Genomic DNA, 461373 nt, shown 5'->3' on the forward strand with positions numbered 1-461373 from the left:
CTCACTACATTTCCAAAGATCGTGGCACACGAGCTAAATCTTCCTCTGGATCAGGTAACTTATACCTACCCGGATACAGCAAGGGTTCCGGATTCCGGTCCAACCGTTGCCTCCCGGTCACTCATGGTCGTCGGTGAACTGCTTCGAAGATGTGCGATCAAACTTCGTTCCCAATGGAAAGACGGAGAAGATCAGATCGTGGAAGAACACTTTAAAGAACCAGATTTTGTGATTCCGTTCTACCTTGATAAATTTCAGGGCGATGCCTATCCCACTTATGCATGGGGTGTAAATGCTGTCGAAGTCGAGGTTGATACCTATACGGGATTGACAAAAATTCTTGGGGCATATGGTAATTTCGATGTAGGAACACCGATCGACTACAACATCGTCATGGGACAGATGGAAGGCGGATTCCTACAAGGGATTGGGTTTGCCTCTATCGAGCAGATGGATTACGACAATAAGGGAAGAATTCGCAACAATTCCTTTACAGACTATTTAATACCTACTTCCGCTGATGTACCCAATATGAAATGTATGCTTCACGTAGAAGAATATCCTGACGGACCTTACGGCGCCAAAGGTGCAGGCGAGCTTCCTCTGGTCGGTGTTCCTGCTGCTTACGTTGAAGCTGTTGAGCAGGCTCTCGGACATGGTGTAAAACTCAGCCACGTTCCATTCACCGCAGAAGATACCTTGAAAGTAATTGCAAAGGAGGGACTATGATGGATGCAATTCAGTTTCAGTTAAATGGCACCAAAACTTCTTATTCCGGAGATGCAGCTAATCGTCTTCTGGATGTATTAAGGGATACCTACGAGATGACCAGTGTAAAATGCGGTTGTAAAGAGGGGGAATGTGGGGCCTGTTCTGTATTGATTGACGGAATGCTAATCAACTCCTGCTGCGTGGCTGTCGGATCGGTAGATGGCTGCAATATTGTCACATTGGAAGGATATCGGGAAACGAAGAGATTCGCCGCTCTGAACAAAGCGTTTGCTTCCACCGCAGCCGCACAGTGTGGTTTCTGCATCCCGGGAATGGTTCTTGCAGCAGAAGCTTTGCTGAGCAAAATTCCTCACCCTACGGAAGCCCAGATCCGCGATGGTTTGTCCGGCAATCTGTGCCGCTGTACCGGATATAATGCAATCGTAAACGCAGTCCACCTGGCCGCAAAAGGAGGAAATGGATTATGGTAAACGGATATAAACCAGCTTCCCTTAAGGAAGCCCTCGAAATAAGAAGCAGTAACGACGTTGTCCCTTATGCGGGAGGCACTGACCTCATGGTGGAAAACAGAAAGAATGTCTCCTACCTTTTTATAAACGGAATCGAAGAATTAAAACAAATCCGTAAAGAGGGCGACTATGTCTCCATCGGTTCCTGCGTTACTTTTACACAGGCGCTGGAATCTGACTTGATCAGTCCCCTTATGAAGGACGCTGTTCGCGAAATCGCCGCTCCGGCAATCCGAAACGCCGGGACTTTCGGTGGAAACATAGGAAATGGATCTGCGAAAGCCGATTCCGCACTGATATTCTTTGTCTGCGATGCAAAAGTAAGACTTGCTTCCCTCAGGGGAACACGCACCTTGGATATCGAAGATTTTTATCAGGGGCGAAAGAAACTGGATCTAAGATCCGATGAATTAATTGTGGATATTCTGGTTCCCGTGCATGGCATGGAGAACTGTTATTACAAAAAGGTAGGCGGAAGAAATGCACTGGCCATCTCCCGTGTTGCGTTTGCGGGAACAATCTCTATTGAAAATGGTCAGATTGAACATATCGCTGCCGCCTTTGGTGCCGTATCAGACACCGTTCTTCGATTTCATGATTTAGAAGACAGACTGATCAAAAAGACACTGGAGGAGGCCAGGGCAGGAAAAGAACAGCTTTTGGCTGACTACGCAAAACGGTTGGTTCTAACCAGAGGCCGTGTGTCGGCTGAATACCGCAAAACGGTATGTCTGAACCTGCTTAACGACTTCTTAGAAGAAAAGGGAATTTAAAGTAACACGTTATTTGAAAGGAGATTTTCACATGTACACATTACACATCAATGGGCGCGACTACGAAACACCGCATGACAAAAAATTGCTGCGCTTTTTACGCGACGATCTTCACCTGACTGCCACAAAAGACGGCTGCAGTCAGGGCGTCTGTGGAACCTGCACCGTTCTTATCGATGGAAAAAAGATAAAAGCCTGTATTCCAAAAATCAGCACCCTCGTAGGAAAAGACATTCTCACTGTAGAGGGTATTGATCCCGAAGAAATGAAAATTTATGAGCATTGTTTTGCCGAAGCCGGCGCTGTTCAGTGTGGATTCTGTATTCCTGGAATGATTATCTCAGCAAAAAGTCTCCTGGATACCAACCTGAATCCGACCAGAGAAGAAGTCAAGAGGGCAATCAAGGGTAATCTGTGCCGTTGTACCGGTTACAAGAAAATCGAAGATGCAATCCTGATGGCCGCTGCTTTCTTCAGAGATCATCTGGAAATTCCTGCACAACCCACTACTTTGCATATGAACGAACATTTTAAACGAATTGATGCTGCTGAAAAAGTAAATGGAACTGGAATTTATACGGATGATATCTATCTGGATGGCATGCTGTATGTAAAATGTCTCTACGCCGAACACCCAAGAGAACTCATCAATAAAATTGATGTATCGAACGCTTTAAAGCACCCGGATTGTGTGGAGATTCTCACCAAGGAAGATGTCCCCTGCAATAAGATCGGTCATATCAAACAGGACTGGGATGTCATGATGGGTGAAGGTGATATCACTCGTTATGTTGGAAATGTCCTCGCAGTTGTCGCCTCCTCTCGTCAGGAATCACTGGAAGAAATCGTCTCTCTCATTGATGTGGACTGCACAAAACTTCCCGCAATTACAAGCCCCTATGAAGCTTTAAAGGGAGACGCTCCGCTCATCCATGAAGACGGCAACGTCATGAGTCGTGCAACACTGGTACGCGGTAATGCAGATGAGGCAATTAAAAACTCCAAATACGTCGTGACAAGAAAGTATAAGACCCCCTGGCAGGAGCATGGTTTTATGGAACCTGAATGCTGCGTTGCTCTTCCCGAGAATGAGGACGGTCTTTTGATCTACACCACCTGCCAGTCCGTGTATGATGTTCAAAGAGAATGTTCGACGATGCTTAAGATAGCACCGGAAAAAGTGCATGTCCATTCCCCACTGGTCGGCGGTGGATTCGGCGGCAAGGAAGATATGTCCGTTCAGCAGTATGCAGCCTTGATGGCGTGGTACACAAAAAAACCAGTGAAGATCAAATACACCCGCCAGGAATCCTTGGACTATCATGTGAAACGTCATCCGATGGAAATGGAATTCACCACAGCCTGTGATGAAAATGGTCATCTGACTGCAATGAAAGGTGTGATCATCGCCGATACCGGAGCTTATGCTTCTCTCGGTGGTCCGGTTCTTCACCGTGCCTGTACACATGCCGCAGGACCATACAATTATCAGAACATCGATATCTTCGGCATGTCTGTGTATACAAATAACGTTGTTTCCGGGGCTTTCCGCGGATTCGGCGTAACCCAGAGCTGCTTTGCAACAGAGATGAACATCAATCTTCTCGCTGAGATGGTTGGTCTGGATGCCTGGGAATTCCGCCGTCGAAATGCGATAAAACCGGGAGATATTCTTCCAAATGGCCAGACTGCAGACCCGAATACCAACATGGAAGCATGTCTGGATGCTGTAAAAGACACCTATTATGCAAACCCCTACGCCGGAATCGCCTGTGGCTTTAAGAATGCAGGAACCGGAATGGGTAAAAAAGACATCGGTCGTGTTCTTTTATCCGTGGAGGATGGAAAAGTCCACATCCGCACTTCGGCCGCCTGCATGGGACAGGGAATCGGACAGATGGTTTTGACTGAAATTTGTCAGGCTACTGGCCTTAACCCATCACTCTTTTTCCACGAAGCGGCAGATACCGTGCGCACCCCGGATTCAGGAACCTCCACAGCATCCCGTCAGACCGTTGTCACCGGCGAGGCAGCAAAAAGAGCAGGTGAAAAACTAAAACTTGCCTTGGACAATGGAGCAGCCCTCTCTGATTTGGAAGGACAGGAGTTTTTCGGAGAATATTCTGTAAAAACAGATCCTCTCGGTGCCATCAAAGAGAACCCCGTCAGCCATGTTTCCTACTCTTACGGAGCTCAGGTCATCATCTTAAATGAAGAAGGCAAAATTGAAAAAGCAGTTGCTGCCTTCGATGTGGGTACCCCCGTTAACATCCAGTCCGTGGAGGGACAAATTGAAGGCGGTATGGTTATGGGAATTGGCTACGGCGTGACCGAGGAGTACAAGTGTGTCGACGGCTATCCGAAAAGCAAGTTCGGAACTATCGGATTTATGAAAGCAGATGAGGCACCAGAGCTGGATGTAATCCTCTGCCAGCCGAAAGAAGAGGATAAACTTCCATACTCTTACGGAGCAAAAGGCTGCGGAGAACTTTGCATGATTCCAACCGCACCAGCCTGCGCACATGCATACTACAGGCTGGATGATAAGTTCAGACAGAGTCTGCCGCTGAAAGATACTTATTATAACAAGAAGTAATAAAACTCAAGACTTAATATCTGATAACTCCATAAAAGGGTATAAGATATTAAGTCTTTTTCACTCTTACTGTATCAACAACTTTGCATAAAAAGAAGTCTGATTCAGATTATTAACGATTTCTGCCATAATCTTAAGTTTATCACTGACTTCCCGTCCTTCTTGAATCGTTTGAAAAACGGGTTCCATGCAGCCAGCCGCATCTACATAGGATATCTTACATGGAACCAATGTAGAAATCTGCTTAGCAGTTTCGTAACAGTTCTGTATGTATCTTCCAAGACTCTCTCCTGAAAGATTATGAGTATCTCCCTTTAAAAAGCAGCCTCGCAAGGAAATATATGGCAGTTTTCTGGCAAAAGCGGATAATTCAGAAATATCTGTCATCCGAAAACCTTTTAGCTTTTTATTGTCATAATCCTCCAAAACCACAGATATTCCGACGGATTCCAAATGTCCCTGTGGCAGAATGCCTGAAGCGGCCTCATTGATGATCCTCAACTCATCCATGTCAGAAGCGACGAATCTACATTTCCCAATAACATCTTTTACAGATGACAGACTTGAAAAAGATGTGCCATAGATATCATTCTTGTCCATTCCTGCCTGAAAAACCGCATTGATTCTGGCCTCATCTGATGATTCCAAGGCCCAACCCTGCTTTAACAAAAACTCAATAACCGAAAAATCGATTTCTGCCATATCTCCTCTGAACAGATACTGGAAACCTGGAAACAATTCCATGGCAGTCTTAATATGTATCATATTGTTGTTCATGTTATCCTATCCTCACTCAACTTGATGTGTAGATATCTTGCTTTTAACCATGTTATCATAAAAGAATTATTTTTAAAACCCTGAAAAATCCGGCCCGAATACCACGGGGGTAAACAGGCCGGATTTTTAATTTTTTGATTACATGATCTATCAAATTTGGCTTGCTGATTCAAAGGCTTTCCAAATAGCACCCATCAGATTAGATACATGATCGCAGTCTCCAAGTGTCTCGACGCGTCCATCATAATCCTCTAATCTTTCCGCAAGTGTATTCTCCGATGTATAGCCGATGCTGCTGATTACGGTGTCCGCCGGGAGCACCGACTGTTTGCCATCTTTTTCAATTGTGACGCCTTCTTCCGATATTTTCACTACTTTCGCATTGGTATGGATACCAATATGATACCGCTCGATTGCCATCCTGAGCATATTCTCATTTGCAGCGCAAAGATCGTCTTTCTTGGAAAGGATCTCAGGGAGAACCTCCACCACATTGACTTCTTTTCCGGTTACTACTTGATCATAAGCCATCTCAATTCCGGTCAGACCTCCGCCGATGATAACGACTTTGTCACCAATCGGTTTCTTTTTCAGAAGTGCATCAACCGCTGAGATTACATGGGAATCAGAACCTTCAATGCCCGATAATACTCTGGGCGCAGAGCCTGTTGCAACGTAAACAACGTCTGGTTTTTCACTCTTCACCTGTTCCGTTGTCACTTCATAATTCATGTGAACCGTAACACCAGTCTTTTCCATCTGTCTTTTGTACCATTCAATCAATTTTCTGTCGGCAACTTTGAAACTCATAGACGAAGCAGGGATAAACATTCCGCCTAATTTATCTGACTTTTCATACAAATCTACTTTGTGTCCTCTTATAGCTGCAACTCTGGCCGCTTCCATTCCGGCAATGCCACCGCCTATGACCATTACATGCTTTGGAGCATCCGTCGGTTTCAACTCATAAGCTCTCTCATTACAGCAGGCAGGATTCAGCGCACAGCTCATATCTTTCATATTGAATATTCTCTGCAGGCATCCCACGTGGCATGCGATACAGGGACGGATATCTTCCTCATCATCATTTTCTGCTTTTTTAGGCCAGTAAGGATCAGCCAGAAGACTTCTCGCCAGACCAATCGCATCAACCTTGCCTTCCCGGATCGCCTTCTCATCTGCCTCGGGATCTTCCATTCGTCCTGCACAGATCACAGGAATATTCACCTGTTTTTTGATAAATGCACAGTCGTCCAGATTACACTGTTCGGGCATATAAACTGGGGGATGTGCCCAGAACCAGGAGTCATAAGTTCCATTATCTGCATCCAAAGCCGCATACCCGTATTTTTCGAGCAGCCTTGCGACCTTTACAGATTCTTCTCTCGAACGACCGAATTCGTCATATTCCTCTCTGGGCAATGCCCCCTGATTAAAGCCCTTCATCTTCGATGTCACACTATAGCGCATCAAAACAGGGAAATCATCACCACATACAGCATGAATCCGCTCGACGATCTCTTTTGCAAATCTCAGACGGTTTTCCAGTTTGGATCCGCCATACTCATCATCTCTGGTATTCATGTTCGCCAATGCGAACTGATCCAGCAAATACCCTTCATGCATGGCATGAATTTCAACACCGTCGAATCCTGCATCCTGACACAGTTTTGCTCCTACCTCAAATCCGTGTAAATACATCTGGATATCTTCCTTTGTAAGTGCCCTGTGTTTAATCTCCGGTTTCCATACATTTGGAAGTCCGTCGCAGGGTGCGATCGGGTCTCCGGACATAAACCATACCGGCGCCGTACGACCAGAAGCAGCACTTAACTGACAGACAATCTTTGTTCCATATTTATGTACTGCATCCGTCAGTTTTTTTGAGTTTGTAATAAACTCATCTCCGGAATTTAGTACACAATTCCCGCCTTCCACTGTGTCATACTTATTCTGCACAGCCATACCGCCGGTCACAATCAGACCAACTCCCCCTTTGGCTCTCTCAACAAAGTAGTCGATGCCATCTTGTGTATAACTGTTATCATTGTTTACCATTCGCGGGGAATGTATTCCCATCGCAGCCATAACAGTCCGATTCTTGATTTCCATGTTCCCGATCTTCCAAGGCTGAAATATTGCTGTCAGATTTCCCATTTTTTTGCACCTCTTATATAGTTTTATTTGTACACGTGTATAAAATAACTATATACCATTGTTATTATTTTGTCAATAGGCTTCTGGTATGATTTGCATTATTTAATTATTGTGCTATAGTTATGGTATCTTATATGACAGGGGAATATACATGCCAAGCGACGGGACAAAAACAAAAGCAGCCATTATCAATACCGCAATCGAATTATTTAAAGAAAAGGGGTATCAGAACGTATCCATAAAGGATATCTGCGATGCCATGGATATACAAAGGGGAACCTTCTATTATCACTTCGCCAGCAAGGATGCAATCATCGACTCCTTCTACGACAATATTCTGATTCCCGGAAAATATCATACTAAGATTATCACGACAGATAACTGCTGGCTGAAACTATGGCTAATCTTTAAGCCCACCGTGGACTGGACCATAGAGATGGGTTCTGACATACTTTCATCCATTATCACGATTAATCTGCAGAACAGCCGAACTACATTCTTCCCTGAAACGGAGAACAATACAAAAGAAAACACTCTGCAGATCATAAAAAAAGGCCAGCAGGAAGGGCAGTTTCTCAATACCCGTTCCCCGCTGGACATTTATCATACCATTCGAAATCAGATCCTCGGCATCTGTCTGGTCTGGTGTACAAAAGACGGGGAATTCGACGAGGGGAAGGAGATCCATGATTCAATGATCTTTATACTACAGGTGAGGGAAGATCTGGTGAAAGAAGAAGAAAAATGGTTTTCGTAAAACAAAAGGGTGGGATTTCGATACCCCGTCCCTTTATCCGCACTCAGTATTCGTCTATTTATATTTTTCAAGCATTTTCTCAATTTGTTGTTTCATTTGTTTCAAATCAACCTGGAACACAATGGCTGCAATCGAAATCTGAATTACTGATTCTGAAATCTCTTTACGTTGTACATCTTTACCCGTGCTAGACAACATATATCCATTGCCGCCTTCTTTTATAAATGCCTTGATATGTCCCACAATACCATTGTGAATACCTACCCAGTGTGATAACTCTTCAATGTCTGTCGTCAGTTGCTGCTTTACTTCTTTTATAGAATTATTAGCTTCTATTTCTGCAGATACCACGGAAGCGCCCTCATGCATATAGGCTTCAACTCCAGTATGAATATGCCCCTGATTACAGGTATGCCCATTGCTAGGAATCGATTCATGGCTATGCTCCGTCATAGCCATGTCCATCTTGTTTTCCATCTTGTTGCTCCTTCACATGTTCTACTATTTTTTCGAATACACTCGCCGGAATTCCTTGTTTGGCTGATATCATAAATATCTCAACAGAAGCATGATAGGATACCACACTGCTTTTCACAGTCTCCAAAGTATCTTCCTCTATCAAATCAGTTTTATTAATCAAGACTGTCATACTATCTTCCAACTGACCGCTGACAAGTGTTTGCATAGCATTTACAAGTCTTTTCCATCTACTGGCATCTGCAATTGTTATGATATATGCTTCGAGTCCTAAATTGTCCGTCAATGCTTTTCTTATGCTGCCAGGATAAGCCACCCCTGTCGCCTCAATTACGACCCAGGAAGGATTCATCTTTTCCTGGATCTCTTTTACACTTTTAATCAGTTCGGATTTCAGAGTGCAGCAGACACAGCCGGAAAAAATATTACTTACCTTGAACCCAGCACTTTTTAAAACCTGATCATCGATTCCGACTTCGCCGATTTCATTTTCAACAATAGCAAACTTTGTATTTGCTTTGCTGTTTGCTTCGTGTTCCACCAAAAAATGTGCCATCTGCTGCAGTACACTGGTTTTTCCGGAACCTAGAAATCCTCCTAAAATTATAATCTTCAAATTATAAAACCTTTCCTGTTCCTGCTGCAAGTTCACGACTATATCTGCTTGCTTCTTCAAAAATAGGTGCCAATGCTTTACCTGTTTCTGCTGGATCTATAGAATCTACGAGAACAAACCCAAAGAAAATATAACCGGGATATTTCCCATAGATATCCATGCATCTGTGAACCTCTTTCATCCTCTCCTCGACAGTTGCATCGGCTTGTGCCGGTTTCCCGTTGCTGTCAAAACCGCCTATCAGAACAAATTTATCTCCATATTTAGAGAGAATTTTTTCAATATCATTTGTCGGCTGAACAGAGGTCCAGGCTACAGCTCCCGTATCAATAAAATCCTCAATTAAATGTTCACAGTATCCGCATGTATGCTGTACCGGAATCATACCAAGTTTTTTTACTTCTTCATATAGGCGTTTATGATGTGGCTTAATCAATTTACGATAGGTTTCCGGAGACATAAACGGTCCTCTTTCCGTTGCAATGTCATCATAATTTGTAAAAATATCCGGATTATAATATTGTTTTACCTTCTTGGCAAATTCTATCTTATAGTCAGTAATTGCCTCCATCAAATCGTAACAAGCTTCCGGTTCCTCCATCAGTGCAATCAATGCCTCTTCAAATCCCATAAAAGATGCCAGCCTTTCATAGACACCATTCCCACATCCGAAATCAATTGCCTGATTTTCAGGATCTGCATGAACCATTGCAAACTCCTGTTCTGCAATCCCTTTCCAGTCGACTTCCTCCAAATTTGGAAACTTTATAATCCTCTTCCAGTCTGTTATTGTGTCTGAGTCAAGTAAAAACTCATTTGGGGCCGGAATTGCTGCGCCTCCACCCGAGGAGGGTGTCACCCATCTCACTCCAAATCCATCATATCCGCCGCCTATCGGTCCTTTTTCAACCCATGGACCTGAAAGTGCTCCAAATCCTACGCATGCACAATCCACGGAGAATGTCGGAATCCATTCTGTTTTCTTATGTGTCAATGCGTTTAAATAATTTTCTCTTGGTGTTAAACTCATGATCATCTTCTCCTTATTTTTTTATATTTTACAATCCTAATTTCCTGCATTCTCTACGGAATTCTTCGCTTACGATCCCCATCGCCTTTTGCTGCTCTGGTGTTGAGAACATAATATCACCGATCATGGGAATCAGCATATAACTGCCATTGATGGCATATTCTCTTGCTGTTCTCCGGCCCTCTGCCCGCAATGTCTGTTCATCTGCGTTTGGAAGTCCGGCAGGACCTTGCGAGTCAAAACCTCCGTTGATTATAAGACGATCCCCATATTTTTTCTGGATTTCGACGATATTATTGGAAGCCTGTGCTGGGAAGAAAGATTGAACTCCAATTTCCACATAATCATCAATGACCGCTTCGCATTTCCCACACGTATGCTGCTCTGGAATCATTCCATTGTCAATAATCGCCTGAATGATCCTGGCCTGATTCGGTTTAATCAATTCACGATATGTATCCGGGCTCATAAACAGAGAATCCGCTTTTGCTATATCATCCGAGTATAAAAAAACATCCGGATGATAATACTTTGCAACAAGTTGAATAATTTGAATTTTATAATCCGCCATTCGTTCGAAGAATTTGGCGCATTCTTCCGGCTCAAGAAGTAACGCCATCAGCCCATTCTCGAACCCCATTAGCTGCGTCAGACGGTCAAACAGCCCCTGTTCACAAAAGTAAGTCAGGACTTTCGTACCATCATAATCTTTCAATTCAATCTCAGCCATACTTTTCCAATCCCATGTTTCAGGTTCTGGAAATGGAATACTGCGCCAATTCAAAATATCATCGAGTATATATTTCCCTGGTACTGGTACCGGGGAACCGTGACTTAAATCCCACTCCACTCCAAAGACATCTAGTGCCGTGTGATCCGTAACTTTTTCACCCCGGAGCCCACATTCATTGTTTGACCAAAAACCAGCAAGAAATACTGCTTCTACAAAGTTTGGTGTCCATTCTGGTTTTTCATGGCGATATACCCGTAATGCATTTTCGCGTTCCGTCATATTACTTCTCCTCTCAAAATTTTAATTATCAGGATAAAATGCACCATATATATTTATGAGATAACCTACTGCTTCATCCTATTATATAAAACAATTTCATCCAAAAAAAGGTGCAAAACATCTGATAACATATATATTTACTTTGACACAGGTGTGCATATAGCACTATAATTATGATGTAAGGGTCAACAGGTCTTTTGACCCCAACATCATAATTATCATAATATACTATAAAGGAAAAGGGTGCGAAACATGAAGCTAAGCATGTGGGTACTGGCAAGCTGGCTGGAGAAATATCAGCCGGCTGTCAAAATTGAAAGAGGGGATCCAATTCTTCGAAGCGCACGTATACTTTCAGGAGAGATTAACATCGAAAAACAAAATGTTTACCTGGCAAGGGCAAATGAATTTATAACCAATGAAAACGATAAGGTAATCTGCGTAAGCGGACACGATATGATTCTGCTGAATACAACCGATATGGATCTCGTGTTAAACAATATTTTTGATGCCTTTGACTTTTATAACAGCTGGGCAGATGGTTTATATGAGGCAATTCTGGATGGATGTGACTTGCAGTATGTTATTGACGAAAGTACGCCCGTCTTTCAGGAGCCACTTGCTATTCATGATGCCAATCATATGGCAATTGCATTGTCTTCAAAATACGGAGTAGGTGACATCGATCAGGAATGGGATACCCTGCTTAAAACCGGAAGTAACTCAATGGATAAGCTACAGCAAATGAAAGATTTCCTACATCGTTCAAAATTCAGTCATCAAGTAGAAATCATGAATCTGCCATACTTCGATAAACGCTTTCTCCAACGTATGCTATATATGCATGGAAATGTAGCAGGCAGAATTATTATGCCGGAATATTTCAAAAAAACTACCCCCGCAGATTTTCAGCTTCTGGATATGTTGGGAAATATGGTGGAACTGTGGATGAAGCATAACATGGAAAGCAAAACTTTCCGAGAGGAAACAGCCATCTTTGGAGATCTGCTGGACGGGCAAATTGTCTCAAAAGTAAAACTTGATCACAAACTGTATATGGCCGGTTGGAATCCGGAACACAATAAAGTACTGGCTAAAATATTGATACCTCCGGAATATAAAGATATCACCTACCCACTGCTTGCAAGACTGGAAAATCTGCTGGAAGACTGCTATGTTTTCTTACAAACAGAAAGCATCTATATCCTTGTAAATCTGTTCTATTTGCCTGAATCCAAGATGACTTTGATCTTATCTTATGAATTAAAGCAAAGTGCCGCCTGTTGTGGAATCAGCTTTACTTTTCAGGATATCTTACAGCTTGCCGTCTGTGCAGAACAGTGCGATATTGCGCTGCAATATTCGAAAAAAGAAAAAGGGAAGGTATATTTTTGCAAAGAATACGCTCTCGAATACATCCGTGGTGTCCTCCAAAGCAACGCTACCAAAGCCTCTGTGCATCCGGCACTGGCTATATTACGAGAATATGACCATAAAAGAAATAGTAATCTCTACCATACACTGTACACCTATCTTATAAACAACTGCAGCCTTGCCGACACAGCCCGCCAGTTGTCACTGCATCGGAATTCCCTCATGCACAGACTGGACAGAATCCGGGAGCTGACCGGAATTGATACGAAAGATGTGGCTACAAGAGAATATCTATATCTTTCATTTGAGATTATGAAGTTTCCAGCCCGGCATTAGAAACAAACTCCATGTGTCAGGCTGGTTTATTTCACCCTTCCACCAGCGCCCAGGCTCTGTTGATCACTCGTTTCGTATTCGCTATGATGAGCTCTCCGTCTTCCTCGGCCCATGGTTTTACTTCAAAGGAAAGCACATAGGGATCTTTCTTGTCGAAGAATCCTTCTTCTTTCAGTACAGTAAAAAAATCTATCAGTTCCGCTGTATCATTCGCACTTTCAGGGAAGCCGAATCTTGGATGCTGATCCCCATATGCCTCGCATCCCTCTTTGACCACGGCATTTCCAATGTGAAAATGTGTGATATAGGGGCGCAGTGTCCGGATCACAAAACGGGAAGTTTCATAGGTTGTTGGAAAATGTGACAAATCCACCAACAATCCAAAATTGTTGTTTGTCATCCTCATGTCAGCTGCAAAGCGGGCAGCCAGAGGCGCCGGCCCGATCAGTGCCCTTTTTTCCATATCGTAATCGAAAACTTCAAGCTCAATAAACATTCCCTTATCGGCCGCGTAATCACAGAGATTTCTTGTGGTCTTCAACAGATTTTCATAAGCTTTATCTTTATTCTCGTCAGTCCACTTGCCGGCAAGGAATGCAATCCCCTTTGCACCCAGATACTCTGCCTCATCGATGGCCTCAATCAGGGTTTCCTCTGCCCTCTTTCGCCCCTCTTCATTTACATCATTGGGATTGAGACCGGTATTCAAAAGCCGCGGCTGAGCACCATAGCAGACTTTCATGTGTGACTGTTGTAAAATCTTTTTAACCCTTTCTCTGTCATCCGAATCTTTTATTTGCGTAAGTTCAATAGCATCAAAATAAGGATCACAGGCCAGTTTATAAATCGAATCGACCACCGGATATTTCGCCGGTGGATGGCTCATCCATTGAATTGTTCCGATTTGAAAATACTTTTGTATTGGTTCGTTCATTGTTATCATCCTCTCTTTTACAGATAATGGGCCAGTTATCACTTGAATTATACAATAGTATGTGACACAACTCAACAGGAAACAGTCAAAAAAGCCCTCTTTCAGAATGGCCAATTCACTTCCTTTTGCCACCCCAAGGAGAGCTTTTATTCATTATGTCGGATATATTAACTCACTTTAGCAGCTTTATTACCTCTTCTACAGTCGGAACATCTGCTGCAACTTTTGAATCATGTTTTATGAAAGATCACCTCCGGCGTTGAATACATATTTATCGAGTCTGTCGAATGCCTCTTTTACTCTGCTAAGCGGCAGTGCCAGATTCATACGAATACTGCACGGTCCATGGAACATCCTTCCATCCTGCCATGCAACGCCCACATCCCAGCCAGCTTTCTCCAACTCGACAATCGTTTTATTATGTTCCCCGCACCATTGTGTACAATCCACAAAGAGCATATAGGTTCCCTGTGGTCTCGAAACAGAGACTCCTTCAAAATACCGATTGATATAATCCACCGCATATTCAATATTTTCCGTGATAACCTGACACACCTCATCAACCCATTCGTATCCTTCCGGCTTATAGGCACCAATCAGCGCATGCATCGAAAGAACGTTCATGTCATTATAATGACTCAGCGAAGATTCCTTGTCCACTCGTTCCCTGATCCAGTTATTGTATATAATGTGGTAACTTCCAACAAGACCTGCAAGATTGAATGTCTTTGATGGTGCATACAGAGCAACCGTTCTCTGTCTTGCGTCCTCACTGATACTCTGGGTGGGGATATGTTTGTATCCGCTAGTAATGATATCGGACCATATTTCATCGGAAATAACAAAAACATCATGTTTTTTATAAATCTCCATTGCTTTCTCTATTTCTTCTCTTTCCCAGACTCTCCCACATGGATTGTGCGGTGAACAGAAGATAGCCGCATGAATCTTATTATCCACAATCTTCTTTTCCATATCCTCATAATCCATACGCCAGATACCTTTGTCATCTGGAATCAGAGGTGTATGTACAATATTATAGCCATTATTCTCCACACACATTGTAAAACCAATATAGGTCGGGGAATGGAGTAACACATTGTCTCCCTTTGAACAGAATACATTCAGTGCACTGACAACGCCGCCGAGAACCCCATTTTCATAGCCGATATGCTGTTTCTCCAGCCCCTCAACACCATTTCTATTTTTCTGCCATCTGATGATAGAATCAAAATATTCATCAGTTGAGCTAAAGTATCCAAAAGCCGGATGTTTTGCTCGCTTTATAATCTCCTCCGTTATTGTTGGTACCGTAGGAAAATTCATATCAGCAACCCACATAGGTATTGTGTCAAAACCTTCTTTCGGACAGTCCGGTGCAAATCCCGGGCTGCATCCCAAACCATCAACTGCAATTGAATCCTTTTCATGACGATCCATAATACTAGTAAAATCATACTTCATAGCCTTGTTCTCCTTCCTTTTATATATCACACTTTTTCATAGCTGATTTCCACATGAGTCTTTTTGCTCCGCAAAAATGAGAATATAAACGCACATACAATTACAACTATATTTAAACCTAATAAGGTTGGGCTCAATGTTGACGCATTCAGTATAATAATTAAAATTGACGAGATTGTCCCGATGATCGTAATTGCCATCATAGCAGGGGATCCCACTTTAAACCTAGATGTTTCCCATGCCTCCGGACATACTTCTGGTAATTTATAAACTCTGGCATTGATCATCAAAGTAATTACTCCATTGGCAACAAGGCACATATTGCCTAGAACATCAACACTCAATCCTGTAAACACGCATACGATAGCAACAACATACAAAATAGTCAATATTATAACTGGAGTATTATATTTTGATAGCTTAGCCAGTCCTTCAGGAAGCCACCCATCGTCACAGGCCTGCATCACTGGTTTCGGTCCCCATGCAAGCTGAGCATTTAATGTAGAAATCAATGCAAAACCCGCACCACAAACAATAAAGAAAACATACACTGGTCTTGGAAGAATCTTGTCTGCTACAAGCGTGAGATTCTGCCCTGTTACCTGCTCAACTGGCAGGACACCTGCTGCAATAAAAGAAATAAATCCATATAAAACAGCTACCAAAAGGGTAGATACAATCATAACTATAGGAATATCCTTTGTCGGATTCTTTGCCTCTGCTGAAAGATTAATAACCACAGATCCTCCCCCAATAGCGAAAGTGAGAAGTCCGCCCGCCTGAAGCAGCCCTTTCATTCCACCTGTCATGAATGAAGCTTTATCAAAATATCCTGGTTCAATTTTTCCAACGCCCATTGCGGCAAACAATCCAAGAGCTACCACAAGAATAACAACAATTAGGTTTTGAGCTTTTGCAAACTTGTCAATCCCAAAACAATTCAAAATATAGAAAATTGTTAAAACAATGAACGCAACTAATTTCTCATTACCAATCCCGAAAAGTGATATAAAATAGCTTGCAAATGATATCGCATACATGGACAAAGAAAGATTTGAAAATATGTAGATAATCGTAAAGGCACCTGCAAATTTATCTCCTGCCAGCATGGCAACCTGCGTATATTGACCTCCTCTGAGGCGAACAGTTCCACTAATCAAAAGCAGCGGAAAATACCCAGCTATAGTTATAATGGCAGCAATTAAAAAAGCTAAGGGCACCGACCTCCCTGTCATTCCTATTGCTGCACCAAGCAGCGTCATAATACCTGCCCCGATGATTTGTCCAACGGCTGCCCCCATTAAATCCCAAAAACCCAAAACTTGTTTCAGTTGCTTTGTACTGCCACCAGAGTCACTTGACATATATTTGTCCTCCTCTTTAGTTTTTGCATAATCAAAATAGCTGGCCAGCTATTAGTGCACAAGATTTGATCATTGTTTATTTCACAACAATATATACTCTAGTTCTAAAATAATCATATATCCTCTTATTTTTTTGTACAATGTTGCTATCTTCATTTATTGTATGGGGATAATCATATGTAAATGTTAAAAGGTATTTTGACCTCTATGATACTACGGATTGTTCTATATTATCGGTAGTTGCACTACTGATTAGGCTGTCCTGAAAGTCAAGTGGTTTTCTGTTCGTCGGATCTTCACTTAACTAGGTGAAACCGCTTTGGACAATTGCCTCAAAAATTTAAGGGTTGACAAAACCTACATGCCCGCTTATACTGAGAAAGTGAAAATACGTTTCGGTAGGCGAGGCTACCACAGGGATACGGGTTACTACCGCAAAATAGTGGAGACACTATGAGCAGGTAAACAGTCCATGTCGAAAACAAGGCATGGAATAATGTATCTTCATTGCCCTGTGAAGTTAAAGCTTGAACGATGGCGGATGAATGCTTTTTTAATGAGCTTTTTAGATATTTTGCCTTGTCATCGTTTCGAAACGGTCACAGGGCTTTTTTTATGTCCAAATACATGAGATTTTTTCAGGAAAGAGAGGTGAGGAAAATGGAACCCGGAGGTATACGCAGCCTTGATTCTGATGGGCGAATGCAATATATGATGCTGTCATGGAGCCTGCGCTTCCATCTTCCGCATCGTCATATCCTGTTATTCAGAATATAGCTCGTCATAAGATGGGCTGTGCTTCCCGCTGCTTTTAATTACATTATAAACGGAGGTACAGACCTATGAAGAAAAAATTATTTTATCGCACAGAAGTAAAAAAGACAGCCGAGGAGACAGCATGCCGTGCTAAAACCACGGAAAGACTGAAATCCACAGCGACTGCTGAAGTTGATGCATTATACAATTATCTGGAAACCACACCTGACGGTTTAGGCGAACAAGCCGTGGAAAAATCCAGAGAACAATATGGCGGCAATCAAATCACACGAGGAAAGAAGAATTCCCTTGCCATGGGAATCATCCAGGCATTTATCAATCCCTTTACCGCTGTTTTGTTTATACTTGCCGCAATATCACTTTTTACCGATGTTATTATGGCAGACACAGGCGAAAAGAATCCCATGACAGTGGTTATCATCGTATCCATGGTACTGATTTCCGGTATTCTGCGCTTTGTACAGGAAGCCAGGAGCGGAAATGCCGCGGATAATCTTTTGAAGATGATTAAGACTACCACCAATGTGGAGCGTCAGGGAATTGGAAGGGCTGAAATCCCGCTGGAAGATGTAGTAGTCGGTGATCTCATACATCTGTCAGCAGGAGACATGATTCCTGCTGACTTACGAATCATTGCCGCCAGAGACTTATTCATAAGCCAGTCTGCCCTTACCGGAGAAAGTGCATCTGTAGAAAAAACATCCGGTGCATATAACGGGGATTGCGATGCCGTTACAGAGATTCCAAACCTGGCATTCATGGGTACCAATGTAATCAGCGGCACCGCCTCCGGTTTGGTTGTCGCCGCCGGGGATGACACGATTTTTGGTGATATGGCAAAAAACATTGATGTTCAGCCTGTGAAAACCAGTTTTGAAAAGGGGGTTAACTCCGTTTCCTGGCTTCTGATCCGGTTTATGCTTGTGATGGTAACTGTGGTACTGTTCATCAATGGTTTTACCAACGGAGACTGGATGGAAGCTATATTATTTTCTATATCTGTAGCTGTCGGACTGACTCCTGAGATGCTTCCGATGATTGTTACCACCTGCCTGGCAAAAGGTGCGGTCAGCATGTCCAGAGAAAAAACAATCGTAAAGAATTTAAATTCTATCCAGAATCTTGGATCTATTGATATTCTCTGCACGGATAAGACTGGTACGCTGACACAGGATAAGGTGGTTCTGGAATACCATATGGATATCCACGGAAACGAAGATGCAAGGGTACTTCGCCACGCCTTTTTAAACAGCTACTATCAGACTGGTCTGAAGAACCTTATGGATGTGGCAATTATAGAACGTACGCATGAAGAAGAAAACACAGAGCAGAGCCTTTCGGGACTCTCTGACCAATATCAGAAGGTGGATGAGATCCCATTTGATTTTGAGCGGCGCCGCATGAGCGTAGTTGTCTCCGATTCTACCGGCAAAACCCAGATGATTACAAAAGGTGCAGTCGAAGAGATGCTTTCCATCTCAAATTATGCAGAATACGACGGGCAGGTTATTCCACTGACACAATCCATCCGGGAGTATATTCTGCGCAAAGTCAATGATCTGAATGAGGATGGAATGCGCGTCATAGCTGTTGCACAGAAAACGAATCCTTCTCCGGTTGGAGCCTTTTCCGTTACAGACGAGTCCAATATGGTTCTCATCGGCTACCTGGCCTTTCTGGATCCGCCGAAGGAATCCACAGCCCAGGCTGTAAAGGCACTGCATCAGCATGGAGTCGAGGTCAAGATTCTCACAGGGGACAATGATAAAGTAACCCGTTCCGTCTGCCGTCAGGTGGGAATTCCCGTCGGTCATATGCTTCTTGGTTCTGATCTGGATAAGATGAGCGATATCGAACTGGGTGAAGCAGCCGAAAAAACCAGCGTCTTTGCAAAGTTGTCTCCTCAACAGAAGGCACGTGTCATCACAGTACTGCGCGATCAGGGGCATAGTGTGGGATATATGGGAGATGGCATCAATGATGCCGCCGGAATGAAGGCCTCAGATGTGGGTATATCTGTGGATACTGCCGTAGATATCGCAAAAGAATCTGCGGATGTAATCCTGCTCGAAAAAGACTTAACAGTTCTTGATAAAGGTATTATTGAAGGACGTAAGACCTATGCGAATATGATAAAATACATTAAGATGACGGCAAGCTCTAATTTCGGAAATGTTTTTTCAGTGGTTATAGCGAGCGCATTCCTTCCCTTCATTCCTATGCTGCCTATTCATCTGATTTTGCTTAATCTGATTTATGATTTAAGCTGTACAGCGATTCCATGGGACAATGTGGACGGCGAGTTTCTTGCGGTACCAAGAAAATGGGATGCCTCCTCTATAGGAAAATTCATGCTGTGGATTGGGCCGACCAGTTCTGTGTTTGATATCACGACTTACCTGCTTTTGTACTTTATCATCTGCCCGGCCATGTGCGGCGGACAGTTATATCATCAAATTACCGACCCCGGCATGAAGGCCTATTATATCGCACTCTTCCATTCCGGATGGTTCGTCGAATCGATGTGGAGCCAGACACTTGTCATTCACATGATTCGTACACCTAAGCTGCCATTTATCCAAAGTCACGCTTCCCTTTCGGTCACCCTGCTGACCTTTTCAGGAATAGCTGCTTTGACTGTGATACCATTTACACCCTTTGGAGCGTCTATCGGACTTGCAGAACTTCCTCCGGTATACTTTGCCTGGCTGGGACTCACCATACTCCTCTATATGCTATTGGCTACGGCTGCTAAAAACATGTTTGTTCGAAGATATGGTGAATTGTTGTAAAAATAACCGGATGATTTCTCTTTTGAAAACCATCCGGTTATTTTTATATTATGAGGTTGGGGTCAAAAGTAATTTGACCCCTTATGATACACGGATTACTCCGCACTTTGTGCTCACGTAATCCTACAAATATTCGAAATACACCCTAATCGGGTTGCTTTCTCATGTTTGTGCGGGTCCCAAAGTCATGCTTTTTCATGCAAGCATGAAACGCAGGACCTTTTGACCCTGGTATCATATTATTATTCTCCAAACACTGCTCGATAATCGTCCTTGAACTTTTCAATCCCGGCATCGGTCAGCGGATGTCTGGTCATCTGCTCAATTACTTTGTAGGGAACTGTGGCAATATCGGCCCCTGCCAGTGCACAGTCCGTAACATGAATGGGATTGCGAATACTGGCTGCGATAATCTTGGTTTCCAGTCCTGCTTCTTTGAATATTTTACTGATCTCTTTTATGAGACCAACACCTCTGACACTAATGTCATCCAGGCGTCCCAAAAATGGGGATACGAAGGCAGCACCTGCTCTTGCAGCGAGAAGGGCTTGATTTGCTGAAAAGATCAGGGTTACATTCACCTTGATGCCTTTTGAACTTAACACATTACATGCCTTTAATCCCTCTGCTGTCATCGGGATCTTAACAACCATGTTTGGATGAATTGCGGCAATCTCACATCCTTCTTCAATCATCCCTTTAGCATCTGTAATTGTAGCCTTTACTTCACCGCTGATTGGACCATCGACAATTGATGTAATCTGCCGGATCACCTCATTGAAATCTCTTCCCTCTTTCGCAATCAGAGACGGATTCGTGGTAACCCCGCAGATTACCCCCATATCATTTGCTTTTTTGATATCTTCTATGTTTGCTGTATCAACAAAAAATTTCATCTGTTTTATCTGCCTCTCTATGTTCCAAATATGTATGACGGACTTATACCAGCGTTTTAATCTTATCAAGCTGTTCCGAATTTAAATCAACAAGTTCTGTATTATCCATGGATGTATTGGAATCCTCGATCAGAATCATTTTTGTATCTTTACTCGTTATAGTATTATGCCATAGAGTTGATGGAATATTGTAAACCTTATTCTTTTCCATCTTAACTGTTTTTAATTCAAGCTCACCATCTTTTTCATTTGCATAAATCAAGGTACAGGATCCGGCAATTAACACAAATAATTCGTCAGTCTTATTATGACGTTCCAAATTATTAATTCCTGTAATATCATTGGCAGGCTTCCAATTCTTAATTCCAACTGTCCATTTTTCATTTTCGAAGACCCTCTGCATGCCTTCACCGTCGAACGAATAATTTAAAATCTCCATAATACATATCTCCCTTTTTTCTACATTGTTGCTTTGCAGCTTGCTGCAATATTCTCAGCAGTAAGTCCATATTCTTCGAACAACTCATCTGGTTTTCCAGATTTTCCAAACTTGTCTTGAATTCCAATCCTTGCAAATTTTGCGCCTGCATGTCCTGCCAGCACCTCCGACACTGCAGATCCAAGTCCGCCAATCACCGAATGCTCTTCTGCTGTGATAATCCCCTTACACTTATCGTTCATTGAAAGAATTGTTTCAATATCAATTGGTTTAATGGTGTGCATATTTACAACTGCCGCAGAAATCCCGTCAGTTTCCAGCATCTTTGCAGCTTTCAAAGCAATGGGTACCATTAATCCCATAGCAATGATACATACATCATTTCCATCTTTTAGAATGTTTGCTTTACCGGGAATGAACGGTGTCTCTGGTGTTGTAATATCCTCACAGACTGGTCTGGCTACACGAATATAAACCGGACCATTCATTTTGGCTGCTGCAAAAACAGCTTTTTCAACTTCAAGTGGATCGCAAGGTACAAAAACCGTCATATTTGGCATTTCCCTCATAAGTGCGACATCTTCAATTGACTGATGGCTCCCGCCATCTTCCCCAACCGAAAGCCCGGAATGAGAAAAAGCAAATTTTACATTTGCATTTGCATATGCGATAGAGTTACGAATTTCTTCATAAGCTCTTCCAGCCCCAAAAAGAGCGAACGTGCTTGCAAATGGAATAAATCCTGTATGTGCGAATCCCGATGCCGCACACATTAAGTCCCCTTCCGCAATCCCCATGTTAAAGAAGCGGTCTGGGAATGCTTCTGCAAATGTTGCAGACATCGTTGCATGTGCCAGATCTGCATCCAATGCTACAACCTTATCATTTTTTTGTCCTAATTTTACTAACGCTTCTCCATAAGCAACTCTCAAGGATTTTCCCATCTTTATGCCCCCAATTCTTTCATTGCTGTCTTAAACTGTTCTTCATTCATTGGTTTTCCATGCCATCCAACCTGGTTTTCCATAAAGGAAACGCCCTTGCCTTTGATTGTATGACAGCATATAAATTTAGGCTTTCCAGAGTTTGGCTCCTCTATTGCATCTTCGATTGCCTGGATGTCATGCCCGTCCGCTTCAAAGCAAGCAAAACCAAAAGCTTCAAATTTCTCAGTGATATTTCCAAGTCCCATAACCTGATTATTACTTCCGTCAATTTGAAGGCCATTATAATCTAAGAGAACGCAAAGATTATCAAGCTTATAATGAGCTGCAGCCATTGCCGCTTCCCATACAAGTCCTTCCTGGCATTCACCGTCACCAATTACTGTGTATATCTTATAATCCGCTTTTGCATGCTTTGCTGCCATTGCAAGTCCCACTGCCTGCGAGATTCCCTGACCAAGAGATCCTGTGTTCACCTCAATCCCCGGAGTTTTTTTGCAATCCGGATGCCCTTGAAGATGACTATCTGCCTGACGAAGTCCTGCCAGATCTTCTTTCGGGAAATATCCCAAATCTGCCAAAATTGCATACTGTGTGGGGCACGCATGTCCCTTGCTAAGTACAAACCGATCCCGATCCGCTTTCTTTGGATTTTTGGAATCAATATTCATAATGTCATAGTAAAGAGCCATAAGCATTTCTACACATGACAGGGATCCACCCGGATGACCCGATTGACATGCAAACAACATTTTTAATATTTCCTGACGAATCTCTTTTGCTTTTTTTTCGTAATCCATCTTTTCCTCCTCGAATCACCCCTTAACTGCTCCCGCAGTTAGGCCCTCAACTAGTCTCTTCTGTGCAAAGAAAAACATAATACATACTGGAATAATTGTAATAATACCGCCGGCAGTCAGCATTCCCCAGTCAACCCCCAGTTGTCCAATCAAACTCTTAAGCGCAACCGGAATTGTTCTTGACGCTTTATTCGTAAACATAACTGCAAACGTATACTCATTCCATGAAGTCATAAAAATATATACACCCGTTGCAACAAGGCATGGACTTAAAATGGGCAGAATGATTTTGAAAAACGCTTTTCTTCTGTTGCATCCGTCTATCAAAGCTGCCTCTTCCAGCGACAATGGTAAATCATTAAAGAATCCATTTAACAGCCATACAGAAAACGGAAGCGTGAAGGTCGTATATGCCAGAACAAGAGATGCCGGTTTATAAAGCAGACCCATGTTTCTCATAATCGTGTATAGCGGAATCAAAAGCAATACTGTTGGAAACATATTATTGCTTAAAAACAAGGCCATCATTGCTTTACGCCCAGGAAATCTATATCTTGAAAAAGCATAGGATGCCAGTGTTGAGGCAGTCAGTGATACCATCGTTGTTAATATCGCTACAACGAAGCTGTTTTTCATTGCACCCAGAAAATCCACTGTTGTCGTAAATAGTTTTTTATATGATTCCCATTGAACGTGTTTTGGCCAGTAGGTTATTGCTCCATATAATTCTGAGTCTGGCTTGATAGACGTAATAAATGTCCAATAAAACGGGAACAGAATGAATACCAAAATCACTGCAAGCGGAAGATACAATGTAAAAAATCTCTTCAATAATGATTCTCTTTTCATATCAGCTGTCTTCCTCTCTAAATGTAAATATCAGATATGGTATTGCTACCAGACAAAGAACCAGTGTCAGAAGAATTGCCATAGCCGAAGAGTATCCCAAATCCAGAGCCTGCGCCTTATTAAACACATAAACGCTTAGTGTCTGTGATGAATATGCCGGTCCTCCTTCTGTCATATTAAAGATGACATCAACAGAGTTTGCAACCCATATAACTCGAAGAAGAGTTGTTACAAAAAGTGTGTTTTTTATACTGGGTATTGTTATTTTAAATAGTTTTTGGAAACCTGTTGCACCATCCACATCTGCCGCTTCATAAAGTTCCTCAGGAATTCCCTGAAGTCCCGCCAGAATCATCAGCGCAAAGAATGGAATCCCCTGCCATATAATTGTAATTATAACCGCCGGAAAGGCTGTATTTGTCTGAGATAAGAACGGTATATTTTTATCCAGCAGATGTATCTTTCCTAATAAATCGTTAATCACACCATAATTGCCGTCATACATCCATCTCCACATAAGTCCGATTAATACACCCGGGGTCACCCATGGAATCAGACTGACTGCACGTACGGCCCCACGTCCTTTAAACTTCTTTTTCAAAAGCAAAGCCAGAACAAAACCAAATACAAACTGAAATCCAACACCAAATACCACCCAGAGAATTGTCTTCCAAAGCGCCTTCCAAAACAGTTTGTCTTTAAATACTGTAATATAATTCTCAAGACCACAGAATGCAATTTCCTTTGGTCTTCGCAAATCATAACTTTGAAAACTCATTCCGATTGCATTGATAACCGGAACAAAAACTACACACAAAATAATGATCAAAGCAGGTGCCACCAGTAAATATGGATAGATACTTTTCTTTTTAACCATTTCGATCTATTCCTTTCACTTATTACTTATTTAAAGCTGCGTCCAACTGTTTCATGCATTCTTCTGCTGTAATTTCGCCTGTCAATGCCTGTGAAATAATGGCCGGCCAGTTTGAAATCCACTCCGTGGTTGTATCCTTGACTGGTACGGTACCGGCAAAATCAATACCTTCCATGGAAACTTTCATAAATTTGTCATTTTGAAAGTAATCATCTTTTTGTACCTTCTGGTCAACCGGAACCTGTCCAGTTCCTTCACACCACATCTTCTGCCCTTCATTTGCTGCAAGATATTTCATCCATTCAAATGCAGCTTCCTTATTTTCACAAGACTCGAACATAACGGTCTCCGTGTCTCCCATGGATGTCCATTGTCCTTTTCCTTTCGGAACCATGAAGGCATCAACATCGTCACCCAGTGCTTCTATCAGTCCTTTCGATGAGCCGACATGATGTACAAACATAGCTGTAAGTCCAGACTGGAAATTCGCAAGTGTCTCTTGAAATCCATCACTGGTTGCAGACTTTGGTACATATCCGCCCTGATAAAGATCGATAAAATCCTGCATCCCTTTCACAGACTCTTTGGATGTCAGATCATCAAAACTGCCTCCCTGACCATAGATAAAGTCTCCCCATGGTTCCTGACCACCGGCTCCGCCTCGCATACCGAATCCGTAGATATCCGTCTTTCCATCACCATCCGTATCCATCGTACATTTTTTTATGTCTTCAATAAATTCATCATAGGTTTCAGGTGTCTGTGTAATTCCGGCCTCCTTAAATACAGATGGTCTGTAGTATATATACAAAATTTGGGTGTTCCATGGCATCAGATAAAGAGAATCATCAGATCCGCCGGCATTTTTCATTACCTGATAAATATTATCAGCGATATCGTCTTTTTCATCCCATTTATCTACAAAAGGTGTAAGATCTGCAAACAGATCATTATTGACAAACATAGGGGCTGCAGAGAGTTTAAACGTAGCTACATCCGGTGCTCCTCCACCCATAGCTGCATTAAACAATGTATTCGAATATCCTCCGCCATCCCATGGCGTTTCTTCACCTTCAACGGTAATGTCATACTCATTTTCATCGTTAAACTTTTTAATGATATCCTGCATTAAAGACGAATAATCCGTGTTATCAGCCCAATATTGAAATTTAATTGTACATGGTTCGATGTTATCTGATGATTCTGATCCTTTACCAGAACTGCCTTTATTTTCGGGATTTGAACCACATCCCGTCATTCCAGCAACCATAGTAGCTGCCAATACAACCGACAATAACTTTTTCTTCATGTCTACTCCTCGCTTTCTCCTGAACCATAATTATCCCTTAGCTGCCATATAAAAAGCTCTAATCAATAAAAAAACGCGCAAAAGAACAAGGGGGTCTGTTAAAACCTGAAACCCTTAAACGGGTGTGCTTTTAAGCCAGGCCACCTTTATACCTGAAGAAATGATTGCAGTCACTTGTCCAGGCCACGTTGTTCTATCATGATTATCATGATATCTCCTAATATGAAAATTTCCAATATGAGAGCCTACGGAATGCTGACAATATTTTCAGTTGTCGTATGTGACATTCTGATTGCTGCAAATAAAAAACAGGTGAGAGACTCATTGATATGAATCTTTCACCCGTTCAAACTCACTGCTGCATCGTTTGCCTACTTACCCGCCAAACGGCATGCATTTAAAAAATATCTAATTTGCTGATCTGATACATTTCGGTCAATTCCAACACAAGAGACTGAGATTTGTCCTCCGTTTTCCTGACCATTCCTGACAAGTTCCTGAACTTCCTCCATAATCTCTGATTCTGATGCACGCATCAGTCTGACGGGACTATACCTTGCATTCAAAAATACTCCCGGAAGTTTTTTCCGCACCGCTTTCATATCTGAAAAAGCCCCAACTTCTGCAAACTCCAGACCTTTGAGTTTTGAATATCCATCCACCACATGTTCCATAGATTTTCCGCAGTGGTGAACACCAAAATGAACAAATTCATCGGCTAACATCTGATCATACTTTAACAAAAACTTTTCATACAAATCGTTCGATATCATTTCGACAGAACAGTTGGATGTCAGATAAACCTGAGGGCAGGTCTGCCGGACAACGGCAGTCACACCTCCTGAGACATCATCGGACAGAACTTTAAATCGTCTTCCCACCTCAATCGAAAGTCTCGTGATCTTATCGAGCAATTCCTCTACCTCTTCGGGTGAAGTATAGTAAGATACCATCAGTTCCTGCCCCATCAGATCCATGGCAATATTCTGGATTCCCATAAGGTTTACATACGTCTCCACATGGCCATAGTTCTCCATAAGATATTCAATCTGTTTCTGAGTTCGTTTCCACACTTCGCTGTGATCGAGGTCCGGCAATGCAAGATCTCCTATGGTATCCTCATCCAGATTCATACACTCCACCTGAGGAGAATTGTCCGCCTGGTATCGTATTTTACATCCCATGATTTCTGAATGGAGATATCCCGCTGCAAGAAAGTCCGTCCCGAGAAGTGGTCGTTTCCCAGGGTCTTTTTCTCCAATTCCAAATTCTCCGAAATGCTCGTAAAGAGTTTTTCTCATCTTCCTGTCGCATTCCATACGGTATTCGGGATCATCAAAAAAATCCTGTGTAAAATCAATTCCTCCATTGTCATGCCACCAACTTGGATGAAAAGTAATATCATATTTCATGAATCTTGTTCCTCCATTTCGTGTAGCAGATTGTACAATTTTTCCTGTTCCCCAGGGGTTTTACAATAGGTCACACAGATCAGCTTTTGTTTCGGTCTCCATAACTTTTCAAAAGCGGTGTAACTGTTTTCCACATTTCCTACAGCCCTGGCATTCAATACAATTTTGGACCCATTAAATGGATCTGCAAAATGCTCCGGATTATTGGGACTCGGATCTGTCTCAATCGAAAAAGCCCCGTCAGCACACCGAATATTGCGATAGCTCTTTACCATATTGATCTTTTTCTCCCATACACCACAGGAATGATACGCAAAACCTCCGAATTCATCGCCAATCATCTCGTCGAGATCCTGAAACAGTTCTTCATAATCCTCTTCACTTAACATGATAGAAGTGTCATCACTTAAACCAATGCCTGTAAAAACACGGCTGCTTGCAAAGCCATGTCCGGGCCTTGCAAGCGCATCTCCGATAAGTTTTTTCTGCTCCTTTAAGAATTCAATTAAAAGCTCACTGCAAAGCCTTGCGGCTCCCTTAAGTCCTTCCGGATCCTCATAGACTTCCATAAACATGTCTGTTACAGGCAAGAGATATGTAAGCATGTTCATCGGAGACTGCAGGTCGCTAAACGACACGGGAATCTTCCCCTTCGTCTGGTCCATAAAGTACTCAATCATTTCCAGATTATACTTTCCCTCTGGTGTTTGGGCAATAGGAATATAATCGGAATCCAGAATCTCCCTGGCAGAAGAAAACTTGGCATCCACACTTGGGGCCTGACCCAAAAGCCAGCGATACCGCGTGCCAAAACAGGAGGCGATATAACCGATTCCATACCATGGCTCAAGAAAATTCGCGATGTCAGCTTTAAAATCCATGCTGGCTTTCAATGCTCCTAGCTGCAGTGCCAGAGATTCCCTGTAATCTTTACATTTGTCATAAAAAACTCCATTTGCCCTCACGCGACGATAAACTAACAGCCCGTGATCCCGTTCGGTAAAAGTCTTATTCCTTTCAAGTAATTTGCTCTCATAATCCGCATATGCATCCAGATCGAAGGCATTCGGATCGATTGGAGTCACCTCAGTTCCCTGTGAATCTTGTAATGTTGTGTCAAATATTGCTTGTTCCATATCTGTCCTCTCTATCCTTTGATGGCTCCTGCCATGATACCTTTTACAAAATATTTCTGCATACTTAAGAAGATCACCATGACTGGAATCAGAGATAAAATAATAGTTGCCGTCAATGTTCCATATTGCCAGGAAGCAGCTTCATCTCTTAAAAATGTAATTCCTACAGCCAGTGTCTGTGATTTTGGAGTAACGCTTAACGTGCGTGCATACGTAAATTCACCCCATACTGTAACAAAGGTCATTATGATTACTGTTGCAATACCTGACTTAACAACAGGAATCACGGTTTTTGAAAACGTCTGCCACTGATTTGCTCCATCAATCCGGGCGGCCTCCATCATTTCATTCGGCACTCCGTTAAACTGACCTCGCATGATAAAAACTGACATGGGAAGATTCGTCGCTATATATGGAAGAATCAATCCCAGATTTGTATCAATCATGTTCATCTTTGACTGCATGATATAAATCGGAATCAGATATATAACATAAGGCAAAGTAATAACCAACATGATGAATCCTTCGAATATCTTTTTTCCGTAATATTCAAATTTCGAAAAAGAATAACCTAATGTCGCTGCAAAAATAACATTAAACAGTACACTCCAAAAAGATACAACGACAGAATTTTTAAAATAGGAAAAGAAACTTCCTAGTTTGGTAAAGATAGATCTGTAATGTCCAAAGTAAAGATGAGATGGCAAAAATTTCAAAATGTTCGTATAAATTTCATCATTCACTTTCACGGATGTAAGAAGCGTCCATATAAATGGAATCAGCCAACCGAAAGATATCAGTGCCAAAATCAATCCGACAAAAAATCTCGCAACTTTTTTCTTACTCAGCATGGCTCACCACTCCTTTCCTTTTTCTCTTACTTTTTACTTCATCGACGTTTTTATCTCGATTGGCAAACATATTAATTGCAGAAAGAATTAAGATGATAATTCCCATAAAATATCCGATTGCAGAAGCATATCCCATCTCATAATACTTAAAGGCGTTCTGCCATGTATATTGATAGAGAACTAAAGTCGAAGTACCTGGTCCTCCGTTTGTCATCACAAAGGGTTGTTCGAACACTTTCACTGACTGTATAATAGCCCACACTCCGCAGACAATATAACTTTCCTTCAAGTTCGGAAGAATGATTCGAAATGTTGTCTGTATCGAATTAGACCCGTCAATCTTTGCTGCTTCAATAATATCGTCTGGGATATTTGCAAGCCCGGCCATAAAGAAAATCACCAACATACCCATGTTTTTCCAAAGGCTCACAACGATAATTGAAAACATTGCCCATTTTCCTTCGCCAAGCCAATTATGTGTCCATGATTTAAGACCAAAGATCTGTGTCAGTACTGAATTTAACAGACCATACTGATTATTAAAGATCCATTGAAAGATGATACCGGTCAATGATAACGGAACAACCATAGACATGAAGATACATGTGCGATATATCCCGGATCCCTTTACGCCTTTATCGAGTAATAGCGCTATAATCAGTGACAAAATCATAAGAGACGGAAAAAAAGCCAGTGTAAAGACGGCAGTATTTCGAAATGAATCGAGAAAATAACTGTCTTTAAACATATTGATGTAATTCTCCAGCCCGCATAATGCAGGCTGGGAATCGAAAGCAAAATTATAATTTGTAAAACTTAGATAAAAGGACCGCAAAAGCGGATAGCCCATGTAAAGAACAGCAAAGATCATGCCTGGTGCCGCAAAAGCGTATCCCGCTAACATGCTCTTTTTACGATAACCCATTTTCATCTTATTTACCCCACTTTAAACTGAAGTCTTATGACATTCCGTTACTTAAATCAAGTTTTCCGATATATTCGTCCATTCTTGTCTGGAAGTCATCCACAGATTCAGCTCCTGTGAGATACTGCTGTACCTCGGTCTGAATATAGGTATCCAGTTTTGTTGTATCTTTATATAGCGGTGCAGTAATTGCGTTTTCAGTAAATTTTAAAACCTCCGGCCAATATTTGTTGTCAAGATTATCATAATGTGCCTTGAGTGGAGACATCTTACCATATCCATTGATCGCTCCCTGCTGGAAACTGTCTTTTAATAATTCTTCTTTCATAAACTGAATGGCCAAATCCTGATTTTTCGAGACTTTCGGAATAACCATACCATGTATATAGTTCAAAGAACCGTGCTCGTCTGTGCCAGGAACTGGCATAACACCCACATTTTCAGCTCCGAGATTCTCCCCCGCTTCAATCCATCTGGAAGCCGGAGCAAGATGCATAGCCAGCTGACCCGACTTAAACTGTGTGCGGTTTGCATCCATATCAGCAAATACATCAGTTGTGGTATAGCCGTCATCCACTAGTTTTTTCCATGTTTCCATAAGACCTTTAACCTTGTCTCCGGTGAAATCCATAGTCTTATCATCATCTTTAAATATTGTTCCGGCAACACCATTCAGACAGGCTTCGTAGGTATAAAGCATCATGTTTGCACCCCAGTCGATGCCAAATCCCGTCTGTCCATCCTTTGTCAGTTTCTTTGCATATTCATACAATTCGTTCCAATCTTTAGCCGGTATAATTTCACCTTTATCATCGACAAGACCTGCTTCTTTCATCATAGGTATATTACATACAATACCTACTACCTCTCCCAGCAGAGGAATCATAAACTGTTTTCCTTCAATATTTCCATTTTCAAGGAAGGTATCATAGAACTTATCTTTTGTAAAATCGCCGTTGAAGAAATTATCGTCCGTGAATTCTACAATATAATCATTCGATGCATAGGGAACGGTTTGTGACCGATCTCCGCCGATAGCGATATCACAGCTAGTCTTGCCCTGAGACCATTCAAGCATTGAAGTAGTCACATCCACATTATCCACCTGATTGTATGTAACCGTGACTCCAGGATGATTTTTTTCAAAACTGCTTTTGGCTCCCTCAAAGTCATACTTTCCCATCATCCAAGCCTGAACCGTAACCCTTAAATTATTATCTCCTTTTGCATTTGATTCTGTTTTTGCTGAGCCTCCTTTGACTTCTTTTTTTGCTGATCCGCCGCATCCCGCTAATGTTGCAGCTGTCATAACTCCCGCCAATGCGACCGCTGTCATCTTTCTAAAACTTTCCTTTCTCATAAAACAATCCTCCATTTGTTTTTTATTTTCACAGCATATACTGTAAAAAGCAACTACACCAAAAAAATACCCACTTACAAAAAATATTTGTAGTTTTCTTTTACTACCAGACTCAAAGTCCCCAAAGTCTGTTTCTCATAATTCATACGAGGATTAATTAAGCATTCATATAGATCTTTCATTGCTTTTTCCCCGTGTTCTCTGTGTGATTGATAAATCGATGCCTTTAAAATACCGCTTTCAAAAAAAGGCTGTAACTCCTGAAATACGTCGGTCCCAACAATGGGAGGGAGTTCAAATTCCGTTCGATTGTCAAAAAATTCGCAGACCCAATAAGTAGCCCTTGCATTGCTTGTGATGATTCCCTTTATGTCCCTGCTGTTCAAAAGATTGATCAGCTGCTTTTTCCCGCTTTCTGCTTCATATCCATTAAAGTTTACGAGCTCCTGTTTCATGTTCAGTTCTCGCATCTTCTCTTTTACACCTTGAAAATATTCCTGATAGCTGACTCTTTGGTTTGGCCCATTTACCAGCACTAGGACCCCTTCGTCCTTTTTCATCAAAAAGTGCATCATATTCACAGCAAGTCGTCCCATATCAATACTGGATGTTTTAATACAACAGCAGATACCTTGAAGGATTGTACCTCTGTCAATCAGTGCCACCTTCGTACCTCTTCTTATAAATCTTGTAACCCAGTTTAATGACGCCTCATCATCGCACAGAGTGACAAGTCCATGAAGATTTTCATCCGTTTCATCGAACAGCTTTTCAAGAGCATCGGATATATACCCAATACCACCTACTGCCTCCACATATGTGATCGTAACTTTATTCTTTTCTATCTCGCTGGCTCCACGATATATGCCATCCCATAACCCACTATAATAAAATCGTTCGTCCGCCTCGTTTTTTGGCAAAAGAACAACGATATGAAACTTCTCTCTGCGCAGCATAGAAGCTGCTTCATCCATTCGATAATTACTTTTCTCAACTTCCAGAAGAATTTTCTTTCTAAGTTCCTCACTGATTCCTTTTGTTCCATGCAAGGCTCTATGTACCGAAGTAATTGATGTTCCCGTTCGTTTCGCAATATCTTTTATTGTTACTTTCTCAGACACAATTTTCGACTTCCCCCTCTGGTTCCATATTTTCGTAAACGTTATTAATAACGTTTACGAAAACGTTTTCTCAAATTTCATTATCATCCTTTGTTATTGATTTGTCAACCACAGTTTATATATTCTCTATTATTGCAGATAAATTCAATATTTTTTTGTGCATATTTACATACCATACTAAATTTGTACAGCTTATATTTATTCAAATGATGCAAATACACGGATTACGAGCATGAAACGCAGAACCTTTTGACCCCTTATGATACACGGATTGTTACGCTCTTCGAGCTCTCACAATCCTAAAAACATTCGAATTCCACCCTAATCGGGTTGCGTTCTCATGTTTTTACGGGTCCCAAAGTCATGCTTTTTCATGCGAGCATGAAACGCAGGACCTTTTGACCCTGGTATCATTCAAATAGCTGTAATGCAAGAAACGTTGCATTACAGCTATTCTCTATAAGAAACATTCTACATTGCTTTTCATCAAAAGTACCGGCGGCATAACATGATCTTCCTGTTCCTGAATCCCCCTGCTGAGATATTTATGCATTTTTAAGACGGCCTGAGTCCCCTGATCCCAGTGAAACTGGCAGATAACAGCATTGAGAATTCCCTTTTCAAAGTAAGGGATCAGTTCTTCATAAACATCTGTACCTAATATCAAAAAATCCCTGTCGATATTCAATTCATCCACCAGTTTGCAAATACAATACGTGTTCCTTGCATTGCACATGAAAATTCCCTGAATATTTTCCCGCTGTAAGATCTCTCTGCTCTTTTTTTCGATCTCATCACTTCCGAATCCCTCCACTTTTATGAGATCATAGCCGTACTCTTTCATCTTCTCTTCAAAATTCGACGCATACACACGGTTACTGTAGATGTGCTCATCTCCACAAAATGTAAGGATCTTTCCCTTTTCTTTTCTGATTCCATAATCCATAAACTCTGCTGCCAATATACCACACCGTGCATGATCTGCCTTGATACAGCTGACCATCGAACTTTTTTCATCATAGTAGCTGGACAAAAGGACCGTAAATACACCACGCTTAGCAAACCGGCCAATCCAGATATTTGCTTTCTCACTGTCAGCCATCGTGATTAAACCATCTATCTCATCCAGTTTCTCATCATATACGCGTTCCAGTTCTCTCCATATCTGAGACAAAGGATAATCCGACTCTACAAAATCATAATAGATCTTATACTGATCCATATTCTGAGCTGCATCCTGAATCCCTTTCCAGATTCCTCTGAAATAAAAGCGATCCTCTTTGTGAGCTTTCGGCAAAACGACTACTACCTTTTTTGCCCTGCGTTTCAAGACAGATGCAGCCTCGTCAATCTGGTAATTTGTTCGGACAACCTCTTCCATAATGCGTGCCCGTGTCTCTTCACTGACTCCGCTTTTTCCATAAATAGCTCGATGAACGGTACCTAAAGAGACACCTGTCCTTTCAGCAATCTCTTTTAATGTCACCTTTTTCTTCTGCAAATATTATATAACCTCCTGTAATGAAAAATGTCAGTTTCTTGAACTTTTAATATCTGGAAGCAGCCCGCGCACCCCTTAGAAGAGCTTTAACGTTCTCAACTGGAGTTCCCGTTTCCAGATAATCTGAGCAGGCAAAGATATAGTGCCCTCCCTCTTTTCCAATGGCCATAACTTCATATGCCTTTTCTTCAATCTCTTCCGGCGATTTTTCTTTTAAAAAATGAATCTGATCAAAATTACCGAAGAGTATCAGATCCTTTCCAAAATACTTTTTGGCGTCTGCCAGGTGGTTGTCTCCTTGTGGTGATTCCGAAATAGTCTCCCACACGGTAATTCCCAGCTTTTTATATGCCGGATACAGACTTACAGCTTTCCCGCAATTGTGATAAATACACGGCTTACGCCCATCTCGAAGAATATCAATGGCTCTCTTTTCATAAGGAAGAACGTACTCTTCAAAATAATCAGATCCCATCATGCCGCCATTGGCAATGTTTCCCTGCATGCCTACACAGTCATATTCGCTCTGAATAAATATCTCATGATCCAAGCAAACCAAATCAGAGAAAAAGCTCATATAATCATCATAATAATCCTCTTCGGTTAACGCGTCAACCATCATATCCTGAACATTTATATAAGTAGAAGCGAGATTGTATACCCCTCCCATTGACCACGGGCAGGAAATTCCAAGATCCTGGATTTCCTTCTTTGCAATTTTTCCCGATTTGAGAATATGATCCACATCCTTTTTCTCTCTTCTTGGACAATATTTCTTAAATACCTCGAAATCATCCGAATCCTTGATCAGATACTCCATCGTGCTAAAGTGGATCCCGTTTAACATCTTTTCCTGGTATGGAGCCCCCTCAACCTGTTTCAAAGTTCTTTCCGGAGTTTTTACTGTAATCGTCCTCACATAATTTCCCTGAATCACATCCACGTGATTGTCTACATCCCAATTCAAAAAACTTCTCTGCAGAAAATAGGGAATTTCATTTACATACTGTCTGGTAACCAAATCAAAATCCAGTTCTTTTCGCAGAGCCACCGCATCAAAAAGGCGATCTGTGTTTTTCTTATTATAATAATAAGACAGATATTCCTCCTGAATAAACGGGCTTACCGGAACCATATCCGGTGTTTCATTATGTAACACGCATAACAATCTCTCTCTTGATGTCATAGAACCTTCTCCTCTCTACTAAATCGTTTTAGTTTAACGTTATTATAAAGAGAAACATTAATAATGTCAACAATGTTCACCGTTAAATATTACAAAAAGCCTCACTCCTCTGATACTCTCAGACGAATGAGACTCTTTCTTATCTTACTTTTTCTCTTTGACAGGAAGCGTTCTTATCTCTGCATAATGTGTATCGCAAATCCCCCAAATTCACCTGCAAGATATATGTTTTTCAGTTTCTCGTCATCGTTATAGGCGGCGGTATCCATGTTGAAGGAGAATCCTTTTTCCTTCAATTCCTCCACAGCAGAAGTCAGGTCTGCTGTGCCCAAGGCAATATGTCCGTTGGTTCCAAGGTATGGAGCCTTCATGCACTCAAAGTAAGGACCGGCAAAATCCGACTTATGTCCCATGCGTGGCTCCAGATTAAACATCGTACTCAGAAGATTAGCTAACTTTTCTGCTTCTTGCTCATTTTCCGTGTTGATGCCGACATGCAGTAATTCAAACTTATTTTTCATACCTTTACACCTCTTTATTTTTTATGAAGACGATATTGGGTTCCGGGTCATAATTCCGATATCCTCTACCGATACCTTCATTATACACCATTTTTTTAAAAAGGGAGGGGTATCTACCATATTTTGATATAATTCTTTTTGCTTTTCATCTCAGCCGCCGGCCCTACGACGCCGTCTCCTTTTTTCTTATTGTCGCCTAGATCGATATCCAGGCTCACGTCGTTTCCATCCGGACACTCATACTCTGCATCGACAATCCGAACTCGGGGAAGGGCTGCGGTAGTATAGATCTTTCCGGCAAAGATTTCAAAATCTTCAGGAAGCTCACAGGAGAGATAAACTTCATCATCTTCAGTTTCAATAATCTTTACATCTGCATGGAAATCGTGATTGATTCGGTTGGTCTCCTCTTTTTTAAATGCATTCGCACTTCCCAGATACATGTTATGATCGATATATACCGGCTGTTCCACCAGATTGAAAGACTCCGCATCCCCGGGAACCTTATGAACCTCTTCAATGTATTCTTCCAGAGAAGTCGTATAACCGTCATAATGCGCCGTTCCTACCCCTTCGGCCGAATCTTCTCCCACAAAAATATTGTTATAGAATCTGTCGTCGCCTCCATAGACAAAAGAGAAACCAGCTACTTTTGTACTATGAGGTAGATGATACTGGGTAGAACGCTCCATTTCTTTCCTATGATTCATCCTTCCGCAAATCAGGTTGTTGACATAAGCACCGCCCTGTGAAACGTTGTCGATCGAATATTTTGATGCCAGAATATTGTGATCTACAATGTAAGGCCCATGGCTGACTTCGACAAAGAAGTCCCGATTATTCTGATAAAATAGGTTTCGGCTTACCCTTGTTCCCTGTGCCTCCCAATCAAGCCACAATCCCAGAGAGCAGTTATGAATTCGGTTGTCATGGATCTGGACATCTATAGCTGCGTGAAGTTTGATTCCTGCAATCTCATGGCCATAGAATTCACGTTTTAGGGCAATGTTATAGATGTGGTTATGATAAATCTCACTGAAAACACCCCCCAGATGTCCTACGATTCCATTTTGTCCACAGTCATAGATGACATTATTCCGGACGATGTGAGAACCGATCTTCTCTTTGCTCCAGCCTGCTCTTTCCGCCGAAAAAACCGCTTCCAGCTGATATTGATAACCTGGTTTATCTTTCCGGATGGAACAATAATTATTCCCAGTTGTGGCTTCTTTTCCGATGCTGAGGGCGCTGCATTTCGCATCATGGATGATATTATCTTCTATGATCCAGCCCTTGCTCCAATTCGGACCAAGCAGTCCCGGCTGATCCCCAGTGGGCGGAGCCCAGGGTGTCGCCGCCTGTGCCATCTCAAATCCCCGGACTGTTATGTAATCGATACCCGTTTCCAAAGGATAAAAACAGGATCTTCGTACATTGATCTCCACAAACTCCTCATTCGGATCGGCCCCCTGAAAGTTTGCATAAATCGTCGTCTGGTTTTCATCTACTTTTGCAAACCACACGTATTTTGTCTGCTCTGGACTGGGAACAGAGGTAACCTTCTTTGTCCAACTGTCCATCACCTCTGTCCGTATCTTTGGATCCTCCAGCTCTTCCAGCGAATTTGCCTCGTAAAATGACATCCCATTCAAGTAAACATCCCCCAAATGCCTAGTTTCTGTGGAAACCAGCCAGTCACCAAACACTTCAAGTTCATAAGGATTATAATCTCCAAAAAAAGAATTCGGTATTGTCACCTTCCAGACGTTCCCGTCTACATTTCTCCATGAAGTAATTCTCTCAGACCCCTTAATGACAACTTTTTCGCCTTCTGCTGCCTGATAGGTAATCCTCCTTTTATTGCTAAGACCCTTAAACCTGGGTTTAACCCACTCACGATACACACCTTCGTGCACAGTCACAACATCTCCAGGCATAGCAGCCAAAGCAGCTTTGCTGATTGTCTGAAATGGCCTTTCCTTTGTGCCCGGTCCACAGTCAGACCCATTATTTGCTACATAATACTCCATATATTATCGCCTCCTGTTATTCATTACCTCCAGTATAAAAAATTGAGACTAGGAAATCTATCCATAAAATAGTATAATAATTGACAATATTAGTGATACCAGGGTCGAGAGGTTACGGTTGTTTTCATGCTCGCATGAAAACAACCATAACTTCGAGACCCGAACAGACATGAGAATGCAGTCCGACAGGACGGAATTCGAATGCCTGTAGGATTGTGTGAGCGCTTCGCGCGGAGCAATCCGTGGTATCATCAGGGTGCGGAACACCACAGGGAATCTCGTGCTCTTTTTCATCCATGAAAAAGGCATAACTCCCTACCCGCACCACACGGAAACACAGTCCGACAAGACAAATTTCGAATGCCTGTAGGATTGTGTGAGCGCTTCGCGCGGAGCAATCCGTGGTATCATCAGGGTGCGGAACACCACAGGGAATCTCGTGCTCTTTTTCATCCATGAAAAAGGCATAACTCCCTACCCGCACCACACGGAAACACAGTCCGACAAGACAAATTTCGAATGCCTGTAGGATTGTGTGAGCGCTTCGCGCGGAGCAATCCGTGGTATCATCAGGGTGCGGAACACCACAGGGAATCTCGTGCCCTTTTTCATCCATGAAAAAGGCATAACTCCCTACCCGCACCACACGGAAACACAGTCCGACAAGACAAATTTCGAATGCCTGTAGGATTGTGTGAGCGCTTCGCGCGGAGCAATCCGTGGTATCGCTCTACTAAAGATAAAATCTACCAAGGAGGTGGGATTATGGTGTTTTTTGAAAATCACGGAATGTCTCACGATGAATCATTTCAGGTATCAGAATTAACAGATTTTAGTTTTCCTCCTCATTTTCATCGTGCCTATGAACTGATCTATGTAAAAAAAGGAGAATTGTATGTGCGAATCGACAAAAAAGAGTATACTCTGGAAGAACAAGATCTTGTATTCATCTTTCCAAGTCAGTTTCACGAATTCAGATCGAATGGTCATTCAGATATTCTGATAATCATCTTTGCGCCTGAGTTGATCGGGGATTTTTATAACGAATACAAGAGTCGTATTCCACAGAATAATCTCCTACATGTAGCAGAACTCGCAAGTGATAAACTCACTTCTGTTTATCGGCAGAAAAGCTTTTTGTATCAGATCTGCTCGCAGCTGACAGAACAAACCTCTTTTCAGGATGTGCAGAATGCAAAACACTCAAAAATTGTCTATCAGATATTGTTGTACATAGAGAAAAATTACAGACATGAATGCAGCCTGAGAGGTGCATCAAAGACTATCGGTTACGATTACGTCTATTTGTCGAAACTCTTTTCGAGACTGATGAAAATGTCATTTACCGAGTATCTAAACCGATACCGCATCTATCAGTCATGTTATCTTTTAAGAAATACAGAGATGTCTATTGAAGAGGCTGCTTTCAGCTGCGGCTATCATCATCTGAAGACATTCTACCGCAATTTTACCGAAATCATCAAGATTACACCGGCGAAATATCGGGAGTTAAAGTAATAAGGTGATACTACGGTCTCAAAGATATGCGTACAAGAATCAAATGTTTGCTCTGATTATGCAAGCATAAACTACGCGCTAATCTACGATTATAGGTAAGATTTTTATATAATGTGATCATTTTTTTCAATATAAAATTGTATCCTTCCGTGATAATATATATACAACAGTTAAAGTAGTGTTAAAAATGGGAGGTAAACGATTATGAAAAAGAAAATGACAAAGTTATGTAGTATCTCATTGGCTGTATTGATGGCAGCCACTGCTGCTGGATGCGGATCTGACAGTCCAGAACAATCAGCTTCTAGTCAATCAGAAGCAGCAAAAAGTAAAAACAGTGACGGTAAAGAGATCTCTTACTGGAATATTGCTACAGAATCACCAGATAAAGATATTCTTGGACAGGCTGTTGATGAATTTAACTCATCAACGAAATCTGGATATTCTGTTAATGTAGTTCCCACACAAAACGATACTTATAAGGAAAAACTAGTTGTAGCAATGAGTTCCGGCGAATGTCCGGATATGTATTCTAGCTGGTCTGGAGGACCTATGTATGAATATATAGATTCAGGATTCGCTCAGCCAATCGATGATTTATTTAATAAGTCGGAAATCAAGGACAAATTAATGGACGCAGCCATTGAGCAGGCTTCATATAATGGTCATATTTATGCTGTGCCATATCAAAATGTTTCCATCTCAGGAATATTCTATAATAAAAAAATGTTTGAAAAATATAGCTTGCAAGAACCTGAGACGTTAAGCGATCTTGAAAACATCTGTGAAACCTTGAAGACAAATGATATTACTCCTTTTGCATTGGCTAACAGTTCTAAATGGACGGGATCTATGTATTTCATGAATTTAGCAGTACGTTATGGTGGATTAATGCCTTTCCAAAAAGCTGTTTCCGGTGAGGGGAAATTCACTGATGAAAGTTTTATAAAAGCTGGAAATAAAATACAAGAATGGGTAAAAGACGGCTACTTCCCTGAAGGTGTTAATTCGCTAAGTGAAGATGATGGTCAGGCCAAACAATTAATGTATCAGGAAAAGGCAGGAATGTTACTTTGTGGTTCCTGGTATACTGCAACTTTCGCCAACGACAGCAAGGAATTTTATCAGGATATCGGATGGTTTCCATTTCCCACCATAGAAGGCCCGGATGCTGATCCTGACATTCAAATTGGCACCGTTGGTGACCAGTTTATATCCTTTAGCTGTAAAGATGATAAGTTAGCAGCTGCATTTGAATGTGCTGAAGACCATTTGTCCGATGACACGATTGACACAGAAATTGAAAAAGGAAAAATACCACCAATAAAAGGGATTGAAAGCAGAATTACCGACCCTGTTACAAAGAAAATTGCGAAAACTGCGACAGAAGCGTCTGAGATTCAGTTATGGTATGATCAGTATCTCCCGCCGGCCGTATCTACAGCTCACCTTGATAGCTTGCAGGAGGTATTCGGCCTTACAAAAACACCGCAGGAAGCACAGGAAACTATGCAGGCGGCAATGGATGAGTATCTTAACTCAAAAAAATAGTAGATAGAGTTAAATCTATACTTTTCGCATATCTAAAAATCCCTGTGCTATACAGGGATTTTTAGTAAAAAGGAGTGATACGCATATGAACAAAAAAAGATCATTAGGTGCTCTGAGACAGAGAAATACGAACAGGGTGGCGGTACTTTTTCTTGCACCAGTTACTGTCCTTATGATTGTATATGTTTTTTATCCAATCATCGACACATTTATTACAAGTGCATATCAATGGAATGGAATATCAGCAGCAAAAAAATACATAGGGTTTGATAATTGGAGAAAACTTCTTGTTGATCAACATTTTTGGATTGCATTTAAAAACAATCTTATCATCATGGTTTTATCAATTGTAATCCAACTTCCAATAGGTCTTCTTCTTGCAGCCTTCCTTGATTTTGGAGGAAAAAAATTGACTATATTTAAAATCATCTGGTTTATTCCACTTCTTATGTCGTCGGTTGCTATTGGATTCCTTTTTACCTATGCACTTGCTACGAATGGCGGTATGGTCAGCACAATTTCAAATCTGTTCGGGAGAGGGAATATAGACCTCCTGGGAAATCCTAAGACGGCTTTGGTGACAGTTATATTGGTTATCTGCTGGCAGTTTGTACCTTTTTACATGGTTTATTTCATGGCTGTATTTACCAATATTCCAATCGACGTTTTCGAAGCAGCAAGAATAGATGGTGCCACAAAAGGACAATACTTTTGGAAGATAGCTCTTCCTCTTTTATATCCTTCGATTAAAAGTGCTGCAATTCTTTCAATGGTTGGATCTTTAAAATACTTTGATTTGATTTATGTTATGACAGATGGCGGTCCTGGGACTTCTACAGAATTGATGGCTACTTACATGTATAAACAATCTTTTAAAACTTTTAATATGGGCTACGGTTCTGCAGTCGCGGGAGGCATGTTTATACTGATTACAATGGTTTCACTACTCACTATGAAGTTGCTGAATGGAAGGAAGGAGAACTGAGCTATGGACAAGTACAAAAAAAGTAAACGTAATAGTATCTTTGCATGGACGATAGCAATGATTCTGGCAATTATATGGCTGATAATATCTCTCTTACCTTTCATCTTCATGGTCTTGAATTCATTTAAAGAAAAATTTGAAATGCTTTCAAAGGGCGTGTTTCAACTTCCAGAGAAATTAAATTGGAGTAACTACACAGAGGTTCTATCTGGCGGATTTTTAAATTACTTTAAAAATAGCGTAATTGTGCTGGCAATCTCTCTGGTCTTGTTATTATTTATTGCTGCATGTGCCTCATACCCACTTGCAAGATTTAATTTTAAGCTGGCAAATCCAATTTATTCACTCATTGTAGCCTGTATGTCCATCCCCGTACACATTACCCTGATACCAGTCTTTAAAATGTCCAAGACAGCAGGGCTTTATGACTCCATCTGGGCGTTAATTGGCCCATACATCGCATTTGCAGTGCCAATTTCTGTCTTTATATTGACAAGTTTTATGCGTGAAATACCAAGAGAAATCGAGGAGTCTGCTGAGATTGACGGCTGCGGCAAAATCAGAATGTTCTTTTCGATCATATTGAATCTTTCAAAACCCGGTCTTGCAACTCTGGCCATCTATAATGGAGTTAACATGTGGAATGAATTTTCATTTGCCTATACCTTGACACAGTCTTCTGAGAATCGCACTCTCCCCTTGGCAATCTGGGAATTTCAGGGACAATATTCTATGAATACTCCGATGATTATGGCTGTTCTTACATTGACATTATTACCGATGATTATCATGTTTATTGTTTTTCAGGATAAGTTAGTCAAAGGTATGACTGCCGGAGCCGTTAAAGGATAACGAAGAAATACGAATTCCAGGAGCTACTGTTTCTTTCATGAAACAGCAGCTCTTTGGCATTTTCTGTACTTAGTTTGGGAGGATACGAAAGTGAAAAAGTTGATGAACAGTTTTAATCAATGGAGATTTGATAAGAAAATACAGCTTCTGGTAAGTACATCCATTGTTCTTACTACTTTTCTCGTTCTTATCGTCTCCACTACATCTACAGTCAGATTCATGAAGGTTCAGTCTACAGAGTTGCTGCAGGCACAAAACAACACAATCGCTGAGAATTTCCGTAACTCTTTGGATAATTATAAGAAGCTGGCAATAGCAGTTGTATTGGACACCTCTATACAACAGTTTTTAAAGTCCGATAGCGGAAACACTGCCAGCTACATTGACAACAAGAATAATGCAAACAATACCTTATCTAGCATTGTCAATATGCACTCTGATCTAAATTTTATAGCCGTAGTGGATGATCAGTCAGGGGAATACTTATATAAAGGCGAGCAGACAATATACAACAGTAATTTTATCCAAACCTACAGTAAGGATTACGAATCTTGCAAACCAGCAAACTCCAGCACTATGCGGGTATCTTTTAACAATGCCTATTATGATGGAAATAAGTATTCTCTAAATGTTTATTTTCCCATATATGATACCGGAAATCTAATGGGAGAACTAGGTCTTCTCTGCATGAATTTTACGGATCCAAGCTTACAGCAAATAGCAGAAAATAATAATTCATCCAATTTGAACACTGTTGTCATAGACTTAGACGGTGATCTTCTTGCAACAAACGAGAAGGATAAAATTGGTTCAAAAACAAATTATATCTCAAATATTTTTGAAGAATCAGGACACTTTCGAAAAAATGGTATGATTTACTTTTTTCAAAAGATCAATAAATGGGATTTTTATATTGTAAGCAGCGTTTCAGCGATGTACTTATATCACGGAAGCATAACTGCCATTCTTTTCATGTGCACAATTACCATTCTAATGGTTATCACAAATATGTATATCATTAAAAAGATCATCCAAAAATTATATAAACCTTTAGAAAATGTCGTCAGCAAAATGGATTCTGTCGCCTCTGGCTCTTTAAAAACACGCATTGATAGTGAGCGCATGGGTGACGATTTTACAAAACTGGCGGAAGGATTCAACTCCATGATGGACAAAATCCAGGAACTTATGGAACAGGTAAAACTGGAGCAGCATCAGATGGAACAAATAAGATTTAATGCTCTTCAATCTCAAATCCAACCACATTTTCTCTATAATACACTTGACTGTATTCACTGGCAGGCAATGGCAGATGGAAACACTGAAATATCCACCCTCGTAAAAGCTCTGGCAAAATATTATAGAATCTGTCTCAGTGAAGGGCATGACATAATCTCCTTAAAACAGGAATTAGAACATGTTGAAAATTATCTAATTATCCAAAATATGCGCTATGATAATATTATTGACAACAAACTTGATATCGATCAGAATGTCTTAGATTCAATGATTCCCAAGTTAACATTACAGCCACTGGTAGAAAACTCCATCTATCATGGTATAAAAGTCAGAGAGGGAAAAACAGGAACAATTTATATAAAAGTCCAACAGCTCAGTAAAAATATTGTTATAACTCTAGCTGACACTGGTACAGGAATGTCCGAAGAGAAAGTCGCCGAACTAAATTCACAACTCTCTTTACATGATGATTCTTTTGGATATGGTGTGAGAAATGTCAATAAAAGAATTCAGCTTCTTTATGGTGACAACTATGGGCTGCATTATTATAAAAACACCTCCGGCGGAGTAACTGTAAAGATTTCTTTTCCCTACAGAACCAAAGACATGAATACTGCAATAAGAGGTGAGTTGGATTATGTATAAAATATTAATTGTGGATGATGAGCGAATGATAAGAATGGGTATGAAAAATGCAATTTGCTGGGAAAAATTGGGAATCAGCAACGTGTTTACTGCTTCCTCAGGCACCCATGCACTCAATATAATACAGGCATATACGCCAGAAATTATGATCACCGATATTAATATGACAGAGATGACAGGACTTGAACTTATCGAACGTGCCAAAGAGCTGGCACCTCAAATACGTGTCCTGGTTGTCACCGGTTATAATGATTTCGAATATGCAAGAAAAAGTCTGCGCCTAAATGTTCAGGATTTCTTCCTAAAACCCATCGATGAAGATGATCTGAGTGATGCAGTAAGACAGCAGGTAACATATCTGGATGAAATAAGGAGCAGGGAGAAGAACAAAATATTAATTGAACGAACGCAGGGTTCTACTCAGCAAAATAAACTGGAAGAAATGATGCGTACCCTTATTCATAATGATAATTTCAAAGAAGCAGCACTGACACAAATAAACAAAAAATATCATTTTGATCTCAATATCTCTCTTCGTTTAGCATTGATTGTGCCAGAATTATCTATAGACTCTCATCCAATCAGCAGCAATCTACAATCCCTGTCTGTCAAAAACATCTGTATTGGTATGATTGATTCTGAGGAAGCAGGAATCACTTTCGTCGACAAAGATGGTACCATTGCAATTGCATTTTTTGAAGGCAAAGAAGATAAGGTTGTTCTGGAAGAGATTCAGCAATTATCTGATATTTTAAGAGATGAACTAGATAGTAAACCCAAGATTGTAGTGGGAAGTACTGTGCAGGGTTTTGTAAAATTACATATCTCCTATAATGACGCCAAATATCTTCTAAACAATGAAAGAAAGGACATCCGAAACATTATCCAAAGTCTTGGTGTTGAAAGCAGAAACAAATTATTTTTTGATGTTTTTGCAGAACTAAAAGACATTATGATCACCAGTATTGGAAGCACAGAGCGAGTTTTAAAATCATTTGACACATTTACAAAAGCTGCCAAATCCTATAACCTATCCAAGTCAATGACGAGAAGATGTTGTTTTGAATTAGCGTCCAGTACTTATTACTCCTATCTGGAAAATTCTGGTGACGGGGAAAGCCTCAAGCTAGATTCACTCCTAAAAAGTTTAACCACTTCAAGCAAAGAAGATGCTTCCGAAATAACTCGCCAATATATCTCTCAGCTTCTGATAAAGGGGGAAGAAAATGGGCATGAACTTATTACTTCTGCCAAACATTACATTTCCGAACACTTGACAGAAGATTTGTCTGTATCTAATATTGCTGAATATTTATATGTCAGCCCCAGTTATCTGTCCCGTATTTTCAAAAGGGTTACAAAAGAAGGTTGTAACGAATACATCACACGAAAACGAATAGAGAAAGCCAAGTATCTTCTTGAAAATACGAATTTAAAGACTGGAAAGATTGCCATGATGGTTGGATACCACGATATAAACTATTTTTCTCTTGCTTTTAAAAAGCAAACAGGTAAATCACCTACCAAATATAGGGAAACTTTACATGAATATAATCAAAGCTATTGTCGTTCACAATAGACAATATATCTCTGATAATTATATCCCAATGGATTGCAGGTACTTAAGGTCACCAGGTCGCGGCCGGGCTGTATCAAAATCTGGTCAATATCACTGGGGGCAATGATCTTTATCTTATCCACTTTATAGGTAAGTGTTTCTCTGAAATTGGTGATAGATACCGTGTCGCCAAGCTCTAGTTTATGAATATTGCGAAACATCTCTGCCTGAAAGGAACCGCGGTGCGCCGCTATGACGCAGTTGGTATTTTCCCCTCCGATTGGCAGACTGGTCTGTGACAAATGAGCGGCACCTTTTTCCATATTATCGTGACTGGCGCCTAGATATATCGGCATCCGAACCTTTAATTTTGGTATGTCGATATGTCCCACTATGTTTTCAGCAAAACCAAACTGCGTCAGATCGAAACTGGGCTGCTCGTAGGCAAAGGGATCTGTAAGACCAGACTGCCCGGTTTCAAACAGATTTTTATTATATTCCTGCATACGCCGGTATAGTTCTTCATAGGGATCTGAGTCATCCACTTGCTCTGCCCGGTTTTTCTCTGAAGGGTCAGTTACTTCTTTCTGTAAAGGATCTTTCCCATAATCAGCCACTGCTTCCTGAAATTCCCCGATGGCGGCATCCGCTTTTCTCTGATACAGAAAATTCAGAATGGACGGCCAGCTGATCGCCAGGATTCCGGCCGTCAGCAGGATGCAGGCCAAGATGGTCAATACTTTCCTTTTTTTATTCCCTGACTTCATATTTTTCATCGTTTTCTACCTTATTTGCGATCTTTTCTCTTTCTTCTCACCCTTTTTTTCATAAAGATGATGAAGATGAGAAAGACCAATAGGAGAATCACGGCGATCTCCAACATCAGCAGTTCCTTGGCAGACATTCCTTTTTTCTCTTTTTTCTGCTTCTCCACTTCTTCCTTGTGATATTCCGTACGGACTCCGCGGACCAGAAGTCGATGGCTGTTAATTCCATACGGTGTACACGTGACTAATGTCACATGATCTTCCCCCGGAATCGGATCAAGGGGTTTTACATCCTCCGGCTCCACCACAAGAATACTGTCGACCTCGTATGCCAGTGTCTGATTCAGGATGCGCAGCAAAAAGAGATCTCCCTCTTTCATCTCTGTCAGATCGTCGAAGAGCTTCGCATTCGGAAGTCCTGTGTGTCCGGTCAGGACTGCATGAGTGCCCGATCCTCCGACGGGAAGTGCTGTCTGGCGGATATGTCCCACGCCTTTTTCCAGCGTATCGGTATCTGTCCCGTGATAAATCGGAAGATTCACTGATATCTTTGGAATCTCGATATTACCCATCACTCCATCGATGTTCAGGATGCTAAGATAATCCTCCGGAAGCGCCATCCCGCTGCCCTCGAGGAAAGGATCTTTGACCGGCTCCCCGGCCAGAGATTCGTTGTAAGCGACGGCCCTCTGCCACTCTGCCTCATATTCCTCTTCTTTCATCCTTTTAACAGAATCATTATAAGTTTTCACAACCTCAGACTGATTTAATTCGGCTACATATTTGCTTAAGGCAGGATAAAGAAATAACGCAACGCCCAAAACAAGTAGTATAATAATGATAATATATGGCAGTCGGCTGTTTCCTTTTTTTTGTTTCATCGGTCCTTTATTCTCCCTTAAACATCCATGAGGGGAGACATCGTCTCCCCCATGGTCTGCCTTTTTTATGAATAATATTTACGCTTCGCTTTCGGAATTTCTTCTCCGTGAGATTACGAGTACTGCACCTGCAAGTGCAATCAGAAGAATTCCGCCTACAGTGAACATGATGGTACCTCTTCCACCAGTTACCGGAAGCTCAAATCCCTTCTTATTAAGTACAGTCACCTCATAATTACCACCATTCGCTGTACCTTTGTCAGTTTGAGTCGTCTCAAGTGTACCGTCCATACCTGGTTCAGGGTTATCACCACTATCATCGACTTCATCTCTCAGAATAAGGGTATACGGTTCTCTCAGCTTGTTGTATCCGCCGGGAGCTTTTGTCTCTGTCAGTGTATATGTACCCAAATCCAGTCCTCTTATCTCTAACTTACCTTTCGGATCACCGTCTTCTCCGACTTTCAGGGTTGTTGTTGCGCCTGTATCGCCCGACTTCGCTACGCGGTATTTACCATCGCTTTCCTTGATAAAGTAAAACTTATCGTTTCCTTTTTTCAGTTCGAATTCTGCACCTGGTAAGAATTCCGGGGTTTCACTATCCGTCTTCTTATTAACTATGATACCATAAGTGTATACTTTTGGTTTGGTTCCCGGTTCTTTGTCATTTGTTCCATCGCCATAAGGATTATTGGAATATTCCAAGTGTGCCTCGTTCTCATTACCGGTTGTGACCTTTGCTTTATCATTAAGTGTGGCCGTATATGTCACTCGGATGCGGTCACTATCTTCCCATTCGCCGCCTTTTCTTGCCTTCAATTTGTCATAGTTAAATACCAGCTTGAATGTCTTATTACCCAGTTCCGATCCGGAAGCTATCACATAATCATCTCCAGCTGTCAACTCGACATCATTCAAGAATGCCTTAAGTGAACCAGGATTAAAGGTAAGTCCTTCAGAAAGTGTATCACTGATGTTATAGATTTTGTTGGTTGCGCCTTCCGGATAGGTCGGAATGGTGGCCTTGATCTCGTAAGGGATCACATCTCCGATAGCTGCATCGTCTTTATCCTTGCCGTCGTTTACTGTTTTTTCGATGGAAGGCTCTTCACCTTTGAGGTCTTCACCATCAATTTCTACAGGAGCCAGTCCCCAGTCTTCTTCGTCCTCATCCCACGCCGGTATGAGATTTACAACCGTCGGCTGATATACCTTAAAACCTCTTGACATGAGCAGCAGATAATTACCCATGGGAAGGTTTGTAAGCTCACATACGCCGTTCTCATCGACTGTCGCGCTTTGAACTGCCGGAAGTGCTGAAACTTCCTTTGCCGGATTCTTGATATCCGCTGCCAGTTTAGAATAAAATGCCTTCAAATCGCTGGCTGAAACAGTGTTGTTGAACTCGTTCGTATCATCATACTGTGGATAGTTCGCATGAACCCAGTCCTTCATCTGAGGTTCCACCCATGAATAGGCGGGATCCTTCGGTGTGCCCTCTTCTATGTTGACGGTCATCAGCTGATAGGGCTGAACAATAACATTTGGCTCTGCACCAGTTATCCGAATGCTTCCCTTGGTATTTTCCGTGACCGCCGCATACGCCGGAACGGCGGCTCCCAGGCAGAGAATCAAGCTGAGCATCCATACTCCGAAAGCCTTGATTATTTGTTGCGTCTTCTTTTTTAGCATAATTTCTTCCTCATTTCTTTTTTGTTTTTTTATTCTTTTGGATCAGCTGTCACCTTGTTATCACCGATAACCTCACCTCCTTTAATAAGATCAAACCTGTCTCTTGGCGTAACAGCTTCCTTTTCTCTTAATAAAATAACAGATTTGATGTTTTTAACGCTTGCTAATGTAATAAAAGGCATCTTACATGTACTTAATTATAACGTCACTCTCTTGCTTTTCTTCGATAAACAAGAATCAACATGACAGCTGTTCCAATCAAGATTATGGAACCTATAAGATATAGGTTTGCACCGTATCCGCCGGAGCCGGGCAGTGACAGGTCGCGGTAATTTGCCAGTGAAAGGGTTCCGTCCGCTTCCTTTTTAAATGCCGGAGGTTTTTCGCCGCGGGCACTGATTTCGATCTTCTCTTGTACATGGTCCACCTGCAGCAGCCACTGCCCTTTTGGCAGCTGATATCCGGATTTGGCCTTTGTCTCGGCAAGGATATAGTCGCCGGTGGTCAGTGAGTCGAAAGACACGATCCCATTCTCATCACTGGTCACGGTATCCTTCGGATGATCGACATCCCAACACGAACCACTCTCGGCGAGTGTCGAGTGCTGGTCGGTATCTGTATGACCCTCTTTGCATGCATAGATCTCGAATTCTACGCCGGAGAGAGGATGTCCGGATTCATCTGTCTTTTTAAATGTAAAGGGCATATCAGCGTTCACATAGAACGTCAGATCTATGTTATACTGGACATCATTTATGTAAGCTTTTGTTCCCGCCGGAATCCCGCCTGGATCGCCCACATTGACACCGGTCACTTCATCTTCCGGAAGATTTGCAATCTTATTGAAACGCAGGTAGAATCCGTCATCGGAATCCTTATGAACGGTATAAGTGACATTTACCACTTCTTTTTCGGTAAGCTCACGCTTTTTCTCCTGTACATTGTCACCTTCATACTTGTTGTAATAATAAGTGACCGGGATGGTAAGCTGATCTCCGTCATTTAAATCTCCCGAAAACTCTTTCGTCCCAAGTTCGGTTCCGTCATGTGCATACATCGTCAGCTTTCCGCCTTTGATTACCGCAGTATCGGAGGCTTTTTTCCATGCAAGTGCGGCATTGTTGGTATAGGGCACTTGCTCAGCCTGTGCTTTCTGTACAGGGGATGCAGAATAGGTGTATGCTGTATCGTTCTGATTATCTGCCGCCGCTCCAAGCTGCAGGGCTGTATTGTTACCGGATTCTTTATCTCGGTCATTTTTCACTTGGACGTCCACGGTATATTTCGAGGGATCTACGGTGATCGTCTTCGTATCGGCGCGATAGCGGCCGTCTTCCAACATCCAGTAATAGGTAATCAGGTATTTTCGGGGTTTACTGATATCCTCATTAAAGGGAAATTCTCCATTCCACTTCTGCTCGGAGATGGTCGTTCCCTCACCGGTGCCGGGTCCCGTTACTTTGACGGAGCGATCCGGAATCAGATGTTCGTCTCCAATTCCTTCTGTGTCGCTTGTCGCAAAGGATCCATCCTGATTCTGCTCGGCACGCCAGATTTCTGTGTACAGCTGTGCATTCTTGCTGGCTGAGAATTCCGTCTTTATATTCGTTGTGGGGACAGCCCAAAACCGTTTGCTGTCGGGATAGCCTCCGGTTTTCGCTCTTGACCAGATGGAGTCATCGTGGAAACCGACAACCAGATTTTCTGTAATCTTGTCCATCATCGTCAGGCTGACATCTTCACGGTGGTCGTAGCGATACCCTGCCTCGATCGTTTTGTCCGATCCGGCGTCCAGTGACATATAGGAGATCAGCCGAATCGGCCGGTATCCCTTCTGTCCGCCTACATCTGCGGATATTTGGAACCAATCCATACCGGGATTTTTGACCTGCAGCGTTCCGTTCGATACTTCCATCGCCATTCCATCTTTTTGGTCATCTCCGTTCGTGTCGACGGGCGCACCGCCTGCAATCATGTGTTCCCACCGCACACTTCCTGCGGACGGTTCTTCGGTCGCATAGGAGGCGTCCGTGATGATCTCACGAACCGTATCATAGGTATCTGCATTCCCCTTATGGTGTTCTTGTGCTCCGCTCTCCCGATTATAAGATACCGGATGATCCGATCGGACACCGCTGCTGTCCCAGTCATAGCCATTTTCCCAGGTATTTAAGCGCACCGTCGAAACGGAGGCCAGAGAATAGGCTTTTACGCGGTCTGCTCTCTCCTTGCTGCCCCATTCCAGGGGATCAGCATTTGCAAAGGTACGAAGCTGGGGATAAAAGCCCACTTTATAAGTCCACTCTATCGGATTTCGAAATCCTTTGAAGCCCGGATCGCTCTCATCATAACCATTGACCCTATCTGCCAGACCCGTGCCTGCTTTTTCCGTCGAAGAGGTCAAAACCCCGGTCACACCAAGTCTTTGTTTACTGTCGCCACTCACCCATTCGCGCATAGCTGTTGTCTGCTTGTCATAGTAGCAGTTATTCAAGGTATACCAACCAGATGATGCCGTTGAGGAGTAGAATCCTCCCACCGTCTTGTTGGGGGTGTTGAGATCGACGTCGAAGTTTCCGACTTCCCCGGCGGCATAGCAGTTGTTCATGATATCGCGGGTACCGGAATCGGCTGTCTGACCGACGATGAAACCTCCCTGCTCTGTAGGCTTTGACCGCAGTCCCACCAGCGCTGTGCTGTAACAACTGTTAAACGTCCGCGCATTATTATCGGAGTCCCAGGCAAACCCTGCCATTCTGGAATAGCCCTCCACTTTTCCGGAGGAGTAGCAATTATTAAATTGACCCGCCAAAAAACCGACAAAGCCGGAAGTCATCGCTGAGCCGTAAATCTCATTCACGGCAAAACAATTCGTCATCCTCGTGTTATAGGCAAAACAGGAACTAAATCCCGCCGAATGACCGCCGGTTCCGCAGACAAGGTTATCGACAGCATAAGAGTTTTTAACCTCAGACATCTGCGACGTTGCGGAGTTTGCATTTCCAAGGCCGAGGGCAAATGCTGTGACATGATCCCTGCCATAGATATAATTTCCCTCTGTTGTGCAATTTTCCATTGTGACATTCGTATTCATATCCTCTGTATATCTCGAATTCTCTATGTATCCGAACGGAGACACACGACCTTGTCCGTCTTGAACGTAGAGATTTCCCGCCGATGAATAAAACAGGGAATCCCGGATGTGAATATTTTGAAGGTGGGCGTTCTGCGACTGAGGTTGCATATTCCCCCGAAAAAGTCCCACGCATTCCTGGTTCGATACCATCTTACAGGTGACAAACTCAAGATCGTCAACCACAAGACGTTTATAGTTTCGAATAAAAGCGGAGAACATCGAGTTGTCCGTCTCTTTTTTAACCATCTGACCAAGATTAAAGATTTTGTGACCGTTTCCATGAATTGTTATCGTGAAATTCTTGCAATCCACAACATCCCATGAATACTGTGCACCGTTCAGGTCGATGTCCGCCTGCAAAGTGATCGTATCTCTATCGACAAGCTCTGTCAGTGCGTGTCTCAGCTGTTCACCGGAATAGACATCCCAGTTCATATTTACCCTGACCGGAAAAGCTTTCGGGTCTGTTTCCGGGCTGCCCGCCGGAAAGTAAGATGCCACTCCCCTCCAAGACCATTCCGGATCGTTCGGACTTTGAAGCCCGGGCATATCGGACGTCTGTGTCCAATGAAATTTGGACACGGCTTTATTCATCCATATCGTGTTGACATAATCGACCCAGGAACCTGAGATGACGATGCCGTTGGTATAGGGAGAGTCATAAAAGCGGTTTCCACTGGTCGGGGACTGCTCCGTCATAAAGTCATCCTGCGCATCACTATTGGAACCTGTTCTGCTGTTTATGGATCGGCCCGATCGGGAGTTCTCTTCCAGTTCTTTTCCGTAGAGGGGGCAGTCTTTGTTATTCTTGTCATGGACATGGGTGTACTCTCCCGGGACCGTGATGATCTCTTTATGCGTAGTGCCGTCTTCATCCTCCACGTCCACTTCTTCTTCAATCTGCTCCCGGCACAGACATTCGACCGGTCCATAGTATTTACAGTCCGGCTGATGTGCCCACGGAAAATTGTTGGCATCGATGGGTGTTCCATCCTTGCCGCAGTGGCAGTCTGCAAGCGGCTGTGACTGCGGCGTTTCTTCCTCGTCTGCTGCTTCCGGATCTGTATTGGCTGTCTCTTCTGACTGTGTTGGCTCTTCATCGCCGTGATCGTGTTTATCTTCCACATCCGGAGTTTCTCTCACTGTAATCACTACGGTCGGCGGCTCGGCGGCATATTCATAGTCCGAACACTGTGCGGTGAATGTATACTCGCCGATTTTATCGGGTTGATAGTCACCGCTCCAGTCAACCGGAACATCCAAAACCGCACCTGTGATCTGGCCGTCCTCTTTGCAGGCAAACCAGACATTATCACTGCCTGCCACCGACCCGTAGATACGGTAGGCAGTCTCGCCCTTTCCCTGCTCCTGATCATCGTAGTTCAGCTGATAGATCGACAGTTCTTTTCCATCTTTTGTTTTTGTCTTATCTTTCGGGGCGATATAGCCGTAGTCAAAATAATCATAGTGTTCGTATCCGTCCGATAGATCCACCTCAGGCTTTGCCTCTGTGAAAGTGGAAGTATCCATGCCTTCCGGAATATCTACAACTGCCCGGACATACTCCGCAAGATTCAGTTCTTCACGTTTCGTTCCCGGCTCAACGGTCTTCGTATCAATCGGATTGCGGCGTTCAAACCGCTGAATCTGATTCGACCACTGCTGTTCCTGAGCCATAGGGAAAACTGGGAAAAGTGATAGCAATAGTGCTATGATTAACACGACAGCCAGTATGCTGTTCCTCTTTTTTCTGTGAAGGATCCTTCTTTCCATATGAACTCCTCTTCCTCCTTTGCTGTGTACCGATCAACATGTCACTCCTGTCGGTTTAACATGATGTTATATAGCTAATATAACGATTCGATGAACATTAATATCAGTTCAATTGCAATTTTCATTATAATACCAGATTCGATGTTTTTTGTGTCTGCCAATGTAATAAACTACTTGTTTCATGTATCAAACAACCTACTTATCTTCCTGCACACATTCGCAGTTCAAGTAACGGTATCATACAATAGGGGCGGCACATTGTTTTGCGTTGCCCCTGTTGTATTGATAGGTCCATGAAAGTAATTTACTACCTTCTCTTTAAAATCATAAACGCCTCTTTTTTCGTAAAACGATGACAGAAAGTATCTCCGCCATACTGATCAGCAGCACAGACCCAGTAAGATAGGGCAGTACTCCTTTTCCGCCGGAGCTTGGCGTTGCCATCAGCTGCAGGTTCGGCAGTTTCAGCTCTCCATCTTCCTCCGCCAAAAAGGCAGGGGGATTGGCCTCGTCTTCTGCCACCGCTGTGATGATGATCGGATCCGGATCGTCACAGGAAACGGTGAGTTCCCAGCTGCCGGAAACCTTTGTGTAGCTGCCCGGTGCTTCTGTCTCATACAGACGATACGTGCCGTCCGGCAGCTCTCCTAAATCTACCGTTCCATCTTCCCTGCTGACTGCTGTCTGATATAAGGTCCAGCATGCGGACGTATCGGATGGGTCATCATGGGAATGCCCCGGTTCACTGTCCACACAGGAGAGATCATACAATGCGAACTTCGCACCCGGCAGAACCTTGTCTGTATCTTCGGCGTCTACTTTCGTAAATGTGAAGGGAACGCTTGGTTTTTTATGATTGTAAAAGATGATCTGGTTTTCGTCGGCAATTTGTCTTATAAGACCGTTGGCCCCGATCTTCTGATCTTCCTCTCCATTCACGACGATGTCTGTGTCATACAAGTGATCCCTGCGCTCTGTTATGGTATATGTCGTGTTTCGGGGGATTCCGGCAATTTGGATCGACTGTCCGTCTTTCAATTCAAACTTCGTCTTCTCTCCCGCGGAAATTGCAACGGTCTTACCCGTCTCGCCGCCATCTGCATCACAGATACTTCCGGTAAATTCTGCCGGATCGGTCTGTGCATCGCCGACCGTCACATCAAACGCGAACGATGTATCGGATGGATCGGATGGGTCCGAGTCCTGATTCTGTACCACCTTTTTGACCGTCAGATCCCGCAGTTCCCGGTCTTTTTTGTGCCAGGTCGTCTCACTCTCACGTTCATATGCTGCTCCCGCAGCCTCCGTGATCCGCGCCGTATTCGTATACTGTACAGCAGCATCATTGACCTCCACCGTAGTTGGAACCAAGATGTGAAGCGTCTCATTGCCCAGCAGGCGGTCGATCACAAAGGTCAGAGTACACTCAGAACATTCTGCGTGAATCAGAGTCGCTTCACTCACCAATTTTGCATTCTCCGGATTGGAGCCAGAATACCACTGAATGTTGTCAAAATCAATCGTAAGACCCTCCGGAATCGTATCGACAACCTTCACCTGTTCCAGTGGAAATGCCACTTCCTGATTAGTGACATACAGATCATAAGTCAGTGTGTCTCCCTCATGTACCTGGGCCGGTATGTTTGCAGTGCCGCTTGGGGGATCGGATTCCTTGTGCAGTTCTGCCTTATGTTCCCGGATATGGACTGCGGTATTTTGTGATTCCAATACGTTGTAGTTGGAGTCGTTCGTAGGCACGGAGGTTGTCGTACCGGCATACCATCCACTGTTGTAAGCACAGGCATCTGTCTCCTCCAGCGTTTTTACATTCTTTGCAGGTGCTTTCATATGAATCACAATGGAAACAGCCTGCTCCGGCATGAGAACATATGGCTCTCCGTTCTGGTCTGTGCGCAGATCGAAGGCCAGTGCCGTCACGGCCGCGAGATCCTCCGGCGGCACAGCGGACCACTTCGACGGATCTGTCAGATCACGGTCTGCGGGATTGTTCATGTCAAGCCCCGGCACGCAGGAGTAATAGGTCACTGCGTCAATTCCCTTTTGCAGGGCATCACTGACATCGACGGACTGCAGTGTGTCACCTTTCCATCGGTTTTGATTCGCCGTCTCATCTTCTGTCTGGTAGTCCTCCAGCACATCGAAAAGTACAATGTCTTTGGTAGTCATGTTCTCCTCGGCTGCCAGTCGAAGGCGATAACTGTAGTCTCCTCCCCCGACCGCACTGGTATCGAGAAGGTACTGGGGATCTGCAGCCGTCTTCACCCGCTTGGTAAATCCAAGTTCGGCCGAAAATGGAAAATCAAAGCTCTTTGCTGTCTCTGCATAGATCGTATCGGCCAGTGTCCCTTCGGGATTGCCGTCGCCATCCAGATCTTTCATCAGTTCTTTATCCTGGATACGCCCGCCATCATCGGGATACGCCCTTCCCATGGCCCCAACTCCCGACTTATAGGCGATGGTGTTGCGGGGCGAAGTGCCATACTGCTGCACACTGTCCCACGGATAGATGGCATCGTATTCCAGATGAAAACCACTATAAAAATCTGTATAATTGCCATTCGGACTTGTGGAAATAACGTTCTCCATATCCTGCGGTACTGCAGCATGAATTACCATCATGGTACGGCCGCTGTTTCGCCAGTTATCTATAAATTCTACCGTTATATCGCAGAGGAACTGATCTTGAAATGGAGTGTTATAGTCGGCTATACCGCGGAATGTCCAAACGCGAATGGAGGACGGATCTGCATTCATACCTGACGGTAAAAGATCATATAGGATACCCTGCGTCTGCAGCTCCATCCAATCCTTGTCAAACGGAATAGAAATGGCTTTTACTTGTAGCTTTTCATACATGTCCGCACGGTAGTGTGTCTTCACAAGTGACCGATCGACATCATTTTTATATGTGACGTCTTTAGAGGCATAGGACGATGTGTTCACTTGGGATAAGTTTTTATAGGCAGCAGAATGTTCTGCATATGCCCCTTCGCCGTATAAACCTTCATCGCGCAATTTTGTACTGGCAGTAACTGCCTGATTTGAATACCCGTTGACCACACATCTGTCCTGTTTATCCGCCCAGCCCCCTTTATGATCTGTGGTTCGCCAGGATGCCACATTATACAATCTTGCCGTATCATTTTGCAGCAGCGATTTCACATGCTCTGTGGGATACAGCTGTACGCACGGTGTCATATTAAACATTGTTTTATAGTGAGTTGTTTCATGTCGTATCTGTACTCCGGTGCTGCCGGGAGGAAGTGAAATGTTTACCACCATATTTGGGTGCGTGTATTCTGTTATATTTCCATCTGTATCTTCGAACTGCTGATATCCATTCTCTAAACGTCTCAGGGAACCTATCAGTTTCCATTCGCCCGTAAGCCCCGTCTGATAATAGATCTGAAAAGGTTCCCACTTGCCGTAGTCCGTATCACGTTCTTCACTCCACGTGCCGCTTGCCGGATCTTGTATCCAGTTGTACTCGTATATTAAAGACAGATCAACGGAACGAAATTCATAATCCCCGTCTAAAAGGCGTTCGTCCTCCAAAGTCACGAGATCATCGGTTGCTTCGACTTCGTATGGAACCTTCCCATAGCTGCTATAGTCAGAAGTGTCGGCTCCCTCCTCCAAGGTGAGTCCCCATCCCCGGATGTCACTGCGTACATCGAAAGAGCCAAAATCAACCGGCTCATTCTCCTCCTTGATCTTCAGTTTATTGACATAGCCGGGATATTCAGTATCGCGCGTAGTTTTTCCAAAATTGTAATCGTTTCCCTGATAGGCAAAGCTTGGGTCAACGTAAGTATAACTGTTGGAAACACTTCTCTGATCGCTCGCTGTATCGAGCCCCGTCAGTGTCATCTCGGCACAGTTTTCAAATGTTTTTACCCCTTGTTCTAAAGATGTGCGGGGGTGCCGCGTCAATACAAAAGCTGACAGATATCTTTTATAATCCCCCGTAGCGGATTCAGAAGGAGTGTCTACCTCATAACTGGGCATATCTGTCTTACCCGCACAGTTTGCCAGATCCTTACTGGATCCAATGCCGACGACCTCACCGTACCCATCCGGTATATCTTTACTTTCCACCGAATACGGCTGTGTTGCACTGACTTCCCCAGATACCTGCCAGATGACATAGAAATAATCGTCTGCGTCATCCGGTTTCTTCCCCCAAGTATCCTGCCATGTCTCATACTTGGGATTTGGATAAATCGTTTCTTTTGTCAATTTTATAATCCGTGCCGTTGTATTATATTGCACTTGAATGGTATCGCTGTTCTTTGAGACAGGTTGTTGATTCTCCAAAGAAACCGTTGCCTTCGCATCAAATTCGTGTTTATACTGGTCTTCGATACCCGATGGATACTGATCTTTCCCATCCGTGCTGTGATAGACGATATCGCACTTAAATATGTATCCCGGTTCGATTTCCTGATAATTCGTGAGGACAATTTCCTGCGTATCTTCATCTATTCTATATAGAAAATCCGTCGAGCCTCCCGGCTCATCTGACACTCCTATATCGATAGCCCCCTGCGGATTACCATCACGGTTATAGAATATATACTGTGGAAGGCGAATTTCGATCTCTCCGGGGCGGGCATTCTCCGTGCCGCCAAATGAGAACGTAATACTCGCCTTTGCGAAAGTACCAAGGGCATCCAGATCGCTAAGATTCCTAAGTGGTTTCAGCTGACACACCCCATCCTCGTCATAGAGCAGACGTCCCATAAGAGAATCCTCTTCGCTGGTCCACTTCAGTTCTATCCCGCTAATCACGGGATTATCTCCTGCCCCGCCATCTTTTGGCGTCCGCATCGTCTCCTCTGCTGTCGGCTTTTGCTGTTCCCCTGTTGGCTTCACATCGGAGGGATTCTCCTGTGCCGAAGAGTCTTTCTCCACCGTGATGATTGAAAAGGGCTTTTCGCCATCATAAACATAACCTTCCATCTCGGCCGTAAACTTGTATTCCCCAGCCTTATTCTCATTGAACCCGTCATCCGACCATGTGACTGGGATATCCTGCACTCTGCCGGTGATATTTCCGTTCTCATCCGATGCAAACCAGCCCACTTCACCGCCGGGCAATGCGCCATATCGCCGAAACGCCTTTTCAGGCGCATCCTTGGATTCCTCGCGGTTTACAAGATAAAGAGTCACGGGCATCTCTTGTCCGTTCTCTCCCTGGTCCGAGGAAGGCTCCTGACTCTGAAAATAGTCGTAGGACTGCAAGGACTTTTCATCGGGCGTGCTTTCTACAAATCCGTTTCTCTCCTCTCCTTCCAGTGGGATCACCGCGCGCAGACTTTCCGGTAAGGTTAACTGATCCTTAAGCGTTCCCTGTTCGACTGTCTCGCTATAGACGGGGCTTTGATCCTCGAATTCGGCGACAGATGTCTGTTTCTGCGCATCTGCCTTTGCGGGAACTAGAACATCAATCAGCATCAGCATCGCCAAAAACAATGCCAGATTCCTCTTTCCTTTACTCCTTTTCATAACCTCGTTCTCTCTCCTTCTTCCTAAGAACATGTATGATTCAGTTTTGGTTCGTTGTAATCCTAGCTGCCTATTATCATGATTTAAAAGACACAGAATTGATTTCCTGATATCCCAAAAGATATCCCCAAAACTAAAACCATCTGAATATTCGTATTCTGATTAGCACGGAATTCTTCTGCTCTTACTATAGCGATAAATTTCAAATCTGGGAAACCACATGTATTGAAACCTATGTTATTCGTACTGAATAGTACTGAGGTTTTACTACATTTTGGGAAAATTTCCCTGTACGAAAGATTCGATGGGCTCATTAAAACAGCAGGGATTATCACAAAATCTATGATAATCCCTGCTGTTTTTCGTTCCGTGAACGAATCTTATGATCTTTGACGGTTATTTTTTGTAGCGAATGGTACTGATTTTTTACCCTCTTGTACTTTTCACAGCAATTACTTCCGGGTTTTTCGATAACAGTGAAACAAATTCCATCAGGCTTTGATCATTTCGCAAAATCAACTCGACGCTCAGTTCCAGTTCGGGCGGTTCTGCCTTTGTATAATTCAACTCGATAATCTCGGTTTGATACTCCTCATATCCCTGAAGGATTTCCTCAACTTTTCGGATATCGCCCCCCTCTTTCATCTTAAGTTTCACGATGTCTCGTTCCAGATCCCGGTTAAACGTATTCTTATGCATGATTACCTGAATCAGGATCACGAGAAACGTTGCTGCAATACCTATGTAGTACAGACCGCTTCCGATGGCCATCCCGATTCCCCCGGTTGTCCAGATACCAGCTGCCGTTGTCAGCCCGCTGACGACACGGTTTCTCATAAAGATATTTCCGGCTCCCAGAAAACCAATCCCACTTACAATCTGAGCCGCCACACGAGCTGCATCAAATTCCTCACTGTCATAAAATCCATATTTCGAGACAATTATAATTAATGCGGCACCGGCTGCCACGATGGAATGCGTGCGGATTCCCGCCTCCTTATTTCGATTGGTTCTCTCATATCCAATCACACTGCCGCAGACACAAGCCACAAGAATGCGCAAGATGTACTCCGACTGAACCATAAAATCTGCAAATGTCAAACTATATTCCTCCAACTAAAAGCAAGTTTTTTTCCAGTACTTTATTCAGCAAAAAACATCGAACGATATATTCTATATATTGAAAAGTACAAATCTAATTATACGTATGAAATTAAAAAAAACGGTATCCACAAGCAGCATCGAAACAACCGGTGCAAAGGGAATTTGTTTCTTCCTACTTGTCAGATGCCATTTTTTTACAACGAGGTGGATTACTGTAGAATAAGAATACCAAATTATAAGCATTTTCGACAATTGATGTAACGAACAACTTATTTTATGTAACAAAAAACAGTAAATCTCTGCAGCCGAGTAAAAAAACGCTTATCAGGTCAGGCTCTTAAGTGTTCCAAGTATATCTGCGACTCCATATCCCCAGATTGGATTGGGATAGATCATGGTATCCCATCTCGTGGCACCGCGAATCAGTAGTCTGCTGATGTCTCGTCCGGATATGGTTGTATAGTTGCCTCTTACGACTGCCCATTCCATCAGCATCGCAGCGATTCCGGCACTATGAGCGGCTGCTGCACCGGTTCCAGTCACACTTCCATATATATTATTGGGTACCGGACAAGTGAGTTCAAACCCTGGAGCCGCAATATCAGGGGTTACGACACCACTTGAGGTATATCCTCTGCTGGAAGTGATCAGGATACTGTCGCTGTTCTGATTATAGGCGGTCACAGTCAGTGGATTACGGGCATTGCCCGGAGCTGTCACAGTTACATAGGGGTCGGATTCCAGAAAAAATGTTTCCTCAGAGATCAAATTCCCCGAGGGGAGCCATGCGTCGAAATGAGAATACAAATTATCAATGGCAATCACCCGGATATTCCAGATACCGCTTTCTGCATTCTGAAACCTGATAAGGATCAGCTGATCGCCGGTTTCTTCCTCCATCATAATATTGTTGAGGTAGACTCTTGCAGGTTCGAATACGTAATGATATTCCACGCAACTATTAAACTTCGGATAGATCGGTTCTGTCCACTCACCGGAGGGCGACTGAATCTGCATTGCCAGTCTGCTCGGCGATTTCTGCCATATCTGCATCGAAAAGTTTTTATCTGAACTGCCGACACGAAGTTCAAACTCAGAAGATGCCTGACCCACCTCAAGCTCTCCCTGATAATGCCGTCGGCTGTTTGCCTCATTTCCGGCAGAAACGCACACTGCCACTCTGGGGGTGGTAGAAAGAATATTCAGATACACGGCAAGTGCGTCATTTCCATCATGATCTCCCTGGCTTGAACCTAAGCCGAGGCAGATCACCACGGGGCGATTTAGTCTCTGGGCAACGGACATAATATATTCAATGCCCATAAAGATATTCGACTCGGGATAACATAATACTGTATCATCAATCCCGAATATTCTTCGATTGTAGCGTTTTGCGGGGGCAAGTTTCACAACGACAAGTTCCGCATCGGGCGCCACGCCGGAAAAGTCTTTGATCAGATTGGGATGTCCTGCGGCAATACCCGCCAGCATCGTACCGTGACCATTCTCATCCGTGCTGGGTACGACCGTGAGCGGATCCGTATCACGCAGTGCCATATTGATCTCTTGCTTACCGTACTCCGCGCCAAAATTAAAGCGCGAAGGAGGTGTTCCATCCACAATCGTCTGATCCCAGATGGAAAATAAATGGGTGGTTCCGTCAGCGTTTAAGAATGCCTCATGCCGATAATCAATCCCGGTATCCACAAATCCGATTAACACCCCCTGCCCAAAAAGCGCCAGATTCGGATTTCTCTGAACAGCATTTACCCCCGACTTTTCCAGGCTGACCAACGAATTGAGCGTAAAGATGGAAGGGAAAATATGATACGGAAAACGATTGCCGAGCATACACATGTCAAACCGCTCCCCCGGAAGATGAATAACAGAATTCCGATCATTGATTCTGGTTACCTCATGTTTCCCGCTGAAATTATTCGCTAATGTATTATCAACCAGCAAATCCAGGTAATCTTCGTCCAATATTTTATGAATTGTATACCACTCCCTAAAAAGATATCAATATAAGATATGACACCAGGTCAAAAAATTATGTGTTTTAACATTTATCTTCGGGAACATGTATCCGCAGCAGAAAAGTTTTGTTTTCGGAATCATGGTCATACAGAACAAACCCTCCCGCATGTTCCACAATCTCTTTTACGATATCAAGTCCTAATCCATGTTCTTCTTTCTCATCTTTTACTGTTTTCAGTTTTCCGTCTTCCATCAATAGTTCCCCATTATAAGAATTCACAGCTTCCAGTACCAGCCACTGCTGATTCAAGCTGCTGGTAATCTCAATAAAACGCTCGTCTTGTGGTACTTTCTTACATGCCTCTACTGCATTGTGTGATATATTCGACAGGACCCGTATTTCATTCAAAGACAAAACTTTAGTATTCGGAGGAGTAAATACATGAAACTTATAGCGTATATTATTTTCCTCACATACATTTGCCAGATCCTGCATCATGGCATCCAAAACTACGTTATCGGAATATTTCCTGTGAACTTGAACTTTTTCCTGCATTTCATCATAGATATCGTCGATTAACTGGATCGCATCTTCGTTCTGCTGCTCCCGGATCAACACTTTGAGTGAAGTCATCATGGATTTATAATCATGCTTAAACTTTCGGAAACTCTCCGTGAATTTCTGATAGGAGTTGTAATGCCGCAGCTGCCTGGCGTATTGCTGTTCCAGCATTCTGCTCTTATACTTATAATCCAGTAATTCAATACTTCTGATTGACTGATAAATCGTAAAGACCAGCATACCAAGAGTCAATACATCCGTTACCAGAATGATGCCCATAAACCACAGACTGTTTACCGTCAGGAAACGCCCCAGATTCAATATTGCCAGATTGAGGGCAGCTACGAGTTCGAAAACAACAACCAGTTTTAACTGACCGCTGCTGGCTAAAAAAATCTTCATCCTGTCATCCGGGAGAAGTGTCCTGCGTATTCCTTCCCAGAAGACTAATCCAACAGAAAGTGCAATCAGAGTAACGGTATAATATCCTTCACTGTAAGATATCAAATCCTTTCCCCGAAAGAAGAATGTACCAACTGCCATAACGATTCCTCTCAGACCGTACGCACTTAATACACAAAGACCGCCTCCAAATGCAGCCTGTAAACGGCTCAGACCAGTTGAAAACAGCAGGCACAAAAACATAATGACCATAATAACCGGCAGATTCAGCCAGCTCAGATTAGTGATCCGCAAAATCACATACGCAACGGCTATCAACGGCAAAATAAAAAAAGAAAGAACCGTCTTGGATTTTGAGACAGGAAAGAGTTTTCTAAAATAAAAGGCAAAAGCATTATAGTATAAGAGAATCATAAGTGTTGCAGCATAAATCATAGTGGTTTCTCCTTACTTTTGTAAATATGCAAATTAGAAATATACTCTGAAAATGTCTCTTTTAAGGAACTAATGTAAGTACTCCCGATGGGAATTACTTCTCCCGTCTTTAATAATAGCTCCCTCTGTCGAAACATCGAGATGTAGGGCAAATGCACCAGGAAGGAACGATGAATGCGGACGAAGTCATGAGCAGATAGTTTGCTCTCAAGCTGTGACATACTGGCGTAGAACTCAACACTTTTCCCATCTTCACAGTGTAACGTTACCAGTCTTCGGTAAATCTCAAAATAGGAGATATCCCGGATCGGAACCACACTGGTCTTTCCATCAAACTCAAAAGAAAACAACTCGTCGTCTTTTTGGGTTGAAAGTTCCACAGCTCTTAGAAATGCACGTTCAAATTTAGATGAACTCGTATCGCCTTTTAGTAAATATTGAACCGCATTTACATCAAAGGCCTCATATACATAATCTTCATAGCTGGTCAGGAAAATAATCTGAGCTTTGCAATTGAGACCCCGCAGCTGCCTGGCTGTTTCCATTCCATCCATCTTGTCCATTAAGACATCCAGATAGATAATATCGACCTCCTCCGGTATATCCATATAGCGAAAGAGCAGGGATTCCCCGCTATAATAACAGGACAGTTCAATCTTCACCCGATTTTTTTCGGCTATCTGGCTGATTAAATCCGCATACATGCTCGCTGCATCCCTGTTATCATCGCATATAGCTACTTTTAACATACTCAAAATGACCTCCCTATCAATCTGCAGGAACCAATTGATAATGAAACGCAGGACCTTTTGACGCTGGTATCATAACAAATTGATTTTATACTTAAGGATACACCACTCATTGCCAACTATCAATACAAAATTTGCAGAGAAATCATCGCCAGGACTTAAAAATTTATCTTTTTTGAATATTGTCAGGCTTTTAACCCGATACTTGTATTCCTCTTTTAAACGCGTTATTTATTCATAATTCGACATGTTTCATTCATATTCGCGAACGTATTATATTTTATAAACATATAGTATAGTAGACAAAAGAAAAAAATCAGATTGAAAAGAAAGGAGCTATCAAAATTGATTTTCAAAAAGAAGGGCAATAGAAATTCTGATATGTCTGTAAGCGAATATGGATGCAGATCCTCATGCCGACCTTGTAATGCAGGTCCAACCGGGCCTATGGGGCCAAGAGGTCCCAGAGGATGTATGGGGCCTGCCGGACCAAGAGGACCTGTCGGACCTATGGGGCCTGCCGGACCTATGGGACCAAGAGGATTTGCAGGACCTGTTGGACCGACTGGACCTATGGGGCCAAGAGGATTTGCAGGTGCTACGGGTGCAACCGGGCCTATGGGACCGAGAGGATTTGTAGGACCTGTTGGACCCGCTGGGGCTGACGGGGCTACCGGGCCTATGGGACCGAGAGGATTTGTAGGACCTGTTGGACCCGCTGGGGCTGACGGGGCTACTGGACCTATGGGGCCTGCCGGCGCTGACGGCGCTACTGGACCTATGGGGCCTGCCGGCGCTGACGGCGCTACTGGACCGACCGGACCAACTGGGGCTAATGGGGCTACCGGGCCGACCGGGCCTGCCGGTGCTAATGGTGTTACCGGACCAACCGGGCCTGCCGGTGCTAATGGTGTTACCGGACCAACCGGACCTGCCGGTGCTAATGGTGTTACCGGACCAACCGGACCTGCCGGTGCTAATGGTATTACCGGACCAACCGGGCCTGCCGGTGCTAATGGTGTTACCGGACCAACCGGACCTGTGGGTCCCGCTGGGGCTGACGGCGCTACTGGACCTATGGGGCCTGCCGGCGCTGACGGCACTACTGGACCGACCGGACCAACTGGGGCTAATGGGGCTACCGGGCCGACCGGACCTACTGGCGCGGATGGACCTGTGGGACCGACTGGGGCTGACGGGGCCGCCGGACCTACTGGCGCGGATGGTGCTACTGGACCAACCGGTGCGGATGGACCTGTAGCACCGTCTATTTATGCTCAACCGCTGAAACCCGCATAAACAAAGGGTTTTACACAAAAATATAATATGATAAAGAACCGAATAACCACACCAAACGCTATCTATAAGGCAGACGAGCCGATTAGATGGCGTTTTTTTATACCCATTGGAGGTGAACAAAAATTGAATGCAAAAGTAATCGCTATAGCCAACCAAAAGGGAGGCGTTGGCAAAACAACTACTTGTGCCAACCTGGGTATAGGACTGGCACAAGAGGGAAAGAAAGTCCTACTGGCAGATTGTGACCCTCAAGGTAGCCTATCTATCAGCTTAGGCTATTCTCAACCGGACACACTCTCCACCACTCTTGCTACTGTAATGGGCAAGGTAATCATGGATATTCCTATTGAAAACAAAGAGGGTATTTTACGGCATGAGGAAAATGTAGACCTGCTCCCTGCTAATATTGAACTCTCTGGCATGGAAGTATCCCTCGTAAATGCCATGAGTAGGGAAACTGTCTTAAAGCAGTATCTTGATACAGTAAGGAAACAGTATGATTTTATCCTATTAGACTGTATGCCCTCTTTGGGTATGCTGACAGTCAATGCACTTGCCTCTGCTGATAGCGTTATTATTCCTGTCCAGGCACAATATTTGCCCGTAAAAGGTTTAGAACAGCTTTTGCAAACCATTGGAAAGGTGCGGAAACAGATTAATCCCCAATTAAAAATTGACGGTATTCTACTGACAATGGTGGATAACCGCACTAATTTTGCAAAGGAAATCAGTTCCTTACTTAGAGAAACTTATGGAGGAAGTATCAAGGTATTTGCAACAGATATTCCCCACTCCGTAAGGGCTGCTGAAATCAGTGCAGAGGGAAAAAGTATCTTTGCCCATGATCCTAAAGGTAAGGTTGCAGAGGGATATATAAATCTGACAAAGGAGGTGTTGAAAATTGAAAAGCTCCGCCAAAAACATAAAGCTGGCATCAGTCGATGACATATTTTCCACTGAGGAAAGCAGAACCGATGAGAAGTTAGAAAAAATAGTGGAACTTCCTTTAACAGAGTTGTTCCCATTCAAAGACCACCCGTTTAAGGTAATTGATAATGAGGCTATGTATGATACTGCTGAAAGTATAAAACAGTATGGTGTACTCGTTCCTGCTATTGTTCGCCCACGTGACGAGGGAGGCTATGAAATTGTGGCAGGACATAGGCGTAAAAGAGCCTGTGAAATTGCAGAACGTCCTACCATGCCTGTGATTGTTCGTAATCTTGATGATGATGCAGCTACTATTATCATGGTTGACAGTAATTTACAGAGAGAAAATATTCTGCCGAGTGAACGAGCCTTTGCCTTTAAGCTGAAATTAGAGGCTATTAAACGGCAAGGTGCAAGAACGGATTTAACTTCTACGCAAGATGAGCAGAAGTTATCTGCTGAAAAAGTTGGCAAAGACGCAGGGGTAGGTAAAGATACTGTCCGCAGATATATCCGATTAACAGAACTGATTCCAGAACTGCTTTCTATGGTAGATGAAAAGAAAATTGCTCTTAGCCCTGCTGTAGAATTGTCTTATCTTAAAAATGAGGAACAGATCAGCTTATTAGAGGCTATGGAAATGGAACAGGCTACCCCCTCTCAACCGCAGGCAAAACGGTTGAGGGAATTTAGCGAAAAAGGCAAATTAACCATTGAGGTTATGAGTGCTATTATGAGTGAGGAAAAGAAAGGGGATTTAGACAAAGTTACTCTTACAGCCGATAAAATCAAAAAATATTTTCCGAAAAGCTACACTCCACGGCAGATGGAGGATACTATCATCAAATTGCTTGAAGGCTGGCATAAAAAGCGGACACAGCAACAAGAACGATAGAAAGGAGTTTTCCTATGGATAAGAATAAAACCATTTTTCAACTACTTGATGAGGCTCGTAAACAATCGGGAGAACCACAGCTTACCGGGCATGACATTATGGCTTTGGAACGTTTTGACCCTGATGTTTCTCACATGATTGTATTTGATGTGTTGAGTCATTCTTCCCCTGTGGGAAATAAGGGCGAGCGTATGCGATTGTTTCTAACCGATGCAGGGTATCAAAAGGCATTAGAGAGCCAAAACCGAGAGGAAGTAAAAATCCTTAGACACGCCAAAATAGCAAGCGGTCATATCTTTTATGACCGAGGAAGTGAGCCAACACGCTGAGATAACCGCAAAATTGTCTGCGGCTTTTTTTATTTTCAGAGGAAAGGAGTGATGTGATTGGCAGTATTCAGAGTGGAAAAGACAAGGGATTACACGGTTATGGCTAACCATCATTTGAGAAATACCGAACTTTCCTTAAAGGCGAAAGGTTTATTATCTCTTATGCTTTCTCTGCCGGAAAATTGGGATTACACCACAAAAGGACTTTCCCTTATCTGTAAAGACGGAATTGACAGTATCAATGCCACGGTAAAAGAACTTGAGGCACATGGATATATAACACGCAGGCGTATCCGCAATGAAAAAGGGCAGCTTACCACAACGGAATACACGATTTTTGAACAACCTCAAAGCCCTGATTCTGCTGATATTCCACCTAAACGGGAAAATCCAATCTTGGATAACCCAATGTTGGAAAATCCAATCTTGGAGAAACCTGAACAGGGCGAGCCTATTTTGGGAAATCCCCACCAATTAAATACTTATAAATCAAATACAGATTTATTAAATAACGATATATTAAATCCTTATCAATCAAATCCTTATCCATCAAGTGCAGAGCCACAAAGAAAGATGGGATATGATTCGATTGGCTGTAACAGTGTAAATGAAGCAAGAGAATTAGTATTAGAAAACATTGAATATGAATACATCAAGCATAATCATGACAATGAACAGCTTAACGAAATTGTTGACCTTATGGTGGAAACTCTTTGCTCCACAAAAGACATTATTAATATTTCAGGTAACGATTACCCTGCACAGCTTGTTAAAGAGAAACTGTTACGGATCAACAGCCTACATATTGATTATGTGTTTGAGAGCCTGAGAAAGACTACCACCTATATCCGTAATATCAAGCGTTATCTGCTGACTACTCTCTTTAATGCACCCTCAACGATTGGCACTTATTATTCGGCACTGGTAAACCACGATTTATACGGAGATAGATAATGGCATTTTGCACCTGTTTTTTAGGAATAGCAAGATGCCTTTTTTTATGACCAAAATATGAAAGGAGTTTAGACAATGAAAAAACCTATGGCATACATTACAGCGGCTTGGAGCAGGAACGAGTTTGAAAATACCGAACAGGCGGCTAAATATTGCAGAAAAATCTATGAGGCGGGATTTACTCCCATGTGTCCCCTCTTGTTCCTGCCTCTTTATCTTAATGATGAAATTCCACAGGAGCATAAAGACGGGATTGATATGGCAAGGGATATGCTGCGGCGTTCCCGTGTTCTTGTAGTCTGTGGCGATTTGGTAGATGAAAACGTGAAAAATGACATAGCTATCGCTGAACGCTTACAAATTACCGCTACTACTCTTGAGGGCATTTTAACTGTTAAGGGTCAAGGGAGGGAAAAGAACAATGGCTGACTATTTGATAAGGCGGCTGTTTGTTCCGCCGTAACAAATCCTTTTAAATCTATGAAAGGAGGCATTTATCATGCAGGAAGAAGTTGAAAACAAAACCGTTGCCCTGGCTATAAATGGGGGTAAGCTGACAGTGCGTACACTAAGGGCGGCAATGCTGAAAGTCTTGGCAGAAATAGAGAAGAAAAATAAGGATAGCCCTAAAATCCCTCATGGCAAGCAGACAGTCAAAGAACTTGCCGAACAAAATCAAGGCATGAGTAACATTGAGGTAACGGATAAGAACATCAAAAGTTTTGAACGTGTGGCGAGGAAATACGGTGTAGACTTTGCTGTTAAAAGGGATAAGTCCGTTACACCGCCTAGATACCTCGTCTTTTTCAAAGGAAGAGATGCCGATGCCATTACTTCTGCTTTTACTGAGTTTACCGCAAAAACAGTGAAGAAAGCGGCAAGACCCTCTGTATTGGCACAGCTTAAAAAGTTTTCTGAACTTGTGAAGAACTCTATCACTGACAGGGTAAAAAACAGGGAAAAGGAGCAAAGCCGATGAATACAAAGCTGAAAAAACTTCTTATCCTAAATATCCCCTATCTGTTTCTTGCACTGTTCTTTACAAAGGTATCGCAGGCATGGCGGTTTGCCGCAGGCTTTGAAGTAGATGACAAAATCTTAAATCTAACAGACGGCTTTTCATTTGCATTTAAAAGCCTACTTCCGAGCCTGCACCCGCGGGATTTACTGGTTGGTATTCTGTTTTCTGCTATAATCCGCCTTGCTGTTTTTATAAAGGGAAAAAATGCTAAGAAATACAGAAAAGGTATAGAGTATGGCTCTGCAAGATGGGGCAAAGCCGAAGATATTCGCCCTTTTGCAGACCCTATATTCCAAAACAATGTGATACTGACACAGACGGAACGCCTCATGATGTCAAGCCGACCAAAAAAGCCTAAGAACGCAAGAAATAAAAACGTGCTGATTGTAGGCGGTTCCGGCTCTGGTAAAACAAGATTTTGGTTGAAACCCAATCTTATGCAGTGCCATAGTTCCTATGTGATAACTGATCCGAAAGGCAGCATTGTTGTGGAGTGTGGGAAGTTGCTACAGCGTGAGGGCTATAAAATCAAAATCCTTAATACCATCAATTTTAAGAAGTCCATGCACTACAATCCTTTTACTTATATTAAGAGTGAAAAGGACATATTGAAACTCGTTACTACTCTTATTGCTAATACCAAAGGCGAGGGAAAGGCAGGCGATGATTTTTGGGTAAAGGCAGAAACTTTGCTTTACACGGCTCTTATTGGATACATCTATTTTGAGGCTCCCGAACATGAACAGAACTTTTCTACCTTGATTGAATTTATTAACGCCTCTGAGGTACGGGAAGATGATGAAGATTTTAAAAATCCTGTGGATTTAATGTTTGATGCCTTAGAAGAAAAAGACCCGCAACACTTTGCCGTGAGGCAGTACAAGAAATATAAACTGGCGGCAGGAAAAACAGCGAAGTCGATTCTGATTAGCTGTGGTGCGAGGTTAGCCCCCTTTGATATTAAGGAACTGCGTGAGTTGACTGCTTACGATGAAATGGAACTGGATACCCTGGGGGATAGAAAAACTGCCCTGTTTATTATCATCAGCGATACAGACGATACTTTTAATTTTTTAGTATCTATGGCATATACACAGCTTTTCAATCTGCTCTGCGACAAGGCTGATGATGTATACGGGGGTAGACTTCCCGTTCATGTTCGCTGTCTGATTGATGAGGCAGCCAATATTGGGCAGATTCCAAAACTGGAAAAATTAATGGCAACCATTCGCTCAAGGGAGATTTCTGCCTGCCTCGTTCTACAGGCACAGAGCCAGTTAAAGGCTCTCTACAAAGATAATGCCGACACGATTGTGGGCAATTGCGACAGTATGATTTTTCTTGGGGGAAAGGAAAAAACTACCCTCAAGGATTTATCAGAAACCCTCGGTAAAGAAACCATTGATATGTTTAACACTTCTGATACCAGAGGGTCACAAAGAAGTTACGGGCTTAATTATCAGAAACTAGGAAAGGAGCTGATGAGTATAGATGAACTTGCTGTCATGGATGGAGGTAAGTGCATTTTACAGCTTAGAGGTGTTCGCCCGTTCCTCTCCGATAAGTACGATATTACACAGCACCCCAATTACCGATACTTATCGGATTTTGATAAAAGAAACACCTTTAATATTGAAAAGTATCTGTCCACAAAACTAAGGCTAAAGCCTGATGAGGTCTATGATGTTTACGAAATCGACCTTACAGACGAATCCGAAACCGCATAACTGCGGTTATTTTTTTAGTCAAAATTGAAAGGAGTGATTTATTGAACTACAACATTGTTTATGCCGATCCGCCATGAAGGTATCAACAGAGTAAAGGACAAGGTGTTGCTGAAAATCACTATTCAACAATGAAACTTGAAGATATATGTAGCCTGCCGATTTCTTCTATCGCTGATAAAGATTGTGCTTTATTTTTATGGTCGACATTCCCTATGATTCCAGAGGCGTTAAAAGTGATGAGATCATGGGGATTCACTTACAAAACCGTTGCCTTTGTATGGATTAAGCAAAACAGATCAGGAAATGGTTTCTTTTCTGGACTTGGACACTGGACACGTTCCAATGTTGAAATCTGTTTACTTGGAATAAAGGGTAAGCCGAAAAGAATTTCCAAAAAGGTACATCAGCTTATTATCAGCCCATTGGAACGACATAGCAAAAAGCCTGATATTGTCAGGGAAAAGATTGTTGAACTTATGGGAGATATTTCTCGGATTGAATTGTTTGCCAGACAATCAGTGAAAGATTGGGCTGTTTGGGGAGATGAGGTGGAAAATGATATCTCATTGAAAGTAAGTGATAAAGAAATTTGATTTGAACATTTAAAACAACAAATTAGGAGGATTTAATTATGGGATTTTTTAATTCAGCAGTAGATGTACTTCAGACACTTGTTGTCGCTCTTGGAGCAGGACTTGGAATTTGGGGTGTTATCAATTTGCTTGAGGGATACGGTAATGATAACCCTGGTGCAAAAAGCCAGGGAATGAAACAGCTTATGGCGGGCGGTGGCGTAGCACTGATCGGCATGACACTTGTTCCCCTGCTTTCTGGCTTGTTTGGTTAAAAGGTAATACCCTATGCAAAGCATCATCGACAGTATTACCGAATGGCTTAAAGAGATGTTAGTCGGCGGTATTACGGGAAACTTATCGGGGATGTTCGATAACGTCAACCAAAGTGTTGGCGAAATCGCAGGGGAAGTAGGAAAGACACCGTCAGCGTGGAATGGCGGTGTCTTTTCTATGATACAATCCCTCTCCGACACCGTGATTATACCAATCGCCGGTATTATCCTGACCTTTGTGATGTGCTACGAACTGATACAAATGGTCATTGAGAAAAACAATCTCCACGATATTGATACCTTTATGTTTTTTAAGTGGATTTTCAAAACCTTTATTGCTGTGATGATTATTACTAACACCTTTAACATCATTATGGGAATTTTCGATGTATCACAGCACATCGTATCCAACGCCGCTGGCGTGATTATTTCAGACACTAGCATAGACATTGCCACGGTCATAGCAGATATGGAAACCCGCCTCATGGAAATGGAACTCGGTTCATTGCTTGGCATCTGGCTGCAAAGTATGTTTGTGGGACTGACCATGTACGCCATGAATATCTGTATTTTTATCATTATCTATGGGCGTATGATTGAGATTTATCTCATGACTTCCCTTGGGGCAATTCCCTTTGCCACTATGACAAATCGTGAGTGGGGAGGCATGGGACAGAACTATTTGAGATCCATGTTGGCACTTGGCTTTCAAGCCTTTCTCATTATGGTGTGCGTAGGAATCTATGCAGTATTAGTACAATCCATTGCCATAGACAGTGACATTATGGGGGCTGTTTGGACTTGTGTAGGCTACACGGTTCTTTTGTGCTTTACCCTATTTAAAACTGGATCACTGGCAAAGAGTATTTTCAATGCTCACTAGGGGCAGAACGGAAGGAGGATTTTATGGCTTATGTACCTGTTCCAAAGGATTTAAGCAACGTGAAAACAAAGGTAATGTTCAACCTGACGAAAAGACAGCTTATCTGCTTTTCTCTTGGAACGGACTTAAAAGGATTGGTGTCGCAGTAGAGTCCCTTGACGGTAAGGAACGCTTAAAACTCTGCCATAACATGATAAGAATGGATGGGAATGATCCATTTCGCTTTGATTGGAAATGGCTTGTACCATCAGGATTGTCTACTAAAGATTTCATTGCTCCATCTTCTTTTGAGTTTCGTGAAGGCAGGACATTTAAAACAGGCAGTAAATATGGTGCTGTATCCTTTTTGCAGATACTAGCCCCTGAACTCAATGACAGGGTACTTGCTGACTTTCTCGATATGGAAAGCAACCTGTTAATTACTATGCACATTCAGTCTGTTGACCAGACAAAGGCAATCAAGACCATTAAAAGAAAGATTACAGACCTTGATAAAATGAAGATTGAGGAACAGAAAAAGGCAGTCCGTTCCGGCTATGACATGGATATTATCCCCTCTGACCTTGCTACCTATGGCGGAGAGGCAAAAAAACTTCTTGCTGATTTACAGAGCCGAAATGAGCGAATGTTTCTCATGACTTTTCTTGTAATGAATACTGCTGACACGAAACAACAGCTTGAGAATATCGTATTTCAGGCATCGGGAATTGCCCAAAAACACAACTGTTCTTTAGTAAGATTGGACTTTCAGCAGGAACAGGGATTTATGTCCTCTTTACCTCTTGGTTTCAATCAGATAACCATTCAGCGAAGTTTGACTACTTCTGCTACAGCTATTTTTGTTCCCTTTACTACACAGGAACTATTTCAATCAAATGGAGAGGCTTTGTATTATGGCTTAAATGCTCTAAGCAATAACCTCATCATGGTAGACCGAAAGAGGCTGAAAAATCCCAACGGCTTAATTTTAGGAACACCCGGAAGTGGTAAGTCCTTTTCTGCAAAACGAGAAATTACAAACATCTTTCTTATAACTACCGATGACATTATCATCTGCGATCCGGAGGCAGAGTATTATCCCCTCGTCAACCGCCTAAACGGACAGGTAGTAAAAATCTCCCCTACAAGCACGGATTATGTGAATCCAATGGATATTAACTTAAATTACAGCGAAGATGAAAGCCCTCTATCCCTGAAATCCGATTTTATTCTGTCTTTATGTGAATTGGTTGTAGGCGGAAAAGAGGGCTTACAGCCAGTGGAGAAAAGTATCATAGACCGCTGTGTCCGTTTGGTTTATGCCGATTATCTGGCAGACCCCATACCCGAAAAGATGCCTATTTTAGAGGACTTATACAATGCCCTTGAAAATCAGGGAGAAAAAGAGGCACAGCACATCAGAGCAGCCCTTGAAATTTATGTAAGAGGTTCACTCAATGTGTTTAACCACCGCACCAATGTGGACATTACAAATCGCTTGGTCTGTTTTGACATTAAGGAGTTGGGAAAACAGCTTAAAAAGTTAGGTATGCTTGTGGTTCAGGATCAGGTTTGGAACAGGGTAACGGTAAACCGTGCTGAAAAACGTGCCACCCGTTACTACATGGATGAGTTTCATTTGCTCCTGAAAGAAGAACAAACAGCGGCTTACAGCGTGGAAATCTGGAAAAGGTTTCGTAAATGGGGAGGTATCCCAACGGGTATTACACAGAACGTCAAAGACCTGCTATCCTCTCGTGAAGTGGAAAATATCTTTGAAAACTCTGATTTCATCTATATGCTCAATCAAGCGTCAGGGGACAGACAAATTCTTGCGAAACAGCTTAATATATCCCCTCATCAGCTTTCCTATGTAACCCAATCTGGCGAGGGCGAAGGATTATTGTTTTATGGAAATGTAATACTCCCGTTTGCCGATAAGTTCCCGAAAGATACAGAACTTTACCGCATTATGACCACTAAACCGAATGAATCGGAAAAGGATTAGAAGTGCTGTTATTGTAGCGAGTTTGGAATATAGGATATACACAGAACCCATATAAACACAGGAAAGAAAGGAGAAATAACATGAATGAAACATTGACAATCCCATTGGGGGAACAGGAACATTTGAAAGAATTTTTTAAGGTGTTGACCGATCAGGGCAGAGGGCAGGAAGTCATAGAACTTTCTTCCCTACTGTCACAGCTAAACCAAATGGAAAAACAGTATACGGAGGTATTAAACGAATTAAAGACGGTAAAAAGTCAGCTATCTAATATTCAGGAAAAAGGAATTAAAACATCTGCTATAAATGGAGTGTTAAAGCTACAAGAAAAAGTAACAAAGGCGAAAAATCAGCTTGAGCATATCAAAGTGGATATTTCCGATAGCGTAAAGCAAAGCCTTTCTCTTATAAAACAGCAAGGAATTTCTGCCTTAAATAAAGCGGTGGATTTTATTGGACTGAGAAAAACACTTACTGATATGAGGGAAAATCTGAACACTTCAATTTCTCAAACCCAGAAACAGATTGACAAGATTAATGCTATAGGGAGCGAACTTCACTCTTTAAATGAGCATACCAGTAATTTAGGGCGTGTCCTTACCGGAAGAGAAACAAAGGAATTGACCCAAAGGAACGAGGACAAAGGGATATTGGCTGTTGTTGCAAAACAGTTAAAACACTCTAAATCTATGTTAGAGGGAATGGTGCAAAGTGTGACCCATGCCATAAAAATAGTTGACCGCTTAGAGCAAGCGGCGAATAAGGATAAAGAAAAAAAGCCATCTGTCCGAGCCGAGTTAAAGGGAAATTCACAGAAAGAGCCTGTAAAAAAAGCCCCTGTCACGCAGAAAAAGCAAGGTATGAGTTTGTAATGGCTGTATATCACATGGACTGCATGGGACTGTTATCAAAAATTCCTGACGGGTATGTATCCATGATATTGACTGACCCACCTTACGGAATATCCTATCAAAATCACTTTACTAATCAGACACACCCTTTAATCATAGGCGATGATGGAATCAATTATAGACTGTTTGCAAAGGAGTGTTATAGGATTTTACAAGATAATGCCCATGCTTATTTTTTCACTCGGTTTGATTGCTACCCTTACCACTATGAATGTTTAAAGCAGGCAGGATTTACAATAAAAAACTGTTTAGTAGTGGAAAAGGGAACGCTTGGAGGCATTGGCGATCTACACGGGAGTTTTGCCAATAATGCGGAATGGATTATCTTCTGCCAAAAAGGGCGTAGGAAGTTTAATCAAACTACTCTATTAAAAAATCGGAAACCGGAGGGAACAAAACCCAGTGCAAATAGACAGCCCACTAAAAAATATAAGACAAGGTTTAGTGCCTGTTGGTTTGGTAGTGAATACCCAAAAGCAACATACAATTCTACATGGCAAAAGAAAAATGGAATCTACCACCCATCTATTAAAAATGTAGAGTTCCTATCATGGCTCATTCAGCTTTCAAGCAATCCAGGAGAATTGATCTTTGACGGATTTATGGGAACCGGAAGTACCGCTCTAGCCGCAATTTTGAATGGAAGAAAATATTTAGGTGCAGAAATCAGCAAGAAATACTATGAAATAATTCAAAGTCGTATTAAGGAAATGAGGTGAAGTTATGGCAAAAATACCGTTCCGCCCTGCGGGTAAGGTGTCACGGCTTACTTTTACAGAGGAAGAACGCTCTGACCCAACCCTTGAAGAACCGCTGAAAAAGGCAGAAAAAGCGGCGGATAAATTGGAAAAGGCACAGGCAAAAATCCCAAAGAAAAAGAGCCTTGCGAAAGAACGCACTTTTGATGCCGATACTGGCAAAACAAAGGTGCGTTTGTATTTTGAGGAAATAGATAAGCCAAAGCCACCATCTAAGTTGTCCTCTACCATTAAGACCATTCCACAAAAAGAACTGCTTAGTAAAATCCATAAGGAAATCCGTGAGGGCGAACAGGACAATGTGGGCGTTGAGGCAGCACATAAGACGGAACAGGGAGCAGAATTTGGGGCAAGACGGGTACAAAGTGCCTACCGCAGTCACAAATTAAGACCTTACCGTCAGCTTGCCAAAACGGAAAAGCAGACTGTCAAAGCCGAGGTCAATTACCTATATCATAAGCATTTGAGGGATACTCCTGCCTCGATTACTAATCCCTTTTCACGTTGGCAGCAAAAGCGGACAATTAAAAAGCAATATATTGAATATCGCTATGGAAAAGGTGCTAAAACAGCACATCAGGCGGCTAAAAATACAAAGGAGGCAGTTCAAAAGACGGCAAGTGCTGCTGAGAAAATCACACAGTTTATAGCCAGTAACAAAAAGGGGATATTGATCGCTCTTGGAATTGGGGCAGTCCTTATGTTTTTGATAAGTGCGGTTTCTTCCTGCTCCATTATGATGGAGGGCGGTTTTCAAAACGTAGTGGGAACTTCCTACACTTCTGAAGATGAGGACATTGTTGCCGTTGACGAGGATTATACCTCATTAGAGCGGGCATTGCAGGCACGGATTGACAGTATTGAAAGTGAATATCCCGGCTATGACGAATACCAGTACCACTTAGACGAAATCGGGCATAACCCCTTTACCCTAGCCTCTTACCTGACAGCAAAGTTACAGATATATAAAAGGTCTGAGGTACAGTCAGAGTTAAGAGCCTTATTTGACCAACAATACACCCTCTCTGTCCGGGAAGAAGTACAAGTACGTTACCGAACAGAAACATATACGGACACATGGACAGACGATGAGGGCAATACCCATAGTGACAGCTATACAGAAGAAGTACCTTATGATTACTACATTCTTCATATCACGTTGAGAAATAAGGACATCAGTATTCTTGCCACAAATAATCTGACTGATGAACAAAACAAAATGTTTGCCGTGTATATGGAAACACAGGGCAACAAACCTTACTTGTTTGAGGGCAATATCTATGCTCCGGGCAAAGGCGAATACACAGACTATGATATACCGCCCGATGCACTGACTAACCCCGACTTTGCTGCCCTTATCAGAGAGGCAGAAAAGTATCTAGGATATCCTTATGTGTGGGGAGGCAGTTCTCCAAGTACCAGTTTTGACTGCTCTGGCTTTGTGTGTTGGGTACTGAGGGAATCCGGTGTCTATAACATTGGGCGAACCACAGCACAAGGCATTTTTAATCAAGCGGCTAAAATCCCACCCAATGAGGCAAGACCCGGCGATATTATCTTTTTCACTGGCACTTATGCCAGTGACGGTGCAGTATCTCATGTGGGCATTTACGTGGGAAACGGAATGATGATCCACTGCGGAAATCCCATACAGTATGCCTCTGTAACCACTCCTTACTGGACAGAGCATTTCTATGCTTATGGGCGTTTAAATTAGGAGGAATATTATGAGTAAAAAAAGAGAAAAAATCATTTCGGAAATTTCAAAGACCAAAGAGAAAATTGCGGAACTACAAGAAAAACTCCGTGAACTGGAACAACAGAAAATGGAGATTGAAAATACGGAGATTGTTGCACTTGTCCGCAGTACCAAAATGAATACCAGTGAATTATCTGAATTTTTAAAGGCGTATCGTGAGAAAAACGATGCGTCTTTTTTCAATCAGGAACAGGAGGAAACCACACATGAAGAACAATAAAATTCGTATCTTTACTGCCTTGTTTGCAGTAGTCATCTGCCTTTCCATCTTCCCTGCCACAGCCTTTGCAGGAGGTGGCGAAGAAGAAATTCCGGTTATCCCTGAAGTGACAGAAACACCAGAGCCAAAGCCTGACCCTGTTCCTCTCACTCCTGACGGGAACCTGACCCTTGTAGATGATGTTACCGGAGAAACAGCCGAAGATAAACAGTTTGTGACCCTTGTTTCCAAAAACGGAAACTACTTTTACTTAGTCATTGACCGGGCGGGCGATAAGGAAAATGTCTATTTCTTAAATCTTGTAGACGAGGCAGATTTACTTGCACTGATTGAGGGAGAAACCCCAAAACAGCTAGAAACTTCACAGGTGTGCAGTTGTACCGACCTTTGTGAAAACGGAAAGGTAGACCCTAACTGCTCCCTTTGTAAGAATGACCTGACAAAATGTACCGGAAAGAATACAACCTCTACCCCTGCTCCTGAGCCAAAAGAGGAAAAAAGCAAAGGCATGAACGGGACACTTCTTCTCCTACTGATTGTAGGCATGATTGGCGGCGGTGCATTTTACTATTTCAAGGTGTTGAAAAATAAGCAGAATACTAAAGGCAACACTGCACTGGAAGAATATGATTTTGATGATGAGGACACTGAAACTGATGAGGAGGAATATGAGGAAGAATACGAAACCGAGGATAAAGAAAAAAGCGAGGCTGACAGCCTATGACCTACTTTACGGATAGTATTTATGAAAGAATGATGATGCAAAAGCCAAAATACGGGCGGGAGAAAACAACTCCCGCCTCTGACGAAAAGAACCCTGAAAAAAAGGATAAACCGAGTAAAGAGCCTATCCCCAATTCACAAAAAAGGAGCGTGAAAGAATGAAGTTAGTAATAGCAGAAAAACCATCTGTGGCACAGAGCATTGCTGCTGTTATCGGTGCTGCGGTCAAAAAAGACGGTTATATGCAGGGAAATGATTATCTTGTAACATGGTGTGTGGGGCATTTGGTGGAACTTGCCTCTGCTGATTCCTACAATGAGAAATATGCTAAGTGGCAGTATGAGGATTTGCCTATCCTGCCCTCTGATTGGAAGTATGTCACATCAAAAGGCAAAGAAAAACAGATGAAAATTATCGGGGAGTTGATGAAACGAACCGAGGTTACGGAATTGGTAGCTGCTACTGACGCAGGGCGTGAGGGAGAACTCATTTTCCGCTTGGTATATGAAAAACTCTCTTGCAAAAAACCTGTAAAAAGACTATGGATTTCCTCTATGGAGGAAAGTTCTATTGACGAGGGATTCCGTAATCTCCGAAATGGATCAGACTATGAACTGCTGTACCAGTCTGCCTTGTGCAGAGCCAAAGCAGACTGGATTGTAGGTATTAACGCTACCAGACTGTTTTCTGTCCTCTATGGTCAGACCTTAAATGTAGGCAGGGTTATGTCCCCGACCCTTGCCATGATGGTGGAGCGTGAGGAAAATATATCTGCTTTTCGTGTAAAGCCTTTCTATACAGTGCAGCTTGATTTAAGCGGTTTTATTGTATCAGGAGAAAAACTTCAGGACAGGAAAGAGGCTGAAACTTTACAAAATGCCTGTGACGGTCAGAATGTTACCATTGAAACAGTAGAACGCAAAGAAAAGTCAGAAAAGCCGCCGAAACTCTATGACCTCACTACATTGCAAAGAGAGGCAAACAGACAGCTTGGTTTTACCGCAGAGCAGACGCTCGAATACGTTCAGAGCCTTTATGAAAAGAAACTTGTAACTTATCCCCGTACAGACAGCCGTTACTTGACGGAGGATATGAAAGATAGTGTTCCTGCTGTGGTAGAAACTATAGCAGGATTTTTTTCGCTCCAAAATCCACCAGTGAACATGGCACAGGTCATAGATAACAGTAAGGTATCCGACCATCATGCGATTATCCCCACCAGGAGCGTAAAGGGGTGCGACATTCATTCGCTGCCTTTTGGGGAACAGGAAACTTTAATGCTCATTGTTCTGCGTTTGGTTTGTGCTGTGGGAGAAAGCTGTCATTATGCAGAAACCGTAATAACAGCAAAGTGTAACGGTGTGGTATTCAATGCAAAAGGAAAAACTACTCTTGATAATGGGTGGAAAGCGGCTGAAATTCTCTACTTTGCAAGAAAAAAGGAGCAGACACAAGAGGAAAAAGATACAGCCCTGCCGCCTGTTGACCAGGGAGAAGTCTTTTCTGCCAAAGCAACCATCAAGGAGGGCAAGACCAGTCCCCCTAAACATTTTACAGACGATACTTTGCTTTCTGCTATGGAAAATGCAAATAACGCAATGGAAGATACTGAACGTAAAGGGATTGGTACTCCCGCTACTCGTGCAGGGATTTTAGAAAAACTCATCAAAACAGGACTGGCAGAGCGTAAGGGAGAAAAAAAGACAAAGCATTTTATCCCAACACAAAAGGGCACTTCTCTTATCACTGTGTTGCCGGAAGCAATTAAGTCCGTGCAGCTTACTGCTGAATGGGAGGAACAGTTAAAACAGATTGAACATGGAACACTCTCTCCACTGATCTTTTTAGATGGTATATCCCACATGACAAAAGACCTTGTATCCACCTATGAAATTATCAAAGGTACAGATATTCTTTTTTCCTCAAAAACTCAAAGCATAGGGCAATGCCCTCGTTGTAAAGGTTCTGTTGTAGAAAATAAGAAAGGCTTTTGCTGTGAAAACAGGGATTGCGGTTTTGCCCTATGGAAAGAAAGTAAGTTTTTTACGGCAAAGAAAAAGACTTTGACAAAAACCATTGCTACAGACCTGTTGAAAAAAGGCAGAGCCAGTTTGACAGGATGCTATTCCGAAAAGACGGGCAAGACTTATGATGCCATTATCATTCTTGATGATACAGGCGGTCAGTATGTGAATTTTAAAATGGATTTTCCTGCGAAAAAAGAGGCAAGAAATAAATGAGTGAAGAAACTGACATCAAAGCAACGATGAAAGGAGCATGGATATGGCAGACAATAGTAAAACCAAAGAACGGTTAAAAGAGATTACAGACAGCATTGAAAGCGGTATAAAGGAACTTTTTGAAAGTGATAAATATCGGCAGTATCTACGCACTATGTCACGCTTTCACAGCTATTCCCTGAATAATACAATACTTATTGCTATGCAGAAACCTGATGCTACTCTTGTAGCAGGATTTAACAAATGGCGTGATCAGTTTTCCCGCAATGTAAAAAAGGGAGAACAGAGCATTAAAATCATTGCTCCTACCCCCTATAAGATAAAAAAAGAACAGGAAAAAGTAGACCCTGTGACAAAGGCTCCTATGCTTGACGCAAACGGTAAGGTGCAGACAGAGGAAGTAGAAATTAAAATCCCCATGTATAAGGTAGTATCAGTGTTTGATGTTTCCCAAACAGACGGGAAACCACTTCCCACCCTTGCTGAAAACCTGACTGGTAATGTAAAACATTTTGATATTTTTATGGAGGCATTAAAACGTTCTTCCCCCGTGCCTCTATTCTTTGATAAACTGCCAGAAGATACAGACGGGTATTTTAACGCTGACAAACAGTATACAGCCATTCGTGAGGGCATGAGCGAAATACAGACGATTTCGGCTACAATCCATGAGATTGCCCATTCAATATTGCACAACTATGAAAAAGAAAGACAGGAAAAGTTACGGTCTGATGAAAATGCAGAGCCAGTAAAACCCAAAGACCGCCGTACTGAGGAAGTAGAGGCAGAAAGTATTTCCTTTGCTGTCTGCTCCTACTATGGTATTAAAACCAATGAAAACAGTTTCGGTTATATTGCCTCTTGGAGTAAAGGTAAAGAATTACCTGAACTGCGTTCCTCTCTGGAAACCATCAATAAAACTGCCTCGTCATTGATTGGGGATATTGACCGACACTTTGCGGAGATTGCCAAAGAACAGGGTATCGACCTGTCTGCGGAACAGGTAGAACCGCCTACTTACTATCTGACAGCAGATAAAGTTAAAAGCATACTAACTGGTTATGGAATAGATGGCAAACTGTTATCACAAGAACAGGAATTATTGATGGAAAGGATAGGTATGCTCGCCAACCGTATTAATAATGAGTTGATTATGTGGCAAAGCGACCATACAAAAGGATATGTTCCTGCTGACATAGAACGAGATATTGTTGAACAGCATATCACAGATTTAAACCTTGAACTTTCCCCTGAGTATTTAGCCTATCAAATGGGGGACTTCTATTTTTCCATTCAAACAGTTGAAGATGGCTATGATTACTCCATTTATGATAAGGACTACAATCTCCTTGATGGAGGTGTCTACGATAACCCTGATATTTCTATTTACAGAGCAATGGATTATATCTTAGATGATGAGCCTGCATTGGATTTTTCTATTTCAATAGATATTGATTATGAAGGATTAACGGAAAGAGCGGATAAAGCTTGGCAAGAAAACGTTACAGCAAAAAAGCATGAGGTTTTATCCGACACTCCCATGCAGGAGCATACTTACCCTCTGCCTGACCCTGACATAAGCATTTCAGACCGCAATTCCTATGGCTATTTAGACGATGAAATGCTGCCCCTTTCAAGAGAACGTGCAGCCGAACTGTTTGAACAGGATTTAACTGTATATATGCTCTATGAGGATAATACCGAGGCGATGGCATTTGACCAGAAAGATATAGACAGTCATGGCGGTATCTTTGGAATGGAACGTTCTGATTGGATTGCCTTTCATGACTTTGAGAAAATGAAAATGTCTGAAAAATTCTCTGTACCGGAATTGGAGCAAAGGCTTTTAGAAAGTCCTGCCGATGCCTTTGCTATTTATCAGCTTAAAGATGGCGAGGATTTGAGAGATTATCGTTTTGAACGATTGGAACGGCTGCAAAGTAAAGGATTATCCGTGGAGCATGGCAATTATGAGTTGATATATACTGCACCTTTGAATGACTTTAACGGAAACCAGAGCCAAACTCTTAGCAGGCTCAACGAGCAGTTCAATATAGACCACCCTGCCGATTTTAGAGGGCATTCCTTATCGGTCAGTGACATAGTTGCACTAAAGGTAAATGGTAAGGTATTCTTTCACTATGTTGACAGCTATGGATTCGCTGAACAGCCTGACTTTCTTCCTCAAAATAACTACCTGGAAACCGCTGAAAAGTCTACTGAACAAAATTACAATCAGATAGATGGCATTATCAATAATCAGCCTACCGTGGGGGAACTGGAACAGACCGTAAAGGCAGGCGGTCAGATTTCCCTTTTAGATCTCGCCCGTGCCGTGCAGGAGGATAAAAAGGAAAAGCGAATTTCCGTGGTGGAACAGCTTAAAAACCAATCGACTGGAAACAAAGAAAAACAAAAAACAGCACCTTACATGAGTGCAGAAATGGAGCGATGAATATGAGCAAATTTAATGTAGAAGAAACGAATTTAATGTGTATCTATAACACTGGCTCAAGGTCAGGTTTGCTTTCTGAACTTACTCAAATGCAGACCCATTTAGAGCCAGACGAAAGAGAACTTTTAGAACTGACCCAATCCGTTGTAGATAAGCTGAATACCATGAGTGATGATGAATTTGACAGCATTACGGGAGAACTGATTGCTGATTTTGAGGAACAGGAGGACTAATATGTCAATCAAAGCACAAGCCTATGCAGAGTTGGCAGAGGAAACCGCAAAGCATCTTACAAGCAGTCTTGCGAACTGGACTGGTTTTCTTACCACTGTGGGAAGGCTGTATAAGTACCCATATCATGAACAACTCATGATTCACGCACAAAGACCTGATGCTACGGCTTGTGCGGAATATGACCTATGGAATAATACTATGAACCGATATGTCCGCCGTGGCTCAAAGGGAATTGCACTTCTCGACCCCGGCGGCGATACAATAAGGTTGAAATATGTTTTTGATGTTTCTGACACAGGCGGCAGGGAAAATTCCCGCCGCCCTTTTCTTTGGGAAATGCAGGAATATCACAAAGAGCCAATCTTGGAAATGTTAAAGGACAGATATGATACAGAGGATAGTTCTCTTTCCGATGCCTTTTACAAAATTGCAAGAAATCTGTCCAGAGAGTATTATGATAATCACAAAGCAGATATAAGTTATCTCATAGAAAACAGTTTTTTAGAGGATTACGATGAGGACAATATCCGGGTAGCATTTGAAGATGCTGCCACTGTCAGTACCGCATATACGTTAATGAAACGCTGCGGACTGGATATAGAAGAATATTTTTCACACGAGGATTTTTTAAATATCTTTGATTTTAATACCGCCGATGCCGTTGCCCTGTTAGGAACAGCAGTCAGCGAACAATCAGAACAAGTATTTAGGCAGATTTCTCTTGCCATTACTAAAACAGAGCGTGAAAGGAGCAAAGAATATGAACGAAATCACTTACAGCAGGAACGGGGATTATCTGATACCCGACATCACATTGACACAGCCAACGGACAGCAAGGAGCAGACCTTGGGCAAATACGGGAGAATGAGGAAACAATATCTTCAGGAACACAGGACACCATTATTCCACTCCATGCTCTTGTCGGAGAAACTGTTTCCCCACCTGTTGGAGATCGACCAGACAGCCAACAGGCGAATGGAGCTGATTATGGCAGAATTGCAGAAAACACAGACCCCACCAGACAAGATGAAAAATCAGATGGCATGGGTGGGACACATGAACAATCTGAAAGCCCAGGCAGAGGAAATGATACTGACGGAACTTATATACAGCTAACCCTGTTCCCCTCTGAACAGGAACAGATACAGAGAATTGCAGAGAACGGCAGGCTTGATAAGCCTTTTCGTATCTCTGCTTTTTCTTTTCCACAAGAAGATATTGATGAGATTTTAAAAACCGGAAGTAATAAAAATAACAGCTTACTACAGATTGTTGATTTCTATCAAAAAGATAGGACACTGGAAGAAAAAGCAGATTTCTTACAAACGGAATTTCAAGGTGGAAAAGGACTTTACCTGAATGAAGAAAAGGTATCCGCATGGTTTCATACCGATGGGGTTTATCTTGCAAAGGGAGATACTGCCCTTTACGCACATTCCAAACAGGTAATCAGTTGGGTAGATGTGGCAGTAAGAATTGAAGAATTGTTGATAGATGGAAAATTCGTTCCGAGGGAAACTTTAGATGCGGCAGACCACTTTCAAAAGTTGGAACTTGCAAAAAGCCTTTGGTATCTGCATCAGGATTTTTCTGATAAAGCAAGAGGAGAATTTTTCGATGAAGAACTTTTCAAAGGCGGTTTTCCTGATTCCACAGAGCATATTGCAGAGCAATTCAATGACCCTCAAAAGGCAGACGCTTTGATAGATGGATTACAGAGGTTTGTTTCTGCCTATGAGAATGACAGGGGCATTTTACGGTTTCACTTCCACAAACCACAAAAATTGCTTTCTGACCTTATGGACTTAAAATCATTAAAGCGTGAGTTTACCTCTGCAATTTCAGACCAGTCCGATTATAAAATGTTTATTACACAAGATGAAGTGGATAAGGAACTTGCAAGAGGAAGTAGCTTTCAGCATGGAAAGTATCGTATTTATGAATACTTCACACAACTTCACAGTCCAAAGGAAAAAGAGAAATTTGTTAAAAATGAGTATGGAATTGGCGGGAGCAGCCATGCTCTATCAGGAGCAGACAACAGCCACCAGTGGCACGATGCAAAAGGGATTTTATATACCCGCAGAGATAGTGACGATAAGCTGCTACTAAATTGGGCAAAAGTTTCAAAACGGATTGATTATCTGATTAAGAATGACCGGTATCTGACTGCCGGGGAAAAAGAACGCTTTATACAAATGCAACAGGAGAAAGCGGGAATTGTGGAAATGCCGCCTGCTCCCCCTTTTACAGCAGAGTCTGCTACTTCTACTCCTATTCATGAGCCAGAAGATGAAACAGAGGTAGAATCGAAAATCGAAGTCATACCACAAGCAAGTGAAATTACACAGGAAGATATAGATTTTGCCCTACAGCACTGGAATGGAGATTCAGACAGCAAATACCGTGTCGCAAGTTATATGGAAATCCATGCCCGTGAGCGTACCACTGCCGAGTGGTTAAAAAATGAATATGGCAATAATCTTCCCGGCTTTATCATTGAAAAAGATGGCTTATCCCTTGAAATGCCCTGGGCAAAGGTGCAAAGGCGTATCGGTCAGCTTACTGTAAAGGGAAACTTCTTAACAGCAGATGAAAAGGTTCATCAGCCAGAGGAACAGGCAGGAAATCGAACAATCCCATTTGAAAAGGGCGATACCGTCTATCTCGAAAACGGTACGCCTTTTTTGATTGAGGAAATTACGGACTACCAAGTGACCTTACTTGATCCGTCAATTTTCTATCCAGTTCTTAGAGCAGAGAGCAAAGAGCGTTTTTTAAGGCTTTTAGAGCGTTACCCTCAATCGGAAGTGCCGCAGGCAAAGGCAGAAAACTTCCGTATTACGAATGAATATTTGGGCGAGGGCAGCAAACGTGAAAAGTTTGCCAGAAATATAACTGCCATTACCACATTACAGACCATAGAAAAGGAACATCGGTCTGCTACTAAAGAGGAACAAGAAATTCTTTCCCGTTACGTTGGTTGGGGCGGTCTGCCGGAGGCTTTTGATAAAGACAACGATAAGTTCAGCAATGAATACACACAGTTAAAATCTCTGCTGTCCGAAGATGAATATACGATGGCAAGAGCCTCTACCTTAAATGCTCACTATACAAGTCCTGTGGTTATCAAGGCGATTTATGATGCAATAGAAAACATGGGATTTGCCACAGGTAATATTTTAGAGCCTGCCTGCGGAACTGGACATTTTTTCGGTATGCTCCCTGACAACATGAAAAATTCCCGCTTATATGGAATTGAACTTGACAGCATTACAGGCAGGATTGCAAAACAGCTTTACCCCAATGCCAATATTTCTATATCGGGCTTTGAAAAAACAGAACTCCCTGACAGTTTTTTTGATATTGCTATCGGAAATGTTCCTTTTGGTGGTTATAAAGTATCAGACAGCCGATATGATAAGCAAAATTTCTTTATCCATGATTATTTCATTGCAAAATCCATTGATAAAGTACGCTCTGGTGGTGTGATTGCTTTCATCACTTCCAATGGTATCAGTGGTGGAACAATGGATAAAAAAGACCAACGTGCAAGGGAGTATATTGCACAACGTTGTGATTTGCTTGGTGCGATACGTTTACCTAACAACGCATTTTTAGCCAATGCAGGCACAGATATGACCACCGACATCATATTTTTGCAAAAACTTGAAACCCCTCGACAACTTGGTATCAACCCACCGGATTGGGTACAAACTGAAATGCTGTTAGACCAAAAGCATACCAGTGATGATGGAGAAACCCGCCGTAACTTTGTAACAGTCAACCGTTACTTTCAAGAACACCCTGAAATGGTATTGGGCACTCCGGAAATCAGATCGGGACCCTTTGGTCCGCAACTCGTTTGTAAGCCTATTGCTGATGCCAACCTTGCTGAACAGCTAAAAGCCGCTGTTCAAAATATTGAGGGCAGCATATCCGAAACAGAATTACCTGATATGGAAGTCAGTACCGACACTTCCATTCCTGCTGACCCTACGGTAAAGAACTTTTCCTATACCCTTATAGACGGCGAGGTTTATTACCGTGAAAACTCACGCATGGTAAAACCTGATATTAACCACACTGCGAAAGAACGCATTTCAGGAATGGTAGAACTTAGGGAGTGTGTAAGTAATCTTATCCGCTATCAGCTTGAGGATTACAGCGAAGAAACTATTAAGCAGGAGCAGGAAACCCTAAACCGCCTCTATGACAGCTTTACAGCAAAATATGGACTGATTAACAGCCGTGGAAACAGCCTTGCTTTTAGTGATGATAACTCCTACTATCTTCTTTGCTCCCTTGAGGATATAGACGAAAATGGAAACTTAAAAGCCAAAGCCGATATGTTTACCAAACGCACAATCAAAAAGCGTATGACGGTCAATTCGGTGGATACAGCAAGTGAGGCATTGGCTCTCTCCATTGCTGAAAAGGCTAAGGTTGATATGGAGTATATGCACAGGCTGACAGGACTTTCGGAAGAACAGATTGCCAGTGATTTAAAAGGCGTTATATTCCCTATCCCAATGCCCTATGATAGCAGTAGTCCTACACTCTATGTAACTGCCGATGAATACCTTTCTGGCAATGTAAGGGAAAAACTGCATACCGCTAAACTGGCGGCACAAACATCGGATAAATACATTCCCAATGTGGAGGCTTTAGAGGCGGCACAGCCAAAAGACCTTGATGCCTCTGAGATTGATGTCCGCCTTGGAGCAACTTGGATTGACAAAGAGTACATTCAGGAATTTATGTACGAATTATTCGATACTCCCTATAAGCAACAGGGAGAAATCGAGGTAAAATACGCTCCCTTTACTGCGGAATGGAACATTACAAACAAAAATTCTATTGGCTATAACAATGTGGCAGCCTATGTTACTTATGGTACAGAGCGTGCTAATGCCTACCGCATTTTAGAGGACACCTTAAATCTTCGTGACATTCGTATCTATGACACTGTGACAGATCCCGACGGTAAAGAAAGGCGTGTGCTGAATAAAGACGCAACTACTTTGGCACAGCAAAAGCAACAAATGATTAAAGATGAATTTCGGGATTGGATTTGGAGAGATGCGGATAGACGCCAGACCTTAGTAAAAACTTATAATGAGAAGTTTAATTCTATTCGCCCCCGTGAGTATGACGGACAGCATATCAATTTCGTTGGCATGAATCCTGAAATATCGCTCCGCCCTCATCAGGTCAACGCCATTGCCCATATTCTTTACGGAGATAATACGTTACTTGCCCATGAGGTAGGGGCGGGCAAAACATTTGAAATGGTAGCTGCCGCTATGGAAAGTAAGCGGCTTGGACTTTGCCAAAAGCCCCTATTTGCAGTACCAAACCATCTTACTGAACAATGGGCGAGTGAGTTTTTAAGACTTTACCCTGCCGCCAATATCTTGGTGGCCACAAAGAAAGATTTTGAAACAAAAAATCGAAAGAAGTTCTGTGCCAAAATAGCCACAGGCGATTATGATGCGGTTATCATCGGTCACTCTCAATTTGAACGTATTCCAATGTCCTTTGAACGCCAGGAACGACTGCTCCGTGAGCAGATTTATGAAATTTTAGATGGAATTGAGGAAGTAAAGGCAAGTGGCGGCGAAAGATTTACCGTCAAGCAGTTGGAACGGACAAAAAAGGGATTAGAGCAAAGGCTTGAAAAATTACAGTCACAGCAAAGAAAAGACGATGTTGTCACATTTGAACAGCTTGGCGTTGACAGGCTTTATGTAGATGAGGCACATAATTATAAGAATCTATTCCTATATACAAAAATGAGGAATGTGGCAGGACTGTCTACCACCGATGCCCAAAAGTCCAGTGACATGTTTATGAAATGTCGTTACCTAGACGAGTTGACTGGCGGCAAAGGCATTGTATTTGCCACTGGTACACCTGTTTCAAACTCTATGACCGAACTTTATACCATGATGCGTTATTTGCAATACAACACCTTACAGCGTAACGGATTGGTTCACTTCGATTCCTGGGCAAGTACATTCGGGGAAACCGTAACCGCCATTGAACTGGCTCCTGAAGGTACAGGATATCGGGCAAGAACAAGATTTTCAAAGTTTTTCAATCTGCCTGAACTTATGGCAATGTTCAAAGAAGTTGCGGATATTAAGACCGCCGATCAGTTAAATCTGCCTACCCCTAAGACCAACTATCATACAGTTGCGGTAAAGCCAACGGAAGTACAGCAGGAAATGGTAAAGTCTTTATCAGAAAGAGCCGCTGAGGTTCATGCAAACAAGGTTGACCCATCTATTGACAATATGCTGAAAATCACTTCCGATGGCAGAAAGTTAGGACTTGACCAACGTATCATTAACCCACTTCTTCCCGATGACGAAAGCAGCAAGGTCAATGCCTGCATAGATAATATTTACCGTATTTGGGATAAGGGCACGACAGAACGGCTTACACAGCTTGTATTCTGTGATATTTCAACGCCAAAAGGCAAGGTTGTGGCACAGGAGCAGAAAGCAGCAAAGGCAGGAAACCAGACCATAAATGGTGTAGAACTCCATGCTTTAGAGAATAGCTTACCTGACGAGGTAGTTACCCCGGACACTCCCTTTAATGTTTATGATGATATACGGGAGAAACTGATTAAGAGAGGTGTTCCCGCCCATGAGGTAGCTTTTATCCATGAGGCAAATACAGAAGTTAAGAAAAAAGAACTGTTTGCAAAGGTGCGTAGCGGAGATGTCCGGGTGCTGATTGGCAGTACCGCTAAGTGCGGTGCAGGAACGAACATTCAAGACCGACTTGTGGCTCTCCATGACCTCGACTGCCCTTGGCGACCAGGGGATTTGACACAACGATCCGGAAGAATCGAACGACAGGGAAATCTGAATGAAGAAGTTGATATTTACCGCTATGTAACAGAGGCAACCTTTGATGCTTACTTATGGGTGCGACATGAAGTCGCCTGATTTAACTGTCTGGCAATATGACCAGACCAACTTTTCCGTAAGTTGAGCCTAATATCAACTGCATTGCTGGCAACGGCGGTGTGGTAAGCTGATATGAAAATGTAGCCCTATTTAGAGGCGAAGCCGTGAGGCAGAGCCGAAACTGTTAGCACAATACGGTTAGGGAGCAGGCTTGATAGCATGGTTAACGTAAAGTGAACTACTGATAAACGTCGTTAAGGCGAACAGGTCAAAGTTGCTGATAGACCTGAACCAAAATGGTACGCAGTCGGATAATCCTTTCCATAGTGGGATTACACGGACATAAGACTGCCGGCGGAGAGGTAGAACCTAAACTATCATTGTTAATCAGGTGGAACATGGTAAGCCCGTACTGTTGCTTTTAGCAAAGCAGACCGCAAGGAATGCCGATAACAGTGTGGGTACAGGAAAACGGAAAAAGCGAATGCCATTTTATAATGAAATGGATAGGAGTTTTAATGTCACTCCACACGAAAGTGGGCAGACTTCCGTTCGGTTTCTAATCACAAGATAACTTACAGAATTTTGAAAGGAGAAAGCAAATGGACGTGAAAACGTGTGCTGCTTCTGACATAGCAGGGCAATGGGAAAGAATTGACTGGAACAAAGCTGACCGCTATGTTAAAAACCTGCAAATGCGTATTGTGAAAGCATTTCAGGAGGGCAAGAAAAACAAAGTGAAATCACTGCAACACTTGCTCACCACCTCTTTTTATGCCAAGGCATTGGCGGTAAAAAGAGTCACAGAAAATCAAGGCAAAAAAACAGCAGGCGTTGACGGAGAAATCTGGACAACACCAAAGGACAGATATCAGGCAATAGAAAGGTTACAACGCAGAGGTTACAACCCTATGCCGTTAAAAAGGGTATATATTCCCAAGAAAAATGGCAAGAAAAGACCTTTAAGCATTCCTACCATGATGGATAGAGCTATGCAGACATTATTCAAGTTTGCATTAGAGCCGATTGCGGAAACAACTGCCGACCCCAATTCTTATGGGTTTCGAGCGAAAAGATGTACGCAGGACGCGATTGAACAGTGCTTTACCAGTCTGAATAAAGGTAAATCACCAAAATGGGTGCTTGAGGGAGATATTAAGGGTTGCTTTGACAACATCAGTCACGAATGGATACTGGAACACATTCCTATGGACAAGGAGATACTGCAAAAATGGCTCAAATGCGGATATATCGAAACCAAGAAACTATTTCCGACAGGGTTCGGAAGTCCGCAGGGTTCGCCGATTTCACCGACAATCAGCAATATGGTACTTGATGGCTTGGAAAAGGCAATCAAGGATAAATACCATAAGCGGACGGTGAATGGGAAGGCATTTTTCCCCAAAGTCAACTTTGTCCGTTACGCTGATGATTTTATCGTGACAGGAGAAAGTAGAGAAATTCTTGAAAGCGGTGTAAAGCCAATTATCATAGAGTTTCTCGCTGAAAGAGGATTGGAACTGTCAGAAGAAAAGACTTTGATTACCCATATAAATGATGGTTTTGATTTCTTGGGCTGTAATGTGAGGATGTATGGAAACAAACTCCTGACGAAGCCTTCTAAGAAAAACTTTGAAGCGATAGTCAGCAAAATCAGGGATGTCATTAAAAGTAACCAGTCGGCAAAGCAAGACTTCTTGATTAGAACGCTCAATCCTATCATTCGGGGTTGGGTAAATTATCAGAAGTATAACGTATCTGCACAAGCCTTTGAAAAGCTTGATTATGAAATTTGGGAATGCCTGTGGCAGTGGTGCAAAAGGCGGCACCCCAAGAAAAGTCGAAAATGGATAGCAAAGAAATATTTCCATACAATCGGAAACAGAACATGGACTTTTAGTGTTCCCACGGACGGTAAAATGGAAAATGGAGAAGATTATTATATCCGCTTAATTTATGCAACAGATACGGATATCCGAAGATTTACCAAGATTAAAGCGGACGCAAATCCATTCGATGAAAACTGGCAGTTGTATTTTGAAGAAAGAGCCGACAAGCAGATGAGGAACGAAATCAAGGGGAGAACTATCATAAACAGGCTGTACAAAGCCCAACAGGGCTGTTGCAGCCATTGTGGCGATAAAATCACGCTTGAAACAGATTTCCGAATCCACCAAGTTGGTAATGGAAAGAATATGACAAAAAGCCTTGTACACCCCGAATGCCACCAAGAACTCCATGCCTTGGAGAAGTGTGAAATGCTGGCTCTCGAAAGAGGGCTTATAGAAGCTTGAGCCGTGTGAGGGGAAACTCTCATGCACGGTTCTTAGGGGGGAAAGCGGCAGTAATGCCGCCGACCTACCCGACCAGACTATAGAAAATAAGCAGAAATTCATCTCACAGATTATGACTTCTAAAAGCCCTGTGCGTTCCTGCGAAGATGTTGACGAGGCGGCATTGAACTACGCAGAAATTAAGGCTCTGTGTGCCGGAAATCCAAAAATCAAGGAAAAGATGGATTTAGATATTGAAGTTTCAAGGCTCAAATTGTTAAAAGCAAGCCACCAAAGTAATCAGTATCGCATGGAAGATAGCCTCTTAACGTATTTTCCAGAAAATATTGAGAAGAACAAAGGCTTTATCAAAGGTTTTGAACAGGACTTAAAGACCCTTGAAAAGAATATGCCTGATGAGGGTGCATTTTTGCCAATGATAATTAAAGGCGATACCCTGACAGATAGGGACAATGCGGGGGCTGCTCTCCTAGAGGCTTGTAAAGAAGTGAAAGGAAAAGACCCTATGGAAATAGGCAGCTACCGGGGTTTTACCATACACCTGTCCTATGATGGCTTTTATAATGAATTTCAGCTTACTCTAAAGGGAGCAATGAGCCATACAGCCAAACTCGGTATGGATTCAAGAGGAAATCTCACTCGGATTGACAATGCCCTTGCATCTATGTCTGACAGGTTAAAAGCTGTTGCGGATCAGCTTGACAATCTCTATAAACAGCGAGAGGCGGCAAAGTCTGAGGTCGGAAAACCGTTCCTGCAAGAACAGGAATTAAAGGATAAGGTTTCCCGTCTTTCTGTCCTTGATGCTGAGTTGAATATGAGCGTTTCTAAGCAGCAGAAACAGGCTGACAGGCGTGTTTCTAAAGGTGGGCGACCATCGGTACTGGATAACCTGAAACAGTCCCCACAAGCCATTAGAGAGGGCAAGGAAAAACAAAATAAATATATGGAGGTGCGATAATGGCAAAACGAACAAGAAGTACACAGTTGCACTTCATGGTATCAGAACAGGAACGAAAATTGATAGAGGAAAAAATGAAACAACTTAACACAAAGAATTTGGGGGCATATCTCCGCAAAATGGCAGTAGATGGCTATGTTATTTACCTCGATTTATCTGACATACGGGAACTTGTTGCCCTACTCCGCCGCACCAGTAATAGCTTAAATCAGCTTACAAAGCGTGTTCATCAGACAGGCAATATTTATATTGAGGACTTGGAGGCACTGCGGGAAAGCTACGATAAACTTTGGGATACGGCAGACGAAATACTATCAAGGCTTTCTACAATTTAAGATTTATATGATGGACAATTTCCATTTACTCTGATATTCTTTCCCTATACAACATTCAACGGAAAAGGAGGCTTTCATGATGCGGATACTGCTTAAAATATTATTATTTCCCGTTACCCTGATATTGACGGTTCTTTTACTTATCTGTGAGTTTATCTGTTTGTTTGGAACAATGCTGCTCTCTATCCTGGCATTGATCCTATTTGTTCTGGCACTTGGTATTATGATTTTCTTAGGAGAGGTACAAGACGGAATAAAAACAATGGTGCTTGCCTATCTGATTAGCCCTTATGGAATCCCCCTGCTTGCAAGTTGGCTTGTCGGAAAACTGAAATCGGTAAATGAACGGTTAAAATCTATTTAAACAATTTTTTCAATTCTCACAAAGAAAGTACCATCATAGGACAGAATTATTTTTGTGCTATGGTGGTACTTCTATTATTTAACGACCTATAAAGAGTATAAAACATTACTTAGTGTTAGGCTCATCAAGTAACAACCCCTCAAAGAAAACGGAAAAATCCACATCATATACGATTTTTAGAGCAATAAAATCGCTAATGCGTATGTTTCGCACCCCTGTTTCTATCTTAGAATAAGTGCTGCGGGACATATCGCTACCAATTAGATGTAGTTTTGATACCAGTTGTGCTTGAGAATAGCCGAACTTTTCTCTAAGTTTACGCAAGTTCTCTCCAATACTAATATCTTGTAAAAACCATTGCATAAAAACACCTCCAAAGAAATTTGCGACCAATCAGTCACACAATTGATTGTATCAAATTACAATGATATAATTGGGACTGATTAGTCGCAATGCGTAACTATATTTTAAAAAGGAGAATATGGGTAATGGAACTTAACGAAAAATTTAGGAGAGAAGAAACAAAAAGATTATTGGAATGGATTGGAAACAATCAGGAAGAATGGTTTGAAATTACGTTAGCTTTTGTAGAGGAAGATATGCTCATTGACCAAGAACTTAAAGAGGTATTCCGCAATTTAAAGAACAATGGTTTTTATCAGTTATTGGTTCTTTTAATGTATACCAAAAATGAAATCATAGGAAAGGCATTACAAAAGTCAATGTTAAATATTATCTGTAATAATTGGAATGAGCAGTCCATAGACACCATGTATGATCTGCTAATAGATAATCTTAGTCAAACCATACATGAAACGGTGTAAATGGAGTTTAATGATGAAAGGGGCGAAAGCACTTCCAGGCTTTCCCCCTTAGCTGCCACAAAGCAGGAGTTCCGGCATAGAGCAAGGGCGGCAAAGCCGTTTATCTTGACCCTTGTGCTATGTTGGTACTTCTGCTATTTCTTAACAGTCGCTTTCCCTACTTCAGTAATTCATCATAGGTTGTTTGCAAAGCGTCTTTTATTCCTCTGAGTTGTGAGGCGTAAATGTGTTGTACTCCCCTCTCAATCTTTACCAAAGATTCACGAGTAATCGAAACACCTTGTAAGTGCAGCAATCCTACAAGTTCTGTTTGACCGATATTCTTCTTTTTCCTGATTTCCTTTATGTTCTTTCCTACAAAGATATTTTCATCTGATTTTATTTTCTGTTCTCCCATATAAAACCTCTCGATTTTTTTGGACTAATATCAGTCCTTTATCCTTTATTTTAATGGGACTTCTTGTTATAATGGGACTAATATCAGTCCATTTTTTAGAAAATACTATATACATAGGAGGATTTTCAGATGAATCTAAAAAAGATATACCAAGAGGTTGCAAAGCAAAGCGGTGTTACTGTGGAAGAGCTTAAACGTGAAATGCAGGCAGCGATTGATGCAGCATATAATAGCCCTAATAATAATGATATAACAAGAGCATATCAGGATAAAATACCACGCAAAGGGAAAGTTCCCACAGTAGATGAATTTATACTTTATATGGCAGACCGAACAAAGAAAAGTGAGGAAAAGTAATCGGATAGGGGGGGATTAATCCCCCTTCCACACCACCTGGCATACCGTTCGGTACCAAGGCGGTTCAATAGTTTACACGTGCTTTCAGATAGTGGGCAGACATACAAGGATAGCCGAGTCTGTCCACTATGATTGTTTTTGTGAGTGCAGAGTTCAGCATTGCCGCCGCTCTCCACACTCCTTTCCGACAATTCGCCATTTCGTGTACTTTCCGTTCTGACAGGTATAGTGCCCGGAGCATTTTGTACCTCGTGCGCACCTTTTTCCATTGCTTCCAGTACACCGCCCGGATTCTGTGGCGCAGCCACTTGTCCGTCTGTTCCATCAGACTTTTCATGTCCGCATATCGGTAATAGTTAATCCACCCATTCACATAGCTTCGGAGTTTCTCTTCTCTTTCCGAATTGCTCCACTTGTTTCCTCTGATCGTCAGTTCCCTTAGCTGGTTCTTCATTTTTGCCACCGATTTGGGATGTACCCTCATACGGCATTTCCCTTTATAGCGGTAAAAGCCGTAGCCGAGGTATTTTATTTTGCTGATATGGCTTATCGTCGTTTTCTGGAGGTTGACTTTCAGAAACAGTTTCCTCGTGATAAATGGCACAATGTTTTCCAGCGTCCGCTCTGCACTTTTCCTGCTTTTGCACAGAATCAGGCAGTCGTCGGCATATCTCACGTATTTATGCCCTCTGCGTTCCAGTTCCTTATCCAGTTCGTTTAGCATAACATTTCCACATAGCGGACTTAACGGGCTGCCTTGCTGCACGCCCTCTGTCGTTTCCTGGAAACCTCCGTCCTCCATTATCCCGGCATTCAGATATTTATGTATCAGCGAGATCACCCTCCCGTCCTTTACCGTCCTCGACAGCACCTCTATCAGTTTGCTGTGATTCACCGTGTCGAAATAGGTTTGTAAATCCATGCTGACTGCATAGATATATCCTTCGTTGATGTATTTCCTACATCTTTCCAGTGCGTCATGCGCACTTCTGCCGGGTCGAAATCCGAAACTGTTGTCTGAAAACTGTTCCTCGTAAATAGGGGTCAGTTCCTGTGCGATTGCCTGCTGGATTACCCTGTCCACCACGGTGGGTATCCCCAACTTCCTCACTTTGTCTTTCTCCTCTTTGGGTATTTCTACCCTTCGGACTGGGTTTGGCTTATATTTTCCTTCCCTCACCTGCCGGACAAGCTCGCCTTGGTGTTCTCTCAGATAGGGCAGAAGTTCATCCACCTGCATTCCGTCGATACCACCGGCTCCCTTGTTTGCTTTCACCTTCTTATATGCGGCGTTGAGATTGTCGCTTCTAAGTATGGTGTCCAGCAGATTGTCCATCCAAAAATCCGTGTTGGTGTCAGGGTTCCCGGTAATCCTTCCTTGGGCGTACACTCCTGCCTGTTCTTTCTGTTCCGCAGATACCATCCGCAGGTAGTCCTCAATATGAAGTTGTCTGTACTTAGTTCCATGTCCGGTTTCCATTTGGAAATAACACCTCCTACTGTTCAGCCCTTCGTCCGGTATTTACAATCACCGGCTTACTATGGCCTCTGCTGACTTCTCACGGCAAGCTTTACTCCGTGGCGGCGAATGTTTTATCACCTTGTCACGTTCGTGAGATCTCCCCGGGTACTCACACGTTCTTTCTCTCCATGTCCCCACCATCTTTACTGTGTCGGATTCCGTGCAGTTATTGGACTTTGACCTGTCTTGCGGTCTTATCCTCCGTGTTCAGCCTGAAATGGTTTCTGTTCGTTGGGGCAGAGGTTTGCCTACACCTTCCTTCAGCCCTCTCAAACCTCACGGCGAGAACCTTGGTGTTCAGCTATATCCTTCCCACTGCTAGGCGGATTCGGGACTTTCACCCGTTAGAACGTGCGCCCGCCGGGCGCACAAGCAAGGAAAAGTGCCTGAAAATGGCACTTTTTCTTATTTGGAAAGGAGTTTTTTATGGCAACTACCCGCTTAATTTCAATGCACCAGAATAAAGGAATGTCCATTGCTGATTGTATTTCTGAACGTGTAGATTACGCTTTAAATCCTAAAAAAACGGGTAATGGTAAATACGTCAGTTCCCATGAATGTGACCCCAAAACTGTAAAAGGAGAATTTCTTTTGTCTAAGAAAATCTATTCCAACATTACAGGCAGAGAGCAAGGAAATGATGTAATACTTTATCAGATACGACAATCTTTTAAACCAGGGGAAATTACACCAGAACTTGCTAATCAATTAGGCTATGAATTGGGTATGCAGTTTACCAAAGGTAATTATGCCTTTTTTGTTGCTACACATATAGATAAGGCTCATATTCATAACCATATAATTTTTAATTCTACCTCATTGGACTGCACCAAAAAGTTTCGTGATTTTTTAGGTTCGGGCAGAGCTATCCGCAAAATATCTGACCGTATTTGTCTTGAAAATGGATTATCTATTGTTGAAAATCCAAAGAGAGGAAAAAACCATTATGGCAAATGGCTTGGAAATCAAAAGACGGTTTCCCACTCTGAAAAAATAAGGATTGCAATAGATGAAGTTCTTAGAAAAAAACCTGTTGATTTTGAGGCATTTCTATCAGAAATGAAATTGGCAGGATATGAAATTAAGATGGGAAAGCACATCGGTTTTAAGAGTCAAAACCAGAAGAATTTTATTCGCCTACGGTCTTTAGGGGACGGATATTCTGAGGAAGAAATCAGAACCATTATTGGTGGGAAAAAGGCTCTTTCCAATAGAAAAGTGAGGACTGAAAGAACACAATCCCCTGTCAATCTTTTAGTGTACATTCAGGCGAAACTGCATGCTGGAAAAGGTGCAGGCTATGAACGATGGGCAAAGATTTTTAACCTAAAACAAATGGCACAAACTATCAATTATCTTACGGAAAACAATCTACTTGCCTATGAGGATTTGGAAAAAAAAGCACATGCTGTTACAAACAATTTCAATCAGCTATCTGCTCGAATTAAGGATGCCGAAAAACGTATGACAGAGATTTCAGACCTAAAAAAACATATCATCAACTATTTTAAAACTCGTGATGTTTATATGGATTACCGCAAAGCAGGATACTCTAAAAAATTCTATGAAGAACATACTGCTGATTTGCTTTTACATAAAGCGGCAAAGGCGGCTTTTGACAGCTTGGTGGACAAGAAATTACCTACTGTTAAGTCTTTGCAAATGGAATATTCTGAATTGATTTCTGAAAAGAAAAAAGCCTATGCAAACTACCATTTAGCAAAAAAGGAAATGCAGAATGTGTTGACTGCAAAGGCAAATGTTGACCGTCTTTTAGGGGAAAGCATACCGGAGAAAGAGAAAGAAAAATTCCAGGGACAAAGATAATTCTTTCCTATGTTTTTAGCTCCCAACGGGAGCGTAGCCACACAATTTATTGTGTGTTCGATGGGGATTGGGGATACTCCCCAACAAGCAGATTTGCCAAAATGCCCGTAAGGGAATTTTGAGCAAAATCGCAAGGTGTGTACCACCTTGCCCTGCTTGCCACTTTACTCTCCCTAAATTCAGCTACAAAGAAAAACACCATGAACCTTATATTTGTTCATAGTGTTCTTCACTGCCCTATTAAGCTGTTCATAGAGAATCAATCCCCTCTGTTTTCGCTTTTTTTAAGCCTTTTGCTGTAGCCTGCATTACGATATAGTCCTTCTCGTCCAACTCATCAAGCTCTGCATCTAGTTGACGACGGCGTGTGGATTTTTTACTTTCTTTATCGGGGAAAAGAAATTGATCTACCGATATATTAAAAAGTGTCATTAGCGTAATGAAAACCTGAAAACTTGGATGTTGACCATTGTTTTCAAGAGACATGATGTATCGGGGAGCAAGGTCAACCTCCTGAGCCAACTGCTCCCGAGTCCAACCACGGCTTATTCGAGCTTGCTTTATGGCTTGCCCCATAGCCTTAAAGTCATATTTAGTTTGATCTTTCGACATAATAATATCACCCTATGTCATTTTACATTTCCTACTGAAAAAGCTAAACGATTTTTAAAAGTACATTGTGTACTTTTTAATATCTATAGACATTTATAAAATAGTAGTTGACAAAAATTTATATACTGCATATACTGAAAACATATAGATGAATATCAATGTGAGGTGAAAAAATATTATGGACGAAAGAAAATATTTTCAGAATATTAACTGTTTCAAAGCTCTATCAGATGAGAACAGACTTATGATTATAGATATGCTATCATGTGGAGAGCTTTGTGCTTGTGATATTTTAGAAAAATTTAAAATTACACAGCCTACATTATCTCATCATATGAAAATACTATGTAGCTGCGGTTTAGTCAATGCCCGAAAGGAGGGAAAGTGGACGTACTATTCTTTAAATTCAGAGGAAGTAGAAAAATTTAAAATGTTTTTGCATACTATTACATCAAACAAGGAGGATTGTATTTGTAAAAAATAAAATTTTTTTGTCCAACATATAGATAGTTGTCTATGTATATAACAAAAAGGAGGCTTTGTTTTGGAAGGTAACAATAATAAATTAGAAGGGATTGGTTTTTTCCAAAAGTACTTAACCGTTTGGGTGGTACTTTGCATGGTAGCCGGGATTCTTATCGGCAAATTCCTTCCCGTAATTCCCGAATTTTTGAATCAGTTTGAATACGCAAATGTATCAATTCCTGTTGCCATACTCATATGGGTTATGATTTACCCCATGATGATGAAGGTTGATTTTCAAAGCATAAAAAATGTAAGCAAAAATCCAAAGGGGCTATTTGTTACATGGGTGACAAACTGGCTAATCAAACCCTTTACTATGTATGGCATTGCTTCGCTGTTTTTCTTCGTGGTATTCAAAGCATTCATCACTCCGGAGCTGGCCACCGAATATCTGGCTGGTGCTGTGCTGTTAGGTGCGGCTCCTTGTACAGCGATGGTGTTTGTGTGGAGTACGCTGACTAAAGGAAACCCTGCCTACACAGTGGTGCAGGTAGCGACTAATGACCTCATCATCCTTATTGCTTTCGTACCAATTGTAAAGTTTTTACTTGGTGTTTCCAATGTGGCTGTGCCTTGGGATACCCTGATTTTGTCCGTCATACTGTTTGTTGTGATTCCATTGGCGGGTGGCATTTTGACCCGTTTACTGGTAACAAAGCATAAGGGGCTTGACTATTTCGAGAATACTTTTATTGGTAAATTTGATAATGCGACCAGCATTGGGTTATTGCTCACATTAGTGCTTTTATTCTCTTTTCAAGGAGATGTAATTATCAATAACCCACTGCATATTGTATTGATTGCAGTACCGCTGATAATTCAAACGTTCCTCATTTTCTTTATCGCTTATTTTGCAAGCAAATGGCTCAAGTTGCCTCACAACATTGCGGCTCCTGCCGGAATGATTGGCGCTTCCAATTTTTTTGAGCTTTCTGTTGCCGTGGCGATTGCTCTGTTCGGCACAACCTCACCAGCCGCACTCGCTACCGTAGTCGGTGTGCTGACAGAAGTTCCTGTGATGCTTTTCCTCGTGAAAATTGCGAATAAAACTACACATTGGTTCCCAGAACCAAATGTCAAACAATAATTTGAGCAGAAACACATTGGTAAGGAGGACTTAGTATGACTGAAAAACTGAGCATAAACAACATGAATGGTGTATCAAACAACCATCAGGCAGTTTATGGGCTAAATAATATGAACGGCGCCTCAAAAGATATAAAAACTCCATATAGGTTAAACAATATAAATGGAGTATCGGAGGATAATACTAAGACGTACAGCATTGATAATATGTGTGGTATTACCTCCGTCGAATAATATGCTAAGCAAAAAACAATGTCTTTGTTGCTTGCAGTATTTTCTATGATGATACTATCAATGAAAAACTGCTGTAACAATTTGCCTTGAGTTTTAAATAAAATAATCAAATTAGAATGGAGAGATTTATCATGAAAAAAATGTCTATCTATGAACCTGCTATGTGTTGTGACACCGGCCTTTGTGGTGTGAGCGTTGACCCAGAATTGCTCCGCATTTCCACTGTTTTAAACACATTGAAAAAGAGCGGTGTGGCAATTGACCGCTTTAATCTAAGCAGTGCACCAATGGCCTTTGTAAACAACAAAATAATCAATGACTTTATTAATGAAAAAGGCGCCGAGGAGCTACCTGTTGTAGTACTGGATGAAAAAATTGTTATTATAGGCCGCTATCCAACCAATGAAGAGCTTATTTCTTTACTTGAGATTCCTGAAAGCTATTTAATCGAATCAAAATCCACACCACAAGGTGGTTGCTGCTGTTCTGATGGAAATTGCTGTTAAATATGAAAGGAGGATTCTCGATGCAAGTCTTTAATCCAAAAAATATTACATTAACAAAATATTTATTTTATACAGGCAAAGGCGGTGTTGGCAAAACATCTGTTGCATGTGCAACGGCTGTAAATCTTGCAGACAACGGAAAAAAGGTTCTTCTTGTCAGCACAGACCCTGCCTCCAATTTACAGGATGTGTTCAATACTCCGCTTTCAGGGAGAGCCACCCCTATCGCAGAAGTACCCAATCTTGATGTAGCAAACCTTGATCCGATGCAGGCGGCGGCAGAATACAGGGAAAGTGTGATCGCCCCATATCGTGGCAAATTGCCGGATGCAGTTCTTGCTAATATGGAGGAACAGCTTTCCGGTTCATGTACAGTGGAGATTGCTGCTTTCAACGAATTTTCCAACTTTATCACCAATAAAGAGATGGAGCAAAAATACGATCATATTCTTTTTGATACTGCACCTACAGGTCATACCCTTAGAATGTTGCAGCTTCCCTCTGCATGGAGCAATTTTATCAGCGAAAGCACACATGGAGCATCCTGTTTAGGGCAATTATCTGGGCTTGAGAGTAAAAAGGAAATGTACAAAACTGCAGTTGAAACGTTGTCAGATGGAGATCAAACAACTTTAATCCTTGTGACTCGGCCAGAAACAGCCCCATTGAAAGAAGTAGAGCGGGCTTCACATGAATTGGCGGAGCTTGGCGTGGTAAACCAGTCTATGGTAATCAACGGAGTTTTGAGCGACCATGACGACACAATCTCCGAGAGCCTATACAACAAACAACAGAATGCTCTTGCCAATATGCCAAAACCTTTACAGACAGTTACTACCTATATGATTCCTCTGCGGGCATACAATATTACTGGGATGGAAAATGTGAGAGCTTTATTGACAAAAGATAGCTATGCCATCATTGATGCTACTATTAAAACTGAGAATATTCCGAAATTAAAAGACATCATTGATGATTTGTACCATAGCGGTAAAAAAGTTATATTTACTATGGGTAAGGGTGGTGTTGGCAAAACGACGATTGCCGCAGCCATTGCTTTAGGTCTTTCTGAAAAAGGAAAGAAAGTTCACTTGACTACAACAGATCCGGCAGCACATTTGAAATTTGTTCTTGATGAGAACAGTGGCATTACCATGAGCCATATTGATGAACATGAAGAACTTGCAAGATATCAAGAGGAAGTTTTATCAAAAGCACGTGAAACTATGTCGGAAGAAGATATTGCTTATATTGAGGAAGATTTACGTTCCCCTTGTACACAGGAAATTGCTGTCTTCCGTGCCTTTGCTGAAATTGTGGAGCGTGCGGAAAATGAAGTTGTTGTCATTGATACCGCACCTACAGGACACACTTTGTTGCTCCTGGATTCTACATTAAGCTACCATAAAGAGGTACAGCGAACACAAGGGAACATACCTGATTCTGTAAAAAAACTACTACCACGTTTACGTAGTAAAGAAACAGAAGTTATTATTGTAACACTGCCGGAGGCTACTCCCGTCTATGAGGCGTTGCGATTAGAAGAAGATTTGAAACGTGCTGATATCGCTACAAAGTGGTGGGTTATCAACTCATCCCTTTATCATACAAAAACAACTAATGCCATGTTAGCTGCAAAAGCAAGCAATGAAGTTTCTTGGATAAACAATGTAGCCGAACATACCACCGGGAACTTTGCTCTAATTGCATGGAGTGCCGATGATATTAGAGGTAATAAGTTAAAAGAACTATAAAGAGAGGGTTTAATGGAAAATATAAAAAATAAACCAAAAGTAGCATTTATCTGCGTTCATAATTCTTGTCGCAGTCAGATTGCGGAAGCACTTGGAAAGCACTTTTCCTCTGATGTATTTGAAAGTTATTCTGCTGGAACAGAAACAAAACCACAAATAAATCAAGATGCTGTAAGGTTAATGAAACAGATTTATGGAATTGATATGGAAAAAAGTCAACATTCAAAATTGCTGAATGATATACCTCCAATTGATGTTGTGATAACAATGGGTTGTAATGTTCAATGTCCGTTTTTACCATGTAAGCACCGTGAGGATTGGGGATTAGATGATCCAACGGGTAAAAGTGATATAGAGTTTGTGGATACAATTCGCTTGATTGAGAGTAAAGTTAAAGAGTTAGCACAAAAGTTAAAATAATTAAGATACCGCCGTTGATTTTCGTATAACGGCGGTATTTTATTGATAAATGGAAAAGAAGAATTACTTTTAAAATTTGAATATTAGCTATTGGATATTCGCCAGAAAAAGACAGATTATACTGATATACTCTTTATAATATCAAAATAAAAGAATAGCCTATCTCGTGGCAAATTAAAAACCGCAGTTTTGACAGATATTTTATTGCGGCATCTTTATCGTGATATCAGCAGAAACGGCGGTTTTAGTTATCCGCCGTCTTTTGTTGAGAAAACTACATACAAAGATTAATGGATATGCTCATACAAAGCATGGCGGTAATAAGGAGGTTACTGCTGTGCTTATTTTTTGTTACATAAATAGTATTCTTATATATTTATTAAAAAAAGCCCATTTAATTTATGGGGACATTTTGGGCTTTTAGGTACTTACACACATCATAAATATAGATATAATAATTCTAATGCTCGATTGGATTGTGTCCAGTCGAGCATTTTTACATTTTATTTAAATTTTTTTCAGAAATCCACTAATAAGTTTGGCAGTTTTGCAATTCCCACCGTAGTAGTGGCGAAAGGGGACAGCGGAGTCACCGCCCGAAAGGGGGTGGGAATGTGAAACCTAACAGCCATGAGCAAAGCAAGCGACACGCCTTTGATAGCTTTTGCAAAAAGGTACTGAAACATGAGGCAAGAGATTATTACGATGAGTTGAAACGCCAGCGTGATAGGGAAATGTCCTTTTCCGATTTATCTGAGAAAGAAATGGATCAGCTTTATACAGAGGACAAATACTTTGTTACCGAGCAGATTTTCAATGTTTTAGGTCTCGATATCATTGTTACAGATGATGTTATTGCAGAGGCATTACAAAGTCTGCCAGAACGCAGGCGTGATATTATCTTGCTTTCCTATTTTCTTGAATTGTCTGACCGAGAAATTGGGGACAAGCTGAATATGTTGCGTTCTACTGTTCAGTACCAAAGAGCAAGCACATTGCAACAGCTAAAAAATTTTATGGAGGGAGATATCTATGAGCGATATGACAAGAAATAATCATCTGCTTTCTTACCCTGCTATCGTATTAGCCTCTAGCGGCGATGTGGATGCTATCAATGCCGTCCTGAAACATTATGAAGGCTACATAGCAGCATTGTCAATGAGAACATTTTATGACGAAAGCGGCAATCCTCATCTATGCGTAGATGAGGTGTTACGCCGCAGATTGGAAACTAAGCTGATTACCAAAATCCTAACATTTGATGCGGCTTGACAGGTAAATCCATATGGGAAGTACGCTCCCCTTTCCGTACTTCCCACTCATGGTTTCGTTGTCATTTAATAAAAGTTCATTCATGAAGTGAATTTTTATTGCCTGATAACTTAGGCAGTTGTTCCTTGATAAAGAAAGCAGGTCAGATAACGGCTTTGCAGTATAAGGCAAACCGGATACATTCCATTTATACCGAGCCATGCGATTGATACGCCATGACCTCTATTTAGAGTGAGCGAATAATATCAAACCGCAAAACAAATATGGCAGCTTGTAGGCGATGACATATAAATGGGACAATGATACTCCCTTATAGCTATAGTCCGAGCGTTAAAAGCGTCGCAGGCAATAGGTAAGGTTTCGGCAGACCGCCGAGAGGGTGTAATTCCCGTGGAGCTGTGCCAGCAGCCGTCCGGTTTTGCTTATCATAATGGACATTCAGTAGTTCATAGCATAGTAATAGAGAGTTTATGATATTCCTTATGGTCTTTTCTAATTAGAAAGGAGGAATGCCGATGATTACAAGCAAACAATTAGATGCTATGAGTGAACAAAGTATTGAAACTTTAGAAGAAAAGGAATTAGTAGATATTTCTGCTATTAACATAAGAAAAGACTTGCCCCATGAAGATAAGATATTAGACTTCCTGGAGCAAATAAAAAATCCCTACTGTTTTCGCTGCGGCAATGTTCCCGTTAGAGTGTGCTTTTCTAAAACTGGAAAAAACCTTGAAACTGTGTTACGAGATTTTCTTATTCGCATACGACAAAGCTGACAAAATAGATATGATACGGCATAATAGTAATGTGGTTATGCGGGATTGGAGGCAAAGATGGCACGCATAAGAAAATCCAGTTTAAGTGAAAGAACAGCCGCATTAAAAAAAGTCGTATGGTATATCGCTCTCTATATTCGTCTTTCTAAAGATGATGGTAATGATGAAAGTTTAAGTGTTACCAACCAGAAAAAAATATTAATGGAGTTTTTAGAGAAGTTTTTTCCAGAAGAGTATGTAATCGTTGATGTTTATGTTGATGACGGATTGACCGGAACAGACTATGAACGACCTGACTTTCAACGAATGATACATGATGTGGAAGTGGGGAAAGTCAACTGTATTGTATGTAAAAATCTCTCCCGTGCTTTTCGTAACTATTCTGACCAGGGCTATTTTTTAGAAAACTTCTTTCCTCTGCATAATACTCGTTTCATCACGCTTGGCGATCCTAAAATTGACACTTACTTAAATCCAGAAGTTGTAAGTGGAATGGAAGTTCCTATTAATGGATTGATGAATGACCGTTTTGCTTATAAGACATCAAGTGACATTAGACGGACATTCGATACCAAAAGGCGTAACGGAGAGTTCATCGGTGCTTTCGCCCCCTATGGATATGAAAAACACCCTGAAGATAAAAATGCCTTGATTATCGATGAAGAGGCAGCACAGGTAGTGAGAAACATTTTTCAATGGTTTGTCTATGGAGATGGAAGTACAAAAATTATCATAGATGACGATGGCATTGAGCATGAAGTATTAGTAGGGAGTATGAGTAAGGAGGGCATTTCACGAAAACTTAATGAACTTGGTATCCCTAATCCTTCCTTATATAAAAAACTAAGAGGGTTTAAGTATAAAAATCCTCATAGCAAAAAAAATGATGGTCTTTGGTCTGGAAGTGCAGTCACAAGAATTTTACAGAACAAGACTTATATCGGAACTATGGTACAGGGTAGAGAAAAAGTCATTAGCTATAAGGTGCATGAAATGATAAAAATGCCAGAGGAAGAATGGTATCAAGTGGAAAATACTCATGAGGCTATTATTACAGCGGAACTTTTTGAAATGGCACAGGAATTGCAAAAAAGGGATACCCGCACACCGCCGGGAAAAAAAGAAAATTACTTATTTTCAGGTTTCCTAAGATGTGCAGATTGTGATAAAGCCATGACAAGACGTGCATCAAAAGGACTTGTGTACTATAACTGCTCTACATATAAGAGAAAATCAAAAGATAAATGTACCAAACACACAATGCGGTTAGATATTTTAGAGAAAGCTGTCTTAATGGCAATTCAAAAACAGATTGAGTTGGCTCATTCATTGGAATCCATAATTGAGGATATTAACAAAGCCCCTGTTGTCCAAACAAAATCACTTCGCTTGGAACAACTTTTAAAACTCCGTATGGAAGAATATGAAAAGACCAAAGAGTTGCTTACCGATTTATATGTAGATTGGAAAAGAGGCGAAATTACTCTTGAACAGCATCGGAGAATGAAAAATAAATTTGAACAGCAGGAAGAACAACTCGAAAAAGTGATTGAGCATCTGAAAGACGAAATCGGAACAATGGAAAAAGGTGTTTCTACTGATGATCCATATTTCAAGACTTTTTTAGAATGTAAGAACATAAAAGAACTGTCACAAGGCATTCTTACAGACCTCGTAGAAGTAATCTATATACACGAGGGTGGAGAAATAACGATACACTTCAAATTTGATGATGAATACAAACGTATTGTAGATTTCATTGAAAACAATAAATATACTCTGTCTGTGGTGGAGAATGAAGTAAGCTAAGATAGCTGAAAAATTTCTTCCTTTTTTCACAGACAGAGTTGAGCATAAATGAGTGGTGCTGTGGGACCTATTGGACCAACCGGCGCTGATGGAGCCACCGGACCGACGGGACCTACTGGCGCAAGTGCTTATGAATTAGCCGTTGACAATGGATTCGACGGAACAGAAGATGAATGGCTTGCGAGTCTGCAAGGGGCTACTGGGCCGACCGGACCTACTGGCGCGGATGGACCTGTGGGACCTATTGGACCAACCGGCGCTGATGGAGCCACCGGACCGACGGGACCGACTGGTGCAAGTGCTTATGAACTAGCCGTTGACAATGGATTCGACGGAACGGAAGATGAATGGCTTGCGAGTCTGCAAGGGGCTACTGGGCCGACCGGACCTACTGGCGCGGATGGACCTGTGGGACCGACTGGCGCGGACGGGGCCACCGGTGCGGATGGACCTATCGGACCGACCGGCGCGGATGGACCTATCGGACCGACTGGCGCGGATGGACCTATCGGACCGACTGGCGCGGATGGACCAACCGGACCGACTGGCGCGGATGGACCTATCGGACCGACTGGCGCGGATGGACCAACCGGACCGACTGGCGCGGATGGACCTATCGGACCGACCGGTGCGGATGGACCTATCGGACCGACTGGCGCGGATGGACCAACCGGACCGACTGGCGCGGATGGACCTATCGGACCTACTGGCGCGGATGGACCAACCGGACCGACTGGCGCGGATGGTGCTACTGGACCCACTGGACCGACTGGTACAATTATTAACCCAGATATTGCTTTTGCGGCTAATAATCAGAGCGATACAATCACAATTAATCTGACTACACCTACAGTTATTTCTTTACCGGATGATCAAACGTTGTCGGGTATTACTGCTAATACAGGAAATACTGAATTTACGGTCACTGAAGCTGGATTATATCGTATTGGATATCAAGTTAACGTTGTGACTCCAGAGAGTTTTGCAAGTATGATCCTTATAAATGGAGTAACGTATGACCCATCTCTTGTTGACGTAGGTGGGGATATTAATACGAATTCTTCTGAAGTATTTGCTACGCTTACAGTTGGAGATACCATTTCTCTGGCTGTTTTGGGAGAACCGGGAACACTGGATCTTAGCGCAGGTTCCGGTGCAACGCTAACCATACAGCAGATTGGTTTATCATAATCGAAACACAAGTGAACTGATCATTATTAAGAAGAAGGGGTGCCTGGCACTCCTTCTTCTTTTAAATCTCTTTATCCAATATCAGTTTCCGGTTCTTTTTTTTCTTTCCTATCATATACTCTTAAGGATGTCAGAAATACTATTGCCCTTGTCGCAGTAGTATTGATTCAGAATATTTTCATGGGAGGGAATGATAAATGAAGAAAAAAGTTGCAATTGCAGCAGCATCCGTTTGTGTGTTTTTTGGCGGAATAGTTGCCGGAGCAGCTGTACAATCGGATTTCTTTACAGATGCACAGCAGACAATATCAGTGGTAAATAAGTTATTTGATAGGGGCAATCAATACAAAAACGCATCAAATCAATTGCAGGCACAATTGGACCAGAACAAATCAGAAATTGATAGTTTGAAATCTCAAATTCAAAATCTTCAAAATGACTTGCAAAACAAAGATGGAGACATTCAGAAGAAAAATGAAGAGCTTCAAAAACTGCAAGCTGACTATGAAGCGAAAAAGCAGGAAGCAATTGATTTAAAAAATCAACTTGTACAGCTGCAGCAAAGTGATGACCAGAAAGATGCAAAGATGGCTGAGGTTCGAAAATTAGCCGAAGACAGACTTCAGCAGCTCCAGTAACAAATCATCACCGGTACTACTCCTGTGAAGTGGAATGTATGCTGTAAAGAGTGGAAATGATAACCCACTACTAAAACAGCAGGACGGCGGCTCATTTGCAGTGAACCCAAGCAATTACATGAGGGGGTAATACACAGCCGCAGGAACAGCGCAGGGAGAGCAGGCAAAGCCCCTCTCCCCCCACCCCGAAGGGCGCATTTATATACACATGAATGCGGTATATGCGGTCTTGCAGACAGCGTTTTGTGCCTATTGGCACAAATTATTTCCTTGCCACCAAAACATACCTTCTGCTTGAGCCAACACGCCTAAGATATGGGTTACTTTTTCATTGGGGTTATAAACAGATAAATTCAAATCACCACTACACATTTGAATGAGTGATTTTTCTTTTGGAAGTAATATCGAAACACAATCATCTTGACTTGTGTAAACAGCTTTCATCATTTTTTCAAGATCTTGGCAAGAGGGGTTTTCTATCAAGCCATCTTTATATACTGAAAATTCAAAATAACAAAGTGATTTTAGAATTATGTGGATAAACGAATTAGCAATCTGCTTAACTTTATCTCCACATAAATAATACTGTTCAACTGCATTAAAAAATTGAATATTGTCATATTCGGTTACTCGTTGCGGAAGAAAATCTATTACATAGCATGGCTTCATTAGTAATTCTTCAACCATAATATTCATTTCAGATTGCGTCATGTTTTTATTCTCCCTGTTCCAGTCATAGCCTTATTGTAACACCCTATTATCCTGTTTTCAAGCAAAATTGAAAGGAGAAACGCCATAGCAATTTATTTTCCTCTCTTCTTTTGCACAAAGAATATTACAGCTAGGACTGCTGCAAGGACTGCCGCAGACAATATAATTATCTGTAACCTGGAAAGTCCGGTTGTTGTATTGTCTTTTACCTTTGGCTTTTCCCATCCTGCATACAGGGTTATGTTTCCTTTGACTTTATCTTTCGTGACCTACTCCCACCACTTAAATCTCATGATTTTGAAGTGAGGGCTTCCTGTTCAATAGCCCCAACGGGCTAAGTATCTGCAGGCTATCCCCGTGTGCCCCACGGTTTTTGCCCGGTTACGGGCTTTTTTTCGGTGAAGTTATGCACATAATATTTTTCTTCCCTCTTCACGAATATTGATTGCCGCGTTGACATCCCTGTCCATCCGGTTTCCACAACGGCACTCATAAATCCGCTCCGATAATTTTAGTTCTTTTTTTACTGCTCCACATTTACAGCATGTCTTACTTGATGGATAGAACCTATCTATTCTCACCAGCCTCTTTCCCTGATCCATCAGCTTGTATTCCAGCATTCCCAGAAACATTCCATATCCATTATCCATAACACTCTTCCCAAAGTGCAGACTCCGGCTCATGGTTTTCATGTTCAGATCTTCTACGCACACTGCATCATAACTGTCCGCCAATTTTCTGCTCAGCTTATGCTGAAAATCTTTTCTCTGATTTTTTACCTTTTCGTGACAGACAGCCACTTTTCGTCTCTGCTTTTCGTGATTTCTGCTTCCTTTTACACAGTGAGACAACTTTCTCTGCTCTTTGCACAATTTCTTTTCTGACTTCCGGTAATACATCGGGTACTCTGCCCGGCTTCCGTCTGAAAACACCGCCATACCGCTCATGGCAAAGTCCATTCCCAACATCTTTTCTACCGCCTCTTTCTCCTCACTTATTTGGCTCTCATAGGTATAGAGAAGACTGGCATAATATTTTCCGGACGGTTCCTGAGTGACCGTCACCGATTTCAATTGATATTCTTTCGGTATCTGTCGGTGCTGTACCAGTTTTACATGAGACATTTTCGGAAGCTTCAGCTTTCCTTCTTCCAGTTTGATATTTCCATTTACTACATTCGTCGTATAACTTGCACGGCTTCTGTGTTTTGATTTGAACTTTGGAAAACCACTCTGCGGATTTCTAAAAAAGTTCTGATATGCCCTTTCCAGATGAAGCTGCACATTGGCTAGTGCCAGTGAATCCACCTCTTTCAGCCACGGATACTGTTTTTTATAAAAAGCCGGCGTATTCTTCAACCGCTTTTTACTTTTTTGATATTCTTTCATCTTATCTTCCAACATCACGTTGTATAGAAACCGGCAGCATCCAAAGGTTCTTGCAAACTGTTCTCCCTGCTCTTTATTTGGATAGATACGAAATTTTATGGCTTTGTTCATGCTTTTTCACCCTGACTTTCAATATAAGCCCGTATGGTTTCGATTGGTGCTCCTCCTGCACTGAGCAGACAAAAACTCTGGCTCCAGAATGCTTCTTTCCAAAGTTTCTCTCGAATCTGTGGATATTCTTTCTTAATTAACCGACTGCTTGCACTCTTATAGGCATTGATAAATTTGCTGAGTTCGCTTTTCGGCTGAGCCCGGAACATCACATGAACATGATCTCTGTCATGATTCCATTCTTCCAAGGTAATTCCATACTTGGGTGCAATATAAGAAAAAATCTCCTCCGCCCTTTTAGAACTATCATCATCAATCACTTTTCTCCTGTATTTTACGACCATAATCAGATGGTAATACAGGAGGAATACTGAATGTGCATTATTGTCCAATTTATTCACATTGATCATCTCTTTTCTCTTATCGACTGATGATAGCATAACACATTTTTGTCATAAGAACAAGTGTTCTCTCCATGTTTTAGAAAAAGTTTTGGAGGATACAGTGCAAAAAGCAACGATCCCTATACTGGTCGCTGTATATAATCTTTTCCAAAGATTTGGACATTATGGCAATTCATCCCGCCCCCTGAAGAGGAAGGGGAATTCTTGCTAATTTATGTTAAAATTCCATTTTCTGGTGGTATCTATGTCATGATACCAACCCTTGAATTCATATCCTTCGCGTGTTGGCTGCTCAGGTTCCTGTATCATTTCACCGTACACAACGGTCTGCTCCGGAACTTCAGTGCCACCATTTGACATAAATTGCACCCTGCATTCCGTAGAGATGACAACGCGCAGCTCCTCTGTATTAGACTGAAAGTGATCTTTTCCATCCGCTGTGGAGACGAGATAATCTTCATTCGTAATCGTCGAGGTTCCTTCTTCTCCAATCACTTTTAACTGAAAACTTCCTACTTTTACCTTCTTCTCCCACTCTTTCCCGCCGGATGAGGACAGATAGTTCATATAAATCCGCTGTTTATTGTCACGCATCCCAACTTCACTACTCCTTATTCCGTCTTCCAGATTAAGGCTATCCGGCACTAGTTCAAAGAATTCTGTATCATACTGAATCTCATTTTGCATAGCATACATCGTGGTATCGTCACCTTCGGTCTGTTCCAATGTGAATACAACCGTAATGGTATCCCCGATATTTACTTGAATGGTATCATTTCCATCTGCATCCAGTTTAAAGATAGTATAATTGATTTTCTTGACGTTTTCTTGGAAAAATGGTCATATAATGTCAATTAAAATATAAAAAACTATTGAAAATTAGAAAAAAGTATGTTATAATATTCACAAATCACTACTAAAATAGTATAGAATCTCAGGAGGTATCTAAATGGAAAAGGTTGTAGTTATTGGGGCTAATCATGCCGGAACAGCAGCGCTGAATACGATTTTGGACCAGTATCCCGACAAAGAAGTAATTGCATTTGACCAGAATTCAAATATTAGTTTCCTTGGTTGTGGTATGGCACTTTGGATCGGCAAACAAATTTCATCTTCAGATGGGCTTTTCTACTCGGACAAAAAAACTTTGGAAGAAAAGGGTGCAAAGGTCTATATGGAAACAGAAGTAGACCATGTAGATTTTGATCAAAAGATTATATATGCCACAGATAAAAGCGGTGAAAAATATGAACAGCCTTATGACAAACTGATTCTGGCAACCGGCTCTCTTCCTGTTGTTCCGCAAATTGAGGGAATTCATCTTGAGAATGTACAGTTAGTAAAATTATTTCAGCATGCCCAGGAAGTAATTGACAAGTTGAAGGATGATTCCATCAGACATGTAACTGTAATTGGTGCGGGATATATTGGTGTAGAACTTGCCGAGGCATTTAAGCGAAACGGACGTGAGGTAACCTTAATTGATTGTGCAGATACCTGCCTGGGTGGTTATTTTGATCCGGAATTCACAGACAGAATGGCAGCCAGATTAAAAGACAACGGCGTGCATCTTGCCTTCGGTGAAACAGTAAAAAAACTAACAGGTGATAAGAAGGTAAGAAAAGTTATCACTGACAAATGTGAATATGATACAGATATGGTAGTTCTTGCAATTGGGTTCTGCCCTAATAACGAAATTGGAAAAGAACGCCTGGAGTTGTTCCGCAACGGTGCATATCTGGTGAATCGTTCTCAGGAAACCAGTGTGAAAGATGTATATGCAGTTGGCGATTGTGCAACGGTATACGATAATGCTATTCAGGATACGAATTATATTGCATTGGCCACCAATGCGGTGCGTTCGGGTATCATAGCTGCTCATAACGCATGCGGGACAAAACTTGAGACTGTAGGTGTGCAGGGTTCAAACGCGATCAGTATCTGGGGACTGCATATGATTTCAACGGGTATGACCCTTACGAAAGCCTGCAAGAATGGATATGATGCAGCGGCAACTGACTTTGAAGATTATCAGAAAGCTCTCTTTATTGAGAACGGTAATTATAAAGTAAAGATTCGGATTGTGTACGACAAGAAGACGAGAATCGTCCTTGGTGCACAGTTATGTTCTGAGTATGATGTTTCAATGGCAATTCATATGTTCTCACTTGCGATCCAGGAACAGGTTACCATTGATAAATTAAAATTGCTGGATATTTTCTTCCTTCCGCATTTTAATCAGCCGTATAACTATATTACCATGGCAGCATTATCAGCAGATTAAATTAATCGGGTTGCTTTCATTAAAAAGAGAGACAGCCAGAACAGGTTCATTAATTACTAACCTGTTCTGGCTGCCTGTTCTGTCACCAGATAATCTTCTTATTTGCTGGCTTCTGCTTTGATTTCATCCAAAATCTTGTCTCCTCCCTGACTCTTCCAATTGGATACAAATTCGTCGAAACTGTCAAGAGAAGCCTGACCCATAATAATCTTTGCAAATGTTTCATCTTCCATCTTCTTTAAGTTTGCCCAATAGGATTCCATAGATTCCGTTTGCGCGTAATATTCGCTGTAAACTTCCTCATACCCTTCTTCTACGGAGGGGCGTACACCAATCATGATGGAAATTAACCTTGAAAGATTGGTCGGTGCAATTTCATTATCTACATCCCAATATTTTTGGCTGTAATCATCAAAAGGCTCTTTTTTCAATATTTTAATTGCTTCCATATCATTTTTCAATAATTTATGTGTCGAAAAATCCACATCATCCTCTGTGATTTCTCCATTCAGATATTTTTTCAATGTATCATATGTCACTTCATCTTCATCTGCATTGTCATATACATTGAATAAAGGATATACACTCGATGTGGGTAATTCCTTCGGCGTTACACCACTGTCACCAATACCATTTTCAACCCAGTCAGATTCTTCATATAGCAGGTAATTGATAATTTTCATTGCAGCTTCCGGATTCTTACAATTTTTATTCACCACAATATATTGCGATGTAGGTTCAGCCATGTGTGCATAATACTTACCGTCCTTAGCCAGCGGTGTATTATATGCCTGCCAGTCAGCCTTACCATTCAATACACTGTCTCCAATTGTATAACCAGCCCACCATGGCCCAAAGAAAATACCGACATTTCCGGCGAGTGTGGGTTCCTGACTATCACCGCGAATTAACATCTGCGGATCAATTAATCCATCTGCATACATCGAAGCTAATTCTCCAAGTGCTTCCTTTGTCTCGGGCTGTATGGATCCGTATTGAATCTCACCAGACTCATCTTTGATCCAATATTGTGGGAAAGATTTAAAGGAGCCGAAAATCGGATCCAGTCCCCATAGATTTCCACCGATATTCGTTAACGTCCCAGAATTAGCCGGTCCAATAATACCTATCGTATCATCTTTGCCATTTCCATCCGGATCCTGTGTTACAAACGCCTTCGCAACAGTCTTTAACTCATCCAATGTACGTGGTGTTTGTAATTCCAGCTTATCCAGCCAGTCCTGTCGAATCCACATGACGTTAACACCAGCGTTTTTAATATTGGGAGCCGGTATTGCCATCATCTTCCCATCCTGAGAGATCATATCGTTTAATTGCTCCCCACCGCTGTTTACAAAGCTCTTTAACAAGTCCGAGGCACAACTATCATAAGCATCTGTCAGTGACTGAATCTGCCCGTATTTTAACATCGCACGATACTGTGTGGCGTTCACATTCATAATATCCGGAAGAGTATTACTTCCGATGCATAGATTCACTTTTTGCGAAAGATCCGAAACAGAGCAGACCCAGTCATATACAATTTCAATATTAAGGTCCTTTTTGATAGCATCCAGGAATGCATTATTCTCCATGGTCTGCCCTTCCGGGAAGGAAGTATTGGGATTTAATCCCGCACCCAGATGAATGGTAACCGTATCCTCATAAGGATCAAGGGGACCCCCGGTTGTCTTGGCGTCAGAAGATGTTTCTTTTTTTGAATCAGCCGTGGATTGATCGGATTTCTTATCATCTCCATTGCTGTTCGAACACCCAACCAACGACCCTAACATTGTGGTCATTAAAAATAAAGCAAGTAACTTTTTTTTCATATTAACCTCCTGTGAAATATATAAATTTTTATTGCTTGAGAGAGTCAGCCCTTCACCGAGCCTAAGGTGATCCCTTTGACAAAATACTTCTGTAGGAAGGGATAAATCATCAATATGGGAACCATGGCAATAAATATTTTCGCCGCATCCAAAGATTGATTATTTAGCTGAACCATTTCTTTTATCTGCTCAACTGTCATTGTTGAATAATTCTGCGTTACAACCATCTGCTGGATATAGGTCTGTAGTGGATAATTACTCTGTTTTGTGCTTAATACAAGACCCTGAAAAAAGTCGTTCCAATGTCCTACAATAGTCAATAATGTAATCGTAGCAATCATAGGTTTCGCCAGAGGTATATTGATCTTAATAAAAGAAGTCCACGGATCTGCTCCATCCACATAAGCTACCTCTTCCAATTCGGAAGGAAGGTTGCGGAAGAAATTCATTGCCATTATTACATTAAACACAGGAAGACCCCCAGATAATACAAGTCCCCATACATTGTCAGTTAAGTGATAACTACGCATAGTCATATACCATGGAATAGTTCCGCCATTAAATAACATACAAAAGATCAATATCCACATAAAAATATTTCTTTTGGGAAATTGACTGTTGGATCTGGAAAGTGGATATGCGACTAACAAAGTGCATCCCACCCCCAAAGCTCCTCCCAGAACTACTCTTTGTAAGGATATCCAAAAGGATTTCAAAAAAGCAGTTTCTCCCAGAATCTTCTGATAAGAAAGTAAATTGAATCCAACCGGCCAAAACGTAATCAAGCCCGCATTGACCGCTTCCTTACTGCTTACAGAGACCATAAGAATATACCACAATGGCACAATACATACTAAGGATATCAGAATCAGTACAATTACATTACACACATCAAATATCTTTGACCCTAACGATTTATTTTCAATCATGCTCCACCCCTGCTTTAAAAGATTTTATAACCGGCGAATTTATCAGCTAACCAGTAACCCAATGCTATAAGTATCATGCTCACTACTGATTTTAATAAACCTACTGCGGTTGCAAGACTGAATTGTAGTTCGACAAGTCCGGCGCGATACACCCAGGTATCTAATACATCACCGGTTGAATATACCAGTGGATTATACAAGTTAAAGATCTGATCAAAGCCTGCGTTAAGTACATTGCCCAGTGATAAAATTGCAAGTAGTGCAATGGTCGTTTTAATACCAGGTAAAGTGATGTGCCATAATCTGGAGAATCTTCCTGCGCCATCGACTGCTGCCGCCTCATACAAGGTCGGATCAATTCCCAGCAGTGCAGCTAAGTAAATTACCGCATTATATCCAAATCCTTTCCAGATATCAGTGCCAATAACCAGAGGACGGAATAAATCCGGACGCCCAAAGAAATTGACAGGTTCCAGATTAAAGTGCTGCATGAATGCATTAATCGGGCCAGTATATCCGAAGATATTCAAGATGATTTTTGCAAGTATGACCCATGAAATAAAATACGGTAAATACACAATAGTTTGAATTGGTCGGAATAATTTTTTAATACACAATTCATTCAACAATAATGCAAAAATCAATGGTACAATTAAGTTCCCTATCATTTTTCCTACTGCAATTATTACTGTATTGATTAATACCTGTTTCGTATCGCTGATCTGAAACATATACCGGAAATTTTCCAGCCCGACAAACTGTGATTTAAGAATACCATCAATCGGGTTATAATTCTGAAATGCCATAATAATGCCAAACATGGGAACAATGCTGACTAATGCAAGCCAGATAAAACCAGGAATCAACATAAAATAATATTGCTTTAAAAACTTTTTATTAAACATAAGTAATCCTCCCAATCCAGATTATTTTTGTTCCAGATCATCTGTCTGGTATATTGTAACAAGTATCAATGGGCTCATTCTATAGATTGATGTTCTAAATTTACAAAATTTGTTTTCATTCTTTTACATTTGTTGTAAAAAATGTTTTTATTTTTTAAAACATTTTTCTGACAGACAAAAAAGGAGCTTATCATTCATATGAATTGAGCTCCAACCTATGTACGTATTTAATTGGTATATTTTTTTCTAAACTCTGTAGGAGAACATTTCATTTCTTCATGAAACACACGATTAAAGTAATTGATGTCTTCAAAACCGGATTCTTTAGCGATATCAATAACCCGCTTGTCTGATTCTTCTAATAATCCGGCAGCTATGCGCATACGTTTTGCTCTGATATATTCGCGAAATGTTTTCCCTGTATATTTTTTAAAGTTAATACTGAAATAGCTACGGCTCATGCCTAGTTTGTCTGCAATCTCTTCCGCTTTTAAACTATCTTTATAATGCAGCTTCAAATAGTGAATTGCTTTTATCATACAGACTTGCATCTTTTCATTGGTATCCTCTTCTAACGCCCACTGATATAATTCATCTCTCCACTTTATCAGCCACTCCAGAATTAAATCTATATCCGTAAAATACGGAATCATAGACTCTTCTCTTCCGAAACTATTATCAATAATTTGTATACATTTTAATAACAGGCGTTCCAGCTTTCTTGTACCCGGATTTATTTGCTTTGTTTTTCTCACCAGCGCTTCAAAACATGGCGTATCATACAGCCAGTATAAATGTTGCCACTCAATTTTTAAACGCTCCCAGAATTCTTGATTTTCATGATCCTCCGAAGTAGAATTAATATTTGCTTTTTCCTCAAAACGCCGGAAGATTCTGGATAGCATTGCAGCTCCATCTTCCTTTTCCATCTGAATCTTTGATATGTATTCCAATACCCCATACCGAATTGCAGCCTGTGCATAGGTAAACTCTTCAAAAAAGGTCAGCACTACAAATTGAACGTTAGGATATTCCTTACGACTGGTCTCCATTAACTCCATACCGCCAATTTCCGGCATGTCGATATCGACAAACATGATATCCACCTCATGTTCCCTTAAAAACTCAAGGGCCACCCTTCCATTTTGAACGTCCCCTACAATCTTCATATTAAAATCCGCCCAGGGCAAAATAGAAATAATTCCCTTTCGAGCCAGTTTATCATCATCTACGATCAATACCTTTATCATTGTTTTCCTCCAACGGTAACAATATAGTAACCTTAGTCCCCTTATTGAGTTCGCTGTTTATGGTCAGTAACGCACGGCCATCATAAAAAGAATCCAGCATAGATCTGACATAGCGTAATCCAACTCCATCATTTTCTTCTGTTCCATCCGAGGTATATTCGAATGGACGATTGATTCTTTCCAATTGTTCAACAGTGAGACCTTTTCCATTGTCTTTGATAGTTATTACTACATATCCCATCTTTTCATCTTTGAACAATCGTATATATATCATGCCTGTATTTCCCAGTCCATGGCGAATCGCATTCTCCACCAGGGGCTGAAATAGCAATCTTATGGTAGGCTGATCCAGATAATCTCCCTCTTCCACTTGAAGATCCAGTTCAAAATCATATCGCATCTTCTGCAAATTAACATACTGTCTTAAGAACTCTAATTCTGTTCGAAATGTTGCAGTTTTTGCCTGTTTTCCCAAATTATATGACAGTAAAAAAATCAGACTTGATATAAAATCACTGATATCTTTCTGCTTCTTAATCTGTGCCATCCACTGAACTGAATTTAATGTATTCAAAAGAAAATGGGGATTTATCTGATACATGAGCTTTTCAACTTCTGTTTTACTTCTCATTTTTTCTTCGTTTTCTACATCAACGAGTAATTGTTTAATCTGTTTTTTCATATTACTGAATTGCTGCATTAATTTATCAAATTCTCTAACGCCGAACGCATAATCGACACCATCCAAATTTCCCTGCCCTGCTTGTTCAATTTCCTCTCCAAATAATTGCAAAGGGCGGTAAATTAATCGATATATCGTTAATACCGATAGATAAAACATAACAATGGAAAGAAGCAGGATGAAAAAAATACGATTTCTCCATTGATAAATTTCCCTTCGATATAACTGTTCCTTTACAGCAAAAACGTTCGTATATCCTATCTTACTTTTTTGGGCAACAATAAAATACCCGTCTTTCATACCGGTAAAAGATTTATCCGAATCAAAATCATCATCAATTCTAAGTACTTCCCCTGTCTTAAAATCACCACTACTGGTGTATTGAATCACCTGGGAAGCATCCAGCTGCAATAACACAAAAGGAAGTACCTTTTTTGACCCTAAATCAGAATCTTCTAAGTATTCTTCTACATTAACTTTTGTTTCCACATAGGTATACAATTTCTTATGTCTAAAAGCATCTTCTCCCAGCATTGATATAACCAGACCATTGCTGCTTTTACACTTTGATAAACCCAGTCCTCTCAGACAATCATCACCTGCGGATATCAGTACGGGTGCATCCTTAAGATTATAATTATCTAACATCATATTTTCATCAAACAAGCATGCTTTATTATATGGATCGTAATAGCCTGCAAAATTAACGGAAGAATTCGGAAAACTTATATTCACCAATTCTTTGGAAAGTTCTCTTTTTGTCTTATAAATATAATAGGCATTTTCCTGAGACATATAGTCCGTTAATAATGAGCCTATTGTTCCGCCTTCTTTCATCTGCTGCGTAATCCGTACCATGCTAAAATAAGCCTCATCCATATGTTCCGTCATCTGCTTTAAAGAAAGCTTTAATGTAGCTTCTGTTTTATTTTTTTCCATGGAATGTAAGGCAGCATAGGATACCACTACAAGTGAAAGCAAACTTACCACAGTCACCATTAGTATAATTGCTATTAAACGCTGTCTTATAGAAGAAAGCCTGTTTTTTTTCAAAATTTTGTAATTAAGGCCCATCTTAAATAGCTCCATTTTCATCCATCTAGTAAGCATACCCAACAAATTTTATAGTATTTGCTGCATTTTATTATACAGCATTTAATCTTTAAATGAAACAAAAATGGGGAAAGTTTTTATTCAGCAAGAGTTTCCTTAAATATAAAGATGAAACTTGTCACTTTTTGTAGATTTTCGTCATATACTTTATTAAGAGGAGGTGATTGAATGTCTATGCCTGAATTCCCAGAGCCAAATCCTGATTTTACTCAGGAGCAGGCTTTGACGATGATTTTATCATCCATCGCACTTGAAGAGTTGTCCCTTAGTCATATCCTAAATGCCGAAGGTGAAAAAATACAGCATGTTCTGAAGAATAAGTGCTGCCAGAGTTCTGCAGATGCAAAGGACATTCTGGCTGTCAATAAAAGTGCAAAAGAACTGTTGGATACAGTCCTTCAAAACCAGATCATTTTAAAAAACAAAATGGACAAAGTGTTGGAGTATCTGCCTCATCCACCCGATCCTGCGCCCCCCTGCCCATGTGCATCCTGCAAGGCGCCGAGAGGACACTGTCCCTGCTTCCATTGCTGCAGTTATGTCTGCCGCAGGGATTCCTGATGACCAGTATTCTGCAGCAAAAAGCAGTATCAAAAAAACCTGAATATCTTTTATGCAGCTACATATGATGGCCACATTATATGTAATAAAAATGAAGAAGAGAGGTAATATCTATGTCACAACCTTCATTCCCCAATAATCCCAATATTTCACGGGATGATGCGGTGAATCAAATATTATCATCCATTGCGATGGAGGAACTTGGACTAAGCCATGTGATCAATGCGGAAGGAGAAAAACTCCAGTATGTATTGGGAACACTGCCTGGTGCCACGGGACCTGCAGCAACTATTGATGATTTGCTTAATACCAATGAGAGTGTGCAAAATCTTTTACAAAATGCTTCCTACAACCAACTACTGCTAAAGTCTAAGATGCAGCAGGCATTGTCCGCATCTGAAATGGCGGGACCTACCGGACCTACTGGGCCTGCCGGACCTGCCGGAGATGCCGGGGGACCTACCGGACCTACAGGACCTGCCGGACCTATGGGACCTATGGGAGCGGCCGGACCACAAGGACCCGCCGGAGATGCCGGACCTACCGGTCCTGTGGGCGCAACCGGGCCTACCGGAGCCCCAGGACCTGCCGGACCCACAGGACCTGCCGGGACAAATACGACCGCAACCTCGGCATATGCTTACGCATCGGGAGGCACACTCACTGCCTCATTGAGCGGTACACCTGTCCCCCTGACAAACGGTCAAATCCTTCCAACCGGCATCACAGTAGATGGATCATCTACAACCTTTACAGTTTCAGCTGCAGGCCGTTATCGAATTGCCTATGCTGTAAATGTCACCGCAGCAATCTTGCTAAGTACACAGATTATGATAAACGGAACCGCAAATACTGCTTCTATTGTAGACCCCGTAATTAGTCTTTCCAACTACACGAATGAAATTCTCGTGGATTTGGCGGCCGGATCTACAATCCAGCTGCAAGTAGTAGGTGTTTCACTGAATTTGACACTGACAAACGGCGCAGGCGCCACTTTAATGATTACTCGGCTGAGTTAAAGGAGGGATCGATATGTCACTGCCACAATTTCCCTCAACACCTGATTTAAACAGACAAGATGCCATCAATCAAATCGTCTCTTCGATTGCCTCAGAAGAGCTGGCTCTTAGTCATGTTATCAATACAGAAGGAGAAAAAATACAATATGCGATTGGCTCCCTCCCTGGTTTGGAGAACAGTGCTACTGTAGCAGAAGTAAATGATATTAACGATAGTTCTTCCAATGCACTCGGAGCTGTACTGGAAAACCAGATTGTCCTAAGTGGTAAACTCACACAGGCTATGCAGGCACCGGTCCTATATGGGCCTGTGGGGCCTACCGGTCCAATCGGGCCAACAGGTGCTGATACCGGCGCTGCCGGACCTGAGGGTCTTCCAGGGGCTGTCGGTCCTGCCGGTCCTGATGGGCCTGACGGACCGGCCGGACCGACTGGCGAGACCGGTCCCGCAGGGCCGACTGGCCCTCCGGCGCCTACCCCTCCGCCTTCTGCCACAGCGGGTTTTGCAGCAAATACCAGCGGAGGACTCATTACCGTACTACTTGGGGGCACGGATATCGCATTCCCTAATGTTCAACTATTTTCGCCAGATATGACATTAACCGGCGGCAATACGACGGTTACAGTAAATACAGCCGGATTGTATCGCGTTTCGTATCATGTGAATACTACGGCAGCCGTTTTACTCGGAACACGCCTTGTCATCAATGGAGGAATTCTGACCCAGTCCATGGTTCCCCCGGCTCTCACCTTATCTCAGTTCTACAATGAGATCGAGGTAAATCTGGCACAGGGCAGTACTATCCGCCTGCAGATGTACGCTCCGGTGATTACAGGCGTCGCAACCTTGCTGAGCGGCAGTTTGGGAGCCTCGTTGATGATCATTCGACTGGGCTGATTATCAAAACTGTGCAATCTGTGTACGATAACCGCTTTTTGTAAAATCAAAAGAGAGCTTTTGCTCTCTTTTGATTTCTTTTATATATAGGCACCTCGCCCTTTTATGGATTTGTGCTATGCAGAAATTCCACTGACACTTTCCCGAATAATTAATTTAGCTGGAAAAAAGGTTCTCATACTTACATCTCTGTTTGAGTATATTCTTTCCGTCAATATATCTACCGACTGTTCCCCCATCAGATTCATAGGAACATGTACTGTAGTCAGTGGAGGAACTAGATATTTTGCCATAGAAGTGTCATTGAAACCGATAATACTGATATCTGCAGGAATCTTTAATCCGAATTCTTGCGCTGCATTATAGCATCCCACTGCAAGTGAATCATTTGCTGCGAATATTGCCGTAGGTTTTTCCTTTAACCTAAACAGTTCCCTGCTCATATGATAACCATGTTTCGGTGTATATCCGTCAGTCTTTATATAGTTTTCGTTCAAGAGGTTTTGTTTCTCCATAAAAGAATGGAAAACAGAGGTCCTTAAATCGGTGATTTTTCTTCTGTCACTATCCAAATCGCAGCCTCCGATAAATGCGATTTTTCTGTGTCCTTTTTTCAATAAATATTTCAAAACGTTTTCCACTGAGTATTTAAAATCAATCAGTACTGAGTCAAACATTTCAATATCTCCAGGTGCATCTACGAATATGGATGGTTTTTTAAACATCTTTATTTTATCCAGCATTGAATTATCAAAAGTCCCCAGACATATAATTCCATCCAATGATACTATACTGTCAGGGCTGTCTTCAATATTGACATACGTCTTTTTGAATTCTCTTTCCTCTATTCTCTTTTCAATGGCAACTCTGACAGACAAGTAAAAGGTATCCTCCAGCTCCTCTTCCAGCGAATAAGAACATAACAGTCCTAATTTAAGCTTTTTCTTTCTCCGTTTTTTATTTTGCGTCTGATATTCAAGTTTATCGGCAGCTTCAAAGACCCTCTGTTTTGTTTCATCCAGAGCATTTAGAGTACTGTCAAAATTTAATACCCGTGAAACTGTTGCCACTGAAACACCTGCCATTTCAGCTATCTGTTTAAGTGTTGCCATATTTAATCTCTTTCCATTATAAATGATATTTTGATTTTATCACATGCGATAGGTGATTGCAACTTGCTCACTCGACCACCTGCAGAAGATCGGTAAAATGCATTAGTTTATATGTTGCCTGCGGAAATAGCACTGCATCTAAAAGTGCAGCACTATCCATTCCTCCCGCCTGCGCCGCTTGAATTCCTGCTTTTGCATCTTCCACGACCAGACACTTTTCGGGTTCTTCTCCCAGATACTGTGCTGCTTTTAGAAACACTTCCGGGTCAGGCTTTGAATGTAAGATGTTATTTCCATCGGAAACAGCATCGAAATAATGACCCAGACCAATCTGATCTAGTATGAATTGCGCATTCCTGCTTGAAGATCCGATGGCCAGTTTTAAACCTTTATCTCTCAGGCTATCCAGTGTCTTTTTTACATCCGGCGCCAGCTCGTCTTTTGTCATGTTTTTTAACAATGCCTGGTATATTTGATTCTTCTTTTCTGTATATGCTTTCTTTTCCTCCTGGCTTAAGGTTCCGTGATATCCTTCCAGTATAATATCAAAGCTTTCCATACGGCTGACGCCCCGCAGACGATTGTTTATCTTTTGATCAAAATGAATACCGAGTTCACAGGCTATGGCTTTCCAAGCCTGATAGTGATATTTATCCGTATAGCATATCACGCCGTCTAAGTCGAAAATCACTGCTCTATATTTCATGTTCGTCACACATTCATCCTTCCTGTTTCATCTCTGCTTTATTTTTTCGCCTCTAGGTTCTGATTTCACCGACAAATTAGAAATAATTACGGCTGTTAATATCACCAAGCACCCTGCAATCATGCGCGGTGTTATTACTTCCTGTAAAATGATGACAGAAAACAACGTTCCAAAAACGGATTCCATGGACAGAATAATTGCTGCCTTCGTTTCATCTACATATCTTTGACAGCTTGTCTGCAGCAGATAACATAAGGATGTGCTCACAAAACCTAAGTACAATACACTCCCTGTTCCCTGCGTTGTAATATGTATATCTGTTTGTCCTGAAAGAATCATACAGATTGCAGAAAGCAGAAAAGCTGTTGCCATCTGGACAAAGTTCAACTGAGATGTCTTGTATTTCTTTACAAATTCACCTGTAAAGAAAATCTGAAAAGCAAAACCCACTGCACACAAAAGTGTCAGCCCATCGCCAAAATTCAACGACAAGTTGCCTTCAAACGACAGCAGAAAAACACCTGCAACAGACATCACGGCGCCCATATATCCCATAAACCCTATCTTCTTTTTTAAAACTACGAAAGCTATAAAAGGTACCATGACAACATTGAGAGCCGTTAAAAATGCATTTTTAGAGGGCGTCGTATACTGTAATCCGATAATCTGAAAGGCAAAACCGGCAAAAAGGGAGATTCCCATTATAACGCCTGCCCGTATCGTCTCCCACCTGATATTTTTCAGAGATCTTGCACTGACTGCTCCAATAAATACAACTGCTATAAAAAATCTGACAGTCATAATCTGAAAGGGCAACATGCTTTCCAAAGCCATATCACTGGCAACAAATCCCCCTCCCCATATCATGGTCACTAATAAAAGACCTCCGATGGCAAACCACTTTTTCATAAACGACTCCCTTCAATTACAATATAACCTCATCTCCATGAATGATTACTTTTTTACATTTTCCAGACAAGAGCTTAGTCTGTACCTTGTTTTCTTTGGTAATATGAATTTCTAACCAAGAGTCACGGTGATGAATCCGAAAGGTAAGCCTTTCCCACTCTTTTGGCATATGGGGGGATATTTGCAGCACGCCTTCTTCGCTCAAAGAAACACCTGCAAAGCCAAAAACCACAGTCTGCCATACACCTCCTGTATTAGCAGCGTGTATACCTTCCCTTGTATTTCCCTGCATATTTAACAGATCAAGAAACGCCGCACGGTTAAGATAGCGATACGCTTTCGAATCATCTCCCACTTTCAATCCCATTACCGAATAAACACTTGGACTCAATGATGAACCGTGTAAAGTCCTTTTCTCGTAATAATCATAATTCTCTTTCATCATGGCAGGAGAAAATTCGTTTCCCATAAGATGCATGAGCATCACGACGTCAGCCTGCTTGATAATCTGTGTCTGACTGGCTTTTTTGTGTTTTAATTTTTTTGGGCGTATTGGCCAGTCATTCTTATCATACTCTTCGATTATGATATTTTCCAAATCAAAATATCCTTCAAACTGTTCCAGCAGATTTGTTCCCTCTTTTTTTGGCAGATATATCTTTTCCTTTATACAATGCCAGCTCTTTTGTTCATCCTTTGTAAGACCTGTTTTCTCAATTAATTTTCTGTATACAGCCGGCTGCTCTTTTTCTATCTGCCTTAAAAGGGGACTGACGTATCCCAGATTCCATCGGGCGAGATAATTTGTGTAAAGGTTGTTATTCACGGGTTCATGCCACTCATCCGGGCCAGTAACCTGATGAATCTCATATCTGTCTTTCTCTTTTACATATTCGCATCGGCTGGCCCAGAATCTGGCTGTTTCGATAAGTATCTCTGCACCTTTATGATACAAAAAGTCCATGTCCCCTGTAATCTTTACATAATTATAAATACCATAGGCAACCGCGGCTGTTACATGATGTTCATATTTTGCCACATAGCAGCGATAACAGGTGCCATCGGGCTCGATTGTCCAGTCTGGGCACTGTTCCAATCCGTCATCTGCAGACTCCCAGGGATATTGTGCACCCTTATAACCATTCTTCTTTGCGTTTACTTTTGCTGCATCCAGAAGTCTGTATCTGTAAGTCTCAATATTTTGAGCTGTTTCAGGAAAGACATAAGAAAAAAATGGAAGCATAAATAATTCTGTATCCCAGAAGGCATGACCTCCATATTCTTCTCCTGACAAAAGTTTCGCGCCTACGTTTACACGATCCTCATGCTCATTTGCTGCACTCATCAGATGAAAAATATTAAACCTGACAGCCCTGTCTAATGCAAAATCTCCCTCAATCTCAATATTCGCTTCCCTCCACATCACCCGATATACACCGCAGTGACCAGCCAGTTCCGCATCGACTCCATCTTGCATAAACTTCTCAATTTCATCCGCAGCCTTTTTATGTATTTCATATTGGGGGCACTCTCTTTGAGTATAAACAGAAACAAACTTGTCCAGCTGATAACAGGTACCCTGTTTTGCATGGAAATCTCCGAATTCAACTGCCTGTTCGCCAAATGCATGAAATACTCGATTTCTCAGCAGTTTTTTATTATCTTTATATACTTCCAGATAACATCCTGTTCCAACATGAAGATGATCGTCTCTGGTTGCAGCTTCCATGTAAATGCCATTTTTCTGTAAGTTTTCATTGGCTGTTACGTACGTATGTTTCACTTTAAAGCGAGGTGCATCGTAAAAATTAATGACACTTCCATCTATAATATTTTCAATCTCCACAATTCCGCTGTAATTCACAGGAGTCAAATATAACCGAACACACATACGATGCACATGAGCGCGACTCACAAAACGCATCCCTTCGACAAGTGTTATCCGTCCATTTTTATCTTTTAAAAGTAGATGTTTTGCTAGGATTGCACGCCTCATATCCAACACCCTGGAATATTCGAGTATTTCGCAGTTTTCTACTCCTATCAGCTGCTTCTCCACATACATCTTAATACCCAGCCAATTGGGAAGTGCCGCCAATTCACGCATAAATGTCTCCGACTTGTCAAAAACTCCGTTTACATAGGTGTATGGCAGAGTATTCTTTGTTCCATCTTCATGACTGCCTCGAATTCCCATATAACCATTGGACAGTGCAAACAAGCTTTCATATTTAAGATTCTCATCTGATTTATAATTTTCCTCTAAAATCAACCACTCATCAGAACTCATCTGCTCTTTGATATTTTCGGAAAATCTGTCTCTAATCATCATCGTTCAGCTCCTCTCATAGTATTGTCAATTCCAATAACGCTCTCTGGCTTTTGTCAAAAAGTGATCCTTGTCGACAACTTGCAGAGTAAATGTCATAGAAAAGTTCTGGAGTTTTACTTTGTATTTTTCTTGCTGTTCCTCCCCACAGCTATTACTTCCCAGACCCGAATGCAGGTAATCCAGATGAATAAGGACATCCTCAGCCTCTTCTATTTCATAGGGATGTTGTGCGATTTCGAGACTTTCATCGGAATAATTTGACAGATTCCATCCGAGCGGTTTTTCCATCTTGCATAATAGCCCGTCTTGATCCGCATACAACCCAAACCATTTTACATTCTCTCTGTGACCATTCTCCTGAGGATATAAATACCTTGTCTGCAAATCATCCACTGTACTATCATAAATCCCCATAGAACTTGCAGATTTACTGTCTGGATAACTTTCTCCCGGACCAAGGCCATACCATTTCGTCTTCTGCAATTCTTTATTTCCCTTCATGAAAATTCCGATTCTCGGCAAAAATTCCGGCTCTAATTTTCCTTTTTGTACACGCTGTGCCTGCAAGTTCACCTTGACCTGACCAGAAGGATAAACCGTGTACTCATACACGCAATGATAACCCCAGGACTGATTCAGACACCCAAAATATTTTCCTATTGTGACAAGAGCTTTATCTTCTTTGCTTTTTACATTGACATATTCTGTCTGTTCAGAAGATTTCTGAATAAAATACCTATTCATCCAATCCTCTTTTTTATACATATCGTTATCAATGGTCGCTCGATATACTGTCATCTGCGGGCCATCCGTCAGGTAGTCTTTTCCGTCTTTCGATAAAGATACCATCTTTCCGTAGACCATATGGAATTTAACTGAAATATTTCTATTCTCTATTGTCAAAAGATGGGAGTCCTCTTTGAACGTCAGCTCCTCTCCTGTTTCTCTCTCTGATAATTCAGTATTTGTGATTTCCAACGGAAACTGTACCGTTGAAATAATATGACCCTTTGAGGCATAGTTTACGTCCTCTTTCAGGCATACACACACTTTCAAATAATAATCTGTATTTGCTTTTGCACGAAAGGAATGAAAGGGTATCTCCACCCATTCCTCGTTATGTGGCTTTGCCGATAGGTGATCCATGATACCACTTTGAATCACCGTGCCTTCTTCTTCGATGAACCAGTCAATTTCTACTACACTTAGGGATAGAAAGTCAAAATAATTTTTGATCTGAAATTCTCGTATGCTTCCTTCTGTCCGGGTCACTTCTACCGGCGCTATAACTTGACTGTATTCAAAAAGCGCAGGAGAAGGGCTCCTGTCCGGCATTAAAAGTCCATCGATACAGAAATTTTTGTTTGAGGGGAAATCTCCAAAATCTCCTCCATAACGATAGAATTTCTTTCCATTTTTCTCTGTGTAAACTCCATGGTCATACCACTCCCACAAGAATCCGCCCTGGAGCCTTTTATACCGACGAAACAGATTCTGATAAGCTTTTAATCCTCCCGGGCCGTTACCCATGGCATGTCCATATTCACACATAATATGTGGTTTCTTATTATCGGTACCCATCTCTCCAATTTTTTGCAGCTTCTGTATCCGTGTATACATCGTAGAGTAGACATCGGTAACTTCAGCATCTGAATCTCCTTCATAGTGAATAAGTCTCGTAGAATCCAGAGCTCGGATTTCTTGTGCTGCTCTTTTAAAGTTATTCCCAAATCCAGATTCATTTCCCATGGACCACATTATGACAGAAGGATGGTTTCTGTCTCTTTGAACCATACGCACATTTCTGTCCACATAGGCCATCTGCCAACCCGGATCATCGGTAATCCAATTATAATTTTCAACCCATTCAAATCCGTGACATTCCAAATCTGCTTCATCAATTACATAAAGTCCAAATTCATCACATAGATCGTAAAAATATTCATTTGAAGGATAGTGTGAACAGCGAACCGCATTCATATTATACCGTTTCATCAAAATTATATCGGATCTTATCTGCTCATAAGTCACACATCTCCCCTCTCGTGGATTGAAATCATGATGATTGACGCCATTTAACAAAATCACCTGGTTATTCACACGTATATTACCATCTTTTATTTCGATTTTTCGAAATCCAACACGTACCTTTATCTCATGTTCCTCTGTAGAAACGGTCAACATATATAATCTTGGCGTTTCCGCTGTCCAGGTCTTTACCTCCTCCACTCGCTCCTCTATATGAACCGTTCTATTTTTCGAATAGACACTGGATTTTGAAATTTCGTGTCCTCGATATTCCAATCTCCAGTTCACAGTCCCCTGATAATTTTTCAGGCAAATATCCGCTGTTAGGATTCCATTTTGATAAGCAGAATCCAGTGTTGCATCTACCCGGCAATCAAGGATTGCATTCTTTGGTTCATTTATCAGTTCAACATCTCTGTAGATTCCTGACAGCCACCACATATCCTGATCTTCCAGCCATGTCCCATCCGACCATTTATATACGCGGACGGTTATATCATTTTCCCCTTCCCTTACCAGTTCTGTAATATCAAACTCACTGGGAAGGCGGCTTACTTTACTATAGCCTGCATGACAACCGTTCACCCACACATCGAAGGCACTGTCTACGCCATGAAATTTTAAGATGGTATCCTGTCGAAGCCAGTCACGGTCCAACCGAATCTTTCTCTTGTATATCCCAGTCGGATTTTCTGTGGGAACAAAGGGTGGATTTATGGGAAATAAATACAATACATCTGTGTAGTGCATTTTGTCATAGCCGCGCATCTGCCATACAGATGGAACATCTATCGTATCCCATTCCTGGTCGGTATCTGCCTTTTCAAAACCTTCCGGAGATAGTTCCGGTGCATCCAGATATTGGAATTTCCACTCGCCGTTTAGACTGATTTTCGGAGCGGAATCCCCATAAAAAGATGTCCTTGCTTCTCTTCTGTTGATTTCTAAGAGACTCTGATCTTCCCATCTTTTCTTTTTTCTACTTGCTGTCATGCTTATTATACTCCTCATCTATTATGTCTTTTACGATTAAAGATAGCCAAACGGCTTACCAAATGCCTGTGCATCTGAGATACCGCCTGGCTGTTTTATAAAGTACTATTTGATAGAACCGCTGGTTCCCTCCACAATATACTTCTGTGCAATAATAAAAATAATGATTGGTGGAATGATCATAACCACTGTGATACATAACATGGGAATAATCCTGCTGTCATGTATGCCTTTAAACGATGCCAGCCCCAAGGCTAGTGTATATTTTGATCTATCCTGCAAAAAAATCAACGGGCCAAGGTAATCGTTCCATACTGTAAGCATATTTAAAACTCCGACCAGAATCAGGGTCGGCTTTAATATCGGCATATAGATCCTCCAGTAGATTTGAAACGCATTCGCCCCGTCGATACGAGCTGCCTCCTCGTAGTCCTTTGGAATCCCCATCAAAAACTGTCGCATAAGGAAAATATAATATGCTGATCCGAACCATGCCGGTACAATAAGGGGTTTCAGTGTATTAATCCATCCAAATAAGTTGAATTCCATATATTGCGGAATCATAGTTACATCCCATGGAATCATCATTGTGGATAGAAGGATCATAAACAGTACGTTCTTTCCCTTGAATTCAAATCGCGCAAACCCATATGCCACAAGCGAGCAGGATAAAATCTGCCCGACAGTTGTCAGGATCGTCACAATGAGAGAGTTTAATGTATACGTTCCAAACGGCTGCGTCTGCCATGCGTTTTTATAATTTCCCCAGTTCCATTTTGAAGGAAAAAGCTTTGGAGGATAAGCAATTGCCTCTGCCTCCGTTTTAAAACTCGAAAAAAACATGTAGATAAATGGTGCTAAAAAATATATGGCTGCTGCAGTCAAAAGAATATATAAAACCACTTTTGTTTTCTTAGATTGCTTCATGTATTCTTCCTCCGTTTCCCCTTCCTTTTTCCGCTGTTTTCATTCTTTACTTCAGATTCATAGAAAACCCATGCGGATGAGGATCTAAATACGAATGCGGTCAGCAAAAGGATGATTACGAACATAACCCATGCATTTGCACTGGCATACCCCATTTTATGATGTTTAAAAGCATTGTTATATGTATAAAGCCCGTAAAAATATGTCTTTTTTAAAGGTCCGCCCCCTGTAAGCAGCATGACAAGAGTTACTTGTTGAAAAGATCCTATGATCGATGTAATCAGATTAAACAATATTGTCGGTGTAATCATAGGTAAAGTAATACTAAAAAATTGTCTGGCCGCATTTGCCCCATCCAAAGAAGCAGCCTCGTATACGTCACCGGGAATATTTTTAATATCTGTATAAAAGATCAGCATCATGCTCCCAACACCAAAAGCACTTGCGATGATTACTGCAAATAGAGCCCATGCAGGATCAATTAACCATTTTGGTCCCTTTATCCCAATCAGAGATAACAGGTAATTCAGCGCACCGTAGTCACCATTTAAAATCCATCCCCAGATAATTGATACGGCAACCCCTGAGACAACGGAAGGAATATAAAATATTGTCCGGTAAATCTTAACACCTCTCAAGGGCTGTGTAATCAGCATAGCTAAAAACAGGGCAATAATCAGATTTAAAGGAACAAAAATAGCAGCATACTTTAAACTGATACCTAGGGATTTCCAGAACTGTTTATCCTGTGTAAACATCTCAATGTAATTTCCAAAGCCAATAAATTCACGCGTTGAAGTCAGCGGCCAGTCAAAAAAGCTCATGACAAGCGACAAAATAAGCGGTCCAATTGTAAAGACTAAAAATCCAATAATCCAGGGTGAAATAAAAATATATGGAGTTGCAGTTTTCATAAATTTCTTCTTTTTCATAGAAACTTCCGTTCTTGTCTTTTATTCTGACAACTGATCTAATGTTTCAGAAACATCTTGTAACGTACTTGGATTAAATATTTCCTCAAAAGATAAAGATAGGTCTTCCGAAGTCTCTGACCAATCTTTTATAATGAAACTTGCCGGCGTGTGACCGGAACTTTGTTCTAACATTAAGTAAAAAGGTGCAAATTCAGGCTTATCCATTATTTTTTCAGAATCGACCACATTCATAAGAACAGGAAGTTCCAGCCCGATACGGTTCTTATTGCTCTCCTCATTTGTCCAGTATTTCATAAATTCCCATGCCGCATCTTTATTTTTACTATCTTTGGACATTGCAATACCGGATGAGCTTAATATACTTACAGAAGGCTGCTTGCCAAACGACGGAATCTTAGTTATACCATAATTCATCCCATCTTCTTTCAGTGAATTGATGGACCAGGAACCATAGACATACATCGCCGATTGACCGGAACGAAATTCATCCGTTCCGCTTTTCTCAGTTGCAACTGCATAACCTTCTTTCTCCATACCTTGAAACATCTGAAATACTTCTTTGGATTCATCCGAATTGATATATCCATCCATCTGTCCGTCTTTGCCACAATAAGCCGATCCGTTACTCCACAAATACATCTCATAGTCATAGGGGTCCGGTTTCATCTGGAAGGAAAAACCTTTTGCATCTGTTTTTTCAGATATAGCTTTTGCTGCTGTCTGCAGATCTTCCCAGGTCCAGTCATCGGTTGGCTCATCAATCCCTGCTTCCTGAAATAAATCTTTGTTATAAAACAGGGCATGTGTGGTAAAGCCCACTGGGATTCCGTATATTTGTTCGTTCATAGAATTATAATCCCACAATGTATCATAAAAATCCTTCTTATAATCCTCCCCTTCTTTCTCTATATACGAATCCAATGGTTCCAGTCCTTCATAATATGCCGGATAATTCCACATGTACATGACATCCGGAGTATCACCAGATCCCATACCGGCACTGATTTTTGTATCAAAATCGCTGCCATAGGCTTCTAAACTAACTTCAATATCATCATGAGTCTTATTGAATTCATCTACAACCCCTTGCTGTAAGTCAATGTCATCTGCCACATCCCAGGATGCAAAACGTAATTTTGTTTTCCCGCCTTTATCCGCTTTCGCATTATCCTTTTTTTGTTCTCCTCCACATCCGGTCATGAAGACAGAAACTGCCGTGATCAACAGGATCCCTCCAAATAGTTCTCTTCTTTTCATAATACCTCTCCTTTTTACTTGGTAAATATATGGTATCATTTTACTAAGTAAATGTAAATATTTTTTACTTCTTTACTTTTTTTTCTATTTTCTTCACAAAAGAAAGGATTGTTTTTTATGCATATTTATTTGGAGATGATTTTCCACATCCTGAAAAAATCGTCAAGGTTAAAACAATCGTCAAAAAACCGTATACCGCATTTTTCCTTTAGACAAAAAACCGATGGTTTAAATGAGTCTTCAATTTAACCATCGGTCTTTTTTTTATATTTAGTTCCTATTTATTTATATGGGGAAAGAGAGCTCAATAGCAAAAGACTTTGCTGTCTTTTTTATCTCACACACTCCACCCATTTTCTTCATCATGCTATTGATACTTTGAATTCCAACCTGTGTACTTTCCACTCGTTCACTTTGGAACTTAATTTCATTTTCGACAGAGAATCCAATTCCTCTATTATCGTCTAGCAAACGCATAACTATTGGTTTTTCAATATCAGCATACTTTATAATATTTGATGAAATGTTATCCATAATCCGCATTACATATGGTGTATAAATCTGTATCTTTTTCTCAATCCATTCTATATTGAAGTCTACTGCAAAGCCTTTCGACTGGAAATAACTGCACATTTCCGAAAACAGATCATAGAATATCACTTCAAAAAATTCCGGTGATTCCAATCTGATTTCATCGTTTCCTGTCACAAGCGAATATTCAAACAAATGATCCGTCAGTTGCTTCATTCTGTATGTTTTTTGTTCTATTTTCTCAATATATTCCTTTAACTGATCTTCATCTTTATATTTTTCCTTTTTCAAAAGTTCTGTATATAGCAAAATGGATGTTACTGGCGTTCTCAGATCATGGGACATCTCTGTAACAATTTTTTGATTCTCCCGTACAATTCTCGTTTCCTGTTCAATCATCTCCCCAAAAGAAATCCGCATGGCATCCAAACCCTCCGCAAGTACTGCCAATTCATCTTTTCCTTTTATTGTAACAGAATAATCTAATCTGCCACCTTCCAATATCTCAATTTCATTGCCAAGCTGCAAAATATAATTCATTTTTTTTCGAATTCCCACAAACACCAACAACAAAAACAAAATAAAGGAAACTACTAATTCTATAATAAGCGCATAATTTTCGGCTCGATAGCCATACAAACCGCTAACAACTACCTCTGCTTCTCCATCTGCAAACGTAATTGTATAATATGTTTCCCACTCATAGTTATTAGCACTGATTTCTTCTTCCCAAATCGCCTCATCTGGATATTCCGAACTAAATACCAAAATATCGTCTTTATAAATATCTACTAAAATTATATTTTGTTTTTTTACCCAACTAGTTAACGCCTTTGTATCTTTTGAAGAAAGTTGATTTTTATTGACATAACCTTGCAGTTTATTTGCATATTCCTCTCCTTTTTGTTTTTGGTAATCGAGACTATAATAATAACTATCAATCACGTAACCAACTACTTGATCCAATATTAAAAAATTCACGCCTGCCACAACTGCTGATATAATCAACAGACGTAAAAGTTGAAAATACATGGAATCTTTTCTATGCAATGCCCGTGCCAAAGCGGTACCCCTTTCCCCATACGGTTTTTATATATTTGGGAGTTTTCGGATCGGGTTCAATCTTAACTCTCAGTTTTCTGATATGCACCATAATTGTGCCGTTACATGAATAAAAATACGGTTCATTCCAAACACTTTCGTAAAGATTCTGTGCCGAAAAAATTTTACCTGGGTGTTGCATCATTAGCAAAAGAATATGGTACTCAATGTCCGTTAACTCTTTTTCATTCCCATCTACATATACCTCATTGAAATGCTCATGTATCCGGACACCCGCTGACTCCAAATATTGTTCTTCTTTACTTTCGTTCTTTCCCTGATATACTTTATATCTCCTCAAAAGTGCCTTTACCCTTCCAAGTAGCTCCGCATAAGAAAAGGGTTTGGGAAGATAGTCATCCCCGCCTGCCATCAAGCCAATCAATTTATCAGATTCCTGAGCCTTTGCTGTCAAGAAAAGTACAGGCACATTTGATTCTTTTCGTATTTCTTCGCAGGTACGAAGCCCGGATATTCCCGGCATCATAATATCTAGAATTACCAAATCTGTATTTTCGTCCAGAATATCCAGTCCTTTTCTCCCGTCTGCCGCTTCTTTTACTATGTAGCCTTCACTTTCCAAAAGAATACGCACACCTTCCCGAATATCCACATCATCTTCAATAATTAGAATCTTTTCCCCTGCCATCGCTTTCACCGGTTCCTTTCTTCCAGACACCTGTCATTTCGCCCACGTGAACTCTTGTTTCACAATCTGCGTTACTGTTCACACAGACTGATTAAATGGTCTGGCATCATATCTATTGTATCAGAACACCGTCGTCTTGTAAAAAAAACATGAAACGAATAATGTTTTTTCAAATCATCTAAGTTTTTCTTTTATTTTTTCCGAATACTCTTTCCCAGTCTTTTCCCATGACTCATATCCTGCCTCCTTGCGATGATCTGAAAGTTTATAGTTCGTTCGCAAATAGTTTCCGAGATATTCTGTAACTTTGGTCGCACCTGACAGATTCAGATGATCTCCTTTGTCCAGACTGTCTGTATTCCAGTCAATTCCGATTTTCTGCTGAAGAAGGTTCATCTCCAGATATTTCAGTCCACGCTCATCCGCGTAATTTAAAAGTGCATTATGGGTACGATAATTATAGTTCTTCGGAGAAGGTGTTGCAGCCAGCAACAGTTCTATATTTTTCTCTTTGCATAAATCAATAATTTTTCCCATATAATACTGGACGCCTTCGGATATTTCTTTTTTATCAGTCGATTTTTTCATGTATTCGCCTTTTGTATAAGGAACTACCGCCTCACGTAATGAAAATCCTTTATACATTTCTTCTCCATACGTTGCTCCAATCAGGAGCGGTTTCCAAATATCATGATAACGAAAAAGTGGAATGCGATAACTACCTTCCTCTATTATTGTAGTCTGCAAACTAGAAACGACTTTCTGATCCCGGAATATCATATTTGTTTCCAATATCACGATTTTGGGCGTCTGACTTTTTATCGCGGTCAGCAATGTGTAATAAGCTTCCTGTAGTTTCTGACCGGACTGTCCGCAAACATAAGCTGTAATTCCTTGCTGCTCCCACAACTGCATCGGAGAAAATGCAGAGTAGCTGAGGCTGTCTCCGAGAATCAATGCATCTATGGTATTTTTCGGTTCTTTCTGAATACCAGTAATATTTTTATTGCGGCTTTTGACGAAGCTTTCATTCTCCATGGATATCCTCAGCATCAGTTTCGATAAACTTGTCAGTAAAAGAGACAATATCCCAAAAAATAAGGCTGTTTTTCTTACCGCTTTTAACTTCCTCTTAAAATCCTGCATAAATCAAATCCACCTGTTGATAACCGACTCCATACGCCCCAAAAATCACTACCGCAAGAATCAGTCCATAGTATAGTGCCCACCGAACCGGCAGACAAAGTTTTTGTAGTTTCCTTTCTCCCATCAAATTCCTTTCTCTGACTATGCCGTACAATGCCACAACCACGCAGCCCACGCCTATGGCTATAAAATCTGCCTGATCCAGTCCAAGGTTCAGTAATGTTCCATCCACTAGTTTGTTCAGGTCAAAGTCTCGGAAAATGCTGAGAAACATATGTATTCCTGCCCGTAATCCATTTGCCCGGAAGAAGAGTTCTCCAACAAAAATAATGATCCACGTCTTTCCTGTCTGGAGAATCTTCCAGAAGAACATCTGATCATTTATGTGCAGTATCTCCAGGCATTTATTCCGTACAGGCTCCAACATAATTCCACACATTAATATAGAAAAATAATACATTCCGTAAAAGATATAGCTCCATCGCGGTCCGTGCCACAATCCGTTGCAAAGCCAGACCGGAAAAAGGGCGATAGCGGATATTCCAACTTTTGTCAGGTGCTTTCCCAAATGTTTCCTCCCAAAACGGTTCCATCTTTTAGCTATGCCGGACATGGATACAGGATAAAACACATACGTCTTAAACCATACTCCCAGTGTAATATGCCACCTTCTCCAAAACTCAGACGCATTTTTGGCAAAAAACGGCTGTCGAAAATTTTCGGGGAGAATAATGCCAAACATTCTGCCGCTGCCAATTACAATATCCATACTACCGGAAAACTCCATATAAAGCTGCACTGTATACGCAACAGCTGCCGCCGCCACAACAGCCCCCTTATACTGACTATAATTCTCAAAAATAGCCTGCACGACTACATACAGACGGTCGGCTATAATCATTTTCTTAAATAGTCCCCAAAAAATGCGGATACTTCCCTGTGCCAAATGCTCTCCTTTTAAGGAAGTACCCTTCCACAAAGTGTCTGCCGTCTGACTGTACATACTGATCGGACCTTCCATGATCTGCGGGAAAAATCCCAGAAATAGTGCAATCTTTCCAGGATGACGTTCTGGCGGGATCTTCTCCCAGTAGACATCCACCATATACCCAATCGCCTGCAGTGTATAAAATGAAATCCCAATTGGAAGCAACAGGGCTTTTGCCTGTAGAGGTTCTCTCCTTCCAAGTGTCGCCGAGAGTTGACTCATATTCTGTGCAAAGAAGTTGTAATACTTCAGATACCCCAGAATTGCCAGCAGCAGAATTATGCCTCCTGCAAGCACGGTTCTTTCCTTCTTTTTGTAGTTTTTCTTAATATTGGCACACTCTTCTTTTGACGCATGTTCCAGTTCCATATGACATCTTAATTTCAGCCATGCTTGCCATACGCCGATATAATGCGACCATAGGGATGTACCGATCAGATGGATAACCAGTTTCCCGCTGACCATCCAGGAAAAGACGTATCCTGCTGCTAAAAGCGTTACCCACCGCACTTTTTTTGGCGTAATTTGGTATGCCAAAAGTACCAACGGAAGGAACAGGAACAGATACGCCGAAGTATGATACGACATCTTAGCTCCCTTGAAGTCTTACTATCATTTTTCGCATGGCCTCTACCGAATTAAAATTGTCTGGAACCATCTCAGATGCTTCGATTTCTATATCAAACGCACCTTCCATTTCCGACACCAGAGAGATTATATCAAACGAATCAAGCATACGGTCATCAATCAACGCATTCTCCTGATCCCACACAATACTACTGTCGATCTCTGTTAAAATATTCATCAAAGTATCCATCTCAAAACTCCTCCATGTTTTTTTCATAGGTCTGATATTCTCTGCGAACTAGTTTCCATCCCATTTCTTTGCTGTAAAATGCAATTTGGGGAAGTTCATGGCTTAAAAACATTGACATTCCTTCTGTCATGGCATATGCACCAGTACGTTCAAATATCAACACACTCCCAATCCTCAGCCTTGGCATATCAACCTTTTGCACCAATACATCATTCACGGTACAAAGAGAACCGCACACCGTCCACTCCACCATTTCTGCTTTTGTATGCTCCGGACTAACACGAATCATCGGCTGATACATCCCCCGTATCTGACCGTCATAATTTATTTGATGGATTCCGCCATCTACAATGCAATAGTTTTTTCCATCTGTTTGTTTTATATCTCTTACAGAAGTTAAATAATAACCGCACTTTGCGACAAGAGCACGTCCCATTTCCAACATAACAGAACCTTTCCACTGCATTCTCGAAATAGCGTCCGCAATCTCCTGCAAATCACTTTCTACGGTATCCTTCTGTCCCGAAAAATAAGGAACAAAGAGTCCTGGTCCATATTCCAATTCTTCAATCAGAAAATTTGTTTTTTCTTCCAACTCACGCAAGATCACATCCAGTTTTTTCAGTTCTTCCTTTGTCTTTTCTATTTTTTTCTGCGTACCCGAAAAATAGTGGATACCCTGAATTTTCAAAAAAGGACACATGTCCCGTACTTCAATAATATTTTCGATGGTTGCCAGGTCCATTCCAAATTGATTGCCGCTTGTCAATCTTAAATATACATGAAGCAATTCACTATTTGCATCACACCATTCTGCAAAACAATGAAACTGGTTCAAAGATTCTATTGTATAAGTACACTTGCCCCGATATTCATTCAGTATTGTAAAAATATCTTCTTTTTTCTTCATAACACCGGATACAAGTATATTTTCAGCGTGGATCTGTCGCTTTTTACAGATTTGAAACTCTCCCATTGAGCATACCTCAATTCTGTCTGCTAATGTATTCATCTGACTGGTTAGAAATGGATTTGCTTTCATCGCAAAGCAAAGTCCGGCTCTATCCTGCAAAATACTCCGAAACCTTTTGAAGTTCTCCCGCATTTCATCAATATGAAAGACATATAGCGGTGTTCCGTAACGAACTATCCCTTCTTCCAGGCGTGTCATTTCCATTATACTGTCACCTCCAGCCAATTCCTGAAATATGCCCGATCTGTTTTTCCATTTTTGTTCAGAGGCATATTCTCAACCCGTATCATCTTATGTGGAATCATGTACGATGGTACTTTTCGCTTCATCTGCTCCCGAATCTCTTTTTCTTCTGCTTCGCCAAAATAAAATGCGACCAGTTGGTTTTTCTTTTCATTCATCAGGCAACAACTCTTTTCAATACCTACAGCCTGATTTAGAGCATGTTCAATTTCTTCCAGTTCAATGCGATGTCCCATATGTTTAATCTGAAAATCTTTTCTGCCGGAAAAATATAATTCGCCGTCTCTATCGTAATAACCCAAATCCCCAGTACAGTAGTATCGTCCAACAGTATTGTCTGCAAAATCTTCTTTGAATCTGGCTTTCGTCTCTGTTTCATTGTGATAATAGCCTTCCGATAACGACTCTCCTGCCACACAAATCTCTCCGACTCCTCCTGCTATAGTAATCTCTTTTCCATATTTGTCCAACAGAAACACTTTCCTGCCGGGAAATGTTCTTCCCAGAGGCAGTTTTTCATCATCCATAAAAAGGCGTCTGACCGGGTAATAAGTACAATTACAGGTGATCTCCGAAGGCCCGTAGAGATTCACAAACTCTGCTTTGGGCAATGCCGCCTGCCACAATCTTAACTGCTTTGTCGGCATAACCTCTCCGCTGAACAAGACTCTTTTTACATCTGTTGGCACTCTATATTTCAGTCCTTTTAAAGCAGATACCAGTGTCAATGCGGAAACCGCCCATATTAACGTATTTACTTTTTTCTTGCATACATAATCCAAAAGTAATGATGGTGTAGAAAACAGTTTTTTGGGGATCAGCACCAACTCCGCTCCTGTCATGATACAGGTATAAATGTCTTTCACCGACACGTCAAAATCAAAAGGCGCCTGATTTCCAAGTCTATCTTTCTCCGTAAAGCCGAAGATTTGCGTGAAATGTGTGATAAAATCAATTACCGCTCGATGATTTACCACAATTCCTTTTGGCGTTCCTGTAGAACCGGATGTGAAAATCCCATACAAAATATCTGTATCCCTGCTCTTTTTACGAATAGAATTCAGTTCTGACACATTAATTTTTTCCTGAATCACATCTCGTAAAAGGCAGGTGTTTCCACAATATTCCATCTGTTCTAATATTGGGTTACTTTCTTTATTTACAACTACCAGTCCCGGTGACAACACCTTGATAATTTCTCTGATTCGTTCCGGAGGCTGTCCCGGATCTACCATGACATAGAAACAGCCTGCATATACCACACCAAACATGACTGCCAGAGTTACAGCACCTTTTTCAATTAGCAGGACGATTGGCTTTCCCGGCTTTGTTCTTCTGCAAAATGCGGTTCCTGTTTTTTGGGACAATTCTAATAACTCTGTCCACGTAAGGCAGATACTTCCATCGTCTACCGCTGTGTGATAAGAGCGTTTTGCTGCTGTCTTTTCCAGACACTCTAAAACATTGTTCATACTTCAACTCCTTATCAGATTTTTATAACTCCTTCTACTGTATTTCAAAGTTGTTACCTTTGATGGTTTTATTATCACTTAAAGACCTTAACAGTTTCCGAATGTTTTCTTAACAAATCTAAAAGTGTAAAAAAAACAGCTGTGTAAACTGTCTTTGGTCAATTTGAATTTTCAATATGTGGTTGTGTTTTTAGAGCCGCATAGCCGCGCTGCTGGCATTGGTGATAGAGCGCCGAACGTACTTTTCCAATCAGTTCTTTTTCATTCATGGCCGTTGTCTTTCTTTTCATGCCAGTTTTTCAAGACAATTCTGACAACTGATCTATTGTTTCAAAAACATCTTGTATTGTATTTGGATTAAATATTAAATATTTCTTCAAAAGATAAAGATAGGAAAAGCGCTGTATAACCTGTAAATTCAAGTTATAAGCGCTTTCTGGGTGTCACCAGATTTTCTTCTGATGCAGATAAACATCAGTATTTCTTGTTTCGTTTCATGTTGTAAGAATAGGACGGATTCAGCACAACGCCTCTTCCTCCAGAAACCTCCAGGCTTGTTGCTGTGATATAACTTGCCCCGTCACTGCACAAAAAAACAATGGCGTTTGCTATTTCTTCAGGTGATGCTACGCGATGAAGTAATGTACCATGTATATTTCTCTCCAGTTCCTCCTTTGATATAGTCGCTCTAACTTTTGGCGTGAGAGTAAAACCGGGTAAAATAGAATTAACTCGAACTCCATAAGCAGCATACTCACCGGCAAATGTGACAGACAGACCCAATACCGCTGCCTTAAGAGGACCATAGAGAGTACTGCGCCCTATAGTACCACATCGTGCGGCAAGAGAACTAATATTAACGATACTGCCGCCGTCTCTTTTCATATAACGAAATGCAGCCTGGCATCCATAGACTGTTGAGTTAAAACAAATATTGGTAACGCATTGAATTTGATCAAATGAATATTCATCACCAATCTTGGGGAACGATGCACCTACATTATTAACCCAACAATCCAAACGTTTAAAATGCTCAAATATTTCTCCTGCAAACGCATAAATCTCATGCTCCTCAGTCACGTCCACAACTTGGCTGTAAATTTCACCAAGTTTTCCAAGTTCGGATTCTGCTTCCCTTAATTCCATGAAATTCCGTGCACAAATCGCAACTTTTGCACCTTCTTTAAGAAATTGTTCTGCTGCGGCGTAACCAATGCCCTTACTTCCACCAGTTACAACCACAACTTTCCCTTTTAATCCAAGTTCCATAATGTTCTCCGATCCGCCATCCTTTGCCTGTTATAGAAAGCAGCTAAAACTATAAGTTTTATGGACAATAGTAGCTATAGATACCTTTGAAAATCAATTTGCCAACTACAGAACCTCCGTCCAAAATGCCGATGCTCTTATCGCCATAATAAGCTGCTCTGCCATGTACGGATCGCATCTTTCTGGTGCTTTCAGAACCTTTTTCGGCTGCCTCATAGGCTTTCATAAAAATATCCCTATTTTTTTCACTCGATACCAATAAAACTGAAATTGCCGGACATAAGGCATCTAGTATGGTTTTTTCTCCTACTTTGGATTTTGCTTTATCCATAATCTTTTCCAAGCCCTTTTCCATTGCTATAGCTGCTTCATTTAGATTTGCCTCCTCCTTACCTTTGAGTTCTTTTGCCATTCCCATCATTCCAATAGAGATGATGGTTCCCAGAGATGATGGAGCTGCTTCATTGAAAGTAGAACTGCAAGCCATCATCAATCGTCCCAAATCTTTTTCTTCAAATGTATTAAGCTTTAATACAACAGTATTAAATCCTGAACTCATGGAAATACCTAAATCTCCATCGCCATTTTGCTGGTCTAGTTCTGTTAAATACTCCTTATTCTCATTCATAATTCCACTGATCTTTGACAGGATACCCTTTAAATCACTTGCATTCATACAAATCAATCTCCCTGTTATTTATTGTAATTCGTATAGAAAGGTGTTGACGCAGGACTTCTTAGTAAGGATTTTAAATCCGCATCCAATTTTAAAACCGTTAATGACAAGCCCGCCATCTCCATAGAAGTGGCATACTCACCTATATGGGGCATATATACCTTAATATTCTTCTCAGCTAATATCATATGTATCTTTCGATATACGATCAGCAGCTCTTCCATAGGAGTTGCGCCCAGTCCATTTATCATGACCGAAACTTCTTCCTCTCCTTGAACCGGCATATCGTTGAATATCTTTTCTAAGAGGATCCGAGCAATCTCATCGGCAGTCATCATCTTAGACACCTCAATTCCAGGCTCTCCATGAATACCCATACCAATCTCTATTTCATCTTCTCCAATTGAAAAGGTAGGTTTTCCTACCTCTGGAACAATACAAGGAGATAGTGCTACACCCACAGATCTTGTGCTTTTCAATGCTTTCTCTGTTAATTTGCTCACTTCATCTAAACTCATCATCTGTTCTGCAGCAGCTCCAGCGATCTTAAAAGCATACACCATACCTGCTACACCTCTTCGCTTATCTAAGGTATTCCTTGAACTTGAAGCAACATCATCTCTGACCCTAATTGTCCTAGTTTCTATGCCTTCAAATTCCACCATTTCACAGGCCATATCAAAGTTCATATTATCTCCGCCGTAGTTTCCATAAAGGCAGAGAACACCACTACCATAGTCGCATGCTCTGATCATATCTGCCATCTTCTTAGACGAGGGAGATGCAAATACATTTCCAACGGCACATCCATCCAACATTCCTTGTCCAACATAACCCAAAAACATGGGAAGATGTCCACTCCCGCCGGCCGTAACGATACCAACCTTTCCTTTCCTTACTGAAGAATTTGTCAACAAAATCCTTCTGTCATTATTTAACAGCTTTACCCGATCCGCATATGCAAGGATAATTCCTTCCATTGTTTCGTCTACAAAATTCTCAGCTTTATTCATAATTTTCTTCATATTTATATCTCTCCAATTTAAACTTATACTTGTCTTTTGGTCTAAACACCCAGATATGCCTTCTTCACCTTTTGATCCGAAAGTAGATCCTTTCCTGTCCCTTCTATTGTGATACTTCCTGTTTCAAGTACATATCCTCTATCTGCGATAGAAAGTGCCATTGAAGCGTTTTGTTCCACGAGTAATACCGTTTTCCCTTCTTCTCGAATCTTCAAAATCAATTCAAAGATCTCTTCCACAATAATTGGGGCCAGACCCAGGGAAGGTTCATCTAGCATAATGATCTCTGGATCCATCATAAGGCCTCTGGCAATTGCAAGCATTTGCTGTTCTCCACCGGATAAACTTCCTCCATACTGTTTTGTGCGATCTTTCAACTTCGGAAACAACCTATAATTCTCCTCAAGAAGACAATCAATATCCTGTTTCTTTAAACTGGGATTTCCAATGGTTCCTGCTATCAGGTTCTCATATACTGTCAAATCAGGGAAGATCTTCCGCCCTTCAGGAACATGACAAATCCCCTTCCTTACGATTCGATCAGGCGAAATTTTGGATATATCCTCCCCCTTAAACAAGATACTGCCGGAAAACTTAGAAACCAAAGCTGATACTGCCATAAGCGTTGTTGTTTTTCCTGCTCCGTTCCCGCCAATTAATGTAACGATTTCGCCCTCCGTTACATGCAGGCTGACACCAGAGAGTGCCGAAATATATCCATAGTTGACAGATAGGTTTTCAATCTTTAACATCTTATGTGTCTGCCTCCTTTGTCAATAATCCTTTGCCAAAATAAGCCTCTTGAACCAACGGGTCGTTCTTCACATGATCAGGATTACCCTCACAGATCTTCTTTCCAAAGTTAAGAACTAAAATTCGATCACAGGTATTCATTACAAATTTCATGTCATGTTCTATAACCACGATCGTATATCCATCCTTATTCAATTTCTTAATAAATAGCATCAGATCCCTGGTCTCATTTGGATTCATACCAGCAGCCGGTTCATCCAGAAGCAACACTTTTGGATCAAGAGCCAACGCTCTGGCAATCTCTACCCTACGCTGTATTCCATAGGAGAGGTTGCCTGCCATGGTATCCTTATACGGACTAAGTCCAACCTGCTCCACAATCTCTAATGCGCGCCTATTAACAAACTGCTCATCCTTCCTATAGGTTGATGTATGCAATATAGCATTCAATACATTTGTTTTCGTATGTACATGGAATCCGATCTTTACATTTTCCATAACACTCATAAATTTAAACAACTGTATATTCTGGAAGGTCCTTGCCAGTCCTTTATTTGCAATTCGCTCCGAACGCATACCGGTAATATTTTCGTTACTCAGCCATATCCCGCCTCTAGTCAGCGAATAGACCCCAGAACACATATTGAAAAAAGTGGTTTTCCCCGCACCATTAGGTCCGATTATGCCAAAAATCTCACCTGAGTTGATGCTCATGTCAACCTCGTCCACCGCTTTCAGACCGCCAAAATATTTAGACACCTTTTTTGCCTCTAATATTATACTCATGCTGCCTCACGCCCCTTCTTCTTACCTCGATCACTCTTCTTCATAATCTTTCCTCCAGAGAGGATACTTTGAGTAGCACCAAAGAGTCCCTGTGGTCTCAACCACATCATTCCTATGATTAATATTGCATAGACCACCATGCGATATTCGCTTATAGGTCGCAGTAATTCGGTAACAATATTAATAACTATAGATCCCGCGATGGGTCCTACCATGGTTCCCATTCCTCCTACGATAACCATGGCTAAAATATTAAATCCTTCATCCAAAGTGAAAAAGGTAGGATCGATATACCGCGTATAGGGTGCATAAGCTGCACCAGCAATTCCCGCCCAAAAAGCCCCATACATAAAGTTCATAGCTTTGTATTTAGATGCCTCAACTCCCAAAGATTTTGCTGCAAGTTCATCCTCACGAATGGACATCCAAGCACGTCCTATTCTGGATTTAATAACCCTGCTAGTCGCAAAAACGAAGAGAATTACTAAGAAAAGAAAGATATAGTAGTATTGTATGGCAGATTTGAACTCCAACCCAAAGAGCGAAGGAACTGCGATCCCCTTTATCCCCATAGGGCCACCGGTTAATCCATTCCAATTTAATACAGTAAGGCGGATGATCTCTGAAAAGCCTAGAGTAACGATAGATAGATACTTACCGCTTAATCTCAATGTAGGAAGTGCAATCAACAGCCCAAATATTGCTGTAATAATTCCCGAGATTGGCAATAAAATCCAAAAATTCATTCCCGCCTTCAAAGATAAGATCGCTTCCGCATATGCCCCTATACAAAAAAACCCGGCATAGCCGATGCAGAACTGGCTGCTATAGCCATTGATTACATTCAAGCCTCCTGCAAGAAGTATATATAACAATATGCGACAAATGATTCCCATAATATAGTTTTTTGGAAATACTGAGGGCACGGTAAGTAACAGTATGAAAAGTACGGCCATGGAAACGATCTTATGCTCATCCCACAGTTTTTGGACTTTGTTCATGAGTTGATTCATTATGGTCTTACTCCTTTCTTACTTCCGAAACCTTCCGGCCTTATCAGAAGAATCAGTATTAAAAATCCAAATGCAAATACATCACGAAAACTTGCTGAAGAAAACGTAATACCTAGGTTTTCAATAATGCCAATAATGACTCCACCCAAGGCAGAAAACCCCGTATCTGTCAATCCGCCAAGAACGGATGATGAGAAAGCTTTCATACCTAAAGATCCACCCATAGTAACTTGCATACTCTGATAATAAATTGATATCAGCAGGCCAGAAACCCCAGCCAAACCGCACCCAATACAGTTCCCCACTAAGGCAGTTTTTCTTACATTTACCCCCATTAAGCTGGCCGCCTTTTTATCCTGACTAACCGTTCTAAGTTTGATTCCCCACCTTGTTTTTTTGATAAAAAAGTTCAGCAGCAAAGCTAGAATAATAACTGTAGTCAATATCATAATCTGAATCATAGATACTTTGACAATTCCAATATGAAATACCTTGTTATCAATTACGTTAAGCAAGGGCTTTTGATTGGGCCCGAATATAATTTGTCCCAGATTTTTGATAAGCATACTTACACCAATGCTACATATTAAAGAGATGTGAAAAGGCGCATCAAGAAAATGATCATAACACACAAAATATATAAACATCCCAATCAGCCAGGATGCAGCAAAACTACCAACAATACCTAGTATTAGGTTGTTTCCGACAATTTGAAAGATATAGAATGACGCAAATGCACCAATCATAATGACTTCGCCATGAGCAAAGGTAATAAGGCCCGTTATCCCGACAACAACTGAGTATCCCACTGCCATAAGAGCATAGATGGCACCTTGGCTTATACCATTAATCAATTGATTGAGAAAATACTCCATCAAATGAACCTCCTTCTGATAATATTTAATGCTACAACGACATCCTTCAATCATGGATATCGTTGTAGTTCTTTACAAGTTACCCAGCATAGTCATATCCCTCTTTGATAACAAATTTTCCATCTTCGACCGCACAGATCAGGTAAGATCGTTGAATATCTCCGTCTTCTGAGAACTCGATTGGTCCTGAAAGTCCCTCGTATTTCACTTTTTGAAGATTATCTCGGATTGCATCCCTTGTGATCTCTCCATCGCCAATCATTTTAATAGCTTCAGCAATCAAGTAAACAGAATCATAGGCTACTACAGGGTGAACGGTAGGCTCAAATCCGGCCTTCTTTATAAAAGTTTCTTTCCAGTCCATTTGTTCCCTATTTTCACTGTCAAAGAAAAATGGGGTAGAAGTGATCAAACCTTCTGCATTCTCACCAGCGAGGTCAATGATTTGCTGTGATGTTCCTGGGCCCAAAGCCGTAACCTGTACATTCCAGTCTGCCTGAGCAATCTGATTGATTATCTGGGAAACAGCTCCCTGGTCAAATATGATAACAACTTCCGGACTTGCCGCTTGTACTTTTGAAATTAAGGAAGAGAAATCCTTCTCGTCTTGAACATAATCTGCCTCTGCAACAACTTCTACACCAGCCTCTTTTGCGCCCATCTTGAAGTTCTCAATCGACGAAACACCCCAATCGCTGTTTATGTAAATTAAGCCTACTTTTTTCTTGCCTAAATATTTATCCACAATATATTTAGCAAAAAAAGGTGCCTCCCCATCTTGACGCCCCATAATTGAAAAAGTATAGGGACTCATCGAAGCATAATCCGGGTTAGAAGCTGTCGGAGATAGCTGAACGATCCCAGCTGCATCAACAATTGGTGCATTCGCCATGCACGACCCCGAGGCAAAGTCCCCAATGATCGCTTTTATATCATCATTATCTCCAAATTTTCTTGCTAGGTCAGAACTTTCCTTTTGATCTCCTTTAGAATCAGCGACTTCAATCTCTAATTTTTTTCCATTTACACCTCCGGCATTGTTTATCTCCTCAATTGCCATTTCAGCTGCTACTTCAAACCCTTTTCCATACTCTGCATTTGTTCCAGTTAAAGGTGCCAGTAACCCTAATTTCACTACGTTGTCCCCTTTACCTGCTTTATTGTCTGAGTCACTGTTCGCATCACTGCTACATCCGCTGATTAAAGTTACAAACAGCGTAACGCAAAGCAGGCTTGCCAATCCTTTTTTCTTCATACTTTTGTTCTCCGTATTCCTTCTTATTTATGAAAGTGCAATTTACATGTAGAACATCCCTTAGCGATCGTATCCGTTAAATCCAGCTTTAATCCCATGGCTTCAGCAATTCCTCGGTCTCCGTCCATTGCAACATCACATAATAGTTCACATGTTTTATCGTCAAATTCTAACTTTTTCCACGCATTTACTAAAGGGCAATAATGAAATTCTATTTTCAGATCATCCTCGCCAACGTCTATGCCATCCATTTCGAATGTTTTAATTCCGACCTCATTCAAAAAAGCATTTTTAAAATCCACGCAGCTATCAGGATTGGCACAGTTATCCTTAAACCCATCTCCATGGATGTTTCCACAACGTTTAATTGCCTTTCTTAGAACAGTTTCTGCGTCTAATCCAGCCTTAACAGCCTCATCATAGATCAGACCCATCCAAGTTGCTCTGTGCTCAAGCTGTGCCCTGTTAATATCGACTTTTTCCTCTTTTATTGATGGTGTATTCTTAATCATTTTTTCTCCTTTATCATTCTTTGTCAACTATGTCTTTTTACTCTTCAACCATTATCTTTAATATCACATCGTCTGTGACTTTCATCCCTTCCTTTGCCAGCCTAATCACGGCTTGAACTGTATCTTCTACCTGATCCTTTACGATTCCTTCACCTGGCGAAAATTGCTTTCCCTTTAAAGCCATTGTTGAGCCAATTATGGCCGCATCTACGCTTGATGCAATCTTTGCTGCACAAGATGGCTTTGCTCCATCGCAAATAATTCCTGAAATATTAGCAAGCGTATTGGTAATGGTTTTGGAAACCTCTTCAATCCCGCCATGATATAGATAAGTTATTCCTGCTCCAGCTCCTGCCGCTGCATTGACAACTCCACAATAGGCGGATAATAGTCCAATTCTTGACTTTTGATAGATCGCAATCAGATTGCTCAGCGTAAGAGCCCTATATATTTGCTGCTGAGTACATCCTAGCCCCTTTCCAAATTCAATCACCGGCAGTGAAACCGTCATTCCCTGATTCCCGCTCCCTGAATTGATTATAACTGGCAACTCGCATCCACTCATCCTTGCATCCGACCCGGCAGCAGCCTTTGCTCTTGCCCGAACTTTAATATCCTCGCCATAAATTTCTATAAGTGTTGAACCTATATTTTCTCCATAGTTATTTCTTAATCCTTCTTCCGCAACCGCTGAGTTATATTCAATCTGTCCGCATAAAACGGGTTCTACGTCTTTGATATCCACAGTATTGGCAAATTCATATATATCATTTAAATTTAGTGTACTATAGTTGATATTGCCTTCCCCTGGATCTTCTTCATCATACGGTAGATCAAGTAATCTTTCGCCATTTTTTTCAATTCGAACGATCCCCGTGTGGGTATGTATGACCTCCACCAGTGAATAATCATCGTCCTTGAACATCTTTACAATGATATGTAACTTTGCCTTGGTATCCAATATTCTGCTCTCGCATAATTCCCCATCTAACAGCTCTCTTGTTTTCTTTAAGTCCGTCTGGGTCACACTAGTCAAAACTTCCAATCCCCTGGAACTGTCACCGCCGCAAGTACCTAGCAGAGTAGCCGCTTTAATACCTTTTAGGTCTCCGGTAGTTGGAACGATTACTCCCTTTGCATTTTTTATTATATTACCACTACATTCAGTGATAATTTTATCTGGAAATTTCCCAAGAACATCTTTTGCTTTGGCTGCTACATAGGCAATGGCAATTGGTTCTGTGCATCCTAAGGAAGGCAATAGTTCTTTCTCCAGAATCTTTATGTAGGTTTGATACCTTCCCTTCTCTAAACTCATCCATTAACCCCCTTTCTGTGTAGAATAGCGTCAATAGTTTTCTTCTGAACATGCACCTCGAATTCCAGATATTATGTCACTATTTTTTTCATATTGCTATTCTCCTTTCTAATATTTAGTAAACATACAGTTAAAATGTATCTGTGATGTTTAATTAGCATGATACATGTTGTTATCAATATTGTCAACTATTATTATTGTTTTGATTTATTTTTTGTATATTTTGTCCGATTTTTCATTTGTATTTTTATGAACTTCTCCAAATATAAAACGATTCCATGTCTTTTGTTTACTAAACAAATTATGCGTTCTAATGTTATATTAGAGTGCATAATTGCTTAGTACTATATTTATGTTTGTTATGTTTTTGTGTTTATTTAAATATTATGGATATGCTAAGATGATTTAGCAAAAGAAAAGGTATCTATCCTCTGTAATAGACCTACTTGTACAGCATTGGATATTCATCAAACATTTTTGCGTAGATCTTTTACACTGTCACGTATCACCAATCTGCCTGTAATCCTGGTCTTCAGCGGGCTGAAGCGTGAATCTCTCATCAGTTGAAGTAGTTGTGTGGCTGCCTGTATACCTATAATGTTACGTTGAACATGCACTGTAGTAAGTGCCGGAGAGCTGATGGATGAATAGGGAATATCATCAAAACCTATAACGGAAACATCGCTTGGTATTCTGAAACCTTTTTCCTTTAATGCCTTTATAACACCAAGCGCTATCGTATCATTTTCGGCGAAAAAGCAGGAAGGAAGTCTGGGATCTTTTTCAAGCGCAACAAGAAAATCGTTGTAAGCACCCAGCATTGTGGGCGTTACACGAATTTCATGTTCAGATTTGAACTGAAGTCCCAATTTCAGCACATACTTGCAAAAAGCATTATAACGCTCATGAAAATTCTCAATCGTAGAATTGCTTCCCAGATAGCCAATTTCAGTATGACCGCAATCGCAGCAATATTTCAATGCCATCCAAACGTTTTCATAGTTATTCATGCATATACTACTATATGGATAATTTGGTACTGTATTATCGACTACAAGAAAAGGTATTTGAATTCTTTCCAAAAGATTATAGCTTTCTCTTGGAATCTCAGTACCAATTACAATCATACCGCAATACTTGCTGTAGTCTATCGAATCCAGTGCTTCACGTAGTCCAGTTTTAGCAACCATCATTGTCATGCCAAAACACTCCATGCGAAGTTGTTCCTCAATGGAATCAATAATCATCGATATGAACCCTTGATTTTCTTCCACAAACATACCGCTTTTGTAGTACTTCATCAAAAGTACACTTTTCGGTTTTCCGTTCTTACGCACCGGTGGTGAATAATTATAGGCATCTATCGCATCAAGAACTTTCCTGCGTGTTTCTTCACTGACACCCTGCTTCCCATTCACTACAATCGAGACTGTTGCTGGTGAGACTCCCACCAACTTTGCCAATTCGCGTATCGTCATTGAAATCTCCTCATATTCCTAAAGTTTACCGCTTGCATATATCCAAAGCATCACCAGCTGTCGGTCAAAAGTGCTCTGCACTGTTGACGCAGCGAACTCTTGACCGACAGCTGGTGATATTATAGTTTTTCTATCAATATTAAATTACATTATACATGTCAAGGAGGCGACATGCAAGAGATCTTTCACATTTGAATCCATAAATTGTTACGGATGATCCCCTTAAGCCTTTTCATCTCGATTACACGATCAAAGGGGCAGTGAAACCTGCCCCTTCCTAAAGCATCACAGATACGTTGGAATTATCACCTTTTTTAATCACATGATGTACACTCAAATTCAATTTTGTAATTACCCGATCCGGTAGTTCCTTGTATAATACCATCCTCTGTGTTGAAATCAATTGTGTCAGAATTGATGACTCTTTTGGCATCTGGCAATTGAATCTTCGCCGTTGTGTTTGCAGGAACCGTGACACAAAGTGTAACAATATTGTTGTTTCGCTCCCAATAGGTTTTTAATGATCCATGAATCGTCTTGACACTTCCTCTCGCATAATCTAACTCTTCCCCTATACGTGGTGAAATAAGCGATTTAGAAAATCCAGAACCCTTTTCGGTATCAAGTCCTGCTATCACGCGGTACATCCATTCTCCCACTGCTCCATATGCATAATGATTGAATGAATTCATGCCCGCACTCCACATACTGCCATCCGGTTTTATTCCATCCCAATGCTCCCAGATGGTTGTAGCTCCCTTTTTCACCTGATAGAGCCATGATGGGAAATCATCCTTCAAGAGAAGCTCGTAAGCTTCCTTTACGTGGCCATTCTGACTTAGCGCAAAACAAAAATAAGGAGTTCCGACAAATCCCGTCACAAGATGTCCATTTTCTATTTTTAACAGATTCAGCAGGCCCTGTACCGTCTTCTCGCGATATTCTTCCGGAACAAGATCAAAATACAGACTCACAATATGTGCCGTCTGCGTCTGTGCTTTTAAGCTCCCCTTATCATCAAAAAACTCTTTTATGTAGGCATTCTTAATAGCTATTCGAAGTTTCCGGTAATTCTCTGCATCTTTTCTTTCGCCGATCGCCTCAGACATCTCGGCAAGTAATCCTGTTGAATAAGCGAAGTACGCAGTGGAGACAAGGTTATTCGGAGTAGCACCGTAATAACTGCCTTCCTCTGCATCTAACGCCACCCAGTCACCAAATTGACGCCCTTTACACCAGATCAGACCTTCACTGTGATTATAGATGTACTGAATCCATTGTCTCATGCTTGAGTATTGCCTTTTAATTATATCAAGATCCCCATACTGCTGATATAAAACATATGGAATAATGACTGCCGCATCTCCCCATGCGGCACCGCCGCCTGTCCAATCTTTTACCAACCAGTTATCTCCTGTATATCCAGTCAATATATCCGGGACAATATGTGTTACTGCCCCATCTTCAGCCTGATCACAGGAAAGATCTTTCAGCCATTTTTTGAAAAAAGGGTAAACATTCATCAAATAAGACGAAGTTCTGCTGAAGATCTCTGCATCTCCCGTCCATCCACACCGTTCATCTCTTTGAGGACAATCAGTAGGCACATCCAGAAAATTCCCTTTCATACTCCAAAGTATATTATGATGCAGCTGGTTCAGTTGCTGATTGGAACAATGAAACGTTCCTGTCTCTTCCATATCAGAATGCACAGCCTGAGCGACAAAATCCTCCGGATTCACATTCCCGGGCCACTCAGCAACACGTACGTATCGAAATCCCTGGAACGAAAACTTAGGATGGTAGGTTTCTTCCTGATCACCTTTACAGAAATAAATAATAGTCTGTTTTGCAGTTCTCAGATTTTCTGTATAAACATTACCATCTGCATCTAATACCTCAAAGCAGTTAAGTTCAATCCGATCCCCCGATATGGCACCTCTTACTTTAAACTCAACCCAGCCCGTCAGGTTCTGTCCAAAATCTAATACTAATTCTCCTTTTGGAGTCTTAAATAAACGTCTGGCCGGCAACAGATTCATCTTACGAATTGTACATCCTTCCTGTGGAACGATAACAGAACGGTCGCAGGGAATCTTATGCACCTTTATCCAGCCATCTTCAACAAAACCAGGGGAAGCAAAACCTTTCTGTTCCAGTCTTGCATCATAAGTTTCACCATCATATATTTCAGAAAACAAGATTTGGGCTTTTGTCCCTGAAAAAGTATCATCCGACCTCAGCACCTCTCTGGTCCCATCCTCATATATGAGATGAAGCTCTGCAGAAAATGCTGTCTCTTTCCCATATAAATTCCGAAAACGCTGAAACCCCATCTTCCCCTTATACCAGCCTGCTCCGATCAGGGCTCCTAGTGCATTCTTTCCCTCCCTGAGTATCTCCGTGACATCATAGCTTTGGTAAAGGAGATGTTTATGATAGCTGGTCCAGCCCGGCATCATCTCATCTTCGCCAACTCTTTCTCCATTCACGTATACTTCATAAAGACCAAGTGCTGTGGAAAACAGCCATGCCTGTTTTGGATGCCTGGACAGACAAAATTCTTTACGCACCATAACTCCGGAAGAGTCATTCTCCGATTCAGGTTTTTCAGCAGAAATAAAGTCTGCCTTCCAGCCTTCTGATGGCGAAATAGGTGACAGAAAATCAATCGGCTCTGAGAACTCACTCTCCTCTTTCTTATTATCCCAGACACGCACTCTGACATAGTACCGTGTCACCGGTTCCAGTTTGAACTCTTCAGGTCGTATCCCGGATGATTGATCGGAAATGACCTTATTACTGTCGTAACAGCAATGACAAAAGTCTAATTCTCTGGCAATCTGAATCTGATAGGCTGTTTGTACGACATTCCTGTTATCCGATTCAAGAATCCATGATATCTGTGGTAGATCCTGCACTACAATTCTGCCTTTTTGATAGTTACATCTGACTTCGATAATCTTTAACATTCTCTGTCTTCTCCGTTTCTTTTAATTCTCTGCACATATTCAGTGATAAAATATTCCAGTTTAAAAAGCCGCCGTTCATAATCGGATGTCCGCTAAATGGATCATAATACTCATGAAGAGTTCCACTTTCGTCCAAATCCGCACCTAATAACATTAAGGTGTTCCTGCATATCTCCTCAGCTTCTCTTCGGTATCCATAATTCATCATAGCACGGAATACGATGTAATTAGCGACCACCCAGATGGGTCCGAGCCAGTTTGACGGGTTATTCGTCGCTGACAGATCAAACATCTTTTCATTTTTTGCAAGTGTTGTCACCCCATAGGGAGAGTGAAACAGGCTCTTGTCAAGGTAAGACTTACGCATAGCTTCTGCCTGCTCAGCAGAGGCAAAACCAGCATACATCGGCAAAAAGCCTGACCACGTTCTGATACGAATCGGAATCGTTTTCCAAAAGGCTCCCAGACCCTGATGAAACCAATCATACTTTCTTGTCTTAATATCCACATCGACAGAATAGAAAAACTGATCCCGAGGATCCCAGCATTCTTCCAAAATGGAACGGATTAATGCGTTTTTTTGCTCCAGATACTTAACAGAATCTTGTTTATTCCCCATATGAGTCAAAATCTTTACCATTGAATCCAGCTCCATCACCATGAAACTGTTCAAGAAAATATTAGCTGTAGAGAATTTTGGGCGGCCAAAACTGGCAGGATCATTATCCATACCAATCATTATATCATCACACCACACATAAAGCCCGCTTCTATCCTTAAAATAATTTTTATTATAGCAGTCAAAGTATAATTCCAACTGATTTTGTGCAAATTGAATCCATTCATAGTCTTCAATATATTCGCTGATCAGAACAATCTGCTGGCAAAGAAAGGGTTTATGCATATTCATTAAAACCCCTTCTTTGTGTTTCTGGTTAAGATATGGCTCTTGTTCTTTCTCAGATCGAACTTCTATCATCATAGGTATATAGCCATCTTCCAATTGATGATCGAGAAAATTCAAAACATTCCCCTTGGCATGTTCAATTACTCTTTTTGACAAACACGGATCATCTTTTCGATTCATATAGTCGAATAGTGCATAGACAGACCAATAGCTGTCCCAGTCCCATACATTTCCCTTATATACTGATCCCGGATCGATAAAAGGGTAACGTATAAAGGAGTACTGTTCTTTTAAAATTGTATCTATGTTCTTACCAACATACTTTTCAATTAAACTTTCATAGTTTTTATATTCATCCATAAACCTATCCTTTGACCGCACCTGCTGTCATACCCTCCATAACTTTTTTATTTAAAATCATATACAGAAGTAACATTGGAAAAACACTCATGGAAATGGATGCAAATATTGCTCCCCAGTTTTTAGATCCAAATTCATCCGAAAAATACAAAAGGCCTGTCTGTACAGTTTTTAACTTGGATGAGCTTATAAAAGTCATGGAAAAAATCAAATCATTCCATTTAAAGAAAAATTGAAGTACAACGACTGTTACGATAGCATTCTTTAACAGTGGTGCTACAATCCGAGACATCATTTGAAAAATATTGCATCCATCTATCACCGATGCTTCCAGTATTTCATCGGGCAGCGATCGGATAAATCCAGTCACAAGATAGATCGAAAGCGATAGTCCAAAAGCGATATAGGTTAAAATCAAACATAGACGCGTATTGATAAGACCGGTTTTATTATAAATTTGATATAGCGGAACCAGCGCCACAGCAACCGGAACCATAATACCAAAATTAAAATATCGATCGACAAATGTTCTTCCTGTCCAACGCATTTTTGTCACTGCAAAGCCAATGGTAACAGAGAAGATAACAATAAAAACAAGAGAAATAACAGTACATATCAAACTATTAAAATAGAAAGTCCCCATATGTCCACGAGTCCATGCATCAACATAATTTTTCAGATAGAAACCCTCCGGAAGAGCAAAGGCCGGCTTTGCTGTCCATTCATAGGATTGTTTCAGCGATGCGCTCAGCATCCAAAACAATGGATATACTTCAATTACTACAAGTAATATCACCACAATGCCGAACAATATTCTTCTGGGTTTTATAGAAATAACTTTTTTTGTCTGCATTACTTTTCCCCCTTTAATATTCTTTATCAAATTTTCGGATTAATGCAGAACCAATTACACAAATCAAAAAAATCACGATTGAAATTAAGCTTGCATATCCCACCTTGTTATAAGAAAAAGCCACATCATACATATACATAGACAAAGATCTGGTTGCACTGCCAGGTCCTCCACTTGTAAGGGCTAACGCAGATTCAAACATTTTAACCGTTCCCGTGAAACTAAACACAAGACAAACAATGATCATTGGCCGTAAGAGCGGAGCAAGTATATGACGAAACAGCTGGAAGAAGCCGCATCCGTCAATCTTAGCTGCTTCGATGATATCCCCAGGAATATCCAAAAGTGCTCCATAAAAAATCACAGAGTAGAACCCCATAGCCACCCAAATGTCCATCACGCACAAACACCACAATGCTGTAGAAGCCTGTCCAAGCCACGGCTGTGTGAATCTCTCCAAACCGATTGCATGTAAAAGAGAGTTTAAGAGCCCATAGTTTGGCTGAATCTCATATATCTTTTGAAAGAGCTGACCAACTGCCACTGTCGGCAAAACTACGGGGAAAAACACAAGGGTTCGTATCACTGTCTTGAACTTTCTAAGGCCAAAACAAAATAATAAGGCCAAAAGAAGGCCAAGGCCCACCTGTCCCAGCATTACGACGGCTATATATTTCAAATTTACAGTCAGAGCATTGAAAAAATTTTTATCATGGAACAATTTCACAAAATTCTTTAACCCGCTGAATTCCCAATTGAGGCCCGGCGTTCCATCATAAAAGGAGTACACCGCTGACCAGGCCACTGGTAAAATAACTAACAGGGAATATATAATAAATCCCGGCAGTACAAATGCCACAACTGCCTTTTTATCTCCTAAAACTTTATTCATAGAATCCTCCACTAAAATACAGAATAATCAATAACTTAAAGGGCGGTACTGCTAATCCAATACCCCCCCCTTTAAATATTTCTTAATCGGCTAATGATTTAGCATCCTGTATGGATTGCATATAATCCTCCGGAGACATTTCCTCGCTGAGCAGTAGCTTTACATTTTGCTGGGCTGTAGTCGATACAGCCGCCGGCATTGTTGCCTCATACCAGGTAAATCCCTCTTTGGATTTATTGATCTCATCGAGAACCATCTTCGTGTATCCGGTTGCATCTGTCTTGGCATCATAGGTATATCCTTTAATTGTCCCCTGTTTTTCCATTCCCAGATTTCCAATGTTCTCCACAAAGTATTTTATGAACCAGCCAGTCGCATCATCATATTTATCCTGTGAAAAGCAGAGAACATTTCCACAATTCATTGAGTAAGAAGTGATGTCACTTACTTTTTCGTCAACTACCGGTATATTAAAGAATCCAATCGCATCATCGCCCCCCGGGTTGTAAGAACTATCTGTCAGGTTCTGGGTAAACCATGCGCCATTATAATATATGGCGGTTTTATCATTGCAGAGCATAGTGCCTGCTGTATTTGAATCGACAGTAGAAATTCCTTTTCCGAAATATCCTTCCTTTGCCCAATTTTGAACAACTTCTGCAGCCTTTACATACCCTTTCTCTGTGTATTTTGCATCGCCGTCAGCCGCTTTTTTCATGGCATCATACCCCATGCTTCGTACCGTATACGCATTAACCAGCCTTGTGGCAGGCCATCCATCCGCACCTCCGGTGGTAAGTGGCTGTATGCCGGCGTCTTTGAGCATCTTTAAGTCTTCTTCAAAGTCCTCCCAGGTTTCGGGCGTTTTATCAATTCCGGCTTGCTTAAACAATTTTTTGTTATACCAGAAACCTTCCACGTTGAGTCCCAACGGCAGATCATATAAATCATCTGTATCTGAGAGTGTCTTCAAAAGCGTCTCTGCTGATGGCATGATTTTATCTTCACATCCAAATTCTTCCAAAATCTTGGATATATTCACTACAGTACCAGAATCAACCATGTCCGACAATACTTTTCCTGATTCATATACAAAAATATCCGGAAGATCATTCGATGATGCCAATGTTGCGATCTTTGTGGTCAAGTCATCCGATGATACATACTCATACTCATAAGAAAAATTGGGATTCACATCCTTTTGATATTGTTTACAGATATCGTTTATCAAAATACCATTATCATTATCCTCAGCCCAAATCGAGAGTATTTTAAGCTTCTTTTCTGATTTTGGATCTTCGCCGCTTTTCGTTTCTGACGTGGCACTTGTTGAATTTTCGCCTCCTGATTTCCCGGAAGCAGAACTTTCACTCTTTGATGCCGAACCAGTATCTGTCTTTCCACATCCTGCCAATGATCCAAAAATCATCATTCCTGCAAGTAATGTTGATAAAACCTTTCTCTTCATATCAATTTCTCGCTCCTTTTTTATATTTCAAAACAATATCCGCGGATCATTTCAATTGATATCTTCATGATAACATGATGCACAACATTGACAAGTCCAATTTTTATTTGTTATGTACACTATTTTCATTATTTAAAGATTTTTATTCATTTTTTTGGCTAATAATATGTCCCCGATATTCGTTTGGTGTCAGTCCTACCTGACGTTTGAAAATATCAATAAAATATCGATAGTTTGAAAATCCCACCTGTCTCGCTGTAATACCTACTTTTTCCCCTTGGCTTAGCAATATCTTTGCACGCTCAACTCTTAAATTGTTCAACTGTTTTACCAATGTACTGCCTGTCTCCTTTTTAAATAATACACTGATATAACCAGGAGAAAGGTGAAATTCCTCTGACACATCACAAAGTGATATTTCTTCGGATAAATGCTCTTTTAGATAGGCTTCAATTTGAGAAATCGTTCTATGCTGCTGTCTTTCTCTGTTGGGAAATAAAAGACACATCTGATTTAAAGAATTCTGAATGGTACATATCAAGATATCGTATTCCCTGATAGATTCAATTTCGGACCACGAGGGCAATATAGCCTTTACATTAACATTATTAAAGGTCTCCCCAATGACCTTTTCAATCATACAGAGCCACTCATAAACAGAGCGAATCTTTTCCTGTGACATATCATATATTTCACTTTTATAAAGAAATTCCTGAGTCTTTTCTTTAAACTCATCAACACGTCTATTTTGTATTGAATCTATAATTTCATTAAAGAGATTCGGTATTTTCCTGCTATTTTCCAATCTCTTCTCAAGACTTTCCATCACTCGCCTGACCTTTTCAATCGTTATTGGTTTATCAATATAATCAAATACGCCAAGGCGAATTGCTCTTTGTGCATAATCAAACTCTGTATATCCACTTATCACTACAAAATCAGTTGTTATTCCTTCATTTCTAAGTTGTTCCATCATGTCCAGGCCAGAACAGCCAGAAAGGCAAATGTCAATAAACGCTACATCGCAGGTATGATTACGTAAAAGTGTCATTGCATCCATGCTATTTGCAGCAGTTCCGATTAATTCATGCTCAACCTGACATCTTCGAAGTACAGCTTTCATCCCTTCTAACACAATGTACTCATCATCAATAACCGCAACTTTGATCACCCTTAGAATCCTCCATAAGTTTAAGCTTGAGCATAACAACAGTTCCAACGTTCTTTTTACTTTTACACCTCAGTTTACTATCATTTCCATAAAACAGCATGATTCTATCCCGAACATTTTTCACTCCATAACCATTGTCCATTATATTTATGTGATCCATCCCCACTCCATCATCGCTTACAATCAGATAGAGATAACTATTTCTTTCATACGCTTTAATCCATATATTTCCTTCCCCGACTCTCGGCTCCAGTCCATGGATAACAGAGTTCTCCACAATTGGCTGTAAAAGGAAATTCAAAATATTCATCTTCAAAAGCCGCAGCGGTATCTGTATGTGTATATGAAAACGATTATGAAATCGAACATTTTGGATATACATATATTTTTCAGCATGAATGACTGCATCCGAAACGGTAATCATCTTTTTTCCCTGATTTAAACTCAGGCGAAACAAGTCGGATAATGCCGAAACCATTTGTGCAATATCATCATTATTCTGGATCACAGCCATTAGGTAAATACTGTCTAAGGTATTATATAAAAAATGAGGATTTATCTGGGATTGGAGCATTTGAAGTTCTGCCTCACGTTCCTGTAATTTTGAGTTCATCAACTTCTCTTTTAGCTCAAGATTATTGTTGACAAAATACTTAAATAAGTTACCAATCCTTCCCACTTCACTGTCATCAAAAAAAGTTGTAACTGTACTATTTCCATCCGAAACATCTTGAATGGTCTGCTCTAGTACATGAAGTGGTTTACTGATTTTTCCGGCCATCATATAGGAGGTCATAGCAAGTGCTGCACATAATACAATTCCGGCCGTAAGAATATACATACCAATCAGACTACTGGACTTTTGTAATTCTGTCTTGTCGACAATTCCAATTAATTTCCAACCTGTAATATCATTTCTATAAGATGTAAAGATGTAATGGCTTTTGTCTTCATCACGAATAGCCTTTAAAATATCATCTTCACGATTCGAATTTCCCTCAAAATAAAGGACTATGTCCTCCTTGTTCACATACTTTTCCGACTCAGTATCTATTATAATATATTGATTACTCGTGTAATCCTTTTCTTTACTTTGAAACAGGGAATTCAGCATTGATTTTCTGATAGTCATAACCACATAGCCAAATGATTCTTTTGTATCAGCGTCTATAAGACATTTCGTAATTGAAAAAGTTTTCTGATTCTTTTCACCCAGTATCAAATTAGTATTATAAAAAACTTCTCGCCCTTTTTTTTCTTTCGCTCTTTCCATCCATGGAAGTATTTGAACGTCGGTCTCTTCGTAAAACTTTCTAATATATTTTACAGTGTTTTGATATTTGGAGGTATAGTAAAGACTCCCTTGCTTACTAAACACCATAATCTCCTGATATTCGGGGGAGGTTTTCAATATATTCTGTAATATGTCGTGCAGCTTAAGTTGATTACCCACCGTAAAATAAGGAACTTCGTGATTGTCAGTGTTCATTATTTCTCTGAATTCCAGATTTGATAATAATGATCTCAATTGGTCAACGGCCTCATTCATATGAAGATCGATCATATGATGCATAACTTCCAAGTTTTTTGTATGTGTTTCTCTATAATCAGCTTCCACTGTTTTTTTTGAAACCCTATAACTAGTAACTCCAAGAATAAGCATAACAGCAACTGTTATGCTTATCATGGAGATCATTATCTGGCTTCGAATAGAGAGCTTTAAAGCTTTCATAAAACTCCCATCATCCTCCTGGCTTCCTGTGGAGTAGCCATTTCTCTGCCCATTGCTCGTATGATCGATGAGAGACGTTCCATAAGCTGATAATTATAATTTGCTTCTTTCGTCTCTGAAATCCATGCGCTATCTTCAAATCCAATTCTCACTGTCGAAGCCCCCATTGCAATTGCCATAGCAAGAAATGTCCAATTATCTCTTCCATAATGCGTAACCCCCCACCTGGCGTTTCCAGGTATCAGAGAACGAAATGCAGTCAGATCCTCTGGCTGTGCCTGCATGCCTCCCAGATGTCCGAAAACAAGATTATAATAAACGGGTTCCCTAAAAGGAATTTTCGTTTTTAACCTCTCTATGTTATGTATCATTCCAATATCAAAAACCTCTATGTCAGGGATTATTTTATGTTCATAAATCATCTTTGAACAGTACATGATCTCTGCTTCTGAATTGATATAGACATCATTTCCCATGTTGGTTGAACCGGCATTTAAAGAAGCACTTTCGACGCGCTGATAAAAAAGAGGATTGCATCGCTCTTTTATATTCATATCTGATACGCCGCCGGTAGAAGCCTGAAACACAAGATCCGCTTTTTCCCCGATTTTTTCAAAACACTTTTTCATATAGCTTGTATCTGCCGACAAAGATCCATCCGGAAGACGGCAATGAAGATGCACCATAGATGCACCGAGATTTGCACATTGTTTGACATCTTCTGCCAGTTTTTCCGCGCAGACGGGTTCCCCCGCTTTGCATGGGGCAATCGAAACAATTATTTTATCCATATTAGATAATCCTTTCCACAACTTCTCGTAAAGTGCTGTCAGATCCCACATTTCCCGGAAAGATTATGTATGGCTTTCCTGGAAACCGCGCTTCTTCTCCCTGCCTCCATATGGGCACTCCCGCAGCTGCCTGTCCTAATACATATGCCTTTTGTATCTGTAGTCCTTTTGTGGCCACGTCACTGGAAGTGATTCCTCCTTTAGCCAATATGAAACTTGGCTCTATAGTTAAGTCACGCACAATACCTGTCAATGCATCTGATATTTCTACTGAAATCTCAAGAGAACTTTCCGAAACTTCCTTACTACCTGTTATAACTTTTCGAGAAGTAAAAACAGCCACTGTAACACCTTTTTTAATCTGTTCTTCGGCGATTTTCAAAACTCTGTTCTTTTCTTTTTGCAATTGTTCTCTGGAAAAAGGGTCCGGAACTTTGAATTCCAGAAACTTCACTTTACCAGTAAGAGATTTTAATTCATTTAACTGACGATTTGTTTTATTCACATGAGATCCGATAATAATCAAACCACCTGCCTGATTATCATCCATACGAAGCTGTTCTTTGGACAGGAATTCGTGTGCAGAAACACCTCCTAAAACCTGCGGAAGCGATGCAGCGGATCTACATATGAATTTTTTTCCATGACTCATGGAGCGAAGAAAGGCGATAGCAAATACTTTCAGGTCTTCTTTGTCCATGGCATTGACAATAACCGGCGCCCCTTGTACTACCTGATCCAAGATTGAAGTTACCTTGCTGATCTTGAGGGCTCTCAAGTCCTGCAGTTCTACCACAAAACAATCTGATGCTCTTCTTCGTCCGCCACTTTTTTCCTCAATATATTCCCTTAAATCCGATGAATGGTACCCAAAGCTTGTATCCTTTGCAAATTCCGTCTCCGCAGCAGGTATCATCTGTTCTCCCTGGCGTACATAATGGACGCAGTTATAAGTATATCTTCCACCGTCCTGAAAAAATGGACAAAATATCTCCCCATCCATATGAATACCATTTTTCAAAAGGCTGCTGATTAAGGCTTCAGTTTCCAGAGGGTAATGTCCTCTAAGCGTGGAGTCCCCACGTGACACCAGAATAAAAGGCTGATTTTTCTCTGCAGAAGTGTCTGCAAGTGTTTTAGCTATTTCCTTATGCACCTGGATTGTCCGCTGTTTTGTGAAACTTCTTGAATTCGTAAGAATATAAAACATGTTATTCTTTGAAACAAATGCTTCATCAAATGTCTCTTTTTCCCACGATGTATAAACATAGACCCCGTGTACCGTCTGTGTCCCCGTAGGATCATCATCTAGGACAACCACCTTTTCACTATGCTTCCTTAATTCTTCACAGTATAAGAAATCTATCTGTAGTCTTTGAGCCTCTGTGTATTGCGGTATCAGATTATTGATCTCCTGATAGGTCATTCTTTGCCTCCTTTCAGTGGTTCCAATAAAAGGGGCAGGTATACCCGCATCTGTCCGTACTCGCGATTATCCCATGCAAAATATGGGATTAATTTGACGTCTTGTTTGTCAAAGTGATACTTGGGAAGTCTCTGATACAGATCATCCGTTCTCTTCTCCTCATATACAATACGCCTAAATTCTCCGAGTAATGCTTTTATCTTTCTTCCATGGATTTGTATATCCACCGGATCAAATTGATCCTCAGGCGAGAGATAGAGATCTGACAGTTGATGGTTCCCGGCATCAACTGATTCCAGACAATATACCAGCGGTCCTCTTTCCACGGCTGCCTGATTTGCGGTTTCTTCTACCATTGGATGGGCAATTGTGAGGCGGACGGGCATATCCAGGATCAGTTCAATCTTTGTATTCGTCTCTTGTGGAATCTTATATTCGATATAGGTTCCAGAACAAGAATGGTCATATTTTTTTATTGTCTTATCAGTTTTTAAGCATGCATGTTCACACCATCCTGGAATACGCAGCATAAGTGAAACCTCTCTGTCAGGTGTGCGATTCTCAATCCGCATTATGACAGAGCCTTCATATGGGTACTTTGTCTCTTGCACGATTGTAAAGTCAGCTCCGTTATTCAGCTTAAAGCTGGCTTCACTTGCTCCATACATTCCAAAATACACTTTATCAGAACTCACCAGGTATGTATATTCTGAAGATTCTGCAATCGTTCTGGCAAGGTTTGGCGGGCAGCAATAGCTTAATATATACTCACTTCGCTGTGTCGGCCATACCAGCTTATATGGAAGTTCTTCTTCCCTGCGAAGCATATTTTCATAAAAGAATTTCTTACCGTCCAAACTCACAGCAGCAAGATTTGCATTACACATGACACGTTCTATAACGTCCATATACTCCACTTTCGGCTCAAGCTGGAACATCCGATAGGCAAACAGAACCAACCCTATATTCGCACAAGTTTCATTGTATGCCGTGATATTTGGCAATTGATATTCGTATCCATATGCCTGATGAACTAACTGATGATGGAAGAAATCTCCATAGGGAGAAGCACCATTGTATAGTGCACCGCATCCCCCTGTCAGATAAAGTTTCTGATCTGTCAGGTTTCTCCAAATTCTATGAAGCACCTTCAGATACTCATCATCCTCTCTCTCCAGACAAAGGTCTGCAACACCTGCGTACAGATAATTCGCCCGAACAGCATGCCCTATAATTTTTTCATGTTTTTTCAGCGGAATGCGATCCTGGTTATCGTCCATGCCATCGATCACCTGGTCACGGAGTTCAATTGCCCGTTCTGCCAGATCCAAATACTTTATATTGTCGGTAACACGATACAATTCTATCAATCCCATATAGTGAGATGGACATACAGCCGTCTTAACATGACCATTCTCTTCACTCGTCCTATACATCTGCTCCAGACACCCAGCAGCTTTTTCTGCGATTTTCAGCAGACTCTCTCTTCCAGTCAGACGTTTATATAAGGCAGCTGCTGTAAATAAATGTCCAAAATTATATACTTCGAAATCATTGATATTTTCAAATCTCGTGGGATTTGTTCTCCCGCGATCAGAGATAATTTGTTTCGTAGAGATATAACCATCTGCCTCTTGTGCTTTTCCAATTAACGCAATATATTTCTCTAATTCCTGAAGCTGCTCTTCCTCTTGATTTTCTACGGCACTATACATAGCAGCTTCCATCCATTTATAGAAATCACCATCTCCAAAATCTGTTCCACCAAACTTCCCCTTGGTCTCTCCGGCACATATCCTGAAATTCTCTACTACATGACTAATTTCCGGAGATTCGAACATCTTTTTTAATTGCGGGATAGTCACTTCACTATTCAACTCTTCCGCATCTTTCCAAAACCCTTTGGTCCAGTGTACATTTTGGGAAGGAAGAGGCGAAGCAGCCACATTCGGTGATTGTGTCGTATCCGTCAACATAATTTTTCCTCCTGTAGTACACCTTTTGTTATCAGTGCCTCCTTTAATTCTTTCACACCATAACGAGGACTGGAAACAGTTACTTTCTGGGTTTGTTCTTCAATCAACTCCTCACAATAAGCCATGGATCCCTGTGACAGCAAAATAACATCTGCCTGATCGGAAACTTCTTTTGCCTTATGTATTAAAGCTCTTTTGAATTCTTCCTGATTCAGATCGAAAGCCTCAACGAGTGCATCTACTAATTCCACCTGACGTCCCATTTCTCGGGCAACACGAAGAATTGTATTTCTTGTTGGTTCTAAAGTAGTCTGTAATGTTGCAAGTACTGCAATCCGTTTACCTTTTCTGACTGCTGCCCGACACATCCCTTCATCAATCCGCACAATTGGTACTCCCAGATACTTCCCCATTGGCTTCACATAATCGGCTGCTTCTCCTACCGAGGAACAAATATTCAAGATAGCATCTGCACCATCTTGTATGGCCTTCAAATACATTGCATATAATCTGCATGCGGTTTTGGCAGGCACAAACCCTGCATCTCTGACCTCAGCAAGAATCGAGGGATCCTGATAGGACAAAAGTTCGGCCTCTTCACCAATTTGTTTTCTGATTTCCTGTTCAACAGTACTTTTCAACTCCGGTGTTATACTTGTATAGACCAACCCTATTTTCATTCTTTTCACTCCTTTACCCGGTAATTATTAAAACTTCAACTTTTTATTTAGTAAATATATGCCATATATTAACTAAATAATTAAATTAAGTATACCTATGGATTAACTTATTGTCAAGAACACCTTCCCGTTTTTATTTCCTGTTTTTCCAGAAGCAATACCAGTACCCAATCATTATGTCCTTCTAATTTTTCAGGCGGTGAAAACCGTACTTTCGTCTCACCTGTCACACTTCCCTCATACCCGTATCCGCCGCTTAATGGATCCATATAATAAAATTTCATATTTCCATGATAAGAGGAAAGATCAAGAGTGAATGGGATTCCCAGATAATCATAGCAAAAAATAAAATCATCTCCGGCAAAAACACTGATATGCTCATATTTTTCCTTATTCGCTGATACCAGCAGGTCCTCTTTTGCTCTTCCATTTATAAAATCAACACTCTCCATTAATTTACGCAAATGTCCCATACAAAACGATCCAATATTATCTTTTTCCTCCTGCCAGCTTCTTGTGATACCATATGCGCCTTCTTTGTCTGTCTGGGTGTAAAACTGCATAACTGCATTGGAACCATACGTATGTCCAAAAGCACCTGCAAATGTTGACCAATATGCATATCGCCGTATATCCCAGGACTGCCATTTGGGTTCCTTTTCGTCATGTAATCCCTGTGGAATCTGCTCATAAGACGGCTCCCCATCCAGAGTAGGCTTTATCGGTAACAATGACAAGTCATGAGCAACATACTTGTAATTATCTTCGCCGTAATAAGGGGTCCCTTCATTATCATCCCAGGCTTTTAGATTAACCTGATCATAACGCCTGTGTCCCGATTGAAACATATTAAAATCAAGCCAGGGCATCTCATGAAACCAGAAAGAGGAAGAGGTCCTTCCGAATGGATGAAAGCCGATGAGCTGATCCCTGCACTCGTTCTTCAATCTCATACCGATATGAATAAATAAATCAATTGCCTCTTCACCTTTTACGTCACCGCCGATCAGCCAAATTACATTCTTCTTATTGCCAAAATGGCGAATCAAGAACTCAAGATAATGGTCTGCATTTTCCGAATTCAGATATCCTTTCTTTACGATGCTTCCCCATGCCGGCAAAAGGGCCATATAAATATCCATAGAAGCAGCAATATCAACAATCGTTTCCACCCGTTTCCAAAACGCACCTGTTTCATCTATCTGCATGAAATCATTTTGAATAAGTGGTGTATCTCCATCCTTGTTTCTCTCCGGCCATTTGTGAATCAGAGTAGCCTGAATTACATTAAATCCTTTTTCCTTACGGTTACGCAGATACAGCTCTGCTTCCGCTTCATCTAATTTTTCAAAAATTAACCATGCGGTATCCGCAAGCCAAAAGAACGGATTTCCCTCTTTCAGGAGATACCTCCCATTGTCACAGACTTCTAATCGCATGCCGTTCTTTTCTGTCATTTTTTCTTTCCTCTTAAAATTCCGAAAACCTGCAAATTAATAGACGGTGTTAGCCTCATCGAACAGTGCCTTAATATTCCTGGGGGGAACATCCGACTGCAGGCCTTCATGGCTTGGAGAGATAATTAATCCGGTTGGAAAATAAGTACGCAGCTCCCTCACCTTTGCTGCTACCTGCTCCGGCGTGCCATTGGGAAGCAAATCCTGAGTATCGACACCTCCGCAAAAAGAGATCTCTCCATCAAACTTTGCCTTCAGGCTGGCAGGGTCCATACCGGCAGCCAGCGCCTGAATTGGATGGATAATATCTACGCCTGCTTCAATCAACAGCGGTATAGCCTCTACAATAGATCCGCAGGAGTGGTACATAACTTTTACTCCATAACTGTGAGCCAGATCAATCAACTTCTTTGCTCCGGGAATCACAAACTCCTTCACCAGCTGCGGGCTGATCATCAACCCTCTCTGGCTTCCCATATCATCACCAATTAAGATAACATGTACTTTTCCTCTGGCTGCCTCCAGAAAGATCTTCAATGCTTTCAGATAGAATTCAATTATATGATCATCCACATAATGAACCATCTCCGGGTCTGAGATCATATTCATCAAACAAGTCTGCATACCAAAGGCAGCGCATACATCCTGAAAATGGCAGGCCCAGAGCATACCCATCACAGCTTTATCTGCAGGAGCTTCCTCTACCAGCCGTTCACATTCTTTTGGATCAATATACTTTGCAGGATCCGGCCAGGGATAATCAATGGCAGTCACATCATCCAAATCTTCGCATCTGGCAAAGCACCCATCCGCGGTTAATGTTCGATGCTCGGTATCTACATTACTTCCATTCATATACCAGTCAAACGCTGCAAAAATTGCATTACAGTGTTCGGAATGGTAGGGAATCTCTACTGCATAAAAATCATCACCACAGACTCTTTTCAGTTCTTTAATGTCCTTTACATGGTAAAAATCACACAGTGCGGGCACTGCCTCAGGAGTCGGATCTCCCAGCCAGCAGGCTGGTCTGTCAACCGATCTCCGTTCCACAGTTGCAAAAAATCTTTCAATACTGTTCATACAAAATCCTCCCGGTGCTTACTTTTCGATTCGATTTTAACGCCTGATAACCACAGCCTGATATTTTTCGAGTAACAAATTCCCATCTATATTACTTCCGGAAAGTATATCTGTTCCATAGACGCCGGATACCTTCGCCGATTCATTATTATGATTCAGATAAAACTCCCAGACAGCTTCCGCACCCGCTCTCATATGATATTCTACACCTTCAGGCAGTTCTTTCTCTTCAATTTCTGCATCCGACAACATTCTCTTAAATAATGGCTGCATCTGATGGGCCGGTACTCTGCAGGCCAGGTAATATGCCTTGCCAGTTCCATTTTTTTTACAAGTAAGCGCCGGCGTATCCCGATAAAAATCATCCATATAGCGTGCAAGAATCTTCGCATCATTTACCCGCATAGTTTCTGCACAATCTCTCACTTCCCATATAGTTTCATCCTCAAAACAAATTCGGTTTCGATCTGAGGGATAAAGTGTATCAATTTCTTCAATTATTGTACCAAATAATTCAGAAAGTCCGTCACCGGGAAACCCGCCAAGAAAACATAATAAATTTTCATCGACATATCCGGTGAAATATGTGGCAAACAGCTGTCCTCCTCCTTGAACAAATTCTCTCAGACGTGCGGCGGTGCCTTTTTTTAATACATACAGCATCGGAGCCACAATAAGACGATACTTCGAAAAATCTGATGATGAAGAGATTACATCCATCTCTACGCCCAATTTCAAAAATTCTTTCCAAATATCCATACATACTTTTTCGTACTGCTTGTTCTCTTTTCCTAAGGCCATTACATCTTGAATTGCCCAGCGAGTATCCCAGTCGAATAGCAAAGCTGCCTTGGCTTCTGTCGTGGTTCCGGCAACTTCAGATAACTTTTCCAGAGCATCTCCCACTTCGGATACTTCATTGAATATCCGAGTATCATCTCTTCCTAAATGGTCAATCACCGCTCCATGGTATTGTTCAAAAGATCCCCTTCCTTTTCTCCATTGAAAGTACTGTACAGTATCAGAACCGCAGGCAATCGCCTGAAGGCTTGACAACATATGAATTCCCGGCCGTTTTAATTTATTGAATGGATGCCAGTTGACAAGGCCTGGTGCACTTTCCATCAGCATAAATGGTTTGTTTTTTTTCAGTGAGCGCATAACTGTGTGATGAAAAGCTGTCTCTGCCATAGTGTCATATAGTGATTCATAATCATTATGAAACCTTGGATAACTGTCCCAGGAAATAATATCAATAGACTCAGACAAAAAGTCATAGTCCAGACCGTTATATAATTGCATAAAATTGGTCGTAACAGGGACATCAGGGGTTTCTCTTCTCAGAGTTTGAATCTCCAAGTCCAGATACTCTTTCATATTCCAGGTTGTAAAACGTTTCCACTCCAGATTCAGTCCCATAATACTTCGTTCGCCATCCAAAAAAGGAGGTTCAATCTGGTCGAAAGAATTATAATTATGGCTCCAAAAGGTAGTCCACCAGGCTTTGTTCAATTCATCAATATCATGATGAAATTTTTCAGCCAAATAGTCCTGGAATCTTTTAATACACAGAGGGCAATAACATTCTCCCCCCAGTTCATTTGATACATGCCAAAGCAAAAGCCCCGGATGATTTCCAAAATTTTCTGCCAGCTTTTTATCAATAATAGTGACTTTTTCGCGGAACTTTGGAGAGGTCATGCAATGGTTATGACGACCTCCATGATGATTGCGTATGCCCTGTCTATTAACCCTCATCGCTTCCGGATAAGCTTCATCCAGCCACGCAGGCCGTGCTCCGGAAGGTGTTCCCAGAATCGTGAAAATACCATTAGCATATAGATTGTCCATAATTCTTTTCATCCAGCCAAAATGGAATTCCCCCTCCCTTGGTTCATAAACCGACCATGCAAAAATACCGAGGGTGACGCAATTAATCCCTGCTTTTTTCATCATCTCTATATCTTTTTCAAGAATATCCGGCCGATCCAGCCATTGCTCAGGATTGTAATCTCCTCCATGAACCAGACCGCCTATCTGGGGGAACAAAATGTTCTTTTCCATCTTTTGCCTCCTTTTTATTTTTTAACTAAAGGGTTGGTTTGATGCCACTGCTATGGTGCGAAATTCACCGAACACCTCTGTCTGATCACCAGCCTGCTTCGGCCTGGTCGCACAATAAAAATGGTAAAGCTTTCCATCATAATAGAAAATCGAAGCTTTATGTGCATGATTCTCATCAATCTCACCTGGCTTTCCATGACGGATAATCGGAGAATCAACCTTTTCCCAGTCTATCAGGTTCTCGGAGAGTGCAAGCCCTTCCTGTGCATGTCCCCGATCGTAACCAAAGAAAAAGTTCAGCCATACACCCTTATCCCAAACAATACAAGGATCAGACAGGAAACGGCCATCCCACTTTCCGGGAGTTACCTTAAGTAACGGATTGCGCCTGCAGCGCTCCCAGTGGAACAAATCTTTTGAGCTTGCCATACCCGTCTGTTCCACCCATCTTGACTCCCTGTTTTTCGCATTATAGAACATGTACCAAGTCTCTTCATAGTTGATAATACACGCTTTATATAATCCGCCTCTTTCCCAGTCTTCACCATTCTCCCAGGAAAAGACCGGTTTCTCCAGACGATGCCAGTCAAGCAATTCTTCATCTTCCGTCCATGCCAGTCCAATCATGGCAGCTCCTTCCTCATAACCAACAGAGGGATAAGAATGGTATACTAACCAGTACTTTCCGTCCACTTTTCTTAATCCTGGTGTATCATAGAGATGATCACTGTCTTTTATCATCCAGGTGGCAGCTGCCCCTACACTGTCCCAGCAACTGCTTCTTTGATTCCTTCCGAGTATAATTCCCTTGTGTTTCCAGTGAAGTAAGTCATCACTGACTGCAAGAGCCGACTGGTAGCCTTTTCCGTCATAGCCGGTATATAACATATGGAATTGGTTGTTATGTAAAAATACAAAGGGTATATCAACACCTTTTTCGTCAAATGCCCCCTCCTTACCCGAACCCACAAGAACAGGCTCTGGATATTTGTAAGGTGTCAAATATGACTGTATCCTTGTATCATCTAATCCTAGCATTGTTCGGCTCCCCTTTCAAGTTGATAAAGCTGCTCCTGAAAGCAAAAATTTCCGGGAGCAGCTTTTGTGCAATGTCATTTTACTGTCTTCTCATCAAGCATCTTTAAGATATCGTCAAAATTATCATCCGTCTGACTTTTCACATCCTTAACATATTTTTCCCATGCTTTATCGTCGTTAATGTCATTTTCACCGATAATAAACTGATGAGCCAACTCTTTCACTCTGTTCTCGCATGTTCCCCCATATGACAGCTGAGCCTTGGAGGTCTGTTCTTCCGCAGATAAATAAGTTACAGGAGGTCTGTCATAAGGTGCTACTGAATCTTCTCCGCCATTCACACTAGATTCAACCCAATATTTACCCTCATAATAATTATTTGTTTTGTTCCACCAGGGTTCAGGTAGTGAAGCCACATCAAGCATCGCGTTAAAATCAATCGGATTAAAAGGAATTCCCGTCCTGCAGACAGAAGACGACATCAATCCATACTCAGCAGACTTCGTCGCAGGTGCTTCAGCATTCATAATCTCATCACTGAATTCCTTTTTTTCTCCATCTATCTTATATGTCTCACCTTCGATTCCCCAATTCATAAGCTGAACCATCTGATCGGAATACTGATAATCAATCATAGCGACCGTATATTCCGGATATTCTGTATCGGCACTGATATAAATTCCCATTCCATTATTTAATGACTTGCCTGCTTGTCTGGATCCCCACTTCCACGGCGTTCCATAATCCGCATCTTCAGGGAGAAACGCAAGTCCCCATTCCATCTTGTCATCTACTTTTGCGTTGTTCCAACTTGCTACAGACCCCGCCCATAATGTAGGGCAGATACCTCCTACATTGGTAGTTGCTTTTGTCTGACCCTGATTAAAATCAGCAGTCGCAAACTCCGGATCTATATATCCTTTTTCATATAAGCCATTCAGATACTGTAACATCGTTCTAAAGTTGTCTTCTAAAGGCCCATATGCCCAGTTCTTTCCATTGTAATACAGGCAGTCCCATGTATGAAAGATTCCGACAAATCCGCGATATAAAGGATAATCCTTTGTGTTATTAATCATAACATAATCCAGATTTAAAGAACCATCATCGATCTTTTTCTGCATATTCTCACATAGATTTGTGTATTCATCCAAAGTAGTCGGCGGTTCCCATCCATTTTCTTTGAGAAGATCAAAACGATAGGCAAATGCGGTAAAAGACTGTGCTCCTTGTATATCATCTGGATTGTAGAACCCATCCATAAAATAGTACATTGACCCGTCCTCATTTTTTGCAAAATCCTCTCCGCCATTCGTATCTTGCATATAATCTGGATAGTATACCATATAATCTGTATAGTCCGATAAATTCAGTAACGTTCCATCCTCTCCGTATTCATTAACTGCCACTCCTTTTGTCACACTTGCAATATCCGGAACACGACCAGACTGTAATACTACCAATTCATTTTCCGAATAATCCGTTGCCGGGGTTCTGGTCCATGTTATATCCAGTTTACATCCCAGATACTGTTCCATTCTTTTCTGCCATTCTTTTTGAATCATGGTATCGTCTGAAGATTGTTGATACTCAGCAATACTGACTTCTAATTTAAGCGTATTGTCCGGAAGCTTGGGCAATTTCATACCATTACTTGCCGCAGTTGCACCGGCGTCTAATTTATCTTTGGAAGTAGCTGCCTGATCAGACGACGATGCGTTTGAGGTTTGAGTTTCTTTTGAGGTTTCTGCTTCTTTTTGATTTTTCCCTCCATTACCACAGCCTCCAAGCAAGCCTAAAGTCATAACTCCTGTCAGTGCAATTGAAACAAACCTTTTACCATTTTTCTTTTTCATCTTTTTCCCTTTCTGCCGTAAGGCTATGTTCTGTTAACCTTTTACAGCCCCGACCTGCATTCCCTGTGCAAAATACTTTTGCACAAATGGATACATCAGGAGAATAGGGCCAATCGTTGCAATTACACAGGCATATTGAACATTCAACTGGTTCATCTGCCCATTACTTATCATCTGCTGGGCATCCGACATATTGGCTGTCCCAGATGTAAATACAATTTTTCGCAGCAGCATTTGAATCGGCTGCTTATCAGGATTCTTTATATATAGCAAAGCTTCATAATAACTATTCCAAACTCCAACAACAGAAAACAGGCCAAATGTAGCATATAACGCCTTTGACAGGGGTACATAAATTCTGGTAAGAATCTGTAACTCACTGGCTCCGTCAATTTTTGCTGCTTCTCTTATCTCAGAAGAAATTCCCTGATAAAATGACCTGTAAACAAATACATTATACGCAGAAACTGCATTCGGTAAAATCAGAGACCACCAGGTATCATATAGCCCCAGATTCTGAATCAACAGATATGTAGGAACAGTTCCTCCACTAAAAAACATTGTAATCAGCAAAAAAATGGAAAGAGGTTTGCGTAAAACAAACTCGGGCACCATCATGACGTAAGCAAGTAAAGAAGTCAGTACCAAACTAAAAAATGCTGACCCAAATGCAATGACTAATGTATTCCAATAGGCGCCGAATATATTTTCTTCCTTAAACAGCAATTTATAGCCATCAAATATAAGCTCCTTTGGAAAAAAAGTAACCTGCCCTGTAGTAATCATCCTATTGCTGGACAGTGAAGTAGCAACCACATTGAGGAAAGGATATAAAAAGATGACAGACATCAGCAGCATAAATGCGGCCAGAACCACATCAACACTCTTACTTCCAATATGTATTTTATTTTTATTCTGTTTGGTCAACATACTTTTTACCTCCTACCACAAACTATTGTCAGGATTGATCCTGCGTGTTATTGTATTGGCACCGAAAACTAAAACAAAACATATGATAGAAACAAATAAATTCACCGCAGTAGAATAAGAAAATTTTCCTTCAACGATACCTTTTTGATAAACAAATGTGCCAATCACCTCCAGTTCACTCCGATTTGTGGAGTTTTGCATCAGCAATATTTTCGTATAGTCGCTGTTTAAAACATTACCCACATTCATGATCAAGAGAACTGTTGTTGTAGGCATTATGGTAGGCCATACAATATTTTTAATTTTCTGCCATCGATTTGCTCCATCAATATTCGCAACATCATACAAGGTAGTATCAACATTAGATAAAGCCGACAGATATATAATAGATCCCCAGCCAATTCCCTGCCAGACAGCAGAGCCTATATACATAAGAAGAAAATATTTACTTCCATTGTTCATATCAACTCTTGCCATTCCAAAAAGCTCTCTTACATCGTTAAACAATCCATTCACAGAGCCGAAACCATTTAACATAGAGCAGATAACTACGACAGATATAAAATGAGGAATATAGGAAATTGTCTGCACTGATTTTTTGTAGAAGTTACCTTTTAGTTCATTTAATAAGATTGCGAATATAATCGGAGCCGGGAATGTAAACAATAATGTAAGACTCCCGACTTTAAGAGTATTCCAAAGAATTTGCATACTGTTAACATTTTTAAAGAAGGTAATGAAATTCTTAAATAACGGCTGCAGCCAGTCACTTCCTCTTATCCCTCTTGCTGATTTATAATTCTTAAAAGCTATTAATATTCCATACATTGGAACATATTTAAATATAATGACCGCCAAAACAGGCAGCAATGCCATCAGGACTAATGATCTCTGTTTCCATATGAGCTTCCAAAAATTGTCTCGGCTTCTCACAGTGGTATCTGCCATAGAATTTCTTTTTTCCCTTCTCATAATTCGCTCCTCCGAATAATACTTTTCATCATTACCGTTTTATTATAAGTGTTATAATGCTTAAATAAAATGGAATTTTTGCAATATATATATGCATTTTTATATTATATTTTGGGGTTTAAAGATAGAGTATATACTTTATTCAGCTTTTTATGTATTTTTTACATGTTCATCGAGAAAGAATTATAGTATAATGCTAGATGATGTGTGGGTTATTACATGATTCACCTTTTAAAGGAGTGCAAATGAAAAAGGAAAAGAAAACCATATTAATTTCTCTTTCAAAACATTTTAAAATAGTCATAATCTTATTCTCAATATGCACGATAATAATCTCACTTTATAGTACTCTTCGATATTTTAAATTTCAAAACGCCTATATTGAGAAAAGTCTCGATTATTATTCAAACCAACTGGTAAAATCCGTTACGGAAGCATATACAAGTTACGAAAATATTTCTTATAATATAGCGTATAGTAAAAATGTTCATGATTACCTTACAAGCACAACCTCGGGAGATAGTTACACGTCTTATCAATCTCTGAGGGATCAGCTAAGCAATGCAAGGATGTTAAGTCCTTATATTGTAGATATAGCTCTATACGGAAATGACAGGAGATTTGTATCCCTTTGCGGCGCTATAGAAAATTATGAAGATATGGCAAAGTCAATCTCTGACACACATTTTTCATTTCGTTCGTTAGGAATCGCACAAATAAATATGGCAAAGTGTCATATCATGTCAATTCCAATCTATTCGCTTGAAGGTAATCAGGATAATTATTTAGGTCTTTTGTTTTTGTCTATTGATGTCAATAGCCTTTTAGATAACAACATTAATTCAAATAACAACCAATACAATCCTCAGATCATCTTTACCCATGAAGACCAGCTGATCTATGGCTCAAAATCTATATATCATTCCCTGGAAACTAAAAACACACCACCTAAAAAAGAGACAAGCTTAGATAGAAAGTATGTAATAAACGAATATACCATTCCAAACATCAATCATACTTTATATGTACTGATAAATAAGAGTATTGCGAATAAACAGTTATATGAAATTTCCAGGCAATTGCTTCTCTATATGATTTCCTTAAGTTTTATATTCTTTCTATTATTGTTTACCTTATATCACCCTTTGATTCGCTCGCTGAATCAATTGACTTCTTATATGAAGACGATTGCCGAAGGAGATCGAAGAATTTACCGAAAAGGATATGTCATCAAACAAGGGATCATCGCTTCGACGGAAATATATGATATACAAAGAGCATTCAAAAACATGATTGAACAAACAGAATTATTAAACCGCAAGATTTTCGACACGTATACACGAATGTATGAATTAGAAGATAACGCTCGAAAAACGGAAATTGCTTTTCTGAGAAGCCAAATCAACCCGCATTTCTTATACAATACCTTGACAATGATTTGTGGTATGGCGGCTGAGAATGATACAGGCAAAATTATCTCCATTACCGAAGCATTGTCCAGAATATATCGCTACAGTATCAAAGGTACAGAAAAAGTTCCGCTTAAAGAAGAAATGGAAATTGTGAAGAACTACCTGATGATACAAAAGGAAAGATTTGGGGATAGATTTCAAATTGAATATTCATTTTCAGAAAGCTCACTATATTGCATGATCCCTAGAATGATTATTCAACCTATAGTAGAAAACGCGATCGTGCATGGTTTGGAGAAAAGTTTAGAGCCAGGCAGATTATTAATCGGAGCCGGTTTAAATCCCAACTACGGATATCTGGCAATCTGGATCTATGATAACGGTGTGGGAATGTCATCTCAAAAGCTGGAATCGCTGCGGGAAAAAATTGCTTCATCACAGATCAATAACAGCAAAAACAATGGGGAATACAAGATTGCCAAAGACGCTCCAATCAGTGACAGTATTGGTCTGCTAAATGTAAATAGCCGTATGGTCTTATATTACGGGACAAATTATACTCTGCTTCTCGATTCAGAGGAGGGTGTGGGGACCAATGTGCAAATTCGTGTTCCATATGAAATGATGTTGGGGTCAAAAGTAATTTGACCCCTATGATACACGGATTGTTACGCTCTTCGAGCTCTCACAAGTCTCCGCTCCGCTTCGGTCCGTGCTAAACGAACATCCACTGGATGTTCAGCACCCTAAAAACATTCGAATTCCACCCTAATCGGGTTGCGTTCTCATGTTTTTACGGGTCCAAAGGTCATGTTTTTTCATGCGAGCATGAAACGCAGAACCTTTTGACCCTGGTATCATCAAATTACATAAGAGGGGATGTTGATTATGTATCAGGCAATTATTATCGATGACGAGAAATGGGTTATAAAAAGTTTAATTTCTACAATACGAGATCAACAATATTTTGAAATAACGGATGAATTCTACGATGGTTTGTCCGGACTTAACTATATACGTTTAAACAAGCCGGAGCTTGCCTTTGTTGATGTGCGTCTTCCGGGCATAGGGGGACTGGAGCTTCTCCAAATTGCTCAGGAAGAAAAAATACCAACTCTTTTTATTATGATTAGTGGATATGCAGAATTTGCATATGCACAAAAAGCTATGTTTCATAATGCGATTGGTTATTGTCTCAAACCTTTTTCTAAAAACGAACTGATGGACTCCATGCAAAAGGCCTGCTCTCTCATTACAGGAAGGAAAGCTTGGAAAGGTGAGGAAGAAAAAGACTGTAGTACGGATCCTTCTGATAAATTTAATCCCGAGCATCTGACCAGTTCACATAAATCCGTGCAAAAAATGATTGATTATACAGAGTCTCATTATCAGGAAGATATCTCAGTACAGGACGCTGCAAATTACTGTTCCCTTAACAGCAATTATGCCAGTCAATTATTTCACCAGGAGACCGGTATCACTTTTATAGGTCACCTTACCAATCTGCGGATTTCACATGCAAAATGGCTGCTCATGTATACTGACCAAAATATCTACCTAATTGCTGCACAGGTTGGATTCAGTGATTATTTTTATTTTGCCAAAGTATTTAAAAAGATGACCGGAGATACTCCTACCCATTTTCGGAAAAATAATACTATTTAACAGGAGGCAGCCATGAATCCTTTTATAAATAAAAAACTAATCCTTTTCCTGTGTCTGATTCTTTTTTTATCCGGTTGTGATTATAATACAGTTACAAGCACACTGCCAGATCAATCTGTGCTGCCAGAAACTTTGCAAAATCAATCTTTTGATCAGCATCTGGATATTAGTATCGGTTATTGGGATATAGAAAAAATGCTCAATGCATCGCACCCAGACGCCATAACCCAGTATATTGAGTCGCTTTTTAATGTTACATTTCATCCGATGTCTGTGACGTGGTCTAATTATAAGGACCGTTATCGAATTTTAAGCAGTACTCATAGTCTGCCCGATATATTCGCCACTCTGACATTGTCCTCTAACGATAATCATGATTCAGGTTCTTTTATTAATATGATTGAATCTAACTCTATCCGTGCTCTTCCCGAGGATATGTCATCTTACCCATTATTAAGCAACGTCCTGGCGCTTACCTCTTTTACCAAATATAAAGATGGGAACTATTATGCTATTCCTAGAAATTCATTCACTGATCCTATCCTTGGATCAACCGATGCAGCCATGCTTGTACGACGGGATTGGATGGATACACTGGACATAAAAGATCCTCAATCTTTTGATGATTTTCTTTCTATGACATCTGCTTTTGTCCATGACGATCCAGATGGCAATGGAGCGGATGATACCATCGGTTATAATGTCAGCAATTTAACGGCACTTGGTAAATGGCTGATACTGGGCATCTCTCCGGAATGTAACACATATGCCTGGATCTCTGAAGACGGACAATATATACCATCCTGGACCTCTGATAAATTTATGGAGGTTGTAAAATCTTATCGGAAACTCTATCAATCTGACAGCTTAGATCCGAATTTTTACAGCAAATCCCCACAAACAGTTCTGGAGGACTTTGCAAGCGGACATTTAGGTGCTTTGGAATACAAATCTTCGCCTTCTGCATTAATGGAATTAAAAGAGCGCTGGGATCAGCAAAATGATAAACCCTTTGAAACATGTGTCGATGTACTTCCCATATTTCCTGCGTCGGACGGTATCCGCTATAGTAATTCCAGCAATATATTCTGGTCAGAATCCTATTTATCCTCGTCTGTGAGCGATGAAAAAGCAGAGCGTATACTATCTATCTTAGAATTTCTTCTTTCTGAAAATGGAAAAATGCTCTGTAAATACGGGATAGAAAATGTAGATTATGCTCTTAACGATAACGGTAACTATACCTGCTTAATCGACACTAAAGGCGAAAATCTAAGTATTGTCCTCAAGAAAAAGTATCCCTCTCTTATGCTCTTTGAAACTTTAGCTGGATGGGGAAACGACTGGAAAGATTTTGAAAATAGTTCCCTTAATAATCTTCGTTATGGAAAACCATGTGTAGATCTCGCAAGGAAATCTGTCGAATGGTATCGTGACAATACAACGCAGTTAAAAAGAGATTATGTATTCCTAAACGCTCCGAAAGAATCTGTTGAGAGCCTGAACACCTCAGATGCGTTTCAGTCGTTTGTCAAATGCATTATAGGAGAGGATGATCCCGAACAAATGTGGAATCAGGTTCTTGCAGAAATGGATTCAAAGGGACTAAAAAATTATATCTCCATGCAAAACGAAAAGTATCGGGAACAGAAGGAGTAGTCCTTTCTGTTCCCTGCTGTGACTATCCATTAATTTTAAATACATATGCAGATTCACAAGGTTTACTTTCCGGAGCTTTTATATGTAATCCCCTGGCATCTCTGTGAAATTTCAGATGTTCCCCTGATCCAATTAGTTCAACACATTGAATGGTCTTTTTGTAAATACCGTTTGTCTTCAGACTATTAATATGGAATTCACCTGTCTTTGGCCATCCAAGTGCAATCGTATAAAGAGTATCCCCATGCGTAGTGAAGCGAAAATCCTGTGCAGTAAATATCTCGTTATGTTCATCTGGAGTGTTACAAAAATTCAGCTGTCCTTCGATTTTGTCAACATCAAAGTCAGTGTCTATTATGGCTGTCGGACCTTCTTCAGCAATTGAGAATGGTCTGGTTTCATATATAGCTTCTCCATTTAAAGACAGCCATTCTCCAATCTCCTTAAGAATCTTTATTGCATCCGGATGAAATGATCCGTCAGCATACGGTCCTACATTTAACAGTAGGTTTCCATTTTTCGAGACAATGTCACAAAGTTGATGAATGATGCGTTCTGATGATTTATATTTGGGTTCCTGAACCATGCACCATGTGATGTTATCTTCCAATCGATCATCGGACTGCCAGGGAAAATCTTTGGGTTTTGAAAATTGTCCGCGCTCAAAATCATAGACACCGATTCCCTTTGGAAAATCCTCTTGCTTATAGGTGATGATACCGTCATGAATATTCCGTGAACCATAGTAATACTCTGCAACCTGGTAGCGATAAGCCTCATCAATAATATACGCCCGGCTGTCAAAGTAAAGTACATCCGGGGCATATTGATCAATCACCTCACATATTTTTTTTGCCCAGGTCTTGCAAAAAGCCTGATCGGGATATCGATATGGGTCATAACGGTTAGTCTCCAGGGGCAAGGCTGGTCCATAAAACTTCTCATTATCCGGAATATAGACATCTGCCTCATTATCAGAAGACATAAACCATCCCCACAACCACTGGTGATGAAAGGAAGCCAGCATATGAATTCCCTCTGCCCGGAACTCTTTTGCACACTCTCCAACAATATCCCTGTGTGGTCCATAATTAACACTGTTAACCGGATTTACTTTACTGTTCCACATAGAAAAATTATCGGAATGCTCTGTCACAGGTCCGGCATACCTGGCTCCGGAAAGTCTGACAAGTTCTGCCCATTCTTTTGCACTAAATCTTTCTCCTTTCATCATCGGATAAAAGTCTTTATATCCAAAGTCATGAAGATTGCCATAAGTCTTTTCATGATAAAGATTTTGCTCTGTCCCCTTCGCATACATATTTCTGGAATACCATTCATTCTGACAGGCCGGAACACTGTATGGGCCCCAATGAAAGAACAATCCGAATTTAGCATCCCTAAACCACTTCGGGGCTTCTCTGTATAAATTATCCCATGCAAGATTATTCATGTTGATTTTCTTCCTCGCTTTCAAGATATTGTAATTTTATTCTTATAGAAGGATAACGGCGGCAGATAGGTCACTTCATCCACCACAGGAAATCTTACAGGATCTGCTTTCCATGCAAAAGATAAATAAGCCTCCCCGTTAACCATCCTTCCCAGTTCAAGATATATATGGTTCCTATCTTCACGGTTTGCGCGAATGCTTTTAATCTCTATCTCCCCCTCTTCATCCTCTAAAGTAAATCCACTTTCGTTCCCCCGCCTTGAGTAAAGCAAGAAACACGTTTTTACATGAGCAAAAGAAAGCTTCAACCAGATTCCCCTTATACCCAGAACCTTTTTTTCTTCCATATCTGTAAACTCTACATTCTTTAAAGTCGGTGATTCATATTCTTCTGTGCCGTTCAGAACATTACTGCACTGTTTTGCCAGTTTTTCTCCTAAAACCACATTTGCCTGGGCACTGTTATGGATTTCATCTGACAGATTCAAATTTGTAGTCGACAGCGTTGTGACACCTTCGATTTCGCGGGCTGCTCTTTTCTGCGCCTCACGCACTAACCCCCAGCCTCTGTCATAACTTCCATTGATCTGCCTGTTCAGCTGCATCGTAAAAAAATGAATTTTATAACCTAATTCCTCTCGAACTGATTGAACAAAATCTTTGAAATGCTCATAATAGAATGGAGCGGATTCAGGATCCGTGTCTGAACACCCCTGATACCACAAGATTCCGGCATATCTTCCCTTTGTCTTATGAATCTTACCTAGCATATTCTGATACAAATCTCCTTCGTTTGGTCTCCATCTTCTTATTGAAGAGCCGCCAAGAGCTGTTTGAATCAGTCCTACAGGCATATGCGTATACGCAGCATAACATTTCCCGAAGGAAAGATACGGGGATACGCCCGGTATACCCATCTCTTCGTTTGCAATAGAGCCGGCATCCGTACTTTCATTCATAGGGTGACTGGCTAAATCCCATTGATCTCGATTTCGAAATAAATGGACAGATACATCCGGGGGATCCATACAATAATCTCTGCTGTATCCTGCTGAATTCGATTGACCTGCAATAATAAACAGATTCCCAACCCCTACATGAAGAACACAATCCCCGCGAAACATCCAGGACAGATCGCTTTGTACACTTCTAGTCTCCAAACCAGTTTCGATGCGGTATAGGCCGCCGGACGGTATGATAAGTGTTGTCTCAAATTCTCCTGTAAAATATTCCTTCTTTGTCACTTTGTTTGCTGCGCTCCAGGGAATCACTGCCATATTATCTTCTTCTTTTATCACCCTGATCACCGGCATTGCCGATTGTACTCCTACTTCCAGTGCAGCTGAATGCACTTTATAAGTACCTTTTAAAGTGATCTGTGCATACCCCTTTTCCTGCTGCAATATTTCCCAGTCTGATGGTCCTGCTAGTATCGTAACACCATGCATGATATACCTCCTTCGAAAAACACATAAGCTTTTTACCCTTGTATCATTATAAGGTCGGCAATATGAAATTTGAATCAAATATTATTAGTAAACTATGGATATTTTACAGATAATCAGAGCAAAAATAGTGGGCGGAATTGAATAATCTCATCAATTCCACCCACTATTATAAAATAAACCAAGGTATCATCTACTATTTTCAGTTTACTGCCAATATCTCTACTCTCGATAAAATACCAAATGGACGAAGACACCATGCCTCACTCCATTCACTTCCATTGGTCCGATAAGAGTCCGGACCGTACCATTTAAATTCCGGATTGCAGTTATGCAAAGTTCCAAATGTGTTATAGCGATTACCATATACTTTTATATCCAGTTTGTGTATTCCTGCCTTTAAGACACCCGCATGCTGTATATGCGGAGCAAAAGCAACCGGTCCTATCATCTTATCATCTATGGCTAATGACAAAACTGGTGCTGCAAAGTGTGGAATCCGGACACTTATATCTGCATCTTCTTTTAATGTAAAGTGCATATGATATATCACACTCCCACCATAAAAGGGCAGTGTCTGCCGCGTAATATCGCCAAAGCAGAGTTGTTCTTCACGATCGACTATCACCGCTTTGGTTCCCCTGACCCATACTCCAAAATCTCCAAGCAGATAAATACTTTCTAGATTTGTTTTTCTTCCAAATGGTATCTCAATACGCAGCGTATTGATCCCCTTCTTAAGCTCTGGAAGATTTACTACACGAATCCCTTCATCTACATAATATGCCCCTGTTTTATCAACGGTACAAGGCTTTTCGTTCCAGAACAGAACCAACTTTTCCGGCCGTTCCACTGCCATTGATATGGCAGGTAACCCGATTGCCGATTCTATTTCATAATATAGAGTTACCCGTTCCTTCTCCGGCACCATGCCTAGTCTCCAGGGCTGTATATAAGCATCCTGCCTTGGAGGATAACCCAATATCATTCTGATCTTATTATCCAGCCGCAGAATCTCTTCATCCGGCATCCATTCACCGTCATTCAATCGCCATCGTGCATGATCCAGCAGAAATACATTCGGTTCATCCAGTGTATAGGCATCCGGCTCATGTATTGTGCACAGCAGATGCTGCTTACTATTCTTCCCCTCATACTTCTCTTCCGCTACTAAATTGTATGTCTCTGCACATTTTCCGGTTCTTATTTTATGGAAGTCTGATTCTTCTTTCCATATTTCTATCTTTTTATATATTTCGGCTTCTTTATCTTCATATGGCTCTAATTTCCACAGATAGCTATCTTCAGCATACATCTCTTTATCAATCAAGGTCCAGCCTTCCTGATAGTCTGTTTTTTCCATACAGATATGTCCATCAAGGGCATTGTAAACAAATACTTTCCAAATTCCACGTATTTTTACGCAGGCTGTTTCCGATTGATCCGCTTTTTCTTTCTGGTCCAGGGCATGGCAGATAAATAACCATCTGGCTTCTCCTTCCTGGCGCATTTGGTAAAAAAGATTATCGAATGCTTTCCCATTTTGATGGTAAACGCCAACCTCCCTCATGGGTTCCATAGCAGACAGAAGTGCGTTTTTTTCATAAGATATCTGACATGCTTTTTGGGTAAGTCTGCTCACACTTATGTTCTCTTCTGCATCAACATAGGATGGCACCTTCCCCATAAAAATAAGCTTTCCTCCACATGCAGCAAACTTCTCTACCAAATGAAGTGTCGTACTTCTGACAGTCAATAACTCTGGAACGATAACTGCTTCATATCTCATCTTTCCTATTCGCAAAGTCCCGTCTTCCCCTGCAAAACAATCTTGTTCTGCCAGTAATGATTCTGACAAAAAATCAAAGTCAATCAGACCAAATAATAGCCATGAAATCATATTTTTAAAATTTTCATCCATCTGTTCGCGCAGCATTCCTGTCTGTCCCACCGGTCCGTATGCAAGCCAATAGGATTCGATTGGATGAATCACCGCTACCTTTACCCGTGCAGTACCTCTGGTAAGTACTGTATTCAAACGTGCAAAATAATTCTCGATATAAGAATACTGTTCCCACCAGGGTGATTGGTAGTTAATCGATGCCGGCCAATCTCTTTTTGCTTCACCTTCCATCGACATGAATGCAAGATGCGGTACTCGGACAGTAACACCGAGGGCTGCCTGCCAGTCACCTTGAATCTTATGTCCTTTAAAATCATGATCCCACTGTGTCACACCATAAAGCTCACTCAATACACCTTCTCTTCCATATTGATGAGCTACAGAAGAAGCCTGTTTGATTGTTGAATATTCCGGATCATTACAGAGAATATCAACTCCGGGAAGCTGCTGTTTTCTATAACAGCGCATGGCTTCTCCCAAACGAAGTGTCTGTGAATATAAAGTTGGCTCCGACATATAGTGACCTGTCATATAGATATGATGCGCTTCACACCAGTCAGCAATTGTATCCGAATAAGCAGATACAAATCGTTCACAAAGATGATCGTGATACTGCAGGCGGTGCAGGGAAGGCACCCCTCCGGGTAGTTCAAACAGAATCTCCGGCAGTACGCAGAGCAAATCAATACCGTATGCGTTTTTGTATGTCTTTGGCAAGTCATCTGTAAAGCTTAAAGTGACATCCTCCGTACAACCGCCATCGCTGAGTGCCATCGAGCCTTTCACTTGCGGTTCATCTGTAAAAATTGCAGGAATAGATTTCCCAAATTCATCTGAGAGAACTTCATAATATCGTTCATGTGTTACTTTTATAAAGCATTCTACTGCCTCTTTATTCATCACATCCACATATGTCTGATCATTAAACCATGGGCTTTCTTTCATCAGCTCTACATACGCGAACCAGAGTGTCCCTTCAGATTTACTTACCCGGTCACAATCTGTGGATGGCTGCGGACCTAAAATCTGCCTGTATGCCGTAAGATAACCCTTCTCGATCTTAATACGATAAGCACAAAGGTAATAACCCCCTGGTTTTTCACCTTTAGCCACTCGCAGATCGAATGTTTCCTTTGAGTTCTCCAGTTCTGGCTTTATTTCTGTTGTCAGAAGCAGATGCCTTGCCCGGTATCGCACATCTTCGGTAACTTTACCACCTGCTGTTCCGGATGGGTATCGGTCTTCATCATATAACCAGCACAACATATTCTCAGTTTTTACCTTTTTATCCGCATACGTTACGAGATGCATAAAATCATCCTGTAAGTAAGGTGTCTCCATACCCGTACGTGGATGAATATGTATTCCTCCAAAACCCATCTCATGGAATACCTCTATCTGCTTATCAATTTTTTCTTCTGTAACTTCACAATTCCAGGCCCAAAATGGTGTTCCCCGATATTCACTTGATGGATTGCCAAAAAGTTCGTCATTTAATTCTTTTTTATTTTTTTTATAAAGCATAAATCCTTCCTCTCATCATAATTTTGACCCTAGTATCATAACATCATATGGATTCAAAACTACCTCTCCCTTGATTTTGTTACGTGAAAATACATCAAAATAATCCTCATTACCCAGATTAACAGCTGCCTTTTTATCCTCATGATTGATTATAAAAATCAGTTTACAATCGTTCCCCTCTTTTACACAGATTTCTACGCGGTCCTTTGTCTCAAAAGAAGCGCCTATACCACACTCATTACAAATACTTTTCATCATTTTATTCAGGAAAAGAGCCTCCGGGCACGTTCCTATATAATACGCCTTTCCATCTCCAAACTCATTGAGAGTAATACATGGTGTTCCCTCGTAGAAATCTTGTCCATACACCGCCAATGCCTCAGCGTTCTCCAGATGTATCTGATCACATAAAAAGCCACAACGAAATCTTTTCTTTGTTTTATCTGCGGACAATACAATTTGATTGCTTTCTTCCGGGTACAACGCATCCGTTTCCTCTACCCATATTCCAAGCATCTTTCTCAATTTTCCCGGATAGGCTCCAAAGACACATCTGTCATTCTCATCGACAAGTCCACTCATGTATGTAGTGATAAGTCTCCCGCCATTTTTCACAAATATCTCCAGCTTTTCTGCCACCCCTTCCTTGATCATATAAAGTAAGGGAGCAACGATAACTTTATAATTTGAAAAGTCACTGGTAAGTTTTAGCATATCCACAGAAATATTATTGTCATAGAATGCTTTATAATACTTATGTACCTGTTCCAAATAATCCATATCCTTTGTCGGTCCACTCGATAATTCTAATGCCCACCAATTTTCCCAATCAAAGATGATACCTACATCGGATTTAATTTTAGCGTCCAGACTCCAATCCTCTAATTGTCTTAATTCTTTCCCAAGCCGACTCATTTCACAAAAAATTCGAGTATCTTCTCTGTCTGCATGTGAAATCATAGCGCCGTGAAACTTTTCCTGTCCGCCTATGGACTGACGCATCTGAAAGAAAAGACAGGTATCTGCCCCATGCCCGATACCTTGATAAGCCAAGGTACGAATTTGTCCCGGTCTTTTAAGTTTATTATACGGCTGCCAGTTCTGTTGATTCGGTGATTGTTCTGCAATTATATATGACTGCCCGCCTTTCATAGCACGCATCAGATCGTGTTTCAGGGCCGGAAAACTTGGATCATCTTTTGGGGAAGGATAATTATCCCAGGCAGCTACATCCATAACATCTGTCATAGCAAATTGATTTAATTTTTTTATGTAGCCGGATATATTACTGAATACCGGAATATCCGGAGTGTATTTCCGAAGAATCTCTGCTTCGTTTAAAAAGCAGTCCTTTGTAGAATCGGTCATGAACCGCATATAGTCCAATTCTGCAGCAGGAAAGAATCGATAATCATCATTTAACTCCGAGGGGATATATATTTCATCAAAATCATAGACTGTTCTGCCCCAGAAAGAGGTATTCCATTTATTATTTAAGTTTTCAACCGTTTGATATCTTTCTTTCAGCCAGTTTCTATACTTTCTTTGGCAAGTATCGCAGTAGCAATAGGTTCCATATTCATTTGCCACATGCCAGCCAAGCAGTCCCGGATAATTCTGATATCTTTTAGCCATTTCTTCTGCTATGGCGGCTGCGCGTTCCCGATACTTTTTACTATTCACGCAGAAAAACACTCTCATTCCATGCGTTCTTTTTCTTCCGGCAATATCCACTGGAAGAACCTCGGAATATTTTTTTGAAAGCCATGCAGGCTGCGCTGAAGTAGGTGTAGATAAAAATACATTGATATGGTTTGCCAATAACTTCTCCAGGATTTTGTCCAGCCATTCAAAACAATAAACACCCTCTTCGGGCTCTAATTTAGCCCATGAAAAAACCGGAAGCGTTACTAAATTAACACCTGCTTTGTGAAATAGCTCCATATCTCTGTCAATGGTATCTTCGTCCCATTGATCCGGATTATAATCGCCTCCATAAAATACAAAAGGAAACCGCTTATTCTTTTTCATTCATCTTCCTCCCTTACATTCCTTACACTTTTCCTTACAATTAAAGATGTAGAAATCTCCATCTTAAAACTCCCGGCAGAAGACTCTTCCATCTTGTCTATTAACAGGTTCACTGCTGCAACTCCCAACTTCTTTTTCGGAGAATAAATTGTTGTCAGCGGGGTTTCCATCATTTCACTCATCGGCATATTATCAAACCCTATGAGTGATACATCTTCTGGCACTTTATAACCTAGTTTTTTTAAGGCCTGCAGCGCAAAAATAGCCATAATATCATTATCTGCAAAAAAAGCAGTCGGCATCTCCTTCAATTCTCCAAGTTCTTTCAGTAATTTGTCCCGCAGATTATTCCCAGCACTGGTGTTAAACTGCAGGATAAGCTTTTCTTCCAAGGTTAGATTTACCCTTTTCATCGCCGAAAGAAAAGCATAGTATCGTTCTTCAAAGTTTTTTGCATTCTGTACGATATGAAGATATCCTATTTTTTTGTGTCCCAACTCTTTTAAATAGGAAATCGCATCATAAACTCCCATTTCATTATTAATTGTCACACAATCACATGGGTGATTTAACATGTAATTATCAATCATTACGGTAGGTATACCTAGCTTTAAAAAGTTATTGATCTGACCTTCCTTCATCTCCGTGGCCAGCAACAATATTCCATCCGCATTGACTTCAGAAATCCTGATCAGTTCCTCTTCAAGTCTTTGTTCGTCTGTATACGTAATCATCAATTGAAAATCTCTGTTTTTTGCCTGATGCTCAACCCCCTCTATAATTTCTGAAAATACCTGTGAAAAATAATGTGCTTTATCGTCACCAATCACGTTCTTTCTGTATACAACAAAGAGAAGTGTCCCCTGTTTTTTCTCTTTTATATTGAACATGTCCTCGCAGCCCAATTCAACAACGGCATCTTTTACTTTTTTTCTGGTTTCATCGCTGATTCCCGGTCTGCCATTCAAGACCAGAGAAACTGTTGACGGTGATAGATGTAATATTTCGGCAAGTTCTTTTACTTTCATTTTTTTCATCCTATTCCACAAACTCATTTTTTCTAAAATATTTAATAAATGTTTGTAAATTATATTAAATTCATTATAATGCGATTTAACTAAAAGTCAATATGAAATAATTAACTCTAATTATATTTGGTATTATTCTACATATTTCTTTTTCATTTTTGTCTATTTTATCTGATACCAGGGTCAAAAGGTCCTGCGTTTCATGCTTGCATGAAAAAGCATGACCTTGGGAGCCGAACAAACATGAGAAAGCAGCCCGATTAGGGTGTATTTCGAATGTTTGTAGGGTGCTGAACATCCAGTGGATGTTCGTTTAGCACGGACCGAAGCGGAGCGGAGACTTGTGAGAGCTCGAAGAGCGTAACAATCCGTGTATCATAAGGGGTCAAATTACTTTTGACCCCAACATCTTTTATCTATGAATAGTGTATCATTAGCGTCAAAATACCTTTTGACGCTTTCATCATAATTATATCAAAAAAGAGACCAAAACTCTTCAATAAAGTTTCAATCTCTTTTGCGATAAAGCAAATATTTAATAAATTCATCTCTTTTGTAAAAACGTGATCTTTCTTAAAATCGTTCGAGCCATCGGCACCATGTCTATCTGCTTTTTCTCCTGCCCATCGGTAAAAATCCCGGTGATTCTCAATTCCCCCCATCTGTGTGCCGCCTTATCGGAAACCACTTTAAATTCCGGCCAATCTTCTCTTGCAATCGCCAGTTCCTCGAGAGTCCTGTTGAGCGGATGGTATTCTTTTTCTGTGAAACCTGGCACCCACATTTCCTTTGTCACTTCTTCTTTTGCTGGCAGTTCCAGACAATACAGCAAGGGCCCGCAGGTGAGATATGTACGATGCTGAAAATCTGTACGAAACCGGATATCTGCTTCAAAGTTTATTTCAATCTGTTCATCTTTCCACTCCTGATCCAATACAATTTCACGACATATCGCACCTGTATTTTCATAGACTTTACCGTTTACCGTCATCTGCTTCGCCCAGCCCGGCAAACGTAAATGCAGGGAAAACCTTACCGGCTTTGCTGTCTTGATATAAAATATGGTATGCAGGTCGAGGGGATAGCTTGTAGTCTGTTCAATTCTTACTGGAACATGATCATAACTGCCCTGATATACATAAGGTCCGTAACCGGCCGCCAGGTATCCGTCCTCCACAATATGCAGCAGCGACTGAATGTAATAGGGCGTGATTCTGCCTGAATTCGGCACGCAGCACACAGCGGCATCCTGATGAGTCGGCGAATACTTGTATCTCGGATTCCAGTCCTGTTTTTTATCATCCGGATTCTTGTAACCATCTGCGGTATAACAATTATCCGTTTTCAGATACATAATCGAGCTGTCAGTCGGATGTTTCATCCCTTCTGCAGCATTGAAATACAACCATTCGATCCGTTCATTCCAGACTACATCTCCCGTTTTTACAGCCATCCTCTCATACGTGTGCAGCATTTCCTGCAAGGTACAAAACTCATACCCGGTCCAGGTGGCGTCAGCTGTCCTCCCCGCTATCCACTCATCTCCGATCGGGGCCCCGGACGGTGTCAGATAATATGGCAGTTTCTGCATCAGCTGATCAAGTAATATCTGGTATTCTTCTTTTTCCAAAGCAGCGATGATTAACGCACGAATATGTTCAAATGTATGTACCGCATGTCCTTTAAAAATATAGAACGGCTGGCGGATATTCGGGATCTGGATATCACACTCCGACTGCATATAAGCAGAATACTCTTCGTATAACCAGACGGCATACTCTAGATATGCTCTATTTTCTGTAATCTCGTATAACCATTCAAAGGAGTCTACGATGGTCAGTCCATGTCCTACACCTGCAAACGGTTCGTGAACATCGAAGGGATGCGACTGTTCCTGCGGGTAGCCCTTCATAATGCAATCCGCCGCCATGCATATCCTGTCCAGTATCGACTCATCCTGAAACCCTTCATAACACGCCAGCAGACCGCGGAATAAACTTGACTGAGCCCATAGTTCTCCGTTCTCACCCGTGCATCTGAATCTTAATTTTTCATCATAGATCCCCAGATATCCATTCTCCTGGGTACTGAATATTTTTTCAAGATAGGCTTTCGTCTGCTTTATATATGTCTGATCTTCAAGCATAATCGCAGAACGGACATATCCGTCCCGCCAGTTAGACTGGCTTTCGCTGTTCCACCAGTAAAACTGCTCCTTATTTTCTTCCTGCATCTCTGGTGCTGCATTATCGTTACGCCCCAGTTTTCTAAGCTTGTCGCCGCCTTTTAGACGGTCATCACCATAAATATCGTGGTCTACAAGCAGTTCCGGCAGCAGTTCGTCCAAATGACCGATACATCCGGACATGTTTTCTTTCAGTTCTGTTTCCAGCCAGCCTTTCGGCTTAATCTCTCCGATTTTAATACGATTACTCAAAGGAATCCCCTTTCTGCAATGGCCTGATGAATTGCCAACACATTTTCCGAAGCGGAGTCCCTTGGTATCTCACAACCTGGGGATATCATGCTGCGGTTTTTATCTGCAATGCCCATGCAGCGCTCAACTTCCGACCGTACAAGCTGCGGCGTTCCGTTATAGAGTACCTGGACAGGATTAAAATTACCACAGATACTACTCTTTTCAGGCAAAATATCTGCAGCTGCTTCCATGTCAACCATAGAATCCAGATCGACGATATCTGCTCCGGTCTGGGCAACGTAATGTAACACCGGATTCAGATTACCGCAGATATGAAGCTTTACTTTAGCCCCCATGGCATGAACCGCCGAGATGAGTTTCTGTTGATAAGGCAATGCAAACTCTTCATATAGGGAAGGACCGATCAGAGAGGAGGCGGCATCACCGATACCGATGATCTCCGCTCCCGCTTCTATCTGGGCTCGGGCAAAACGCAGCCCCTGTTCCATACAGATATCCATCAGTTGATTCATGGCATCCGGCTCTTCCATCAAGTTCATAAAGAATTCCTGCATTCCCATTAAGTCACAGCTTTCTGCGAATGCACCCTCAATCCAGCCGATGACCGGAATATCGTTTTGCACCCGCTCCTTTAAAAAGCGAACGGCCTCGACTCTGTCATTCATACGTCGGCACTGAAAGGGTTCAATGACCTTGAGCGTATCTATATCTTCGATATTTTTGATTCGCCGCACCTTAGGATACGGAACGTTCTCTGAGGGAATCACTACCTCTGTGCCAAAACCTTCTGTTTCACGCATCGGATCAGAAATCACACATACCATGTCGATCCCATATTTTTCATGGCAGCGCAGTGCACCCTCGCTTAACTTCCGATAATCGCTGCAGAATTCTCCAAAGCTTACACCAGCTTCTTTTGCCGCGAACATCATCGTCAGGCTCAAATTGGGTAAATAGTCAACCGGTTTTCCGGCCAGTCGGTTCATTACTCTCTCATATGAATTCATATTAACTCCTTTCACCTGTCTCGCAAACGACGGGAAATGTTGTTCTTTTTCCGTCTATCTTTAATATGCCTGGTTTCGGCGTACATACCTCGACCGCTCCGTCTTCCAATCGAATGAATAAAAAGTCTTCACCGGTAAACTTGACATGCCTGCCATGTAAACAACAGTCTACCTGCAGCGGATTTTTGCTGTTCAATTCTCCGCTGCCGGTAAAAATAGCGCTGCCATCTTGAAACAGGCAGCCATTCTTCCACCGGTTCGGCCTTACCTCTGCTGCAAGAATTTCCTCTGCAAGGACTTCTGGCTTCGGAATCCTGCAATCCCTGGTCGCTCTTTCTATTATCTGGCAATCTGATTCCGATAAAAGAGTGCCATTATTGTATCTAGTACCTGTTCCATAAACAAGCAATTGATCTGGCGAAAGCTGCTGTAAAAAAACAAAACACCGGGGATCCATGCTCTCAGGCATCATCAGCACGACCATATCATAAGTCTGGTTCCCATATACCGCTTTACCATTCTCGATCTTCAGACTGCCATTGGCAATTTCCGTCGTCGGTACTAAATCAAACAGCAGTTTCTCATACAGTTTCGCTGCAGTACGAAATACCTTCTCCATATTCTTGTTCTGTGATGTCCAGCCAGGATGTGGATTGTCATACAGGCGCCAGTTTGTGAGAGCCTCCATGCCAAACAGCATCAAGACCCGCGAATCCGGCTGGGACGTTTGATGATCGTCAAGCAGGCGGACCCGGCTGTCCATCTTTTCTAGTTCCTCGAGCAGACCCGGCTGATATAATTGAAGAACATTTGGCTCATTGGGGCATTCATAGCCAAGATAGTGGGTTCTTCCGCCAAACCTAACATTATTCCAGGTTTCTTTGTAATATGTTTTTATATCCAAAGTACCCATGGAGTACCACATATTGTACCAGATGCTGCTGCCCCACTTGTGAGCCAGGGCAGTCCGGATCGGCATCAAAACGGTTTCATCGGTTTGTGCAATATCGCGGACTGCGTCCCACCAATAGAACCCGTTTTTAAAGACTTCGAAATTCAACGCTGAAACACTCCCCCACCAGGTCGGATGAACGCCATAGAACGCATCCGGTCCAAGAATCTCTTTTACGGCCTTTAGCATCTTTCTGTCATTATCAGCCATGATCTGGCGCAGATTCTCATTGTAACGATTAATTGCTGCAATACTCTTCTCTTCTTGTCCGGCAGGTGCATAGTATAAACACAGCATATCCTGATACATATCTCTGCCGCCATAGATCTTTCGATAATGTCCGGCCATCGCATCTGAGACAGACAGATGACGGATAAGCAAATTATTATTATGTTCATTCGGTCTGTCTTCTTGTACTTCCAGAATTACATCGTAACCCCACTCATCGCTGAATACTCCGTCGACATGCGCTGCTTTCGCCGTTTTGAGCATTGTTCGGTAGTAATCCATTAAATGTGGGGAAGCAAGATCTGGAATCGGCTGCAAAGTTCCTACAATGGCCAGTGCGGTTTTGCCCGCACTCTCCATTCCGCCCTGAATCGATAACGTGTTTTTTGGTCTGCCTTCCGCCGTCTTTTGTAAAGAATTATTGATTATCACCCTGTCCTTAATCACCTGACAGCTTTCCGGCACGTATTCTGTGTCTGAGTGTTTTTGAAATGCCCAGGCGCCCAGAACAACATCCGGCCCGTTCTCACCACTTACGCGCCAGAAATGATATACAGGTTCAATGTCAAGTTCCACGGATGCGTTGCCGTTTTCATCCAATTGTACTTCTACCATGTGTGCAAGCCAGGCCCGGTCCTTAGGGTACTGTTTAAAAAAACCCGCTCCTTCCTTGCGGATACAAGTCTCTGCATACAGCTTTTTCCCTTTTTTGTGCAGATAATCGGCACATTCACGGAAGTGTCCCTGCAGCACCTCATCATCAAAGGGAGCCCGTACCCAGTGGTCTGCAACACTGATTGCATCTGCACCAAAACGGTCGGTTAAGTCGGCAAGTTTTTCGATAAGATTGCTTTTCATCGAATGGTCATCCCATTTCCAGTATATGATAGATTGATTCATCTTCTCCTCCTGAACAGATTTTATCAATAAGATACAGGCATTGATTCGTACAACGTTTTTGTATAAACCTATTATAGTGCAGCCTTTTGTAGAAAACATTGCTTATATTGGGATGTTTTAGCATTATATTGGTCAAAAAGTCCTGCTTTTTCATGCTTGCATGAAAAAGCAGGACTTTGGGACTCGAACAAACATGAGAAAGCAACCCGATTAGGGTGTATTCTGATACTACAAAGTTGTATGCACCTCACATTGTTTTTTTGTCTTAGATGGAGAAACTCCGGTTTTGCGTTTATAAACCCTGCTAAAATAGCTAAAATCATTGAATCCAACAGCAAATGCCACCTCACTGATACTCATATCAGTTTCTTTAAGCAGCTCTTTCGCATGACTGATGCGCACGTCGTGCAGATATTCTATCACAGTCTGATGTAAGGTCTTCTTAAAGATCTTACATAAATAGAATTTGCTGATGTAGGCTGCTTCCGCTATCTGTTCTATGGTCAGGTTCTCCATATAATGATGATTTATATAATCTACGACATTATTGATACGGCTGTTATTCTTTATCTTCATCTCACGTTCCGAATTGGTCAGTACACGTACCATATATTGGCGCAGTAAGATAACCAGGATTTCCATGATATTTCCCTTGATTGCTAATTCGTACCCGCTTTCTTCCTTCTCCATCTCATTAACAGCCATTACGATATGTCCCGCCAGTTGTTCGTTACGACCTAGACTGTTTTCAAATATAATTTCCTTGCCAAGAATCGGCTGCATGTACCTGCTTTCTGACATATCAAAAAACCCGCTTTTAAGTATTTCTACATTAAAGATAATACAGTAAAGCCGCAAGGGCACCTGAATATGGGAACAAATGTGAAGCTCATAAGGATTTATCATGATAATTTCCCCTGCTCCTGTATGAAACAGATGGCCTTCACATTCTACATCCATAGCCCCCTCAATGACGTAGGTGATCTCTATATGTTCATGCCAGTGTAAATCGAATAATTCACCCGGCTTATTATACTCGAAGTAAAAAGCCCTCACGGGTATATTCTTGTCCGGCATCAAAACATCTTCATGTGTATTGATCCGCTTATTATTCATATTTTCATCGCCTTTCAGATGAATCGTACTCTGAATAGAAGTATATCACAAGATACCCATAATTTCCTCTTTTAACATGAATTCGTTAAAATCCTTCCCCCGCAAATCTCAAAAAAATACTTGACAATTTTAGTCAAGATTGGTATACTCTGGTTAGTTTATACTAACAATGTAAATTTGAGAACTTGAACCTACTCTTACAAGACAGGAGGTATCTTCATGTATACACAATATAAATTACCCTATTCCTACTATTCTCTGGAGCCATATATTGATGCACAGACAATAGAAACCCACTACGCCAAACATCATGCTGTCTACACAAAGAATCTGAATGATGCTGTGGCAAAGGCGGGTATTGAAAAAAATATTGAATCCCTATTATCTTCACTGTGGGATATCAGCGACAATTCATTACGTCAGACCCTCCGGAACAATGGAGGTGGATTCTACAATCACAATCTTTACTTTTCCACCATCGGCCCAGACGGCGGCGGGGAGCCTTCCGGTGCATTTGCAAGTCTGCTCAATGATGCGTTTGGAAGTTTTTCATCTTTTCAGGAAAAACTGAATGAGCTGGCTGTCAGTCGATTTGGTTCCGGATGGGCCTGGCTGTCTGCCAATTTTGATGGCAGGCTGAGGCTCTCTTCCAGCCCGAATCAGGACAATCCTCTGATGGAAGACTGGGGATATGTTCCGATTCTTGGGATTGATGTCTGGGAACATGCTTACTATCTGAAATATAAAAATGTCCGTGCCAACTACATAAAAGCATTTTATAATATCATCAACTGGAAGTCTGTAGCGGATAATTATGAGCGCATTCAAGACAGTAAACTGACTTAACAAAAACAAGGGGCTCACAGCTTATTCAATCAGGCTGCAAGTCCCTTCACTCATCCTTAATATCTTCAGAATCATAAACATGAAAGCGTGTGATATACTCTGCAAATTCTCTTTTCAGGGAATCCATATAAGTCACGCCGACCGGAACAAGCTCCCCGGTCTTTAAAATTAGGTTATGGCGACAAAACTTTGCAATATAGGGTAAATGCACAAGGAAAGACCGGTGAGACCGTACGAAATCATCTCCACGAAGCTTCACTTCTAATTGTTCCATCCTTCCATAGAATTTTGCCGTTTTTTCATCACCGTAATGTATGGTAACACGTCTTTGCCAGATTTCAAAATAGGAAATCTGACGCATTGGGATTACACCAGTCTCACCGTCGAATTCAAAGGTAAACAGTCGGTCTTCCGACAATGCAGCCAGCTTTGCCGCCCTAAGAAAAGTAGACTCGAATTTTTTATAACTCGTGGCCCCTTTTAACAGATACCGAACCGCATTCACATCGAAGGCGTCATATACATATTCTTCACTGATTGTCAAAAAAACAATCTGAGCCTTGCATCCGTAGTTCCGCATTTGATGCGCAACTTCCATTCCATTCATTCCATTCATCATGATATCTAAATAGAGAATATCAATTTGATCCGGTGTTTCGGCGTAGTGAAAAAGTAAGGATTCCCCACTTTCAAAGCAGGAAATCATAACCTCCAATTGGTTTTTCTCAGCAATCCCGGAGATGAGTTTTGCACACTTCCGGACGGAATCTCTGTCATCGTCACATAGAATTATCTTTAACATATTTTCCCTTCATCCCTCATGATATATGCCCGTATTCAAAAAAGGGTTCGACTATAAGTATTCATCTTTTGTATCCTTTACTTCTTTCACCTTTTTTTATTGCAGTCATGCTGACGAAACAAAGGATAACAACTTTTTATTATAAGTAATATCTTTGTCTAACAAACATATAACATCCTGAATTGGTGTTTTGATGTATTTAATTTCCATATTTACCCATCAAACCCGTTCACCAGTCACAATCAGGCGTTTTTTCTCTCCGCTAACCAGATAAGTACAAGTCAGTAACGTAACCAGATCCTTATCTTCTTGTATCTGCAGTTTTCCGGTATCCGTCTCATCGATGACTTCTTTTTTGTTCACCTTATAGGAAAGAGTTCCCTCTAAATTATGGATGTAAAATACATCCCCAAAATCTAAATGACTAATTTTACTAAACCATTCATGGTTTGCAAAGCCGGAATGTCCCGCCAGAACACAATGGGTTCCAATTCCGCCCATGGGAAGTGATGTCCCTTGAATGACCGCAATCCCACGCCCTAAGTTCTCTTCTGTCGCGCCAAGGTATATGGGCAGTTCCATCTTCAGGGAAGGCAGTTCAAGCACTGCAAAAATATCATTTGACTTGTCCCACTGCAGATCCTGTTGGAAGTCTTTTTTTGTATTTTCTTCGAACTCTTTTTCTATCTTCTGTATATCTCGAATTGCCTCTTTTTTCTCGTCTTCTGGCATTGTCGTAACAGATTCCCGATAACTGGAAACCAGTATACTGTCATTTTGTGCGCTCAGATATTTTGCAATCTGCGGATAGCAAAACATACCAATCCCCAATATCAGCAGGCTCCAGCCGATCATTCGTTGTCTCTTCTTTTTCATCTGCTGTCATCTTCCTTACTCTTTCTGCGTCTTTTTCTTACCACCAACAGCAGAAGCAATCCACCGCCAACAATTACTCCCACAAGAAGCTTGTCCTGATTCATTGCCCCTGATTCCGTAGAGATCCGGTCAAGTTCTGTGCTTGACGGTTCGTCCACGCGTCTGGCATGTACCAGAAGTCGTTCGTTGTTTATCATATACGGATGGCATGTCAACAGCGTCATAAGATCCCAGCCCGGTTCAATATGAAGCTTGTCAATATCCATTGGTTTAATCACCTCCGTGCTATAAACCTCATAATAGAGTTTTTCATCGAGGCTCTTAACCCAGAAAACATCTCCTTTTTTCAGCTTATCGAGATCTCTGAATAACTTAGCCTCAGGCAGGCCACGATGTCCGGTCAGTACGCAATGGGAAGATTCGCCGCCCACCGGCATAGACGTTCCCTCCATCCAGCCGACGCCGACTTGCAAAATCGCTTCACTCATGCCGTCATAAATCGGTAAAAAGACATCAATCTGAGGAATTTCAATATAGGCGAGAATCTCTCCGATATTTAAAAAGCTCTGATTGTTTTGCGTCGTCTCCCCGGAGAAGGGATCTTGAATCGTTAGATTGGAATCGGAAAGCTGCTGATTATATTTTCTCGCCGCTTGTAGCTTTTTCTCCTTCTCTTCCTCAGAGAGTTTTTTTAATTCTTCTTCATAATTCGATATTACGACCGTTTGATTTTTCTGGTTAATTGCATTGGAAATTACAGGATACAGTACAACCGATGCTCCTGCAATAAAAAACAAAACTAAAAATATGCGCCATACTTTATTTCCAATTTTCTTCATAGGTTCTTTTCTTTACTCTTGTTTGAATGAATTTTATAAAAAGTATCAGAATTGCAAAAAAAACGATGACAAACAGATATTCCTGATACTTGACGAGTGGCGAAATCTTTCTGTCCTGACTTTTTGCTTTTACGCCTTCGTTATATTCGGTTCGGTGGGCGCGAACCAGCATTCGATGGCTGTTAATCATATAGGGATCACAGGTGATCAAGGTTACCAGATCACGGCCTTCTTCAATCTCCAGCGCTGAGATGTCCGTTGGCAAAACCACGCGGACACTCTCTACTTCGTATGCCAGTGTCTCTTGAGCGGCATGTAAGAAAAACACATCTTTGATCTCCATCTGATCCAGATCGCGAAACATCCTTGCCGATGGGAGTCCGCGGTGTGCACTGATTACACAGTGCGTGCTATCCCCCCCGACCGGAAGTGAAGTTTTCGGCATCAGCCCTGCCCCCCGACTCAGGATCTCGTCGGATTCTCCATAGTAAATCGGCAATTCTATATCAATCCTGGGAATCTCAACATATCCCAGTACTTCACCAATATTTTTCATTTCAATGTTGACACGTTCCATGGCCTCCTTCTCCCGCGGCGTAATTGTTTCCGATCTGCTGCCTTCAAGATCTTTCACATACGCATTATAGCGTACCGCTTCTTCCCGCTGTCTTTGCCTTTCCCCTTCCTCCATCCGATCCATCTTCTCGTCATAATTCGAAATCACCTGAGTCTGACTTCTGTGGTTTATATTGCTGGAAATCAACGGATAGAGAAAAGTCAGCAGTCCAATAAAAAAGACAACCAGAAAAATTGTTCTTCCACACAGAATATGTAATATTCTTTTTTTCATGGCACCTCCCTAAAGTTCTCTGTCAACCCAAAAGTATTCTGCAGCCATGTCAAACATACTGTTCACGCTGCAGAACACTTCTCGATTGACAGCTTCCCTCGAAGCTGTCAATGCGATTTCTATAGTTATGTAGGATCCGTCAATCGGTTAATCTGCGTTTGTACGCTTTCCTTTTTTCAGGAAGTACGCCGCCACAATCATCATCGTAATACCTCCGACGGTAAGGATGAGCGATCCGATTCCGCCGGTCTGAGGAATCTGAAGCCCTTTGTTATTCTCAACTTTTATAAAGATTTCCCCATTATAACTTTCCTTGGTAATTGAGAAGGATTCCGGAGTTTTTAACAGATTATACTGTGAACCGTTCAGGCTTGGTGCCTTTGTCTCTACCAGCCAATAGTATCCCCCCTTTAAACCTTTAATTTCAAAAACACCATCACTTTGGGATTTCATGACAACATCCGCACCGACAACAGGGGTTACAAATTTCGATGTGTCATTTGCATCAATCAAAGCCTGTGTCCATTTTAACAAATCAGTACCCGTTGCATTTTTTGAAATCTTAAACTCAGCGCCGGGCAGCATAATCGTATTATCCTTGCCATCTACCTTTTTAAACTGTGCGCCACCGGTCCAGACCGTTGGAATTGTCGGCGGCTCCACCGGACCCTGGGGATCGTCCTCTGTGTCCGTTCCTGTGTTGTTTGTAAAGTTCAGCTTTGCATCATTCGGAATCTCCGAACCCATAACCGCTGTATCATTAATGCTGGTTGCATAGGAAATTGTAATCTTCTGCCCTTCAAAATCCTTGATCGAAGCAGGGTTAAACGCAACCGTCAAGACATTGGATGCATAGTTTACCGTATAATGTGTTCCCGCTGTTAAGACGGTGCCGTCAGCCGCTTTCACCTGAAATCCGTCTGCTGAAGCAGTTCCCTTAAAATCAAGACGAGTATCAATCGTATCTGTGACATTGAACTTTGTATAAGTTTCTATATCTTTTGGTACGCTTACCTTAATCGACCAGTTAACGGTCTCACCGACCTGGGAGGTCCCGCCGGCGTCTTCTTCTTTTTCAATCGATGGTCTTGCTTCATTCTTGATTTTAATCAAAGGACCATCTTGAAATGTATAATTGGGACCATTCGTTGCTGTAATCTGACCTGCGGACACTTCAAAGGACACAGGTCTGGTATCCAGTAAATAGCCATTTGGTGCCACAGTCTCCACCAACTGGTATTTTCCCGCCGAGATATTTTGCAGCGTCAGTCCGGCATCCGTAATTGTGATGGATCCGTTATTGCCAAGAGAAGTGTCCTTTACATAGCCAGGGGCAAGCGGATTTCCGCCCTCATCCACTCTATCTTCGACCCATTTCCGGATTTCAAATGTTGCATCACCGATGGGGTTATTCTCCGTGTTCACTTTTAAAAGCTCCAGATCCGGGGAATCCACCACGTTCTTAGGATATACATGGAGTGCCTTAGCACCAATTCCAAAATTCTCTGTACCATTTGCCTTTGTAACCGGAAGTGACAGCATGAACGGAACCCCTAAATATTCTGTTACGTTCAGCTCATCCGCATTTTGCTCAGCGAATATATACGTTCCTTCTGATAGAAAATGTGCTGTTGTCATACCGTTCGAATCCGTCGGGTCAAGCTCTCCGGTAAGTCCTCCAACCAGACCTGGGTTGGCATCAAAGTAACTTTTTATTGCATCATAGTTTGTAAGTGCACCAATAGCATCCAATTCTGCATCGGTAGCTGTGTCTCTTATCTGCCAAAATTCAAAGACAACCCCTTCCAGCCCTTCGGCACCGGCCAGATTGGTTCCGGTAAAATCAGTGATTTCCTCGCCGTCATGATCTTCCAAGGAGGTTCCTTGTGCTACCTTCATCTTGTGAATGACCACGTCTGTAAGTGGTACCTCTGGGTCAGCATATGCCGGAATCACTGCACTTAAGGCCACCACCAAAGCACATAACAACCCCGTTATTTTCTTCTTGAACATAACTTTTTCCTCCTGTTTTTTATTCTGTAGCATTTTTATAAAAAATGACATGTGTCAATTTCTATCCGTAGATTTTTTTTTGCGTCGTTTGGCTATGATAGCCAGCAGCATCAGTCCCCCACCGATAAACAACAGGTAATATGTCCCGTGTCCTCCGGCAGCTGGCAGCTTAGCGGATCTCTTATTCTCAATCTCATATCCGCAGGTATAGGCCCCAGCTTCCTGTCCGGTCAATGTAATCGGCTGCAGGGTCACACTTCCGAGAGACACTGTAACGTTTCCTTCTGAATCGAATTCCAATATTACATCTTTGGTTAACAGATTATACCCGGAAGGTGCTTTTGTCTCCGTTAGCTTATATGTTCCGGGCTTCTGCCATGGAATATCGAAGCTGCCCTGTGCATTTGTTTCCAGGAGCAGACTGCTTACCTCATCACCATCCGAATCGAGTACCTTTTCCGAATCCTCCGCATTGCTAAGTGTAAATCTGGCCTTATCCGCCGTTATCGGCGTCCCGTCAGAGTCTACCTTCAACATCCGAATCGGTTTGATGGCAAGCGTATTCGTAAGCTCCATCCCAATAATTCCCGAAACGTCTGTCTTATAGCTTACCTCTGTTTCGTAGCCGGGTACCGCCCGTTCCTGCACTTCATACGTATACTCATACCCCTTATGCAGGCCGAAATCGAAGTTCCATTCTTGGTCTTCATCCGGTGTTACCTGTATGGTCTCAATATCTTGAATAAAATCTCCTTTAGCACCCGTCTGCGTATTCCGTTCATACTGCTTCAGTGTCAGCTCAATCGCAGAGGGACGCAGTCCCAACAGGTTGTCCATATCTGACCATAGCTTTTCGCCTTTGGGATTGATCCAGTAATCCAGATCGCGTTCATACAGGAAGGTATGGGTATAACTGATCCTATCGGCTTTATCCAACTCTACACTGATTTCCTTATCCTGTGGCTGCCCGGAAGAAAGAGTCTCCCTGAACTTCCAATAAGGAGAAATTCCTGCCGGAAGTGGCTGACTGGCTCCTTCATAGCTCTTAATCTCTACCGTATCATAGCCAAATGTGGGCTCCGCAATGACTGCTCCCGACACATCCAAGGGGATTCCATACAAATCTTTCTGGGAAATACGCACATACTGACTGTCATCATTACTCTTGCGGACATTGTCGGAAGTGTCTGCATACAGCTCTTCATTTGGCGGCGATGCAGTTTCCCCTTCCCCATTATGTAAGGCATTGGCGAGTGTGTAAAAGTTATCTGTCACAAAAGATGCCCCAACGTAGTCCGTTCTTTCATACTCCCGCACGCTGGCAGCATTCTGTGAATAGCGGAGATTCTCACCCCAGAGAATCAGCCTTCCATTATCCGTTACATCTACTGTAAATGTTTCGTCTCTCGCCTCTGTACCGGATACCAGTTCCCCGCTCAGCAATTCTCCCTTTTGTGTATAAGCAGGATTGTTATACAGCGCCATAAATTCACTGTCCGTCAGTTCACCGACATCGATATTGAAATCATTGTTTCCGCTGTCATACGGAATGAATACATATTTTAAACTGGCTACATTTGAGTACAGGTCTGCCAGCAAGCTGTCACTATGGTATGAGGCCGGAAGATGGACAGTAACTGTCGCGGTTTCCATACTGTCATCGTCATCGGTTTTATATACTTTGCGCTGCGGTTTCTCTGCATAGATATCAATCATATCGATGGTAGGAGCTCCCCGCATATACATGACCTCATAGGTATACCGGTCATACAGACCCGAAGTTGTACTGCCGTTTTGATCGTATTTGTTCTGATAGTCCCATCCCCAGGCAATCGCACCGGAACCATCATTTCCCCATTTGAAGAGGTTGCCATCCGCATCGATAAACGCATATGCGGAAAGGCTGCAGTCCATCTGGGCAATATAGGGCACTTCCTTAAACGCCAGATCAATCCACAGCTTTTCATCCGGATCCGTCGCCGGCATGGCTTCGATCCCAGGGGCAATCACCTTTCCGCTGCTGTCCACCTTATAGTATTTACCATTGGTCAATCCACTCACACCGTCGGCCGAGGCTGCACGGACACACTTAATCCGTTCTCCGTCAACACTAAGCACTGTTCCGTCAGCATCCTTCAGCATGTATTTTTCGTCATAAATCGTCGGATGTAAATCATTCAGAGCGTTAATACCATAGCCGAATCTGGTGGTAGGCCGAATATCTCCTCCCAAATAGACCGGAAGCTTTGCGCTGGAATCATAGATCTGTGTATCTCCATCTCCGATAATCTTTGGTACCTGCTGTGCTGCAGCGGATCGAATCAGCTCATCGTTAGAATCCTCATAACCTCCTTCACGGCCAAATCCGAAATAGTATCCGGAGCCCCAGCCCCAGGGTCTTCCATGCTGGTCGATAAAATAGCAGACCATTTCACTGGCAGTTACCACTGTGGCTTTCGGCTGATAACCATATTCCGCCACCTCCGCGCTGTCAAGAACAATCTTTTGCGGTGCCATCTTGATTACAGCACTGTTGGCAACGATGCCATCGCCATAAGTACGTCCCCACTCCCATGCGTCGCCATTTTCATCAGCCACAACTGTGCGGTCATGGCCTCCATCCTGCAGTCGTGCATAGGAGGTATCCACATCTATAATCCGTGGCATTCCGCTCTCCGAACGGTCTATCATCACAAAATTATGGTTAGATAATACAGTATTGCCAAATCCCTGTTCGCCATTGGCATTTGTACCACAGGTCCATAAATCCCCTTTATCGTCCAGAATCTTGGCCGAGACCTCTCCGATAACCACTTTCACAATCTTTCTCGTTCCATCTGAAAAATCCGGATGAATCGTAATCTTGGTGGGAGTACCCACATTTGAGATACCTCCAGTACCCAATTTTCCACTTGGATAGTTCGACCCCCATACCCAAAGCTCGTCATTTTCATCAAGTGCTGCGCAGGCACCTTGTCCCAGATATGCATCGCTTGGGAAAATATGCTTAATCCTGGGCAGTCCGGGAACCTGTTGCGGTGTATAATTATGTGTACTATAAGAATTATTCCCCATTTGATAAGTCGAACCATCTCCCCATGCATAAACGATGCCATCATCACTTAAGGCGTATCGGGTTTCATAACTGGATCCGATTTCGGTAATTGTTATATTATTATTTACAAAGTAGGGAATCCGCTTCATGCCACCATAGTAATTCGGCGCCGCAATGACACCGGTAACATTTTCAACCGTTCCTCCGATTCCCAATTCTCCATAGAGATTGTATCCAAACGACCAAATCTTCCCGGCCGCATCAAGGGCCATTCCTCCCATACAGCCGTTTGAAAACTGCTTGAATTTTACCAAAGAAATCTGACCATAGCGGTTTGCATCTGCAGCACTTTCGCCTGGGGTATTTCCGGCAAACGGTGCTATGGGCATCAGTTCCTCCTGTTTGACAGGAAGTTGCTCTTCCTGTTCTTCATCTTGTTCTTCTTTCGTTTCTTCTGTTTTTGTTTCTTCTGTTTTTGTTTCTTTTGTTTCTTCCTTTATAGATTCTTCCTCAGAAGTTTCTGCACTTTGCTTTCCTTTTTCGCTGCTGTTTTGACTCTCCTGCACGCCGTCGTGTTCTTTAGTTCCCGATTCATAGTTCTCCTGTGCTAAATTCTGTTCTTCTGTTTCCGACGATTCAATGTCAGTATCACTCGTCACCTCTGCCGGCATATCACTCACTTCTCCGGCACGAACCGGTTCCTGAACTCCCGTGTATAGCAGTAGAAAAATAAGCAAAAAACATAAAATACGCTTTCTTTTTTGGCTTTTTCGTGTTTTCATCTAACTCCCTCCTGTCTAAGCACACTATAGTCAGAATTTAACATGAATTTTACACTATTTACCTGAATATAAGTGTATAAAACACTTTTATTCAGGTTTTAATGTTAATAATTTCACTATTATCAATAATAATACAGTAAAAAAATACGAAATAGTATTGAAGTGTCCTAAATTGGCAACTTGATGTCTTAAATGATGATATTTGTCTAATTTTCATATATTTTGGCCATGCAAAAAGGAACTGCGATTGCAGTTCCTTTTTGCAGATCATTTATTCTTTTGTTCTATAATTATTTTAAAAACTATTTTTTCACCTTAATCACTGCTAATCTCAGTCCTTCTTATGCTTTTAAGTGATACGCTGCAAGATTTTATCTGCAATTCCAACCGTACCCTGTATTATATACCCATTCACGAACATAGACACAAAGGTAGCCCACCCAAGTCTTCCACCCAGCGCAAAGCCCGCTGCTGTCAATATGATATCCAATATAATTCTTACCTTTCTGATATTAAGCCGGAATTTTTCCGAAAAATAAACCATCAGAGCGTCGATCCCCGCCTCTCCCAGGCATGCCGAGATGTAAATACCAATTCCCACTCCCACAAACAGAATTCCTCCGCTAACTGCCAGCATTCTAAGCCAGAACAAAGCTTGGCCATCACCTTGAATATATGGTGCAAACCAATTGACAAAAGCACCTACCAGCACACTGTTTAAGATTGTGCCAATTCCAATTCTGCTCCGGTCCAGGAACAACAGCACCAACAGTATGCTAAGCATCAAAAGTTGAGAAGCCAGACCCAAAGAGATGTGGAACACATTGCTCAAACCGGACTGAAAAATCGACAGCGGATCCAGTCCGAACCCTGCTCTTACCAGGAGATCTATGCCAAGTCCCATAATCGCACTCCCAAGGATTACGATCATTATTCTCATGAACAATTTCTTCTTCATGTGCTCACATCAGACTCCGGAATGCATCCTCAATCTCCTCTTTCGAAGGTTGATAGAGATTGTGACGCAAGCTGGTATCCAACAGCGTCTTGTCTGCCAGAAGGGAGAAATCCTCTTCCTTTACACCAAGTTCTGCCAGACAACGTTTTGTCCCTACATCCTCTGACAGCTTTTCAATCCGTGCAATCAGATAGTCTGCCTGTTCCTGCATTTTCATACCATTACATTCCACTGGAAATACCAGACCGCTTAATTTTGCGTAGCGCTCTATGGCACGCTTATCTTTCATATTCAGACGCGAAGCCGTAGGCATGAGTATTGCATTGCACAGCCCATGGGGCAGATCATACACAGCACTCAGCTGATGAGACATGGAATGAATCAACCCGCAGCCCGCATTTCCGAAAGACAGGCCTGCAAGAAACTGAGCCACGGACATCGCCTCCCTCGATTCCTGATCCGGACGATGCACAGCATCTTTTAGGTGTCCAAAAATCAGACGAACCGCACTCACAGCAAGTTCACAGGTAATCAGAGCGCCATCCGTGGAGACGTAGGACTCTACCGCATGTGTCAGAGCATCCATGCCGGTTCCTGCGGTAAGAGAAGGCGGCATATCCATCATCAGCTCATAGTCCTCTACAGACAGAACCGGAATTACGTTTTGATCAAAGTTACCGTATTTCTCATTCTTTTTCTCGTCAACAACCACGTAATCCATTGTACATTCACTTCCGGTTCCCGCTGTTGTCGTGACAGCGATGAGCGGATAGGTACAGCGGCTCTTATTGACACCCCGGTAATCCTCGATTTTACCGCCATTTGCAGCAAGTACCGAGACTGCCTTAGCGCAGTCATGCGCAGAGCCGCCTCCCACAGAAATCAAAAAGTCACACTGATTCGCGGCGAATTGTTCCGCTCCCCGATTCACATTGTCCGTCGTCGGATTGGGCTTAAAATCGCTGTAGATGTAGTATCCTGTTCCTTCTGCATCCAGTGTATCCGTCACCTTGCTGACAAGTCCTGTGCTTCTCAACTTGTGATCCGCTACAAGAAATGCCTTTTTCAGGTTTCTCTTATGAATTTCTCTTTCGATTCCCCGAATACACCCAAATCCAAACAATGTGCAGCTGGGTGAATCATATTCAAATATACTCATGCTAATTTCTCCTTGGTCAATTTATTATTTTTTGTCGCAAAGTAAGCCAGTACAACTGCCAATACTCCGCCCGTCAGTTTCGTTATCATCATAGGAACGACCATCTGTGAATCAACAGACCGGGTATATGCATAATGGGCCGTAAGGATGCAGATGGAATGCGTGTACCACGCGGCGGACAGCACAATTCCCCGCCGATCCATATCCTTGATCATCACAAAGACGGAAATCACATTCACACAGGAGATGGGGATCGCCGCCACGGACACATCATTGATATGCAAAAGCTTTCCGACCGCAGAAAGCGGCCGTTTCAGTAAACGGATGAACAGATAAGCCAGCGGTATACTTCCCAGCTGAATGACACACATGTCTGTCACAACTGCCAGAGCGTCTTCAATAGCGCCCAGCCCGGGTATAATGGAAATCTTCGTGATATATGTAAATGCAGCAATTCCCAGACTTAAAATCGTGATGGCTTTCAAAAACCATGCAAAAGCCATAAACCCTCTGATCACCCGTTCCTTTAACACCAAAAATCCAACGATCACAAGGGCGGAAATAAAGAGTACCGGAACCGTATTCAAAAGCAGGAGCGGAAGACGTATTCCCATAGCCAACCCTCCCGCCACAGAGCCCACCGGAATGGTCACAATGCCAATCAAAACCCCTGTGACAAAGTCGTCTTGCTTCTCTGGGGTAATCAGTCCAAGAGCCACCGGAATGGTATAGACTAAAGTAGCGCCCAGTGTAGAGGAGACAATCAGCCCGGAATAAAGCCCGATCTCCTGCTTTTCAACCATCGCCATAGCAAGGGGATATCCCCCCATGTTGTTGGCAAGGATACATCCGAACATGGCAGGATCAATTCCAAACACTCGAAAGACCGGGGCCACCACGGCGTTGCTGACCTGGCCGAGAACGGGAGCCAGGCAGATGATTCCCACCATGCTAAGCGCCGTAGAGCCCATACATAGGAATCCTTCCTCGAATTTATCGCCCAGCTTTAATCGATTTCCGCTTATATAATCCACAGCACCGATCAATGCCCCGATCGCTATGAGAATATTCAGCATTCCCGCACCTTCGCTTTTTTCCGATGACAGATACGATTTACACGCTTTGTAACCTCATACAACACACGTTCCCGGTCTATCGTGAGAAACTCCCCATTCTTATAGACAGTCTCTCCGTCTATCACGGTCATATACAGATCCGAACTCTGGGCGGAATACACCAGATTGGCCAAGAGATTGTGTGTCGGCAGCAAATGCGGTTTGTCCATATCCAATATGATAAAGTCTGCCCGCTTCCCCATCTCAATTACACCGCAGTCCTTTCTCCCTTGCGCATGGGCACCATTTACCGTTGCCATTTTCAAAATCATCGCCGGGGGCAGCATCGTACTGTCATGAAATGCACCTTTCCCTGCAAGAGAAGCCAGATGCATCTCCTCCATCATATTCAAGTTGTTATTGCTTGCCGCCCCATCTGTGGCAATGATCACATTGATTCCATCATCTACATAAGTGCTGATCGGTGCAATTCCGCTTCCAAGCTTCATATTTGAGGATATGCAGTGCGAAATAGAGGCACCGGATTTTGCCATAATCTTTCGATCCTCGTTTTCAAGATATACACAATGTGCTGCCAGTACCGGATTTTCAAAGATACCGCAGCTCTTTAAGTATTGAACGGGTGACATTTCGTTATGGCGCTCCTTGCACTCTCTGTGCTCTTTTTGTGTTTCTGATATATGGGTGTGGACAATCAGCCCCTGATCCTTTGCAAGCTCTGCCACGGCTCTCACCAACGTATCACTTGATGTGTACTCCGCATGCAATCCAGCGTCCACTTGTATGCGATCGTCTTTTCGTTGTCTTGTTTGTTTTAAAAGTGTCAGGGTATCTTTCCAGCCCTTTAAGTTCTCCGGTTTCGTCTGCTCATCCGACGAGGACAGCCCATGGCAGATATTTGCCTTGATTTTTGCCCCATCTAACGCGCGGGCAATATCCAGAATATGAAAGTACATATCCGAGATAGACACACAACCGCTGGAGATTAGTTCCATAGCACCCAACAGTGCTCCGTAATAACAATCCTCTCCTTTCAGATTCTCCTCGAACGGAAACATCTTTTTTGTCAGCCAGTCACTCAAGCTTAAGCCTTCCCCCAGGCCGCGTGCCATCGTCATAGGCACATGGCAGTGGGTGTTATAAAATCCTGGCATCATCACTTTCCCTTTGCCGCTGATAAACGCTCCCGCGTATCTCGTCACCTCTTTGGTCCCTACATAACTGAAACGGCCGTTTTCCACCAACACATTCGTGTGCTCCACTGGCTGAAATTCTTTATCTAAAATCGTGATATCCTTTATTAACATAGGCACCTCTTTTATTCATCAATCTCAACACTGATCACAGCGTCCAGTGCAATCTCAATCTCCTGATTCACCGCCTGAGCTACCATATTCTCGTCTGGCTGATATCCTTCTACGCCCACCAATTCAAATGCAGGCGCATCCGCCGCGAGAATCGCTCCCGCTTTCACTTTGTGCAGGCTTGCCACAACAAGTAAACCTGCCACCTCATTCTCCATGGCAATCACACCTGCTTTCATATACAGGCGAACCATCGATTCCAGAAGTCCCGGATAAAACAGTGCCTGCGTGAGGACAATCCCGCTATGTGTTTCTATCTGCAGATGATTTGCACTATTCTCAAGCGCTCTTTGCACATCGGCATCGGCAATCGCGGGATAAGACATCGGAATCATTTTCTCCGTCACACCGTCCTCTCGGCAAGCCGCTTTGGCAATCACAATACTGCCCGCCGTAATCTCCTTTTGCATTCCGCCACAGGTTCCAACACGGATGATAACCTTGGCTCCGGCTCTGCACAGACTTTCGAACCCGATTACAGCACCGCCCTCACCCACGCCATGCGAGGTGACTGTGACAGGTATGCCCTTCCAACTGCCCACATACGTATGATATTCTCTGTTTTTAGCCAGACATTTCATGTCATCCAATTTACGCGCAATCTTCTCTGCACGTGCAGGATCCCCACAGGTAATGACTCTGGGATAAATATCGCCTTCGCAGAGTGCAATACATGGCAGAACATCTCTTTTTTTCTTTTCCATATTCAATACCTCTTCTATTTCTTTTTTAATTTTTTATTTCCAAAAGCAGATAATGCTATGATCGTTGCAATGTAGGGGATCGTCAGTGTCAGCTGCGACGGAATTACATTCTGCAGTGACACACCAATCGCCTGACAGAATCCAAAAAACAGGCTCGAAACAATGATGAGAATCGGCTGATTCTGTCCCATACTTGCCGCTGCCATCGCAATGTAACCTCTTCCGGAACTCATATTCTCTGAAAACAGAGTCACTTGTCCCATACTGAGCACCGCTCCGCCAAGACCGCAGAGTGCACCAGATACCAACACCGCAATCATCTGAATCTTCAGGCCTTTGATTCCCATACTGCCTGCCGCCTCTTTATTCTTCCCAACACTTTGAACATGAAAGCCCTGTACTGTCCGGTATAGATAGACAAACATCGCCGCCGCCAATATGTAGGATAAATAGTCAATGAAAGTCAGATGCTCCAAAACACGTCCGACAAAGAAGATATCCTTTACTACAGGAATCGCAATCTTAGGCAGAGGTTTCAGGGCAGGGTTTGAAAAGCTTCCCTTTACTCCCAGAATGGTATACAAAAGCACACTGGTCAGTCCGCTGACCAAAAGATTCACAGAAGTGCCAATCACCATGTCTGCAGCTCGATACTTAACCTGCAAAATTGATACCAGAGAAGATATAGCTGCTCCCGCCAATACACTGCACAACACTGCAACATACACATTTCCCGTGTAATAATTGACGACGATACCGACAAAAGAACCGATCAGTATCTGACCTTCCAGCGCAATGTTGAATACACCTACCTGGCTGCAGATCGCGGAACCAAGCGCCGCCAAAAGCACCGGGGTCGTAGACCGTATGGTTGAATTGATGATAACTGCTAATAGATTCGTATTCATGACGTCTCAACCCCTCCATTCTCCTGTCTTTTCTTAAGTTTTCGTCTCTTTAAAAAATCCATTCCCAATTTAGCTGACACAAACAATGTGATACTACTCTGGATTACCGTAGACATCTGAAGCGGAATGCTTGAGGATCGCTGAATCGCCTGTCCTCCGACCTGCAGGCCGGAAAGAAAGATAGATACTGCAAGAATGCCAATCAGATGCAAATTCGCAATCAGTGCCGCCATCAATCCCGTCCATGCATAGCTGGTACTCGTAAACATATTGTCTGTATAGCGGTATTTCGTGCCAAAGATCTCACAGATTCCGGCGACTGCCGCGATCGCACCACTAAGAGCCATGGTCTTTAACATAACCTTTCGTTCGAATACCCCGCCATAGCGGGCAAATCCGGGATTCAATCCCGTCATCTTCGACTCATAGCCAAAGACAGTTTTCCTCTCCATAAAGTAAAACAGGATTGTCACAATTACTGCGAGGATAATTCCAAAGTTCAGTGTATTGGAAGAGCTGAACTGAAGAAACCTTGTACTCTTTGGGATCGTCTTCGTCATAAGCGACAGTCCATCTCCCGAGTGGTCCTTGAAGGGATAGCTGACCAGATAAGAGGCGATATAATTTGCCACGTAGTTGAGCATCAGCGTACAGATTACGATGGAGCTGTTAAATTTCATATTCAATACAGCCACAAGCGATGCATACAGGCCGCCTGCAATCATACCAATAACGATTGATAAAGGCAGCAGCAAAAATCCCGGAAGGGGCACATAGATCGCCACAATGGTCGCGGCAAATGCTCCCGTTATCATCTGCCCTTCCACGCCGATATTGATATATCCGGCGCGCCATGCCGCCGCGGTGGCAATACCGCAGATGATAATCGGTGTTGCTCTCGTCAGTGTCTGTGTCAGATAATAGGGATCAAAAAATGATTTTTCGAACATATTCCTGTATATGACGATCGGATTTTCTTTGGACAACAGGATAAACACTGCCCCTACCAGCAGCCCCAGCAAAGTTGCCACAACGGGTTGAATCATGATTTTTGCAAACTGTTTTATATAGGACTTAAACTTGTTCATCGTGACCTCCCATCATCAGATAGCCTGCCTTCTCAGCGTCAACCTGATCTCTGTCGAATTCGCCTCGAATTTGTCCGTCGTAAATCACATAGACCCGGTCAGACAACGACAATACCTCTGATAATTCTGAGGATACAAGGAGAATACCATCTCCACTGTTTCTCTTTTTGACAAGCTGGTCGTGAATAAACTCCTGTGCGCCAATATCAACACCCCTCGTGGGTTCCGCCGCGATCAAAAACTTCGACTGATGTTCAACTTCTCTGGCTACAATCAGTTTCTGGATATTACCTCCTGAAAGAGCACCTGCCCGGTCTCTTATATCGCTGTATTTCACGCTGTATTTCTTTAGCAATTCCATTGTGAATTCTCGACTATGTCGTTTATTCATAATTCCATGCGCCGAGAACACCGGTTGATGTTCATATCCCATAAGTGCCGTCTCCTCCAGATCTGCATTTACCGCACAGCCAAAATCATAACGGTCTTCCGGAATGTGTGCACAACCCGTATCTCTTATTTCCCGAACCCCTTTTTGCGAAATGTCCTGCCCATTCAGTTCTATCTTTCCCTTCGACGCGTGCAAAAGACCGGTAAGACATTGAATCAGTTCCGTCTGCCCATTTCCGGACACACCGGCCAGACCGACAATCTCTCCCTCCTGAATATGCAGGCTTAAGCCTTTGATTATTGGAACACCTTCACTCTCATAATATAGATCCTGTACCTCAAGGACTTTATCCCCTGGTGTCTTCTTCGGAATCTTTCGAGCCGCTATCCCCTTTCCGACCATCAGGCAGGAAAGTTCCTTGATATCCGTTTCGCAGATTTTTCGTTCACCGACGTATTGCCCTTTACGCATAACCACCGCCCGGTCTGCCACATCCATCACCTCCTGAAGTTTGTGGGTGATAATGATGATGGTTTTCCCCAGACTGGCAAGATGCTTTAAAGTCTTTAGAAGTTCGTCAATTTCCTGAGGAACCAGCACGGCGGTAGGCTCATCAAAGATAATAATGTCTGCGTCTTGATACAACACTTTCAAGATCTCGATTCGTTGGCGCATACCCACGGAACATTCCTCCACCTGCAAATCAGGATCAATATGTAATCCATACTCAGAACTTAAGTTTTGTACAATCCCCCTCGCTTTTTTTCTGTCAAAAAAGCCGCTTTTGGCGGGTTCTTTCCCATAGACAATATTTTCCGTCACAGTATAGTCATTAAAAAGCATAAAGTGCTGCTGCACCATGCCGATGCCATGTGCTATAGCATCTTGTACCGATTGGATATTGATCTTTTCACCGTTCATGAAAATCTCCCCTGCATCCGCCTGGTTTAAGCCGTACAGAATCTTCATGATTGTCGTTTTTCCAGCACCGTTCTCACCGATTACTGCCAATATCTCTCCTTTGTTCAATCCAAAGCTAACATTGTCGTTTGCAATGGTCGGACCGAATGTTTTTGTAATATTCTTTAATTCCAGGAACATGTATGATTCCTCCTGCTGTAAAAGGAAGCGATGATCTGCCATAGAGATCGACGATACACCACTTCCCTTTGTCCTATTGATTATTGAACATAGCCTTCTTCATCTGGCACTACAGACAGATCAATTTCTTTATTCTTGATTTTATCTGCAGTGTCCTTCAGCGTCTCTATATCCTCGTCTGAAAGTTTATCACTTCTTGGATTTTCGCTGTCATGAGTTACAAATACCGCTCCAATCGCACCTTCCTCAATTCCCAGGGACTCATTGTCTGTACTCCACTCTCCGCCGAAATACTGATCCATCAGATACTGCATCGTTGCGTAGGTATCCTTGATCTGACTTGTCACGATCCACGGATTGTCCGGGGATGTCAAATCGACATCTTGACCCGATGTGTAGAATTCCTTTTCCTTGGCCGCCTCGAACACTCCTTTATCACCTCCCGCTGCTGCAGAGTTGATAAACTGACATCCTTGCTCGTACTGCTGGATCGCATATTCTTTTGCTTTTGCGGGATCATTATAACCTCCCACATAGTTAAAGATAAACTTTACATTCTCCTTCTCGGACTTTACACCTTCCATATATCCCCATCTCCACTTAAAACTACTGGGTCCTTGGGATACATGCACCGCGCCGAAGACATTTGTGTCGTCATCCGTCACCATTCCGGCAATCTTTCCAATCAGGTATGCGCCCTCCTGCTCCCGATACGAAATACACTTTACATTGTCAACATCCACTTCCGAATCAATCATCGCATAATCCGCTTTATCCGGATATTCCGTGGCAACCTTACTGATCGCGTCCGTAGCCTGCCAGCTTCCGCCAATCAGAAGATCTACACCTTCCTCCACCAGTGCCCGACAATTATCCTCATACGCAGCCGCGTCCTCACACTCTGCGATGATCGGCTCAAACCCATATTTTTCTGCGCTGGCTTTTAACCCGTCAATCATGTTCAGTACAAATACCTGTGTTCCGGCCACATCGCTGACAAGAGCAACCTTCTTTTTCTTTCCCTCATCTTTTTTATCGTCTTGTTTTTTCGAATCCCCACACCCTGTCATGATCGCCATTGTCATGCAGAGTCCAACTGCTACCAGTTTTCTGAATTTTTTCATTGTTTTCCTCCTCCATAAAATGATAAATAGGCATTTTTCAGCGTGATATCGCTTTCATCTTCTTATATATTTCTCACAATATGCTTCAGATATTCTTTAAACTCCTGTGCGGATTGGGCCGCAATCTGATCCACTTCCCTGCCATCCACCGGGTTATCATCGATTCCAGCCGCCATGTTGCTGATCAGGGAGATGGCAAGTGTCCTCATTCCACAGTGAGCAGCCGTAAGAGCCTCTGTAACGGTTGACATTCCGGCCGCATCTGCTCCTGCTGCTCTTAGAAAGCGAATCTCTGCAGGCGTTTCAAAATGGGGGCCCACCTGATAGGCATACACGCCTTCCTGTATTCGAAGATGACATTGTGGTGCCAAACTTTTCGCAAGTTTTCGCAAATCTTTATCATAGGCGTTACTCACATCGAAGAAACGTGGACCAATCCGGTCATCGTTCACCCCTCGAAGCGGAGACGCACCCGCTAAATTGATGTGGTCCTTGATGATCATCAGGTCCCCTGGCCGATAGCCCGTGTTGATGCCCCCCGCTGCATTGGTAAGGATGACTGTCTTTACACCCAGCAGTTTGAACAGACGGATGGGTGCCGTCAGCTGTTCATAGTCATAACCCTCATAATAATGGAATCGTCCCGACATGCAAACAATCTTCTTCCCGCACAATTCTCCCAAAATCAACTTACCGGCATGTGATTTCACTGTGCTGACCAGGAAACCTGGAATCTCTTCATATGGAATTTCCACCGGGTGTTTGATATCTTCGGAAAGTCTTCCAAGCGCCGAGCCCAGGATCAGCGCAATCTGCGGCTCGAAATCAATCTTACTTTTCACATAATCAGCGCTTTTCTCAAAATATTCAAGATTAAAATTGTATTTCATTCGTACTTTCACTCCTTTTCCTCTTTTTTATCAGGATTCTTATCCCTTCTGTCACTGTTTGAATGGCAAGATCCAGATCCCTTGTCGTCTTGGAGGAAAGTCCTGCCCTCTCCCTCTCTTTGTTCCATATAACATGCAGGACAGCTCCGGCCCGAAGTCTCCTGACTTGAGATACAATAAACACTGCGGCACACTCCATCTCAGATGCGAGAGCTCCGGCGCGAATCCACGCATCGTAATGTTCCTTCAAGTCTCTTTCTGCCGGCATCCGATCGGGCATGTGCTGGCCATAATAGGAGTCCTTACTCTGAACAATGCCCTTATGCACTTTCACGCCGACTTTCTCTGCCGCCTCATCGAGCGCACGCACCACATCAAAATTTGCTGCCGCCGGGAATTCGCCATACACATACTCCTTTGTGGTACCTTCCTGGCGAATAGCAGCTGTCGGAAGAATAAGTTCTCCACTTCGAACTTCCGGCTGCATTCCCCCACAGGTTCCCAGACGAATCACCGTATCCACCCCAATCATTGCCAACTCTTCTACTGCTATGGTAGCCGACGGACCGCCCATGCCCGTGGAGATGACCAAAATCTTTTCTCCGTCCAAATACCCCTCATAGCTTGTATACTCCCTATGTACAGACAGGGGTTTTGGATTTTCGAGATATCCGGCAATTACTGCGACACGCTCAGGGTCTCCCGGCAAAATTGCATATTTGGCACCAATCCCAGAGTCCAGATCGATACTGCTGCCATATACCTTCTCGTTCATAATTACCTCCCAAAGTTATTTTCCCTCTGTTTGAAAATAGGCACCCAGCTGATACGGTGAAAATACACCCAAATCCGTCACCACACCATTGCACAACTTGGGCGGTGTGATATCAAATGCCGGATAATAAGCCTTTACCCCCTCCTTTGTAACCTTTGTTCCCATAGCATCCATGACCAGGTTGGGATCACGGTACTCAATCTTCACACTATCAATAGTCTCATGCGCCGGACTTGGTGTGCCTGTCACAAAATAAGGAATATTATGATATGCAGCCGCCAGGGCAATCTGAAAAGTTCCAACCTTATTCACCACATATCCATCCATGCTTATCACATCCGCGGCAGAGGTAAACACATCGACCTGTTTATCCTTCATAATAAAACCTGGCATATTATCCGTGATGACAGCAACATCGACACCCATATCACAGGCAACACTTGCCGTCAGCCGGGCACCTTGAAAATATGGCCTCGTCTCTGCACAGATCATCTTTATATCATTGCTTTGTCTGTGGCATTCCCGAATCAGCGTGCCGATAATCGTCTCCGCAAAACATTGGGTCATAATCGTGCCTTCCTGTGGAATCAGATCTGCAAGATATTTTCCGACCTTCTCATACTTGCGGTAATTATTATTGATGTAATGAAATGCGTACTCGCGCAAAGGCTCCACGATTTCACGCGCACATTCATCTTTCTTTACGTGATCTTTTACCACTTCCACTGCACCATCTACAATCTGCACCATCTTTGATACCGTTGTGGGGCGGGCATGGGAAAGCGTGTATGCTGCCTTTTCCATATAGATCACCAACTCATCGCCTGCCATCTCTTTGGCCTCATGTGCAGCCAGTGCCATGCCCATAGCTGCAGCTGTATAGGGTCCTCCACTTTGCGTTACCATATCGGCAATCGCCTGCGCAACCTCCCCATGAGTTTTGCAAATTACATACTCCGTTTTAATCGGATATATCCTTCGATCAAGAATTCGAACGACACCATCCTCGTACCATGCCACATTCTCATACTGCAGAAGAAAACCCATTCCTTCATCCGCTCGCTGCATTATCATCTCTCCTTCATATATTTCACATATTTGTCATCAATCAACCTAACATCGCCATTGCTCAAAGCGAGACTATATATCTTTGCCGAATCCTCGACGTACACTGCTCTTGTATATGCCTGCTCCAGATTCTCACCCACAGCAAGCACCCCATGATTAGCCATCAGGCATGCATTCCGCTCCTTTAGCTTTTTCACTGCCTCGACGCCGACCTTTACTGTACCCGGAACTGCAAAATCTGCCACTTCAATATCGCCGCCCAAGAAAGGGACCATCTCGATTAATATCACCGGGATCTTCCAATGATTCACGGCAAATGACGTGGCATACGGGGAATGGGTATGAATAACAGCCGATACCTCCGGCTTACAACGATAGACCTCTGCATGCATACGCCACTCAGATGAGGGTCTTTTCAAACCTTCCAAAATCTCACCATCAAGGGTCATCCGCACCAAATCTTCTTCCGTCATTGTGTCATAAGGTATGGAACCGGGTGTTATGTACATGTCGCCCGTAGCATGGTCAAAATAACTTAAGTTTCCACTGGTTCCGGCAAATAACGCTTCATGATAGGATCTCTTCGTTACTTCCAGAAGTTCTTCTCTTATTTTCAAAAATAAATATACCTCCATCTTTTTGTTTTGTGTTGTTTTGTATTTAATGTCAACATAATACCACACTCCTTATAATTCCGCAACCATTTTTCGTTATTATTTTTATTTTTTTTGTAATTTTCCTTGGTATCTTATGGACTTTTTTCAACATTACTTTTATTTTTCCCAAATTATGTGAGGTGATTTTATAACATTCATCCATATATCCTGATAATCAGAATCTTTTTGTACAATATAACAGGCGTTGTTTCATGTCCCGTCAGATGTACGGTCCATAAAACAACGCCTGTTAAATCTCACAATATTCCATTATTTTTCACTCTCAATAATATGTATCTCGTATTCTTTTAGGTGCGTCCTCCAGTCTTCCGATACCTTTTCATCGGTAATCAAGATATCAACACTTTCGATCGGGCTAGTTCGCACGAATGCAGATCGGTCAAACTTTGTGTGATCTGCTATCAGGCATGCATTATCCGTGCATTCCAATATACTCCGATGAAGCTCAGCAATCATATCCTCTGAATCATGAATCCCATAGACCATATCCAAACTGGTACACGAAATAAATGACTTGTCGAAACAGTGTTGTTTTAAATACTTAATTGTCTCAATTCCAAAGAATGCCTGACTCTTTTGATCAAAGTCACCGCTCGGAACACAAAGCTGTATATTTCTGTATTGGGATACTGCCTCCATCACAGGTAAAGAATTAGTCATCACAGTCAACGGAATATCGGATAAAAATTCACATAATGCAAATACCGTTGTGCTGTGATCCAAAAAAATGCAGTCATTAGGGTGTATAAGCTGCACCGCCTGCTTTGCCATCCGTTGTTTTTCCTCACGCATAACGAAGGACTTGATTTTCTGGGGAACCGTTATATTCTTTCGAAACGAAAGCGAAGCTCCTCCATATGTTTTAATCAGAAATCCTTCGTTGCTCAGTAATTCGAAATCGCGTCGGATCGTCTCCGTACTGACAGAGAACAGCTCCGCCATCTCTGCTACCGTCACATTTTTCTTTGTCAATAAAATTTCTTTTATTTTTTCTCTGCGTTCAATCGATAACATCTTCTTTCCTCGTTTCATATATATTAAGTGATCGTAAATTAAGCTTTTGCTGTGAACTGCAATAGAGCTACTTTTATTCATAATAACATAAAATCCATCTTAATCACAAGATATAGTATAAAACAAATCAATGAAGTGGAAAGAAAGAAACAGGCTTCATCAGTGGCTCGTTCGGCGATTCCTTATTTGACCCGCTAAATGTTTCCGAAACTGATATCCTCTAATTCAACTGGCCACACATAATTTAAAGAGAGAACTTATTGGGATTTAATAGTCTTATTTTATCTACAACAAACCTTATCATGTCATCTTTATTACTCTGCAGCAAGCTCACGCCGTCATCTTTCATCTTTCCAGCAGTAATGGTTGATTCCATGCTTCGATACAGTGCTCTAAAGTATTCTGTTGCAATATTAAACTTGCTCATACCAAGATTTACTGCCTCTTGTATCTGTTCTCTGGGTATATCGGAACAACCATGTAATACTAATGGAATATTCAGAGCTGATCGAAGTTCTGAAATTCTCCTAAAATCAAGATTCGGTGTTTTTACATAAGTCCCATGTGCATTACCAACGGCAACTGCGAGAGAATCACATCCGGTCTTTTCTACGAATTGAACTGCCTGATCAACATTGGTATAGTGCTGCGAATTAGTGATGTCATCTACACTACTTCCACTCCCTACATGACCTAATTCTGCTTCGACATCAATTCCAAAAACCTTGGCAACTCTGACCACATCTTTTGTCAATGTAATATTTTCATCATATTTTAGGGAAGACCCGTCGATCATGACAGATGGAAACCCGTCGCGAATTCCGCTTAACGCGATTTCATAAGTGTTGGAGTGATCTAGGTGTACTCCAATTGGAACACTCACCTTTTTTGCCATATCACACGCTGTATATGCAATATACTTTAGTGCCACATAATCACAAAGTCCAGGGTAAAACTGAATAATCAGGGGTACCTTTTCCTGCTCCGCTGCAAGAATCGCATATTTAATTGTTTCAACATTGATTGTATTGATGGCTGCAACACCATATTTGTGTTCCGTTGCATGTATTAAAATGTCTTTTACCTTAACTAAAGCCATGATCTGTTCCTCCTATAACTCCAGACGATCAATGGTATCGTCGATTGTTTTCATCTCTTCATCAGATAACTTCCATTCAAATGTTTCCAGATTTTCATATGCATGTTCTTTACTGCGCACGCCTACAAGTGCAGTTCCAACATAATCCTTTTGCGTGCTCCAGTTTAGTGCGACTTGCGATACCTGTTTGTCATGATTGCCGGCGATTCTGTCTAAAACTTTTAATAACTCCATTATCTTTGAAAACTTAGGTTCCTTAAAGAAATCATAAAAGCTGCCCCGCACATCTCCTTTGCCAAACTGTGGCACCTTCCGGTACTTTCCGGATAAAACGCCCCCGCCCATGGAGCCATAAGTTAAGGTATCAATCCCTTTCTCCCTTCCCCACAACATCAGATCAAGAGAGCTTTTCTCTACCATAGAAAACGGAGGCTGCTGCACATCAATCTGTCCAAACTTCTCCGCTTCTTCTATCTGTTCTTTTGAGAAATTAGACACGCCTATATGTCTTATAAATCCTCTTTCTTTTAGCGACATAAGTGCAGACATGGTCTCGGCGATTGGCGTCGACACATCTGGCCAGTGAACAAAGTAGAAATCAATATAATCAGTATTTAAATTCATAAGAGAGCTTTCAATTTCCCTCATGAGATTCTTATAACTCGCATTTCTGATATAATCGCAAGTGTTGATATCCGGAATTAAACCACATTTTGTAGAAATCATAATCTTAGAACGATCTATCTCTTTTATAATTTTTCCAACGATTTTCTCCGAAGTGCCGTTTCCATAGCAGGGTGCTGTATCAATTAGATTAACGCCTTTATCCAGTAATACATAAATCGCTCTCAATGCTTTATCTAAGTCAAAGCCTCCGAATGAGTCCCCTCCAAGAGCCCAGGTCCCTATTGCCAAAGCCGAAACATCCACATCTGCTCTTTCAAAATGTTTATACCTCATCTTATAATCCTCCTCTTCTATAATACAATCTCTGCCTGATCATCCTCTGATAATTCATGGGCAATCATATCATTATGAAATGTTCGTCCCGGAAGCATACAAACAATATGTACCTCCTCTTTGGTAACTGGAAATTGTGTTCCGTGAACAATCAGTGGATTCAGCTTGACGAATGTACCACATGGTACAAAAAAAGCTTCAAGATCTCTGGCCGAAAACGGTTCATTTGGAATTCCCGCAAAGATTATCACATCACCGTCCAGCGGTAAGATTCCCTCACATGTCTTTGCATGCGCCTCCAGAAATTTCACAATATTTCTTTCCTGTTTACGGACATCACATACAGATATCGCAGGCATTGTTTCTACGCCGAAATCGAGAGAAATAAGGTCAGCAAAAAATCCCTGACGAAAGATTGACCTTTCCCTCATCTCATCATTATTAAGAAGATTCATAGAAATACCATATTTCAAAAAACTACGATCCGATAAAGATTTTACTTTAATTTTTCGCATAGATGTTTCCCTCCTTACAGGCTATATATTCCCTGTTCCTGTGCATCATCAAAGTGGATGTCCAGATAACGTGCAGCCTCTCTTAGCACTGGCAGATAATGTCCATATGTGCAGCCCAAATGGTGAATATATGGTCCAAACATCAGTTTTTCCTCCCAACGTTTCCAGTCGTCTGTCTCCATCCAGACATAGGTACCATTTGTCTTTGGTCCTTCTGTTGTTTTCGCCTCTCCCGAAAAAAGATAGTATTCACCATTCAAATCATCGAATCTGCAGACCGTGAGATCCCCCTGTTTTAACATAAAGCGTTCCTGACCATCTACAATCTTTGCCTGTGATTTCTCATCTTTCAATGAATACGGGAAGGGCCCGCAATGCCACAAAAGTTCTGCATTGTCATTTTGTGGGTGTCTGATTGTTAAGTCGGCGAGGAATTCAGATTCTTCAAACAAATTACAGGCTCTCAAAATAGCCAGGGAGATTGCCCCGTTAATGTCTGTTTCACAGGCAAGGGGCATACCAATATCCGCCAACTCTCCTAACACTGTGCAGGGACACAGGCCTATCATTTTTGGAAAAGCAGACCAACACTCGAATGCACCCACACTGCAGTCTTTTTCTTTTAGTGTCTGTTCTATTGCAATTTTCATAGCAGCAACTTTTTGCATCTGCTCTTTTTCCATTTGGGCAGAGCTCATGCGACTGGTTAAGTCCTTGTAATATGCCAAAAAAGTTTTCTCATTTCCTGCAATAACCTGATCCATCTTTCTTACAATCTCAAAAGGCGAAACCGGAACCACAGTAATTCCAAAACGCTGCAATAAAGCTGCCTCATTCGTCATAACACTCATAAATGTCTCTGGACGCTGGCCAATCTTCGCAATCCTCAATCCCTTCAGACTCGTTATAACAGCTGCAGTCCGTATGAAATTTTCATATCCTTTAGAAAACTCCTCGCTATCCGTCTCGCAATTAAAGATATAACTATATTTAACGCCATAACGGGCAAGTGCTTTTGTCGCAGCAAACATGCCACACTGTGTATCACGTCCCCTTTGGACATCCGTATTAGGTCTTTCGTCCCGGTTCCCCCATATTAACGTTGGAAGCATGAATTCCTTAGCAATCTTGGCAACAACCGTTTCTTCTCCAAAATCACAAAAAGGAATAAATAACGCATCAATGCGGGCTGATTTAAACTTTTTAATTACTTTCTTTGCACCCTCATAATCATATACGATCCCGTTTTCACACAGGTCATCAATGTCTACAAGATCAACATGATCACTTTTTATCGACCTGATTACATTCATAAAACTCTTTTTTTGTCTGCATGCTTCTTCCATGCTTAAGAAACTTCTTTTTGTGGGTGCCACCCCCAATATGAGCTTTTCATTATACATTTTCAACACCTCTTTCATATTTGTTTACACGCTCATCCAGCTCATCTGAGTGAATAAGACCTGTTTTCATAAACTCTATAGCTGTATCGTAATCTGGTATCCCGGCTCTTCCTCCAATTTTTGTACATTTTATCGCCGATACCGCACTTGCAAATCTTGTTGTCTCTTCCGCAGAGAACCCCTTTAACAATCCCACAACAAAAGCACCATGGAAGACATCTCCGGCTCCTAACGTGTCCTCAACTTTAACTTTATATGCAGACACTTCAAAATACCCTTCTCTGCAAAATCCACAAGAACCTTTTTCTCCAAATGTAAAAACAACGATCTTAGGACCCCTGACATAGATGCTTTCCAGATTCTTTCTAAATTGATCCGGATTATCAAACAGTTCGCTATAAACAAATTCTGAACCGACAAAGACATCAATCATCGGAATAAGGGCCGGTAAATCATCTGTATAAGAATCAGCATCTATCATGATCTTAATTCCTTCTTCTCTGGCCGCTTTCACAGCCATTACTGTTGTATCATTAATTGATGATATAAACAGATATCTTGTATCTTTTAAAATCTCTTTGTCAAACTCGATTGTGCTGAGATTCTTTGCAGTTCCTCTGCGATATAAGATACTTCGTCCCATCGTGTTTTTGTCACTGATTACTACTGAAAAACCAGTTGTCGCATCTTGTCGGACAAGCAATCTGCCTGTATGAATGCCGTGCTCTTTAAAATCCCTGATGCAAAGCTGTCCAAACAAATCATCTCCCACCGCACCACTAATCGAACATTTCGCGCCCAGTCTTGCTGCTGCGATAATTCCTGTTGAAACCTTGCCTCCTCCCTGCCAACTCAATCTGTTAACCGGCCCGGATGTATTAGGCAAGGGATATTCATCCAGATTGACAGCCAGATCCCAACAAGGCATATCAATTCCCACAACATCAAATCCCATATCTACCCTCTCCTTTTTACAGAACCAACTTGAATAATTCTAAAATAAGTTAAAATAAATCCGCTCAATACGAACAAAATTATGGATACAAATAAGAATGCTTTTCTAAAGCCTATGTAGTCTACAGTTAATCCGCCTATGAATGACCCCAGAACAGCACCCATTCCCATCTGTACTGTGCCAAGAATTCCCTGCCCTTGCGAAAGTTTCCCCTCTCTTACATTCTTCCCAATATACAAAGCCGCGCAATAATATGTAGTCATATAAGTTGTTCCCTGTAAAAGTTGTGCCAGAGCAGCTGAAAAAATGGATTCACCTGTAAAAATAAAGATTCTTATCGCAGTCATAAAACATGAAAACAGTAAAACTGGTATTTCCCCGACTCTCTGCCTTATTTTATCAATAACCAGAAGAACCGGAACTTCACTCAATGCAGACAGACAATTCATGATCCCAATTTCTCTTTGTGAATACCCTTGTTGAATCAGATATGGTCCCATAAATCCCGAGTAAAAGCTAAGTCCGATCTGGCATATCAAGACAGAAAACAAAACCAGATATATTTCATTCGAAAGGAAAATATTACTTATTGATATTATCTTGATTGGTTTTATCCTTTTTTTCGTCGATTTAATTTTGTTAAGCTTATCATCTTTAGGAAGAAAAGAGATCAAAAGTAGTAAAAGAGCATAACTACAACTGCTGAGTGCAAACTGCATCTGCGGATACCTTTTCAAAATAATTCCCGCAAAAACTGCCATTGCTGCATAACCAAGGGTGCCTCCTAACCTCACCCATGAGAAACTGATCCCAAGAGAGCCCGTGAGACTGATAAGCAACGCATCACTTAAAGGAATTATGCTCAAAGTGAAAATATTCACCAAAACCGTAGCAAATATATAGCTCGCGAAACTATTTCCTATGTAATATGCGCACATTGCAAAACAGCTGCCGGCTACCGCCACGGAAAGTACAAGCTTTCGTTTTCCTCTGGAATCACTGAGTTTTCCCCAAAAAGGCTGCACGAAGATTGCTGTTATCGGGCCAATCATTAATAATATTCCAATCCTTGTCGGCGAAATTCCTTTCGTGGAATAATACGAACTAATAAAGGGTGTATAAAAGACCCCACTGATATAGACAAAAGCATTGATAAAGAACAAAAGAAGTCCTTGTTTTCTCATACTTTTAGAATCGCTCTCTTTCCCTCCCTGTAATTTGTTAGTCTAAGAATACCATCTTCTTTTAATTTTTCTTATAACTTTTTTTACATATCAATATGATTATTTTTTCTTCATAGTTCTTTGGAAACAGACTCACGATATTGTTCAGGAGTCATCTTAAAGTTTTTTCTGAAAGTATGGATATAATGTGATACATCATTATATCCGACCTCCATGGCAACTTGTCCAATTTTTAAATGACGATTTTCCAGTAATACCTTTGATTTTTCCAGTCTATAATCGATCAGGTACTTTGAAAAAGTCTTTCCCGTTTTTTTGCTGAACAGACGGCTTAAATATGAATAATTCATAAAATACTTTGATTCAGCCAGCTCCCGCAAAGTTATATCTCGATAATAATTTCGATTGATATAATTGAGAATGTCCTCAATAATTCCACTGTTCATTTCTTTTGTCTTTCTGGATCCCTTACAGACATAAGTAACTGTTTCGTCAATCCATTTTTCAAGATCCAAGATCCGGTTAAACCCATATAAATCATATCGCCTTGAAAAACTCAATTTGCTGTCTCCATTACTTGCATCTGTCTCTATATCCATTCTGTTTTCAAAATCACTGATTATTTTTAATAGAGATATCACAACCTCATATAGATTTTGCACTGATCCGCCTGAATCTATAATTTCGTCAAATGTATGATGGATATCTTTCATTACACTCATATGATCTCCGGTACAGAGTTCATCCATAATCCTAAATTCCCATTTTTTCTCTACAATATTCCTCTTTTCAGGCATACGATTGAATAGATATAACTTGTTCCATCCATCAATCAGCCGTTGATTAATGGAATAAATAGATTCCTTGTATGCCTTATACAAATCCCTGTTGTTCTGATAGATACGACTTAATCCAGCTGTCACATTGTGGCTGTGACAGACATACAAATAATTGATAAAATCACTAATCTGCAAAGAAATCAGTTTCTGATCATCCCTCGCATCAATCAGAAAAAGAATATAGATATACTCATTATTAATTCTGCTGAAGAAACCTGTCATCCTGCAAGAATAGATTTTACTTTTTATCATTGCATCAAAATTTTCTATTTCTTTACGACACTCGGTCTGAAAAATCAAGACCTGAAATTCATCTGCTTTCCTTGTCAGGAATTCCGGTATAATCTGTTTTTGAAGATCTTCATTTTCCTCCAGCGTTTTCATCGTAATATACTGTTTATATACATCATCTTGAGCTTTAAGTTTTAATCTTGCACTGGCCTTTCTTTCATCTTCAATTTTCTCCGTTACTTTTTGTAAAGGGGAAATCAGATTGCTTTTAAATACCGGTTTTATAATATAATCCTTTACACTATATTTTATTGCTTCACGTGCATACTCAAATTTTTCATGTCCTGTGATCAAAATTACGTATACATTTGGAATGTTCGTATAAACATACCTTGCAAGGCCGAGTCCATCCATCCCAGCCATCTCAATATCAGAAAGGACAAGCTGTATATCATGATTTAATGTCAGAAAATCAATCGCATCTTCTGCACTTTCCATCTCCTTACATACACGAACTTCCAGAGAGCTTTCATTAATAATTTTGGCAATGCTTTTTCTCGCATAAAATTCATCTTCAACCACAATAGCCTTAATCATCTAATCACCTTTCCTTCTTCGAAACCCAGACATTTCAATCTGATTTCCACATTCGTCCCTGAACTTACAACACTTCTCACTCTTATAAAGCACTCATTGCCATAATAGTTTTTTATTCTGGCATTAACATTCTTAAGTCCTATACTTTTTGACCATTCTTCTTCATCCAGTACCGTCTGGCTGTCAGTCTCATTCTGAAGAATATGATTGATTTCAGTTAATTGATTATTTTCAATTCCTTTTCCATCATCCTGCAGATTTATAATCAGATACTGATCACGACGTTTTGCTGATATTCGAACATGTATCTGTTCTTTTCCGCCTTTTGAATACGCATGCTTGAACACATTTTCAAGTAAGGGCTGTAATATAAATTTGATGATTCTTTCGTTCATAAGACTTTCGGGAACATCATACTGTACCTCGATATTGTCACGAAATCGAACCTTCTGTATTTTTATGTAGGCATCCACGATATTAATTTCATCTTTCAACTTTACGAACTTTGTTCCCCGCACATTATATCGCATGATCATGGACAAATTTTGTGTCACTTCCACAACATCCGGAACATTTTCCAGCTCCGCAATAGATCCAATTACATTCAAAGTATTAAATAAAAAATGAGGATTTATCTGATAACGCAGTGCAATCGCCTGTGTAGTTCTTTGATTCTTCTCATATATGATTTCTTTTTCAATGTAATTGTTTATTTGACGGACGAGATTGTTATAGCTTATCATGACACTATGAACACTCTTGCTGGTCCTCATTCCTTCATAATTGACAATCTGCAAAGATTCCGGAGAAGTGTAATTACTGATCTTTCTTTCAAAATAAGTCAGAGGTCTTGTCACCATTACGTTCGTCCACAGAAAAAACACTAAGATAGTAATTAAAACACCTATCATCAAAAATACATTAACCTGATTTGATTTATTAAGAGTGCTTAACATCTGTCTTTCGGATTCAAACTGCACAATCGTAAGTCCTGTTATCATATTATATTTTTTTATAACATAACCTTTTTCACCATTGATCATTGTTTTTGTCGTGCCATAAGGATATTTTTTATTCATCACTTTCCTGGATAGTTCGCTTACAGGGTTTCTGGCTGTCGACTCAGGTGATTCGCCTTCATCAATCTTAATAACAGGCCTGTCTCCATAAAAAAGAATATAGCATCCATCTTGTCCTTTGATACTGTCCTTCACAACCTTTTCCAAAGCATTATAATCTATATCAACACAGATCACTGCCAATTCACTGTTAAGATAAGCATAAATAGGATGTATAGCTGTAAATACTTTGCCTGCAGCAAGATTACTGCATCTTTCATAAGGCTGCGTGTAATAGGTTCCCGTAAAACCATTCCTGATATTTGCTGATTTCTCTTCCTGAACAAAATCGAGATATTTCTCAAATACAGATGCCTGATTACTATATACATTTCCTTTTTCCGTAATAATAGCAGCCTGGGCAACTACTGAATATAACCCAACAATATGTTTCAGGGCATTATCCATATACATTGTTTCCTCAAACTTGGTTTTCTTATCGTCCATAACCTGATCCGTGAGTAAGATTTTACGTGCAGTAAAGTCAAAGTAATGTATCTGATTAAGAGTTTCCATACATCCTAAGGAGTTGTTAAGGGATGCTTCAACGCTGTCACTGGAATTTTCCATCCTATTAACTTCGCTTTGAATGATATCTTCTCGTTTCGAAAAATATGAAGAAATAATGACCGCAAATCCTATAAACAGAACAATTATTATCCACATAAAGATTTTACTTTCTTTATAATCCTTCTTCATAAAAAGCCTCCAATTCATACCGAATATCAAAAAAACCTATAGGGACGCATAGCGTCCCTATAGATATTTATTGAATTGTTATGATTTCACCGCACCTTGTGTCAAGCCGGATATAATATGCTTTTGCGCACATGCATAGACAACCAATACAGGAACCATAGAAAGCAGAAACGATGCGAAAGCAAGGTTGTAATCATTGGAATATTGCCCGGTAAAATTATACTGGAACAATGGGAGGGTAAACATTTCAGGTGACTGATTTAATAAAAGAAGCGGCATCTGAAAGTCATTCCAAATCCAAAGAACATTCAAAACCAAAATCGTTGCAAGCATTGGTTTGATAAGCGGCAGCACTACTTTAAGATATCCTGTAAAGGTGGTGCATCCATCAATATAGGCAGCTTCCTCCAGATCTCTCGGGACTGATTTCACATAATTTACCATAAGATAAACCCCCTGAGAGGACGCCAGTGTCACATGCATGATGATCAGTCCTGTTATGCTGCATAAATTCATTCTTCCCAGATACATGACCAAAGGTACCATGATCACCTGAAACGGGACGAAGATTCCTATCAGCAACGTGTAATAGATGATTGAGTAATACTTGCTTTGTTCCATATTTCGTGCTATTGCATAGCCACACATTGGAATAATGATTATAATCAGTAGTACCGATGTTACGGTAACTTTAATTGAATTAGCAAAAGACGACGCTGCATTTCCTCTTTCAAAAACACCTTTAAAATTTCCAAGGTAAAATCCAGTCGGCAATGAGAAGAAGTTTTCCGCCGACTGTGTCGGTGTTTTAAAAGCAGTGATCACTGTTAAGAATAATGGATATAAAATCACCAGCAATCCGACAAACAGAAAAATATAACAAACTGCCTTTATTGCAATATTACTCTTACTTTTGTTCATATCACTCACCTACCTGACTCTTACCAGATGCTTTTAACGATAGTGCTGCTACTATTGCTACTATGACAAAAAGTACCATTGATTCCGCAATAGACCTAGAAAACTTCCCCTCGGCTACAGCATGTCTGTAAATCAACAATCCAACTGCTTCTGTGGCCTGTGCCGGACCCCCATTCGTCATAACCTTAATGTAATCAAAGATCGTAAGACCTGCTTTTGTCTGTGTTATGACTACTATATTGATAGTGGGCAGCAAATAAGGCATTGTTATATGACAGAATCGTGCCCATCTTCCTGCTCCATCCATTGTTGCTGCCTCTTGGAGGTCCTTCGGTATACTTTGTAATCCTGCCAGAAAAAGTACCATCGGCTGAGCACACCCCTGCCAGAGATTGACTATAAGAATTCCAACAACAGCCAGCTTTGGATTTGCCAAAATACTGCTGGATAAAGATTTGTTTCCAATGGATGCTCCAAATTGTGGAATTGCCCTCAAAAACAATTCATTCCATATAAGTCCCACCGTAATCATACTTAATACTGCCGGGACAAAATACACAGATCTGAAAAACGTTGAAAACCTTTTGACACTGTTTAGAGCAAGAGCACATATCAACGCAACTAGAGTCACACCAATCACGATAGCAACTGTGTACTTAATATTAAACAATAAAGCTTTTCTGAATCTACTATCAGATAATACCGCCAAATAGTTCTTGATTCCAACCATATTATAACTTTTAGAAATACCATTCCAGTCAGTAAAACTATAAAACAAGCCGATAAACATCGTGACCAGAAAAAATACTATATATAATACCATCATGGGCAAAGTGAAAAGGAACATGGTTCTTTTTCTTTCTTTGTTGCCTCCATGACTACCACTAAAACCTTTTGTTCTTTTCATTTTACCCCACCAGCTCCCCTGTTTACTCGCTTAAAGAATCCTGATAGTCAGCAGATAATTCTTTCAAAAAATCATCAATATTTCCACCCAATAATACTCCCTGCAGCTTACTTCGCTTTGTATCCTCGAATCCAGTCGGCGTAGGAAATCCATCCGATTCAGATCCATGTTCATCCACGTAATCGAAGAATTCTTTAAATTGTGGGACGTCATAACTGATATCTTTCACACAGGATGGGCTCTTGTCATTATCTGTATAAATCTGAGCTCCCTCCTTACTGGCACAAAACGCAAGAAATTTATCGATTGCATCCATTTTCTTCGGATCATCTTTTACCTTGGCATTGACACAAAGCCCCGTATCCGGGGTTACGATTGCTTTCATATCTCCTTTATCGTTTGGCATCATTACCATGGATACATTCAAATCCGGATTGCTGTTTAACAATGCAGGAAGCGCCCAGCTTCCCTGAGGAAACATCCATGCCTTTCCTGTCGCAAACTCATTAATCCCCTGTTCATATCCGAGTGCCAGAGAATCCTCACTGGCATACTTCATAAGTTCTACCATCTTCTCCAGAGATTCTTTATACTCGGGAATTGTAGTGAAATCAGTCTCTTTTTTGTTCATCTTTTTAAATATATCAGTATGTTCGCCTAGATCTTTACTCTCAATATTTCCCCACAACTGGGAAATCACCCATGCTTCTTTGCCAGGAAGAACGAAGGCATTTTCTCCTTTATCTTTAATTTTTTTTGCAAGTTCGATCAGTTCCCCCCATGTTTTCGGCGGCTCATATCCTGCCTCCTTAAATTTATCGACATTGTAATATAGGCCCATAAAATTCAGGTTATAAGGCATCATGAATATCCCTTTGTCTGTTTTTACTGAATCAATATACTGAGAATCTATGTTTTCTAAATACTCTTTATCTGAGAGATCCAGTAAAAGTCCCTCTTCGGAAAACTGAATAAACTGTGCGTTTGTCGGCCAATGATTCATCAAATCCGGTAAATTATCACTGCTGGCTCTTGTCATCAAAACTTGATCAGAGTCTGGGACAAGATTTTGGTTGATTTTAATTCCAGGATTTTTACTCTCAAAGGCTTTGATTACTTTATCGTAAGTTTCTCCTGCCTCACGTTTGCCTTGAACAAACTCTATTTCAATCGTTCCTTTTTTACTACTTTCTCCACTTGCAGATATATCTGCCTTTGATGATCCCTTATCCTCATTTGATTTATCTCCGCAGCCACCCGCTGTAACAAACATCGCTGCGGCACATAAGCATGTAGCAATTTTCATATATCTCTTCATGACTAGTCCTCCTCGTTCTCCGGCTACTTCTGAAAGGCCGGATGATCTTTTGCATCCAGAAGCAAAAAGTCGTGATCTTCCAGTTCATATGTTTCAAGTGCCGGGGTATTCGGACCGCCGCGGTCAATCTTGCATGCACGTTTTATAGGACATGCCCATTTTACGGCATTTGTAATAATCTTTTGGATTTCAGGCTGATAATAAATTGGGAAGGTCTCATGTCCATCCTGCAGATAAAAGATTTTGCCCTCGCCTCTGTGCCAGGTACATCCACTTCTGAAAACTTCTCCGCCCTGGTACCATGATAAAAAGATAAGTTCATCAGGATTTGGTATGCCAAAGGGCTCACCATATGTCTCATCATGAGGTACGACGAAAGTCTCGCCAATTCCCTGTGTAATGGGATGATTTGGAGCCAAATTCCAAAGTCTCACTTTTTCTCCCGCTTCGCGCCAGCGAACCCAGTAGGTTTCTGTGCCCAATAACTTTTGGAAAAGTTTTGAAGCGTGAGCTGAATGAAGAGCTATCAGACCCATTCCCTCCAACACCCGTTTTGCACAGCGATCTACCACTTCATCACTAACATCCGGATGCTTTGCATGTCCCCACCATATCAACACATCCGTATCATCCATAACTTCCTGAGTCATAATTTCTTCATGATCTTCTAAAGTTGCAATTCTGAGTGTTCCAATATCGCTGTCCTTTTCCAGAAAACTTCTCAGTGCCCCATGAATACTTTCAGGATATACTGTTTTCAGCTGTGGTATTGTACTCTCGTGAAAGTTTTCATTGTATATTGTCACATTAATCTTTCTATCCATAATATCATTCTCCTTTATTCTTTTCGTTATGATTCGAAGTAAACAGGTTCCCCGGTTTCTCCGGACTCAAAGACTGCTTCCATAAGCTGCATCACTCTCTTGACCTCAGTCATCTTAATCAGGCTTTCTTCTTTTCCTTCTATCACCCTCATGACATTCTGATAAAACTCTCTGATATCACTTTCTATAAGGGGCAGCTCTTCTCTATGGATATTCTCTTCTCGTCTGGGAGCCATTGTTTTTGTCGGCCCTGCCGCAGTCAAGACAGGCATCACATCATCCGCACCATTGCCCCGTGCACATACAATTTCACCTTTCTGTGCAAAATTTTTAATTTCAGCTGTGCCCTCAGATCCTAACACATACCATCTTGGCAATGAAATAAAATTGCTTGTTCCCGCTTCAACTAGCGCAACAACTCCAGATTCCATTGTAAGTTCCACAGTAAATCCATCATCCACCATCAGATTCGTGACGTGTGTCAAGGCAGCATATACTTTCTTAATTTTCTCACCCCTGAACATTTGAGTGATCTGATCAAAGAGATGTACTCCCCAGTCGAGAACCATCCCGCCCCCATGCTCTTGAAATTGTCTCCAGTGGTCAGCCGGTATTCCTATGGATCCATGAACCCGTGATTCTATCCGCCATAAACCTCCAAGTTTATCCGTCTTTATAAGGTCTCTCACCATCTTGTAGTCCTGATCCCAGCGTCGATTCTGATGTATGGTCAAAAACTTTCCAGTACAGTTTGCTGCATCAATCATCTCCTGAACTTCCACACTTGATATCGCTGCCGGTTTTTCACAGACAACATTTTTCCCGGATTCCAAAGACAAAATGCTGAGTTTCTTATGAAGATCATTCGGGGTCGCGACTAAAACAAGATCACTTCTCTGGTCGTCCAGAAGTTCGTCAAGATCTTTATAAACTCGAAGTCCCTTATCCTCAGCATCTTTCTGTTGCTTCTCATCAATATCATATATCCCGGAAATTGACAAATCGTCTATTTTCTGAATCAAATCATAGTGCCAATGTCCCATGCCTCCGAATCCAATGATTGCTATTTTATGTTCCAACCTATATATGCCCCTTTCTTCTGTCTTCAGAATTTAATTTTTTCTCCTGTTTTGGCTGACTCCAGTACCTTTTCAAGAAGTCCGGCATTGATCAATCCATCTTGCAAAGTAGCGGCAAGTCCATCCGCCCGCCCATTAATAATATCCGCAAAACTCTGAAGCTGATCACTCATGCAGTGATCTGGTACAGGAACTGTCATAAAGCAATGGCCATCACGCATTGGGCGATTTCCCATATTGATTTCGATCGAATCCCCTGTCTCATCTTCAAGGTTATACCTCAGTGAGCCTTTTTCTCCATATATCTCAATACGCTGATAATTACCACGCCCATAGGCAAAACGTGTAATATTCAAATTTGCAGCGACCTGACCCTCCAACTGGCTCATAATCGTAACATAATCATCTACTGTGACATCTCCCATACCACTTCCGTCAGGCATAGGACGCTGTTTAATAAACGTATCCGTATCGGCATTGATATAAATAAATTCCCGCCCTGTGATAAAGCGCACCAGATCAATCAAATGGCATCCCAGGTCTCCCAAAGCACCGGATCCTGTACGTTCTTTCATGAAACGCCATACCAAAGGGGTCTGCTCACCATCTTTGGAGGCTCCGGGAAGTCCCCATGATTGTAAATATTCTCCATTCACATGATAGATCGTTCCCAACTGTCCCGACTGTACAATCTCACGCGCATAACGTGCGGCCCCTTTGAATCGATAAGAGAAATTCACCATGTGTGGAATATTCTTTTTTCTGGCAGCATCCATAATTTCTTTTACTTCTTCACTGGAATTACAAACGGGTTTTTCCACTGCGAATGGAATTCCTCGCTCGATTGCAGCCATAGCCACTTCATAATGTACATCATTAGGTGTGGCAACTGTAATTGCATCAACTAGCCCGGAATCCATCATATCCGTGTACTTTTCAAACCAGTTTTCTCTGCTTACGCCATACATGTTTCCTTTCTCTTCCATCATTTCAGGGAGAATATCACAGATCGCTGCCAATTTTAGGTCTTTACTGGCATTAATTCCTCGCATATGTACATTGGAAATACCACCACATCCGACAACCCCTACCCTAATTACTTTGTCTGCCATACATAACAACCTCCTTCTAAAAAGTGTTTATGAACATCTTCTTTTATTGAATGTCTATATTATAGCAAAGCGTTTCCTCTGAATATATAAAATTGTTTACTAACTCCATATGATTATTTTGTCTTGGAGTATCATTAGGTTCAATTTTATCTCATAATATCTGTTTATTTTGTCACTTTCTGACATATATCAATGTAAAAAATATTATTTTAATTTCACTCTGCAGACAAGCAAAAAAACGCCATCAAAACTACTTATAAGTAGTTTTGATGGCGAATAGTTCCCTGAAGTACTTTTTCACTCCTCACATCACTTTAACGTTATCTCAAGAACGGTATCTACATCATCCGGCAGAACCGGATCCGGTCCCAAGTCTGCGAATACAATATCCGGATAATCACTGTGAACCCAGCTTGTGGAGACCGGGATCTCTGCTCCTGTAGCCAGCCAACGGATCTTCTCGACTTCTTCTTTCCTGATTCCCATAAGCGGAATCGGTCCTATCGTATTCTCAAAAAGATGAAAGTATAACTTCTTTCCTTTCCTGGTGATCCTTCCATAATCTGGCTTTTCAATCCCGGCTTTTGTGCATCCGTAGATACTTTCACTGTTCTTTTTCATCCATTTTCCAATCGTCTTTAAGATCGCCATTGACTCTTCGGGTATGTTGCCTCTGGCATCCGGTCCGACATTCAATAGCATGTTCCCACCCTTTGACACACACTCTACCAGCTTCTTGATCAACATACCGGCAGGTTTGAAATAATGATCGTTCGCACAATAACCCCAGTTATTATTCATAGTGACACAGGCTTCCCAGATCAGATCCTTCCCGTTCACATCACAAATTCCGTTCGGAGGAATCATCTGTTCCGGACTCACGAAATCTCCGTGATATGGTTTCGGATTGCCCTCAGCCAGAGAGCCATGACCTTCACCGCTTACTTCCAGACGGTTGTCGATGACGACGTCCGGCTGCAGGGATCGAACCATATCCATCAGTTTGGTGGCATGCCACTTTTCCCCTCTCATATCATCATAAGAGAAATCAAACCACAAGACATCCAGTTTCCCATAATTAGTACAAATCTCGCGGACCTGGTTATGCATCAGCTGAAGGTAATTGTCGAAGTTTCTGTTTTCATTTCCGTATGCGGGATTGTTCCTCATTGGGTGGTTTTTATCCCGGTAATGCGGATAATCCGGGTGATACCAGTCCAGAAGAGAGAAGTATAATCCGACTTTTAGTCCCTCTGCCCGGACGGCTTCCACGAATTCTGCGACCAGATCCCGTCCGCACTTTGTATTCGTGGATTTAAATTCTGTATACTTACTGTCAAACAGACAGAATCCATCATGATGTTTTGCAGTCAGAACTACATACTTCATGCCGGCCTCTTTCGCAGCTTTTGCCCATTTATGTGGGTCGTAGTCGGTCGGGTTAAATTCATCAAAATACGGCATGTAATCCTCTTTTGGTATCTCCTCTGTGCTGCGTACCCACTCTCCGCGGGCGGGAATCGCATACAGTCCCCAGTGGATAAACATCCCAAATCGGGCATCTTGATACCACTCCATACGTTTTTCGTATCTTTCCAAGTCAAACTGATACATTCTTATTTTCCCTCCTGGTCTTATATTATAGATGTTGGGGTCAAAATTAATTTGACCCCTTATGATACACGGATTGTTACGCTCTTCGAGCTCTCACAATCCTAAAAACATTCGAATTCCACCCTAATCGGGTTGCGTTCTCATGTTTTTACGGGTCCCAAGGTCATGCTTTTTCATGCAAGCATGAAACGCAGGACCTTTTGACCCTGGTATCATCATATTATAGATGTTGGGGTCAAAATTAATTTGACCCCTTATGATACACGGACGCGCTCATCCTTTTACCGAACCAATCATGACTCCTTTTACCAAATATTTCTGTACAAATGGATATAGCAACATCACAGGAAGGGATGCCACAACAATGGTAGAGTATTTCAGCAGATCTGACATTCCCTGTAATTTTGAGACCGCTGATGCATCTGCTACTTTGGTCATATCCACTTTGCTCATAATCAGAATCTCTCTCATAATCGTTGTAAGCGGCTGGAGTTTATCTTTGTTGAGATAAAGCATTGCCGTAAAATAGTCATTCCATCTGGACACGCCGTAATATAAAGTAAGTACTGCCATGATAGGCTTTGACAGAGGCATGACGACAGAAAGCAGATATCTGAATGGCGTACATCCATCTAACTGAGAAGCTTCATATAATTCATCCGGGATTGTGTTCATAATATAGGTTCTGCAAATAATCATATTGTAGGTAGACATTGCAGAAGGAATAATCATGGCGGCTCTTGTATTCAACAGTCCCAGTTTATTTACCAGAATATAGGTCGGAACCATCCCCCCGCTGAAATACATGGTAAATACAAAAAACAATGACAAAAAACCTCGTGCCTTAAACTCTTTTCTTGATAAGGGGTAAGCACAGAGCATAGTCATAACAAGGTTTAATGCAGTCCCGGCGAATAAATAAATGAATGAATTGATGAATCCTGTTATAATCTTTTTATTCTGAAATACCGCCTTATAGCCCTTTAAAGTCGGCCTTACCGGAAACAAAACAACTTCACCGCTGATTACCGCCTGTGGATCAGAGAAAGAGGCGGAAACTACATAGATGAGCGGGTATAAGATAACAACAAATATCAGCGTCAGGAAAACGTAATTTGCGACAGTAAAGGTTTTATCCCCTGCACTCATATAACGAAATTTACTTTTTTTCATCTTGTTCTCCTTACCACAGACTTGTTTCTGTAAACTTTTTACAGACCTGGTTTACGACAATCAATAATATGAAGGAAACAAGGGACTGGAACAAACCTGCTGCAGTTGAATAGCCAAAGTTGGAATTTACTACACCCACTTTATAAACAAACGTTGAGATGACCTCCGATACGGACGCATTCATCGAGTTTTGCATCAGATAGATCTTATCCATTCCAATACTGATAATATTCCCACAGCTAAAGATCAGCATGATAATAATGGTCGGCCAAATGGATGGAAGATCTACGTGCAGAATACGTTGGAATCTGCTTGCACCATCTACGATTGCTGCCTCCTCAAGTTCCGATGAGACCCCGGAAAGTGCAGCCACATAGATGATTGAAGAATACCCTGCCGTCTGCCATACACCGCTCCACACGTAAAGCGATCGAAAAACTTTCGGATTGCCAAAGAAGTTTACCGGTCCAATTCCAACTTTACCAAGTAATACATTGATGATCCCACTTCTCAGATCCATCATCTGCATCATCATTCCTACCAGCACAACGACCGAGATAAAATACGGTGCATATGTAACCATCTGGACAGTTTTCTTGTACCATTTGCTGCGCATTTCATTAATTCCAATTGCTAGAAGAATCGGTACCGGAAACGTAAACAAAGTGTAGATGCCTAAAATAAACGTATTCTTTATGACAAGCAGACTGTTTGTAGATGTAAGAAACTGTTTAAAATACTTAAGGCCTACCCAGTCACTGCCCAGTATCCCTTTGCGAATACTATAATCCTTAAACCCAATTATGATACCTCCCATTGGGATATATGCGAATACAATTGCATAGATGACAGGCAGTGCAATGATAGCCCAAAACTGCCAGTTGGAACTCTTTTTCTTTCTCTTTTTCTGCATAGAATATCCTCCCATAAAGGCTCTCACGATTGATATGTTCGGAGAGCCTTGAATTGCTAGTTACTCTTTACTCTGAGAGTGCATTCTGTCATAGGCAGTCTGATATGTTTTTATAAGTTCCGGAAGCCCCGCCTTATCCAAAGCATCCAGATATTTATCCCACTCAGAATCAATGTCTTTTTCTCCGGTCATAAAAGCTACCGCATTCTCATCAATAAGTTTTGAAACCTCTACTGCTGTCGTTGACATATCTGTACTTTCTTCATCGGTTACTTTCAGTACCTCTATATTAGCCAGATTCGTATTCTCGCCATATGGTTCATACAATTCCTTCGTCGCATCATACAGAAGTTTTTCCAGACCTTCCGGAGAATACGGATCCACATCTATATCCATCGCCTGCCCCATTCGATAATCCCTGGGAGCGACACGAATTCCAACATCCTGCCAGTCATGATTCTGGGTTTCTGCTGAATATGCATTTAAAACTTCGTAAAGTGCAGGATTTCCATCCATGCCAACTTTTCCTTTTGGATTTAACTCCCAGTCCTTGCCTTCCTCCGGACCATACTGAGAGGAAAGGTCACCTGTCTCGCTATAGAAAAAGTCTGCCCAACGTAAGGCTGCCTCAGGATTTTTACACTTATCTGTAATACAGACTCCGCCCGAACTCAATCCGGAATTTCGCTCTTTCCATGCGATCTGAGTCCCATCAGGTCCCTTAATGGGTGCCATTGCCTCATAATGCCTGTAAAGTTCATTATTGGAAACAGAATCAATGGAATCGGATATCGTCCCATCTGCAAAAAACAAAACAGGTTCGTCTGGCTGGTTAACCAGTGTCTTCATCTGTTCACCGGTTTGTGTGAAGTTCCCATCATATATCGCTCCCATATCATAAAGTTGCTTGATAAACTTCAAACCTTCCTTATATTCATCTGTGGTGGCAACGTCCACAATCTTGTCTGTATCCATGTTCACCGCTGCAAAGTCTCTGACGGTAAATGCAGCCGATTTACTTGGTATGAATGTATATGCCCCCATCAGCCAATCCTGCATACGTGAGAACCAACCTTGTTCAGCTCCGGCAACCGCAATTCCATCCGGCTTATACTCCAGGAATTTTTTACAGACATCCATAAACTCATCTGTAGTAGTTGGAACACCAACACCCATCTCATCCAGATGATGCTTGTTTACCCACAATTTTCTTCCATAGCTACAATGATAGCAATCGTTTACCTCGGCAAGTGAATATATTTTCCCATCTGTCTCGCGAGTTATATCCATATCATAGTCTTTCATAACCCGCAGGTAATTCGGTACGTTTTCCTCCGTAATATAATCATCCAAAGGAATAATGATTCCTTCCTTAACACCATATTTCGCTATATCCGGAGAGACTCCAAAGATTATGTCCGGATAATCATCCGACTGCAGAATCATATTCAGTTTGTCAGACCAATCATCACGTCCTCCCGTGATGAACTCCATCTTAATCCCTGTCTTTTTCTCCATAAATTCTGTAAAATCATTTGTAGCAAAATCTTCGACATTCGGCATGCTCATAGTGAACATTGTCATATTAATCGTTCCGTCTTTTACAATCGGATAAGTTCCTGCCTTGTTAAGTTCCACTTTCTTCTCGTTATCATCTTGTTTTGATCCGCATCCAGCCAGCATTGAAATAGACAACACAGCAGTCAGCCCTGTTACAGATACCTTTTTTAAAATCTTTCTCATACATATCCTCCTTAAAATTTTAAAATAATGAGATTTAGATGTGCAGATGTCTGAATTACCAAGCTTTATTCTGTACACATTACACATGTTCTGTTTGCCTCTGCAAATTATTTTGTGCTGTTATTATATATGACACAAATCATTTTTGACAACGTACATTTTTTTATCGCCCATACATTTTTTGATATTCACTCGGAGTCACCCCTATTACTCTTTTAAAAGCCCGGCGAAATGAATAATCACTATTATATCCAACATTCTCCGCCACATCCTGCACGTGTTCTCCCTGTTTCAGTTTCTCCTCAGCAAACCTGATTCTTTGCATCTCCAGGTAAGCTGCAAAACTTACCCCGAACAATTTCTTAAAATCACGATATAACTTTTGTTCTGATATATGGATTCTCTCGGAGAGTGCCGTAAGATTAAATCCTTCTTGCACATACTCCATACGGATGACATCCATGATTTTATTTTTCAAACGGTTTTCTTCATCACTTTCCAACAGCTTTTTCTTCTGTTCAAAATAACTACAAGTCTTAAATACAATTTTTTCTATTTCTTCACTTGTTTTTGCACGCTGCGTCTCGCCAAACAACTGATCCCGATCCTGGCTGCAGGACTCCTGATCCAGGCATCGCAGTATGACACTTCGAATAATTTCAACGGTATGTGTCATTGACTGGCACCCTTGTTCCGGAAGTCTCATATTGCTCTCCATAATCTGATCCATGAGTATCCGCAGCTGCTCACATATCCCGCTTTCAATTGCTTTTTCCAGCTGCAGTTCTAGGTCTACCGTGAATACGACATGTTGATTTCGTGGAATATCCTTTAAGAAAAGAGGCAATCGAACTTTGTGATACCTCGCATATTCGCAGATTCTTTGAACATTTTCATATTGTTCTGAAACAGATTTTAGATCATAGGCTTCATCACTGATTCCCGCATAGATATTAAGAGGCATCTGACTATACAAAGCATAGTTTACCCGTTCCACAAATTCTTTCCTTTGATTTATACTGACAGCTCCTTCCTGCGATAAAATAAGGGTGTACTTCCAGGCACTCATCGGTATAAGGTAAAAGTTATATTCCCCAGATAAGATTTCTGAAAGCTCTTTCATCTTCTTTGAAAGATCATCTCTCAGAGTCTCAATATTGGAATCCAAAAGCGGTTCCATAATCATCCCAACAACACAGCAGGGAAACATCACCTGAATGGAAACATCTGCCCTGTTCATTTCCTGTTTTAAATCAACTTCAGAGGGATAAGAGCCTAAAAGTATCCTGCCCCATATTATCTCCTCAGCAAGTTTTTTCTGTTTCACAACTGTAGTCTGCAAAACATCCATTCTTTCTAGAACCCGCTCCGTTTTCTTCCAGATATCTGGCACTCCATGAAAATCTATATCTTTTTTTGAATCTTGCCCCGTCAGCTTCATGAATTTCCTGACAACCGGACGGCTGCTCTGCCAGTACCAGAGACATATGAGAACCCCGACCATCAAAGAAGCAATACACAACAATAATATCTGGTAATGTGTTTTCCCTACCTCGGATAATAGCACCTTTTTTGGTATCACCGTTATAAACTCACATTGATTATGTACCGTGCCGACAGCATTTACACTAATTTCTTTCTTTTTCCACCCGGCCTTATTCAGGTATTGATGCCACTTTGATTCACTTTTAAGTCGTAAAGGATTCTCATTCAGATTGTCATAAACAAAAAAGATATTACCGTTCGAATCATTTAGGAAAACAATTCCTTTGTTCTTTCCCAGAATATTTTTCATACACTGCTTTACCTGAGCAGCATCCATTTCAACCAAAACAGTGGCTCTTCCTTCACGATAGGTTACGCTATGAGAGAGCCAGATGCTGCCGTTTCTGTCCGAATCCAAGAAAAATCTAATTCCCTCTGCTTTTCCGTCAGACATTTCTTTTAATAGATTACTGTTCTTTTCTTCGGAACTGCTGATATCTAACATACTGGTTTTTCTAGGATTATCAGGAATAACCTGAGGAATCCGGATAATATAAGAATTATTGTCTGGAAGTATATAGATGTACTTCACGAAGTGATTCATAAGTGAATAATTCGGATAAGTTCTTGCTAACTCATATGTTTTATAGTAAATTTCTTCTGAATCAAAATTCTCTTTGTTTTGTATGTATTCTTTTAGCTTTCCATCATCACTAATGTACTTTCCTATGTTGGTCAGCTGATCAATTTCATTATCGAATACAATGGCCGCCTCCTTCGTCAAACCCCTTACTCTTTCTGCCTGTATGTTAATCAATGCCTGCTGCATATTGGCATAAATTACAATAATGGCTATGGTGGGTGCCAGGATAATCACCAGATATGAAAACAATAATTTTACAGAATTGAAACTTTTTTCATCCTTTTTCAGATGGTTTTTCATAGAAGTGCCTCCGAATCATAAATTTGCTATATACAAGATAGACTTTATGTATAGAATACTAAAAACTGTTGTGATTGTCTATAGTTTCGGTTGTGTTTTTTGTGCACTTCTACGCTCAATTCAGAGTAAAATTATAGCCCCGATACAATCGGGGCCATGCTAATGCGATTACAGATGAATAGTCTTTCAAGCACTGCGTTATCTACTTCATCTTTCTAAGATATATTCTTGCTTTTTGATGATATGGTTCTATCTCCAATGTCTTTTGAAGATTAACTTTTGCTTTATCCGCCCTTCCCATTCCGAGATAGGCCAGACCCATAATGTAGTGGCAGTGAGCCTTATTTCTTTTTTTTAAATCGCCTTCAAAGATCTGAAAGTCAGGAGCTGATACCGCAAAATAGTCAGTTTTCATCTCTTCATTCAAATGACGTTCACCATAATCAAGAAGTATGTAAAACCTTTTATTTGATTCTGCTGCATCTCCCAATTTAGCAAATGCTTTTCCCTGGTAATAAACCATATCGGCCGGTTGATCGTTATAATACATCGCCCCTGCTGGTATTGATTCTCCACAGGCAGCCTTACTATACATTTCGGCGGAATCTTCTCCAAGACCTTCCAGTGCGAGTCCCAGGATATAGTATATATCGTTATCCTTTGTGCCGACAAGCTTTCCTTCACCCAGATTATCCGGATAGATCAATGCGGATTGTAGCAATTCTTTTGCTCTTTGATATTCTCTTATCTTCAAAGCACTCTGTGCTAATTCAGATAAAGCAATCTTGTACTGTGTGGATATTTTTCCTTCGCCGCCTTCCCATGGACGAAAAACATAATTCATGATCGAATCATAAGCATCTTGATTTCGTCCTGCAAGATTTAAAAGTGTCACATATTCTGTGTAAAGATCATCGCGTTCTGTAATAATTGCCCTATTGTCATCATACATTTTCAGACGATAGGAAAGAGATACGCCCAGTATCTTATAAAGCTGATCTAATTCCATAAAAACTCTGGCATCACTTTTATCAAGAGAAAATGCCTTCTCGAGTTTCTTCCTCGCACCACTCTGATCATTTCTTTTATTATAGTATCCGAGAGCAAGATTTCTCTCAAGGGTAGGATATTTATCATCGATCTCTTCTGACTTCTCCCAAAGTTGAATTGCAGTCTCATATTGCAGTTTATCATAGAAAAGATTCCCAAGATAATAATATGCCTTGGCCTCAAAAGGATCATTTAAAATCGCATCATTTAGTACTGCAATATCATTCAACTTATTTGGGAAACAATAGGCCGGATCACACTGGTTTGCTGTATGATATTCTTCTTCCATGCCAGCGATATTTCCAAGCTTTCCATAATAATACCCTTTATAATAGTGAAGCATCGGGTGATTCTGTGTACACTCGGACAAGACTTTAAGAGCTTCCTCATAGCCTCCGCTTTCCGCATAATCTCTGGCTGTCATCAGATAATTTTCATGAAAGTTGCGCATGACAAAACGATCTGTTTTCTCCCCGGACACAAATTCCCGTTCAAACATAGAATAATAGTCAAATTTATCAAGCTTTAGATTTTCCCATATCTGTTTCTTTGCTTCCTGATTCCATCCGAGCCTGCGAAGAATAAGTGCCCTTAGCCCCCTCGCTTTTATATTATGAGCATTCTTAACAAGTGATTGATCGATTAGCTCAAGGGCAGACGTATAGTCATTGTTTCTCACTTGTATCGCTGCCAGATAATAAAACGACATCTCCTGTTGGTCATTCGTCCAGGTGGCTTTAAAAAATGCATCATATGCTTCTTGATATCTTTCTTGATAGAATAAAGTAACGCCCAGATTATAATATGCTTCGCTGTCATATGGATTCGGATTCAGTCTTGTCAGACGTTCCAATGCCTTTTTGAAATGCTTCTCGGCATCCTCAAATTGACCACGGCGCATAAGCAGAAGGCCATAGGCATTGTTCAGCCGTATATCTCCTTTGTCTCTCCTTAACCCTTCAAGATAATAGGAATCCGGGAGATAAGTTGCATGGCGGTACTGTTCAATATGCTGTCCGGTTAGTAACAATTCTTCTGTTGTCATAATTTCTTCTGGATCTTTCGCCGCTATGGCCGGTTCGGCCAGTTTTGGAATTTCCTCCTTCAACGGCTGATATTCAACAAGCACTTTGTTCTTATCCAGTACACGAATCTTTAAGTCCTCTTCCTTCTCAACCTCACAGTAAAATATTGTCTCAAAAACATTCTCAGGAGATATCTTTGCGGATTCATGAAATATCTCTTTTTCTTTATTTGTAACTATAATCTCTGCATCATCGTACTTTGATGTTGCGTATACGCAGACATAAATTTTATCTTTGTCAGAAAGTGTGAGATTAACAACTGCATCAGTAGTTGCATTTTTCACTTCTCCCACAGCTTTATAAGGCATAAAATACTGCTTAAAAGTTTTTTCTTCATATGGTTTCAGCCATGTAAAATCAGGCTGGTTGTCTGTATATATGCCAGTCATAAGCTCAACATAGGGGCCATCTTCATCCGTTAGATTTTCATCCCATATGTGTCCAAAATTTCCATTTCCCCAGGTCCACTGCTTTTTCCCCGGCGAAATATGATGATCAGCTACATGCAAGAGGCCTGCTTTTTTCCTGTAATCATATCCTCCGACAAAATCATATGCAGACTCCTCTGCCATCATAGAAGAAGGGACCGGAATATTTTTATGTCTGGATATATCAATCCCCTCACTGTAATCATATTTATAATATGTACCCATGGCAACCGGCCAGCGCGATACATCGCGTTTTCCATGGTCATAGACGGAATGAACATCGGGTGGAAAAATCGTCTGGGTATATTCATTTACTGGAATTGCAGGATTTGCCCACCACAAGAAAGTTTGTGGCATTGCAGTTCGATTATAAATTTGCCCCCTGATTTCAATGTATGATTTATCCGGATAGAGCGTGAATCCAGCGATCCCTTTTGTTCCATACATCTGATCGACATCATTTACCAGAACAGTCCTGCTTCCGTCATCGTTCTCCTGAATTACATGATCTACTGGAAGAAACGTCGTTGGCCGATGATGCTGCGGCCAGTTAAATTCGATTCCCCCTGAAATCCACGGCCCTAAAAGGCCTACATGTGCCGGCTTAATTACATGATTATAATAGACGAAATCATAATCGTTTGTCTTGTCATAGGCCCGCTGTATTCGTCCCCCCAGTTCTGGAAGAATCATTACCTTCAGGTATTGATTTTCCAGGAAAACTGCTTTGTATTCTTTATCCTTTTTCTCATATGAGATCTTTTCTGTTAGTGGATAAGGATATGCCTTTCCTGAACTTCCCTGATATACCCGTTTTTCAAAAAACATTGGATTCTTATCAGCTTCGCCTGTCTCATAAGTAGGGATTATGACCTTTTCCTCCCAAATGTCTACACCTATCATGTTTTCGTTCATGGTACCCTCCTTCTTTAACTTGATGAAAATTGCTATGATTTATAATTATATAATAACAAACAATTCAATTATTTGTTGCAAATAGTTGCTCATAGAATTTCTAATAATTGCTACATTAATCAGAACTAATACTCACAATAAAAAGGGAAGGTTTTCTAAACAAGGTCATCCTTTAACTGCACCAGCCACAATTCCTTTGATAAATGTTTTAGAACATAAGCTAAAAATTATAATCATAGGCAAAATAGAAAACGCCAATGCACACATAATTGCACCATAATCACTCCGAAATGAATTTGAGAGATTGTTGATCATTAAGGGGATCGTAAATAATTCCTGTTTATTGATTAATATAACCGGTAAAATATAATTATTCCATGATGATAAAAAAACAAGCATCGCTAATGTAAGAATTCCCGGTTTTACACAAGGAACTACAATTCTAAAAAGAATTCCCGGTTCTGAACATCCATCCAAACGACCAGATTCCAGGAGTTCATCAGGTACACCATCACTAATGAACTGCATCATCAAAAAAGCTCCCAGTGGGTGTGCTGACCATGTAAAAACAAGAGGAAGAAGTGTATTCAAGAGTTCCATCTTTCTCATTTCAAGCATATATCCAATCATAGCAATCTGTCCTGGTATCATCATGATGGCCATAATAAATCCAAAAATGATTTTTTTTAATTTAAAATTATATTTTGCCAAAGCAAACCCTATCATACAAGAAATTAAAACACTTAATATTACAGAGCAAACAGAAACTAAAACAGAATTAAAATAAGCTTTAAAATATCCTTTTGAAATTACCATCTTAATGTTTTCTATTAGATAGTTTCCCGGAAGGATCGGAAGTCCCTTAAAAATGTCCTCGCTATAATATGTTCCCATAACAAATACAATATATAAGGGAAAAAACATAACAACGGTCATTAATATCAGAAAAACTTGTTTTAATATAGCACCTGCACTCTTTTTTGGATGTTTATTCATTTTGTTTCACCCCTTCCGTTGCTTAGCTTATATCCAATAACAGAAAACAACATGATAATAACAAATAAAGAATAAGCAATTGCAGATCCGTAACCAAGGCGAGAATCCAAATTGAATGCATCATTGTAAAATTTCCACACTGTTGTCAGTGCAGTATATCCTGGTCCTCCTGTCTGCCCGTTTCCGAGAGAGGCCCATCCACTGAATAGAAGCTTTGGCTCATCAAACATCTGTAATCCACCAATCAACGAGGTAATAATTAAAAATTTAGTAGTCCCACTAAGCATCGGAATTGTAATTTTGGTAAAAATCTTAAATTTACTGGCGCCATCTACGGCTGCAGCTTCATACAATTCTATGGGCATAGAGGTCATAGCCGCCAGATAAATCGTCATATAATAACCTAAATATCGCCATACAACCATGATAACAATAATTACCTTTGATGCAATCTCGCTCCCTAACCAGAAAAAAGGCTTGTCCAAAATCCCAACTTTCATCAAGATTTTGTTAATATATCCTGACTGCCAGTCAAACAAATAAGAAAAAATAAATCCTATGGCAACAGGAGTGGTTATGTAAGGAAAAAAATTAACAGTTTGATAGATATGTTTTCCACGATGGATATCAAAGAGAAGATATGCAACTCCCAACCCCAGAAAGACTGTGATTGGTGTGGAAAATGCCATTAAAATGATTGTGTTCCACAACGATTTTAAAAATAATGGATCTTTTGTAAAAAGATTTACATAGTTTTGTATACCAACAAAAGTCTTTTCTCCAATCCCATTCCAATCAAAAAAGCTTAATTTCAGAGAATAAAGCATTGGAAACAAACTGAATAGAAAATATGCTGCTATAAATGGTAAACAAAAAATATACGGCCATTTATTAGTTTTAGTTAACGCTCCGTTTTTCTTTTTATTCATAGCTGGTCTCCTTTTATTAGATATTAAAATGATAAGAGAAAAGCTCAACTTATAAAAGCTTTTCTCTTAATCTGAATTATTTTATCACCGCATTTGGAACTAAAGTCTGAGTTTCTTCCTTTAAAATTTTCAACGCTTCATTTGCGGTCATAGATGGATTACCTGTCATCTGAGTTGCTACACTGTTAAGCGCACTTCTCACATTTGCCTCATTCTTTGTCTGAACTTGACCTTCTGTAGTAATTGCGATGGTATTGATAAAATAGTCCGCCAATTTTTCCCCTCCAAAAAATTCATCATATTGACCGGGTTCTGTGAAGAAGTAAGAATTATCTTCCTCATAAGGAGCTTTAAATCCTGTCATAAATCCAAACTGATCATAAGCTTCTTTTACCCCTTCACCAGTACAATAAACATCTTTAATATAATCCCATGCTGATTCCTTATTTTTACTTCCTGAATAAATACTTACAGAAGTTCCTCCATAAGTAAATCCACTTCCCGGTGCTTTCGTAAGCCCCCAATTACCAGAACCATCCGGATCATTTGTCTCAATGTTCCATTTGAGACTCCATGGAGCACACGGATAAAATAGAATTTCTCCTGCAGCAACACTATTACTTAACGCCGGAGTTCCATCTTCCTGCTTTCCAAGTATTCCAGCCTCGTTAAATTTTGTTGTAATATCGAGCACATTTCTGTAACGTGATGTCAAATCAATATTATCGCCATCAATATAATCACTTACGTCTTGATTTATCAAAATATTATTCATAAGGACAGTCGTTCCAGGAAGTACTGTAACCTTTCCTCCACCTTCTTCTATAACTTGCTGACCAATATCATATAATTTATCCCAATCTGAGATCATATCAGCAATTTTATCGGGGTCGTCCGTTCCCAAGTATTTTTTTGCTAAATCTCTTCTATATGCAAACCCACTTGGACAAATCTGTTGTTCTACACCATAAAGCTGCCCTTTTGGCCCAGCTCCTAACTTATTAGCAAAATCAAACATTTCATCCGGCTGAACATTATATGGCTCTTTATACAAGTCTTCCAAAATTCCCAAATCAAAGACTTTTCCTCTGTAACCCATCTCGCTTAAAATTATATCTGGTACTCCACTTCCACTTGCCACTGCACTCTGTAGTTTCTGAAAATAATCTGTATTAGAAACGACCAATGTATTAAAATTTACATTTGGATGTTTCTTGTGGTACCATTCAGTCATATGTGTAAGGTGTGCTTCATCCCAATCCCAAATTGTGAGGGTTACTTCTTCATTGCCACCTGCATGATCAGTATCTTTTGGCTGTGGGTTAGATGATTCATTCTTAGATGATCCCCCACATGCGCTTAGCATAGAGATTATCATCATTGTTATAATTATAGATACAAAAGTTTTCTTTTTCATATAGAGTCTCCTTTCGATTAAAAAGTCTGGATATACATCTATTTTACTAACATTTCAATTACATCCATAGATATCTCCTGTTTGGGATCAAATTCTCCAGAATTCATGTATCGATAAATAGATGACAGTAGTGCTCTTGCTTCAGGATATTGTTGCAAGTTCTGAAGCCCCATAGAAGAGAAAAGCAATTTTCCTTTTCCACAACTCCATTCAATTAGCTGAGCCATCGGCCGCATGTAGGCATAACTGTCCATTTCTGTGATAATCGCATGCATAACTCGGGGAAGTATCACAGCCCTCTGCGAAGCCATCGCCCACCACTGCCAGTTCGTATGCGTCTGCGTCGGAAAATCACGGAATATTGGATGCTCAACATCAATTAACTGCCCCATCCCCCCGGATTGTGCGGGGAATGTTCCGACTGACCAAAAATCAGTTGTAAACTGGGTCTGAATGGACATCGGCATTGCCTCTTTTGTTGCTCTCGGTGAAAGATAAACTTTTCCGCCGGCATTTAGGACCTTTTTAGCTCTTTCATCAAAGTGTTCTGTTTCATAAATATACTCCGGGCATATCGGATTAACTTTCGGATAAACCCAGACTGGATAAGCGTTCCTGGCCTCATCAATTTCTACCTGAAGTTCTAACTGAGTAGCTTTATCTATATGTAAAAGGAGGTTGATCCGTCCTGCATCAGTTATTTTCCCCTTTGAACATAAAACTTTATCGAGTTCTCCACATGTTTGAAAATTATCTCCTGACAGACAAAAACGAATTGGTCCATCGAGATCTGTTTTTCCAAAGTTAGCCACTTGTATTTCTACTTCCAGCATTTCACCATCTTCATAAGTATATTTCGGAAGCAAAACCAATGGAAGCTGATCACGGAAAAATTTTTGGAATTCCTCCGGCCTGGCGAAAGCAAAAGGTTTCGGCTCCAAATGTGAATTCATCATACCAACTAAAGCAGTACCCTGACCTGGAAAGTCTTGCAGTCCAAGAAGTGAAATACCAGATAAATTTTTTGTTCTCATTGCAGCTTCTATTTCTTCACGATAACCAATACGGGATAATTCTCCCGTCGCTTCCACATATTTCTTCCATTCGCCCAGAAGTCCCAGTTCGTCTGCCCTTTTCTTAATCAACTGATAATTTATGGGTTCACTTACCCCTTTAAACTTATTTAGTTCATCAAAATCAGGTAAAACTTCAAACTGTCCGACCTCAAATCCAAACACCGGTTTCTGATAGGTCTTCCGAAGCTTGTCCATCGTTTGATCATAATTTGTCATTGCATTAGGATATTGATTGTTGACATACCCTGCAATTCGAACTTCATCCTTTCCTTTCTCAGATGTCGCCTGAAAGGTACCTCTCAATGGATAATCCTTTGTGAAGAATATCTGCGACGTATAAAAATCACTGTTGGCATCGCATCCAATTGTACCATAATGCGGGTTGGATCCATTTGCATAAAGACGCGTAGCATCCAACTGATGTGCCTGAGAAAGCAGCATATCCATACGAGTATGTCCAAGTTCCCCGGTCCACAGTTCGTTTCCGAACGTTAACATCACAAAGGACGGATGATTTGCAAGCATTTGAATCAGCTGTTTCAACTCTAGCTGGTAATATTCAAAGCTTTCTTCTGACTCAAAGGCATTCCTCGGGTTCCAATGGGAAAGTTCCGGCTGCATCATCATGCCAACTTGATCGGCCGCATCAAATGCTGCCTGTGGTGGACAATGAGAATGAAATCGCATACAGTTGATTCCATACGACTTAAAAAGCTTTAGTATTTCAATCCACTTGTCAACGCCCATTGGTGGATGCCCTGTCTCAGGGAACTCTGCACAATTGGCCTCGCTGCGTAAAAAAATAGTACGTCCATTAAGAGCCAGCCGGCCTTCTTCATTCTCACCAAATTCACGTACTCCAAACGTCTGTGTTTTTGTATCTGCTCCTGTAAGTTGTACCGTGAGTATATATAAATTTCCTTCATACTCATCCCAAAGTTGTACATCTTCCAATAGCTCAAGATTATCAAAGGCAAGCTTTGTCTTACCTTTTTTCAGTTGTATCTCTGTGCAAAACGTTCTTTTTAATGCTTCGCTTTGAATGTTCAATTTTCCGCTATAACTTTTCGTTGCAGAAATTTCTATCTTCACATTGATTTTGTTTTTATTTGGATATATAAACACTTTTGACAAAAAAACAGAATTTTCCACACGCAGTCTCAAATAGCCGATTACACCATTCCAGTTGGTCTGCGTCTCATCTGTAGCTGCCGACGAATAAACAATATCATCATGAGGAAGCTTTGGGTAACTATTATCAGATAAGAGAGTAATTTCATTATTTCCAGTTAATAGCCCTGTCACTTCAAAAACATAGGGGGTACTAATCGTTCCCTGGGTAAAGCATTTCACTCCTTTTCCGTCCACAAAAAGCCTCAGGCATCTGGCACGTTCTACCTCGAGAAAAACTCTTTTTCCACTTTCCGGAATAAAGTGAATCCTCTTTGTTAATTTTGCTTGCCCCTCATATGTATACTTCCTTGTAAAGCGTGTAGCAATTGGTGCACCTGAGTCAAGCTTGTCTTTCACATTACCCAAATTTTCATCCGGATGCCACTGATTTTCACCCTTATCCTTGTGACCAATTCCATTCTCATCCAAAGTTCCTGGAAGTTGTGCTGTCTGATTTGTCCCATCGTCCAATGTAACCTGCCATTCTCCGCTCAAATCATAATACAAAAATATCGCCCCTTTCGTGTGGAAAATATAGTATTTATTTATTAATTATCTATATAGAGTATATAAATTCAGCCAGTAAATTTGTTATAAAATATTGCCTTATGTTTTCAAAAAATTGCTTTTTTTATATTAATTGTACAATGCAAGAACATAGTCCTTATTTTTTCATACCCACCATACATCATCATTTCATTTTCGTAGTCTATATAGTTGTAACTCTTGCTTTATTTTTGGAAGGTTTTATAATAATATAATACAATGTGTCAGCATCTACATTGCTAAAAGTTCCTGTTAGGAGGAGAGATTTTATGCATATCAAAGAAACCGGAGTTCTATCAGAATCCCTAATATATTTCCATATGGCAAGCCCAACCGCACCACTACTATATTTCTATCCGGCTTGCATCGGCCATTATTTTTGTAATGGGTGCTATTCACTCTCGAGAACAAATTATAATAGTTTTCTATTTTTATATGTAATAAAAGGAAATGGATTTATAAAAACGCAGGGACAAAAGCACACTTTGGCACAAGGAAACCTTGGATTAATCGACTGCTATGAACCTCACCAATACTATACAGAACATGGTTGGGAAATTCTTTGGATGCACTTTGATGGACCTCTTGCACGCCGTTATTTTGATGAAATTATGAAAGATCATGCACCTGTGTTTCACGGAAATGCAGCAATAAATGCGAAACATGAATTGGAGGTTATATATAGATGTTTTGATGAGGGAAAATCATCTATTGACGAATCTGAACTCTCCTATCACATTGTGAAACTTATTACCCCTCTATTGAATCATAAAGAATTTTCAGAAACCCCTGCAAAGGAAAGCCCAATAAAAGACACTCTCCATTACATATCCCAGAATATAGACAGTGAACTTTCTGTCAGTATGTTAGCAGAAAGAATATATCTGAGCAAATATCATTTTATACGTATTTTCAAGAAAGAAACAGGTTATACCCCTCACGAATATATTTTGATGTGTCGTGTAAACGCTGCCGCCTATGCACTGAAATCTACATCGTTAAGTGCTAAAGATATTGCCCTACAATATGGATTCTCCAGTGAAAGCAGTTTCAGCACAACATTTAAGAAACGTCTGGGGGCCTCTCCGCGAAGCTATCGACTTTCTGAAAATGATAATTCTTGAGTCCGAATTAACCCATACATAATCTGTGACATCTCAAGCATCCCCTAGAATTTTGGGGACCAGATTACTTGTCTCAAAGGACAAACTATGCTACTGTTAGCATATCCATCTACATGAAAGGAACTTCTTAATGGCTGCCTATCCACTTGATCGTATTCATATCGATCATGTTTTTCGTAATCAACCTTATAAAATGCGTGAAGCTCATCAACACGCACGCTACGAACTCTACTATTTAGCAGATATCAGCAGCATGGGAACCGTGACGATTGCAGACAAAACATACCCGCTGACCAAGAACTGCCTGGTATTGATCGATCAGCATACTCTTCACCGGAATGATCTAAGTCAGACAGCCCACCATGAACGTTATCTGTTGGAACTGGATCCTGATATTTTTGATAGTGACAGTGATAAGTTAGTTCATGTTCCAATTGCTTTATTTTTCAAACAGCATACAGGTGTTCATCAGCTTGACTCTAGTACTTTACTACAAGTGGAACAAGTCTTGCTTTCTATCTATGATGAGTCTCTTTTTAATGAAAATTATTTCGAAGATTTGGTTCGGCTGCGTGTACTGGAAATTATCCTACTGCTAAACCGTTTCTTTGAAAAACAGACCCTGACAAATGGTAAATTCTCTATGGCACAAAAGCAAACGATCGTGCCAGTCGTTAAATATATCAATGAACATTTTAGCGAAGATCTTTCTTTAACACACCTGGCAGAACAGTTCTATTTAAGCAAAGCCTATCTTGCGCGTGCTTTTAGAGCCGGAACCGGGCAAACCCTTCATGCGTATCTAAACGATTGTCGTCTCAAACATGCTCAACGGCTTTTATTGCTATACCCCAGTTATACGATTGATGAGGTTGCAGAACTTTGTGGTTTTCATAGTACTTCTTATTTTATCAAACAATTTCGTCTACATACCGAAATGACTCCTGTCCAATTTCGCAAAACTTATTAGAAAAGAGGAGGGATGTCGCAAATGCGACACCCCTCCTCTTTTTTTATAAATGAATCAAGTCCGAAATAGAAACTGTCTGGCCAGAAGCGATCGAGTGATTGGCTGCAATCCCTGTCATGATAGACATCACACCATCGATGTGTGAAGCCGCACGATGAAACTCATCATAGACAGGTTTACCAAATAAATCGTTGAGTAAGACAGGATCTCCACCGCCATGGCCTCCTTCCTTTTCTTCAATTTCAACTTCGTATGGTTTTCCAAACATTGGGAAGACTGTGATAGTTTTTCCAGTCAACGCCCCTTCTTCACCACGTTCTCCACCGGCATTGATGTATGATTGTTCCACTACTTTCATTTCTATACGTCCCTTACTTCCATTGAAGACAACATTGAAACCCTCCCACGGCATATAGGCATTTAGTGAATAGGTCATAATCACACCATTATGATAATGAACCAGGGCTCCCATCGTATCTTCAATCGATATGTCATCGGAAAAGACGTTGCGGTCACGAATATAGCCGCTGTCGGCTTCAGCATCTAAATATAATGCCTTCAATTTTTCATTTCCTTCCAGATCAATGGCAAAAGGATCCTTTTTCATATTTGGATCACCGTGATATCGATAACTGAAATGATCGATCCCGCGTTTTTCGGCATTTTTCATGCCGTAAAAATTCAAACTTCCTAAAGCAGTCACAGTCTCAGGATAGGTATTCAGCCAAAAGTTCACTAAATCAAAGTGATGAGTCGCTTTGTGTACTAAAAGGCCGCCACTATTGTACTTATTCCGATGCCACCGGCGGAAATAATCCGCTCCGTGTTTGGTATTCAATAACCATTCAAAATGGACGGAAAAGACATCACCGATCACCCCATCACGGATCAGTTCACGCAGTTTCGTATTATGGGGCGCATAGCGATAATTAAAGGTCACGCGAAGGCTGCGTCCTGTTCGTTTCTGACAATCCACAATTGCCTGGGCTTTTTTCTCATCGATCGTCATTGGTTTTTCAGTGATGACATCATATCCTTTATCCATCGCACGAATTATATATTGATCGTGGACACGGTCAACTGTAGTTACGATCACCACATCAGGATGTGTCTCGTCTAACATCTTATCAAAATCAGTATAAAAGTACGTTGGAACTTTGACATGCCCGTATTTTTCTGAAATGATCTTGTTGGCATAATCCATGCGTGTTTGCGAAACATCACAAAATCCCACCAATTCACTGGTTTCCTGATATGTGCCGGCAATGGCTTCATAATAAAAGCCTGCTCTGCCTCCAGTTCCTACTTGTGCATACTTTTTTTTCATTGATTGTTTTCTCCTTTCTGAAAACTCTTTATCTATAGAATAACAGTATATTTCTGAAAGAAAAGAGACTTTGCCAAAGTTGAAACTATACCCCTAAAACTTGGGTTGTTTTGTAACTATAGTGACTTGATCTTTGTGCTTTTAACCGACGTATTGCTGTCAGTATTATTGTTGAACTCCTGTTTTTTTATAGATATATCAAATTTTCAAAAGGTCTGCCTCTCTTGACAATCGCTTAATAATATCAATCTCTTTTGGATCATAGGGTCGACCATTGATCCGGTACAAATCATGAAACCATTTGGTGAAATCATAGTCATTTGGCTCTCCACGATAATACGACTCCCAGGTTCCTTCCCACGGTTCATAAGTCTGATATTTCCCTGCAACAAATCCCCAGTTAAAGCAGCCAATTTTCTCGACAAAAAATAGTGGGAACATTTCCTGGACTGTGTTGTGTTTTACTCTGCCGAGCCATTCGGTACATATAATTGGCCGACCCAACTTTTTTAGTTTAGAGATAATTTCTACATTCTCAATATAGTTTCCGTAATTGTGATAAGAAATTATATCCGATTCATCAAGGACAAACTGCTCTACCTCGCAGAGTGTTTGATCCAAATTGCTGTTGATTCTCCAAACTCCCGAAGTAATTGGCTGCATTGGATTGATTTCTCTGGCAATTTCAAAAAACTTCTTCAAGTGAGGTTTGGTCAGTTCCTCCCTTTTGGCATTACCTGGCTCATTGTAAAGATCCCAGATAACAACACGTGGGTCGGTCTTATACTTATCAATAATTTCTGCAACCCATTTGTAAATATCATTCGCCAACTCCGGCTCATCCAACAGACTATACCCTGACTCCTTGTTTAAAGAGCTGTGTTGTGAGTTTTTTCTTCCCCCATGATACCCGATATCAAAATGTTGCACTCCACTGTGAAGATGACTATTCGGATCCTTATAAGGCAACATGCAGTCGTTACCGAACACCAACATCACTCTTATACCATACTGATAGGCCATATCAAGATACTGATCCAGTCTTTCCATAAATCCGTCGTGATCTTCTTTCCAGATAATATATTCGAGAATCAGCCTGACTGCATTAAAACCGGTACTAGCCGCCAGCTTCAACTCACGGTCAGCAGTCTTAAGTCGTTCCTTAAATCCCAGTTCCTGCCACTGATCGATCCGGTTTGCGCAATCGCTCCCCATAAAATTACAACCTCTCAGCCAGTTTTCTCTTTTGTACCAATCCCATATTCGCTCTTTCGACCACTTTTTCATCCTTTTACTCCTCCCAGGGTTATACCTTTAACAAAATATTTTTGTAGGAATGGATATACACAAAGAATTGGTATGATGGCTACAATAATCTGAGCACATTTGATGGATTCATTGGAGAGTAGATCTAGTAATCCATAATCATCACCACTCATTTGAGTGATATCCATTTTTAAAATCAAGTTACGAAGATATGTCTGTAATGGAAACATCTTCGGAGAACGCATATATATCATACCATCAAACCAAGCATTCCAATGATTGACCATACAAAATAAAGATACTGTCGCAAGAGCTGGTTTGGATAATGGAATATATATTTTTAGTAATGTAAAAAAATGTCCGGCACCGTCGATTGCCGACGCTTCCTCCATTTCCACTGGTATCTGTCTAAAAAAGCTAATCATCAAAACTAAATTAAATACAGGTACTGCACCTGGAAGAATTAGCGCCCAAATTGAATTGCGAAGGCCAACCTGGCTAACCAACATATAGGTTGGTATCAAACCACCATTAACTAGCATTGTAATAAAGAAAAACCAAGTGTAGATACTTCTCCCTTTCATCTTATCATTACTTTTTGACAGCGGATAAGCGGCTAAAATAATCAAACTCATATTTACAATCAAACCCAAAATTGTCCGCACAATTGCTATACCAAAAGCACGCCAAAAAGCAGCATTTTTAATCAAGTATCGATATGCATTCAGATTGAATCCTTTGGGCCAAAATACAATCTGTCCAGCTTGTACGAATACCTTATCACTTAAGGACACTGCCACTACGTAGACAAACGGCAAGAAACAGGATAACGTCAGGAAAAGTAAGATTATAATATTACACACTTGAAAAACTTTGTATGATACGGATGCTTTTATCGTGTTTTTCTTTTTCAACTCAAACCTCCTGATCAAAACAATTTATAGTTAAAGCACTTGTCAGCTACAAGATAAGAGACCGAAATAAATATTGTCGAGATGATCGACTTAAACAATCCTGCTGCAGCTGCCGGCCCAAACTGAGAAGTTTCCAGTCCCATACGATAGATTAAGGTATCCAGTATATCACCTGTCTCATAAACAGCAGGACTGTACATATTAAAAATCTGATCAAAGCCGGCATTAAGTACATTTCCCATGCTCAATACAGTCATCAAAACTATAATTGTCCGCATTCCAGGCAAAGTTATATGCCAAATCTGTTTAAAGTGACCCGCACCGTCAATAGAAGCTGCCTCATATAAGCTAGGATCAATTGAAGTAATTGTTGCCAGATAGACAATGGTTCCGTATCCAAAGTTCTTCCAGACATCTGAAACAACCATCGTTCCCCGAAAGTAACTATTATCACCAAGAAAAAAAGGGGGATTCATATGTAATATCTGGAACATTTTTCCAACAATTCCTGTTGATGGTGCCAGAATATCAATTAGCACAGCACTTAAAATAATCCACGACAAAAAATGCGGAAAATAAATGACTGTCTGAACCATCTTTTTAAACTTTAAACTCTTCAGCTCATTGAGCAGCAGTGCTACCACAATCGGTACCACTAGACCGAGAATGATTTTCCAGAAAGCAATGATGATGGTATTCGTCAGAACATTTTTACTATTCGGCAAAGACATTAACAGTCTGAAATTATTCAGACCAACCCAGTCTTGATCACCAAACAGACCTTTAGCCGGTACAAAATCCTGAAAAGCTATGACAATTCCAGCCATAGGAATGTAAGAGAATATCAATACCACGATGACTGCCGGAAGTAACATCAGATGAAGTGGTATCTCTCTTTTCTTAATCGTAAACGCATGTCTTTTTTCCTTTTGCATTATTCTGTTTTGTTCTCTTGATACCATGCGTTTACCTCCTTCTCAATCTGATCACCTCCCAAAGTTTCATATGTCTTCAGCCACTTTCTATATCCCTCTTCAACACTAGTTTTTCCAGTTACAATATCTGTATATGCTCTCATTCTTTCATCCATGATATTGGACCAGCGTTCTTGCATAAACTTGCTTTGTACTCCATTATACGGATTCCAGAACAGATTTCCCTCATCCTTATCCTGTCTAAGAATAGCCATCGGTGTATTCTCCCCTGGTCCGAACATCAGGCCCCACTCCCATGCCTGATCGCCATGAAGGTTATCCCAATACGGAACCGCCTTGGCCTTTAATTCGGTTTCATCCTTACTTTCAAACACTTCCTGCAGGTTTATATAGGTATTCAAATTATCGAATGCAGATACATTACATCTAACTGGAGAAATATTCCATGATATATTCTCTTCATACCACCACCATGCACTTTCTTTGCAGAGCAGACCATATGTCGTCAGTGTCCGCATCTTCAAAGCAATTTCCGGATGGGAGAACTTCTTGTTAACCACAATCCAGCCTTGTGCAACCGGACGCAGAATACTCTTGACTGGATCGCCATCATGCGATGGGAGTTTAATACACTTCCAGGCCGCATCAGGATTTATTTCATGCAAGTCGCCGGCTGTATGACCAAACCAATGCCCGCCGAACAGAATCCCTACCTGATTATTCAAAACAGCTTCATTAGCTTTTGTCGCATCTTGTGCCACAAATTCGGGATTTAGATATTTCTTTTTATATAGCGTTGCGATATACTCCAGAGCTTCCTTGGTCGTATCAGCTACCATCCCGTTTACCAGCTTATCATCTTTTGAATACCAGTCATCAGGGTAGGAACCGAAAGCAGCAAATATACCGCGCAAAGACTCTACAATATTGTTATTCATGCTGATACCCCAAGTATCATCTTGTCCGTTTCCATCCGGATCTTCGCTAACGAAGGCATCCATAACTTTTTCAAGTTCGTCGAGCGTCTTCGGATATTCCAGGTTCAGTTTCTGCATCCAGTCATCACGGATCCAGATATAGGGTACTGCATCCGTCGCAGACTGCACCGAGGGTACCCCATACACGTTTCCTTCGTGTGTTGCCTTTGTCATGGCCCCGTTCTGATCCGAGGCCCAGACCTGTTTATCATAATCTGAAGCATATTGATCAATTATATCTGTCATGTCCCAGATCAAACCCTGTTCTGCCATCTGAATCAAATCATTTTGTTCTCTGACAAGGAATACATCTGGCAGCTCTCCTGATGTCATATCGAGACGTAGTTTCTGGGTATAATCAGCATCCTGTGCTTGCCAATTGTACTTTACATCAATATTGTACATACGTTTCAATGCATCTGTCCATCTGTTTTCATTAATTGATTCTCCGTATTTTTTCCCAAAGTTTCCCATGGCTTCTTCAACAGCTGCCGTGTACCAGTTAATTGTGTTGACCTCAATTGGCTCTTGATAGCCTCTAACCTTATCCAACTCATTCGTTCCTTTGTAATACTCCAAGAATTCCTGTTGGAAGTTTTCTAGATTTTGATTGTACAAATCTGCTTTTTCACCTTGAGCTTTAAAGTTTGATGTATAGGTCTTATTTGTAGAATTCTCTGTTGTCTCGCTTACCTTATCCGCCTTCTTTGCTTCTCCTTTTTTGTTATTTGATTCTAGTCCTCCACCGCAGCCAGTCAATAGCAAAACACCTGCCATCATCCAAGAGGCAACCTGTAATACTCCTTTTCCCATACCTGAATCTCCTCCTTTTTTTAAACTTCTCGGAATTCTCAACCTCATTTCATGAGGTGATTTCCGAAATATCTATGTATTCAATTTCAATATACTACCATTTTATTGTATATAACATACATCTTTTATAAGACTATTTCCTATTATTTTAGCAATTTTACGCATATGTAGTATTGATTGTCCACACATTATCCTCTATACTGTAAATAGTAAATCCTTAATTTTGGACAGAAAACTCAAGTTTTCATAAACAGAACATTAAATGAGAGGATAAAACCCAATGAAATTAGGAGTAATTATTGAACCAACATACAGGAATTCATATTGGTGCACTGAGATACTTAACGGCTTAAAGCGCCGAACTTATCAAAGGAAAATTCTTTTCACAGAACTGTGGGAAGATGATCTTGACAAATATGATTATGTACAGTTTCAGAATCTAATCCTAGTTGTTGCTACTTCCATTGATTGGATTAATCAGACCCTGGCGACATTGCATGATCACAATTTGCGTATCCTGCTTGCAGCCAGTGACTGTCCCAGCTGCGAGTCAAATAAAACCAGTTGTATCCGGATGAACTATCATTCCAGTATTTCACTGCTAATGCACCATCTGCAAACTCTGGGTGATACGCATACGGCTCTATTTGGCATCAATCCTAATTCCTATGCAGACAATGTAAAAAAGGAGGCTTTTGGAAAATCTGATGACATCTATTATAACTTTGGCTCAGCCGCTACCTGTACACTGCAATTCATCAAAAGTATAAATGATTATGACTCTGTTATTTGCGCAAATGATGCTGTAGCCATCTATCTCCTACATATGTTAAAGGATAAAAATCTCTATTGTTCCGAAAAGCTCCATATCGTTAGTTTCGGTGATTTTTTCATGTCAAAACTAATTCGCCCAACCATCACTAGTGTTTCGCTCGACTATTACGCCTTGGGACTTCAGGCGGTTGATACCTATCAGTTTTTGACGAGATGTGATTATACTACTTCTTTGTCAGTTATGTTAGATTGCAAATTGCATATCCGGGAATCCACAAACAGGCAAACCTATACATCCACTTCCACTAATGTTGAAACCCTTCCGAGAAACATGTGTGTTGATTTTTACAATGATAATGCTATCATTCCAATTCTCTCTCTTGAGAAATTGCTGATCAATGCCGATCCTCTCGACATCAAAATTATTTATCTTAGTATACAAAACCAGTCTCAAGAAAAAATTGCTGAGTCCCTCTACCTTTCGCTTTCCGCGCTCCGCTATCGTCTCAAAAAAATGCATAGCTATTTGCCGAACATGAACGACAAAGATTTGTTCGCCTATATTGCAACCTATATCGACAGTGAAGATCTTCTTGCCGCTATTGACTTGAAGCAGAAATAAATAGGGGGTCGACAGATTATTTTTTCTTACTGTCAATCCCCTCTCGCATCTGTTGTCTTGTTTTAGTAAGTAATCATAGCTTTTTCAGAATTTTTCAAAATCTATTACTTTATCAAAGTTATGCATAAGAGTATTATAAGGATCCAACTGAGACAGTTCTCGTCGAACTTCCTGGTATTCCTTTAGCATATCGGCTCCGTAATACCCAAGCAGACATTCAGATAATCCATTTATTTTATTTCTCCGGACAATGTTTAATTCGAATGGTAAGGGGTTTTCCAACCCTACCCCAAAATAACCATAGAGATCCTGATTTTTTAATTTATCTCTCCCATCTTCAATTAACTGCTGATACAATGTCAAAGCCCTTTCGTGATATCCTGTTTTCCCAAGACATCTTGCAACATAAAACATATTTTCACCCAGGATTTCTTTTTCATTTTCAGCTAACTGGAATTCCGCATTTGCATCCTTTTGTCTATTCAATTTTTCCAGAATACAACCTTTGATATAATGGACATTGCTGTTTTGCTTATAAATAGACTCACTCTCTCCGTAATTTTTCGGATAGATTAATGCTGCAGACATCTTTTTCAAAGCTGCTTTATAATGTGTAGTTTCACACAACCGTATCGCCTCAAGAATATACAGCCAGCGATGGTTTTTCGTTAACTTTCCTTCACCGCCTTCATAAATATGGAAATTTTTATTCTCTAACAAAATTTCCGCTTTTTTGTAATCTCCTGTTTCCATATATAAAATGATTGTTTCAAGGTAAGCATCATCTCTCTCTTGAATCTGCTTGATATGAGTTTCCGCAAATTCCAATCTCCGCACTGGCGAAACATTTTCCATTTTCTGCAGCATCATCATTTCATAAATGAACCGACTCTCTTCCGGTTTCAATTCTACAGCCTTTTCCATCTCGGCCATGGCCTGTGCTGCCGAATGTAGATGATCATAGTATAAGAAGGCAAGATTTCGGTGTGTATATGCAAAACCCGGATTTACACATATAGAACTAATGAAGGCTTTACACGCCTTCCTATAATTTTCCCGATCGTAATAGAGACAGCCTAATAGGTAATTAGCATACCAATCTTTCTCCACAAGAACAGGAATATCTTCGAGTCGGTTAGGAAAATCCACTTCATATGTCGCATTCACATCCGGATTGATCTTTTCTCCCGTAATCACTGATAAATGATAGGAAAGCATTGGAGAATGTTTATCACACGTTTTCAAGATGCGTGCAGCCTCCTCTTCTAGGCCTGCCTGTTTAAACAATAATGCCACATCAATGACATCTTGGGGATGGTGCAGCAAAAAAGCTTGCGGCTTTTCTCCCGTCAGCAGGTACAGGGAATACCTGTTGTAACTCTCCTGCGGAAATTCAGCAAATATCTGCTGCAGGCATTTACTATCACCTTTTATATAGCTTAGAAGAGCCAGTGCCTTGTAGTGTCGTGGATTTGCTTCCAGTGCTTTGTTTAATTCCTCTACAGCCGTTTCTGTGTCATTTCGCTGCATACTGATACAAGCGCATTCAAAATTTGCAGGAGCCGTATACGCATATTGCCATGCTGCATCTTTAAAGTAGCGATAAGCCTGATCCGGAAGATCAAGATACTTGTATAGCCGTCCCAATTCATACAAAACTTCTGTGTCATGAGGATTTGCGTTCCGTATTGTCAGTCGTGCAAGTGCGTTCTTTAGAAAGTGCTCAGAATTTTCAAATTCTCCTTTTTCCAACAATAATTTCCCCATCTCCAAGTTACAACGATAATCGGTTGAATCTCGTTTTAATGCCTCAGCGAAGTAATCTTCCGCTACATAAGTACCATGCTTATATTGCAGCAGATGAATACCATGTAAATATAATTCTTCAAGGCTTTCGATGTCTTTCGGACGCGGTGAGATTTCTCGAGCCTGCGGCTTTTCTTTTTCTTCTTGAGATGCAGATGTATAGTCCACCAATTTCTGTCCTTTATTATCATTTAACTGCAGCAACAAATGGTTCAGCTCTGCCTCAGGAGCAATTGTGATTGTTTCAAGCCAGAAATCATCAGGAGACAGAATGCCTTCTTTTCTATAAATTTCTCTGTTTTGATAATACAAGATCATAGATGCGGCTTTCTTTACACCACTTGAAACTGCACCTATTTTTACCTTGCCACCTTCTTTCTCTAAAACGAGAGCCCCATATTTATTGGCATTAGAGATATTTCCTATTCCCTGAATCGGATACCAATACTGAGTGAATACTTTTGTCTCACCTGGCTCGATATAGGTAAAATCAGGCTGATTATCTGTATATGCTCCGGTCATCAATTCAATATATCTATCATCATTATCGGTCAAATTCCTGCACCACTGTTTACCAAAATCACAATTTGCCCAGGTAAACATTTTCTTCCCTGGTGCTATATAATGATCGCCGATAATTGCTGTTCCTGCCTCCTTACTGTAGTCGTATCCACCGACAAAATCCATATCGCTTTGATGCTTTGGAATCATCACTGAAGTCTGCACCTTTACATTTTTATACCAGGAAGCATCCACCCCTGTTCCATAGTTATAAGGATGGGCCGTTTTAAATTCACCCTTCATCACCGGAAAGGGTATGATATCTCTCCTATCATGATCGGAACCATACTGTACATCTGGCGGAAAAATACATTTATACTGCTCATTGACCCGTACGGCAGTATTATTCCACCACATAAATGGTACGGCTTGATCATTAGTATTCGTCACTGTTGTTCTAACCTCAATCGCAGTGGATGTTGGATATACGGTGACGGCCACCATCCCACGCATCCGATGAAAAGGTTCAACTTCCCCCATAAAACAGGTGCAGGAACCGTCCTTATTACATTTCATCTCGTATTCAACCGGCTGAAAAGTGGTCGGCCTGTGGTGCTGCGGCCAGTTGAATTCCACCCCTCCTGAAACCCAGGGACCACACAGACCAATTAGAGCCGGCTTTACAACCGTATTTCTATAAATAAACTCATAGTTATTGTATTTACAGACTGCACCATATATTTTGCCTCCGATTTCCGGCAATAGTTCTACGCGGATATATTCATTTTCCAGCAGTACCATTGTATATTCCTTTTCTTCAACTGTACTTGTAAGCTGATCGGTCATCTTCAGAGGATAGACTTTACCCGATGCTCCCTGGTATTGCTTTTTCTCAATAAAATAGGGTGCCTCATTCGGTCTTCCTATTTTATAGGTTAATAGTTTTGTCCTTTTCTCCTTAATATCGACTTTCATAAATTCCCTCTTTCCTGTTACACAAATTCAAATATCCGTGCACTCATCTTTCTGATAAGCATCATACCATAATGCTTATTCCTAAAACATACCACCTTTTTAGGATTTTTTCGTATTAGACTTGTGCGGACAAATATACATGCAGCAAGTAAGGGAAGTACTCAAAAAAGGAACTGCACACTGCTGATTATTAATCAGCCAGTGTGCAGTTCCAACTCAGAATATCGCCTATTTGCTCTGTTTATCTTTAATCATCAATCTCATAATTGTCTCATCGGTTTCTTTCATCCCCTGGCTTCCGACGATTCCAAAGTTTTGAATTGTCTCCTCCACATCATCACAAATCAGCCCTTCCCCGGGCATAAAATGATGGTTTTCTTTTTCCAGTGTGTACCCCATGATAGCAGCATCCACGGCAGATGCTATCTTCGCCGCACAGGATGACTTCGCACCATCGCAGACGATTCCACCTGCATTTCCCAGTGTATTTTCGATAGTATGAGTAATCTCTTCATAACTTGCACCGCTCATATAAGCGATTCCCGCACCTGCACCGCAGGCAGCATTAACCGCTCCGCAAAATGCCGAAAGATTTCCAATGTGTTTTTTCTGATGAATTGCGACAAGGTTGCTGACAACAAGTGAACGAATCAGTTTCTCCTCCGAGAGGCCCCACTCTCTTGCATATTCAATCACTGGAAGAGAACAAGTCATTCCTTGATTTCCGCTCCCTGAATTAATCACAACCGGAAGGCAGCATCCATTCATCCGAGCATCGGATCCTGCTGCTGCTTTCGCTCTCGCCCTCACTTTAATATCCTTTCCATATGCCTTTAATAATGTCCGGCCAACTTCTGCTCCATAAGGATGTTTTAATCCTTCCATGGCTATGGCCGTATTCATCTTAATTTGCGATGCAATTATATTCCCGATATCACTCATCTTGCATGTGTCAGCAAACTCTAAAATCTGTTTCAAATTCAAAAGTTCTCTGGGATCACAGAAACCCGCTGATTTTTCCTGCTGATCAGAGAAGATTTTTCGACCATCCTTTTCAACCAGCACAATATGATCATGCTGACCCGCTACTATCAGCTTCGTGGAATGGTGCTGACCGAAAAGTTCTATGCGAATATATAAGTTTTCTACCTCCGCCTGAAGATGGCAGGTACAAAAACCCTGCTCCAGAAGTCTTTTCGTCTTTTTTTGATCTTCCCTGGTCACAGACTCAAGAACTTCCAGTCCTTTTTTGGCATCTCCTCCTATCAGCCCCAGAATAACTGCGGCCTCAATCCCATGTAGATTTCCTGAATTTGGAATTGTCACGCTTTTTACATTCTTTATTACATTGCCGCTGCAGAATACATGCATGGATTTTGGCATGCCATCATAAAAAGATTTTGCACTTGCTGCAGCATAAGCCAGAGCGATCGGTTCCGTACACCCAAGTGCCGGAACAAGTTCTTTTCTTAATATCCCAAGATATGCCTGGTAAACTTTATTTTCCATACTTATATCGATTCCTTTCGTTTCGCTGCAGCACATAAATGATCGTCATGACCTTAATGACAAACAAGATCTCGCACTATTTTATCATTTACAGGCTCCAGATTTATTTCATCACAGTCAGCCTTCACTTTACAACTTAATCCTGTTTTCCCATTTATCCGCATCCCACACTTTCCACATGCTGCTTGACGACAAGCTGCATGATGAAAAAAAGCAAGTGAATCATCCAAATTTTGATATATATATTCTAATAAGTCCATGACAGACACCTCATCATTTTCTTCCACCGGAACAATATAGTTTTGTTGGAACTTTCCAGTTTTCTGATCAAAGCGCTGAACGATAACTGTAATATTTTTCACTTATCTTCCTCTCTTTCCAGCTCTGCAACCACTTGTTCTACATATGTAACATATGAGCGGCAAATTGGCGCCGGCATAGAGCTGTCTTGTGATATCGGTTTTTCGAATCGATAGTTGAATTTACTATCCTCAATAATAAAATTTCCCAAAAAATTTCTATTATCTGTAAAGTCACAGTCCTCTCTCACATGCACACCACGGCTTTCACGACGAAGTGAAGCTGAGCGAATCATTGCCTGCGCAGTTACTGTCATGTTTCTAAGAGAAAGATAATCCATCCATTCCCTGTTGTAAATGGGTGTTTTATTCGAAAAAGAGATGTCCGGAAGCTCTTTTTTAGCAATTTGTTCTATTTTACAAAGGGCAATATCAAGTTTATTCTGGCTGCGCAATACAGACATACTATCTCCGACACAGCTTCGCACGCTACTCATTGCATGCCTGACATCAGAACGCCCAGTATGATGAAAAGGTCTGCAAAGATCTTCTTCCATCTCTGTTAAAGCTTTGGAACATACATCGATTTGGCCATTTCGCTTTTTAGCAAAAAGAGCAGCATTTTCTCCTGCCAGAGCGCCTTCAACCAGCATCTCTGTCGTGGCAGCTGAAACACGATTTGCGCCAAACATTCCACCCGTACATTCGCCGGTAGCATACAGTCCAGGGACTTTTGTCTCCATTCGTTCGTTGATTTTTATACCGCCCTCAAAATAATGGGCAGAAGGGATTACCGTCACTGCGTGACCAGATTCAAACCCTTCCATAATATTTGCATAGATGCCTTTTTTCAAAGGTGGAAGTTCCAGATACAGCTCCTCCAGAATCTCCTTGGGATAAAGATCCAAACTGTAATAGATCCCTCCATGACAATTACTTCCACCTGCATTTATTTCCTTTTGGATCGCATAGGAAAGCAACATTTTATTCCATTCAGTCTCCATAGCAAGTCTCTCCACCTGCAAAGAGAGATATTTTCCGGTAAATGTTTTTCCAAATTTATTGTACAGCTTCCCATATCCATAGGAAAACAATATATATGGAAGAATATTTCCCTGATACATCTCAGGTTTTGTGATGACAGTCGGACAAAAAGAGACCATCTCCATATCCACTAATTCTGCTCCCGCTCTCAGTGCCGCCGCCTGACCTTCCCCGCACAAATCTGTCGATCCGCTATTATAGGGAAAAAGATTGTGGGCACCGCCTGTGGCAAGAATCACAGATGACGACGGGTAATACATCAACTCACCTTCCAGTAGATTCAGACATACGACACCGCAGGTTTCTCCATGTTCGATGGCAATATCCGAAAACTGGATATCACTTTTAAAGTCCACTCCCAGACTGCGAGCCTTTTTATATAGAACATCAAGAATATCAGCTCCTGAAACCGAGATTTCTCTCGGGCCTTCCATACCGCGCACTTTCATGCCCCAAGACAACATTTCCCTGACACGTTCACCGGCGGTATCGACAAAGAGCTGTACAAGTTTCTGATTGTTAAGATGAAAACCCTCTGTGATGAGATCTGAAAACCACTTTTCTCTGGTATCGTCTTTATTTTTATCGCTGATTCCCAGTTTATAAAGAGATTCACCATCACATGCGATATCGGCACTAATATTAGCCCCGGCCAGCAAAGTGGCACCGCTTCGATTGCTTTTCCCCTTGCCCAGTACCAGCACACTTGCGCCGAAACTGGCTGCCGAAATTGCAGCCCGCAGCCCGCCTCCGCCACTTCCTACGACAATTACATCATATCTCTTTTCATTTCTCTTCATGAATACCCCCTCTTATCTTGATCAAACGGCAGAAAATCGAAGTCCTCTTTCTTGTAATGATCTATTTCTTCAAAAAAGAATTCTCCAAATCGTCTGTCTGTCTCAAATCGAATCTTGTTTATAGCAGGATCCGCAGCCGCTCCAAATACACTATAACTTACACCACAGAATACCTTCCACAGATGAGCACAGTGATAAGCAAAAGGCATGATCACTGGTCCTTTTGCTTTTTTCAGACGCTCTTCTCCCTGGTGAAAAATATCGGATGCAATGTCCAAACTTCGATAATGAAATTGACATTTTCCATCCTGATACAGACTACACGGGACTTCAATGATCAACTGGGGATTAAACCCCCGAACAATGGAACGATCTATTTCAGAACAATACAATCTGCCACAACTCTCATCACCGGAATCTTCAAAAGCAGCCTCCCAGGGACATCTTAGAACTTGTTCCGTGACTCTGCCCTCTTCTGCATCATATGTCATATCGAATGCATCCGGACCAGGCTCCCACTCTCCATATGCAAAATAAGATGCATAATCAAGCGGATGGCCATCCCTCAATGCACGCAATGCCATTCGGTGACCTCGCTGTTCTCCATAAATTCTGGCAGCTGACAGGAATACTGCATCTGCCGCCTGACCAGAAACGGACAGAGAATGAAAAGATCGGTAAAATTGTGTAATCAGATATGCATGATGTTTTTCATTCAAATTCAGATTTCCTCCTGTTCGTACAGTGTACACGCCACAAAATGACCGGGTGTCTCCTCTTTCAGGGGAATGTCTTTACCCAGACATTGTGAAGCGCATTTGGCACAGCGCCCGGAAAAACGGCATCCGGGTTTCGGCTCAATCGGATCGCTCACCTCTCCTCGAATAATCTTTCTGTCATCACCTCTCCTGCTTAGATCTGCTTTTGGAATTGCACTCAGAAGTGCTTTCGTATATGGATGCAGCGGATTGTCGAAGATCTCATCGGATGGTGCCAGTTCAACGCACTGTCCCAGATACATGACCATAATGTTGTCGGATATGTGCCGGACAACAGACAAATCGTGCGTGATGAAGAGATATGTAAGCCCCATATCATCTTGCAGATCCATCAAAAGATTTAAAATCTGTGCCTGAATCGAGACATCCAGAGCACTGACAGGTTCATCGCACACGATAAACTGAGGATTTAATGCAAGAGCTCTTGCCACCCCGATCCGCTGTCTCCGTCCGCCATCCAGTTCGTGAGGATAAGCGGATGCCAGTCTTCTGGCAAGACCCACCTTATCCATCAGTTCCAATGCATGTTCTCTGCGCCTTGTATCGTTTTTCAACATTTTATGTATAATCATTGGTTCGCAGATCAGATCCAGAACATTCATCCTCGGATCCAGACTGGCGTAAGGGTCCTGGAAGATAATCTGGAGTTGTGTTCGCATCTTTTTCATTTCTCTTCCGGAAAGTTTCATGATATCTTTTCCGTCAAAAACAATTTCTCCGGAATCGGCGTCCGTCAGACGAATTAAGGTTCTTCCAAGTGTTGATTTTCCACATCCAGACTCACCAACAACTCCCAATGTTTCACCTTTTTTGATTGCAAAATCCACATGGTCAACTGCATGCAGTTTTCCGCGCGGAGTTTTAAAATACTTACACAGATCCCGCACTTCTAACAGATTTTCCATCCGTCTTTTTCCTCCTTTTCCATCAGATGGCACTGAATCTTATGTGAACCATTCTTATACACAGGTACAGCACCGATTTTACACTTTTCCATACATGATTTACATCTGGGATGGAACTTACATCCTGCCGGGAGGTCAGCCGGGTCCGGCATCAAGCCATCAATCGGCGTGAGACGTGAACGCTTAGCCGTCAGATCCGGAATCGATCCAAAAAGTCCTTTTGTATAAGGATGGTGGTGTTTTCCCTCGAAAATATCATAAATGCTGCCCCGTTCGACCAATTCACCTGCATACATAATGGCAACGCTGTCACAGATCTCCGCAACAACCCCAAGATCATGAGTGATAAGAAGAATGGACGTTCCCATCTTTTTCTTCAGGTCCTCCATCAATGTCAAAACCTGCGACTGAATTGTCACATCCAAAGCGGTAGTCGGCTCGTCAGCAATCAGAAGCTGAGGCGAACAGGCAAGAGCCATTGCGATTCCAACTCTTTGTTTCATTCCTCCTGAAAATTGATGTGGATACTCATTTCTCCTGGATGAAGGAATTCCAACAAGTTCTAACATTTCGCAAACCCTGTTTTCTATGTCTTCTTTGCTTCTTTTCTCACGGTTATGTAATTCCAGATTCTCAGCAATCTGATCTCCCACGCGCATCACAGGATTCAGACTGCTCATCGGATCCTGAAATATCATGGAGATGCGCTCTCCTCTTACTTGTCTTATTTCTTCCTTATCCTCTTTTAGCAGATCTTTTCCTTCCAGCAACACTTGTCCGCCTTTTATTTTTCCCACACGTGACGGAAGCAAATTCAATATGCTAAGTGCTGTCGTTGTCTTACCTGCACCAGTTTCCCCTACCAGACCGAGCGTTTCACCATGTTCCAGACTCAGGTTTATCCCATTGACTACTTTCATATCCGCTGTTTCTGTTATATAGTGAACTTCCAGATTTTTTATTTCAAGTAATTTTTCTTCCATATCATTCCTCTAATCTTTCAGTTTCGGGTCTAATGCATCCCGAAGGCCATCTCCAAGCAAGTTAAGTGAAAGTGATGAGAGAACAATTGCAAGACCCGGAAAGGCAACAACATTCCATGAGTATCTCATAAACTCTCTTCCCTCTGAGAGCATGGCTCCCCATTCAGGAGTCGGCGGCTGCACACCCAGACCAATGAAACTCAAACTTGCAGCAAGCATAATCATAAATGACACACTCATCGTAGCCTGTACAATAATCGGGCCGAGTGAATTCGGAATAATATGTTTCGCAATAATCCTGAAGTCTCCTGCCCCCTGGCTGCGTGCAGCCTCTACAAAGTCTGAATCAACAATTGTAAGTACAGATGCCCGGACAACTCTGGTAAAATAAGGTGTCATCGTAACACTTACTGCTATGACTAGATTTCTGACACCAGGTCCCAATGCAGCAACGATAGACAGTGAAAACAACATCGGAGGAAGGCACATGATGGTATCAATAATACGCATGATAATGTTATCCAGTTTTCGATAGTATGCTGACAGTGATCCCAAGATACCACCGGCAATACATGATACAATTGTCGTTGAAAAGGCAATAAAAAGCGAGGTACGTGCACCGAATATTACCCGGGCAAAGATATCTCTTCCGAAACCATCTGTTCCAAACAAGTGTTTTGTCGACGGCGGAAGCAGTCTTCTCGAAATATGCTGCTCAATGACATCTTTCTCATAATCGGAAATCTGGTTTGCAAAGACTGCCGCCAGGATAAAAATCATTATAATAATCAGTCCTGCCATAGCGGGCTTATTCTTTTTCAGGCGATGCCATACTTCTCGGAACCCGCTTTGCGGGCGGGACGCCAGATTCTCCAGCTGCTTATTCTTTCTTTTATTCATTTAAGCTCCTCCCTATTTTACCTGTTCATAACGTGCCTTGATACGAGGATCAATAAATGCATATAAGATATCTACCAGTAACAGAACCACACAAAAAATGAGTGCGATAAACATCGTTGCCGCCATTACCTGTGGTACATCCTTTGTGCGAATAGAATTTACGACGAGGCTTCCAAGACCCGGAATCGCAAAGACAGATTCAATCAATATAGTCCCTCCAAGAAGGCCTCCAAATTCGGAACCAATTACTGTTACAATTGGAAGAAGTGCATTTTTCAAGGCATGACGCCATATGACAATCTTCTCGGTGGCACCCTTTGATCTGGCCGTTCGGATATAGTCCTGTCGTATCGTCTCAAGCATTGCAGAGCGTGTCATGCGAAGTACCTCTGCCGCTATGGGCAGAGATAGAGCAATCGCGGGCATAATATAATGAGCAGGAGTTCCGACTCCATTCGACGGCAGCCATCCTAGTTTCAGGGAGAATAATAAAATCATCATAAGTCCCAGCCAAAAGCCAGGCACGGATGCCATCAGCATGGCCGAAACTGTGCAAATCATATCCAGAATAGAATATTGTTTTATTGCCGACAATATCCCAAGCGGAATTCCTATCACCACAACCAGGACAATGCTCACAAGAGAAAGTTTCAGCGTAATGGGAAATCTGGCAAATATCTCTTCAAATACCGGACGGCTCGTGCGGTATGAAGTACCAAAATCTCCCTGCACAGCATCCTTCATATATCGAAAATATCGAACAGCAAAAGGATCATCAAGCCCCATCTCATGGTGCAGTTTATTCACGGATTCTTGAGGAGCACTCTGACCAAGTATCAGTCTGGCCGGATCTCCAGGTGTAAAAGACATAATGGTAAATACGATGAAGCTGACTCCGATCAGAATCGGGATCATCATTGCAATCCGCTTCAGAACATATTTTTTCATCCTTTACTCCTTCCACGACATGTTTTTGTAGATATATTTTTGATTGTGTATTGCTTTTACATTCTTAAGAGCGGGATTATATACAACAGTCGACAAGTTGAAGTACAGGGGGATCACATACGCTTTTTCCATAATAATCTTCTGTACTTCCACATACATCTTGTCTCTTTTATCCGCATCCATTTCAACACGAGCCTGTTCGAGAAGGTTATTGATATCTGGATCATTGATACGACTCACATTAAAGGTTCCATCCTTATGATACATGTCGAAATATGGTGCATCTGTGTTTACATCTTCCATTGGATATCCACCGCGGCTCATGTCGTAATCACCGTCGCCAAACATCTGCCACCAGGTGCCGGTTTCAACGGGCTTCAGCTCAAGTGTTACCCCAACTTCGCTGAACATCGACTGCAGTGCCTGTGCAAGTTTTCCGTTCGCTGTGCTTTCGCCGTAGAAGAAATCGAGTTTCAGATCTTTGGCACCTGCCTCGGCCAGTAATTTTTTCGATTTTTCAACATCATATGCGTAGGTCGTATACTCCGACTTATCGGCATATCCTTCCTGACCCTTTTCCAGTGGAATATCTGTTACGACTCCCTGTCCCTCATTAACCAGCACATTGACAGCTTCCTTATCTATCGCATACGCCAAAGCCTGCCTTACCTTTTCATCGACACGATCACTATTAAAATTGGCAGCGTAGTAACTGTTTCCGACAACCTCATCCGTTTCCAGATCAGGATTCTCCTTAGCCTGATTATAGTCCACGGCACTCACGTTAAAGTTCAGATCGGCCTCACCTTTTTCCAAGGCCACGAATGCAGTGTTGCTGTCCGGTATAATCTTAAATGTCAACTTTTTGATGGATGGTGCTCCGGCAAAGTAGTCTTTATTTGCTTCTAATACAATCTGCTGAGAAACATCCCATTTTACGAACTTATAAGCTCCTGTTCCAATTGGATTCTTAGCAGCTTTATCACCGGCTTCGTTCATGTATTTCTCACTTGTGACATACATGTAAGATATCTCGCCAAGGAAATTAGCATATGGATATTTCAGATTGATTTTTACAGTGTAATCATCAACAGCTTCCGAATCTTGAATCATAAACGATGCAAACTGCATCCATGCCTGCTCTGCAAAGCGCTTGCAGGTGTAGACGACATCCGAAGCCTTCATTTCGTCCCCATTGTGAAATTTCACTCCTTTTTTCAAATGAAAAGTATATGACATTCCATCATCCGAAATATCCCATGATTCCGCCAGAGACGGTTTAATCTCCTTTGTATCGGGATCAACTTCCACCAGCCCGTCAAAGATATTCGCGCAAAAATTGATATCTGCACTTGCCGGAAGCATCTGAGGATCTAGTGTTGTAAAATCATTCGGCAGTATTACAACCAGATCATCACGAGTCTTTGCAGATGTCTGACCGTCCTTTGTCTTGCCGCATCCAGTAAAGAGGCCCATCAGCAGACAGACGCAAAGTGTAAGGGCAATCGTTCTTTTTTTCATAATCTCCATTCCTCCTGGTTATTTAGGTATTTGTGGTTAGTGCTCACGCGATTGCGCATCACATGAGCGGCTGGATATAATCTTCGCTGTAATGTTTTACTTTTTCAAGTACCTGGTCCATCTCTGATTTGTCGTACCAATCTCCTTCTTTTATCACAGCACAATAGCTCTGGGCATTTTTGATGTCTTTTAGAGGATCCCGATCTAGTACGAGTACATCCGCATCCATGCCAACTTTCAGACGTCCTTTCTGCTCGCTAATTCCAATACATCTTGCAGCATTTACAGTTGCGGTGCGCAGGACACGGTAAGGTGACATGCCGAATATCTCGCTCATCAGCACAAGTTCCTCATATACAGAATATCCTCCGGTGACTCCTGGGTTCGGCACATCTGTTCCAAGAAGTATTTTATCGCTGTGAGAGACAAAAAGTCTTGCACGTTCGAGTTCTGCCTCATAATCGAGATTATCATATCTGTGAAGGGATTTCCTCCATGCAGTCACTTTCTCCCAGTCTCTCTTCCAATAGTCATTCATGGAATCGTAATGGTATGTGGTCTTTAGATCACCGTTTTTATGTACATATTCTTCGATTGTACGGCCCACTACTAAGGTTGGACAGAACCACATTCCAGATTCAGCGAGCATGAGAATATCTTCGTCATTTTCCGGAAGGCAGCTGGAATGTTCCAATGTATAATAGCCCAATTCAGCAAGCTCTTTGAATGTCACAGAATAATTTCCATGTCCCATCACTTTAATCCCAAGGTTGTTTGCAACATCCATCAAACACAAGAAAGCATCTCTTGGAATGCTCGGATACGTCTTGACGAATTCATATCCGTCATTGATAGTATCCACCACTGCCTTCTCTGCTTCCTCCGGTGTTCTGACGACCAGAGACCCTTCCCAATAGGTCTCACCGTCGATCAATGGACCTGTAGAATATACTCTTGCACCGAAACGCTTCCCAGACTCAATTTCTCTTCTCCATGTTTGTGTTTCCGGAAATCCCCACATGTTCCGGCAGCTTGTAATACCGCAAGCGAGCAGCATTTCTGTAATCTCACTGCTGTCCATATGTACATGGCTATCTATCAGTCCCGGAATCAGATGCTTGCCCGTACAGTCTTTTACCGGTATCCCGTAAGGCTCTATGTGCGGAGCTATACGTGCTATTTTTCCGTTTGCGACCAGAAGGTCCGTGTTCTGATATTCTGCTGTGTCATCCATGGTGATGATATGTGCATTGTGCAGAATGTAATTCATGATGTTCTCCTCTCTACTAATCTACGTAGTCTTTTAGATACTCTATATAGCCATTAAGAAACTCCAGAACGGTTTTCTTTTTGGCAAGTGAAAAGTTCGCATACTGCGCGTAAACTTTGGCACTTCTTTGTTGGTGAAAGGCATAATGTCCTTCATAGGCCTGATAGCCTGATTCTGTCAGTTTATAATAAACATCTTTGTCATTTCCCTCGCGATGATAAGAACAAATAAGTCCATTTTTCTCTAATTCTCTCACCTTTCGGGAAACGGTACTCTTATTCTGTCTGCGCAGCAGTGCAAGTTCAGACAGATTACAAGTGGGATAGTCTCCGATCGTCTCAATCATATGAATATCATTCATATGGAGCAAGGTACCTGTTCCGTAGTCACGTAGTTGTTTGTTCATCCGTGTCTCATATTCAAACATCGTCTCCATTGCTTCATCGAGTGCCTTAACAAAAGGATCCTTTGTCTCTTCCACCTCTGTTTTTCGTTTCTCGGGCATTGTACTTGTTGTATCTGGATTAATTTTTGTTTTATCTGAAACCATTTTTATTTTCCTTTATTTATAATTTTATTTTTATTATAATTTTTTCATAAATATACTGTTTTTTATTATAATCTTTTGGATTTAATATGTCAATACGAAAATATTTTCTTATTTTCTCGATCAGAGTTCTAGAATTATTATAGCTATAAAATAATCGTCTTTCACTTTTGTTGTTTCATGCAACAATATATCATATCAGTCCAACACATCTTCGCAATCTGCGCTTTTACTGTCAGCGTATATTAAAAGGCTCAAAAATGCAAAATCAAGCATTTTTGAGCCTTTGTTTTTATTGTAAAATGCAGTTATATTTTTACTTATGTTCTCTTTCCAAAGTGCCCGCTGATCAAGGTATGAAAACCTGGTTCCACGCTTCCCAGAATAGTCGGTATGGCACTATTAGGATAGATCAGATTTGTATTTGGATCCGGGAATACAACCTCACAGTGATCATATCCCTCGATATTTAACGACCAGACAGTTCCATTTTCCCCGGTAAGTTTTGCTTCGGTTTTGGACTCTTGGCATGAATAATCTTTTTTATGTCCGTTGTAAGTTCGGACCGCGTATCCACCATCTGCCAACTGCAGAGCACGGTCTGTCTGGATCAGATGGATCCGGATATGACCATGAGTGATTGGGACTATGTATGACAAAATTTCTACCCCATCCACAGGCTTCCACTGATGCCATACATACGCATTGGTGATACCACTGCTCACACACCTCTCTTTCTCAAAGTAATGTTCATCCCCCTGACAGGCGACAGCTAAAGTATTGTCGTATGCCCCTGCCTCCAGATATCTTGCATCCTTACGCACACTAAACCCAAAGAAAGAACTGTACACGAATTTGCTGTATTTTTCTGCCGCATGCGCCTGTCTGGTCAACTGATCCGTCGGATAAAGTTGGGCATTTCCATCCGGTTCTGCCATAAGCAGCATTTTCGCTTTTGGGACTGGATGCACACCAACTTTTTTCACGGGATTCTCCGGTCTGGCCCGCCAGAAGGGATGTGCATCCGAAACAGCCAAAATCAGAAACGTTTTAAACGCCCAGTAGGGTGAACCGGGACCATTATAGCTCTCGGACATATACAAATTCTCATACCCGTAACCAATACTCAAAATTCCGTCTGGTCTTGTGATTGCCTGTCTCTCCCAATATTCCAGATTTTTCATCAAGACATATTTCATATTGGCCCATGGAATGGCCTCGACATCTGCATAGACACAGGCACTCCAGAACGCAGACTGTGCGAAACGGTACGTAAGGCTTCTCCCAAACGGAATCGCCGCCCCGTCATCATCAAACCAGTATACAAAGTCCTGTGCAAAAAGTTTCACTCGCCTGATATAACAGGCGCAACGTTTCGGATCTTTTTCTTTCATCAGTTTAACATACATAAGACTATAAAAGTGAAATGCCCACGCAATATAATAATCCATCTGATGTTCATTTCCGTCCATGTACCATCCATTTCCCAGATACATCGTATCCAGTTCATCCATAGCCTCATCCGTAGCAGCCTGATCAAAGGGCAGTGATAAGCTTGAGAATGCAGCATTTACTAGAACGCGAAAGAAGAGCCAGTTGTTATCGTGTACTTTTGCCTTGTTGATTTGATTCAGCCAGCTCCAGATATGTTCCTGCTCAGTCTCAGACAACGTATCCCAAAACATTTCCCGCGTCAGAACCAACGTGACCGCCAGAGAAGGCATTTCCACCAGTAGCTGATCATAATCTGAAACAGTTCCCCAATATCCGCAAGACTTGGGATTGCACCCAGATAAGATGCCCTTCCTGTAAAAGGAAAAGTCGAATTCCCGATCACAAGATGCGGCAGGTCCCGCAGCCCACAGTTGTCTCAGAAAGCCTTCTGCCTCAATCTGTCTTCTGTCATAATGTGTACCCGAATTTCCGAGATTTAAACCACTGATATGAATGCCGTTCCTCTTCACCGGCTCCATAAGACTTTTGGCGAATCTGTAAATGTCACTTTTGTCATCATTTTTCTCCATCTGTCTTCATCTCCTCTTCACCAGATTGTAAGTACATCACCCTTCAATCGAAGCAGGGCCTCAATGAAGAAATAATCCCCGTAGATCATGGACACATGTGTTTCTTCACTGTTGTGATAAGAATGACTACTGTACCCGATAATGCCATCTGTATCAGGATTCCAGTCAGCATAAGCATGTTCGATGGCTCTCAACATCTTTACTGCAGAATCACGATACAAGTTTTTTTCGCACGAATCGACGTGATCGGCAATTTCCATCAGTCCACATGCCGCACAGGTCCCCGCGCTCATATCCCATTTTTTGGGATATGCCGGGGCACGAAAATCGACAAGGGGAAGAAAGTCCGTCCGGGAAACACAGGCAATAAAATAATTTGCGATATTTTTTGCAGCCATCAAATATTCGGACTTCTGGGTATGACGATAAGCGAGGGCGAATCCATAGATCGCCCAGGCCTGCCCGCGGCTCCAAGATGAATCCGCGGAATATCCCTGACCCGCAAGCAGCTTCTGAAATTCCCCGGTATTCGGATCGAAACAGGCGATATGTCCCACAGAACCATCCTTTCTCACGAGATATTCCAGGACACTGTCTGCATGAGCATTTGCAATCTGAGAGAATCTGGGGTCTTTGACTGTCTCGGATGCCCAGTACAGAATCGGAATGTTCATCATACTGTCTATGATCACCCAGCCGGAATTATCCCGATTCCACGATCGCAGAAACTCGCCCCGAAGATTAAAACGGCCAGCCAGAAGAGCCGCCGCATGCAGAGCTCTGACCTTCGAACGCTCATCTTTCGTGGTCTTATAGTCTGCCACCGAAGTAAGCATCCACATAAAGCCGACATCATGATGAAGTCCCTGAAAATCCGCGAATGCCTTATCCAGCATTTCTTCGATGGACACGGCATCCTCCCTAAAGGAATCATCCCCAGTCAGATAGTAGAACTGCCAGAGTTCCCCGGCATAGAATCCATTCGTCCACCAAAAAATCTTATCTTTTGCCATATCATCGTAGACGCCATCCACCGCTATATAGGGGATCTTCCCCCGGTTTCTCTCCATCATCGCTCTCATCTTTTTTTCTGCTTTCGGCAGTATCTCATCTACCCACTCTTCTGTCTGCACTTGGTTCCTCCAAATCAATAGTTATATTTTACAGTTAATTCCGGATAAGCTGACTGAACCTGTGTTCCAAGTCCCTTAATTGCATCGTCCAGTGACATACTTCCATTTGCATAGTTGATAACTGCATCATTCATAAAGCTCTCGATATCACCGTCATACTTCGTCACGACATCGGTCGGAAGTTTCTCCTGTATTGCAGCCTGTTTCTGATACTCTTCGAAAACTTTCTGATTTCCCAGAAGCGGCTCCTCGTATCCGGAATCCACCAGAATTTTGTTTGCCTCTTTGGTCGATGCGAATCCATCTTTTCCTTTTTGAACATCAACAAGCTTCTGCGTGTCAACACTGATCCCCTTGACCAGATCCCATGCATTATTCTTGTGAGAGGTTGTCTTGGTGATAAAAAAGTATGTTCCACCTCGATTATAAGCGTATGGAGGAGTAGTCATACCCCATTTTCCGGCTCCCTCTTTTCCATCAACCTGTGGTTTGAATTTCGATGAATATCCCCAGGAAGGCAGGAAATCCACAAAAAATGCATCTGTGTTCCACCCCGAAAAATAAGCATCGTCTTCTTTCTCTGTCAGGAACATCTTGTCATCATAGATCTGTTTATTGATCTCGAAGATGTTGGCCATATCCTTTGTGACTGTGAATACATCATCCTTGACATACGGTTTTTCACGTCTGTTTGACAGCATTTTATTTAGGTTCTGTGTAGTTCCGAACATCTTGACCTTTCCGGAATAAGCATCATTGATCTTTTCATATAAGTCGGGCCATTGATCAACATCACTCAGGGCTTTCCCCACTTCGTCCGGATCATCCGTGCCAAGAATATTCTTTGCAATTTCGCGGTTATAGTACATCATTCCCACCGGATACTCCGCAGTCACTGCCTGGAGATCCCCCTTATCATCGGAGCCGAGCGCAACCAAGTCTTTGTAGGTATTGTCAATGTAGTTTTTGGCATCATCCGGAAATTCTTCTGACAGATCCAGATTGACACCGCGTTCCACCCAGTCCTTTACATAGTCTTTCGTGATTGCATATACATCTGGGGCCGTCTTGGGATCTGTGATCTGCTGTTTTAATTTTGTCTGTAAATCAGCAAATGGAATCACGACAACGTCGACATCAACTCCGTTTGCAGCACCCCATGCCTCGGCATCTTCTTTGATCGAATTCCCTTGTGTCCAGATCACAAGCGGTCCATCCCCATCCTTTTCTGCCTTTGCATCATCACTTTTTGCACTAGTGCTGCTATTTTTTGTCCCACTTTTGCTCTTTGCAGTATTCGATGCACTGCTGTCAGCATTTTTACCGCACCCCAGCATCGTTACTGCCATGGCTACCGCCATACCTCCTGTAAACATCCTCTTTAAGCTGGACTTCTTCATTCTCTACTTCCTCCTTCTACATTTTTTATATAAAGGATCTTTGTCCCTTCATATACGAAAGTCTCGACTTTTCCCATACCTACTCCTTTTCTCCTCCTGCACCAATACCATCGATGATATAACGTGAGAAAAGGAAGAATACAATCATAACCGGAACGATAGAAATGGCTATGCACAGGTACATGGCCCCGACGCTCGGATCCTGTGTATCGGCATTGAATATCCGGATTACTAAAGGCAATGTGAATTTTTTTGTATCTGAGAGCAATATCAACGGCACCAGATAGTTATTCCAGCTTGTCACAAAGCTGTTGATCCCCATGGTGAATATGGCCGGAGCCAGTATCGGAAGTGCCATCTTGTTAAAAATTTTGAACTCACCGGCCCCGTCAATCCTAGCCGACTCTATAATACTGCGCGACAATGCAGTTTCAGCATATTGTTTGATAAAGAAGACGGTGGTCGCACTGGCTATAGAGGGCAGAATCAGCGGTATAAAGGAATTCAGCAGATTCATCCCCTTCATGAACTTGAAAAATCCGATCACGCTCAGCTGAGGCGGAATCATCATAATCACTAAAATTGCAGTAAATGCAGTATTTTTCAGCTTAAAGTCATAAGCTGTAAGCCCGTATGCCGTCATTGCCGAAAAGTAGCATGTGAGAGCAGTGGAAGAAAGAGCCACCACCAGGCTGTTCCGAAAAGCCTTCAGTACATCAACGCGCGACTGCATTTCGCCAAAATTGTCTGCAATACTCTTTCCCGGAATGAGTGAGAACCCGGAAAGAATATCACCAGTACTTCTCGTTGCATTGATAATCATGACATAGAACGGGAAGAAGCTGATGATCGCCAGCGCAATCAGGAAGATGTACATCACAGTTTTCTTAACTGGTTTGATTCTCATGAGCTTTCTCTCCCTTCTTTTAATCTTCCCATCACGGAAAATGAAGCAAATATCGCGATGAAGAAGAACAGATAATAGGCAATTGCCGCCGAATATCCAAAATTATTATATTTAAATGCTGTGTTATAAAGATACATCACAACTGTCATCAGTTTTCCCTGTGGCGCTCCCAGACCTCCAGTCAGGATCTGCTGAACATCAAAGCTTTGCAGGCCTCCAACGAGCGAGTTCAAAAAGACAAATGCCGTTACAGGACGAAGCAGCGGAAATGTGATCTTCCAGAAAAGATTCCATCCATTGGCCCCATCCACTTTGGCCGCTTCGTAGAGGCTGGGAGAAATCGCCGTCATCCCTGCCATAACCATGATCATGGTATTTCCATAGAACATCCACCAGTGAATCAGCCCGATCGACCCCTGTGCAAATGGTACACTCGACAGAAAGTTGACAGGTTCCCCCACAATATTCAAGCTTGTCAGCAGCTGATTCACAATTCCGGACGGATAGCTTAAAAACTGATTAAACAGAGCCGATATGGAAACTGCGGTCACCAGTCTTGGCAGATAATAGATCGCCCGGAAGATTCCCTTTCCTCTGACTTTGTTATATGTAAAGACAGCTGCCAGCAAAAATGCGAAGATAAACTGCGGCACAGCACCGATTACCCACATGATAACCGTATTTTTCAGGGCTTCATAAAACAGCGGATCCGTAAATACTTTCGTATAATTTTTCATCCCAATAAAAACAGGATTATTAAATCCATCGTATGATGTGAAACTAAGATACAGCGTATACAAAATCGGATACAGACCAAATATTAAAAACGCAATAAAAAATGGCGCTAAAAAGAACAGTCCATACCGATTCTTATCAATTCTGCCTTTCTTACCCCTTTTCACTGATATTTCTTTTTGCATTCCCGGGGGATGCCCCTTGCTTACCTGAGCGGATTTTCCCATAATCCATAACTCCTCTCTGAGTCTTTGTTAATCGTTTATATACTTTTTATAAGCTGATAATACTACATATTAAGATGATATTCAATATATTTTTCAAAAATATTTAAACGTTTAACACATTGCACAAAAAACAACCTCTCTATTTACCCAACTTTAAATCTGTGGTAAAATTAAGCAAGGCAAGGGTTCTCGATATACGTAAAAGGCTTTTGCAGAATAGCGAACAAGGGAGGGACAGGCAGATGGCAGATGTGACTTTAAAACAGATTGCTGAGATAGCCGGTGTATCGGCAGCCACTGTGTCATATGTATTAAGCGGGAAAAGGAAGGTGAGCAAAGCCACAGAACTTCGGGTGCTGAGCGTGGCAAAGCAATTGAACTACTCTCCTAATTTATTTGCACAGCAGTTAAAAAGGGGCGAGTCTTTCTTAATTTTTGCACTGCTGAATACTTATTCCAGCTCTTTTAACGGTGAAGCACTGCAAAAAATAGAACATTCCTTTGAAGAAAAGGGATATCGGCTCCTTGCAATGACCGGAGGACTGGATGACATCATCCGGACGAATATATTCGATGGCGGAATTATATTGAACTATCATACGACGAAACAGGAAATACAGACTTTGGAGGAGTCAACCGGAAAACCACTGATCCTCCTCTCCAACCAGTCAAATCAAAAAAACACAGCATCTGTGATCATGGATAATTTCGGCGGGATGAAACTGGTTCTTGCGGAATTCGCGAAATCAGAACATCAGAATATCTGTTTTATACAAGGACCAGAGGGATCTTATAACAATACCAGCCGAGCAGAAAGTGCAAGATATTTCTATAAGGAATTATTTCAGAGAGATGATTTCGATATCCGTCTCTACCGTGGAAATTTCGTATCAGATGAAAGCTATAAATTGGCGTTTCATTTACTGAAAAACAAACTGTATAATGCCTTCGTCTGTTTCAATGATTCTACAGCTCTCGGAGTCTACAAGGCCGCCTATGAACTCGGAATTCAAGTAGGAAAAGACATCAGTGTAGCGGGCTTTGATAATACCTCATACTCGGAATTCGTTTCACCTGCTCTTACAACTGTGGATGTGGACAAAGATCTCTGGGCCAAAGAAGTAGTTAAAAATTACCTCGCTTTAAAAGATAGATCCATCGAAACCAATGAAGTGAAGATACCCGCCTCACTGATCAAGAGAGGCTCAATCAAATACAAGAGTATATGAATCAAAATCACCGGACCGCTTAAGCGCAGTCCGGTGAATATTTATTTATATTCAAAATATTTAAAGTCTGCATAGCAGCCTTGTTTTTTATCCATATCATGGACCCCTATTCCTATGAAATTACCGGTAAATCCTCCCGCAAGAAACATTAAGTCAAATTCCGGCCCGAACTGTTTTATGCTGTCCTCTTTCCAGTAGAACGTGCCTCTTTCATGGTCAACATGGGCTTTTAATAAGATTTCGCCCCCATGAACAGATGCCATTTCAGGAAGTAATGTATTTACTCCTTCCTGGCATTTCATCAGACGTAACACTTTGCCTTTTTCTTCATCCTGCGAGATATAACAATAAATATAATTCAACTCATTTAAGTATAAGAGCAGTCCGGCCATCTGATTATATGTTTTAGGTTCAAATTCAAGCACCGTTTCGGCTTCGAAACAAAAGTCTTTTTGACGAATAGCCAGCATATGCTGATCAAAATTCGACTGTGGTGATTCTCCGGAAATCAAGCGCAGATAACCTGGTCGGCTACTTAGGCTGCACCAACTTTCACTTGGCATTAATCGTCGGGCATTCCATTCTTTTGCTAAGGAATTTGTAAAATCATCTCGAAAATATGTATTGATCTCTTGTGTCACAGGTTCTTTGGTTTCGATCAAGGTAAATTCCTCTGGTGATGTTGTTCCATTGGCTAATCGTAACCAGCCATCTTCTGTCCACGCTACTTCCTGGATCGCCGTCTCGCGTCCCAAAATAGCTGCTTTTCCCTGCAGCGGACGAGTGGTCAGATAGGCCATGTACCATTTGCCATTGATTCCCTCCACCAGGCTGCCATGTCCTGTATTCTTTAACGGTGAATCCGGCTTATCACTTGCCGTTAACATAGGATATTTCGGATCTAACTCATAAGGTCCGGTAATCTTTGTGGACCGGCAAATTGTAACTGAATGGCCCGATCCAGTGCCTCCTTCTGCAGTGATCAGATAATAATACTCACCGTGACGATATAAATGAGGGGCTTCTGTCTTAGCTAACTTTGTGCCGTCAAAGATCTTATAAACCGGCCCGATCATCTTCTGTGCATCTGCATCATATTCTTGCATAACGATTCCAGCAGATTTATTACTGGTGGTCATACGATAATCCCATATTTCATTTAAAAACCATTTACGTCCGTCTTCATCATGGAAAAGAGACGGATCAAAACCACTAGAGGTCATATAAATCGGTTCACTCCAGGGACCATCGACCGCAGGAGCCGTAATTAGATAATTATGACAATCTTTGAAGGGACGTGTCGTATTCTTGACATCTGTATAAGTACAGTAAAACTGGTTATCATGATAACTTAACTGTGGTGCCCAGATACTGCAGTCCTTAGGATTTCCCTGCAAATTAACCTGGTTTGTCAAAATATCGGTATGGTGTTCCCAATTCACTAAATTCTCTGAGGTATATATACGGATACCTGGCAGCCATTCAAAAGAGGAGACCGCAAGATAATAAGTATCACCAACCTTCAAAATGTTGGGATCCGGATTAAATCCCGGTAGTATTGGATTTTTGATTTTAGCTTGTGCCATTTGAATTCCTTTCTCTCTTGTTATCTTTTCGAATTATTGAATAATCATAGAGCTAGCGCACCAGATACAAAAAATGCCAATATGTATTTCGGTTTGGGGATAAATACTGTCCCAAGCACGGCCAATGCTATCATCTTACAATGCATCTGCTTTTGCTCCAAATTCTGTGATTAATATTTCCATTATATCATATTATCTAATTAGTCAGCAACCACCAGGTCTCTAAAGCTTTTTTTAGCATCCAGGCTTACCAGCTAAATCTTCAATGTAGGAATTTTCAAGTAAACAAATATCTTAGAATATTGTTAACAATAAGAAAGACTGGAACTGCCTTACTAATTCATCATTACTCATCTTCTGTTCACTATCATTACTGTAATAGTGATCATTGTACGAGTAATAATAACCGGATTCTCTTCCTTTCCTTTTGACATTAAATCTGGATAGTATGATACCAAATATCTTTACGTCAACATCCTCAAGTTTTTCCTTTGCCAGCTGCAGCATTTCAAGAGGCGCATAAGCAGATCTGACTACTAGAAATGCGCCGTCAACCATTTCACCAACAATTGCTGCATCTGTGACAACAGAAACAGGTGGTGTATCTATGATTACATAATCGTAAGCCTCTTTTAACGCATTGATAAGCCGCTGCATTCTCGCAGTTGATAACAATTCTGTCGGATTAGGCGGAATCGTACCAACTGGCATGATATCTATCATCAGGTCCTTATGATGGTAAAGTGCCTCTTGTAGGGGACAGTCCCCCGTTAATACATCTGTAATTCCATGGCCTTTTATATCGACATCTAGTAGGCAGTGGATCATTGGCTTTCGGAAATCGCAGTCAAGAAGCACTACTTTTTTTCTCTCCTCTGCCAAAGTAATCGCAAGATTCGCTGCAACATTACTTTTACTTTCCATTTGCATTGCACTTGTGACTACAAAACTATTTACATTTTCATTAGCAGCGATAAATTTGATGTTTGTCCTCAAAGAATTATAGGCTTCTCTATAACTAAATGGGATATCTTTTTGCGTAACCAAAGTGAGTTCTCTGGCTATTCTTGTATTCTTTTTTTCTTTCGATTTTTTCATTTCCTTTTCTCTCCACCTCCGGAATCACACCTAAAACAGGCAAATCAAAATACTTCTGAATATCTTTATCATCTACAAGTCTCTTAGCCTTAAACAATGTACAAATGGTAATTGCAATCATTACAACCAGCATACCCGATGCCGCACCCATCAGGGTTACTTTTTTGACATCAGGTGAAACTGGAGCATTACTTGTTATAACATCACTGGTAACTTTGCAGGATCCGGCCTGAACGGTTTCTACGATCACGCCCGGAGCAACGGATGCAATCTCATTTACTATATCTCCCGACAGCTTTCTATTAGAATTGCGCACTGCGACACGCATAATCTGCGTATTATCTACCACAGTTACAGATACGCTTTTCTGTAATTCATCGTAAGACATGTCCAGATTCAAAGTTCTAATCACCTGATTTAGCACTGTGTTGCTTTTCAGAATCACGGCATATGTAGACACAAGATTTTGTGCACAGGTTATATTGTCATTCGTCACATCTGCAGAATTATCCTTCCTGGTGTTTACAATCATTGTAATTGAGGACTCATACTGCTGGTCCATAAAAAATTTGGAGCAAAAAAATCCAGCCCCTCCTGTTAGAAGCATAGCCAGGAGCAAAACCCAGAAATATTTTTTTACTTGTTGTACGATCTCAAGTAAATCAATTGTATCTGTAAGGTCATACTGTTCATCGTAATTTATCATATCTACCTCTCCTTGTACGGATATCTGCAGAGCATGGTGCTTTTCCATAATTCCGTCATCTATCTAAGATATGGCAAAAAAAGTCTCGTATATATTGTCCATATCCCCTCTCATAAAGTTATAATATCTAACACTATATTACAAAATACGACTCATTTAGTCGTATAAGCACATTCAGTATACCGCCTTTATTATTTATTGGCAACAAGTATTTTTCCTCTCTGCAAATAAAGCAATCACCTTTGTAATTTGCCATATTTGCACAACAAAAAAAACGCCATCATCACTCTCCTGGAAAGTTCTGATGACGTTGTTCTGTTTTCGAAAAATCAAAACAGATATGCCCTATCTCGCCCAACAAAAAACGACTTAAGTCACATCTGTTCTATTTTAAAATCTGTCTTCAGCCCTCACTGTAACTTCAAGAGGCCTTTGTTTTGTGAGAAAAATACTTCTTTCATCTGGCTGACTGCCTCCTGCATATATTATGGTATCAGTTTCTTCCCACTCTCGTCTTCCTTCTTCACTTACGATTTGAAAACATTCTGTTTTAACATTTAAAGAAACGGCTTTTGTCTCTCCTTGTCTTAACGCTATTCTTTGAAACTGTACCAGACTGTGATTTAAAACTGCCAAAGGGCTTCCCATCAGCTTTACATATATCTGTACAATTTCATCACAGTCATACCCGGAGATATTCGTAACATTTACCTTCACACATATGGTTTCTCTTTCATCCCACTTCCCCTTTTCCACCTGTAAATCTTTGTATACAAACTTCCCATAACTCAAGCCATACCCAAATGGGTAAAGTGCCTCATGTTCCATAAATCTATATGTTCTGTTTTTCATACTATAAACTTCAAAATCCGGAAGTTCCTCAGCAGAATGGTAAAAAGTGACCGGCAGCTTCCCCGAAGGAACCACATTGCCAAATAATATATTTGCCGCTGCAATTCCACCCATCTGACCCGGATACCATGTCTGTAAAATAGCGTTTCCATATTCTTCAGCATATGTCAAATTCATGGCACTTCCCGTACTTATGATAAATATAACCGGTTTTCCGATTCCGCAGACTGCCTCCATAAGATCTTTTTGTGCCTTTGGAAATTCCAAATCCTTCTTATCTGCACCTGCATAGCTGTTATTCGCATCCCCTTCCTCTCCTTCCAGTCTTGTATCAAGACCGAGACATAAGAATACTACATCACTTCTCTCTGCCATAGAGACTGCCTCAGAAATACGATCATTTGTTTCCGCCAGTGCTTCCACATTCTCTCTGTATAAATGACTTCCTTCGGAATAATAAATCCGAACCTTTTCTCCGACTTCTCTGCGAATTCCTTCTAAAATAGTATACTGTTCTGTCGCAGTTCCATTATAATTTCCTTTCAGTATCTCTCTGCTGTCAGCATTGGGTCCTATTACTGCAACAGATTTAAGCTTCTCTTTCTTTAAAGGTAATATTCCATCATTTTTCAAAAGAACCATCGATTCCTCTGCTGCCTTCAGTGCTGCCTTATGATGCACGGGTGTATCATTTTCTTCATATGATATCTCATCATACTCTGTTTTCGAATCAAACATCCCCAAACGCATTCTTGTCATCATTACGTGACACACTGCCTGATCAATATCCTCTTCTTTCAAAAGCCCTTTTTCATACGCCTGTAGGATATATAGATAGATAGCACCACAATTTAAATCACATCCACTTTTTAATGCTAAGGCCGCAGATTCTATCGGATTATCTGTCACCCTATGGTGCATGTGAAAATCTTTTATCGCGCCACAGTCAGATACATAGTATCCCCGAAACCCCCATGTATTCCTGAGTAATCCCTGGATCAGCTGATAACTCCCGCATACAGGCTCTCCGTTTAGCCGATTATATCCTCCCATGACTCCTTCTGCTTTGCCTTCCTTAACACAGGCCTCGAATGCCGGGAAATAAGTCTCCGTCAAATCCTTCCTGCTCACTACACTGTCAAAAGAATGTCTGCCCTTTTCAGGACCGGAATGGGCCGCAAAATGTTTTACACACGCCGCCGATTTCAGTCTTTTTTTATCTCCTTGCAAGCCCTTAATATAGGATACTCCTAGTCTGGATGTAAGATAAGGGTCTTCCCCATAAGTTTCATGTCCTCTTCCCCATCGAGGGTCTCTGAATATGTTAATATTCGGGGACCAGAATGTCAGTCCCTTATATAATCCTCTGTCATTTTTTCTTGTCTGCTCGTTATACTTTGCTCTTCCCTCTGTGGCAACTATATCTCCAATAGTCTCCAGAAAATCGCTATCAAAGGATGCTGCAAGTCCTATCGGCTGAGGAAATACTGTAGCTGCCCCTGCCCTGGCAACTCCATGCAGGGCTTCATTCCACCAATTATAAAAAGGAATACCCAGACGTTTCACAGAAGAAGAATTGTGTCTTAACTGCGACGCCTTCTCTTCAAGTGTCATCTGATCTATAAGATCATCTACTCGTTCTTCATCACTAAGTGATTCATCGAAATATCGCCTATATTTTAGATCCTTTATCATGCTTACCACCCCTCTGCCTGATGCATAGGCTATGCCAGTTATTCCTCTGTCAATTCAAAAATAGCTTCCGTCTCTACAGGAATATTCCCCGGGAGAACATTGATCCCAATCGCTGACCGACTCGGCGCTTTTTCGATTCCAAACAAATCCACTAAAAGTTGTGAACCGCCGTTTGCCACAAACGGCTGCTCATAGAAGCTATTATCACTTGCCACAAAAGTCAGAATTTTTACGGGTTGTTTTACCTTGTTTAAATCTCCTATCTCAGACTCTAAAACCGAGAGTACATTCAACATTGAATTTCTGGAAATCTCCAATCCTTCTTCCTTTGTAAAATCTTTCCCCAAAACGCCTGTTACCGGTTTATCAATTACAGGTCCACATCCCGAAATATAAACCAGGTTTTTATCAAAACGTTTTGCCGGACTATAGATTCCCCCTTTTGCCGGCGCTTCCGGAAGTTTAATACCCAATTCTTTCATCTTTTCATAAATGTTACTCATTATTTATATCTCCTTGTGATTTAATAAATTTGCAGAATACCCCTTTTGTCTCTTACCATCTTGTAGTGCAATCTGACCGTCAACAAACACATAGGACAACCCCGTGCTTACTTTTTTCGAGTCTTCATAAGTCGCATGATCTACGAATTGTTCCGGCGAAAAGACATTTAGATCGGCAAAGTATCCTTCTTTTAGTAATCCTCTGTTTTTCAGATTCAGCCTTTTGGCGGGCATGTATGTCATCTTCTCTATCGCCTGTTCCATTGTAAAAATCTTTCTTTTGACGACATAGTCCTGAAGAAAGTGAGGAAATGTCCCATATAACCTTGGATGAGGACAATCACTGACTCCATATAAGGCGTCAGAAATCAACATTGAATATGGCAGTTTTGCAACTGTATCAACATCTTCCTGTGACATGCTCAGCAGAATAATTCCCACTTTTCCATTCTCATTTGCGAGAAGATCCGCCATCAAATATGCCGGGTCCTTATATCCTGCTTTTTCTGATGCTTCCTTGAAGTTCAATCCTACGAATCTTTGGTTTTCTTTCGTCAACACAGAGCTTATCAGAATCCTGTCCCAGCCTATTGCCGTCACCATATTATCCCAGCCCTGATGCTCCTGATACAAGGATGCTGACAATGCCTGCTTTCCACCGGCCGTTCCTATTTTAGAGAATGTAAGATTCATATCTTCTTCCATCAGGTCCGGAGGTATCAGACTGATCAAGGTCGTGGACCCGCCGCAATACGGATAAAAATCAACAGTTATATCCGATCCTGCATCCTGAGCTTTTTCAATAATATCAATCGCCTGATAAATATTTTTATTCCAGTTCTTTATTCCCGTTGCCTTGAAATGACTGATATTCAAGGCTATATCTGCCATTTTACAGATTTCAATAATTTCCTTCACTGATGGAAGCAGATTATCTCCTTCCCCTCTGATGTGGCAGAAAAGGGGACGTCCATATGGCGCTGCCGCTTGTAGAAGTTCTGCCATCTCTTCGGCAGACGAATAGCATTCTGGCTGATACATAATTCCAGACGATATACCGATGCATCCTGCATCCATTGCATTCTTTATATATTCTCTGGCTGCTGACATTTCCATATCAGAAAAAGGCTTTTTCCCATAACCCTTGACAGCTGCTTTCACAGCTCCAATACCCTGATAACATCCTACATGCAGCGGCATATCTTTTTCTTTCAGCATCCCCATATAGGTTCCGTAATTTTCCACCCACATGTCAGGAGGTGCAACTCCAAGACAAGGCTCAACAAAATTACAAACTTCCTCTTTATAACTCTTCGTACAGGGGAAAATCCCCAAACCGCAATTACCGCCTACCACACTTGTCAGGCCCTGAGAAAGTTCCAGCGTTCCAAAATCTTCATCATAAAGTGCAGCCAGGTCACAGTGTCTGTGAGTATCAATAAACCCTGGTGATACTATTTTACCTCCTGCATCAATATGTACTGCATCAAGTTCATGACTGAATCCTTTCGAATATTTCGACCTGTCTATGATTTTTTCAATAATTTTTCCATCAATCATGATGTCACCCAGATAGGATTCGCTTCCTGAGCCGTCACATATTTTGGCATTGTGAATGATATATCTCATATTCCTTTACCTCCAGGCATTACGCCTATACTAACATCCCCCTGGCTTTTACAACTTCCTTTTGCAGACAATCCCCATAGTCTATATATACCGAATTTTGCATGTTTATGGCAGTGCAGACATGGATGGGTACCAATACAATCGTATCTCCGACTTTTAAACCAGTCTCGCCCTTTTTGCTTGTAATAATACCATGTTCCTCATTCATTCTGCGCAGCTGAAGGTCGTCGTTTCCCTCTATCAGTGCATATCCCGGATAGTAATATGGCTCAGTGTCCAACATGATATCCATGGGAAATGTTTTTGTTCCTCCATCAATAACAGCATATTCTTTGCACGGCGTACTGACCACAGTAGCATAATATCTCACTGCAATTTCATCAAAAGAAGCCGCTCCTTCTTTACAAAGCATAAAGTCTTTAAAAATATAAGTTCCCGGCCGTATCTCTGTTACTTTTCCAGTTTTCGCCACCTCCTCTCCTGTCGGAGTGGAACCAGCGCTAATTTCTTTAATATTTATCCCTGCTGCCAATATGTTTTTGGTTAGCAATTCCATCAACTCGCCTTCCTCTTTACCTGCAATCACCTTATCCTGTGTCGGTTTATCTTTATAGACTAAACTCTTAAACGTATAGATTCCCGTCAATTCCAGATTTGAAAGCTTTGCAATTTCTTTTGCAAGTTCGACTGCCCGTTCTCTCACAACTCCCGTTCTTTTGGCTCCAGTATCCACCTCCATGCGCACTTCCAGTCGAACCCTTGCATTTTTTGCCGCTTCATTTAAGGGAATTGCACACTCCATACTATCCACCGCCAAGATTAATCTTTTAACTTTTTTCAGCAGTGAAATTGCCCTTTTGATTTTAACCTTTCCAATCAACGGGTAGGCAATAAATATATCATCGATTCCACCCTCTGCCATAACTTCAGCTTCGGAGACTTTGGCACATGTAATTCCATCGGCTCCTGCTGCGATCTGCATCCTGGCAAACAGCGGCATTTTGTGCGTTTTAATATGTGGTCTTAATTTGCATCCGTAAAGTGAAGCTGTTTCCTGCATTTTGCGAATATTCTCTTTTGTTTTTCCCATGTCGATCACAATACATGGGGTTTCCAATTCATTCAGCCATTCTTTTTTCATCGCATTCACCTTAATAGCTATCTGCTACACTCTTAATTTTCAGTTGCTTCTTGATACCATCTGCAGTTATATCATCAGGCAGTTCTTCCTTCATTACCTCAATCACGACTCCATCTTTAGCTGTGATATCAAAATAATTATCCGTGAACACACAGTCTGTCTGTTCCAGGTATACTTCCACATAATTAGCAAATGTATCCGCTTTCACTGATATGATAAATCTGTCTTTTCTTTCCCAAACCTCTGCCTGATAGGTTGGTACCTGATACTTAAAATATTTCGGTTTCACAAACATGGTCGTTCCTGTACTCACATACCTGTTGCCTTCCTTTAGCCTGTATCTGGCAAACACATGCCGCTTCATTTCCTCATCCTTGATCCATCTGGAGAAATCAACCATCTTAACCGACTGCATATCGAATGCATTTGAAGTGGTCTCTATTTTTTCTTCATGCAAAATTGAAAAATCCGCATTTAAAAGAGCAATTTCTAACGTTGCATCTCTGGGTTGAAAGGATTCATTGAGAATATAATATGTAATTTTCGTACTTAGTTCTTCTTCCTCACACGCACTGGCCATATATCGGGCGTAGAATCGCCTGGCTCCATAGTGAAGAGCCTTCCATCTTCCATAGTAGTCTATGCTCGACCAGGAGGCCACCGGCCAGCAATCATTTAACTGCCAGTAGATAGAGCCCATGCATCTTCCCCAGTTTCTTCTCCAATGTTCAACACCATATTGAATTGCCTTCAGCTGTAATATTTGAGAGATATAAGCTATATTTTCCAAATCTTTCGGATATTTATAATATTCGGATATATAAGAAAAAATCTTTGTATTGGCCTTCCCATTCTTCTGATGAGATTCCATCACCTCACTGAAAATATTTCTATCTTCTTCAAGAGTAAAGCTCTCAATTGTCTTTTTATGAGGGAAAGATTGGAATCCAAATTCAGAACAAAAGCGGAAGTAAGCATTCCTATACTCAGTAAATGGTTTGTTAGAATGCCATACCTCCCAGTAATGATTATCTCCTCTGTTCCAGTCGTTTGGATCATCAAAGGAACCTCCGGATGAGGGCGAAGACAGCCAATAAAAAGTCTGGTCATCATATTTTCTTACCTCCCTTGGCAAGAGCATCTCAAAGATTTTGATATAATCAGCTTTATATTTCTCACGATGTCCCTTCAGACGGCCGCCTCCATTCCAAAGCCACTCCATCTCATTGTTTCCGCACCAGAGGGCAAGACAGGCGTGATGACGAATTCTTTTTACCTGATCTCTCGTTTCTGCGAGAATATTTACTTCAAATTCATTGTTCAAGTCATACACATTACACGCAAACATCAGATCCTGCCATACCAAAATCCCATATTTGTCACACATGTCATATAAAAAATTCTCCGGATAATATCCGCCGCCCCACACACGAATGCAATTGAAATTGGCCGTCGCGCAGTCTTTTATCAATTGCTCAGTTCTCTCCTTAGTAATTCTTGAGAGAATGTTATCCTCAGGTATATAATTAGCACCCATACCGAATATTTTCTGTCCATTAATTACATATGCAAATTCATTTCCCCACTCATCTTCTTTGGTACTTACTGTAATTGTGCGAAGACCAATCTTGTATTCACGTTTATCCAAAATCTGATCATTCCCCAGCAAAAAGATTTCTGTTTTATACAGTGGCTGCTCGCCATATCCATTCGGCCACCACAATTTTGGTTCCGGAATCTGGATATTTACATGGCCTGCGGTTGTTCCTTTCATCGTTTGTTCAAAAGTTCTTCCTTTTGGCTCTGTAATACGTACCTCTATTTCTGTATTGGTAAGATCTGTTCCAAACGTTCTTATGGGACAGTCAATCTCCACTGTCACCATGTTGTTCTCATGTTTCTGGCAAATATATATATCCCGGAATTTTGCCCCATGAAAAGTTTCCAGATAGACTTCTCTGAAAATTCCCATATCCGGCAGCTGAGGTCCCCAGTCCCAGCCAAACATATAATGTGCTTTTCTTAAACTACCGTTTCCCGCCATAGATCCCGTAGACGTATACGTTATATCACTGTTTTTGTCTTTTTGTTCGATGTACGCGATTGGAGAATGAAGATATACTTTCAGATCATTCTCCCTTTTTGCCCTGGATTTCAGATCGAAACGCCAGGTTCTATGCATATCCTTTACGTTCTCCAGAAGCTCATCATTTACATATATGTCCGCAATTGTATCAATTCCTTCAAATACCAGGTTTATCTCATCCGAAGAAAGGATTTCATCCGTCAGTGAAAAATGGCAGCTATACACATAATCCTTACGAAACAACTCTTTCACCTTATACTCATTGATTCTCCAATAAGGATCTTCTGTCATGTTGTCGGCCAGCATTTGTGATAATACACTTCCAGGTACGTCCGCATCTATTTCTTCTTCCCATTTTGGGGACCTTAACTTCCATGTCCCATCTAAACTCAATCTGTTCTTCATACCGCCCTCTCTGGTTCTTATGCCTTTAATCCTGATGTGGAAATTCCCTCTACAAAGTTTCTCTGGAAAATAAGGAAAAAGATAATTACCGGAATAACAAAAAGTGTTGCGGCTGCCATCAGATGGGTCCAATCCGTTGAAAAAGATCCCAGAAACTGCTGCAAACCTAAGGACAGTGTCAGTTTCTCTGTTTTATTAATATAAATTAAAGGTGCCAGATAATCGGACCATGCCGCAATAAAGGATTGAATTCCAACTGTAGTAAGGGCAGGCTTTGAGAGTGGAAGTGCAATGCTTATATAGCGCTTTAATTCGCCGGCTCCATCAATCTTTGCCGCTTCCATAAGAGAATTCGGCAATCCCTGAAAAAATTGTCTCATTATAATAATATAGAACGGGCTTCCACAAAACATAGGCACAATCAGGGGCAGATAGGTGTTCGTCAAGCCCAGATTGTTCCAGATTTTATAAAGCGGAATCATAGTCACCGTATATGGAATCATCATAGTTCCCATAATAAGACTGGAAATAAACGTACTGCCTCTCCATTTGATTTTTGCCAGAGAGTAGGCAATCAGTGGTGTTGATAAAAGCTGTCCTGCCACCGAAAACACTGTTATTAAAATTGTATTTTTCAAGTATTTCAGATAAGGGATCTTTTGCATTGCCTCCGGATAATTATCCCATATAATCTTCCTCGGAAACAACTTCACCGGAAGTTGAAAAGCATCCGCATTTGTCTTTAAGGAAGTTGTTACCATAATTAAAAATGGTGAAAAAAAGATAACACATAATAGGACTATTAATATGGTAACGGGGATTTTCTTTAACTTCTTTTTATAATATGCATTCGTTCTTTTCATATTATTCATCTCCTGCTCCATTTTCAGCGACCTTATTGGTCAATTTAATCATAACAAATGTCATGATACTTACGGCAATAAAAAGCAGCCAGGCCATCGCAGACGCTCTTCCCATCTTCATATACGAAAATGCAGTGTTAAACAGATACAACGGATACATCAAGATAGAATTTGCAGGACCTCCTCCTGCGTTACTGGCTCCTCCGCCGCTGCTGGCATTAATGATTACGTATACTTGTGTAAAATACTGAAAAGCATTGATAATATTCAAAATTGCCTGATAGACAAGTACAGATGCCACACATGGAAGTGTTATCTTAAAAAACCGCTGGAATGCATTGGCCCCGTCCAGCTCAGCAGCTTCATAATAGCTTCTGGGAACATCCTGAAGTGCTGCCAGACATATCAGCATTGTCGTACCGGTACACCATGTCCCCATCAATACAAGTGCCCATTTTGTATAAGACGGATCCATCAGCCAGGATGGACCATTGATTCCAAACATACCGAGCACTCTGTTAATATAACCATAGGTCGGATCGAACATCCAGATCCACACCATAGTTGCTGCAATCATAGGTATTACAGAGGGCATAAAAAAGACAGTTCTTGCTGCCCCTCTTCCCTTGAATTTCCTGTTCAGTAATGTTGCAAGGAACAATGCAACAAATAAATTCACAGGTGTTGAAACAAAAGCCATAAATAATGTGTTTTTTAAACTTTTAAAAACAAGCGGATCGTGAAAAATATATTTGAAATTTTTCAATCCAACCCATGTTGGATCCTTCACTGGATTAAATTCCGTAAAGCTATAATAAAATGATGTAAACAATGGAATAATGCTAAAACAAATAAATCCAATAATCCATGGCAGCGCAAATAGCAGTCCATTACGTGTATCTCGTCTGGTGTATCTTTTCTTATTGACACTGACTTTATTTTTCATCTTCAATTCATACCTCCTATCGCAAAAGAGGTAGTATAATTCCTACACTCCCGTTTCTTCTTTTTTAAGATTCTTATGTGCCCAAAAATTGCTTTGAGGAAATTTTTGGGCACACTTAAACCTATTCTTCTAATAATTTTGTCTGTTCTGTCAACTCTTTCATGGCATCTTCTGGTGTTTTAATACCGTTATACACATAATCCAGATACTCATCAATCAGTGATGTATATTTGGCCAGATCTGCAATCTTAGGATACTGGATTCCATTTTCCTTCTTTAATGCCTCTATAAATACATCATAGTTTTGCATTGCCAGCATATCTTTATCATCATATAAATCCAGTTTCGTCGGAAGGTTTCCGATCGCCATCAATGTTTCTTTTGTGGAATCAGAATCCGTGAAAAATTTAGCGAATTCCCAGGCGCCTTCTTTGTTGTTGGCAACAACCGGTATTGCAAGGCTATTCGTCTCATATCGGCTTGTCCCCTGCAAATCCGGGTTTTCTTCTGTCCCAGGTGTTAATGCCACATCATAATTCACATCCGGACCCCAATCAGCCGCCATCGTTGCCAGCCAGGGACCATCAAACCGGAATAATTGTTTTCCTGCAAAAAACATATCGTTTTCTGTATAGCGGTTGGTATTTGCAGAGGCTACAAAAGCCTGTACTTTCTCTATGCCATATTTTTCACGGAATTTCATGTTCATATTCAAACTGTCCAAAATCAACGGATCATCTGGTGTCAGTGTTTTTCCATCATCGGACCACCATTTTCCTCCAAAGGAATATACTAATTCCTGCCTTGCAGATGCCAAAGGAAATAATGGATATCCCAGACGGGTGATATTACCACTCTCATCAACCTGAGTCGCTTTTTCTGCCATCTCATAGAGCTCTTCCATAGTCTTTGGCGGCTCGGAATAACCAATTTCCTTCAAAATATCTTTATTGTAGAACATTTGAATAATCTGAGCTGCAAATGGAAGTGCATACAAGGTATCATCAATCGTATTGGATTCCAAAGCCTGTTTTGCAAAAATGGAATTCGCATCATATCCGTCTTCTTTTGCCAGATCGGATACAGATTCTATCAGACCAGATTTTGCATATGAGATGATATCCTGATTCGTAACTTCCACGACATCAGGAGCATCACTTCCGGATAATGCCACGATAATCTTCTGCTTATCCATAGCACTTAAGCCTTCTACTTCATACTTATCCTGGCTTTCGTTGAATGCCTGAATAGCTTCTTCAAAGGCTTTTCCCTCTTCGCTGGTATGAGAATACCAGAATACAACTTTTTCTTTCTTTCCGGAAGTATCCTTTGAATTCTCTGCTTTTTTCCCGGAATTCTCATTTGTCTTTCCGTCTGTACCTCCACATCCGGCAAACGTTCCCATCGCCAGTACTACTGCCAGAAACCCTGCAATTACCTTTTTTTTCATTTTCCCTTCTCCTTTTATAAATTTTAATTAGTTTCATATGTATTTCTTTTTTGTTTATTGATCATATCATACTTTTTATAATATATCAATAGAATTATTACAAATAGTAATATTTTTTCATTTTTACTTACTCATTTTAAAGGATATGTTCGTTTTTATGTGTGTATATATTACATTTTCGGCCTAAATATTGGAATTTTTATATTTCTCTTTTTTGTATTTTTGTGTTTCTTCTTTAATTCTCTTAAATAAATCTTACTTATATTCTGTTTATACCTATTTTTCCCATACAATCTCAAAAATATTTATAATTAAATTTTATATTCTAAAAAAAATATTGAAAACATGAACCAAATCATATATAATGAAACAAGCACAAAATAAAGGAGAGGAATTTTTATCCATGAACACTATTGAAGAAGCTCTTCCATTATTCCAGCAAATCATGGATTTGATTTGTATCACTTTTGGTGAAAACTGCGAAGTTACACTTCACGATTGGTCCAAGGGATATGAGCACTCTATCGTTGCAATTAAAAACGGGCATGTTACAAAACGCCAAGTGGGTGATTGCGGAAGTAATCTTGGCCTCGAGATTATGCGTGGTAAAATCGAAGGCGGCAATCGGTTTAATTATATGACCAAAACGAGCTGCGGACAGATGTTAAAGTCAAGTACTATTTATCTTACAAATGATAACGGGGAGACAATTGGTGCCCTCTGTGTAAATATCGATATTACAGAGGCTTTGGACTTTCAAAAATCATTTGCCTCCTTCATAGGGGCAGAAACAGTATCTCAGATAGAAACCCCTGCAGAAAGTATCGAATTTCACGCCAATAATGTCGGACAACTAACAGATTTTCTGATCTCCCAAAGTCTCGAGCTGGTGAATAAGCCCAGTGATCAATTGACAAAAGAAGACAAAATGACCATCCTTAAATTTCTGGATGAAAAAGGACTTTTTCTGATCACAAAATCTGGTGATAAAGTCTGCCAATTTCTAAATATTTCTAAATTTACTTTTTACAACTATTTAGAAATGATACGGGGAGAAAAAGAATAGGAGATTTATATATGAAGTATTCTAAAAAAGAGATTCTCAGGAGAATAAAAGGTAAGTTAATTGTGTCCTGTCAGGCTCTGCCCTTGGAACCTCTGTACGTGGAAGAAAAGTCTGTTATGTATCTTATGGCTCGTGCCGCCAAGGAGGCGGGTTCTCCTTGTATCCGCACAAGTAGTGTCCGCGATGTTGCAGCAATTAAAGAAGAGACTAATCTCCCTGTAATAGGTATCATAAAAACCAGATACGAAGGCTATGACTCTTATATCACACCCACCATGAAAGAGATTGATGAATTGGCAGCTGCAGATACAGACATCATCGCTTTAGACTGTACCTTGAGAAACCGGGGAGACGGCACCACAATCAATGAGTTTATAAAGTCAATAAAAGATAAATATCACGATATGATCCTCATGGCGGATATCTCTACCTATGAAGAGGGAATTAACGCATGGAAATGTGGAGTAGATTTCGTCGGAACGACACTCAGCGGATATACCGACTATTCCCCCCAAAAGGAAGAACCTGACTTCGAACTTGTCCAAAAGCTTGCGGCTGCTATAGATATTCCCCTGATCGCAGAGGGAAAGATACACACTCCCGAACAGGCAGTCCAAATGTTGAAGTGCGGGGCATATGCAGTTGTAGTGGGCGGAGCCATCACCCGTCCTCTGGAAATTGCCTCCCGCTTTATCAAAGCCATCGAGGAAAAAAGCGATGAATAATACATACCTTGGAGTAGATATAGGAGGGACAGCTGTTAAGCTTGGACTTATTACTGGCGACGGAAATCTTCTTTTTACGCACACCTCCCCGGTTAATTTTGACAAATACAAGACCCCTATCATGAAAACAGTCCTTAGGGAAATTGACTGCTTTTTGTCTAAGAACAAGCTCGTTTCTTCAGATTTGCTCGGAATAGGTGTATCGGCGACGGGACAGATTGATCCAAAATCCGGTATAGTAACCGGCAGCGCCGGTCATATCAGCAACTGGCTTTTAACACCTGTTAAAGATTTACTGGAGAACAGATACCACCTGCCTGTCTCGGTCGCCAATGATGCCAATTGTGCGATTATCGGCGAGCATTGGAAAGGATGCGCCATCGGATTCTCCGATATCATCATGATTACTATAGGAACAGGCATCGGAGGAGGCATCATATGTAACGGCAGACTGCTTTCGGGACATACTGGTATCGCCGGTGAATTGGGCCATTTCTCCATTCAAAAAGACGGCACCATGTGCAGCTGCGGTAACATTGGATGCTATGAGCAATATGCATCAGCATCGGCTTTAGTAAAAGCGGTCCGAGAAGCACTGCCATCTTTTCATTCTTACTCCAAAACAGACCCTGATCAAATCAATGGAAAGTTTATCTTTGATCAGGTAAAGGCCGGAAGTATCGAATATCAGCGCGTTGTTGACAACTGGATTGATAATATTGCCATGGGTCTGACAGGCTTGATTCATATTTTTAATCCGGAACTTGTTGTGATTGGAGGAGGGATCAGTCAGCAGGAAGAATTATTAATAGTACCTCTGCGTGAAAGAGTTCTTTCTAAGATCATGCCTGGTTTCCGAAAAGATCTACAATTTCGAAGTGCAAAATTAGACAACAACGCTGGTTTAATCGGAGCTGTCCGCAATTTAATCGAAAAAGGAGCTGCATAACGGCAGCTCCTCCCTTTTATTTTAGTTCAATTTCAATCTCAAACATTCGGTTCCAAGGAATATGGATGTCAAATTCTCTGGCATTTTCAGGGAAATAACGCTTTTGAAATTGCTCAAGTCTTAATTTTATAATTCGGCTCACTTCCGGTGCCTTATCCCCCAAATCTAAGGAATGAATCTTCGAATCTATGGTTGGAAGATTCTCAGTCACCTTTCTTCTTACTTCTGCCATATAACCCCAGTCCTCCATATATCGCAGGAATCGGAATTCCTCGGATATACGGGTTTCTGATTCTTTTGGATGGCAACAACATGCAGTCAAATGTGCAATCACTGTTCCAAGTGTATTGGACGACGTATTCCAGCCCGCATAGGCATCAATTTTATTCAATAGTTTTTGTTCATATAAGAATTGCATAAGAGCCTTGTCCGCCATATTGGGAATAGCACAATCCGCAATCGCACATACTTGTTTTCTTCTTAAGTATTTCTGTATTCTCGCCGTCAAAGCCTGTAGATTTCTCTCCGTTTCCAGAAAAATTTCATCTGTAATAAGTTCTTTTTCCAGACGAAGGCTAAACTCTGTAGGGGGATTGACTATCAATATACCATCCGCCTCAGAAGATATTTCTGCAATCTCGCAGCCCGCCGCAAGAAGCTGATATTGTACCGTCTCTCCAATACTCCGGTCTTCATATGACGGTATCTGAAATTGTCCCCTTAAAGAGGAATAATCGACAAAAATCCTGGGGGTTTTATGTTTTATTGTGTTTATAGCTCTTGCCAGTAACGTGCAGCCAACCTCGTCCGCTCCAGGATAGAAATAAATTTTTGAAAACAAGTCCTTACCAGCAGCATAAGAAGCAAGCTTCCTTCTTTCCGCTGGCGCATAGCCATATTGTCTGCAGTCATCCAAAGGAACAACCAAAAAATCTATCATTCCATCTGAAACCAGGTCTACTGTGCTTTGATTGTTATGAAAATTTATTTCTCTTCGATTGAGAAAATCCGCAAGAATATTCCGAGGAATCTCTTCTTCGATTTGGTTTTTTTCAACTCTTTCTCTTCCATCCAAAAGCTCCAACCTTTCCTTATCCCTCAAAACACCATATCGATAAAGACGGAATCCATATTTCTCATAATAATCCGGTTCTTCTCCACTGCCGTTTCTCGCTGGCGCTCTTGTAATCAGCTGAAATGCAAAGATTTTCAAATTCGGATTTTCTTCCTTCAAAGTTCTGATTCTTTGAATTCTTTCCTGGCACATCTTTTCCGTGATGTGATGCAGGCGCGATGGAACAATTCCTCCATACAAAAATAAATCCATTGAAATAATTAACACCGACGCCTCTTTTACCTCTTCTCTCGTCCATTCCCAGATTTTTTCTATATCTGCCGGATTTTTAAAATTCCCCATGAGTTCCTTCGGAACAATTCTCACATCCATACCACTGATTCTTCCGATATATTCTGGATATATGTAGTTACATGGACGTTCATCCAGTGGAAGAAAAATTATCTTATCCATCTCGTTCTCCTATTTTTCAAACTTTTAATATGATTTCTATCCATTATAATATTTTTTCTTTGGTGTGTCAATAACCCTTATAAATCCCTATTTTATCTTTATTTTATTGAATGTAATGGCTTTCTGTGATATTATATTCATATAAATTATTATTTTTTTATCTATTTCTAACTTATTATCAGGAGGTGCGTTATGTATAGAATTTATCCTGAACCAATTCAGTTAAACATTAAATCGGGCTTTCTTTTCCCTGCGGGAAAATTTCACGTCAAGATGGATCCGAGCCTTTCTAATCAATGTGCTGACGCAGGTTACATATTTGAAGCTGATCTTCATTCCCTTTGCTCATCTGATTCCTGTCATGAATATGATTTCTCCATAACGAAAGAAACGATTCATCCCGAAGAATACAGAGTTTCTATTTGCGAAACAGGGTTCTTTTTATTCGTCGGAAGTGCTGCCGGGCTTTTTTATGCAATGCACGCATTAAAACAGCTTTCACTTCAATGCAACCGCTCTTTTCCATTTTTAGAAATCATCGATCGCCCCGCTCTGGATCTGCGCGGAATCATATTAGATATAGGGCGCGATAAGGTCCCCTCTATGCAGACTTTGTATTCTCTTTTAGACAAATGTGCCGCTATGCGGATCAACCATGTGGAACTTTATATGGAAGGATATTGCTACTCCTACCATAATTATCCTTATCTGTTTACAGATGATACACCTGTCACCCCCGAAGAGTTTCAGGCGCTGGATGCTTATGCCAGAAGTCGTTTCATCGACCTTGTTCCCAGTCAAAACACACTCGGACATATGGAACAATGGCTTGCTGCACCTCAACTCAACTCTCTTGCCGAGTGTGAGGATGGATTTCTATTCGAAAATCTTTATTGGCGGCCTCCGATGACCCTAAATACAAGAGACGAAAAAAGTCTGGACTTTGTAACGGATATGCTTGATGACTTACTGGCTAACTTTTCTTCTTATTACGTCAATGTTAATATGGACGAACCATTTGAACTGGGAAAAGGAAAAAACAGGGAATTTACAGAAAATTACGGAATCTCAAAACTCTATTTGGATTATGTTCAGGATATACATCAATACTGCTGTTCAAAGGGAAAGCATATGATGATGTGGGGCGATCAGGTGTTGGAGAATCCGGACAGCGTTTCTTCCCTTCCCAAAGATATCATGCTGCTTGACTGGATTTATGAGGGTGATGCCCATTTTGAAGAGCATGCAAAGTTAATGCTAAGCACCGGGCTTTCGTACTGTCTTTGTCCCGGAACAAGCAGTTGGGGTTCAATTACAGGCCGTTCTGATAATATGATCAAAAACATCAGAGATGCCGTACACTGTTCTATCAAATATGGAGCAAAAGGAATTATTCTTACTGATTGGGGTGATTTAGGTCACTGGCAATATCTCTCATCCAGCTATCCCGCCTTTTGCCTTGCCGGACTATACAGCTGGAGCGGAAATGATGCTTCCGAAGAGACCGCCGCCTGGTTTTGTAATAATTATATCTATGGAGACAGATCCGGTAATGCCTATCGGCTGGCTTACGACCTGGGTAACTATTATTACTATGAACATGCACCCCTTTATAATACCACCTTAAGTTTTGCTGTCATGTCAAGCAAGTATAGTTTTGACTCCTTTGAAGAGTTTGACAGCAAAATTCAGCGGCTTCTCACCTTATCTTCCAAGATTGCCGATACGAATCATATCCCCCCAAAAAAGCCTGTCATTCATATGGACTATATGGGCCTGCAAAAATATCTGAATCAATTGGAAGAAAAGATTTCATGTTTAAGCCTTGACTGCTCTGAAGGCAGCCTTATTATAGAAGAGATGAAAAACGGGATCCGGATGATACGCCACGGCTCCATGCTTTATTATTCTCTGACAGAGCACCGCAAAGAACCGGAACTATTGAAAAGCGATCTCAAAAGCCTTTCTTCACAGCTTGATGCCTTGTTAAAAATTCATTACAAGCTGTGGATTGCCCGCAATCGTTCTGGCGGGTTCAGCAAAAGTATCTCACATATGCTCCACTTGCTGAAGTTCTATCAACGGGAGATAAAGGAATTATCTTTTTCAGATTAAATACTATTAACTGATTAGGCAAGGTTACTGCATCAGCTCTTGCGCTATCTTCTATTCCATATTAAACTATAACCATACCAAAACTGAACATTACTTTTTAAGCAGGGGAGAACAAGCAGATGAACGAACAGGAGTTTTTAATATTTTTTATGGAAAAGATCGGCTTTCCAGAAGAGGCACAAGAGTTCTTTCAAGGACTTCACAGACAGATTCTAAAAGAAACCGAATATAACAGGCGTATGGATTATATAATCAAAGTATTTATGGATAACCAATCTGAAAAAGCTTTCGAGCAGGCAGACCTTCTGGCTAAAGATATGAATATTCACAGCTACACCATGTCCATGATGCTGTTATTATTGAGTTGCAAACCATTATCAGAACTTTATTATGAAAGGAATATCTCAGAGGACATTTTCTGGGATACTTTAGCAGACCTTACTTATAAACTGAACGAGTGCCGCCATATATATGGTATCTGGGGTACCTTTGTCCGTACATGGTTTCCTCCCTTTTATCAGACGGCTCGTTTTGCCCTGGGACGCATGCAATATGAATATTCATCTTTTTTTCTGGATGAGTATTCTTTGAAAGGAGTAACCCTGAAAAAGGGAGATAAAGTAATCAATATGCATATCCCTTCATCCGGTTCTTTTTCAGAAAAGACTCGAATGGATTCCTACCAAAGAGCATATCGATTTTTTGAGAAAGACTTTCCTGAAAAAACCGTACCCATTGTCTGCAGTTCTTGGCTCCTCTATCCGGGATATCGGGATATTCTTCCTGCTCATTCAAATATCAGAAACTTCATGGACGACTTTTCTTACATCAAAGGTTATAATCGTAAGGAATTTACTGACTCTTGGAGAATCTTTGGAAAGGATGCCGGGAAACCACCTGTTGATTTGCCCAGAGACACTTCTCTGCAAAAAGCTTTTGCAGAATATCTGGAAAAAGGCGGAACTCCAGGTGTTGGTTATGGGATCTTATTTTCCACATGCAGCAAATAATGTATTCTGGTTGGGGAGATATCATTGATTGGAAACGTGTGCCGGTGGACGCACGTTTCCGAATACCCCATATAGTCTTCCGCCAGAATACTTCCATACTCAGGATATTAATTTCCAACCACCATTCCTATTGGAACCAACTCTCGTCAGTAAACCTTTTTCTTTTAATTCCCGCATCGCATAGCGAACTCCGCTGTCGGATAACTCTAATCTATTTGCCAACTGTCTTTGTGTAATTGTTGGATTTTCCTTTATCTGTTCCAGAATTTTAGATTCTGTATCCGTTAATCTCTGAAAAGAATCATCTATAAACTTTGCGTCAGTTTTACCGTCAGTCATTGCGTCAGTTTTACCGTCAGTCATCACGTCAGTATTATTTCCCAAACGATAGTCGAAAGAATACTCATCGTCTAATGGAACGATAGTTCGAAAGATATCTCCATCCTGAAAGATCGGTCTTTACCAGAATAAAATTTACTATATTTAAATAATTTTCTTACTCCAGATCCCAACCGATCAGCATACAGGTGGTGAGCATCCTTGGGAAAAACTAAGTGACCAAGAACTTTTAATGAGTGCTGGTTTGTATAATTTCGTTCCAATACTCTTAATATCAGACTCTCCAGTTATGATTGACCCGGCATTGATGTCAATCAAGTCCGCCCACATCTCATTCATTTCATTTCGGGAACACACTACTGCGGCACCAAAAGCATACCTGTGTAACCTAAGTTTTAACATTGTCTTTATACAGTTGATATGATAACATAAGGTTATTAAGAACGGCTGAAAGCAAGCGGAATATAAAGATTATGGAGGCACAAAGCAATGTCAGATCAGAAACATCAGCGACGTGTAAGATACAAAGGAACTCATCCAAAAACTTTTCAGGAAAAATATAAAGAATTACAGCCAGATAAATACGCAGAAACTGTGGAAAAGGTAATTCAAAAAGGTGGTACTCCTGCTGGTATGCATCGTCCGATCTGTGTAAAAGAGATAATGGATATCTTACACATTACTCCCGGAGAGATCGGATTAGATGCCACACTTGGATATGGTGGTCACTCTTTGGAGATGCTCAAATGTTTAGAGCATAAAGGTCATCTGTACGCCTTGGATGTAGATCCCATTGAATTACCCCGTACGAAAGAACGTTTAGAACAGAAAGGGTTTGGCCCTGAAATTTTCACAACCAAATTAATGAATTTTCGCGATATTGATCAAGTTGTTTTGGAATCCGGACCTCTCGATTTTCTTTTAGCAGATTTAGGCGTCTCTTCCATGCAAATTGATAATCCAGAACGTGGATTTTCTTTTAAGATGGAAGGACCATTGGATTTACGTTTAGATCCAACCAAAGGAATCTCTGCTGCAAAGCGTCTGGAAACAATTTCACAAAATGAATTAGAAGGTATGTTTTTAGAAAATGCAGATGAGACATATTCCGCTGAAATATCTCACGCTATTGTACGAGAATTAAAAAAAGGGAATGACATATCTACAACAACCAGATTACAAGAAGTAATTAATGATGCCCTCCAGTTCATTCCGGAGTCGGAAAGAAATGACGCAGTTAAAAAATCCTGCCAACGGTGTTTTCAGGCACTTAGAATTGATGTCAATAACGAATATGAGGCGTTATATGACTTATTGGAAAAAATCCCTTCCGCTTTAGTCTGCAGCGGAAGGGCTGCTATTCTTACCTTTCATTCTGGAGAAGACCGGCTTGTAAAAAAGTCTTTTCAGAAGTTTTACCGGGAAGGCGTCTATCGTGAAATAGCACCTGAGCCTATCCGACCATCCGCCGGGGAACGTAACTCCAACAGCCGTGCTCGTTGTGCTAAGTTACGGTGGGCCGTGAAAGCCTGAGACTAATAGATTAACATTTGTCCCTGTACCGTTCTAACAATTGTTGGAACTCAGGGGCAGAACGAAGAAAATCATATTCTGAGTTTCTTTCCATCTCAGATAACAGAGATGGTAAAACCTGTTTTCCAAAGTTCTCTTCCTTTTCCTTCTTTTCCTTTTTATCAACATGTCTATAAATTGGTGATTGCTTGATATCCCATGGGACGAGTAATGCGTCAAGTATAGCTTTTAATATTGAGATGCTGTCATGAACATCCTTTTTCGAAATTGCAACTTCCAGCGGAACCACATATGCACCGTATTCCCACATTTTAAACGTCTCTACTTCTTTTCTGGCGCATTCTGCAAGACTGTCTGCATGTTGCTCTTCCCCTTCCTTGACAGCAATTTTAGCCAGATTATCCAATAACATCTGATTATTCTGAAGATTTGTCATTAGTTTTCTTTCCAATATCCTTGCTGCCTCATCATTTTTCCCTTGTTCCATTAAAAGCCTTGCCTGAAGATCTCTTTTGTCCAAGGCATTATATTCTGGCAATGTATCTAGCATTTCTTTGGCCCTGTCGTATTCCCCGGATACTATCAGACTGGATGCCAACATATATTTTGCCCTCTGTACAAATTTTGGATTTTCACTTTTTGCTACACGTTCATATAACTGAGTAATATATCCATTGTAGGTTTCCTTTTTTTCAAAGGAGCATTCTGTCATCATCAATAATCCCTGTAACAACATTGCAATCTCATGAATCAGTTCCACACTCCCCGGATATTCACGTACTTTCTCCATGGCTAACGCATAACCTTGCTCGAAGCCCTCTTTACGAGTTACCTCCGTCACTTTGTTCATAAATAGAACGATTTCTTTTCTGGTTAGTTCTTCGCGAAAGCACATTAAGGTATTTAAATCTGTCTCCAAAAGCCTTGCTAATGGAGGCATCAAAACTACATCCGGGTATGATACTCCCTTTTCCCACTTACTTACTGCAGGTGTTGACACTCCAAGATAATTAGCTACCTGTTCCTGAGTTAGTCCAAGTTCTTTTCGTTTTTCCTTCACTACTGTATTCATTGGCATAGAAACACCCCCTATTGGTAGAATTAATAAGAATTTCATCTCTTTTATTTTACCAAATATAACTGGATTCTGCCATTGAGAGATTATTAATATATTGGGTATCTTTTTAACCACCGGTTAATTAATCTTTCGAACCATACATTATTCCTCCCTTTTATTAATATGTCTTTAAACCACGTATTTTTCGGAGCCACGAACTATAAGTTTCGTTTTTAAAAGGTTCGTCTTTTTTACAATTCTTTCATTTTTCATTTTGTTTTCCATAAGAAAGTTGTATTCTAAAAGCTCAAGAGCGGCACAACCCATTTCATATATTGGTCTATCTACAACGGTCAAACAAATATCCGAATATTGAAGCTCCCTGATCTCATCAAAACAAACCAACGAGATATCCCGACCAATTTTCAGATTGTTTTTTTTCAAATATTTTAAACAGCCTAGAGTTGTAAGATTACTGGATGTAAAAATTGCTGTTGGGCGATCATCTATTTCCATTAATCTCTTGCATGCATCATAAGATTCTGCCTCTTTAAACATTCCATTGACAATATATTCAGTCCGCTGTTTAATATCAGCATCTTTCAACGCCTTTTTGTAACCTCTGAAACGTTCCCTTCCTGGTCTTGTATCTAGCTCACCTGTAATAATTGCAATTTTTTTGTGCCCGGCTCGTATCAGACACTGCACTCCCTCACAAGCTCCCTCATAATCTGTTGAAAAGACTCCATCAAAATCAGACTGACAAATATCTCTATCTAATAATACGACTGGAATTTGATTTTTCTGAATTTTTTCTAGTCTCTCCGCTGTTCCTTTATCTTTGTCACTAATTGGAATAATAACAATTCCCTTGATCATTTCTTTTTTTATTTCATCAAGAATACGGTGTTCTGTTAATAAATCATCATTTGTTCCATACATAAATACGTTGTAACCATATTGATTCGCTGTGTCCAACAGACCATGAAATATCTTACTAAAAAATGGATTCTCAATATCCGGAGCCAAAAATGCAATATTTTGAGAATCTCCAACGCTCAGATTTCTTGCAAGAGAATTTGGGACATATTTTTTTTCTTCAATAATTTTTAAAACTTTCTTTCTCGTCTCATCCTTAACGTTCTTATTCCCATTAACGACTCGTGAAACAGTTGCCGGAGATACCCCTGCCTCCATTGCAATATCATATATATTCATTTTTTGTTTCATCCTTTTACTGTAATCTTTCATTACTTATTACCGTATCATTTTCAAAACTTTTAGTCAATAAGTCTTTCTGCTATTATATTATATTGGATGAAAACAAAATTATATAGCTTTGGAACCGGCTATAATTGCTCCTGCATTGCTTGTTCCAATACGAGTTGCCCCCGCATCAATCATAGCTTTTGCAGTCTTATAATCATGTATGCCACCAGATGCTTTAACCCCCATATCAGCTCCCACTGTTTGACGCATAAGTCTAATATCTTCTATCTTAGCTCCTGACACCGAAAAGCCCGTAGAAGTTTTTACAAAATCAGCTCCTGCTTCTTTTGCAGCCAGACATGCTTTTTCTTTCTCTTCATCTGTAAGTAGACAAGTCTCAATAATAACCTTTACAATTTTATCTTCAGACACGGATACAACTTCAGCAATATCTCGTTTGACACATTCCCACTTACCAGCTTTTACCATTCCTATATTTATAACCATATCTACTTCATCTGCACCATTTTTTATACTATTGATGGTTTCAGCTTTTTTTGTTTCTGTACTGCATGCTCCTAATGGGAAACCAACTACGCAGCAAGTCTTCACATCTGATTCTGCAAGATTTTCAGAAACTAAAGGTACATAACATGAATTAACACACACAGAGGCACATCCGTATTTCCTGGCTTCTTTACATATTTCAACAATTTGATTCGGTGTCGCATCTGCTTTTAATAAAGTGCTGTCTAGGTATTTCGAAATATTTTTTTTCATTTTTTCTCCTTTTAGGCTTTTTTCCTATTCTTGAGCATGTCCATTGTCACTGCAAAAATTATTAAAATTCCGCTTGTTATTTCAAGAACATGCGTGTTCAATCCAAACTGTACTCCCGCATTGTTAATAAGCACCATAAGAATCGTTCCGAGAAGGGTTCCGGTAATGGTTCCTTTTCCTCCGGCCAATGATGCACCTCCTATGACAGCTGCCGCAATGGCATTCATATCATAGCCTTCCCCTCCAGTTGGCAAAGCACTTTGTACACGGGCTGCAAGCATAATGCCTGCTATTCCATATAAAAGACCTGCTGAGGCATAAGTCGCGTAGAACATTTTTCTGACTTTAATACCACTTAACCTTGCAACTTCAACCCCACTGCCTACTACATAGAGGTTTCTCCCCAAAATTGTGTACTTAAGAATGAACCATATAGAAATCGCAACAACAAACCATATGATAGCCAATACAGGGAGCACTCCGAAAATATTGGTATTTCCCATATTCAGAATGTGTTTATTGATTCCTGTAACAGTTAGTGCCTTACTAATTATTTTCACAAATCCACGAACAATTGTCTGCATACCAAGTGTTGCAATCATAGGAGGGACTTTCAAATCATAAATAATTACACCATTTAAAAAGCCCATTACTATTCCAATTACAAGGGCAATAATTAGCGTTACTACTAAATTCATGCTTGTATCTCTCTGTAACAGAGCCAGCACCATACAAGAAAGGCCTGTAATAGCGCCGCCACTTATATCAATACCACCGGTTATGATTACCAATGTCTGTGCAGCCGCCATGACGCCAATAATTGCACACTGTTTCATTAGATTTGTAACGTTGTAGAGTGTTAAAAAATTATCTGTAAAAATAGAAGATGCTACAAATAATATAACAATAATCAGGCCTAATGTAAATTCCGTCTGTTGAAGTGCATTTCCCGCAATTTTTATTTTCCTTGTTCTTTTCACGTTGATCCTCCCTAGCATTCATCAGATGCCTTTTTCAATACATCTTCCTCGCTTATTTTCTTTGTATCATTAAGATTAAACTCAGCTTTAATAGTGCCTTGCGCCATCACAAACAATCGATCTGACAATCCCATCACTTCCGGAAGATAGGAAGAAATAAGAATAATACCCTTTCCGTTTGCAATTAGTTTCTCCATAATCTTATAAATTTCTTCTTTAGCGCCCACATCAACTCCTACTGTAGGTTCATCGAAGATCAATATATCTGGATCTCTACAGAGAAGTTTTGCAATGACAACTTTTTGTTGATTCCCACCTGATAAGTTTCCCGCTAATTGCATGATACTAGGAGTTTTAACATTAACATCACTGGAATATTTTTTTGCCCTTTCTGATTCTTTCTTTAAGGAAATAATACCACTTTTACTAATTCTATTATATGAGTTCATGTTAACATTAATTTTTATTGGAAGGATTAGTGCTAATCCGTCCATACGTCGATCTTCTGTAAGGAAACCAATACCATGTTCCAGAGCTGATGACGGATTTTTAATTCTAACTTTTTCTCCTCTAATATATGTATCACCAGTTAATCGTTTCTCGACGCCACACAATGCTCTCATAATCTCGCTTCGCCCAGATCCAACTAGTCCTGCAAATCCTATAATTTCACCAGCATGAAGGGAAAAATTAATGTTTTTAAAGTTGAAACTGTCGCTAAAATTTTCAATTCTAAGAAGCTCATCTCCAGATTTCCTTTTCTTAATATTATATATATCCGATAATTCTCTTCCGACCATCATCTTAATTAATGAGTCTTTCGTTACATTTTCAATCGCTTTTGTGTCAATATACGTACCATCTTTTAAAATTGTAACCGTATCACAAACATCCATAATTTCTTCCAGACGATGTGATATGTAAATAACGCTAACACCTTTACGTTTTAGTTCTTTGATAAATTTATAAAGTGTCTCAACTTTTTCGTTCTCCAATAGAGCCGTGGGCTCGTCAAAAATCACAATCTTCAGATCATCGCTTACGGAGATCTTACTTATTGTAACCATTGCCTGCATCGCTATAGGAAGGCTTGAAATTTTCTGCCTTGGATTAACATTCATATCAAATTGGTCAATAATCTTCTGACTATCTCTATACATTTTCTTCCAGTCGATTCTACCAGATCTTCCCTTTGGCTGACGTCCAAGATAATAATTTTCCGCGATACTAAGTTCAGGTGAGATATTAACATTTTGGTAATTTGCATATACACCATGGCTTTGAGCCTTCATCGCACTCGTATTTTCAACCCATTCGCCGTTATAATTCATCAATATTCTGCCCTTGTCCGGTCGCTCGACGCCCATGACGCACTTAATAAGTGTAGATTTTCCTGCACCATTTTCTCCACAGAGCCCTCTAACCTCACCTGCATTTACCTCAAAACTCACATTACTCAGAGCCGTTACACCAGGATAAAATTTACTGATATTTTCAATTTTTAAAATTGTGTCCTGCATGATTGTTTTCCTCTTCTTTCGTAAAGGGCACAAATCTATGCCCTTTACATCAAATCTTCGTTAATTATTTGTAAAAACAAGTTATTAAGTAACTATTTTTTGAGTCTCGTTGGGTCTAAAAGATCCTGCATCTCTTTCTCATCCATATTATCTTTTGTAATAACAACGGGTGGACAATTCACCTGTTTCTCGGATTCTGGATTTTTTCCACTTATTAAAGTCTGAAGTGCATTCTCCATACATTTATATCCTTGAGTATAAGCATCCTGAACAATGATTGCATCGAGTACACCATTTTTAAGCGCCTGAATCTCTATATCATCAGAGTCAACTGCTACATTAACGAATTTCTCTCCGACATTTGCTGATGCAACTGCATTGCAAACTCCATCGCCTGTAATATTATTACCTGAATACATACCAATAAGTTTCTCTCCATATGTAGAGATTATATTTTCTGCATTTTCCTGAGCTGTCTCAACAACATTGCCATTATAATATGTATCTGTCAATTCAAGTTCTGGTGCAATTTCACCTATCTTTGTTCTAAATGAATCTACTCTATGATTCAATGCTTCATTTTCCACGTTTGTGTTCATCCCAAGAATACCTTCTTTAATACCTTTAGTATCCATAGCATCTTTAAATGCCTGCGCGGCCATCTCTCCGATCGTATCATTAGAGCAATAATAAAACTCATTATAATTTTCCTCATTTGCCCCATCGTCCCCAGTACCGATACCGCAATTAACAAAATTAAGAATAATTCCGGCATTTGTAGCTTCCTGAGCTTTAGGTACTGTGGCATCAATTGCCAGAGTAGCTGTAACAATTGCATCTGGTTTTTTTCCAATGCACTCTTCAAAAGTAGTCACATAATCCTCTGTCTGACTCTCCTCCGCAGGCCCGACCACATCATAATCCACCTTGATTCCTTCATTTTTCTCGATATCCTTCATGGCATTTTCGATGCCGATTCCAACATATGTCCAAAACTGGGAAGCTGTTGATGGCGTAAGATAAATCACATGATACTCTTTTCCCTTATCTACCGATTCGGCACTTTTTGATGAAGTTCCTGCTTTTTTTCCGCATGCTGGCAATGAAAAGATCAAACTACTTGCTAATAATATCGATAATAATTTTCTTAATTTCATATTTTTAATCTCCCTCGTATTTATATATTTGAAATTTTACTACACCCAATGTAACAGTAATCTTACATAACGCCCTTTTGTAATATAAAGCATCCGTAAGGCCGAGTCTCACTTGTACACACAGTCAAAACCGCTTTACCCGCCTTTTTATAAAACTTTGATCGTTCAAGAGGCCCTGCACAATCCTCTTTATAGCCATTTTTTACTGCAGCCGCAATAGCTTCGTTCCACGTATCACAATTTTCCATAATAATTCCTGAGCTTTCATCTGGAACCATGTATTCCAATGGGGTTTCACAGTATTCTACATCAAGTGGCATGAGCTTTAAAATTGCATCAATCATGTCTGGTGCTGTATTTCCTTTCGCTTGAACGCTCACAGCATTCGGAGATTTTGAATAGGGTGGATAAAAATGATCTGCAACTACCAAAATATCTCCATGTCCCATATCCGCCAAAGCCTTTAACAAATCCGATCCGATAATCTCCGGTATCCCTTTTAACATTTTGCTTCCTCCTTTAATTTACCTGTTCAGCAGTTGATAAAAAAGTCTCTATTTCTTTGCGAGATGGCATTGATGGCGTTGTCCCCATCTTTTGTACTGATAGTGCTGCAAGCGCATTGGCAAACCTTGCTGCTTCCAATAAGTTTTTTCCTTCCGCAAGGCTTGTAATAAGTCCACCGTTAAAAGCATCTCCAGCACCTGTAGTATCAACAACATTAACTTTGTATGCCGGAATAATTTCTTCTCTTCCATGTGTCGAGACAAATACACCGCGATCTCCCAAAGTTATCACTATATCTATCACCCCCTTGTTTCTGAAAAATTTTGCTGCTCGTTTTGCAGAATCAAAATTCGTTACCTTTATCCCTGTGACTGCTTCTGCTTCCACCTCATTTGGCGTTACCATATAACATTTCGACAGAAAATCATCTGTAACAGGAACATATGGTGCTGTATTTAAAACAACCTTACAATTATATTTATTTGCAAGCTCAGCCACCATTTCATTAGCATCCTGATTCACTTCCAACTGAAGAAGAACATATTCGCTTCTACTAATAATACTTTCAACGCTCGCAACCTCTTCCGCTGTGATAGTATTACAGGCACCTGGAACAATAATAATCTCATTCTGGCTAGTACTTTCATCAACAGTAATTAATGCAATTCCTGTCTCCGTAGAATTGTTGACAAAAATGTAGTCTTGTGACATGTCCAACTCTTTCATCGTATCTAATAAAACGTTTGCAAAACTGTCGTTACCCACTTTGGTAATCATTGTAACATCCGCTCCTGCTTTTTTTGCAGCTACGCATTGATTAAATCCCTTCCCGCCTGGTCCCATTTTAAACATAGAACCCTTTACAGTTTCACCCGGTACTGGAAGATGTGGACTTCTTGCCATTAAATCAACTACAAAGCTACCAAACACTGCCACTTTATCCATTCTGACATTCCTCCCTTTAACATTATATAAATGACAATAATTTATGAAATCGGTTTCTATATCTTTATTCGATCTTAGTCTCTTCACAAGAATAAGTCAATAATAAAACGTATTTTTATATCATTTTCGTTGTATTCAACTGTTATTCGTTATAATATTTGTGCATAATTTCCAATTATTTTTTACTATTCATTATGAAAGCGCTTTCATATTTTCGATAAAACAATTGCATCCTACTTAAATCAAAGTTTCATCCGCAGTTATTCATAACACTTTGCTTCGCCTTTTTAAAGACAGCTTTGGAATTAATTTTGTTGACTATTTGAATGGATTTCACATTGAAAAAGCTAACAAGGACCGCACCAGAGATGTAATTCTCTAGTACGGTCCTTATCATTACGAACTTTTCCATATGCTTTTTTTGAAATCAGATAATTTTATCATTCAACTATTTCAAAAGGACCCTTATAGGCGGTTCCTTCAAAATGGAATACGGATACCTTGATCACATCCTCCATGGGACTTGTCAGCCGGATGGTAATCATCCCCAGATCTCCTCTCAAATCAAAATTCAATTATCTATTATCCTATCATAAATTAGATTTTGCATATTTGATCCCAGATCCTATGCCCATTCCAACAATGGAAACAATTATGCCAACTAAAATCATCTCGAACTGCGGTGCATTGATTTTTTTAAAAGTAATCATGTTGGCGGTGCTAAAGGTTGCGTACTCAGCAAGCATATACATAATACCAAATACAACAGAAAAAATCCATTTCCTTTTTCCCATATAATTGTTCTTTCCGATTATCAAAGAGATCACAAAAGTTGTAACAGGCAGAATTCCCCACATAACCATAATGCTATACCCCATTGCATCAGACTCATTAATGAAAAACCAGAATGCAATGATTGAAACAGCCCAAATCCCAAGATAAACTATAATTAAAAGAAGCATAGACAATTTGTTTTTACTCTTTACCGTATTTGTGCTTTCTTCAGGACAATTCAAATTATTTGGCATAAGTTGTACCCCCACAGATGATTAAGCTAAATGGAATTTTTGAATTTCAATTATAAATCTTCGTAACATCACATCACTATCGACTATACCTTTATAGAAAATCTCTCTTATAGCTTTCAGTATATCATTTAGCTTTTATAAAGAAAAGGCAGTAATGATTAATTTAATAGCCATTGTAGAACATGATTGACCCTCCGACTACACTGGGCTCTCATAAGGTCCGTCCCGCTTAACTCTGCTCTCGTCCATGCGGCATTTATCCTTTCACCGCACCTGCAGTTAGTCCTGCCTGGATTTTTTTTGACATAAATATATAAATTAATATAATTGGAAGTGACGCCATCGTAAGTGCTGCAGTCAACGCAGCATAATCAGTCTGATATGTTCCCTTAAGGGTCATTAAACCAAGTGGAATGGTTTGTTTTTCTGCATCATTAATAAATATCAACGCGAAGCTAAACTCATTCCAAACGCTTACCAGTGTTAAAATCAATACAGTCACGAGTGCAGGTTTTGCTAATGGAGCAAAAATATACCGAAACATTTGATTAGTGTTACATCCATCTATCGTAGCAGCTTCTTGTAACTCATTTGGTAATTGTTGGAAATGCCCATATGTCAAAAAGACAGCCATTGGCAAATTGAAAGCAATATACGGAATTATTAGTGACCATAGGCTGTTTACTAAGCCCACTTTATTTGCTGTACTAAAAAGTGGAATTAGCACGCAATGAATTGGAATCATATTTCCTGCGAAAAACAAAAATACGATAGTTGATGCCCCTTTAAAGGGAAAACGTGCTGCCATAAAGGAAAACATCGTACTAAATAAGAGTACAAAAAACAAAGTTATTGCTGACACAAAGATGCTATTAACCAAAAAGTTTTGGACACCTTTATCCCATGCTTTTAGATAGTTTTCAAAATGCCACACTTTTGGCATTCCCCATGGGTCAGTTAAGTAAGAAATATTATCTTTAAACGAAGAAAAAACCATCCATACAATTGGCAAAATAATTAGTAATGCATATATAAGTAGTAATGTGTGTATTAAGATCCATCCTGTTTTTTTAATTGAATTCATGTTCTCTACCTCTAAGTTTAATAGACACTTTCTTTCTTCATTAATCGGTTAATGATAACTATAAATATTGTCCCTAATAAGAACAGGAACATAGAAATTGCACTTCCATAACCAAAACGCATAGAATCAAATGCTTCGCGAACGATAACCGTTGCCAAAACATCTGTTGAATGATTTGGCCCACCTTTTGTCATTATATAAATCAAATCAAAATATCTAAGCGAATTCACAACCACTAACATTGTAGTCAGCTGAATAGTTGGCCAAATTAATGGAAGCTGTATTTTGAAAAATTTTGTTACAGGCGGAACACCATCTAACTCTGAATATTCCAAAATATCAGAGGGAATGGACTCTAAAGCACCATAATAGATCAAGACGTAATTCCCTACATAAAACCACAGCATAACGAATATAACTGCATACAATGCTGTTTGTGGCTCACCTAGCCAGGCATGTTGAAACCGTTCTAACCCTAACTTTTCCAATAACAAGTTCACTAGTCCCAAATTAGGTTCATATATTTGTGTCCACAAAATTCCTACTATAGAAGATGACAAAATTACAGGTAGAAAATAAACAGATTGAAACAATCCTTTGAATTTTGTTTTTTTACCTGTAACTAACAATGCTATAACCATTCCTATTGGTAATTGAAAAAATGTTGAAGCAAAAGTTAATTTTAAGGTATTGATTAATGCTCCACTAATTTGCTTATCTTTTATTAGCTCTTTAAAATTTCCAAGTCCAATAAAAATTTTAGTATTTATACCATTCCATTCAAAAAAGCTATTATATAGTGACATTCCTACTGGAATTATAACAAGCCCTATAAAAAAAGCCATAGCTGGCAACATATAGAAGAGCCTTATGCGCATCTTAACATTTTTCATCTTTAATTCTCCTATCCTAAGAGAGCCCTTTTATATCCGATTCTATGGATAGAAAAAGGCTCTCTTTTTCTGGTACTATTTAATTGCTTGTAGTTGTTCTTCTACATCCGCATCCGGTGAAGCAATAATTTCCGTCATTGCATTTAAAAGTCTTTCTGCTTGTTCGGGATTTAAAGCTTGATCTGTATAGGGGAAAAAACCTGATGCTCTCTTATTAAAATACTCAGTCAGATCATATGCTAAGGGAATCATTTTATCTTTATCGACATCAACTTTCATACAACTTAAGCTTCCGGTTTCCTCTACCTTTTTTGTTTCTGTTTCCACAGACATAATCTCCTTGATAAGGTCATACGCTTCTTCTTTTTTATCACTAGAGGCACCAACTGCCATGCAGTTAGCAATACCACCATACACAGCGTCCTCATCAGTCTCTGCCGCTGGAAATGGTGCAAATTCAATGTTTTCTAGTGCATGATCTTCTGAAGCAAATGTTCCAATGTCCCATGTCCCACCGATAAAAATGGCGGCCTGACCCGCCGTAAACTGAGCTGGTGCAGCTGTAGAATCGATTGCCATACTACCATTAATAAAATACTTCTGGCTTATTTCATTTAATTTTTTTCCTGCCCTAACAAATTCGGGATTTGCAAATGATGTATCACTCTTACCATTCGTTACATCTGTATACAACTCTACTCCTCCATATCTTACTGCCAAATAAGAAAACCACCCTAATAAAGGCCATCTGTCTTTTGAACCACATATGATTGGAGTAATTCCCGCATCATTAAGCTTATCACAAGCCTCTTCAAGTTCTTCAATTGTTGAAGGGACTTCACTTATACCTGCTTTTTCAAATAGCGTTTTATTAAAAAACATGATTTGTCCGGTAACCGATGTAGGAATTCCGTATACCTTATCACGAACCGTAACTTCATCAAAAGCGCCATCTATAAACTGTTGTTTGTACTCAGTATCTGCATTTACCAAATCTGATAAATCCATAACATTTCCTGACTCTACTATTGTTTGAAATTGTTCACCAGTCCAATAGTTAAAAACATCGGGTAATGTATTAGATGCTACACTCGTCTTAATCTTTGTTTTATAGGATTCCCCTTCCATTGTAGTTGTTTTTACAGTGTTTCCAGACTTCTTTTCGTATCTTTTTATCGCTTCCTCTGTAATTTTTCTTTCAACCTCATTACTTGCATTATAAAAATAAGTAATTTCCTTACCTTTTGCTGTTGCATCATCCTTATCATTTTTCTGACATCCACCACATAACATTAAAAAAATGAAGATAGCACATAAGACAGAAACAACATATTTCTTACTTCTCATAATCTTCTCCCTTCTAATAAATAAAATTATTATTTTATGTGGTTTCATCATATCACTTTAAATATTATTTTATAATGCATTTTATTTCTACAAAATACCAAAATATTTATATTTTTTTATGTAATAGATTCCGATATTTAGCTGGTGTTATCCCAGTACTTTTAGAGAATCTTTCTATAAAATATTTTGGAGTATTATATCCTAGTTTTTCAGATATCTCATTAATTGTACTATCTGTCTTTAACAAAAGTTTTTTTGCTTCTTTCAGTTTAATATCATTAATATAATTAGTAATATTTTCTCCAGTTTCTTGTTTAAAAGTTGCGCTCAAATAAGATTTACTGACATGTAAGTCTTCCGCTACATCGACTAAGGATATTGATATATATTTATTTTGTTGAATATATAATTTTGCGTCTGAAATTATTGTCTTTATATTATATTTTTCAGCTGCATCGTCTGACGCATTAGAAGGCCTCACCCTAACCTCATAACTGTCTTGCATAATTTTATTAACTAGATGCAAAATCCGATCCACGCCTATCGGTTTAACTAAATAATCAACGATTCCAAACGGAAGTAGTGTCCTTGCATATTCAAAATCTTCATAAGCAGAAATAACTATTATTTTTAATGTTTCGTTGCTCTCTCGTATGCCCTTCACTAATTCAATTCCATCAATTCCCGGCATTCGTATATCAGTTATCAATAAATCAAATTTCCATTCCCAAAATATTCTTAAGCATTCTGGTCCACTAGTAGCTGTCCTTATTTCTATTCCATCATCAAATGCATCATCCATTATTTGTTTAAGATTTTGAACGATTCTCACTTCATCATCCACTATTAAAATTCGATACCTCATTGTTCATCCCCACGTGTCTTTATATCATCATAATTAGATATAAGAATTGTTACTTCGGTATACTTCTTATTTTCAGAGTTGATTTCCATACTCGCCCCACTCCCATAATAGTTATGTAGACGATCATAAACATTTTTCAATCCAAGACTAGTTGTACCATTATCTTGTTCTTTGCTCTTTTGATGGTCTATCAGCTTTTGAAGTTCATCGCTCTGCATCCCGTTTCCGCTATCATAAACATTAATCAATAATGTTTTTTCATAAGCTGATATGCTCACTCGGATTTCAGTGCTAGTGTTACTCGGCTCCACTCCATGCTTAACTGCATTTTCAACAATGGGCTGAATCAACAATTTTGGAATTTTTACAGATTCTGTTCCTTTTTCAACAAAAATATTCCATATAAGTTTATCCCCAAAACGATATTTTTCAATCTGTAAATATTTTGTAAGTAATTCTACCTCATCCTTTAAAAAAACAATATCGTCAGCTTTCAATGTATATTTAAATAATTGTGATAATGAAAAAACTACTTCTGCACTCTCCTTTTCCTTTCGTGCTTCCAAAGATAAATAAACTGATTCCAAAGTATTATATAAAAAATGCGGATTAATTTGTGTCTGCAACATTTTCAACTGTGACTTCAAAACCTGAATATCTCTTTCATAAATATCATTTATTAACGTTTGATTTTTTAATACCACTTCATTATAGTATTGATTAAACTGGTCAGCTTCATAGTTTACATAATGTTTATCGTTAATTTTTAGATGACCCTTCGAAGCTTTCATAACCTTAATTAAATCTTTAAATGGATGTGCTATGTAATATGATATTAAATAAGATGTAATCAAAAATAAAAATGATATTAACAATATTCCCTGAAGCATAACCTTCTGCACATCTCTAACCCCTTCGTATAACACTTCTTTAGGAATCCTATATGAAATATTAAATCCTAGATTTGTCAGTTTTTTATGAAATGTGATTCCGCCTTCTAACTCTGTTTCGCTCATTTCACTTTGCTTCACTGCAATATCACCATACTCATTTGACAGCACTACTTTTGCACCTTTCATAGAGGCAAAATCATTCTTGATAAAATCCATAATATCCACATTCACATACGCAATAATGTATCCACCCGGACGATAATCTTTATTTGACAAAAGTACCTTCTTTGCCAAAACAAGTACATCTCTTTGAGAATCATAATTTAACCAGGCTGTATTTCCGTTAAGATTTTCTACTTTTTCTATTTTATCTCCTAGAACGTTTAAAATATCTTTCCCATTTCTCGGATACAAACACTTATCTTTTGAATATACATTTATCTCCACAAAGGAATTATAACTATTAAAAGCGATCGTTTTCATGATTTCACCACGTAAATAGTTGTAATCAGCATTCGTAATATCATCATCCGCAATAATGTCTTTAAATCTATCACCCTCGACAAGTTTAGCCAGATCATTGTTAACACTATGGCATATTAAAGTTAAACTTCTTTCAATCTGGTTCGCATAGATTTCAAAACTTCTTTTTTCTTTTTCATATGCAGTAGCTGATATTTGCTTATACAAAATAAAATATTGACTTAAAATCAGCATTATCAAAATTAATAATGCCTGAAGAGTAAGACTGGTTCTTGTTTTTATGGTAATAGTATTTTTTTTCATTTTCTTCTGTTTAAAATTCCTTTATCGTCTACTTTTATATGATTCTCTTTTATTTTGCAATTTAAACAAAAAAATAATTACTCATTTGTTCCTTTTCGACAATATTACCGCTACAATTGTTGAATGTCAAGTAAAGTCGATCCACCATGGTGCGAATTCACGAAGTATATCCATCATTAAAAGAACGCCATCGACCACTCCCTCAGGGAGTCCAGATGACGTTGCTCTATTTAGAAAATACCACTTTGAATTCACCACAATGACTATATCAAGCCGATTTTAAATCACGCGATCAATACACATACCTATATTTCTTTCCCCCATATAAGCTCCATTCCAAACCCCGCTTTATCCGGGATTGTTATTCGACCCTGATTCAAATGATACCCGCTAAAATCGACGCCTTCTGTTTCATCTATAATACCTTCAATTGTCGGTATGTAAGAATACGATGCCGCCAAATTGGCAGTGTAATGCGTTTTAATCTTCAAGCCCCAATTATGAGGAGAAATTTTTATTTGATGCTCTTGCAATTTTGGCAATAATTTTCTCCAATTTGTAAATCCAAAGCTGGCAATATCCATTTGTAATACATCAATCACTCCCTTTTCCGCCATTGGAAGAAGCTTTTCTAGCTGTGGGTTAGCTTCGCCGTCAGCAATCATAGTACCTGGACTTTTGTCGTTAATATATTCCTTTAGTTCTAGATCTTCTTTATAATTTTCAACAAACGGTTCTTCGATCCAATATAACTTACAATCTGCAGTTGCATTAATATATTGTTTCATTTTCTCCATTGTATAAACACTGTTTGCATCCACCATGATCTTAGCATCCGGATAATGATCCCTTATCATTGTAGTAACTTCAATATCTTCTTTTAAGCCTTTTTTCCAATCCATCCATTTGGGGGCCCGTCCAATTTTTATTTTAAAATCTCTGTATCCTAACTCATAATCCGCTTTACATTCTTCTAATATTCTACTTAAACCTCCCGGTTCTATATCAGGACTGATGTCATCCATCAATATAACCCCGTCATAGCAGTGAACAATTGGGGGCTCACTCCCCCCCAGCATGCGGTATACCGGAACATTTAATATACAACCCGCTAAATCATGAAGTGCAAAGTCGTATGCAAAATGTTCCTGCCCCAATATACCTGTCTCAAACTGAAACACATCCGATACTCTTCTCCCTATCAACATTCCATCTTTTTCTTTATCATAACTATCCAAATAAAGTCCCCATCCTCTGGCACCTTGATCTGTCAGTATCTCTTTAATAAGGAAATTATCCCCATATCCATGTTCTCCGCGAACAGAATTTTTTCCGTTTAATCGGCTATAGCGATTCCGCAATTCTAAAGTTTTAATGCAAGCGATTTTATGATATGACAATTCCTCTAAATTTATTTTATCATCCTTCATTTTTAAAACCCACCTTTCTGTAAAAGCCGTCATGGACGGCTTTTATGTCTCAACCCTTTAAACCTGAAGTAGCAATTCCCTCAACGAAATATTTTTGCAGAAAGAAAAATATCAAAACACAAGGAAGTACCGCTACCACTGACATAGATAAGATATTTCTCCATTCGATCGTTGTAGTTGTATCTATGGCCATTCTCAATCCCAATGAGACTGTATAGTTGTATACTGAACTTATGTATATATATTGCTGAAAAAAATCATTCCACGTCCATATAAACTGGAAAATGATCGCTGAAATCACAGCAGGCTTACTCAAAGGTAATAAAATCAGCAGCAAAATTCGAAAGGATGAGCATCCATCGATTCTTGCAGCTTCATCAAGTTCACTCGGGATTCCACGGAAAAACTGTATAAACATATACACAAAGAATGATGATGTAGCTAATGCAGCAGGGATCCAGAATACATTGTAGCTGTCAACCCAGTTCAATTTTACAAAGATCAAATATCGCGGAACAAGTAATACCGATGCAGGCAACATCATTAATAACATCATAATTGTAAAGAATAACTTCTTTCCTGGAAATGTAAACCGTACAAATCCATACGCAGTAAGAATGCTTGAAATTACGGTAAGAATAACTGTAGGAACGACCAGTTTAAATGAATTCCATAGATAGACCCCAAAGGAAATCTTACCGGATCCTTTCCATCCTTCTCTATAACCTGTAAAATCAAAAGATTTTGGAAGTATCTTGATCGAACCAAATATCTCCTGATTCGTTTTAAATGACCCAAAAACCATATATACAAGAGGAAATATCAACAAAATACCTACTAGAATCAGGAAAACATATTTCAGCAACAAATTCATGTGATGTATGCGTTTCATGAAAAGACCCCCCTATTCATCATAATAAACCCATTTCTTCGAGGTGACAAAAATAACCATTGTTACGAACATAATTACTGCAAAAAGTATCCATGAAAGTGCACTTGCATATCCCATTTTGAAATTGGTAAATGCTTCATTATAAATTTTAATACCATAAAGATAAGTGGATCTGTTTGGGCCTCCCTTCGTCAACACAAATGCCGTTGAGAATTCTTGAAAGCAACTAATAGACTGCATTAAGAGATTAAACAACATAATCGGAGAGATCATCGGTAACGTAATATGGAAAAATTTCTTCCAGTAACCTGCGCCATCAATAGATGCCGATTCATACAATGAGCGTGGTACATTTTTTAATGCTGATAAGAACAACACCATGGAAGACCCAAATTGCCATATCGGAATAATACATATAGTAACCAGTGCTTTTTTAGGATCACCTAACCAATTAATCGAGGCCAATCCAAAAGATTGCAATATTTCATTAACAATTCCCTTATTCTGAAAAATAAATCTCCATACAATAGAAATCGCAACACTGCTTCCAAAGATTGATGGAAGATAATATAGTGTCCGGAACGCATTGATTCCTTTTATGTCCGTATTCAATAACATTGCTATAAACAAAGCGACTAATACTCGTCCCGGAACTGCTATAATTACATATTTTAATGTCACTTTTACGTTGATCCAAAAATCTCTGTCCTTTGTAAAAATATCAAAGTAGTTTTTCAATCCTACAAAGGACATCCCAGTAGCCATAGACTTATTCGTAAAGGACAAAACCAACGAATAAACAAACGGGAAAATTTGAAATATAAGTACTCCTAATAGCCATGGGGTTATATACGCCAGACCGCTCATATCATGTTTTGAATATTTTTTAACCTTCTTTCTCGTTTTCACATTCTCTTTCATAAGCTCCTCCGAATCTCTATTGTTCAGAAATTTCTTTTAACTCAAGAACCTTTTCCTCCATGAGCTTAACAAATTCTTCCGCCCCTTCTGCTGGCGATTTTTCTTTATAATAGACAGCATTTAAAACATCATTTTCTATTGTTTCTATTTCTGCGTTTGTACTAATAACATTTTGTCCTAATCCACCTTTATGTTCTTCGGCAAACTCGTTAATTTTCTTTAAATCAGGATCTAGTTTACCCTCAGTCAACATAATATCAAGTGCCTTCTTATTAGAGGGGATAGATCTTGACATTTCTAAAGTCTTTATAGCTTTTTCATTATTAAAGAAATAATTTGCGAATTTCAACGCCTCCTCTAAATGCTCACTATTTGCATTGACTGCAATCATATTTGTTGGACGTAGTACTATGCCTGAGTTCTGGGCATCACTGTCACCTAACGGTTCTACACAAACCAGATCGCCCTCTGGTAACGAGGCCTTAAATTGATCATATCCAGAACTAAAATCCGGACACATAACAATTTGATTATTCAACCACAAAGGATTCTCCACCGGGGTTTGAATTTCAACTGTCTGGTCATAGGGTTGTATTACATTCTCATCATAAAGCTCAGTAATATACTCCAGTGTCTTTTCAACCTCTTTCTCGGAAAATCCTATAACATAATCATCTCCAACCAGTTTCTTCCCCGTTAAATTAAATAAATACGGCTCGAAAATGAATCTATTGATTGTATTGGGATATATTAAATACGCTTCCTGATCCTGTTCATGAACCTTTTTACCTTCTTCTAATAATACATCCCATGTAAAATGTTGGCTAAGATCTATCCCATATTTTTCAGCTGTTGTCTTGCTTCCAAAAAGACAAGTAAAGTTTACTCCACTTGGGATACCAATAAGTGCACCATTTGGCGAAGTTATGCCTTCCAAAATAGCTTCCGGAAATTCACTTAAATCTATCAAATCCTCTTTTCTAAAATCAACAAAATCATTTGTTTTCCAAAGATTCTCCAAAAAAGCATAGTCTATCTGGATAATATCCGGCGCTGTTCCAGCCGCAAGCTGAGTTGTCATCTTCTCCAAATATCCATCCCAACCACCATATTCACCTGCAATTTCTACATTGGGATTACCTTCTTCATACTGCTGAATCATATCCAGGGTTGCCTTATGTCTAGTATCCCCACCCCACCATGAAAAACGTAATTTAGTACGTTCATCTTCTTTTACCCCTGTCGACGAAGTTTTTTCTTCCATCGAATGTTTTGCACTATCCTTGCTTCCTCCACAAGCAATCATAGAAAATGCTAAACCAACAGCAATTGCACCCAAGAATTTTTTTCTCATAATCTTCTTCTCCTCCACATCTACTCGTTTTTAATTTTTACGATATATTTAGTATAACTTTCCTTACCACAAGAATAAATAGTCAAAACCTTGTTTATATTAGGCAAAACCTTGTATTTTATTTCTAAAGATTGTCTTTAACAAATTATCTTGGTATACTATTAAATATAATAAATGTTTCGATTAATCGATTTAGAGGTGATATATAATGATTAGTAAATGGAAACAAAATTTTACAAATTCTCCTCTTTCCAAAAAAATAATTATAATCGTATTACCAGGAATATCTTTGTTTGCTGTCACAATATTGGTGGGGTTTCTATTGACAATTCGATCCACGAATCATATGATCTATCAAAATACTGGTGAATTACTATTGTACTCATCAAATGATATTTCCAATAATTTGAGCTCAATCCAAGATATGGCAAATTTTATCCTTGAGGATACTGATATTCAATCTTCCTTAGGAAAGGTAAAAGATTCTAAAAGTGGGGAAACCTCTTACAATGCGTATTCCAAAATTCAAATACGCTTGAATAATTATTATCAAAAATTCAAATCAAATTATGTCAACTACATTCAGATAACAAATCAAAAGTTTTCTGTTCCTTCATCAACAATTGACACGTATGTAATACCCCCTGAAATACAAGAACATTTGTTTCAGAAAGCTCTGGAAAAAGACGGTCGTCTATACTGGATTACCGACTATAAGGATACTTATGGAGTGTTTCTAGTAAGAAGTATACGAAGAATCGATAACATACGGCTTGATGATCTTGGAATAATGGTCATAAATGTTAATCTAAAAAAAATGTTGGAGGATCTTAGCATTAGTTCAAATCCGGATTCAACTTCTTATATAATCAGTGACAGCAAACATATATTATACGCTCCCGATGAGTTAAAAGATATCTCCGCAGAAACCTTGCAAACCAACTCTGATCAATTTTACACAATTAAAAAAATCTCAGGAAAGAGATTTTTTATGGTCAAAGGTCGTCTCCCTATAACATCATGGGATTACTACTGCCTATCCCCATATGACAACATTTATAAAAATATACTTTTTTTTCAGCATTTGTTCATTTTACTATTAGTTTTTAGCTTTATTCTCTGTATTTTATTAACCAGAATTCTTATGAAACCTTTACTAATACATTTTAAAACATTGATGAAAAAAATAAGGGTCTTTGGAGATAACAACTTTGAAACAATTGATGTTCCTTACAAATACGAGAATCGCCAAGACGAAATCGGTCAGCTTCATCAACAATTTGATTCAATGGCACATAAAATTCAAACTCTAATTAAAGAAAACTACGAAGCCAGGATTTTGGCAAAAGAATCCCAATTAAAGGCTCTGGAAATGCAGATTAATCCGCATTTTTTGTATAACACTCTGCAGTCAATTGGTTGGAGAGCAAAATTATTAAAGGATGCTCAAATTTCGCTCATGACTGAATCCCTCGGCAAGCTTTTGCGAATTACTCTCAATTTTGAGAATAAAGATTCTTCTTTACGTCAGGAGCTGGAACTGGTTAAATATTATATGAATATTCAAGGAATCCGCTATGATGATAGTCTCACGTATTCCATAGATGTAGAAGAGGACCTTCTTGGAATTTATCTGCCTAAATTTACATTGCAGCCATTAGTTGAAAATGCCATTCACTATACCTTAGAAGACGACAGCGATGAATGTTTTATTAAAATTCATGCCCATAGAAATAAAGATATGGTCGTAATCATTGTGGCAAATACAGCATCAAGTTTTGAAGAAAATCTTCTTGGGAAACTCCTTTTGGGGAAGATCCTCCCACATGGCTTTGGTATAGGAATTCTCAATGTAAACAAAAGACTGGAGCTTGCCTTTGGTGAATCATATAAACTCAGTTTTTTTAATAAAGATGACTTTGCAATAGCTGAAATCTATATTCCTTACAATTATATGGAGGATAAAAAATGATACGCTTATTGATAGCTGATGATGAAAAAATTATACGAGAAACATTAAACACAATAATCGACTGGACAAGCATGAACATCGAAGTCGTTGCCCTTTGCAAAAATGGTCTGGAAGCTTACGATGCTATTTTAGATTTATATCCAGATATTGTATTAACAGACATCCGAATGCCTAAACTATCGGGACTTGAACTGATACATAAAATCACACAGAACTATGATAATATTCAGTTTATTATCCTTTCCGGCTATAGTGACTTTTCTTATGCGAAAGAAGCTATGGGCTATGGAATCAGACATTATATAACGAAACCCTGTAACGAAAATGAAATTATTCATTCAGTAAATGATGCAATAAAAGAACACTACCACGAATTATATCTTAATGGTTTAAATGCGGGTTTGACAACGGGTCTTTTTCTGGGTGAAAATATTATGTCAGACCTGCTTCTTCATCTGCTTTCTTCATATCAGGAAATTAATTCGACACTATCTATGTATGAAACCTATTTGGATTTTTTCCATACCCCATACCAATTATGTTATATATACTTTTTAGAAGAATACCTAGTCACAACTTGTATAGAAAAAATTCAGATGGCATTAAAGCAAAATCGAATTCACGCTTCTTCCGACTTCATTTATGTGAAAAATACACTTTTATTCTTCTTTATTGACTCAAAAATGGAATATCATGATTTTGACAACTCTATGCATTTAATAGAATTTTCAAATCAGAATGTTTCTTGCTCATATAAAAGAACTTCTTTTCCAGATTTGCAATTGCTCTTAACAACAGTAGAAGGACAGGTTAAACGCTATGAAACAATTTACCTCTATATAGGTAAAAAGGCAATCACAATCTGTAATTACGATAATTTATTTCAAAAGGTATTAGAACTGGGGAACAGTCTTACAAAGAATGTTGACCGCACAGCTCATCATTATAAACTCCAAGAGTTGAAAACAATTTTGGTTTCAGTAAAAGATATCGAGCTCCTCCGATCGTTGGTAAACATTTTATTATTGAAATCAGTACAAACTTCAACGATATATACCACATCAGACATTACCGAGTTTATGTTATTTATAGGCAGTATAACCTCCAATAAAGAAATTTGCAGTTTTATATTTGATAAAATCGATAAGATTTTTTCCTATCCTATTACATTAGATACACACAAATACAAGCCTTTCATACAGGATATTTTAAATTATACTAGAGAGCATATCAGTATTCCGGAGTTGACATTAAAATGGATTGTAGAGAACCATCTATACATGAATGTAGATTATGTAAGCCGACAGTTTGTCTTACAAACAGGTATTAAATTTTCCGATTATCTAAATCAACTTAGGGTTGAAAAGGCAAAACAGCTTTTGATCAACAAAGATACCGAGAAAATCTATCAGGTAGCTGAACAGGTTGGATGCGGTAATAATCCACAGTATTTTAGTCACCTGTTCAAAAAATACACGAAAATGACGCCAAAAGATTATATACGCAAAATGAAGTAGCTGAAGTTAGATATAGAAACGCATATTTTACATTATTTATTCAAAAAGAGGAGGACTGATATGTCAGAAGCTCACAAAAAGAACATGCTTGGTAACGATACGAATTTGTATACACAATCAGTATATCTGATATCTCAGGCCGCATATCTATACTATATTCTTGGATTATCGCAAAAAGATGTAGCCAAAAAGTTAGATCTGTCCCCTTCTACAATATCGAGACTTATCAAGGCAGCAAAAGATCTGGGTATTATTGATATCCGAATGAATCCCATTCATGAAAACAGTGTCAAATTGCACGATCAACTTCTGTCTACATATAAATTAAAGGAAATCATCATTGCACCAGTGTGCTCGAATATGGACAGCGATCAGGTCAAACAATCTGTTGCTCTGGAAGGAGCGCGCTATATCCAACGAATTATCAGTGATAATGATATTTTAGGTATCGCCTGGGGCGGCACGATGAATTACCTTATTAATCTTTTAAACCCCAGTCAAAAAAAGAACACAAAGTTTGTGACTTTACATGGAAGTATCTATAATTTTGATTATGAGATCGACGTACAAACTTTAGTTTCAGAAATTGCAAAGGCATTTAACGGAAAACGGTATGGTATGATGGTAAACGGATTGCTGCGCAGTGAGGAGGCAGTTCAAATTATCCAGAAAGAACCCAATATTACAAGGGTGTATCAAATGTTTGAGCAGATTACCGTATCCTTAAGCGGAATAGGTTCATTTGTACCAGAAATCACGTCTTCACTGGGACATAGCGGTTATCTCCGGAAAGATGAACTCCGCGAGCTAAAAGAGGAAGGGGTCTGCGGGGATTTAATGATTCGCTTTTTTAACAAGGATGGAAAAGAGTGTAACACCAGCTTAAAGAATCGGACAATGGCGATAGAATATGACCAGTATCAGAAAATCCCCAATAAAATCGTAGCGGCATCTGGTGTACATAAGGCACAGGCCATTGTTTCAGCCATAAACGGAAGATTAATTGATACCTTGATTGTCGATAGTCTTTTGGCACAGCAACTTCTAGATTTAGCAAAAACAACGTAAATTACAATATCGTGACCCTTTTCATAAGATCACGATATTCGCTTGCTTTTATTATATTTGAATGTCCTTATATTGCTTTGTAATTTCTACGACAGCCTTTTCTGTGGGAATACGTTCCCCTGATGAACCGGAAGCATACCCATGTGCATGTGTATGTTGGATTGAGTAAGCCGCGGTGCTCACATTATTCAACGGTCCTCCGTGTGTCAACACAATAATATCCGGATTGACACTTAGCCCTGCCTCAATCATGGCATTGATTTGATCCACCGAATCGTCAAGATCCTCCGTTTTTTCTGTGCCGGTTAAACCACCTGATGTTACACCGATCATAGCACCAATCACATCAGCACCAGCTTTCGCCATCTCTTTTACTTGCTCAGCCGACATACACCAGGCTACAGTCGCCATATCCTTTTCACTTGCCTTTTGAATCAACGCAGTCTCCCTTGCAAATCCTATTCCACTCTTCTCCAATTCTTCAAGGAAATAGGGTCCGTACATGGCGGCAAAAGGCTCATTCGTGACACCGGAAAAGCCCATATCCTTAAGGCTATCCAGAAATCGATCCATGTCCAGAGAAACATCATGGGCCCCAACTCCTGCAATCAGCGGTGTCTGTTCGACTACTGGAAGAATTTGCCGCGCCAGATTCAGTAACTCTTCATTTGCATTGCAATATGGCAGCCATGCTAGAAGAGACGGAAGCCCTTGCATACGAAATTGAGCCGTTGAATATATGCCGATAAGATCTGCTCCTCCGATCTCAGCGCACTTCGCAGTTAAACCATTCCCAGACCCAAACATCAACAGTGGTTTATTCCTCTCAATTTCCTTTCGCAAGCGTTGTACTACTTCATTTTTTGTGTAACGTTTTGCCATAACACACCTCAATCAAATGCTCTCGACAACATATTCTATGTCTGCATATTTGCCCTTGGTATACTGCCCTTTCAGCATATCATTCAGAACATTGGCCATAAGCAGTGCAAATTCAGGTTCATTCAGGTGCTTATCCACCACAAGAATTTCGATGTTGTCTTTCGATATATCAAGCTCCCTTTTAAGCATTTCATAAAACACCATGCTCCTTTTGGACCAGCCAGGTTTATTCTTGTCCTCAATCCAACATACACCGGGACCTGGTCCACTCCATCCCAATTCCTTGTTTGGCTCTTTTATGTCTACCGCACTCCATCCACGCATTGGAATAAAAAAAGTTGTGGGGGCCTTCGCCGTATTCAACTTTTGGGCTATTTCAGAGGCTATTTCCCGGATTTCATCTGGTGACGTCCCAATACAGGTGACTGTAGCATTGTGAATATATAGCCCCTTTCCAGGCAGACCTACCCGATCCATATGTTCTTTCGGGATCGTTTCTCTGGGTCCAAAATTTATAATTTCCAGACCTCCGGGAGCCAACACCTGAGGAATTCCCTTTTTTGCAGCGGCCGTCAGCCGATCCGCTCCCGCGGAAAGCACACCCCCGAATCGCTCATCTACAAGTTCATGTGTCGTAATATCTAAAAGCCCTTTAATAAATCCATCTTCAATCATTTCCTCCATAGACCTGCCGCCAGCTCCGGTAGAATGGTTGATAATCACATCATAATCACCTTGCTCTTCAAAAAAAGCACTTGCCTTAAGGACGCAAGGCGTCGTCACGCCAAACATCATACAGCCCAAAAGAGGTTTGATCTCTGCCTGATTCACCTGTGGAGCCATGGCCATGCCAACAATTCCTGCTGCCGCCTGGGAAAGAATCTGCCTCGTCACAACATTCAATCCTGCTTCCGCGATTGGATACATCATAGTAATATCCTTGGACCCCACATAAGGCCGCACATCTCCGGATGCCATAGTGGTCAGCATCATTTTTGGCACTCCTATGGGTAAGGACCTCATGATGGATGTGGAAATTGTGGCACCCATAGACCCACCATAAGAAATTATTCCATCTATCTCTCCTGTTTCATATAACTTCTTAACATATGCCTGTCCAGCTTCACAAATCATAGAACTTGCAGCATCCCGGCTACTTGTCACAATTTCCTCTTTCTTCTTCCCGGTTTCATTTAAAACAGTACTAAGCGGAATATCCGCCCAGCCAACCTCTTTTCCTAAACTAATCTCCATAACTCGGGCTTCACCGCCGACTTCATTGATTCTTTCTCGAAGATAGTTGATTTCCTTTCCTTTTGTATCCAAAATTCCACACACAATAATAACAGGTTTATGCATACTACTCCTTTCACAAGGTTAGTGAAAGCCCCATCACAAGGTACTCTTCACCTGTTACAATGGGGCTTTATTCAATATCGATGCTCTCAAGTTTCATTGATTCCTGACAGCATCGCTATGAACAATTCAAAAGGAATTATTGTTTGATTAAACAACTTTTAAAATCCTTTACAGCATCCATCAATGGCTGTTCTATAGGAATACGTTCAATACTTGATGCACCTAAAAATCCAACGGATTCTGTGTGTTGATACATGTATTCCGTGTCCTTTGGCATGGCAATCGGACCACCGTGGGAGAAAATTAAAATATCGGGGGATATTTTACGGGCAGCATCTGTCATGCGATTGACAAGATCGGCTGCTTCCTTGAGTGCATAGTCTTCAGAATATTTCGAGCCAATGGATCCTCCCACTGTCAAACCCATGTGACAGATCAACACATCTAAGCCGGCCTTTCCCACCATAGCTGCTTCTTCTTCATTAAAGGCATAACCCATTGTAAACAAGCCCAGTTCCTTGGCTAACTTCAGGGTTTCGATCTCCTTACCATATCCCATGCCTGTGTCCTCAAGTTCCTGGCGAAAACGACCATCAATCAAACCAACCGTAGGAAAATTCATTACACCTGAGAAACCCAAATCAATTAAATGTCGAAGAAACGGTCTCATTTCTCTGGTGGGATCAGATCCAGAGATTCCACCGATCATAGGTGCCTCTTTAATTAACGGCATAACCCGATGAGCCAATTGAATTACAATGTCATTGGCATTTCCATAAGGCATAAGTCCGGCCAAAGAACCATTGCCATCCATACGGTAAAGTCCGGAATTATAGACTCCGATTAAATCTGCGCCACCTTTTTCCGCAAACTTTCCTGATATACCTGTTCCAGCACCTGCGATAACTACCGGATGTCCTTCTTCAATTGTTTTTTTCAGTCTGTTCAGTACTTCTGTGCGCGTATATTGGTTTGCCATGTTCATAACCCTCCTGCTTTTTTTATTTCGATACTTCTATGATTGATATGTTTATTTCTTCAAATCAAAAAGAGATTTGTCCTCTTCACCATAAAGACCCCATGCATTCAAAGCTGCTTTAAGTTCCGGATATTCATCACGAACCTCCGAAAGTTCTTTGCCGGCTACAACGGCATCCATGGCCTGACGGAATGCTCTGGCACCCGCAGCAGCACCCATCGGATGACCATGTATGGCACCGCCGGCCGCAACGATCACATCTTTTCCAAACATATGATACAATTCCTGCACATGGCCTTGCGTGGTTCCTCCGCCTGGCATAGGGAATACTGGTTTAATGTGAGGCATTGATGCGGTCAATTGATATCCAACATGGATAAATGTATCCATCATCATGGGGAATTTACCATAAGGACTTAGCGCGATGGACATATCCAGACCGGCCAGACGAGGCAGCTTTCCGCAGGACAGTGTGGCACTCATACCGGATGTTGGCGATTCATAGAAGGCACCTGTAAAATCGGAATGCCCCAGGATCGGCACATTGATATTTTCATCCGAAGTCAGCATACGAGTCGCATCCAATCCAATCGTCATATAATTGACCATCAGGCAGTTGGCTCCAGCTTCAATTGCCTTGTATGCGTTTTCCTTTAGTTTTTCCGTGCGGTCTGTAATGTTGAAAGCAAACAAGGTCTTCTCATTCTTTTTACGATCCGCTTTATGAACCGCCTCCATCACATACTTCACTCTTTCAACCAGTGGACAATGTTCGGCATCAGCCACCAGCTCATCGTCTTTGATAATATCAACCCCACCGATGCTTGCCTCATAGGCGTATTTTGCAGTCTCTTTCGGATTAAGACCCGTGCAGGGCTTGATCATGTTGTTCAGAAGCGGCCTGTCTTGAACACCAAGAATCTCTCGAAGGCCTGAAATGCCAAACTTAGGACCTGCAAAATGCTTTAAAAAGCCCTCAGGAAATTCCAGATCAAGAAGTTTCAGCTTGCCGGAACTTGAAATATTGCCAAGAATCGTGCTTAGCATCATAGCAAACTGGGTTCCAAAATTCTCATATGGGTACGCAATACGAATGATAAAGTTGCGTTCAGTAACGCCATCGGGTATTTCATATTGATAGGATGGCGTTTCGTATACCCCCACAACACGCCCGATATGTTTTTCTCGTACCTGAGGGGTTTCTCCGGGCACCTTAAGCCAAGTTCCCGTTGTTTGTTCAACCGCCAGCGCAGCAGCGTGTCGAATCATCTCCGTACCTGGCTTTGCAGCACTATAGTAGGTTGCAATGACATAGTCGTCTTTTCTTATATTTTCTGGCATTTGTACAATGATAGGATCTAGATACACGATATTCCTCCTCGCTTTTTGATAAGACGTTAAAAATTACATAAAAATAAAGTTCATGATTTGATACTTCCTTTTGATATATATATCAAAAAATGTTTTCTTTTAAAAATAAAACCTCGAGATTTTCGGTTCTTAACGTCTAAAGTCAGTGTACATCATGTACTATAATTTATCAATATGGAAAGTTATTTCATATAATATATCTAAGAAATTTATTTCAGTGTCTTAATTATAAGTTATTGTTTCATTTATTTACGATAATTTTCGTCATAATATGTTGTTTTTTTACAATATATTAATCCATTCAGCAAAGAGAATACTTTCCCAGAGCCGGAAAACTTCCAAAGGAAGGTCCTATGTAACCATAAAAACCGGCAGTTCCTTTTCTCGGATCTGCCGGACTTTAACACTCTATTCTATTACCATGTTCCTCATCACTTTATCTGTACTCGTTACAACAGCAGACAAAGTTTCTTCCTATTATCCACCAATCAATATTCTAAATCTAATGCTACATTATCTCGATCACATTCTAAATGATTTCCTACCAAGAATAATTCCGCAGCCTGAATAGATGACCTTCTATAATGATATCCCGAATTAATTTCAGAACACCTGTCTCCTTCATGACTCGCCTCTGGGTGAGTAAAATAGAATATATATGCATGTCCTCTATGAACTAAAACATCACCGTGAGAACCAATTGCCCCATCATCTGTACGGTTACCTGGTTGATTCAAAATATTGGGACAACGTTCCCAATGTTGAAGATCATCACTTCTATATACTCCTAAACCCTCCCATGGATCGGTAATCATCCAATAATGGTTTTTAAACAAGAAAACATTTGGACCTTCATGTGGACAATCGGTTATCTCCGGTCCCCCCACCGTCCAACTGTATAAATCATCACTGTATGCCGTATATGTATGACTATCATGTATTTCATCTTTATACCACATTTTAAACCTTCCATCCGGACAAAGAATTACACAAGCATCGATTACTTTATTGGATGAAAGAGAAAGTGGGCTATCAAATTCCCAATCCCATAAATTATCACTAGTGTAATGAAGAATTGTCCGAGGTTGATCCCATGTGCATGGTATTCCTCTTACATAGGATACATACATATGATAGATTCCTTCATGTTCGATGATTTCAGGTGCCCAGTATGTATTTCGACCTTTTTCATACTGCAGACCTTGTGCAATTCCACGATAAATCCAAGTTCTTCCATAATCATTGGAACTTGCGATCCCGATATCCGTCCCGTGAACGAAAGAAACTCCATAATTTACACACGACGCTCTTCTATTTGTATAAAAAATCCACCAACTCTTTTCTTGCTTATTCCAGATGATGACCGGATCCGCCGCTCCATCATAGATAGGATCCCGAAAGAGCGGTGCATTGGGCGTGATTATTTTATTCATAAGATAGACTCCCTTATAAAAATCTGTTTTCCTGATTCGTCAATTGTTTTTTAGCAATGTACAAAGTGTATCCCACTTTTCTGCAAGCCAGTCCCGACCTTCTGCTTCTCCTTCAATAAATTTTGCAAAGTCAAAAGTTTCCTTTGAAAGCGGGCTTTCATCTTTTGGTAACACTTTAATTTCACCATACCAATTTCGTTTATACTTTGCAAACTGCCATCCCTTTTTAGGTCCGTCTCCAAAAAGCAATACATTATTACTTATCTCATAATTTTCTCCATTGCCGAATACACAAATCATACTGCTTTCATCACCCACAAAGAGATTACCATAAATTTTCACTGGTACTCCCTGATCGTAGACTCCAATTCCCCTACCATCCCGCAAGCTAACATTGTATCGCAAGATGGTGCCTCTACAATCCTTGTTATAGCTAAGTTTCATGCAGTTGAGCCAAAATCCTCCTTCATTGTCATGAGAATAATTATACTGAAAGATCGTATCACCCGCCGTCCCCCAATCAGTGTCAAAGGCAGTTCCGTCATTCTCAAACAGTTTGGTTTTTGCCACCTCATTCCTTTGAATTAATGCATTACTTGTTGCACAAACCCATATGCCTGCGATCAGCTGTGTATCTGAAAGATTCCCCAGAGCACCAGCTTCAATACAGACATTACCATCAATCAGCGGGGATATACAATTTGCCACAATAATACCATCAGACCCCGTTCTTTCGATTCGGTTACCCCTGACCACAATATGCGTATGATGAATATCATTTATGAAATCTTCCTCTTGATTTATACGTATTCCGCTCGTATAGACATCATGGATATAATTTTTCTCAATAATAATATCATGGAGATGATTCTCAAAAGAGCTGCGTCCTGGCATCGTTACATAAATACCGCCATTCCAATACATACTTTTATATACATCTCTCGATCGTCTATTTTCTCCGCATACCATCGAAATCTCACAGTTTCTGACAACGATATCTTTTGTTATACCTTCCGGATTACCGCAGATACAGATCCCCTGCCGCACATTCCTATCAATAGCAGTGTTTTTTATCCGGATTCCATCTATAATGTAATAACTGACACCTCGCAAATAAATTGCAGCATATGCTCCATTTCCGTCTATCAGAGGTGCTTCGCCTTCCCCGTAAGCCTCGATCACTACCGGATTCCATCTTCCACCATTACCTTTCGGTTCCAGCGTTCCCATCCAGATACTTCCCTTTTTTAGACAAATGCGGTCTCCTGGTGCAAGAAGCAAGTGATTAACCGGTAACAGACTTTTCCATGCTTCTCTCACTGATAAACCACTGTTTGTATCTTCCCCTTCTGCGCTGTCCACATAAAAAATCCGTCTATCAATCATATCCGATCTCCTCGATTTTATTTCTACATTTAGCCAATGCATCCAGACGAAATGCTCCCGGCCATGCCACTAACCACTCGGAGCAACTGCCCCATACAGACTGCCTCGAAAGCTCATAACTTTCATCCTGGCTGCCGGCCGGCCGCTCTTTTCCATTTATAACCAGCGTACCGTCAGACAAATGTTGGCATCCATTGATCCAAATTGCATTAGCACGTTTTGTCCAAATACTTTTTCCTGTATATTTGCTTAGCTTATAAAGTTCCGGAATATACGAAAGTGCAAAAGAGTCCATCCCTTCATGCACAGTAGATACCAGTGTTCCACCATAAGAATCATAACCAGTCTGCCCAAGTGTTGTATCTTGATTAAATTTTTCCGTACAGGTGTACTGCCATGTAGAAAGATACCATGCCGCGTTCTCGGCCCTCAATAACCACTTTTCTTCTCTGGTCACTTCATATAGCATGATAGCACATTTAAAAAGCGGAATTGAAGACTCTTTATCAATTGAGAAAATATCAAGTGCACCGGCTGTCGTAAATCCCTCCTCTTCTAACTCTGCATAATAATGTTCGAGTGCATGTACAGCTGCCGCAAGATATGATGCATCCCTACTTCTTTTGTAGGCTTCTATCAGCGGCATGGCAAGAAATGCACCAACTGTCCCCTCCTCAATCGCAACGCTTCCGTCCTCCTTCCAGCACTTTGCAAACGCACCATTTTTCTTCTGATGTTTTATGGCAAAAGTGCAGATATCATATGCTGTCTTTTTATAAGATTCTTTCTTTATTCCCAATTCTTTTGCCAAATCATACGCTTCAAAATAGGCAATTCCAGCGGTTCCCATATTGCAGGCTTCTAAATACCGGATCTGACCCGGATCGTAATAACTGTGTATAACACCGATTGGCAGATATGCATAGCGGATCCAACTATCCAACACAGAAAATCCTATTTCTTTTGCCTCTATATCTGTAGGATTACAAACTGCTTCCCTGAGCAAAGCATTTGCCAGCAGTGCATTTTGTCCGCACCATCCTATCTCATATTTATTTGCAGACCTTTTTCTCCATGCGCCGTTCTCATAGTAAAGGCCAATATTAAACCCACAAAAACCATCCGCTTCCTCTGTATACAAATTCTTAGCAAAAGTAATTCCAAGTTTTTCTATTTGCTTTGGCGAATAGGAGGTTATTCTTTTTGAATCCTCTTTCAGGAAAGCAAATTCGAGCGCTTTTTTGTATCCCATTTTGGGAATTGCCTCTGTCTCAATGACAAGATAGGAGACAAAGCAGGCTTTTTTGTCCATCTGTGTATAAAAAGGGGTACCAAACCGATACAAGTGCAGCTGACGTGGTTCTTCTGTCTCCGGCCAGATAATTTTTTGAACCATATAATCTCCGTCCTTATACATGCTCATACACGAATGGTCATTTGGCTGACCCAATAACGTAGTGGATACCGATAAACCGGCGATTCTTCCCTGTGATTGTGTCATAGCCGGTACACTGGCTCTATGCCAACCATATTTCCACGGAAAACCATGGTAACGATCATCTGTATATTCACAAAAAGTTCCGAATCCATTTCCATTATAATTAATCCCAGGTATCATATAAAAATCCGGAATAAAAGCAGTATGTATTTCCATCTCCATCTGAGAAGTCGGTACACATATACGCCTCCACTCGTAAATTCCGATACCAATTTTACGCAATTCATCTTTACATTTTTCTTTTCCAATCAGGGTAAGTAACTGTTTTCCCTGATGATAGAAACAGATATCTTTCCCTCTACAACTCCATTCCATACGCCCTTCTCCTCTCTTACTGTAGGTATCCATCAAGGAAGTTCCAGTTCTCACAAGCACGAAGAACCTCTAGACGAAAAGCTCCCGGCCAAGCAACCAACCATTGTGATACACCAAATGGTCTTGCCCAACCATCCTTGTGATTTGACAAGCTTCCCCAACGTGTATGTAAATATCCTTCATCACTCGATCCTACCGGTCTCGGTTCAGACCCCATTACAGTTAATGTCCCATCAGAAATCCCCTGTATCCCATTACACCAGATAGCAAGAGCACGTCTTTCCCACTCTTTATTATTTTTGTATTTGGAAAGTTTCAAAAGATCATCCACATAACAAAGTGCAAAAGCATCTATATGTAGGTGAGATGTCGAAACCGCTGTTCCACCAAACGTATCATAATCCAAAGTATGCAATATACTGCTTTCATCATATGGTACCGTGTGATGCCACTGCCATCCGCTCAGATACCATGCCGCTTCTTCCGCCATATCTAGATATTTATCAAATCCCATCTCCTCATACATCATTATTCCACCTTTTAATAGAGGAATAATGGATTCCTTATCTATACAACATGTGTCCAGTGCTCCCGCTACTCCATATCCATTATTGTCAAATTCTCTAAAGTAAAACGAGTATGCACGTGCCGCTGCTATCGAATACTTATCTTCTTTTGTAATAGCATAAGCTTTTATAAGTGGCAAAATTAAGAAATCTCCTGCTGTACCATCAATTACAAGAGGCATCCCCTCCTTATCCCAAATTGTTCCAACGCCTCCATCCAATCGCTGTCGTTTTATTATGAAATCGCAGATGAAAAGTGCCGTCTCCAGATATACTTTCTTTTCAAAGCCAAGTTTTTTTGTCATCTCATATGCTTCAAAGAACTGCATACCTCCAGTTCCAAGATTACAGGCATCAATTTTCTGTTCTTCATCATCATACCGTGTAAGCGGATAACCATAGTCACTTTTCGCCATATCAGACCAACTATCCAATACTTTAAGTGCTATCTCTTTAGATCTTACATCCCCGTTCATCTGATAGTCATACAGAAGCGAAACCGCAAGAGAGATATTCTGTCCGCACCATCCCATTTCATATTTTTGTTCCATGCGTTTCTCCCAACGATCTTTTTGTCTCGTGAATCCAATGCTGAATCCGCAAAACCCATCGTCTTCTTCTGTATAAAGCTCCTTCGCATAACTACACTGCATTTTCCAGATCTTTGCTGCCTTGAACTGCATCTTTAATATATGATCATTTTTTTTGAAAACATATGAAAGCATCTGTTTCCAAGCCTCTTCTTTTTCATCGCCAATAAAGAGATACCCTATGAACAGATCTGCAGGATACATCTTTCCATAATACGCCTCCCCCCATCCATCTGCCATGAGAACGCACGGCTCTTCGGTTTCAGGCCAAATCAGTCTATGTACCGCAGCACCGTTTTCTAAATATAGACTTGCCGATGGCTTTTCTTCCCCATATACTGCCGTACTGACAGATTCATTTGTTTCCGAAAAAAAGCCAACAGAAGAACTCCCACCAGGCACAGCAGTCCTATGATAAGCGAACGTATAGGGCACACCATTTTGTGTAAACCCTTTATATTCGTGATCCGTTCCCCATCTATTACCATCATATGAAAGGGGAAATATCTGGGTATGACTGCTTTGATAATATGTAATCATCTTGATTTCCATATGATTAACAGGCGATTGCATGTTCCGTTCAATCTTAACAATTCCATTTGCAAAATGGATTGTATCCTTTCCATTTTCTATTCCGACGATACGCACCACTACTTTTTTTCCATTGCAAATTAGATGGTCTTTCCCATCTTTTTTAATGTCTAGTTTCATAAAATTATTCCTTTCACTTTTATCTATTCTCTCCTTGCAGCACCATCTTTCTATATTCCTGTGGGGTATATCCAGTATGCTTTTTAAAAAAATGGGTAAAATGTGAAGAAGTATGCAGTCCTATTGCATTTGCAATCTGAGTCATCTTAACAAATGGGTCCTCCAGCATACTTTTCGCCACGTCAATCCTTTTTTCAGCAATAAAATGATTGAGTGTGTTTCCAGTAACCTCTTTATATACGCGTGATGTATACGTTGAATTCATTCCAACATAATAACCGATATTGACGAGAGAGAGATCTTCTCCAATATTCATATCAATATACTTGTTGATCTTATTCACAAGAAATTGCTTTGTATCAAGCTTCATTTCGCGTCTCTTTTTAAAATAGAGATGTGCAACCTCATTACAATATACAATGGCATGGCAGAAATCTTGGTGTGAACAGTAATTCGTAAGTTTATCAATTTTTAATTTTCGAAATATATCGCTGTCTTCAGGCAGATAATTCATTATCGCACCAAGTACCCGTGAGGATATCTGTGAAAAAGTGACCGCCTGCTCATTATCGTCCAATTCTTTACACTTAAATAAAATCTTCTCTATACCCTGAATATATTTTTCCTCATCACAGTGCAGCAAATATTGATCCAGCCTTTGTAGCTCTTCCTTTGTCGTACCTTTAACCCGTTCTTTCCAGACATGCTTTTTCATAATCAACTGCTGACTGATAATCCGGATACCCTCACTCTCATCCAATTCATAGAGGCGATAATTTAAATTTCTATATGCCTCGTCCACACTTCTTGCAGTAACAGCTTCCCCAAATATAAAAAAATCTGGTATTTGCAGCTCGCTTTTTTCACATATACGATAGCCAATCTCGATAAACCCTTTCAAACGGTTCGGATTATTTGAATCCGATTGTGCAAGTAGGATGCCACTTACATCATCTAAAAAAACATCAAGAATTACATATGCTCCACCTAGTGTCTGTGTAAAAACATTTCTTATTTCTTCGCGTTCAACTGTGTCAGTGCCTTCTGCCAGACGTATTGTCGCCAATAAAAATGGCTTATCAAGTTCAAACCTGATATCCGCATACGATAATTTCATTTTCATCTTTTCTATTTGATAAGTATCCATCTCTTCAGAAAACAAAAGAGTATCTATAATAGCATGTTTCACCACAGGTTTAAGTTCTGCGAGAGAATTCGTCAATGTTAATACGTGTGCTTTTTCCTCATAAATTTCATCCAGGCGTGCGTATATCTTATCGAGTGCTAAGAGTATCGCTTCATCGCCTTCTGTTTTCAAAACAAAGGAGATCGTATTCTCATTTACCGCTTCTTTCGCATATTGGAAATTTTCCTGACCTGTCAGAAAAATCGTCAGACAATCTGTCCACCTGTCTGATACGATATCACGCAATTGGATGCCATCTATCTGCGGCATCCGAATATCTGTCATCAGAACGTTAATTTGTACATTTTCAAAGATTTCCAAGGCCTCTTTGGCAGAGCTGGCCTTATGTACATAAAATTTGCCTCCACGTTCACGCTCTACCATCTTGTATAACGACTCAAGAATCAACGGTTCATCATCTACTACGATCAAATTATACATTTTTTAAATTTACCCCTGCCAATCTAAGAGTAATCTGCACACCGCCCTCGGGACGATTATCAATCTCTATTCCACTGTCTTTTCCGTATATAGAACTCACCCTTGCCTGGATATTCGTCAGTCCATGTACTTCTATGAGTCCTATATCAGTTGAATAAATCTGTGCCTGTATACGCTTCAACTCCCTGTCTGGAATACCAATACCATTATCCTCTACCCGAAAGATGAAATCTTCTCCTTCTAACATTACCTGTATATGAATCCAGCCATCTGCAGCAATATCCTTTAAACCATGTTCATACGCATTTTCAACAATTGGCTGAATTAGCATTGGAGCAATATACAAGTTTTTTACATGGTCATTAATTTCGTCCACTTCTATTCGTATACGATTACCAAATCTTGTTTCCTGAATATACAGATAATTTTTGAGATGACCCATCTCCTGTTCCATCTTAACGAAAGAATCGGTATTTTTTGTTATGTATTGATAATACTGTCCCAAATGTTTCGTATATTCTGCAATTTCCTCATTTTCATCATATTTTGCCATGCGGTAAATCATGAATATACTATTGTATAAAAAATGTGGCTGTATCTGATACTGTAATTGCCGAAACTCTGCCATCTTAGACTGATACTGCGCTTCTATTTTATCGGACATTAGTTTTTTCATATCATCTATCATATGGTTATATCTGTCGTAGATCTTTCCGAACTCGTCCTTTTGTTTATCCACTATCATATAGGAATCTTTCTGTTGCTCCATTGCACGGATAATTTTACCAAGCGGTTTTGCAATGATATGATTTGTGTAAGAAGCGTATAAGACAAATAGTATAACGGCCAGTACAGTCAAACCCAGATTCAGGAAGTTAAAAAAGCCAAGCGGTTGTGTGACATTATCTCTTGGATATAAATACACCATCCAGATACCAATATCATCCATATAAATACAACTTCCATAATCTTTTTCTTTAAGCCGGAATTGTTCATCATTTTCTGAAACTTTGATTTTCTCCGATACGAGAGTTAGCATCTCCTTATCAGGCTTAAATCCCTTACCACCGGATATATTTGGAGAAAGCAGATTGCCTTTTGTATCATATAGCAGCACCAATCCATCCTTCGTTCGATACAGATCTGGGTTGAGAAAATTACAAATATCGGCAAATGGGAGATAACTTCTTACACAATAAGCTGTATGATTTTCCTTACCTTTTGGCATTCCTACAGGAAAGTAGGTTGTAATATAAATTCCTCTATCTCGATCGATTTTTATCTGGTTATATTCAAAAAAATCAATCTTCTCAAAATAATCCTTCATCGGATATCCTGAGCTAATTGATATTTTTGTATTTTCGAAGTAGACTTTAATAGATTCAACGAGACTATGCAATACCTTTATCTCCCGAAGGCGTTCAGATAATTCCACTGTGCTTCTATACTGTTCATATTGGGTCATATACTCCCATGTGAGATTTATTTCTGATAATTTCGTATCCTGGGATAGATTACTTTGTGCAAGCAGAAGGCTGTCAATTTGCTGTTCGAGATCATCTTTCCATACCTCTGCCTTTACATCCATTTGCTCCATTATTTTTTCAGTTACCACTTTTTTACTATATTGGTTGCTGAAAAGTCCCAACAAATAAAAGCAAACACAAATCAGGAGTATCAGAAGTATCATTTTTTTAAAAGATTTCATATTCAACATTTTTTTCATAACGCCCTCCTCAATGATACAATACGTCTAAATGAAATCCTTGAGTGTCATCTCTTTTCTGAGTGTGTCTATCCTTTCACTGACCCCATAACCATACCCTTAACAAAATAGCGTTGTAAAAACGGATATGCTAATATAATCGGCAAGGTAGACAAGAAAATCTGCGCACACTTAACCGTTCTCTCGGATACGAGTGCCATCTGCTGCCAGTCTAGAGCACCACTAGTCACCGATTGTGATTCAATTATAATTGTATTTAAATAACTTTGCAAAGGATATTGCGATGGTTTGTTCATATAAATAATACCGTCAAACCAAGAATTCCAATGATAGACAAGCGCAAAAAGGCAGATTGTCGCCATTGATGCTTTTGATATCGGTATATAAATTTTCATCAAGATCTGCCATTGTCCTGCACCATCTACGATTGCGGCTTCTTCAAGTTCCGGAGGAACCGCACGGAAAAAGTTTAGCATCAGAACCACGCTGAATACCGGCACTGCGCCTGGTAATATCAATGCCCATATACTGCCAAGCAGCCCCAGACTTTTAACCGTCATAAAAGATGGAATTAATCCTCCATTTATCAGCATAGTCAGGAAAAAGGACCATGTATAAACTGTCCTGGATCGAAATCGAAGATTACTTTTTGATAAGGGGTAAGCGGTGATGACACATAAAAAAACATTTAGAGTAACACCCATGACACATCTCAGAAGAGTAGTCCCCATTGCCTGCCAGAAAGCTTGCCTTTTTGCTACATATTTATATGACTCAATCGTAAATTCTACCGGCCAGAAAAGCACTTTCCCAGAGGTCACCGCCGTATTGCTGCTTAAAGACATTGCGAGTACATTTACTATTGGCAGAATACAAATCAAAGCCAATAGTGTGAGTATAATAATATTACATACATTAAAAATTTTTGAACCAATCGATGTATGAATCTTTGATCTTTTTTGCATTATTTGCATATTTTAACTCCTCCAATTTCTCTAAAAAATTCTGTAATCAAAAAACCTATAAGAAACATAATAGGATACAGAAATAAATACGCAAGAGACTACAGATTTAAGTACACCCATTGCTGTTGCCGGCCCGAACTGTGCATCAATCATACCAATACGATAAATAAAAGTATCTAAAATGTCCCCACTTTCATATACCTGTGGACTTATCAAATTTTGCACTTGATCAAATCCTGCGTTTAGAACATTTCCAAGTGATAATACCGTCATCAATATGACTATCATACGAATGCCAGGCAACGTAATGTGCCACATTTTTTGCAAACGTCCCGCTCCATCCATCGTCGCCGCCTCATAAAGATTCATATCAATGCCCGTAATGGCTGCCAGGTAAACAATTGTTCCGAATCCAAATCCCTTCCATACGTCTGTTAAAATCAGGGTTGATTTAAAATATTTATTACTGCCTAAAAAGAAAGGCGACTTTCCTCCAAAGAATCGAATAATCTGACCTACTATCCCACTTGATGGTGACAATATATCTAAGAGCACACCGGCGAAGATAACCCAGGATAAAAAATATGGTAAATATATTGCAGTTTGTACAGTTCTGCGAAACTTAGAGGAACGTACTTCATTTAAAAGCAGGGCCACAACGATGGGAACAATTAATCCCAACACTATTTTCCAGGCAGCAATAATCACTGTGTTTTTTAGTGCAGCCATTGCCCCTGGCATATTAAAAAGATAAGTAAAATTATCGAATCCAATCCACTTCTGATCCCCAAACAAACCTTTCGCCGGTATGAATTTTTCAAATGCAATCTTCATGCCCGCCATAGGTACATAAGAAAAGATAAAAGTAAGAATAACACCTGGTAAAAGCATCAGATGAAACGGAATTTCTTTTTTAAATTTATTTCTTTTTATTTTCATATTATTTCCTTTCTCATCAATATCAGCAATATACAACCTTGAAATAATAAAGCATGCACCAAGAAAAGAAGTCAGCACATGCTCTATTTCGCCCTTATTCTTTTACCGTCTTATACCAATCATTTATCTCTTTTGTAATCGTTTCTCCTCCAAGTTTGTTGAAATCTGAAACAAACTTATCAAATTCAGAAATATCCGATTCTCCAATAATAATCTTATTAAAAGTCTCATCACGCATCTTCTCCAGCGTTGACATCTTCTCGGTCATTGTCTCTGTCGGTGCCCCAACAAATTTATTCAGAAGAATTCTATCATTTTCCTGCATTTCATGAATAGAGGCATAGGAGCTCGGTGCCGGGCCATATATCCGCTCCCATCCCCATACAGACTTTCCGTCTTCACTTCCCGAATAGTAGCGATCAAGCTTATCCCATATGGATTTTGCCTCTCCAGTAAGCTGATCAGTGGTTTTATTCTCCATTGCTTTTTGTATATCGAGATATGCCTGGATATTTTTATAAGGCATTGACACTTGCACAGGTGATAATTTCCATACACCTTCAGCATCAGGAGGGGCATAATATTTTGCATTGTCACCTGTTTCCCCCCAACATTTTTCGATAAAAAGATTCGTCATCTTTATAACTGCTTCAGGATTTTCAAAATCTTTACGCACTACAAGCCATCTGTTTGTACCAAGATCAGCCTGTACGCTTGAGGGCTGATCTGTTGCACTTGGAATTGGATATGCCGACCATACGGCCTCTGGATCATTATTATAATTTGTCTGGAACTGGACGAGTGACAGCCATTGCTGACCAAAAGTCACACCACAGTTCCCTGCTGCTGCGCTCTCTCCGGCCTTTCCAGAATCCATAACGCCAAACTCGGGATCAATCTTTCCATCTTCATATAAGTTATTTAATTCCTTTAATGCTGTTTTACATTCATTTTGTATCGCACCATATGCTAACTTCCCCTCTTTTTCAATCCAAATACTTGGATAGGCACCATATGCATTAAAAAATCCTCTTAAGCCCCCATAGCCTCCACCAAACACATTGGGTGAGCCAGCTACGCCAATACCATAGGTATCATCCTTTCCATTTCCGTCCGGATCTTCTTCAGCAAATTTGTTAATTAACTCCAATAACTGATCGGTTGTCTTTGGCACATCAAGCTCTAATTTTTCCCTCCAATCATCTCTGATCCACATCAAATCAACAGAATCGACGGATCCTGCCGTCACCGGAATACCATATAACCCACCATCAATTTGAGCTGCAAGGAATGGAGAATCTCCTTCTTGGTTCATAACCTCTTTTGTAAAGTCTGTTGCATATGTATCATATACACCAGACAGATCCTGAATTAATCCTGCATCTGCAAGTTGCACCATCTGTGTGGCATTAACAGCCATCACATCCGGAATATCACCACTTGCAATTGTTACATTCATTTTTTGAAGATATTCATCATCTCCTTTTACAACCCAATCATAGAGCACATTAATTCCCAGTTCATCCCGATAAGTGTCCAACCAGAAGTTATTCTCGATCGTTTCTCCAGGCAGATTTGCAAGTGCATACGTATCAATCGTATCGTCTGTCGCACGTGCAAAGTGAATATCCAGTTCATCATTATATTTGCCGAACGGTTCCTTGTCTTTCGTTGAATTGTTGCTCTCAGCAGATGTTCCTGTCTGAGAAGATGATTTTGATCCATCTTCTGATTTACCAGCACATGCGGATGTCAGGCTTGTTGTAAGAAAAGCCACAATACTTAGCGCTAATACTCTTTTCCTATTCATCTTCGCTTTACTACTCCTTCCCATACCTATACTTTTTCATCACCAACTACAAGTCTAGCAATTTTTGTTTCTATACGTACATACTATAATAAATATACTTTCGTCACAATTGCCTTTTTGATACTTTTTTTGTATATCCGAGACTTTATTATTGTATATTGCCAAATCTATCTCTCAAAAGCGAGAAGATAATATGAATTTTGATTCTAATAAAAGGATTTTTTGATTACTTTTTAGATACTAATGACATTATCGAATTCATACCTTAATAAGTGGTTCCAAGCAAGCCACTTCAAACTACAGAACAACAATCTTCATATGATCACCCCTCGTGTATGAATCGCTTGACATATACATTTTTATATCGTAATATAAAGGTAACCAAGATTACCAAGGTGATTTCATGAATGTAAACCCTGACAGAAAGATTAAATATATTACAATTACAAGTCGGATTCTGGAAGAAGAAGGAATGGATGGCGTCAGCATAAGGCGCGTAGCAAAAGAAGCTGGCTGTACAAGTGCTGTTTTGTACAAACATTTTGAGAACAGAGATCATTTAATTATGTTGGCTTCTGTAAAATTTCTGGAACCTTATATACTAGAATTCCGCAAGCAAACGAAACGAAAGGATATTACATCCATTCAGATGGATCTGATACTCTGGAAATTCTTTATTCAAGAAGCATTTGCGAAAAAGCCTTACTATGAGCTGATGTTCTTTAGTCCTGAACGGGATATGCTGGAAGACTGTATCTACGAATATTATCAACTGTTTCCAGAACAAGAAAAAGACTTTGACGGATTCAGTGCCAGTATTATCTTCAGCAATAACTTGTCAGAACGTGAATTTGTCCGCTTGAGAAGAGCATCCAATGCCGGATTAATTACACTAGACAATGCTTCTTTGCTGAGCCGCCTTACAACTGCCGTGTTCCACGGACTCTTTATGCTGTATCCTTATTCCGAAATAAAAGATAACAAAGCTGCACTGGATATGGCAGTTAATGACTGTTATCACCTGATTTATGAATTATTTCGCAAGTTTGTAAATCCTGGAACTGTTCTAGACACAGATTAAAAAAATTTTCGATATGGCTGGTACTTTGTATCAGTCGCATCTTTCCTTTCAAAGGTAATCACGATGACATTTTGATTACGTCTCAAAGTTTTTGTGTAACCTTTGAACTATTCCAACTACTACGGAATAGTATCAGATTTTTTTCAAAAGTAATCGCGACTACTTTATAAATATCATTTTCTAATGACAGGAGGTATGTACTATGACAGATTAATTCAAACATTTCTATACTTATTTAATCCCTAGCTGACTGCCCAATCAGCAGTTTAATGAGGTGGTCAGTACAAAAAAGAAAGACAAAAGGAGAAAAAATGAATAAGGCTCTTATTAAAAAGTATGGTACTCTTCTTCTGCTGGCTGCCGGTTCCGGATTTATATTTCAACTGCCTTTCATTCGGGAGACGTTCTATGTGCCCATTCAGAAAGCAATGGGACTTACGAATTCGCAAATGGGTATGCTCAACAGCTGGTATGCCATCGTAGCTACACCGGCATATTTTCTGGGCGGAATAGTTGCAGACAAATTTTCCCCAAAAATCATGCTTACATTTTCCTTCATATCCACCGGAATTCTGGGACTGTGGTTTTCGACTTTCCCTGGATTTACGGCAAGCCGTATCATCTTTGCACTAATGGGATTTACAACCGTTATGACTTTTTGGAGCTCCGTCATCAAAGCGACAAGAATGCTGGGAAATTCCAGGGAACAGGGGCGACTCTTCGGTCTTCAAGAGGGGCTTCGTGGAATCTTAAATGCTTTACTGGTATTCGTTATGGCAGGAATCTATGCCGGGTTTTCAGACAAAGTTGTCGGTGCTGCCTGGTCCATTCGCTTTTGTGCAATCCTGCTTTTAGTCGTTGGTGTACTTTGTTGGTTCGTCATCGATCGCCGACAGGAAGACGGTAAATCAGAAACTCTGGGAGAAGTTGTGATCGGAATGTTTAGATGCCTGAAAATTCCGAAAGTATGGCTTCTAGTCGGTATTGTATTTACCGCATACAGTATTTACGGCATCATGAGCTATATCACTACTTATGCAATCAATATCTATGGTATGAGCGAAGAAATGGGAGCAACAATTGGCGGTATCCGTTATCTCCTGCAGGGTGTTGGCGGAATCATAGGTGGTTTCCTCGCAGATAAGATTCATTCTCGTCTGAAAGTTATTATGGGATCCTCTGCACTTCTTGCTGTCAGCTATATACTTTACCTTGCAATCCCAAACTCGGCTTCCGGTCTGCCGCTTGTCTTGATTAACTTCATGTTCGGCTTGATTTTAGTTTATGCAATCCGCAGCCAGTATTTTGCAGATATTGACGACGCGGGTCTGGATGTCAATATTACAGGGCGTGTATCCGGTATTGTGTCCACTTTCGGCTATCTGCCGGATTTATTCATATTCACAATGATTGGTTCCTGGATCGATAAGGGGCATTTCGGATATAACATGATGTTTATCTATGCTGGAGCTATGGGTATCGGCTGCCTGCTCTTTGCATTTATTCTGCAAAGAGTTATAAACAAGAAACCGGAAAAAGCAAACCAACAAAACCGGCTATAAACCGGATTTCATAACAGATAAGGAGAAAACTATGACAAAACGTGACGAACAAATCGTAGAACGAATCCATCAGAATACGCTTCATATCCTTGAAGAAATTGGTATGGCGTTTCTTTCAGAGGATGCCTTAGAAACACTTCGCAAAGGCGGAATCCATGTGGAGGGAAATCGTGCCTATTTTACAAAAGAACAGGTAATGCATGCACTGGATGTTGCCACGAAGGATTTTACAGTATATGCAAGAAATGATGCTTATAATGTACATATGAATATGGAAGATCTGTATATCACTCCGGGCTATGGAAGCCCAAGCATCTGTGAAGCAGACGGAACCGTAAGACCCTCGACCTTTGATGATTTTTTGAAACTCTCAAAAATAATACAGTCCAGTGATGCCTTTGCCATCAATGGCGGGATTTTGGCGCAGCCTGTCGACATTGACCCTGGAATTTCTGCTGAAGCTATGGTTTATGCTACACTCTGCTGTTCTGATAAGGCTCTCTTCTCAGTATGCGGCGGCGGTGTTCAGGCTGAAAACATCATGAAAATGCTTCGAATTGTATTCGATGGTGACATCGAAAAAATCCCCTGTAGCTTTCATCTGATTTCCACGTTAAGTCCCTTGGGCATTACAAGGGATACCCTCGATACGATCGATGTATGTGCAAAAAACGGACAGCCACTGGTCATCGCACCAGGACCTATGGCCGGCGGTACTGGTCCGATTTCCCTGGCCGGCAATACATCCCTTGCAAATGCTGAAATCCTTGGCACAAATGTTTATGCACAGTTGGTTCACCCAGGCACTCCGATTATCTATGGTTTCGCTGCAACTGTCAGTGATATGAGAAATATGAACGTATCTAATAGCTGCCCTGGTTTCCTAAAGGAAGCCCGTTATGGAGCACTACTATCCAAAAAATACGGTCTAGCCTGCAGAAGTGGCGGAGGAATGTCCAATGCAAACGGCTTGACCGCTCAGGCTGGAGTGGAAAGTGCAATGAACCTGTTTGAATCTTTCTCGGAAAAAGCAAATCTGGTCATGCATGCGACTGGCTCTCTGCATTCCTTTAACACCGTAAGCTACGAAAAATTCATTATGGATATCGAAACAATCGACCGGATGCGCTACTATTTCAGCGATCTCCCGGATGATGAAGATTCTCTTGCATTCGAGGCAATCCAGGAAGTTGTATCAGAAGGAAGCAATTTTGTCACTTCCGAGCACACTTTTGAGCGCTGCAGAATAGATCCATGGTACAGCACAGTTTCTGTCCATAGCAATGGGCATGGAAATCCAAACGATGAATTATATGCTTCTGCGCAAAAAAGAATCACGGCAATCTTAGATGAATATAAATATCCGGCATTTTCTCAAGCAAAACGTGAAACTCTGGATAGCATCATGAGAAGCCTTGGAATGAAAGACAAGGATATTGCCAAAGTATAAGCAATCGTGTAGTTATAAGCTTTATATCGAAGTTTGTATTTGATAAAGAACCCGATGGTTAACTTTGAGATAAGTTTAAACCATCGGTTTTTTTATTACAAGATAGCCTGTGAACAGTAATTTTTCTTTCTATGTTTCGGAATAAATACAATATGGTATTGGCACTTCAGTTTCGTATGTGATAAACTTCTATTGGCCCAGGCATAGCTGGGGGATTAGTACTTTCTTTTACTATTCGTTTATCCCTTCTTGCGCACGATCATATGCTGCCTGGTATATCTCTTTTAACTTATCAGTATCCATTTTCTTAAGCGGTGTCTGAAACTCACCCCATCCTACTCCTCCTTTGACTCATCATATTTAAATATTTCTAACCACATTAAGTTTCCCTTCATACTCCCTCACCTCATCCACGCTCGGAATTGATGACTGCGCTCCTTTTCTCGTAACCACAATCGCAGCCACGAGATTCGCATATCGAACAGCCTCCATCAATTCTTTCCCTTCTGCGAGCATCAATGCCAATGATGCAGTAAAGGAGTCTCCCGCCGCCGTTGTATCCACTACCTGTACTTCATAAGAGGGAATCTGCTCAATACCCTGACTGAAGGAATTGACATAAACGCCTTTATTTCCCAGTGTAACAATAACATGCTTTACCCCATAGTCTTTCAACAGTTCTGTAGCCTCATACAAGTTTTCCAATACATTCTCTGTCTTCGCTAAGATCCCTAATTCAGTTTCATTTGGCTTAATAACATCCACGTAACGATAAAGCTCCATCGGAAATTCAGGCGGCGCTGGCGCTGGATCAAGAATCACCAACTTATTCAGTTCTTTAGCTTTCCGGGCTGCATACAACACAGTCTCCACTGGAATTTCCAACTGAAAAACAACAATATCACTTTGTTCTATCAACACAATATTTCTGTCAATATCCTCCATGGACAATTTCGCATTTGCACCTGGAATTACTACAATGCTGTTATCACCTTCTTTATCCACAGTAATCAGTGCAACTCCCGTGCCCGTATGTTTTTTTTTGATAAGATACGAAACATTAATCCCTGAATCTATTAGACTTTTCTTTGAAATCATGGCATACTGATCATCTCCCAAAGCTCCAAACATCGTCACATCCGCTCCAAGCCGTCCCGCTGCACATGCCTGATTTGCTCCTTTTCCTCCCGGTATCAAATCTAACTTATCTCCTAAAATTGTCTCTCCGGCAACCGGTGTGTGATCTACATTTGTGACCATATCCACGTTCAGGCTTCCAATAACCAACACCTTTTTCTTGTCTTTGTATTTCATACTACGCCTCCTCCATTATGCATCAGCCCTTAACTCCGCTGCTAGTAATTCCCTGAACAAAATATTTCTGCAGCGGAAGAAATAGAAGCAGTGGTATCAATGCCGAGAACATGGAGCCTGCATAAAGTGCCGACCATGCGGTACTATGTTCTGTATTAAACGCAGTGAGTGCAATTTGAATGGTTCTGATATCTTTAGAGCGAGCAATAAGCAGCGGCCAAAGATATGAATTCCATTGATCCATAAAAATCATCAATCCAGCAGTAATAAAAACTGGCTTTGATAATGGAATTAAAATGCTGCTATATATTTTCCCGATATTAGCTCCATCTATTCGTGCAGCATCCAGTAATTCAGCAGGAATATCTTTAAAAAACTGTACAAATAAGAATAGAACCAGACCACTGGCAATACTGGGCAGGATCATTCCCTGAAACGTATCGACCATCTTCATTTTATCTGCAACCCGATAAAGCGGAAGTGCAATCGCCTCAAAAGGTATCATAAACGAAATAAGTACCAGAGAAAACAGCGGTTTTTTGAACCTAAAGTCAAACATTGCGAATGCAAAAGCAGCCACTGAATTAAGGACGCATCCAAACGCAATAGAGATTGCCGTGACAAGCACTGTATTGAGTACCGGTTTTAGAAACCCATAGACAGTAAACAGATCTACATAAGACTTTACCGTCCACTTTACCGGAATCAAAGTATGTATGGAAAATGGCATGACATACGTATATAATTCAGAATCATCCCTAAGAGAGGCTGATACTCCCCAAAGAAGCGGAAATAATGTGAGTACTGCAATTAAAATCAGCACACTATATAAAACAATATGGGAAAGTGTCTTTTTTGTTTTTCTCGTCATCATTTTATTCTCACTTTCTCAGATTTATCATTTTCGTTCAACAAAGTAGCCTGAAAAAGGCAAATGCATACAATCAATAATAAAAGTACCATGACAATTGCTGAAGATCTGCCTCTGTCTCCATACTGAAATGCTGACTGATATGCTTCAAACATTAAGACATTTGTGCTCTCTTGAGGCCCACCATTTGTAATCACCTGCATGGGTACAAACAGCAGAATATTAGCGGTCGTATTGGCCACAAACACAAACAAAAGAACCTTTTTAATCAAGGGAATTGTAATCCTCCAAATTGTTGTAAACCATCCTGCACCATCGATTTTCGCAGATTCATATATAGCAACATCAATGTTCTTCAATCCTGCGAGGATAAACATCATCCAATACCCCACGCCTTTCCATGTAGCTACAAGCACAATACACCATAAAGCCTGAGATTTACTGATAAAGAAATCCTGTGAGGGGATTCCCAACAGATTCAAAAAGCTATTCACGACACCACTATCAGGATTCAACATGATATTCCAGACTAAACATCCAACCGTAATCGAAATCGTAACCGGAAGGTAGAAAACAGTCCGAAAGATTCCTATTCCTTTTACAGTTGAACTTACCAAAAGTGCAACAATAAATGCCAAGCATACCTGTAAAGGTATCATAACAATATTAATTTTCAATGTAACCCAAAGTGAATTCCAAAAGGAAGAATCTAAAAAAAGTGATTTGTATGTATCAAACGTAAAACTATTATCTACAAAAAAACTTTCTATAGCAGTCTCAACAATTGGATATAATTTAAAAATACAAATCAGAAGAAACGCCGGAGCAATCAACACATAAGGAAGAAATCGCATTTTTTTTGATAAATGTAACATAAGGTTCCTCCATCCATTCTTATAAGACAGGTAATTGTAAGGAACTCTGGCATAATATGTACATACCCGCCCATACAATTACCTGTAAACTGTTTACTTATTATACTTTTCCATTACCTTTTCAATTTTGCTTGCTGCATTGTTCAGCGAGTCCGAAACATCAGATCCATTTTTGATGTCCTCCCAAGTATTCTGAATAACGGTGTCGTACTCCGTATATCCGGGGGTCATCGCCCTTGGTACAGCTGTGTTAGCAGACTCATATGCTGCAATTTTCATATATTCCGGAGCCTTATCGCTATTCATCATCGTTTCCACGCCCGCAACTGTAGCAGGAACATCTCCATCTGCCTCAAGCCACATTGAATTGCCTTCACCGATAGACATAAATTTGATGAATTCAGCTGCAAGCTCTTTATTTTTTGCATTCTTTGGTATTCCAAAATGCCAGCTTCCAGTAGGGGTCCCTACTTCACTTTCATGCCCCTCAAAAGCAGGTACAGGAGCATATGCATAGTCTTTCATTTCCCCCTTATCGCAACGATTTGCCAGCCAGGTTCCATCTACAATGAAGACGATTTTACCTGCAAGGAAGAAATCTGCTGCATCATCCGCCGTGATTCCTTTTAAGGAAATCTTATCATTAAAGAGTCCCTGATACCAATTTGCACCATCAATCCAGGCCTTATCGTTAATCACCCCCTCAGCTGTATAACCATCATCCCCTATATTCTTACCTCCCAGACTGTTTGGAATCTGGTTCATCTGATATGTACGGCTAACCTGAGCAAATGTGATTCCTGATATTCCTTTCGAACCATCCGGATCGACCTTATCCAGCGTCTGTTTGGCATAATTGGTCACCTGTTCCCACGTCAGACGGTTTTCCGTCGTACTTTCTGGTATCTCAATTCCAGCCTCTTTTAATAGTGCATTATTGTACCACAAAAGCTGAGACGAGCTATTCATCGCCGGTGCATAAAAAACGCCATCCCAGCTTCCTGCTTCATAAGCTGAATCGTTGAACATTTTCTTTTCCTCATCAGTAAAGTACTCATCCATAGAAGCCACCCAGTCTTTTACAGCGTAGGAGGCTACCAGAGGAACATCTATCCCTATTACATCATAATCATCTGAGCCAGATTCCAACTTTACCTGTAACATCTGCAGATAATCGGAATGAGAATAAAGTTCCATATTAACCTTCGCACCAGTCTCTTCTTCAAACTTTGCTACAATTGGTTCCACATTTTCTTCCCAAGCACCTGCGCCAGTATCCGTCCAGGTAATTTCCTGTCCCGCAAAGGGTTTGTCTGAATTCTCTGTTGCACTACTGCCCTCTGTTTTAGATATGCTGTCGGAATTGCTTTTTCCTGTTTCCTGCTCTTTACCCGGAGAGTTTCCACCTTCAGAGTTTTTGCCACATCCATTTAACAAACTTCCTGCCATCATACTGATTAACAACCATGCTACCATTTTCCTGCTTTTCATCTGATTTCCTCCCTATTTAAATTGTCATTTTGATAATTTTTCAAAGAGATCCATATATAATGCATCTCTATGAATTGCATATACATATTTTATAAAATGGCGCGTCTTATCAATGCCCCATTTGTGATCATATTCTGGAATCGGACTATGCTCAAGACGTTCTTCCATAAATGATTCATCTATTAGCCATGCAACAGCGGTGACATCCCAGATTGCCCGACTCCAGCACTTACCCTGGCCAACCAAAAAGGCTTCCTGGACGGTATTCTCAACCAGATAATCGCAAAGCTCATTTTTACCTTTCAGCCAAAAGTTCAATTCAGGACCTGTAGTAGTAAATGAAGATACAACTCCCATACAAGGAAGAAGAACTAGTGGCACTCCACATTCAAATATTACTCTTGCAGCCGCCACGTCCTGGAGGGCATTGAATTCTTTATTGTCATGCCAGTCCAATGCATTCCCTCCAAGCCAAATTACAACAATTTTCCTAATAATTGAAGGCTCCATCAAAATAGCAGATGCTATATTGGTAATTGCACCAATTGCAATTACATACAGCGGGTCGTTATCATCACGTTCTAATGCTAGCTTCACCAAATTCCTGGCGGCCGATGATTCCACGGCTTCCTTCTCATTTTGCAAATACGTTCTGGAACCTTTGAAGACCACTTTCTTATATTCTTCTTTCTTCAACAATCCTAATACCTTATGAATCTCTTCAAAACTTTTTTCCATGCCATCTTCCGGACTTTTTGAATGGTGATTGAAAAAGGGCGCTGCATAGATTGCCTGTAATCTTAACTTTTCGTCTGACTTAAGCAAATAGGCTAATGCAAACTGATCATCGATTTCATTGTATGTATCTGTATCAATTACAACGTCAACCACGCCCCTCGGTTTTTCTAACCGTTTTAACAAAGCACCTGTATTCAGATGATACTTCTCCCACATACTTTTTCCTCCTATCTTTCAATAAAATATTTTCCGAAATCATTTTCTTTAACATAATATTAATTCTATTTTTTTATAATGTCAATATTAAAATAAATCTTTGTTAAATACAACTATTTTTTCAATAGTTTTCCTATTCATATTTACCATATGCAGCAGACAATTCTATTGACAAACCTCTGAAAATCCTTCATAATGTAAAAAAACAGAAAGAGGATACATCATGACAATAAAAGAAATCGCAAGCCTGGCCGGAGTATCAATTTCAACGGTTTCTAAAATCATTAACAATAAAGATCAGAATATCAATTCGGAGACACGTAACCGAGTTTTAAAGATTGTGAAAGAATATAATTACACTCCATATGGTATGGTAAAAGACCTTTCCAATGCCAAAACCTTTCTGCTGGGAGTACTTCTTCGCACAGCTTCCCAGACAAGCCTGATGCTTACCGGTATTCTCCAGTCTGCACAGGAGCACGGATATAACATTCTGCTTTTTGACAGCAAAAGCAGCACAGAAACAGAGTTAAAACACATTACTTCTCTTATAAAGAACCGGGTGGATGGATTGATTTGGGAACCTGTGGAGGGCAGCAGCAAGCAGCATGAGCATTATTTTCTGGATCAGAACATCCCTGTCTGTTACATAGGCGGTCCTGATACCTTTCCTTCTTATAACATTGATTTTGCACAGATGGGCTATGAATTAACACAAAAGCTTCTGGAACACAAGCACACAAAAATCGCCTGTCTTCTGAAAGAAAAAAGCCGGCGCTCTCAGTTAGTAGCAAAGGGCTTTAAAAAATGCCTTTTTGATCATCAATTACCTTATATGGACAGCATGCGGCTTTATATTTCAGACCCTGACTATATGCAAAAACTTGCCACGTATCACATAACAGGAATTGTCAGCTCCCACTATGCTTCATCTCTGATGCTTTTTGAACAGATGAGCAGGCTGCACCATTATGTTCCCTCTGATTTATCATTGGTAAGTTTAAAGGATGACGTGCGGGAGGCAATCTCTTATCCCAATATCTCCAGCCTGAAGATACCCTATCGGGAATTCGGATACTATGTATGCAGTGAATTGATTAAGAAGTGTGAAAAAATCCAGGACGGAGAATCTGCCTATCTTTTTCATGCTGCGAGTAATTTTGACAGCGAGGCCAGTATAAGTACTCCTTCTTACCTCCGTTCAAAGAAGATAGTTGTCGTAGGAACCATTAATATGGACTGTACCTTTAATGTGGACATGCTCCCTCAGTCCGGAAAAACCACGCGGATTTTAAGCACCGCTACTACTCTGGGCGGTAAGGGCGCAAATCAGGCTGTGGGAGTCTCCAAGCTCGGACGTGAAGTCTCTTTAATTGGGGAAGTGGGAAATGACGCTGACTCATCATTGATTTATGAGACACTCGAAAAGGAACACGTTCTCACGCAAGGGATTCATCGGGATTTAAAATCACAGACCGGCAGGGCTTATATCTATCTGGAGAACGACGGGGAAAGTGCCATAACCATTCTCTCCGGTGCAAATGGCAATCTGTCTCCCGAAAACATTCAAAACAGGCAGCATCTCTTCCGTAATGCCGGATACTGCCTGCTTTCCTCAGAGCTTAGTCTGCCCGTTATAAGTGAGGCAGCAAAGACCGCCAAAAAATATGGGGCACAAAATATACTGAAACCGGCTGCATTGAAAACAGTTCCGGAAGAATTGATGAAAAACATAGATATTCTGGTGCCAAACCGAAAAGAGGCCTCTGTCCTCTGCCCGCAATATCAGACAATCGAAGAACAGGCAGCATACTTTTTTCAGAATGGTGCCAGAACTGTTATTATTACACTAGGCTCTAAAGGCTGTTATCTAAAAGCCGAAGGAATTGAAAAATACTTCCCGGCGGCCGATTTCGTTTCCGTAGATACCACCGGGGGAGCCGATGCCTTTATCTCTGCATTGGCCTCCTACCTTATAGAGGGGTATACTTTGGAGGAATCGGTAAAAATCGCAACTTATGCAGCCGGATTTTGTATTTCCAGGCAAAGCGTGGTACCCGCATTAATTGACCGGGGTACACTTGAAACCCATATCAGGCAGCGGGAACCCGAACTTTTGAAACATATGAATGTGATACATGTATGAATTACATCACAGGTCCAGGCATGGTACAAATACAGATACCATGCCGTTCACTTTTAAGGTCTGTACTTAATATCAGAAGTTGATCGTCAAAAGTGTTAAGGCTGACAATATTATTTTTATTTATTTATTCATTTAAGCTTTAGCTTGCCCTTTCTGTACAAATACATATCAAATGATCATTTTCCTCAAAGGATGCCATTTGAGTGCCAGTAGTTCAAAAATCAATAATGCCCCAATAGCTTTCCAAATTTTCCACTGCCGCTTTTTCAATTGTGCTGCTAGATAGTTAGAATTTAAATGCTACTTTTAAATCTCCTTTTTTTCCTGAGGCAAGCTCAAAAGCTTCTTCCCAATCGTCAAGGTCAAACATATGTGTAACAACCCCGTCAGTTTTTAGGTTTCCATTTTCGATATTATCAATGACGAACGGAAAGCAATATGGGCTTAGATGAGATCCGAGCACATCCAATTCCTTACGATCACCAATAATTGACCAGTCGACCTTTGTCTCTTCTCCAAATACACTAAACTCTACAAAACGACCTAACTTTCGAATCATGCTCAAGCCTTGTTTAACACTGGATGGGTGTCCCGTTGCTTCAATATAAATATCACAGCCATAACCATCAGTCAAATCAAGGGTATTTTTTACTACATTTTCCTTTCCAGGATTCATTACAATATCTGCTCCAAACTCTTTAGCTTTTTCAAGACGATCATCCTTCATATCAAGAACTATTAATTTCCTTGGATTTTTCATTCGAGCATACGTAACCATTCCTAATCCTAATGTTCCTGATCCGGAAATAACAACTACATCATCACATTGGATCTGCGCCCGATCAACTGCGTGTTTGGAACAGCCATAAGGTTCAATTAATAGAGCTTTCTCCAATGCCATATCTTCTGGCACACGAGAAATGACAGCCGTTTTTGGATATCGTACATATTCAGCCATACCCCCGTTATTGTCAGACTGAAAACCAAACGTATTGTGAGGCTGACACATCCAGTAATGACCATTCCTGCAGAACCTACATTTTCCACAAGGCACAATTTGATCAGCGGTAATACGGTCACCATATTTATATTCTGTTACGTTATCTCCTGTTTCAACCACACGACCAAGAAACTCGTGTCCTGGAATAAATGGAGGTTTAACCCATTCCGGCTGTGATTCATCTCCCCAAAACATTGCGGCACCATGATAACATTTTAAATCACCAGCGCATATACCACATGCCTCTGTTTTTATAATAATATCATCCGGTCCACAAGTCGGAACTAGAAACTCCCTTTCAAGTTTATAACTATCCTTACTGTAAGCAACAAGTGCTTTCATTGTTTTTGGTAGTGCCATTTAAACTCTCTCCTTTCAAAAAATCAATTTGTAATACCTCTTTCTTTTTTACACTTGTAGGCTGTTATATAATGAAAGACATTGGTTCCCCACTGTATGAGCATATGTGGCGGCAAAATCTTTCATATTTTCCGGCATATTTTTTGTTAATCCATAGACCTCATATGTAAAATCACCTGTATAGCCAATTTTTTTCATCTTAAAAAACTCTTGACGCTGTTCATCATTTTTGAATGATGGCATATAACCAGGACTGTAAGGAACATGCCCTTGAGTGAATTGAATTTGCAAACTTTCAGCAAAAGCATCAATTTTTTCAAGTTGTTTCTCCCAATCATCACCATTTAGCTCTGTATAAGTAGAAAACAGTTCAACGCAGCTGAAATCAAGGGTTCGAAATCCCGCATTTAGCTCTTACTCCTTTTTTCAGGACTAAATCAATATAGGTATTGTCTCTCGTCCGATAACTATGCATATATATTCTTCCTTTCATCTTTACTTTTTGGAACGGTTTAATATATTATTGATAGTAATACATGGCATAAATATTGTCAATATAATTTTAATCTTTTTTATTTTATATAATCATATCTTTTATTTCTCGACTTTATTAAACATTTTATCTATATTTTGCATGTTTTTTTTACTACTGATTTATCTATTGACAAATTTTTAGAGATGAGTTATTATTTCTCTATTGGAACGGTTTAATATATTATGAGGTACTATTATGACAAACAAGATAACAATACTGGATGTTGCTAAAGAAGCAGGTGTCTCGAAAAGTACTGTATCACTGGTAATTAACAATTCATCTGCCGTGAAACTCGAAACCCAATATAAGGTTCGTGATGCTATAAATAAGCTGGGCTATGTTCCAAATTTTGCTGCTCGCGGCCTGACAACAAAAAGAAATCATATCCTAGGAATTATTTTCCTTACATCGGATCTAGTTCACTCACCAGATGAGTTTACCTCCGTGCCGGAAACATTATTATATGATGTTAATATTGGTATAGATAAAACCTTGCGTAATACAGATTATGCATTACTTAGTGAACGCTTTTCAACGAATGAGAAATCATTGCCGGACTTAATTACCAGCGGACGAGTTGATGGTGTTTTTATAATTGGCGGACTTTATCAGCCAGACTTTATCGAAAGGCTTAAATCCAGTGGAATGCCAGCTGTTTTAATAGGAAGAGAACACAAGGAAATAGATTCAGTTTCTCCAGACTTGACTAAAGTTGGCTTCATTGCCGGAAAAAAGTTAGTCCATACCGGGCATAAGAAAATTTTATTTGTAAACGGTCCTCGTAGTAGCAATAACTCACAGAAGAAGCTAGACGGTCTTCAATTGGCACTAAAGGATGTGAGAACTGGCGTCACTGCGAAAACACTCTATTCTGGCTATTCCTCACTAGAGGCTTACCAGACAATTTCAGAAATATGGACGAATGGTTATCGACCAGACGCAATCTTCGGTGGAAGTGATGGAATCACAGCTGGAATCCTTCAATTTGCTCTTCAAAAGGGGATTCGCATACCGGAAGATATATCGTTGATTGGTTATGAACGCTCAGTAATTTCGGAGCATACTGCGATCCCATACACAGTGATAGATTCACATAAAGATATTATGGGTGAAATCGCCTGTAACGCTCTTTTAAACCGTATTCATAAACCAAATTCCAGTTTGGTGCACATGCAGCTAGAGCCTACTTTAATCTCGCGCGACTCAATTATTGATCGTTGTGTAAATTGATGTAAATCATATGCAACTGTTATTTATATGAAAGGAATTTGAAATGGAATATAAACATGAAATGCAAGAATTATTTTGCGACATTGCTGTGTTTGGTGCCGGACCTTCTGGTATTGTTGCTGCTTTGGCTGCAGCACGTAATGGTTCTGATGTTCTGCTAATTGAGAAATCCGAATGTCTCGGTGGAAATCTTATTTCCGGATTGCCTTTACTTGGTTTCCTAGACAAACAGGGACAGCAGGTAGTTGGCGGAATTGCTCAGGAAATAATTGACCGTTTAACGGAACAGAATGCCTGCCTTGGACACAATCGCTGTGCATTACATAACTCCGTCACTATTATTGATCCAGAAAAAACTAAAATTTTACTTTTTGATATGTGTCGAGAAGCCAATGTCAGACTTTTATTAGCCTGCGCTGCAGTAAAAACAAAAACCAAGGATAAGAATATTGAATGTGTTTTTGTCAATGGCAAGGGACATAACTATAAAATTAAAGCTAAACTATATATTGATTCCACTGGTGATGGCGATGTAGCCTACTTAAGCGGCGCTGCTATGGAAAAAGGGCAAGAAAAAACCGGTGTCTTACAGCCACCTTCTCTCCTTTTTATGCTTACTGGTTTTAATGAAGATGAATTCTTCCATTATTTAGAGCAACACCCTAAGGATTTGGTTGCATCTGAAAGTATGCAGGTATCCAAAGGCTATGATCTGCCTTATTTTCGAAGTCATCCGGGATATGTTTTTCTAGGATTGCGCGACACGCTCTCTCGATTTGCCAAGCTGGGCATATCTCCTTTAAAACGCGATACTCTAATTTATATCAAAACAACACACCCTGGTCAAATTTGTGTTAATTCGACTCGTATATTGAATTACGATGGCAGTCAACCCGAGGATATAACACGTGGGATGGCAGAAGCAATGCTTCAAATCAAAGAAATTCATGCCTTTTTAAAGCAATATATTCCCGGGTTTGATAGAACCTATATCTCTCATATAAACACTACTATCGGTGCAAGAGAAACTCGACGTTTCCATGGATTAAAGCGTTTAACAATTGAGGATGTGATTTCTGGCAGTATCCCCAATGATACAATTGCACTGGGCTCGTATAAAATAGATATTCATAGTGGAACCGGAAATAGTACAATTTTAAAAGAGTTAGAAGAACCATATGGTATTCCACTTAAATGTCTGATAAGTAGTGATTACGGAAATTTAATGCTAAATGGACGATGTATTTCAATGGATTCATCTGCACTGGCCAGCATGCGTGTGATGCCTACATGTATGGCTATCGGTCAGAGCAGCGGTGTCTGTGCGGCACTGGCAGTTCAAAAAGACATTCTTCCCGCTCAAGTTCCAGTCTCCGAAGTGGTACAAATATTACAGGATGAAGCAGCCATTCTAATGGTGTAAAAGATCTCTTGCATCACAGTTTATGTCAGATCTCAGAGAACACAGAGTCAACGAAGTATCTCTGAGATCTTTCAATGGATCACAAATATATTGAACTTCTCTTTTTAAACGTGGCGTATTTCACGATCACTTCATGTCCTGTTTCGGCCGATTGATAGATGGCATCCAGGATTTTCATGATCTCTATCCCGTCCTGTGCTGTGGCTTTACAGGGGATGTCTTTCGTCATACAATCCACAAAATGATCAATTTCCTTCTGAAATGCCTCATCGAAATTGAATGCGGTATCTGCGTCCGGTGTCATATCCATCATATAATCGTTGATCTCGCTGTAGACCTCAAGGTCGGGATCTAGCTTTGCACCGCCCCTGGTACCGAACAACTCAATTTTTGCTTCGTCTTTTTTCGTATGCAGGCTATAGCTGGTTTCCACAGACAAAACAGCTCCATTATCAAACCGGATCATGGCAGAGGCCAGATCTTCCACATTGAAAACATCGTAATCCATCGCACTTTCAGATCTGTATATTTTCTTTCCCTTAATGTTTCGGCGGTCGCCGAGTTTATTAAATGTCACACCATATACGGAAATTGGTCTGGGATTCCCCATTAGGTATTTCGCGAGATCAATTACATGAACGCCCAGATCAATCAGGGGACCGCCTCCAGACAGTTCTTTCTCCCCGAACCATCCGCCGGGACTTCCATATTTTCGAAGGTAAGTTGCCTTTGCGTAATATAACTCCCCTAAATATCCGGATTTGATCAGGTCTTGTAAGATATCACAGTCATTCCCATGTCGGCGGACAAAACCAATCATCAACAGTTTATCATTTTTCTCTGCTGCTTCCTTCATGGCTTTCGCCTCTTTCGCAGACATGGCAGTGGGCTTTTCACAAAGTACATGTTTGCCGGCATTTAATGCGGCAATTGCGCAAGGTGCATGCTGTTCATTCCAAGTGCAGATGCTGACCGCATCAATTTCCGGAAGTTTCAGCATTTCACCTGCATCAGTAAAAATATGTTTCACACCATATCTTTCCGATTTTTCGCAGGCACGTGATTCTGAAAGATCGCAAAAGGCGTATAATTCTACCCCGGGATTGTTTTTATAAGCCTTCATATGTGATTCCGAGATACTGCCGGTTCCAATAATTCCAATCTTTAATTTCTTGTCTGTCATCTTCTGCTCCTCCCCTGGATCTTCTCTTCTAAAAATACAACTGCATGCCGGATATCTTCCGTCGGATTATCGCCGATTTCACGCTCGATCGTCAGGAAGCCTTGATATCCAATATCCTCCAGTGCTGCGAGATAAGAATCGAAATCCACATCACCTTCTCCAAGCGGAAGCTCGACAAACGACGGATCTGTCTTGACTTTTTCTTCCACGACTCCATAAACGATCTCCGGATCTTTTTTGAATAGCTGTCTGCCATCCTTGGCATGGGTATGTACAATATAATCCTTCAGAATGTAAACACCCTTGACTGGATCATCGCCGGTTACCATAATCAGATTTGCAGGGTCATAATTGACCGCAACACCTGTTGAGTGAAGTGCGTCAAGAAACCCTTTGAGTCTTACGGCAGGTTCCGGCCCGGTTTCAATCGCGAAATGTGCATGCATCTGGTCTGCATAACGGCTCATCTCAAAGCATGCTTCCTGCATGATTTTATAACGTTCGTTACTGCTGTCATCTGGAACAACGCCGATATGTGTGGTCACTACATCTGTCTCCAGGTCTTTGGCCAAATCCAGGATTCTTTTGGACTTCTCAATCAGAACATGATTTTTTTCTTTGTTTCCAAAGCCCTGTCCCAGGTCTCCACACAGTGCAGAAAACGACAGACCGCTAGATTTTACCATATCTAACAGTTCTTTTCTCTTTTCTGAATTCATATTCCTGGGAGCATATTCGCCAGATGTCGCATACATTTGCAGTCCTTTTGCTCCTACCTCTACTGCTTTTTTAATTGCTTCGCCAGTTTCTAATCTGAAAGAATCCAGCATAACACCGATAGGAAATTGATACATAATAATGACTCCTCTCTACTACAATATATTTTGGTCTTTTTATGAAAATACAACTACCACCTTCATTCGGCTGCTATAATCTCATACTCTCCAGCTGAAAGTATTACCTTAGAATGTTCCATAGGGTCTCTAGATTCTGTTCCGTTAATTGTTACTTTGTCTATAATCATCAGTAATAACAAATTTCGCCTACCACAAGCTAGATTATATTGTTCCCGTATGCACTACGGTATTTCTTCCTGTTAATGCGGCCCCCGCGAACTGCCGAATCTGCAGAACTACACATATTTGTTGATACCCTATTTGAAAGTATATCTGCAAAACAAATTAAAGGCAATACCCAAAAGGGCATCACCCGCCAACTCAATCAATATTTATATAAACATTATACAGAGTAATTATCCTTACAGGATATAGCCGAAGAATTGTTCATTAAGTCCCAAATATCCATTCATGCCCATTCCAAGGAGCATAAGATCTATGTGCCCATTTCCGAAAATAAACTGATCTATTCAATCTCTTGATTTTCCTGCATTTCCTTGAGCATTTCGCATGTCTTAACAACAGTCATACCTGCCGGAAAACAAAGTAATGCATCAGGCTTCTTATCAAGTGTTTCTTTTACAATGGATGGTACTATCTGTCCAAAAATAATTGAATTCCCAAATATTAAGCATCTTAACTATAAAGGAGGAAATTATTATGGGAATCAAAAAACAGAAGGAACATAAAACCAGTTATTGCATATGGCTCGTCTTGACGATTTCATTTGCAGCATTCATACTCGTTAAAACTCCAATAGGGCATTTAATGAAGTTATTATTAAAAATAATGTTCAATCTACTAGCCAAAGGCCTCTTAAAATTAATATGGAAATTTTTCTTACAAATTTTGAAATGGATCATCGAAAAATCAGTACATGAAATGCTGGAGCATTGCATATTCAGAAATTTTAAAAAGGATTCAAATACATAAGTACTTATATATTTGACCAAACCAATAGCAGTATCAAAACATTGGAATTGTCCAAGTTGCTGTAACTCTTTCTAAAAAGGAGCATCCACTTCAAAAGTGCATGCTCCCAAAAAAAATATTATTCCAGATATTATTCTTCCTAATATACAATACTCAAATATACATAGCAATCTGATCACTCAATCTGTCTACCTGCGCTTCTTATCAACAAGTACAGCAACAATCACCACCCCCATGATTATCTGCTGCATATATGACGATACATTAACCCATCAGCATCTAAGAATATAACCATCATTTCCATCCATCCGGAAGATATTTGATTGTTCCCTGAATCATATCATCCACAAGCTTGGACACTTCTTCTCTTTTGCACTGTTTCCCCTTTACCAGCGGATCATTCATATATGCGTCGACAACCAGATTCCTATCACAGGTGAGGGCTGCCTTTATTGTTGTTTCATGATTCTCAAGATGTGGCATAATCAGCCTTCTCACATCTTCTGGCAATGCCCCCGCAGCAACCGGTCGGATTGCCTCTCTCTCGAAAACCGCATTGGTCTCAACAATCGCATCTGCCGGCAGATTTTCAATCTGTTTTGCTGTATTTGGAATATTCACATTACTCACCGTCCGTTCAAGACCACAAAGGGACTTGATCAAAAGAATTCCCTCTTCCCCAGTCGGCTTCAACTCTACTTCTTCCTCGCCACTTACCAGTTTATGACTCTTCGCCAGACGTTTCTTCAGATCTTCTTTTCTCCAGTCGACAGTCGTGAGCCCAAACTTCCAGCTTTTCACCGTCTCAGGATCTTTCAGATACTCATCTCCCGGCATAAACTCTGCCAAGTGTCGGTCTCCAGCCGCTGCAATAAGTCCATAACGCCTGAACAGATCGAATTTCACCCGGTGAGCACAGGAAAATGTACTGTTTGCCCAGTTTTTATCCGGTTCATTGTAGCCTTCTTCGAAATGCTCATCAATATAGTTCCTATAAATCGGAAAGAGATCATAGCCCTTATAAGACGCATAATCGAACCATGTAAAATGGTTAATTCCAAGCACATTGATGTGAATATCTCTCCGATCAATTCCTTCGATTCCAAGGGTCTCCTCTGCGATTCCTTTCAGCACCTTCTGCGTTCCAAATACTTCATGGCAGCATCCGAATGCCTTGATTTTCGGATATACGTGATACAAGGTCTTCACACATAGACTCATGGGATTCGTATAGTTGATCACCCAGGCATCCGGCGCATAGTCCCTGATCGCCCCTGCAAACTCTACAAACATGGGAATCGTACGGAGTGCACGCATGATTCCTCCCGGACCTGCCGTATCACCTACAGACTGATATACTCCCAGACGCTCCGGCATATGTACATCCACTGCCATCTCATCAAAAGTGCCGGGAAGAATAGATATCACAACAAAATCCACTCCGGTAAGCGCTTTCTGCAGATCTGTATATGTCTCATATTCCCATTTCCCGACTGCCTGATCTCTTTCGGAAATATGATTGCCAATTGTCTCATTGGCTTTGGCTGCTTTCTCATCAATATCATAAAGCCGGATGGTGCCGCTCATATACGGATCCAGCGCAAGGTCCGTCATAAAAGTCCAGGCCCATCCTCTTGAACCCCCGCCAATATACGCGATTTGTACATCTGATACTTTTCCATTCTTGTAATTCAAATTATAACCTCCCGTCTTTTAAAAAATCATCAAAAAAGTCTATCAGGCCCTGGCCCCTCCATTCATGCGCTCCTGAGTGAACGACATGCTTTAATCGATCTTCCTGGTCTGATAATTTATATGCTCTTCTCGTTATCTGAACCTGGGAATAAACATTTTTCATACCGTGTTTTCCATTCAAAGGATCCTTTTCCCCTGATTCAATCCATAATGGTCTTGGGCATATAAGAGCTCCAATATCACCCATATCTACCGCTCCCCATAAACCGGGAACATAGTTGCAGGAACAATTTTGTGGAAGTTCCAACAGGGATTCTTTCATTCCATAAAAATAGCCACTCGTTGCGGCAGCCTGTACTCTTTCATCTAAGGCCGCCAGCCATATCGTTAACTGACCGCCACCGGACATACCCGCACACCCGATCCGATTGTGATCAACATATGATAAGCTATCGATAAAGTCAAGCAGTCTCATCAGGTCCCAAATCATAAGGCCAAGATAACATTGCCCAAACCCCAAAGCCATCTGCTGAATTTCCCTGTGAGAATTTAATAATTGTCTATTCTCCGAATCCTCCTGCTGCGGAAATTCCCTGCGTTCTCCATCCCCTCTGCCATCAGGGCAAAAGACACAATATCCTTTTCTTGCGAAGGAGACTGCAAAACCAGGTGGATCTTCTGTGACCATCCCTTCCTTGCCATTCGTACCATGCCCATGTGGAATAATAAGTGCCGGACTATCCGGAATATTCTGTACGTCAATCGGTTTAAGGATATAAAACGGCATATATATCTCTGGTTCTGTCTGTATCATCCAGGATTCCTTCCAGTATCCCTCTCGTTTTTCCTTCCACCTCATCTTTGCATTCAGGCTGGATTTCCCACATCCTTCAAGTCCAATTAAACGAATCAGTTTCTTCCGTGTCTCCCTCTGCCATTTTGAAAATATCTCCGTGCTATCATCTCGCAGTGCATAGGCTCTACTTATTTTATCATATTTTTTTGACATACTTTCAAGACTTGAAAAATAATTCATATATATCTCCTCAATTGAACAGGGCCAAGTAATCCCGAAGGCTCCAACGGCATCGTCATCGAAAACTCATCTGCTATTTGATGTGCTAATGTATTGACAACCCTGACCTTGATACGATTTTCTCCTGCTATCAGATGATCTGACACAACAAACTGATAAGATGGTGCGATTCTTACTCCCACAGATTTCCCGTTGATCCATATCTCTACACTCTCATAAACATTACCAAGATCCAGAATCCATTTCCCCGGATGTTCAACATTCACTGTTTTTTCATACTCCATAACACCTGAAAATTTTTCAAATCCCTTTTTCCTTGTAATATCAGACAAAACTTCCAATTCAACAGTTTCTTTATATCTGCTTCCATCTGAAAGCAACGTGCTAAGCCTGAATCCATCTGAAATATCCATGGTTTCCGCAATGTGTTCTCTTTTCAGTTGAATTGTCTGAGCACCACACAATTCCTGATCATCTATAACATCTACACATGCAATGGCTGCCTCGCCTGGTTCTAACATTAATCGAAACCAGTTGTCACAAGCCTCAGGAGCTGTCAACATATTATTAAAAGCATCATATAAGTAGATGTTACCGATCGAACCCGAAAACTGCACTTTGGTATTTATAGTCTCAGCCACAGATTCGTTAAAAAATAAGTAATAATCCCCTTCTTTCTGCCTGTAATGGTAATATCTCAGATGAGGTAATGGACTTTCAACGAAAATATCGAAAAATCTATGTTTTCTCATATATGAAATGAGATCTTTTATTGACATTAATGATGTACTTTCCTGAAAGGTGGCGTTTAATAACGTTTTCCCGGATGAGAGTGCTTTTGGAAAACGATTCATAAATATAATTGGTAATCCTTTTATTTTCGCCTGCTCACACCATGTTAAAAATTCATCCGGCAGATACTCACTCTCAGGAATGATCAAACAATCACATTCCTCCATGGCAAGATGAAGTTTTTTATCGTGGATTTCGCAATCATATAACCTATCCATCGGTACTATTTCATAATCGATCTGAGCCTGCATGAGCATCTTCCCCACTGTCTCGAATGGCTGAATCTTTCCATATTGTCCAGAAGCCCATTGGGCTTGTGCATGGTAAAGTACCGCCGCTACCGGAACATGAACGCCTCCATTGATCAAGTGACAGACTCGATTCATATAGCGGATCAAGTATTTAAAATACTGAAACTGAGGATTATTTCCCCTTGCATAGAAGTGAGGAGGGCAATCTGGATCCGGAAATTCACCCATACTAAACGCATGAGGAATAAAATAATTAATCCCCCGAACCATCATATGATCCGCAAGCCATTTCATCAGCTTTAAACCTTCTCCCCATCCGTACGCACCAAAGATTTCACAAATCGTTCTGCCGTGTTTTTTGGGGTCCTGGTGGCCTTCTGAAGCGCCGAGCTTTCCCAACCCATAATGAAAGAAGGTGCCATCATAAAACTCCTGTCCCCCAATCCTATAAAATGACATATCGTCAAACCCGGGACGGATCTGCTGAAGGACAACATCAATTCCCGCCATATCCTGACCTGATAAAGCCCTGAAAAAATGTCCCGTTCCCAATCCGAGTTTCGTATGACAGCCTTGATCCTCAATCACATGTCCGATATATTCGACACCATGTAGATGACACCACCTTCCTATCTGATCGGAAAAGTTTTTTTGATATAAACGTGTCAGGATATTCATATAATCCACTCTGGCTTCCGGGCTGATTTCATCTATCTCATGCCACAACGCCAGACATCTGACTGCATAGTTCTCACCCCATTTTTTTAGAAGTAAATCATCTAGTTCCTGACACCAGGGCAGGGGCATGTCCGAGCGTCCGATTCCCGCATCTAGACCGTACCTTTCAAAATCACCATTTCCCATCTGCGGTTCATCTGAAAAAAATCCCGCAAACGTATTCCCAAAAAACCGTTTATAATGCTGATAATGTGGTTCATATATCGTATCTATAAAAAGCCTGATTGCTTTTTTGTCCACCATGTTTATATAATCAGGTCTCCCTGCACAGTGGCTAGATACTTTAATTATACTGATGCTAAAGTGTCCCGGAGGGATATCAACATAGATCCTATCCTCAGAAATATAATTACTAAGATCCATCGCCTGAGACAAATCCCCGCGTTGTTTGTCTACTCTCTTTGCGAGTACTGCTCCCCAAATTCGCTCATCCTTCTCCAGGTGAACAAAGAACGATGCCCCTTCAAGTGGGCCTTCCACATCTATATTGTAATGTGTAAGAAACCATTTCTCTGCGCCTTTATGCAGCTTAACTTCTCCATTCATGTATCCTGTTGGAAAGTGCGAATCATCCAACAGCCAGACTCTCATATCTCTTGTTTCCGCTTCTTTTAGAATCAAATCCATATCTCTCCACCACTGCTCGCCCAAAAAATCCGGGTGAGGTCTTGCCTCTACACAGAATGATTTGATTCCCGAATGATACATAGCATCAATATAGTTAATAATGTCCTCTTCTTTATTACCCGTCTGCCAGAAAAATGGAATTATATAACCCTCATTAATATTCCCCGCCAATACCTGCTTTAGTCTGTTTCCCATATCTGCTCTCCTCTGATACTATTGGTAATAATCATACACTTACCGCTTTTTTGGACGCGCCTAACCCTTAACAGCTCCCACAGTCAATCCCTTGGTAAAATACTTCTGAAGAAATGGATATATTACGAGGATTGGAAGCAATGTTAAAAAAAGTTGTGCTGCCTGAAGTGTCTTGGCATTCGACAGCGCTTGTTCAATCGCATCCGCGGCATTCGTTAATGTCGTTTTTGTAATCAATGCCTGCAAATATGTCTGCAGCGGATAATTCGCGGAATTGTTCATATATATTTTCCCGTCGAACCAGGAATTCCAATGTGTCAAAAAACTAAAAAGTGTGATTGTTGCTATCATCGGCTTCGAGAGTGGTAAGATTATTCTTAAAAACCTTTGAAAATAAGATGCTCCATCCATCATTGCCGCTTCCTCAATGGTATACGGCAGCTGTTTCATAAAATTCATCGCAAGTATTACATTGTAGATAGGAACAGACATCGGTAGGATAAGTGCCATCATTGTATCAAACAATCCCATCTTTTTTACCAATAAATAGTTCGGCACAAGACCACCATCAAATATCATTGCAAAAATAAGAATCCAAACATAATATTTTCTCGCTTTGAATTGTTCTTCCGTTTTCGAAAGAGGATAAGCCATCAGCAAAGTAAGGATCGTATTGACCAAGACTCCAATTATTACCCGTTCAATCGATATGCCAAAGGAACGCCAGAATGCGGCTCTTTTAGCGACTACTTTATAGGAAGCAAAGGTAAATCCAACCGGCCAGAACAAGACTTTATTTGCTGAAACCGCCGCTTGATTACTTAACGATATGGCCAGAATATGAACAATCGGAAATAAACACATCACCATGAGTAACGATAAGAAAAGAGTATTTATGATCCGGAATACACTGACCCTGTGATTCTGATATTTAACATTATTTTTCATCTTATCCTCCTCAAAAGATTGTATAATCCGAATACTTATTGGCCAGTTTATAACTTAGAACAATAAGGATAAAACTCACAACAGATTTTAGCAGTCCCACTGCTGTCCCCAGACTATAATTGGCTTCTACAAGTGAGATCCTGTAAACAAAAGTATCAATAATGTCAGCACTGTCATAAACCAAAGGATTATAAAGGTTAAATACCTGTTCAAACCCTGCATTTAACACATTCCCGAGATTTAGTATCATCATCAGCATTGCAATTGGCGCGATACCCGGCAGCGTGATGTTTATGATTTGTTGTAGCCTGTTAGCACCGTCAATTTTTGCTGATTCATATAATGATTCATCCACACCGGTAATCGCTGCCAGATAAACAACCGTGCCATATCCAAAATTCTTCCATACGTCGGAGCCCACCAGTAATCCATTAAAAGGACCACCTTTTCCCAAAAAGAAAACAGGCTTTCCGCCAAGGACGGATAAAAAATTATTAATGATACCCGATTGCGAAAAAATATCCAATATGATACCCGAGAGAATAACCCAGGATATGAAATACGGAAGATAAATAATTGTCTGTACTGTTCTCTTAAAAAACCTGTTCCTTACCTCGTTTAATAAGATAGCTACAATAATTGGGATTGGGAAATTAAATAATATCTTTAGTACTGCAATCCGCAGTGTATTCCATAAAATCCGTGCAGTATCCGGTAACGCAAACATATATTTAAAATTATCCAACCCAGTCCATTTTGATCCCATTATACCCTTACTGGGTAAAAAATCTTTAAATGCGATTGTAATTCCTGAAAGCGGTAAATACTTAAATATGATAATCAAGATAATTCCCGGTAAAATCATCATATGCAGCTGCCAATTTTTGCTTTTTTTTGATTGCATTTTCATACCTCTTTTGGTTTTTACCGGAGAGAAAAAGTTAATTATCTCTCCGGTACCCACTATTATTTATTTTTCGTCTCTTCTATTTCTTTGCAAATCTGACTGGCGCCGATGTCATTGTATGTTTTTACAAATTTATCAAAATAATCAATATCTTCGCCCATGATAATTGATACAAAGTCTTTTAGTTTCTGTGTCTTTAATATTGACGCGGTTTTTGTTGCTGTCTCGGTTGGTGCACCCGTGTAATCACTGTATTTCACATGATCAAAATCAATCTTAAGATATGCATCAAGATAAACCTTTTTCCATGCCCACTGCATTTCGGGAGGAAGATCTGTATTCAATACATTTTGATAATCTTCATCCTTTCCTTCGACATGCTTTTCCCCAGCATCAAGGGCCTCTGTGAATTTCTCGCCCCAATTTATATTTGTAGCCATTTGAAAAGGCATCAAATTATTCGGTCCTGATGTCCTGATCTCATCTTTTGCCGCCAATTCATTATATTTATCTCCAAAGGTTGAATAGCTTTTTTCTGCATACTCCGATGCATATCGGTCTGCAAGATGGTTCAGCATTACTACAACTGCCTCCGGATGCTCGATCCCTTTTTTGGCATACATATAACCATATACATTCGGCTTAACACCTGGAAGATAATCTTCGCCCTCCTTTTCTGCCGGCATCTTCACCGCAGCCCAGTCTGCTCCTTCTATATTAGCCACACAGTCCTTCATCTCGCCCAGAGGATTAAAAAACAGTCCTACATAAATTCCTATCTTTCCAGCTGCCACTCCTTCTAAGGCCTTCTGTGGCTCCTTAACTGCGAATTCCTTATCGATGCCGCCTGCCTTATATAATTTCTGCAAGTTTTCTAACGGTTTTTTTGCTTTCTCGTCTGTACAACCGGCTTTGAATTCTCCATCCTTCCCTTCTATCCAGAAATCATCATTTGTATATGCGCCATAGGAGGCCATAATATAATCAAGACCGGTTAAATCTTTGTCCATATACAATCCATATGTATCATCCTTACCATTTCCGTCCGGATCTTCTTGGGTAAACTTCATTGCCATATCGAAAACATCATCCATTGTTTTCGGCTCACTCAGATTCAGGGCATCCATCCAGTCTTTTCTTATATAAAGAATCGGATAAGTATCTCCAAGGGAGTTGACAACGGGAATTGCCATACATTTTCCGTCATAGGTCGTGGGTTCAAATAGTATTTTATCACTCTGTTCTGATATGTTTTTTAAAACATTAGTAGCCCAGGAGTCATAAATATTCGTCATATCTTCTACCATGTCATTTTTCACAAGCGATGCAAGCATTGTATTATCAACAATTCCAAAATCAGGAATATCGTTACTTGATATGGCTAACTGCATTTTCTCTGTCATGGAAGCAGGTGGAGTCAATATTTTATTTTTCACCTTTATACCCATAACATCTTCCCACATTTTATACATGTCGTTATTCTCAGCATCCTGCCCATCTGGATAATCTGTAACCACCTCTTCTTTATTAAAAGATAGTGTTATTGCAGGATCATACTTTTTTGTTTTTTCTTCTTCTGTTAAATCTTTTACCTCCTTCGCCTCTGCAGATACTCCTGAGCTTCCATTATCTGTCTCTTGCGTCGAAGGACTCTCCTTCTTCATAAAACAACCCGAAAGTGATACTGCAGACACAAGAACTAGTGACAAAATACCTTTCCATCTTTTCATACTTTACTTCCTCCTCTTCTTTTTACTTCCTTTTGTTATTTATATGATACCAGGGTCAAAAGGTCCTGCGTTTCATGCTTGCATGAAAAAGCATGACTTTGGGACCCGAACCTCATTTATATAATATCACCAGTTTTATCTCCTAAACATGATACTTTTTTTACTTTTTTATATTATTTTTACTTTGTTATTTTATATAAGTTGTTTTATCTTGAATTTCGAACAAACAAATGCATAATTCTTTATTGTCTCACATAATTTCCCCCATATTGCAAAACAGAGTGGCACAAAATCATCGGCCACTCTGCATTCAATATTTATTTTTTATTGGGGTTTAGGTTTTCTTTACGATATATTGTCGGGCTCCTTCCCATGTATTCTGAAAAAATCCTTGTAAAGTACCCTGAATTATTAAATCCCACTTTTTTAGATATCTCACTGACTCTCATATTCGTATGGACTAAAAGCTCTTCTGCTTTATTCATTCTTACATCCAGTATATATTCAGTAAGTGACTTCTTCGCCTCTTTATGAAATATCCGTGACAAGTATGACGGATTAATTTTAAATCTGCTCGATAGTTCCGTCAAAGACAAATCTTTCTCCGGATACTGCTTAATATATTTCTTTATTTTTATTATGAAAAAATCTTTCTCATCACCAGAATCTACATCAGAATAAAGGGGTAACTTATCATCGCTGCTCCCACTGATATAGAAGAACTCCCCTTTTGAATTCAGCTGCTCCATTCTCTCTATCTGCTTTTTTGCAAATGCAGGTAAAGCACCCCATGTTACTTCTGACGCAACAGAAACAGAGACTACATGATCTGTGTTCTCAATATAATAACTTTGCATCTCTTGCACCGTTTTTAACAAGCCTGCATCTTTGCCCGTATAATCATTCATAATTCTTTGAGCGATAAACAGGGAAAAGCGACGATTAACAAGAAAACCCTCTAACATGAAATCCCCATATAAAGCGGTCTGTAAAATACTCATAAACTGATGATGAACCGATCTTATATTCCACTGACCAGTTATATGTTCTCTATTCTGAGATTCGTCATACTCATAGTCTACAAGTATTAAACTATTCTCCTTCTCAAGGCTTAATGGTATTTTACACTCCATGAACTTGTTCTGTAACAGATCCGGGGAACAACCGTTGTTCTTAATACAGGTATGAAACCATTTTTCGAGCAGTAATTGTTGCTCCTTTTTTAGCTGGTCATTACTGCTGTCCCTATTCTTTGTAAAGAATCTCTGGTACCAGCAATCGTCTAAATTCTTAATCTCCCTGCGGAGAACATCTAATAGCTCCTCATCCGATACCGGCTTTAGCAGATACTCCACTCCCCCCAACTGTATCGCCTTTTTTGCATAAGAAAAATATTGATATCCCGTCAGAAAAATAACCACTGTGTCCTTCCAGATTTTTCTTGTTTCCTCTATGAACTGCAAACCATCCATCTCCGGCATGCTTATATCTGTCAAAATAATATCATATGGATTGTTTCGAAATAACCGTAGTGCTTCTTTTGATGAAGAGACAATCCTGACTTCATTGAATGGCAAGTCTGCCTGCTCGATTACCTCTTTAATTCCTTCTAAAATATACTGTTCATCATCTACTATCATTATTTGATACATGTCCACATATCTCCTTACTTATTTTATAAGAAACTATGTACTTTCCATCTTCTAATTTCAAAAGAAGCCCCTTCGAATCAAAGCCTAATAATCTTTGATGTATATTCCATAAACCAATACTTGAACTGGGCTGCTCTTTCGATTCAAGGGACGCCCGAAGTTCTTCCAGATTTTCTTCATCCAGCAAACCGCAGTCATCTGAAACATTAATGTTAATAAATTCTTTATCATTTCTCACCTTAAGAACAATAGTACAGTTTTTACTTACCTTTTCAACCCCATGACTAATAGCGTTTTCAATCAATGGCTGTATCATCAGATGCGGCACTCTCAAATCTTCTAACTTATCATCGACATCAATATGATACTTTAATCGCTCTCCAAATCTCATCTGGTTTAATTTTAAATAGCTCCCGGCAAAGTCGATTTCCTGGCAAAGGGCAATGTCTTCATTCTTTAAATAAGTCAGCACCTTAAAGTATTCTCCCAGATTCATACATAAATCTGCTGTTTTTTCCATTTCACCTGCTTTTGCAAGCCGGTATCCCAAATACAGACTATTAAAAAGAAAGTGTGGATTAATTTGAGACTGAAGCTGATGCATCTTATACTCTTGTATTTGCAGCTGTTTTTCGTAAACCGTGCGAATTAATTCTTGTATTTTAGAAGCCATATGATTGTATTGGTTAAATACATAGCGAAACTCTGTTGTCTCATTTAAAGGCAATATATAGTCATAGTTCTCCTGCTCCACCTGCTGCATTCCATATACTAATTGTTTCATTGGTTTATGAATCTGAACACTAATCACAACAGCCATAACAATCACAACCAGCAAGGCAATCATATTGATGATAAACCATAGATTTCTAATAAAAGTTATGTCACTGTAAAGGATCGTTTTGTCTGTAAAGATCACAATCTCAAACTGGTTTTCCGTTGTCTGCATTCTTTCAATCAGATATTTTTCACTGCCAATAGTCACTTCTCCGGAAAACCTATCTTTGTCCATCTTCTGATATATTTTCCTTCCCATACTACTAACCGTGGATTTTCCCAGCAGCTTTTTCTCCTGAGAGTCTATCAAAAAGAATTCGAAATTTTTTTGATTTATCAGGGATTTTAAGGTATCGCTTATATATTTCACAGACACTGTGATGCCCATTATGACTTCATTAGCACCTTGAAAAATATAATTCAACTTATCCCCCTTTGAAAAAAATGATTTTCCGGTATTTACATATTGTTCAAACATCTGTTTTGTATTGGCATCGACCGGAATGATACTTTTGTTTGCATCCAGAAGTTCCTTTGTATTCGGAAGATAAAGATAAATATCATCAATATACATACTGACCTGCTGGTAGTTTTTTAATTTATTATAAGCATTCAAGTAGTTCAGATAATCATCATATTCAAAATCCACACTTCTATTCTTTACCAGTTTGACCACATCATTATCACCGCACATGACATATAATAACTGGATAATTCGCTCTAAATCCTTATTGATCATCGAAGAATAGTACGTTATTTTATCTTCTCTGCTTTCAAGCGTACGTTTGGTCAAATGTATACTGGCTGTGTGTAAACTTCCCATTACAACAGCTGAGAACATAAGCCATAGCGCCAAAAAATATATGAATATCTTGTATGCAATACGATTGCGAAACTTCCAAGAATAAGACTTCCCTTCTTTACGCTGTTCCCCCATAATAGTTTTGGTATATCCTCCATAAAATTTATCTATATTTGTCTAAATCCAAGAACAAGTATCACAAATATTCCCAGACAGAACCTTTTGTTCTCGGTATCATATCATACTATATTTTTTATTTTTTTTCAATAAAGTAATCATATATTAAGGCGTATAAAAAAGTCCATCAATAGACGGACTTTTTCAATAATTTAAAATTAATTACAATATTTTCTATTTTTCTTTCTTCTCAGGAAATAAATCAGGTCGTAAATGTGTCATATCCGTTGGATTCTTTTCAACTCTTAGAACCGGATTTGGACAGTACACATTATAAGTCTCCCTGGAGTTCATTTTAATAAATGTTCCTGGATCATTCAAAGCTTCCTCTTCTTCTTTCGTAGGCCTTGGAGGACGTGTGTATACATATGCAATATGTGGATACAAACTATCTCCAGGTGTTTTTCCAAATACGCTTTGTTTTGAATGGAAATACAAAGCTGTATAACCACCTGCATCAACATGAGCCAATCCTCTTGGCAAGATAACTAAATCTCCAGCCTTAAATTCATATCGTTCCTCTTCACAGGTCTCATCTCCCACACCTATTGTTACACTTCCCGATCCAGACAAAATGAATTTGTACTCTTCAATATCGGGATGTGCATGCGAATCAAAAGGCCGCTCTTTGTCCGATTCTGCAAGTTTTTCTGCTAAATTACATATTGCTATGTCATCTGTCCATGTCAGAGGATAGCTTGACTGACGAAGACCTGCATTTGCGTTATATACTGCGGGTGCATCAGCCCGTTTCAAAACTCTTGCTCCAAGTACACATGCGTTCTTTTCAGACTCTTCAATGTTTTCTATTACTCGAGTCTGTTCATCGACTGGTGTGACTTCTTCATATATATGGTTTACATCATAGCTTTGTACTACCTGATTTAAATCTTCTCTATTTTTTTGAAGATCCAAATAACTACTTTTTATTCCTGATGTCTTCCCAAAGCTGAGTTCTTTACTCATAGTCTGATTGTAACAAACATATGTCCCAGGATCCTTTAAATTTTTTTCTTCTTCCTCTGTAGGTCTTGCAGGTTTATCCATATAAACCACTGGATGTGGATAGCGAACTGTTCCTGCAGCTTTTCCATACACTCCTGTTCTTGAATGAAAACATATAGCTTTCCATCCACCTTCCATTCTGTACGGAACCTCTCTTGGAATGATTACCAATTCCTGCTCTTGGAATTCGAATATTTCTGTTTCAAATTCGGTTCCCCCATCTCCGAAACAAACCTTTCCTTTTCCCTCCAAAATATAATAATATACATTTACATCAGGATGAAATCTTGTGGCCCATGGCCGATCTGTGTCCGTATTCTCATCTTTCTCAATATACGAAAACATACCAATATCATTGACCTCGGAGAGAGGATAAAACCATTCTCTACATGCAATTTCATTGACATATACAGGTATTGCATCTCCCCCGCGAATAATTCTTGCTCCTGGTACTAGTGAATTTTTTGCACTTTCAAGCCTATCTTTTCTAGCATTTTCCTCATCTTCTTTAGTTCTCTGAAGTTTCATATTTAACTTGTACATTTTTACCTCCTGGTCTAATTATTATCATCATTATCTTTTTATCTTCTATGCCTTAACACCCCCTGCCATAATTCCATCCATGATTTTTTCCTCAAAGATCATAACAAATATGATAATTGGAAGAAGTATGATACAACCCATGGCACTTAATAAATCCCATGGGACATCATAAGCATTCGCACGAGGCAACGTTGAAATTCCGATAGTTAAAACTTTAATTTTCTGTGAGAAAAACAATGGAATAAAAAACTCATTCAAACAATTTATAAAATTGATAATGCATACAGTAGCTATCGCCGGTTTTAACAGGGGAATAATAACAGCATACATTTTTTGAAAAAAATTTGCACCATCAATTTCTGCCGCCTCCTCAATCTCTATCGGTATACCTCCTAGATAATTGCGCAGAATTAAAATTGAAAATGGTATCAGCGAACTAGTGTATAGTAAGATTAGTCCTGGATACGTATCTACCAAATTCAAGGACCTAAAAAAATCATAAAGTGGTCTCGCCGTAACAATCCCAGGAATTAAAGCCGAAAATACAATCAATCCATAGGCTAATGATAATCCCTTAGTCGCATGACGGTCAAATGCATATGCTGCTAATATACAAATAATTGCCGAAAGAACTAAAGTAACCCCTGTAATAATCAAAGTGTTAACTATCTGAGGAATTATGCCAACCTGCTCTATTAATGTTTTATAACTATTTAATGAAAGCTTCCTGGGTATCCAGTTTATAGGTGTAGTAAAAAGATCGGAAGTCGGTTTTACTGATGAAATAAAAATCCAGTAAATGGGTATCAGAATTATAAGGGCTACAAGTATTGTAATAAACCATTGAAATACTTTGAATAATTTTCTCTTAGATTTAGCATTCATTTTATATCCTCCTAATCTGATACCTTTTTCATTGCCAATGTATTCACGCCACTTAAAATCAGCATAATTATAAACAATACAACAGCTATCGCAGAAGCATACCCCAGATTCAAATTATTAAAAGCTTCAATTAATATTCTATACGATAAAACAGATGTACTATCATGTGGTCCGCCCGAGGTCATTGCATATACAAGTTCAAAATTCGTGACCCTCCACATCGTAAAAAAGATAGATATTGACATTACCGTTTTTGCTATGTTTGGAACAGTGATACTAAAGAAAGTTCGAAATACCCCTGCTCCGTCTATTTTTGCAGCTTCATAAACATCCGCAGATATATACTGGAGAGATGCCAAAACTAAAATAGCAAAAAACGGAATGTCTTTCCACAAATCCACAATAATTACTGCAATCCTGGCTGTATCTGCATTAACCAGCCAGTCAAAATGGAATCCGTTAATCACCCTTGCAATCAGATCATTAACAAATCCATACGTACCATTAAACCCCCATCTGGCAGCTCGTCCTGCAACGATCATAGGCATAGCCCATGGTATTAAAACTATTGTCCTCAGGAATTTCTTACCCTTAAACTTCATATTCAGCATCATTGCAAGAGCGACCCCTAGAAGAAGATGGAATATCATAGAAATTACTGTGAACATAATGGTAAACTCCATAGATGTTCCAATCTTATCATCCGAAAATAGTTTTAAATAATTTTGAAGACCTATGAATTCCCCTTGTCCTCCTTTAATAACATCCATATTCCGAAAACTATTCACAAAAGTCATTATTACGGGATACAATGTGGTAAGACATCGAATCATAATTGCAGGTAAAATCATCATCCATGGAATCCACATCCTGTGTTTTTTTCTTTGCTTCAAGTCACTTTTCCTCCTTGTCTTACAATACAAGAATTCTATATTTTATCTATTTTCACAAGTTACTTTACATCTTCCGGAAAATACGTTTTCATACATTCTTGCATCTTCGAAACATAATCATCAAATGTGATTTCCTCGCCAATGTATTTTTGAAACAGTGATCCAACCTCATTAATATATTCATTAGAATTGTTAGGAAGAGGACGGGCAATTAATTCGGTATCCTTTAAATAGCTTTTTAATTCATCTATTCCAGGTACTTTAAACTCTGGATCATCTACAACATCCGTTCTAGCAGGTAACCGTGAAAATGTCTCAGCGTAAACTTTCTGCCCCTCTAAACTTGCAGCCCATTTCAAAAATATCTTTGCTGCTTTTTTATTTTTAGAAGCGGAATTTAATACATATTGCCAACCATTTGCATATGTTGTTTCTTTTCCAAAATTAAGCATAGGTGCAATATGAATGTCGTCTCCTCCATATCTCCCGGCTTTTTCATATGTCGGCATAAAGCTTGAATAATTTAACATTGATGCTGAGGATCCATCCATAATACGTTGATTTAATTCTGTATACTGATCTGCAATTTGTGAAATGGGTGTGTATTTTTTATCAACCATTTCTTTCATAAATTTAACAGCTTCTTGTGTATTCTTATTAGACCAGTCGAACATATCTCCACCAAATAAATTGACAAATTCCCCGATATCATTCCAAACATAAGTCTGTTCCCAGCCCCCACCATATCCATAAACACCATCTTTGGAAACTGATTGAAGGAAATTAACAAAATCTTCTTTTGTTTTAACTGCATCCATCCCAGCCTCCTTGACATATTTGGAGTTTATCCAAAAACAAAATATCTCCATAAACATAGGAATACCTTTACCATTACTCATCTTTATAAAAGATTCTGGGAATTCTGCTTTTACATCATCGGTTAATACATCATCTAATGGCTCAAGATAATCTGTATTTACTACAGATTGCACCATTTCCTGATCTACTGAAATAATATCAATACTGTCATCCCCAGATGATAAAATTGTCATGAATTTTGCAGTTCTATCTGATGTATTCGTAGGCATGGGTACTACCTCAATGTCCAGATTTGTTGCTTTCTCAGCAGCATCTATATAATCCTGAAAATTATCTTGTGTTGCTGCATCATCTAAGAACATCGTTATCTTTCCTGTATTCTTACCACCTTCGTCGGTTGCACTACTTTCATTCGTTTTGTCCGAGGACTGTTTACCACATCCTGCCATTATACCTGCAACCATGCTCATACAGAGAACCATACTTATCACTTTTTTTCTCATATTGTACCTCCAATTAATATTATGAAATTATAAAACATCTGAATTTGTATTGCTTTTTTATTACTTATTTTTTGTATTGTTCATAATACACCTCCATAAATTTTTACCGTACAGATATCCACTTTTCTTGTTCTTGACTTTTTACACATGCTTCAACGATTTTGGTAAGATAATACCCATCCTCAAAACTTGCAAAACGAAACTTTTCACTTGGATTTTTTATCTCTTTATAAAATTCCTCCATTCCTTTCGTTAGTGCGTCTTTCCATCCAATTGGATGACCATTTGGCAACGAAGCAAATGATTTTGCATAATCAGTAAGATACTGTTTAGCCGCATATAGAATTTCATTTCCTTCGTCTCTATGTCCCACCCATAATCTATCTGGAATTTCCTGATTCCATTCGAGGGCCTCCTTTGTTCCACCAATTAATACCTTAAAATCATTCTTTTTACCAGAGCAGATTTGACTTATATTTATGCTTCCCTTAACGCCGCTTTCCAATTCTATCAAAATGCATGCACTATCTTCATTTTCAACTTTGACTTCCTCATATGGTACACTTTTATCTTTTGACATAAATGTTTCATTCGTATTATATCTTTTTCTTTTCTCATATTGTTTATGAAATGTTGCAAGCACAGATACAATTTTCTCACTCGTGATATACTGAATAATATCAAAGCAGTGGGAGCCGATATCGGCAACGGCCCGTGACACTCCTCCTATATTTTTCATTATCCTCCAGTCAAAATCTGTGTCATAGAGAAGCCAATCCTGTAGATACTCTACCTGAATATGCGTAATCGTCCCAAGAGATCCGTTTGAAACTCTTTCTCTCATTTCCTGTATCATAGCATTATTTCTATAATTAAGGTTTACCCCCCCGATTAACCGCTTCTCTTGTGCCAACTTGCAAAGTTTTAATGCATCATCGGATTTCATAGTCAACGGTTTCTCACTATATACATGACAACCATTTTCTAAAGCAATCCTATTTACATCCCAGTGCAGCGCATTTGGAGTACAATCATGAATAGCACATAATTTTTCCTCCTCAATCATTATTTGATAATCTTGATAAAATTTTTTTATTCCATTTTGAAAACACCATTCTTCACTCTCAGGATTTTTATCTGCTACCGCTGCAACAATGATACCTGGAATTCTAGACAATGCCTCAACATGTTGTTTTCCTATAAATCCTAAACCTACAACACCTACTCGTATTTCTTGCATTCCTTGCACCTCATCAATCTTGTTCTTTTACATTGGGAAATGAAGTAAACTGTCGCAAATATAAACGACTGATACGTAAAGATTCTTCTATTTCTTCTGTACTGTTTTCAAAAGACTTATCCTCTATTTCTATACATGCAGGCCCTCTATACTGAATTTCCCGTAAAGCAGAAATATATTCTCCCCAATTCACATCCCCATGTCCAGGTATCCTTGGAGTCATATAACTTAGCGGGTTAGCTAATACACCAACATCTTTAAGTTTTTCTCTTTCAAGTTTTATATCTTTATAATGCACGTGAAATATTTTATCTTTAAATTCATGAATCGGTTTGATATAATCAATTCCCTGCCAAATAAAATGAGAGGGGTCGTAATTTAAGCCAAAATAATCACTGTCAATAATAGAAAACAGTTTTCTCCATATTGGAGGTGTACTCGCAAGGTTTTGTCCCCCTGGCCATTCATCATCAGTAAACAGCATTGGACAATTCTCAATTGCTATTCTAACCTTTTTTCTTTCTGCGTATGCAATAATAGGAGGCCATACTTTTTTAAACTCCCCAATATTATAATCTACATTCTCTTTAGGTAAACGTCCAATGAAAGTTGTCACCATTCCAATATCTAATTGTTCAGCAGCATCTATGACCTTTTTAAGGTGCCTAATATAGTGATCCCTCTTCTCGATGTCTGGATCCATCATATTGGGATAATATGCAAGTGCTGAAATCTCAATACCTTTATCACAACAATAATCTAATATGTGTTTTTGTGTTTTTATATCTAGCTTAGTTGCATCAATATGTGTAACTCCAGCATATCGACGCACCTTTTTTTCTTCAGGCCAACAGGCCATTTCAACACAATCAAAACCCTGCTCACTGGCAAAGTCAATTACCTCTTCAAAAGATCTTTTATCAAAAACTGCGCTTACAAATCCTTGTTTCATCAAACCATCTCCATATGTATATTTTACGTAATATTTATTTCTTTATGTAATTTATAAAATTCATTATAGTACGTCTTGACAATCATTACAATACCCTTTATAATTTTTAGTAATAAATGAAAATAAAGGCTTCTATTTTACAGCACTTTTTACAAATACATGTAATTTTTTACATTTGGAGGTGTAATATGTCATTTTCAAAAAAAGTAACTATTGCTCAATTGGCTTCAGAAGCAAATGTCTCTGTTGCAACTGTATCTAGGATAATAAACAAGAATGGTTATGTAAAACCAGAAACGCGTGAAAAAGTGATTAAGGCAATGGAAAAGTTGGATTATCAGCCCTATGTCAAAAAGTTCGAGGATAATTCTTTAAGATCTAAATCGTTGCTAATTTGTTTTCCCGATTTTCGCAACCCTTTTTATGGAGAGATTATAGAAGGTATTCAAGCTACCGCCTTTAGCAGAGGATATTTGCCTTTTGATTTTCAAGCCAGCAATCCAAGAAACGCACTCAAAGAATATGAGTTTATCATGAAAGAAAACAATTTCTGCGGGCTTTTACTGGCCCATAATGTTTCTAATACAGAATTACTAAGTCAACTGAGGTTACGTTATCCTATTGTAATGTGTTCTGAGCATTGTAACCAGCCAAATATATCCTTTGTCTCTATTGATAATACATATGCTGTTCAGACAGCCATTAATTATTTATTATCAATTGGAAGAACCAAAATATCATTTATAAATAGTCTTTTGACAAATAATTATTCAAGGCTTAGAGAAAAAGGATTCCATGATGCAATGACACATGCTGGTCTATCAATCCCCGCCGATTGGATCACACATATTAGCGATATTAATTTTGAAATGGCTGTTTCAGCAGTCACAAGAATTCTATCAGGCGAAAATCATCCAGATGCATTTTTTTGTGTTTCAGATGTATATGCTGCAGCAGCTATCAAAGCAATTCAAAATGTTGGATTACGTGTTCCTCAAGATATTTCTGTAGTGGGATTTGACAACATCGACCTATCCAGGATGACGGTCCCCTCTATCACAACAATTAAACAGCCAAGTTTTGACATTGGACAGCAGGCATGCAACTTATTAATTAATTTAATTGAGAATCCTTCTGCTCCTGCTGAACATATTTTATTAAATACTGAGTTAATTGTTCGTGACTCAACTTCTGCACGAATAAATTCAAAAAACAACTGAGCCTCTATTCACTTGAAAACTTAAGTCCTATAGAGTATGGAGAAAAGTTGAAAAAATTGGAAATCATATTAAATAACAAATTAATAGATTCTTGTCTAAAAATAGCGGTCTCTCTAATATAACATTCTGGTGATCAGTCTCGACAAGATACAGAGCGGGAAGCTTCTACAAATATCAGAATCATTTTGCAATTATTCTTCAAAACGAGAATATGAAATTGACAAATGGGCAGGATTTAAGTTATAATATTCATAATGTCTTGCATATAACTCTCAGAATGGAGGAAAATATATGTTATTAGAATTTAGAGTCAAGAACTATAAATCATTCAAAGATGAACTTGTCTTTTCTCTTGTACCTGCTCCCAAGCAGAAAGGCCTGGATTATAGTGTATTAAAAGAGACTATTTCGAAGAAAATCTACAAAGGACTATCTTCCGCTGTGATTTATGGACCTAACGCCTCAGGAAAAACTAATATTATCAGCGCAATGGATACCTTTAAATCAATAGTCTTACGTGGTAATATTCGCAACAATGACGATCAGAATAACCCTAATACCGCTGCAACAGCATTACAACTAATTCCTAACAACACCAACAAAAAAGCTTTGCCAGTAAGCTTTGCAATTAAATTTATAACAAACGAAATATTGGTGGAATATTCATTTTCGGCTGCATTAGGTGAGTTTTTAGAGACTGATTACCCGCGCAAGATCGTATCTGAAACTTTAAAAATAAATAATTCACTGGTTTTTTCGAGAAATGATAGTTTAGAAATTCATTCTTTGGATACTATTCAGAAACTTCTTGTAAATGCTTTTGAGCAGAATGCAGAAAGTGCAATTTCTCTTGCAAAAAGTAATTTGAATGACGAAGAACTGTTTTTGATGAATAGTTTCAGGACAATGTTCAGTGCTAAGCTGGTTGCATTGATCAGCAATTGGTTAGATAACAAATTCATGGTCATTTACCGTGCAGATGCAATTCATCTTATCCGAAAGTTCAGTGATCCAGAGAAAAACTCTGTATATATCGAAAAAACATTGAATGAGGCGGCGACTTCTTTTGGAATTAACTCAAATGCACTTGGCTATATGGTTGATGACGACAATAATGAAGCAAAACTATTTTCGCTCTTCAGGAAAACTAAAAAAAGTGCAGCAATTCCTGCTGAACTGTTTGAATCCTATGGAACAATTCGCTTTGTAAACATGTTTCCTTTGGTAGTCAATGCACTCTTAAACGGCGGCACCTTGGTGGTAGATGAATTTGATGCTTCCATCCACCCAATGGCATTGATGAATATCATCAATATCTTCCATAACGATGATGTCAACATTCATCATGCACAGCTTATATTCAACACACATAATCCTATCTTCCTAAATGCAAACATATATCGCAGGGATGAAATTAAATTTGTAGAACGTGATGAAGAAACGCACTTCAGCAGTCATTACTCCCTCTCGGATTTTGGAACAACAGGAAAATCCGGTGTACGTAAAAATGAAGATTACATGAAAAATTACTTTGTAGATCGCTATGGTGCAATTAAGGACATTGATTTCACCCCCATCTTTGAAGAATTGATATCTCATGAGAAAGGGATGTAATAAGATGCGTAAAGAAAATAGAACCTACTATTTTTCTGTTGAAGGCGAAACCGAACAATGGTATTTAGAGTGGCTCCAACGTATAATAAATTCTTATTCTGATACAAAATATACAGTAAAAATAGATAGTAAAGTTCAAAAAGATCCTCTAGCCCGTGTAAAACGCCTCACGGTCCTAGGGGAAACAGAAATCACTCATATCTTTGACAGAGAAAGCGAAGATGCGGTCCATGTGAAACAGTTTCAAAAAACCTTAGACCGAATGGAAATGGCGCAAAACAGCGGGAAAGATATTACATACAATCTCGGATACAGCAATTTCACATTTGAGCTTTGGATAATTCTACACAAAACAGACTGCAACAGTTTGCGGATTCATCGTAAGCAATATCTCGCACCACTTAATAAGGCCTATGGTGAAAACTTTGAAAATCTTGATCAATATAAACATAAGAATAATTTTGAACGTGTACTTAAGCAACTGACACTGGATAATGTGCGTGCAGCAATCCGACGATCAAAGACTATAATGAAACGTAACCAAGACGCTGGTTATACTTTGCAGGAATATAACAGATATAAGTATTATGCAGAAAATCCTTCGCTTTCTATTTGGGAGTCTATAGAAAAAATATTAAATGAATGTGAATTGTTATAGGAGAAGATAAGCTGACCCCTTTGATCGCTTTGCGCCTCTCTCAGTAATAGGCCATCTACCCCGCTTGAAGTGAAGTAGATGGCTAAAATAATAATCACAAAAGTAAGATCTCCATTTTTACCCGCAGAACCCAGAAATAGTTTTATCCCCCCACATTCTTCACAATATTGCTTCATTGACGCCACTTCCTATAGCCTATGCAATGGCTAAATCCATCCTGAGCTTTCAGAAGATAAGAATCAGATGCCAAGTGCCATCCGCGCTCCTTCTTCTACAGCGGCCGCAATTCTTCTTGCCTGGACTGCATCGCCAATCACGTGTAATTCCGGTACCTTGTCTTTCAAGCTCTCTTGAAGCCTAAAAATCTATCGTTGTACCCAGTATATTCTTTTTATTGTTCACACCAAAGATTAACGAACTTCTAACCGTTTTTCAAAATGCCCCCATATCATCTCTGGTAATACAATAAGCACAAAAGCGTCGGGATCCATCTGGTGAATCAAATTCTTCAGCGTCTGCAATTCATATTTGCTGATCACGATCATATGAATGTTTTCCTCTTGATGACTAAATTCGCCCCAGCCACTCCAACTGGTTACTCCGCGGGAAACACAACGATTGATACTCTCTCCCAATGACTTGTTTTTTGTGACAACAAATGCACAAACCTTTATATTTTGGTAATGTACATGGTCGAGAACAACTGCTGCAATAATTGAAAATACAAGTGAATATGCAGCGACTTCAATATTGTAGCGAAGAGCTGCTATGAAATAGATGCCTGCATTCATCATGGCACTGATTTTCCCAACGCTGAAGTCAGGATATCTTTTTGCGCAGTACATACCAAGAATATCCAACCCGCCGCCTGATCCTCCTGCCCTTAATGTTATTCCCACACCAGAGCCCGACACCACGCCGCCTATGATGCAGTTTAAAAGTTCATCACTGAATATTGGCTTTTTCGGTGCTGGAATCCATGTTAAAAGCAAGGATTGTATACAAACGGCAATAATTGTTCTGTAGAAGAATTTTGTTCCCAAGCTTTTATATCCTAGAATAAATAGAGGGATATTAATGCACCAGAATATAATTCCCGTAAGATCTATGGAGTTTGGCACTTGTATTCCAACAACTCTCAAAAGAAAATCTTTTATCAATTGTGCTGCTCCGGTAAAGCCTCCGCTATACAAACCTGCAGGAAACAAAAACCATCTGTAGCCCAGAGAGAAAAAGACAACTCCCAAAATAACCCAGAACATATTGGATATTTCCTTTTTTTTCACTTCGGACACCTCCACCTCTCCTTTGTTTGAAAAAACTAATCATTTCCCCTGCCGGCGTATAGCTGTCCCATCGCAACAACAAAGGCAGCCCTTTTTGCAGCCAGCATGAATTTCATACCAAGCACATCACCTTTAGCGAAAGTTCTTCCTAGTAACTTCTAGAAATATGTTGTAATTTTGCGATACTCACCTGGGGTAATACTGGAGTAATCTGTAAACACTTTCGTAAAATATTGCACGTTGGGATAACCAACCTGCTCCGAAATCTGTGATATTTTCAGCGTTGTAGTTCTCAGAAACCTCTTGGCCTCTTCCATTCTTTTTTCCATAAGGATCTGAGAATAGTTTTTTCCTGTGTTTTGCTTAATTAATCTGCTGACATAAGAGGGATTTCTGTTAATATGATCAGAAACATTTGTTAAGCCAATTGGTTCAGAGTAATGTGTATTAATGTAATCGTAGATTGACTGAATCAATATATTCTGCTCCCCATTTTGTTGATTCGAAATGCAATCGGCAATATACTCTACCCAATAAATTAAATACTCCTGTTTCAACTTAAAACTAGACTGAACATGTATTTTTTCTTCTGCGGAACTGCGCTGACTCATCGCCTCCCTCTGAAAAGAAGGAAGACCCGATAAAAACATATTTACATTAGACACAATCAAATCTATCACCTGATTTGAATACTCCTCAGTCTCATCCTGAGTCTGTGACAGAATCTTGTCCACATACCAAAGTGCTTTTACTTTATCCCCTTTTCGTAGAAACGAGATCAACTCAGCTGTCTCATCTATCATGTCAAAATACGAATTATCACTATAATATTCCGGCAATTCCTCGTACCGTATTATAATATTTTTATCCAGAGTTTTACCATATTCCAGGCAATATAAAACCTGCTTTTTCAGTTCCTGAATCTTAATGAGATCACATGCTTTCTGACTGATTCCAATTTTCAAATGAACAGGATACAGCTGTTCCAGTTCACATTTTATCGCTTCAATCTCCTCAAATATTTTCTTTTCATTGATATCGGTTTCTGGAAAACTCCAAATAAAGTACATAACTTCCCCAAGTCTATAGACTGGTATAGAGTTATGCTTTTTCTGAAAATAGTTCCAAATTGAATACCCATAGTAACTTTCCTCCTCAAATGATCGATTCTCTGTCACAAAGCTCATCGCCACAACACGAAATTCCTTTAAATCTGCCATTAGAAATTTTTTTTGATAGTCCAGCTGTTCCTGATTAAAATACATAGGCTGAAAAAATAGTTTTTCCATAAACTGCTGTCTTACTATCTCAGAGTGTTCTACAAAGTAATTTTGAAAAAGCTGATAAATATCCTCGTGTTTCTTCTCTTCTGAATATTCTGTTATGGCACGTTTTATACACTCCAATGTTTCTTCTTCATTAATTGGTTTCAGAATGTATTCGCTTACCTGATATTGAATCGCCGCCTGTGCATATTCGAATTGTGCATGACCTGTAATAAATATTATCTTTGAATGATAGCCTTTTTCGTATACATAATGGGCAACATCAATTCCGCTTATACCAGGCATCTGAATATCTGTCAGTATAATTTCCGGTTTTAGTCTATTAATGAGATCAAAAACTTTATATGGCTCCGAATTGGTAACAATCTTATGTATTCCATGAGCTGCTTCTTCTGCAATTGCCTGCAGTTCCTGACAAATCAAGATTTCATCGTCAAGGATCAGTATCGTCAATATTATCATCTCTTTTCTTTGGTGTTAATATCTTTGGCAGGCGTACAACAACACTGCTGCCAGCAGGTAACAGCTGCCTGATATGAAGACCATATTCATTTCCATACATCAAGCGGATCCTCTGTTGAATATTAAAAATCCCAATATGGTTATCACGTGTTTTAAAATCAATATGATCATGGGCATCAATTTGATCAATTTTTCTTATAACACTATCTGGAATTCCTATCCCGTTATCTTTCACTTCCAGATATATACTATTATCGTCTTCCCATCCCTCTACTGCAATCATTCCGGTTCCTTTTATTTTTGAAATACCATGTATTACTGCATTTTCGATAATAGGTTGAATTACTAATTTGGGTATGTAAAACTGATAGATAGACTCCGGGATTTCCACCAGAAAAATGATTTTATACTGAAAGCGTATCTTCTGGATATAGATATACTGCCTGATATACTTCAAATCCTCTTCGACAGTCAAAAAAGGCTGTCCTTTCACAGACATTCTCAAAATACTTGCAAGTGACGTGATTGTTTTATTGACCTTATCTGATTCACCTTGTCTTGCCAGACTGTTAATACAATCCAATGTGTTATAAAGAAAATGTGGATTCATTTGTGCCTGAAGAGACTCCATCTGTGCTTCTTTTAGTAAAATCTCCTTAATATAAACTGTGTGTATCAGAGTATCAATCCTGGACAGCAACCCATTATACGAATCAGAAAGCTCCTTAAATTCATCCTGTGTATGCATATGAATATATGAGTTCTTATCAATTTCTTCTGTTTGATTGAGTTTTTGCATAAAGGCATGCAGTTGCCCTGCGATCATGTTTCCTGTGAAGTAAATCGCCAATATCGTGATAAGTATTGCCAAAAATATCAACCCCAGTTCCATCCAGAAGCTTCTATTTGTGTCATAAAATAATACTTTTTCGTTAATAATTCCGATCACTTCACAGTTTCCATAATCCAGAATGTTATGTTTTACCTGATATCTTTTTCCCTTTTGATCTTTTATAATGTCAGCACACTGTTTATCAGACATTTGAGATGCGTTAATTAATATATTCTTGCTCTCATCTGTCAGTACAATTGATATAGCATCTGCACGTTCTGTAGGTCTTAGCAGATTTGTCAAATCGTTCTTACTAATATCCAACATAAGAAAACCAATCTTTTCATTGCTTCGTTCCAATTCAGGAACATATACATTTCTTGAAAGCGTAATCATATTTCTGTGAAAGGGATTCTGGCTGACAATCAGTTTCCCATGCATATTAGATGTTTCGTTTTGGAGCACGGAAGCGTATTTTTCTGTCTGTTCAATTGTTTTCACATAGATTGCATTATTAATGTATATCTCATTATATTTATTAAATAGGCAGACATTCATAATTGAAGGCTGGCTGTTCATAAGTAAAGAATTTATATTGAATGAAATCCTGCTTATAAGAGAATTGAAACTATCTTCATCCATCACCCTTTGCTCTGTATGTAAATATTCCTGTACCTCATCTGAGTAATATAAAAATTTTGTTGTAGCCTGATCATAATTGCTGAATGTACTATTCAATAAGTTTGATTTCTCTGTGATATTCTGCTCTGTCTGATCATAAACCATGTTTTTCAACTGCCTGAACATCACAGCAGTAATACTCAATATAATGATGTCACTAATAACAATAAAAGGAAGACAAAAGCAAAGAATTTTATTTTTTATCTTCAACTTTCCAAAAAACTCATATACCATCCTTTTCATATCTTAGCACACCCTTTATATTTTTAAAAATTCAGGTCTATATACGCCCCTTATTGTAGAGAACCGAAGCCAGTCCATACCGATGAATATATTCTGTTTTCTCTGCAGATTTATTCTCATGAATATGATCCAATAAATGACCATTCAGGACCTCTTCCACACATTTTATCATATGATCAATGTATAGTTCACCAATTGGCCGCAGATAATGTCCCGGAAAAATAAGTTCATACTCATCTCTTCTATCTCTTAGTTTCTTCAATGATAGCAGATAATTCTCCATTGTATCCGAATAGCTGTCAAAAATCAGCGTCGGCGTGCTGACAATGGTATCCGCTGAAAAAAGAATCCTGTTTTCCGAATCCAAAAGGCAAATGCTGTCTTTTGTGTGTCCTGGCGTTTCGATGACCTCTAGCTCTCGATTCCCAAGTAAAAATCGGTCACCTTCTCTGATTCCCTTTAAGTTGTATTGTTTCACGAACTTTGCATCATATGTAAGACTCGCCATATGATTATATTCCATTCTGGCTTTCTGTTCTTCAAAAAACTCCTGCCGCTGTTTCACATTATTTTGACTTTTAATCACAGAGATTGCATTTTCAGGAGCATAGACACAATCAAAGTGCCCATTTCCTCCAGCATGATCATAATGATGATGAGTATTCACTACAACATAAGGCAGGTCAGTCATAGTCTCAACCACAGCTCTAATATCCCCCAATCCGATCCCAGTATCAATCAATAGAGCTTTTTTAGTACCAATGACCAGATACATAATATCAATGCCAAACTCATCAATCGCATAGACATCTTTTGCTACTTCTTGGATATCAAATCCATTTATCTGATATAAATTCATATTATCTTTGTAAAAATCGCTCATTTGAATTGCCTCCTTCATTTCACTGCGCCTGCCGTCAGACCGCTAGTAATATACTTTTGTCCTGCGATATAAATAACTATAATAGGTATCATGCTCACCGTCAATCCGGCAATTAATAGATTCCACTGCGCATTCGTCGTTGTCTTAAACATATACAGATTTACTGTGATTGTTCTTAAACTCTCATCACTGATAATGATCGTAGGGAGCAATAAATCATTCCATGTCCATAAAAAATACAATATCACCAAGGTCACTGTAGACGATTTCACAAGAGGAAGAATAATTTGCGTCATGGTGCGGAACGGAGAAGCGCCATCAATGGCAGCCGCCTCCTCAAGCTCCCTTGGAACACTTTTCAGAAATCCCACATAAGTCATGACCCCAAAAGAAGTAAAAAATCCACTGTTAAAAATAATAAGTCCCAGATGAGTGTTAGTCAAATTCAAATTTTTAGCCAGAATAGAAATTGCGATCATCACCGCATGAAACGGTATAATATGACCTAATACAAATAGTAAATACAAACCATCGCCAAGTTTTCCATCCAGATGTGAGATCCCATATGCACTGGTAAACGATATTATGCACGCTATTAGAACCGTGAAAGCCGTCACAAATAAAGTATTTCGGAAGGCTGTAGAAAAATTCATACTATCCATTGCCTGTTTGAAATTATCCAGATAAAGGCTCTTTGGCAGAGAAAGAAAAGAAGTTAAAATCTCCTTATTGGGTTTGAATGCATTCATGACAATCAAAAAAACGGGCAACATAAAGATCAATCCTGCTAAAAGACAGATGATGCTTTTTACTGTGCTTTTTTTACTAATTTCTTTTGCCATCAAAGTTGGACCTCCCTTCTTCTAGTCAAAGTCAACTGAATCATAGCTATGACACACACCATCAGAAATAGCACCATAGATTTTGCTGATGCATATCCTGTTTTAAAAGCTCCAAATGCATCATTGTAAATATTTAATGCAATGGTCTGTGTACTGTTTGCCGGGCCGCCTCTTGTCAGTGAAAGCGGAATATCAAAGGCTTTAAATGCTCCTGATATAGATACGAACAGGTTAATTGTAATAGTAGGCATCAATAGGGGCAATTGAATATGAAAGATTTTCTTAATTCCCGTGCAGCCGTCTAATAGTGCTGCTTCTATAATATCTTTGGGGATTGTCTGAAGTCCGGCAATATAAAGCATCATTAGAAATCCTATTTCCTGCCATGTTGTTACCAGCAACACTGCAATAGCAGCCATTTTTGCATCACCAAACCAGCTGACCTCCGCAATTTTATTCAAGTGCACCATTTTCGCAAAACTTGGTATTACTCCTGTAAATAGAAAGAGCCATACAAAAGAAACCATAACTCCACTTATTATGTTTGGTATAAAAAAGAGTGAACGTGTGACACCTTTCCATCGAATCTTTGAATCTAACAAGTAAGCAATCAGGAATCCCGCAACATTAGATATGAGGATAGATGCAATGCCAAGCAGCACAGTAAAAACAATCGCATGTATAAATGTCTTATCCCTAAACAATTTAACGTAGTTTGTAAATCCATTAAATATTTTTGTCCCTTTAATCAGATTCCAGTTATAGAATGAAGATGGTATGGTTTCAAATAATAACGGCCATATAATGGCTATTCCATAGAATACAAGAGAAGGGACCACAAGTAATAGATAGAACTTCTTATTTTTCTTATTTAAATAATTCGACATATTGATCTCCCTTTTGGGTACAGAAATAATTTTTAAAGTACCCTTCCCGGAATCTTACAGACAGTCTTATCTCTGATCATCCATGGGAAAGGTACTTTTATTTCTAATAATTACTCTAAAAGTTCCGAATATTTTGTATCTAAATCTGCAAGCGTCTGCTTTTCATCCGTAATTCCAGAGAAGTATCCCTGAATTGCAGGACCTATCAGATCATTCGCTCCGGACTCCAGCTGCAGATAAACCCATGGTTTGATCTGATTATCTCTCATGTATTGATTGTAATCATCAAGATATGGATAGGACAATTTTGAATCGCAATCCATGGGTGCTACTGAACTTCCCATTGTATTTCTTGTATAACTACCCCATCCATTTTCAGGATCATTCAAAAACTTTAAAACTTCTTTTACTTCATCCGGATGTTTTGTGTTTTTATTTACGACCACGCAGATCCCTACATCAACATCCAGTTTTGCATCCTGAGGGTCATCCGTCAAAGGTACTGCGAACAAACCTGCCTTTAAATTGGGATCAATACTTTCAGCGTTTAATAGAGAAAACTCTCCTGTCAGAATCATGGCTGCTTCTCCTGAAGCAAACGCATTAAACCCTGAAGTTGAATCCGCGTCCATATAATTGCTCCCTGAATTTTCTTTCATCAAATCCATAAACTCAAATTCTCTGTCAGAATTTTTATTCTTAAAGCTTCCTTTTCCTTCATTCATATCATTGATCCATGTCTTATAATCCCCAACTGCAGTTCCCTGAAGGCAACTGAACAGATGATTCAAAGTCCAGCTTTCCTGATAAGTTGCAGCAAAAGGCGTAATATTTTTTTCATTTAACTTCGCACATACATCCTTTAATTCTGAAAATGTTTCCGGTACTTCGGTAATTCCCGCCTTCTCAAATAAATCCTGGTTATAGAATATTCCGAGCATTTCAATTTCCAAGGGATATGCATACACCTTTCCCTCATAGCTAGATGCTTCCTTTGCAAAATCATAGATTTCAGGTATAAAGTCCTGATCGCTTAAATCCATAATTCTATCATTCTTAGCAAATTCCTGAACTTGTGAATATGGATTGAGCCAAAATAAATCAGGCAAGTCATCTGATGCCACCTTTGCGCCCAAAAACTGATTATAATCTCCGGTCTGCATCTCTACATCGAATTCAATATTATCATGCGCAGCGTTAAAAGCTTCCGCAGCCTTTTTATGATTCTCCGCTGCTCCAGATCCCCACACTGCCATCTTCACAGGTGTTTTCCCTGATTTATCCGACATACTTTCTTTCGATCTTGATTTCTCTGAGTTTTGGCTGGATTTCCCATCAACACTTCCACAAGCAAACAGAGTTGCGCTCATTGTCACCATAAGCAGAAGACTTATTATTTTCTTTTTCATACAAATAATCCTCCCGATAATAAAAAACATCTCATTGTGTATAAGAAGTACTTCTTTATACTATTTATCTTAACATCCATCCTGTCTTCCTGCCCAGACTAAAAAAATTGACATTCACTATTGAAAATTTGACATTTAAAAGAACCACGATAAAGTTATCCAGTTTTATCGTGATTCTTCTTCGGTTTATAGTGGGTATGTTCGTTTATTCCAGAAATGGCCGTGACCTTCTTTCCAAATCCCGAATATTTTTATTGTAAGGAATTGCAACGACCGGCAAAGTCACAAGCCATGCCAGCACCGTTGCCAGATAATATGCATATTCACCGATATAAATAGACAGGACAAAGATCGAGAAGGCTCGTGCCGCAAGTTGCAGAAAAGCTGCGTACATTGGATATTTCGGATGGCCCAGAGTCTGAATTGCGACTCGGTATAAGTACATTGGTGTCATTATAAACATGCCTAATGTTGTCACTCGCACATTTGTAACTGTAACACGCAGCGTCTGATCATATAGTTCATCTGTCCGCAAGAGGAAAATGTTCGCCAACTGTGGTGCAAAAATCTGTACAAAAATGTTTAGAACTGCCGTGATGATTAAAGCCACCAAGATAATCTGATATACGCCTTTTTTAACTCTTTTGATCTTGCCGGCACCCAAGTTCTGTCCGATAAATACGGAAAGTCCAGTCTGGATCGCCATAATTACAGATTCCAGTAAAGTAAAAATCTTCGTCGCCGAGGAAACACCGGCCGTAAAAAAGGGACCGATTGCATTCACCTGACTAGATACGAGACTTCCGCCTAAGGAAATCACCGCACTGTTGACCAGCATTGGAAGCCAAAGTTCTGCAATTTGCCGCATCAGTTTCTGTTCAAGTTTCCAATCAGATCGCTGTCGAGGGAACATCGAGCTTTTGCAAAGTGGCACTAGAGCAATCAACATCGCCATGAACTGTGCAATAACAGTTGCAATGGCACCGCCTTTGACACCCCAGCCAAAGCCCACAATAAACAACAGATCCAAACCGACATTAATGATAGTCGAGGTACTGATGGCATAAAGAGTAATCTTACTGTTTCCAATCCCACGCAATAGTGCGACAGCAACATTATAGATGAAAATAAACGGAATGCCCAGAAATATTATGAAAAAGTAATCTCGCGTCATCGCTAGAATCTCTGAGGGTACTTTAAATATTTGGAAAATTAGTTTCAAATTGCTTTCGACTAGGATTGTCAATGTAAGTGCAAGAATAAGAGTAAGTGTTCCAGCGTTCCCGACGATTTTTTTAAGTCGGTCACGATTGTCTTTTCCAACATTATAAGAAACCAGAATGCTGAGTGTACTCGATAAATCCCGGGCAATAGCATTGAAGAGCCAGATAACCCAAGAACAACTGTTAACCGCTGCCAGAGCCTGAATATTAATAAATTTTCCGACAATAACAGCGTCGGTAATATAATACAATTGCTGGAAAATATTCCCGAACACCAACGGCAGGGAAAAGAGCATTACCAGTTTCACTGGCTTGCCTGTAAGCATATCAATGTCCTGTTTCCATTTGGATTTCCCGATACTAATCTTTTTCTCTAACACTTGTTTTCTCCTAAAATCAAGTTGCCTTAGCGCACCTTTAACGGCACGCAAAGGCAACCTGATATATTTGAATTGACTCTTTACTTTCGCACTAGTATTACACTAACTACATATTACATCTTATCCATTGCCTTTTCATCCGCATAATGTTCAAACCAGATATAGTAAACCTCTTTATCCGGATCTGCCACCAAATCATGATCAGCACCAGCTGGTATAAAGCTCCAATCACCGGCCTGCTGTGAAACAGTTTCCATATTGTTCTTTGCTTTATAACCGACACTCATATGAAAGTCTGATGCCCCTACGCAATAGTTCCACTGATGAACCTTGGGATGCCCGGCTTCGACCGTTCCCTCACCAATGGCCCGGGTTGTCCCCAGAATCACACGGCCCATCCATTTGGGGCAGAGAATCATCCGTGCTTCAGTGTTTGGTCCTTTACAATCCTGAATATATTGTATGCATTCACTGTGCAGGCGGAAATACGGAAGACGAATATGCCATCTATTAAACGCCGCCATATCACTCTGGTTCATTTCAACAATATTTAATACAAACTCCATGTCCTCAATCGCATGAATCTCATATTCTTCTTTCTCCATGTAGGGTACATAGAATGCCACTTCTGTAATTTGATGCTTACCGTCGCAATCAATTAGTTCCCCTTGCCCTTTGCCAAAGAATATAATTACACTCTTATCGCTAAAGAGTTCCGGAGAAATTCGATGTCCTGCTTTTAAGAAACATTTATAACTGGTAATACCGTCTTTATAGATCCCTGGTAAAAGCTCTGCTTTTGCAAAACCATTATCATCGAACTGAGCCCGGGCAGCTATATCTGATGCTTTATCAACATAAAAATTCTTTAAATATTTTTGTTCCATATTATTATCTTCCTTTCTTATTCAGATGCTTCTGTCTAATGTTTCAGTACATCGATAAGTTTCTCATCTTTAGCCAGTGTAATCATAAAATCACGTTCTCTGGTATAATGTTCATACCAAACATAAAACACCTCATTTCCCGAGTCGGCCACCAGACTATGGTCAGGTCCCGCTGGAACAAAACTAAAATCGCCCCCCTTCTGAACAATTGGTGCCTGATGATCAATACTTAGGTTAAATTCTGATTTTCCAACACTATAATTCCATTGCGCAACCGCTGGATGCCCTTTTTCATCTGTGCCTTCACCTACAGCCCTGACGACACCCATGAGTACTCTGCCAAGTTGTCCGGCACCTATAATCAGCCATGAAGTGGTATTCATACCTTTGCAGTCCTGATCGTAAATCTGTCCATCCGTGTATTTACGAAAAAAAGGCAGATGAATATGACTGTGTTCAAACTTCTCCCGATCCCATTGATTCATTTCGACAACACTCATAATAAATTCCATATCATCAGTTGCATGAATCGTAAATGAATCGTGATCGAAATCCGGCACATAGAATGATAGCTCTGTAATATTATGGGCTTCCTGCGAGTTTGTCACATAGCCACGCCCTTTGCCAAATATATACACCACTGTTTCGTTTTGATATAATTGGGGTCTCGTCTCACTGTTAGCTTTTAGGAAACACTTATAATTACGTATCCCGCCATCATAGCTTCCTGCCAACACTTCTTCCATATAAAAGCCATCAACATCATATTCGACATCAATATCTTCATTCCTTACGATATAATAATCTTTCATTTGAACGCCTTCTTCCTATTATTCCATTTCGCCTTTCGCCAGCTTTACAATATAGTCCCCTGCTCCTCTGCTATACTGTTCATACCACACGTAAAATACTTCCTGTCCCGATTTAGCCATTAAACTGTGATCTGGACCTGCCGGGATAAAACTCCAATCACCAGATTTGGTCTGCGTACTTTCTCCGTCTACAGTGAGCTCAAAATCAGCATTCCCCAGGCAATAATTCCATTGATGAACAGCCGGATGCCCTTTTTCATCGGTACCTTCACCAACAGCACGAACAACACCTATGATAACGTGTCCTAGCTGTTTTGGATTGAGCACATGCCAGGATGTTGTATTTGCTCCTTTGCAGTCCTGATCATATCGGACACATTGACTAAGCGAACGAAAATAAGGCAAACGAATATGAGAATGCTGATAATCGTCCCAATCATAATCATCCATCGTCACAACTGATTTGACAAACTCCATATCCTCAAAAGCATGTATACGATAAGGATTCTGATCAAAATTCGGAAAATAAAAACTTACTTTTTCCTCAATATTATGCACCTTGTCACAATCGGCGACATAGCCGCTTCCTTTTCCGAACATGTAAATGACAACTTTGTCCTTGCTTAGTTCCGGTTTGATCTCGCTTCCAGCCTTTAAAAAGCCCTTATAATTTCGGACACTTCCATCATGACTATCAGCTAAAAGCTCAGTAATGGCAAACCCTCGTGCATCGTACTGTTTTTCAATTTCCGCTGCCCGAGCAATATAAAACTGACTCATTTTACTTACCTCCCGCTTAATTAATGATATCTTAACCGTAAATCCCGTCCTTGTAATCGTTAAAGATCTGCTGATAACGTTGCAGGAAATCTTTACGCGAAGATACACCAGAAACATACTTCGCCCAGTTCTCTTCCATATCCGTATAAATCGAAGACGGCATATACACATATACATTCTCTACACCCTTACCGGCTTTTACTAATTCAACAACATCTTTGGCAATGGCCGGCATTTTATCTGAAACCTCCAGACTTTCAATTGCTGTCGGACTTCCCATGGTTTCCTGATGCCATATTCTCGCATCTTCGGATGAAGCAAGATAGCTGGCAAAATCTTTCGTACAAGCAACAACGTTTGGATCATCATTTTTTGTAACACTGATAGCAATGGAAGCAATAGCCATTTTATTCTTGTCGGCATCATTTGAAACTGGAAGAATATCCTGTTTCACATAATCAAGCATCTTCGGATTGGAGTTCTGGATATTCGGGGTTTCATAAGATCCTTCACCAACCAACATTGCACACTCCTCAGCAAAGAAAGCATTCCTGCAAGTCCACTTATCAGCCGAAACTGCACCCTCCTGAGCAAAGGGCATTAATATATCTTCATATGTATCCAGCAATTCAGCCATCTCCGGATCTTTATCCAAGCCAACATCTTCACCATTCAATAATTTATCGAGCGTCTCTTTACCGCCATCTTCTTTATTCAATAACCAGTAATTCCCAACGTTGTTAAACAGGTTTAAATAGGTTTCCGCCCAAGGCATCATAAAGGGCTGAACACCTTTTGCCTTCAGATCTTTGCAATACTGCAGCAGTTCATCCCTAGTCTGCGGGGTGTGGTCCCAACCAGTCTCTTTCAAAATACGGGTATTGTAAAGAATCCCTGTGCCCTCAATGACCACTGGTAACACCTGCATGCCATAGTCTCCATTCGTTCCATTGGCGATCTGCTCTTTGGTCAGGAGATTATATGCTTCACAACCAGTGCTTAGATCTTCACAATACTGCCACCAACTTTCACGGCGAATACCGTACCCCAGCGTTATGATATTCGGCAGTTCCCCCGCAGAAAGCGCCGAGACCAATAAATCCTCATATTTATCTGAGCTGGGGAAGGTTGCGGTAATCTCGCCAATTTCCGGATGATCTGCTTTGTAAGAATCAACCAAAACATCAAAGTTGTCGGTCCATTGTCCCAAAGGCAACATTACTGTCAGATCGATGGAACCCGCCGGAAGTTTTTTGATATCGGTGCTCTCCGATTTCACATTGCTTTTAACGACAGTTGTCTGCTTCTTTCCGTCATCCTTGTCAGATGAACCACATCCGCCAAAAGCAGAAACTGCCATAAGCATTGTCATTAATAATGCTATAGTTTTGATTTTCTTCATAACACCTTTCTCCTTTCATATGTCCCTTTTATTTATTATAAATTTGATTACTCAAAATTATAATCTTTGCTACCCCTTGACTGCCCCTACGGTAACACTGCTGAGTACCTGTTTCTGTGCGGCAATAAAGAAAATGAACAATGGCAGGATTGATAACGTAACCGCCGCAACCGCCACATCCCAAGAAAACAGTGCTTCATTGAATAAGGACATCATTGCGATTTGGATCGTCCGCTTCTGCGGTTTAGTCAGAATAAACTGAGTCATCAGATAGTTATTCCAGTACTTCAGCACCTCCAACGACACGATGGTAAAAGTTGTACCTTTAGTCAGTGGAAACACAATCCGCCAGTAGAGAGTAAACGCAGAACAGCCATCTATAATAGCAGATTCTTCGATTTCCAAGGGTAGTACCTTGACCGCACCGGTTACCAAAAAAATCGACATCGGCAGAGAAAAAGTCCAATTACTGATAATAACCCCAAGAAAATGATTGCCCATATTAAGCACACCGATCATTTTCGCAAAAGTAATCATGATACACTGAAACGGTACACACATACCACAGAGAATCAGGCCAAAACATAGCTTAGTGAACCAGTTTCGATGGCGAGCAAGCCAATATCCGGTCATACCACTCAAAATGACTGTCCCAAGAGCAGAAAAGATGGTTATGATCAATGTATTGCCTAGCACTTTAGGATAATCCAGACGCTTCCATGCAGTCATAAAATTCTGCAAGGTTGGATTTTTAGGCAGCGCGGCAATGCTTTCAGTAATTTCTGCGTTTGGCTTAAAAGCATTCAAAACAGTAAAGTATAAGGGAATCAGTACAACAAAACAACTGACCATAATAAACAGCAAGGAAAAAAAGATATTCACTCTTTGACTCTTCTTCAAGACAACTCCACCTCATTTCTAGAAGTAAGCTTCATCTGACCGAAAGAGATAATCACCAGAATCAAGACGAAAAGAACAGATTTAGCCGCTCCATATGCCATCTGGTTACTCCTGAAGGCAGTTGCATAGATATTCATCATTACGCCCTCCGAAGTTCGATAGGGGTTACCGTTTGTAAGGGAGAGATTGGTATCATACAGCAGCATCGCCCAGTTAATAGCGATAAATAAACACCGTGTTATTGTGCCCCGTAAAAGTGGAATTGTAATGGAACGCAACATCTGCCAACGAGTTGCGCCGTCAACGATAGCCGCCTCATAATAATCTTTGGATATTGCGGCAATACCAGAATTGTAAATAATCATCAGATATCCTGACAGTGACCAAATCATGACAATTACCAGTGCCCAGAAAGATGATTCCGGAGTTGTGAACCATTCCTGAGCGAACCACTTGATTCCACTCCATTTTCCAAACTGAACAAAAACGTTCTGGAAAATAAACCGCCACAGAAAGCCCAACACAACACCCCCAATGATACGTGGTGCATAAATCAGTGCCCGCCAGAAATTCTTAAGGGGAATGTCACCAGACAAAACATAAGCCCAGGCGAAACCAATTAGGTTGGAAAACACTACAACCACAACGGAAAATTTAATTGTAAACCAGAAGGATGTCCAGTAGGTTTTATCTTTTAGCGATCTTGCATAATTTTGAATTCCAATGAACTTATAAGTCGGATTAATTCCATTCCAGTTTGTAAAAGAGTAAAATAATTCGCTCACTAATGGTATTAAAAACAGCAATGTGAATACCAACATAGCCGGTCCTATGAACAATGTATAATTACCAAAGTTTTTAATGTTCTTTTGAAATTTACTGGATTTTTCATTATTCAATTAGATCTATCCCTCCTTCATAATTATTGTGCTGATTTTATATGATATATACAAAGTACTTTTATATAATATACACAATACATCAAGAAGAGTTTTTACAAAACATATTTTTTTGACATAAAGGGGGATTATTTCGACCTCTTATTCAAATTATTTGACTACTCTGTGACCGATACTCATAACGATACTGTGCCGGCGAAACTCCTGTCACAACTTTAAACTGTCTGGAAAAATACTTGGCATCAAAATAGCCGACCTGATCAGCAATTTCCATGATCTGTAAATCGGTCGATGTCAACAATTCGCAGGCTTTTCGAATTCGTATATTATTTAAGTATTTCACCATTCCAATCCCAGTGTGCTTTTTAAACGCTCGACTTAGATAGTCTTTATTGATATGAAAATGATCAGCGCACTCCTGCTGTGAAATTCGTTTCATATAGTTCAATTCCAGATAATCAGTCACTCTCGCCATCATGTTGGGACTCTCCTGCATCAACTTTTTGTTTTCAATCAGTTGTTCGATGCAAGTGATGAAATACTTATACATTTGTTTCAATGTTCCGTCCCAGGAGTTTCCCAAGATATCGCCAAGAGTTTTGATATGCTCAGTTAAAAATACATCTTCATCCGTAATTTCTGCTGCTCTTTCCCAATCATTGTACAGTTGAAAAAACTCTTCCCAAAGCAAGCGCAGCAGACCAATAGTATGCGGCTGCCCGTTCATAACTATCTCTGCCCATCTCTGCAGCTGTATTTTAATGGTTGGCAGATCGCCGATAATTATGCTGGAGTATAATGCACTCTCTTTCTGCAAACTACTTTTCAGGTACATATTCGACATTTTTGAGTCATACTCCTTTAAAGCAAAAATACCGAACTGATCATTATGATCGGCAGCGATCATCGCCTCTTTCCAGGCTGTTCTCAGTTCATTCGGAAAGGCATGCATACGGCTGCTGCCCAGAATGACAGCACAATTTTCTCGCAATGCCAGTTCTTTAATCCGGTGCAGCTCCCGATCAAAATCCACTTGTGCCGGTCCATAAAGTAAGATAACAATATCCATAGAAGGCTGCATATTCTGAAAAATAACACCTTGCCCTACAGATTCCAGTTCTTCTTGGATCTGGTTAAGCAGCCGGCTCATTCGTTGTAGAAACTCATCCTGATGCACCGACAGCGTACTGCCAGTACAGTGTAGAACACGGCATTGCTTTTTCTCGGAAAACTGTGGTGCCACCTCTAAAAGCTGTGCAAAAGACGATTCTACTAGTTCTGCTTGAAATAGGTTTCGTAAAAGATCCTGTTGATATTCCGAAGTATTTTGCCGTCTTGACAATCCTGAGAGCACACTCTGACTTTGCGGGTCGGCACCAATCTGCACTTGAGCCTTTTTCACCGCTCCATAAAGCTTGTCCTGCTCAATCGGTTTCAACAAATATTCCAAGGCTCCAAGAATGAACATTGAACGAACATATTGGAAATCATCATGGCCGGAAATGGCAATTACGGTCGTCCTGATCTTCTGGTCATTGATATAATTCATGATCTCTGTCCCCAACTCATTCCCGATTACAACGTCAACGATGGCTAGTTCCGGTTTCTCATCCTGAATCAGCCGGGTCGCTGCTGCTACGGTTTGAGCCATAAAGATCCTTTCAAACCCTAACTCCTCCCATGGCAGCAATAAAAAAATCGCATCTCTGACATGACTTTCGTCATCGACTATCAATACTTTCATTGGACTCCTCTCCGATTGGTCTTGCCTGAAGCGGCACAATAAATTCCACCGTAGTGCCACCCAGCTCATTAGCGGTAAGAATAAATTCGCAATAGCCGAAACTCAGCAGAAACCGAGAATAGACATTTTCAATACCGATGAAATGATTATGATTTTCATCTTCTCTCGTAGAAAAAGACAATGCTTCAGTCTGCTTTTTATCGCTCGAACTATCCTGATACAACAACTTCATTCTAATTTCTTCAATCTTAGCATAAACCTTTTCTGTGATTTCCAGTGTTACCGGTACACCATTATCAGCGACTAGCAGATGCAGGTACTCTGTTTGTGCGAATACTTCGAGATTAATTACACCACCAGCGCTTTTCATAAGGTTTCCATGAGTAATAGAATTCTCAATCAATGGCTGGATTGACATTTTGGGGATTTTAAAATCGCCGCTGTCCGGCCCAATTTTATAAGTTACTATCAGATGCTGTTCAAATCGCATCTGCTGCAGCTCAATATAGCGCCGAGTGTACTCGATCTCTTGATCTACATAAACCAGAACTGGTTCCAGAACCATCGCATAATGAAGCATTTGTCCAAATGAGGAAATTAGCTGATACTGCTTTAGATCTTTATTTTTCAACGCATTTGTAGCAAAACATTGAATAACGTTATAAATGAAATGCGGATTGATCTGTGCCTGCATCGTCCGCAATTCCGACTGCGTATAAGCCAGTTTTAACTCATACTTCTGAATCGCATGCTCTTTTAAGGAATCCATCAGTTTCTGAAACGAGTTAATTAAAGAACTGATTTCATCCTGCTTATCATATGTAATATAATCGCTGATTTTCCTGGGCTTATCCCAGTTTTTTCTAGCTCTTTCTTTTTCCATAAAACAGGTGATCCTACGCAGCGACCTAGTATATTTCATAATCCGACTGGAAATTACCAGCAGCAACACACTGACCAGAATAGCAAAAATCAGCAGAATCGAAATCATCTGCCCAGTCGTGAGTGCATACACACTCTTGGTCGTCGCCACCTTAACAATATACCAGTCAAAATAAGGAGAATTGATCTTAGTCTCGGTCAGGATCAAGCCCTTAATGCGAGAAAACGCATAGGAAAACCCACTTTTATGATACCATGGATAACACTTTACAAAATCCTGCATCTGACTCTTTACATCGCTGGAAGCAATGATTTGATTCTGTGCATCCAATACATAGATTGTTTCATCTTCACTATAGACTGCCTTACAGTTTTCCATAATAAAAGAAGTCGGCAGATCAATCGCCACATACGCAAAAGGTTTTTGTTCCACTGGCAGGTCCGCAATCGGCAGCCAGATTGTAAATACTGTTTCATCGGCAGGATACTTATCGATATCGGGAATATTGTGCCCATAATCATTTTTAATGTGTGTCGATTCCACATAAACATCTCGAAAAGAATCCATCTGTGGAATTGTCACATCCGGGCTAACCACACCATTATAAATTTTCAGCAGGTTTGGCTCATACAAAATGGAAAAATTCTCTTCAGGCATAACTAGGTAAATTTGCGTTGCAGCACTGGAAGCATAGTATACCGATTTAAAATACTCAATGATACGTAGCTCATTATCGGCCACTTCCTCCTGGCTGTGATGATATTTTAAGAAACCCATTAAAGAATGATTTATATAAACAGATTTCGTTGCCGTAATCATACTGGTAATGTAGTGATCAATATTTGTACCGGATACCTCCGTAGCAATCTGAGTCTGGTATTCATAGCGTTTCATCGCATTTGTCTGCATAAACCGATATATGTACAGGGAAAAGAAAATCACGAAAAAGAGCATACAAATACTAATGTCTGTAATAATTTTACGACCGATACTGGTGTATCTCTTTTTCCTGTCCATAGACCTCCTCAATCATGAACTCTAAGTATTCTCGCGATTTACGTGCACACTTTTGAGTCTCGGGCCAGTTGTAGGTTTCTAATGCTAACGCCCCTTCGTAGTTGATATCCCGAAGTGCCTGCAGAATTTCTCTAAATGACAAATGCCCATGTCCGGGATAATAGCGATCATTATCAGCAATATGAACATGTTGGATCCATGATCCAGCTGCACGGATTGCCCGCCCCATATCGCTCTCATCAATATTCATGTGCACCGTATCAATATGAAGACGAATATTTTTATAGTCATGCTCCTCCATAAAGCGAACTCCATCGGCAATCGTGTAAAGAAAATCGCTTTCGTAATGATTCATAATCTCATAGCCCACTAGAACATTGTACCGTTTCGCCAGCTGGTCCAGACGATACAGACTCTCTTCAACATTAGAAACAAACTCTTCCGCTGAAGCAGCATCACTGAACCTTCCCTGCATCGAGCCGAGAATCACCAGGCTATGATGCGGGCTGGCAGTAATCATATGCTCCTCTATGCAGGCAATCGCCCGGTTTCGTATATCGCGGTTATGATCACCAATATTCAGGTGCCAGGTCCCGTAAGCCATTCCAGTACCAATTGATGTCAATTTCAAATGGTTAATCTCCAACTGTTCATTCAGCTTTTCTCGATTGATTTCCCTCGAATCCTGAATATGCATCTCCACCGCCTGATAGCCATCGGCTGCCATCTTAGGGAAAATATCCTCAAATGCTCCGCGATATACGATCGGAGCTTTTGATCCAGCCTGTAAACATCCTGTTGTTGCAATCATCATGTCTTTAATCTCCCTTCTATCCATTGTTTTTTTATTATTGCCCAACTCTCTAGTTATGTCAACTCAATATACAGCTATACAAGTGGACTTTTTTGACTCTTTTACTCATTAATTCGAATATGTATATAAATTTTCGAGGAATTAGTATATTTGTTCTTAAAACGCACCTGATAATACGTGCGAAATTACCGAATTAATTATATGATAGACAAAGTGGCAGAAAGCCTTTATATCAGCGTTCTGCCACTTCTTCTTCAAAATTCCCTATCAAGGAAAGAAAGGAATGTACATGAAGCATCCAAATTTATTTAGTCCGATTAAAATCAGGGGACTGGAATTAAAAAACCGTATTGACTTCCCGGGGATGGGCACCTTCTACACAGATGACGGAGGTTATGCCCGAGCAGTATAACATAACTATTTTTCAGAGGCTGCCGCACGAAATAATTCGTGGGCAGCCTTTTTTTGACATAAATATTTGAAAGAGTATCTTTCTAAGGGAATCACTATTCCTGCACATCAATAATAACTTTCATTGTTGTCTCTCGGTTTTCATCAATATACTGATATGCCTTTAGATAGTCTTTAAATTGAAAATGTTTGGAGATGAGTGGAGCCAACGCAACCTTACCTTCTTCAACGAGTTTCATAGCGTCCAGATAATCTTCATTTCTATACATCATAGATGTATTTAGATCCAATTCATGATCATTCAATACTGCCAAATCCACCTTTGCCATACCGGCAAATACAGCCACAAGAATGATGGTGCTGCCTTTTCGAGCATATTTAATTGCCTCTCCCATTGTAACATTGTTTCCGGCACAATCATAAATCACATCCGCTTTATCTGGCCCGAAGTTTTCCAGCATTGCCTCTCCAAAGTCTTTTTCTTTTGTATTAATGCAATAATTGATCCCGCATTCCTTTGCTTTTTTCAGACGTACATCACTAATATCTGTAATCATAACGCTTCTGGCGCCCAGACCTTTGGCGACTTGCGCTACTAAAATACCAATTGGACCAGAACCCAATACTGCAATTTTAAGATTCTTTACATCTCCGACCCGTTTTACGGCATGAACAGCAACAGCAAGTGGTTCAATCATTGCCCCTTCATCAAATTCCATGTCATCAGGAAGGGGTGTAACCTTTTTATCAGCTACTGCAAAATAATGGGATGCCACTCCTGTAGTCTGAAAGCCCATTACCTTCAATTCTTCACACAAATTGTATCTTCCATGTCTGCATGGATAACACTCTCCACAGACTACTTGTGGCTGAATGGTTACTTTCTGTCCTATTTTCAGCCCCGTGACACTTTCTCCTAGTTCTATTACAATGCCGGATACTTCATGGCCTTGTGTAACCGGGTATGAAGTAAAAGGATGTTCTCCATGATAAACATGGACATCTGATCCACAGATTCCAATCTTCATAATCTTAATTAAGACTTCTCCCTCATGCACTTTCGGAATGTCCACTTCATTAAACTCGATAACTCCTGGTCGTGTCATAACCTGCTGTAACATCTTTCCTTTCATTTCTAGTCCTTTCTTTCATCACATTTTTTATTAGAACTTTCCCTTTTTACGTTACTTCCTGTTGTTTGGAATTCTTATTAAAATCGTAGTACCTTCCCCTACTTGTGAGTGTATTGTAACTCCATATCTGGGACCATAAATCATGCGAATCCTCTTATTGGTATTTGATATCCCGATAGATTTTGTCTTTTGATGCATGACTTTCTCGATCTTCTCCTGAGAGATTCCACATCCGTTATCCTCAACGAAAAAAATAATATCATTTTTATCCTCCTCCACCGAAATCTCCAACAATCCATCTTCTTTATAATCCTTAAATGCATGTACAATTGCATTTTCTACAAAGGGCTGTAGAAACAGTTTTGGAACTTCAAGATTATTGTACTTGTCTGGAATAAAAATTGAAACCTTAAAAAGTCGTTCATATCTCCTTTCCATAATTGAAAGATATCCCATAAGCCATTCCATATCTCCCTTAAGCGGAACCAGATACTTGTTGTTTTTACTTGTATACTGAAGCATACGCGATAAATTCACAATCATATTGCTCGCTTTATCAGAATCTCCATTAAGGCAAAGCCAGTTAATAATATTAAGTGAATTGTATAAAAAATGGGGATTAAGCTGAATATTTAATGCCATGATTTCCGAATCCCTTTTTTGCAATCGAATCTCATAATTCTCGTGTACTAATCTTTTCAGGTTATGATTCATCTCATTCAGTTTACTATAAAAAAATGCAAACTCCTCTCGAGAATTATATTGTACCTCAGTATCAAAGTCCCCTGCTCCTACTCTTTCAATCATTTTAAGCGGTTTATATACTTTTCTATTAAGACTCCTGGAGATGTAAAATGCTGCAAGTGAATCTAAAAACGTAATAAGAGCAATCATTATAGCCATAACTCTTATTAGCTTATCTACAATTTGATCTGTCAATTCACTCACAGGAAGCATTGCAACAACATACCATCCCGTCACCCGGCTTTTTGAATATGCCAGAATATAATTTTGACCCTTAAAATCCTTTTGAAAACTTCCTTCATCCGTATGAAACTTTAAAGTAGAAACTAGGATATCACCCTCATCCCAATTCTCATCTGATGAGCAGACAAGCTTTCCTTGCTTCGACTGAACAAAATACTTTGCAGAATTATTTTTTCCCACATATTCCATTAACATGGTCCTTAAATTTTGTTCTGTAAAATTAACAACAAGATACGGCTCTTCAACCTTATCTGACAATTCAAAAATTCTACCAAAAGAAGTCTTACTTGGATGAAGTTTTCTAACGGCAGAAAACAGCTTTGAATATTCCAGATTCTTGCTCATATTGTCTATTCCAAACATGGTCGCATAATCATAAGTAGGAACCCAAATAAGTTCACCTTCTGCCTGATCAGCCTGTTTTGCAAGATCTGATTTTATAAACTGTCCTTTAGGATAAAAGTTTTTACGTTCCTCCCCAAACCGGTAAAACGAAGTGACCAGATGTGCTGAATACACTTCATTGTTCCAGGGAAGATAACTCAATAGAATTTGAGATATCTTATCGCTAGCTTCATTTAACTTTACCGGATCCTCTTTATCAATATTTTCGAAAATCTCATAGATACGAGCATCTATATTTAGCTTTAAAGAGAATTCTTCCACATAATCTAAATTTTTATCTAAAATAGTACTTGTCTTTTGCACATCATGGATAAACTGAGTTTTAGCCTGTTCAATTAAAGTGTTGCGCGAAACTATAAATACAACACAGCCTAACACTATCAACGGAATAATGGACAAAACAACAAATGATAAAAGCAGCAGAGTTCTTAGCCTGGTATACTTAAGTTTTTCTCGTAACTTCTCTTGAAACCTCTTTTTCATATGTCCTCCTTTTACGAAATTCATCAGGAGTAAGACCATGCTTCTTTTTAAAGGATCTTATAAAGTAATTCGGATCACGATATCCCGTACTGGCCGCAACCTCTTTAATCTTTTTGTCTGTATTTATGAGCAATTCTTCCGCCTTATCTATCCGAATATTGCATAAAAAAGCTGAAAAAGATATTCCAAATAAATTTTTAAATAAAGTGCTGAAATATGATGGATTAAAATGAAATAGGGCAGCTACAGATTCGAGGCTGATTTCATCCATATAATGAGTTTCAAGATATTCCTTACATCCTTTTATGAATCCATCAGCTGATTTTTGATGTGATATACAATTTGCAATTATAAATATAAGCTGCTGTCCTTCTTTCAAAAGTTGCTGAAAAGATTCTGTTTGAATCAATGCCTGATCTCTCTCATACAGCTTTTCCCTTTGGTCCTTTTCAATTAATGGTCCAAGCTTCTTAAGTAGTTGATAAAATAAAAAAACGGTTCTCTTTTTCAAAATAACAGGTGCAGTTTTTTCTTCCTGTGAAGCGTGTCTCAGCATACTTTCAAATAATTCTCGGGCTTTCTTTATTTGCCTATTCTGTACAGCTGCAAAGAAATCGTTGTTATTTAATTCTTCAGGATCGGTAATAGTTGAAACTTTTGTATTCTCATGAAAAAATAAATTCTTTGTTTCATAAAAAGAAAAGTCCAGTGCCTCTATAGCCTCCTCATACGCACTACATCTTTGTAAAAATAAATTATCTTTCAATTCACTGACAGCAATAAAAATATTACTAAAACCTTTTTTCTCTATAATCCCAGACAATTCCTCAAGTTTATTCATATTGGGAAGTTCTTCATCCACAACAAATGTTGCCAATGTATGATAAGCTGAATGAAGTTCAAATGTAAGCGAAGAGACTGGATCAAAAAACTTTTTAATCATGTGGCCAATCTCTCTGCCAGCTTTCTCAAAGTAATGGCCATCTTCGCTGGCACTATCAGCTTTTATCAAAAACAGATACCCCTGCTGCTTTAAGGGCAGCAGGGATACAAGCTGATCCCCTGCAGAAAATTTGGGATCCTGCACAAATTGATTTAAAATCCGATCCACATAAGCCGGAACGGTCTCTTTTAGTCTTTCCTCTTGATCAGCTGCTTTTCTCTCTTCATTTCGATGTTTTATTATCTTTTTTTTGACATCATTTATGGTTTCGTTCAGTTCCTGTCGATCTACAGGTTTAAGAAGATAAGCGCATGCCTGCAGACGTAAAGCCTCTCTTGCATAATTAAACTGTGCATACCCACTTAATAAGACAAAAAATATATCTTTGTTTTTTCCTCTTATTTCTTTTAACAATTCAATACCGTCCATCTTTGTCATACGTATGTCACTGATTACGATCTCACATGAAATATGTTCTAATATTTCAAGTGCTTCTATTCCATCGGATGCTTCCCATACCATATCGCTGGGACATATTTCTTCCAACAGCGAATAAAGTCCCTTTCTATGTAGTTTTTCGTCATCTACGATCAGAATATTATACATATTACCACTCACTTTGTACGTAAATGCTTAATCATGGTACATTATATCATACTTTTTCTTATATGTTTCGCTTTTTAGTATGATAACAGGTATTTCTATACTTCTTTTTATCTTGCCACCTGCTTCCAGTGTAACCTTTACAGGCGCCAGTTCACGTGTCTGACCGCCCTCTATTAAAAGTTTTGTTTTCTCTTCTAACCTGCCAAATGGAACCTGAAATGGATGAGCAGAGAGCATTACGCCTGCCTCATCTCCCGCAAACTCATCTGGCATACTAATATAAAAACCAGCTACTCCATGCTTTCCTGCTTCAAGATCTCCTATATCAGATGTTGAGGTATCACTTTCAAAAATCGGTTGATAATCCCAGTAGTAAAATTTCTTTTCTGTGACTTTGAACCCATCTGGCACTTGTATAGACACCTTTACGTTTTTCCACATTCTCTCCTGATGTCCCATCACAAAACGGAGCAGGAAAATATTGCAGTCATCCGAATATAACTTTGGCATCACAATTCCATAAGGTCCAAAGTACATTTCTTTATTTCCAAGGCTTCTACATTCTGTAGATACTATATTTTCTTCTCGAACAGAAAAGCCACGCGGATCCATATGCTTTTTCGCTGATTCCTCAGGCTGCAGCAGAACGGTTTCCTTTTTGAGTTCTCCCTCTGCACCGGTTCCGTAAGGTCTTATATTCAGCTCTACCTTAAATTCACAGGCATTGTTGTTCTTAACATAAAATTCTGTACCTGTCTTATCCTCATGGTATTCTATATCAAATCGAAAAGCACCAACTTTTGCATTTTTGAGACTGTAATCAGTAAGTAATCCCTGAGGCTGCAAAATCAATGTCTTTTCTACCCCATGAAGTCTGATCCCCAGCCATTGTTCTGTTGACTGCTGAATCCAGGCCCCCTGCCCCTGACTACATCTGGTAAGGCAGCGCTTTTTGTTTGTTGCTCTGGGCCACCAGAATAGTGATCCTGTTTCATCTAATCTATCATACATAAGCTGTAGAGAATAAAACATTTCTTTTCTTGTATGACTTCCACCCAGACGAAGCGTACACCCCGTTGCAGACGGATGCATACCAAAATGCAGTTCCCGCATTGTCTGAAATTCAGGGTCATAATTGGTGATCATTACCGACTGAGCATATCGATGTAAATTTACATATGGCTTATAATCAAGATCATAGAGCCCATACAGAGGAGCCATCACTGTAGCCGTATCTTCTCCTCCATAGTAATACAGATTGTCACCTACATAAAAGTGATCTTCCCTGTTTTCGCCCATGTTATTGCCACCTGTAATCTGTTTGCCAAAGGGTCCGTCGTCCTCCATATACTCCGCCATGTCGATTGGCATCTGTTTCAGCATTCTGTCAACTTCGTCCGTGTCTTCTCCCACCGCCTTCAGGATACTCCGGTAACCTTTCAAAGCATAGAAGCATTTCACATTCGCACCATAATCATACTTTTTAAATACAATCAGATCACTGGCGTAATGACTGGAAAAAAGAATGTGATCGGGATGTTTTGCTTTCAGCATTCCTTCATATAACTCTTGGAAACGGGAAGTAACATCCCTATTTTCTCGGAAATAAGATTGATCTGCTGTCAGTTCCAGATATTTTCCCGCAATTACAAGCGGGGCGACATAAAAGAAGATGCTGTGATCCGAATAGATACTGAATCTGGGCACATTTCTCTTTGCCAGATACTCCATAGCACTTTGGCCAATCTCAGGTATCACATACATCACACTTACAACATCCGGCTCGATATCAATTCCCCAAAGCCTTGATAAAGAGTGGGACGGTGCCCCCTGCCAGTTAGTGAGCAGATTTCCATGAGAATCGAAAGAAAGACAGTTAAAGTTGTCCAGTATAAATCGGATATGCATGTCCCTGTATTTCGCACCCATATCCTTATCTTCACGAATTCCTGTCCTCATATCCCCGAAACGATCTTTCCAAAATTCCGCAGTGATATTCACCCATTCTAAGGAAGTATGTTGATAGAGCATACCTAATGCCTCATGGACCTCATCTCTCTTTGGTGTCACAGCAGCAATAGTTGTAAACACCCTGCTTTCCCCAGCCTTCAATTCAAAAGGCACATACATTCTTGGATTACCAGCATCCCCTTCACACGTTCCATCCAGAAGCTGAATCGCTGCGCAGGCCTCCGGATGCCATAATACCAAAAGTTTCTGATCCCACTCCGAACGGTACGGATTCTGTGTATAATCTTCAAAACATTCCCCGTATTTCTCGAATTGATTTACAAACTTCTGATCCAGAGACAGCTTTACTCTGCCTTTTAATGTAGTTCCGGAAGTGTTTTTGATCTCCATGCAGTACAGTGCCCCCGCCGGTCCTGGAAGCGGGTGAATCTTAGACACCTGGAGAGATTCACTTTCAAGAACAGGTGCCAGCGAAAAGACTTTCGTCTCCAGACCTTCTTGCCGGGAAGCCGTAACCGGAAGAAACTGATCCAGATACCAAGTATTTGATGATGGATCAGCCCCATGCATCCGAAGTCCATTCGCCAGTTCTATCTCATAATTCATCTTACCCAGCAGTAAAGCGGTATCATTCTGATAGTATTGTCCGATATGGCCTTTAAACTGCCCTCCGACATCCGGTCCTCCAGATGGAATTGCATAAATCTTATCGTGAGGCGTGCAGATAAAATGAAGGCGCCCTAACGTATCCTGTCCGATCATCGTCCTTCCATTCGACTGTACGAATAATTGTCTGTCACTGATGGACCAGTCCGTCATCTCTGATTTCTCATCATATGCTGCCTGAAAATATGGGGACTGATATCCTTTTTTCCATAAGTCTTCCCATGTCTCATACAAGGCTCTTTCTCTCAAATACATTGCTGTCTCCTCCCGAAATATTCAATCTTTTTAATTTTCAGCCTTTCACACCTGACATTGTGATTCCCTCAATCATATATCGCTGTCCAAAAGCAAAAATAATAATAACAGGGATTAATACCAGACACGCTGCCGCCATCATCAAATTCCATTCTCCACGATATGAACCCGTAAATAATTGGAGGCCAAGTGCTACTGTGTAGTTTTTTTCTGAACTTAAATAGACAAGGGGTCCAAGGAAATCATTCCAAGCATTTAAAAACGCAAACATTCCCACAACTGCCATAGCAGGTTTCGTTATTGGCAGTATAATTTTCGAAAATATTTGTATATGTGTTGCCCCATCCAGATAAGCCGCTTCATCAAAATCCCTAGGTATTCCCATATAGAATTGTCTCAGTAAAAATATGTAAAAAGCTCCGCCCCCAAACCATGCCGGTACGATCAAAGGAATCAGGCTATCTACAATTCCTATTTTTCTCCACATTAAAAATATTGGAATCAGTGTTACTGCAAATGGAAGCATCATACTGCTAATTATACATGCAAATACCACATTTCTGCCTTTCCAGTCTATTCGTGCCAGACCATATGCACAAATTGAACTCGTGAGCATTGTTCCAACAACACAGCCAACTGTAATTACGAAAGAATTTAAAAAATAGCGTCCAAATGGTAAGGTGTCAAAAACCTCTTTATAATTCTCCCACATAAATTTAGATGGGATCCATTTAGGAGGCATGGCAAAGATCTCGGTCATATTCATAAGCGAACTTCGTACCATCCAAAGTAACGGAATAATGCAAAAAGCTGCGCCCAATATTAGAACAAAATAGGTTAAGGTGCGAATAATTACTTTTTTAACGTTTTTATCTTCCTTCACTTTTACTCACCTCCATAATAAACCCATTTGTTCGAGCCTTTAAAGATAACTACCGTAAGAATCATAATAATGATAAACAAAACCCAGGCAATAGCACAAGCTTTACCCATTCTGCTAAATTCAAAAGCTTCTCGATAAAGATAATAAACATAAAACAGACTCGCATTATTAGGTCCGCCCTGTGTCATCATATAGGGTTGCGTAAACAACTGGAAACCATTAATGATTCCCATAACTGCATTATAAAAAATTGTTGGTGTCATCATAGGGAGAATCACATGGCGGAGTTTTGCCCAGAATCCCCCACCATCAATTTCCACTGCTTCCAAAAGCTGACGAGGAACGTCCTGAAGTCCTGCCAGAAATATAACCATAATTTGTCCAGTGGTCCACAGATTAACAAAAGCTAAGGTCGGAATCACAGAACTCTCTCCGGAAAGCCATTTGCTCGTAGGCAAGTGCACTCCTCTTAATATATGATTTGCCAGACCCATATCAGGATTAAATATCCACATCCATATTGCAGCAACAGCAACTACTGGAACAACCGTTGGCAGATAAAAAATAGTGCGGAAAATTCCTTTGCCCTTTACATTTGTATTCAACAGCATCGCAATTAAAAAAGCAACAATCAATGAGGACGGAACAGAAAGTAATACATAAATTGCAGTCACTGATAAAGATTTATAAAAATATGAATCAGCACCACTAAACAGAGTTTTATAATTTGATAATCCTGTAAAAGTCCCACCTGTTGTAAAATTATAATCCATAAAACTTAATACCAAGCTGACAATCATTGGTATCAAGGCGAAAAAGAGGAATCCCAAAATGCAGGGAAGGCTAAATAAAAAGCCCCAACGGTTTTCCTTTTTTTCTCTGACTGACATTGTTTTTCTTCTTTTTGTATTCATAAAAAGCCTCCGTTTATGAACGTTCGCCAGAATAAGTGCCATCAATCAGAGGATCTGTCTTCGCTTTAACCTCTGTCATTGCTTGTTCTGCTGTCTTTTTTCCAGACCATACTTGCTCCAGAGCTGACTTTACCTGTGTATTAATTTCGGTGAAATTTTTCACATCCATCTCCGTTGCAATCACTGCGTTTTCATAAGTTGATTTCACCACTGCATCCTGAAATCCTTTTGGTCGTGCCGGTAAATCTTCCGACGCCCACATATCCAACTTTTTCTCATCTGTATAATACTCTGACTGCACTGGCATCCATAGCGTCTGATATAACTCCGTAGTTTTCTTAGAACTTTCGGGATTTGTCAACCATTTGTATAACATCTCTGTTTCTTTTAAATGTTTCGTACTCTTAAATATTACAAGTGAACCTCCGTCAAAGAAAGTAGTATAGTTCTGGTCAATTGGCAGAACTCCAACGCCCCAATTGCATCCTGAATTTTTTAAATCCAGATGATTCCAACTTCCATCTATATACATAGCTGCCTGCTTTGAAGCTAAGGCCGTAGCAGCATCTGGCATCGCATTTTTTTGAACAGCAGTTGGTGAAACATGATATTTGTTGATCAGATCTGCAAAATTTTGCAATACCTGAGCTGATTCCGGATCATTTAACCCAAGACCATCCATCTGTTCATTTAAATAACCTCCCCCTGCCGAATATATAAATGGCATATAGGCATTCCAATCAGTTCCAAACATAACCCCGTATTGTTTAATGTTTTTTTCATCGAACTTAGGATCTTTTGCATTTCTATCATTAGTGTCAAGGGTGAGTTCCTGTGCTTTATCCACAAACTCGTCCCAGGACCATGCATTTTCCACTTTGGTAGGTGGTATATCTACATCTGCATCCTTGAAGCAATCGACATTATACATCAGATTGGTCGTCACATTGGCCTGAACCGGACCTGCAGACTTATCGGGTTCCCAATTCCACCAACAGGTTGAGAGGTAATCTTCTTTTTTTAATCCCATTTCATCCATCAAATCAAAGAAATTATAGATTAGACCATCCTCCCCAAATTTCAGCTTCCATGGTTCCGAATAACTTATATCCGGTGTCTCATCAGCTGCAATCATAGCATTTAATTTTGTTATAAAGTCTGGCTGAGGTATATGCATTAGATTTACAGTAATATTAGGATACTTTTCCATGAAATTATTTACCGATTCTTCTATAGCTTTTTTCTCATCACCACTGCCCCAGTAGGTAAACTTTAATGTTACCTCTTCACCATTTCCACTCTTTGTTTTCTTTTCTTTTGAGGCATTACTTTCAGATCCTCCGCAGCCACTGAGAAACACAGCCATCACCAAAGAAATTGCAAGCCCTCTTTTAGCTAGTCTACTTTTCATATTTCTTTTACCTCCTTCTTTTAACTCAATTTTATCATTTTGAAGGCTTAAAAATATAAGATAATCTTTAGATTGTAGCACTTTTTTTGTGATTTAATTAGTAGTAAGAGTTAGTGTAAAATCATAGTTGGCAAAAAGAATAAGACATTTTAGTTATGTAAACTAAAAAGGAAGTAGAAATAAATCTCCACTTCCCATTTTCATATCTACAGATAGTTTTATCACCCCAGTTAAGTAGCTTTGCAAAACCTCTCTGGTAACCCATACTGTTCTCTTATTTTCTTGATTTCCTCCGGAAGCAAAAGTTTATGCTTTCTACGATACTCATTATATGTATTCACCAGTGTTGTATTGTCTAATTCTTCGCAAAAAAACTCCTCACCACACTCTGCACATACAAGGATCTGAGCGTCTACATCACTAAAAAAATAGAGCTCCGGTGATTTTAATCTACTTAGGGACTTACAATTCCGTGAACCTGAGCTGCTCGAAAATATAAAATCACTATATTTTATCACTGTATAAATCTTTATAACCTTCACCATATATCTCACTGGCACTTCCAATAATCAAAAAAGCTCTGGGATCTAACTTTTTTACAATTTCCTCCAATTTAGGATATTGCTGTTTTCTTAGTACACATAAAATTACATTCTTATCTGTATTAGTATAAGCTCCTTGTCCCTTTAGATAAGTTACACCTACTTCCAATTCGTTTAAAATACTATTTGTAATATTCTGCGTATAATCACTAACAATAAATACCATGTTAGCTTCATCTTTTCCATATAGTACGAGATCAAGAATCATGGAGTTTACCATTACAGCAATCCCGGAATACAACGCTATATCAAAATCACGAAATATAATGCCTGATAAAGACACTATAATAGTATCTGTAATAAGATATATTTTCCCGGTTTTTAAGTACTTAAGTTTGCCGCGTAATAATTTTACAACAATATCTGAACCACCGGTTGTCGCTCCTGCTTTGAAAATAATACCCATTCCAACCGCTACCAAGAATGCCCCACCTATAGCTGCAAGTAAAGAATTTTTTGTAATACTTTCTATTGTTGAAAACAGATTCGTAAACCATGAGATCATTACGATAGCAAAAGAAGTTGATATTATAAACTTTAACCCGAATTTCCAAAACCCTAGAAGTATCAAAGGAACATTTAATAAGAAAAACCATGTTCCCGTTTTTACCTTAGTAACATAATTTAAAATGATACATAGACCAGACAAACCTCCAGGTACCAGATTATTAGGTTCTAAAAAGAGACTAACACCCATAGAATAAATTGCAGCTCCCAAAACTATCCAGATATACCGTACGATTTTATAGGACATTAAACTTTTCATCTTCATACTTTCTTCATTTTCTTAAACCCACCATCAAAATCTGCGCTAATTAATTCTTTGTTACATTCATTCGAGGACTAATATATTTAAATTTATCCCCTCTTATTATAGATTTCGTTTTATGCAAAGGATTATTATTTTGGTCGTACACCACCTCTTCCATAAGAAGGCATGGGCTTCCCCTCTTAATTTGTAAGAGAGACGCTTCCTCAGGTTTAGCTACGCAAACACTTATTTCCATTACAGAATTGCCTGAGTAAATTCCATACTTTTCCTGTAAAATTTGATACAATGATGTATCATTTAAATCCTCTGTCATTATTCTATTTAAATGTCCGGGAAAATATATATTTTCAAGCATAACTGGTATATTATCCGCTGTACGGATACGCTTTAAATGAATTATTTTCTCATCTTTGTTTAACCCAAGAGTTCTTTTATCATGCTCTTTAGGTTTTTCCATCACAAATAATAAAGTTTTCCCACCCGGCTCTTTTTTATTACGTTGACATAATTTTGTAAAACTGTTTGGACTTGACAAGTCTTCTACCATTTTCTTTTCAAGAACAAATGTACCTTTACCTTGTTTTTTCGCCAAAACACCTTCATCAACCAATTCCGATAACGCTTTTCTCACTGTCATTCTGCTTATTTTATATTTTTTACTGAACTCCATTTCTGTCGGAATCTTTTGATTTGGTTTCAGCTTTCCCTCTTTAATATCATTCAATATTATATTTTTCAATTGTTCATATAACGGTATGATACTTGTAGTGTCTAAAAGTTGCATTTACATACTCCATCCTAATTAAATTTTACAATTCGTTCTGCGATCCCTTACCAAAACATGTGCATTGTCTAATCTTCTTAAATATGGAATCCACTTGAAAGAGTTGCTAATTACTATGATACCATACAAAAACCTTTCTTTGGCAGATATTTTAACCGATTGCTAAAATAAATTCAACATAATAAAGATAAATTTCTCGAGCTTTTCATCTAAAGCATTAACCTTGATGATATTGAACCTGTTTATTAGTTTTGGAGTTATTAACACTTGTAATAGGATAACCTCTTATACTTGGAATAGCTAGTAAAGATTCATCCTTCCTTTATGATAAGAGGCTCTATCCTACATTTTGCATTGCGTTGTTACCTATTAATAATTTACATGCCACATGTATCTTCTGACATCAACAGAATGTTTTCTTGAATCCGCTAATCGATGACTATATCGACTAATAACGCCTGTAAATACCAGAGGACTTAAATATTCACATACATGTTTTCCTAATACATCTATACCAAATTCCTTTCCATCTAATACTGTAACACGTCTCCCATATTCTTCCAAAAACTTTACAGCTCTTACATCCATAACTCGCTCTCTTCCAACACCAAGCAAGACTAAAAACGGAACTTCTTTATCTACAACTTCAAAAGGCCCGTGAAAAAACTCACCTGAATGTATAGGATTTGAGTGTATCCATTGGCATTCCATTAGGATACAGGTTGCTACAGTATAGGCAACATTATAATTTGCGCCTGAAGCCAAAACATGCAACACGTTGTCATTCTTATGTTCCTCTCCAAAACGAATTGCTCCTGGCTCTGCATATTTTCTGGCTCTGTCAATTACCTCATCTAAAATACTAAATGCATTCTGAAATTCATCATAATATTCATAGCCTTCTGTCTGCTGTAGAAGTTCTACTGAAAATCGTAATGCCAAGGCCATAGAACAGGTAGAATATTGATACTTTGGTTCGTCGCCATTATAAAATACAAAATCAGCCTGATTAGACAGTTCTGTATCCTCTTTTCCTACAATCGCAATAGAAACAGCATTTTTTTCTTTTGCATTTTTTGCAGCCTCAACCACTTCCGGCGTCGAACCACTTGATGAAAGTGTGATAACTATAGAATTATTATTACATGCTTTCGGCGTACATAGTGCAAATTCTTTTGCAGTATAGACATGGCTTTCAATACAATCCGCCTCGCTATTTAGAAAAAAATCCGAAGTTGTCAAGCTCGCTTTGGAACCGCCGCATGCAACAAAAAAGATATTACGTATTCCACCTCTTTCTTCTCTGGAATTAATAATTTTAGTTACTACTTCTTTATAATTTATCTTCATTATAATTGTCTTCCCTTCTTAATAATAACTTGCTTATGATTGAATATGATTTTCTATTGTATAATTGTATCTGTCTTTAATAGTCTAATCTATGATAATATCTGCGTATTTCCATCGGATGTCTTCTGACCTTTTCCAAATGTACGTTGATTCTGGCATAAATAGCAGACATTATTAATGGTGTTAAAAGATCTCTAAATTTCTGGTCAATCCCCTTCATTTGATACTCTTTCGTATCAAAAACAGTAATATTTTCACAAATCCTTGGAAGAAATTTTTCTACCCTTTCTTCTTGCTCTCTAGCTCCATCTTCACCTTTAAATAAAGTTACATTTGAATCGCGATCAATGATCTCTAAGGTTCCATGAAAGAAATCAGCTGCCGATACCGATTTAGTTCTCATCCAAAGCATTTCCTCCATATAGCACATGGCATAACTATATGCTGCCCCTTTTAAGCTGCCCCCGCCTATAATATAATGCATTTGATCATTACCATGTTTCTTAGCAAAATCCTCGGCTTTACTGTCCACTGATTTCTGAACATCCGCCAATCCCTTAGGTAAATACTCCATTTGATTATAAAAAGAATCATATAATTCAAATTCATTATTCTCTTTCATAAAATCCAACATTATTAGCAATATTTTTAAGTATGCACTCCCTGGACCCGCAAACAAACTATCACATAGGTCTGCTAAAGGAGACTTTTTATCTTGAACAAAGCCAATTATCGTGGACGCTTGATTCTTGCATAATTTTACAGCATCAATCATTTCTTGCGTTCTACCAGTATCAGAAGAAATAATTACAATTGATTTTTTCCCTAATTTTGTATTTCCTTCCGCTATCAAATCGGCAGCATTTTCAATATACAAATTGATTTTTGTATGGCCTTTCATATATGCCATAATTTCTTCAGCTACTGCATAGGTACCCCCAATTCCCATAATGAAAATATTTTCGTATCCATCATTACAGATCTTTGTAACACATTTTTCTATTGCTTCACGCAGATCCAAGACCTCTTTAACTTCCTTTTTAATTTCATCTTCATTGAATTTCAACATTAGAATATCTCCTCCTATAATAATAAATTTATGGTTGCAGAGCTTGACAATTAATCAAGTCTCGATCCACCTATCTCTATTCCTTTGTGTCTCAAGGTTCTGTAAACTCGATTGGTAAGCCCATTCCGAAGGAACCTTCTACCATACAAATTCTTGCCGAATATGCCGAAGCAGCAGAAAATGCATCATAGACTTCTTTGTCCGATAACGATTTATTCTTTTTCCATCCTTCATTTAACAAAGTCGCAATAAAAGCAGAAAAGAACGAATCTCCAGCTCCCATCGTATCAATCGCTTTAACCAATTTAGCTTTTCCTTCATATAATCTGCCTTCGTTCGTCAAAAGTGTTTGGCCATATTTTCCCATTGTCATGAGCACATTTTTACATCCAAATTTTTGTACCCTCTGGGCAAAATTTAATAATTCCTTCTTCTTCATCCCTTCGCAAGAGAATAGCGCCAAATCAACCATTGGACAAATTTGAGATAAATACTCATTTGTACGGAATCTTTCCTCTGACGAAAAATCGAATGAAACCAGCAAATCGTCCAACCTAAGCCTTTTCAGTTGATCTTCAACCTGTGCATAACACGAACTATGAACCAAATCAAATCCTTCTATATAACGCAAATCAATCTCACTCAGCATTGGTGGATATAATGTTCCAACCCCATGTTTTCCATTAAAATAGTTTTCTTCAAAAAATCGATCTCCATTTACTATATTAACAGCAGCACGACCTGAATCACCATGTTTAATCGGGCAGTGGGATATATCAACTCCTTTTAATTTGGCACATTTTAAAATGTGATCACCAATCAAATCATCGCCAATCGTACCCAAGAAGGCTGTTTCAATTCCATTATCATTTGCATATACGGAGACATTGAACGCATTTCCTCCTGGAAAAGCAAGCTTCTTCTGGATATAATAATCAACACAGCAATCTCCAAACCCTATTAATTTCATATTAATCTTCCTCCTATCCTTTAATACTCCCCTGTGATAATCCTCTTATAAATTGTTTTTGAAATATAAAGTAAGCAATAATTACAACCACCGCAGATAATGTCAAGCCAGATATCAATACCGGATAATCCGTTTTTAAGGCAGCTTGAAGTGTCACTAACCCAACTGGTATTGTTCTTAATGAATCGCTTTCTATGAAAACTGTTGCAAACATGTACTCATTCCACACATGCATAGTGGTAAAAAGTGCTCCTGATGAAATTATCGGCTTGCACATTGGAATCACAATATGTAAGAAGCTTTGCATAACCGAACACCCATCCAACAACGCTGATTCTTCTATAGCTTTAGGTAATGAAAGCATATACGAACGAAATAGCAAAACTGTAAAGGAGTATTCGAAAACGCAATAAGTAATAATCAATCCCACTCGTGTATTATACAGATGAATGTTCTGAAGTAATTTAAACAGTGAAACCAAATTCACCTCTGGTGAAATCATCATACCTCCTAAAATAAAAACAAATACGAGGTTTTTTCCCTTGAACTGAAACCTGCTTATCGCATAAGCACACAATGCACTAAAAAACACAGTACATAAGACTGATGCAACAGTAATAATAATGCTGTTGATAAAATATTTCCCTACCCCATATTTAAGGGCATATATATAATTGTTAAATTGAAACTTTGCAGGCCATCCCCATGGTTCAGCTAAAAACTCAGTGTTATTCTTAAAACTTGATATGAACATCCAGATCAACGGAAATATCACTAATATTGATAGTATCAAAAAGACAAGAAAGATCATAATTCTTCCTATTGATCCATACCATTTTTCATATTTCATAGATCTGCTTCCTTTCCTGTATTTGATACTTTCATTTGTACTAATGACAACACTAAAGTTATCGTAAAAATAATAACAGCATATGCACTCGCTACTCCCATCTCATCATTAACGAACGCTGCTCTATACATGGCTGTTGCTAAAACTTCGGATGCTCTTCCTGGCCCACCTCCCGTCAATACTTGTATTTCTGTAAAAATCTTATAGCTTCCAACAAGCGTCAGGATAGATGTGACTAAAATAGATTCTTTTCCCATTGGTAATGTTATGTAAAAAAATTTTTTTATTGATCCTGCACCATCAATAACTGCAGATTCATAAATTTCCTGAGGGATTTTTTGAATTCCAATTAAGTCAAGTAAAACGCAATACCCTACATACTGCCATTGTGATATAAATATGCAGCAGAATATTGCTAACTGCTCATCCCCCAACCATGTAGGCAAATTCGTGACCCCCAAAACACTGATTAAAAATGTATTAATTAAACCATTATTAGGATTAAATATGCATTTCCATAACAATGCAATAACAGACATTGAAATTAAGGATGGAAGAAATAATACCGTTCGAAAAAACCCTTGAAACTTTCTCATAAACATTTCTTCAAGACACGCAGCTAATACCATAGAAATCCCCACCTGGCAAATAACAGAGATTACTGCATAAATGCTATTATTGAACAGTATCCTTCCAAAACCTTTATTAGTAAAAACTGACACATAATTATGTAATCCTACCCATTTATGCTCTGGTGAATATGACATCCACTCAAACAAGCTGCCTAATATTGTCTGTATCAATGGGTAATATACAAATATTGATAATCCAATTATCACAGGCGATATAAATAATAAAACTATCTTTCTGTTTTTATAAATATTCAATTATAATTCCCCCATTCAAAAGCTTCACAAAGGCATCAAATTAATCATCCTTTTCAGTCTGAACTTGTTTAGCAGCTTTTTGAACATCCTTCATCAGTTCTTCAGGAGTTTGTTTATCAGATAAAACTTCCTGAAGCCCCGGGATATATATGTCCGCTATTTTACTATGTACGTCCGAATCTAACCAATTTGCAAACCCATCCGCTTGACTATATATCTTTACCGCCTCAAGGGTAACCTCGCTGGAATTCTTTTCATTGTGGACATTCTGGACCGATGCAGGGCTAGAAAGTTGTGTAATCATACGTTCCTGCCAAGGTTTAGAAGTCATTAATTTTAAAAATTCTATAGCAATGTCAGGATGCTTACAATTGCTCGAAATCATAAAGCCATCAGGTGATCCTGTAACAAGATTTTGGTTCCCCTTTGCATTTTCTGAACTAGGTATTTTAAATACTCCCGCATTGATTCCATTCTCCTCACAACGATTAAACTCAATTGCCTGCATATAAGTCATTGCCGCTTTACCTGTAAAGAAATCATTTCTTGCCATATCGAAATCCATACCATTAGTATTTGGTGTAAAATAGCCATTATCATTTATCTGTTTCAACATATTAATTGCCTCTATATATCCAGGATCAGTAAAACTTCCTGTCTTATAATTGTTATCTTTTGTTCGTATATCTTCCGGTACACACAAACTATTAAATGTTGAAATATAATGACCTGCTGCCCACGGATCACTATTGCCAAGAGCAATAGGAATAATATCCTCTTTTTTAAATACATCACATATATTTAAAAATTCATCAAATGTAGTAGGAACCTTTAGATTGTATTTATCGAAAAGTTCTTTATTGTATGCCATTAATTTGCAGTCAATTCTTACAGGAACGCCATAAATATCCTCATTATATTCAAAAGGTACTAAGGATGCTTGTACAAAACTTTCTTTCCATTTCGTATCTTCCTCATAATATTTTGATAAATCTATGGCTTTATTAGCTCTCGCAAATTTATATGCAAATTCTCCGCTCCACGAAAAGAATATATCTGGTGCATCATTTGCTCCAAGCATTACTTTAAGTTTTGACTTATAGTCGGGATCGCCTACATTTTCTATTTTGATATGCACATTAGGATGCGATTTTTCAAACTCCTTTGCAATGTCCTCAAAATAGGGTGCTTCATCCTTATTAATCCAGTTATGAAACAATTTTAGTGTAACCTTCTCATCACCTGATGCGTCTTTCTCCTTTAAATTATTATCTTTCTTTTTCCCACACCCAATTAAGCTAATTGTACAACACATAGCTAATAATAAATATATTGCTTTCTTTCTCATAAGAAGACCTCCTTTTCTCTTATAAAAATTTAACATTTATGTATATATACAATATAATACATATACATACATATGTCAACAACATAATTTTGGAAATGTTCAGCACTGACAGGATGTTTATCTGTATGGTCATCTTTCCCGGGATTAACCGTGTATTGGGATATCTGTGATACAATGCTGGATACCGAAGAGGAAAAAAGTGATTTGATGGTTTGATGAAACATAAAGATACCTCCATGAATTAGAATAAAATATAGTTCTAATTCATGGGCCGCTCTCGCTACCTCAAAAAAACAATCAGTAGCGAGAGCGGCCGCACATTTTGAATGATGTGTCAACTACTATTTTTAAAACTTATAAGAAAAAAATGGTTTGACCCCGTTATAGAAAGTCCAACCATATGCATATGAAAGTTAACTAAATGACATTGCGGAGTGAACAGTAACAAATTCTATACAAATATTTGTAAAATGAGTAGAGTAATAACTGCAAGAGTTATCTCCCTCCCGTTGAACCACCGTACATACGGGTCCTATATACGGCTCTACAACTTATATTCCAACTTATCTTAGATAATAATTTAAAGGATTGAGCAGACCGTGTTGTACGGGAGAAATGATGGGATTATAAGAGGAGTAGAACCGTAATGGCTCTACTCCGCTAATCCTTCTGATTCTAAAAATCGGGCAACTGTCATGCACTTAGGGTGCTCCATGTCAAGACTTAGAAAGTCTTTGTCGCCAGTCAATATTATGTCAACATCGGCAACGATAGCCGCATTTAATATCGGCTGGTCTTTTGCATCACGAATTAATTTCTCCGCATGGTAAGCTGCTGGAATCAATTCATAGGATAGCTCTGCCAGAAGCACTTCGGCATCCGGTAAGGCATAAAGTGCTTTACGGTTTAGAACCTTACGAAGTTCGGTTAAGTTCTGGTCGCATAAAACCATCTCATGGTAAGTCGAGGTATAGATAAGTGCTTTTGATGGTTCCGACTTCGGGAAAAGCAATGCAGAAATCAGGATATTTGTATCTATCAATATCTTCATCGCTATTCCTTTCCATAACGTATTTCATCTACAAGTGTCTGTACGTCATCTTCGTTCGCTACACCAAGGCTTTCTGCAACACCGGAAAAGGCTTTTTGGGCTTTGTAGATCGCTTGTGTGGAAGCATTTTCTATTATGATTTCTCCGGTAGGTTTTTGATAAAACAAGATTTTATCGCCGGATTTCAACTCTAGTAAACGACGGATTTCAGCAGGTACGGTAATCTGACCGTTAGCAGAAATTTTAGCTAGATTCATATGAACCCTCCTTTCATAAATAAGCTCGAGTATGGAGCGTTTCACTGGATTCTTGAAATCTCAAGAATTCTTTAGCTCTTAATTCTATTATATACGATATTCCGGAAAAGTAAACGCGATTCAAGAAAATTTAACACTTTGGAGGTGCGGGTAAGTAAAAATTGGAAGTAAAAATCAATAAGGAGATCCTTAACTACACGGAATCTATTTTTTTCGGACCGTCTTTGCGGCAGTTCACATATGTTAACCTTGCATGCCTTTTCCCTGCAATAACGCAGATGTGCTTTGTGTTCGCAGGCTCAAGAACTTTGCTACACCACTTCCTTCATTCATAGCATTACTGACACCAACTTGTGATTTGCTACACTTGGCGGTAAATACCCGTGGCTAGACTTTCACCAGCTAGATTAGTGCCATGTCTGGCATACAATGAAAGAGGCAGTTCGAAATTGAACCACCCCCTTCGCTTTTCCTTCTCCCAGCCGCCTGCTGACTGCTGCCGGAAGGAAGTACTCCTTTCCGTACTGCAACCAGAAGCTTATTTTCGAAGACGTCTTTTTCTTACAATGATGAATGTAATACATCCTCCTCCAAGTGCCAGAACCATAAACTCTGCCCACATTGCTATATTGGTTGTATCACCCGTCTTAACCTGCTTATTTGTAGTCGGTTTACCGCCCACACCTGGTTTATTGCTTTTACTCGGCTTATTGGCTCCGTCCGTTTTATTATCCGTCCGTGCTTTTGTTTTCTCCAGACCATCTATAGATTCCTGCAGCCTCTTTTCGGCTGCCTCTACGTCATCCTTCGTTGCATTCGGATCTTCCACTGTTCCCTTTGCAATTGCAAGTGCTGCACGCAGCGGGCTTACTGTTTGGGCTGTATAGCTGTTCAAATCCAGTTCTTCTGCTTTTTTGATCAGCTCCTCCAGTTTACTCTTATCTGGAATCTCACGTAATGCGAAGATTGCATTCTGCAGAATTCTATAGGCGGAATCTACGCTTTCCTGTATTGCCTCTTCGTCAGCAGGAACTGCTCTTGCCCCTTCCAATGCTGCTTTGAAGCTTTCGGCCGTTGCCGGAGTATACTGCTCGAGTTTTGCCTCATATTTTCCGGCTTCCTTCACAAGTTTTTCAAGCATGGACTTGTCAACCGGAATCCTTTCAAGCGCATCGATTGCATGCTGCAGGTGTAATAATTTTCTGAGCAACCAGACCGGCAATGTCATATATAACATTGGATTTTCTCATTTCAATTCTCACACCGGGATGTTTCTTGTCCTTCTTAATATGTTCCTCCAACATCCAGAATCTATCAGATGGATTTTCCTCGTCAGAAGCCAGCAAATCAATATATTCTTTATTAAGAGCAGCAATTGCTGCGTATCCAATTGAATTCCAATTGAATTTTATTGTTAAGTCTTTACAATTTCTCCAGTCCATGCTATTGTATAGATAGATAAAGAAATAACCATCCAAGGCGATTTAGCCTAGTTAAGTAGAAGATCCACCCAACTCGTCAAAGTTTAAGGGGTGGATTTTCTATGTATCTAATGACTAATCATATACATGAATGTCAATAGTGCCAGAATAAATATTCCGAACTGAATAAGATCATTAAAATCAAATGAGTTCTTCATATTGCACCACCTCCATTCTTTGAAAAAATGAAGGCTAAATCCACCTTGGTATGGCTATTTCTATTTAAATCCTATCACAAAATTTAGTCATTCGCAATTAATAACTGTGAAGTTCTGAATCCGGTCCAGGCAGATCTGTACATTCCCTATATATTTTTATCCCCCAAAATTTCAAAATCACCTTTAAAGAGATTAACAAAGATTCCACTGGCCTGAGATGATGTATAAAGGGCAGCGTTCTGATATGGGATTTGTTAATGGATTACTTGGAAATCGTCCGAAAGACCCCAGACTTCAAGATGCCTTCCGTGAAGCAGAAAGGCGATATTGATATGTCAGGTATTTTGTCACCCACAGCCGGAAAATCGAAGCTTTTATAAAAGAGAATCTAAACGCATGCCGTGGTGGATTGTGTACAACTCCTTACGGGAAACGACTTGCCAGGGAACAGGAAGTATGTGATAACTCCAGGGCATGAATAGAAACAGGCTGGTAGGTGAGTGACCATGTCAATTTCAAGTCACTGAGTAAATTCATCGAACTTTTGTTCGATTTTTATTGCATTTTCTTCTTTCGTATGTTATCATCTGATAAGAACATACATTCGAGGTTTCGCATATGAAAATTTTATCAGATGAACTATCCTTGCAGGAAAAACTGAATATTCTCGCAGACGCCGCAAAGTATGATGTGGCCTGTACCTCCAGCGGAGTAGACCGCAGGGGACAGAAAGGAAGCCTGGGCAATTCCTGTGCTGCAGGAATCTGCCATAGCTTTGCCTCAGACGGAAGATGTATCTCACTTTTAAAGATTCTGCAGAGTAATGAGTGTGTTTATGACTGCAAATACTGTCTGAACCGCTCCAGTAATGATCGCGTGCGGGCTACCTTCAAGCCGGAGGAAATCTGCCAGCTGGTAATAGAGTTCTATCGGCGGAATTACATCGAAGGTCTGTTCTTAAGCTCCGGTGTGTGTAAAAATCCCACCTATACCATGGAATTAATGTACCGCACCCTTTATCTTTTGCGTAACCAATATCATTTCAATGGTTATATCCATGTAAAAGCAATTCCAAATGCTCCCGGAGAGCTTTTGGAACAGGTGGGATATCTGGCCGACCGCATGAGTATCAATCTGGAACTTCCTACAGCGGAAGGATTGAAAGAACTGGCACCTCATAAAACACAGACAGCCATATTAAAACCCATGGGGCAGATACAGCATCGAATCGCCGATTATCGTCTCTCTATCGGAAAAGACTCCCGTATGGAGCGAAGCAGCCAAAACCGCTATCTTTCCGACAGCATCTTTGATAGCTCTCCAAAATATATCAAAGAAAATCATCAGTACCCCCAAGTAAGCACTTTCCATCCCCCCCAAGCAGAGAAGCCGGCCCCTTTTGTGCCGGCCGGGCAAAGTACACAGATGATTATCGGTGCCACAGAAGAGAATGATTATCAGCTTCTGACTACTTCTCAGCAGCTATATCAGCAATACGACTTAAAAAGAGTTTTTTACTCCGCTTATGTTCCATTGAACGAAGATGCGAATCTCCCGCCGCTTGACACTCCCCCTCCTCTTTTACGGGAACACCGCTTGTACCAGGCCGATTGGCTGCTACGTTATTATGGATTTCATGCCGAGGATCTGCTCAGCATGGACCGTCCGAATTTCAATGTCTTCCTAGATCCCAAGTGTGACTGGGCACTGCGTCATCTGGAACAGTTCCCGGTGGAAATTAACCGGGCTGACTACGCTGCCCTTCTGAAAGTCCCCGGGATAGGTACCAAGTCAGCAATGCGGATTGTTAAGAGCCGGCGCACCGGAGTTCTTACCTTTGATTCTTTAAAAAAAATAGGTGTTGTATTAAAACGCGCGAAATACTTTATTACCTGTCAGGGCAAGATGATGTATCATATAAGGATTGATGAAGACTTCATCACACGCCAGTTAATTGGTGAGGATTACCAGAAATCCTGGGACATTGATCATCCCGGCTCCTACAGGCAGCTATCTCTGTTTGATGATCAGATGTTTCAGATACAGCCCGATACGACCGATGTGCAGCAAACAGTTTTCGGGCAGCTTTAACTCCCAGGAGGTATTTTATATGACAATTTTTACATGCTTCGATCAATTTGAAGATATGATGACCTGTATTTATGATGCCTGGGATTCTAAACTTGGACATAAAAATATCCGGCTGCTCACGGAACCAGTCGGAAATCTGGAATTATTCTGCGACTATCTTCATGTCGATGCAGATAAGAGGAAAACTGTCAGTGTCATCAACTCCATACAACATAAAATATCTTTTGAAGCCTATCAGATGGTCTTTCGCTGCGCCATGTCTCAAGTTCCAGATAAGTTGGACGTGATATACCGTTTTCTGCTTTTTGGTTTTACTTACGGCAGCAAAGTTGTGAATATGCTTCAAATTCCGGCTGTTTCCGCAATTTTTGAAGTGAACAGAAGCGTCCTTAATGAATCTCATCAGTTTCAGGAATTTCTGCGTTTCACCCTTATGCAGGATGGTGTATTGGTGTCCCATATTGAACCTCGTTCTGATATCCTGACTTTTCTGGCACCACAATTTGAGGATCGCATGCCCTCAGAAAACTGGATGATTATAGATGACAACCGAAAAACAGCTGTCGTTCATCCCAGAAATTCCGAGTTTTATCTTACCTCTCTTTCAAAAGAGGAATTTGACCGTATAAAAAGCCTGGAAGACAAGTCAGATCCATATGTGGAGCTTTGGAAAGGCTTTTTTGAAACTATTGGAATCAAAGAACGAAAAAACTACAAATGTCAGAGAAACCATATCCCCTTATGGTGCCGGAAACACGTAACGGAATTTTAGTTATTTTCCAGCAGATATTGATATATCTCGGGCAAATCTTCTGGCAGGCAGCTCTGATAGAGTAATTGCCGTAAGTGACCTACTCCCACCACTTAAATCTCATGATTTTGAAGTGAGGGCTTCCTGTTCAATAGCCCCAACGGGCTAAGTATCTACAGGCTATCCCCCGTGTGCCCCACGGTTTTTGCTCGGTTACGGGCCTGCCTATGTATCATCAGAATATAGAGCATTAGCCCTTCGAATGAACACATAACGGTCCACGGCTGCGCCTTTTTGACTGCAGTTTCAAAGCTGGATAAATATATTTCTCTAAGTCTTCTTTCATTATTGGTGGTCGAGCCGCCGATTGCAATAGAAATGTCCGTAAATCCGCGTTCCAGGGCATCTTTTATCAATTCTCCAGTTTCATAAGTTGTGGTGTTCCCAGGGTTCCTCAAATTCTCCTTTTCTGCATCAGTTCTTTTGCTTTACTGTATCTCCGTTCGCAAAAATTGTCAAATACATCTCCCTCTTTTAAGCGATTCGCCTTTCCGATTTCTTCGTTGAACCATGTTTTTAAACCCCTAAAGTAAGGAAAGATAATAAGAAATGAACATAAAGAGAACCTTGGAAGAATCAGCCTTTTTACCAGATTCCTCAAGGGTTCTCTTTATTTTTGGCTATGCGTACCCAAAATGGTCATTACCCGATAAGCACTTTGCGGTCTATATTTGCTGAAACATAGTCTGCGCATATTTTTTGATATCATTTGGATTAATCATGTTATACTTTTCTTTCACCGCATTAAAATAGTTTCCAATCTGATCTTTCTGAATGGTTCTGTTATATGATACATTCTCTGGCAGTTCTCCTCTGGCTAATATCCACGGTGACTCAGAATGTGTAAACTTCTCTAAAACTTTTCCACTATAGCAGCATATGTTTTTAGCAACGCTATCCAAAACAGCTTTTTCTGATGAGGAAAATTCAGAGTCATCACATCCACCGCTACTTTCAATTGAATCAAATCTATAATCACGATATCTATAATAAATGTCACGATAAACTGGTCCATGAATCCAGGCTTCACATTCTTCCGGAAATAAAAATGTTTTATAAAATGCATAATAAAACCCCTGAACATAATACAATGCCTTTTGTAACGCCAATGGTGTAATGTCCTGGCATCGGCAAAGCAAATACTCAATGCTCAGATCTATCTTATTGGCTCCATGTTCTTTCGCGCCCAGCAATGCACCGACAGCTTTTTTACTCTTTTCATAAGCTTTTGCAGTTTTTAAATTCTGTTTGTTTTTCTCAAGCAATACATCATAATAGACAGGATCATTATTAATCTGTTTTAATGTGTCAGAATATTGTTTTGTTGGCATATCCCCATCACAATACCGTGAAAATGTTTGTTCCCCCCAACCCAGCAATAACGAAAGATTTCGTTTTCCAATTGCATATTTCTCAGGTATTTTCAAAAGCTCATCCAGAGAAATAATATCATGTTTCTTTCTGTATTGATCATACAGTGCTCTTAAATTATAATCATTTATCTCATCCACATATACTTCAGATCCACACTCCGCACAATGGGCCTCTTTTCCCATATAAATATACTTCTCATCTTTAATCGTACCTGTCATTTGCTTTTCAATAACAGTATAAGATACATCGTTTCTACATTCTTCACAAAATACTATTCTTTCATTCACAGTAATGCCTCCCTTCAATTCCCAATTTACCTGAAAAGGTACTCAACCGGCTTGTTACGTTTATGAAAAGATATTACTACTGTCCTAATGCCACCAGGCAGATCAATCACATTAAACTTAGTATATACGTCCACAGTTTCTTCTTTACCATCCGCATGAAACAATTGGACCTGGGGAACAAAAACATATAAAACTTCATATTCATAACCGGGTTTTGTATTCTGTAGTGAATGGCAAAAATCCTCTGGTTTAATCTGGAGCAGAATGCTCTTTTGTCTATCACTTCGAATATTATACTCATTTATGAAGTTTATATTTTCCTGCCTGTTTTGATTTAATGCTATCGTAAACCTATTGTTATCAATGCACTTTTTAATCTTATACAGGATTCTATTTATTTCTTCTCTGGTATAATTCTGATTATAATATGGATTCACTGCATCACCTCTTTGTAATACAATGATACTTTATTATATGCTCTTTGTCAATAATTATGTACTAATTGATACATTCATAAAATGAATCTTGTGTCCAGTCCAACAATTGCAGCAATTACGGTTTCCTCATCTATACGATTACGACTTCCAAGAAGGTCACAGACTGTTATATGCCAGATTTCCTGCCACCAGGCCTGTCCCTGTTGTCATAAACCATTGCAGTACCTAAATCTGATGTTCCAAACAATACAGGCGTTAACAGGATAATTACAACTGATATGATAAAATGTACAATAAAATTATGTTTCAGATTAACTTTCGCTATCTTCCATATCTGCAAATGTTTTTTTAGCTTTATCATATTCATTCAACTTGCCCCTCCTTTTCCGTTCGTAGATTAAGACTGTTACAAACACCAGTAACAAGGCAAATCCCGTAAATAATAGCCTGTTAGCAACAAGATTACTAAAATTGTCAATAAAAACCTGTGTCAGTTGCAATGAATTGTGGCGTGGGGATAAACTAAACAGAGGATAACCGCCCTTTATACTTTGAATACCTAAATTCATGTCTATAAACCACCATAATCCTTGAACAGCAATGGCAATCGGTGTATTTGTAAGCTCGGTTAATAACATTCCTACTGCGGACGAAACCATTACAGATGGCAACACCCACCCAAAGCAATATTTCAAAGGAGCAAAGTAGTCAAGCATCATACCGTCCTTCTATAAGAAGCCACATACTATATTCTCCTTCTTTGTTGGAAATAACTTTAGTCATTTCACAAACGACTAAAGCTTCAACTTTTATCTAAATTAATTTTTGTTCATCTCTAAATATGCTTTCGTAAGATATCCTGCATTTTCTTCTGTACAAAGAACCGCACCAGAGATGTAATTCTCCAGTACGGTTCTTATCATTACAAACTTTTATGTATGTTCTTTTTAAGGATCAGATAATTTTATTCCATTTCTACAGAAATCTCCTGATTTCCCAGTACTTCATAACTCCAGTTTCCAATACCGCCTTCCACATGTAGAAAAATCGTTTTGCCTTTTCTTTTGACATGTACAGTCATGACTGCTTTGCCGCTTAAATCTGTAACCTCAGTACTGGCAGAAGCTCCCTCGTCAAAGATAGAAAGGCACAGCTTTACACCATCACAATAATCATAATCCGGCTTTGTATCGCAGCTTCCCACAGCCAAAATCGAGTTTGGACGTACCAACAGCGGCAATGAGAAGTAATCATGTATCTCTTTTTTCCACTTTCCTCCTATGACCACATCCCCAGTCAGCAGGTTCACCCACCTGCCCTCCGGAAGATAATATTCCACCTCCCCGGACTCCTTAAATACTGGTGCCACCAGAAGAGAATCTCCGAACATATACTGCTTGTCTGGTGTTTCACAGGCCCTGTCTTCCGGAAATTCTACAAACATGGGGCGCATCATCGGTATCCCCTCCTCGTGAGTCTTCACCGCCTGCCGGTAAAGATAAGGCATCAGCGCGCATTTCAGTTTTACAAACTTTCGCAGGACATCGCAGGCCTCCTCGTCAAAAAGCCATGGCACCCGGTAAGAAGATGAGCCATGAAGCCGGCTGTGGGAACTTAAAAGGCCAAACTGACACCATCTCTTGTAGATATCTGCAGGAGCTGTCTTCTCAAATCCGCTGATATCATGGCTCCAGAACCCAAATCCCGCACAGGCCAGGGATAATCCGCTGCGGATGGTCTCTGCCATAGATGGATATGTTGCCGAACAGTCACCGCCCCAGTGAGCAGGAAACTTCTGTCCTCCCACGGTTGCGGAACGGGCAAACAATACAGCCTCGCCTTCGCCACGCTCACGTTCTAACAGCTCGAATACAGCCTGATTATATAACTGTGTATAATAATTATGCATTTTCACAGGCTCAGATCCATCATAGTAGGCAATGTCTTTTACCGGAATTCGCTCACCGAAATCCGTCTTAAAACAGTCTACTCCCATATCCAGAAGCTTTTTCAGTTTATCCTGGTACCATGCACTGGCTTTTGGATTTGTGAAATCCACAAGTCCCATTCCAGCCTGCCACATATCGGTCTGCCATACATCACCATTTGATTTTTTAACTAAATATCCCAGCTTTGACCCTTCCTGAAACAGCGGTGATTTTTGTCCAATATACGGATTGATCCACACACAGATCCTCAGCCCCCGGTCATGATAACGTTTCAGCATCCCTTCCGGGTCTGGAAATGTCGCAGGATCCCATGTGAAGTTGCACCATTCATACGCCTCCATCCAATAACAGTCAAAATGAAACACATGTAACGGAATATCACGATCCGCCATTCCCTGAATAAAGCTGCTGGTTGTATCCTCATCATAGTTCGTCGTGAAGGATGTGGTCAGCCAGAGGCCAAAAGACCAGGCCGGCGGCAGTGCGGGTTTTCCGGTCAGCTCCGTATATCTGGCAATAGTCCCCTTCGGTGTATGCCCATTGATAACATAATAGTCCAGTCGTTCTCCTTCGACCGAAAACTGCACCCGCTCTACTTTCTCACTGGCTATCTCATAGGATGCATCGCCCTCATTGTCCAGCAGCACACCATATCCTTTATTGGTGATATAGAATGGAACATTCTTGTAGGCAATCTCACTGGCTGTGCCGCCGTCCTCATTCCACATCTCCACAACCTGTCCATTCTTGATAAATGGTGTAAATCGCTCTCCTAGGCCATAAACATATTCGTCAACATCCAGCGAAAGCTGATCCACCATATAGCATCGATTGGTCTTATTATTTGTCATATGCGCTATATTGCGAAATCCCGTGTTTGTAAGTTCTCTCTCTTTATCCATAAAGCGTATGCCCCAGGAATCAGGCCGCTTATCTATGATTGCCTTGGTACTTCCACTCTTATAGATAATACTATCTTCTGTTTCTTCGATTGTCACATGTGGAGCGGTATGCTTCACCTGTGCAAAAGGACCCTTGTAGGCGGTTCCTTCAAAGTGGGACACAGATACCTTGATCACATCCTCCATGGGACTTGTCAGCCGGATGGTAATCATGCCCAGATTCAGGCAGTCTCCTCTGTCGGAAATATGCTTTCCCGGTGCATATACGATCAGTTCATCGCCGTTTATCCGGCTGTCACAATACTCTACTGCATAAAGCGGTGTAATCTCTTTCTTCACACACCAATATCCATCTGTAAATTTCATTGCCTTTCCCTCTCTCAATCTAAGTTAATCATGTGGTCAGTAGATTTTCCGGACGCGCTCATCCCTTAACAGAGCCGGCCGATACCCCTCCGACAATGTATTTCTGTCCCAGTACAAATACCAGAAGGACCGGTGCGAGCGTCAGTATAATGTCTGCAGCAACCAGGTTCCAGGAGTTTTCGAATGCGCCAAAGAAGTTATAGACTGCCAGTGTCATCGGCCATTTTTTTGAATTGTTCAGATAATACAAAGGCATGGTGAAATCGTTCCACACCGCCATAAAATCCAGAACAAACAGTGTTGACACAATGGGCTTTAGCAACGGAGCAATTACTTTGACAAAAAGCTGCCACGGCTTGCACCCGTCAATTACAGCCGCTTCATCAATTTCTCTCGGAATCGTCTCTACAAACCCGTAAGCCAGGAACAAGCTCAGCGGAATATTAATGGCGGCATAAAGCAGTATAATTCCAATTCTTGTATTCACGATATGGAATGACTGCATAACCTTCATAAGTGCAACATTGTTAATCGGCATCGCAATACCTGAAATGATGAAATAATAAAGAAAACGGTTAACACCTTTATTGTTTCTCGAAATCACGAACGCAGCAGCACCTACAACAACAACGATGATGACTACACTACAAGTGGAATATAAAAAACCATTGAGAAATGCGGACACCAGCTTCCCCTGTTCTATGACGGTCGCATAATTTTCAAACACCCACTTTGTCGGCAGAGAAAGAGTCATCCTGTTTGCTTCAGCAGAGGTCTTAAACGAGTTCAGGAATAAAACTACAAGCGGTATAATCACCACAAGGCTGATAAAAACCGATACAATATTACCGATTAGATGTCCAACAATCTTACCTGTTTTTCCCATCAGACTTCCACCTCCTTATTTTCCATTGACTTGATAATAAAATACAAGAGGGCTAGCACAATGAAGAACAATACACTCGAAAGTGTGGTTCCCATGGCCAGATCTCCTTTGGAAAACTCTTTATACACAGCAGTGTTAATTACACCGGTGGCATTTCCGGGTCCGCCATTGGTCAGCGAATAAATCATATCAAATACACGAAGCCCATAGGTCACATTTAATACAGTCACATTGACAAGCACAGGTTTTAAAAGCGGCAGAGTAATGCAGCGCAGTTTCTGAAAGAAGCTGGCACCGTCAATACTGGCGGCCTCGTAATATTCCGGTGATATGGACATCAGCCCCGCAATGACTACCACCATAATGTACCCCATACCTTTCCAGGTATCTACTGTCATAACGGTAGGAAAAACCAGATGTAGGTCCGTAAGCCAGTTTTTTGCCAGCGCGCCAAGACCGATTTTACGAAGAAAATCATTTAAAAACCCTGTGGTCGGATGAAGCATACTCTTAAATACCAGGCCCACCACCAAATATGACATTACCTGTGGGGAAAAGATAATCATGCGATGTAGATTCTTACCTTTAATAAATTTCTGCGTCAGCAGCAATTTACTTGTTTTTCCTGATTTTCATCCCAGATAAATAAGAATCTACCTTTGTATTCAATATCATTAATAGTCAGTATTGAATCGTTTTGTTCATTATTTTTAGCCAGATGCCAGGAGTATACCCTATCAAGTCACTTTACAAACAAAAACTCATTGTACGAATGTCAGAATTCTACAAAAAACTCATTGTATAAATCCTAGAATTCCATATCCTTTTCCCTTAGTAATCTCGCCCTTATTCTTCTTCAGCCATTTTCGTTCGTCCGGATATTGAAAGGATGCAAGGTTTGCGGCTCCCTGGTATGAGCGGATCCCATCCTTATCAAGCGTATGGTAGAAAAGAGTTCTCAAATCCGAGCATGCAAATGGAGCGGATTTTCCGATCCCAAAACTGCCTCCGGATTCTCCGCTTTTATTGGAAACGCCTGAAGATTTTACCAGATCATTCCACGGAGAGGGTTTCATCTCCATGGAACCGGTAAGGCCTGTCGTATTATAATCGCTGATTCGCAAAACCCTTATGCTGTCAGCTTGACACAATTTCACTGCTTTTTTGAAAAATGTCTTCAGTATTTATTCATACCTGGATTCTTGCCAAAAAGGAGTTTTTTACCTGAGACACAACTTTTTTTACACTACTCATGAGATAATTTTGAATTTCCCTATGTAATAACAATGTCATCTATCCATTTATATAATTTATAACACAACTTATCGCTTTCAGGTACAAAAGTACTCATGTCTTCTTCAAAATCAGAGTAGCTGTTGCGTTCGTGATATAAATGATATCCCTGTTCGGTTGAATTTAACGTTATGAAAGAAATCCCAACTATTTTTTGTAACATGGCGATCCGTTTTTCACAATCATGCAATAGGTAATCACCCAAATATACTTTGGTTTTTTCACCTTTGTAAATGTTTATTCTTTGGTATTCCTTAGCGATTGCAAGATAGTTAATATTTACAGAGCCTCCCATTGGAACATAATAATCCACATTATTTACTCTTTCAATCTGATCCACTCTGCCAGTGCTGATATTATAATAGCCAATTATCATGTTTTCATTATCAGATAGCATAATATAAGTGACACCCTGATTATCATCAAGGGCATCACTCGATTTTAAAAAATTATCAATTACAATATTTCCACATGTAAACTTTGATATCAAAGTCTGATAGGCTTGTTCGTATTTTATAATTCTCATTTTTTCTTAGTTACCTTAATTTCAACCTTGTTGTCTTCAAGTATATCAAAGGAGAAATCATGAGATTCCATGAGCTTAATACGTTCAATATTTTCTTTTGATGCAGATGTTCTTTTCAATGGTTTTGATGCCACAAATGGACTATTTGGTTTTATTGCATATGCATTCATATTTTCATCCTCCTCTTTGGTATTTTTAGTATTTTTAGTGTTCTTATTTTCTTTACACATATTCATCACCTCAAATGTATTATAACAAGTTCGAAGTGCAAAATGTGTCAATCTGTGTACCTGTAGTTACCTCTAATAATTTATTGATTCACGCTGTTCTATGTTTTATATTATACCCTTACCATGGATAAAAATCAAGTCAAACCATGATACAGGTTTGTGTCAAGTAAATGTTGGCAACTTTCTCATTGTTTTTCTAAAATGATATTTTTATATTTTTTTGTTCACCAAATAAGCCTGCCATTCAGGTTCTTTTATCAATATCCAAATGCTTTTTTAAATGCTTTTCTTGATGCGGTCTGCATTGCTTCAAACAGTGGCATATGATGGTTAAATCGATCCGCATATGGATTTCCTTTTCCATCCTTCTTTGGAGCTTTTGCCGCGCTTAATGTTTCTACAATTTCCTGCAACTGCAGCGTAAATATAAGCCCATCTGTATAACGATCTATGGTTTCTACTAGCTCCTTGTTCTCTTTTCGATATAGGGCTTTTGCAAGGTTATTGGCTCCTTTTGCTGACCAGCGCATCCTCCGGTGTTTCATCCGCAACGTGATCACAGTACAGTTCTGACTTTCCTGTATCCCCATACCCTTATACACAATACCTTCTTCCGGTTCTGGGATTGTAATCCCCCTCTTGTTATATGGCAGCAGACCTTCTTTGTTATTACTCAGATATTGATATAGCTCCCTTGCCTTTTTGCTTGATTTATCTGCTACTTCCGGGCTCTCGATACTTGTTGCATAGGTCTGAATATACTCCAGCATCTCATCCATTTTTCTTTCATCAAACAAACTTCTGATATCGTTCTGTGCTTTTTTATCTCTGATCTTTCTTAGGATTTCCTGATAAATATGGTATCTGTCCAGCTGAAAAATTGTTTCGGGGTCATAGGGCTCTTTGATCCAGCTTCCACCATCTCCGTTTAATATTCTCTGTCCAATTTCATCTGCATCGTATTTTTTTCGAATACAGGCTTCTCTTTTGGCATGAAACTCGGTACTGTTTTCCATTCCTGCAAGCATTGTTTTCCCCACCAACGTACTCCGTTTCTGCTTCTCTTTTTCAGCATCCCAGCCTTCATACATCGTAAATACCTTCATTTCCTGCTTTTTCATCTTCTTATGCTTTTCATTTTGCATATGGAGCTATATCCCATCCATTTCTTCAAAAAGAACCGGGATGCTTTTTTGTCCTTCCGTCTGGTCTGCATCCATCTGCTTTACCGCATGACGTTCCTCTTCGTCAATACGTTCTCCCAGACGCTGCATGATGTTCCAGACTCCACCTGCACTGATATTCTGTCCGCAGATGCTGCTTATGATCTCAGAGGTCACACGGTATGGGGATTCCGTTACTGTAAGTGCTATCTTCTCGGCATGGTTCTTAGAAATCAATCCTATTTTATCCATATGCATCGATTTATCCAGTAGAAATACGTGTGTGGCCTGCCCATCTTCGTTTACTGTACGGTATATTTTCCTTGAATACTCAACCGTGCCATATACTGTTTTGATAGAGGTCTGTCGGCTTCCTTTGTCCCGGTAAACAGCTTTGTCCCTCGACTCTGCCAGCTGTTTGTCATATGATTCCAATAGGATTTTGGTCATTTCCCTGCCTATCTATTTTGAACTGCTCCCCGTCAAGTAGACAATTGAAAAAATATAAATTTTTTCTGCCAATAGACAGCCTCTTTTAGAAAATATTGTGTTTTTCTCTGATTTTCCACAGTTTTCTCATTGCCTGTATTTTTTTTTCGTTATATAATAAATACATGAATTTTTGCCCTTCAAATAACTTTTCAGAAAAGGAGTATTATTGTGTACATTATTCTTGCTGTATCAAAAAATTCAACTTTTTCAGAAAATATACGTTCTGCTTTCCAGCATGAACAGGTTACAGTCGACACATTGAAGGACTATAATGAATTTGTGGATTATCTTCCTCAGAATATCCCAGCTCTTATCATTACTGACTGTAGTACCAACAGCATTAAAAACTTCCGATTAATGTCTGCTTATCTATCTGCACGATACCACTGCGGATTTGCTTTTACAGGTACACCAAAACAGCTTCATCCGTTTCATAACCATCTGCAACAGATCGGATGCACCGCACTGTATATTGAAAAATCGGAAATAAACTCTACCAGAAAACTGATAGACTATTTTCACTTATATAAAACCACAGAAAATAGCATTTCTTCCGATGATTTATTTTCCGAAAACAATACGAAAGATTTTGAGGCGCTTCTTTTAGATAAATCAGCCTCTTCTTTCACTTTTAAAAAATATCAATCTATTTTCCCGTTGTTTCAATTCTTTTCATGTGTTGTACAATTGGATTCCCCCTATAAAGCCGACAAATATATTTTTAAACTTTGGAGTATAACAAAAAACTTTTTAATAATGAAATACTCTGATAAAAAGGTGCTGATTCTTTTTTGGACATACATAGACCAATTTCAAAATCTGATTAGTCTGCGCGAAACACTCATTCACCGCTGTCAGACCAAACAATATCGTGATGTATGGATAGGTTGTATCCACACCGGATTATATGGTGCATATAAATCTTTTCTTGAAGCAAAAGAAACATACTATATTGATTATTTATATCATCCGGCCATTTCATTCGACGAAATCAGTTCCAGTGTAAAATCTGCCTCTAAACCTATCCGCCTTGTTGAAATCGAACGGCAGATCCGTTCTACTCTGGAATACAGAAACGGAGACGGTATTTTAAAATTAACGCACGACTGGTTTGATGAATGTCAAAAAATGAACTATACCCTTGAAAACATACAAATGGATCTGCTTAATCTCTACAGCAGTATCAAATATGTTATTTTTGATATGTATACTCTACATGCAACACGTATAAAGAACGGATGGGAGGTTTACGAACTCTTTCATATTCATAGCGTTGATGAATTAAAAGAATGGTTTTTTGACTGGTTAAACTACACCTTGAATAATATACAAGTAAAAAAAGGACAGGGATTCCAAATAGAAGACGTTCTTGAATTTATTAATCATCACTTGTTAGAAAAAATCACATTGGAAAGCACAGCGGGTTTTTTTGGTTATAACACATCTTACTTTAGTACAATGTTTAAAAAAGAAACTCAGGAAACTTTTATTTCCTATGTATCAAGACATAAAATGCAAAAAGCCTTTGAACTTCTTCAGAACGGCAGAAAGGTTGCAGAAGTAGCCGCGCTCCTTGGCTACAGTGACTTAAAATATTTCCGAACGCTATTCAAACAGCAATTCCATATTTCTCCCTCTTCCGTCCACCGTTTGGATTCTAAACAAGAAAACAATACACGCTGAAGCAGAAAACACCAGAAGTACCTTCCGTTTACTCCTGATGTTTTCTGTTATTTCTTTGTCTATTACCAATACCTTTATTCACTTATAGTTCTCTAATTTTTATTCTGCATAACTCATCATTAAAAACAGAAAACTTTAGATTTGTAATTTTCCCTTTTACATCTACCTCCACATTTATTCCGTTCTTTTTGCCTGAATTTCACCACATACCTCTCCACTTTTTCCAACAATCAATACTTTTTTTGTTACTCTTATTACTATTTTTCCGGCATGCATAACATAATCTTCTTTCGTCTCTCTGACCTCAGCTTCGATTACGTTCTTTCTAAGTTGAAAACACGGCTTATTAGTATTATATCCCTGAAAATGTGTAATTCATGTTTTCTTCCTCTTCATTTCAATTATTACACAATTTTCAGATTCTCGGCATACTAATCACTTTTCCACCTTTTATCTTCCGCTCCCATTCAACCGGAACCACTGTTCCTGATTCACTTAACAATACAAAAGGCACTGTCATTACGTGACTGTTCTTATTTTCTTCAAAACGTATTTCTGCTATAAAATAGTGGATATTTGTCTCTATATTTTCAGTACTGATTTCAAACTCAATTGATTTCATTCCTGAACCCATATGTGCCATTGTTAGAAATACAGCCTGCTCATTTGAAGGCATTACCTGATACCCATCTCTGGTATACAAATATACTTTCACTCTGTCCGAATTTATAGATTTTGAATTGTTTGACAAGATAATTCTGATTTTTTTTGACTCATCCTTTTTCAAAACAGGATCTCCACAATAATCAAGCCTTACTGTCAAATATGGAAACTCGTATTTGACCACGTCTAAATCCTTGTAAATATTTGCGAAATATGATGGTGCCATAAAATCTTCTGCCTTTGCATCCAGTCCAAACTCACTCATAGCTACATTATGTATCTTTTCTACCCGTTCTGCCAATTCATCAATCGTATGCGGTATCTTTTTTTCCAATCTGAACGGATCAAGGCTAACTGTTACGATTGCATTCCCGATTGGTTTCAGCCATTTTTCATCCATACAGTCCGTACCATACATAATTCCGAACATTGACGCGATTGTTCCCGCTGTACAGTCTGTATCCTCACCATAGTGAACTGCCGTACAGATAGATTTATCAAAATCTCCTTTTCCATATAACAAGGAAAATACAATAATCATGATGTTAGATGGAACATCCCATCCCATTTTTCCCTGATCATATCCTTTTTCCGCATCTTCGACCGCAATTCCGTGCCACTCCAAATGTCCGACATAATCTTTCATTATCATTTCTCTAGAATCTTTCCAGCTGATACCTTTATCATAAGCCTCGATTGCCTCACGGATACAACAATACAAATCACATTTCTCCGGAATATATGACAGTCCGATTTCTATCAGCCTTCGTATATCCGTTTCATAAAAAGCAGCACTCTCCATGGCAGCAATAAACACCTCAGCATATACGCCTTCTCCGTTTCCATGGTCTACAACTGCATCCTCATAAGCATATTTAGCTGCTAATTCCGGATATCCAGGGAATATGCATGCCCAAATTTCCGAACGTATATAAGAACCACAACTGTCTTTAAATTCATTATTAAATGTTCCTGTAACCGGGGGTTGTAATCCTGCACGTAAATTTGTCTTAGCAGTCCCATATTCTGCATGCGTAAATATCATAAATTCATTAAAGTATTCGCCAAGAATTTTTGCATCAATATGCAGTCCCTTATCTTCCAATGCAATAAGCCAAAGAATCTGTATATCCAAATCATCATTTGCCAGCGGTTTCCCTTTGCTTTCATGTGTGTAATATGTCACATCATTTGCTGCACGCTCCCATTCCATAGGCATACCAAGTGTTCCTCCAACATTCTTGCCCAACCAGCATCCCTGAAGTTTTTTTCTATATAACTCTCTATCCATCATCCTTTTATCTCTCCTATTACTCTAAGTTTTTATTCTTTTACAGCTCCGTCATTCATTCCTGATGTCACAAATTTCTGCAGAATAAAATAGACAATCATTACCGGAATGATGATAATAAACAGTGACGCAAACAATTTACCTGTATTTCCTCCATACATCTGTTGAAACTTAGTCGGAATAACAGTTATTGTCATCATTGACTCTTCTCTCAGCATAATAGATGCAAATAAATATTCATTCCAACTAGACAAAAAAGTCCAGATAACGGCCATCATAATAGACGGTCTGCACATAGGAACTGCAATTTTCCACAATGCTTTGAATGTAGAGCATCCGTCTATCAGTGCCGCCTCTAAAACAGTATTTGGTAGTGCATCAAAACCATTTTTAACTGTAAGCAGATTAAACGGTGCAATTAACACAACATAAGGTCCTACCAATGAAATATAAGTATTTAATATTCCCAGCTTGGAACTGATCTGAAAAACCGGAACCATAATCGCCGCTGCAGGAAGAAGTAATGCAGATAATAAGAAAACATAAATAAAATTTTTTCCTGGAAACTGTAGTTTCGAAAGTGCAAATCCTGCCAGAATATCCATAAACACAACCATCACAACAACAATGACTGTAACAAAAATACTATTTTTGAAATACATTTCTATATGATAATTGGTCAATACGTCAATATAATTTTTTATGCCGCCCCCTTTTAAAGATCCATAAATCAAAATCAAAATCGGAATCAGTATAATGGCGATTAACAGCAGAGTGATAAGATAGGTTACTATTTTTTTCATTGCCTCTGTTTTTTTCATTTTTACTTATCCCTCCTAATAAAGTGTTTTTGAGTTATACATACGAAGCTGTATAATCGTGATAATCATAGCAATGATAAACATGACAACTGCTATTGCACTCGCATACCCCTGTCGATATGTCCCGAATGAAGCCTGATACATGTATGATGCAAATGTCTGGGTAGAATTTGCAGGTCCTCCAGCTGTCATAACCGCAACCAGATCATACTGCTTTAACGCTCCTATTACTCCAATAATTG

The 461373-nt window shown here is 40.2% G+C and carries 371 protein-coding genes, 7 pseudogenes and 1 riboswitch (2 of these 379 cut by a window edge); of the genes and pseudogenes, 90 read left to right on the top strand and 288 right to left on the bottom strand.

From position 1 onward, the window contains the following. The 4 genes in view from INP51_RS10780 to xdh are tightly spaced (at most 31 nt apart) and all read left to right on the top strand, a layout consistent with a single transcriptional unit that may run on beyond the window. Positions 1 to 729: the 3' end of a xanthine dehydrogenase family protein molybdopterin-binding subunit gene (locus tag INP51_RS10780; RefSeq protein ID WP_193734855.1), read on the top strand. 1398 nt of this gene lie to the left of the window's left edge; the window shows 729 of its 2127 coding nt (coding positions 1399-2127); its start codon lies off the left edge, out of view; its stop codon occupies positions 727 to 729. Beyond that, positions 726 to 1202 carry a (2Fe-2S)-binding protein gene (locus tag INP51_RS10785; protein WP_193734856.1) on the top strand — a complete coding sequence of 159 codons (477 nt, stop codon included), beginning with the start codon at positions 726 to 728 and terminating at the stop codon, positions 1200 to 1202. Before INP51_RS10780 ends, INP51_RS10785 begins: the two co-directional genes overlap by 4 nt. Further along, on the top strand, positions 1196 to 2014 hold the full coding sequence (locus INP51_RS10790; RefSeq protein WP_193734857.1) for an FAD binding domain-containing protein: 819 nt from the start codon (positions 1196 to 1198) through the stop codon (positions 2012 to 2014). The genes INP51_RS10785 and INP51_RS10790 overlap by 7 nt, the downstream gene beginning before the upstream one ends. A 31-nt stretch (positions 2015 to 2045) precedes the next feature. Continuing rightward, the gene (gene xdh / locus INP51_RS10795; protein ID WP_193734858.1) at positions 2046 to 4610 is read left to right on the top strand and encodes a selenium-dependent xanthine dehydrogenase; all 2565 of its coding nucleotides are present in this window, start codon (positions 2046 to 2048) and stop codon (positions 4608 to 4610) included. Positions 4611 to 4676: 66 nt separating this feature from the next. Here xdh and INP51_RS10800 read toward each other — a convergent pair whose 3' ends face one another. Further along, entirely contained in the window at positions 4677 to 5387 is a 711-nt protein-coding gene (locus INP51_RS10800; RefSeq protein ID WP_193734859.1) for a hypothetical protein, read from the bottom strand. 150 nt (positions 5388 to 5537) lie between these two features. Next, positions 5538 to 7544: an oxidoreductase gene (locus INP51_RS10805; protein WP_193734860.1), complete on the bottom strand. Its 2007-nt coding sequence runs from the start codon at positions 7542 to 7544 to the stop codon at positions 5538 to 5540. Between the two features lie 151 nt (positions 7545 to 7695). Here INP51_RS10805 and INP51_RS10810 point away from each other — a divergent pair, with 151 nt between their 5' ends. Next, entirely contained in the window at positions 7696 to 8301 is a 606-nt protein-coding gene (locus INP51_RS10810; protein ID WP_193734861.1) for a TetR/AcrR family transcriptional regulator, read from the top strand. A 54-nt stretch (positions 8302 to 8355) separates the two neighbouring features. Here the strand turns inward: INP51_RS10810 and INP51_RS10815 are convergent, their stop codons facing one another. Genes INP51_RS10815 through INP51_RS10830 form a run of 4 tightly spaced genes read right to left on the bottom strand, consistent with a single transcriptional unit; the run spans position 8356 to position 11436 of the window. Continuing rightward, on the bottom strand, positions 8356 to 8778 hold the full coding sequence (locus INP51_RS10815) for a hypothetical protein (protein ID WP_193734862.1): 423 nt from the start codon (positions 8776 to 8778) through the stop codon (positions 8356 to 8358). Then, positions 8741 to 9394, bottom strand: a complete 654-nt coding sequence (locus tag INP51_RS10820) for a GTP-binding protein (protein ID WP_193734863.1) — start codon at positions 9392 to 9394, stop codon at positions 8741 to 8743. The genes INP51_RS10815 and INP51_RS10820 overlap by 38 nt, the downstream gene beginning before the upstream one ends. 1 nt (position 9395) lies before the next feature. After that, positions 9396 to 10424, bottom strand: coding sequence for a uroporphyrinogen decarboxylase family protein (locus INP51_RS10825; RefSeq protein ID WP_193734864.1), 1029 nt, complete (start codon positions 10422 to 10424; stop codon positions 9396 to 9398). 28 nt (positions 10425 to 10452) lie between these two features. Next, positions 10453 to 11436, bottom strand: a complete 984-nt coding sequence (locus INP51_RS10830) for a uroporphyrinogen decarboxylase family protein (protein ID WP_193734865.1) — start codon at positions 11434 to 11436, stop codon at positions 10453 to 10455. 252 nt (positions 11437 to 11688) lie between these two features. On the opposite strand from INP51_RS10830, the gene INP51_RS10835 reads away from it, so the two are divergent. Beyond that, positions 11689 to 13146, top strand: coding sequence for a PucR family transcriptional regulator (locus INP51_RS10835; protein ID WP_193734866.1), 1458 nt, complete (start codon positions 11689 to 11691; stop codon positions 13144 to 13146). Between the two features lie 31 nt (positions 13147 to 13177). On the opposite strand, the gene INP51_RS10840 is transcribed toward INP51_RS10835, so the two are convergent. From INP51_RS10840 to INP51_RS10850, 3 genes are all read right to left on the bottom strand, one after another. Then, entirely contained in the window at positions 13178 to 14080 is a 903-nt protein-coding gene (locus INP51_RS10840) for a sugar phosphate isomerase/epimerase family protein (RefSeq protein WP_193734867.1), read from the bottom strand. Between the two features lie 237 nt (positions 14081 to 14317). Continuing rightward, complete coding sequence (locus INP51_RS10845) at positions 14318 to 15544, bottom strand: MalY/PatB family protein (RefSeq protein WP_193734868.1); 1227 nt, start codon at positions 15542 to 15544, stop codon at positions 14318 to 14320. A 26-nt stretch (positions 15545 to 15570) separates the two neighbouring features. After that, positions 15571 to 16908, bottom strand: a complete 1338-nt coding sequence (locus INP51_RS10850; RefSeq protein ID WP_193734869.1) for an APC family permease — start codon at positions 16906 to 16908, stop codon at positions 15571 to 15573. A 387-nt stretch (positions 16909 to 17295) separates the two neighbouring features. Continuing rightward, a riboswitch (M-box (ykoK) riboswitch) is annotated at positions 17296 to 17456 on the top strand. Between the two features lie 294 nt (positions 17457 to 17750). On the opposite strand from INP51_RS10850, the gene mgtA reads away from it, so the two are divergent. Further along, positions 17751 to 20477 carry a magnesium-translocating P-type ATPase gene (gene mgtA / locus INP51_RS10855; protein ID WP_193734870.1) on the top strand — a complete coding sequence of 909 codons (2727 nt, stop codon included), beginning with the start codon at positions 17751 to 17753 and terminating at the stop codon, positions 20475 to 20477. A gap of 242 nt (positions 20478 to 20719) precedes the next feature. Here the strand turns inward: mgtA and fsa are convergent, their stop codons facing one another. The 18 genes from fsa to INP51_RS10945 all read right to left on the bottom strand — a co-directional run bounded on the left by fsa (position 20720) and on the right by INP51_RS10945 (position 39250). Next, the gene (fsa, locus tag INP51_RS10860) at positions 20720 to 21373 is read right to left on the bottom strand and encodes a fructose-6-phosphate aldolase (RefSeq protein ID WP_193734871.1); all 654 of its coding nucleotides are present in this window, start codon (positions 21371 to 21373) and stop codon (positions 20720 to 20722) included. Between the two features lie 43 nt (positions 21374 to 21416). Beyond that, the gene (locus tag INP51_RS10865; protein WP_193734872.1) at positions 21417 to 21812 is read right to left on the bottom strand and encodes a cupin domain-containing protein; all 396 of its coding nucleotides are present in this window, start codon (positions 21810 to 21812) and stop codon (positions 21417 to 21419) included. 20 nt (positions 21813 to 21832) lie between these two features. Next, positions 21833 to 22756 carry a transketolase family protein gene (locus INP51_RS10870; protein WP_193734873.1) on the bottom strand — a complete coding sequence of 308 codons (924 nt, stop codon included), beginning with the start codon at positions 22754 to 22756 and terminating at the stop codon, positions 21833 to 21835. Between the two features lie 2 nt (positions 22757 to 22758). After that, positions 22759 to 23556: a transketolase gene (locus INP51_RS10875; RefSeq protein ID WP_193734874.1), complete on the bottom strand. Its 798-nt coding sequence runs from the start codon at positions 23554 to 23556 to the stop codon at positions 22759 to 22761. Positions 23557 to 23571: 15 nt separating this feature from the next. After that, the gene (locus INP51_RS10880; protein ID WP_193734875.1) at positions 23572 to 24405 is read right to left on the bottom strand and encodes a carbohydrate ABC transporter permease; all 834 of its coding nucleotides are present in this window, start codon (positions 24403 to 24405) and stop codon (positions 23572 to 23574) included. A 1-nt stretch (position 24406) separates the two neighbouring features. Next, the gene (locus INP51_RS10885; RefSeq protein WP_193734876.1) at positions 24407 to 25282 is read right to left on the bottom strand and encodes a carbohydrate ABC transporter permease; all 876 of its coding nucleotides are present in this window, start codon (positions 25280 to 25282) and stop codon (positions 24407 to 24409) included. Positions 25283 to 25304: 22 nt separating this feature from the next. Then, entirely contained in the window at positions 25305 to 26591 is a 1287-nt protein-coding gene (locus INP51_RS10890) for an ABC transporter substrate-binding protein (protein WP_193734877.1), read from the bottom strand. A 371-nt stretch (positions 26592 to 26962) separates the two neighbouring features. Continuing rightward, positions 26963 to 28003 carry a uroporphyrinogen decarboxylase family protein gene (locus tag INP51_RS10895; RefSeq protein WP_193734878.1) on the bottom strand — a complete coding sequence of 347 codons (1041 nt, stop codon included), beginning with the start codon at positions 28001 to 28003 and terminating at the stop codon, positions 26963 to 26965. Next, positions 28000 to 29139 (bottom strand): uroporphyrinogen decarboxylase family protein, encoded by a 1140-nt coding sequence (locus INP51_RS10900; protein ID WP_193734879.1) that lies wholly within the window; start codon positions 29137 to 29139, stop codon positions 28000 to 28002. Before INP51_RS10900 ends, INP51_RS10895 begins: the two co-directional genes overlap by 4 nt. An 11-nt stretch (positions 29140 to 29150) precedes the next feature. Further along, positions 29151 to 29990 carry a carbohydrate ABC transporter permease gene (locus INP51_RS10905; protein ID WP_193734880.1) on the bottom strand — a complete coding sequence of 280 codons (840 nt, stop codon included), beginning with the start codon at positions 29988 to 29990 and terminating at the stop codon, positions 29151 to 29153. Next, complete coding sequence (locus INP51_RS10910) at positions 29980 to 30915, bottom strand: carbohydrate ABC transporter permease (RefSeq protein WP_230406773.1); 936 nt, start codon at positions 30913 to 30915, stop codon at positions 29980 to 29982. Before INP51_RS10910 ends, INP51_RS10905 begins: the two co-directional genes overlap by 11 nt. Positions 30916 to 30949: 34 nt before the next feature. After that, positions 30950 to 32275, bottom strand: a complete 1326-nt coding sequence (locus INP51_RS10915) for an ABC transporter substrate-binding protein (protein WP_193734882.1) — start codon at positions 32273 to 32275, stop codon at positions 30950 to 30952. Between the two features lie 74 nt (positions 32276 to 32349). Further along, positions 32350 to 33396 (bottom strand): substrate-binding domain-containing protein, encoded by a 1047-nt coding sequence (locus INP51_RS10920; RefSeq protein WP_193734883.1) that lies wholly within the window; start codon positions 33394 to 33396, stop codon positions 32350 to 32352. Positions 33397 to 33853: 457 nt separating this feature from the next. Continuing rightward, positions 33854 to 34897 (bottom strand): substrate-binding domain-containing protein, encoded by a 1044-nt coding sequence (locus tag INP51_RS10925; RefSeq protein ID WP_193734884.1) that lies wholly within the window; start codon positions 34895 to 34897, stop codon positions 33854 to 33856. 46 nt (positions 34898 to 34943) lie between these two features. Next, positions 34944 to 36083 carry a uroporphyrinogen decarboxylase family protein gene (locus INP51_RS10930; RefSeq protein ID WP_193734885.1) on the bottom strand — a complete coding sequence of 380 codons (1140 nt, stop codon included), beginning with the start codon at positions 36081 to 36083 and terminating at the stop codon, positions 34944 to 34946. Positions 36084 to 36256: 173 nt separating this feature from the next. Further along, positions 36257 to 36604 carry a VOC family protein gene (locus INP51_RS10935; RefSeq protein ID WP_193734886.1) on the bottom strand — a complete coding sequence of 116 codons (348 nt, stop codon included), beginning with the start codon at positions 36602 to 36604 and terminating at the stop codon, positions 36257 to 36259. Between the two features lie 113 nt (positions 36605 to 36717). After that, a complete protein-coding gene (locus tag INP51_RS10940; protein WP_193734887.1) occupies positions 36718 to 38634 on the bottom strand; it encodes a right-handed parallel beta-helix repeat-containing protein in 1917 nt (638 codons plus the stop codon). A 124-nt stretch (positions 38635 to 38758) separates the two neighbouring features. Next, on the bottom strand, positions 38759 to 39250 hold the full coding sequence (locus INP51_RS10945) for a hypothetical protein (RefSeq protein ID WP_193734888.1): 492 nt from the start codon (positions 39248 to 39250) through the stop codon (positions 38759 to 38761). A 149-nt stretch (positions 39251 to 39399) separates the two neighbouring features. On the opposite strand from INP51_RS10945, the gene INP51_RS10950 reads away from it, so the two are divergent. The 6 genes from INP51_RS10950 (at position 39400) to INP51_RS10975 (ending at position 47003) form a co-directional block, all read left to right on the top strand. Next, positions 39400 to 40152: a helix-turn-helix transcriptional regulator gene (locus tag INP51_RS10950; RefSeq protein ID WP_193734889.1), complete on the top strand. Its 753-nt coding sequence runs from the start codon at positions 39400 to 39402 to the stop codon at positions 40150 to 40152. 204 nt (positions 40153 to 40356) lie between these two features. Beyond that, positions 40357 to 41703, top strand: coding sequence for an extracellular solute-binding protein (locus tag INP51_RS10955; RefSeq protein WP_193734890.1), 1347 nt, complete (start codon positions 40357 to 40359; stop codon positions 41701 to 41703). Positions 41704 to 41788: 85 nt separating this feature from the next. Beyond that, positions 41789 to 42688: a carbohydrate ABC transporter permease gene (locus INP51_RS10960; protein WP_193734891.1), complete on the top strand. Its 900-nt coding sequence runs from the start codon at positions 41789 to 41791 to the stop codon at positions 42686 to 42688. Positions 42689 to 42691: 3 nt separating this feature from the next. Next, positions 42692 to 43540: a carbohydrate ABC transporter permease gene (locus INP51_RS10965; protein ID WP_193734892.1), complete on the top strand. Its 849-nt coding sequence runs from the start codon at positions 42692 to 42694 to the stop codon at positions 43538 to 43540. A 90-nt stretch (positions 43541 to 43630) separates the two neighbouring features. Next, complete coding sequence (locus tag INP51_RS10970; protein WP_193734893.1) at positions 43631 to 45424, top strand: sensor histidine kinase; 1794 nt, start codon at positions 43631 to 43633, stop codon at positions 45422 to 45424. Continuing rightward, positions 45417 to 47003, top strand: a complete 1587-nt coding sequence (locus INP51_RS10975) for a response regulator transcription factor (RefSeq protein WP_193734894.1) — start codon at positions 45417 to 45419, stop codon at positions 47001 to 47003. Before INP51_RS10970 ends, INP51_RS10975 begins: the two co-directional genes overlap by 8 nt. On the opposite strand, the gene INP51_RS10980 is transcribed toward INP51_RS10975, so the two are convergent. The 10 genes from INP51_RS10980 to INP51_RS11025 form a co-directional block, all read right to left on the bottom strand. After that, entirely contained in the window at positions 46985 to 47758 is a 774-nt protein-coding gene (locus INP51_RS10980; RefSeq protein ID WP_193734895.1) for a class C sortase, read from the bottom strand. The two genes, INP51_RS10975 and INP51_RS10980, sit on opposite strands and share 19 nt — an antisense overlap. Before the next feature lie 11 nt (positions 47759 to 47769). Continuing rightward, positions 47770 to 48630, bottom strand: a complete 861-nt coding sequence (locus tag INP51_RS10985) for a class C sortase (protein WP_193734896.1) — start codon at positions 48628 to 48630, stop codon at positions 47770 to 47772. A 78-nt stretch (positions 48631 to 48708) separates the two neighbouring features. Then, the gene (locus tag INP51_RS10990) at positions 48709 to 50322 is read right to left on the bottom strand and encodes a SpaH/EbpB family LPXTG-anchored major pilin (protein ID WP_193734897.1); all 1614 of its coding nucleotides are present in this window, start codon (positions 50320 to 50322) and stop codon (positions 48709 to 48711) included. 29 nt (positions 50323 to 50351) lie between these two features. Further along, positions 50352 to 50504 (bottom strand): hypothetical protein, encoded by a 153-nt coding sequence (locus tag INP51_RS10995; RefSeq protein WP_193734898.1) that lies wholly within the window; start codon positions 50502 to 50504, stop codon positions 50352 to 50354. 23 nt (positions 50505 to 50527) lie between these two features. Then, positions 50528 to 55231, bottom strand: a complete 4704-nt coding sequence (locus INP51_RS11000; protein WP_193734899.1) for a SpaA isopeptide-forming pilin-related protein — start codon at positions 55229 to 55231, stop codon at positions 50528 to 50530. 324 nt (positions 55232 to 55555) lie between these two features. After that, positions 55556 to 60760, bottom strand: coding sequence for a DUF7601 domain-containing protein (locus INP51_RS11005; RefSeq protein WP_193734900.1), 5205 nt, complete (start codon positions 60758 to 60760; stop codon positions 55556 to 55558). Between the two features lie 426 nt (positions 60761 to 61186). Then, positions 61187 to 61861 carry an MgtC/SapB family protein gene (locus tag INP51_RS11010; protein ID WP_230406774.1) on the bottom strand — a complete coding sequence of 225 codons (675 nt, stop codon included), beginning with the start codon at positions 61859 to 61861 and terminating at the stop codon, positions 61187 to 61189. Positions 61862 to 62188: 327 nt separating this feature from the next. After that, a complete protein-coding gene (locus tag INP51_RS11015) occupies positions 62189 to 63847 on the bottom strand; it encodes a S8 family peptidase (protein ID WP_230406775.1) in 1659 nt (552 codons plus the stop codon). A 76-nt stretch (positions 63848 to 63923) separates the two neighbouring features. Continuing rightward, complete coding sequence (locus tag INP51_RS11020) at positions 63924 to 65240, bottom strand: sensor histidine kinase (RefSeq protein WP_193734901.1); 1317 nt, start codon at positions 65238 to 65240, stop codon at positions 63924 to 63926. Further along, positions 65237 to 65989: a LytR/AlgR family response regulator transcription factor gene (locus INP51_RS11025; RefSeq protein WP_193734902.1), complete on the bottom strand. Its 753-nt coding sequence runs from the start codon at positions 65987 to 65989 to the stop codon at positions 65237 to 65239. Before INP51_RS11025 ends, INP51_RS11020 begins: the two co-directional genes overlap by 4 nt. Positions 65990 to 66334: 345 nt before the next feature. Between INP51_RS11025 and INP51_RS11030 the strand changes: the two genes are divergently transcribed. The 27 genes and pseudogenes from INP51_RS11030 to INP51_RS11155 all read left to right on the top strand — a co-directional run bounded on the left by INP51_RS11030 (position 66335) and on the right by INP51_RS11155 (position 97039). Continuing rightward, positions 66335 to 67288, top strand: a complete 954-nt coding sequence (locus tag INP51_RS11030; RefSeq protein ID WP_329602301.1) for a hypothetical protein — start codon at positions 66335 to 66337, stop codon at positions 67286 to 67288. 123 nt (positions 67289 to 67411) lie between these two features. Further along, entirely contained in the window at positions 67412 to 68233 is an 822-nt protein-coding gene (locus INP51_RS11035; RefSeq protein WP_193734903.1) for a ParA family protein, read from the top strand. Then, positions 68190 to 69113: a ParB/RepB/Spo0J family partition protein gene (locus INP51_RS11040; RefSeq protein ID WP_193734904.1), complete on the top strand. Its 924-nt coding sequence runs from the start codon at positions 68190 to 68192 to the stop codon at positions 69111 to 69113. Before INP51_RS11035 ends, INP51_RS11040 begins: the two co-directional genes overlap by 44 nt. A gap of 14 nt (positions 69114 to 69127) precedes the next feature. Continuing rightward, positions 69128 to 69442, top strand: coding sequence for a DUF5720 family protein (locus tag INP51_RS11045; RefSeq protein WP_193734905.1), 315 nt, complete (start codon positions 69128 to 69130; stop codon positions 69440 to 69442). A gap of 57 nt (positions 69443 to 69499) precedes the next feature. Then, a complete protein-coding gene (locus tag INP51_RS11050; protein ID WP_193734906.1) occupies positions 69500 to 70396 on the top strand; it encodes a DUF6017 domain-containing protein in 897 nt (298 codons plus the stop codon). 75 nt (positions 70397 to 70471) lie between these two features. Beyond that, on the top strand, positions 70472 to 70825 hold the full coding sequence (locus INP51_RS11055; protein ID WP_193734907.1) for a DUF7768 domain-containing protein: 354 nt from the start codon (positions 70472 to 70474) through the stop codon (positions 70823 to 70825). 70 nt (positions 70826 to 70895) lie between these two features. After that, the gene (locus tag INP51_RS11060; RefSeq protein ID WP_193734908.1) at positions 70896 to 71375 is read left to right on the top strand and encodes a PcfB family protein; all 480 of its coding nucleotides are present in this window, start codon (positions 70896 to 70898) and stop codon (positions 71373 to 71375) included. Beyond that, positions 71372 to 73144 (top strand): VirD4-like conjugal transfer protein, CD1115 family, encoded by a 1773-nt coding sequence (locus INP51_RS11065; protein ID WP_193734909.1) that lies wholly within the window; start codon positions 71372 to 71374, stop codon positions 73142 to 73144. The genes INP51_RS11060 and INP51_RS11065 overlap by 4 nt, the downstream gene beginning before the upstream one ends. Positions 73145 to 73167: 23 nt before the next feature. Beyond that, positions 73168 to 73737: pseudogene (locus tag INP51_RS11070) on the top strand (MT-A70 family methyltransferase). A 38-nt stretch (positions 73738 to 73775) separates the two neighbouring features. Then, a complete protein-coding gene (locus INP51_RS11075) occupies positions 73776 to 73991 on the top strand; it encodes a Maff2 family mobile element protein (protein ID WP_193734911.1) in 216 nt (71 codons plus the stop codon). A gap of 13 nt (positions 73992 to 74004) precedes the next feature. Next, a complete protein-coding gene (locus tag INP51_RS11080; RefSeq protein ID WP_193734912.1) occupies positions 74005 to 74874 on the top strand; it encodes a VirB6/TrbL-like conjugal transfer protein, CD1112 family in 870 nt (289 codons plus the stop codon). 23 nt (positions 74875 to 74897) lie between these two features. Then, positions 74898 to 74993 (top strand): annotated as a pseudogene (locus INP51_RS11085) (PrgI family protein); the annotation flags it as partial. After that, positions 74993 to 76861 (top strand): annotated as a pseudogene (locus INP51_RS11090) (VirB4-like conjugal transfer ATPase, CD1110 family); the annotation flags it as partial. The pseudogenes INP51_RS11085 and INP51_RS11090, both read left to right, overlap by 1 nt. An 80-nt stretch (positions 76862 to 76941) precedes the next feature. After that, positions 76942 to 77733 (top strand): DUF6674 family protein, encoded by a 792-nt coding sequence (locus INP51_RS11095; RefSeq protein ID WP_193734913.1) that lies wholly within the window; start codon positions 76942 to 76944, stop codon positions 77731 to 77733. Between the two features lie 23 nt (positions 77734 to 77756). Beyond that, positions 77757 to 78491, top strand: a complete 735-nt coding sequence (locus INP51_RS11100; protein ID WP_230406777.1) for a DNA-methyltransferase — start codon at positions 77757 to 77759, stop codon at positions 78489 to 78491. Positions 78492 to 78495: 4 nt separating this feature from the next. Next, positions 78496 to 80247 (top strand): C40 family peptidase, encoded by a 1752-nt coding sequence (locus tag INP51_RS11105; protein WP_193734914.1) that lies wholly within the window; start codon positions 78496 to 78498, stop codon positions 80245 to 80247. 10 nt (positions 80248 to 80257) lie between these two features. After that, the gene (locus INP51_RS11110; protein WP_193734915.1) at positions 80258 to 80509 is read left to right on the top strand and encodes a DUF4315 family protein; all 252 of its coding nucleotides are present in this window, start codon (positions 80258 to 80260) and stop codon (positions 80507 to 80509) included. Further along, positions 80496 to 81233 (top strand): DUF4366 domain-containing protein, encoded by a 738-nt coding sequence (locus INP51_RS11115; protein ID WP_193734916.1) that lies wholly within the window; start codon positions 80496 to 80498, stop codon positions 81231 to 81233. Before INP51_RS11110 ends, INP51_RS11115 begins: the two co-directional genes overlap by 14 nt. Before the next feature lie 157 nt (positions 81234 to 81390). Then, on the top strand, positions 81391 to 83472 hold the full coding sequence (locus tag INP51_RS11120) for a DNA topoisomerase 3 (protein WP_193734917.1): 2082 nt from the start codon (positions 81391 to 81393) through the stop codon (positions 83470 to 83472). Positions 83473 to 83497: 25 nt separating this feature from the next. After that, positions 83498 to 84406: pseudogene (locus INP51_RS16520) on the top strand (ArdC-like ssDNA-binding domain-containing protein); the annotation flags it as partial. A gap of 219 nt (positions 84407 to 84625) precedes the next feature. Further along, on the top strand, positions 84626 to 85927 hold the full coding sequence (locus INP51_RS16525) for a YodL domain-containing protein (RefSeq protein WP_408610549.1): 1302 nt from the start codon (positions 84626 to 84628) through the stop codon (positions 85925 to 85927). Between the two features lie 2 nt (positions 85928 to 85929). Beyond that, entirely contained in the window at positions 85930 to 86160 is a 231-nt protein-coding gene (locus INP51_RS11130; protein ID WP_193734919.1) for a transposon-transfer assisting family protein, read from the top strand. 1 nt (position 86161) lies between these two features. After that, positions 86162 to 93124 carry an SNF2-related protein gene (locus INP51_RS16605; RefSeq protein ID WP_193734920.1) on the top strand — a complete coding sequence of 2321 codons (6963 nt, stop codon included), beginning with the start codon at positions 86162 to 86164 and terminating at the stop codon, positions 93122 to 93124. A gap of 563 nt (positions 93125 to 93687) precedes the next feature. Next, positions 93688 to 95379 carry a group II intron reverse transcriptase/maturase gene (ltrA, locus tag INP51_RS11140; RefSeq protein ID WP_193734921.1) on the top strand — a complete coding sequence of 564 codons (1692 nt, stop codon included), beginning with the start codon at positions 93688 to 93690 and terminating at the stop codon, positions 95377 to 95379. A gap of 73 nt (positions 95380 to 95452) precedes the next feature. Next, positions 95453 to 96340: pseudogene (locus tag INP51_RS11145) on the top strand (SNF2-related protein); the annotation flags it as partial. Continuing rightward, a complete protein-coding gene (locus tag INP51_RS11150) occupies positions 96340 to 96675 on the top strand; it encodes a plasmid mobilization protein (RefSeq protein ID WP_193734923.1) in 336 nt (111 codons plus the stop codon). The pseudogene INP51_RS11145 and the gene INP51_RS11150, both read left to right, overlap by 1 nt. A 76-nt stretch (positions 96676 to 96751) precedes the next feature. Further along, the gene (locus INP51_RS11155) at positions 96752 to 97039 is read left to right on the top strand and encodes a CD1845 family protein (RefSeq protein ID WP_193734924.1); all 288 of its coding nucleotides are present in this window, start codon (positions 96752 to 96754) and stop codon (positions 97037 to 97039) included. A 105-nt stretch (positions 97040 to 97144) separates the two neighbouring features. Here INP51_RS11155 and INP51_RS11160 read toward each other — a convergent pair whose 3' ends face one another. Continuing rightward, complete coding sequence (locus INP51_RS11160; RefSeq protein WP_193734925.1) at positions 97145 to 97402, bottom strand: helix-turn-helix domain-containing protein; 258 nt, start codon at positions 97400 to 97402, stop codon at positions 97145 to 97147. Between the two features lie 125 nt (positions 97403 to 97527). Here INP51_RS11160 and INP51_RS11165 point away from each other — a divergent pair, with 125 nt between their 5' ends. Beyond that, positions 97528 to 97863, top strand: coding sequence for a hypothetical protein (locus INP51_RS11165; protein WP_193734926.1), 336 nt, complete (start codon positions 97528 to 97530; stop codon positions 97861 to 97863). A 157-nt stretch (positions 97864 to 98020) separates the two neighbouring features. Here INP51_RS11165 and INP51_RS11170 read toward each other — a convergent pair whose 3' ends face one another. After that, on the bottom strand, positions 98021 to 98260 hold the full coding sequence (locus tag INP51_RS11170; RefSeq protein WP_193734927.1) for a helix-turn-helix domain-containing protein: 240 nt from the start codon (positions 98258 to 98260) through the stop codon (positions 98021 to 98023). Positions 98261 to 98389: 129 nt separating this feature from the next. Here INP51_RS11170 and INP51_RS11175 point away from each other — a divergent pair, with 129 nt between their 5' ends. Further along, complete coding sequence (locus INP51_RS11175) at positions 98390 to 98617, top strand: sporulation initiation factor Spo0A C-terminal domain-containing protein (RefSeq protein ID WP_193734928.1); 228 nt, start codon at positions 98390 to 98392, stop codon at positions 98615 to 98617. A 64-nt stretch (positions 98618 to 98681) separates the two neighbouring features. Here INP51_RS11175 and ltrA (INP51_RS11180) read toward each other — a convergent pair whose 3' ends face one another. Then, positions 98682 to 100097, bottom strand: a complete 1416-nt coding sequence (gene ltrA, locus INP51_RS11180) for a group II intron reverse transcriptase/maturase (RefSeq protein ID WP_193734929.1) — start codon at positions 100095 to 100097, stop codon at positions 98682 to 98684. 468 nt (positions 100098 to 100565) lie between these two features. Between ltrA (INP51_RS11180) and INP51_RS11185 the strand changes: the two genes are divergently transcribed. Next, positions 100566 to 101966 carry a relaxase/mobilization nuclease domain-containing protein gene (locus INP51_RS11185; protein ID WP_193734930.1) on the top strand — a complete coding sequence of 467 codons (1401 nt, stop codon included), beginning with the start codon at positions 100566 to 100568 and terminating at the stop codon, positions 101964 to 101966. A 249-nt stretch (positions 101967 to 102215) separates the two neighbouring features. On the opposite strand, the gene INP51_RS11190 is transcribed toward INP51_RS11185, so the two are convergent. After that, positions 102216 to 102578: a helix-turn-helix transcriptional regulator gene (locus INP51_RS11190; RefSeq protein ID WP_193734931.1), complete on the bottom strand. Its 363-nt coding sequence runs from the start codon at positions 102576 to 102578 to the stop codon at positions 102216 to 102218. Positions 102579 to 102756: 178 nt separating this feature from the next. On the opposite strand from INP51_RS11190, the gene INP51_RS11195 reads away from it, so the two are divergent. The 12 genes from INP51_RS11195 to INP51_RS11250 all read left to right on the top strand — a co-directional run bounded on the left by INP51_RS11195 (position 102757) and on the right by INP51_RS11250 (position 112789). Beyond that, positions 102757 to 103062 carry an ArsR/SmtB family transcription factor gene (locus INP51_RS11195; protein ID WP_193734932.1) on the top strand — a complete coding sequence of 102 codons (306 nt, stop codon included), beginning with the start codon at positions 102757 to 102759 and terminating at the stop codon, positions 103060 to 103062. Between the two features lie 60 nt (positions 103063 to 103122). Next, positions 103123 to 104190, top strand: a complete 1068-nt coding sequence (gene arsB, locus INP51_RS11200) for an ACR3 family arsenite efflux transporter (RefSeq protein WP_193734933.1) — start codon at positions 103123 to 103125, stop codon at positions 104188 to 104190. A gap of 35 nt (positions 104191 to 104225) precedes the next feature. Then, positions 104226 to 104423, top strand: coding sequence for a hypothetical protein (locus tag INP51_RS11205; protein WP_193734934.1), 198 nt, complete (start codon positions 104226 to 104228; stop codon positions 104421 to 104423). Positions 104424 to 104554: 131 nt separating this feature from the next. Continuing rightward, complete coding sequence (gene arsD / locus INP51_RS11210) at positions 104555 to 104929, top strand: arsenite efflux transporter metallochaperone ArsD (RefSeq protein ID WP_193734935.1); 375 nt, start codon at positions 104555 to 104557, stop codon at positions 104927 to 104929. Between the two features lie 20 nt (positions 104930 to 104949). Beyond that, on the top strand, positions 104950 to 106683 hold the full coding sequence (arsA, locus tag INP51_RS11215) for an arsenical pump-driving ATPase (RefSeq protein ID WP_193734936.1): 1734 nt from the start codon (positions 104950 to 104952) through the stop codon (positions 106681 to 106683). Between the two features lie 12 nt (positions 106684 to 106695). Beyond that, complete coding sequence (locus tag INP51_RS11220; protein ID WP_193734937.1) at positions 106696 to 107103, top strand: arsenate reductase ArsC; 408 nt, start codon at positions 106696 to 106698, stop codon at positions 107101 to 107103. Between the two features lie 614 nt (positions 107104 to 107717). Further along, complete coding sequence (locus tag INP51_RS11225; RefSeq protein ID WP_193734938.1) at positions 107718 to 108158, top strand: RNA polymerase sigma factor; 441 nt, start codon at positions 107718 to 107720, stop codon at positions 108156 to 108158. Further along, complete coding sequence (locus INP51_RS11230) at positions 108136 to 108375, top strand: helix-turn-helix domain-containing protein (protein ID WP_193734939.1); 240 nt, start codon at positions 108136 to 108138, stop codon at positions 108373 to 108375. The genes INP51_RS11225 and INP51_RS11230 overlap by 23 nt, the downstream gene beginning before the upstream one ends. Positions 108376 to 108890: 515 nt before the next feature. After that, positions 108891 to 109151, top strand: a complete 261-nt coding sequence (locus INP51_RS11235; protein WP_193734940.1) for a DUF6870 family protein — start codon at positions 108891 to 108893, stop codon at positions 109149 to 109151. 57 nt (positions 109152 to 109208) lie between these two features. Continuing rightward, complete coding sequence (locus tag INP51_RS11240; RefSeq protein ID WP_193734941.1) at positions 109209 to 110960, top strand: recombinase family protein; 1752 nt, start codon at positions 109209 to 109211, stop codon at positions 110958 to 110960. Between the two features lie 48 nt (positions 110961 to 111008). Continuing rightward, positions 111009 to 112151, top strand: coding sequence for a BclA C-terminal domain-containing protein (locus INP51_RS16380; protein ID WP_193734942.1), 1143 nt, complete (start codon positions 111009 to 111011; stop codon positions 112149 to 112151). A 197-nt stretch (positions 112152 to 112348) separates the two neighbouring features. Further along, positions 112349 to 112789 (top strand): hypothetical protein, encoded by a 441-nt coding sequence (locus INP51_RS11250; protein WP_193734943.1) that lies wholly within the window; start codon positions 112349 to 112351, stop codon positions 112787 to 112789. Between the two features lie 249 nt (positions 112790 to 113038). On the opposite strand, the gene INP51_RS11255 is transcribed toward INP51_RS11250, so the two are convergent. The 4 genes from INP51_RS11255 to INP51_RS11270 form a co-directional block, all read right to left on the bottom strand. Further along, a complete protein-coding gene (locus INP51_RS11255) occupies positions 113039 to 113500 on the bottom strand; it encodes a hypothetical protein (protein WP_193734944.1) in 462 nt (153 codons plus the stop codon). 404 nt (positions 113501 to 113904) lie between these two features. Further along, entirely contained in the window at positions 113905 to 114999 is a 1095-nt protein-coding gene (locus INP51_RS11260; RefSeq protein WP_193734945.1) for an RNA-guided endonuclease TnpB family protein, read from the bottom strand. After that, positions 114996 to 115409 carry an IS200/IS605 family transposase gene (gene tnpA / locus INP51_RS11265; RefSeq protein WP_193737196.1) on the bottom strand — a complete coding sequence of 138 codons (414 nt, stop codon included), beginning with the start codon at positions 115407 to 115409 and terminating at the stop codon, positions 114996 to 114998. The genes INP51_RS11260 and tnpA overlap by 4 nt, the downstream gene beginning before the upstream one ends. Positions 115410 to 115610: 201 nt before the next feature. After that, positions 115611 to 116216, bottom strand: coding sequence for an InlB B-repeat-containing protein (locus tag INP51_RS11270; protein WP_329602339.1), 606 nt, complete (start codon positions 116214 to 116216; stop codon positions 115611 to 115613). Positions 116217 to 116352: 136 nt separating this feature from the next. Here INP51_RS11270 and nox point away from each other — a divergent pair, with 136 nt between their 5' ends. Continuing rightward, positions 116353 to 117687: a H2O-forming NADH oxidase gene (gene nox, locus INP51_RS11275; RefSeq protein ID WP_193734947.1), complete on the top strand. Its 1335-nt coding sequence runs from the start codon at positions 116353 to 116355 to the stop codon at positions 117685 to 117687. Between the two features lie 98 nt (positions 117688 to 117785). Here nox and INP51_RS11280 read toward each other — a convergent pair whose 3' ends face one another. The 5 genes from INP51_RS11280 to INP51_RS11300 form a co-directional block, all read right to left on the bottom strand. Beyond that, positions 117786 to 119519 (bottom strand): extracellular solute-binding protein, encoded by a 1734-nt coding sequence (locus INP51_RS11280; protein ID WP_193734948.1) that lies wholly within the window; start codon positions 119517 to 119519, stop codon positions 117786 to 117788. 44 nt (positions 119520 to 119563) lie between these two features. Continuing rightward, positions 119564 to 120448, bottom strand: a complete 885-nt coding sequence (locus tag INP51_RS11285; RefSeq protein WP_193734949.1) for a carbohydrate ABC transporter permease — start codon at positions 120446 to 120448, stop codon at positions 119564 to 119566. A 14-nt stretch (positions 120449 to 120462) separates the two neighbouring features. Continuing rightward, complete coding sequence (locus tag INP51_RS11290) at positions 120463 to 121353, bottom strand: ABC transporter permease (RefSeq protein ID WP_193734950.1); 891 nt, start codon at positions 121351 to 121353, stop codon at positions 120463 to 120465. A 227-nt stretch (positions 121354 to 121580) separates the two neighbouring features. Continuing rightward, positions 121581 to 122603: a response regulator transcription factor gene (locus INP51_RS11295; RefSeq protein WP_193734951.1), complete on the bottom strand. Its 1023-nt coding sequence runs from the start codon at positions 122601 to 122603 to the stop codon at positions 121581 to 121583. After that, positions 122578 to 124374 (bottom strand): sensor histidine kinase, encoded by a 1797-nt coding sequence (locus tag INP51_RS11300; RefSeq protein ID WP_193734952.1) that lies wholly within the window; start codon positions 124372 to 124374, stop codon positions 122578 to 122580. Before INP51_RS11300 ends, INP51_RS11295 begins: the two co-directional genes overlap by 26 nt. Positions 124375 to 124566: 192 nt before the next feature. Between INP51_RS11300 and INP51_RS11305 the strand changes: the two genes are divergently transcribed. The 3 genes from INP51_RS11305 (at position 124567) to INP51_RS11315 (ending at position 126876) form a co-directional block, all read left to right on the top strand. Beyond that, entirely contained in the window at positions 124567 to 124959 is a 393-nt protein-coding gene (locus INP51_RS11305) for a hypothetical protein (RefSeq protein ID WP_193734953.1), read from the top strand. Positions 124960 to 125072: 113 nt separating this feature from the next. Next, positions 125073 to 125978: a BclA C-terminal domain-containing protein gene (locus tag INP51_RS16315; RefSeq protein ID WP_193734954.1), complete on the top strand. Its 906-nt coding sequence runs from the start codon at positions 125073 to 125075 to the stop codon at positions 125976 to 125978. A 13-nt stretch (positions 125979 to 125991) separates the two neighbouring features. Beyond that, the gene (locus INP51_RS11315; RefSeq protein ID WP_193734955.1) at positions 125992 to 126876 is read left to right on the top strand and encodes a BclA C-terminal domain-containing protein; all 885 of its coding nucleotides are present in this window, start codon (positions 125992 to 125994) and stop codon (positions 126874 to 126876) included. A 116-nt stretch (positions 126877 to 126992) separates the two neighbouring features. Here the strand turns inward: INP51_RS11315 and INP51_RS11320 are convergent, their stop codons facing one another. The 45 genes from INP51_RS11320 to INP51_RS11535 all read right to left on the bottom strand — a co-directional run bounded on the left by INP51_RS11320 (position 126993) and on the right by INP51_RS11535 (position 181583). Next, entirely contained in the window at positions 126993 to 127988 is a 996-nt protein-coding gene (locus INP51_RS11320; protein ID WP_193734956.1) for a LacI family DNA-binding transcriptional regulator, read from the bottom strand. 67 nt (positions 127989 to 128055) lie between these two features. Beyond that, positions 128056 to 128694: a beta-phosphoglucomutase gene (gene pgmB / locus INP51_RS11325; protein ID WP_193734957.1), complete on the bottom strand. Its 639-nt coding sequence runs from the start codon at positions 128692 to 128694 to the stop codon at positions 128056 to 128058. 27 nt (positions 128695 to 128721) lie between these two features. After that, positions 128722 to 129603 (bottom strand): DMT family transporter, encoded by an 882-nt coding sequence (locus tag INP51_RS11330; protein ID WP_193734958.1) that lies wholly within the window; start codon positions 129601 to 129603, stop codon positions 128722 to 128724. Between the two features lie 16 nt (positions 129604 to 129619). Then, positions 129620 to 131932: a glycoside hydrolase family 65 protein gene (locus INP51_RS11335; RefSeq protein ID WP_193737347.1), complete on the bottom strand. Its 2313-nt coding sequence runs from the start codon at positions 131930 to 131932 to the stop codon at positions 129620 to 129622. 27 nt (positions 131933 to 131959) lie between these two features. Further along, positions 131960 to 134956 (bottom strand): glycoside hydrolase family 2 TIM barrel-domain containing protein, encoded by a 2997-nt coding sequence (locus tag INP51_RS11340; protein ID WP_193734959.1) that lies wholly within the window; start codon positions 134954 to 134956, stop codon positions 131960 to 131962. A 105-nt stretch (positions 134957 to 135061) separates the two neighbouring features. Continuing rightward, entirely contained in the window at positions 135062 to 135883 is an 822-nt protein-coding gene (locus INP51_RS11345; protein ID WP_193734960.1) for a carbohydrate ABC transporter permease, read from the bottom strand. After that, positions 135880 to 136815 carry a carbohydrate ABC transporter permease gene (locus INP51_RS11350; protein ID WP_193734961.1) on the bottom strand — a complete coding sequence of 312 codons (936 nt, stop codon included), beginning with the start codon at positions 136813 to 136815 and terminating at the stop codon, positions 135880 to 135882. The genes INP51_RS11345 and INP51_RS11350 overlap by 4 nt, the downstream gene beginning before the upstream one ends. 21 nt (positions 136816 to 136836) lie before the next feature. Then, a complete protein-coding gene (locus tag INP51_RS11355; protein WP_408610551.1) occupies positions 136837 to 138018 on the bottom strand; it encodes an ABC transporter substrate-binding protein in 1182 nt (393 codons plus the stop codon). A gap of 342 nt (positions 138019 to 138360) precedes the next feature. After that, on the bottom strand, positions 138361 to 139656 hold the full coding sequence (locus INP51_RS11360; protein ID WP_230406779.1) for a HAMP domain-containing sensor histidine kinase: 1296 nt from the start codon (positions 139654 to 139656) through the stop codon (positions 138361 to 138363). Continuing rightward, positions 139649 to 140356, bottom strand: coding sequence for a response regulator transcription factor (locus INP51_RS11365; RefSeq protein ID WP_193737348.1), 708 nt, complete (start codon positions 140354 to 140356; stop codon positions 139649 to 139651). The genes INP51_RS11360 and INP51_RS11365 overlap by 8 nt, the downstream gene beginning before the upstream one ends. 174 nt (positions 140357 to 140530) lie before the next feature. Beyond that, on the bottom strand, positions 140531 to 141502 hold the full coding sequence (locus INP51_RS11370) for an SAM-dependent methyltransferase (RefSeq protein WP_230406780.1): 972 nt from the start codon (positions 141500 to 141502) through the stop codon (positions 140531 to 140533). Beyond that, the gene (locus tag INP51_RS11375) at positions 141489 to 143078 is read right to left on the bottom strand and encodes an MBOAT family O-acyltransferase (RefSeq protein WP_193734963.1); all 1590 of its coding nucleotides are present in this window, start codon (positions 143076 to 143078) and stop codon (positions 141489 to 141491) included. Before INP51_RS11375 ends, INP51_RS11370 begins: the two co-directional genes overlap by 14 nt. Before the next feature lies 1 nt (position 143079). Next, on the bottom strand, positions 143080 to 143334 hold the full coding sequence (locus INP51_RS11380; RefSeq protein WP_230406781.1) for an acyl carrier protein: 255 nt from the start codon (positions 143332 to 143334) through the stop codon (positions 143080 to 143082). Beyond that, a complete protein-coding gene (locus tag INP51_RS11385) occupies positions 143309 to 144484 on the bottom strand; it encodes a diaminopimelate decarboxylase family protein (protein WP_193734964.1) in 1176 nt (391 codons plus the stop codon). Before INP51_RS11385 ends, INP51_RS11380 begins: the two co-directional genes overlap by 26 nt. After that, complete coding sequence (locus INP51_RS11390) at positions 144484 to 145995, bottom strand: amino acid adenylation domain-containing protein (protein ID WP_193734965.1); 1512 nt, start codon at positions 145993 to 145995, stop codon at positions 144484 to 144486. The genes INP51_RS11385 and INP51_RS11390 overlap by 1 nt, the downstream gene beginning before the upstream one ends. A gap of 158 nt (positions 145996 to 146153) precedes the next feature. Continuing rightward, on the bottom strand, positions 146154 to 146285 hold the full coding sequence (locus INP51_RS16320; protein WP_268885790.1) for a hypothetical protein: 132 nt from the start codon (positions 146283 to 146285) through the stop codon (positions 146154 to 146156). Between the two features lie 184 nt (positions 146286 to 146469). Next, the gene (locus INP51_RS11395) at positions 146470 to 147264 is read right to left on the bottom strand and encodes an SDR family NAD(P)-dependent oxidoreductase (protein ID WP_193734966.1); all 795 of its coding nucleotides are present in this window, start codon (positions 147262 to 147264) and stop codon (positions 146470 to 146472) included. Between the two features lie 58 nt (positions 147265 to 147322). Further along, entirely contained in the window at positions 147323 to 147940 is a 618-nt protein-coding gene (locus INP51_RS11400) for a dihydroxyacetone kinase subunit L (protein ID WP_193734967.1), read from the bottom strand. Between the two features lie 17 nt (positions 147941 to 147957). Then, positions 147958 to 148965, bottom strand: coding sequence for a dihydroxyacetone kinase subunit DhaK (locus INP51_RS11405; protein ID WP_193734968.1), 1008 nt, complete (start codon positions 148963 to 148965; stop codon positions 147958 to 147960). A gap of 41 nt (positions 148966 to 149006) precedes the next feature. Continuing rightward, positions 149007 to 149717: an ABC transporter ATP-binding protein gene (locus INP51_RS11410; protein ID WP_193734969.1), complete on the bottom strand. Its 711-nt coding sequence runs from the start codon at positions 149715 to 149717 to the stop codon at positions 149007 to 149009. Position 149718: 1 nt separating this feature from the next. Beyond that, a complete protein-coding gene (locus tag INP51_RS11415) occupies positions 149719 to 150504 on the bottom strand; it encodes an ABC transporter ATP-binding protein (RefSeq protein ID WP_193734970.1) in 786 nt (261 codons plus the stop codon). Next, complete coding sequence (locus tag INP51_RS11420) at positions 150501 to 151517, bottom strand: branched-chain amino acid ABC transporter permease (RefSeq protein ID WP_193734971.1); 1017 nt, start codon at positions 151515 to 151517, stop codon at positions 150501 to 150503. The genes INP51_RS11415 and INP51_RS11420 overlap by 4 nt, the downstream gene beginning before the upstream one ends. Continuing rightward, positions 151517 to 152392 (bottom strand): branched-chain amino acid ABC transporter permease, encoded by an 876-nt coding sequence (locus INP51_RS11425; RefSeq protein WP_193734972.1) that lies wholly within the window; start codon positions 152390 to 152392, stop codon positions 151517 to 151519. The genes INP51_RS11420 and INP51_RS11425 overlap by 1 nt, the downstream gene beginning before the upstream one ends. Positions 152393 to 152471: 79 nt before the next feature. After that, positions 152472 to 153647: an ABC transporter substrate-binding protein gene (locus tag INP51_RS11430; RefSeq protein ID WP_193734973.1), complete on the bottom strand. Its 1176-nt coding sequence runs from the start codon at positions 153645 to 153647 to the stop codon at positions 152472 to 152474. 23 nt (positions 153648 to 153670) lie between these two features. Continuing rightward, positions 153671 to 154159 (bottom strand): L-2-amino-thiazoline-4-carboxylic acid hydrolase, encoded by a 489-nt coding sequence (locus tag INP51_RS11435; RefSeq protein ID WP_193734974.1) that lies wholly within the window; start codon positions 154157 to 154159, stop codon positions 153671 to 153673. A 37-nt stretch (positions 154160 to 154196) separates the two neighbouring features. After that, positions 154197 to 155477, bottom strand: a complete 1281-nt coding sequence (locus INP51_RS11440; RefSeq protein ID WP_193734975.1) for an L-cysteine desulfidase family protein — start codon at positions 155475 to 155477, stop codon at positions 154197 to 154199. 467 nt (positions 155478 to 155944) lie between these two features. Next, positions 155945 to 156955 (bottom strand): LacI family DNA-binding transcriptional regulator, encoded by a 1011-nt coding sequence (locus INP51_RS11445; protein ID WP_193734976.1) that lies wholly within the window; start codon positions 156953 to 156955, stop codon positions 155945 to 155947. A gap of 314 nt (positions 156956 to 157269) precedes the next feature. Beyond that, on the bottom strand, positions 157270 to 159927 hold the full coding sequence (locus INP51_RS11450) for an alpha-L-rhamnosidase (protein WP_193734977.1): 2658 nt from the start codon (positions 159925 to 159927) through the stop codon (positions 157270 to 157272). After that, positions 159899 to 161194, bottom strand: a complete 1296-nt coding sequence (locus INP51_RS11455; RefSeq protein WP_193734978.1) for an MGH1-like glycoside hydrolase domain-containing protein — start codon at positions 161192 to 161194, stop codon at positions 159899 to 159901. The genes INP51_RS11450 and INP51_RS11455 overlap by 29 nt, the downstream gene beginning before the upstream one ends. 4 nt (positions 161195 to 161198) lie before the next feature. Further along, entirely contained in the window at positions 161199 to 162047 is an 849-nt protein-coding gene (locus INP51_RS11460) for a carbohydrate ABC transporter permease (protein WP_193734979.1), read from the bottom strand. Between the two features lie 13 nt (positions 162048 to 162060). Further along, positions 162061 to 162939: a carbohydrate ABC transporter permease gene (locus INP51_RS11465; protein ID WP_193734980.1), complete on the bottom strand. Its 879-nt coding sequence runs from the start codon at positions 162937 to 162939 to the stop codon at positions 162061 to 162063. A gap of 82 nt (positions 162940 to 163021) precedes the next feature. Further along, the gene (locus INP51_RS11470) at positions 163022 to 164407 is read right to left on the bottom strand and encodes an ABC transporter substrate-binding protein (RefSeq protein WP_193734981.1); all 1386 of its coding nucleotides are present in this window, start codon (positions 164405 to 164407) and stop codon (positions 163022 to 163024) included. A gap of 142 nt (positions 164408 to 164549) precedes the next feature. Then, on the bottom strand, positions 164550 to 165578 hold the full coding sequence (locus tag INP51_RS11475) for a response regulator transcription factor (RefSeq protein ID WP_193734982.1): 1029 nt from the start codon (positions 165576 to 165578) through the stop codon (positions 164550 to 164552). Next, positions 165556 to 167310: a cache domain-containing sensor histidine kinase gene (locus INP51_RS11480; RefSeq protein ID WP_193734983.1), complete on the bottom strand. Its 1755-nt coding sequence runs from the start codon at positions 167308 to 167310 to the stop codon at positions 165556 to 165558. The genes INP51_RS11475 and INP51_RS11480 overlap by 23 nt, the downstream gene beginning before the upstream one ends. Further along, a complete protein-coding gene (locus INP51_RS11485) occupies positions 167307 to 168101 on the bottom strand; it encodes a BKACE family enzyme (protein WP_193734984.1) in 795 nt (264 codons plus the stop codon). The genes INP51_RS11480 and INP51_RS11485 overlap by 4 nt, the downstream gene beginning before the upstream one ends. Position 168102: 1 nt before the next feature. Further along, the gene (locus tag INP51_RS11490; protein WP_193734985.1) at positions 168103 to 169527 is read right to left on the bottom strand and encodes a four-carbon acid sugar kinase family protein; all 1425 of its coding nucleotides are present in this window, start codon (positions 169525 to 169527) and stop codon (positions 168103 to 168105) included. Next, a complete protein-coding gene (locus INP51_RS11495; protein ID WP_193734986.1) occupies positions 169524 to 171503 on the bottom strand; it encodes a glycoside hydrolase family 127 protein in 1980 nt (659 codons plus the stop codon). Before INP51_RS11495 ends, INP51_RS11490 begins: the two co-directional genes overlap by 4 nt. Further along, positions 171497 to 172183 (bottom strand): aspartate/glutamate racemase family protein, encoded by a 687-nt coding sequence (locus tag INP51_RS11500; protein WP_193734987.1) that lies wholly within the window; start codon positions 172181 to 172183, stop codon positions 171497 to 171499. Before INP51_RS11500 ends, INP51_RS11495 begins: the two co-directional genes overlap by 7 nt. 113 nt (positions 172184 to 172296) lie before the next feature. Continuing rightward, positions 172297 to 173640: an apiosidase-like domain-containing protein gene (locus tag INP51_RS11505; protein ID WP_193734988.1), complete on the bottom strand. Its 1344-nt coding sequence runs from the start codon at positions 173638 to 173640 to the stop codon at positions 172297 to 172299. Positions 173641 to 173676: 36 nt separating this feature from the next. Continuing rightward, positions 173677 to 174723, bottom strand: coding sequence for a uroporphyrinogen decarboxylase family protein (locus INP51_RS11510; protein ID WP_193734989.1), 1047 nt, complete (start codon positions 174721 to 174723; stop codon positions 173677 to 173679). Between the two features lie 36 nt (positions 174724 to 174759). Next, positions 174760 to 176787 carry a beta-galactosidase gene (locus tag INP51_RS11515; RefSeq protein WP_193734990.1) on the bottom strand — a complete coding sequence of 676 codons (2028 nt, stop codon included), beginning with the start codon at positions 176785 to 176787 and terminating at the stop codon, positions 174760 to 174762. Between the two features lie 21 nt (positions 176788 to 176808). Next, positions 176809 to 177825 (bottom strand): glycoside hydrolase family protein, encoded by a 1017-nt coding sequence (locus INP51_RS11520; RefSeq protein ID WP_193734991.1) that lies wholly within the window; start codon positions 177823 to 177825, stop codon positions 176809 to 176811. A 74-nt stretch (positions 177826 to 177899) separates the two neighbouring features. After that, the gene (locus INP51_RS11525; RefSeq protein ID WP_193734992.1) at positions 177900 to 179681 is read right to left on the bottom strand and encodes a type 2 periplasmic-binding domain-containing protein; all 1782 of its coding nucleotides are present in this window, start codon (positions 179679 to 179681) and stop codon (positions 177900 to 177902) included. A gap of 33 nt (positions 179682 to 179714) precedes the next feature. Further along, positions 179715 to 180611, bottom strand: a complete 897-nt coding sequence (locus tag INP51_RS11530; protein WP_193734993.1) for a carbohydrate ABC transporter permease — start codon at positions 180609 to 180611, stop codon at positions 179715 to 179717. A gap of 12 nt (positions 180612 to 180623) precedes the next feature. Then, positions 180624 to 181583 (bottom strand): ABC transporter permease, encoded by a 960-nt coding sequence (locus INP51_RS11535; protein WP_193734994.1) that lies wholly within the window; start codon positions 181581 to 181583, stop codon positions 180624 to 180626. Between the two features lie 245 nt (positions 181584 to 181828). On the opposite strand from INP51_RS11535, the gene INP51_RS11540 reads away from it, so the two are divergent. From INP51_RS11540 to INP51_RS11550, 3 genes are all read left to right on the top strand, one after another. Next, a complete protein-coding gene (locus INP51_RS11540) occupies positions 181829 to 183643 on the top strand; it encodes a sensor histidine kinase (protein WP_193734995.1) in 1815 nt (604 codons plus the stop codon). Positions 183644 to 183883: 240 nt separating this feature from the next. Continuing rightward, positions 183884 to 184660, top strand: coding sequence for a response regulator transcription factor (locus tag INP51_RS11545; protein ID WP_193734996.1), 777 nt, complete (start codon positions 183884 to 183886; stop codon positions 184658 to 184660). 12 nt (positions 184661 to 184672) lie between these two features. After that, entirely contained in the window at positions 184673 to 186319 is a 1647-nt protein-coding gene (locus INP51_RS11550; RefSeq protein WP_193734997.1) for a type 2 periplasmic-binding domain-containing protein, read from the top strand. A gap of 22 nt (positions 186320 to 186341) precedes the next feature. Here INP51_RS11550 and INP51_RS11555 read toward each other — a convergent pair whose 3' ends face one another. The 9 genes from INP51_RS11555 to INP51_RS11595 form a co-directional block, all read right to left on the bottom strand. Continuing rightward, a complete protein-coding gene (locus INP51_RS11555; protein WP_193734998.1) occupies positions 186342 to 187772 on the bottom strand; it encodes an alpha-L-fucosidase in 1431 nt (476 codons plus the stop codon). Between the two features lie 20 nt (positions 187773 to 187792). After that, complete coding sequence (locus INP51_RS11560) at positions 187793 to 189220, bottom strand: sialate O-acetylesterase (protein WP_193734999.1); 1428 nt, start codon at positions 189218 to 189220, stop codon at positions 187793 to 187795. 199 nt (positions 189221 to 189419) lie between these two features. Further along, positions 189420 to 192644, bottom strand: coding sequence for a glycosyl hydrolase family 2 protein (locus INP51_RS11565; protein WP_193735000.1), 3225 nt, complete (start codon positions 192642 to 192644; stop codon positions 189420 to 189422). A gap of 15 nt (positions 192645 to 192659) precedes the next feature. Then, on the bottom strand, positions 192660 to 194675 hold the full coding sequence (locus tag INP51_RS11570) for a beta-galactosidase (protein WP_193735001.1): 2016 nt from the start codon (positions 194673 to 194675) through the stop codon (positions 192660 to 192662). Beyond that, complete coding sequence (locus INP51_RS11575; protein WP_193735002.1) at positions 194672 to 195703, bottom strand: LacI family DNA-binding transcriptional regulator; 1032 nt, start codon at positions 195701 to 195703, stop codon at positions 194672 to 194674. Before INP51_RS11575 ends, INP51_RS11570 begins: the two co-directional genes overlap by 4 nt. A gap of 544 nt (positions 195704 to 196247) precedes the next feature. Further along, the gene (locus tag INP51_RS11580; protein ID WP_193735003.1) at positions 196248 to 198140 is read right to left on the bottom strand and encodes a beta-L-arabinofuranosidase domain-containing protein; all 1893 of its coding nucleotides are present in this window, start codon (positions 198138 to 198140) and stop codon (positions 196248 to 196250) included. After that, entirely contained in the window at positions 198137 to 199150 is a 1014-nt protein-coding gene (locus tag INP51_RS11585) for a uroporphyrinogen decarboxylase family protein (protein ID WP_193735004.1), read from the bottom strand. Before INP51_RS11585 ends, INP51_RS11580 begins: the two co-directional genes overlap by 4 nt. 1 nt (position 199151) lies before the next feature. After that, positions 199152 to 201230, bottom strand: coding sequence for a hypothetical protein (locus tag INP51_RS11590; protein ID WP_193735005.1), 2079 nt, complete (start codon positions 201228 to 201230; stop codon positions 199152 to 199154). 228 nt (positions 201231 to 201458) lie between these two features. After that, on the bottom strand, positions 201459 to 202346 hold the full coding sequence (locus tag INP51_RS11595; protein ID WP_193735006.1) for an AraC family transcriptional regulator: 888 nt from the start codon (positions 202344 to 202346) through the stop codon (positions 201459 to 201461). A gap of 219 nt (positions 202347 to 202565) precedes the next feature. On the opposite strand from INP51_RS11595, the gene INP51_RS11600 reads away from it, so the two are divergent. Next, positions 202566 to 203192: a superoxide dismutase gene (locus INP51_RS11600; protein WP_193735007.1), complete on the top strand. Its 627-nt coding sequence runs from the start codon at positions 202566 to 202568 to the stop codon at positions 203190 to 203192. A gap of 46 nt (positions 203193 to 203238) precedes the next feature. Here INP51_RS11600 and INP51_RS11605 read toward each other — a convergent pair whose 3' ends face one another. From INP51_RS11605 to INP51_RS11820, 44 genes are all read right to left on the bottom strand, one after another. After that, complete coding sequence (locus INP51_RS11605; RefSeq protein WP_193735008.1) at positions 203239 to 203994, bottom strand: LytR/AlgR family response regulator transcription factor; 756 nt, start codon at positions 203992 to 203994, stop codon at positions 203239 to 203241. Positions 203995 to 204213: 219 nt separating this feature from the next. Next, complete coding sequence (locus tag INP51_RS11610; RefSeq protein ID WP_193735009.1) at positions 204214 to 204870, bottom strand: class C sortase; 657 nt, start codon at positions 204868 to 204870, stop codon at positions 204214 to 204216. Next, positions 204867 to 205709 (bottom strand): class C sortase, encoded by an 843-nt coding sequence (locus INP51_RS11615; RefSeq protein WP_193735010.1) that lies wholly within the window; start codon positions 205707 to 205709, stop codon positions 204867 to 204869. The genes INP51_RS11610 and INP51_RS11615 overlap by 4 nt, the downstream gene beginning before the upstream one ends. Beyond that, positions 205690 to 206559: a class C sortase gene (locus INP51_RS11620; protein WP_193735011.1), complete on the bottom strand. Its 870-nt coding sequence runs from the start codon at positions 206557 to 206559 to the stop codon at positions 205690 to 205692. Before INP51_RS11620 ends, INP51_RS11615 begins: the two co-directional genes overlap by 20 nt. 147 nt (positions 206560 to 206706) lie before the next feature. Then, entirely contained in the window at positions 206707 to 208572 is a 1866-nt protein-coding gene (locus INP51_RS11625) for a SpaH/EbpB family LPXTG-anchored major pilin (RefSeq protein ID WP_193735012.1), read from the bottom strand. Between the two features lie 54 nt (positions 208573 to 208626). Further along, positions 208627 to 212409, bottom strand: a complete 3783-nt coding sequence (locus INP51_RS11630) for a Cna B-type domain-containing protein (protein ID WP_193735013.1) — start codon at positions 212407 to 212409, stop codon at positions 208627 to 208629. 349 nt (positions 212410 to 212758) lie between these two features. Continuing rightward, positions 212759 to 213367, bottom strand: coding sequence for a YczE/YyaS/YitT family protein (locus INP51_RS11635; protein ID WP_193735014.1), 609 nt, complete (start codon positions 213365 to 213367; stop codon positions 212759 to 212761). Positions 213368 to 213371: 4 nt separating this feature from the next. Continuing rightward, the gene (locus INP51_RS11640) at positions 213372 to 214526 is read right to left on the bottom strand and encodes an iron-containing alcohol dehydrogenase (protein WP_193735015.1); all 1155 of its coding nucleotides are present in this window, start codon (positions 214524 to 214526) and stop codon (positions 213372 to 213374) included. Then, a complete protein-coding gene (locus tag INP51_RS11645; RefSeq protein ID WP_193735016.1) occupies positions 214523 to 215602 on the bottom strand; it encodes an ethanolamine utilization protein EutH in 1080 nt (359 codons plus the stop codon). Before INP51_RS11645 ends, INP51_RS11640 begins: the two co-directional genes overlap by 4 nt. Next, a complete protein-coding gene (locus tag INP51_RS11650) occupies positions 215596 to 216909 on the bottom strand; it encodes an amidohydrolase (protein ID WP_193735017.1) in 1314 nt (437 codons plus the stop codon). Before INP51_RS11650 ends, INP51_RS11645 begins: the two co-directional genes overlap by 7 nt. 11 nt (positions 216910 to 216920) lie before the next feature. Beyond that, positions 216921 to 217670: a nucleoside phosphorylase gene (locus INP51_RS11655; protein WP_193735018.1), complete on the bottom strand. Its 750-nt coding sequence runs from the start codon at positions 217668 to 217670 to the stop codon at positions 216921 to 216923. A gap of 14 nt (positions 217671 to 217684) precedes the next feature. Beyond that, entirely contained in the window at positions 217685 to 218578 is an 894-nt protein-coding gene (locus INP51_RS11660) for an ABC transporter permease (protein ID WP_193735019.1), read from the bottom strand. Continuing rightward, positions 218575 to 219666, bottom strand: a complete 1092-nt coding sequence (locus INP51_RS11665; RefSeq protein ID WP_193735020.1) for an ABC transporter permease — start codon at positions 219664 to 219666, stop codon at positions 218575 to 218577. Before INP51_RS11665 ends, INP51_RS11660 begins: the two co-directional genes overlap by 4 nt. Next, on the bottom strand, positions 219653 to 221158 hold the full coding sequence (locus tag INP51_RS11670) for an ABC transporter ATP-binding protein (RefSeq protein WP_193735021.1): 1506 nt from the start codon (positions 221156 to 221158) through the stop codon (positions 219653 to 219655). Before INP51_RS11670 ends, INP51_RS11665 begins: the two co-directional genes overlap by 14 nt. An 80-nt stretch (positions 221159 to 221238) precedes the next feature. Further along, a complete protein-coding gene (locus tag INP51_RS11675) occupies positions 221239 to 222282 on the bottom strand; it encodes a BMP family ABC transporter substrate-binding protein (RefSeq protein WP_193735022.1) in 1044 nt (347 codons plus the stop codon). Between the two features lie 62 nt (positions 222283 to 222344). Further along, positions 222345 to 223172, bottom strand: coding sequence for a purine-nucleoside phosphorylase (locus tag INP51_RS11680; protein ID WP_193735023.1), 828 nt, complete (start codon positions 223170 to 223172; stop codon positions 222345 to 222347). Continuing rightward, entirely contained in the window at positions 223156 to 223947 is a 792-nt protein-coding gene (locus INP51_RS11685) for a nucleoside phosphorylase (protein ID WP_193735024.1), read from the bottom strand. The genes INP51_RS11680 and INP51_RS11685 overlap by 17 nt, the downstream gene beginning before the upstream one ends. Positions 223948 to 223962: 15 nt before the next feature. Further along, positions 223963 to 225015, bottom strand: a complete 1053-nt coding sequence (locus INP51_RS11690; protein ID WP_193735025.1) for an S-methyl-5-thioribose-1-phosphate isomerase — start codon at positions 225013 to 225015, stop codon at positions 223963 to 223965. A 2-nt stretch (positions 225016 to 225017) separates the two neighbouring features. Beyond that, the gene (locus INP51_RS11695) at positions 225018 to 225632 is read right to left on the bottom strand and encodes a class II aldolase/adducin family protein (protein ID WP_193735026.1); all 615 of its coding nucleotides are present in this window, start codon (positions 225630 to 225632) and stop codon (positions 225018 to 225020) included. 309 nt (positions 225633 to 225941) lie between these two features. Beyond that, positions 225942 to 226724, bottom strand: coding sequence for a DeoR/GlpR family DNA-binding transcription regulator (locus INP51_RS11700; RefSeq protein ID WP_193735027.1), 783 nt, complete (start codon positions 226722 to 226724; stop codon positions 225942 to 225944). Positions 226725 to 226950: 226 nt separating this feature from the next. Further along, positions 226951 to 227805 (bottom strand): class II fructose-bisphosphate aldolase, encoded by an 855-nt coding sequence (locus tag INP51_RS11705; RefSeq protein ID WP_193735028.1) that lies wholly within the window; start codon positions 227803 to 227805, stop codon positions 226951 to 226953. A gap of 12 nt (positions 227806 to 227817) precedes the next feature. Further along, a complete protein-coding gene (locus INP51_RS11710; protein ID WP_193735029.1) occupies positions 227818 to 228765 on the bottom strand; it encodes an aldo/keto reductase in 948 nt (315 codons plus the stop codon). 17 nt (positions 228766 to 228782) lie between these two features. Beyond that, on the bottom strand, positions 228783 to 229280 hold the full coding sequence (locus tag INP51_RS11715) for a hypothetical protein (RefSeq protein ID WP_193735030.1): 498 nt from the start codon (positions 229278 to 229280) through the stop codon (positions 228783 to 228785). Between the two features lie 14 nt (positions 229281 to 229294). Beyond that, on the bottom strand, positions 229295 to 230683 hold the full coding sequence (locus tag INP51_RS11720) for an L-fucose/L-arabinose isomerase family protein (protein WP_193735031.1): 1389 nt from the start codon (positions 230681 to 230683) through the stop codon (positions 229295 to 229297). Continuing rightward, a complete protein-coding gene (locus tag INP51_RS11725; RefSeq protein WP_193735032.1) occupies positions 230676 to 231638 on the bottom strand; it encodes a carbohydrate kinase family protein in 963 nt (320 codons plus the stop codon). The genes INP51_RS11720 and INP51_RS11725 overlap by 8 nt, the downstream gene beginning before the upstream one ends. Before the next feature lie 2 nt (positions 231639 to 231640). Then, complete coding sequence (locus INP51_RS11730; RefSeq protein ID WP_193735033.1) at positions 231641 to 232822, bottom strand: MFS transporter; 1182 nt, start codon at positions 232820 to 232822, stop codon at positions 231641 to 231643. 110 nt (positions 232823 to 232932) lie between these two features. Next, the gene (locus INP51_RS11735) at positions 232933 to 234489 is read right to left on the bottom strand and encodes a response regulator transcription factor (RefSeq protein WP_193735034.1); all 1557 of its coding nucleotides are present in this window, start codon (positions 234487 to 234489) and stop codon (positions 232933 to 232935) included. Beyond that, positions 234486 to 236306, bottom strand: a complete 1821-nt coding sequence (locus INP51_RS11740) for a sensor histidine kinase (protein ID WP_193735035.1) — start codon at positions 236304 to 236306, stop codon at positions 234486 to 234488. Before INP51_RS11740 ends, INP51_RS11735 begins: the two co-directional genes overlap by 4 nt. Before the next feature lie 78 nt (positions 236307 to 236384). Continuing rightward, positions 236385 to 237227, bottom strand: coding sequence for a carbohydrate ABC transporter permease (locus tag INP51_RS11745; RefSeq protein WP_193735036.1), 843 nt, complete (start codon positions 237225 to 237227; stop codon positions 236385 to 236387). A 1-nt stretch (position 237228) separates the two neighbouring features. Beyond that, the gene (locus INP51_RS11750) at positions 237229 to 238053 is read right to left on the bottom strand and encodes a carbohydrate ABC transporter permease (RefSeq protein ID WP_230406782.1); all 825 of its coding nucleotides are present in this window, start codon (positions 238051 to 238053) and stop codon (positions 237229 to 237231) included. 103 nt (positions 238054 to 238156) lie between these two features. Further along, the gene (locus tag INP51_RS11755) at positions 238157 to 239452 is read right to left on the bottom strand and encodes an ABC transporter substrate-binding protein (RefSeq protein ID WP_193735038.1); all 1296 of its coding nucleotides are present in this window, start codon (positions 239450 to 239452) and stop codon (positions 238157 to 238159) included. 23 nt (positions 239453 to 239475) lie between these two features. Then, positions 239476 to 240276 carry a ThuA domain-containing protein gene (locus INP51_RS11760; protein ID WP_193735039.1) on the bottom strand — a complete coding sequence of 267 codons (801 nt, stop codon included), beginning with the start codon at positions 240274 to 240276 and terminating at the stop codon, positions 239476 to 239478. A gap of 26 nt (positions 240277 to 240302) precedes the next feature. Then, entirely contained in the window at positions 240303 to 241355 is a 1053-nt protein-coding gene (locus INP51_RS11765; RefSeq protein ID WP_193735040.1) for a Gfo/Idh/MocA family protein, read from the bottom strand. Positions 241356 to 241381: 26 nt separating this feature from the next. Further along, positions 241382 to 242467, bottom strand: coding sequence for a Gfo/Idh/MocA family protein (locus INP51_RS11770; protein WP_193735041.1), 1086 nt, complete (start codon positions 242465 to 242467; stop codon positions 241382 to 241384). A gap of 309 nt (positions 242468 to 242776) precedes the next feature. Then, entirely contained in the window at positions 242777 to 244081 is a 1305-nt protein-coding gene (locus INP51_RS11775) for an alpha-L-fucosidase (RefSeq protein WP_193735042.1), read from the bottom strand. Positions 244082 to 244354: 273 nt separating this feature from the next. Further along, positions 244355 to 245254, bottom strand: a complete 900-nt coding sequence (locus tag INP51_RS11780; protein ID WP_193735043.1) for a carbohydrate ABC transporter permease — start codon at positions 245252 to 245254, stop codon at positions 244355 to 244357. Positions 245255 to 245264: 10 nt separating this feature from the next. Next, complete coding sequence (locus INP51_RS11785) at positions 245265 to 246167, bottom strand: ABC transporter permease (protein WP_230406783.1); 903 nt, start codon at positions 246165 to 246167, stop codon at positions 245265 to 245267. Between the two features lie 60 nt (positions 246168 to 246227). Then, positions 246228 to 247910 carry an extracellular solute-binding protein gene (locus INP51_RS11790; protein ID WP_193735045.1) on the bottom strand — a complete coding sequence of 561 codons (1683 nt, stop codon included), beginning with the start codon at positions 247908 to 247910 and terminating at the stop codon, positions 246228 to 246230. Between the two features lie 163 nt (positions 247911 to 248073). Beyond that, positions 248074 to 250338, bottom strand: a complete 2265-nt coding sequence (locus INP51_RS11795; RefSeq protein ID WP_193735046.1) for a helix-turn-helix domain-containing protein — start codon at positions 250336 to 250338, stop codon at positions 248074 to 248076. Positions 250339 to 250540: 202 nt separating this feature from the next. After that, on the bottom strand, positions 250541 to 253804 hold the full coding sequence (locus INP51_RS11800; protein ID WP_193737352.1) for a DUF5107 domain-containing protein: 3264 nt from the start codon (positions 253802 to 253804) through the stop codon (positions 250541 to 250543). Positions 253805 to 253981: 177 nt separating this feature from the next. Next, positions 253982 to 254812 carry a carbohydrate ABC transporter permease gene (locus tag INP51_RS11805; RefSeq protein WP_193735047.1) on the bottom strand — a complete coding sequence of 277 codons (831 nt, stop codon included), beginning with the start codon at positions 254810 to 254812 and terminating at the stop codon, positions 253982 to 253984. Next, positions 254809 to 255741: a carbohydrate ABC transporter permease gene (locus INP51_RS11810; protein WP_193735048.1), complete on the bottom strand. Its 933-nt coding sequence runs from the start codon at positions 255739 to 255741 to the stop codon at positions 254809 to 254811. Before INP51_RS11810 ends, INP51_RS11805 begins: the two co-directional genes overlap by 4 nt. A gap of 76 nt (positions 255742 to 255817) precedes the next feature. Then, positions 255818 to 257158, bottom strand: coding sequence for an ABC transporter substrate-binding protein (locus INP51_RS11815; RefSeq protein ID WP_193735049.1), 1341 nt, complete (start codon positions 257156 to 257158; stop codon positions 255818 to 255820). A gap of 38 nt (positions 257159 to 257196) precedes the next feature. Further along, on the bottom strand, positions 257197 to 259914 hold the full coding sequence (locus tag INP51_RS11820) for a glycoside hydrolase family 2 TIM barrel-domain containing protein (protein ID WP_193735050.1): 2718 nt from the start codon (positions 259912 to 259914) through the stop codon (positions 257197 to 257199). A 359-nt stretch (positions 259915 to 260273) separates the two neighbouring features. Here INP51_RS11820 and INP51_RS11825 point away from each other — a divergent pair, with 359 nt between their 5' ends. Next, a complete protein-coding gene (locus INP51_RS11825; protein ID WP_230406947.1) occupies positions 260274 to 261077 on the top strand; it encodes an AraC family transcriptional regulator in 804 nt (267 codons plus the stop codon). Between the two features lie 130 nt (positions 261078 to 261207). Beyond that, entirely contained in the window at positions 261208 to 262047 is an 840-nt protein-coding gene (locus tag INP51_RS11830) for a helix-turn-helix transcriptional regulator (RefSeq protein WP_193735052.1), read from the top strand. Between the two features lie 43 nt (positions 262048 to 262090). Here INP51_RS11830 and INP51_RS11835 read toward each other — a convergent pair whose 3' ends face one another. From INP51_RS11835 to INP51_RS11855, 5 genes are all read right to left on the bottom strand, one after another. Continuing rightward, positions 262091 to 263374 (bottom strand): Gfo/Idh/MocA family protein, encoded by a 1284-nt coding sequence (locus tag INP51_RS11835; protein WP_193735053.1) that lies wholly within the window; start codon positions 263372 to 263374, stop codon positions 262091 to 262093. Positions 263375 to 263572: 198 nt separating this feature from the next. Beyond that, positions 263573 to 264661, bottom strand: coding sequence for a cellulase family glycosylhydrolase (locus tag INP51_RS11840; protein ID WP_193735054.1), 1089 nt, complete (start codon positions 264659 to 264661; stop codon positions 263573 to 263575). Next, positions 264658 to 265554, bottom strand: a complete 897-nt coding sequence (locus tag INP51_RS11845) for a carbohydrate ABC transporter permease (protein WP_230406784.1) — start codon at positions 265552 to 265554, stop codon at positions 264658 to 264660. The genes INP51_RS11840 and INP51_RS11845 overlap by 4 nt, the downstream gene beginning before the upstream one ends. Positions 265555 to 265568: 14 nt before the next feature. After that, positions 265569 to 266516, bottom strand: coding sequence for an ABC transporter permease (locus INP51_RS11850; protein ID WP_193735055.1), 948 nt, complete (start codon positions 266514 to 266516; stop codon positions 265569 to 265571). Continuing rightward, the gene (locus INP51_RS11855; RefSeq protein ID WP_193735056.1) at positions 266489 to 268279 is read right to left on the bottom strand and encodes a type 2 periplasmic-binding domain-containing protein; all 1791 of its coding nucleotides are present in this window, start codon (positions 268277 to 268279) and stop codon (positions 266489 to 266491) included. The genes INP51_RS11850 and INP51_RS11855 overlap by 28 nt, the downstream gene beginning before the upstream one ends. A 280-nt stretch (positions 268280 to 268559) precedes the next feature. Between INP51_RS11855 and INP51_RS11860 the strand changes: the two genes are divergently transcribed. Then, positions 268560 to 269675, top strand: coding sequence for a substrate-binding domain-containing protein (locus tag INP51_RS11860; RefSeq protein ID WP_193735057.1), 1116 nt, complete (start codon positions 268560 to 268562; stop codon positions 269673 to 269675). Between the two features lie 84 nt (positions 269676 to 269759). Here INP51_RS11860 and INP51_RS11865 read toward each other — a convergent pair whose 3' ends face one another. From INP51_RS11865 to INP51_RS11945, 17 genes are all read right to left on the bottom strand, one after another. After that, positions 269760 to 272957 carry a DUF5107 domain-containing protein gene (locus INP51_RS11865; RefSeq protein WP_193735058.1) on the bottom strand — a complete coding sequence of 1066 codons (3198 nt, stop codon included), beginning with the start codon at positions 272955 to 272957 and terminating at the stop codon, positions 269760 to 269762. A 228-nt stretch (positions 272958 to 273185) separates the two neighbouring features. Continuing rightward, on the bottom strand, positions 273186 to 274466 hold the full coding sequence (locus INP51_RS11870) for an L-cysteine desulfidase family protein (RefSeq protein WP_193735059.1): 1281 nt from the start codon (positions 274464 to 274466) through the stop codon (positions 273186 to 273188). Positions 274467 to 274519: 53 nt separating this feature from the next. Beyond that, positions 274520 to 274828, bottom strand: coding sequence for a 2Fe-2S iron-sulfur cluster-binding protein (locus INP51_RS11875; protein WP_230406785.1), 309 nt, complete (start codon positions 274826 to 274828; stop codon positions 274520 to 274522). Further along, positions 274825 to 276609: an FAD-dependent oxidoreductase gene (locus INP51_RS11880; RefSeq protein ID WP_193735060.1), complete on the bottom strand. Its 1785-nt coding sequence runs from the start codon at positions 276607 to 276609 to the stop codon at positions 274825 to 274827. Before INP51_RS11880 ends, INP51_RS11875 begins: the two co-directional genes overlap by 4 nt. Next, entirely contained in the window at positions 276606 to 277328 is a 723-nt protein-coding gene (locus INP51_RS11885) for an L-2-amino-thiazoline-4-carboxylic acid hydrolase (protein ID WP_193735061.1), read from the bottom strand. Before INP51_RS11885 ends, INP51_RS11880 begins: the two co-directional genes overlap by 4 nt. A gap of 2 nt (positions 277329 to 277330) precedes the next feature. Continuing rightward, complete coding sequence (locus INP51_RS11890; protein ID WP_193735062.1) at positions 277331 to 278293, bottom strand: ABC transporter ATP-binding protein; 963 nt, start codon at positions 278291 to 278293, stop codon at positions 277331 to 277333. Beyond that, on the bottom strand, positions 278278 to 279276 hold the full coding sequence (locus INP51_RS11895; RefSeq protein WP_193735063.1) for an ABC transporter ATP-binding protein: 999 nt from the start codon (positions 279274 to 279276) through the stop codon (positions 278278 to 278280). The genes INP51_RS11890 and INP51_RS11895 overlap by 16 nt, the downstream gene beginning before the upstream one ends. Positions 279277 to 279285: 9 nt before the next feature. After that, positions 279286 to 280176 (bottom strand): ABC transporter permease, encoded by an 891-nt coding sequence (locus tag INP51_RS11900; protein WP_193735064.1) that lies wholly within the window; start codon positions 280174 to 280176, stop codon positions 279286 to 279288. A 12-nt stretch (positions 280177 to 280188) separates the two neighbouring features. After that, positions 280189 to 281124, bottom strand: a complete 936-nt coding sequence (locus INP51_RS11905; RefSeq protein ID WP_193735065.1) for an ABC transporter permease — start codon at positions 281122 to 281124, stop codon at positions 280189 to 280191. A gap of 3 nt (positions 281125 to 281127) precedes the next feature. Beyond that, the gene (locus INP51_RS11910; protein ID WP_193735066.1) at positions 281128 to 282645 is read right to left on the bottom strand and encodes an ABC transporter substrate-binding protein; all 1518 of its coding nucleotides are present in this window, start codon (positions 282643 to 282645) and stop codon (positions 281128 to 281130) included. 58 nt (positions 282646 to 282703) lie between these two features. Continuing rightward, positions 282704 to 283915 (bottom strand): amidohydrolase family protein, encoded by a 1212-nt coding sequence (locus INP51_RS11915; protein WP_193735067.1) that lies wholly within the window; start codon positions 283913 to 283915, stop codon positions 282704 to 282706. Between the two features lie 16 nt (positions 283916 to 283931). After that, positions 283932 to 284465 carry a MarR family winged helix-turn-helix transcriptional regulator gene (locus INP51_RS11920; protein WP_193735068.1) on the bottom strand — a complete coding sequence of 178 codons (534 nt, stop codon included), beginning with the start codon at positions 284463 to 284465 and terminating at the stop codon, positions 283932 to 283934. Positions 284466 to 284782: 317 nt separating this feature from the next. Continuing rightward, the gene (locus INP51_RS11925; RefSeq protein ID WP_193735069.1) at positions 284783 to 286486 is read right to left on the bottom strand and encodes a DUF2264 domain-containing protein; all 1704 of its coding nucleotides are present in this window, start codon (positions 286484 to 286486) and stop codon (positions 284783 to 284785) included. 17 nt (positions 286487 to 286503) lie between these two features. Continuing rightward, positions 286504 to 287619 (bottom strand): glycoside hydrolase family 88 protein, encoded by a 1116-nt coding sequence (locus INP51_RS11930; protein WP_230406786.1) that lies wholly within the window; start codon positions 287617 to 287619, stop codon positions 286504 to 286506. Between the two features lie 14 nt (positions 287620 to 287633). Continuing rightward, the gene (locus tag INP51_RS11935) at positions 287634 to 289019 is read right to left on the bottom strand and encodes an extracellular solute-binding protein (protein ID WP_193735070.1); all 1386 of its coding nucleotides are present in this window, start codon (positions 289017 to 289019) and stop codon (positions 287634 to 287636) included. Positions 289020 to 289098: 79 nt separating this feature from the next. Further along, a complete protein-coding gene (locus tag INP51_RS11940) occupies positions 289099 to 289926 on the bottom strand; it encodes a carbohydrate ABC transporter permease (protein ID WP_193735071.1) in 828 nt (275 codons plus the stop codon). Continuing rightward, the gene (locus INP51_RS11945; RefSeq protein ID WP_193735072.1) at positions 289923 to 290888 is read right to left on the bottom strand and encodes a carbohydrate ABC transporter permease; all 966 of its coding nucleotides are present in this window, start codon (positions 290886 to 290888) and stop codon (positions 289923 to 289925) included. Before INP51_RS11945 ends, INP51_RS11940 begins: the two co-directional genes overlap by 4 nt. Before the next feature lie 242 nt (positions 290889 to 291130). Here INP51_RS11945 and INP51_RS11950 point away from each other — a divergent pair, with 242 nt between their 5' ends. Continuing rightward, on the top strand, positions 291131 to 292117 hold the full coding sequence (locus tag INP51_RS11950) for a LacI family DNA-binding transcriptional regulator (RefSeq protein ID WP_193735073.1): 987 nt from the start codon (positions 291131 to 291133) through the stop codon (positions 292115 to 292117). Positions 292118 to 292158: 41 nt separating this feature from the next. On the opposite strand, the gene INP51_RS11955 is transcribed toward INP51_RS11950, so the two are convergent. The 11 genes from INP51_RS11955 to INP51_RS12005 form a co-directional block, all read right to left on the bottom strand. Beyond that, positions 292159 to 293703: a glycoside hydrolase family 43 protein gene (locus INP51_RS11955; protein ID WP_193735074.1), complete on the bottom strand. Its 1545-nt coding sequence runs from the start codon at positions 293701 to 293703 to the stop codon at positions 292159 to 292161. A gap of 294 nt (positions 293704 to 293997) precedes the next feature. Next, on the bottom strand, positions 293998 to 294801 hold the full coding sequence (locus INP51_RS11960) for a CpsD/CapB family tyrosine-protein kinase (protein ID WP_193735075.1): 804 nt from the start codon (positions 294799 to 294801) through the stop codon (positions 293998 to 294000). Then, positions 294722 to 295507: a YveK family protein gene (locus INP51_RS11965; protein WP_193735076.1), complete on the bottom strand. Its 786-nt coding sequence runs from the start codon at positions 295505 to 295507 to the stop codon at positions 294722 to 294724. Before INP51_RS11965 ends, INP51_RS11960 begins: the two co-directional genes overlap by 80 nt. 390 nt (positions 295508 to 295897) lie before the next feature. Then, the gene (locus tag INP51_RS11970; protein WP_193735077.1) at positions 295898 to 298054 is read right to left on the bottom strand and encodes a glycoside hydrolase family 3 C-terminal domain-containing protein; all 2157 of its coding nucleotides are present in this window, start codon (positions 298052 to 298054) and stop codon (positions 295898 to 295900) included. A 38-nt stretch (positions 298055 to 298092) separates the two neighbouring features. Next, positions 298093 to 298557 (bottom strand): RidA family protein, encoded by a 465-nt coding sequence (locus INP51_RS11975; RefSeq protein ID WP_193735078.1) that lies wholly within the window; start codon positions 298555 to 298557, stop codon positions 298093 to 298095. 3 nt (positions 298558 to 298560) lie between these two features. Beyond that, positions 298561 to 300186 (bottom strand): N-acyl-D-amino-acid deacylase family protein, encoded by a 1626-nt coding sequence (locus INP51_RS11980; RefSeq protein WP_193735079.1) that lies wholly within the window; start codon positions 300184 to 300186, stop codon positions 298561 to 298563. Positions 300187 to 300211: 25 nt separating this feature from the next. Then, positions 300212 to 301327, bottom strand: coding sequence for an alanine racemase (locus tag INP51_RS11985; protein ID WP_193735080.1), 1116 nt, complete (start codon positions 301325 to 301327; stop codon positions 300212 to 300214). 10 nt (positions 301328 to 301337) lie between these two features. Further along, positions 301338 to 303818: a beta-mannosidase gene (locus INP51_RS11990; RefSeq protein WP_193735081.1), complete on the bottom strand. Its 2481-nt coding sequence runs from the start codon at positions 303816 to 303818 to the stop codon at positions 301338 to 301340. A gap of 17 nt (positions 303819 to 303835) precedes the next feature. Then, positions 303836 to 304681: a carbohydrate ABC transporter permease gene (locus tag INP51_RS11995; protein WP_193735082.1), complete on the bottom strand. Its 846-nt coding sequence runs from the start codon at positions 304679 to 304681 to the stop codon at positions 303836 to 303838. A gap of 1 nt (position 304682) precedes the next feature. Then, on the bottom strand, positions 304683 to 305627 hold the full coding sequence (locus INP51_RS12000) for a carbohydrate ABC transporter permease (RefSeq protein ID WP_193735083.1): 945 nt from the start codon (positions 305625 to 305627) through the stop codon (positions 304683 to 304685). A gap of 121 nt (positions 305628 to 305748) precedes the next feature. Next, on the bottom strand, positions 305749 to 307077 hold the full coding sequence (locus INP51_RS12005) for an ABC transporter substrate-binding protein (protein ID WP_193735084.1): 1329 nt from the start codon (positions 307075 to 307077) through the stop codon (positions 305749 to 305751). A gap of 364 nt (positions 307078 to 307441) precedes the next feature. Between INP51_RS12005 and INP51_RS12010 the strand changes: the two genes are divergently transcribed. The 3 genes from INP51_RS12010 to INP51_RS12020 are packed head-to-tail and all read left to right on the top strand — an operon-like array spanning position 307442 to position 309817. After that, positions 307442 to 308143, top strand: a complete 702-nt coding sequence (locus INP51_RS12010; RefSeq protein ID WP_193735085.1) for a helix-turn-helix transcriptional regulator — start codon at positions 307442 to 307444, stop codon at positions 308141 to 308143. 11 nt (positions 308144 to 308154) lie between these two features. Continuing rightward, entirely contained in the window at positions 308155 to 308868 is a 714-nt protein-coding gene (locus INP51_RS12015) for an N-acetylmannosamine-6-phosphate 2-epimerase (RefSeq protein WP_193735086.1), read from the top strand. Continuing rightward, complete coding sequence (locus INP51_RS12020) at positions 308861 to 309817, top strand: ROK family protein (protein ID WP_193735087.1); 957 nt, start codon at positions 308861 to 308863, stop codon at positions 309815 to 309817. Before INP51_RS12015 ends, INP51_RS12020 begins: the two co-directional genes overlap by 8 nt. A 16-nt stretch (positions 309818 to 309833) precedes the next feature. Here the strand turns inward: INP51_RS12020 and INP51_RS12025 are convergent, their stop codons facing one another. Beyond that, positions 309834 to 311345, bottom strand: a complete 1512-nt coding sequence (locus tag INP51_RS12025; RefSeq protein WP_193735088.1) for a DUF4127 family protein — start codon at positions 311343 to 311345, stop codon at positions 309834 to 309836. A gap of 192 nt (positions 311346 to 311537) precedes the next feature. Between INP51_RS12025 and INP51_RS12030 the strand changes: the two genes are divergently transcribed. Both INP51_RS12030 and INP51_RS12035 read left to right on the top strand, forming a co-directional pair. After that, positions 311538 to 313460, top strand: a complete 1923-nt coding sequence (locus INP51_RS12030; RefSeq protein ID WP_193735089.1) for a family 20 glycosylhydrolase — start codon at positions 311538 to 311540, stop codon at positions 313458 to 313460. Positions 313461 to 313579: 119 nt separating this feature from the next. Next, positions 313580 to 314470 carry an acyltransferase domain-containing protein gene (locus INP51_RS12035; RefSeq protein WP_193735090.1) on the top strand — a complete coding sequence of 297 codons (891 nt, stop codon included), beginning with the start codon at positions 313580 to 313582 and terminating at the stop codon, positions 314468 to 314470. 99 nt (positions 314471 to 314569) lie between these two features. Here the strand turns inward: INP51_RS12035 and INP51_RS12040 are convergent, their stop codons facing one another. Beyond that, positions 314570 to 314809, bottom strand: a complete 240-nt coding sequence (locus tag INP51_RS12040; protein WP_193735091.1) for a winged helix-turn-helix domain-containing protein — start codon at positions 314807 to 314809, stop codon at positions 314570 to 314572. A gap of 489 nt (positions 314810 to 315298) precedes the next feature. Here INP51_RS12040 and rsmH point away from each other — a divergent pair, with 489 nt between their 5' ends. Further along, the gene (gene rsmH, locus INP51_RS12050) at positions 315299 to 316342 is read left to right on the top strand and encodes a 16S rRNA (cytosine(1402)-N(4))-methyltransferase RsmH (protein WP_193735093.1); all 1044 of its coding nucleotides are present in this window, start codon (positions 315299 to 315301) and stop codon (positions 316340 to 316342) included. 10 nt (positions 316343 to 316352) lie between these two features. Here rsmH and INP51_RS12055 read toward each other — a convergent pair whose 3' ends face one another. From INP51_RS12055 to INP51_RS12140, 19 genes are all read right to left on the bottom strand, one after another. Continuing rightward, positions 316353 to 317420 (bottom strand): helix-turn-helix domain-containing protein, encoded by a 1068-nt coding sequence (locus tag INP51_RS12055; protein WP_193735094.1) that lies wholly within the window; start codon positions 317418 to 317420, stop codon positions 316353 to 316355. 168 nt (positions 317421 to 317588) lie between these two features. Further along, positions 317589 to 318629 carry a LacI family DNA-binding transcriptional regulator gene (locus INP51_RS12060; RefSeq protein ID WP_230406787.1) on the bottom strand — a complete coding sequence of 347 codons (1041 nt, stop codon included), beginning with the start codon at positions 318627 to 318629 and terminating at the stop codon, positions 317589 to 317591. 99 nt (positions 318630 to 318728) lie between these two features. Further along, positions 318729 to 319388: a deoxyribose-phosphate aldolase gene (gene deoC, locus INP51_RS12065; RefSeq protein ID WP_193735095.1), complete on the bottom strand. Its 660-nt coding sequence runs from the start codon at positions 319386 to 319388 to the stop codon at positions 318729 to 318731. Positions 319389 to 319399: 11 nt separating this feature from the next. Beyond that, positions 319400 to 320386 carry an ABC transporter permease gene (locus INP51_RS12070; protein ID WP_193735096.1) on the bottom strand — a complete coding sequence of 329 codons (987 nt, stop codon included), beginning with the start codon at positions 320384 to 320386 and terminating at the stop codon, positions 319400 to 319402. Next, on the bottom strand, positions 320380 to 321888 hold the full coding sequence (locus tag INP51_RS12075; protein ID WP_193735097.1) for a sugar ABC transporter ATP-binding protein: 1509 nt from the start codon (positions 321886 to 321888) through the stop codon (positions 320380 to 320382). The genes INP51_RS12070 and INP51_RS12075 overlap by 7 nt, the downstream gene beginning before the upstream one ends. Before the next feature lie 92 nt (positions 321889 to 321980). Then, the gene (locus INP51_RS12080) at positions 321981 to 323045 is read right to left on the bottom strand and encodes a substrate-binding domain-containing protein (RefSeq protein WP_193735098.1); all 1065 of its coding nucleotides are present in this window, start codon (positions 323043 to 323045) and stop codon (positions 321981 to 321983) included. 62 nt (positions 323046 to 323107) lie between these two features. Continuing rightward, entirely contained in the window at positions 323108 to 323551 is a 444-nt protein-coding gene (locus tag INP51_RS12085; protein ID WP_193735099.1) for an RbsD/FucU family protein, read from the bottom strand. Between the two features lie 13 nt (positions 323552 to 323564). Then, on the bottom strand, positions 323565 to 324497 hold the full coding sequence (gene rbsK / locus INP51_RS12090) for a ribokinase (RefSeq protein WP_193735100.1): 933 nt from the start codon (positions 324495 to 324497) through the stop codon (positions 323565 to 323567). Positions 324498 to 324937: 440 nt separating this feature from the next. After that, positions 324938 to 325072 carry a hypothetical protein gene (locus INP51_RS16325; protein ID WP_268885794.1) on the bottom strand — a complete coding sequence of 45 codons (135 nt, stop codon included), beginning with the start codon at positions 325070 to 325072 and terminating at the stop codon, positions 324938 to 324940. 15 nt (positions 325073 to 325087) lie between these two features. Further along, positions 325088 to 325525, bottom strand: coding sequence for a hypothetical protein (locus tag INP51_RS12095; RefSeq protein ID WP_230406788.1), 438 nt, complete (start codon positions 325523 to 325525; stop codon positions 325088 to 325090). 256 nt (positions 325526 to 325781) lie between these two features. Continuing rightward, positions 325782 to 326609, bottom strand: a complete 828-nt coding sequence (locus tag INP51_RS12100) for a carbohydrate ABC transporter permease (protein ID WP_193735101.1) — start codon at positions 326607 to 326609, stop codon at positions 325782 to 325784. Between the two features lie 17 nt (positions 326610 to 326626). Beyond that, on the bottom strand, positions 326627 to 327502 hold the full coding sequence (locus INP51_RS12105) for a carbohydrate ABC transporter permease (protein ID WP_193735102.1): 876 nt from the start codon (positions 327500 to 327502) through the stop codon (positions 326627 to 326629). Between the two features lie 75 nt (positions 327503 to 327577). Then, entirely contained in the window at positions 327578 to 328849 is a 1272-nt protein-coding gene (locus tag INP51_RS12110; protein WP_193735103.1) for an ABC transporter substrate-binding protein, read from the bottom strand. A gap of 106 nt (positions 328850 to 328955) precedes the next feature. Further along, complete coding sequence (locus INP51_RS12115) at positions 328956 to 329693, bottom strand: response regulator transcription factor (RefSeq protein ID WP_193735104.1); 738 nt, start codon at positions 329691 to 329693, stop codon at positions 328956 to 328958. A gap of 17 nt (positions 329694 to 329710) precedes the next feature. Next, a complete protein-coding gene (locus INP51_RS12120; protein WP_193735105.1) occupies positions 329711 to 331393 on the bottom strand; it encodes a sensor histidine kinase in 1683 nt (560 codons plus the stop codon). A gap of 305 nt (positions 331394 to 331698) precedes the next feature. Beyond that, positions 331699 to 332823 carry an enolase C-terminal domain-like protein gene (locus INP51_RS12125; protein ID WP_193735106.1) on the bottom strand — a complete coding sequence of 375 codons (1125 nt, stop codon included), beginning with the start codon at positions 332821 to 332823 and terminating at the stop codon, positions 331699 to 331701. A gap of 49 nt (positions 332824 to 332872) precedes the next feature. Continuing rightward, entirely contained in the window at positions 332873 to 333715 is an 843-nt protein-coding gene (locus tag INP51_RS12130) for a carbohydrate ABC transporter permease (RefSeq protein ID WP_193735107.1), read from the bottom strand. Between the two features lie 12 nt (positions 333716 to 333727). After that, a complete protein-coding gene (locus tag INP51_RS12135; RefSeq protein WP_193735108.1) occupies positions 333728 to 334636 on the bottom strand; it encodes a carbohydrate ABC transporter permease in 909 nt (302 codons plus the stop codon). 16 nt (positions 334637 to 334652) lie between these two features. Continuing rightward, entirely contained in the window at positions 334653 to 335990 is a 1338-nt protein-coding gene (locus INP51_RS12140; protein ID WP_193735109.1) for an ABC transporter substrate-binding protein, read from the bottom strand. A 208-nt stretch (positions 335991 to 336198) separates the two neighbouring features. On the opposite strand from INP51_RS12140, the gene INP51_RS12145 reads away from it, so the two are divergent. Genes INP51_RS12145 through INP51_RS12155 form a run of 3 tightly spaced genes read left to right on the top strand, consistent with a single transcriptional unit; the run spans position 336199 to position 340547 of the window. Continuing rightward, a complete protein-coding gene (locus INP51_RS12145) occupies positions 336199 to 337962 on the top strand; it encodes a cache domain-containing sensor histidine kinase (protein ID WP_193735110.1) in 1764 nt (587 codons plus the stop codon). Then, complete coding sequence (locus INP51_RS12150; RefSeq protein ID WP_193735111.1) at positions 337959 to 339479, top strand: response regulator transcription factor; 1521 nt, start codon at positions 337959 to 337961, stop codon at positions 339477 to 339479. Before INP51_RS12145 ends, INP51_RS12150 begins: the two co-directional genes overlap by 4 nt. 60 nt (positions 339480 to 339539) lie before the next feature. Next, the gene (locus INP51_RS12155; protein ID WP_193735112.1) at positions 339540 to 340547 is read left to right on the top strand and encodes a sugar-binding transcriptional regulator; all 1008 of its coding nucleotides are present in this window, start codon (positions 339540 to 339542) and stop codon (positions 340545 to 340547) included. Positions 340548 to 340598: 51 nt separating this feature from the next. Here the strand turns inward: INP51_RS12155 and INP51_RS12160 are convergent, their stop codons facing one another. The 13 genes from INP51_RS12160 to INP51_RS12220 form a co-directional block, all read right to left on the bottom strand. Beyond that, positions 340599 to 341429 carry a phosphoenolpyruvate hydrolase family protein gene (locus INP51_RS12160; RefSeq protein WP_193735113.1) on the bottom strand — a complete coding sequence of 277 codons (831 nt, stop codon included), beginning with the start codon at positions 341427 to 341429 and terminating at the stop codon, positions 340599 to 340601. Between the two features lie 12 nt (positions 341430 to 341441). After that, on the bottom strand, positions 341442 to 342788 hold the full coding sequence (locus INP51_RS12165) for a Tm-1-like ATP-binding domain-containing protein (RefSeq protein WP_193735114.1): 1347 nt from the start codon (positions 342786 to 342788) through the stop codon (positions 341442 to 341444). Between the two features lie 136 nt (positions 342789 to 342924). Then, on the bottom strand, positions 342925 to 343767 hold the full coding sequence (locus INP51_RS12170; RefSeq protein WP_193735115.1) for a phosphoenolpyruvate hydrolase family protein: 843 nt from the start codon (positions 343765 to 343767) through the stop codon (positions 342925 to 342927). 51 nt (positions 343768 to 343818) lie between these two features. Next, positions 343819 to 345135 (bottom strand): RuBisCO large subunit C-terminal-like domain-containing protein, encoded by a 1317-nt coding sequence (locus INP51_RS12175; RefSeq protein ID WP_193735116.1) that lies wholly within the window; start codon positions 345133 to 345135, stop codon positions 343819 to 343821. A 491-nt stretch (positions 345136 to 345626) separates the two neighbouring features. Continuing rightward, entirely contained in the window at positions 345627 to 346571 is a 945-nt protein-coding gene (locus INP51_RS12180) for a glycoside hydrolase family protein (protein WP_193735117.1), read from the bottom strand. A 39-nt stretch (positions 346572 to 346610) separates the two neighbouring features. Beyond that, positions 346611 to 347957 (bottom strand): right-handed parallel beta-helix repeat-containing protein, encoded by a 1347-nt coding sequence (locus INP51_RS12185; protein WP_193735118.1) that lies wholly within the window; start codon positions 347955 to 347957, stop codon positions 346611 to 346613. Next, positions 347950 to 349770 (bottom strand): hypothetical protein, encoded by a 1821-nt coding sequence (locus INP51_RS12190; RefSeq protein WP_193735119.1) that lies wholly within the window; start codon positions 349768 to 349770, stop codon positions 347950 to 347952. Before INP51_RS12190 ends, INP51_RS12185 begins: the two co-directional genes overlap by 8 nt. A 16-nt stretch (positions 349771 to 349786) precedes the next feature. After that, entirely contained in the window at positions 349787 to 351637 is a 1851-nt protein-coding gene (locus INP51_RS12195; protein ID WP_193735120.1) for a hypothetical protein, read from the bottom strand. Between the two features lie 19 nt (positions 351638 to 351656). Continuing rightward, positions 351657 to 353264: a response regulator transcription factor gene (locus INP51_RS12200; protein WP_193735121.1), complete on the bottom strand. Its 1608-nt coding sequence runs from the start codon at positions 353262 to 353264 to the stop codon at positions 351657 to 351659. Next, positions 353257 to 354990: a sensor histidine kinase gene (locus tag INP51_RS12205; RefSeq protein WP_193735122.1), complete on the bottom strand. Its 1734-nt coding sequence runs from the start codon at positions 354988 to 354990 to the stop codon at positions 353257 to 353259. Before INP51_RS12205 ends, INP51_RS12200 begins: the two co-directional genes overlap by 8 nt. A gap of 68 nt (positions 354991 to 355058) precedes the next feature. After that, complete coding sequence (locus INP51_RS12210; protein WP_230406789.1) at positions 355059 to 355964, bottom strand: carbohydrate ABC transporter permease; 906 nt, start codon at positions 355962 to 355964, stop codon at positions 355059 to 355061. A gap of 21 nt (positions 355965 to 355985) precedes the next feature. Further along, the gene (locus INP51_RS12215; RefSeq protein ID WP_193735123.1) at positions 355986 to 356894 is read right to left on the bottom strand and encodes an ABC transporter permease; all 909 of its coding nucleotides are present in this window, start codon (positions 356892 to 356894) and stop codon (positions 355986 to 355988) included. Between the two features lie 94 nt (positions 356895 to 356988). Further along, entirely contained in the window at positions 356989 to 358704 is a 1716-nt protein-coding gene (locus INP51_RS12220; protein WP_193735124.1) for an extracellular solute-binding protein, read from the bottom strand. 403 nt (positions 358705 to 359107) lie between these two features. Between INP51_RS12220 and INP51_RS12225 the strand changes: the two genes are divergently transcribed. From INP51_RS12225 to INP51_RS12235, 3 genes are all read left to right on the top strand, one after another. Further along, positions 359108 to 359785 (top strand): TetR family transcriptional regulator, encoded by a 678-nt coding sequence (locus tag INP51_RS12225; RefSeq protein WP_193735125.1) that lies wholly within the window; start codon positions 359108 to 359110, stop codon positions 359783 to 359785. Positions 359786 to 360096: 311 nt separating this feature from the next. Continuing rightward, positions 360097 to 361347 carry an MFS transporter gene (locus INP51_RS12230; protein WP_193735126.1) on the top strand — a complete coding sequence of 417 codons (1251 nt, stop codon included), beginning with the start codon at positions 360097 to 360099 and terminating at the stop codon, positions 361345 to 361347. Positions 361348 to 361357: 10 nt separating this feature from the next. Next, complete coding sequence (locus tag INP51_RS12235; RefSeq protein WP_193737359.1) at positions 361358 to 362797, top strand: trimethylamine methyltransferase family protein; 1440 nt, start codon at positions 361358 to 361360, stop codon at positions 362795 to 362797. A 360-nt stretch (positions 362798 to 363157) separates the two neighbouring features. Here the strand turns inward: INP51_RS12235 and rbsK (INP51_RS12240) are convergent, their stop codons facing one another. The 5 genes from rbsK (INP51_RS12240) to INP51_RS12260 form a co-directional block, all read right to left on the bottom strand. Beyond that, positions 363158 to 364111 carry a ribokinase gene (gene rbsK / locus INP51_RS12240; RefSeq protein ID WP_193735127.1) on the bottom strand — a complete coding sequence of 318 codons (954 nt, stop codon included), beginning with the start codon at positions 364109 to 364111 and terminating at the stop codon, positions 363158 to 363160. A 22-nt stretch (positions 364112 to 364133) separates the two neighbouring features. Beyond that, on the bottom strand, positions 364134 to 364985 hold the full coding sequence (locus tag INP51_RS12245) for a carbohydrate ABC transporter permease (RefSeq protein ID WP_230406791.1): 852 nt from the start codon (positions 364983 to 364985) through the stop codon (positions 364134 to 364136). After that, positions 364982 to 365857, bottom strand: a complete 876-nt coding sequence (locus tag INP51_RS12250; RefSeq protein ID WP_193735128.1) for a carbohydrate ABC transporter permease — start codon at positions 365855 to 365857, stop codon at positions 364982 to 364984. Before INP51_RS12250 ends, INP51_RS12245 begins: the two co-directional genes overlap by 4 nt. Positions 365858 to 365950: 93 nt before the next feature. Further along, positions 365951 to 367348, bottom strand: coding sequence for an ABC transporter substrate-binding protein (locus tag INP51_RS12255; protein WP_193735129.1), 1398 nt, complete (start codon positions 367346 to 367348; stop codon positions 365951 to 365953). A 24-nt stretch (positions 367349 to 367372) separates the two neighbouring features. After that, complete coding sequence (locus INP51_RS12260) at positions 367373 to 368302, bottom strand: nucleoside hydrolase (protein WP_193735130.1); 930 nt, start codon at positions 368300 to 368302, stop codon at positions 367373 to 367375. 223 nt (positions 368303 to 368525) lie between these two features. On the opposite strand from INP51_RS12260, the gene INP51_RS12265 reads away from it, so the two are divergent. Then, on the top strand, positions 368526 to 370448 hold the full coding sequence (locus INP51_RS12265; RefSeq protein ID WP_193735131.1) for a PfkB family carbohydrate kinase: 1923 nt from the start codon (positions 368526 to 368528) through the stop codon (positions 370446 to 370448). A 286-nt stretch (positions 370449 to 370734) separates the two neighbouring features. On the opposite strand, the gene INP51_RS12270 is transcribed toward INP51_RS12265, so the two are convergent. Continuing rightward, entirely contained in the window at positions 370735 to 371808 is a 1074-nt protein-coding gene (locus INP51_RS12270; RefSeq protein WP_193735132.1) for an alcohol dehydrogenase catalytic domain-containing protein, read from the bottom strand. A 48-nt stretch (positions 371809 to 371856) separates the two neighbouring features. Further along, positions 371857 to 372099: a hypothetical protein gene (locus INP51_RS12275; protein ID WP_193735133.1), complete on the bottom strand. Its 243-nt coding sequence runs from the start codon at positions 372097 to 372099 to the stop codon at positions 371857 to 371859. A 439-nt stretch (positions 372100 to 372538) separates the two neighbouring features. On the opposite strand from INP51_RS12275, the gene INP51_RS12280 reads away from it, so the two are divergent. Both INP51_RS12280 and INP51_RS12285 read left to right on the top strand, forming a co-directional pair. Then, a complete protein-coding gene (locus INP51_RS12280; protein WP_193735134.1) occupies positions 372539 to 373573 on the top strand; it encodes a LacI family DNA-binding transcriptional regulator in 1035 nt (344 codons plus the stop codon). 43 nt (positions 373574 to 373616) lie between these two features. Continuing rightward, positions 373617 to 374996, top strand: coding sequence for an FAD-dependent oxidoreductase (locus INP51_RS12285; RefSeq protein ID WP_230406792.1), 1380 nt, complete (start codon positions 373617 to 373619; stop codon positions 374994 to 374996). 79 nt (positions 374997 to 375075) lie between these two features. Here the strand turns inward: INP51_RS12285 and INP51_RS12290 are convergent, their stop codons facing one another. Further along, positions 375076 to 376179, bottom strand: a complete 1104-nt coding sequence (locus INP51_RS12290) for a Gfo/Idh/MocA family protein (RefSeq protein WP_193735135.1) — start codon at positions 376177 to 376179, stop codon at positions 375076 to 375078. Further along, positions 376176 to 377033, bottom strand: coding sequence for a sugar phosphate isomerase/epimerase family protein (locus INP51_RS12295; protein ID WP_193735136.1), 858 nt, complete (start codon positions 377031 to 377033; stop codon positions 376176 to 376178). Before INP51_RS12295 ends, INP51_RS12290 begins: the two co-directional genes overlap by 4 nt. Positions 377034 to 377735: 702 nt before the next feature. On the opposite strand from INP51_RS12295, the gene INP51_RS12300 reads away from it, so the two are divergent. After that, positions 377736 to 378008: a hypothetical protein gene (locus INP51_RS12300; RefSeq protein ID WP_193735137.1), complete on the top strand. Its 273-nt coding sequence runs from the start codon at positions 377736 to 377738 to the stop codon at positions 378006 to 378008. A gap of 294 nt (positions 378009 to 378302) precedes the next feature. Here INP51_RS12300 and INP51_RS12305 read toward each other — a convergent pair whose 3' ends face one another. The 14 genes from INP51_RS12305 to INP51_RS12370 form a co-directional block, all read right to left on the bottom strand. Continuing rightward, positions 378303 to 379703 (bottom strand): alpha-glucosidase/alpha-galactosidase, encoded by a 1401-nt coding sequence (locus INP51_RS12305; RefSeq protein ID WP_193735138.1) that lies wholly within the window; start codon positions 379701 to 379703, stop codon positions 378303 to 378305. A 1-nt stretch (position 379704) separates the two neighbouring features. Then, a complete protein-coding gene (locus tag INP51_RS12310; protein WP_193735139.1) occupies positions 379705 to 380739 on the bottom strand; it encodes an alpha/beta hydrolase family protein in 1035 nt (344 codons plus the stop codon). Then, a complete protein-coding gene (locus INP51_RS12315) occupies positions 380736 to 383342 on the bottom strand; it encodes a hypothetical protein (RefSeq protein WP_193735140.1) in 2607 nt (868 codons plus the stop codon). Before INP51_RS12315 ends, INP51_RS12310 begins: the two co-directional genes overlap by 4 nt. 60 nt (positions 383343 to 383402) lie before the next feature. Next, positions 383403 to 384290 (bottom strand): carbohydrate ABC transporter permease, encoded by an 888-nt coding sequence (locus INP51_RS12320; RefSeq protein ID WP_193735141.1) that lies wholly within the window; start codon positions 384288 to 384290, stop codon positions 383403 to 383405. Positions 384291 to 384300: 10 nt separating this feature from the next. Continuing rightward, positions 384301 to 385194 (bottom strand): ABC transporter permease, encoded by an 894-nt coding sequence (locus INP51_RS12325; RefSeq protein ID WP_193735142.1) that lies wholly within the window; start codon positions 385192 to 385194, stop codon positions 384301 to 384303. A 62-nt stretch (positions 385195 to 385256) separates the two neighbouring features. Next, entirely contained in the window at positions 385257 to 386927 is a 1671-nt protein-coding gene (locus INP51_RS12330; protein ID WP_193735143.1) for a type 2 periplasmic-binding domain-containing protein, read from the bottom strand. A 317-nt stretch (positions 386928 to 387244) separates the two neighbouring features. After that, positions 387245 to 388579: a response regulator transcription factor gene (locus INP51_RS12335; RefSeq protein ID WP_193735144.1), complete on the bottom strand. Its 1335-nt coding sequence runs from the start codon at positions 388577 to 388579 to the stop codon at positions 387245 to 387247. After that, on the bottom strand, positions 388554 to 390149 hold the full coding sequence (locus tag INP51_RS12340; protein WP_193735145.1) for a sensor histidine kinase: 1596 nt from the start codon (positions 390147 to 390149) through the stop codon (positions 388554 to 388556). The genes INP51_RS12335 and INP51_RS12340 overlap by 26 nt, the downstream gene beginning before the upstream one ends. A gap of 360 nt (positions 390150 to 390509) precedes the next feature. After that, a complete protein-coding gene (locus tag INP51_RS12345; protein WP_193735146.1) occupies positions 390510 to 391883 on the bottom strand; it encodes a cupin domain-containing protein in 1374 nt (457 codons plus the stop codon). Positions 391884 to 391928: 45 nt separating this feature from the next. Further along, positions 391929 to 392768 (bottom strand): carbohydrate ABC transporter permease, encoded by an 840-nt coding sequence (locus INP51_RS12350; protein WP_193735147.1) that lies wholly within the window; start codon positions 392766 to 392768, stop codon positions 391929 to 391931. Positions 392769 to 392779: 11 nt separating this feature from the next. Continuing rightward, positions 392780 to 393661 (bottom strand): carbohydrate ABC transporter permease, encoded by an 882-nt coding sequence (locus INP51_RS12355; RefSeq protein WP_331463452.1) that lies wholly within the window; start codon positions 393659 to 393661, stop codon positions 392780 to 392782. A 59-nt stretch (positions 393662 to 393720) separates the two neighbouring features. Further along, the gene (locus INP51_RS12360) at positions 393721 to 394983 is read right to left on the bottom strand and encodes an ABC transporter substrate-binding protein (protein ID WP_193735148.1); all 1263 of its coding nucleotides are present in this window, start codon (positions 394981 to 394983) and stop codon (positions 393721 to 393723) included. Between the two features lie 103 nt (positions 394984 to 395086). Next, complete coding sequence (locus tag INP51_RS12365; RefSeq protein ID WP_193735149.1) at positions 395087 to 396223, bottom strand: Gfo/Idh/MocA family protein; 1137 nt, start codon at positions 396221 to 396223, stop codon at positions 395087 to 395089. A gap of 13 nt (positions 396224 to 396236) precedes the next feature. After that, the gene (locus INP51_RS12370) at positions 396237 to 397175 is read right to left on the bottom strand and encodes a sugar phosphate isomerase/epimerase family protein (protein WP_193735150.1); all 939 of its coding nucleotides are present in this window, start codon (positions 397173 to 397175) and stop codon (positions 396237 to 396239) included. A 188-nt stretch (positions 397176 to 397363) separates the two neighbouring features. Between INP51_RS12370 and INP51_RS12375 the strand changes: the two genes are divergently transcribed. The 3 genes from INP51_RS12375 (at position 397364) to INP51_RS12385 (ending at position 400667) form a co-directional block, all read left to right on the top strand. Next, positions 397364 to 398395: a LacI family DNA-binding transcriptional regulator gene (locus tag INP51_RS12375; protein ID WP_193735151.1), complete on the top strand. Its 1032-nt coding sequence runs from the start codon at positions 397364 to 397366 to the stop codon at positions 398393 to 398395. A 291-nt stretch (positions 398396 to 398686) separates the two neighbouring features. Then, complete coding sequence (locus INP51_RS12380) at positions 398687 to 400009, top strand: AAA family ATPase (RefSeq protein ID WP_193735152.1); 1323 nt, start codon at positions 398687 to 398689, stop codon at positions 400007 to 400009. 4 nt (positions 400010 to 400013) lie between these two features. Next, a complete protein-coding gene (locus tag INP51_RS12385) occupies positions 400014 to 400667 on the top strand; it encodes an RloB domain-containing protein (protein ID WP_193735153.1) in 654 nt (217 codons plus the stop codon). Positions 400668 to 401077: 410 nt separating this feature from the next. On the opposite strand, the gene INP51_RS12390 is transcribed toward INP51_RS12385, so the two are convergent. The 17 genes from INP51_RS12390 to INP51_RS12470 form a co-directional block, all read right to left on the bottom strand. Then, a complete protein-coding gene (locus INP51_RS12390; RefSeq protein ID WP_193735154.1) occupies positions 401078 to 401953 on the bottom strand; it encodes a YitT family protein in 876 nt (291 codons plus the stop codon). Between the two features lie 158 nt (positions 401954 to 402111). Next, on the bottom strand, positions 402112 to 403692 hold the full coding sequence (locus tag INP51_RS12395; RefSeq protein ID WP_193735155.1) for a response regulator transcription factor: 1581 nt from the start codon (positions 403690 to 403692) through the stop codon (positions 402112 to 402114). Beyond that, positions 403673 to 405457 carry a sensor histidine kinase gene (locus INP51_RS12400; RefSeq protein ID WP_193735156.1) on the bottom strand — a complete coding sequence of 595 codons (1785 nt, stop codon included), beginning with the start codon at positions 405455 to 405457 and terminating at the stop codon, positions 403673 to 403675. The genes INP51_RS12395 and INP51_RS12400 overlap by 20 nt, the downstream gene beginning before the upstream one ends. Before the next feature lie 37 nt (positions 405458 to 405494). Further along, positions 405495 to 406340 carry an MBL fold metallo-hydrolase gene (locus INP51_RS12405; RefSeq protein WP_193735157.1) on the bottom strand — a complete coding sequence of 282 codons (846 nt, stop codon included), beginning with the start codon at positions 406338 to 406340 and terminating at the stop codon, positions 405495 to 405497. 14 nt (positions 406341 to 406354) lie between these two features. Further along, the gene (locus INP51_RS12410) at positions 406355 to 407182 is read right to left on the bottom strand and encodes a carbohydrate ABC transporter permease (protein WP_193735158.1); all 828 of its coding nucleotides are present in this window, start codon (positions 407180 to 407182) and stop codon (positions 406355 to 406357) included. Further along, a complete protein-coding gene (locus INP51_RS12415; protein ID WP_193735159.1) occupies positions 407182 to 408069 on the bottom strand; it encodes a carbohydrate ABC transporter permease in 888 nt (295 codons plus the stop codon). Before INP51_RS12415 ends, INP51_RS12410 begins: the two co-directional genes overlap by 1 nt. 110 nt (positions 408070 to 408179) lie before the next feature. Further along, positions 408180 to 409478: an ABC transporter substrate-binding protein gene (locus INP51_RS12420; RefSeq protein WP_230406793.1), complete on the bottom strand. Its 1299-nt coding sequence runs from the start codon at positions 409476 to 409478 to the stop codon at positions 408180 to 408182. A 205-nt stretch (positions 409479 to 409683) separates the two neighbouring features. Further along, positions 409684 to 411081 (bottom strand): MATE family efflux transporter, encoded by a 1398-nt coding sequence (locus tag INP51_RS12425; RefSeq protein WP_193735160.1) that lies wholly within the window; start codon positions 411079 to 411081, stop codon positions 409684 to 409686. 113 nt (positions 411082 to 411194) lie between these two features. Further along, entirely contained in the window at positions 411195 to 411968 is a 774-nt protein-coding gene (locus INP51_RS12430; RefSeq protein WP_193735161.1) for a cupin domain-containing protein, read from the bottom strand. A gap of 35 nt (positions 411969 to 412003) precedes the next feature. After that, complete coding sequence (locus INP51_RS12435) at positions 412004 to 412780, bottom strand: hypothetical protein (protein ID WP_193735162.1); 777 nt, start codon at positions 412778 to 412780, stop codon at positions 412004 to 412006. Between the two features lie 18 nt (positions 412781 to 412798). Then, positions 412799 to 413560 (bottom strand): cupin domain-containing protein, encoded by a 762-nt coding sequence (locus INP51_RS12440; RefSeq protein ID WP_193735163.1) that lies wholly within the window; start codon positions 413558 to 413560, stop codon positions 412799 to 412801. 31 nt (positions 413561 to 413591) lie between these two features. Further along, positions 413592 to 414962, bottom strand: a complete 1371-nt coding sequence (locus INP51_RS12445; RefSeq protein ID WP_193735164.1) for an ABC transporter substrate-binding protein — start codon at positions 414960 to 414962, stop codon at positions 413592 to 413594. 69 nt (positions 414963 to 415031) lie between these two features. Beyond that, complete coding sequence (locus tag INP51_RS12450) at positions 415032 to 415862, bottom strand: carbohydrate ABC transporter permease (RefSeq protein WP_193735165.1); 831 nt, start codon at positions 415860 to 415862, stop codon at positions 415032 to 415034. Next, positions 415859 to 416761, bottom strand: a complete 903-nt coding sequence (locus tag INP51_RS12455; RefSeq protein ID WP_230406794.1) for a carbohydrate ABC transporter permease — start codon at positions 416759 to 416761, stop codon at positions 415859 to 415861. Before INP51_RS12455 ends, INP51_RS12450 begins: the two co-directional genes overlap by 4 nt. 145 nt (positions 416762 to 416906) lie before the next feature. Beyond that, the gene (locus INP51_RS12460) at positions 416907 to 418505 is read right to left on the bottom strand and encodes a response regulator transcription factor (protein WP_193735166.1); all 1599 of its coding nucleotides are present in this window, start codon (positions 418503 to 418505) and stop codon (positions 416907 to 416909) included. After that, positions 418483 to 420405, bottom strand: coding sequence for a sensor histidine kinase (locus INP51_RS12465; RefSeq protein WP_193735167.1), 1923 nt, complete (start codon positions 420403 to 420405; stop codon positions 418483 to 418485). The genes INP51_RS12460 and INP51_RS12465 overlap by 23 nt, the downstream gene beginning before the upstream one ends. Continuing rightward, positions 420368 to 421219, bottom strand: a complete 852-nt coding sequence (locus tag INP51_RS12470; RefSeq protein ID WP_193735168.1) for a sugar phosphate isomerase/epimerase family protein — start codon at positions 421217 to 421219, stop codon at positions 420368 to 420370. Before INP51_RS12470 ends, INP51_RS12465 begins: the two co-directional genes overlap by 38 nt. A 289-nt stretch (positions 421220 to 421508) precedes the next feature. On the opposite strand from INP51_RS12470, the gene INP51_RS16330 reads away from it, so the two are divergent. Next, positions 421509 to 421631: a hypothetical protein gene (locus INP51_RS16330; RefSeq protein WP_268885795.1), complete on the top strand. Its 123-nt coding sequence runs from the start codon at positions 421509 to 421511 to the stop codon at positions 421629 to 421631. A 94-nt stretch (positions 421632 to 421725) separates the two neighbouring features. On the opposite strand, the gene INP51_RS12475 is transcribed toward INP51_RS16330, so the two are convergent. The 19 genes from INP51_RS12475 to INP51_RS12565 all read right to left on the bottom strand — a co-directional run bounded on the left by INP51_RS12475 (position 421726) and on the right by INP51_RS12565 (position 443669). Beyond that, complete coding sequence (locus INP51_RS12475) at positions 421726 to 422751, bottom strand: zinc-dependent alcohol dehydrogenase (RefSeq protein ID WP_193737365.1); 1026 nt, start codon at positions 422749 to 422751, stop codon at positions 421726 to 421728. A 63-nt stretch (positions 422752 to 422814) separates the two neighbouring features. Next, a complete protein-coding gene (locus INP51_RS12480) occupies positions 422815 to 424638 on the bottom strand; it encodes a sensor histidine kinase (protein ID WP_193735169.1) in 1824 nt (607 codons plus the stop codon). Next, positions 424598 to 426187, bottom strand: a complete 1590-nt coding sequence (locus INP51_RS12485) for a response regulator (protein ID WP_193735170.1) — start codon at positions 426185 to 426187, stop codon at positions 424598 to 424600. The genes INP51_RS12480 and INP51_RS12485 overlap by 41 nt, the downstream gene beginning before the upstream one ends. 27 nt (positions 426188 to 426214) lie before the next feature. After that, positions 426215 to 429079, bottom strand: coding sequence for a hypothetical protein (locus INP51_RS12490; protein ID WP_193735171.1), 2865 nt, complete (start codon positions 429077 to 429079; stop codon positions 426215 to 426217). 37 nt (positions 429080 to 429116) lie between these two features. Further along, positions 429117 to 429962 carry a carbohydrate ABC transporter permease gene (locus INP51_RS12495; protein ID WP_193735172.1) on the bottom strand — a complete coding sequence of 282 codons (846 nt, stop codon included), beginning with the start codon at positions 429960 to 429962 and terminating at the stop codon, positions 429117 to 429119. A gap of 2 nt (positions 429963 to 429964) precedes the next feature. Further along, positions 429965 to 430876, bottom strand: coding sequence for a carbohydrate ABC transporter permease (locus INP51_RS12500; protein ID WP_193735173.1), 912 nt, complete (start codon positions 430874 to 430876; stop codon positions 429965 to 429967). A 13-nt stretch (positions 430877 to 430889) separates the two neighbouring features. Continuing rightward, the gene (locus INP51_RS12505; RefSeq protein WP_230406795.1) at positions 430890 to 432287 is read right to left on the bottom strand and encodes an ABC transporter substrate-binding protein; all 1398 of its coding nucleotides are present in this window, start codon (positions 432285 to 432287) and stop codon (positions 430890 to 430892) included. A gap of 504 nt (positions 432288 to 432791) precedes the next feature. Continuing rightward, a complete protein-coding gene (locus INP51_RS12510) occupies positions 432792 to 433655 on the bottom strand; it encodes a YitT family protein (protein WP_193735174.1) in 864 nt (287 codons plus the stop codon). A 49-nt stretch (positions 433656 to 433704) separates the two neighbouring features. After that, positions 433705 to 434445: a GntR family transcriptional regulator gene (locus tag INP51_RS12515; RefSeq protein WP_193735175.1), complete on the bottom strand. Its 741-nt coding sequence runs from the start codon at positions 434443 to 434445 to the stop codon at positions 433705 to 433707. A gap of 369 nt (positions 434446 to 434814) precedes the next feature. Further along, complete coding sequence (locus INP51_RS12520; protein ID WP_193735176.1) at positions 434815 to 435795, bottom strand: SIS domain-containing protein; 981 nt, start codon at positions 435793 to 435795, stop codon at positions 434815 to 434817. Positions 435796 to 435871: 76 nt separating this feature from the next. After that, positions 435872 to 436864, bottom strand: a complete 993-nt coding sequence (locus INP51_RS12525) for an SIS domain-containing protein (RefSeq protein ID WP_193735177.1) — start codon at positions 436862 to 436864, stop codon at positions 435872 to 435874. Positions 436865 to 436955: 91 nt separating this feature from the next. Beyond that, entirely contained in the window at positions 436956 to 437834 is an 879-nt protein-coding gene (locus INP51_RS12530) for a PfkB family carbohydrate kinase (RefSeq protein ID WP_193735178.1), read from the bottom strand. A 13-nt stretch (positions 437835 to 437847) separates the two neighbouring features. Further along, the gene (locus tag INP51_RS12535; protein ID WP_193735179.1) at positions 437848 to 438684 is read right to left on the bottom strand and encodes a carbohydrate ABC transporter permease; all 837 of its coding nucleotides are present in this window, start codon (positions 438682 to 438684) and stop codon (positions 437848 to 437850) included. Beyond that, complete coding sequence (locus tag INP51_RS12540) at positions 438681 to 439571, bottom strand: carbohydrate ABC transporter permease (protein ID WP_207736878.1); 891 nt, start codon at positions 439569 to 439571, stop codon at positions 438681 to 438683. Before INP51_RS12540 ends, INP51_RS12535 begins: the two co-directional genes overlap by 4 nt. 40 nt (positions 439572 to 439611) lie before the next feature. Then, positions 439612 to 440919 (bottom strand): ABC transporter substrate-binding protein, encoded by a 1308-nt coding sequence (locus INP51_RS12545; protein ID WP_193735180.1) that lies wholly within the window; start codon positions 440917 to 440919, stop codon positions 439612 to 439614. 652 nt (positions 440920 to 441571) lie between these two features. Next, entirely contained in the window at positions 441572 to 441970 is a 399-nt protein-coding gene (locus tag INP51_RS12550; protein WP_193735181.1) for a putative toxin-antitoxin system toxin component, PIN family, read from the bottom strand. Positions 441971 to 441972: 2 nt separating this feature from the next. Then, positions 441973 to 442227 carry an AbrB/MazE/SpoVT family DNA-binding domain-containing protein gene (locus tag INP51_RS12555; protein WP_193735182.1) on the bottom strand — a complete coding sequence of 85 codons (255 nt, stop codon included), beginning with the start codon at positions 442225 to 442227 and terminating at the stop codon, positions 441973 to 441975. A 538-nt stretch (positions 442228 to 442765) separates the two neighbouring features. Further along, entirely contained in the window at positions 442766 to 443368 is a 603-nt protein-coding gene (locus INP51_RS12560) for an FIVAR domain-containing protein (protein ID WP_193735183.1), read from the bottom strand. A 22-nt stretch (positions 443369 to 443390) separates the two neighbouring features. Continuing rightward, entirely contained in the window at positions 443391 to 443669 is a 279-nt protein-coding gene (locus tag INP51_RS12565) for a multidrug transporter (protein WP_193735184.1), read from the bottom strand. Between the two features lie 815 nt (positions 443670 to 444484). Between INP51_RS12565 and INP51_RS12570 the strand changes: the two genes are divergently transcribed. Beyond that, positions 444485 to 445957, top strand: coding sequence for a putative DNA modification/repair radical SAM protein (locus INP51_RS12570; protein WP_193735185.1), 1473 nt, complete (start codon positions 444485 to 444487; stop codon positions 445955 to 445957). Between the two features lie 19 nt (positions 445958 to 445976). Beyond that, complete coding sequence (locus INP51_RS12575) at positions 445977 to 446729, top strand: TIGR03915 family putative DNA repair protein (RefSeq protein ID WP_193735186.1); 753 nt, start codon at positions 445977 to 445979, stop codon at positions 446727 to 446729. A 323-nt stretch (positions 446730 to 447052) separates the two neighbouring features. On the opposite strand, the pseudogene INP51_RS16570 reads toward INP51_RS12575, so the two are convergent. The 11 genes and pseudogenes from INP51_RS16570 to INP51_RS12630 all read right to left on the bottom strand — a co-directional run. Beyond that, positions 447053 to 447166 (bottom strand): annotated as a pseudogene (locus tag INP51_RS16570) (glycerate kinase); the annotation flags it as partial. Positions 447167 to 447433: 267 nt separating this feature from the next. Then, a complete protein-coding gene (locus INP51_RS12585) occupies positions 447434 to 448429 on the bottom strand; it encodes a type II TA system antitoxin MqsA family protein (RefSeq protein ID WP_193735188.1) in 996 nt (331 codons plus the stop codon). Positions 448430 to 448455: 26 nt separating this feature from the next. After that, positions 448456 to 448866: a hypothetical protein gene (locus tag INP51_RS12590; RefSeq protein ID WP_193735189.1), complete on the bottom strand. Its 411-nt coding sequence runs from the start codon at positions 448864 to 448866 to the stop codon at positions 448456 to 448458. Between the two features lie 311 nt (positions 448867 to 449177). Further along, a complete protein-coding gene (locus INP51_RS12595; RefSeq protein WP_193735190.1) occupies positions 449178 to 449585 on the bottom strand; it encodes a hypothetical protein in 408 nt (135 codons plus the stop codon). A 245-nt stretch (positions 449586 to 449830) separates the two neighbouring features. Then, positions 449831 to 452083 (bottom strand): alpha-xylosidase, encoded by a 2253-nt coding sequence (gene yicI, locus INP51_RS12600; RefSeq protein ID WP_193735191.1) that lies wholly within the window; start codon positions 452081 to 452083, stop codon positions 449831 to 449833. A gap of 58 nt (positions 452084 to 452141) precedes the next feature. Further along, the gene (locus INP51_RS12605) at positions 452142 to 452969 is read right to left on the bottom strand and encodes a carbohydrate ABC transporter permease (protein WP_193735192.1); all 828 of its coding nucleotides are present in this window, start codon (positions 452967 to 452969) and stop codon (positions 452142 to 452144) included. Then, positions 452969 to 453580: a carbohydrate ABC transporter permease gene (locus INP51_RS12610; RefSeq protein ID WP_331463454.1), complete on the bottom strand. Its 612-nt coding sequence runs from the start codon at positions 453578 to 453580 to the stop codon at positions 452969 to 452971. The genes INP51_RS12605 and INP51_RS12610 overlap by 1 nt, the downstream gene beginning before the upstream one ends. A 183-nt stretch (positions 453581 to 453763) precedes the next feature. Beyond that, positions 453764 to 454126, bottom strand: coding sequence for a hypothetical protein (locus INP51_RS12615; RefSeq protein ID WP_193735193.1), 363 nt, complete (start codon positions 454124 to 454126; stop codon positions 453764 to 453766). Positions 454127 to 454242: 116 nt separating this feature from the next. Continuing rightward, the gene (locus INP51_RS12620; protein WP_193735194.1) at positions 454243 to 454788 is read right to left on the bottom strand and encodes an N-acetyltransferase; all 546 of its coding nucleotides are present in this window, start codon (positions 454786 to 454788) and stop codon (positions 454243 to 454245) included. Next, on the bottom strand, positions 454785 to 455018 hold the full coding sequence (locus tag INP51_RS12625; protein WP_193735195.1) for a hypothetical protein: 234 nt from the start codon (positions 455016 to 455018) through the stop codon (positions 454785 to 454787). The genes INP51_RS12620 and INP51_RS12625 overlap by 4 nt, the downstream gene beginning before the upstream one ends. A 257-nt stretch (positions 455019 to 455275) precedes the next feature. After that, positions 455276 to 456631, bottom strand: a pseudogene (locus INP51_RS12630) (ISLre2 family transposase). A gap of 210 nt (positions 456632 to 456841) precedes the next feature. Between INP51_RS12630 and INP51_RS12640 the strand changes: the two are divergent. Beyond that, entirely contained in the window at positions 456842 to 458356 is a 1515-nt protein-coding gene (locus tag INP51_RS12640) for a helix-turn-helix transcriptional regulator (RefSeq protein WP_193735198.1), read from the top strand. A 415-nt stretch (positions 458357 to 458771) separates the two neighbouring features. Here the strand turns inward: INP51_RS12640 and INP51_RS12645 are convergent, their stop codons facing one another. The 3 genes in view from INP51_RS12645 to INP51_RS12655 are tightly spaced (at most 29 nt apart) and all read right to left on the bottom strand, a layout consistent with a single transcriptional unit that may run on beyond the window. Beyond that, a complete protein-coding gene (locus INP51_RS12645; RefSeq protein ID WP_193735199.1) occupies positions 458772 to 460313 on the bottom strand; it encodes an ADP-ribosylglycohydrolase family protein in 1542 nt (513 codons plus the stop codon). A gap of 29 nt (positions 460314 to 460342) precedes the next feature. Next, the gene (locus INP51_RS12650) at positions 460343 to 461131 is read right to left on the bottom strand and encodes a carbohydrate ABC transporter permease (protein WP_193735200.1); all 789 of its coding nucleotides are present in this window, start codon (positions 461129 to 461131) and stop codon (positions 460343 to 460345) included. A gap of 15 nt (positions 461132 to 461146) precedes the next feature. Next, positions 461147 to 461373: the end of a carbohydrate ABC transporter permease gene (locus INP51_RS12655; RefSeq protein ID WP_193735201.1), read on the bottom strand. 655 nt of this gene lie beyond the right edge of the window; the window shows 227 of its 882 coding nt (coding positions 656-882); its start codon lies off the right edge, out of view; the stop codon is at positions 461147 to 461149.

This window comes from Blautia liquoris (assembly GCF_015159595.1).
In the GTDB taxonomy this organism is placed as follows: domain Bacteria; phylum Bacillota; class Clostridia; order Lachnospirales; family Lachnospiraceae; genus Novisyntrophococcus; species Novisyntrophococcus liquoris.

What these genes read in the sequence shown, in the direction of transcription:
- INP51_RS11260 (WP_193734945.1), bottom strand. Translation starts at nt 114,999, where the DNA reads ATGAACAAAGCCATAAAATTTCGTATCTATCCAAATAAAGAGCAGGGA.
- INP51_RS12255 (WP_193735129.1), bottom strand. Translation starts at nt 367,348, where the DNA reads ATGAAAAGCAGGAAAATGGTAGCATGGTTGTTAATCAGTATGATGGCA.
- INP51_RS10810 (WP_193734861.1), top strand. Translation starts at nt 7,696, where the DNA reads ATGCCAAGCGACGGGACAAAAACAAAAGCAGCCATTATCAATACCGCA.
- INP51_RS12180 (WP_193735117.1), bottom strand. Translation starts at nt 346,571, where the DNA reads ATGAATAAAATAATCACGCCCAATGCACCGCTCTTTCGGGATCCTATC.
- INP51_RS12130 (WP_193735107.1), bottom strand. Translation starts at nt 333,715, where the DNA reads ATGAAACGCATACATCACATGAATTTGTTGCTGAAATATGTTTTCCTG.
- INP51_RS12025 (WP_193735088.1), bottom strand. Translation starts at nt 311,345, where the DNA reads ATGGATAAGATAATTTTTCTTCCACTGGATGAACGTCCATGTAACTAC.
- INP51_RS12165 (WP_193735114.1), bottom strand. Translation starts at nt 342,788, where the DNA reads ATGCATAAACCTGTTATTATTGTGTGTGGAATTTTGGATACAAAAGGA.
- INP51_RS12405 (WP_193735157.1), bottom strand. Translation starts at nt 406,340, where the DNA reads ATGAGCGATTTTTACAAAGATAATATGAATTTATATCAGATAAATGGA.
- INP51_RS11675 (WP_193735022.1), bottom strand. Translation starts at nt 222,282, where the DNA reads ATGAAAAAATTCAGAAAACTGGTAGCAGTTGGACTCTGCATGACAATG.
- INP51_RS12430 (WP_193735161.1), bottom strand. Translation starts at nt 411,968, where the DNA reads ATGGAACAAAAATATTTAAAGAATTTTTATGTTGATAAAGCATCAGAT.
- INP51_RS12645 (WP_193735199.1), bottom strand. Translation starts at nt 460,313, where the DNA reads ATGATGGATAGAGAGTTATATAGAAAAAAACTTCAGGGATGCTGGTTG.
- INP51_RS11110 (WP_193734915.1), top strand. Translation starts at nt 80,258, where the DNA reads ATGAGTAAAAAAAGAGAAAAAATCATTTCGGAAATTTCAAAGACCAAA.
- INP51_RS11345 (WP_193734960.1), bottom strand. Translation starts at nt 135,883, where the DNA reads ATGAAGCAATCTAAGAAAACAAAAGTGGTTTTATATATTCTTTTGACT.
- INP51_RS11440 (WP_193734975.1), bottom strand. Translation starts at nt 155,477, where the DNA reads ATGAGTTTAGAGAAGGGAAGGTATCAAACCTACATAAAGATTCTGGAG.
- INP51_RS12155 (WP_193735112.1), top strand. Translation starts at nt 339,540, where the DNA reads ATGTCAGAAGCTCACAAAAAGAACATGCTTGGTAACGATACGAATTTG.
- INP51_RS11305 (WP_193734953.1), top strand. Translation starts at nt 124,567, where the DNA reads ATGTCTATGCCTGAATTCCCAGAGCCAAATCCTGATTTTACTCAGGAG.
- INP51_RS11770 (WP_193735041.1), bottom strand. Translation starts at nt 242,467, where the DNA reads ATGGCAGACAAAGTAATTAGGGTAGGGGTTGTCGGATGTGGTGGTATT.
- INP51_RS11535 (WP_193734994.1), bottom strand. Translation starts at nt 181,583, where the DNA reads ATGAGAAGGGAAAAAAGAAATTCTATGGCAGATACCACTGTGAGAAGC.
- INP51_RS11735 (WP_193735034.1), bottom strand. Translation starts at nt 234,489, where the DNA reads ATGATTAAGGCTATTGTGGTTGAAGATGAATTTTATGCGAGAAAAAGC.
- INP51_RS12310 (WP_193735139.1), bottom strand. Translation starts at nt 380,739, where the DNA reads ATGAATTATTTTTCAAGTCTTGAAAGTATGTCAAAAAAATATGATAAA.
- INP51_RS10955 (WP_193734890.1), top strand. Translation starts at nt 40,357, where the DNA reads ATGAAAAAGAAAATGACAAAGTTATGTAGTATCTCATTGGCTGTATTG.
- INP51_RS10815 (WP_193734862.1), bottom strand. Translation starts at nt 8,778, where the DNA reads ATGGAAAACAAGATGGACATGGCTATGACGGAGCATAGCCATGAATCG.
- INP51_RS12010 (WP_193735085.1), top strand. Translation starts at nt 307,442, where the DNA reads ATGAAACAAGCACAAAATAAAGGAGAGGAATTTTTATCCATGAACACT.
- INP51_RS11155 (WP_193734924.1), top strand. Translation starts at nt 96,752, where the DNA reads ATGATGCGGATACTGCTTAAAATATTATTATTTCCCGTTACCCTGATA.
- INP51_RS11705 (WP_193735028.1), bottom strand. Translation starts at nt 227,805, where the DNA reads ATGGCTTTAGTTAAGGTAAAAGACATTTTAATACATGCAACGGAACAC.
- INP51_RS12375 (WP_193735151.1), top strand. Translation starts at nt 397,364, where the DNA reads ATGTCATTTTCAAAAAAAGTAACTATTGCTCAATTGGCTTCAGAAGCA.
- INP51_RS11730 (WP_193735033.1), bottom strand. Translation starts at nt 232,822, where the DNA reads ATGAGAAAACAAGGACTTCTTTTGTTCTTTATCAATGCTTTTGTCTAT.
- tnpA (WP_193737196.1), bottom strand. Translation starts at nt 115,409, where the DNA reads ATGATCAATGTGAATAAATTGGACAATAATGCACATTCAGTATTCCTC.
- INP51_RS12460 (WP_193735166.1), bottom strand. Translation starts at nt 418,505, where the DNA reads ATGAAAGTATTGATAGTCGATGACGAAAGTCATGTCAGAGATGCGATT.
- INP51_RS12225 (WP_193735125.1), top strand. Translation starts at nt 359,108, where the DNA reads ATGAATGTAAACCCTGACAGAAAGATTAAATATATTACAATTACAAGT.
- INP51_RS11860 (WP_193735057.1), top strand. Translation starts at nt 268,560, where the DNA reads ATGAAATTAGGAGTAATTATTGAACCAACATACAGGAATTCATATTGG.
- INP51_RS11590 (WP_193735005.1), bottom strand. Translation starts at nt 201,230, where the DNA reads ATGAATCAATCTATCATATACTGGAAATGGGATGACCATTCGATGAAA.
- INP51_RS12030 (WP_193735089.1), top strand. Translation starts at nt 311,538, where the DNA reads ATGTATAGAATTTATCCTGAACCAATTCAGTTAAACATTAAATCGGGC.
- INP51_RS11380 (WP_230406781.1), bottom strand. Translation starts at nt 143,334, where the DNA reads ATGAAAAAAACATGGAGGAGTTTTGAGATGGATACTTTGATGAATATT.
- INP51_RS12195 (WP_193735120.1), bottom strand. Translation starts at nt 351,637, where the DNA reads ATGAAACTAGACATTAAAAAAGATGGGAAAGACCATCTAATTTGCAAT.
- INP51_RS11335 (WP_193737347.1), bottom strand. Translation starts at nt 131,932, where the DNA reads ATGATTAGAGACAGATTTTCCGAAAATATCAAAGAGCAGATGAGTTCT.
- INP51_RS10895 (WP_193734878.1), bottom strand. Translation starts at nt 28,003, where the DNA reads ATGAAATATGATATTACTTTTCATCCAAGTTGGTGGCATGACAATGGA.
- INP51_RS11105 (WP_193734914.1), top strand. Translation starts at nt 78,496, where the DNA reads ATGGCAAAAATACCGTTCCGCCCTGCGGGTAAGGTGTCACGGCTTACT.
- pgmB (WP_193734957.1), bottom strand. Translation starts at nt 128,694, where the DNA reads ATGAAATATAGAGCAGTGATTTTCGACTTAGACGGCGTGATATGCTAT.
- INP51_RS12325 (WP_193735142.1), bottom strand. Translation starts at nt 385,194, where the DNA reads ATGCAATCAAAAAAAAGCAAAAATTGGCAGCTGCATATGATGATTTTA.
- INP51_RS11450 (WP_193734977.1), bottom strand. Translation starts at nt 159,927, where the DNA reads ATGTTAAAGATTATCGAAGTCAGATGTAACTATCAAAAAGGCAGAATT.
- INP51_RS11840 (WP_193735054.1), bottom strand. Translation starts at nt 264,661, where the DNA reads ATGAAAAAGTGGTCGAAAGAGCGAATATGGGATTGGTACAAAAGAGAA.
- INP51_RS12315 (WP_193735140.1), bottom strand. Translation starts at nt 383,342, where the DNA reads ATGGGAAACAGACTAAAGCAGGTATTGGCGGGGAATATTAATGAGGGT.
- INP51_RS12285 (WP_230406792.1), top strand. Translation starts at nt 373,617, where the DNA reads ATGGAATATAAACATGAAATGCAAGAATTATTTTGCGACATTGCTGTG.
- INP51_RS11425 (WP_193734972.1), bottom strand. Translation starts at nt 152,392, where the DNA reads ATGGAGTATTTTCTCAATCAATTGATTAATGGTATAAGCCAAGGTGCC.
- INP51_RS12170 (WP_193735115.1), bottom strand. Translation starts at nt 343,767, where the DNA reads ATGGCAAACCAATATACGCGCACAGAAGTACTGAACAGACTGAAAAAA.
- INP51_RS12480 (WP_193735169.1), bottom strand. Translation starts at nt 424,638, where the DNA reads ATGAAAAAGAGGTTTCAAGAGAAGTTACGAGAAAAACTTAAGTATACC.
- INP51_RS11905 (WP_193735065.1), bottom strand. Translation starts at nt 281,124, where the DNA reads ATGAAAAAATATGTTCTGAAGCGGATTGCAATGATGATCCCGATTCTG.
- INP51_RS11480 (WP_193734983.1), bottom strand. Translation starts at nt 167,310, where the DNA reads ATGAAAGCTTTAAAGCTCTCTATTCGAAGCCAGATAATGATCTCCATG.
- INP51_RS10845 (WP_193734868.1), bottom strand. Translation starts at nt 15,544, where the DNA reads ATGAAGTATGATTTTACTAGTATTATGGATCGTCATGAAAAGGATTCA.
- INP51_RS12575 (WP_193735186.1), top strand. Translation starts at nt 445,977, where the DNA reads ATGACAATTTTTACATGCTTCGATCAATTTGAAGATATGATGACCTGT.
- INP51_RS12560 (WP_193735183.1), bottom strand. Translation starts at nt 443,368, where the DNA reads ATGCTTGAAAAACTTGTGAAGGAAGCCGGAAAATATGAGGCAAAACTC.
- INP51_RS10800 (WP_193734859.1), bottom strand. Translation starts at nt 5,387, where the DNA reads ATGAACAACAATATGATACATATTAAGACTGCCATGGAATTGTTTCCA.
- INP51_RS10885 (WP_193734876.1), bottom strand. Translation starts at nt 25,282, where the DNA reads ATGGTTAAAAAGAAAAGTATCTATCCATATTTACTGGTGGCACCTGCT.
- INP51_RS11415 (WP_193734970.1), bottom strand. Translation starts at nt 150,504, where the DNA reads ATGAGTATAATATTAGAGGCAAAAAAGGTGTCTAAATATTTTGGCGGT.
- INP51_RS10825 (WP_193734864.1), bottom strand. Translation starts at nt 10,424, where the DNA reads ATGAGTTTAACACCAAGAGAAAATTATTTAAACGCATTGACACATAAG.
- INP51_RS11635 (WP_193735014.1), bottom strand. Translation starts at nt 213,367, where the DNA reads ATGAAGAAGAAATTGTTCATGAGAATAATGATCGTAATCCTTGGGAGT.
- INP51_RS12330 (WP_193735143.1), bottom strand. Translation starts at nt 386,927, where the DNA reads ATGAAAAGATGGAAAGGTATTTTGTCACTAGTTCTTGTGTCTGCAGTA.
- INP51_RS12440 (WP_193735163.1), bottom strand. Translation starts at nt 413,560, where the DNA reads ATGAGTCAGTTTTATATTGCTCGGGCAGCGGAAATTGAAAAACAGTAC.
- INP51_RS11640 (WP_193735015.1), bottom strand. Translation starts at nt 214,526, where the DNA reads ATGAGTATATTTGAATATGATTCACCCAGCTGCACATTGTTTGGATTT.
- INP51_RS11505 (WP_193734988.1), bottom strand. Translation starts at nt 173,640, where the DNA reads ATGACAGAAAAGAACGGCATGCGATTAGAAGTCTGTGACAATGGGAGG.
- INP51_RS11530 (WP_193734993.1), bottom strand. Translation starts at nt 180,611, where the DNA reads ATGTTGACCAAACAGAATAAAAATAAAATACATATTGGAAGTAAGAGT.
- INP51_RS11410 (WP_193734969.1), bottom strand. Translation starts at nt 149,717, where the DNA reads ATGTTAAAGATTGAAAACCTATCTGTCAACTATGGATATATTTCGGCA.
- INP51_RS11445 (WP_193734976.1), bottom strand. Translation starts at nt 156,955, where the DNA reads ATGACGATACGCGAATTGGCAAAGTTGGTGGGAGTCTCACCAGCAACA.
- INP51_RS11290 (WP_193734950.1), bottom strand. Translation starts at nt 121,353, where the DNA reads ATGTTTAATAAAAAGTTTTTAAAGCAATATTATTTTATGTTGATTCCT.
- INP51_RS12110 (WP_193735103.1), bottom strand. Translation starts at nt 328,849, where the DNA reads ATGAGAAGTAAGAAATATGTTGTTTCTGTCTTATGTGCTATCTTCATT.
- rbsK (WP_193735100.1), bottom strand. Translation starts at nt 324,497, where the DNA reads ATGGATAAAGTGGCAGTGTTTGGTAGCTTTGTAGTTGATTTAATGGCA.
- INP51_RS11605 (WP_193735008.1), bottom strand. Translation starts at nt 203,994, where the DNA reads ATGTTAAAGATAATTCTATGTGACGATGACAGAGATTCCGTCCGGAAG.
- INP51_RS11815 (WP_193735049.1), bottom strand. Translation starts at nt 257,158, where the DNA reads ATGAAAAAGAAAACTTTTGTATCTATAATTATAACAATGATGATAATC.
- INP51_RS11460 (WP_193734979.1), bottom strand. Translation starts at nt 162,047, where the DNA reads ATGCAGACAAAAAAAGTTATTTCTATAAAACCCAGAAGAATATTGTTC.
- INP51_RS12595 (WP_193735190.1), bottom strand. Translation starts at nt 449,585, where the DNA reads ATGATGCTTGACTACTTTGCTCCTTTGAAATATTGCTTTGGGTGGGTG.
- INP51_RS11455 (WP_193734978.1), bottom strand. Translation starts at nt 161,194, where the DNA reads ATGGATGAATATAAAAACTATGAAAGTTTAATTGAAAAGTATGTTGGT.
- INP51_RS11725 (WP_193735032.1), bottom strand. Translation starts at nt 231,638, where the DNA reads ATGGGATTTGATGTTGTGGGAATTGATATGCCTTGTTGGGATCTGGCT.
- INP51_RS11130 (WP_193734919.1), top strand. Translation starts at nt 85,930, where the DNA reads ATGAGCAAATTTAATGTAGAAGAAACGAATTTAATGTGTATCTATAAC.
- INP51_RS11545 (WP_193734996.1), top strand. Translation starts at nt 183,884, where the DNA reads ATGTATCAGGCAATTATTATCGATGACGAGAAATGGGTTATAAAAAGT.
- INP51_RS11995 (WP_193735082.1), bottom strand. Translation starts at nt 304,681, where the DNA reads ATGAAAAGAACGAATGCATATTATAAAAAGAAGTTAAAGAAAATCCCC.
- INP51_RS11575 (WP_193735002.1), bottom strand. Translation starts at nt 195,703, where the DNA reads ATGAAAGTAAAAGAACTTGCCGAAATATTACATCTATCACCGTCAACA.
- INP51_RS12095 (WP_230406788.1), bottom strand. Translation starts at nt 325,525, where the DNA reads ATGCCAAATAATTTGAATTGTCCTGAAGAAAGCACAAATACGGTAAAG.
- INP51_RS12215 (WP_193735123.1), bottom strand. Translation starts at nt 356,894, where the DNA reads ATGAAAATAAAAAGAAATAAATTTAAAAAAGAAATTCCGTTTCATCTG.
- INP51_RS11600 (WP_193735007.1), top strand. Translation starts at nt 202,566, where the DNA reads ATGTATACACAATATAAATTACCCTATTCCTACTATTCTCTGGAGCCA.
- INP51_RS10840 (WP_193734867.1), bottom strand. Translation starts at nt 14,080, where the DNA reads ATGAACGAACCAATACAAAAGTATTTTCAAATCGGAACAATTCAATGG.
- INP51_RS11980 (WP_193735079.1), bottom strand. Translation starts at nt 300,186, where the DNA reads ATGAGATATATCATTCACAATGCCAAAATATGTGACGGCTCAGGAAGC.
- INP51_RS11865 (WP_193735058.1), bottom strand. Translation starts at nt 272,957, where the DNA reads ATGAAAGTCGATATTAAGGAGAAAAGGACAAAACTATTAACCTATAAA.
- INP51_RS11715 (WP_193735030.1), bottom strand. Translation starts at nt 229,280, where the DNA reads ATGCGAAAAATTAAAGTAAAATCTTTATCGGATCGTAGTTTTTTGAAA.
- INP51_RS11320 (WP_193734956.1), bottom strand. Translation starts at nt 127,988, where the DNA reads ATGGCAACACTTAAACAGATAGCTGAAATGGCAGGTGTTTCAGTGGCA.
- INP51_RS11295 (WP_193734951.1), bottom strand. Translation starts at nt 122,603, where the DNA reads ATGATAAAGGTATTGATCGTAGATGATGATAAACTGGCTCGAAAGGGA.
- INP51_RS10875 (WP_193734874.1), bottom strand. Translation starts at nt 23,556, where the DNA reads ATGGATTACGAAAAAAAAGCAAAAGAGATTCGTCAGGAAATATTAAAA.
- INP51_RS16605 (WP_193734920.1), top strand. Translation starts at nt 86,162, where the DNA reads ATGTCAATCAAAGCACAAGCCTATGCAGAGTTGGCAGAGGAAACCGCA.
- INP51_RS11285 (WP_193734949.1), bottom strand. Translation starts at nt 120,448, where the DNA reads ATGATTGAAAATAAATCGTTAGGGTCAAAGATATTTGATGTGTGTAAT.
- INP51_RS12350 (WP_193735147.1), bottom strand. Translation starts at nt 392,768, where the DNA reads ATGAATGCTAAATCTAAGAGAAAATTATTCAAAGTATTTCAATGGTTT.
- INP51_RS12280 (WP_193735134.1), top strand. Translation starts at nt 372,539, where the DNA reads ATGACAAACAAGATAACAATACTGGATGTTGCTAAAGAAGCAGGTGTC.
- INP51_RS16525 (WP_408610549.1), top strand. Translation starts at nt 84,626, where the DNA reads ATGTGGCAAAGCGACCATACAAAAGGATATGTTCCTGCTGACATAGAA.
- INP51_RS10945 (WP_193734888.1), bottom strand. Translation starts at nt 39,250, where the DNA reads ATGGATGAAAAAGGGCACGAGATTCCCTGTGGTGTTCCGCACCCTGAT.
- INP51_RS12510 (WP_193735174.1), bottom strand. Translation starts at nt 433,655, where the DNA reads ATGAAAAGTTTAATGTCCTATAAAATCGTACGGTATATCTGGATAGTT.
- INP51_RS10975 (WP_193734894.1), top strand. Translation starts at nt 45,417, where the DNA reads ATGTATAAAATATTAATTGTGGATGATGAGCGAATGATAAGAATGGGT.
- INP51_RS11540 (WP_193734995.1), top strand. Translation starts at nt 181,829, where the DNA reads ATGAAAAAGGAAAAGAAAACCATATTAATTTCTCTTTCAAAACATTTT.
- INP51_RS11660 (WP_193735019.1), bottom strand. Translation starts at nt 218,578, where the DNA reads ATGAATACGAATCTATTAGCAGTTATCATCAATTCAACCATACGGTCT.
- INP51_RS10915 (WP_193734882.1), bottom strand. Translation starts at nt 32,275, where the DNA reads ATGAGAAAGGAAAGTTTTAGAAAGATGACAGCGGTCGCATTGGCGGGA.
- INP51_RS12345 (WP_193735146.1), bottom strand. Translation starts at nt 391,883, where the DNA reads ATGTACAAGTTAAATATGAAACTTCAGAGAACTAAAGAAGATGAGGAA.
- INP51_RS10790 (WP_193734857.1), top strand. Translation starts at nt 1,196, where the DNA reads ATGGTAAACGGATATAAACCAGCTTCCCTTAAGGAAGCCCTCGAAATA.
- INP51_RS10835 (WP_193734866.1), top strand. Translation starts at nt 11,689, where the DNA reads ATGAAGCTAAGCATGTGGGTACTGGCAAGCTGGCTGGAGAAATATCAG.
- INP51_RS11370 (WP_230406780.1), bottom strand. Translation starts at nt 141,502, where the DNA reads ATGCAGGATTTTAAGAGGAAGTTAAAAGCGGTAAGAAAAACAGCCTTA.
- INP51_RS11190 (WP_193734931.1), bottom strand. Translation starts at nt 102,578, where the DNA reads ATGTCGAAAGATCAAACTAAATATGACTTTAAGGCTATGGGGCAAGCC.
- INP51_RS12260 (WP_193735130.1), bottom strand. Translation starts at nt 368,302, where the DNA reads ATGTGGGAGAAGTATCATCTGAATACAGGTGCTTTGTTAAAACGGTTA.
- INP51_RS11960 (WP_193735075.1), bottom strand. Translation starts at nt 294,801, where the DNA reads ATGAAAAAATCGAAAGAAAAAAAGAATACAAGAATAGCCAGAGAACTC.
- arsD (WP_193734935.1), top strand. Translation starts at nt 104,555, where the DNA reads ATGAAAAAAATGTCTATCTATGAACCTGCTATGTGTTGTGACACCGGC.
- INP51_RS11720 (WP_193735031.1), bottom strand. Translation starts at nt 230,683, where the DNA reads ATGTATAATGAAAAGCTCATATTGGGGGTGGCACCCACAAAAAGAAGT.
- INP51_RS11965 (WP_193735076.1), bottom strand. Translation starts at nt 295,507, where the DNA reads ATGATAAATTACGATGAACAGTATGACCTTACAGATACAATTGATTTA.
- INP51_RS11780 (WP_193735043.1), bottom strand. Translation starts at nt 245,254, where the DNA reads ATGAAAAAAAGTAAATTTCGTTATATGAGTGCAGGGGATAAAACCTTT.
- INP51_RS12415 (WP_193735159.1), bottom strand. Translation starts at nt 408,069, where the DNA reads ATGTCGAATTATTTAAATAAGAAAAATAAGAAGTTCTATCTATTACTT.
- INP51_RS11350 (WP_193734961.1), bottom strand. Translation starts at nt 136,815, where the DNA reads ATGAAAAAGAAGAAATTTATGAAAACTGCAACTCCATATATTTTTATT.
- INP51_RS11920 (WP_193735068.1), bottom strand. Translation starts at nt 284,465, where the DNA reads ATGGTTTCAGATAAAACAAAAATTAATCCAGATACAACAAGTACAATG.
- INP51_RS11710 (WP_193735029.1), bottom strand. Translation starts at nt 228,765, where the DNA reads ATGAGGTATAAACATTTTGAAAGAGCAGATGTGGATGTTTCGGCTTTG.
- INP51_RS16380 (WP_193734942.1), top strand. Translation starts at nt 111,009, where the DNA reads ATGAGTGGTGCTGTGGGACCTATTGGACCAACCGGCGCTGATGGAGCC.
- INP51_RS11870 (WP_193735059.1), bottom strand. Translation starts at nt 274,466, where the DNA reads ATGGAAAATAAAGTTTACCAGGCATATCTTGGGATATTAAGAAAAGAA.
- ltrA (WP_193734929.1), bottom strand. Translation starts at nt 100,097, where the DNA reads ATGGAAACCGGACATGGAACTAAGTACAGACAACTTCATATTGAGGAC.
- INP51_RS11740 (WP_193735035.1), bottom strand. Translation starts at nt 236,306, where the DNA reads ATGAAGAAGGATTATAAAGAAAGTAAAATCTTTATGTGGATAATAATT.
- nox (WP_193734947.1), top strand. Translation starts at nt 116,353, where the DNA reads ATGGAAAAGGTTGTAGTTATTGGGGCTAATCATGCCGGAACAGCAGCG.
- INP51_RS11420 (WP_193734971.1), bottom strand. Translation starts at nt 151,517, where the DNA reads ATGAATCAACTCATGAACAAAGTCCAAAAACTGTGGGATGAGCATAAG.
- INP51_RS12100 (WP_193735101.1), bottom strand. Translation starts at nt 326,609, where the DNA reads ATGAATTCAATTAAAAAAACAGGATGGATCTTAATACACACATTACTA.
- INP51_RS12530 (WP_193735178.1), bottom strand. Translation starts at nt 437,834, where the DNA reads ATGAAATTAATAGGGTTTGGAGATTGCTGTGTTGATTATTATATCCAG.
- INP51_RS12625 (WP_193735195.1), bottom strand. Translation starts at nt 455,018, where the DNA reads ATGTGTAAAGAAAATAAGAACACTAAAAATACTAAAAATACCAAAGAG.
- INP51_RS12005 (WP_193735084.1), bottom strand. Translation starts at nt 307,077, where the DNA reads ATGAAAAAAAAGGTAATTGCAGGGTTTCTGGCAGTAGTACTGGCGATG.
- INP51_RS11520 (WP_193734991.1), bottom strand. Translation starts at nt 177,825, where the DNA reads ATGCTAGGATTAGATGATACAAGGATACAGTCATATTTGACACCTTAC.
- INP51_RS12520 (WP_193735176.1), bottom strand. Translation starts at nt 435,795, where the DNA reads ATGAAGATAAATTATAAAGAAGTAGTAACTAAAATTATTAATTCCAGA.
- INP51_RS12230 (WP_193735126.1), top strand. Translation starts at nt 360,097, where the DNA reads ATGAATAAGGCTCTTATTAAAAAGTATGGTACTCTTCTTCTGCTGGCT.
- rbsK (WP_193735127.1), bottom strand. Translation starts at nt 364,111, where the DNA reads ATGAAATACAAAGACAAGAAAAAGGTGTTGGTTATTGGAAGCCTGAAC.
- INP51_RS10865 (WP_193734872.1), bottom strand. Translation starts at nt 21,812, where the DNA reads ATGGAGATTTTAAATTATTCGTTCGACGGTGAAGGCATGCAGAGGGTC.
- INP51_RS11790 (WP_193735045.1), bottom strand. Translation starts at nt 247,910, where the DNA reads ATGAGAAAGATTTTAAAAAAGGTATCTGTAACAGGGCTGACTGCTGTG.
- INP51_RS12555 (WP_193735182.1), bottom strand. Translation starts at nt 442,227, where the DNA reads ATGAATCTAGCTAAAATTTCTGCTAACGGTCAGATTACCGTACCTGCT.
- INP51_RS11615 (WP_193735010.1), bottom strand. Translation starts at nt 205,709, where the DNA reads ATGAAGAAAATTGGAAATAAAGTATGGCGCATATTTTTAGTTTTGTTT.
- INP51_RS10960 (WP_193734891.1), top strand. Translation starts at nt 41,789, where the DNA reads ATGAACAAAAAAAGATCATTAGGTGCTCTGAGACAGAGAAATACGAAC.
- INP51_RS11165 (WP_193734926.1), top strand. Translation starts at nt 97,528, where the DNA reads ATGGAACTTAACGAAAAATTTAGGAGAGAAGAAACAAAAAGATTATTG.
- INP51_RS12220 (WP_193735124.1), bottom strand. Translation starts at nt 358,704, where the DNA reads ATGAATAGGAAAAGAGTATTAGCGCTAAGTATTGTGGCTTTTCTTACA.
- INP51_RS11195 (WP_193734932.1), top strand. Translation starts at nt 102,757, where the DNA reads ATGGACGAAAGAAAATATTTTCAGAATATTAACTGTTTCAAAGCTCTA.
- INP51_RS12150 (WP_193735111.1), top strand. Translation starts at nt 337,959, where the DNA reads ATGATACGCTTATTGATAGCTGATGATGAAAAAATTATACGAGAAACA.
- INP51_RS10910 (WP_230406773.1), bottom strand. Translation starts at nt 30,915, where the DNA reads ATGGGTTATCGTAAAAAGAGCATGTTAGCGGGATACGCTTTTGCGGCA.
- INP51_RS11390 (WP_193734965.1), bottom strand. Translation starts at nt 145,995, where the DNA reads ATGAACAATGTTTTAGAGTGTCTGGAAAAGACAGCAGCAAAACGCTCT.
- INP51_RS11550 (WP_193734997.1), top strand. Translation starts at nt 184,673, where the DNA reads ATGAATCCTTTTATAAATAAAAAACTAATCCTTTTCCTGTGTCTGATT.
- INP51_RS12085 (WP_193735099.1), bottom strand. Translation starts at nt 323,551, where the DNA reads ATGTTAAAAGGGATACCGGAGATTATCGGATCGGATTTGTTAAAGGCT.
- INP51_RS11525 (WP_193734992.1), bottom strand. Translation starts at nt 179,681, where the DNA reads ATGAAAAAGAAAAATGGTAAAAGGTTTGTTTCAATTGCACTGACAGGA.
- INP51_RS12295 (WP_193735136.1), bottom strand. Translation starts at nt 377,033, where the DNA reads ATGTATCAATTTCCTATCGGTGTTATGCTGGATTCTTTCAGATTAGAA.
- INP51_RS11250 (WP_193734943.1), top strand. Translation starts at nt 112,349, where the DNA reads ATGAAGAAAAAAGTTGCAATTGCAGCAGCATCCGTTTGTGTGTTTTTT.
- INP51_RS11000 (WP_193734899.1), bottom strand. Translation starts at nt 55,231, where the DNA reads ATGGAAAGAAGGATCCTTCACAGAAAAAAGAGGAACAGCATACTGGCT.
- INP51_RS11430 (WP_193734973.1), bottom strand. Translation starts at nt 153,647, where the DNA reads ATGAAGAAAAAAGGATTGGCAAGCCTGCTTTGCGTTACGCTGTTTGTA.
- INP51_RS11750 (WP_230406782.1), bottom strand. Translation starts at nt 238,053, where the DNA reads ATGATGGTATTATATATAGTATTTTTTCTGGTCACGATGTTTATCGGC.
- INP51_RS12265 (WP_193735131.1), top strand. Translation starts at nt 368,526, where the DNA reads ATGACAATAAAAGAAATCGCAAGCCTGGCCGGAGTATCAATTTCAACG.
- INP51_RS11570 (WP_193735001.1), bottom strand. Translation starts at nt 194,675, where the DNA reads ATGAAAAAGAATAAGCGGTTTCCTTTTGTATTTTATGGAGGCGATTAT.
- INP51_RS11665 (WP_193735020.1), bottom strand. Translation starts at nt 219,666, where the DNA reads ATGAACAAGTTTAAGTCCTATATAAAACAGTTTGCAAAAATCATGATT.
- INP51_RS11230 (WP_193734939.1), top strand. Translation starts at nt 108,136, where the DNA reads ATGAGCGATATGACAAGAAATAATCATCTGCTTTCTTACCCTGCTATC.
- INP51_RS10985 (WP_193734896.1), bottom strand. Translation starts at nt 48,630, where the DNA reads ATGAAACAAAAAAAAGGAAACAGCCGACTGCCATATATTATCATTATT.
- INP51_RS10880 (WP_193734875.1), bottom strand. Translation starts at nt 24,405, where the DNA reads ATGAAAAGAGAATCATTATTGAAGAGATTTTTTACATTGTATCTTCCG.
- INP51_RS11650 (WP_193735017.1), bottom strand. Translation starts at nt 216,909, where the DNA reads ATGTTAATAAAGGATATCACGATTTTAGATAAAGAATTTCAGCCAGTG.
- INP51_RS11620 (WP_193735011.1), bottom strand. Translation starts at nt 206,559, where the DNA reads ATGAAAAAAAGAATATTACATATTCTGTGTGGAAGAACAATTTTTCTG.
- INP51_RS12620 (WP_193735194.1), bottom strand. Translation starts at nt 454,788, where the DNA reads ATGAGAATTATAAAATACGAACAAGCCTATCAGACTTTGATATCAAAG.
- INP51_RS16330 (WP_268885795.1), top strand. Translation starts at nt 421,509, where the DNA reads ATGAAGCATCCAAATTTATTTAGTCCGATTAAAATCAGGGGACTGGAA.
- INP51_RS12485 (WP_193735170.1), bottom strand. Translation starts at nt 426,187, where the DNA reads ATGTATAATATTCTGATCGTAGATGACGAAAAACTACATAGAAAGGGA.
- INP51_RS11745 (WP_193735036.1), bottom strand. Translation starts at nt 237,227, where the DNA reads ATGAACAAAAGTAAGAGTAATATTGCAATAAAGGCAGTTTGTTATATT.
- INP51_RS11670 (WP_193735021.1), bottom strand. Translation starts at nt 221,158, where the DNA reads ATGTTCCTGGAATTAAAGAATATTACAAAAACATTCGGTCCGACCATT.
- INP51_RS11315 (WP_193734955.1), top strand. Translation starts at nt 125,992, where the DNA reads ATGTCACTGCCACAATTTCCCTCAACACCTGATTTAAACAGACAAGAT.
- INP51_RS12545 (WP_193735180.1), bottom strand. Translation starts at nt 440,919, where the DNA reads ATGAGAAAGAAAGCAATATATTTATTATTAGCTATGTGTTGTACAATT.
- INP51_RS12270 (WP_193735132.1), bottom strand. Translation starts at nt 371,808, where the DNA reads ATGGCACTACCAAAAACAATGAAAGCACTTGTTGCTTACAGTAAGGAT.
- INP51_RS12605 (WP_193735192.1), bottom strand. Translation starts at nt 452,969, where the DNA reads ATGGGAAAAACAGGTAAGATTGTTGGACATCTAATCGGTAATATTGTA.
- INP51_RS12035 (WP_193735090.1), top strand. Translation starts at nt 313,580, where the DNA reads ATGAACGAACAGGAGTTTTTAATATTTTTTATGGAAAAGATCGGCTTT.
- INP51_RS10905 (WP_193734880.1), bottom strand. Translation starts at nt 29,990, where the DNA reads ATGCTGAGTAAGAAAAAAGTTGCGAGATTTTTTGTCGGATTGATTTTG.
- INP51_RS12505 (WP_230406795.1), bottom strand. Translation starts at nt 432,287, where the DNA reads ATGAAAAGTAGACTAGCTAAAAGAGGGCTTGCAATTTCTTTGGTGATG.
- INP51_RS11830 (WP_193735052.1), top strand. Translation starts at nt 261,208, where the DNA reads ATGGCTGCCTATCCACTTGATCGTATTCATATCGATCATGTTTTTCGT.
- INP51_RS12105 (WP_193735102.1), bottom strand. Translation starts at nt 327,502, where the DNA reads ATGAAAAATGTTAAGATGCGCATAAGGCTCTTCTATATGTTGCCAGCT.
- INP51_RS11850 (WP_193735055.1), bottom strand. Translation starts at nt 266,516, where the DNA reads ATGGTATCAAGAGAACAAAACAGAATAATGCAAAAGGAAAAAAGACAT.
- INP51_RS11890 (WP_193735062.1), bottom strand. Translation starts at nt 278,293, where the DNA reads ATGGAAAATCTGTTAGAAGTGCGGGATCTGTGTAAGTATTTTAAAACT.
- arsA (WP_193734936.1), top strand. Translation starts at nt 104,950, where the DNA reads ATGCAAGTCTTTAATCCAAAAAATATTACATTAACAAAATATTTATTT.
- INP51_RS10995 (WP_193734898.1), bottom strand. Translation starts at nt 50,504, where the DNA reads ATGCCTTTTATTACATTAGCAAGCGTTAAAAACATCAAATCTGTTATT.
- INP51_RS11045 (WP_193734905.1), top strand. Translation starts at nt 69,128, where the DNA reads ATGGATAAGAATAAAACCATTTTTCAACTACTTGATGAGGCTCGTAAA.
- INP51_RS12465 (WP_193735167.1), bottom strand. Translation starts at nt 420,405, where the DNA reads ATGGACAGGAAAAAGAGATACACCAGTATCGGTCGTAAAATTATTACA.
- INP51_RS11395 (WP_193734966.1), bottom strand. Translation starts at nt 147,264, where the DNA reads ATGGAACTTGGATTAAAAGGGAAAGTTGTGGTTGTAACTGGTGGAAGT.
- INP51_RS11185 (WP_193734930.1), top strand. Translation starts at nt 100,566, where the DNA reads ATGGCAACTACCCGCTTAATTTCAATGCACCAGAATAAAGGAATGTCC.
- INP51_RS11300 (WP_193734952.1), bottom strand. Translation starts at nt 124,374, where the DNA reads ATGGAGCTATTTAAGATGGGCCTTAATTACAAAATTTTGAAAAAAAAC.
- INP51_RS12135 (WP_193735108.1), bottom strand. Translation starts at nt 334,636, where the DNA reads ATGAAAGAGAATGTGAAAACGAGAAAGAAGGTTAAAAAATATTCAAAA.
- INP51_RS12320 (WP_193735141.1), bottom strand. Translation starts at nt 384,290, where the DNA reads ATGAAAAATAATGTTAAATATCAGAATCACAGGGTCAGTGTATTCCGG.
- INP51_RS11800 (WP_193737352.1), bottom strand. Translation starts at nt 253,804, where the DNA reads ATGATAGGTGTAGACATTTGGGAGGAAAAGGTCATAATCCCTACTTAT.
- INP51_RS11175 (WP_193734928.1), top strand. Translation starts at nt 98,390, where the DNA reads ATGAATCTAAAAAAGATATACCAAGAGGTTGCAAAGCAAAGCGGTGTT.
- INP51_RS11080 (WP_193734912.1), top strand. Translation starts at nt 74,005, where the DNA reads ATGCAAAGCATCATCGACAGTATTACCGAATGGCTTAAAGAGATGTTA.
- INP51_RS12040 (WP_193735091.1), bottom strand. Translation starts at nt 314,809, where the DNA reads ATGACTGACGGTAAAACTGACGCAAAGTTTATAGATGATTCTTTTCAG.
- INP51_RS11925 (WP_193735069.1), bottom strand. Translation starts at nt 286,486, where the DNA reads ATGGAGAAAAATGATGACAAAAGTGACATTTACAGATTCGCCAAAAGT.
- INP51_RS12300 (WP_193735137.1), top strand. Translation starts at nt 377,736, where the DNA reads ATGGGAATCAAAAAACAGAAGGAACATAAAACCAGTTATTGCATATGG.
- INP51_RS11255 (WP_193734944.1), bottom strand. Translation starts at nt 113,500, where the DNA reads ATGACGCAATCTGAAATGAATATTATGGTTGAAGAATTACTAATGAAG.
- INP51_RS12385 (WP_193735153.1), top strand. Translation starts at nt 400,014, where the DNA reads ATGCGTAAAGAAAATAGAACCTACTATTTTTCTGTTGAAGGCGAAACC.
- INP51_RS11490 (WP_193734985.1), bottom strand. Translation starts at nt 169,527, where the DNA reads ATGACCTATCAGGAGATCAATAATCTGATACCGCAATACACAGAGGCT.
- INP51_RS11385 (WP_193734964.1), bottom strand. Translation starts at nt 144,484, where the DNA reads ATGGAAATGACACGCCTGGAAGAAGGGATAGTTCGTTACGGAACACCG.
- INP51_RS11565 (WP_193735000.1), bottom strand. Translation starts at nt 192,644, where the DNA reads ATGCTTTATAAAAAAAATAAAAAAGAATTAAATGACGAACTTTTTGGC.
- INP51_RS16315 (WP_193734954.1), top strand. Translation starts at nt 125,073, where the DNA reads ATGTCACAACCTTCATTCCCCAATAATCCCAATATTTCACGGGATGAT.
- INP51_RS10980 (WP_193734895.1), bottom strand. Translation starts at nt 47,758, where the DNA reads ATGAAAAATATGAAGTCAGGGAATAAAAAAAGGAAAGTATTGACCATC.
- INP51_RS12020 (WP_193735087.1), top strand. Translation starts at nt 308,861, where the DNA reads ATGAATAATACATACCTTGGAGTAGATATAGGAGGGACAGCTGTTAAG.
- INP51_RS10990 (WP_193734897.1), bottom strand. Translation starts at nt 50,322, where the DNA reads ATGCTAAAAAAGAAGACGCAACAAATAATCAAGGCTTTCGGAGTATGG.
- INP51_RS12080 (WP_193735098.1), bottom strand. Translation starts at nt 323,045, where the DNA reads ATGAAATTAAGAAAATTATTATCGATATTATTAGCAAGTAGTTTGATC.
- INP51_RS11560 (WP_193734999.1), bottom strand. Translation starts at nt 189,220, where the DNA reads ATGCATGGTGTTACGATACTAGCAGGACCATCAGACTGGGAAATATTG.
- INP51_RS11990 (WP_193735081.1), bottom strand. Translation starts at nt 303,818, where the DNA reads ATGAAGAACAGATTGAGTTTAGATGGGACATGGAAGTTAAGGTCCCCA.
- INP51_RS12060 (WP_230406787.1), bottom strand. Translation starts at nt 318,629, where the DNA reads ATGAAACAAAAAATGAATATATATGATATTGCAATGGAGGCAGGGGTA.
- INP51_RS12475 (WP_193737365.1), bottom strand. Translation starts at nt 422,751, where the DNA reads ATGTTACAGCAGGTTATGACACGACCAGGAGTTATCGAGTTTAATGAA.
- INP51_RS12210 (WP_230406789.1), bottom strand. Translation starts at nt 355,964, where the DNA reads ATGCAAATAATGCAAAAAAGATCAAAGATTCATACATCGATTGGTTCA.
- INP51_RS11785 (WP_230406783.1), bottom strand. Translation starts at nt 246,167, where the DNA reads ATGCAGAAAAAGAGAAAGAAAAAGAGTTCCAACTGGCAGTTTTGGGCT.
- INP51_RS11115 (WP_193734916.1), top strand. Translation starts at nt 80,496, where the DNA reads ATGAAGAACAATAAAATTCGTATCTTTACTGCCTTGTTTGCAGTAGTC.
- yicI (WP_193735191.1), bottom strand. Translation starts at nt 452,083, where the DNA reads ATGAAATTTACAGATGGATATTGGTGTGTGAAGAAAGAGATTACACCG.
- INP51_RS11555 (WP_193734998.1), bottom strand. Translation starts at nt 187,772, where the DNA reads ATGAATAATCTTGCATGGGATAATTTATACAGAGAAGCCCCGAAGTGG.
- INP51_RS11940 (WP_193735071.1), bottom strand. Translation starts at nt 289,926, where the DNA reads ATGAGAATCAAACCAGTTAAGAAAACTGTGATGTACATCTTCCTGATT.
- INP51_RS11685 (WP_193735024.1), bottom strand. Translation starts at nt 223,947, where the DNA reads ATGAACGAGAAGGTATATGGCAGCAGTATCGATCTGGACTCTGGGATT.
- INP51_RS11485 (WP_193734984.1), bottom strand. Translation starts at nt 168,101, where the DNA reads ATGGATAAAATAATTGTTTCGATTGCCCCATGCAAAGCGGGGGAACCC.
- INP51_RS11945 (WP_193735072.1), bottom strand. Translation starts at nt 290,888, where the DNA reads ATGGGAAAATCCGCTCAGGTAAGCAAGGGGCATCCCCCGGGAATGCAA.
- INP51_RS10805 (WP_193734860.1), bottom strand. Translation starts at nt 7,544, where the DNA reads ATGGGAAATCTGACAGCAATATTTCAGCCTTGGAAGATCGGGAACATG.
- INP51_RS11755 (WP_193735038.1), bottom strand. Translation starts at nt 239,452, where the DNA reads ATGAAGAGATATATGAAAATTGCTACATGCTTATGTGCCGCAGCGATG.
- INP51_RS12470 (WP_193735168.1), bottom strand. Translation starts at nt 421,219, where the DNA reads ATGATGATTGCAACAACAGGATGTTTACAGGCTGGATCAAAAGCTCCG.
- INP51_RS11855 (WP_193735056.1), bottom strand. Translation starts at nt 268,279, where the DNA reads ATGGGAAAAGGAGTATTACAGGTTGCCTCTTGGATGATGGCAGGTGTT.
- INP51_RS11515 (WP_193734990.1), bottom strand. Translation starts at nt 176,787, where the DNA reads ATGGAAAAGAACATTTTGTTCCCCCAGATAGGCGGTCTGGTTCATGGA.
- INP51_RS11405 (WP_193734968.1), bottom strand. Translation starts at nt 148,965, where the DNA reads ATGAAGAAAATTATGAATAAAGCTGAGAATTTTGTAGACGAAACAATG.
- INP51_RS12380 (WP_193735152.1), top strand. Translation starts at nt 398,687, where the DNA reads ATGTTATTAGAATTTAGAGTCAAGAACTATAAATCATTCAAAGATGAA.
- INP51_RS11915 (WP_193735067.1), bottom strand. Translation starts at nt 283,915, where the DNA reads ATGAATTACATTCTGCACAATGCACATATCATCACCATGGATGACACA.
- INP51_RS11160 (WP_193734925.1), bottom strand. Translation starts at nt 97,402, where the DNA reads ATGCAATGGTTTTTACAAGATATTAGTATTGGAGAGAACTTGCGTAAA.
- INP51_RS12445 (WP_193735164.1), bottom strand. Translation starts at nt 414,962, where the DNA reads ATGAAGAAAATCAAAACTATAGCATTATTAATGACAATGCTTATGGCA.
- INP51_RS12500 (WP_193735173.1), bottom strand. Translation starts at nt 430,876, where the DNA reads ATGAATACAAAAAGAAGAAAAACAATGTCAGTCAGAGAAAAAAAGGAA.
- INP51_RS11825 (WP_230406947.1), top strand. Translation starts at nt 260,274, where the DNA reads ATGGCAAGCCCAACCGCACCACTACTATATTTCTATCCGGCTTGCATC.
- INP51_RS12055 (WP_193735094.1), bottom strand. Translation starts at nt 317,420, where the DNA reads ATGCCAATGAATACAGTAGTGAAGGAAAAACGAAAAGAACTTGGACTA.
- INP51_RS11065 (WP_193734909.1), top strand. Translation starts at nt 71,372, where the DNA reads ATGAATACAAAGCTGAAAAAACTTCTTATCCTAAATATCCCCTATCTG.
- INP51_RS12490 (WP_193735171.1), bottom strand. Translation starts at nt 429,079, where the DNA reads ATGTATTTGAGAGAAAGAGCCTTGTATGAGACATGGGAAGACTTATGG.
- INP51_RS10850 (WP_193734869.1), bottom strand. Translation starts at nt 16,908, where the DNA reads ATGTCAAGTGACTCTGGTGGCAGTACAAAGCAACTGAAACAAGTTTTG.
- INP51_RS11235 (WP_193734940.1), top strand. Translation starts at nt 108,891, where the DNA reads ATGATTACAAGCAAACAATTAGATGCTATGAGTGAACAAAGTATTGAA.
- INP51_RS12410 (WP_193735158.1), bottom strand. Translation starts at nt 407,182, where the DNA reads ATGGCAAAAGAAATTAGTAAAAAAAGCACAGTAAAAAGCATCATCTGT.
- INP51_RS12525 (WP_193735177.1), bottom strand. Translation starts at nt 436,864, where the DNA reads ATGTTGAAATTCAATGAAGATGAAATTAAAAAGGAAGTTAAAGAGGTC.
- INP51_RS12070 (WP_193735096.1), bottom strand. Translation starts at nt 320,386, where the DNA reads ATGCTAGGGAGGATCAACGTGAAAAGAACAAGGAAAATAAAAATTGCG.
- INP51_RS10950 (WP_193734889.1), top strand. Translation starts at nt 39,400, where the DNA reads ATGGTGTTTTTTGAAAATCACGGAATGTCTCACGATGAATCATTTCAG.
- INP51_RS11500 (WP_193734987.1), bottom strand. Translation starts at nt 172,183, where the DNA reads ATGAAAATAGGGTTGGTCTATACAAGTATAACACCGGAGTTGAAAAGT.
- INP51_RS11075 (WP_193734911.1), top strand. Translation starts at nt 73,776, where the DNA reads ATGGGATTTTTTAATTCAGCAGTAGATGTACTTCAGACACTTGTTGTC.
- INP51_RS12570 (WP_193735185.1), top strand. Translation starts at nt 444,485, where the DNA reads ATGAAAATTTTATCAGATGAACTATCCTTGCAGGAAAAACTGAATATT.
- INP51_RS11020 (WP_193734901.1), bottom strand. Translation starts at nt 65,240, where the DNA reads ATGATTTATGCTGCAACACTTATGATTCTCTTATACTATAATGCTTTT.
- INP51_RS11435 (WP_193734974.1), bottom strand. Translation starts at nt 154,159, where the DNA reads ATGATTAAGAATACACCATCAATAAAAGAGGAAAAAGTCGATATTAAC.
- INP51_RS10930 (WP_193734885.1), bottom strand. Translation starts at nt 36,083, where the DNA reads ATGACATCAAGAGAGAGATTGTTATGCGTGTTACATAATGAAACACCG.
- INP51_RS12120 (WP_193735105.1), bottom strand. Translation starts at nt 331,393, where the DNA reads ATGAAAAAAAATACTATTACCATAAAAACAAGAACCAGTCTTACTCTT.
- INP51_RS11470 (WP_193734981.1), bottom strand. Translation starts at nt 164,407, where the DNA reads ATGAAGAGAAAGGTTTTATCAACATTACTTGCAGGAATGATGATTTTT.
- INP51_RS11220 (WP_193734937.1), top strand. Translation starts at nt 106,696, where the DNA reads ATGGAAAATATAAAAAATAAACCAAAAGTAGCATTTATCTGCGTTCAT.
- INP51_RS12000 (WP_193735083.1), bottom strand. Translation starts at nt 305,627, where the DNA reads ATGAAAAATAAAGTCAGTGTCAATAAGAAAAGATACACCAGACGAGAT.
- INP51_RS11120 (WP_193734917.1), top strand. Translation starts at nt 81,391, where the DNA reads ATGAAGTTAGTAATAGCAGAAAAACCATCTGTGGCACAGAGCATTGCT.
- INP51_RS11585 (WP_193735004.1), bottom strand. Translation starts at nt 199,150, where the DNA reads ATGAATTCATATGAGAGAGTAATGAACCGACTGGCCGGAAAACCGGTT.
- INP51_RS12515 (WP_193735175.1), bottom strand. Translation starts at nt 434,445, where the DNA reads ATGCAACTTTTAGACACTACAAGTATCATACCGTTATATGAACAATTG.
- INP51_RS12140 (WP_193735109.1), bottom strand. Translation starts at nt 335,990, where the DNA reads ATGAGAAAAAAATTCTTGGGTGCAATTGCTGTTGGTTTAGCATTTTCT.
- INP51_RS11935 (WP_193735070.1), bottom strand. Translation starts at nt 289,019, where the DNA reads ATGAAGAAGTCCAGCTTAAAGAGGATGTTTACAGGAGGTATGGCGGTA.
- INP51_RS11280 (WP_193734948.1), bottom strand. Translation starts at nt 119,519, where the DNA reads ATGAAAAAAAAGTTACTTGCTTTATTTTTAATGACCACAATGTTAGGG.
- INP51_RS11005 (WP_193734900.1), bottom strand. Translation starts at nt 60,760, where the DNA reads ATGAAAAGGAGTAAAGGAAAGAGGAATCTGGCATTGTTTTTGGCGATG.
- INP51_RS11950 (WP_193735073.1), top strand. Translation starts at nt 291,131, where the DNA reads ATGGCAGATGTGACTTTAAAACAGATTGCTGAGATAGCCGGTGTATCG.
- INP51_RS11970 (WP_193735077.1), bottom strand. Translation starts at nt 298,054, where the DNA reads ATGATAAAGGATCTAAAATATAGGCGATATTTCGATGAATCACTTAGT.
- INP51_RS11805 (WP_193735047.1), bottom strand. Translation starts at nt 254,812, where the DNA reads ATGAATAAACATCCAAAAAAGAGTGCAGGTGCTATATTAAAACAAGTT.
- INP51_RS11055 (WP_193734907.1), top strand. Translation starts at nt 70,472, where the DNA reads ATGAAAAAACCTATGGCATACATTACAGCGGCTTGGAGCAGGAACGAG.
- INP51_RS12190 (WP_193735119.1), bottom strand. Translation starts at nt 349,770, where the DNA reads ATGGAATGGAGTTGTAGAGGGAAAGATATCTGTTTCTATCATCAGGGA.
- INP51_RS11985 (WP_193735080.1), bottom strand. Translation starts at nt 301,327, where the DNA reads ATGAAAAAAGAATGGCTGAATGAATTGGAAACCCCATGTATTGTGATC.
- INP51_RS12015 (WP_193735086.1), top strand. Translation starts at nt 308,155, where the DNA reads ATGAAGTATTCTAAAAAAGAGATTCTCAGGAGAATAAAAGGTAAGTTA.
- INP51_RS11095 (WP_193734913.1), top strand. Translation starts at nt 76,942, where the DNA reads ATGAATGAAACATTGACAATCCCATTGGGGGAACAGGAACATTTGAAA.
- INP51_RS11680 (WP_193735023.1), bottom strand. Translation starts at nt 223,172, where the DNA reads ATGAAATACAATTTTAATCTTGAATATTTTGAGAAAAGCGCTGATTAT.
- INP51_RS11900 (WP_193735064.1), bottom strand. Translation starts at nt 280,176, where the DNA reads ATGAATAAAAGAAAGAATAAGCAGCTGGAGAATCTGGCGTCCCGCCCG.
- INP51_RS12245 (WP_230406791.1), bottom strand. Translation starts at nt 364,985, where the DNA reads ATGATGACGAGAAAAACAAAAAAGACACTTTCCCATATTGTTTTATAT.
- INP51_RS10890 (WP_193734877.1), bottom strand. Translation starts at nt 26,591, where the DNA reads ATGAAGAAAAAGTTATTGTCGGTTGTATTGGCAGCTACTATGGTTGCT.
- INP51_RS11375 (WP_193734963.1), bottom strand. Translation starts at nt 143,078, where the DNA reads ATGTCGTATCATACTTCGGCGTATCTGTTCCTGTTCCTTCCGTTGGTA.
- INP51_RS12535 (WP_193735179.1), bottom strand. Translation starts at nt 438,684, where the DNA reads ATGAAATATGAAAAATGGTATGGATCAATAGGAAGAATTATGATCTTT.
- fsa (WP_193734871.1), bottom strand. Translation starts at nt 21,373, where the DNA reads ATGAAATTTTTTGTTGATACAGCAAACATAGAAGATATCAAAAAAGCA.
- INP51_RS10935 (WP_193734886.1), bottom strand. Translation starts at nt 36,604, where the DNA reads ATGAAAAATAAGTTTGAATTACTGCATGTCGGCATCAACACGGAAAAT.
- INP51_RS12075 (WP_193735097.1), bottom strand. Translation starts at nt 321,888, where the DNA reads ATGCAGGACACAATTTTAAAAATTGAAAATATCAGTAAATTTTATCCT.
- INP51_RS12360 (WP_193735148.1), bottom strand. Translation starts at nt 394,983, where the DNA reads ATGAGAAAAAAAGTGATAAGTATGGTTCTCTGTATGAGCATGGTTGCA.
- INP51_RS11150 (WP_193734923.1), top strand. Translation starts at nt 96,340, where the DNA reads ATGGCAAAACGAACAAGAAGTACACAGTTGCACTTCATGGTATCAGAA.
- INP51_RS11625 (WP_193735012.1), bottom strand. Translation starts at nt 208,572, where the DNA reads ATGTTCAAGAAGAAAATAACGGGGTTGTTATGTGCTTTGGTGGTGGCC.
- INP51_RS11895 (WP_193735063.1), bottom strand. Translation starts at nt 279,276, where the DNA reads ATGGAAGAAAAATTACTTGAAATAAAAAATCTGGAAGTTCACTATATA.
- INP51_RS12420 (WP_230406793.1), bottom strand. Translation starts at nt 409,478, where the DNA reads ATGAAAAAGAAAATAATAAGTCTTCTGCTTATGGTGACAATGAGCGCA.
- INP51_RS12290 (WP_193735135.1), bottom strand. Translation starts at nt 376,179, where the DNA reads ATGACAGACAAGAAATTAAAGATTGGAATTATTGGAACCGGCAGTATC.
- mgtA (WP_193734870.1), top strand. Translation starts at nt 17,751, where the DNA reads ATGAAGAAAAAATTATTTTATCGCACAGAAGTAAAAAAGACAGCCGAG.
- INP51_RS11760 (WP_193735039.1), bottom strand. Translation starts at nt 240,276, where the DNA reads ATGGATAGAAAGATTAATGTGACAATATACAATGAAAACTTTCACGAG.
- INP51_RS11595 (WP_193735006.1), bottom strand. Translation starts at nt 202,346, where the DNA reads ATGAATAATAAGCGGATCAATACACATGAAGATGTTTTGATGCCGGAC.
- INP51_RS12160 (WP_193735113.1), bottom strand. Translation starts at nt 341,429, where the DNA reads ATGGCAAAACGTTACACAAAAAATGAAGTAGTACAACGCTTGCGAAAG.
- INP51_RS10900 (WP_193734879.1), bottom strand. Translation starts at nt 29,139, where the DNA reads ATGGAACAAGCAATATTTGACACAACATTACAAGATTCACAGGGAACT.
- INP51_RS11630 (WP_193735013.1), bottom strand. Translation starts at nt 212,409, where the DNA reads ATGAAAACACGAAAAAGCCAAAAAAGAAAGCGTATTTTATGTTTTTTG.
- INP51_RS11205 (WP_193734934.1), top strand. Translation starts at nt 104,226, where the DNA reads ATGACTGAAAAACTGAGCATAAACAACATGAATGGTGTATCAAACAAC.
- INP51_RS10830 (WP_193734865.1), bottom strand. Translation starts at nt 11,436, where the DNA reads ATGACGGAACGCGAAAATGCATTACGGGTATATCGCCATGAAAAACCA.
- INP51_RS12650 (WP_193735200.1), bottom strand. Translation starts at nt 461,131, where the DNA reads ATGAAAAAAACAGAGGCAATGAAAAAAATAGTAACCTATCTTATCACT.
- xdh (WP_193734858.1), top strand. Translation starts at nt 2,046, where the DNA reads ATGTACACATTACACATCAATGGGCGCGACTACGAAACACCGCATGAC.
- INP51_RS12185 (WP_193735118.1), bottom strand. Translation starts at nt 347,957, where the DNA reads ATGATTGATAGACGGATTTTTTATGTGGACAGCGCAGAAGGGGAAGAT.
- INP51_RS11400 (WP_193734967.1), bottom strand. Translation starts at nt 147,940, where the DNA reads ATGAATGCAAGTGATTTAAAGGGTATCCTGTCAAAGATCAGTGGAATT.
- INP51_RS11700 (WP_193735027.1), bottom strand. Translation starts at nt 226,724, where the DNA reads ATGAAACGAGGAAAGAAGATGTTATCGATTGAACGCAGAGAAAAAATA.
- INP51_RS12370 (WP_193735150.1), bottom strand. Translation starts at nt 397,175, where the DNA reads ATGAAACAAGGATTTGTAAGCGCAGTTTTTGATAAAAGATCTTTTGAA.
- INP51_RS12335 (WP_193735144.1), bottom strand. Translation starts at nt 388,579, where the DNA reads ATGTATCAAATAATGATAGTAGATGATGAACAGTATATTTTAGAAGGA.
- INP51_RS11835 (WP_193735053.1), bottom strand. Translation starts at nt 263,374, where the DNA reads ATGAAAAAAAAGTATGCACAAGTAGGAACTGGAGGCAGAGCAGGCTTT.
- INP51_RS11955 (WP_193735074.1), bottom strand. Translation starts at nt 293,703, where the DNA reads ATGGCACAAGCTAAAATCAAAAATCCAATACTACCGGGATTTAATCCG.
- INP51_RS11340 (WP_193734959.1), bottom strand. Translation starts at nt 134,956, where the DNA reads ATGACAGCAAGTAGAAAAAAGAAAAGATGGGAAGATCAGAGTCTCTTA.
- INP51_RS12250 (WP_193735128.1), bottom strand. Translation starts at nt 365,857, where the DNA reads ATGTTACATTTATCAAAAAAAATGCGATTTCTTCCTTATGTGTTGATT.
- ltrA (WP_193734921.1), top strand. Translation starts at nt 93,688, where the DNA reads ATGGACGTGAAAACGTGTGCTGCTTCTGACATAGCAGGGCAATGGGAA.
- INP51_RS11910 (WP_193735066.1), bottom strand. Translation starts at nt 282,645, where the DNA reads ATGAAAAAAAGAACGATTGCCCTTACACTTTGCGTCTGTCTGCTGATG.
- INP51_RS12365 (WP_193735149.1), bottom strand. Translation starts at nt 396,223, where the DNA reads ATGCAAGAAATACGAGTAGGTGTTGTAGGTTTAGGATTTATAGGAAAA.
- INP51_RS11810 (WP_193735048.1), bottom strand. Translation starts at nt 255,741, where the DNA reads ATGAATAAAAAGAAAAACGGAGCGTTAACTAAAACTAATAAATGGCCG.
- INP51_RS11655 (WP_193735018.1), bottom strand. Translation starts at nt 217,670, where the DNA reads ATGGAAAAGAAAAAAAGAGATGTTCTGCCATGTATTGCACTCTGCGAA.
- INP51_RS10965 (WP_193734892.1), top strand. Translation starts at nt 42,692, where the DNA reads ATGGACAAGTACAAAAAAAGTAAACGTAATAGTATCTTTGCATGGACG.
- INP51_RS12200 (WP_193735121.1), bottom strand. Translation starts at nt 353,264, where the DNA reads ATGTATAATTTGATCGTAGTAGATGATGAACCGTTGATTCTTGAGTCG.
- INP51_RS12435 (WP_193735162.1), bottom strand. Translation starts at nt 412,780, where the DNA reads ATGAAAGATTATTATATCGTAAGGAATGAAGATATTGATGTCGAATAT.
- INP51_RS11495 (WP_193734986.1), bottom strand. Translation starts at nt 171,503, where the DNA reads ATGTTGACGGATACGACACAATCACCGAATGTGGCTGCTTCGCCTCTT.
- INP51_RS10870 (WP_193734873.1), bottom strand. Translation starts at nt 22,756, where the DNA reads ATGGGAAAATCCTTGAGAGTTGCTTATGGAGAAGCGTTAGTAAAATTA.
- INP51_RS12125 (WP_193735106.1), bottom strand. Translation starts at nt 332,823, where the DNA reads ATGAAGGATGATAAAATAAATTTAGAGGAATTGTCATATCATAAAATC.
- INP51_RS11775 (WP_193735042.1), bottom strand. Translation starts at nt 244,081, where the DNA reads ATGTATCAGTTTGACTTGGAAAGATACGAAAAACGTATGGAGTGGTAT.
- rsmH (WP_193735093.1), top strand. Translation starts at nt 315,299, where the DNA reads ATGTCAGATCAGAAACATCAGCGACGTGTAAGATACAAAGGAACTCAT.
- INP51_RS11690 (WP_193735025.1), bottom strand. Translation starts at nt 225,015, where the DNA reads ATGCAGCGAGCGGATGAAGGAATGGGTTTTCTTCTGCAGTATGAGAAT.
- INP51_RS12145 (WP_193735110.1), top strand. Translation starts at nt 336,199, where the DNA reads ATGATTAGTAAATGGAAACAAAATTTTACAAATTCTCCTCTTTCCAAA.
- INP51_RS11880 (WP_193735060.1), bottom strand. Translation starts at nt 276,609, where the DNA reads ATGAAGAGAAATGAAAAGAGATATGATGTAATTGTCGTAGGAAGTGGC.
- INP51_RS11795 (WP_193735046.1), bottom strand. Translation starts at nt 250,338, where the DNA reads ATGAAAAACCATCTGAAAAAGGATGAAAAAAGTTTCAATTCTGTAAAA.
- INP51_RS11465 (WP_193734980.1), bottom strand. Translation starts at nt 162,939, where the DNA reads ATGAATAAAGTTTTAGGAGATAAAAAGGCAGTTGTGGCATTTGTACTG.
- INP51_RS16320 (WP_268885790.1), bottom strand. Translation starts at nt 146,285, where the DNA reads ATGAAAAGAAAGACAACGGCCATGAATGAAAAAGAACTGATTGGAAAA.
- INP51_RS11510 (WP_193734989.1), bottom strand. Translation starts at nt 174,723, where the DNA reads ATGAACAGTATTGAAAGATTTTTTGCAACTGTGGAACGGAGATCGGTT.
- INP51_RS10940 (WP_193734887.1), bottom strand. Translation starts at nt 38,634, where the DNA reads ATGGAGTATTATGTAGCAAATAATGGGTCTGACTGTGGACCGGGCACA.
- INP51_RS12400 (WP_193735156.1), bottom strand. Translation starts at nt 405,457, where the DNA reads ATGAAAAGGATGGTATATGAGTTTTTTGGAAAGTTGAAGATAAAAAAT.
- deoC (WP_193735095.1), bottom strand. Translation starts at nt 319,388, where the DNA reads ATGAAAAAAAATATTTCGAAATACCTAGACAGCACTTTATTAAAAGCA.
- INP51_RS10785 (WP_193734856.1), top strand. Translation starts at nt 726, where the DNA reads ATGATGGATGCAATTCAGTTTCAGTTAAATGGCACCAAAACTTCTTAT.
- INP51_RS11240 (WP_193734941.1), top strand. Translation starts at nt 109,209, where the DNA reads ATGGCACGCATAAGAAAATCCAGTTTAAGTGAAAGAACAGCCGCATTA.
- INP51_RS11025 (WP_193734902.1), bottom strand. Translation starts at nt 65,989, where the DNA reads ATGTTAAAAGTAGCTATATGCGATGATAACAGGGATGCAGCGAGCATG.
- INP51_RS12565 (WP_193735184.1), bottom strand. Translation starts at nt 443,669, where the DNA reads ATGGACTGGAGAAATTGTAAAGACTTAACAATAAAATTCAATTGGAAT.
- INP51_RS11100 (WP_230406777.1), top strand. Translation starts at nt 77,757, where the DNA reads ATGGGACTGTTATCAAAAATTCCTGACGGGTATGTATCCATGATATTG.
- INP51_RS12550 (WP_193735181.1), bottom strand. Translation starts at nt 441,970, where the DNA reads ATGAAGATATTGATAGATACAAATATCCTGATTTCTGCATTGCTTTTC.
- INP51_RS12205 (WP_193735122.1), bottom strand. Translation starts at nt 354,990, where the DNA reads ATGAAAAAAATGTTGAATATGAAATCTTTTAAAAAAATGATACTTCTG.
- INP51_RS11365 (WP_193737348.1), bottom strand. Translation starts at nt 140,356, where the DNA reads ATGGCAGGGGAAAAGATTCTAATTATTGAAGATGATGTGGATATTCGG.
- INP51_RS11355 (WP_408610551.1), bottom strand. Translation starts at nt 138,018, where the DNA reads ATGACCGGATGTGGAGGAGAACAAAAAAAGGATAATGCGAAAGCGGAT.
- INP51_RS11060 (WP_193734908.1), top strand. Translation starts at nt 70,896, where the DNA reads ATGCAGGAAGAAGTTGAAAACAAAACCGTTGCCCTGGCTATAAATGGG.
- INP51_RS11975 (WP_193735078.1), bottom strand. Translation starts at nt 298,557, where the DNA reads ATGAGTAACATTTATGAAAAGATGAAAGAATTGGGTATTAAACTTCCG.
- INP51_RS11330 (WP_193734958.1), bottom strand. Translation starts at nt 129,603, where the DNA reads ATGAAAAAGTGGTTTGCCATCGGAGGTCTTTTATTAGTGACCATGATA.
- INP51_RS11170 (WP_193734927.1), bottom strand. Translation starts at nt 98,260, where the DNA reads ATGGGAGAACAGAAAATAAAATCAGATGAAAATATCTTTGTAGGAAAG.
- INP51_RS11610 (WP_193735009.1), bottom strand. Translation starts at nt 204,870, where the DNA reads ATGAAAAAGAAGAGACAACGAATGATCGGCTGGAGCCTGCTGATATTG.
- INP51_RS11645 (WP_193735016.1), bottom strand. Translation starts at nt 215,602, where the DNA reads ATGCTGAATATTCTCATAGCGATCGGGGCATTGATCGGTGCTGTGGAT.